Below are 444,722 nucleotides of genomic sequence, written 5' to 3' on the forward strand. Positions count from 1 at the left end.
TGGTAGTGGATTCGCTGGTGCTCTGGGCCATGCTTGGCCGGGCCAGGAACGTGACGGATACCAACGCCATCAAAAACAGGCGGAGTAGGCTGGTCATAAACTTTGTCCTCGAACACGAAATATTATGGTTTTTCGCGATCATAGGCCCGTTGGCAAAATAATTCCAAACGATTTGGCACCGCGCACCGGGGTGCAGGCCAAAAAAAAGGCCGAGCACTAAGCTCGGCCGTAGTCCAACAGGGAGGTATGAAGATGATGAGCGTTTCAGCATCATCGCCTTCGAGTGCTCATTTAGGGATCACTCTGTGAACGATCAAGGTTTTTTGGGCGCATTGAGGGCATGCCCGCTATGCCGCGAGTGCATAGCTACAGTTTTCCCAGATGTTTCAGCTGCTTGCGATGCGCAATGATTTCATCCTGAACAAAATCTCGGAACGCTGCGACCCGTTTTGAGTGCCTCAGTTCTTCAGGATAGGCCAAATATACCGGCACATTCGCCGTCTCGATGTCGGAGAGGATCGGGACCAGGTCAGGGAAATCCTCGGTCACGTAGTCGGGCAGGACGCCAATTCCGAGGTCATTCAGGACACCCTGCAGAACACCAAAGTAGTTGTTCACCGTCAGCAGTGAGCTGGGTTCGTAGGTCATGAGGTGACTGACCATCGACGCGCCAACGCCAACCTGGGGTGCGGCGGGGGTCTGACAGATCAGGCGGTGTTTCGAAATGTCCTCCAGCGTCTGGGGCGCGCCACCGTGCGAATCCAGATAGTTCTTGGTCGCGTACAACATCATTCGAACGGTCATCAGACGCTTGCGGACAAGATCGGCCTGACTGGGTTCCTTCATCCGGATAGCGACATCCGCTTCGCGCATCGGAAGATCCAGCACGCGTTCTTCGAGCATCAGGTCGATATTCAGGTCCGGATACTGCTCATACAGCTTGGGCAGGCGCGGCGCCAGCCACAGGGTCCCGAAGCCAAAAGTCGTGGTGACCCGCAGGACTCCAAAGACCTCATCCTCGCTGTCGCGGATTCGCGCCGCAGCAGCGTCCAGACGCTTGGACATGGCCGTTGTTGCATCGAACAGAAGCTCGCCCTGTTCCGTTAGAATCAGACCGCGGGCGTGGCGATGGAACAGTGTGGCACCCAGCGATTCCTCAAGTGCGCGAACCTGACGGCTGACGGCGGATTGGGACAGATTCAGCTTGTCTCCGGCATGCGTCAGACTGCCGGCGTCAGCTACCGCGTGAAATATTCTGAGCTTGTCCCAATTCATCGTCGCAACTTTCGTTATCCTTTGGCAGCCCTATATGAAAGAGGTAACAAATTCCATATTCAAACGGGGAAATCGTTACAGAACAGGGGGAATTTTGTATACAGGTCAGAAATTGTGACCTAAAATGACGTCAAATGCAGCACACTATTCCGACGTGGGGAGGCGTCTGATGAGTCAGCCAAAGATTTCGCTCAATGACCGTTTCGATTTGACCAAAAGCCCGGTGCTTTTGAATGGCACGCAGGCGCTTGTTCGTCTGATGATGATGCAGAAGGCGCGCGATACTGCCGCGGGTCTCAACACTGCCGGTTTGGTCACCGGATACCGGGGGTCTCCGCTGGGTGCGGTCGATCTTCAAATGTCGCGCGCCGAAAAGCAATTGGCCGAGTGCGATGTGACCTTTCAATACGGTCTGAACGAGGACCTAGCCGCCACAGCCCTGTGGGGCAGCCAGCAGGCCGGTCTGCGCGGCGACGGCAAATATGATGGCGTGTTCGGCCTGTGGTACGGCAAGGGGCCGGGTGTGGACCGGTCCGGCGATGTGATGCGTCACGCCAATATGGCCGGAACCGCCAAGCATGGTGGCGTTCTGATGGCGATGGGCGACGACCACACGGGCGAAAGCTCGACCGTGCTGCACCAGTCGGAATGGTCGATGGTTGATATGTACATGCCCGTCGTCAGTCCGGCCGGAGTGCAGGAAATCCTCGACTATGGAATCTACGGCTTTGCGCTCAGCCGGTTTGCCGGGGTCTGGGTCGGGCTCAAGACAATGAAGGATACGATCGAGGTGACCTCGGTCGTGGATGGCCGGCCCGACCGGATGCAACTGGTGACGCCCGAATTCGACATGCCCGAAGGTGGGCTGAACATCCGGCTGGGCGACACGCCGCACCTGCAGGAGGCGCGGATCATCGACTACAAGCGGTTCGCGGCCGAGGTGTTCTCGCACGCCAACCGGATGGACCGGCGTGTCTGGGGCAAGCCCGGCGCCAAGATCGGTATCGCCGCGGCGGGCAAGAACTGGCTGGACCTGGTCCACGCCATGTCTCTGCTGAACATCGACGAGGCCGAGGCCGAACGGCTCGGGATCACCACCTACAAGATCGGCCAGACCTTCCCGTTGGACATGAAGGGGTTCCATGATTGGGCCGAGGGGCTGGACCTGATCATCATCGTCGAAGAAAAGCGCAAGCTGATCGAGGTGCAGGTCAAAGAGGCGATCTTTGACGACCGTCGCGGGCGTCGCGTGTACGGCTGGTACAAGGGCGGGGCAGGCACGCTGCATCGCGAAGAGCTGTTCCCGACCCGTGGTGCGCTTGATCCGATCATGATCGCCGAGAAGCTGGGCGAGATATTCATCGAGGAAGGTCGCGAAACCGACGGAATTCGCGCAGGGCTTGCCAGCCTGCAAGAAGCGCGCCGCAACGACAACGCGCAGGAGATCGCGACGCGGCTGCCGTATTTCTGCTCGGGCTGTCCGCACAATAGCTCGACCAAAGTGCCGGAGGGCAGCCGGGCCTATGCCGGGATCGGCTGTCACTACATGGTACAGTGGATGGACCGCGAGACCACCGGCTTTACTCAGATGGGCGGCGAAGGCGCCAACTGGATCGGAGAGGCACCGTTTTCGACCACGAAACACGTGTTCCAAAACCTGGGCGACGGCACCTACAACCACTCGGGTGTTCAGGCGATCCGCGCGGCGCTGGCGGCCGGGACCAACATCACCTTCAAGATCCTGTTCAACGACGCGGTCGCCATGACCGGCGGGCAGGAGAACGAGGGCCATCTGACCGCCGAGCGCATCGTCCGCGAGGTCAAGGCCATGGGCGTCCAGCATGTGGCCGTCGTCTATGACGAAAAGGAAGACGTGAACTTCAAGGCGCTGCCCGGCGACGTGGAAACCCACGAACGGGCCGAGCTGATGGCGGTTCAGAACAAGTACCGCGAGATCGAAGGCGTGTCGGTCATCGTCTACGTCCAGACCTGTGCCGCCGAGAAGCGCCGCCGCCGCAAGCGCGGCACTTTCCCGGACCCGGACAAGCGCGTGTTCATCAACTCGGACATCTGCGAGGGCTGCGGCGATTGCGGGGTGCAGTCGAACTGTGTCTCGATCGTGCCCAAAGAAACCGAGCTGGGCCGCAAGCGGGCGATCGACCAGTCCAGTTGCAACAAGGATTTCTCGTGCCTCAACGGATTCTGCCCGTCCTTCGTCACGCTGGAAGGCGCCAAGATCCGCAAGGAAGCCACCACCGAGATCGATATCCCCCATCTGCCGCAGCCGGTTCTGCCGCAGATCGACGGCACGCACAACGTGGTCATCACCGGCGTCGGCGGCACCGGCGTCGTGACCATCGGGGCGGTTCTGGCGCAGGCCGCGCAGATCGACGGCAAGGGCGCGGGCATGATGGAAATGGCCGGGCTGGCGCAAAAAGGGGGCGCGGTGCATATCCACTGTCGCCTGGCCAACAAGCCCGAGGACATCAGCGCCATCCGCGTGGCCACCGGCGAAGCGCATGCGCTGATCGGCGGCGATCTCGTGGTGTCGGCCGGGGCCAAGACGCTGGGCCTGACGCGCACTGGTCAGACCGGCGCGGTGGTCAACAGCCACGAGATCATCACCGGCGATTTCACCCGCAACACCGAGTTCCACATTCCGGTCGACCGGCTGGAACTGGCACTGGAGGCGCGACTGAAGGACGGTCTTGCCCTGTTCGACGCGACCGAGCTGGCACGCGCAGTGATGGGCGATTCGATCTATTCCAACATGATGGTGTTCGGGGCCGCCTGGCAGCGGGGGCTGCTACCGGTCAGCCACGAGGCGATCATGACCGCGATCGAGCTGAACGGCGCCGCGGTCGAGCGCAACAAGCGCGCCTTCGAGGTCGGCCGCTGGGCGGTTCTGCACCCCGAGGAAGTGGCGCGCATCGTGACACCCACGGTGACCGAGTTGCCCAAGACACCCGAGCAGGCCATCGCCTTCCGGGCCGATCATTTGGTGGCCTATCAGGGCAAACGGTTGTCCAAGCGCTATCTCAAGCTGGTCAAGACGATCGAAGACCCGAAGGTCCGGGATGCCGTCGCGCGTGGGTATCACAAGCTGTTGTCCTACAAAGACGAATACGAAGTGGCCCGCCTGCTGCTGGACAGCCGCGACAAGGCCGCCGCCGAATTCGACGGCGACATCAAGATGACCTTCCACCTCGCTCCGCCGATCCTGGGCGGCAAAGGGCCGGACGGGCGTCCGCGCAAACGGCAATTCGGCGAATGGCTGCTGGGGCCGATGAAGGTTCTGGCCAAGCTGAAGGGGCTACGTGGCACGCCGCTGGACATCTTCGGCTATACCGCCGAGCGCCGAATGGAACGGGCCTTGATCCGTCAGTATGAGTCGGACATGAAAGAGGTCCTGCCCAAGCTGGACGACAACACCCGTGATGCGATTGTCGCGCTGGCGCGGTTGCCGCTGGACATCCGCGGTTTCGGTCCGGTATTGGCCGCCAACGAAGCCAAGGCCGCCAAGCGGCGCGAGGAACTTCTGGCCGTAATCCGGCAGGGAGGAACCGAGACGCGGGCCGCGGCCGAGTAACGTCATATCGGTGTCATGGAGGCGCGGTAGGGTTCCCGTCCGCGCCGTCCGATGACGGCCACGCCGGAGACCCGTGATGAAATCACGTCGCCAAGTCGCTCGGGACATTTCCTACGCCCATTCTGCAGAAACGCGGGGCGGGCGCATGGTCATCAAACTGATGGAGAACACGACCGGTCGGCTGCGTCTGATCCGGCGCGCGGATGGTTACGAGCGCGAGGTCGCCAATGGCCGCGATTTCTGGTCGGTCATGGTCGAACGCTACGGGCTGAGCCTGAACGTGGTGGGTGGGGCGCTGTCAAACATCCCCAAGGACGGCCCGCTGATCCTGATCGCCAACCACCCCTACGGGATTCTGGATGGATTGATGATGGGGCATGTGCTGTCCCAAACCCGCGGAGATTTCCGTATTCTGGCCAATCATGTGTTCCACAAGGCCGAGGATCTGAACCGGATCATCTTGCCGATCTCTTTCGATCAGACGAAAGAGGCGATGAGGCTGAACCTGCAGACCCGAAAAACCGCCCTGGATTATCTGGGGCAGGGTGGGGCAATCGGGATTTTTCCCGGTGGCACGGTCAGCACGGCGGCGCGACCCTTCGCGCACCCGATGGACCCGGGCTGGCGCGGTTTCACCGCGCGGATGGTAGCCAAGTCAAATGCCGCCGTGGTGCCTTTGTTCTTTGATGGGCACACCTCACGCCTGTTCCAGATCGCCAGCCATCTGCATGTGACGCTGCGCATGGGTTTGCTGATCAAAGAGTTCAAAAAGCGTGTCGATACCCCAGTGGATGTGGTCGTGGGGCAGCCCATCGGTCGCGACGTTCTGGACCCATTGGCCGGCGATACGCGCAAGATGATGGATTTCTTGCGCAAAGCCACGTATGAGCTGTCTCCGAAGCCGCTGAAGTCGTATGACTATGGCTATGAATTCGAGGAACGGCATCGCGCCTGAAGGGGCAAATGGCAGTAGGCATCTTTGATTCCGGATTGGGCGGGCTGACCGTCCTGAACGCCGCGCAGACACGTCTGCCGGAGGTGGATTTCCTGTATTACGCGGACAGCGCGCACGCGCCGTATGGCGTGCGCGACGCCGAGGATATCTACAACCTGACCCGAAACGCGGTGCAGGACCTGTGGTCGCGCGGCTGCGATCTGGTGATTCTGGCCTGCAACACAGCCAGCGCCGCGGCGCTTCGGCGGATGCAGGAAGAGGGCGTGCCGCAGGGCAAGCGCGTGCTGGGTGTGTTCGTGCCGCTGATCGAGGCGCTGACCGAGCGCCAGTGGGGCGACAACAGCCCCCCGCGCGAAGTGGCGGTCAAACATGTGGCTCTGTTTGCCACGCCGGCAACCGTGGCAAGCCGCGCGTTTCAGCGTGAACTGGCGTTCCGCGCCATCGGCGTCGATGTTGAGGCGCAGGCCTGCGGTGGCGTGGTCGATGCCATCGAGGACGGTGACATGATCCTGGCCGAAGCCCTTGTGCGGAGCCATGTGGACGCGTTGAAGCGCAAGATGCCGCAACCGCAGGCTGCGATCTTGGGCTGCACCCATTACCCCTTGATGGCCGAAGCCTTTCAGGCGGCGTTGGGACCGGACGTGCAAGTGTTCAGCCAAGGCGACCTGGTGGCCGAAAGCCTTGCGGATTATCTCCAGCGGCATCCGGATATGCTGGGCGGGGGTGAGGCGGGTTACCTGACCACAGGCAATCCGCAGAAGGTCAGTGACCGGGCAACGCAATTTCTCCGACGACAGATCACCTTCAAGGCCGCCTGACTTAGGTCAAGGACCGGCCCCTGTCATGAATTTATTTGGTACCTGTCATGTCGGCGGGTGCCAGACGTGTCACATAAATCTACGAGGTCTGACATGACCCACAAAATCGCAATCCTGGGCGCTTCGGGCTATACCGGTGCCGAACTGGTGCGGCTGATCGCCGAGCACCCGAACATGGAAATCACCGCCCTGGCGGCCGAGCGCAAGGCCGGGCAGACCATGGCCGAGGTGTTTCCGCATCTGCGCCATCTGGATTTGCCGCGTCTGTGCAAGATTGAGCAGATTGACTTTGGCCAGATCGACCTGTGCTTTTGCGCGCTGCCGCACAAGACCAGTCAGGAGGTCATCCGGGATTTGCCCTCCGACCTCAAAATCGTTGATTTGTCAGCGGATTTCCGGCTGGCCGACCCCGATGAATACGAGAAATGGTACGGCAATCCGCATGCCGCACTCACGCATCAGGATGAGGCTGTCTACGGACTGTCCGAGTTCTATCGTGAGGACATCCGCGGCGCGCGGCTGGTGGCTGGCACCGGGTGCAATGCTGCCACGGGGCAGTATGTGCTGCGGCCGTTGATCGCGGCTGGTGTTATCGACCTGGATGACATCATTCTTGATCTGAAATGCGCCGTCTCAGGGGCGGGGCGCGCGCTGAAAGAGAACCTTCTGCACGCCGAACTGAGCGAGGGCACCAACGCCTATGCCGTCGGCGGTACCCACCGGCATCTGGGCGAGTTCGATCAGGAGTTCTCGAAACTGGCGGGCCGCGCGGTTCACATCCAGTTTACGCCGCACCTGATCCCCGCGAACCGGGGTATTCTGGCGACCTCGTATGTGAAGGGTGATCCGCAGAGCGTTTATGAAACGCTGTGTGCAGCCTATTCAGACGAGCCTTTCATTCAGATGCTGCCCTTTGGCGACACACCTTCGACCCACCATGTGCGCGGATCGAACTACTGCCACATCGGCGTTGTTGCTGACAGGATCGAACGGCGTGCCATCGTGATTGCGGCGCTGGATAACCTGACAAAAGGTAGCAGTGGGCAGGCCTTGCAGAACGCAAACCTGATGTTAGGTGAACCCGAAACGACCGGGCTTATGATGGCCCCACTGTTCCCATGAGGGCGAGATGAAGACGCTGAAGAAACGTCGTCGTGTACAGATCATTCTGTTGGCTTTTGTGGCTTTGGCCCTGGCGACGGGCTTGATCGGTTATGCCATGCGAGACGGGATCAACTATTTCCGCTCGCCCAGCCAGGTAATCGCCGAACCGCCGGCGCCGAACGAGGTGTTCCGCATCGGTGGCTTGGTCGAAGAAGGCTCGATCGTACGAGGGCAGGGTGAAACCGTACGGTTCACCGTCACCGACGGGGGTGAGAGTGTGAAGGTGGCCTTCACCGGTGTCTTGCCTGATCTGTTTTCCGAGGGTCAGGGGATGGTCGGCACCGGAAGCTACGTTGATGGTGTGTTCCAAGCCACTGAAATTCTGGCAAAACACGACGAGACCTATATGCCGAAAGAGGTCATCGATGCCTTGAAGGAGCAGGGCGTCTACGAAGAGCCGGCAGACAGCTGAAACAGGACAGCCTTCGGTAGGTTGCCTGAATGAGTGTTCAAGGGCGTTGCGCGATCTGGTCGTGCAGCGCCCTTCGTCGTTTCATGGATTTAAGGATTTCACCGGACCGTGGGCCGCATAGGAACACAGAGGTGCAGCATGCAGTCGGTTCAGCAGATTGCCAACGAGATCGTAACCCGTGAGGGCGGCTTCGTCGATGATCCGGATGACCCGGGAGGGGCCACGAAATACGGTGTCACAATCCACACGATGCGACGGTTGGGCCTTGACCTGACGCGTGACGGGACTGTCGATCGCCGCGATGTGATGGCGCTTGACCGGGAACAGGCTGTCGCGATTTTCATCACGCAATACTTTCAAAAGCCCGGTCTGGCACGGGTGCCCGACGCGCTGCAGCCGACGCTGTTCGATATGTACGTGAATGCGGGCGGACAGGCGGTGCGCATCCTGCAGCGTCTTTTGGTGCAGATGGGATTTTCGCTTGCCGTGGATGGCGTTTTGGGGCCGCGAACGGCTGGGGCGTGCGATCAGGCCGCAAAACCCGATCCGGTGGTGTTGCGCGACGCGTATGGGGTGGCCCGAAGGAACTACTATTTCCGGCTGGCTGACCGACGTCCGGCCTTGCGCAAATACGTGCGCAGCCGAAACGGTGGGAAAGGGGGTTGGATCCGCCGGGCCGAGGAGTTTCTGTCTCCGCCCTATCACCTGAGCATCGCCGAGTTTCAGCAAAGGATAGCCGCATGGGACTGATCGCAGGTGTTTTTGATCTTTTGTTCGGGGGTGGGCGCAACGTGGTGCGCGAAACTGCCGAGGTGTTCCGCGAGAACTCGGAGGCCGGTGCAGAACGCGCTGTTGCGCTGCGCGGACAGGCGATGAACCAGTTCGGCGCGGAATTCGAGGTTCCCCGCAAAGGCGGGTTTGACCGTTTCATGGACGGTTTGAATCGGTTGCCAAGGCCTGCATTGGCGCTGGGGACATTGGGTCTGTTCGTGGCCGCGATGGTCGATCCATTGTGGTTTGCGGCGCGGATGCAGGGAATTGCACTGGTGCCCGAGCCGCTGTGGTGGCTACTGGGCGTCATCGTGTCGTTCTATTTCGGAGCGCGGCACCAAGCGAAGGTTCAAGACCTTCAGCGTGATATCTCAGTTACGATGATGCGGGCGCCACAGGTCATGGCCAACTTGCAAGCTCTTCACGAGATGCAAGCGGACAATCCGGGGGCTGCCGATCCGGGGCCGGATGCGGAACTGACGGCCCAGGTGATCATCCCCGATCATAACCCGGCGCTAGAGGACTGGCGGCGTCTGCAGCGCGCCTGACCCGCGACACTATGTGCGCCTGATTGCGGCGAAAGTGATTGGCGCTTGCCCGGGCGCGGGATTATACCCGAGCCCATGATTACCGAGCTTGGACATTTCGCCCTCATCCTGGCCTTCATGGTGGCCATAGTTCAGACAGTCGTGCCATTGATCGGCGCCGCAAAACGCTGGCCGTCATGGATGCTGTTCTCGGAACCCGCGGCTATTGCGCAATGCCTTCTGACAGGATTTGCCTTCGCTGCGCTGGTGTGGGCCTTTGCGACCTCGGATTTCTCGCTGCGTATCGTGGTGGAAAACAGCCACTCCCTGAAGCCGATGCTGTATAAGATCAGCGGAACCTGGGGAAACCACGAAGGCTCGATGCTGTTGTGGGTGCTGATCGTGGCGCTTTTTGGCGCAACGGCCGCGCTTTTCGGCCAGGGTTTGCCACCCACGCTCAAGGCCCGTGTCTTGGCGATGCAGGCCGCAATCGGGGTGGCGTTCTACGCCTTCATCCTGTTTACTTCGAACCCGTTTGACAGGCTTCCCGTGGCGCCGTTTGACGGCCGCGATCTAAACCCCTTGCTGCAGGATCCCGGTTTGGCTTTCCATCCGCCGTTTCTGTACCTTGGATATGTGGGCCTGAGCATGGCATTCAGCTTTGCCGTCGCTGCCCTGATCGAGGGGCGGGTGGACGCGGCGTGGGGTCGTTGGGTTCGACCGTGGACCCTGGCAGCGTGGATATTCCTGACCATCGGCATCGCGTTGGGATCCTGGTGGGCCTATTACGAACTGGGTTGGGGCGGGTTCTGGTTCTGGGATCCTGTGGAAAACGCGTCTTTCATGCCGTGGCTCCTGGCCGCCGCCCTGTTGCACTCGGCCATCGTGGTCGAAAAGCGCGAAGCCTTGAAAAGCTGGACCATTCTGTTGGCGATCATTGCGTTTGGCTTTTCTCTGATCGGCACCTTCATCGTGCGCTCGGGCCTTCTGACGTCGGTTCACGCCTTCGCAAACGATCCTGAGCGTGGTGTGTTCATCCTGTTCATTCTGGTGGCGTTCATCGGCGGAGCGCTGATCCTGTTCGCCGCCAGGGCGCAGGCGATGGAGGCCAAGGGGCTGTTCGGAATGGTCAGCCGTGAAAGCGCATTGGTGCTGAACAATATCCTGCTGGCTGTCAGCAGTTTTGTCGTGTTCTTCGGGACCCTGTGGCCGATGGTTGCCGAGATGATGTTCGACCGAAAGCTCTCGGTCGGGGCACCGTTCTTCAATGCGGCCTTTACGCCGTTCATGGTGGTGCTGGGCATCGCATTGCCGCTGGGCTCGATGCTGCCGTGGAAGCGCGGCAGGCTGGGCCGCGTCGCATGGCAACTGCGCTATGCGTTTGTTCTGGCCGTTTCGCTGGCCGTACTGGTTTGGGTGCTGCAGACGGGCCGCAGCGCGCTCGGGCCGGTTGGTTTGTTCCTTGGCGCATGGATCACCTTCGGCGCCGCGGTCGATCTGTGGAGCCGTACAGGCCGCACCGGCGGCTTCCGGCGTCTGATGCGTCTGCCGGGTGCGGATTGGGGCAAGGCGATCGCCCATACCGGTCTGGGGGTCACGATCTTTGCGATTGCCGGCCTGACCGCCTGGGAGGTCGAGGACATCCGTGTTGCGCGTATCGGGGAAACCTTCGACGTGGGCGGTTTCTCGTTCACTTTGGACGGCGTGCGCGAAGTTGAGGGACCGAACTATTTCTCCACCATGGCCGATGTGCAGGTTCAAAAAGATGGTCGAGAGATTGCTACGCTGAACCCGGAAAAACGGACCTATCCGGTGGCCGCCATGCCCACGACCGAGGCCGCGATTGACTACCGTTTTCTGCGTGATGTCTACGTGGTCATCGGGGACCAGCAGGACGATGGCGGCTGGGTCATGCGTACTTACATAAAACCTCTTGCGAATTGGATTTGGGGAGGCTGCATTCTGATGGCTCTTGGCGGATTGTTCAGCTTGTCCGACCGCCGCTTCCGGGTGGCCGCAGGCGCGCGCAAGGCTCCGGCAGGCGGGGTGCCAGCAGAATGAAACGTCTGATCGTTTTGCTGTTGTTGCTGGCATCGCCGCTGATGGCGGTCCAGCCGGATGAAGTCCTGGACGATCCCGCGCTCGAAGCCCGAGCGCGGGACATCAGTACGGGCCTGCGTTGTCTGGTCTGTCGAAACGAAAGCATCGACGAAAGCAACGCGGAACTGGCCCGTGACCTGCGAATTTTGCTGCGCGAGCGGCTGGTCGCGGGCGACACCGATGAACAAGCGGTTGCCTATATCGTCGACCGCTACGGGGAATACGTGCTGCTCAAACCCACGACCACGGGGGCGAACCTTCTGTTGTGGCTGGCAGGGCCGGCCATGCTGTTGATTGCCGCGGGTCTGGGGTGGAACTTCTTGCGCGGTCGTGCGCGGGTTGACGAGACCTCCGCCGTAGACGGTTTGAGCGACGACGAGAAAGAGCGCCTGCGCCGGATTCTTGAAGACTGACGTGCGGTTTGCCTTTCCCTTGCGCGGCATTTGCGTCAGGGTTCGGGAAATTCTGCGCATGTGAGGACTTCATGGAATACGAAACGGTGCTTTTGGACATCACGGACGGTTTGGCTGTGGTCACGCTGAACCGGCCGGACAAGATGAACGCGCTTACGACAAAAATGCGCGCCGAGATTACCCATGCGATGAAAAAAGCCGCTCATGACGCGCGTGCAATCGTTCTGACGGGCGCGGGTCCGGCCTTTTGCTCCGGCCAGGATCTGGGCGATGCGTCCAGCACTGGCAAGATCGATTTGGAACGCGCGCTGCGCGACGAATATGAACCGATGCTGGAAGCTGTTCATGATTGTCCGGTGCCGACGATCGCGGCCGTGAACGGTCCCGCGGCGGGGGCAGGGGCCAACCTTGCCCTTTGTGCCGATGTGGTCATTGCGACCGAAAGCGCCTATTTCCTGCAGGCCTTTGCCCGGATCGGGCTTTTGCCGGACGCCGGCGGGACGTGGTTCATGCCGCGCCAGATGGGTCTGGCCAAAGCCATGGGTGCGGCCCTGTTCGCCGACAAGATTTCTGCGCGTCAGGCTGATCAATGGGGCATGATCTACGAGGCGGTTGACGACGATGAATTCGCCGCGCATTGGCGCAAGCGCGCCGAGTACCTGGCCAAAGGGCCGACTGCGGGCTTTGCCGCGATCAAAAAGGCGATGAGAGGCACCTACGAAAACACCTTGCCGCAACAACTGGCGACCGAGGCGCACCTGCAGGGAGAATGTGGGCGCACCCGTGACTTCGCCGAAGGCGTGGTAGCATTTTTGGAAAAACGCGCCCCTCGGTTCGAAGGGCGCTGAGGATTAGGCCCGGCGGCGGCGACGCGCGCGCCGTTCGGGCATCGCCTCGTCCCCGGTTCCGTCACTGGCCGACGAGAGAGGCCCAAGGACTGCAGTAATTTGCTCGAGCGACGGACGGGCGCCACGGGGTTCAGTGTCCAGTGCCTTGCGCATTTCACGCAGGTGCGCTGGCATCGTTCCGCAGCAACCGCCGATGATGGTCGCACCTGAATCCCGCGCCATGGCGGCGTAACGGCCCATCAGTTCGGGCGTGCCGTCATAGTGGATGTGGCCATCGACATATTTCGGAATACCCGCATTGCCCTTGGAGATCAGGGGGCGTTCGGTCCCCTGTGCGACAAAGCCCAGAACCGTGCGCAGGATGTCGGACGCGCCGGTGCCGCAGTTGGCGCCAAAGGCGATCGGCGGGTTGGGCAGGGTTTCGACCAGCTGCGCCAGATCGGCCGAGGTGACACCCATCATGGTGCGACCGGCGGTGTCAAAGCTCATGGTGCCACACCAGGGCATGTCGGCCAGGGCAAAAGCCTCGGCCGCCGCGCGGAATTCCTCGGGGGCGCTGATGGTCTCAAGCCACAGCACGTCGACGCCGCCGGCTTTCAACGCCTCGGCCTGTTCATGGAACATCTCTACCGCCTCGGCATGGGTCAGGCTGCCCACTGGTTCCATGATTTCCCCAGTCGGGCCGACCGATCCTGCAACCACCACCGGGCGTCCTGCGGCATCCGCCACCTCACGCGCCAGTTCGGCGCCGATGCGGTTTAACTCGGCCACGCGGGTGTGGGCGTCGTGCAGCTTCAGACGTGCCGCCGTTCCGCCGAATGTATTGGTCAGGAACAGGTCGCTGCCTGCGTCCACCGACCCTTGATACAGGGCGCGGATCTTGTCGGGCTGGTCGGTGTTCCACAGCTCGGGCGCGTCGCCTGATTGCAGCCCCATGTTGAACAGGTTCGTTCCGGTGGCGCCGTCGGCAAGAATGGCGTCCTTCGTTTCCAGCAGTCTGGTCAGCGCGTTAGTCATTGGAGATGTCCGGAGTTGTGGCCCCAAGGGCCAAAAATTTAGACGCCCCGTGTCGCATGACCGGGACGTCAAATCAAATTCATAATACTCATGAAGATCATGAGGTGGGCGGCATGCCTCAGTTGGCTTCGCTCATCACCTGAGCTTTGGCCTCTGGCAACAGTTCCGCCATCTTGGCGCGGATTTCCTCGGGGCTGGACAGATCGCCCAGATCGGCGGCGACCTTGCGCACCACGTCCTCGTGGCCGGCCTCTTCGAAATCGGCGATCACGACGGATTTTGCATACTCGGCGGCCTCGTCGCCGCTTTTGCCCATTTTTTCCGCAGCCCACAGGCCCAGCAGCTTGTTGCAACGGGCTTGCGCCTTGAACTGCATTTCTTCGTCATGGGCGAATTTTGCTTCAAAGGCGTTTTCGCGTTCGTCGAACGTGGTCATGGGTGTTGGGCCTCTTCAAGTAAAAGTGTGTTTCCTGATGATATGACCATACGCGCAGCCGGGTGCAAGGTATTTGCGCTGCGTCAAAGCCTCTCGGATGCATGAACTTGCGGGAAAGGGGGGCTTGCACTATGAGAGCGCCAACGCGATGGGACTCATTCCCTCGCCCCAGCCTGGAAAGGTCGCACATGGCGCGTCGCAAGAAGATTTACGAAGGCAAGGCCAAGATCCTGTACGAAGGCCCGGAACCGGGCACGATCGTGCAGTATTTCAAAGATGACGCCACCGCGTTCAACGCGGAAAAGAAAGACGTGATCGACGGCAAGGGTGTTCTGAACAACCGCCTGAGCGAATTCTTCATGACCGGTCTGAACCAGATCGGCGTGCCGACCCATTTCATCCGCCGCCTGAACATGCGCGAACAGCTGGTTCGCAGCTGCGAGATCATCCCGCTGGAGGTGATCGTCCGCAACTATGCTGCCGGGTCGCTGTCGAAACGGCTGGGCATCGCCGAGGGCACGCAGTTGCCGCGTCCGATCGTGGAATACTGCTACAAGGACGACTCGTTGGGTGATCCACTGGTGACCGAGGAGCACATCGCCGCCTTCGGCTGGGCCAGTCAGCAGGACATGGATGACATCCTCAGCCTGGCGCTGCGGGTGAACGACTTCATGAGCGGCGTGATGCTGGCTGTGGGTATCCGTCTGGTCGACTTCAAGATCGAAATCGGTCGTGTCTACGAGGGTGACTTCCAGCGCCTGATCGTCGCTGATGAGATCAGCCCGGACAGCTGCCGCCTGTGGGACATCGAGACAGGTCAGAAACTGGACAAGGACGTGTTCCGTCGCGATCTGGGCAGCTTGACCGATGCCTATTCCGAGGTCGCCCGTCGCCTGGGCGTTCTGCCGAAAAGCAACGTGAGCAAGCCCACCCTGATCAACTGATCGCGCCGACTGGCAGGGCCTAACAAGGATGCGCTGTTCCTAATCAGGGCGGCGCATTTTTCATTGCGGGTTTGACAGGTCAGGCCCCCGTCACGCATCTTCGGGTTGACCGACCAAGCCGGTCCGCTAACCAAGGTGGCACACTGAATGAGCGCGTTGTTCGATCAAGCGGTTTTCCTGAAGTTTCTGGCGGCCGTGCTGGCCATATTCAACCCGCTCTACAACATCCCGATCTTCCTGAGCATGACGCGTGACTGCACACCTGCCGAACGGCGCAGGGTAGCTATGATCGTGATGGCCTCGGTGACAGTGATCGCACTGATCTCGGTCGCTATTGGCGAAGAGGTGTTGGCTGTCTTCGGGATCGACGTTCCCTCGTTTCGCGTGGCCGGCGGGCTGATTATCTTCGGGATCGGCATGTCGATGCTGAACGCGCAAGACCGGGCGCCGGGCGATCAGGCGGCCGTGGTCGATGGTCACGCGCGCAAGTTGAACTTTGCCGTTGTTCCGCTGGCGATCCCGTTGACGATTGGCCCGGGCACGATTGCCGTGACGATCGTGTTCTCGCATCAACTGTCGGATGGGGCCGAACTTGTGACCCTTGGCTCGGCGATCCTGATCGCCTGTTTCATCGTCGGGCTCGGCCTGTTGTTTGCTGACAGCATCTCGCGTCTTGTGGGTGAGACGATGATCAATGTGCTGACCCGGATCATGGCGATCCTGCTGGTTGCCGTGGCCGTCGAAATGGTTCTGACCGGCATCTTCAACGCGGTTGATGCACATTATCCCGGGCTGACGGGCAGCCCAGGCAATTGAATTCCTCAAGATGAAGCGCCTGCGGTCATTCGACCGCATCACAAAGGCTTGTTCTGCGCGGTCAGTCGCGCTATCCCCCGCGCAACGGAACAGGCCCCGGCGCGGCGGGCCACAGGTGGAGTTGCGACGATGAAGGCACGGGTGCACGTAATGCTCAAGAACGGGGTTCTGGACCCTCAAGGCGAGGCTGTGCGCCACGCATTGGGCGCACTGGGGTTCGACAAGGTGCAGGGAGTCCGGCAGGGCAAGGTGATTGACCTGGAACTGGCCGATGGCGCGACCAAGGCCGATGTGGCCGAAATGTGCGAGAAGCTGTTGGCCAACACGGTCATCGAGCGTTACGAGATCGAACTGGTCTGAATTCTCTGACCGTCATCCCCAAGGAGGGTTTCCCATGCGCGCAGCGGTTGTTGTTTTTCCGGGGTCCAACTGTGACCGGGATCTTGCCGTCGCCTTTGAGCAGGCCGGATTTCAGGTCGACATGGTCTGGCACAAGGATGCCCAACTGCCGCAGGGCGTGGACATCGTAGGCGTGCCGGGCGGGTTTTCTTACGGCGATTACCTGCGCTGCGGTGCGATTGCTGCTCAGTCTCCGATCTGCAAGGCGGTGGTCGAGCACACCGAACGGGGCGGCTATGCCATCGGCATCTGCAACGGGTTCCAGATACTGACCGAGACCGGCATCCTGCCGGGCGCGTTGCTGCGCAATGCCGGCTTGAAATACATCTGTCGAACCGTTGGGCTGAAGGTTGCGACCAGCGAGAGCGCTTTTACTCAGGGCTACAACGCCGGAGACGTGATTCAGATTCCGATCGCGCATCACGATGGCAACTACTTCGCTGATGACGAAACCATTGCCCGCCTACGGGATGAGGATCGGATCGCCTTCAGCTATACTGACAACCCCAACGGCTCGCGCGGGGACATTGCCGGGATCCTGTCGCACAACCGGCGCGTGCTGGGGATGATGCCTCATCCCGAGCGGGCGGCGGACGAGGCGCATGGTGGCACCGACGGAGTGGCGCTCTTCCGCGCATTGTCGGGTGTGCTGACACCTGCGTGACTTGAGGTCGTGGGCGCGGAAGCGTAGCTTCGGTGCATGAGTTCCGACGCGCAATCAGGCTGGACAAATCTATTTGGCCGCGGTGCCCCTTTGGGGTGGCGCCTGCGGCTGGCCGTGTTCGTGTTGCTGGTTGCTGCTGCGGCGACGGTCTGGGTCACCAACAGCCTGCTGACCAATCGGTTCACGGAATCGACCCGAAACAGGGCTGAACTGCGTCTGGCGCTCTATTCCGGCAACCTGCTGAGCGAATTGCGTCGAAATGCCATCGTTCCACAATTGCTGGCCCGAGACCCGACCTTGATTTCGGCCTTGCAGTCAGCCGATTTTTCCCTGTCGACGCAGCGGCTTCTGTCCTTTGTTGAAGAAATCGGAGCTGCGTCGCTGATGCTGCTGGATCGGGATGGTCGGGTCGTTGCCGCAACAGACCGCAATCGACTGGGCGAGTCCCATCGAAGTGACCCGTATTTCGTGAATGCCGTCAGGTCGAACGCAACGATCTTTTCCGAGATTGCGCGCGAGACCGGCAGTTATGGCTTTCTCTATTCCCGCAGGATCGAGGCCGGGTCGGAAATTCTGGGCGTGATCGTGGTCGAGGTTGATCTGCGCAAGTTCGAGAACGCTTGGGCCGGGATCTCGGACGCGGTCATGGTGACCGACAGCACCGGAACGATCATTCTGTCGACCGAACCCCAGTGGCGCGGCCTGAACGAGACTGAGGCTTTGTTGCGGCAGCATCCGCAGGGTGCCATCCAGCGCGCAATTCGGGCGACTACCGATTGGACGGCCTTGCCGCCGGATGCCTATGTCGCGGGCGAGGCCGTGATGCGCATGGAGACCCGCATCCCGTTCCGCGGTTGGAAGATGACTTCGTTCACGACCTATTCCTCGATCCGCGAAAAGGTGAACAGCGTGTTGGCGCTCGAGATCATGGGGTTTGCGATTCTTCTTGCGCTGACGTTCTATGCACTGAGCCGCAGGGCCACGTTCCGCATGGCGCTGTTCCAACGCGAGTCGGCGGAGCTTCGCGCATTGAACGCAAGGCTGCAGCGCGAAATCGCCGAACGCGAACGGGTTGAAAAGACGCTGGAAGTGGCGGAACAGACGCTGGCCCAAAGCTCGAAGCTGGCAGCCTTGGGCGAGATGTCGGCGGCCGTCAGTCACGAGTTGAACCAGCCGTTGGCGGCGATGAAGACCTATCTGGCGGGTGCGCGGCTACTGCTGCGCCGAAACCGCCCCGAAGAGGCGCTGGCCAGCTTTGGTCGGATCGACGGTCTGATCGAGCGGATGGGCGCGATCACGCGGCAGCTCAAGTCTTATGCCCGAAAGGGCGCGGACGCGTTTTCACCCGTAAATCTTGGGGAGGCGTTGGCCTCATCCCTGTCGATGATGGAACCGCAGCTGCGCCAGAGGCAGGTCAAGATCACCCAGATCCTGCCCGAAGAGCCGGTGATCGTGATGGGAGATCGGATGAGGATCGAACAGGTTATGGTCAACCTGTTGCGAAACGCGCTCGACGCCACCAAATCTGTTGCAGAGCCGGAGGTCGAGATCATTCTGGCCGCAGGCGAGACCGCCGTGCTGGCGGTGCGCGACAATGGCCACGGGATCGAGGATATCGAGAACCTGTTCGAGCCGTTCTACACCACCAAGCGGCCCGGAGATGGGGTCGGCTTGGGTCTTGCCATCTCGTCCGGGATCGTGAACGACCATGGCGGACGGCTGACCGCGCGCAACGGCCAGAACGGCGGCGCGGTATTCGAGATGCAACTGCCCATTTTGGGACATGACGGCCTTGAGGCCGCAGAATAACGAGGACGTACCTATGGCACAGGCCATGAAAATTGCCATCGTGGATGATGAACAGGACATGCGCCAGTCGATCAGCCAATGGTTGGCGCTGTCCGGCTATGACACCGAAACCTTTGCAAGCGCCGAGGATGCGCTGAAGGTTCTGGGGCCGGATTACCCGGGGATCGTGATCTCGGACATCAAGATGCCCGGCATGGATGGTATTCAGCTGTTGAAGAAGCTGATGGGCGCCGACAGTACCTTGCCGGTGATCATGATTACCGGTCACGGCGACGTGCCGATGGCCGTCGAGGCGATGCGGGTGGGGGCGTTCGACTTTCTGGAGAAGCCGTTCAACCCGGATCGGATGTCGGAACTGGCCAAACGCGCCAGCAACGCTCGGCGTCTGACGCTGGACAACCGCGCCCTGCGGCGCGAGCTGTCGGGCGGCACGCAGATCATGAACAAGCTGATCGGCGCCAGCCCGGTGATGGAGCGCCTGCGTGAAGATATTCTCGACCTGGGCCAGGCCGACGGGCATGTGCTGATCGACGGCGAAACCGGCACCGGCAAGACCCTGGTGGCGCACGCCTTGCATGCAGTGGGCAGCCGGGCGGGCAAGAAATTCGTTCTGGTCTCGTGTGCCGCGCTGGAAGAAGAGGCGCTGGCCAAGCGGCTGTTCGGCCCGATGATGCCCGAGGACACGCAACTGCCCGCAATCGAGGAAGCCCGCGGCGGCACTCTGGTGCTGGAGGATATCGAGGCGCTGAGCGACACGCTGCAGGCGCGGTTGCTGAGCGTGATGAACGAGCAGGGAACGCCGGCCGAGACCCGGATCGTTGCGATCTCAAACCTGCAGGAAGCGGGCAAGACCAGCGAGGACGTGCTGCGGCCCGATCTGTTCTATCGTCTGGCGGCGCTGCGCATCACCATGCCGCCGCTGCGGCAGCGCGGCGAGGATATCCTGACCCTGTTCACCCGGCTGAGCGAGCAGTTTGCCGAGGAATATGGCTGTGAGGCACCGCAAGTCAGCGCCCAGGAGGCCGCGCAGCTGCTGCAGGCCCCATGGCCGGGCAATGTGCGCCAGTTGATCAACATCGCCGAACGCGCGGTTCTGCAGTCGCGGCGCGGCTCGGGCACCATCGCGTCGCTGTTGATGTCCGATCACGAAGAGATGCAGCCGGTGATGACCACCGAGGGCAAGCCGCTGAAGGAATACGTTGAGGCGTTCGAACGGATGCTGATCGACAACACCATGCGGCGCCACAAGGGGTCCATCGCCTCGGTGATGGAGGAACTTTGCCTGCCGCGCCGGACTTTGAATGAAAAAATGGCCAAGTACGGGTTGCAACGGGCGGACTATCTGTAGGCGAGAGGCCAGTCCCTTTTTGGCCTTTTGGCCAAAGTACACCCGGGAAATTTGAAGCCGGAGGAAGCCCGACCTGTCCGTAGATCGGGCTCCTTTGCAGTTTGCCCATTGTGTTTTCCACAGGACTGCTTTTATTGTACCGGGACGGGTCGGGCGCATTTTTGTGCCTGAATGCCCCGAATCATTGAGTTTCGCTGCTTTGCTGCAGGTGGTGACCTTTCCCGCCCGGCCAAGCAGACCGATTGTGCCTCGTTCCGGGGCAGTAGAGTACCTGAGCCCGAATTTCGGGCGAAAGGAATAATGGGCAGGCAGCGGCGTGTTCGCGCCTGTCGGAGAAGAACCGCGATGACGCGCGCGCTACGATTGAGTATACGGGCAGGGGGCCAAAGCGCCGATCCCTGCCGCGCGCCGTCCGTAATCGCCCAGACAAGACACCACCCCAGATGCGCCTGTCCGCCTGGACAGGTCAGGACAACGCGTTTGGCGCGGTGCACCAAGGACACATGGCAAAGAAAATGCTTATCGATGCCACCCACGCGGAGGAGACCCGCGTCGTGGTGGTGGACGGAAACAAGGTCGAGGAGTTCGATTTTGAATCTGAAAACAAACGCCAGCTTGCTGGCAACATCTACCTGGCAAAAGTAACGCGCGTCGAACCTTCGCTGCAGGCGGCCTTTGTTGACTATGGCGGGAACCGGCATGGCTTCCTTGCGTTCTCGGAAATCCATCCGGACTACTACCAGATTCCGGTCGCGGACCGCGAAGCCCTGATGGAGGAAGAGCGCGCCTACGCTGAGGCAATGAAGGCGCGGGACGAGGCCGAAGAATCCAAGCCCAAGAAGCGCCGCTCGCGGTCGCGCTCGAAGGCGGCAGAGGTCAAGACGGACGATCCGGTCGAAACGCTGGACGTATCCGCCGAACCGACGGGCATGGAAACCATCGACCTGCTTGAGGAAGAGGCCGCTGATCAGGATGTGCCCGAAGGCACGTCTCCGATGGAGACGGTCGCTGAAACTCCGGTCGAAGAGCCGAGTGAAGACGCGAGTGACGAACCGGCGGACGAAAAGGCCGAAGTCGAAGCTGACGCCGCACCCGCTGAACCGGTCGAAACAGACGAGCCGTACGCGGATGCAGCGGACGACGCTGACGCCGAAGCTGATGAGGCCAAGCCGGATGCGGCTGCCAAGGATGACACGATCGAGTCGGTTGCGGATGATGATGACAGCGAGGATATCCGTCCTCCGCGCAAACCACGCCCGCGCCGCTACAAGATTCAGGAAGTCATCAAAGTGCGCCAGGTTCTGTTGGTGCAGGTCGTCAAGGAAGAACGTGGCAACAAGGGTGCCGCGCTGACCACTTACCTGTCGCTGGCCGGCCGGTATTGTGTGTTGATGCCGAACACCGCACGCGGGGGCGGCATCAGCCGCAAGATCACCAACGCCGCGGACCGCAAGAAGCTCAAGGAAATCGCGTCCGAGATCGACGTGCCTACGGGCGCCGGTCTGATCATCCGTACAGCCGGCGCCAAGCGTACCAAGTCCGAGATCAAGCGCGACTACGAATACCTGCAGCGCCTGTGGGAGCAGATCCGCGAACTGACGCTCAAATCGATCGCTCCTGCAAAGATCTACGAGGAAGGCGACCTGATCAAACGGTCGATCCGTGATCTTTACAATCGGGACATCGACGAGGTTCTGGTCGAAGGCGAAGGTGGCTACCGCATCGCCAAAGACTTTATGAAGATGATCATGCCGTCGCACGCCAAGAACGTGAAGCGGTACGAGGACCAACTGCCGCTGTTCGCGCGCTATCAGGTGGAAAGCTATCTGGCGGGGATGTTCAACCCGACGGTCCAGCTGAAATCGGGCGGGTATATCGTGATCGGCGTGACCGAGGCGTTGGTTGCCATCGACGTGAACTCGGGCCGCGCAACCAAAGAAGGCTCGATCGAGGAAACTGCGCTGAAGACCAACCTTGAGGCCGCCGAGGAAGTTGCACGCCAGCTGCGCCTGCGCGACCTGGCCGGTTTGATCGTCATCGACTTCATCGACATGGACGAGCGCAAGAACAACCTGGCGGTCGAAAAGCGCCTGAAGGACAAGCTCAAGACCGATCGGGCCCGTATTCAGGTCGGACGGATCTCGGGCTTTGGCCTGCTGGAGATGAGCCGCCAGCGCCTGCGCCCAGGAATGCTTGAGGCAACCACACAGCCTTGCCCGTCCTGCCATGGCACCGGTCTGATCCGCTCGGACGACAACATGGCTCTGTCGATCCTGCGTCAGATCGAAGAGGAAGGGACGCGCCGCCGCTCGCGCGAGGTGCTGGTGCGGTGTCCCGTGAGCATTGCGAACTTCCTGATGAACCAGAAGCGCGAACATATCGCGCAGATCGAGTCCCGCTATGGCCTGTCGGTTCGGATCGAAGGCGACATTCATCTGGTCAGCCCTGATTTCTCGATGGAGAAGTTCAAGACGGCCAGCCGGATCGTTCCCGAAGCGTCTGCGCCGGTGGTGTCCGCGACGGCATCGCTGATGGATCTGGTGGATTCCGAGGACGAGGTTGAGGACAGCGCCATCGAGCCGGAACAGGCGGAAGAGGAAGCCAAGCCGAAGCGCAAGCGTCGCCGTCGTCGCCGCAAGAAGAACGGTGGTAACGGCGAGCAGGTCGAGGCAACCACTTCTGACGATGCTGCGGAAAACAAGGCGAGCACTGAGGCGCAACCTGAGGAATCGGGGACGGAAAAGACCGCTGAGTCTGAATCCGCTCCGGCTGAGGCCGCAGAAGCTGGCGCCGAAAACGTAACCGAGGGTGAAGCGGAGCAGGCCGAGGAAAAACCGGCCAAGCCCAAAAAACGTCGGGCACCGCGCCGCAAGAAGACGGCCGAGGTTGAAGAGGCGTCCGCGCCGGAACCCGAGGTAGCCGAGGAAACGGTTCAGGCGGCTGCAGAAACGCCTGCCGATGAGGCGTCTCCTGCTGAGGACAATGCCCCCGACGCGCAAGCTGAGGAGCCGGTTGAAGCGAGTGAGCCCGAGGTAGCGGCAGAAGTCGAAACGCCTGATGCCGAGCCCGTGGTGGAAGCGCCGGAAACAGCAGCGGAGGACACAGCAGAGCCGGTGCTTGAGACGGTAGCGGAAGAACCCGAGCCGTCCCCGGCCAAGCCCAAGCGGCGCGGTTGGTGGTCTCTGGGCCAATAAGACAACAAAGGCGGACAGTATTGTCCGCCTTTTTTCTTTCAGGTCCCGCCGTTTTTCCGAATGAGATAGACGTGGTGATCCGCAGCTTCTTCCATCCCGATCAGCTCGTGCCCGGACTCCGAGCAGAAATGAGGCACATCGACGATTGCGGCCGGATCGTCGGCAAGGACCCGGAGAAGGGAGCCCGCAGGCATGGCCTTGAGCCGTTTGCGGGCTTTCAGGACGGGCAGGGGGCACAGCAGGCCCAATGCATCTAGTGTTTCGGCTTCTTGTGTCATGGCTCTCAGATATTTGCATGGCGCACAGCTGTCCAGCCGGCAACCACGAGGATGTGACCGAATGGCCCCGTGACGCGCCCCACTGGATATCCTATGTGCAGTGGCATGTTCGGAATCGATATCATCGACGCGGGGCTGCTGCCCGCGATGTTCATCGCGCTGGTCGGCGGGTTGATCAGTTTTCTGTCGCCCTGCGTGTTGCCGATCGTGCCGCCTTATCTGGCCTACATGAGCGGCGTGACCATTCACGAGATGCAGGATCAGGCGCAGGCTAGACGCAAGGCGACTCTGTCAGCGCTGTTCTTCGTTCTTGGACTGTCGACGGTGTTCCTGCTGCTGGGCTTCACGGCCTCGGCCTTCGGCGCATTCGTGCTGCAGAACCAGGAACTGTTCGCCAAGGCCTCGGGTCTGGTGGTGATCGTGTTCGGCCTGCATTTCCTGAACGTGTTCCGAATTCCGATCCTGGACCGCGAAGCGCGGCTCGAAACCGGGGACTCCGGCGGCTCGGTCTTCGGGGCTTACATCCTGGGGTTGGCTTTCGCATTCGGCTGGACCCCTTGCATCGGCCCCCAGCTTGGCGCGATTCTGTCGCTGGCCGCGTCCGAGGCCTCGGTGGCGCGGGGCACGCTGTTGCTGGGCGTCTACGCGGCGGGTCTGGGCATACCGTTCCTGCTGGCTGCGATGTTCCTGAACCGTTCAATGGCGGTGATGAACAAGCTGAAACCGCATATGGGAACGATCGAAAAAGTCATGGGTGGCTTGTTGCTGGTCGTCGGCATCATGCTGGTGACGGGTCTGTTCACCGAGTTCAGCTGGTGGCTGCTAGAGACGTTCCCGGCATTGGCCACTCTGGGCTGACGCGGCGCCCGGTCTCGATGATCGGGCCTTACCTTGGCCACATCGCTGCGCTAACCTGCCCGCAACAAGGGCAAAGGCATGAGCAGTCAGGTTCCGCAATCTGGGGTACAACGACGCCGGGTGTTCTATATCCCCGGCTATGATCCGATCCATCCCCGCCGCTATCGCGAACTCTATCGGAAAGAGGGGCGCGCGCAGTCAGCGATTTCCGGGTATCGGTTGGAGGTCTCGGCCAAGACGGGCGATGGCCCCTATGGCTGGCACGTCCGGTCGGAGCAGGACGGGGCCGAAGTAGATACGGATGTCGAGGTTCTAGTCTGGTCCGACATCGTGCGCGACAGCATGGACAGCTCGATCCCGGCGACCTACTGGCAACTGCTGTGCACTGCCTCGATCTACATCTCGACTGGCACGCTGTGGCGGCTGATGCGGCTGCGCAAAGGACCGGTGATCGCCGCACTCTATCCGGTGGCGATGTTGCTGGGGCAGTTGGCGCTGGCGGGATTGGTCTTCTACGGTGTGGCAATGTTGTCCGAGTCCGCGATGCATTGGTTGGTTGAAGCTGTGGAAGGACCCGCGCTGTTCGGTCCCTATTTTGCGGCGCGGATGTATCTCAGCCTGGCTATTGGCGTGTTGGCGGGCTGGTGGGTCTTGCGCTGGTTCCGAAAGATCGACAACCGCCTGTTCGCCTATTACCTGATGCACGACTATGCCTATTCTGCGCGGCTGCGGGGAGAAACGCCGCCCGAGTTGCAGGCTCGGCTGGACGAATTCCGTGCCACTATTGCGGCAGCGCTACGGTCGCCCGTCGATGAGGTTCTGGTGGTGGGCCACAGTTCCGGCGCCCATCTGGGGGTTTCGGTTCTGGCCGACCTGCTGCGGCGGGGCGAGGTGCCACCGGATGGCCCGGTCCTGTCGTTCCTGACATTGGGGCAGGTGGTGCCGATGTTGTCATTCCTGCCGCGGGCCGGCCGGTTGCGGTCCGACCTGCAATTGCTGTCGCAGACCGAGCAGTTGACATGGGTCGATGTCTCGGCACCCGGGGATGGCTGCGCCTTTGCCCTATGTGATCCGGTTGCGGTCAGCGGGGTTGCCGGGCCGGGCAAACGGTGGCCGCTGGTTCTGTCAGCCGCTTTTACGCAAACCCTGTCGCCCGAACGTTGGGCCGCGTTGCGCTGGCGGTTCTTCCGTCTGCATTTCCAGTATCTGTGCGCGTTCGACCGGCCTAGCGACTATGACTATTTCCGCATCACGGCCGGCCCGCTGACACTGGGCGCTCGGTTCGCCGGGCGGGCGCCGTCGAAATCGCGGATCGAGCGGGCGGTGTCCAAGTACCGGACGGTGCGCGCATGACCCCGCCCAAGCCGCCCGCCAGACCGGACAAGGTATCTCTGTGGCAATACCTGCGCCTGTTCCGGCGTGACATCCTGTCGGCCCAGCCGCAACGCCTGTACCGCGCCTGGATGGCCGAGTTCCGCACCCCGTTCTTCCGGTCCTACCTGATCAACCAGCCCGAGCTGATCGACCGGGTTCTGAAACACCGTCCTCAGGATTTCCCGAAATCCGGCCGGATCAGCGAAGGCCTGCGGCCCCTGCTAGGCCAATCGGTATTCCTGACCAACGGCGCGACCTGGGAGCGCCAACGCCGCATCATCGATCCGGCCTTCGAGGGCGGGCGGCTGAAACAGACCTTTCCCGCGATGCTGGCCTCGGCCGAGGCTTGCGCCGATCGCCTGCGCGACAGGACGGGCGTGCCGGTCGAGATCGAAGAGGTCACCAGCCATGCCGCCGCCGACGTGATCTTTCGCACCTTGTTCTCGGTGCCGATCGAGCACGAAATCGCCGCGCAGGTGTTCGAGAAGTTCCGCGCCTATCAGCGGCAGCAACCTCTGCTGAACCTTGCGGCTTTCGTGCCGCTGCCCGGCTGGGTGCCTCGGTTCCACCCGCGCAAGACCCGCCGTGCGGCGGCTGAAATCCGCGCCTTGATCGCCCGCCTGACCCGCGAGCGGGCCGCGCAGATCGCCGCCGGCGCCGCGCCCGACGATCTGGCCACCAAGATCATGACCACGTCCGACCCCCTGACCGGGCAGTGTTTCAACACCGATGAGATGATCGACCAGGTGGCCATCTTTTTTCTGGCCGGGCACGAGACCAGCGCCTCGGCCCTGGCATGGACGCTGTACCTGATGGCCGCCTATCCTGACTGGCAGGACCGCGTGGCCGAGGAAGCCCGCGCGCAGGATGAAATCAGTTTTGCCAGCATGTCCCGCCTCAAGCTCAGCCGGGATGTGTTCCGCGAGGCGCTGCGCCTCTATCCCCCGGTGCCGATGATGGTGCGCGAGGCCACATGCCCCGAACGTTTCCGCGACCGCGACGTGCCCAAGGGCGCTCAGATCGTGCTCAGCCCGTGGCACCTGCACCGACATGAACGGTTGTGGGAGGACCCCGACAGTTTTGACCCGTCCCGCTGGGCGACCGAAAACGGCAAAGCCTGCCAGCGGGCGGCCTTCATCCCGTTTTCGGCCGGGCCGCGCGTCTGTACCGGGGCGGGGTTTGCGATGGTCGAGGGGCCGTTGATCCTGTCGACCCTGCTGCGCCGATACCGGTTCGAACCTGTCGAGGGCCGCTCCCCGGTCCCGGTGGCGCATCTGACGGTCCGGTCCCGCGACGGAATTTGGCTGCGCGTGGTTGAGCGCTAACAAACTATCATCGCCCCGCGCCATGCTGTATGCGGTTGGAAAAGCGGAATCATTACTGAACGGGAAAGTGTTATGTCCAAGGCTGAACAGCGCGAACAGATGATCAACGGTGCGGGTTTTATCGCGGCTTTGGATCAGAGCGGCGGCTCGACGCCCAAGGCGCTGGCGTTGTACGGGGTGCAGCCGTCCGACTATGGCTCGGACGAGGAAATGTTTGCCGAGATCCAGAAGATGCGCGCCCGGATCATCCTGGCCGATGACTTCACCCGCGACAAGGTGATCGGCGCGATCCTGTTCGAACGCACGCTGAGCGAGGAAATCGACGGTCGCAAGGTGGCCGATTACCTGTGGTCGGTCAAAGGCATCGTGCCGTTCCTCAAGATCGACAAGGGGCTGGAGGACACCGCCAACGGCGTGCAGCTGATGAAGCCCATCCCGGGCCTGGCCGAGACGCTGGCCAAGGCCGAAGGTGTGTTCGGCACCAAGGAACGCTCGGTCATCCACGAGGCCAATGCCGAGGGCATTGCCGCCGTGGTGAAACAGCAATTCGACGTGGCCCGCGAGGTGATCGCCGCCGGCATGGTTCCGATCATCGAGCCCGAGGTGAACATCAAGTCGGACACCAAGGCCGAAGCGGAAGAGATCCTGAAAGCCGAAATCCTCAAGAATCTCGACGAGTTGGGCGAGGGGCAGGACGTCATGCTGAAGCTTACCCTGCCCAGCAAGGCCAATCTGTATGACGAGGCCGCCGATCATCCGCGTGTTCTGCGGGTTGTGGCGCTGTCGGGCGGCTATTCGACCGACGAGGCCTGTGACCTGCTGGCGCAGAACGGCAAGATGATCGCCTCTTTCTCGCGCGCGCTGACCGAGGGGCTGTCGAAACAGCAGTCGGATGCCGAGTTCAACGCGGCCCTTGGCAGCAATATCGACAAGATCTACCGCGCCTCGGTCTGAGGTTAGACCGGTTTGATGAAAAAGCGGCGCATCTGCGCCGCTTTTTCGCGCATGGCGCAGCCGGTGGCGTGGTCATTCACCAGCCCCATCGCCTGCATGAAGGCAAAAACCGTGGTGGGGCCGACAAATTTCCATCCGCGCTTTTTCAGATCCTTGGACATGGCAACCGACTCGGGCGAAGTCGAGGCCGTCTGCGGCGCAGGAGGGGTCTCGGGCTCGAACCGCCAGACATAGGCCGCCAGCGAACCGGTTTCGGCCACCAGCTCCTGCGCGCGGCGAGCGTTGTTGATCACCGCCTCGATCTTGCCGCGATGGCGGATGATACCGGCATCTTGCAGCAGTCGTTCAACGTCCGCATCAGAAAAATCGGCCATCACTTTGAAATCAAAACCTGAAAAGGCTTTGCGGAAATTCTCCCGTTTGGCCAGAATGGTGCGCCAGCTGAGGCCGGATTGGAAGCTTTCAAGGCACAGTTTCTCGAACAGGCGCTGGTCGTCACCTACCGGATAACCCCATTCATTGTCGTGATAGTCAAAAAACTCCGGCGCGGCCTGACACCAGCCGCAGCGCGGTTGGCCATCCGGCCCGGTCACGAGTTCGCGCATCGAATGTACCCCTTTTGTTCGCCGTCAGCCTAGGCGCAGACGGATATCAGATCAAGGGTTGCGATCGGGTGACCGGTACCAGTTCAGAACAAAGACGCGAATGGCCGACGCTAATCCAGTCTCAGGGTCGCGCGCGACATCAATTTCCGAGGCCAAAACATTGATCGGCAAACCTTTTGCCTTGGCGATCTCTCGGAACCCCTGCCAGAACTCATCCTCGAGCGAGACCGATGTTCGGTGCCCCTTGAGCGTTAGCGAGCGTTTGACGGGCGGGCCGCTCATTCATCCAGCTCGTGATTGTCCAGATCGCGGCGGGCTTTTTCCGTACGGGCCTTGTCCAGCTGCTTTTCCGCCTTGCTGCGCCCGAACGCCGCCGCGTTCCGGTCGGCGCGGGCCTTTTTCTCGGCCCGCGCCTTTTCCTTGCGATACCGGTTCAGATTGACCGGCTTGCCCATCAGTCCTTGGGCCCGATCATCTGCTCAGGGCGCACGACGGCATCAAAGGTCGCCTCGTCGACGAAGCCCAGCTTGATGGCCTCTTCTTTCAGCGTGGTGCCGTTCTTGTGCGCAGTCTTGGCGACCGTGGTGGCGTTGTCATAGCCGATGGTGGGGGCCAGGGCGGTGACCAGCATCAGCGATTCCTTCATCAGCTTGTCGATGCGCGCCTCGTTGGCCTTGGTGCCCAGCAGCATACGCTCGGTAAAGCTGTCGGTCGCGTCTCCCAGCAGCTGGATCGACTGCAGCAGGTTGTAGGCCATCATCGGGTTGTAGACGTTCAGCTCGAAATGGCCTTGGCTGCCGGCGAATTTGATCGCAGCGTCGTTGCCCATGACGTGGGCGGCGACCTGGGTCAGCGCCTCGGCCTGGGTCGGGTTGACCTTGCCCGGCATGATCGACGATCCGGGCTCGTTCTCCGGCAGGATCAGTTCACCCAAACCCGAACGCGGCCCCGAGCCGAGGAAGCGGATGTCGTTGGCGATCTTGTAGCAGCTGCCCGCGACTGTGGCCAAGGCGCCCGACAGGAACACCATCGCATCGTGGGCGGCCAGCGACTCGAATTTGTTGGGCGCGGTGACGAAGGGCAGGCCGGTGATTTCGGCCATGTTGGCGGCTACGGCCTCTGCCCAGCCTTTCTGGGTGTTCAGCCCGGTACCGACGGCGGTGCCGCCCTGTGCCAGCTCGTAGATGCCGGGCATGGCGGCGCTCACGCGGGCGATGCCCTGGCGGATCTGGTGGGCATAGCCGCTGAATTCCTGGCCTAGGGTCAGCGGGGTCGCGTCCTGCGTGTGGGTGCGGCCGATCTTGATGATGTCCTTGAATTCCGCCGACTTTTGCTCGAGCCCGGCGGCCAGATTCTCGAGCCCCGGCAGCAGCACGTCACGCACGCTCATCGCGGTGGCGATATGCATTGCGGTGGGGAAGGTGTCGTTCGACGATTGCCCCATGTTGCAGTGATCGTTCGGGTGCACCGGATCCTTCGAGCCGATCACGCCGCCCAGGATCTCGATCGCGCGGTTCGCGATGACCTCGTTGGCGTTCATGTTCGACTGGGTGCCCGATCCGGTCTGCCAGACGACCAGAGGGAAATTGTCGTCAAACTTGCCCTCGATCACCTCGCCGGCGGCCTGGATGATCGCGTCGGCGATACGTGCGTCCAGCTTGCCGGTGGCCTTGTTCTGCATGGCGCAGGCCTTCTTGACCACGCCCAGCGCGCGCACGATGGCGACGGGCTGCTTCTCCCATCCGATGGGGAAGTTCATGATCGAGCGCTGCGTCTGCGCCCCCCAATACTTGTCGGCAGGAACCTCGAGCGGGCCAAAACTGTCGGATTCGGTGCGGGTCTGAGACATCTGTCACTCCGTCTGGTATGCAGTCGCATGCCGTTTAACCGCAGCTAAGCTATGGTTCAATCGGCCAGTTGCGCGCACCTTAGTCCGAAGGGCAAAAAAGGTATAGCCATGCGGTGTGCGTCACTTTTCTTGGTTGGTCACAGGGACGTACCATTGTGCCCGTTCCCGGCTGAGCTAAGATATAGAAGGCAACCGCGGAGAAAGAACCATGAATCGCTCAGACCGGACCTCATTTTTCGCGCAAATGGCCCGATGGCTGTCGATACTGGCGTTTGGAATTTTGTTGGCGTCTCCGGGATGGGCGCAGGACATTGGTCCCTTTGTCGGCGACTATGTCGGATCTGCCGACGTGGTGGATGCAGACGGATCGTCGACCCCGCGCGACATGAGCGTTTCCATCGCAGAGACCGGCGAAGGGTTCGTGGTCAAGTGGAAGACTACCACCTACAAAGCCGACGGCCGGGTGAAAGAACAAAGCTTTTCGGTCGAGTTCCGACCTTCTGATCGGAACAACATCTATTCCGCAGCCATGAAGCGGAATGTCTTCGGTCATGAGGTTCCGCTGGACCCGATGAAGGGGGAACCCTTTGTCTGGGGGCGGATCGAAGGGGAAACACTGACCGTCTTCTCGCTGTTCATAGACGAGGACGGCGGGTACGAATTGCAGCAGTATGACCGAACACTGGCCGAGGGCGGGCTGAACCTGTCCTTTTCCCGGTTCAGAGATGGACAGAAGTCGCGTTCGGTCGAAACATTCCTGGAAAAACAATAGGCTCCGCCAAAAAAGCGAAGCCTCGTCCAATGGCCGCGAATTACTTGCGGAAGCTGTCCAGCGATACGATATCCGCATCATGATGCGGCTCGTCGTCGGGTTCGACCTCGATCGACTCGGCCTCGATTTCCACCGGGTCCTCATCTTCTTCGTCCGAGCTTTCGAAGCGCAGCCCGAATTCGACCGACGGATCGACAAAGGTCTGGATGGCCGAATAGGGGATATACAACGGCTCCGGAGCGTCACCGAAATTGAGCGTGATGGCAAATCCGTCCTCGCCAACCTCGAGATTTTCGAACCAGTGCTGCACCACGATCGTCATCTCATCAGGGTAGCGTTCGCGCAGCCAGTCAGCGATTTCGACGCCGGGCTCACGGGTATCGAACGTGATGAAGAAATGGTGCGCGCCGGGCAGTCCGGTTTCAGAAACGCGCTTCAGAACAGTCTTGATCAACCCGCGCATAGCGGTGTGCATCAAGTTGCCGTAGTCAATGCCTTGCGACATGTGTCATCCTCGAAAGTGGTTATCCCAAGCATAAGGGATTTGATCGGAAACGAAAGAGCGGGTTGCGTCTGATTGTTCAAACCAGATGCAGGATTGCGCCTGCACCTATCATGATGCCCAGCGTCGTTGCCAGACCGGTTTTTCTTATGAAAATCAAGACTCCGGCAAGGCATGTCAATCCAACGGCTGCGATGTCCAAGGTCGAAAAAACCGGAATGGGCAGTGAGATCGGACCAAACTCGACTTCTCCGATGGTTCCAAACAGGACATGCAGTCCGAACCACACCGACAGGTTGAGAATCACACCGACGACCGCCGCGGTAATTGCGCGCAATGCTCCCGACAGTCTCGGTCTTTGCGCTATGACGTCCAGGTAAGGCGCGGCAACGAATATCCACAGGAAGCACGGAACGAAGGTCGCCCACAGCGCAACGGCCCCGGCTGCCAGCGCAAGGGACATCCCGCCGGCCAACTGCCCGGCGAGCATGGCGACGAATTGCGTGACCAGTATCAATGGGCCGGGGGTGGTTTCTGCCAGTCCCAGCGCATCGATCATCTGATCGGTAGAGATCCATTGATAGTTCTCGACGACCGTCTGGGTCATGTAGGCCAGCACCGCATAGGCCCCGCCGAAAGTGACTACGGCCAATCGAGCAAAGAACCAGCCCAGATCGCTTAGCAACGTCTGGCCGGAAAGGGTCAACAACACCAGCGGAGCCAACCAAAGAAACAGCCAGAGCGCTGCGGTCCGCGCGGGCCGAGCCAAGGCGGTATCGACATTCTGCGAAACTGAAGGCTGCTCTGAAGGCTTACGTGAAAAGCCCCAGACAGCCGCGGCCAGAATGATCAGGGGGAAAGGTAGATTCAGAGCGAAGATCGCCAGGAACGCCAGTATCGCAAGAATCCCGGGCTCTGCCCCAGATAGAGTTTTGCGAGAAAGATTGAGCACCGCCTGGAGAACGATCACGATAACCGTGGCCTTGATCCCGAGAAATGCAGCCTGGACCAGGGGAAGGTCTCCGTAGGCAGCATACAGGCCGACCAGCACGGCTATCACCAGCGCTCCGGGCAGAACGAACAGGCCGCCGGCAATCAGCCCGCCCGGCACCCCCCGCAGCCGCCAACCGGCATAAGTGGCCAGTTGCATGGCTTCGGGGCCGGGCAGCAACATGCACAACGACAGCGCGCGCAGAAAGCTCTGCTCATCCAACCATGGCCGCCGTTCGACTAATTCCTGGTGCATCAATGAGATCTGTGCCGCTGGGCCACCAAATGAGAGGAGGCCAATGCGGCCGAACACCCGGACCAGTTTTGCCAGTGGGGGGTTCACTACCGGGGCTCCGCCCTGCATGCGCCGGTTTCGGCGGTCCTCGGTCGGCTCCATCCGATATTCGGAGCATAGGTGCTGATCCGACCACCAGCGATCATTGGAAACTGCGCAGCCATGGCATGTGCCCCTTTGGATTTGGGGACATGCGAACTCGGGCTGCCGCCGGGCAGGGCGTTCACATGCTGACCCCGTGTGCTTTTGCTACTCGGGGTCAGCACGCGCGGTCAAGAACCGGTTCAGGCCCAGTCCAGCCGTTGCCCTGTCATGCATACGGGCAAGGTATCCTGCGGGAACTGGCCGAGCTGTTCGAACAGGGAAACGAAGTCGAACTGGTTGTAGGCTTCGACCATCTTGTCACCTTTGAAGCGCGCCATCACTTGGCCTGTGACCTCCAAGGGCGCGCCGTTGTCTGCCCGCGAGGTCCGCACATGCAGAACGGCTGACGCCCAATCGCCGTTTTCGATAATTTTGGGCAAGTCCACCTGAATTTCGCCCAGAACGTGCCGAAAGGCCATGACCAGGTCGCGAAAGTCGTCCGCGCCGACCTGCATTTCGGGTATCAGCCCTTCGGCCATCGTTTCCGGGGCAAAATACTGGTCGATCGCGTCAATATTGCCTTTTTCCCAGACCTCGGAATACCAGGCCCTGAGTATCTCTGAATGAGTCATCCCAACTCTCCTGTCTGTCTTCCGCTACTTTGAATGACAGGAGTGAACAGTTTCTGAATGGCGGCCAAATTCGGCGCAAAAACTCAGACAAAATCTTGGGAAATGCAGGTTTCTGTTGCCAGGTACCTGCGAACCCCGCCTTACGCGGCTAGGCGCAAGGACTTAAGTTTCGGTCTGGTTACTGCTTACGCAGCAACGGCAACCGGAGCACGATTGTCATTTGCAATTGTACTGTTTTCGCCGGTAACGGTGGCAGACAGCCGAGACAAAGCTAACCCCTTTAGACGTTCGTCGATCCTGTTTCGGCCCCATGATCCCCAAATGAAGGATATGTGGTGGAGCCGCCGGGTACCGCCCCCGGGTCCGATCCGCTTATTACGAGCGCGTTTATGTCCATAGTCCCGAAGGACAGGATTTATATAGGTGAGGATATTTGCGGATGCAAACCCTCAAAGCGCGGGATCATGGCGATTTTTCCAACCTTTCACGCGGGCTTGAAGAGGTTGGCTGCGATCAGCCAGATCGCCAGCACCAGCTCGATTCCGCCGAAGGTCAACGCTTTGGCCAACGGTGGATTGTCCAGCAGTACGGACACGAACCGACCCAGCGCCGCGCCGCCATAGACCACGCCCAACATCGCGTAGGCCATCGGGTGGTTCAGCCACAATACAGCTATGCCGGTCACGACAAACAGCCCGCCGACCGAGGCCCGCATCTCGCTGAGGCCCATCGTGCTGTTGGTGGGCGCAAGGTCCAGCGAGGCCGCCGTCCAGGCCGGAGCCAGAAAGCCGAACAGGCCAAAGCCGATGGTCAGAAGGGCTGCGATGATGTTGAGTGTTCCGGTCATGGGGGCCTCGCTTTTCAAATGCCTGCCCGTCGAACCTAATCTGTTTCGGTGCAGGGGGAAGACCTCAGATTGCGGCCCAGAGGCCGAGCACCCCCACAAGGATCAGGCTGAGCGCCCAGACCATTTCCAGGTTGAACCAGCTGCGAGACAGAAACTGCAGGCCCAGCCAGCGATAGACCGCGAAGGCCAGCGCACCGCCGCCCAGCATCATAGCGCCCGTATGGACCGCGGCCACAGCCAGAACCAGCAGGCCATTGGTGCCCATGATCTCTGACACGGCTCTGTGGCCGGTATCCAGCTCGTCCAGCCCGCACAGGCCCAGATAGATCGGGACCAGCATCAGCGCCGCACCATGCGCCAACGCCACCAGAAACGACCACAGCGCCAACCGACTGGGCGGTACGCGCGCCAGAAACCGTGGGTGGCGCCGGGTGATCGCGATGTAGAGGCCCATAGCGATCACGATCAGGGCCGCTCCGATCCGGATTTCGCGCTGATAGTCTACAAGGATGGTCATCAGCGCAAAGGGCAGCAACACACTCAGCATCGCCACGAAATGCCCGCCCGCCAGCGCTGCCAACGCGCGCCAGAGGGCGGATTGGCGTTGCTCCATCAATGCGGCCGACACGGCCAACGGCCAGCCCATACCGGGGTTCAACCCGTGATAAGCGCCGCTCAGAACAACGGCCAGCCAGAGGCCGGCCGTCGATGTCATCAAGGCGTCCAATTCAGACCGAAGGGTAGCAGAAACTGTCGGTGGAGCAGTCTCCTCCCTCAAGCCGGATCTGGTGGCTGCGATACCCTTTCGGGAAATCCACCCAGAAATCCTTGTCCAGTGTCAGGCCGCCTTTTTCGCCCACATCCGCCTTGACCATCGCAGCGCCGCGATCGCCGGGATAGAATTGGTCATCCCACGTGGAATAAAGCGAATTGGTCCAGTAGACGCGTTTGCCGTCACGGCTGATCTCGACCATCTGCGGGCCATAACCAAAGTCCTTGCCGTTGGGATGCTTGGTTTTCTTGACGATTCCGCCGATCTCGACCTTGCCGGCCAGCTTGGGCTTCATCGGGTCCGAAACATCGTATTGGTGCATTTCACCGGTGCCCCAACACGCGACGTACAGGTATTTGTCGTCCAGACTCAGGTCGATGTCGGTGACCAGAGGAGGCACCGCCGAGAACCCTTTGAGCAGATCGGGAAGATCATCCGGATCAGCGGGTTGCGGGTCGATCATGATGGTCTTTTTGGCCTCGAAACTGCCATCCTTGTTGCGCCACCAGGTAAAGATCGCACCCTGAAGGTTGGTGGTGTCGACCACCACGCCGCAGAACCCGTATTGCTTGACCGGGTCATGCGCCGGCCGGATTTCCAGCGCCATCTGGTGGTTCTCGCCCAAGTCGATGGTCTGGATGTTGGTGCGGTCGCGCAGGTTCCAGAAATGGATCCGGTGGCCATATTTGTTCGACAGAAGATCTTCGGCCACGATCCCGTTTTCGAATTGCGGGGGCAGACCCCATTCGGAACTGACCATGTAGTCCCGCGGCAGGTTCCACCAGAAATCATAGTGCTTGTCCTGCACGCCGCGCTCGATCTCGTAACGCCCGATGATGTCGAAGGTCTCGCAATCCATGATGAAGATGCCCGGAGGTCCATCGGTGCCATCCGGTCCGCCACCGCCCAAGGTGCTGACATAGATACCTTCGGGTCCGCAATGGATCGTGTGGGGGCGGGAATACCCCGTCTTTGCAAAGACTTCTTCGGGCTCGATGATCTTGTGGATTTTGGCCTTCAGCGGCTCTTTCACGTCAATCACGTAGATCCGGCTGGAACGGATACCGGGGATGATCAGGTACCGGCGCTCAAGAAAAGCGTGGCCGGTCAGCGGAGACAGGGCCGAGGAGCAGGCGTTCCATCCGAAATGGTGAAACTCGTCGCCCTTGTTGGGCATCATCACCTTGTGAACGATCTTTCCGTAATCGCCCGAAGTTGGGTCGACATTCACAACCGCCAAGCCATCGGGCTGCGAAAAATCGGGGCTGAGCATCAGCGTGAAGGCCAAGGTTTCGGGCGGGGCCTCCATGGCCATCTTGGCGGATGGATAGAATGTTGGATCCGGTCTTTTGTTCATAACGTCCTCCCGTAAGTCATTGAAAATCAAATTTATTGAGAGTGCCGGTCTTCCCGCCGGATGATGGTCTGCCTGCTCGAGTGTCCTTTCCGTTGATGTGATGCGTCAAGAAGAATTCAGAGTGTCTTCAGGCCGGTTTCCGCCGACGTTCGGCCACATCATGGGCCAGGCGGCGTGTGTAGGTTTCCAGCTCGACCAGAGCAGCGTCGACTGTTTCGGCGTCCTGCGCCTCCAGCGCGTCGGCGATCTTGCTGTGAAGGCGGATGATCTCCTCGCGCGAGCGGGCGGTGAAGGTGATCATGTTCATCAGGGGCTGCATCGCCTCGACCGCGCCGGCCAGTTGATAAGACAGGACAGGGTTGCCCGCACCATCGACCAGCGCCCGGTGAAAGGCCACGTCCGAGGCGCAGAAGGCCTCATCCGTCAGACCGGGCTGCGCCTGACGGAAGATTTCCGCGCGCATGGTGGCCAATTGATCGGCGGTGCGCCGCTGGGCCGACAGGCGCGCGCAGGCACGTTCCAACGCATAGCGGGCCTCGCAAGCGGTGTCGAAGCTGACCTCGTTCATCGACAGCAACAGCGTCGAAGTCGTGATCTGCTGAGAATAGGCGTCCTGGAAACTCAGCCGGTTGACGAAGGCACCCCCCGTCGCGCCGCGCTGGGTACGGATCAGCGATTGCGCCGCCAGCCGTTTCAGCGCCTCGCGCACGGTGGGGCGCGACACCTGGAACTGGTCCGCAAGCTCGGATTCCGAGGGCAGGCGCTCGTCCACGATCAGCTCTCCTGATACGATGGCATCGCGGATGGCCTGGGCGATCTGCGCGGACAGGTCGGTGCTTTTCTGGGGATCGATTTTCATCTTCTGCAGGCCGCCGTGAAAAATCTATTTGTCTGACATTTAAAAGTCTGACATTTGAAAAGCAAGCACCGAGTCGGGAGGGAACATGAGTCGGGCACTTCTACGCAGCGGTTTGTGGCTGGGCTTTTTCGTCCTGATCCTGTGGGCCTGGTGGGTGATGTACACCATGAGCCGCGACATGGGCGTCGATTGGATTGGTCGACCCGGCCCAATGGCCGAAGCGATGCGTGCGATGGATCCCCGCATGGAAATGTACATGCCGATGGCCGAGTTCGGCCCGCTGTTCGTGATGTGGGCGATCATGATGGCCGCGATGATGCTTCCGACGCTGGTTCCAACACTGAGAAGCTATGAGGATTTGATCCAGAGCGCCAATGGAACAAGGCTTGGGTGGGTCGGCGTTCTGTTGGGCTATTTCGTGGTCTGGGCCGGGTTCGCCGCGTTGATCACAGGTGTTCAGCTGGCGTTGCTGTTCGGGGGCGTGATCGACATGCTGGGCATTGCCAAGTCTCCGCTTTTTGCCGCCGGTCTTCTGATTGCCGTCGGTGCCTTTCAATTCACGCGCGCCAAGGAGGTGTGCCACGGGGTGTGTCATGCACCCATGACCTATTTCCTTGGACACTGGCGCACCGGCTTCTCTGGCGGTCTGCGCTTGGGGCTGGGGCTGGGCGCCTTTTGTGTCGGCTGCTGCTGGGGGTTCATGGCGCTTGGCTTTGTCGGAGGCGTGATGAGCCTGCTGTGGATGGGTTTGGCGACCCTGTTCATGGTGTTGGAGAAATTGCCCCAGATCGGTCATGTTCTGACACGGCCGCTGGGCTTCGCTTTGATTGCAGGTGGCCTTGGGCTGCTGATCTACCCAATTGCATACGGAGGATAAGCCGATGGCAAAAAACAGAAAACCCGATGCCGACAAGCTGCCGGTCAGTCAGCGAATTGACAGCCGGATGCCCAATCCCAAGCGCCGCGAGATGAGCCCCACGGACTGGACCATCAAGGGTGAGCTTATCCTGAACTGCTCGTGCGACGTGTTCTGCCCCTGCGTGGTTTCGCTGGGGGCGCACCCTCCCACCGAAGGGCATTGTCATGCGTGGATGGGTGTGATCATCGACGAGGGACACTATGAAGGTGAGGACCTGTCGGGTCTGAACGTTGGTCTGCTGGTCGATATTCCCGGCCGGATGGGCGAAGGCCAGTGGAAGGTCGCCGCGTACGTGGATGAGCGCGCAAGTGGCAAGGCGTACAACGGCCTGTTGCAGATTTTCAGCGGGCAGGCCGGTGGCACCACTGGGCTGTTCACGATGCTGGTGAGTGAAATCATCGGCGCCGAGCGTGCTCCGGTGCAGATCGAGCGCGACGGCAACAAACGCCGCATCGTCATCGGCCGCAAGATCCAGGGTGAGATCGAGATGCTGGCAGGCAAAGATCCCGAGCATCCGGTCATGGTGTCCAATTCCAAGTATTGGATGGGTCCGGACATCATCGTGGCGCGTGGCACCAAGTCGAAGGTGCGCGACTATGGTCGTGTCTGGGATTTCGGCGGCAAATCTGCCGAAATCTGCCCGATCGACTGGCACGGACCCAAGTGATGATCACCGGCGCCTATGCTCGGCAGATGGCCCGCTATAACCGCTGGCAGAACAGCCAGTTGGCGGGTTTTCTTCAAGAGCTTTCTCCCGAGGAGTTGACCCGGGAACGCGGCGCGTTTTTCGGGTCGATCTTGGGGACTGCCAACCATCTGCTGTGGGGCGACTGGATCTGGATGTCCCGGTTCGACAAAGGTCCGGGGCCTGAAAGCAATCCGCACCGCAAGGGCGGCGGTATTCACGAAAGCGTCCACCTGTGCCCGGATCTGGCGCACTGGCTGCCGCTGCGCGAGACCATCGATGCCCGGATCGATGCTTGGGTTGATACTCTGGGCGACGAGCCAATCTCGGGCCCGTTCACATGGTATTCCGCCGCAAAAGAAGAAAACATTACATTACCTTACGCCGTGTGTGTGATGCATTTTTTCAATCATCAAACGCATCACCGGGGACAAATCCACAAAATGCTGACCGAGGCCGGGTCTGGGGCCCCGGTCAGTGATCTCGTTTTCTTGCCCGAGGAGGTCTAAGTGCCACAGATTTCTTTGTCGCGCCGGCTGCGGCGCACGCCGTTCTCCGACGGGGTCGAGGCGGCCGGTGTCAAAGGTTATACCGTGTACAACCGGATGTTGCTGCCCACGGTATTTGAAAGCGTCGAGGCCGACTATCGGCATCTCAAAACCCACGTGCAGGTCTGGGACGTATCATGCGAGCGGCAGGTCGAACTGCGCGGTCCCGATGCGGCGCGGCTGATGCAGATGCTGACCCCGCGCGACCTGCGCGGCATGCTGCCGGGCCAGTGCTACTATGTGCCGATCGTGGACGAAACCGGGGGAATGCTGAACGATCCCGTGGCGGTGAAACTGGCGGATGACCGCTGGTGGATTTCGATCGCAGACAGCGATTTGCTGTTGTGGGTCAAAGGCTTGGCCAACGGATATCGGCTGGATGTTCTGGTGGATGAACCAGACGTGTCGCCCTTGGCGGTGCAGGGACCCAACTCGGATGACCTGATGGCGCGGGTCTTTGGCGACCGGGTGCGTGATATCCGCTTCTTCAAGTTCGACATGTTCCAGTTCGAGGGGCGTGATCTGGCGATTGCGCGGTCGGGCTATTCCAAACAGGGCGGGTTCGAGATCTATGTCGAAGGCGGCGACGTCGGCATGCCCTTGTGGAATGCGCTTTTTGCCGCCGGAGAGGACCTGCAGGTTCGGGCGGGCTGCCCCAACCTGATCGAGCGGATCGAGGGCGGGTTGCTGTCTTACGGCAATGACATGACCGATGACAACACGCCCCATGAATGCGGGTTGGGCAAGTTCTGCAACACGCATACGGCCATTGGCTGCATCGGGCGGGATGCGCTGTTGCGGGTGGCCAAAGAGGGGCCGGTTCAGCAAATCCGTCCGATCGCGATCGAGGGCGACGCGGTGCCCCCCTGCGATCGGCCGTGGCCGGTCTATGGCGGCGGCAAGCGTGTGGGCCAGGTGACCTCGGCCACCTGGTCGCCGGATTTTCAAACCAACGTGTCGATCGGTATGCTACGGCTGAGCCATTGGGATCCGGGAACGCAGGTTGAAGTCGAAACGCCGTCTGGAATGCGGACTGCAATCGTGCAGGACAAGTTCTGGATTTGAGCCGGGAAGAGCGCGCGGGACGCGCCCGGGAAGCATTTGGGCCAGATGAGAAATCGCTCGGGCCACGGTCAATGAAAGGAATCGGAATATGTTCAACGCGTTGGTGATGGAAAAGGACGAGGAAAGCGGACTGGCCAGCCCGGTGATCAAGCAGATCTCGGAAGATGACTTGCCGCATGGTGAAGTACGTGTGGCCGTCGAGTTCTCGACCGTCAACTACAAGGATGGTTTGTGCATGTCGCCCAAGGGCGGCGGCCTGGTCCGAAATTATCCGCATGTGCCCGGGATCGACTATGCTGGAACTGTCGAAGAATCCTCGGACGACCGGTACAAACCCGGCGACAAGGTCGTGCTGACCGGTTGGCGCGTGGGTGAGGCGCATTGGGGCGGATACGCCCAGAAGGCCAGCGCGCTGGCCGACTGGCTCGTCCCTCTGCCCGAGGGGTTGAGCACGCGCCGGGCCATGGCCGTGGGAACTGCCGGTTTTACCGCGATGCTGGCGGTGATGGCGCTGGAAGATCACGGTCTGACGCCCGACCGCGGGCCGGTTCTGGTAACCGGTGCAGCCGGGGGCGTCGGCTCGGTTGCCACGGCGATTTTGGCCAATCTGGGATACGAAGTTGCGGCAGTGACCGGGCGGCCTGAAACCGAAGGCTATCTGAAGGCGCTTGGTGCGACGTCGATCGTGCCGCGTGACGAGTTGAACGAAACCACCAAACGTCCGCTGGAAAGCGAAACCTGGGCTGGCTGCGTTGATGCCGTCGGGGGCGCAATGCTGGCGCGCGTTCTGGGTCAGATGAAGTATGGCGCCTCAGTGGCAGCGGTCGGTCTGGCCGGTGGCGCGGGCTTGCCGGCGACCGTCATTCCGTTCCTGCTGCGCGGAGTCAACCTGTTGGGTATCGACAGCGTGATGCAGCCGTTCGACAACCGACTGCGGGCCTGGCAGCGGGTGGCTTCGGATCTGCCGATGGACAAGCTGGAAGCGATGATTCAGCCGGCCACTCTGAATGATCTTCCGAAGCTGGGTGCCGACATCCTCAACGGTCAGGTCAAGGGACGCGTGGTCGTTGACCTGAACGCCTGAGCCTTGGTTTTTTCTGTGCCAGACCGGCCCGCCACAGGGTCGGTCTTTTTTGTTTGGGGGATCGGGTTTTTCGCGGAAACAACTCTGGTCATTGCCACATTTCCCGATCATGATTGCTATACATCCCAGGTGCGATGGCGTAAGAGCCATTCCAACATCACCTGAAGACGGGGAGTGAGCAGCATGTCTGACGATTTTGAACTGGACACCGATGATTTGAAACGCCGCATGGATGGCGCGATGGCCAACCTCAGAACCGAATTCGCGTCGCTGCGCACCGGGCGTGCGTCGGCTTCGATGCTCGAGCCGGTTATGGTGGATGCGTATGGGTCGATGACACCGATCAACCAGGTCGGCACTGTAAACGTTCCCGAGCCGCGCATGGTCACCGTGAATGTTTGGGACAAGTCTTTGGTCGGCAAAGTGGAAAAGGCGATCCGGGAAAGCGGACTGGGCATCAACCCGCAGCTGAACGGAACGATCATCATGCTGCCTATCCCCGAGCTGAACGAAGAGCGCCGCCGCGAGCTGGGCAAAGTGGCCGGGCAATACGCCGAACACGCCCGCGTTGCCATTCGCAACGTGCGCCGCGATGGCATGGATCAGATCAAGAAAGCCAAGGCCGACGGCCTGTCGGAAGACGATCAGAAGTTCTGGGAAACCGAGGTTCAGGAACTGACCGACCAGATGATCAAGGCCGTAGATGCGGCCCTTGAGGCCAAGCAGGCCGAAATCATGCAGGTTTGAGCGCAAGCCATGCCCGCTGATCCCCAAAACGAGCCCCCCTGTGGACCGCGTCACGTGGCCATCATCATGGATGGCAACGGTAGGTGGGCCCAGGCGCGCGGCCGGCCACGGCTGTACGGGCATCACGCCGGTGCCCGTCGGGTGCGCGAAGTGGTCGAAGCCTGCCCGGGGCTGGGGATCAAGTACCTGACGATTTTTGCCTTCTCGACGGAAAACTGGAAACGGACCCAGGTCGAGGTTGCCGGTTTGATGAGCCTGTTCAAGCGCTACATCATCAAGGAAACCCGAACACTGGCCCAAAACGGTATCCGTGTCCGATTCATCGGCGACAGGGTGCGGCTGGATGCCAAACTGATCGAGTTGATGGACACGCTGGAGCGCGAGACGTCCGACAATGACCTTGTCCACCTGACCGTCGCTCTCAACTATGGTGGTCGGGACGAAGTGGCCCGGGCAACCAAGCGGCTGGCGCGGGACGTTGCCGCAGGCAACTTGCGGCCAGAAGATGTCGACGAGGAAACGCTGCCCAGATATCTGGACACGCGCGTCCTGCCTGACCCCGATCTGGTCATTCGCACCAGCGGCGAGGCGCGGATATCGAATTTCCTTCTCTGGCAATCCGCTTACTCGGAATACGAATTCATCGACACGCTCTGGCCCGACTTCACCGCGGCCGAGCTGGAACGGCTGTGCAAGAGCTTCGGGTCGCGCGAACGCCGGTTCGGAGCAGTTCCGGCATGACGGACGGCCGATGGTCCGACCTCACCACCCGGGTGTTGTCTGCCCTGGTACTGGTCGCTATTGGAGCGGTCGAGGTTTGGCTGGGCGGACTATGGTTCGAGACATTTGTTGCCGCAGCGTGCGGTCTGATGACCTGGGAACTGGTTCGCATGATCGATTCCGATCGGATGGGCGTCGCGGTTCAGTTGGGAATCCTGACCGGCGTTGCCGTCATGCTCAGCTATCATGTTCCGCCGCTCTACAAACTGCCCTTTCTGATCGCGCCCGCACTGGTCGGGGCAGGGCAGGTCTCGCACTCACGCGGGATCTACGTGCTGTTTGCCATGTGGATTGCCTGTGCGGGTTACGGGTTTATCCAGATCCGCGAGACGATGGGGTTTGGCTGGATGGTCTGGTTGATCCTGGTCGTCGTTGCCACGGACGTAGCTGGGTACTTCGTGGGAAAGACGTTCGGTGGCCCGAAGTTCTGGCCGCGGGTCAGCCCCAAGAAAACCTGGTCGGGCACGGCGGGCGGCTGGGTGGCAGCCGCGCTGGTGGGCGCAGCCGTTGCCGCGTATGCCGGGTTTGGCTATCGGTTTGTTTTGGTTTCGGTCCTGGCCTCGATGGCCAGCCAGGCCGGTGATATCGTGGAAAGCGCCGTCAAGCGGCGATTCGGGGTCAAAGACAGCTCGAACCTGGTGCCAGGACATGGCGGTTTTCTGGATCGATTTGACGGCATGATGGGTGCATCGCTGATGGTTCTGATCGCGTCGCTGGTCTATTCGCCTGGGGAAATCTGATGCGAAAGGTTTCGATATTCGGCGCGACCGGATCGATTGGCCAGAATACGATCGATCTGATTGCTCGGGCCCCGGAGGATTACAAGGTGGTCGCCGTCACCGGCGGGGCGAATGTCCGGCAGTTGGCGCAGGACGCCCGCCGGCTGGGCGCTGAAGTGGCAGTAACCGCCTTTGACCAGCATCTGGATGATCTTCGTGATGCATTGTCCGGCACAGGGATCGAGGCTGCCGCGGGCGCAACCGCGCTGATCGAAGCGGCCGCTCGCCCGGCAGACTGGGTCATGTCCGCCATTGTTGGCTCGGCCGGTTTGGCGCCGGGGCTTGAGGCTTTGAAGCAAGGCGCGACCCTGGCCTTGGCAAACAAGGAAACGCTGGTGTGTGCCGGCCCGCTTGTTCTGGAAACCGCGGAACGCCATGGCGCGCGTCTGCTGCCTGTCGACAGCGAACATTCGGCGGTCTTTCAGGCGCTTGTGGGTGAAGACATGGATGCGGTCGAGCGCATCATCATCACTGCCAGCGGCGGCGCCTTTCGCGACTGGCCGGTCGAGAAGCTGGCCGGCGCCACGGTCGAGCAAGCTTCGAGCCACCCCAATTGGGACATGGGTCAGCGGATAACGATCGACAGCGCCTCGATGTTCAACAAGGCGCTGGAAGTAATCGAGACCAAAGAGTTTTTCGGGATCAACGCTGAACGGATCGAGGTTGTGGTTCACCCGGAATCCATCGTGCATGCTCTCGTCGGATTTCGCGATGGCGCAGTGATGGCGCATTTGGGCGCGCCTGATATGCGGCATGCGATCGGCTATGCACTGCATTGGCCCGAAAGGCGCGACCTGCCGGTGCCGCGCCTGGACCTGGCCAAGTTGGGCCAGCTGCGTTTTCGTGATCCGGACCCGGCGCGTTACCCGGCCCTGCGGCTGGCCCGCGAGGTCATGCAGCGCGGTGGCCTGTCAGGCGCGATCTTCAACGCCGCCAAGGAGCGTGCGTTGGATCATTTCATCGGTCAACGCATCGGCTTTCTGGACATGACCGACGCCGTGGCCGCCGTTCTGGGCCGTTTCGACGATGCAGGCGGCCTTATTGATGCCCCTTTGACCCTTGATAACGTCCTGAAAACGGACCATCTGGCACGTCAATGGGTGGATGACGCCGTACTACGAAGAGCAGGATAGAATTTTGGACATACTCTCGCTGATCCCGCAATTTGGTGGGCTGGTCTATACGATTGCCGCATTCGTCGTGGCGCTGTCCGTCATCGTGGCGGTGCATGAATACGGGCATTACATCGTTGGCCGCTGGTCGGGGATCCATGCCGAGGTGTTCTCGTTGGGTTTTGGTCCGGTGCTTTGGAGCCGAATGGACAAACGCGGCACCAAATGGCAGATCGCTCTGCTGCCTTTTGGCGGTTACGTGAAATTCCTGGGCGATGCCAATGCGGCCTCGGGCAAGGACGCCGAGACGATGGCCGAAATCACCACGCAAAGCCCCGAGGAATTGCGTCGGACGATGCATGGCGCACCGCTTTGGGCGCGGACTGCCACGGTTGCAGCCGGGCCGGTCTTCAATTTCGTTCTGTCGATCCTTGTCTTCGGTTTGATCTTCTGGTCGCAAGGCGTGACGCGTGAGCCACTGACGGTCGGATCGCTGAAACCTTTGCCGGGCACCGTGCAGGAGCTTCAGGAGGGGGACGAAATCGTTGCGATCGCTAGCATTCCCACGCCTGATTTCGATCAGGAGGGGGCCTGGACCGAGTTTACCGAGGCGCTGCCGGTGCAGCCGGTTCTCGAATACACTGTCATCCGCGACGGCCAGACCCTCGACGTGTCGGCCCCGTGGCTGTTCCCGCCCTTGATCCAGCAGGTCGCCCCGCGCAGTGCTGCGATGGACATCCAGTTGCAGGCGGGCGACGTCATCACCTCGGTTGATGGCGAGCCGATTTTTGCCTTCGAACAGCTCAAGGAAAAGGTCGAAAGCTCGGACGGAAAGGTGCTTTTGCTGGACGTCTGGCGCGACGGCGCCGAGTTGGAATTTGCACTGGCGCCGCGTCGCACGGATGAACCGCAGGCGGACGGCGGTTTCAAAACCGAATGGCGGATTGGAATCGTCGGCGGCATGATGCTGGTGCCGGCGACCGAACCCGCGGGTCTCGTTGACTCGCTGCACGGCGGTGTCATCCAGACCGGCCGCATCATCGAGGGGTCGCTGTCCGGCATATGGCACATGGTCACCGGTGCGATCAGCACCTGCAACATGTCCGGACCCATTGGTATCGCGGAAACCTCAGGCGCGATGGCGAGCCAAGGGGCGCAGAGCTTCATCTTCTTCATCGCGGTTCTGTCCACTGCTGTAGGCCTGCTGAACCTGTTCCCAATCCCGGCATTGGACGGGGGCCACCTTGTTTTCTACGCCTACGAAGCAGTCGCGGGGAAACCGCCCAGCGACCGAGCTTTGCAACTGTTGATGGCGGTGGGCATCACGTTAATTCTCAGCCTCATGATCTTCTCGGTAAGCAACGACCTGTTCTGCTGATTGTGGCGGCATTGACGCGTTGCGGTCGCAAAATTGCCTCAATTCAAACCTAGTTTGTTTGGGGCAATTTTGCCGAGACATGCAATTAAGCGGGCCGTGACCAATGACCAAGGCATTGCGGAATTCCTACCGAGGCTTCAGTTTCCTGTTCGTGTTGAACTGGGACGCGTTGCTCAGCTTTGGGCTGACCGCTTTGGCACTGGCCGGCGCCGCATATCTGGCCGGTATGTGATTCCCCATACCCAGCTGAACGACCCGAGCGCGACCGATCCGGTCGCGTTTTTCGTTTGTGCTTTTGACAAGGCCCACCAGAGCGGCTACTCAACTTCTAAAGTCCGAAATTCTAGGTAGAGACAAAAATGGCTTACAGGAGAGGCGCGGGCACATCCTGCGGTACTGCGCAACCGCACGGCAACATTTTGTGGCGGGCACTAACGATTTTTTTCCTCTTTGCGGCAATGAGTTTTACGGCGGTACCGCAAGCCGCCCAAGCCCAGACCTACACGATTTCGTCGTTCGATGTTCAGGGCAACCGTCGCATTGAGACGTCCACCATCATCGCCCGGACAGGAATCACACCCGGTCAGACAGTCACTGCGGGCCAGTTGAATGACGCCTACCAGCGTTTGCTTGACAGTGGTGTTTTTGAGACAGTCGAATTGACCCCGCGCGGGAACACTCTGGTGATCGAGGTCGCCGAGTATCCGACGATCAACAAGATCAGCATCGAGGGCAATCGCCGCGTAAAGGATGACGTGTTGATCCAGGCAATCTCGTCGCAGCCGCGCCGGGTGTTCACGCCGCAGGTCGCAGAGTCCGACGCTGACAAGATCGCCGAAATCTACTCGGCGCAAGGGCGTGTGTCGGCCACTGTCATTCCGCGGATCATCCGCCGCAGCGACAACCGGGTGGATCTGGTTTTTGAAGTGGCAGAAGGCACCACGATTGAGATCGAGCGCGTCAGCTTTGTTGGAAACCGCGCCTATTCCGACCGTCGTCTGCGCCGTGTCCTTGAATCCAAGCAGGCCAACATCCTGCGTACCTTCCTGCGCGGTGACACGTTCATTGCCGACCGCATCGAATTCGACAAACAGGTTCTGCGTGATTTCTACCTGTCGCGCGGCTATGTCGATTTTCGGATCAACAGCGCCAATGTCGAGTTCACGCGGGAGCGCGACGCCTTCTATCTGGTGATGAACATCACCGAAGGTCAGAAATTCTCGTTCGGCAACATCTCGACGGTCAGCGAAATCCCGGGCGTTGATGCGGCCGAGTATCAGAAGGCCCTCAAGATCAAACCTGGTGTTACGTATTCGCCAACTCTGATTGAGAATTCGATCGCTCGGCAGGAGCGTCTTGGCCTGAAGCAGGGCGTCGACTTTCTGCGCGTTGAGCCGCGTGTGACCCGCAACGACCGTGACCTGACGCTGGACGTTCAGTTCGTGCTGACCAGAGGCCCGCGCATTTTCGTCGAACGGATCGACATCGAGGGCAACACGACCACTCTGGACCGGGTCATCCGGCGCCAGTTCGACACGGTCGAGGGTGACCCCTTCAACCCGCGCGAAATCCGGCAGAGTGCCGAACGTATCCGGGCCTTGGGTTTCTTCTCGGTCGCGGATGTGGAAACTCGCGAAGGGTCCAGCCCCAGCCAGGTGATCGTGGACGTGGATGTCCAGGAGCAGCCGACCGGTTCGCTGGCGTTGGGCGGCAGCTACTCGGTTTCCGACGGTTTCGGGATCGCCATCCGGCTTGAGGAACGGAACTTCCTCGGGCGCGGACAGGAATTTGGCCTGACGCTGTCGACTGCGCAGGACTCTGAGCAGTACGTCATCAACTTTGCCGAACCGTACCTGTTGGGCCGGAAACTGCGTTTCGATCTGGGCTTTGGCCTTTCAAGGACCAATTCCAGCTTTGCCAGCTATGACACCAAGAGCGTGTTCATCAATCCGCAGCTCAGCTATGCGATTGGCGAACTGTCCTCGTTGCGGCTGCGTTACAACTGGAACAAGTCCGAGATGTCGCAGCAGGATGACGAGGTCAACGGGGCAGTCATCGCGTCGGAAATCGCGCAAGGCAAGCGTTCGACAAGCTCGCTGGGGCTGGCCTATGTCTATGACAGCCGGCTGGGCGGCCTGAACCCGAATGCAGGTGTTCTGTTCGAGGTCGGCGTGGACGCGGCTGGCCTTGGTGGCGACAACAAGTACTTCAAGACCTCGACCCGGGCGATTGCCCAGACAAAGGTTCTGAACGAGGAAATGACGCTGCGTGCGTCCTTCGAGGCCGGCGCGCTCCATTGGCAAGGTGACGACTTCAGTCGGGCAATTGACCGTTATGTTCTGGGTCCGACAACGTTCCGCGGCTTCGAGCCGGCCGGTATCGGCCCTCGTGACCTGTCGAACGGGCAGGATGATGCGATCGGCGGCAACTACTACTGGGTCGCCCGGTTCGAGTCGGACTTCCCATTGGGGCTGCCCGAGGAACTGGGGCTGCGCGGCGGTGTCTTCTATGACATCGGCAACCTGTACAACATCAACAATGTTGATACGACGGGTGCCAATATCGTCGGCGCAGACGGGTCGATCCGTCAGGTCATCGGCGTCTCGCTGCTGTGGGATACGCCGTTCGGTCCGCTGCGGTTCAACTTCTCGCAGGCCGTGAAGAAGGAAGACTTCGACAAAGAGCAGAACTTCGACTTTACCATTCAGGCACGGTTCTGACGTCCATGGTTAAAGCAATATCGAAGTTTGCACAGGGCCCGTCACGGGCCCTGTGTGTTTTGATCTTCCTGGTGGTGTCGCTCCCAGTGGCAGCCCAGCAGTTGGGTGTACCGCAATCCGGCGTGCTGACCATCTCCAGCGACCGAATATTTACCGAGTCCGCATTCGGGCGACGGGTTTTTGATGAGATCGAAGCAGAAAGTGCTGCGCTGGCCGCTGAAAATGAACGCATCGTTGCCGAGCTGAGCCGCGAGGAAAAAGAGCTGACGCAAAAGCGCGAAGTCCTGAGCCCCGAGGAGTTCCGCCCGCTTGCAGAAGCCTTCGACCGAAAGGTCCAGTCTCACCGCGAGGGGCAACGCGCGAAACTGGATGCTCTGGCCCACCGCAGTGACGAGGCGCGCAACCAGTTCTTTGAGATGGCGCAGCCCGTGCTCGTCGACCTGCTGCGTGAAACAGGCGCATCGCTGATCATCGAACGATCCAACGTATTTCTCAGCTCGGACGCCTCGGATGTTACGGCCATCGCCATCCGCAAGATCGACGCGGCCATCGGCGACGGATCGCAGCTGGAAGAGGGCGACAAGCCATAGCGTGGCTTGCCCTTGGGTACGGGTATTGCTAACCACGCGTGAACGAGACCTCGAGAACAGGACATCCTGAAAATGACCACGGAAACCAAGAGCGCCGACATTCAGCTGATCCAGCGGATCCTGCCGCATCGCTATCCGTTCCTGCTGGTTGACAAGGTGGAAGAGATTGACGGCTATCAGTCGGCGGTTGGTATCAAGAACGTCACCATGAACGAGCCGCATTTCCAGGGCCATTTCCCCGGAACGCCGATAATGCCCGGCGTGACCATCGTCGAAGCGATGGCGCAAACCGCAGGTGTTATGCTGGGCGTCGGCATGGATGTCATCGACAGCGAGCTGCTGATCTATTTCATGAATATCGACAAGTGCAAATTCCGACGCAAAGTGGTGCCGGGTGACGTGCTGAAAATGCATGTCGAAACCGTGCGCGGCAAGAAGGGCGGCAAGATCTTCAAGTTCAGCGGCCGTGCGACCGTTGACGGCGAAGTGGCGGCCGAGGCCGAGTTCTCGGCCTATGTCGATTGGGATATGGAAAAAACAGCATGAGCCGAATTCATCCCAGCGCGATCATTGAAGACGGCGCTCAGATCGGCCAGGACTGCGTAATCGGCCCGTTCTGCCATGTGGGGCCACAGGTGCGTTTGGGCGACCGAGTCGAATTGAAATCGCATGTGGTTGTCACAGGGGAGACCTCGATCGGTGACGACTGCGTCATCTTCAACTTTTCGGTGATTGGTGAAATCCCGCAGGACCTCAAGTTCGGGGGCGAAAACACCCGGCTGGAAATCGGCAAGCGAAACCGCATCCGGGAGCACGTTACGGTCAATACCGGCACCGAGGGCGGCGGCGGCGTCACTCGCATCGGCGATGACTGCCTACTGATGGCCGGGGTCCATGTGGCCCATGACGTGCAGATCGGCAACCGGGTGATCATGGTGAACCATTCCGGCGCCGCCGGCCACTGCATCATCGAGGATGACGTGATCATCGGCGGCATTTCCGGATTGCATCAATGGGTGCGCGTGGGCCGCGGCGCCATCATCGGTGCGCTGACCATGGTGCCCAACGATGTCATCCCTTACGGCCTGGTTCAGGCCTCGCGCGGCGAATTGGAGGGGCTGAACCTTGTTGGCCTGAAACGCCGCGGCGTTTCCCGCGCGGACATTTCGGCGCTGCGTGCAGCCTTTCGCGAGCTGTCCGAAGGCGAGGGCACCTTTATGGACCGCGCCAAGCGTCTGGGCGACAGCACAGACAGCGACTATGTGCGTCAGATCGTGGAATTCGTGACGGGCGAAAGCGATCGTTCGTTCCTGACACCAAGGAAATAGGATCATGCTGGCTCTGATCGCGGGAACAGGGGTTTTGCCGGACGAACTGGTTGCACACCTGCCGGAACGCCCCTTGGTTTGCGCGATGGAGGGATTTCAGCCCGACACTGTGACGCCAGACGTGACCTTCCCGCTGGAGCAGTTGGGCAGTTTTGTCGCCGAGCTCAAAGCGCGCGGCGTCACAGATGTATGCCTCGCAGGTGCGGTCCGCAGGCCAGACATAAACCCCGCCCGGATTGACGCGCAGACCATGCCCTTGGTTCCGATCATCCAGCAGGCGCTGGTGTCGGGTGACGACGGAGCCCTGCGGGCGGTGATCGGCATTTTGGAGGGCGCCGGACTGCGCGTGCGGGCCGCACACGAGATCGCTCCGGACCTGTTGCCTCCTCTCGGGTGTCTGACCCAGGCACAGCCGACCGAGGCGGAACTGGGCGATGCGAACCGGGCCGTGGGTGTCCTGCGTGCCATGGGGGCAGCGGATATCGGACAGGCTTGCGTTGTTCACAAAGGCCAAGTTCTGGTTGTCGAAGGGGCCTTCGGCACGGCCTGGATGCTGCAATCTCTGGCCGCTCGCCCTGATGCGGGCGGTGGTATTCTGTTCAAGGGCCCCAAGCCGGGCCAAGACCGACGTGCCGATCTGCCTGCCATCGGCCCCGACACCGTATCCAGCGCCGTTGCGGCCGGTTTGTCCGGCATCGTCATCGAAAAGGGTGGGGTGATCGTGTTGGACCGGCCCCAAGTGATCGCGGAATGCGACCGCCTGGGCCTGTTCCTGCACGTACATGAGCGGGCCGTCTGATGCGCGTTTTTCTGGTCGCCGGTGAACCGTCGGGCGACCGTCTGGGCGGTGCGCTGATGGAGGGGTTGAAGACCCTTGTTCCGGATATCGAATTCGACGGGGTTGGCGGGCCGCTGATGCAGGCTCAGGGTCTGGTCAGCCGCTTCCCGATGTCCGAGCTCAGCGTGATGGGCCTGGTCGAGGTTCTGCCCAAGTTCTTTCACCTCAAACGTCGCATCGCCGAAACGGCGCAGGCCGTTCTTGATACCCAGCCCGACGTTCTGATTACTATCGACAGCCCCGACTTTTCGCTGCGCGTGGCCAAGCAGGTCAAGGCGCGCAGCAATATACGCACCGTGCACTACGTCGCGCCCAGCGTCTGGGCTTGGCGCCCCAAGAGGGCGGACAAGATGGCCAAGGTCATCGACCATGTTCTGGCCCTGCTGCCGTTCGAGCCGCCCTATATGGAAAACGCCGGAATGGAGTGCGATTTCGTCGGCCACCCGGTGGCCAGCGAGCCGGTTGCAACCGACGCGCAGATCGCACAGTTCCGCGCCGATCACGGGCTGGGCGACGCGCCAATCCTGCTGGCCTTGCCCGGCTCGCGCCAGGGTGAGGTCGATCGGCTGGCGCCCGTATTCGGAGCGGCGCTTGACCTGTACCTGAAAGACCGCCCCGACATGCGAGTGGTGGTTCCGGCGGTCGCGCATGTGGCCGATACCGTGGCCGCCCATGTCCGGTCCTGGCCGGGTCAGCCGGTCGTGGTGGACCCGCGCAACATCGCCACGGATCAGGCGGTGGCCAGCAAACGTGCGGCCTTTGCCGCCGCCGAGATCGCGCTGGCCGCATCCGGCACGGTCTCATTGGAACTGGCGGCCCAGTCCACGCCGATGGTGATTGCCTATAAACTGACCTGGCTGACCCAGAAGATCGCCGAACGCATGGTCAAGCTGGATACGGTCACGCTGGTCAACCTGGTGTCCGAAACCCGGACAGTGCCGGAATGCCTGCTGGATGACTGCACGCCTGAAGCCATTTCCGCCGCGCTTGCCTCCGTGTCGGCCGCGCCGGACGCGCAGGAACAGGCTATGGCCATCACGATGGAACGTCTCGGCCGCGGTGGCGAAGCACCCGGTCTTCGGGCCGCGCGCGCGGTGTTGGAGCGGATGACGCCGTGATGCTGGACTATGTGGTCTTTGCGGCCTCGGCCTTCATGGCGCAGGTGCTGACCAATCTCGACAACCTCATGGCTCTGGTCGCCCTGATGATCGTCACCGGTCCGCAACGCGCGGTTCTGGGGTTCCTGCTGGCACAGGGGCTTGTGATCGGCGCGGCTTTCCTGCTGGCGCTGGGGGTCGAAGATGTTGTGCCGCACTGGGCGGGCTACCTCGGCGCCATCCCTCTGGCCTTGGGGCTTTTCGGGGCCGCTCGACAGCTTCGCGGAACAAATGCGCAGGACGCGCCCGCAGTGCCGGGCAGCGCCTCGGCGCTTGTGACAATGTTGTTGTTCACAAGCCTTTCGATGGACACGTTTGCGGTCCTCGCCCCCTTGCTGGCGGACTCGACCCCCGATTTCCGGCTGGCAGGTGTGCTTGGGGCAGGACTAGCAGCGCTCTCCCTTGCGATCGTGGGGCTGATCGGCGGGCGCGCCCAGATCATGACGGGGCGCCTGGCGCAACGGCTGGAGTACCTCGTGCCTTATGTCATGGTCTGCGCCGGGCTTTATATCCTCAGCAATTCATGGACCGACGCGGTTCAGTAACCGCGCCAGATCCAGCCGCCGCCAAAGATCCGGCTGCCACCGGTTTCATAGAACACGCAGGCCTGACCGGGCGAGACGCCTTCTTCGGGCGTCAGCAATTCGACCTCGGCGGTGGTGTCGGTCAGCGGGCGGATGATTGCCTCGCGCGGGGGGCGGGTCGAGCGGACCTTGACCGAAACATGCCAATCTTTCTGCGAGGTGAAGGGCTCATCGCCCAGCCAGTTGATCTCGCGCACGGGAATGGTGCGGGTGGCCAGCAGTTCCTTTGGGCCGACGACGACCTGTTTGCGATCCACGTCCAGCTTGACGACATAGAGCGGCTCACTGAGCCCGCCGATGCCAAGACCGCGTCGCTGGCCGATCGTGTAGTGGATTACGCCGTCGTGCTGGCCCAGAACGCGACCGTCGGCGTGAACGATCTCGCCCGGTTCGGCCGCGCCGGGGCGCAGTTTCTCGATCACGCTGGCATAGTTGCCGTTGGGCACGAAGCAGATGTCCTGGCTGTCGGGCTTATCGGCTACGCTCAGCCCGTATTGCGCGGCCATCTCGCGGGTCGCGTCCTTGGACGGCAAATGCCCCAGCGGGAAGCGCAGGAACTCCAACTGCTCGGGCGTGGTTGAGAACAGGAAATAGGACTGGTCGCGGTTGGCATCCTCGGCGCAGTGCAATTCGGGGCCATTGGGACCCATTTTGCGCTGGATGTAATGGCCGGTCGCCATGCAGTCGGCCTCGAGATCCTTGGCGGTTTCCAACAGGTCCTTGAACTTGACGCGCTCGTTGCAGCGGATGCAGGGCACCGGAGTCGCGCCGGCCAGATAGCTGTCGGCGAACTCGTCGATCACGGCGTCCTTGAAGATGTTTTCATAATCCAGAACGTAGTGTGGAAAACCGCGCTCCTCGGCCACGCGACGGGCGTCGTGGATGTCGATCCCGGCACAGCACGCACCCTTCTTGGCCAGCGCCGCCCCGTGGTCATACAACTGCAGGGTTACGCCAACAACGTCATAACCCTGATCCGCCAGATACGCCGCCACGACTGAGCTGTCGACACCGCCCGACATGGCGACGACCACCCGCGTTTCCGACGGGGGTTTGGCAAAGCCAAGCGAGTTCAGAGGGGTCTCGGTGTCGAGGGCCATGGGCTGTTCCAGTCCGGGTTAAGAAAGACCGGCAGAATATAGGAAAATTCTACGCACTCTCAAGGGGCGGTTTCACCGCGCATTAAGTAGACTGCCGTCAGCTTTGTGGCACCAGAAAAAGGGTCGAAAGATGTATTTGCACAAAGTTGAGGGACCAAGGTCAGTTACCCTGCCGGATGGGTCTGTTTTGTCCCGAGCGGATTTGCCGCCTGCGGATACGAAACGCTGGGTCGCATCAAGAAAGGCCATTGTCGTTCGAGGCGTGCTTTATGGATTGATCTCCTTGTCGGATGCCAAGAAACGATACGGCCTGAGTGACGAAGAGTTCAACACATGGGTGTCTGCGGTCGCCGAACACGGAATCGAGGCCTTGAAAGTGACGGCGCTAAAAAAATATAGACAACCTAAAGGCGAAAGCGAATAAATGATTCAACGGTAACGTCAGATTAACCAATTGTGATCAGGGTTAACCCGAACTGGAATAGTTGACCTGAATTGGAGCAGTGCAATGCGAATTCTTCTTGTCGAGGATGATCCGACCACGTCAAAAAGCATCGAGCTGATGCTGACGCATGCCAACCTGAACGTGTATGCGACGGACCTGGGCGAAGAAGGCATAGATCTGGCCAAGCTGTATGACTACGATCTGATCCTGCTTGATCTGAACCTGCCGGATATGAACGGACATGAAGTCCTGCGTCAGTTGCGCATTGCAAGGGTTGAAACGCCGATCCTGATCCTGTCCGGAGCCGACGACACCGAAAGCAAGATCAAGGGCTTCGGTTTCGGGGCCGACGACTACCTGACCAAACCGTTCCACCGCGAGGAGTTGGTGGCGCGGATCCATGCGATCATCCGCCGATCCAAAGGTCATTCGCAATCGATTATCCGAACCGGACGAATCGCGGTCAATCTGGATGCCAAGACGGTCGAGGTCGACAATCAGGCGGTGCATCTGACCGGCAAGGAATACCAGATGCTGGAGCTCCTGAGCCTGCGCAAGGGCACGACCCTGACCAAGGAGATGTTCCTCAACCACCTTTATGGCGGCATGGACGAGCCGGAACTCAAGATCATCGACGTTTTCATCTGCAAGCTGCGCAAAAAGCTCAGCAACGCCACGGGCGGCGAGAACTACATCGAAACGGTGTGGGGCCGAGGATATGTATTGCGCGATCCCCAGACGGACACGGTGGAAAACACTCGCTTGGCCGTCGGCGCCTGAAAATCTGACCCATCTGCCACCGCGGTCCAGGGTGGCACTCGAACTCACGGCTCAGCACATCTGGACCTGACCATGACCTCGCCCTATCACTGGGGTCCAAGACGATGTGACAGGGCGAGGCCATGAGCAATTTGATTGCAGTAGAAGATCTGACCGAGGATCAGGCTCGAGAGGAGTTGGCACGTCTTGCGGAACTCTTGCAGCGGGCCAACGACCTTTATCACGGTCAGGACGCGCCCGAGATCTCGGATGCCGAATATGATGCCCTGAAACTACGGAATCTCGAAATCGAGTCGCGCTTTCCGCAGCTAAAGCGCACCGACAGCCCCAGCGATCAGGTTGGTGCGCGGCCGGTGGACGGTTTCGGCAAAGTGACCCATGCGGTCCGCATGATGTCGCTTGGCAACGCATTCGACGATGAGGACGTAGCAGACTTCGTTCGGTCCGTTCGAAACTATCTTGGGCTGAGCGAAGAGGCGCCCCTCGAATTCACGGCCGAACCAAAGATCGACGGTTTGTCGCTGTCCTTGCGTTATGTGGACGGCGAACTGGTGCAGGCGGCAACACGGGGCGATGGGGAAGTTGGCGAAAACGTCACGGCCAATGCGTTGACCGTTTCAGATATCGCTCAAAAGATCGCCGACGCGCCCGGGATCCTGGAGGTTCGCGGCGAAGTCTATATGTCTCATGACGATTTCGAGAAGCTGAATGCCAAGCAGGCAGAGGCGGGGGCGAAGTTGTTTGCGAATCCGAGAAATGCGGCCGCCGGTTCGCTACGCCAGCTTGACCCAGAAGTTACGCGCGCAAGGCCCCTGCGGTTCTTCGCCTATGCCTGGGGCGAACTGTCCGAGCCGTTGGGAACCACCCAGTCGTCTGCGTTGGATCGATTGAAGTCCTTTGGCTTTTCCACCAACGACCTGACTGCCGTTTGCAGCTCGACCGCGCAAATGCTGGAGCACTACCGCGCAATCGAAGAGCAGCGCTCTACGCTTGGCTATGACATCGACGGCGTCGTCTACAAAGTGAACGATTTGTCGTTGCAGGCCCGTCTTGGGTTTCGCTCGACCACACCAAGATGGGCGATCGCTCATAAATTTCCTGCCGAACTCGCCTGGACCCGGCTTGAGGCGATCGACATTCAAGTTGGCCGCACCGGCGCGCTTAGCCCGGTTGCGCGGCTGCACCCGGTGACGGTTGGCGGTGTGGTCGTGTCCAATGCAACCTTGCACAACGAAGACTACATCGCCGGTCGGGATTCGAAAGGCGAACAGATCCGCGACGGCAAAGATATACGTGTTGGCGATTGGGTGCAGGTGTACCGCGCCGGCGATGTGATCCCAAAAATAGCCGACGTCGACCTGAGCAAAAGGCCGGAACAAGCTGTCCCGTTTGAGTTTCCGACGAAATGTCCGGAATGCGGCAGCGACGCGATCCGCGAGGAAGGCGACTCGGTGCGCCGCTGTACCGGAGGGGTGATCTGCCCGGCGCAAGCGGTCGAGAAACTGAAGCACTTCGTTTCCCGCAAGGCGTTTGACATCGATGGGTTGGGGGCCAAGCAGATCGAAATGTTCTACAACGACCCGGATCTGCCGATCCGTACGCCGGCAGAAGTTTTCACATTGCAAAAGCGGGACGCTGCAAATCTGAACAAGCTGGCCAACCGAAAAGGCTGGGGCAGTCAGAGCGCCGCAAAACTCTTTGCCGCGATCGAGGAAAAGCGGACAATACCGCTGGGCCGCCTTCTGTTTGCGCTGGGTATTCGACACCTTGGTGAAGCCGCCTCGAACCTGATCGCCAATCACTACGGCACGTGGGACGCGTTCGAGCAGGCTGTCACGGCTGCCAGCCAATTCAGCGGACCCGAATGGGATGAACTGCTGAATATCGACGGCGTCGGTGAAGTCATGGCCCGGACCCTGGTTTCGACATTTGCTCAGGACGCAGAGCGCCAAAGCATCGATGCGCTGGTCGCCCAACTGAACGTACAAGAGGCCAAACGGCCGGATACATCGGGCAGCCCAGTCGCGGGAAAAACGGTTGTCTTTACGGGTACGCTCGAAAAAATGACCCGGGCCGAAGCAAAGGCCCGCGCGGAAGCCTTGGGGGCCAAAGTGGCTGGCTCAGTCAGCGCAAAAACGGACTATCTGGTGGCCGGCCCCGGCGCAGGTTCCAAGGCCAAGAAGGCGGCAGAGCTGGGGATCGAAACCTTGGATGAAGACAGCTGGCTGCAGTTGATCGGGGACGCATGAGCGGCCGTCCAGAGCAACTGTTCCCGCTTTTTGCAGGGCTCGAGAGGCTGGATGGTATCGGTCCCAAGACCGCACGCCTGCTGGCGCAGACCGGGCTGGAAACGCCACGCGATCTGCTGTTTGCATTGCCATATGCAGTGGTTGACCGGCGGCGGCGTGATACGATCCGGGGCGTCGATCTGCCCAAAACACTCACGGTGGAAGTCACCGTCGGCGCCCACCGCCCGCCGCACAACAGGGGCGGAGCCTATCGGATTTTCGTGCAGGACAGTCAGACCGATTTCCAGCTGGTCTTCTTTCGCGCCCGGGCCGACTACCTGAAAAAGGTCCTGCCTGAGGGGGCGAGACGGGTGGTGTCCGGCAAGCTCGAACTGTTTGACGGTACAGCGCAAATGGTTCACCCGGACCACATTCTGCCGGTCGAACAGGCGAACAGCATCCCCGAGTTTGAACCGGTCTATCACCTTACCCAAGGTGTCACCCAAAAGACGGCCTACAAGGCGGCGCAAAGCGCGCTGGCACGCCTGCCAGATTTGGCGGAATGGGCGGATCCTGCACAGGTTGCCCGCCAGAGCTGGCCGACCTGGGCCGATGCAGTCCGGGCGGCTCACACACCGCAAGGTGCCGATGACGTGGCAGCGTTTGCTCCCGCGCGCGAACGTCTGGCCTATGACGAACTGTTCGCCCATCAACTGACTCTGGCTCTGGCCCGACTGCGAGAACGCAAAACTCGTGGAACCGTAAGTGTCGCGACCGGGGCGTTGCAGACCCGTGTACTGGATGCGCTTCCGTACAAACCCACTGGGGCGCAGTTGCGTGCCATACGCGAGATAACCGAGGACATGGGTGCTCCGACCCGAATGAACCGCCTGCTGCAGGGGGACGTCGGATCCGGCAAGACACTGGTTGCGTTCATGGCGCTTCTGGTTGCGGTAGAGGCCGGTGCTCAGGGTGTCATGATGGCTCCGACCGAGATCCTCGCGCGCCAGCATCTGGAGGGCCTTCGCCCCCTGGCCGAGGACGCCGGCGTGGTTCTCGAAATCCTGACGGGACGGGACAAGGGGTCCGAGCGCAAGGCGAAGCTGGCCGCGCTCAAGGCGGGTGACATCCAAATTCTGGTGGGCACTCACGCGGTTTTCCAGAACGATGTGGCATTCCATGACTTGCGTCTGGCGATTGTCGACGAACAGCACAGGTTCGGTGTCCGCCAGCGGATGGAGCTCTCTGAGAAGGGACAGGGGGCCGATGTTCTGGTCATGACAGCCACACCGATCCCACGCAGCCTTGCGCTTGCACAATATGGGGATATGGACGTCTCGGTCCTGGATGAGAAACCGCCGGGACGCAAACCGGTCAAAACTGCGATTGTCAGCACTTCGCGCATGGAGGAGGTGGTCGATCATCTGCGCCGCGCGATCGAAGACGGAAAGCAGTGTTATTGGGTCTGTCCGCTGGTCGACGAATCCGAGGTCTCCGACCTCACAGCGGCCGAGGAACGGTTCAAACACTTGCGGGCCCAGCTGGGTGACGGAATCGTCGGCCTTGTGCACGGACAGATGCCTCCGGCCGAGAAAGATGCGGCAATGGCCGCCTTTCAGGACGGGCGGACCAAGGTTTTGGTTGCGACGACGGTCATTGAGGTGGGGGTAAACGTCCCCAACGCCACGATCATGGTCATTGAGCGGGCGGAAATCTTCGGGCTGGCCCAGTTGCACCAGCTGCGCGGTCGGGTCGGACGCGGGCATGACGCGTCAACCTGTCTGTTGATGTATCAAGCGCCGCTCAGCGAAGGGGGCCGAAGACGGCTGGAAGTTCTGCGGGAAACCGAAGATGGATTCAGAATTGCCGAAACGGACCTCGAGATGCGCGGGGCAGGGGACCTGATCGGGACCGCGCAATCCGGTCTACCCCGGTTCCAGATTGCCGACCTGGAACGACAGGCTGGACTTATGGCTGTTGCCCAATCTGACGCGCGTGCGCTGCTTGCTTCGGATCCGAAATTGACCTCGGAACGAGGTCAGGCCGCCCGTGTTCTTCTTTGGTTGATGAAACAGGATCAGGCCATCCGTTTGATTTCAGTGGGTTAGCGGGTTGCGCGAAAAAAGTTCACAAATGTTCTCATAAAGTTCTTTACTGATCTCCGGAAATATGAGAACAAAAGGTCAACAAAGGATTAATTCCCGACCGGAGGTGAAACATGCTGACCCAGATCAAAAGTGCTTTCAGCCGTTCGCAAGCCACGCTATTGCAGGATGCAGCCGGCGTGGCTTCGCTGGTTGTCATACTGATGGTGGCGCTTCACTTGCCCGTCGGGTTCTAAGCCTTTCTGCCTGCGATCTCGTGCCGATCAACCCGCGTATGTCATCCCCATTTCAGTCAAGGGTGACCTGCCTGTCCCAAACCCCTTGAAGGGGCCGTGCCTCGGCCCCACGCGGTAATCCGGACCCCACGCGAGAAACGCATTGACTGCCGCCGCCCTTTCCGCCCGGAAGGAGCGGCGGTTTTTTTACAGTTGACCGGTTTTGAAGATCTCAAGCAGGGCTGACAGGACCGAGTTGACGGCCACTGAGGCCAAAATCATTCCCATGACCCGGCTGATGATTGCCGCCCCCGAATGACCGATCAGCCGGATGATCGGCTCGGCCAGCAGCATCAACACAAAGGCGCAGGCCAGTACGGACAGCATGACCAGCGCAGTAATGCCCTGGTCTGCCACGCTGTAGCGGTGGTTGTCGGTCAAAATGACGATGGCCAGCATCGCACCGGGTGAAGCCAGTGACGGGACCGCCAAGGGGAAGATCGCCGGGTTGTGCCTGTGCAACTTGTCTTCCATGTCTTCTTCGGCCTGGCGCTGTTCGATTTCCTGTTTGCTTTCGCCAAAAATCATCGTCAGCGCGAACAGGAACAGGATGATCCCGCCGGCGACCTGAAACGAGTTGAGGCCGATATCCAGCGCCTCGATCAGCAATTGCCCAAAGACCAGAAAGAACAGAAGGATGCCGGCGCTGATCAGTGCGGCCAGCAGGGCAGTGCGCCGACGCGCGGCGGCTTCGATACCCGCAGTGACGGCAATGAAAACCGGGATGGTTCCGATCGGGTCGATGACGACCCACAAGGTTACAAAATGTTCCAGAAGGTTGTTCAATTGGCTTCTCCGTCAAATTGGTCAGGAGGTTAGCCGCCTTCGATTCAAAAGACCATGTTCAGGCGCAGTTGGATTGTTCGGCCTTCTCGAAAGCCTCGGCGGTCGCGTCCAGCGCAAGCATGATCGACGCGTGCCGGTTCTTGTAATCGCGGGCGGGCCGTAGAACTTCCAGTTCGTCAAACGGCGCATCCGGGGTGGGGCCGTCACTCTTGAGCATAGCCGCCAACTGGTCGCGCGCGGTTTCGATTTGGGGGCGGGTTGCCCCGATGACCGATGCACCGACCACTGCCGCTGCGGCCTGACCCAGTGCGCAGGCTTTCACGTCCTGACCAAACACGGTAATCCGGCCGTCCCGCACTTTGATGTCCACGGCAACCGTCGAGCCGCACAAGGGCGACCGTTTCTTGACGGTCGCATCCGGATCTTCCAACCGCTGCAGGTGCGGAATGTCGGCCGCCAGCGCCAGAATGCGCCCGGAGTAGAGCTTGATCAGGTCGGTTTCGCCGGACATGGGTTTCCCTCGGTGGATGTTCCCCATACATAGTGGCCATGTTCTGGGATGCAAAAGGTTTTTGCGATGTCGCGCTCTGCTACGTTCGATCCGTCGACGCTCAAATTCAATGAGGCTGGGTTGGTCCCGGCCATCGCGCAAGAGGAGAGCACCGGCGAGGTTCTCATGATGGCTTGGATGAACGCCGAGGCGATCCGAAAGACGCTGGAAACCGGGCGCGTCACCTATTGGTCGCGCTCGCGCCAGTCCTTCTGGGTCAAGGGAGAAAGCTCGGGCCACGTGCAAGAGTTGGTGGATTTTCGCGTCGATTGCGATCGGGATTGCCTGTTGGTTCTGGTGCGACAAAGCGGCCCCGCTTGCCACACAAACCGCCGAAGCTGCTTCTACACCGCCGTCCGGGACGGGGAAGAGGTCGAATTGATGTCGCCGATGGCCTGAGGGCGCCTAGCGGGCCTAAAGACCGACCATTGCGCGGACGTCTTCGGGCGTCGCTCCTTCGGCCCGGTATTTCGCAATCGCCCTGGCGTCGTCTCGCTTGGCCAGCCGTTTTCCCGTTTCGTCCCGGATCAGTCGGTGATGGTGATAGGTGGGCGTCTCCAACCCCAACAAGCGCTGCAGCACCACGTGAATCCCGGTTGCGTCAAACAGATCCTGACCGCGAACCACATGTGAGATGTTCTGGGCCGCATCATCCAGTACGACTGACAGGTGATAAGACGTGCCCATACCCCGCCGGGCGAGGACGACATCGCCGACGCCGTGCAGCATCTGTTCGTCCGACAATTCTATCCAGCCAGTCGCGCCATCCGGACCGGACCCGGTTTCGTGAAACCTCAACCCGGTGGCGTCCTTCGCGATCCGGCACAGCGCTTCGGACATATTGAGGCGCAGGGCCACATTCTCCGGGATCTTGGTCTGCACCTGATATGTCCATTTTTCACGACATGTTCCGGGATATATGACGCCGTCAGGTCCGTGCAGAGGAAACCCTTCCTGCGGCGCACTGGCGGCGGCCGCGATATCCTTGCGATTGCAGGTGCACGGATATAGCAGCCCTTGGGACCACAGCCGGTTCAAGGCCCGCCGATAGAGCGGCATACGATCGGATTGCCGCAACACAGGGCCAGGCCACGTCAAACCCAACCACGTCAGATCGTCATAGATCTGATCCTCCCAATGCCGACGCGCCCGGGACTGATCGATATCCTCGATCCGCAGCAGGAACGTGCCGGAGTTTCGGTCAGCGAGGCCATACGCAAGCAATGCAGAATACGCATGACCAAGATGCAATGGTCCGGTTGGAGATGGGGCAAACCTAGTGGTGAATTTCACGTCTTTTCAACGATATATACGTCGGATTTCAAGTCCAGACCTGGCAGGTGCGGTCCGTGTTCACGAAACAGGAGGCGCGCCGCTCCCATGTCCAGCCATTCGTTCAGGCGCCCGGTATAGCCGGGGTCGTCCAATGTATGGTCGTTGAACGAAAACGCCAGCAGGCCACTCTTTGGCAAGACTTTCATCAGCATGTCGAATGTCTGGGGCGGCGCGGCGCCGGCGCCGATCACTCCGATCGCGGCGATTGCCTTGTATGCCCCCGTCTCCAACGGGTTGGGATCGGTGATGTCGATGGCAGCAAGGTTGCGGTAGACGCCCTTGGCAGCAGCACCTTTCAGCATCTCTGGTGTCGGATCGACGCCGTCGATTGCCCGGTATCCGACCTTGTGCAAGGCGACACCGGACAACCCGGTCCCGCAGCCATAGTCAAGGATAGGTGTGTCCGGTTGCGGCAACTTGGACCACAACGCCTCGGCCACGCGGCCCGGCGTGGCATACCCGTGCTCGGCCACCTCATCTTCGTAAGTGGCCGCCCATTTCTGGTAATGCGCCTGGGTTTCCTGCGGCGTGTTCAGATCATATGTGTTTTTGAGGAACTTCTCGCTCATGCCGTCAGTTTAGGCGCGTGGCCCGATCTGCGTCCAGTCAGCTTTGCGTCAGCCACTGCTGCCATGCCTCCTTGGCGCGATCGGTATAGGCTTTGTAGCGATCCTTGCGGCCGCGCCGTCCGCCTTTCAACCCGTCGACCGGTCGGAACAAACCAAAATTCACGTTCATAGGCTGAAAGGTCTTGGCCTCTGCGCCGCCGGTGATGTGGTGGATCAGCGCGCCCATGGCGCTGTCCTGCGGAACCGGGGGCAGGGGGAGGCCCAGAATCTCGGCAGCCGCCAGACGTCCGGCCAGCAGGCCCATCGCGGCGCTCTCGACATATCCTTCAACCCCGGTGATCTGCCCGGCAAATCGGATGTTTGGCTTGGATTTCAGGCGCATCTGCGCATCCAGCAAGGTGGGCGAGTTGATGAAGGTGTTGCGATGGATGCCGCCCAGTCGGGCAAAACTGGCATTCTCGAGCCCCGGGATCATCCGGAACACCTCGGTCTGGGCGCCGTATTTCATCTTGGTCTGGAACCCAACGATGTTGAACAGCGTGCCCAAAGCGTTGTCGCGGCGCAGTTGAACCACGGCATGGGGCTTTACGTCCGGCTGATGCGGATTGGTTAGGCCCACCGGTTTCATGGGCCCGTGGCGGAGGGTCTCGCGGCCCCGTTCGGCCATGACCTCGATCGGCAGGCAGCCATCAAAATAGCCGGCGGTTTCACCTTCGTGGAACTCGGTCTTGTCAGCGGCCAGCAGCGCGTCGATGAAGGCCTCGTACTGGTCACGGTCCATCGGGCAGTTCAGATAGGCGGTACGCTCTTCCTCGGTTTCACCCTTGTCATAGCGCGACTGCATCCAAGCCTTGCTCATGTCGATCGTGTCAGCGTAGACGATCGGGGCGATCGCGTCGAAAAAGGCCAGCGCCTCGGCCCCGGTCTCGCGCTGGATCGCTGCGCCCAACGCTGGCGAGGTCAGCGGACCGGTGGCAAAAATCCAAAGTCCATCGTCCGGAAGCGTGGTGACTTCCTCACCGGTGACGGTGACGCGTGGGTGCGTCTTCAGCTTGGCGGTCACCGTTTCGGCAAAAGGTTCACGGTCTACGGCAAGAGCGCCGCCCGCAGGAAGTCGGTGGGCGTCAGCGGTGGTCATGATCAACCCATTGGCCGCGCGCATTTCCCAATGCAGCAAACCAACGGCATTCTGCTCGTCATCATCAGACCGGAACGAGTTGGAACAGACCATCTCGCCCAGGTTGCCGGTTTGATGCGCAAAAGTGCCCACTTTGGGGCGCATTTCGTGAATCACGACGTCCACGCCCATTTCGGCGGCCTGCCATGCGGCCTCGGATCCGGCCATGCCGCCGCCAACGATATGCAATTTCTGTGTCATGTGCGTCCAAATAGGGCAGGTGGCCCGCGCGTGCAACGGCCGTCGAAAACTGCCGCCAACAAGGCAGCAACGCTATGATTTCATTGGGAAGTCTTGGGGTCGCCGCTGCGGGAATGTCTGCGCCGGTGAGAGAAACCAGCTTGGAGGGACCTTCCGCCCACGGCGACCCAAAAGATAGTGAGGGCCTAAGCCCTGTCTCAGCTTTGCCACAGAGATGCCCTTTTGAAAAGTGCAAAAATGCGAACAGTCGATAATTTTAGCCATAACAATTGCGTCATTGGGTCCAATTTGGTGAACGTTTTTCGATAAATGCGGAAATACCTTCCTCGGTATCCCGGTGCAGCATATTTTCGGCCATCACGCCGCCGGTATAGGCATATGCCTGATCCAAAGGCATCTGAAGCTGCTGATAAAACGCCTGTTTCCCGATCTTTACCGCCGCGCCCAGTTTGGAGGCCAACTGCTCGGCCAACAGCAGGGTTTCATGTTCCAACAGCGTTTCCGGAACGACACGATTGACCAGGCCCAGCTCGGCGGCCCGCTCCGCTGGCATGAAGTCACCGGTGGTCAGCATCTCAAACGCCAGTTTGCGCGGAATGTTGCGGCTCAGCGCCACCATCGGCGTCGAGCAGAAGAGACCAATATTCACGCCATTGACGCCGAATCGCGTTCCTTCGGCTGCCACGGCAAGATCGCAGGTCGCCACCAGTTGGCAGCCGGCGGCCGTTGCAATGCCATGGACCTGCGCGATCACCGGTTGGGGCAGGGATTGGATCGACATCATCATTCGGGCGCAGCGATTGAACAGATCGGTGAAGTAGGCCTTGCCACCATCTTCGGCCTGCCGGCCTGCCGTCATCTGCTTGAGGTCGTGACCGGCACAAAACGCCTTGCCTGCCCCGGACAGTATCACGGCGCGGATCGTACGATCATCGCGCAGGGTATCCAGTTCAGATTGCAGCGCCTCCAGCATTTCGTCGCTCAGCGCATTCAGCCGCTCGGGCGTATTCATTTTCAGATGAGCGATCGCGCCCGTGTCGTTACGTTCCAAAATTGCCATCTTGCCCTCCTGCCGGCTGTGGGGCCAACTCTAGGTCGGCAAATCGAGGAGGGGAAGCATGTCATTGGCTATGAACAAGGAAGAGCTGACGGAATATCTGGCGCAGGTCTTCCCGCAGGTGCACAAGGATTTCGTCGTCATGGATCTGACCGACGACTCGATCCGCATGCGCCTCGTTGTCGAAGATCGGCATCTGCGTCCGGGCGGAACCGTGTCCGGGCCCTCGATGTTCGCCCTGGCCGATGTCTGCGTCTATTCGATGGTTCTAGCGCGAAAGGGCCAGCAATCGCTGGCGGTGACCACCAGCAGTTCCATGGATTTTCTGCGCAAACCTGCCGGTGGGGCCGACATGATTGCCGAGTGCAGGTTGCTGAAACTGGGGCGTACGCTGGCTGTTGGTGACGTCCTGATGTACTCGGAAGGGCAGGAGGCGCCGGTGGCGCGCGCCAGCATGACCTACTCGCTGCCACCTGCCGGGTCCGCCGCAGCTGCGTTCGGATAAAAAAATGCCGGGGACAAGCCCCGGCACAGGAAGAGGTCCCGTAATTGGGACTGGGGATATTCTAGCCAAGCCAGAATTGGCGGCGTGCTTCGCGGTCAGCCTCAAAGCGCGTCAGTCCGACATCCTTCAGCAGACGGTCGTCCAGCCTGCTCAGGTTGACGCGACTGCGGCGCCGGCGTTCCCATTGGGTGACAGTCGCCGCAAAACGCACGGCCAGCGCAGCGATCAGAGGCAGCCGGGGGCTGTCGTTCAGCAGCAAGAGGGCGGGGGTGTGCATTGCGCGTGTCATGGTAAGTATCCTTTCAAATTGTATTGACACAAAGCATAAATGTTCGGTACATTGCTGTGATACATTCGGGATTGTATTGAACGCAAAGGAAGAATTGTAATGGATACAATTTGGCCGACAGATCTGCCAAAATCCAAGGGGCCAAAGTACACTCTGGTCGCAGACACAATTCGAAAAGCCATCGAAAACAAGCAGCTGGAAGTCGGGGTGAAGCTTCCTCCGGTGCGGGAACTGGCGTATCGATTGCAAATCACACCAGGAACGGTCGCCCGGGCTTATTCGATTCTGACCGAGGAGGGGTTGCTACAGGCCGAGGTCGGGCGTGGTACATTCGTGGCACCACCGAAAATGCCATTGCTGGACGATGTCTGGTCACGGCAGCTTCATCTTCGGGACGACAAGTATGACGCGAATGTCAGCCTGTTCAGCCCGCGGCTGCCAGATGTCGGACAGGTGTCCCTGATACGGTCATGTCTTGCCAAGGTGGCGCAGGGGGATCCGAAGATGTTCATGAACTATCCCACACGCGACGCTTACCTGCCTGTACGCCAGGCTGTTGTTGATTGGCTCTCCGACTTGCCGCTGGGTGCTTTGAACGCCGATGACATCGTTCTTACGCATGGCGGACAAAGCGGACTGTGCGTCGTGTTTCAGACCGTTCTGCGCGATCCGAAACCCGTTGTTCTGGTCGAGGACCTTTCTTATGCGGGGTTCCGTCGCGCCGGTGAGTTGATGCGCGCCGAAGTTGTTGGTGTGAAAATGGACAAATGGGGTATCAGCCCCGACGCGTTGGACCACATCCTTCGTCAAACGCGGGCGCAGGCGATCTGCGTGTCGCCCGAGGTTCAGAATCCGACCGGTGGGCATTCGCCTCTTGAACGCCGCAACGAGGTGATCGAGATCGCCCGCCGCCACGATCTGCAAATCATCGAAGACGATTGCTATCGTATGGGCGAGGCGCGCGCACCCAGCTACAGGGCTCTTGCGCCCGAACGCGGCTGGCACGTGTCGTCGATTTCCAAGACCCTTACGCCTGCGTTGCGCGTGGGGTTCGCCATCGCTCCGCGGGAACGCAGCGGAGACCTGCGCCGATCGGCGGAATACGGGTATTTCGGATTGGCGCAGCCATTGGCGGAACTGACCCGCTTGCTCCTCAGTCACCCTCAATCCCGGCAAATGGCGCGGGATGTTCGCGCGAAGATGGGTGAGTATGTACGGGTGGCCGTCAATGCACTGGGTGGCTTCAATCTGAACTGGGACGCCGACATTCCCTTTGTCTGGCTAAGCCTGCCCTCCGGCTGGCGTGCTGCAGCCTTCAGCAGAGCCGCCGAGCGGGAGGGCATTCAACTCCGATCGGCAGATGAATTCGCGCTGAGGGATGGACGAGCGCCAAATGCCGTGCGCATTGCCATGAACGGGCATGTCTCGCTGAAGCAGTTCGAATCCGCCATGCTGCGTCTGCGCGCCTTACTGGACAATCCCCCCGAACAAATCAGCGTTTGATTTGGGGTAAATAGATACCTATTTTATAAGCTGATGTTTTATAATAATTAATTGGACGCTACCATTCTTGACGTGCACTTACGGGCCGTCTAAATACCCATCCATCGAATTCGGGCCGGTCCACCTTTGGGGCGGCCTTTCACATCAAACAGGATTGTCCTGACATGAAAACCTTCTCTGCAACTCCTGCAGACATCGACAAGAAGTGGATCCTGATCGACGCCGAGGGCGTTGTTCTGGGCCGTCTTGCCTCGATCGTCGCCATGCGCCTGCGTGGCAAGCACAAGCCGTCGTTCACCCCGAACATGGACATGGGCGACAACGTCATCGTCATCAACGCCGACAAGATCCAGATGACCGGCAAGAAGCGCGACGAGCACTTCTACTGGCACACTGGCCACCCGGGCGGCATCAAGTCGCGCACCAAGCAACAGATCCTGGAAGGCGCGCACCCCGAGCGTGTGGTCTTTCAGGCCGTCAAGCGCATGCTGCCGGGCAACCGTCTGTCGCGTCAGCAGATGACCAATCTGCGCATCTATGCCGGTGCCGAGCACCCGCACGAAGCCCAGGCCCCCGAAGTTCTGGATGTCAAATCCATGAACAAGAAAAACACCCGGAGCTAATGACCGATGGCTGATCAGATCAATACTCTCGAAGAGCTGAGCGCCGTCGCAGGCGTTGAAACCGTGGCCGAAGAAGTTGTTGTGCGCGAGCCCGTGCGTGACGAACTGGGCCGCTCCTATGCAACCGGCAAGCGTAAGGACGCTGTTGCCCGCGTTTGGATCAAGCCGGGTTCCGGCAAGGTCACCGTGAACGGCAAGGACCAGGACGTGTATTTCGCACGGCCCGTTCTGCAGCTGATCCTGCGCCAGCCGTTCCAGGTTGCCGGTGTCGAAGGTGAATTCGACGTTGTGGCAACCGTCAAGGGCGGTGGCCTGACCGGTCAGGCCGGTGCGGTCAAGCACGGCATCTCGAAAGCGCTGCAGCTGTACGATCCCAGCCTGCGCGGCGCGCTGAAGGCAGCCGGCTTCCTGACCCGCGACAGCCGCGTCGTGGAACGGAAGAAATACGGCAAGCGCAAAGCCCGCCGTTCGTTCCAGTTCTCGAAGCGTTAATCGCTGCCGAGGGCACAAAATGCAAAGGGCTCGCATCTGCGAGCCCTTTTTTCGTTGATTTTCTCCGGCCTTACTCTTCGTAGACCATTTTCCACGCGCCGTTTTCCACCACGTTGACGTAGACCGTATCGGCGCCCTGATGGTCATCGGGGCCAAAGGTCATGTGGTTGCCGACCAATTCATCCTGATAGTCCAGCGCCTCCATTGCAGCGATAAAGCTTTCCTGGGTCAGGTCGGGGCCGGCGGCTTCCAGCGCCTTGACCATCATCTCGGCGGCGGCATAGCCCAGCATCGAAAAGCCCACCGGGTCTTCGCCGGTGGCGGCCTTGTATTCCTCGATGAAGGCCTTGGGGGCCGGTTCATCCGCGCGGGCCCACAGGTCCTGCCACGAGGCGGCGGCGTAGAAGCCGTCGGTCACTCCACCCGGCACCTGTGCCACCACGGTCAGGAAGCTGGCCGAAGTGCCCAGGAACTTCATGTCGGTCAGGCCCATCTTCTTGGCGGTGCCGACCACGGTGATGGCCTGCCGCACGCCCAAGGCGATTGTGACGATGTCGCAGCCTTCTTCCTTCAGCTTGCTGAGCGAGCCCACGAAATCGGTTTCGTCAGGTTTATGAGTGGTTTCCGCGGCAAAGGTAATGCCGGCTTCCTTGGCGCCTTCGTGGCTGCCTTCCAGGATTTCCTTACCGAAATCGGTGGGCAGATACATCGTGCAGACCTTGTCGCCGCCGAATTCCTGCGCCAGGTACTTCACGCCCACGCGCGCCTGGTCGTAATAGCTGGAAAACGAGGTGAACTTGTTTTTCATCGGCTCCTGCAGCATCTGCCGCGCGGCCGACAGGGGGGCGACGTTGGGAATGCCTTTCGGGTCCAGCAGTTTGAACCCGGCCAGGTTCATCGGCGTTCCCAGCGATTGCAGCATGGCAAACACCTTGTCGCGGTTCAGCAGCTTGTTGTAGCCCTGCATCGCGCGCGGCATCTGGTATCCGTTGTCCTCGACCACATAGCGGATCTTGCGGCCATGCACGCCGCCATTGGCGTTGACCCGGTCGAACACCACGTTCGCGCCCTTGGTGGCCGGAACCCCCACGGCGGCGAAAATGCCGCTGAGGTCATTGACCGAGCCGATGACGATTTCGTCGTCGGTCACGCCTTGCGTTTCGGCCCAGCCCATCGAGGCCAGGGCGGACAGGGCGGTTGCTGCCGCCAGCCGTCTGATTGCTTTGGTCATGTGTTTTCCTCCCTTGGGATTGATCCCTGTTCTATTTGTACATGTCTTCAATGAGATGCGCGTGTTTCTTTTCCACCAGGCCGCGTTTCAGTTTCATCGTCGCGGTCAGTTCGTCATCATCGGCGGTCAGCAGCACGTCGATCAGGCGGAAATCCTTGATCTGCTCGACCCGCGCGAATTCCTTGTTCACCGCGGCCACTTCCGCGCCGATCAATTCGCGCACCTCGGCCGCAGCGCAGAGCGAGGCGAAGTTCGAGAACGGCACCTTGCGGTCCTGCGCGAACTTCTCGACGTTTTCCTGATCTATCATCACCAGCGCCGTCAGGTACTTGCGGCGGTCGCCGATGATCACCGCGTCCGAGATGTAATGCGAGAACTTCAACCGGCTTTCGAGCTCGGCCGGGGTTATGTTCTTGCCGCCGGCGGTGATGATGATGTCCTTGAGGCGGCCGGTGATGGTGACATAGCCGTCCGCGTCCACGTGCCCCATATCGCCGGTGCGCAGCCAGCCGTCGGCGGTGAAGGTCTCGGCGGTCTTGGCATTGTTGCGCCAATAGCCCTGGAACACGTTCAGGCCGCGGATCTGGATTTCGCCCTCGTCCGAGATGCGCAGGTCGATCCCCGGTGCGGGCTTGCCGATGGTACCGATGTGGTTGGCCTCGGGCGTGTTCAGCGTGGCGATGCCCGAGGTCTCGGTCATGCCGAAGCCCTCGACCAGCGGCACGCCGATGGCCCAGTACCATTTCAGCAGCTCGGGCGAGATCGGGGCCGCGCCCGACCCGCCGCGCCGCAGCCGGTCCATGCCCAGCATCCGGCGCAGGTTGCGTAGCACCAGCCGATCCCACAGCCAGAAATTCGCGGCCACCGCCGGCGGCACCGGTCTGCCCTGCAGGATGTATTCGGCACGCTTCATCCCGGCCTTCAGCGCCATGCCAAAGGCGGCGCGCCCGGCCGGGGTGGCCTCTTGCGCCATGATCAGCACCTGCGAATAGATCTTTTCCCACACGCGCGGGACGGCGGTGAAGGTCGAGGGCGACACTTCCTGCAGGTTGGCAAAGACCGTCTCGGGGCTTTCGGCGAAATTCACCGTGCATTTCGAAGCCAACGGGAAATAGATCGAAACGTCGCGTTCAAGGATATGGCACAGCGGCAAAAAGCAAAGCTGTTCGTCGGTTTCCAGCGCGGGCAGGCAGCGTGCGCCGCATTCGATCGCGGCCATTATGTTTTCGTTGCTCAGCATCGCGCCTTTGGGCATGCCGGTGGTGCCCGAGGTATAGATCAGCAGCGCCGTGTCCTGCGGCGTGGCCAGCGCGATTTCCGCCTCGAACCGGCCCGGTTCTTCGCGCTCGGCCTCCCGGCCGAGGGCGTAAAGATCTTCGATCATCATGCAGCGGGGATGGGTCAGGTCGTGCAGGCCTTCGTCCTCGAGGATGATGACCTTCAACAGGCCGGGCACCTCGTCTTCGATGTCCAGGAATTTGTCCAGCTGCTCTTCGTCTTCGACGATCAGAAAGCGGCTGTCGCTGTCATTGACCAGATATTTCAACTGGCTGGCGGAATCGGTGGTGTAGACGCCCGAGGCGATGCCGCCGACGCATTGGATGCCCAGATCGAACCACGCCCATTCCTTGCGGTCCTCGGACAGGATCGAGACGACCTCGCCGCGTTGCAGCCCCAGCTTGCGCAGCGCCAGCCCGATCCACTTGGCGTGCTGCCAGTAGTCGGCCCAGGAATAGGATTTCCAGATGCCCAGATCCTTTTCCCGATGCGCGGTGCGGTCGCCCAGGGCGGCGCAGCGTTTCTGGAACAGCTCGGGGATGGTTACGCAGCCATCGACCCGCACGGGGCGCTGGCCGGGGGTGGCGTTGAACTGGACGCCGTTGATGGTGGTCTGCGGGGGCAGGGTGGTCATGTTCATCCGGCTCACCTCCACGTCTTCTTGCGTTTCCAGCGGCGGTTTTCCCGCGCGCCTTCCTCCTGCACGCCCAGATAGAAGTTCTGGATGTCCTCGGATCGCATCAGCACGTCGGCGGGGCCGTCCATCACGATGCGCCCGACCTCCATGACATAGCCATGATCGGCCAGTTCCAGCGCGGCGTTGGCGTTCTGCTCGACCAGCATCATGGTCATGTTCTGCTCGTCATTCAGGCGTTTGAGGATGCCGAAGATCTCTTGGACCAGCAGCGGCGACAGGCCCAGCGAGGGTTCATCCAGCAGCATGATGCGCGGGTTGGCCATCAGGCCGCGGCCGATGGCCAGCATCTGCTGCTGCCCGCCCGACAGGGTGCCGGCCTCTTGATTTCGGCGTTCCTTCAGAACCGGGAAGTAGGAAAACACCAACTCGCGGTCGCGCTCGATCTGGGCCTTGTCATGCAGGGTATAGGCCCCCAGGCTGAGGTTCTCGTTCACCGTCAACAGCGGGAACACCTCGCGCCCCTCGGGCACATGCACGATGCCCTTTTGGACGATCTTGTGCGGCTCCAGCCCCTGGATTTCCTCGCCGTCGAAGGTGATCGTGCCCTTTTCCGGGTCCATAACACCCGAGACGGTCTTCATCAGCGTCGTCTTGCCCGCCCCGTTGGCGCCCAGGATCGAGACGATCTGGCCCGGGCGCACGTCCAGCGACACACCGCGGATCGCCATGATCGGGCCATAGAAGCTTTCGATGTTGCGGATGCTCAGGATCGGTGCGCTCATGAGGCTTTCCCCAGATAGGCTTCGACGACGGCGGGGTGCGATTGCACCTGCGCCGGTGTCCCAAGGGCCAGTTTCGCCCCATCGGCCATAGCCAGCACCCGGTCAGACACGCCCGAGACCAGCCCCATGTCATGTTCGACCATCAACACCGTGATCCCCATTTGCCGCCGGATGTCGTCGATCCACCAGCGCATGTCTGTTGTTTCCTCGACCGACAGCCCCGAGGCCGGTTCATCCAGCAGCAGCAGCTTGGGGTCGGTGGCCAGCGCACGCGCGACCTCGACAACCTTGCGCACGCCGTAGGGAAGCCCGGCGATCATCTTGTCTCGATAGGCCTGCAGATCGAGGAAATCGATGATCTCTTCGACCTTCTCGCGGTTCTCCAGCTCTTGCAGGCGGGCCGAGGGGGTAAAGAACACCTCGGACAGCAGGTTGGTACGCCGGTGGCGGTGCCGCCCGACCAGCAGGTTCTGCAACACGGTTGCATGTTCGAACAGCTCGATGTTTTGGAAGGTGCGCGCGACGCCATAGGCGGCCACGCCCGAGGGCTTGACCTGCAGCAAATCGTGCCCGTCGAACCGGATCTGGCCCGCGAACGGGTCGTAAAAGCGCGAAATCAAGTTGAACACCGTGGATTTGCCGGCCCCGTTCGGGCCGACGATGGCAAAGACCTCGCCTTCCTCGACCGAAAAGGACAGATCGTTCACTGCCGTCAGGCCACCGAATTTCAGGGTGACGTTCTCGAATTCCAGCAAGCTCATCTCAGGCGCTCCGTCTTGAGATAGGATTTCTGCCGCTTGAACATGTCCTTGCGGTAGAAGGGGAACAGCTCGAACCAGGTGCGGATTTTCAGCCATCGGCCGTAGATGCCCATCGGCTCGAACAGGATGAACCCGATCAGGATCATGCCGAAGATGCCGAATTCTAGCCCCGGAATGGCGACGGTTCCGCCACCGAAAAGGGCGCCCGCGTATTCCTTGGCGATCGACAGGAACTGCGGCAGAAACCCGATGACGATGGCGCCCAGAAACGCGCCGTGGATCGAGCCCAGTCCGCCGATCACGATCATCATCAGCAGCTGGATCGAGATCACCACGCTGAAGGTTTCGTTGTTGAAGGCCCCGGCATAAAGGCCCATCAGCGCCCCCGCCCATCCGGTCACGGCGCAGGAAAGGGCAAAGGACACGGTCTTGGTGCGCGCGATGTCGATGCCCATCGCCTGCGCAGACACTTCCGAGTCGCGCACGGCGATAAAGCTGCGTCCCAGCGGCGTGCGCAGAAGGTTGATATAGCCCAGCGTGACCAGAACCGTGACGGCCAACACCAGCCAGTAGAACTGCTCGGGCGTGCCCCAGCGGTCGACCAGATGGCCGAAAATCTCGACCCCGCCCATGTACTTGCCCGCGACACCGCCGGTGATCGGTTCCGCCAGAACGATGAGGTCGTCCATCAGGATCGACAGGGCCAGGGTGAAGATCGCCAGATAGATGCCGTGCAGCCGCAGGGCAGGGATGGCGACCGTGACCCCGGCGATACCGGTCAGAATGCCGGCCAGAGGAAAGGCCACCAGAAACGGCACGCCGGACTCGATCAGAATCACGTTGGCATAGCAGCCAAAGGCCAGAAACGCCGCGTGGCCCAGGCTGGCCTGGCCTGTATGCCCGGTCAGGATCATCAGACCCAGCCCGGCGATGGCCCAGATCAGAACGTTGGTCAACTCTCCCAGATAGAACGCGTCCAGCCACCACGGCGCGGCAAAGACCACCGCCAGCAGGATCAGGTAGAGCGATAACTGGTATCCGTCCTTCCAGGGGCGGATGTCTTGCATGTAGTCGGTTTTGAAAACGATCCTCATGCGCTCAGACCTTCTTGACCCGGACCTGGCTGAACAGGCCGTGCGGGCGGAAGATCAGCACCGCCAGCAACAGCGCATAAGGCGCGATCTGGCTATAGCCCGCGGCGATGTAGCGGCTGGCGAAGGGTTCGATCACGCCGACGATCAGACCGCCTGCCAAAGCCCCGGGAAGGCTGCCGAACCCGCCGATGACCGCGGCCGCAAAGGCCTTGATTCCCAGCAACCCCGTGGTCGGATCGACCGATCCCTTGGCGGCGAACAGGATGCCCGCGATCCCGGCCACGACACCGGCCAGCCCCCAGATGAAACCCTGCACGCGCTTGACCGGGACGCCCATGTAATAGGCCGCCAACTGGTTCTGCGAAGCGCCCTGCATCGCCAGCCCCAGCTTGGTCTTGCTGAAGAACACATAGAGCCCCCAGGTCAGCAGCACGGTCACGACGATGACCGCCACGTCCTCCATCCCCAGGACCAGCCCGCCAAAGCGGACCTCCTTGCCGGCCAGCGGGTTTTCCAGCGTCTGCGGCTCGTGCCCCCAGATCAGCCCGGCAACAAAGCGGATCACGAAGCCCAGGGCGATGGTCAGGATCACCACGGCGGTCTGGCTTTCCCCGAACAGGCGGCGGATGATCAGCCGGTCCAGCAGATACCCCAGCGCGCCCATGATCCCCAGCGAGATGGGCAGGGCCAGCCAGAAGGGCAGGCCCATATATTCGGTATTGGTCAGCCCGATGGTGACGAAGGCGCCCAGCATCATGAAATCGCCCTGGGCAAAGTTCACGGCCTCGGTCGCCTTGTAGATCAGCACGAAGCCAAGCGCGATCAGGCCGTAGACACAGCCATTCGCCAGCCCGCTGATCAGCAGCTGTGCGTTGTCCAAATTCTCCTCCCCATGCCGGTTTGCCCGGCGTCCTGACGCCCCGGATCTCCTCCAATCACCGGGGCGCCTGTTCTACTATGGCGTGATTATCACTTTACCGTCACTCTTTTTCAGTGCAACTGCCAGATCGGAAACGATTTTGTTCAGCGGGACATGCGCCGAGACATCCGTTTTCCACCGTCCGTCCGCAAAGCGGGCCTGCACCTCGGCAACCGCGCGCATCTGCTCTTCGGGTGGCGTGGACATCATCCATTTGGTCAGCCAGAAGCCCTCGATCCGTTTGCTCATAAAGATCAGCTGGCCCATCTGGGTCAGCTTCGGAGGCTCGCTGCTGAGTTTGCCATAAGACACCCAGCGCGCGCCGTTGGGCATGGCGCAGAAGACCTGCTCGGACAGCTGATCCGAGACCGCATCCAGAAAAACCCGCGGCTTGAGCTGTGCGCTGATGGCCGCAAACTTGGAGACGGCATCGTCTTCGGTGGTTACGATGACCTCGGCCGCTCCGTGGCTTTTGAGTAGTTCGACCGTTTCAGGGCGCCGCACCATCGCAATCGGCTTCAGGCCAAGGTCTCGGCCCAGCCCGCACATCAGCTTGCCCAACTGGCTGGTGGCCGCGGAAACGACAAAGGCCTCTCCTTCGGACCGCGCGATCTCAACCATTGCCATTGCGGTCAGCGGATTGACGATCTGTGCGGCACCGTCATCGTCCGAGATCTCGGACCGCAAAGGAATGCACATCTGCGCCTGTGTCAGGGCATACTCGGCCCATGCGCCGGACCCGGAGGCGACGAAGGCGACCCTTTGCCCCTTCAGCGCTTCGGCGCCCGCGCCGGTGGCGACGACGTTCCCGCACCCTTCGAAACCGGCCGGTGCACCTTTGACCCGCGGCTGACCGTACTCACCCTTGACGAAATGGAGGTCTGAGGGGTTCACCGATGCGGTGCGCAATTTGATCAGCACCTGGCCGGGGCCCGGCGTGGGCACCGGGATCTCGGCATTCTCAACCCAGTCGGCGGCGTCTTCGATAGCCGGGCCCGTGGCGGTACCCGAGTATCCGTCAAATTTCTGGATCACGGCAAACATGGATTTGGGGAGATCAGTCATTCTTTTTCCTTTGTTTCCGACATTTTCAAGCAAACGGGTCGATCCAAGTGCACGCCCTGGGGCAGGGCGCACCGATGCCGACAATAGGTCGTCCCGACTTGATGCGACTGGTTGAGCCAAGCCAAACAAATGGCACCGGACACGTCAATCGACCACAGGGTTAACGTTGGGGAATTGGGAAACCGGTGCAGGTGTGACAAGGCCGGACAAATGCCGGCCTTGTCGAATGATCTTATTGCGTCAACAGGTTGCGCAGTTCCTGGATCTTGAGTGCAGCCGTTTCCGGCGCTTCCTTGATGCCATCGAGGATCTTGATCACCTGGTCCTGGATTTCCTGGCTCAGCTGGCTGTTTTTCACGGATTCAACCATCGCGTCATAGTCGAACTGCTCGGCCGACAGCATGCCTTCGTCAACCCAGGTATTCAGCAACTCCTGCCCTTGGGCAGTGAGGGCTGCAACCTGATCGCCTGCCTGGTTGGCCAGATCCGTCGCAGCATCGCCGGCCTGGTTAGCCAGATCCGTGGCTGTCTGACCGGCTTGCTCGGCGGCTTCACCGGCCTGTTCGACGGCGGCCGAGGCTGCGTCACCCGCTTGCTGCGTGGCCGTCGACAAAGCCTCGCTGGCGGCTTCTTGGGCTGCGGTTGCGGCCTCGCCAACGGCCTCGCCGGCTTCTTTGGCGGCAGATTGCAGTTTCTCGGCCGGGGTGGGCTCGGGCTGATTCAGGTAGAAATACGCGCCGGCACCCAATCCGGCGATGATAATCAGGATGATAATGCGGGACATTGGGGTCTCCTTTTCGGATGTGTGCCGCTGATGTGGGGAGAAACTACCTGAGATCAAAGGGGAAATCCCAAAGATTCGGCGCATGTTCGGGGTTTGGGCCACTCGGCGCTGATCAGTCAGACGATCAGCGGCAACAACACGCCACCGGCGAAAATGCACGCTTGCAACCATCAGGCGAACAAGAAAGGGGGGGAATCATTGGGAAGTAGTGGCGGAGAGACAGGGATTCGAACCCTGGGTGGGCTTGCACCCACAACGGTTTTCGAGACCGCCCCGTTCGACCACTCCGGCACCTCTCCGCGGGGGTCTGTGAGGGGGGGATTTAGTTGTGATCGCCGAGGGGTGCAAGCAGAAAATTCCCGAATTCGCCAAACCGTGGATTTTCCATTGCCAGTCCGACGAAATCTCCTAGGCTGACATGTATGAGACATCTTCTGCACCGCATTTCGCTTCTGCTCATCCTGCCCGTGTTCGCGTTCGCTCTGACGGCTCAAAACGCCTTGTCCGCCAGCCGGGATCGGATTGAGGCTTTTCTGACGACGACGGGTTTTGACGTGGCGCTGGAAAGCATCGCATTGGCCTCGGCTTCGGCGCCTCAGATGCTGGGGATCGACCCCGAGGGTTTTGGCTCGCAATGGACGCGTCTGACGGAAGAGGTGTTCGACACCGACGACATGCATGAAACAGCGGTTGCGATTCTCGAACAGACGCTGAGCGACGAGGCCCTGAACCACGCGGTCGAGTTTTATGCCTCGGATCTGGGACAACGGCTTGTCGAGGCGGAAAATGCCTCGCACCTTGTCGAGGATGACGAAGCCAAGCAACTTGAGGGGCAGGAGATCATATCCGATCTGGTCAAGTCCGGTTCGAGCCGCATCGAAAGCCTGAAGCGGATGAACAGCGCCATCGATGCCAGCGAAACCTCGTTGCGGGCGCTGCAGGAGATCCAGCTGCGGTTCCTGCTGGCCGCCAGCGCCGCCGGAGTGATCGACCTGCAGTTGGACGCGGACGGGCTGCGCCAGATGATGAAGCTGAACGAACCCGAGATGCGGCAGTCATTGCAACTGTCCGCCTTGGCCAACGCGGCCTACACCTATCAGGATTTCTCTGACGCGGATGTCGACGCCTATACCAAAGCGCTGGAACAGCCGCTGATGCAAGAAGTCTATGAGCTGTTGAACGCCATCCAGTACGAGATCATGGCCATGCGGTTTGAAGTGCTGGCGGCGCGCATGGCCGAGCTGCGTCCGGCTCAGGACATCTAATGCGGTTGCTACTGGCTCTGTGGCTGGTTCTGGCTGGTTGGGCCAGTGCGGTCACGGCCGATCAGGTCGACCGTCTGACCAAGGCCATGCATTTGTCCGACGTGATGCAGATTCTGCGTGATGAGGGTGTCGCGCAGGGGCGCGAACTGGACAAAAGCCTGCTGGACGGTGAGGGCGGATCGTTTTTCGAGGCCCAGGTTGAAGATTTGTACGACAAGGCCTGGATGCAGGCCAAGATTCATGATGCGCTGGCTGGCGGTATGTCCGAAGGGCAATTGGAGCAGGCTGCGCTGTTTTTCGAAAGCGACCTGGGCCGCGCCGTTGTGTCTTTGGAAAACTCGGCCCGCCGAACGTTTTCCGACGAAGCCATCGAAGAGATGGCCATGGCCGCCTATCGGGAGGCCGATCGTGATGCGGCTTATTTTCGCCTGATCGATGAGTATGTCGAGATCAACGACCTTGTTGATCGGAACGTGCGTGGAGCGTTGCAGGCCGATTACAATTTCTTCCGTGGGTTGGCGGACGGGCAGGGCATCACAGGCGACGACGGCGAAATGTTGGCCCAATTGCTGGCGCAGGGTGCGCAGTCCGAGCAACAAACCCGCGAGTGGCTGTACTCGTTCCTTCTGTTTGCGTACCAACCTCTCAGCGAGGCCCAGCTGCGCGAGAATATCGCCTTTTCACGCACCGAGGCAGGGCAGGCCTTGAACAACGCCTTGTTCGCTGGTCTGGACACCATGTTCAACGAGTTGTCATACCAGCTGGGCGTGACGGTGGCGCAGGTTCTGCAAGCGTCGGATCTTTAGGCCGGTTTGCTGTTGACTTTGCCCCGTGATCCGTGGATAAGCGCGCATCCCGGCCGGAACCTCCGCGCCGGGTATCGTTATTGTTGGCCTGACGGGTGCGCCCTGACGGTCGTTCATCCGCCCGAAAAGGGCGCGCTGTTCGAGGTGGCCTTGGCCGAAACACCCGTCTGACGGGGACCACAGAACGCGGTAGAAAAAGGAAATACGCATGTTTGCAGTCCTCAAGACTGGCGGCAAGCAGTACAAGGTTCAGGCGGGCGACATCCTCCGCGTTGAAAAACTGGCTGCCGACGCAGGTGAAAAAGTCCAATTCAACGACGTTCTGATGCTGGGTGGCGATGCCCCCGTTGTCGGCGCGCCGTTCGTTGATGGCGCGGCCGTTCAGGCGGAAGTGATCGAACAGATCAAAGGTGACAAGGTCATCAAATTCGTCAAGCGCCGCCGCAAGCACAGCTCGAAGCGCACCGTTGGCCACCGTCAGAAGCTGACCCTGGTCAAGATCACCGACATCCTGCCCTCGGGCGCGGACAAGTCGGGCGTCAAGGCCGCAACCGGTTCGGCTCCGGCAGGTGAAGTTGCGAAAGCAGCGAAACCCGCCAAGAAAGCCGCTGCCAAGGCAGAAGCCCCGGCCGCTGCTGCTGCCGCTGACGATCTGACCAAGATCACCGGTGTTGGTCCCGCAGCTGCCAAGAAACTGGCCGAAGCCGGTATCGAAAGCTTTGCCGCTCTGGCCGCCTTGTCGGAGGAGCAGATTGCTGCTATCGAGACGGTCAAAGTGAAACCCGAATGGGTTGAGCAGGCCAAAGAGCTGGCCAAAGGCTAAGGAGAGAGAGAATGGCACATAAAAAAGCTGGCGGTTCCTCCCGTAACGGCCGCGACTCAGCGGGTCGTCGCCTTGGCGTGAAACTGTATGGTGGCCAAGCCGCCGTTGCAGGCAACATCATCGTGCGTCAGCGCGGCACCAAGTTCTGGCCGGGCGAAGGCGTGGGCATGGGCAAGGATCACACCATCTTTGCAACTGTCGATGGCGCCGTGAAGTTCCACAAGGGACTGAAAAACCGCACCTTCATTTCGGTCCTGCCAGTGGCGGAGGCCGCAGAGTAAGCCGAAACCCAGAAGGTTTAAGAAAAATTCATGGGGGACCGGCACAAAGTGCCGGTCCCCTTTCTCGTTTTGACGCAGATTTGATCGAAAGCCCCGATGCCCGTTGCAACCACCAGTTTCCTGATCTTTGCCGCCAGCCAGGTCGGCACGCCGGGACCGGCCAACATGGTCTTGTTGGGAACGGGTGCGCGCTATGGGTTCCGCGCTGCGCTGCCTTTCGTGGCAGGCGTGATTCTGGGCAAGCAGCTGATCATCTGGCCGCTGGGCTTTGGCCTTCTGCAACTGGCGGAACAGGCTCCGACAGTGTTTGCGGTTCTGAAATATGCTTCGGCGGCCTATATTTGCTGGCTTGCGTGGAAAATCGCCAACCTGCGCCTGTCCCATCAGGACGCGGGCGAGGCGGTTCCGGGTTTCTGGGCCGGGCTGGTGGTGCATCCGCTAAACCCCAAGGCCTGGGCGATGATCATCGCGGGTTTCACCGGGTTCGTCGCGGCGGGGACCTCGGTGCTGAGTGCGACGCTCACGATCGCGCTCGTTTTGTTGACCTGCCAGTTGGTCCTGCACCCGATCTGGACCTTTGCGGGCGATAGAATTGCACGCGTGGTTGCGGGACGGCCGGCGGAAAAATATCTGATGTGGACTCTCGCGGGTCTGACTGTTGCATCCGTACTTTTCGTGTTGTTCGGAGGAGGAACACACCAATGAAACTTGAGGCAATCATAAATCAGCCGGTCATTGAAACCGAGCGGTTCGACCTGCGCCCGCTGCGCCGGTCGGACATGGGCCTGATCGAGCACTACGCCGGGGACGAGCGCGTGGCGCGCATGACCACGTCGATCCCGCACCCCTTGCCGCCCGGTTCGATCGAGGCTTTCGTGACCCGCGCCATGGCCGAGGACCGGGACGAGGACGTCTGGGCGATGGACGCCACCAAGGATGGCGGGCCCGAGTTGATCGGGGTGATCTCGCTCAAGCGGCTGGATCGCAACCAGTCCGAAGTGGGCTATTGGGTCGCGCCCTTGTATTGGAACACGGGCATCGCCTCGCTGGCGGTGGAAACGCTGGTTCAGGCGAATCCGTTGGAAAACGCCACGATGTTTGCCAGCGTGTTTCAGGACAATCCCGCCTCGGCACGGGTTCTGACCCATTGCGGGTTCCAGTATCTTGGCGATGCCGAAAGCTTTTCGGTGGCGCGCGACGCAAATGTGCCCACCTGGACGTACAGCAAAAAACTCTGACTTGTGGCCGATGGGGCCTTTGCAGTAGGGGACTGACATGAAATTTCTCGATCTTGCAAAGGTCTACATCCGGTCCGGGGCCGGCGGTAGCGGGTGCGTCAGCTTCCGACGCGAAAAGTACATCGAATACGGCGGCCCTGATGGCGGGGACGGCGGCAAGGGCGGGTCCGTCTGGGCCGAGGTCGTGGACGGGCTGAACACCCTGATCGACTTCCGCTATCAGCAGCATTTCTTTGCCAAGAACGGACAGCCCGGCCGGGGTCAGCAGCGCACCGGCAAGGATGGCGACGACATCATTCTGCGCGTGCCCGTCGGAACCGAGATCCTGGACGAGGATCAGGAGACGGTGATCGCCGACCTGACCGAGGTGGGGCATCGTGTCCTGCTGGCGCGGGGCGGAAATGGCGGTTTCGGCAACCTGCATTTCAAATCGGCCACCAACCAGGCGCCGCGGCGGGCCAACCCTGGGCAGCCGGGCGTGGACCGCACGATCTGGCTGCGTCTGAAGCTGATCGCCGATGTGGGTCTGCTGGGCCTGCCGAACGCGGGCAAATCGACCTTTCTGGCCGCGACATCGAACGCCCGGCCCAAGATCGCCGATTATCCGTTCACCACGCTGCACCCCAATCTGGGCGTCGTCGGCGTGGACAACGTGGAATTCGTTGTGGCCGACATTCCCGGCCTGATCGAAGGCGCGCACGAAGGCCGCGGCATCGGCGACCGTTTTCTGGGCCATGTCGAACGCTGCGCGGTGTTGCTGCATCTGGTCGACGGCACGTCCGAGACCATCGCGCAGGATTATCACACCATCATCCACGAGCTTGAGGCCTATGGCGGCGCGCTGGCTGACAAGCCCCGGATCACCGTGTTGAACAAGATTGACGCGCTGGACGAAGAACAGCTCGAACTGGCCAAGGCCGAGTTGAAAGAGGCCGTGAGCGGCCCTGTCATGACCATGTCGGGCGTCGCCCGGCAGGGCGTGACCGAAGTTTTGCGGGCCCTGCGCGCCCAGATCGACGAAAACCGCCTGCGCCAGAAACCCACCGAGGAGCGCGAGACGTGGCAGCCCTGACCGACGCAAAGCGCCTGGTGGTCAAGATCGGCTCGGCTTTGCTGGTCGATCGTGCGACCGGCAAGCTGCGTTCGGAGTGGTTGCATTCGCTGGCGCAGGACGTGGCGTGGCTCAAGGGGCAGGGGGCCGATGTGGTTCTGGTCTCGTCCGGTTCGATAGCGCTGGGGCGCGGTGTTCTGGGCCTGCCCGCAACCGCGCTCTCGCTAGAGCAGTCCCAGGCCGCCGCCGCCGTCGGGCAGATCCGGCTGGCGCGGGCCTATGAAGAGGCGTTGGCCCCGCACGACATCACCACGGCGCAGGTTCTGGTGACGCTGGAAGACAGCGAGAACCGCCGCCGGTACCTGAACTCGCGCGCGACGCTGGAAACTCTGCTGGGGTTGGGTGTCGTGCCCATCGTGAATGAAAATGACACGGTGGCCACGGATGAAATCCGATACGGCGACAATGATCGACTGGCCGCGCAGATCGCCGTGACCGTCGGTGCGGATCAGTTGATCCTGCTGTCCGATGTCGATGGGTTCTACACCGGCAATCCAGCCGAAGACCCATCCGCCACCCGGTTTGACGTGATCGACGCGATCACGCCCGAGATCGAGGCGATGGCCGGTGACGCCGGTTCGGGGCTGTCCAAGGGCGGCATGAAGACCAAGCTGATGGCCGCGCAGATGGCGACGGCGGCGGGCTGTGACATGGCGATTACGGAAGGATCGCCTTTGAACCCGCTGAAACTGCTGAACAATGGCGCGAACAGCACTTGGTTCAAGGCCAAGCTGGACCCGCATGCGGCGCGCAAACGCTGGATCTCGGCGATGAAGCCGCGAGGCGAGATCACGGTCGATGCAGGGGCAGCGCAGGCGCTGGAGAATGGCAAAAGCCTGTTGCCGGCCGGCATCGTCGAAGTGACGGGCGATTTTGGACGGGGCGACCCGGTGGCCATCAAGGATCACGAAGGCCGGCGTTTGGGATTGGGCCTCAGCCGCTATACCGCGCATGAGGCCGATGCCATCAAGGGGCGCAAATCCTCCGAGATCGAGGACGCACTCGGCTATCCCGGCCGTGCGGTGATGATCCACCGTGACGATCTGGCTTTGTAGCCGCGAAAACTGATAGATTTGGCTGGTCCGACGACCGGAAAGGCAGATGACATGAAGGACTTTGATAGCATTCCCGCCCTGATGGCCGATCTTGGCAAGCGCGCCAAGGATGCGTCTCGGGATCTGGCCTTTGCTTCGGCCGAGCGCAAATACGCCGCGTTGATTGCCGCCGCCGACGCTGTGTGGAAGAACCGTGCGCAGATCATCGAGGCCAACAAGAAAGACCTGGACTACGGCCGCGAAAAGGGTCTGAGCCCGGCTATGATGGACCGTCTGATGCTGGACGAGACGCGCATTCAGGGCATGGTCGACGGGTTGCGCACCGTGGCTGAACAGACCGATCCAGTGGGTGAGGTTCTGGCCGAATGGGATATGCCCTCGGGGCTGAACATCCGCCGCGTACGCACCCCGCTGGGCGTGATCGGCGTAATCTATGAAAGCCGCCCGAACGTGACCGCGGATGCCGGGGCGCTGTGCCTCAAGTCGGGCAATGCCGTGATCCTGCGCGGCGGATCCGAAAGCTTTCATTCCTCGACCGCGATCCACGCCTGCCTGGTCGAGGGTCTGAAGGCCGCAAACCTGCCCGAGGATGCGATCCAGCTGGTCCCGACCCGTGACCGGGCGGCGGTGCAGGAATTGCTGACCATGACCGACTATGTCGACGTCATCGTGCCGCGCGGAGGCAAGGGGCTGGTCGGGTTGGTCCAGCGCGAGGCGCGGGTGCCGGTCTTTGCCCATCTTGAAGGGATCGTGCACATCTACATCGACAAGGCTGCGGATCCGCATAAAACGCTGGACGTGGTGCTGAACGCAAAGACCCGCCGCACTGGCATCTGCGGGGCGGCCGAATGCCTGCTGGTGCATCAGGATATCGCGGAAACGCTAGGGCGCGACGTGATCGCGGCGCTGCTGGCCGCGGGCGTCGAGGTTCATGCCGCAGTTGCGCTGGCCATCGATGGCACCGTGCCGGCCAGCGATGACGATTGGGGCAAGGAGTTTCTGGACAGCATCATCGCCGCAAAACCGGTGGCCGATATCGACGATGCAATCGCGCATATCCGGCAATACGGATCGAACCACACCGATTGCATCATGACCGAGGATCAATCCGCCGCCGACCGATTCTTTGAACGGCTCGACAGTGCGATCCTGATGCACAACGCCTCGACCCAATTTGCCGACGGGGGTGAGTTCGGAATGGGCGCCGAAATCGGGATCGCCACGGGCAAAATGCACGCGCGCGGCCCGGTGGGGGCGGCGCAGCTGACCAGCTTCAAATACCTGGTGCGCGGCAACGGCACGACGCGCGCCTGAGGCGCTGCGTCAAAACCGCAGCACCACGCGGGTCGCGCCCGTCTCGGCCGAAACCCGGCGGCCCTGAGCGGCCGCCGTCTGCGGCAGCAGGGCGAATTGCACCTGCGCCGGCGTGACCTTGTTGGCGAATGTGCCGGTCGGGAGACCTTTCCACAGGTCGGGATCGATATTCATGCGGTCGGCTGTCCCCGTGACCGTCCATTTGTCGCCCACGCTGTCGATCTTGACCTCGCCGCCCATGGGCATGGCGCTTTCGCAGCACATGATGGCCAGAAAAGCCAGTTTGATCTGATTGCGCGGCATCGCCTCGGTGACGTTCCAATGCACCCGGACTCGGCCCGCACGCTCGACATCGCGCAGCAATTCCGTCACTTCGCTACGGCCCAGTGGCTGATCGCTGGCCGCGCCAAAGGCCACGCGAAAGAACCGGATCCGCGCCCCGGCGCTGCCAACGCTGCCGGTGATCAGTTCCATCTCGGGGCCCTGGGTGCCGCCAACCATCTCCAACAGTTCCAGACCGTTCGTGATCGCGCCGATCGGGCTGATCAAATCGTGGCAGATCCGAGAGCCGATCAACTCGGCCAGGTTGACGTTGGTGTCGCCCATGCGTACCTCCTGTGGTATCCCCCATGCCCGACCCGGAGCCGCCGCATGACAGATCTGAATGCCATTCTTGCACCGGGCATGTTTGTCCGCCACCCAGATTTCCCCGACTGGGGCGTTGGACAGGTCCAGTCCAACATCGGGGGCAAGATCACCGTGAACTTTCGCGACCAGGGTAAAGTGGTGATTGACGGAACACGCATCGCCTTGATGCCGGTTCTTGATCCCTGAAACTGGTTTAGGAAAGGTTAACGGGGCTCGCCACCCGGTTCGTGTTGCCATTCGCCGCGCAGCTGCGGTATCAGCGCTGGGATCGCAACAAGACGACGACCATTCCACATGCCGGATACGGGCCCTTCATTCACTGTCAAACTTGCCGAAACCGACGAGGAACTGCGCGCGGCGCAGCGGCTGCGTTATGACGTCTTCGTGCGTGAATTGGGCGGTGGCGGAGAGATGGTCGATCATGCAGAGGGCCTGGAACGCGACCAGTTCGACCCGTATTTTGATCACATGCTGGCCTATGACGACGCCACCGGAGAAGTGGTCGGAGTCTACCGTCTGTTGCCGGGTGACCGCGTAGCTGAAGTCGGACGGTTCTACTCTGAGGATGAATACGACCTTACCGTTCTGAAAAACAGCGGCCGCAAATTGCTGGAACTCGGCCGGTCCTGCCTGCATCCGGACTATCGCGGCGGAACCGCAATGTATCATTTGTGGAATGGCCTCGCGAAATATGTGTCCGAACGGGAGATCGAGGTTCTGTTCGGCGTTGCCAGTTTTCACGGCACAGACGTCAAGCACCTTGCCCAGCCTATGTCGATGCTGCATCACAACCACCTGGCTCCACCCGAACTGCGGGTGCGTGCGCAGCCGGATGTTTATCAGAACATGAACCTGGTTCCGAAAGATGCGCTGGATCGACGGAGTGCAATGTTGCAAGTTCCGGCCTTGATCAAGGCCTATCTTCGATTGGGCGGGTTTGTGGGCGAGGGGGCATTCATCGACCATGCCTTCAACACCACCGACGTTTGCCTGATCCTCGACACCACTCGGATGAACGAAAGACAGAGACGCATCTATGGCGGAGCGTGACGTGCCAAACGGTGCTGTCTGGCACAGCTCGGACGACCCGGACCCGGTTGAGTTGGGCGTGTGGGGTTGGATTTTGGTGATCCTGCGGGGGCTTCCTCTGGCTGTGCTGGTGTTCGGTGGTCTGATCGTTCTGTTGCTTGTGCGCCTGGTCGAAAGACCCATCTTTGGCCTGCGTCGGCCGGTAACGCCGTTCATTGCCCAATTCGTGTGTCGCAATGCGTTTCGAATTCTTGGGATCGGATTTTCAAGCTCGGGCGAGCTGATGCAGCAGCGCGGGGCCGTTGTCGCCAACCACACGTCCTGGCTGGACATCTTCGCGCTCAACGCCCGCAAGCGTGTATACTTCGTGTCCAAGGCCGAGGTGGCGAGTTGGCCCGGCATCGGTTGGTTGGCCCGGGCCACCGGAACCGTGTTCATCGAACGCAATCCCAAGAAAGCGCGCGAGCAGACCAGACTGTTCGAGGACCGTCTGAAGGTCGGGCACAAGCTGTTGTTTTTTCCAGAGGGCACATCGACGGACGGACTGCGGGTTTTGCCATTCAAAACAACGCTTTTTGCGGCATTCTTTGCAGATGAACTGCGTGACTTCATGTATGTTCAGCCGGTTTCGGTTGTCTATCACGCGCCCGATGGGCAGCCGGATCGGTTTTATGGCTGGTGGGGGGACATGGATTTTGCCCCGCATCTTCTGAAGACGCTGGGCGCGCGGCGGCAGGGGCGGGTCGAATTGATCTATCATTCTCCGGCCCGGGTCAGCGATTTCGACAACCGCAAGGCTTTGGCCGCGCATTGCGAGCAGGCCGTTCGCCACGGGCATGCCTTGGCGCGGCCAGAAAAATAGGGGCAAAAGCCTCTTGCACCGTCAGTCAACCTGCCGTATACGCGCGGCATTCAAATCCGCAGGCGGGGTTTGGTCGTTTTGAGGGAGACATCCTCATCAAGGCCGCCGGTTGGAGCAAACGCTTCTTTCACCCCCGCCAAGGCGAAAACCGGAAAAGGAAAACATAGCATGGCTCTTCCCGAGTTCACCATGCGTCAGCTGCTGGAAGCTGGCGTTCACTTTGGTCACCAAACACAGCGTTGGAACCCCCGCATGGCGCCTTTCATCTATGGCGCACGCAACGGCATCCACATCATGGACCTGACCCAGACCGTTCCGATGCTGGACCAGGCGCTGCAGGCGGTACGTGACACCGTCGCCAAAGGTGGCCGCGTTCTGTTTGTCGGTACCAAGCGTCAGGCTGCACAGCCGATCGCCGAAGCCGCTGAAAAATCGGCTCAGTATTACATGAACCACCGCTGGCTGGGCGGCACGCTGACCAACTGGAAAACCGTTTCCCAGTCGATCAACCGTCTGAACCAGATCGACGAAGCCATGGAATCGGGCGCTGAAGGCCTGACCAAGAAAGAGCGTCTGGGAATGGAGCGTGACCAGGCCAAGCTTCAGGCTTCGCTGGGCGGCATCCGCGAGATGGGCGGCGTTCCTGACCTGCTGTTCGTCATCGACGTCAAGAAAGAAGCACTGGCCATCGCAGAAGCCAACAAACTGGGTATCCCGGTTGTGGCCGTCGTCGACACCAACTGCTCGCCGGATGGTGTGGACTACATCATCCCCGGCAACGACGATGCTGCCCGTGCAATCGCACTGTATTGCGACCTGGCCGCACGCGCTGCACTGGACGGCATGACGGCTCAGCTGGGCGCCGCCGGCGTCGACCTGGGCGAGTTCGAAGAAGCACCGGTTGAAGAAGCCGTTGCAGAAGAAGCCGAAGCGTCGGCCGAAGCGTAAGCTGCCCGTCACGTAAATGACATATGGGGCAGGGTAGACCTGCCCCAATTCCGTTTGAATTGAGGAGAGCCAAGAGATGGCAATCACTGCAGCAATGGTGAAAGAACTGCGCGACTCGACCGGCGCAGGCATGATGGACGCTAAAAAAGCGCTGACCGAAACCGGCGGCAACATGGACGAGGCCGTTGACTGGCTGCGCACCAAAGGTCTGGCGAAGGCCGCAAAGAAATCCGGCCGTACCGCAGCAGAAGGCCTGGTTGCCGTTCACGTCGAAGGTGGCAACGGTGTTGCTGTCGAAGTGAACTCGGAAACCGACTTTGTCGCGAAGAACGCCGAGTTCCAGGAAATGGTCGGCAAGATCACCTACGCAGCCCAGGGCGTTGACTCAGTTGAGGAACTGCTGGCTGCTGATCTGGGCGGCAAATCGGTTGCCGACACGCTGACCGACAAGATCGCCACCATCGGCGAAAACATGTCGGTCCGCCGCATGGCGAAACTGTCGGGCGACACCGTGGTCTCGTATGTCCACAACGCCGCAACCAACGGCATGGGCAAGATCGGTGTTCTGGTTGCTCTGTCGGGCGGCGATGAAGCCATCGGCAAGCAAGTCGCGATGCACATCGCAGCCGTGAACCCGGCCGCTCTGTCCGAAGCCGACCTGGATCCGGCCGTTGTCGAAAAAGAAAAGCAAGTCCAGATGGACATCGCGCGCGAATCCGGCAAGCCCGAGCAGGTCATCGAAAAGATGATCGAGGGCCGCATGAAGAAATTCGTCGCGGAATCGACCCTGCTGAGCCAGCAGTTCGTTGTGAACCCCGACCTGACCGTGGAAGCAGCGGCCAAGGAAGCCGGCGCAACCATCACCGGTTTTGTTCGCCTGGAGGTTGGCGAAGGCATCGTGGTCGAAAAAGAAGACTTTGCCGCCGAAGTCGCCAAAGCGGCTCAGGGCTGACGCCTGTTCAGCCCGGGTTTTCCGGGCTGCTCCCAAAACACCCGAAACCGGTTGCGCGACGCGCGACCGGTTTTTTTTGGGCGAATTTCCGATTGATCAGAGGAGTAATTGGAGGGCCCCGCAAGATGGGGATGGTCGAGGCCCCCCAAAATTTCCGACATCGGCACGCGGACGAATAAGCGCCCTTTGCCAGAGCGAACGGAGAGCCTTGCCAATACAAAGATCCGTCCAAATGTTCCTTGGCTAAAGCCACCACTCACGGAACAGGATCAATGTGCAATTTCTGCGCAGTTTTAGGAAGTCATGTATTCCTTACCTAAGGTCAACTGCCGCGCGACAGCGGATTCAGACCTCCATGACGAACATCTGATTCTGCAGCGAAGCCTTCAAAACCGCCTGTGCAGTCGTCTCGACAGAGAGAGCCTCGCGCGCCAGCCTGAGGTGTTTTTCAACAGTCGCCGAAGTCAGTCCCATCAGCAGGGCAATGTCCTGGGTCGTTTTTCCGTCACCCACCCATTCCAGAGCCTCTCGCTGCCGCTTGGTCAAGGCGCGGTTCGGGGGATTGTAGGGCAGAGTCAGAATTTTGAGGTGGGCGATGTTGTTCATCAGCAGGATATCATCGCCGTGCTCAGCCCACATCTCGTCCATCTCGTCCTGGCTGCGGTTCAGAGCGGCCAGCGAAATTGCCCCCTTCGACCGCATGGACACCGAAGTGAAACTGATCGTGTAGCCGACGGTGATCCCTTTCGAGCGGTTGAACTCGTACACCTTGCGTTCTTCGTTGGTCATCGTGCCGCTGGACATCATCTCGCGGATCATGCTCCAGCTTGCGGCCCCTTCGTGATCCAGCGCCCATTTCAGCATGGGCGCATGGAAATACAGACCATCCCGAAGGAAACCGTCCATGTATTCCTTGCAGTGATTGGTCAGGATCACGAAATCTTCGGGGTCGCCCAAAGACGTTTGGGTGCGGTATTGTGTGTGTCCGTACAACAGGCGGTCAAAACCATACTTGGCCATCTGTTCGGTGTGCGCGGCCCAAAGCTCCTCGAGGGTTTTCACATAGCTCAGAAAGTTGAGGTATTCCTTGAGCGTCATCATGCGCCGCCACCCTCCTGAAGATGCGCGGCCAGCGCTTCCAGCGCCAGAACATAGCTTTGAGCGCCAAAGCCGCAGATCTGCCCGATGGCGACGGCCGAGATGTAGGACTTGTGCCGAAATGCCTCGCGGGCGTGGATATTGGACAGGTGAACCTCGACCACCGGCAATTGAGCTGACGAAATGGCATCCATCAATGCTATTGACGTGTGGGTATACGCGCCGGCATTCAGAACGATCCCGTCATGGGTCCCGCGCGCGGCGTGGATGGCATCGATCAACACACCTTCATGGTTTGATTGAGCGCACTCGACACGCAACCCGATCGATGCGCCATGCGAAACGCACAAGTCTTCGATCATCTTCAAGGTGGTATGACCGTAAACCTCGGGCTGCCGTGTGCCCAACAGGTTCAGGTTCGGTCCGTTCAATACAAGAATACTACGCATTATTTTTCTGTCCCCATACCTGTTTCATAGCCGCGAATTGAAAACGCGTCTACCGGCTTTGCTCTCATGAGGCGAGCGGGCGCAGGTCCGGTCTTGGGGACAGGCGGTGAAACGACCGTGAATGTCGTTCCTAGTCGATGGATACGACAACTTTGCCGAGAACCGACCGGTCGCCCAACATCTCCAAAGCTTCGGCGGCGCGGGGCAAGGAAAAGCGGGCGCTGATACGCGGCTTGATCTTGCCGCCATGATACATGGCAAACAGTTCCCGCAAGTTTTCGGCATGTCCGGCCGGATCGCGGAATACGGACGCGCCCCAGAACACGCCGACGATCTCACAGCCTTTGAGCAAAGGCAGATTCAACGGGATGTTGGGGATACCGGCCGGAAAGCCAACGACCAGAAACCGCCCCTTCCAGGCCATCGCGCGCAATGCTGGCTCGGCGTAGTCGCCGCCAACCGCATCATAGACCACATCAACGCCATCACCGCCCGCCAGCTTCTTGATTTCTGACGAGAACGCTTTTTGCGCCTCTCGCGTCATCTCTTTGGAGTAGACGATCGTCTCATCAGCGCCCAAATCCTTGCAAAACTGAGCCCTGTCTTCCGTGGACACCGCGGCAATTACACGCGCGCCCATCGCTTTGGCCAACTCAACCGCGGCCGAGCCGACACCACCGGCGGCCCCAAGAACCAACAAGGTCTCACCGCCCTTGAGCCCGGCGCGATCCTTCAGCGCATGGTAGGACGTTCCGTAGGTGAAGATGAAACAAGCCGCATCCTCGTACGGCATGGACTCCGGGATCGGAACGGCGCTGGCGGCCGGAATGCACAGCTGCTCGGCGAAACCTCCGTGGCCTGTCAGGGCCAGAACGCGGTCACCGACCTTCAGATCGGAAACACCATCTCCAACGGCGATCACATCGCCCGACACCTCTCCTCCGGGCGCGAAGGGGCGCGGTGGTTTCATCTGGTACAAATCGCGGATGATCAGCGTGTCCGGAAAATTCACGCCTGCCGCACGTACCCGGATCAGTACCTGACCCTTTTTGGGCGTTGGATCGGGCAGGGTGGTCAGTTCAAGTGTTTCCGGACCACCCGGGGCGACGCTGAGTAATGCTTGCATTTCGTTTTCCGATCTCCGCCATTTGTTGGCCCGAAGGTCGGGTCCTGACACTATGTTGTCAAGGCAGATGTGAAATGCAATTCTGCACAGTGAAACTGACCCGACCTGAAATAGAACTCAGGACGCAACAAAAACGAATTATGGGGAGAGGCTGATGAAACCGGAGAACTTATTTTCGCTAGCGGGCAAGACTGCTCTGGTCACGGGCGGCGCGACCGGCATTGGTCGGATGGCAGCCGAGGCTCTGCTGCGCGCGGGAGCGCGGGTGCTGATCGCTTCGCGCAAGGGCGAAGCCTGCGAAGCTGTGGCCGCCGAACTGAACGCGCTGGATGCGCCCGGAACCGCCGAAGGGTTTGCCGGTGACGTCAGCAGCGAGGCCGGTATTGATGCGCTGGTCGAAGAGGTGAACAACCGCACCCAAAAGCTTGATATCCTTATGAACAATGCCGGCGTCTCGTGGGGTGCTCCTATGGGGCAGTTTCCCTATGACGCCTGGGACAAAGTCATGTCCGTGAATGTCGCCGGCATCTTTCATCTGACCCAGAAGCTGCTTCCTCTGCTGATGCAATCGGGCTCGGACGATGATCCTGCACGGGTAATCAACGTCGCATCGGTGATGGGAGAAGTTCCCATGGGAGATAGCGCCTACAGCTATTCCGCGTCGAAGGCGGCCGTCATCCATCTGACCAAGATCATGGCAAAGGAGCTGTCGCCCTACCGCGTGACTGTGAATGCTCTGGCACCGGGACCGTTCGTTTCGCGCATGACCGCCTTTGCCACAGCTGACGAGGAAAAACGCGAGAAAGTGGGCAAGTCGGTCCCGCTTGGCCGTGTCGGGCGCGACGAGGACATCGCGGGCTGTATGCTGTTCCTCAGCGGACGCGGCGGCAGTTACGTGACCGGCGCCGTGATCCCGGTCTCGGGTGGTATCAACGTTCTGACCGGAGGAAACATCTTTGCTGATGCCCTGTGAAACCCGGTCCAGTATCAAGCGAGGCCGATCGCATGAGCGATGACCCGAACACCCTCGACCTTGTCGCCGTAGATGCCTATCTGCGCGCCAACCTGCAAGGCTATGCCGGTCCGCTTGAGGCGACGAAGTTCACGGTGGGTCAGTCCAATCCGACCTACGAACTGCGCACGCCTGGAAAATCCTATGTTCTGCGGCGTAAACCGCCCGGAGTTCTGCTGAAATCTGCCCACGCGGTCGACCGCGAATTCCGTGTTCAGACCGCGTTGGCGCACAGCAAAGTACCGGTGCCGCGCATGTACGTGCTGTGCGAGGATGACAGCATCATCGGCTCTGCCTTCTATGTCATGGAGCGTCTGGACGGTCGGAATTTTCTGGAACCGACCATGAAGGGCGAAACCAACGAAACCCGCAGCGCCGTTCTGGACGAGATGAACCGGGTTCTGGCCGAATTGCACATGGTCGACATCGACGCCGTGGGCCTGTCCGATTATGGACCGACCGGCAACTACTTTGAACGCCAGATCGCGCGCTGGACCAAACAGTATCGCGCCTCGGAAACCGAAACGGTTGCCGACATGGATGCGCTGATCGACGCGCTGGAAAGCTCGATCCCGGCGGATGATGGTCAACGAACGCTGGTTCATGGCGACTATCGCATCGACAATCTGATGTTCGAGCGGGACGGAACCCGCTGCATCGGGGTCCTGGATTGGGAGCTGTCCACCATCGGCCATCCCTATGCCGATCTGGCGGCCGTAATCATGCAATGGCAGATGCCGCCGGGCAAAGAGGGTCGAGGGCTGGCCGGCGTTGACCGCGGCAGCCTTGGGCTGCCCAGCGATCAGCAGTTCATCGCCTCATATTGTCAGCGACGCGGATTGCCGGGAATCGACAATTTCGGCTTCTATCTTGCGTTCAACTTCTTCCGCATGGCCGGAATTCTTCAAGGCGTCTACAAACGCGCCCTGGACGGGAATGCATCCGATCCGGCCCGGGCGCGCGCATTCGGAGCCTATGTGCCCATGTTCGCCAAACATGGCCTTGCAGCGCTGGGATAGAGGGGCAGGCGTGGTATCCGAGACATCATCAAGCGCCGACACTGGCAAGGATCGGAACTTCGTCACTGCACTGGCGCGGGGGCTTGAACTGCTACGGTGTTTTCGGCACGGCGAAACGGCACTTACCAACACGGATTTTGCCGAACGCACGGGTCTGCCCAAGCCAACGATCTCGCGGTTGACCCATACGCTCTGCCAACTGGGTTACCTTGTTCAGGATCACGCAGGCGGTTCTTATCGGCTTGGTGTCGGAGTGCTGCGGCTGGGATTTGGAGTTCTGGGGGCGGCTGACATATGCGAGCGTGCCGTCGAGGTACTGAGGGAACTGCGCGATGGAGCCAATCCGTACCTGACGGCCGCCCTGGGCGAAGCGCATCGGGCCGAGGTCGTATACGTCGCGGTCAGCAGGTCGACGCAGAACGTGGCGCTTACCATGCATGTCGGATCCCGGCTGCCGTTATTTTCCTCGGCCATGGGGCGGGCCATTCTGGTTGGCATGACCGTGGATCAAAGGGAAACGGCGATTGACGCTGCTCGACGCGATCTGAACCTGCCCGAAGATCACCTGCGCGACTCGATAAAAACCGCGTTGGATGAGTATGATACACAAGGTTATTGTACCGGATATTCTCTGTGGCGGGATGACGTCCATGCCATTTCCGTTCCGGTGTCCACCGCCAGCGACGGGCGGGTATTTGGATTGAATATCGGCGGGCCCAGCTTTTACGTGACCCCGGAAGAGCTTGAAGGAGACCACGCGCACAAGCTGATAGATGCCGCCCGGCAATTGGGATTGCGTCCCTGAAGCCTCAGTGCAGCGCCTCGAGTTCAAGTTCTACGTTGGCCAGGCTGTTCTTGCCAAAAAACATCTCGGACCCGACAAACAGGCTGGGCACCCCAAAAACTCCGCGGCGGACGGCCGATTTTGTCTGATCCTTCAGAGTCTGCTTGGCCAAATCGCCGGTGATCGCCTCACGGATTTTTCGTACGGGCAGGTCACGTTCTTGAATGATGTCGGTCAACACATTCAGGTCGTCAATCTTCTGCCCGTGCACCCATATTGCATCAAAAACGGCGTCTACATATCTGTCTTCCCATGATTTTCCCATCGCTGCGACCGCCCCACGCATGGCGAATTTCGTGTTCAGCGGAAAATAGGGGCTCATATGAAAGTTCAAGCCGCGCCGCCGCGCAAAGCGGTGCAGGTCATGGGTCAGATACGCCGATTTCTTCCGATTTTCCGAGAACGCCTGAAATGGGCTCTGGTTGTTGGTAGCCTTGAAAACTGTACTCAGCAGAACCGGCACAAAGCGAATCTCAGCCCCGTGGCGCGCGGCGAGATCTGGCAAAACCTTATGAGCGAGGTAAGCGTTCGGGCTGCAAAAGTCGTATACGAATTCCACGTTCTGCGTCATCTGGCACCTCCGGCCGGTGGCGAATTCAGGGGTAACGGCTGCAAATCACGAATCCAGAACGCCGTCAGTCTAGCAGCGTCGCGGGTCGTGGCCGAGAGCAGACTTGCAGACCGCTCGCCCGGCAATTTTCGCCGGCTGTGTTTTTGGGCTGTTTTTCTTTGCCACGGGGCGGCAGGATTGCGCGTAGATGAAAGAAAAAACGGGGAAATTTCGGCCAATGCAATTTGATCGGACGAGGCTGGACCGCATTCAGACATGGATGCAAAGGTATGTGGACGAACGAAAATACCCCGGGTGCGCCTTTCTGTTGAAGCAGCACGGGCGCGAAGTTTTCTTTCACGATTGCGGATTGCGCAGTCTCGAGAGTGATTTGCCGTTCAACCGCGAGACCTTGGTTCGCATCTATTCGATGACCAAGCCGGTAACCACGACAGCGCTGATGATGCTGGTAGAACAAGGTCTGATGCACCTTGAGGCGCCGGTATCCGAGTTTCTGCCGGAATTCTCCGAAATGAAGGTGTTGCGGAAAGACGCGCAATCCATTGAACAAACAGAAGACTCGACGCCGCCGACCCTGCATCAACTGCTGACCCACACCAGCGGGCTAAGCTATCCGTTCAATCCGGGCGTTCTGCCTGCCGCAATGGATGCTCAGGACCTGATGTTCAAACCGGACCAGGGTCCACTGGCCGATCAGGTTCGGGCCGTGGCTGCATTGCCGCTGGCATTTCAACCCGGCAGCCGCTGGGAGTATTCGGTCGGCATCGACGTTATCGGACGGGTGGTCGAAGTCGTGTCCGGCAGGAGTTTGGACCAGTTCTTTGCCGATGAGATCTTTGGGCCGCTTGGGATGGACGAAACCGGGTTTTCGGTTCCCAAAGGGGCAGGGGACCGGTTCGCCTCGCTCTATACACCGCTCGAGGGAGACGCGATGGCCTTGAACGCGGCCAAGTCCGGCGGCGAAACGTTGCGATTGGTGGATCAGGCCGGAGCCTCGCCATTCGAAGCGGCCACGCTGTTTTCCGGCGGTGGTGGGCTGGTCAGCACGATCGACGATTTTGCCCGTTTCGCCGAGATGCTGCGCGCAAAAGGGAAAGTGGGTGATCAACGACTGCTGGGCCCGAGCACGGTGGACTTCATGATGCGCAACCACTTGCCGGGCGACATCGCGTCCATGGGGCCTGAAAGCTTTGCCGAACAGCCAATGGACGGCATGGGGTTCGGGCTTGGCGGCGCTGTGGTTTTGGACCCAGGCCGTGCACGTACCCCCGGATCGGTTGGAGATTTCAGTTGGGGCGGAATGGCGTCGACCTTTTTCTGGGTCAACCAGAAAAACGACCTGTCGGCTGTTTTCTTTACGCAGCTATCGCCCTCCAGCTCTTACCCGTCACGCTCAGAACTCAAAGCGCTGGTTCACGCCGCCCTCATTGAATGACCCTCGCGGGCCTGCTAGGCCGATCACGAACAGAACCAGAGAGAGTCGAATGACCGAAGCCGAACGCATTCTGTTGGATTTGCTGGACATTGAACGCCTTGAAGTTGACCTGTTCCGAGGCACCGGGTCCGGCGGTGAAACGCCCACGCGGATATTTGGTGGTCAGGTCATCGCACAGGCTTTGGCAGCAGCATACCGAACGGTCGAAAACCGCCTTTGCCACTCGCTGCATGCCTATTTCATCCGTCCGGGAGATCCGGAAATTCCGGTTATCTATCAGGTGGATCGCGCACGGGATGGCGGGTCGTTCACCACACGGCGCGTGGTGGCAATCCAGCACGGCAAGCAGATCCTCAACATGTCGGCCTCGTTCCACATTCAGGATGAAGGCTGGGACCATCAGCACGCGATGCCTGATGTCCCAGCGCCCGAAACGCAACCGTCACGCGATGAATTGCGGCAGAAATACCTGAACCGCGTTCCCGAAAGGCTGCGCGCCGAATTGCTCCGCGAACGCCCGATCGAGGTGCGCGAGATTGATCCCCTGGACATATTTCAGCCCGAGAAAAGCGACGACCGAAACCATCTGTGGTTCCGCATGGGAGCAGCGGAACAGGCTGATCACGTGACCCAACACCTGTTGCTGGCCTATGCCTCGGACATGGCGCTGCTGAGTTCCGGCATGCGTCCGCACGGGTTGAGCTGGTTCACGGGCGAAATCAATGGCGCGAGCCTGGATCACGCGATCTGGTTTCATGCGCCGGTTCAATTCCAGAACTGGCATCTCTATTCCATGGAGTCGCCATGGACAGGGCAGGGACGCAGCTTCAACCGCGGGTCAATCTATACGCAGGATGGTACCTTGGTCGCGTCCGTCGCGCAGGAAGGCCTTCTGCGCCGCGCCCGTAAGAAAGACTAGGTATCGCCTGCAAACTGCTGATTCAACTTGTTCATTCCCGAAATCCAACGGTCGTAATCGGCGGTTTTCAAGCGCATGTAGTCCAGAACCTGCGGGTGCGGCAGAACCAGAAAGCTCTCAGCCCCAATGGCCTCGACACATGCCTGTGCCACGTCCTCGGGTTTAAGCATGCCATCAATCGCGGCTACTGAGTCTTCAAACCCTTTGGTCATTTCCGATCGGACGGCCTGAGGACACAAGACCGAGACCCGGATGCCTTTGTCGGCATAGGTCAAAGCCAGCCATTCCGCGAAACCAACCGCCGCATGTTTGGTGACTCCGTATGGCGCGGCTCCGGGCTGGTTGAGCAGCCCCGCAGCAGAAGCCGTGATCAATATGTAGCCGCCGCCGCGCGCAATCATCCGCGGCACCAGATGGCGTGCCGTCCACACATGAGACATGACGTTGATCTTCCAGATCCTGTCCCAATGCGCATCGGGAACATCGAGACCGCCAAGCGTCAGGATGCCGGCGTTGGCGCAGAACAGATCAATGGGGCCGATGCTGGATTCAACGCTTTCGATCATTGCCTGGATTTCGTGTTCGTCGGCCACATCGCATTTGAACGAATGCCCGCCAATGTCTTGGGCGACGGTTTCGGCGCCGGTTTCATCGATATCCGCACAGATCACACGCGCGCCATCCGCAGCGAAGCGCGTCGCCATACCTTTGCCGATGCCGTGGGCTGCACCGGTAACAACTACGATTTTGCCTTGAAGGTCCATCAGCGCATCCTGTCTTGGTTTCACACAGGACCGTAACAGGTTGAAATAGCACCGCCAACGCGAACGTAGCGGTGCCAGGTCTCACAATTTTATTTACATAATACCGATTACGCGACCTTTAGATTGCGGATCAGTAGAATGCCTGCAACCCGGTCTGCGCCCGCCCCAGGATCAACGCATGAACATCATGCGTGCCCTCGTAGGTATTGACGGTCTCAAGGTTGACCATGTGACGAATGACTTGGAACTCCAACGAGATCCCGTTGCCACCATGCATGTCCCGCGCCATCCGCGCGATATCCAACGCCTTGCCGCAATTGTTCCGCTTGATGATTGAGATCATCTCAGGCGCGGCTTCGGCTTTGTCCATCAGCCGTCCGACCGTCAGGCTGGCCTGCAAACCCAAGGCGACTTCAGTCTGCATGTCCGCCAGCTTCTTCTGGAATAGCTGTGTCTGCGCCAAAGGACGATTGAACTGCTTGCGATCCAATCCATACTGACGCGCCGCGTGCCAGCAGCATTCTGCGGCCCCCATGACACCCCAACTGATGCCATAGCGTGCTCGGTTCAAGCATCCGAACGGCCCCTTCAGGCCCTGGACGTGCGGCAACAACGCACTGTCGTCGACCTCCACGCCATCCATCACGATTTCGCCGGTGATTGACGCGCGCAGGCTAAGCTTGTTTTGGATCTTGGGCGCGCTCAGACCCTTGGCGCCTTTTTCAAGTACGAAGCCGCGGATCTTTCCGTCATGCGCATCGGACTTGGCCCAGACAACAAACACATCGGCGATTGGCGCGTTTGAAATCCACATCTTGCTGCCGGTCAGACGGTAGCCGCCGTCGATCTTTTCTGCCCGGGTTTTCATACCAGCCGGGTCAGATCCCGCATCCGGTTCGGTCAGGCCAAAGCAACCGATCCATTCACCACTGGCCAGTTTCGGCAGGTATTTCCGGCGCTGCTCTTCACTGCCATAGGCATAGATCGGATACATCACCAGCGAGCTTTGCACCGACATCATCGAGCGATAGCCGGAATCCACACGTTCGACCTCGCGCGCGACAAGACCGTAGGTTACGTAACCGGCTCCAATCCCGCCGTATTCCTCGGGAATGGTGGTGCCCAGCAGGCCCATTTCGCCCATCTCGCGGAAGATTTCAGGATCGGTTTCCTCGTTCTGAAACGCCTGAGTTACCCGAGGTTGCAGCTTTTCCTGCGAATACGCACGGGCGCTGTCGGCGATCAGGCGTTCATCCTCGGTCAGTTGATCAGACAGCCGGAACGGATCGTCCCAGGTAAAGCGGCCAAGATCGGGCGCATCCTTTGCGCGCAAAGCAGGTTTGGTGTCGGGGGCGTTCATCTTCTGGCTCCAAACTGAAGTTTACACGCACCCTACCCTGCAAGTTACGCAAAAAACAGCGAGACATTTGCAAGTTTTCATGAGTAAAACGCATAGATGGATACGCCTCGTCGACTCTTTCCGTCGATTTCTTCGCTTCGCGCGCTCGAAGCGTTGGACCGGCTGGGTTCTGCCTCGGCCGCCGCGGAAGAGCTTGCGCTGACCCAGAGCGCCGTCAGCCGGCAACTGCAGACGCTCGAGACCCAGCTGGGCGTGCAGCTCATTCTGCGTGACAAAAAGCGATTGGCGTTGACGCCGGTGGCGCAGGACTATGTCGCGGAAATTCGACAAGGTCTGAACCAAATTGCGCAGGCTTCCCTGAAACTGCACGTCGCGCCAGTGGGTGGAACGCTGAATCTGGCAATCCTGCCGACATTCGGCATGCGTTGGCTGGTGCCACGGCTGCCGGATTTCGCTCGTTTGCATCCTGACATCACGATCAACATGTCCACACGCCTGAGGCCGTTCAACTTCTCGTCGGAACCCTTTGATGCTGCGTTACATTTCGGGGAACCAGATTGGCCAGGAACCGAGCGCCTGCTGCTGAAGGTGGAAAGGGTTCTGCCGGTATGTGCACCCTCGCTACTGCCAGGAGGCGCGCCGGACGATCCGCGCGAATTGCTGAAACTGCCCCTGCTTCACATCCAGACCCGCCCGCGCGCTTGGCAAGACTGGTTCAAACAAATGGGCGTTCCGCATTCAGGCGCCCTGCCCGGTACGGTGCACGATCAATTCACGACCATCAATCAAGCCGCCCTGCATGGGCTGGGCGTCGCCCTGCTGCCCAACTATCTGATCGAGCAAGACCTGGCGACCGGCAGACTTGTTGCAGCCTGCAAGGATCCGGTTGAAACCATGGGGGCCTATTATCTGGTCTGGCCAAGCTCAAAGTCCGAAGATCCGACACTTCGGCACTTCCGTCACTGGTTGGCGTCGCAGGCCCAAAACGACGAAACTCTGCCCAGATAGGCTAATCCAGCGCGTATCGAGCACCTCGAACCGTTCGAAGGGGGTCGGCTCCGCCAAACGCCGTCAACGCCTTGCGCAGTCGACCAATATGGACATCCACGGTGCGGGAATCGACATAGACGTCGCGCCCCCAGGCACGGTCCAATAGCTGATCGCGACTGAACACGCGCCCCGGCTTCTCCATGAAGGTGCACAGCAGCCGGAATTCGGTTGGCCCCATCCGGAGCGGCTTGCCCGCCCGACTGGCCTTGTGGCTCTCGAGGTCCACGACGATGTCGTGATATTCCAGGGTTTCCGCAGCCACCGCCGGGCGTACCCGACGCAGTTGAGCTCGGATTCGCGCCATCAGTTCCGCCATCGAATACGGTTTGGCCACATAATCATCGGCCCCCGTCTCCAAACCGCGCACCTTGTCCCCCTCATCGGACCGCGCCGACAGCATGATGATCGGAATCGCGCGGGTCTGCGGGCGTGCCTTTAGCTGACGACACAGCTCAATCCCACTGAGATTGGGCATCATCCAGTCAAGCACGATCAGATCAGGCGCCACCTCTTGGACCAGCACCAGGGCTTCTTCGCCGCTTGCCGCCTGAACCACTTTGTACCCGGCGGACTGCATGTTGTACGCCAGCACCTCGCGCAGTGCGGGCTCATCATCGACGATCAGGATAGTCGGCTGGCCCATTGGCATGCCGGCCACCTCTTACAGAGATTGCGAGGTGTTGTCTGCTTTCGGGCGGGCTTCGGTCGGCCGTTCGCCGGTCACCAGATAGATCACCTGTTCGGCGATGGCAGTGACGTGGTCGCCCATCCGCTCGATGTTCTTGGCGATGAAATGCAGATGCATGCAGGCCGTGATGTTGCGCGGGTCTTCTGCCATGAAGGTCAGCAACTCGCGGAACAGGCCGTTGTACATCTGATCCACTTCCTGGTCCCGATCGATGACGTCACGGGCCAACTCAGCATCCCGTTGAATATAGGCGTCCAATGCGTCACGCAGCATCCGCTCAACCTCACGCGCCATGCGGCGCAGTGCGGCGGTGCTGCCGCCGATCTGGTTGGCCTCGACCAGAATGGTGGTGCGCTTGGCGATGTTCTTTGCGTAATCGCCGATGCGTTCCAGGTTGGCCGAAACCTTGAGAACGGACAGCACCAACCGCAGGTCGCCGGCGGTGGGCGCCCGCAGAGCGATTACCCGGGCGGTTTCCTCATTGATCAGGTCCTCAAGCGCATCGATGGCCTTGTCGCCCTGCCGCACCTGCTGCGCCAGTTCCTCGTCCCGCGTTTCCAGCGAACGGGCCGCACCTGTAATCGCGGCTTCGACCAGACCACCCATTTTCATGATGTGGGCCTGAACCGCCTCAAGATCGCGGTCGAAGGCAGATGCAATATGTTGTTCGCTCATGGTCTTTTACCTGTTCTCAGCCGATGCGGCCGGTGATGTAGCTTTCGGTACGCGGGTCTTCGGGGTTGGTGAAGATTTGGGCGGTATCACCGAACTCGACAAGATTGCCCAAGTGAAAAAACGCCGTTTTCTGGCTGACGCGCGCGGCCTGTTGCATCGAATGGGTGACGATCACGACCGAAAACCTCTCACGCAGTTCATCGATCAGCTCTTCGACCTGGGCGGTGGCAATCGGGTCCAGTGCCGAACAGGGCTCGTCCATCAACAGAACTTCGGGTGCCGTGGCGATGGCGCGTGCGATACACAGGCGCTGTTGTTGCCCTCCTGACAAACCAGTACCAGGGGCATCCAGGCGATCCTTCACCTCGTCCCAGATGGCGCCGCGGCGCAAGGATTTCTCCACGATCTCGTCAAGTTCGGCCTTGGTCTTGGCCAGACCATGAATGCGCGGGCCGTATGCGATGTTGTCATAGATCGACTTTGGAAAAGGGTTGGGTTTCTGAAACACCATGCCGACCTTGGCGCGCAGTTGCACGGGGTCGATCCGCTTGTCATAGATGTCTTCCCCATCCAGGCGGATTTCACCCTCGACCCGACAGATGTCGATGGTGTCGTTCATCCGGTTCAGACACCGCAAAAAGGTAGACTTGCCGCACCCCGAGGGCCCGATGAACGCCGTAACGGTCTTGTCCTGGATTTCTACATTCACGTCCTTGATGGCGTGCGTGTCACCATAGAACACGTTCACGTTCCTGGCTGAGACCTTGAGGGTTTCGGTTTCCAATGCGCTATCCACGGGTGGCGGGTCCTTCGTTTTTTGGTCCGAGTACTCGGCTTGACCGTTCCTAGCCTATCACGCGCCAGTCTTACATGGGCAAAATGACGGTGAACACCGCGCCCTTTCCCAAATCACTTTCCACCCGCAACCGACCGCGGTGGCGGTTGATGATGTGCTTGACGATAGCCAGGCCCAGCCCCGTCCCCCCCAACTCGCGCGAGCGGTGGCTGTCGGCGCGGTAAAACCGTTCGGTAAGTCGAGGCAGATGAACCGGATCGATGCCAGGGCCCTTGTCGATGACCCTCACCCGGGCGGCCGGTCCCCGGATCGCGGTATCCTGATCTGAAACCGTCACTTGCACATCGACACCGCCACCGCTGCCGCCATATTTGATCGCGTTTTCAATCAGGTTGGTGAAGACCTGCCGCAGCTGGTCATTGTCGCCCGGAAGGCGAACGGGGTTATCCAGGGCGCTCAGAGACAGGCAAACGCCCGCGTCATCCGCCAAGGGGCGCAACGTCTCGAGCGTCACGCGCAGCAGCTCGATCAGTTCAATCTGCTGCCTTGGCCGAATGCGCTCTTCGCTCTCGACCCGATTCAAGGACAGCAGGTCACCGACCAGGCGATTCATCCGGTTGGCCTCGGCTGTCATGATCTTCAGGAATCTGTCCCGGGCCGCCGCGTCATCCTTCGCCGGTCCTTGCAAGGTCTCGATGAAGCCCATCAGAGCGGTCAGTGGGGTACGAAGTTCGTGGCTGACATTGGCAACGAAGTCACGGCGCATCTGGCTGGCCTGTTCAAGGTGGGTCACATCCATGAACGTTGCCAGAACCGCGCCACCGGAAACCGCGCCAACGCCCTGCATGTACCGACAGTGGACCTGAAACGCAGTGTCCTGTGCGCCGTCGTTCGCCAGATGCCGGCTGTTGGCCGGCCCCTTGCTCCGCAAGCTTTTCTCCATCGCTTCGATGACCTGCGGCTGTCGCAGGATCGTCGCAAAATGGCGACCGTCGATGTTTCGGCCCAACAGCGCACGCGCATCCGCGTTCGAGGCGATGATCCGCTCGGTCTGATCGACCATCAATGCGGGCATCGGCAAAGCAGAGACGACTTCGGCAAGCAGTTCGTTGCTCATGACCGGTTCACAGGACCTATGCGACGGGCGAAACGGGCGTCAGCGTTTCCCGGAACTTGCGCATGTTCTCTTGATAGTGGAGCGCGCTGAACGTGATCCGCCGGGCCGCCGCTTCGTCCAGTTGCCGGACCACCTTGCCAGGGGCTCCCATCACCAGCGAGTTGTCGGGGATCTCCTTGCCTTCCGTGATCAGGGCCCCTGCCCCGATCAGGCAGTTCCGGCCGATCTTCGCGCCGTTCAGGACGATGGCTCCCATACCAATCAGGCTGTTGTCGCCGATGGTGCAGCCATGCAGCATCACTTTGTGGCCGATGGTGCAATTCTTTCCGATCGTCAGAGGAAAACCGGCGTCGATATGCATCACGCAGTTCTCCTGCACGTTGCTGCCCTCGCCCACGCGGATTTCTTCGTGATCGGCTCGGATCGTGCACCCGAACCAGACGGATGCACCTTGCTCAAGGACGACTTTGCCGATCAGGTTCGCGTCCGGTGCAACCCAGCTGTCTTCGTGAATCTGCGGGACGTCCTGTCCCAATGCGTAAATGGTCATGACATGCTCTCGAATTCGTATTGAAGGGCGCGGACGTGATCCTGCAACCGGGGCTGCTGAATACGGCGCATCCGCTCGGCGCTGACGATCGTCTTCAGCTTTTCCTCGGTTGCGGCCAGATCGTCATTGATCAACACATAGTCGTAGTAGCCCCAATGGCTGATTTCGTCCCAGCTTTTCATCATGCGCTTGGAAATGACGTCGGCGCTGTCCTGACCGCGGGTTTCAAGCCGGCGGCGCAGCTCTTTGATCGATGGCGGTAGAATGAAAATGGACAAAGCATGTTTGCCCAGCTCGGAATTCCGGATCTGCACTTCACCCTGCCAGTCTACGTCAAACAGCACGTCCCGCCCGCTCTGGATCGCTTCGCGCACTGGTCCAGCGGGTGAGCCGTAGAAATTGCCGAACACATGGGCATGTTCCAGCATCTGCCCATTTGACACTTGCTGGCGGAAATCATCTTCGCTGAGAAAATAGTATTCGCGTCCATGTTCCTCACCCGGGCGCGGGGCGCGGGTAGTGGCCGAGATCGAAAACTCGAGATCGGTGTCCCACTCCATCAGGCGACGGGCCAAAGTGGATTTTCCGGCACCCGAGGGCGACGAAAGGATGATGAGTAGACCGCGGCGATCCGCCATTACACTTTTCCTTGCTTATTCGACATTTTGCACCTGCTCTCTCAACTGATCGATCACCGCCTTCAACTCCAGTCCGATCGTTGTCAGGTCCGAATTCTGGGATTTGGAGCACAGCGTGTTGGCCTCGCGGTTGAACTCCTGCATCAGGAAATCCAACTTGCGGCCGACCGGGGCCTCCTGCTCCAGCAGAGCGCGCGCGGCTACGACATGGGCGGCCAGGCGGTCCAGTTCTTCGGTGATGTCCGCCTTGACCGCGATCAGGGCCAACTCCTGCGCCACCCGGTCGGGATCTGCGCCCTGGCTGTTTTCCATTACCCGCGCAAGGTTCTGGCGCAGAGTGTCGGCCATGGCTTCCTTGCGCCGCTCGGCCAGCTCGCTGGCCTGCTCTGTCAGTGTCTGGATCTGATCCAACTGGGCCGACAGGATGGAAGCCAGGGCTTGCCCCTCATCCCGGCGCATTGTCACAAACTCGGCCAGCAGACTGCCAAATTCGGATTTCAACGCCTCGACCAGCGGCGCGGGATCGTCGTCTTCGGCTGCTGCGTCCAGCATCCCCTTGAGCATCAGCAGATCGCTGGCCTTTGACGGAGCAAGCGCGACACCCTTGTTGACCGCCAATTCCTCGGCCTGCGCCAGCGCATCCAGCGCGGCGCTCATTGCGACTTCGTTCAGCTTCAGTTCGGCGGCGGTTTCTTCGCGGGCAACGCGCAAGCTCAACGTCACGTTGCCCCGGCTGATCTGTTTGGACATATCCGCGCGCAGCGCAGCCTCAAGTCCCGTCAGCCAGTCCGGCACCCGCAACCGCATGTCCAGACCCTTGCCGTTGACACTGCGCAGCTCCCAGCTCCAGCTGTGCGGCCCCAATGCGCCCTTTCCGGATGCGAAACCGGTCATGGATTTGATCATGCCTGCCCTTTCCTACTGCCGCGCAGCCCTGTTCTGCTGCACCTAAAGCTATCGTACCCCATAGGGCAAGACCTTGCCGGATGTGCAATTCATCGCAAGAAGTTAACCATTCCTTAAAGATTTGGTCCAAAATTGAATAAACCCGTGTCAATCTGTCAGTCGAAGGATGGGTCGCCGCTATCGCTTTGCATGGCGCACGGACCGGATGGCCGCCAATCGACACGAGGTGCATGGTAATGAAAACCTTCCTCTGGAATGGTTCCGGGTCGAAAGCTGGAAAGATCATCGCAATGGATCGCTTTGACAGTGGGCGCAGTCTGTCCCCCATCCGTCAGGCTGAGGCGTATTGGACCGCGCTGCTGAGCGGCGACGGCGTTCCCAAGCGTTCCCAGATCGACCCACGCGGCCTCGAAAACATTCTGGAATACACATTCATTCTGGAACGCATCGCGCCCGGCCTCGCCCGGTTTCGACTGGCGGGAAGCCATCTGAACAAGATCGCGGGGATGGAGGTGCGCGGAATGCCACTGACCGCCTTCTTTGATCCCAGCGCCCGTGATCAGGTGTCAGAGACACTGGAAGAGGTGTTCGCCGCTCCGGCGATCGGTGAGTTCAGCCTTGTTTCAAAAGGCAAGCTCGGCCGGACGCGGCTGCAGGCCCACATGATCCTGTTGCCCCTCAGAAGCGATCTGGGGGATGTCAGCCGGGTGCTGGGTGTGATGGTCAGCGATGGCATGATCGGCGCTACGCCGCGACGGTTCGGAATCGAGGACGCTCGGATCCGCACACTGGTGAACATTCAGGATCAGGCCCACAACAGCCGGCCTGTCGAGGCGGGCTTTACCGAGGATCAGGCCGATTTCCAGAGACCGGCGAAACACCTGCGGCTGGTATTCTCTCGCGACGAGTAAAAAGCAGAACGGCGGACCCGAGGGCCCGCCGTTTGCGTTTCAATCCGACATGCCTCAGCTTGCTGCGCGGTCCTTTCGGTCACGGCGCAGGTTGGTCAGCTCTTCAGCCACCAGGAACGCCAGCTCCAGCGACTGCGATGCGTTCAAACGCGGGTCGCAGGCGGTGTGGTAGCGGTCCGACAGGTCCTCTTCGCTGACGGCACGGACGCCGCCGGTGCATTCGGTCACGTCCAGACCGGTCATCTCGAAATGCACGCCGCCGGGGATCGTGCCCTCGGCCTGATGCACGCCGAAGAAATCCCGCACCTCGCGCAGGACCGATTCGAACGGACGGGTTTTGTAGCCGGTTGCCGACTTGATCGTGTTGCCGTGCATCGGGTCGCAGACCCAGGTCACCTTGGCGCCCTCTTCCTTGACGGCCTTGATCAGGCGCGGCAGGTGCTCGCCCGCTTTGCCCGCGCCGAAGCGCGCGATCAGGGTCAGACGGCCTTCTTCGTTGTCCGGGTTCAGCTTGGACATCAGAACCTTTAGGTCTTCGGCCGTTGTCGTCGGGCCGCATTTCAGACCGATCGGGTTCAGCACGCCGCGGCAGAATTCGACATGCGCGCCGTCGGGCTGACGGGTGCGGTCGCCGATCCAGATCATGTGGCCCGAGCCGGCCAGCCATTTGCCCGAAGTCGAATCCAGTCGCGTCAGCGCTTCTTCGTACTCCAACAGCAGTCCTTCGTGGCTGGTGTAGAACTCGACGGTCGAGAATTCATGCGTGGTATCCGCGGTGATGCCGGCGGCCTCCATGAAGTCGATCGTGTCCTGAATGCGGTCGGCGATCTCGGAATACTTCTGCACGTCCTGTTCGTTGGTAAAGCCCAAGGTCCAGGAATGCACACGGCTCATGTCCGCGAAACCGCCGGTCGAGAACGCGCGCAGCAGGTTCAGAGTGGCCGCAGCCTGGGTATAGGCCTGCAGCATCTTTTCCGGGTTCGGGATACGCGCCTCGGGCGTGAAGGCCAGTTCGTTGATGATGTCACCACGGTAGCTGGGCAGCTCCACGCCATCGACCACTTCGGTCGGCGCGCTGCGCGGCTTGGCAAACTGGCCGGCCATACGGCCCACCTTGACCACCGGAACCTTGGCACCATAGGTCAGAACCATCGCCATCTGCAGCATCACCTTGAAGGTGTCGCGGATCGCATCGGCGCTGAACTGGTCGAAGCTTTCGGCGCAGTCCCCGCCCTGCAGCAGGAAGGCCTCGCCACGGCCGGCCGCGCCCAAATGCTGTTTGAGACGCCGGGCCTCGCCCGCAAAAACCAGCGGGGGATACTGCGAAAGCTTGGCCTCGACTTTGGCCAGCGCGGCCGCGTCGGTATAGTCTGGCATCTGAACCCGCGGCTTGCTGCGCCAGTTCGTTTTTTGCCACTCGGTCATAGCTTTGATCTCCGCTGAGGTAATTCAGGTGGTCTCTATACAAAATCCATAGACCAGAGACCATATCCGATTTGCGCCTCTTGACGTCGGAAACAAGCTTTGAGCATGGTGTCGGTCAAATTCGCCGCAGGCCTTGGGCCTCGGTCCGCCGAATCAAGGACAGTTCGCCATGCAAGAGCAACGCCAAGTTGTCACTGTGGACAAGCGCGCGGCCAAGCCGCTCAATTTCGTATTCGTGTTGCTCGACAAGTTTTCGTTGCTGTCTTTTGCCTCGGCACTGGACAGCCTTCGGATTGCCAATCGTATGGCGGATCAGCAGATCTATACCTGGTCGCTGGCCGGTGAAGGCGGAGAGGTGGTCAGCTGCTCGGCCGGGACGACGTTCGAGCTTGACCGCGATCTGGACGAACTGCAGCGGGACGAGGTGATCCTTGTTTGTGGCGGCGTCGATGTTCAGGCGGCGACCACCAAAAAGGTTCTGAACTGGCTGCGCCGCGAGGCCCGCAAAGGCTTGAAGATCGGTGGCTTGTGCACGGCGGCCTATACCCTCGCCAAGGCCGGCCTGCTGGACGGCAAACGCGCCACCATCCACTGGGAAAACGCCGACAGCTTTGCGGAAGAGTTCGAAAACGTCGAACTGACGAAATCCGTCTTTCTGATCGACGGCAACCGGATGACAACGGCCGGTGGCACCTCGTCAATCGACCTGATGCTGAAACTGATTGCCGACGATTACGGTGAGGAGTTGGCCAATGCAGTGGCCGACCAGATGATCTATTCCTCTATCCGCACCGATCAGGACACCCAGCGCCTGTCGACGCCCACCCGGATCGGCGTGCGGCACCCCAAGCTGAGCCAGGTCATCCTGATGATGGAGAAGAACATCGAGGAGCCGATTTCGCCCTCGATCCTGGCCAAGGATGTTGGCATGTCGACCCGCCAGCTCGAGCGGCTGTTCCGCCGGTATCTGAGCCGTTCGCCCAAGCGCTATTACATGGAGTTGCGGCTGCACAAGGCGCGCAACCTGCTGATGCAGACCGACATGAGCGTGATCAACGTGGCCTTGGCCTGCGGCTTTGCCAGCCCCAGCCATTTCTCGAAATGCTACCGCGCGCATTACAACACCACGCCCTATCGCGAGCGTGGAACGCAGAGCGGACGGCTGTCGGTCTGACGCCTAGAACATGCCCAGAATGGGCTCGGCGCGTGTGTTGATGCTGAACTGCAGAACTAGCACGCCGTCGTGGCGTTTATGCAAAAGAGCGTAATAGTAGAGATAGCTGTTCTTGTCGTTCCAGTAGATCCGCATTTCCTGCGCGAACCCGTTCTCAAGCTCGACCCGTTTGGCAACGTCGGCATTGGTCAGGTAGTACGGGACAAGGTCACGCAGCTGCCCTTGCAGGACTTGCATCTGCTGCGGCGTGTATTCGTCGGCGCCGCCCAACCGGCTGATGACGTTCGAGAACTCGCGGTTCTTGATCTTGGTGTCGACGAAGGCTTCGTATTCGGCATAGGTCGCAAAGACCTCGTCGGCCGCGGCGGGAAGTGTCGAAAGGGACAAAAATATCGCTGCGAGAATGCGGAACATATCAATCCTCTTAGAAGTGTATCGCTGCACTCCTAGGACGAACGGGAAATCCTGTAAACCGCACCCTGCCCGACCGAGATGAACCAGATCGCACCGTCTAGGGCCTGCACGATGTCGCGGACCCGTTCGGTCTCGGGGCCTTTGATCTGCTCGACCTCGCGCAACGGGTTTCCGGACAGCCGTGCGATATAGTCGAATTTCAGCGAACCCACGAAGATGTCACCCCGCCATTCGGGAAACATCCCGCCGGAATAGACCATCAAGCCCGAGGGCGCGATGGACGGATCCCAATACAAGCGCGGCTGTTCCATTCCGTCTTTGCTGGTGCCTTCGCCAATCTTCTCTCCGGAATAATGCGTCCCGTAGGAAATGACCGGCCAACCGTAGTTGGCGCCGGGTTTCACAAGGTTCACCTCGTCCCCGCCCCTGGCGCCATGTTCCGAGACCCACAACCGGCCGCTCGTATCAACATCAGCGCCTTGCGGGTTGCGATGACCAAAGGACCAGATCTCGGGACGGATGCCTTCTTGCGCGACAAACGGATTATCCGCCGGGATCGAGCCATCGCGGTTGATCCGAATAACCGTCCCCATGTGGTTCGAGCGGTCCTGCGCGCTTGGCCTGTCGCCACGATCCCCCACAGTGATGAACAGCGTCCCGTCCTGCGCCTCGACCACGCGCGATCCGAAATGCCGGCCACCCGAGCCGCCGGGAACCGCTTCGAATATCACCTTCAGGTTGGTCAGCCGCTTGCCGTTCTCGGACAGGCGCGCCACGGTAACCGCCGTACCGGCCCCGCCGCTCTGCGGTTTCGAGAATGTTAGAAACACCTCTCTGGTGCGGTCAAAATCGCGGGCGATGGTTACGTCCAGCAGACCGCCCTGCCCTTGCGCCGCGACCTTCGGAACACCCCGGACCTTGGTGGCCTTGCCATCACGCGCCAAAAGCAACTGGCCGTCGCGCTCCGTGACCAAAAAACTGCCATCAGGCAACAAGCCGATCGCCCAGGGCGTATCCAGACCCCCCAACATGGTCGTGACCGAGACCTCGCCTGCGGATGTCTTCAATGACTCGCCCGACGCGACGGTGCCGCAAATCATCAGAATGAGAATCGTAAAAAACCTGATCATATCTTTCGCTCCAATCCCTGTCAGAATGAGCCGCCCGGGAACCAAACCCTAGAAAACAAATAGAGTTGTTCAGCCAAAAGACACATTCCTGTTTGGACTTTTCTTTTCTGAACAGCTTGCCTAGGGTCTTGCTCAGAACGAATACGTTCCAACAAGGGAGTAACCTAATGAAAAAGCTGCTTACTGCGACTGCAGCAACCGCATTGCTGGCTGGTGCCGCAATGGCCGAAGACGTCAAACTGGGCGTTCTGTTCGGATTTACCGGGCCGATTGAATCGCTGGCCCCGGCAATGGGTTCGGGCGCCGAACTGGCGATGGCCGAAGTGACCGAATCCGGCAAGCTGCTGGGCGGCGCCACCGTCACCCCGTCGCGTGCCGATACCGGCTGCATCGACAACGGTCTGGCCACCTCGAACGGCGAACGCATGATCGCCGATGGCGTTGCCGGCATCATCGGCGGCGACTGCTCGGGTGTGACTGGCGCAATCCTGCAGAACGTCGCTATTCCGAATGGCATGGTCATGATCTCGCCGTCGGCGACCTCGCCCGGCCTGTCGACGATGGAAGACAACGGCCTGTTCTTCCGCACCGCCCCGTCGGATGCGCGTGAAGGTCAGGTTATGGCCGACATTCTGAAAGACCGCGGCATCAACTCGATCGCTCTGACCTATACCAACAACGACTACGGCAAAGGTCTGGCCGACGCGATCCAGTCGTCGTTCGAGGCCGTGGGCGGCGAAGTGACCATCGTTGCAGCACATGAAGACGGCAAAGCGGACTATTCGGCCGAAGTCGGCGCGCTGGCCTCGGCCGGCGGTGACATCCTCGTGGTTGCCGGTTACCTGGATCAGGGTGGTCTGGGCATCATCCAGTCCGCTCTGGACAGCGGCGCGTTCGACACGTTCGGTCTGCCGGGCGGCATGATCGGTGACTCGCTGCCTGCGAATGTCGGCCCCGATCTGGACGGCTCGTTTGGTCAGATCGCCGGTTCCGGCGGTGAAGGCGCCGAGAAATATTTCGCGATGGCCGAAGCCGCGGGCTTTGACGGCTCGTCGCCCTACTCGCCCGAAAGCTATGACGCAGCCGCGCTGTTCATGCTGGCCATGCAAGCAGCAGGGTCGGCCGATCCGGCCCAGTACGGTGGCAAGATCCTGGATGTGGCCAACGCCCCCGGCGAGAAGATCTATCCGGGTGAACTGGCCAAGGGTCTGGAACTGCTGGCCGCTGGTCAGGACATCGACTATGTCGGCGCTTCGGGTGTCGAACTGATCGGTCCGGGCGAAAGCGCCGGGTCCTACCGCGAGATCGAAGTGAAAGACGGCAAGAACGAGACCGTCAAGTTCCGTTGATCCGTCAGCTGACCGCATGATACCAAGCAGCCCGGGCCTTGTGTCCGGGCTGTTTCAATGACAAAAGGCGCCACCTTATCTTGAGGATGGGGCAACACGAAGAACCGCGAAAGCCGCGGACAGGGGAACACATGATCGTCGTCGAGGACGTGCACAAGCATTTCGGCGGTTTCCATGCGGTGGACGGGGCATCGCTGGAGATCGAAAAGGGCTCGATTACCGGCCTGATCGGTCCAAACGGGGCCGGAAAAACCACTCTTTTCAATGTGATCGCGGGCGTTCTGCCACCGACCAGCGGCAAGGTCTGGATGGACGGCGAAGACATCACCGGCCTGCCGCCCCATGATCTGTTTCACAAGGGGCTGTTGCGCACGTTCCAGATCGCGCACGAGTTCTCGTCGATGACATGCCGCGAAAACCTGATGATGGTCCCCGGTGGCCAATCCGGTGAATCGCTGTGGAACACGTGGTTCGGCCGCAAGCGGATTGCGGATGAGGAACGCGCCCTGCGCGCCAAGGCCGACGAGGTGCTGGAGTTCCTAACCATCGAACATTTGGCCGACCACAAGGCGGGTCAGGTCTCGGGCGGCCAGAAAAAGCTGCTGGAACTGGGTCGCACGATGATGGTGAACGCCAAGATCGTGTTCCTGGACGAGGTCGGCGCAGGCGTGAACCGTACCCTGCTGATGACCATCGCCGATACGATCCTGCGTCTGAACAAGGAACGCGGCTATACCTTCGTCGTGATCGAACACGACATGGATTTCATCGGCAAGATCTGCGATCCGGTGATCTGCATGGCCGAGGGCAAGGTGCTTGCGCAAGGCACGCTGGACGAGATCAAGGCCAACGAGCACGTCATCGAGGCCTATCTGGGTACTGGGCTCAAGAACAAAGACCAGTTGGAGGCCGGGGCATGAGCGACAATCCATATCAGGATGACAAAGGCAACAAGGACGCCTCGATCACCAACACGCATGGCATCGGCACGATGACGCCGGCCCATCGGGTCAGCGGCAAGACCCACCGGGTAGAGGGCGGTCCATTCCTGATCGGTGACACCATGACCGGCGGGTACGGCAAAGGCCCCGACATTCTGCACGATTGCACGATCGCCGTGGACAAGGGCGAAATCGCCGTGATCGTCGGCCCCAACGGTGCTGGCAAATCCACCGCGATGAAGGCCGTCTTCGGCATGCTGGACGTGCGCGCCGGATCGGTGCGGCTGGATGGCGAGGACATCACCAGCCTCAGCCCGCAGGACCGGGTGATCAAAGGCATGGGCTTTGTGCCCCAAACGCAGAACATTTTCACCTCGATGACGGTTCAGGAAAATCTGGAAATGGGCGCGTTCATCCGCACGGATGATTTCTCGGACACGATGGAACAGGTGTTCGAGCTGTTCCCGATCCTGCGAGACAAACGCAACCAGGCGGCGGGTGAGCTCTCGGGCGGACAGCGCCAACAAGTGGCCGTCGGCCGCGCGCTTATGACCAAGCCCAAAGTGCTGATGCTGGACGAACCGACTGCGGGCGTTTCGCCGATTGTGATGGACGAACTGTTCGACCGCATCATCGAAGTGTCGCGCACTGGCCTTCCGATCCTGATGGTCGAGCAGAATGCCCGCCAGGCACTTGAGATCGCCGACAAGGGCTATGTGCTGGTCCAAGGCCGCAATGCATACACGGGAACCGGTAAGGAACTGCTGGCGGACGAGGAAGTGCGCAAGTCGTTTTTGGGCGGCTAACCGACGCTTTTCAGAATTCGGTTTTTTCATGGGGCCGGTCGGGATTCTCGGCTGGCCCTTTTGCTTAACCGCTTTGCGCAAAATTGAAGGCCAGAAGATGGCAATCGGCGTTGCCGGCCACACCCTTCTTCCTGAGAACCCTTATTAGGCATCTGAAAAATATAAATTATTTCCTGGCACCGCACCGGTTCAAAAAGCCTGTGGAATTTCTCGGAATGCCAATCTGCTGCTTTAATCAGGTCAAATTTCAAAAATATCGCTGCGCCCGAACCACTACACCAATCCCCGAAACGCGCCCCAATTGGGGGGCACAAAAATTGGAAGTCAAAATGAAGAAATGGATGATCGCCGCACTGGTCGCACACTTGGCAACTGGCGCTGTGGCTCAGCAACGCGAGTTTGTGTGCATATCGGATATTGATGGAACCGAGTACCGGCTGACACGGCTTGAAGGCGAGCAAAAGGGATCGGTCAAATTCGGTGACACGACCGGGGATGCTCAGGTGTTTCCTGGCCTGAACAACATGACGTTCATCCTGGCGACCGAACAGCATGTCATGACCTTCTTCGTCAAAAGCCCTGATCTGTCCTACAACCTGTCCATTCGCCGTCCGGTCCTTCAGAATGACCGCGGCCAATGCACGGAAACCGGAGCCTAGTCCCGCAATCATCTGCGATTTCAGGCCGCGTCCCACATGGTGGCGCGGTCTTTTTCTTTCGGGGATCCGCAGAGGGTTGGAGCGCGTGTGATCAATGTCCGCCAAACCGCATAAAAACATGCACAAAGCCGCAAAAATCATGCTCCAAATTGTTGTGTCTTTCGTCGGCGTCATGCCATAAAGCCGCACCCGGACAGTGAGAAGAACATAATGGACCTACTGAATGCGCTTGTTGCGCTTGCGAACTTTGTGATCGTGCCCGCGGTTGCCTATGGCAGCCAGTTGGCACTTGGGGCGCTGGGGGTCACCCTGATCTACGGCATCCTGCGGTTTTCCAACTTTGCCCACGGGGATACGATGGCCTTCGGCGCAATGATCGCCGTGCTGGTCACCTGGGGTCTTCAGGCCGCAGGGATCGGGTTCGGGCCCTTGCCGACGGCGCTTCTGGCGCTTCCGTTTGCGATCCTCGGGTGCATCCTTCTGGTGCTGATCACCGACAGGCTGGTCTATCGTTTCTATCGTGAGCAAAAAGCCAAACCTGTGATCCTGGTGATCGTATCCATGGGTGTGATGTTCATCATGAATGGGCTGGTGCGCTTCATCATCGGTCCCGATGACCAAAGGTTCTCGGATGGGGCACGGTTCCTGATTTCTGCGCGGGATTTCAAAAAGATGACCGGGCTGGATGAGGGGCTTGCGATCAAGACCTCGCAGGGTATCACAGTGATCGTCGCCGTCGTTGCCGTCGCTTTGCTGTTCTGGTTCCTCAACAAGACCCGCACCGGCAAGTCGATGCGCGCCTATTCCGACAACGAGGATCTGGCCTTGTTGTCCGGCATCAACCCGGAACGTGTGGTGATGATCACCTGGATCATCGTTGCGGCACTGGCCACGACGGCCGGAGTTCTCTACGGGCTGGACAAGAGCTTCAAGCCATTCGTCTATTTCCAGCTGCTTCTGCCGATCTTTGCCTCGGCCATCGTGGGCGGATTGGGTAACCCGATTGGGGCTATCGCAGGCGGATTCATTATCGCCTTTTCCGAAGTCACGATCACTTATGCCTGGAAGAAGGTGCTGACCTACCTTGCCCCGGAAAGCCTCGAACCTTCGGGCCTGGTGCAGTTCCTGTCCACCGATTACAAATTCGCCGTCAGCTTCGTCATTCTGCTGATCGTGCTTCTGTTCAAGCCAACGGGTCTGTTCAAGGGGAAAGCGGTATGAACGAAGCAGTCAAAAACACCCTGCTTTTCGTGATTGTCGGCGGGCTGATCCTGCTGACCGGTTTCGTTCAAAGCTGGAACACGGCGATCTTGATTCTGAACATGGGTCTGATTTCCGCGATCATGGCGATCGGTGTGAACCTGCAATGGGGCTTTGCCGGACTGTTCAATGTCGGCGTCATGGGTTTTGTTGCGCTGGGCGGACTTGCGGTTGTGCTGGTCTCTACCCCTCCGACACCCGGAGCCTGGTCCGCGGGCGGATACGGGATCGTGCTGGCGCTTCTGCTGGGGGCGGCGACCGTTGTCGCAGCCGTGATGGCCGCGCAAAAAATGCCCAAGGGCCGGGCACGAACGCTGGCGATCATCGCAATCCTCATCGTCGGGTTCTTCGTCTATCGCGCGGTGTTCGACCCGAGCATCGCAGCCGTCGAAGCCATCGACCCAGCCATTGCCGGAAATATCGGCGGACTGAATCTTCCAGTGCTGCTTGCATGGCCGGCGGGAGGGCTGTTGGCCGCGGGCGCTGCCTGGCTGATTGGCAAGACGGCGTTGGGTCTGCGCTCGGACTACCTTGCGATTGCCACGCTGGGCATCGCCGAGATCATCATTGCGATCATGAAAAACGAGGACTGGCTGGCCCGAGGGGTCAAGAACGTCTACGGCATCCCCCGCCCCTCACCTATCGTGGGCTATGAGATTGACCTGCAGAGCGACCCGTCCTTCGTCGAACGTGCAGCCTCATTCGGGCTGGACCCGGTGACCGCTTCGACCCTGTGGGTGAAACTGGGTTATGCATTCCTGTTCCTGATCGTGCTTCTCATCCTGCTCTGGATGGCTCAGATGGCGCTCAAAAGCCCGTGGGGCCGCATGATGCGCGCGATCCGCGACAACGAGGTCGCCGCCGAAGCCATGGGTAAGGACGTCACCCGCCGTCATCTGCAGATCTTCGTTCTGGGCTCGGCCATCTGTGGCATTGCCGGGGCGATGATGACGACGCTGGACGGCCAGCTGACACCCAGCGCCTACCAACCGCTCCGGTTCACCTTCCTTGTCTGGGTGATGGTGATCGTCGGCGGTTCCGGTAACAACTTCGGCTCGGTCCTGGGGGCCTTTCTGATCTGGTTCCTGTGGGTCGAGGTCGAACCGATCGGTCTGTGGCTTATGAACCTGATCACTTCCAGCATGCCAGATGGCAGCGCGCTTAAGGCCCACCTGATCGAAAGCACGGCACATATGCGCCTGTTCACGATGGGGCTTATCCTGCTGATTGTTCTCAGATTCAGCCCAAGGGGCCTGATCCCCGAGAAGTAGACATCTTTCATCACGAAACCGTCAGGCCGCGCCATGCGAATGGCGCGGTTTCTTGATTGCGGCTTGAAAAATCAATAGACGCATTCACACTCTATGAACCATACCGGCGCATATTGTTCGAAAGACCACTCACCTGATGCGCCGTTCGTAACGAGTAAACTCTGACCCAGAAGAAAAGTTTTTGCACCATGAAGACTTCCACAAAGAAAATTGCCCTTATGGTTCCGGTCCTGGCTGTTGTGGCCGGATGCATCCCGAGCCCACGTGAACTGGAAACCACACCCGTCCAGGTACAGACGCCAAAGGGCGTCGTGACCTGCCAACTGTACCGCCAGGATCGGGTTGACTGGGATCGCGCGATTGATTTCCCGGCCACCAAGATGTCGGTTCCCGAAGCTGACGCCTATTGCCAGCAGGAAGGACAGCGGCGCCTCAACCGCTGACGCGGCACGCCCCGCCAGTTCCGGCTGGCAGGGCGATGAAATTCAACGGTTGCGAAACAGCCCGCCCAGAATGCCGCGAACGATGCGGCGTCCTGTTGTTCCTTTCAGCTCTTTGATGACTGCCTCGCTCATGGCAGAGGCAAAGCTGTCTTGCTTTCGGACCGATCGTGCAGACGAGCGCCCTACTCTGCTGCCGCTGTATCTGCGCGCCGCCGAATACTCCCGCTCGGACACCGACCGGGTGTCGTCTTGCTCCTCGGGTTCGGCTTCCTCGGCCTCGGCCGCGGCCTTGGCCGCGCGCGCCTGCAGGATTTCGAATGCCGATTTGCGATCCAGAAGCGTTTCGTACTTTCCGGCCATCGGAGACACCTCCATCACAGCCTTGCGCTCGGCGTCGGCAATCGGGCCCAGTTGTGAACCCGGCGGACGTATCAATGTCCGCTCGACCATACCGGGGGCGCCCTTTCGTTCGAGCAACGAGGTCAACGCCTCGCCCACTCCGACCTCCCGGATCGCGGTTTCCGTGTCGAAGGCCGGGTTTTCCCGATAGGTTTCCGCGGCCAGCCGCAAATTCTTGCGATCCCGCGCGGTGAAGGCGCGCAAAGCATGTTGGACGCGATTGCCCAACTGCCCGAGGATATCTTCGGGAATGTCGGCCGGGTTCTGAGTAATGAAGTAAACCCCAACGCCTTTGGATCGGATCAATCGCGCGACCTGCTCGACCTTGTCCACCAGAACCTTGGGCGCATCGTCGAACAGCAGATGGGCTTCGTCGAAGAAAAAGACCAGCTTGGGCTTGTCGGGATCGCCGACTTCGGGAAGTTCCTCAAACAGTTCGCTCAGCAGCCACAAAAGGAACGTGGCATACAGCCCGGGCGCGCCCATCAGCTTGTCAGAAGCCAGGATGTTGACCATCCCGTGGCCGTTTTCATCCAGGCGCATCAAATCCGACAGTTCGAGCGCGGGCTCACCAAACAGCCGTGCGCCGCCTTGGTTTTCCAACACCAGCAATCGTCGCTGTATGGCACCGATCGAAGCGGTCGAGACATTTCCATAACGCAAGGACAGCTGCGACCGGTTTTCACCAATCCAGACCAGAAGAGCCTGCAGGTCCCTGAGATCTAGCAGCGGCATCCCTTCTTCATCCGCAACCCGGAAGGCGATGTTCAGCACACCTTCCTGCGCTTCGCTCAGGTCCAGAAGCCGGGAAAACAACAGCGGCCCCATCTCGGTAACCGTTGTCCGGACAGGGTGGCCCTGCTCACCAAACAGATCCCAGAACGTGACTGGGCACGCGGCATAGGAATAGTCGGCAAACCCGATGCGCTGGGCGCGGTCCATGAAGGCCTGGTGCAACTTGTGATCGGGGCTACCGGGACGCGCCAGTCCGGACAGGTCACCTTTGACGTCAGACAGGAAAACAGGAACGCCCTGCTGCGAGAACCCTTCGGCCAGGATTTGCAGGGTCACGGTCTTGCCCGTCCCCGTTGCACCGGCAATCAGACCGTGCCGGTTTGCATATTTCAGCGTCAAACCCTGCGGCTGCTTGTATTCAACACCGCCACCGCCGACAAAAACGTTTTCCGTCATATTGATACGTCCCAAAACTTAGCGTCCCGGCACCACCATACAAACTTAACCTTTGACTGCGATAGTGATTTTGCCCGCCTCGCAATTCCCTCGTGTGGTGGGCAAACTTCCTCCCTGTCGACTGGCTGTGCTTTCGGGCACAGCCCTTTTTTTGAAATTGCCAAGTTTCTGCTTGTGGAAACATTAAATTTCGCTGTTAGCAGTTGACCACTGGGTTCGCCTCTCGTAACGTTCGGGCATAACTAAGTCGGCCAGTCCGACGGGGAGATACATTGATTGAAGGGAGCCGCACGTACGGCTCCCTTTGTCGTTTGTACTCAAAGGCTTCCCGGCGTCACTTCAGGTTGCCTACGATGGGTCGGCGAAAATCCGTCCAATCCCGCGTTTGGCGCGCGCTTTGCAACTGACATGGCGGAGCAGGAATGCTAGAGACGTTTGAAAAAGCTGTATCAGCACAATGAGGCACTGATGATCACCAAACTTGTTCCAGCCACCCTGGTAACGGCTGCATTGCTGGGCTCAGGCGCGTTCGCCCAGGAAGCCACGACTGAAACTCAAGAGCAGACCCAAACCGGTCAGACCACGGATACCGGCTCCGACCTGGATCTTGGTCAAAGCGGCCCGCGTGTCGGCGAGCAATATGTCCGCGAGAAGTCGGGCGACTGGGAGATCTCCTGCATCAAGGCGCAGACCGGCGATGACCCCTGTGCGATGGTTCAGATTCTCAACGGTGCGCAGAATGAACCTCTGGCCGAGATTACCGTTGGCAAGCTGCCCGCCGGTGGTGCCGCCGCAGCCTGGGCAAACGTCATTGTTCCGCTGGAAACCCTGCTGCAGGCACAACTGGCCATCTCGATCGATGGCGCACCGCGCAAGCTGTACAACTATCACCACTGTGTTCCGGTCGGTTGCGTTGCACAGCTGGGTCTGACGCAGGGCGACATTGACGCGATGAAAGCAGGAACGAAGGCTACCATTTCACTGGTGCCCGCACGCGCGCCCGATCAGGTTATCAACATGGATCTGTCGCTGAGCGGATTTACCGCTGCATTTGACGGCCTGCAGGTCAACACCAACTGATCACGCCAAAATGAATGACCAAAGCCGCCATCATCCGATGGCGGCTTTTTTCATACCTTCTTGAGGGCCAAGACCGCGTTCAGACCGCCAAACGCAAAGGCGTTGCTCAGTGCGACATTTACTTCGGCCTCGCGCGCCTCGTTTGGTACGACGTCCAAAGCGCATTCCGGGTCGGGTTCTTCATACCCGATGGTCGGAGCAATCACGCCGTCACGGACGGCCATGATACAGGCCAACAGTTCAACCGCGCCGGTTCCGCCGATAAGGTGGCCGTGCATGGATTTGGTCGACGAGATCATCAGATCGTCGGCATGGCGTCCAAATACATCCGCGACCGCTGCGCATTCGGTCTTGTCATTGGCGGCGGTTCCGGTGCCGTGGGCGTTGATATAGCCCACGTCACTTGCGTTCAGCCCCGCGTCCTTCAAGGCCCCGGCCATGGCGCGGGCCGCGCCCTGTTTGCTGGGCATCACGATATCCGTCGCGTCCGAAGACATCGCATAGCCCGCAACCTCACACAGGATTTCAGCGCCGCGAGCACGCGCATGTTCGTATTCCTCGAATACGAACACACCGGCGCCCTCGCCCTGAACCATGCCATTGCGATTTGCGCTGAACGGCCGGCAGGCGTCCTTCGACATGACCCGAAGGCCTTCCCAGGCCTTGACCCCGCCAAAACACAACATGGACTCCGACCCACCGGTAATCATCGCCGGGGCGGCGCCACTGCGCACCATCTGGAACGCCAGCGCCATCGCGTGGTTGGACGATGCACAGGCCGTCGAAACGGTAAAACTGGGGCCTTTGAGGTTGTGCTCCATCGAAATGTGGCTTGCGGCCGCGTTGTTCATCAGCTTCGGCACGACGAACGGATGGACCCTGTTCTTCCCGTCTTCGTAGACCGAGCGGTAGTTGTCATCCCAGGTCGAAACACCACCACCGGCCGTTCCCAAAACGACCCCCGACCGAACGGCCAATTCGCCGTGAAACTCCAGCCCCGACTGGTCGATCGCCTCTTTGGCCGCAGTCAGAGTGAATTGCGTGAAACGGTCATACAGCGCCATCTGCTGACGATTGAACCGGCCCTCGGCCTCGAACCCGCGGACCTGGCCGCCAATTTTGATGCTCAGTCGGTCGACGTCACGAAATTCAAGCTCGGAAATGCCGCAACGGCCTTCGCGCATCGCTTCCAGGGTGTCGGGCACGGAATGGCCCAGCGAATTGATCGTGCCAGCGCCGGTAATGACAACCCGTTTCATGACCGCGGATCAGACCTTTTCCGCGACCAGTTTTTCGATCCCGGCAATGATCGCTGCAACATTCGAGATGTCGAAATCACTTGCCGTCGGTTCGTTGGCGTTAAAGGGGATCGAGATGTCGAATTCTTCCTCGATAGCAAAGATGCTTTCAACCAGGCCCATGCTATCGATTCCGAGATCTTCCAGAGAGCTTTCGGGCGTCACGTCGGACGGCTCCAGCACGGCCTGCTCTGCAATGATTGCGATGACGCGGTCGCTGATGCTCATGTCGTTCCCCTGATTGTCGCGTTGCGGTTGATTTAATCGCTCGACGAGGGTTTGAAAACCGTCTTTTTAAGCGCCTCTACGTCACGGGCCATGCGAGGAAGCCGACGCTGCGCCTTGTAGATTTCGGTGTGCGTTTCCATTTTCACGCCCGGATAGCCCATGATCACACGACCTGCCGGGACATTCGAAAGTATCTTGGTTCCACCGCCCGCGATCACGCCGTCACCAATGAAGATATTGTCGACGACTCCGGTCTGGCCACCCAAAACCACGTTGTTGCCGATCTCGACCGAACCGGACACTCCGGTTTGACCGCACAGCAAACAGTCTCTGCCGACCTGGGTGTTGTGCCCGACATGAACAAGATTGTCCAACTTGGAGCCGTCTCCGATGACGGTGTTGCGGATCGTACCGTTGTCGATGGTGCAGTTCGCGCCAACCTCGACATCATTGCCGATCTGGACCGCACCGAGCGAATGGATGCGCAACCAACTCTGCGCCTTGGCGTCTCCGGCGTCGCCCATGGTCTTGCGCACGTTTTCCACACCAGAAACCTCGGGCGTGACAAAGCTGAAGCCATCCCCGCCTATCCTGGCTCCGGGTTGCGCAATAAAGCGATCGCCGATGACGGCACGCGCGCCGATGCTGACCATCTCGCGCAACAGGCAGTTCTGGCCTAGCACGACATCCATACCAACGTGGCACTGGGCGCCGATCACCGCTCCGGATCCGATGCGGGCCCGGGGGCCGACAACGGCCAGAGGCCCGATGGACACATCTCCGGCGATCTCGGCCGTCGGGTCCACGACCGCCGAAGGATGGATCCCAAGTGCGACGCCCTGCCCCCGGTCCAGCATCGTGGTAATTCCGGCCATTGCCATACGGGGGCGGCCAACGAACACGGCGCCCTCCAGACCCAGTGCGCGCCAGTCGGCACCCTCCCACAGAACGGCACAGCGCGCCTGACCCTCAGCAAGCGCCTCGGCGTATTTCGGAGCCATCGCCATAGCCAAATCGGTCGGACCAGCATCCTTGGGCTCGGCCGCCCTCAGAATCGTCAGGCTGGTGTTTCCCTCGGCCGGCGCCCCCAGAGCATCGGCGATTTGCTGTAAGGTGAACTGCATCGCGGGCTTCCTTGTCGCAGGATTTTGCGCCCTGTGCTTACCCCTGAACGTTCGGCAGGGCCACCCCTGCTTTTTGCAGGGCATCCCAAATCTTCTGGTCCCGACCATAGACATCGCGCCGATACTGCACGTCGCCCTTCGGCCCGACGAATGCGGTGCGGTAAATCAGATGAACCGGAACCGGCTGTTTGAGGTCAACCTTGGTTTCACGTCCGGTACCCAGCACCCTGTGGAAAAAGGCCTTGGGGTCCTCTTCCTGTTTTGCCAGCAAAGCATAGGCGAAATCAAAAGGTTGCGCCAAACGAATGCACCCGTGAGAGAAGGCGCGCACTTCGCGTGCGAACAGGCTCTTCTGCGGGGTGTCGTGCAGATAGATGTTGTACTTGTTGGGGAACATGAACTTGACCAGCCCCAAAGCGTTGCTCTGCCCCGGAGGCTGGCGCATCGCAAACGGGAAGCTGCGAGCCGTGAACTGGTTGAAGTCCACCGCATTGCGGTTCACCTGGCGCCCGCGCCGATCGGTGATCTCAAGATGCCGGACGGCATTGGGGTTGGCCCGCAACTTCGGCAGGTATTCCTTGGTGATGATCGAGCGCGGCACATGCCAGCTGGGATTGATCACCATGTGCTCCATCACATCCGAAAATTCGGGGCTTTGACGATCGCTGGTGTTTTTGCCTATCACTGCACGTGTTTCAAATGTCACCCGACCATCGTCGACGATTTTCGCGGAAAAGTCGGCCTGATTGACCAGAACATGCCGTGCCCCCCTCTCGCGAGGGAGCCAGCGTTCACGTTCCATCGCAACCATCACCGCCTTGAGCCGGTCAGAAGGTGAACGGTTGATTTCGGCAATCGTTCCCTGGCCGGCGACACCATCTGGTTCAAGTCCATGGGCGCGTTGGAAGGCTTGCACCGCTGCCACCATGGAGTCGTCATATTCCGGGCTGGCCGTGGGCTTGAGGAACCCCATCGCAACCAAACGATTACGCAGTTTTATGACGCTTGGCCCCGTATCGCCGCGTTCGTATTTTCCGGTTGGAACGGTCGGCCCCCATTCACCATGTTCGTTCAGTGACTGCAGCGCCATCTTCTGCTTGAGCAGCGCCCGGTACTGGCTGGACTGCGGTGGAAGCTGCGCGAGATAAGAGCCGTCGGTGGATCTCATCATCGCCGCAAGATGTTCCGAGGCTGGCTTCCGTTCGACCGCACGCACGAGGCCGGCATCGATCTGAGCCGGGCGCAGCAGCCCGGACTGAATATCCTGCGCATAGCGGACAAACGCCTCGCTCAGCGCTGCCTCAAGCGCCCCGAGATCGCGGTTTGACCGAGCGCTCTGCATCTTCGCCATCAGGCCATCAACGTCATATCGTTCGGCCGGAAGCCCATGCATCTGAGCATGGGACAATGCTTTGATAAGTGCCGACCGACGCGCCGCGTGATCAGAGGTAGGACCGACCCAAATCGGCGCGAATTCCTGTTCTCGATAAAAGGACGCGATTTCCGGGGTTGTCTCTGCGCTTTCCGCCACAGCCATCCGAAACGCGAAACTCTCAGCCTGGGTCGGAGCCGCCTGAACGGATGTGGCCGACACGGCGATGCTTGCGGCAAACAGAAAAATCGTACAGGTCCGACGGACAGAATTCATGGGATAGCCTTGGTTTTCAATAACTTGGAACACTAGTTTTTGCGCCCGACAATTATGTTTCACGCCTCGGGGGATTGTCCACTCACATTTCCAACAGCACATCACACCGCTGGCCCCCTGATGCGCGATTGCATCGTCTGGAAAAAAACGAAAGGGATTCAGGTCTGTTCGCCACATTTTTTGTCACTTGCGCAGATTTTCGCCGAAAATTCCCCGTAAGAAAGCACAAGACCAAAAGATCACTTGGCGCAAGAATCCCTCTGTGGCATAAAATCCGCATCTGGGATGGGAAAGAATTAAGAAAGCGCACGTAACATCGTGTGCAGGCAGGAACTGTACGGGACGAAACACGCTATGACCAAGAGCAGTACCTCGGGGATGACCCGGCGTGCCCTATTGGGCGCATTCGCGGCAACGGCAGTTGTTGCAGCACCAACCTACTCAAACGCAGCAGGCTTCCTTCGCGGGGGTGGAGACATCCGCAGGATCCGTATGTATTCGGGTCGCACCGGCGAGCGCTTGGACATGATCTACTGGGTCGATGGTAAATACGTCAAAGACGCGGTCAAGGAAATCAACCACTTCATGCGTGACTGGCGCACCGATCAGTCAAAGGACATGGATCTGCGCACGATCGACATCATGGCCGCGGCCCACAACCTGCTGGATGTGAACGAGCCCTACATGCTGTTGTCGGGCTACCGCTCTCCGCAGACCAACGCCATGCTGCGCCGTCGGTCGCGCGGTGTCGCCAAGAACTCTCTCCATGTCAAAGGCCAGGCTGCGGATTTGCGGCTTGCCTCCCGCTCGGTCTCACAGATGGCCAAGGCAGCCATTTCGTGCCGTGCCGGCGGTGTCGGCCAATACTATGGATCAAATTTCGTGCACATGGACTGCGGCGACGTTCGCTCCTGGCGCGGCTAATACACTACCACTCACCAACCCCGCAAAAAGCCTCGGCGCATCACTGCCCGGGGCTTTTTGCTGCATAGCGCCGATCCGGCTGTGACGGACACAGGCGCAGAAGCGCTACCTCTTGAAACTCTGGAAGAAAGTGGCGCACCTGAGAGGATTCGAACCTCTGGCCTCTGCCTTCGGAGGGCAGCGCTCTATCCAGCTGAGCTACAGGTGCGTTGGCCGTTAGCTAACCTTGTTCCGATCCGGGTGCAACTGGATTTTGCATGTCGGAACTCGGTTTAGCGACGAACAATCAGGCAAACAATTCGTGCGCCAGTTCCAGCGCATCGATCAGTGTGTCGACCTCATCGGTTGTGTTGTACAGACCAAAACTGGCGCGGCAGGTGGCCGTAACCCCGAGATGATCCATCAACGGACCGGCGCAATGGTGCCCCGCCCGAACGGCGACGCCCTTCTTGTCGAGAATGGTGGATACATCGTGCGCGTGGCCCGCACCATCCAGCGTAAAGCTGAAGATAGCGGCCTTGTCGGGCGTCGTCCCCTGAACCTGCAGCCAGTTCAGCCCGGTCAGGCGCTGCATTGCATAGTCGCGCAAGCCCGCCTCATGGGCCGCGATGTTGTCCATCCCCAAACTCATCATGTAGTCCAGCGCAACGCCCATGCCGATTGTCTGGACGATACCCGGAGTGCCGGCTTCGAATTTCATCGGCGGATCGTTGTAGATCACCCTGTCTTTCGACACTTCCTTGATCATATCGCCTCCTCCGATGAAGGGGCGCATCTCGGCCATGCGTTCCGATTTGATAAAGATCGCGCCGGATCCCGACGGGCCGTACAGCTTGTGTCCGGTAATAGCATAGAAATCACACCCGATATCCTGCAGATCCACCGGCATGTGAACCGCGCCCTGGCTTCCGTCGACCAGCACAGGCACGCCTTTGGCATGGGCGCCTTCGGTGATCGCCTTCACGTCAACCACGGTACCCAGAACGTTGGAACACTGGGTCACCGCCACCAGTTTGGTCTTGGGCCCGATGGCGTCGATCACGGCCTGCGGATCCAACGCACCACTTGCATCCACGTCCACCCATTTCAGAACGACGCCCTGGCGTTCGCGCAGAAAATGCCAGGGTACGATGTTGGCATGATGCTCCATGACGCTCAGAACAATTTCGTCGCCGGCCTGCATCCGCGGCATGGCCCACCCATAGGCGACAAGGTTGATCCCCTCGGTCGTCCCGGAATTCAGGACGATCTCATCCTCATTCTCGACATTCAAAAACCGGGCGACGGTCCCGCGCACGGATTCGTACTTTTCGGTCGCCAGGTTCGACAGGTAGTGCAATCCGCGATGCACGTTCGAATACTCGTGCGCATAGGCATTGGTGACTGCATCTATCACCACCTGAGGTTTCTGCGCCGAGGCCCCATTGTCGAGATACGTCAACGGCTTCCCGTTCACCTCACGCGAGAGGATCGGGAAATCGGCGCGGATTTTCTGGACGTCATACATGAACGAATTCCCTAAACAGGCCCGCTTGGGGTCATCAACAGGACGAAGGGTATCGCCAGCAATCCCGAGATGAGGATGACCACGAAGGATTTGCCCAGCGAGTGGAAGTGGTGCGCCTGATTGATGAAATGCAGGCTGATGTAGAGGCTGTACAGGCTCATCCCCAATACGAGGATCAGGAACATCGTCGGCGCAACCATCACCATGACGAAGATGATCAATTGGCCCAGAATCTGCAGAAATTGCAGCCAGACCATTAGCAGCATCATGCCTTCCAGGCTACCGGTGCCGCCAAGCATCCTGCCGACAAAATGGAACGCGAAGATGCCCAAGAGAACGGCCCCGGCCGAAGTCGCCAACGACTGCACAACCGGTTCAAACGCCATTTCCAGCGATGGATCAAGCGCCGGAAACACAAGGGTCGACAGTGATTGAGACAAAGCGTTCAGGACAACGACCAATGCCAGCGCTGTCCAAAGCACATCCCGACCGGGTACACTGGTCAACAGACGCCTTGCCGCCTCGGCCGGATTTGCCAGTGTCAGAACGGCCAGATGTCCCAGAAATGCGGCGTTCATGCCGGCGCCCTTCGTGTTTGAGAAAATCCGGAAAACCAGAACCAGACGAATACGGCAACCCACAGGGCCCCGGTCAGCGTCTGGACAGGGCCCGGACCGATGAAACCCGCCACCAGCCCGTTCAACAACACCAGCGGCGATGAGGCGAGCAGAGCCCAGAACAGCGCAAGCCGCGCCTGATAGGACGTGGTTGCACCGCCGAACATGCGAGAAATCAGATAAGTCCCCCAGGCAAGGACGTAAAGCAGTAACGGCAGAATGAAGACCGACCCCAGCAAGGCCCCACCCATCAGCATGTTCAGGTCCAACCCCTCAAGATGGGCACGGCGCGCGAGGCCCGGCAACTGTGCGATAAAGCCAATCACACAGAACGCCATGACAAAGGCCAGCGCGCGGTCTTCGCGCGGGCCCATGTCCAGCAGTCGACGCACCACCCGACCGGGCCCGCGATACGAGGCGACGATATCGGTGGTCACCGGCATCAGCTGTGCCGCGCCAACCAGCCTTCCAGCCGCGAGACGATGTCCTCGGCCAGCGCTTCGTCTTCGATCTCTTCCACGGCTTCGGCCAAAAAGGCCAGCGTCAGCATGTTGGTCGCCTCCTTTGCCGGAACCCCGCGCGAGCGCAGGTAGAACAGCGCGGTCTCGTCGATCGCACCCGAGGTCGACCCATGCGAACAGGCCACGTCGTCGGCATAGATCTCAAGCTCGGGCTTGGCCAGGAACTGACTGTCGTCATCCAGCAGCAAAGACTGGCTGATCTGGTAGCCATCGGTCTTCTGAGCGCCTTCCTTGACCAGGATCTTGCCTTGGAACACGCCGGTCGCGCCGTTGCGCAGAACCTTCTTGAACACCTGACGGCTTTCGCAGTTCACCGCGTCATGGGTGATGAACACCGTGTCGTCATGGTGGAAGTCGCCATCGCCCACGCAGGCGCCGGCCACATGCGCCACCGCATCGTCGCCGGTCAGCTCGACCACCTGTTCATTGCGCGTCAGCACACCATTCACGGTCAGGGTGAAAGACTTGTAGACGGAGTCCTTGCCCAACCGGGTGAACATATGCGTCGCGGCACGGCGCTGATGGTCCCTGCCCTGCGCCCGGACATGGTGCAGCGTGCCGCCATCGGCGATGTCGATCTCGATGCACTTGTTGAACCGCGAGGCCGCCGGGCCATTCTCGAGAATCGTCACCTCGGCGCCGCTTTCCACGCGGATCACGTGGTGCAGGATCGCGTCCGAGGTCTCGGAGTCGTGGCGATAGATCAGACTGATCGGCTTGGACGGGTTGCCGGTCACATGGATCGCCACGCCGTCCTGCGCAAAGGCGGTGTTCAGCGCCGCCAGCGGGCGTTGAACCGGGGTCTGGCCCCGCTCCTCGAGCACGCCGTACAGTTGCTTGGCCCAGTGGATGTCCTTGCAGCAGATATCCTCAAGCCGGTCGATGCTCACGCCTTCCAGCGTCAGGTCATCGCTGTCCTCGGGGCTGAACACGCCATCGACGAAGACGATTTTAAGGCGGTCGAACCCGTCAAAGACCATCGGCTCGTCGGTGTGGAACACCTCGGCCGCCGGGGCCTCGGGCGAGGTAAGCGTATCGGGACGCGTGTATTTCCAATACTCGTCGCGCCGCCCGGGCAGACCCATGGCGCGCAGCCGGGCCAGGGCCGCCTCGCGCGCGTCGCGGGTGCAGCCGGCTTCGGGCATGCGCAGCGTGGCCAGCCGCGCCTCGGTCGCGGATTGTTTCACGTCGGGCAAGGCCATCAGTTCACCTCGGCAAGAATGTCGGCGTAACCGTTGTTTTCGACTTCCAGCGCCAGCTCGGGCCCGCCGGTCTTGACGATCCGGCCATCGGCCATGATGTGCACCACGTCGGGTTTGATGTGGTCCAGCAGGCGCTGATAGTGGGTGATCACCAGGAATCCACGGCCTTCGTCGCGCAGCGCGTTCACGCCCTCGGCAACCAGCTTCATCGCATCCACGTCAAGGCCCGAGTCGGTCTCGTCCAGGATGCACATCTTGGGTTCCAGCATCGCCATCTGCAGGATTTCGTTGCGCTTCTTCTCGCCGCCCGAGAAACCAACGTTCACCGGGCGCTTCAGCATGTCGGCGTCAATCTTCAGCGACTTGGCCTTCTCGCGCACCAGTTTCAGGAAATCCGCAGCCGAGAGTTCTTCCTCGCCACGCGCCTTGCGCTGGGCGTTCACGGCGGTGCGCAGGAAGGTCATGTTGCCCACGCCCGGGATCTCGACCGGGTACTGGAACGCCAGGAACACGCCGGCGGCGGCACGCTCTTCCGGCTCCATCTCCAGCAGGTCGGCGCCATCCAGCGTGGCCGAACCCTCGGTGACCTCGTATCCGTCACGGCCCGACAGCACATAGCTGAGCGTCGACTTGCCCGAGCCGTTCGGCCCCATGATCGCGTGTACCTTGCCGGCTTCGACCGTCAGGTCCACGCCCTTGAGGATCTGCTTTTCCTCTTCCTCAAGTTTGACGTGCAGGTTCTTGATTTCCAGCATGTTTTGTCCTTTTGCGTATCTTCGGGACGCCCCGGCCCCGGTCTGTTCCTATCCCAGCACCCTGCGCAGCAGCCGCGCCGCGATCCATCCCAGGACCGCCCCGCCGCCGATTGCCCAGACCGGGTTGATGAAATCGGTGTAGTTGACGTTGACATAGGCCACGCCCAGCAAGCCGCCCAGAACCGGCAGCGCATAAGACGCCGCGGTCAGGACATCATCCCTGCGGGTGCGCGGCGAGCGTGCCATCAGCCGACCGAGCCTTCCAGCGAGATCGCGACCAGCTGCTGGGCTTCCATGGCGAACTCCATCGGCAGCGCCTGCAGCACGTCCTTGCAGAACCCGTTGACCACCAGCGCCACGGCTTCTTCCTCGTCCATGCCGCGCTGGCGGCAATAGAACAGCTGATCGTCATCGACCTTCGAGGTGGTAGCCTCGTGCTCGACCCGGCTGCTGTTGTTCTTGACCTCGATATACGGAACGGTATGCGCCCCGCATTTGTCGCCGATCAGCAGGCTGTCGCACTGGGTATAGTTGCGGCTGTTCTTGGCCTTGGGGTGCATCGACACCAGCCCGCGATAGGTGTTCTGGGCCTTGCCCGCGCTGATGCCCTTGGACACGATGCGCGACTTGGTGTTCTTGCCCAAATGGATCATCTTGGTGCCGGTATCGGCCTGCTGCATGTTGTTGGTGATGGCGATCGAGTAGAACTCGCCTTGGCTGTCATCGCCCCGCAGGATGCAGGACGGGTATTTCCAGGTCACGGCACTGCCGGTCTCGACCTGCGTCCACATCACCTTGGACCGGTCGCCCCGACAATCGGCACGCTTGGTCACGAAGTTGTAGATGCCGCCCTTGCCGTTCTCGTCGCCCGGGAACCAGTTCTGGACGGTCGAATATTTCACCTCGGCGTCTTCTTCGACGATGATCTCGACCACTGCGGCGTGCAGCTGCGCGGTATCACGCTGCGGCGCGGTGCAGCCTTCCAGATAGGACACGTACGAGCCCTTGTCGGCGATGATCAGCGTCCGCTCGAACTGCCCCGTGTTTTCTGCGTTGATGCGGAAATAAGTGCTCAGCTCCATCGGGCAGCGTACGCCGGGCGGCACATAGACGAACGAGCCGTCCGAGAACACGGCCGAATTCAGCGTGGCATAGAAATTGTCCGACACCGGAACCACCGAGCCCAGGTATTTCTTGACCAGTTCGGGGTGTTCCTTGATCGCCTCGGAGATCGAGCAGAAGATGACGCCGGCCTTCTTCAGCTCGGCTTGGAAGGTCGTGCCAACCGAAACCGAGTCGAACACCGCATCCACCGCGACCTTGCGGCCCTCGGCCGGGGCATCCTCGGCACCTTCCACGCCGGCCAGAATCATCTGTTCTTTCAGCGGGATACCGAGCTTCTCGTAAGTGGCCAGCAGTTTCGGATCGACCTCGTCCAGAGACTTGGGCTTGGTCTCCATCGACTTGGGCCGGGCATAGTAATACTGGTCCTGAAAATCGATTTCAGGATAGTGGACCATGGCCCATTTTGGCTCTTCCATCTGGGTCCAACGCTCGAAGGCCTTCAGGCGCCATTCGGTCATCCACTCGGGCTCTTCGTTCTTTTCCGATATCAGCTTGACGATATCGGGATTCACGCCTTTGGGCGCGTACTCCATTTCGATATCCGTATCCCACCCGTATTTGTAGGTTCCGACCTCGCGCACCGCGTCAACGGTTTCCTGATCGACACCTTCTTTTACCTGGGTCTGGTCCAAAGCGGCCATGTTCCACCCTCCGTCAGATCACGCGGCCCGCGCGCGATGCTTTTTCTCTTTTTCCAGCCACGTTTCGGCGAAACGCAGCACGTCTTCTTCATTCGTCTCGGGGCCCAGCGAAACGCGTACCGCGCTGGCCGCCGTGGCCTCGTCATATCCCATCGCGGTCAGTACCGCGCTTGCCTTCACCTTGCCACTGGAGCAGGCCGAACCGGCGCTGATCGCAAAGCCCGACAGATCCATCTGCATCACCTGCGTTTCGCCCTTCCAGCCGGGCGTCGCAAAGCACAGGGTGTTGGGCAATCGATCCTGATCTTTCCCGACAAAAATAGTAGATTTAGAACCAGCCTCAAGGGCCTTTTCTAGAATATTTCTAAGCTCTGCAACCTTTTCCCAAACTCCGTTTGCCAGATCCCGCGCCGCCGCTTCAGCCGCAGCGCCGAACCCAGCGATTCCAATGACATTTTCCGTCCCCGACCGGCGCCCCATTTCCTGGCCACCGCCCTTGATCCGGGCCTCCAGATCCGTGCCGCGTTTCATCACCACGGCACCCACACCCTTTGGCCCGCCCAGCTTGTGCGCCGAGACCAACGCCATCTGCACATCCAGCCAGTTGAAGGCGATCGGCAGTTTCCCGAACGCCTGCGTGGCATCGGTGACGGCTAGACCCTTGGGCAAGGCCTGAATGATCCCGGTTTCAGAATTGGCGAGTTGCAACGTGGACCGGTCCGGGTCGGCTACGGCGACAACGCCTTGGTGCGAAACCGGCAAATCCTCGACAGTCCAGGCCCTTACGGCATCATGTTCGATCGCCGCGCCATGCAGGTTGCGCCCTTCCAAGGCCAGCGCCGCGCCTTCGGTCGACCCGGATGTGAACACGATATCGGCCCCATCCGCCCCAAAGGCCGCGGCCACCTGCGCACGCGCCTTTTCGATGACAGCCTTGGCCGCTCGCCCCTCAGCATGGACCGAGGAGGGGTTGCCGCAGACCTCCATCGCCGCGATCATCGCGTCGCGCGCCTCGGGGCGCAGCCGGGTCGTGGCGTTGTGATCCAGGTAAACACGTCTCATGGACTCACCTTTTCATCCACGGCCACGCCCCTCGAGATTCCCAATCCACTCACCAGTCAATCATCCACGACCGAGAACAGCCCCGGCACCGCCGGACACGGCGCAAGGTCGTTCTGGATCACATCGGACAAGCGTGTCTGGTGCAGGAATACGTAGACATGCGCGCTGAGACTTTCCCACAGGCGGTTGGTCAGCGACTGCGCCCGGCTGCCCGAGGATCCCCCCGACGCCCCGGCCCCCTTGTGCATGGCATCAACTGTTTCATCCACGGCTGACAGAATCTCGACCACGCGGATCTCCGACGCCGGCCGCGCCAAACGATAGCCGCCGCCCGGCCCGCGCACGGATGCAACCAGATCGGCACGGCGCAGCTTGACGAACAGCTGCTCCAGATAGGGCAGCGAAATGTCCTGACGCTCGGAAATCTCTCCCAGGGTCACCAGCGTGTCGGCGGGTTGAAGCGCGATGTCCGCCAACGCCACCATCGCGTAACGGCCCTTGGTTGACAGCTTCATTCTTCGATCCTCGTGGCTTGAACCGCGTGAAAACATTGACGTCGCCGCGGTCAGTGCGTATCTCCGACTGACAGCGTGTTCACGCTGCGATACTCAATTAGAACCGTTCTAAGGTGCCTGACGATAACCGTCAAGTATATCCCGGCGCCCGCGAGAAAAAGACAGGACAACCGCACACATGCCCGAGGTGATTTTTCCCGGACCTGAAGGCCGACTGGAAGGCCGTTACCACCCCCAAAAGGAAAAAGACGCACCGATCGCCATCGTGCTGCACCCGCACCCCCAGTTCGGCGGGACCATGAACAACAAGGTCGTCTACAACCTGCACTACGCGTTCTACAACATGGGTTTTACGGTCCTGCGCTTCAATTTCCGGGGCGTCGGCCGCAGCCAGGGCGAGTATGACCAGGGCGTCGGAGAACTCAGCGACGCGGCATCGGCGCTGGACTATCTGCAGTCGATGAACAACAACTCGAAACACTGCTGGGTCGCAGGCTTTTCGTTCGGAGCCTGGATCGGCATGCAGTTGCTGATGCGTCGCCCCGAGATCACCGGCTTCATCAGCGTTTCGCCGCCCGCGAACATGTATGATTTTTCGTTCCTTGCCCCCTGCCCCTCGTCCGGGCTGATCATCAACGGAACGGCTGACCGGGTGGCACCGCCGGCGGACACCACAGCACTGGTCGGAAAGCTGCACGAACAGAAGGGTATCACCATCACCCACACCGAGGTTGAAGGAGCCGACCACTTCTTCCAGGGTGAGCACATGGATACGCTGATGACCAACGTGACCGACTACGTCAAACGCCGCCTGACCGAGAACACACGCTGATGTCCGACACCATCACCATTCTCGCGGCGAAACTGGCCGAGGATACGATGAAGGTCATGGACGAAACCGGCCAAGATCGGTTCTACGTCGAAGTTGGTGACGTGCTGGGCGCGGCCTCCCAATCGCTTGAGGAGGCCTTCCTTACCGAAATCCGCGTCCGGTTGGCCGAGCGCAAGGCGCGGCAATTCCTGATCAAGAGGCTGTCGGATCACCGGTCCAAGGTGAAGGCGATCGAAAAGCAATAGGCGCACAAAAAAGGAGCCCGCGGGCTCCTTTTTCGTTTCATTCGTGGCGTTCAAACTGTTGTTGCGCTTGACCTATCAACCAATTTGGCTGCGTCAGTATCGACGGACCCCCCGTCAGCAAGCCACCCAATCGCCACGATAATTGCCGAAGCAAACACGACCGTTTTTGCAAATGTCGTCATGAAACACACTCGTTAAAAAAGTAATCGAAAACGTGCAGTAGTTTACACACTTTCCGGCCTTGCCATAGTCGGGTTTACCTGACCCTAGGTGAACCAACGAAAGGGGCGGCTGCCTGAATTTCCTTGCGCCGTTTCTGAATTCTGTGCTCAACGTCCCAGCAGATGCATCAAGGGTTCAAGAACCATGCCCCAAGCTTACCTGATCCTCCTTCTCGCCGTTATTGCCGAGACAATCGGAACGACTGCGTTGCAGGCCAGCCAGCAATTCACCCGGTTCTGGCCCTCGGTGCTGGTGGTGGTGGGCTATGGCTTTGCCTTTTACCTGATGGCGCTGACGCTGAAGGTAATGCCCGTCGGCATCGTTTATGCGATCTGGTCCGGGCTTGGCATCGCTCTGATTGCGCTGATCGGCTTTGTGGTTTTCGGCCAACGGCTGGACTGGCCGGCGGTTCTGGGCCTTGCGATGATTCTGGGCGGCATTCTGGTCATCCACCTCTTTTCGCAGACTGCGGGCCACTGATCGCGCGTTAGGGCTGGTAACTTGTGCCGCGCCGCGTTATGCGCGCGGCAACTTCCCGTTCAAAGGCTGACCTCATGGACCTGCGCAACATCGCAATCATCGCTCACGTGGACCACGGTAAAACGACCCTGGTTGACGAGCTTCTGAAACAATCCGGTGCATTCCGGGAGAACCAGGCCGTGGCCGAGCGCGCCATGGACAGCAACGATCTCGAACGTGAACGCGGCATCACCATTCTGGCCAAGGCCACCAGTGTCGAGTGGAAAGGCACGCGCATCAACATCGTTGACACCCCCGGCCACGCCGATTTCGGCGGCGAGGTCGAGCGTATCCTCAGCATGGTCGACGGTGTTGTGCTTCTGGTCGATGCCGCCGAAGGCCCGATGCCCCAGACGAAATTCGTGACATCGAAGGCGCTGGCACTGGGTCTGCGTCCAATCGTGGTGCTGAACAAGGTCGACAAGCCCGATGCCGAGCCCGACCGCGCGCTGGACGAATGCTTTGACCTGTTCGCCAACCTCGGCGCCGACGACGACCAGCTGGATTTCCCTGCCATGTACGCCTCGGGGCGGTCCGGCTGGGCCGATATGGAACTGGACGGCCCACGCAAGGACCTGTCCGCCCTGTTCGATCTAGTAGTCGACCACGTTCCCGCCCCCAAACAAGCTGAGCGCAAGGATGAACCCTTCCGCATGTTGGCGACCACTCTGGGCAGCGACCCGTTCATCGGTCGCATTCTGACCGGCCGTGTGGAAAGCGGTACGCTCAAAGCGGGTGACAGCCTCAAAGCGCTCAGCCGTGACGGCAAGCTGATCGAGAATTTCCGGGCTACCAAGATCCTGGCCTTCCGCGGCCTCAGCCAGCAACCGATCGACGTCGCCGAAGCGGGCGACATCGTAACCATCGCAGGCATGAGCAAGGCCACCGTTGCGGATTCGCTGGTGGCGCCCCAGGTGGACGAGGCCCTGCCCGCCCAGCCGATCGACCCGCCGACCATCACCGTCACCTTCGGCATCAACGACTCGCCGCTGGCGGGGCGTGACGGCAAGAAGGTCCAGTCGCGCGTCATCCGCGACCGCCTGATGAAAGAGGCCGAATCGAACGTGGCGATCCAGATCACCGACACCCCCGGCGGCGAAGCCTTCGAGGTCGCGGGCCGCGGTGAACTGCAGATGGGCGTTCTGATCGAGAACATGCGTCGCGAAGGGTTCGAGCTCAGCATCTCGCGCCCGCAGGTTCTGTTCCGCGAGGAAGACGGCCAACGCCTGGAGCCCATCGAGGAAGTCACCATCGACGTGGATGACGAATTCTCGGGCGCAGTCATCGAAAAGGTGACAGGCGCGCGCAAGGGCGAGCTGGTTGAGATGCGCCCCGCCGGAGTTGGCAAAACCCGCATCATTGCGCATGTCCCGTCGCGTGGCCTGATCGGCTATCACGGTGAATTCCTGACCGACACCCGCGGCACAGGCGTTCTGAACCGCGTGTTCCACGGCTGGGCACCGCACAAGGGCCCGATCCCCGGACGGCGCGCCGGCGTTCTGATCTCGATGGAGAACGGACAGGCCGTCGCATACGCGCTGTGGAACCTGGAAGAGCGTGGGCGGATGTTCGTCGGCCCCCAGACCGATGTGTATCAGGGCATGATTATCGGCGAACATTCGCGGGACAATGACCTTGAGGTGAACCCGCTGAAAGGCAAGAAACTGACCAACGTGCGGGCCAGCGGTTCGGACGATGCCGTTCGCCTGACACCGCATGTCCAGTTCTCGCTGGAGGAGGCCATTGCTTACATCGACGACGATGAGCTGGTCGAAGTAACCCCGAACGCGATCCGACTGCGAAAGCGGTTCCTTGATCCGCACGAACGCAAGCGTATGGCCAAGTCAGCCTGACCCCCGGTCCGTTCGATTTTGGACGGGTCGGAAACAATGGCGCGAATGTGACATTTTTGCGTCCATCTGAAACGGTGTTTTCTCAGGGAAGCCATGAATGGATCATGGCTTCCCTTTTGTTTTGCCTGCAATTTCGTCCATAAGATGAGTTAATTCCGCATCGCTATCGCGGTGTTGCCCTTGAAAATGCGACGTGATAGGGGTGTATTTGTGTTCAAAGTATGTCATCGCCAGGTTGTTCGGTGATGAGTTTAACGAGTTTAAGGAGGCGCGATATGCGCATCAAATCCCGTCTACTGACAATAGTATTTGCTTCAGCTTCATTGCCGCTGATGTCCGGTGGGCCTGTTGTCGCCGCGGACAAATGTACGATCCAGACAGCCCGGCAGTCGGTTTCCACAGAAACCCTGTGTGCCTGTACGGTCGTGGATGCACGGATGCTGCGTTACATCCAGCGTCGTGCCGATTTTGAAGACATTCTTGCCCGCACTTTGCAGACCTGCCCGGCTTTTGCAGCCGTACTGACGGATTTCCCTACCGCGTCGATCGGGACGGTTGATCAAAGATCCGGCGACGGCCCTTCGGAACAGAGCGGGAGCTCAGGCGGCGGTAGCTCAAGCGGCGGTAGCTCAAGCGGTGGTAGCTCAAGCGGTGGTAGCTCAAGCGGTGGTAGCTCAAGCGGTGGTAGCTCAAGCGGTGGCGGCTCAAGCGGGGGCAACGCACCCACTCCGGGCGGTAGCTCTGGTGGCGGCAGCTCCAGCGGCGGCAGTTCCAGTGGAGGCAGCTCCAGTGGTGGCAGTTCCAGTGGCGGCAGTTCCAGTGGCGGTAGCTCCAGCGGTGGCAGCTCCAGCGGTGGGTCCGGTGATGGCGGTGGCAGCTCAAGCGGCGGTAGCTCCAGTGGCGGTTCCGGTGACGGTGGCAGCTCAAGCGGTGGCAGCTCCAGCGGTGGGTCCGGTGATGGCGGCAGCTCAAGCGGCGGTAGCTCCAGCGGTGGGTCCGGTGATGGCGGCAGCTCAAGCGGCGGTAGCTCTAGCGGTGGGTCCGGTGATGGCGGCAGCTCAAGCGGCGGTAGCTCCAGCGGTGGGTCCGGCGATGGCGGCTCGGGCGGTGGCGACGGCGGTGACGGCGGCGGCTCGGGTGATGGCGGCTCGGGCGGTGGCGACGGCGGTGACGGCGGCGGCTCGGGTGATGGCGGCTCGGGCGGCGGCGACGGTGGCAGCTCAAGCGGCGGCAACGGTAACGGCGGCGGCAACGGTAACGGCGGCGGCAACGGTAACGGCGGCGGCAACGGTAACGGCGGCGGCAACGGTAACGGCGGCGGCGTCAACGGTAATAATGGCGGTGGAAATGGACCGGAAGGCGCAAGCCCTGGTCAGGGCAACAACGCCAACAACGACGAAGACTAACCGCCTTTGGTCGTGAAGCCACGTTTCAGTGGCAATCTGGCATACAAATGAAAAAGGGCGATGAATTCATCGCCCTTTTTTGTTGGAGCCTTTAAGAAACTCAAATCGCTGTGGCTTCTTAGCTTCGCCCGTAAATCCCAACCCAACGCTGGGGCTGTTTCGGATCCTGCATCCGCAGGAACAAATAGCGTGTGGCCGACCAGGGTTTGATCCGATTGGTCAGGTTGTCCAGTACGAGATCACCTTGATTGGAGCGGTAGACCAGAACCGCGTGGGGGCCGCGGCGGGTATCCAAAACGGTCGCCAGCAAAAGCTTGTTGGGATCAATTCCAGCCTTGATCAGGTCTCGCTTTTTCAGCAGCGCAAAATCCTCGCAATCACCGCCGCGCGATGTTGGCAGGGCCCAACGCTCCCGCGTCTTGTACTGCACTTGGTCCGTGACCTCACGCGTTGTCGCATTGACCTGGGCATTGATTTGCTTGACCAGTCGCAGTTCTTGATGGCTGGGCAGCGAAACCGACTTCTTGTTCGCACAAGCCCAAGCATACTGGCGGCACAAGGTCCGTGCGCCCGACGGCGGTGGCGAAGCCGAAAACCCCGAAATGAAAGCTGTCTCTGAAGCGCTGGCTTGTCCTGTCGCAAGAACGGCACCGCCGATCACTCCCAACACACCCAGAGCCAATGTGGCCTTGCTGGCCGCGCGACTTGCCACTGTGTTGAGCTTGTCCAAAACCCGATTCATGCCTGTCCCTCGATCCCATACGTTCGACTGACTGCCGCTTCTGAGGACCATATTCTGCTTTTGGAAACTATCCGTTAACAGACTGGCTCTGGCAATCCTCGGTCAGGTTGTCGGCAAAAAACGGCGGAAATTCGTAACTCAATATGACCTTTTCTGCGCAAGAAAATGGCGAAGCCTGACACAATTAGAGGTAGAGCGTCATAATTTCGCCGCCACAAAAAAGCTCAACCCATTGAAAGTTTGAGGGAAATTTTGTTGCGAGACGTGATCACCGGAACACTATCGGCCCAATTACAGGATCGGCGTCGCAACTTTGGCTGACGTCGCGTCACCCAAAGCGGGCTCCGGAGCCAATCCAAGACCGGCTCCGGTTGATTCTCACTCGGTCGTTTCGACGACCAGCAATTCGCGCTCGCTTGCGCCCCGGGCGTGGCTCAGGGCTTCTTGGTATTCAGCCGAGTTGTAACAGGCGACGGCGGCTTCAACCGACGGGAACTTCGCCACGACATTGCGGGGCCGCTCTTTGCCTTCCAGTTGGACATAGCGTCCTGCACGGGCAATGAACGTGCCCCCATGTTTGGAAATGGCCGGGCCGGCAAGCTCGGCGTATTTGCCATAAGCTTCGGCATCAGTAACCTTGACATGTGCAATCCAGAGTGCTGGCATCTTATCCTCCCAAAACCTCTTCCGCGGCCTTGATGGCCGCCGCGGCGTTGGCGGCATCGCGACCACCGCCCTGCGCCATGTCGGGACGCCCGCCGCCGCCCTTGCCGCCCAGTTCCCGCACGGCGGCCTTGACCAGATCGACGGCCGATATCGACTGCGTCAGGTCGCTTGTGACACCGGCAGCAACTGCAGCCTTGCCGCCCGTGTCCGCGATCAGAAGGACGGCGCCCGATCCTAGCCGCGCCTTGTGCTCATCAATGAGGGCCGGCAGATCCTTGCCTGACACCCCATTCAGAGCCTGTGCCAGGAACTTTATGCCGTTGATCTCTTTGGCCTCAACGCCGCCGCCTTGACCGGCTCCACCGGCCATCGCCAGATCGCGGCGCAACTGCGCCACTTCGTTCTGCAACGACTTGCGCTCGTCCAGCAGAGCTTTGATGCGATCGACGACATCATCCGGCTGCGCCTTCAACTCGGCAGCAATCTGGCCAAGCCGCCGATCCTGCTCGGTCAAGTACCGCAATGCATCCTCCCCGGTCAGAGCTTCGATCCGCCGCACACCAGCGCTGCTTGCGCTGTCACCTAGGATGACAAAGGTCCCGATGTCACCAGTCTGGCGCACATGCGTGCCACCACACAGTTCGATCGACCAGGTTTGACCGTCATGGCCCTTGCCGGTCTGGGCCTTGCCCATCGAGACAACCCGGACTTCGTCGCCGTATTTCTCACCGAACAACGCCTGTGCCCCCAAAGCGCGGGCATCGTCCGGGGTCATGATACGGGTTTCGACCGTCGAGTTCTGACGAATGAACTCATTCACCTCGCGTTCAACGGTCTGCAGCTCGGCCGGTGTCAGCGCTTTGGCGTGGCTGAAATCAAACCGCAGACGGTCGGCAGCATTCAACGATCCGCGCTGTGCAACATGATCGCCAAGCGTTTCTCGCAGCGCTTCGTGCAGGAGGTGCGTCGCCGAGTGGTTCGCTCGGATGGCCGAGCGCCGGGCGTGATTAACTTCGAGCTCAACGGCATCACCTTTGGCGATCGCACCGCTGTCCACGACAATCTTGTGTGCATAGACCTTGCCATCGGCAAACTTCCGGGTGTCTTCGACCGTCGCGCTCTGGGTGCGGTCTTCAAGACGCCGGATGCTGCCGGAATCGCCAACTTGGCCACCGGCCTCGCCGTAGAAGGGTGTCTGGTTTACGACCACCCAGCCGGATCCGCCCTGCTCGATACGGTCCACAAGGTCACCGTCGACCACCAGAGCCACAACCTGACCCTCAGCCATTTCGGTTTCGTAGCCCAGGAAATCGGTCGCACCGCTTGCGTCCAGTATGTCGAACCAGACCGCCTGATCTGCTGCCTCGCCCGAACCAGCCCAGGCGGCGCGCGCCTTCGCCTTCTGCTCGGCCATGGCGGTGTCGAACCCGGCGGTATCAACCGTCCGACCTTTTTCGCGCAGGGCATCCTGGGTCAGGTCAAGCGGGAAGCCATAGGTGTCATACAGCTTGAAGGCGGCATCCCCGGGCAGTGGCGCCCCGTCCGGCAGGCCCGCCACTTCGTCATCCAGCAGCTTGAGCCCCCGGTCCAAAGTCTGCTTGAACCGGGTTTCCTCCAACAACAACGTCTCTTCGATCAGAGCCTGAGCACGACCCAGCTCGGAATACTGCGCGCCCATCAATTGAACCAGTGTCGGAACAAGTTTGTGCATGACCGGATCCTTGGCGCCCAGAAGATGCGCGTGGCGCATGGCCCGGCGCATGATCCGGCGCAGGACATAACCGCGACCATCATTCGAGGGCATGACCCCGTCGGCAATCAGGAAAGAGGTCGACCGCAAGTGGTCGGCAATTACCCGATGGTGCACATTCTGATCGCCGTAGGGGTCCACATGCGTGACTTCGGCCGAGGCCTCGATCAGTGTCTTGAAAAGGTCGGTGTCATAGTTGTCATGGCTGCCCTGCAGCAACGCGCCGATCCGTTCCAGACCCATGCCGGTATCGATCGACTGCATGTCCAGTTCACGCATCGAGCCGTCTTCGAACTGCTCGTTCTGCATGAAAACGATGTTCCAGATCTCGATGAACCGGTCACCGTCTTCCTCGGCCGATCCCGGAGGTCCGCCCCAGATGTGGTCGCCGTGATCATAGAAGATCTCGGTACAGGGGCCGCAGGGACCGGTCGGGCCCATTTGCCAGAAATTGTCGCTGGTGGCGATGCGGATGATCCGGTCTTCGGGAACGCCGACTTTCTTCCAGATCTCGAACGCCTCGTCATCGGTATGATAGACGGTCGTCAGCAGACGGTTCTTGTCGATCCCGAACTCCTTGGTGATCAACTCCCAAGCGAACGGAATCGCTTCCGATTTGAAATAATCGCCGAACGAGAAGTTGCCCAGCATCTCGAAGAACGTGTGGTGGCGGGCCGTGTAACCGACATTGTCCAGGTCGTTATGCTTGCCGCCGGCGCGCACGCATTTCTGCGCCGTGGTGGCACGTGTGTAGTCGCGGGTCTCAAGGCCGGTGAACAGGTTCTTGAACTGCACCATGCCCGAGTTAACGAACATCAGCGTCGGGTCGTTGCGCGGCACAAGCGGGCTCGACGCGACCACTTCGTGCCCTTGTTTGGCAAAGTAGTTCAGAAAGGTTGAGCGGATATCGTTCAGCGTGGGCATTGGGCTCTCTCAGCGCGCATTCATGATCTATCGCGACGGTTTAGCCCCCTGCCCGCCGATAGTCCACAGGATTGCTGCACCGCAAACGAAACAAGGTGAACCCGAAGGCTCACCTTGCCAATGTTCTCTCGGATCTTCCGATCAGGCTTCGAGGATATCATCCTCATCCGCCGCAGGCGGCATGTCGAAATCAAGTCCGTGCGCGGCACGGATCTTATCCTCGATTTCCAGCGCAACCCGACTGTTGTCCCGCAGGTATTGCTTGGCGTTTTCACGCCCCTGCCCGATCCGCTCATCCCCATAGCTGAACCACGAGCCGGACTTTTCGACCACACCGGCTTTGACGCCAAGATCCAGCAGTTCGCCCATCTTGCTGATGCCCTCACCATACATGATGTCGAATTCCACCTGCTTGAACGGCGGGGCCACCTTGTTCTTGACCACCTTCACGCGGGTCTGGTTACCGACCACCTCATCGCGGTCCTTGATCGCGCCGATGCGGCGGATGTCCAGACGGACCGAGCTGTAGAATTTCAGGGCGTTGCCCCCGGTCGTAGTTTCCGGGCTGCCGAACATGACGCCGATCTTCATGCGGATCTGGTTGATGAAAATCACCATGCAGTTGCTGCGGGCGATCGAGCCGGTCAGTTTGCGCATCGCCTGGCTCATCAGCCGGGCCTGCACACCCACATTGCTGTCGCCCATGTCGCCTTCCAGCTCGGATTTCGGCGTCAGCGCCGCCACCGAGTCCACAACGACCATGTTGACCGCCCCGGAACGCACCAGCGTATCGGTGATTTCCAGCGCCTGCTCACCCGTGTCGGGCTGCGAGATCAGCAGTTCATCCAGATCCACCCCCAGCTTGCGGGCGTATTGCGGGTCCAGCGCATGTTCCGCATCGACGAATGCACAGACGCCGCCGCGTTTCTGCTGCTCGGCGATACAATGCAGGGTCAGGGTCGTCTTGCCCGAGCTTTCCGGGCCGTAGATTTCGACAATCCGACCCATCGGAAGTCCGCCAATGCCAAGGGCAATATCCAGCCCAAGCGACCCGGTTGAACTGGCTTCGATCTCCTGCCGGGCACCATCGCCCAGTTTCATGATCGAGCCCTTGCCGAACTGCCGCTCGATCTGCGCCAACGCGCTGTCCAGCGCCTTTTGCTTGTCGGGGTTTTTCTTGTCGTTCATTGTCAGAAGATCCGCCATTGTCCTGTCGCCTTCCCTTTTGTCACACCCATCACCGGGCGGCAATCGCTGCTTTGTTCGCCTCTTGTTCCTTATGAGATCAAAAAGAGAACATTTCAACAAAAACTTTCATTCCTTACCATTCGATGAAGAGGTTAAAAAGTCGTTTACTCTGATCTCGAAACTGCTCAATCATGCCCAAGGCCTTGTCTTTTCGATGAAACTTTGCTTGCGCAGGCTGGCGATTTTGTGCGGAAGCAATTGACCTTGGCTGCCGGGGCGGACAATCATGTGGCACGACAGCCTTCGGCGCAGGAAAGACATGAAATGCTGATCTTCTTCAAGGAACGCCTTGCGCTTTTGTCCCTGCCCAAAACCGGAAGCACCGCCTATCAGGTCGCGTTGCGGGACCGGGCGGATATCGTGGTGTCGGGTCCACCGGATCTAAAACATGCGCCGGTGCGTCGCTACGACCGTTTCTTCCAGAACATTTTCCGCAAGATGTACGACACGGAAATGGAAATCATGGCCGTCGTGCGCGAACCCGTTGATTGGCTGGGCAGCTGGTACCGGTACAGGACGCGTACCGAATTGACGGGCCACCCGCATTCGACCGACGGCATGTCTTTCGACAAGTTTGTCCAAGCCTATATGCAGTCGCCCCGTCCCGCGTTTGCCGATGTCGGCAGCCAAACTGAATTCTTCCGGACCCGCAGCAACGGCGCCGGTGCTTCGCATATCTTTCGCTACGAACACCAGGACGAGATTCTGAACTTCCTTCAAGATCGCCTGAACGCCCGGATCGATCTGACCCGCGAAAATGTATCGCCCAAGCGGGAACTGATACTGTCTGACCAGACCTTGGATACATTCCGCAAGGCTCATGCCGCCGAGTTTCGTCTGCATCAGCAGGCGCGTTAGTTGAGGTACTGAAACACCGCCTCGGTCAATTGTGTCAGTGAAAAAGGCTTGGGCAGGAAGGTCGAATGTCTGATCTCCGGCCCAGCATCGCCAAACGCGCCTTCGGTATAGCCCGACATGAAGACCACACGCACATCGGGCCGGCTTTCAAGCGCCTTGGCAACCCAGGTTGGACCATCCATTCCGGGCATGACCACGTCCGTGACGAAGACGTCGACGTGCAGGTTCTGATCCTCAAGAATGCGCAACGCGTCCTCGGCCGAGCCCGCCTCAAAGACGGTATAGCCCTTGAGGCGCAAGGCACGGGTGGCAAAGGCGCGTACCGGCGCCTCATCCTCGACCAGCAAAACGACACCTTCGCCTTGATGCGCGTTCGGTTCCGGTTGTGCCGGCGGTTCGATCGCAACCTCGGTGTCCCGTGCCAAGCAGACCGGCAGCATGACGTTGAATTCGGTCCCACGCCCTTCGGTGCTGTCCACGAAGATGAAGCCGCCGGTTTGCTTGACGATGCCATAGACCGTCGACAAACCCAGCCCGGTCCCCTCGCCTGTCCGTTTGGTCGTGTAGAAGGGTTCGAAAATCTTCTGCAGCTTGTCTGACGGAATACCGACGCCACTGTCGATGACCTTGACCGAAACATATTCACCCACCGGAACCGTCGCCCTGTCCCGCAACAGCGGCTCGGTCAAAGAAAACACCTCGGTTTCGATACGGATTTCTCCGCCGTCGGGCATCGCATCGCGCGCGTTCACCACCAGGTTCATGACGACCTGTTCCAACTGCCTCTTGTCTGCGCGAACGGGCTTGAGAACCGGATCATGACTGAGGATCAACTTGACCTTCTCGCCCACCAGGCGGTTCAACAAGTGGATCAGGTCGGAAATGGTATCGCGCAGATCCAGCTCTTCGGGTCGCAGAGTCTGTTTTCGGGAAAAGGCCAGCAACTGGCTGACCAACGCAGCGGCCCGGTTGGCATTCTGGTTTATCTGGACGAGATCGCCGTAGTTCGGATCACTTTGATCATGGCGCAACAGAAGCAGGTCGCAATGTCCGGAAATGGCGGTCAGTAGGTTGTTGAAATCATGCGCCACACCGCCCGCCAGCTGCCCGACCGCCTGCATCTTTTGCCCCTGGACGAACTGAGCCTCCAGCGTCTTGAGTTCAGTCGCGTCGTTCAGAACGGCAACAAGGCGCACCTCACCGTTCTTGACGATGCGGGTCAGGGTCAGTTGAACGAAGACCTCTCGGTCCTTTCCACCCAGCCGCAGGAATTCGGAACGTGGTGGCCCATCGCACGCGGCGACCTGAAGCAGCCAGTCCCGCAAGGGTTGCCCCAATCCGCTCAGAATCGTGTCGATATTGGTCTGACCAAGTTCAACATCACCGATCAGTTTGCGCGCCAACCGATTGGCATCCAGAATCTCACCGCCCGGAGCGATGTGCATCATGGGTACCGGGACGTCGGCGAAAGTCGTGGTCCACTGATCTGCAGGCGCGTCGTCAAGCACGACCAGCGCTATATCCCGACCCGCGCTGGTTTTTTGAACCTCGCAGACGAGTACCCGCCGCGAACCTTCTTGAGCAGGCAGGCGCAGAACCGTTTCACCGGATATGACCTCCGGCGTCAGAGCCTCGGCCGCGCCCACCTCGCTGCCTCGGAGCATCGCCTCGGCGGCGGCATTCATGTTCAGGACCACGTCATTTCGCCCGAGCGTCACGATTGGAAGCGAAGCAGACGCCCAGGGTTGCCGACCCGAGGCCTTGATCCGCCACAGGTACAGATCATCGCCAAGGTCGATCGCCAGAACTGGAATTGTCGTACCCTTTGTCACGATGTCTTCTGCCGCGCGCCCTTCGACTTGCGCCAATGACTGCATCCGAACCAGTATCGCCGCAGGATTGGCGAAAACGGACAGCAAACACATGTCCAGCCTTGTGCCTGTCGAGGCGTTGAACCTGTCCCGCGCTGCGGAGTTCACGATCAGCACCCGCCCGTTGGCATCCGTGATGAAACCCGGAGCGGGCTCTTTTTCCAGAAACGACGCGAGAATGGTCTGCGCCTGTTTGTCAACGCGATACGAGAACCATCCGCGCAACAGAACAAACGCGCCAACGGCCAGAAAAGACCCTCCGACCGCCAGCAGGCCCGAAACCAACTGAGGTGAGAACGGAAAGAGTTGGGCGAGAATGACCAACAAAAGCGCGACACCGACCAGAGAAATGGCCCGCGACCAGCTCGGAAAATGTCGCCCGGTCAAGCTTAGCGTAAATTGAGCGACTTCGGTCATCAACAACTCGATTCAAAATCAATCCACGGCATATCGTGGTACAAAGAGTTAATATCCGCTTAAGAAATCCAGCGGACATTCTCCTTTAAGTTGTTTTCAGCGTATCAGCGTCGCGTCAAGTGGGCGGAATAGAAGCCGTCGGTGCCGTGTACAACCTGCCACAATCGGCTGAACGTGCATTGCCATTCCGGATGCGCCGACAGGAACGTGTCTATGACGCCTCTGTTTTCGACATCCAGCATCGAACAGGTGGCGTAGGCCAATACACCGTCATCACAGACGAGGGGTGCGGCCGCGTCCAGAATGGACAATTGTGTCTGAGGCAACTGGGCCAATTGCTCGGGCGTCAATGCCCATTTGCCCGCAGGTGCGCGCCGCCACGAGCCGCTCCCGGAACAGGGGGAGTCAGTCAGCACCACGTCAAACGGGCCGTGTTCTTCCAGGTCATCCGTAGACAGGATGGAAATGTGCGCTCCCGCCCGTTGCGCTCGGTCAGGAAGGTCACGCATACGCCCGGGGTTGGCGTCATGGGCGAAGACTTCGACACCGCCAGAGGCGGCCATGGCCAACGCTTTGCCGCCACCCCCGGCACAATAGTCCAGAACCCTCATGCCGGGTCTTAGGTTCAATGCAGCAACGACAGCCTGGCTCGCCGCATCCTGCAACTCGACCAAGCCGTCACGATAGCTTTGGGATTGCGAAATCTTCCGGGCACCTTCGACAACTTCAAGCGCTGTCTCGCAGGCCGGGTGAGGCGCAGTGGAAATCCCTTCCCGCGACAGTGCATCCACCGCCTCTTGCAAACTCGTGCGGGCCAGATTGACCCGCAGGTGAACCGGAGCGCGTGATTGCAGCGCGGCGGCGGCCTCTCTGGCACTTTCACCAAGCGACCGCTCGAACACCGGCCAAAGCCACTCGGGTATGTCAAACTGTTCGGCTTCCGTTTCGAATGGACGTCCGACCTCGTCCGCCGTGACGGGGTCTGGGGCGTGACCAACTCCGTTGAACAGATCGACCGGGTCCTGGCCCCGGGACCGCAGAGCGCCCAACATCAGGCCTCGCCCGGTACTTGCACCGCCGATCGCAGCGAAAGACCGAAGATGCCGAAGCGCGTCAAAGACATGGTCGCGGATCGCCGCCCTGTCCTTCGATCCCGCAAAACGGCTGCGCCGCGCCCAACCCGTCAACGCTTTCTCGGCGGGAGTTCCGCCCAGAAAATCGTCTAGGATTTCGATAGCGGCCTGAACGCGCGCGCCTGGGGTCATGTCGAGGTCCTGAGTTCGACGGAAACCATCACATCACGCGGTAGTTGGGGCTTTCGCGTGTGATCTGCACGTCATGCACGTGGCTTTCCTTCAGACCCGCTCCGGTGATCTTCACGAACTGACAATTGCGGCGCATTTCATCAACAGTCGCGCAGCCGGTATAGCCCATGGCCGCACGCAGACCGCCGACCAGTTGATGAACGACGGCGCTGGCCGAGCCCTTGTAGGGCACCTGTCCCTCGATCCCCTCGGGCACCAACTTGTCATTCGCGGCGTCTTTCTGGAAATAACGATCGGCCGAGCCGCGCGCCATCGCGCCCAGGCTGCCCATGCCGCGATAGGATTTGAAAGAGCGGCCCTGATACAGGATCACCTCGCCCGGGCTTTCGTCGGTGCCGGCGATCATCGAGCCAACCATAGCGCAGGACGCGCCCGCCGCGATGGCCTTGGCGAAATCGCCCGAGAACTTGATACCACCATCGGCGATGACCGGCACGTCGCCAGCCGCAGCCGAGCAATCCATGATTGCCGTCAACTGGGGCACGCCGACACCGGCCACCATGCGCGTGGTGCAGATCGAGCCCGGCCCGATCCCGACCTTGACCGCATCGGCGCCAGCGTCGATCAGGGCCTTGGTTGCGTCGCCCGTTGCGACGTTGCCCGCGATGATCTGCACTTCGTTCGACAGGGCCTTGATCCGCTTCACCGCGTCCAGCACCCCTTGGGAATGGCCGTGCGCCGTGTCGACCACGATGATGTCGACGCCAGAGTCGACCAATTGCTCGGATCGTTCAAAGCCGGCATCGCCAACCGACGTGGCCGCCGCAACCCGCAGCCGACCCAGATGGTCTTTGCAGGCCGTGGGGTTCAGCACCGCTTGTTCCGTATCCTTCAAGGTCAGCAGACCGGTCAGTTTGCCCGATCCGTCGACGACCAGCAGCTTTTCAATCCGGCGAGCCTTCATCAGGCTCTTTGCCTCTTCCAGGTCGGCCGGCTCCTGCAGCATCGCCAGATTATCAGTGGTCATCATCGCGCGGATCGGCTGGTCGTCCGACGTGGCAAAACGCATGTCGCGGTTGGTCACGATACCCACGACGCGGCCTTCGTCATCCACCACCGGGAAGCCGGTGAAGTTGTAGCGCTCGACCAAGGCCTTGGCATCGGCCAGCGTTTGATCGGCGCGCAGGGTGACTGGGTTGTAGACGATGCCGGATTCGAAGCGTTTGACCCGGCGCACCTCACGCGATTGCTCCTCGACGGTCAGGTTCTTGTGGATCACACCAATGCCCCCGGCCTGGGCCATTGCGATGGCCATCCGCGCCTCGGTCACCGTGTCCATGGCCGAGCTGAGCAGCGGTATGTTCATGGTGATCGCGCGCGTCACGCGCGTCGACGTGTCCGCCGTTGCCGGCAGCACCGACGAGGCCGCCGGAACCAAAAGAACGTCATCAAAGGTGAGTGCCTCACGAATCTGCATCTGCTAACCCCATGCAAAACCCCGTTTGGCGGTGACCCTATTGCATGGTTTCGACCAAAGGAAAAGCCCCTGCCCCAACTTGTTCACCCACAAACCGCCGCGATGGCGCGGAAAACGACGCAAGCCGCGCAAAACCTGCCGCGGATTGGCCTTTCCCTTTGCCGCGAAACCCATATCTTGCCGCCATACGCGCGAACACCAAAAAGGCAGGCCATCCATGACCACCGATCCCCTTGTCGTCTTTACCCCATCGGGCAAACGCGGACATTTCCCCGTTGGCACTCCGATCCTGACGGCGGCCCGGCAACTGGGGGTCGATCTGGATTCGGTCTGCGGTGGGCGCGGGATCTGCTCGAAATGCCAGATCACACCCAGCTATGGCGAGTTTCCCAAACACGGCGTCACGGTCCGCGAAGACGCGTTGAGCGAATGGAACGCGGTTGAGCAGCGCTATGACGACAAACGCGGTCTGAAACCGGGCCGGCGTCTGGGCTGCCAGGCCACCGTTCAGGGCGACGTGGTGATCGACGTCCCGCCTGAAAGCCAGGTGCACCGCCAGGTGGTGCGCAAGGCCGCCGCCGCGCGCGCCATCACCATGGACCCGGCCACGCGCCTCTATTTCGTGGTGGTCGAAGAACCCGACATGCACTCGCCCACCGGCGATCTGGAACGGCTGGAGCGTGCCCTGCGCGAGCAGTGGCAGATCGACGCCGTCACCGCCGACCTGTCGCTTCTGTCCAAACTGCAGCCGACCCTGCGCAAGGGTAAATGGGAGGTCACGGTCGCCCTGCACAAGGGCCACAAGGACAAAGTGGCGCGCATCGTCGAAATCTGGCCCGGACTGCACGAAAACGGGCTGTACGGGCTGGCCATCGATTTGGGCTCGACCACCATCGCCGCGCATCTGACCGATCTGGAAACCGGCGAGGTCAAGGCCTCCTCGGGCATGATGAACCCGCAGATCCGGTTCGGCGAGGACCTCATGAGCCGCGTCTCGTACGCCATGATGAACCCCGGCGGTGATCAAGAGATGACCCGGGCCGTGCGTGAGGCGATCAACGATCTGGTCACCTCGATCGCCGACGAGGCCGGGATCGACCCGGCCCTGATCGTGGAAACTGTGTTCGTCTGCAACCCGGTCATGCACCATCTTCTGCTGGGTCTGGACCCGGTTGAACTGGGCCAGGCGCCGTTTGCGCTGGCCACGTCGGAAAGCGTCACGCTGCCCGCGCGCGAGATGGATCTGACCACGATGAACCCCCGTGCGCAGGTCTACATCCTGCCCTGCATCGCGGGCCATGTGGGAGCCGACTGCGCCGCCGTGGCGCTGAGCGAAGAGCCGGGCAAGTCGCAGGATCTGGTTTTGATCGTGGACGTCGGAACCAATGCCGAGATCCTGCTGGGCAACACGACCCGCGTGCTGGCCTGTTCCTCGCCCACCGGACCGGCCTTCGAAGGTGCGCAGATCAGCTCGGGCCAGCGTGCCGCGCCCGGCGCGATCGAGCGCATTCAGATCGACCCGGTGACCAAGGAACCCCGGTTCCGCGTGATCGGCTCGGACAAGTGGTCCGACGAAGACGGATTCGAGACCGATATCGCCACTACCGGCATCACCGGCATCTGCGGGTCGGGCATCATCGAGGCGGTGGCCGAACTGCGCATGGCCGGCCTGCTGGACGAGAGCGGCCTGATCGGCTCGGCCGAGCAGACCGGCACCAGCCGCTGCATCCCCGAGGGCCGAACCCATTCCTATCTGATCCATGACGCCAGCGCCGAGGGCGGCCCGCGCATCACCGTGACACAGGGCGACATTCGGGCGATCCAGCTTGCGAAATCCGCGCTCTATGCCGGGGCGCGGCTGCTGATGGACGAGATGGGCGTGGACCGTGTGGATCGCGTAGTGCTGGCCGGGGCGTTCGGCGCCCATATCTCGACCAAACACGCGATGGTTCTGGGCATGATCCCCGACGCGCCGCTGGACAAGGTCCAAAGCGCGGGCAACGCCGCCGGTACCGGCGCGCGCATCGCGCTGTGCAACATCGCCGCCCGGGCCGAGATCGAACGTGTGGTGCGCGAGATCACCAAGGTCGAAACCGCGATCGAGCCGAAATTTCAGGAGCATTTCGTGGCCGCCAACGCGATCCCGCACAAGACCGACCCGTTCCCGGAACTGGCCAAGATCGTCACCCTGCCCGCTCCGTCCTTCAACACCGGAGGCGATGCGGAAAAAACTGGCCGCCGTCGCCGCAGAAAGGCATAGTCCGAAAAACTGTGGAGGACCCCCATGCAAACAGCAAACGAAGATCAGGCTGAATACTGGGGCAACTCCGAATCCGGCACCAAGTGGCTGACTTTTGAGGACAAACTGGACCACATGCTGGCCCCGGTTCTGGACCTCGTTCTGGATCAGGCCGAACTGGAACCCGGAATGCGCGTGCTGGACATCGGCTGCGGGACCGGCGCCAGCACCATCGCGGCCGCCCAGCGTGTCGGACCGCAGGGCCATGTTCTTGGCGGCGACATTTCTGAGCCGTTCCTAAGCCGAGCGCAGGAAAGGGCCTTTTCCGCGGGTGTTGAAAACGTCGATTTCCAATGCGTCGACGCTCAGGTCGCCCGGTTCCCCGAGGGCGCGTTCGACGCTGCGATATCGCGGTTCGGTGTCATGTTCTTTCAGGATTCGGTTGCGGCGTTCGCCAACATCGCCAAGGCTCTGGCCCCCGGCGGACAAATGACTTTTGCCGCATGGGGACCTCTGGCTGACAATCCCTGGTTCAGGATTCCCCACATGGCCGCCACATCGCATCTGGGCCACCCACCAAAATATGGTCGGTACGCACCGGGACCACTGGCCTTTCATGACATCGACCATGTGACCGGCATGATGGCAACGGCGGGTTTGGATGACATCTTCGCCAACCCCGTAAGCCTCCGACTACCGGGGCTTGGATCGGTGGAGGCCACCGCTGAGCTTTGCACCCGGGTCGGGCCGGCCGCGCGCGTGATAGCGCATTTTGAAGGCGATGAGGCCGACGAACGAAAAATCCAGAGCGCCGTGGCCCAGGAGTTTTCGAGTTTTCAAACGGCAGATGGGTTTGGCATCCCGGCAGTCATCAACGTCTTTCAGGCCCGTAAGCCCTCCTGAAATACCAGAGCGTGTCGCCCTTGGCCAATCACACCCGCTGACTGTTATTGTTTCTGACCGTCAACTCTTTTCAGCCTTTTGAGCCTAATTGTCTGCTTTTTTCGTGTGTTTTTCTCCCAATCCGGAAACTTAATAAGATTCTTGGTGATTTTTGCGTAAAAATCGTAAAATATGAATGTATTGGGCAGAGTAATTCAAATCTACAGAAGCCGCTGAACCGGCTCGCTTTAGTGAGTAAGACGTTTACCAGTTGGTGCTACATGGACAGGGGGATGGGCCGTGCAGGTGCGTGGCTACCGAACACGCAACACACACGCGCATTGATCAATTTCATTCAATGGAGCCAGGGCGGAGTGGTTCTGGACGCTGCGTTGACCGAAGTTGTCAACGCGTTTGGAGCCGATTGCGGTACCCTCAGCCGTGTCTGGCTCAATAAAGTTGGCAGCCGAGTAGCTGCGCGCGCAGATACCCGTGACACGACAATAAGTCGGCCGCTTTTTCTTTCCTTCACGAATGACGTGATTGGTCCGTTTGCAAGCAAGCCAAAGAAAGGCGTCGTCTTCAGCCTCAAGGATCACGGGAAACCCGTAAACGAGTTTTCTGCCGTTGTTCTGGACTGGATCTCGCACCGCAAGCTGCACGATATCCTGTTCGTCTGTCTCGACAACCAAGGCTGCGAAATCGATTTTCTGGAGCTGCATTTCGCCAAAGGTCTCGAACCCGGCTGGCGCGAAGCGATAGAGACAGTCGCACCCGAAATTTCCGAAATCTACCGCAACAGACGCGCCGGTCTGATTACCGAAGCAATTTCCCGCCAATCCGTAACGACCATCCAAAGGGCGGTGAATGACGCGCCGCTGATGAGCCTCGAAAACCCAGCGGGCCTGACACGGGCCGAATGGCGGGTCTGCGTTCTGATTTCCCGGGGACTGTCGCAACAGTCCATTGGATCCGAGCTCGAGATTGGTCCCGCGACTGTGAGAACGCATCTCAAGCATATCTACGGCAAGACAGGAATGGAGAACTTCCACATGTTGGCCAGACGGCTGGTTTCGATCGAAGAACGCGAAGCCTTGCACGGCAGACACAATCAGGCACGCGCATGATGATTGATCTGCCTTGGCATAGTTGGGTACCTCTGTGGTTGATGGTGCCGCTGTTTGTGGCGGTGGCGTGGACGGACCTAACCGAATACCGGATACCGAACCTGTACTGCCTGATAGGGGTTGCCCTGTTTCTGGTAGGGTCCCCTGCCCTCGGTTTGCATGAAGTTGGATTGCGATTGATCGCCGCCGGGCTTTGCTTTGGGATCTGTTTTGCCCTTTTCGCCGCCGGTTGGCTGGGGGGCGGAGACGCCAAGATGCTACCGGTGGTCTTCCTGGCGATACCGACCCAAGCCCTTTCGACATATATGCTGCTGCTTTCTGCCGCGATGGCGTTTGGACTGACCAGCTTGACCCTGCTGCGCCTGTTCGTCCGACAACCGACAGGAAAGCTTGCAGCAACGCTCAGCGGACGCGAGTTTCCTCTTGGGATTGCCATAGGCCTTTCGGGCCTGATCCTGGCCGGCTGGACGATGCTGCTTTACAGCGCCTGAAAGAACGCGACCCAAGTCGGGGACGCACAGTTGACCTCGTGTGGACCCGGGAGCGCCGCACCCACAAAAACAACGTCATTTCACGAAGGTTTCGACGTATCGAATGATGATCGGTGCAAGGATCAGCCCCGCGATCGAGGGCAACATCAGGCTCGCCATGACCGCGGACATCTGCACCGGCAACTTGTTGGCTTTCTCCTGCGCGCGAAGCTCTCTCAGTTCGCGCATTTCTTCGGAATACGTAGTCAAGGCGGCCGACAACGGGACGCCGAACCGGGACGACTGGAGGACGACGCTCACGAACGAACTCATTTCGTCGATCCCCGTCCGGCGCGCCATTCTCATCAACGCGACTTCACGGTCGCGCCCGGCCTGAATCTCGCTCAGGGCAATCAGAATTTCCTCGGACATTTCGGGCGATACAGTCTGCATTTCCACTGCAACTTTGAGAAGCGCCTGGTCAAAGCCCATTCCCGCCTCGATCCCAATCTGGAGCAAGTCCAGCATGTTCGGGAACGCATTCTCCATCCGACGTTTACGCTCCTTGATCCGAGCGCTCATCCAAAGTTGGGGAATGAAAAACCCGATGCCGCAGAGGATGCCAAGGTTCCGCAAGATCTGAAATGAATTCAGTCCAGACACATAATCGTTGATCGTGGCGCCGATACTGGACGCAGGCTGCCAAGACATGAGGACAAGAAAGACGAGCGGCAGAAACGTCGCCAAGCCCAAACGGATCAGATAGAAATTGGCGATTGCATTCCGGCCGCGAAACCCTGAGCGCGCAAGCACTTGGCCAACTTCGAACCTGACACTTGCATCGCTGGGGATAAGTGCGGCGCTCAGCCCGGTCGGTGTATCGCCCTCCACCTTTTCCGGCACAAGACGTGCAAGGCTCTGGCCCCTTGTTCGTTTGGGCAGCATCCGTTCGGCTGCTGTAGACCGATCGCCGAGCGACGATGATATCCCAAAGAATGCAACGATCGCGCCGGCGGCAACAACGCCCAGGATCATAAGTTGGGAAAAAAGACCGGTGTCGAGTAGCGAGTTCACGATTTCCATTTCGACAACCCTCCCTCAGATCCGGAAATTGACAAGCTTGAACAAAACGATGGCGTTCAGAACGATGGCCGCTGAAATGACGCTCATGACGGGCCAGAAAATCGGGTATTGCACCACGCTTCCGTAATAGTCCGGCGTCATGACCGTCATCACGAGGGCAATCCCGACAGGAATGAACGACAGGATATAGGCGGTCATCCGACCCTCGGCAGAAATGGCCTTGATCTTGCGCCGCAGAGACATGCGGGCACGGATGACGCGCGCCAATGTCCGCAGAATGCCGGCCAGATCGCCGCCAGTACCGTGCTGCATCGTCAGCGCGACCGAGAGGTACTGGATATCCTCTTCATCTACCCGGTCTGCCATGTTGCGAATAGCGGTCGTCAACTCTTCCCCATAAGCGACTTGGTCGACGACCAGACCGAATTCAGTTCCGATCGGATCGGGCATTTCGTTTGCCACGCTCTGCAAGGTCGTGTTCAAAGGATGTCCGACCTTCAACCCACGCGACATCAGGTCCAACGCATCCGGCAATTGCTTGATCAGCGCAGCCTTGCGCCGTCTGAGGTTGGCGCCAAGGTAGACCAACGGGGCCAACAGGAAGCACACAGCGCTCACAGGTATGACCGTCAGTGGGTTGGCCACCATTGAGCCTCCGATCGCCGAAACCAGAAAAGCACCACTACATCCCAACAGGAACATTTCCGGCACCATGTGCAGGCCCGATGCCGCAAGGGCACCCGGCAAGTCGCCGACCAGCGGAAACGACTTCATGAGAGGTTTGCTCTCCCGCGGTTTGAGCAGTTCCAGAACGTCCTCGCCAGTCTTTCCCTGGTTCAGCATCTGGATGCGCCGGTTTATTGCCTCTTCCCGGTTTTCTCCGCGCTTCAAAAGCTGACGGACCCCTTCGAAGGCAATCAGGGCGCCGAGAAATATCAAGAGTGACAGAACAAAGCGGACATCGTAACCGCCCACTTCCATCTCTGGTCCGATCAACGAGTCTATGCTGTGCGTCGAAAAGAAGGATCTGAGATCTTCCAACATGGCCGGGTCCCTCAGTTGAACTTGATCGATGAAAGGTCGACACCCGCCGCCGCCAGCGCATCACTGGATTTCGGCCGGATACCGGTCGGCATGAAGCGCCCGAGGATGTTGCCGGCCTCGTCCTTGCCTTCACGTTTGAAGACGAAGATGTCCTGCATGGTCACGATATCGCCCTCCATGCCGGTGATCTCGGCAATAGAGGTGACACGGCGGGTACCATCAGACAGGCGGTTCAATTGCAGAACAAAGTGAATTGCCGAAGCGATAGTCGCGCGGATTGCTGCATGCGGCAGCTCCAGCCCGCCCATTTGCACCATCTGCTCGACCCGGGAAAGTGCATCGCGTGGGCTGTTGGCGTGTACCGTCGTCATCGACCCGTCATGGCCGGTATTCATCGCCTGCAACATATCGAATGCTTCGGAGCCGCGCACCTCGCCGATGATGATCCGATCCGGACGCATCCGCAGCGCGTTTCGCACAAGATCTCGTTGGACAACGGCGCCAGTACCGTCGAGGCCAGCAGGCCGCGTTTCCATGCGCAAGACATGTTCCTGCTGAAGCTGAAGTTCGGCCGCGTCTTCAATCGTGACGATCCGCTCCCGAGGGCTGATATACGACGACAATGCATTCAGCATCGTGGTCTTGCCCGATCCGGTTCCGCCCGAGATCAGCACGTTCATCTTGGCTTCAACCAATCCCCGCAGCAGTTTGGCCGCGCTTTCGTTCAAGGCCTCGTTTTTGATCAGGCGTTCCATCGTCAGCGGAACCCGCGAGAATTTTCGAATGGAAAGCGCCGGCCCGTCCAGTGCACAGGGCCGAATGATCGCGTTGACGCGGCTGCCATCTTCCAACCGCGCATCCACCCACGGTTGCCGTTCATCAATACGGCGACCGATCCGGCTGACGATCTTGTCGATGATCCGCAGCAGATGACGTTCGTCACGGAAACGTGCCGATGTCTTTTCGAGGATGCCCGATCGCTCGACAAAAATCTGCGTGTGGCCGTTCACGAGGATATCGTTGATCGTGGGGTCGGCCAACAACGGTTCCAGCGGGCCCAAGCCAAGCACCTCGTGCATCAGCTCTTCGACAAGCTGCTTGACCTCCTCGCTGCGCATCGCACGGCCTTCGGCGCGCAGCAGTTCGGTGACATGTCGCCCAATTTCGCCCCGCAGTGTTTCTTCCTCGACCTTTTCGATAACGGCGAGGTTCAGCTTGTCCAGCAACGAGTTATGCAGTCGTGCCTTGAGATCTATCCGATCGTTCTGGATGTCATGCATCAATACGAGGTCATCGCCGGAGCCATGAACCGGCTTGCCGATCTGAGCAAACTGCTTGGTGTCCAACGGCACAACTTTCGAAGCGTCCGGTTTTTCCTGGCCTGGTCGGTCGAATTCTCGAAACATCTACTTAACCTTCTGCAAATATTTAACTATTCCGAAACACTCTGCCTCAGTGCTGGCCGACCCGAGGCGGCAATGACAGGCATGTCTCATGTGCCAGCTTTCGGATTGCGCGGGTCATGGGTGCACGGGATGAAACATCTTCCAACGGTACGCCCCGATCGACCGACTCGCGTACTGTGCGCTCGTCGCGCGGCACCCAAAATGCAAAGTCCTTTTCAAGGAGTTTCGCCGCCGCTCTGTGGTGCGCCGCCGGAATGATGGGTTTCTTTTCAAGGTTGGCGACCAGTTGAATTTCCAGTGCGGGGTTTTCCGCTTGGTAGAAATCCATCAGCTTGCGGGCCGAGCGAACGGACGGAACGGCAACGTCCGTCACCAAATATAGACGGTCCGCTTGCGTCAGGACGGGCGTAATCCATTCCACCAGCGCCCGCGGCAAATCCACCACGACGTAGTCATGGGTACGTTTCAGGGAATCCAGAATGGCCGATATCTGCTCTTCTTTGATCGCAGTCAACGGACCATAGCGCGACGGAGCCGCCAGGATATCGACCCCGCAGGGCGACTTGACCATCGCCTGTTCCAAAAAGGCACTGTCGGGAATGCTGCCTTCCATGGCCATACGCCACATCGCGTCGCTTTCGGCGACATCCATCAAGGCAGCAATCGAACCGAACTGAAAGTCCAGATCCACCAGCGCAACCGAGTTCGACGCCGTCTTTTTCAGGAATCCGGCCTTGGATTGAAGCTCGTTCGCCATATTGGCCGCAACCAAGGACGATCCGACGCCACCACGAGATTTGCCAACCGCGATCAACTTGCCAAGTGTGGCTTGTCCACCCCAAACGGCGGGAAGCTGCGCCTGCCGCCGGGCACGGATCGCATCCACCTGCGGAATGATCTCCTCATGGATTGCATTGCGCGGCAGCACGTCATCAACTCCAAGCTTTTTGAGCTGTCGGGCCTTCTCCAGCGGCAGATCTTCGGACGCCAGGGCGATAATGATCGCATTGGGCATGCGCGCGTCACATATTTGCTGTGCGGTCTGCAACAGCTCGGGCGAACTGTCATCCACATCAAACAGAACCACGTCATGACGCGCTGACAAGGCAACAGCCGTCCCGTTGACCCGCGCGACAGTGTCCTTGCGGCCCGTAAAGCGGCAATTGCTCAGCCCCTCCAACGAGGTTTCGATTGCCGCGAAAATCTCTTCGTCCGGTGAAATCAACAGCACTGAAATCTGCTTGGCACTCATGACTCTTCTCCTTACTCAACGGCACCGATGGCAAGATCCTCGGCCGGGACGGATGTGCTCATCGTTGGGATTGAAATGGTGTTGGGGCTGCTGGCGGATATGGCAGGGTTGCCAGCAGCAAGGGCGACCAACGGCCCAATTGGCAGCGCGAAATCGTAGTCCAGGTTTACCAGTTCGGCTGTAACCACCGGCGTATAGGGTCCACCAAGAAAACCAAGACGAGGATCGTGCGAATAGGTGATTTGCACATTTGCCGCGGTGGCTCCGGGCGGCAGCAGCATTTCGATCTCGTCCCAGATCCGGCTGCCATAGGCGGTTGATGCGTCAAGCTGACACGGCGCCGGCAGGTTCGGAGTGGCGCAGATGCTGCCGCTGCGGCACAGCGCGCCGAACTTGGTTGTTGCGGGGGCGCCACCGGCCAGCGTGTGCGTGGCTGGCATCGCGCCACACAGTGGCGGCCCGACCGTGGCAAGCCGAGAGGCTTTTTGCATCGCTTTCTGCGCCATCGTCGTGGACCAGTAGAGCCGTCCGTACTCGAGAATTCCAAACACGAGCACCAGGAACAACGGAACGACCATGCCCAGCTCGACCAGGGCCGATCCGTTTTCACGTCGCCAGAAAGCGCGCAGCATATGCAGGCTACCCGTCATACCCCAAACACCCGGCTCTGATCCGAGATCTCGGTGTCGAGAGGCCCCAGCGCTGCCCCGAAAAGGCTGAAAACGTTTCCAAAAAGGTACTCGATCCGGATCTGAGCCGTGACCTCGACCACCGAAGTCGGATTGATCCGGTACACGCCAGCCCGCGAGATACAGCGCGGTGTGACGTCGATGACGGTTGTGCCATGCGGCATGATCGACGAACCGCCCAACTGGTTCTGGACGATGTCCGTGGCCAGCGCGTCATAGCTGCCGACCCCGCCCGCTGCGCACAAGTCCAACGGCGCGATCCGCGCGATCATACGCGAGGCATCGCGCACCCCGGCCGACGTTGCCTGATGAATCCAGGTGATACGCCCACCTTCGATGATCACGGCAAAGAACAGCAGGATCAACGGAAGTACGATCCCGAACTCGACCATCGGGGCGCCGGCCTCGCACGACCGCAACCGTCGGATATGCCGAACAAGCCGAGTCATCGATACAACCTCACGACATCGCGAAAAATGCCGTCATCGCTGCTGCCACCGACTCCACCACCGACCTGCTCGACCACTTCGACATAGATGTCAAAATCCGTCCCCGAGGATTCTTCGAGCGGCTGGATCAGGAAAACCTTTACAAACTCCTGCACCGGAACGTTCTCCGCGCGTCCCGCGACGGGATTGGTACCGCAGTTTATGGCGGCTGCGATAAATGTGCGGCGGTCAGGGTCGTCCAGCGTTGTGCTCGCGCATTGCGGGCGGCCGGACTCGCTGCGCCCAAACAGCACATCACCCGTACCAGCCCTGGTGATCTCGTCGAGATACATTTCGTATCGCGTGTTACCCGTCGGGTTACCCAGCGGGTGCGGCGTCAGATCATTGGCCGGACCGTCGCCATAGTTCATGTCCAAATAAGCCGCTTTGCCGGAGGTCCAGACACCGTTTCCAAAACGGCCGCCATGCGCGCAGGTGCCGGCGGCGAAGCAATCGTCGGGCGGAAACGGCATCGAGTCGGTCGAAACCGCGGGATTGTTCTTCAGGCAGCTTCCGCCAGAGTTTTCCCAGCCCGCGATGACCTGCGGTCCGGGCGCATAGTCTTCATCGTTCTTGAGCTTGCTCATCGTCGAGTGAAAAATATCGAACCGTGAATTGTAGATTGCGCTGCCAATGCCATTTCGCTGACCGGGTTCGGTATCGACCCCGCGCTGAGACACGCATTGCGTCAGGTTTCCATGCGCCGCGATCAGGCAGATATAGAGTTTGGATCCGGTCTGCCCCGCGCAAGGACCGTTGGGGTTTATGCCGATGTCCGTCGGGTCGAGGAAACCAAAATTCCCCGGCCCCCAAGCGGCACCGTTACCTCCAGTACGTAACTTGATGGTCGATCCCTTGTTTGCATTCGCTGTCCAGCCGGGAGGGATGCAGAACATCAACGGCGTCACATCACAGGCATATTGGGTGTAACCCGCAATCGCGACGGCCTCGACATCCTCATCCGGGCGAGTCACGCCCAACAAGTCAGCGAGCGCCCGACCGAACGGAAGGAAAACGGTTCTAGGGGTCGCGGTCACCTCAACCAGAACGGCCAGAGCGGGATCGGTCGTCACAAACCCATCGACTGGATCATTGTCATCCGGATCGGCGGCAGGATCGGGCAGTCCCGACAGAAACCGCAGCGAATAATCTGCGGCCGTCCCCAGATCTTGGCTGCCCTCGGCAAAGAACTGGGAGTCTTCGATCATTCCGGCTGCAGCGGCCGTGGCGCGTGTGATCGCGTCACTGCCGCCATCCAGTTCTCCGGCGGCGGCCAGAGCCACGTGATCGGTATAAGCCTGCAGGTCGGTCTGCGTAGAAGCCAGTCGCCCAAGATCAAAGGTCAACGCCGCCATGCCAACGATCACGGTCATGCAAATTCCGACGAAAACCAGAATGGTCCCCTGTTCGTCGTCCTTTATGTTGCGCAACGTGGGCATGAACAGACCTCGCGAGCGATCAGTTGGACACGGTTGCATTCGAGGGGTTGCCGGCAACAGGAACTTCCTGGACGTCCGTGGTACCCCGACGCACCTTCACGATCGGCTTGGGCGCGCCCTCTGCAACCGGCGACTTTTCAAGCAGAATGTCGCTGAGGCGGATAGCCTCCAACGGCTTGTCTTCCTGGATTTGCAGGGACCGCAGTGACAGGCTGAGTTGCCCGGCCTTCTGAGCCAATGCCAACCGCTGTCCCTGGTCCGGCGTGACTTCGACAGTCACCGTTCGGGCAATCCCGGGCTGGTCGACATCTTCATCAGCCGTCTGATCAACCCCAATGACACGGATGTTTTGCAGGATCGTCACCGCCCGCAGCGACTCGTTCTTGCCCTGCGTCAGCACGATATCAACAAAGTCACCTGGTGTGACGAACCCGCCAACACCGGTCTGCGCATCCACATTGATGGCCATTGCACGATTGTTCTCGCCCAAGGTCTGAACGATGGTGACCTTCTCACCGAAGTCAGAAACCTTTGACGCCAACAGGATTTCACCCTGCGCCAACGCGCGCTTGGCGCGTCGCGGGTCGACACCTGCTGTGGGCAGAACATCTTCGAAACTTGTAAATACACCTGCCGGCACGGAATCCGCCGGCCAGTCGATGGCGGTCAGCTTGTGACCTTCAATCGGAGATCCGAACGGGATCTCTTCTGCTGCTGCGACCACGCGAACGATCGTCGGATCAGCGGCGGCCTGGCTCCGTCTCAGCTGCTCCTGCGCGATCATCACGGCGCCACCCGCCAGACCCACGCCAAGAATAGTCATCATCAAGGATTTCAATCGCATAGATCCCTCCAAATAGCCGGGGCGGTCATTTTGAAAACGTGGGGCCAAGCCTCGGCCGAAACTGAGTCACGCGGGACGCCGAATGCCGAGACTGGGTTGTTTCTGGCTTCCCGCCGTCCTCGCGGCGGAAAACCAGTTGCTTTTCAGGCTAAAACAGCAGGATTACGGCCGTGTCGCAGCCGTGTTGGCGTCATTGAAGTTGGTGTTGGTTGTGCCGCCCAGACCGGTCAGCAGGGTCCCGCCAACAGCGATCGCAATGAACAGTGCGATACCGTATTCGACAAGAGTGGCGCCACGCTCGTCACGGCGCAGACGAATGAAAAGACTACGAATTGCCTTCGACATGATTTGAACTCCAGTTTGTACTCATTAATGTGCGAATTTCGCACAGGAACGAGGGTTCCCCCGTCAGTTCAAATCGTATCGAGCCCGCATCTGGCAAACCTCCCCACAAACGAAAAGGATTTCCCGTTTAACGCGAGAATTCGTTCATTTTGGCTTTTTTGTGGCGGGATTTTGGCGCGAAATGGCCCCAGTCCACCTCAGCTTTTGAGCTTCAAGCGGGCCAATATCAAAGTGTTTTGGAGCGGGTAGCGGGAATCGAACCCGCGCGTTCAGCTTGGGAAGCTGACAGGCTACCATTACATCATACCCGCCGCTCGGTGCTGAATATCACCCGTCCTTCGCCGAATTCAAGATGCTTCGACCAGCGCGGCAAACAAAAAGGCCGGGCAGATTGCCCGGCCCGTTGACAAAGCAGCCTGCTCAGGCCCGGCGACGTCGAGCACCGCCCCGGCGGCCGCGTGCACTCTCGCCTTCGGCGCCTGCAGCATCGGCCGGTTTGTTGAACTTGATCCACTCGCCGCCATGCGGGTCGTTGTTGGTCAGCAGGTTGGCGGCGCGGATGGCCTCCATTTCCTTGCCGGCACGCGGCTTGGTCGAGCCCAGTCCGAACATCTGAACGAAGGTTTCATCGTCCATGCCGTCGGGCAGGATGATGCCCGCCGCCGCAACCTCGGCCTTTTTCTCGGCGATCTTCTTCTGCGTCACCGGCAGCGCCACCGGGTTCATGATGGCTGACGTCATGCCCGCGCCCATCGCCATCGGCAGGAAGGCGTTGTTAATGCCGTGACGGTTCGGCAGACCGAACGAGATATTCGACGCACCGCAGGTGGTGTTCACGCCCAGCTCCTCGCGCAGACGACGCACAAGGGCAAAAACCTGCTGGCCGGCAGTAGCCATTGCGCCGATCGGCATCACCAGCGGGTCCACCACGATGTCGTGGGCCGGAATGCCATAGTCGGCCGCGCGCTGAACGATCTTCTTGGCAACCTCAAAGCGCACGTCGGGGTCTTCGGAAATGCCCGTGTCGTCGTTCGAGATCGCCACGACCGGCACGTTGTATTTCTTGACCAGCGGCAGAACCAGTTCCAGGCGGTCCTCCTCGCCAGTGACCGAGTTCAGCAGCGGGCGGCCTTCGGCGGCCTCCAGCCCGGCCTCCAACGCACCCGGAACCGAGCTGTCGATGCACAGCGGCACGTCGACCAGACCCTGCACCAGCTCGACGATCTGTCGCATCAGCGGCGGTTCGGTCTCGTTCGGGTTGGGGTTCGAGTTGTAAACCACGCCTGCGTTGATATCGAGCACGGTCGCCCCGGCCGCGACCTGCGCCAGCGCGTCCTGTTCGACGGTCGAGAAATCGCCCGCTTCCAGCTCGGCGGCCAGCTTCTTGCGGCCGGTGGGATTGATCCGCTCGCCAATCACGCAGAACGGCTGATCGAAGCCGATGATCGCGGTTTTGGTCTTTGATTCTACGACTGTACGGGTCATGTCCGGTCCTTAGGAGTTTGCAGGCTTCGCCGAGGCGCCGCCGTTTTCGATGGCCCAGTTGGCATTGGTCTTGATGCCGCCAAGCGGGAAGAAGTGCACGTTGGTGATGTTAAAGTCGGGGTTGGCCGCCTTGTGCTCGGCCAGCGCGGTGATCACGTCGGTCGGCTCGTAGGGCAGCAGCAGCTTGGACACGTCCATGGCGCGCTTCTGCAGCACCTTCAGTGATGGGCCCACACCGCAGGCGATCGCGAATTTGATCAGGGTCTGCAGCTTGGCTGGGCCAGCGATGCCGATGTGGATCGGCAGGTCGATCCCTGCCGCCTTCAGGCCGTCGGCCCATGCGATGATCGGCTTGGCGTCAAAGGCAAACTGGGTGGCCAGCGCCATTTCGGCGTCGGTGGTTTCGCTGAATTTCTGCTTCCAGCGCAATGCCTCGTCCACGTTTTTGGTCGAACCGTCCGGGTCGATATCCTTGTTGCCCTCGGGGTGGCCTGCGACGTGCAGACGCTTGAAGCCCGCCTTGTCGAACAGCCCCGTTTCCAGCAACTGCATCGAGCTGTCGAACTGGCCATGCGGCTTGTCCACGCCCCCGGCCAGCAGCAAGGCCTGCTCGACACCCGCCTCGCCCTGATACATGGCGATCCAGTTCTCCAACGTCGCCGCGTCCTTTATGATGCGGGCCGGGAAATGCGGCATGACAGGATAGCCCTCGGCCGCAATCCGCTTGGCGGTCTTGACCATGTCCTCGATGGGTGTGCCCTCGATATGGGCGATGTACACGCGCGTGCCTTCGGGCAGCAGGTCGCGGAAATCCTCGACCTTCTCGGCTGTGCGCGGCATGACTTCGATCGAATAACCCTGCAAAAAGGCTTCGACGGTCGGGTTCACCGGGGCCTTATCGGCCGCATCACGTTTCTTGAAGTTCAGCAAAGCCATTGCGGCCTCCCATAAAGATCTGGGGCTCATGCCCAACCGTCATTTGCGATCAGGGCCTTGATGCGGTCCTGATCGTATTCCGTTTCCAGGCGTAGCGCTTCAGCCTCGGCGATCTCGGTCGGGTCACCCTCAACCTCGAACGGCTCGGCTTTGCGCCACTCGGCCAGATAGGCATCACTGTCCTTGGCGTTCACCTTCATGGCTGCGCGATCGATGGCTTGCTCGAACCGCACATCCAACTGTCGTTTTGCGCCACGGCGGCCCTTGCCCACGATGACCTGAGCGGGGATGTCGCGCCAGTAAACGATGGTGACGTCAGGCATTGATCTTGATTCCTCCTAACCAGATGATCCGGTTCTAAACGGCTATGTGGGGCCGGGTCGGTCGGATTTCGACACCCGGGGCTTTTACAGCGACGTTTTGCAGTTCGGGATACAGGCCCTGCACCGGTTTCTCCAGTCTCGGGGTCCATCAAAATCCTCATGACTTTAATGAGCGTCTTGCACGACGCGCGCCCGCGACCTAAGGTCGGGGTAACTCGAAAATCGGAGGGCGTGACGATGGCGCCCAAGCGTCCCAAAGGTGCGGGCGCGTTCCCGAAGGTGGTCGAAAGCCCCGCGCCGGCAAGACCCGATCCAGATGCCCTGTATGCCGCGCTGGATTTGGGGACAAACAGTTGTCGCATGCTGATCGCCCAGCCCAAGGGCAGCGGCTTTCATGTGGTCGACAGCTTCTCGAAGTCCGTGCAGCTTGGTGCCGGGCTTGAAAGGACCGGACGGCTGTCGCGGTCTTCGATGGCGCGCACCATCCAAGCCCTTCGGATTTGCCAGCAAAAGCTGAAACGCAACAAGGTCAAGCGTATGCGGCTTGTGGCGACCGAAGCCTGCCGCCGCGCCCGAAACTCACGCGACTTCATACGTCAGGTGAAGCGTGAGACTGGCCTGACCCTTGAAATCATCCAACCCGAGGAAGAAGCCCGTCTGGCGGTCATTTCCTGTGCTCCGCTGGTCAGCACCAAGACCGAGCAGTTGCTGGTCGTCGATATCGGCGGCGGCTCGACCGAGCTGGTCTGGATCGACCTGTCCTCGGTGCCGCGACGCGACCGTTCAACGGCGATCATGCGGCTGCACAACGGGTTTCACACGGTCGACAGTCCCTTTCCGGCGGCCAAGGTGGTGGATTGGATCAGCGTTCCACTGGGCGTCGCCACACTGCGCGATCAGTTCCACGATGTCGAAGACGATGCTGCCCGCTTTGCCCTGATGAGTTGGTTTTTTGAAGAAAACCTCGCTGATTTTGCGCCCTATAAGGACGAACAGGCCCGCGAGGGGTTTCAGATCGTTGGCACCAGTGGCACCGTCACAACCGTCGCTGCCTCTCATCTGGGCCTGAAGCGCTATGACCGAACCAAGGTGGACGGCCTGCGCATGACCAGCGATCAGATCGACAAGGTCATTCGCGGCTATCTGGAGCTTGGTCCTCAAGGCCGCCGTCGCGATCCGCGCATCGGCGAGGACAGGCAGGCCCTGATCATGTCCGGATCTGCCATCTTGCAGGCGCTGTTGCGCTGCTGGCCGACCGACCGCCTCTCGGTGGCGGACCGCGGGCTGCGCGAGGGTTTGCTTTATGCACAGATGAGCGCCGATGGCGTCCTGGAAGACGGGCCGTTTTGAGAAAGCTCTGCGCTGAATGCCGCTTGCGACCATAGCGATTGCCTACCGGGTTTCGACGGCCGCAACCACGATCTGTGCGCTTGAGGCTGCCGGGTTCAAGGTATTCAGCCCGAGTTTTCACATCGCCAACACCGTTCCGCATTATGCTTTGGCGATTGGCGGCATTGGGATCGCCGTGCCAGCGGTCGACTCGGCAGAGGCACTAGAACTGCTGCACAGTTTTTCGGCGTCACCGCCGACATCCGGCACCCTCGGCGGGAAGGTCTTGAACGGTCTGGGATGGGCGGCATTTGGTGTTTCTACGCCCTGGCCCGATCTGCTATTGAGGGAGCGGTCGATATCATCGGCTTGATGCCACATGAACAAGCGGGTAAAGGCCTCGCAGTCTTCAGGAGACCTTTTCAATGGCCAAGAAACCCAGCGGCAAAAACACTTCGGGACGCGGGCAGCGTGACCTGAAGGTCAAGGTCAAAACCGCGCGCGGACGCAAGCTCAGCTCGACCCGCTGGCTCGAGCGGCAGCTGAATGATCCGTATGTCAAGCGTGCGCAGGCCGAGGGGTATCGGGGTCGCGCGGCCTACAAGATTCTGGAGTTGGACGACAAGTTCCGCTTTCTGGTTCCGGGCGCACGCGTGGTCGACCTTGGCTGCGCGCCCGGTGGCTGGTGCCAGGTCGCGGTCAAACGCGTGAATGCGCTGGGCGAGAAATCGGGCAAACGGATCGGGACGGTTCTGGGCGTCGACCTGCAAGAGGTCGAGCCCGTGGCGGGTGCCGAAACCCACGTTCTGGACTTCATGGAAGACGATGCCGACGAGAAGGTAAAACAGTGGCTTGGCGGCAAGGCCGACGTTGTCATGTCGGACATGGCCGCCGCGTCCTCCGGGCACAAGCAGACCGACCACCTGCGGATCATGGCGCTGTGCGAAACCGCCGCCTACTTCGCCTTTGACGTGCTGGAGGTCGGAGGAACCTTTGTCGCAAAAGTTCTGGCCGGTGGCGCCGAGGGCGACCTGCAGAAACTGCTGAAGCAGAAGTTCGAGAAAGTGGCAAATGTCAAACCGCCAGCTTCACGGTCGGACAGTTCGGAAAAATTCGTGGTGGCAACCGGTTTTCGGGGCTGATCAGTCGTCGTCCAGCGCGATTTTGTCGGCTACAATCCGCTGCGGCCGCAACGACGCCGCCGCCATCCCCTGCAGCAGCAACGCCTCGCCATGGTTGAGATACGTGGCCGGCTTGTTGCGCAACTCTTCGATCCGCTGATCCAGCGAGACCCGGCGCGTGGCCACAGGTTGATCGAGCTTTGTTGATGGGCGTTTCAAATACAACATGGATTACCACATCCTGAACTGGTCAATGACTTAACCATGGAAGTTAGCCCGTAAATGGGACTGCAAAATGGCGCAACTGCGTCGCTTCGATGCCGATTTACCGGCCCAGTTGCCGCGCAAGATCCTGAAGCGCTGGGCTGTCGGGCAGAGTCCGAAGACCCTCATCTAACACCTGACGGGCTGCATCCGTGCCGCGGTTGATTTGGGCCAGCTGGATCAACATGGGCCAAGCATCCTCGCGCTGGGGATCCATGGATACCACCTGACGAAAGGCCTGTTCGGCGGCGACAGGGTTTCTCAGCGTCAGCGCCATCCCCCCAAGGACCAGGTGGGTTTCCGGGAAATCCAGACGGTTGGACAACGAGCGCTGCCAATCCGCCATGTTCTCACGCGCGTTGTTGCGCTGCAGGGGTGTCAAAGCCGCGGCGGGAATGGGCAGGAACTCCTTGGCAGCTGCAAGGCGTACACTTCGCACTGGGTCGGACAACAGCGGCGACAACCGGGCCACCCTGTCGTCCAGCCCTGCCGCCCGCTGCAACACCGCCGCGTTGGCGCGAACCAATGGGTCTTCGTCCGTCAGCATCGCTGCTGTTTGCTCGGCCATTTCGGGGGTCGCGAAGGGTTGCAGCAGATAGGCAGCCGTCGCCCGCACGATGCCGGGTTGCGCGCCGTCCTGAGCAACAGCCAGCAACGCGGCCGGGTCCTCGACCTCTCCGGCAAATGCGGGGGCGAATGCAGTCCCGAAATGGGGCGTACGATGATCGGAGTCCGGGAACCAGTCGTTGATCGCGGCGGCGGCCCAGGGCTGATCCTGATCCGTGTGGCAATCAGTGCAGGCATCCTCTCCCAAGCCCAGATCGGGGCGCGGCACACGGAAACTGTGATCGCGCCGACCATCCACGCCCATATAGAGGCGTTCGATCATGTGGCAGCTTTTGCACTGCGCCCCCTCGCCTCCCTCCGGGTGGTGGTGGTGTGAGGGATCGTCGTATTGCGCCTTTCGCAGTGACGGAAAATCGGGATTGCCAGCCGGGGAATGGCACTGCGTACAGACCGCATTGCCCTCGGCTTTCAAGGTTGCACTGTGCGCCTCATGGCAGTTCAGGCAGCCGACGCCTTGCGCATACATTTTGGACTGCAGAAACGATCCATAGACATAGACCTCGTCCAGTATCTGGCCGTCGGGCTGGTACAGACCCGGACGCAGAAGCGCCAGATTGTAGGCATCGTGGAATGGCGTGCCGGGCAGCGGGTTTCCGTCCTCCAGCGCTTCCCGGCGGGAATGACAGCCGGCGCATTGCTGAATCTCGATCTCGGTGTCGCCCGTACCCCAGATGGCAGGAAAGCCAAACCCGTTCAGCCCGGCAGGCGCAGGCTGACCTTTTGTCCAATCCAGATGGGCCGAGCCGGGGCCGTGACAGGCCTCACAACCCACGCCGATCTCAACCTGCTCGGAAGCAAAGGACTGGGTCTGCGGCTGAAAGTTCTTTTCGAACCCTGTCGCGTGGCACTCCGCGCAGCGGCCGTTCCAATTCTTGTAGGGGCCGGTCCAGTGCAGCCCATCGTCTGGCGGCAAGTCCTGATCCGGATACAGGTGGTACCAGCGCCCGGCCTGCGTGTCCCAGACCACATCAAAGCTCTGCAATCGGCCGGGCTCGGTTTCAAACAGGTATTGCTGCAACGGCTCAATCCCCGCCACGGAATGAACCCTGTATTGCTGGCTTTGGCCGTCTTTCTCGGTCACGTCGGCAAGATAGTCCGACCCCTCCCGTCGAAACGTGACGGTCATGCCGTCATGAGAAAAGTTCGTATCATCGAAATCGGCCACAACGGTGTCAGGCGTGGGCTCTGTCCAGGCCAAGGCGTGGTGAGATCCCGCCCAGGCTTGCACCTGTTCGTCATGACAATCGCGACAAGCGTCCGAGCCGACATAGTCCTGCGCCCAAGCCCAACCGCCGTTTTGCAAAAGGGCGCATCCGGAAAACGCGATGATCCGGGCGATGCGGTGCCAATTTCTCATGAAGCCCCGACCTCGCCCTGGTTGTCGATGTCCATCAACGCGCCGTTGAACTCTGCGCCGAAAATTAGGATGGCAGCGCACAGATACATGAAAATCAACGCGGCCATGGCCCCCGCCAGGCCAGCATAGGTGGCGCTGTAGGTCGCGAATTGCGCGATATAGACCGAGAACCCCCACCCTCCGGCCGCCCACAACAGAAGGGTCAGCACCACTCCGGGCAGGATTTGCATGATGCGGTGACGCTTGGTCGGCAGGATAAGATGGGCCAGCAGGACCGTTCCCGCCGGCACCGCCACCGTGAAGGTCCAGCGCAAACGGTCAACCGACAGCCACTCGCCCACGTCCACAGCCGTATTCTCGGACACCAGACGTGTGTAGACAGGCAGCACCAGCTCAACCGCCGCGATCAGCAGGATCGCGGCTCCGCCCAAAATGACCAACCCGAGGCACAGCAGGCGCGTTTTCCAGAATGGCCAACTGTCATTGTCATGATAGGCCTGATTCATGGCAGCACGTACGGCCGCCACTCCGTTCGAGGCAAAGTAGACGGCCAGCAGACCGCCCAGCGTGATCACACCCGAACCCGACCCGTCCAGAACCGCGCGCAATTCGGCCACGATGGGTTGGGCTACGTCCTGTGGCCACGCACCGAATATCAACTCGATCAGTTCGTCCGTCACATATCCCTGCGACAACGATCCGGCCAAAGCGACGGTGAACAGAACAAACGGAAACAGCGCCAGCATCAGCGACATCGCCACATGGCTGCTCATGACGAAACCGTTTTTGTCGCCAAAGCGTTGGACCGCCAGCCACAGCGCCCGGCCAAACCGGCCAAAAACGGGAATCGAAAGACGTGTCATTGGGAAACTCTAGCCTGCAATCCGCGTTGGAAGAACCGGCCAATGTGCCAATTGCACGAGATTCTACCGAATAACTGTCTGGCCCGATTGCATAAAGCCCGCTGCCTGTGCAGGATTGCCCCACAAAACTTCAATCGCTGCCGGCTTGCACCGGTATAGCCGAGGCCCCGCATGACGCCATCAGAGCCCCCCACCCGCACACCGCTGAGGTTGAGTGTCGTTCGCGACGTCACCATCGTGCTGACGCTTGTGGTTTTGGGGCTTTACGCAGGCGCCAGCTTTCTGGTTCCACTGACCATGGCCTTGCTGATCAACGTGCTGATCATCGCACTCAGTGATCGGGTGATCGCACTGACCCGTGCTCCGGTCTGGCTGGCCAACCTGGCCGCCGTCACAGTGGTTCTGGCGGGCCTGTTCATGATCACCTACATCCTCGGCAGTCAGGCCACACAGTTCGCGCGAACTGCGGGTACCTATGAAAGCCAGTTCGACGGCGTGATCAACCGCGTCACCGGTCTGGTCGGGAATGATGTCACCGCTTTTGTCCGGGACAACCTGATCAGCATCGACATGACCTCGGTCGCGCGGATTCTGCTGGGCAGCGCCACCTCGATGCTAAACCAGTTCTTCCTGATCAGCCTTTATGTGGCCTTCCTGATGGCCGAGCGGCTGGCCTTCCGCAAAAAGCTGCGGATTGCAGCGGGCAACCCCGTCACCGGAGCCGAGCTTTCTTCGGTTCTGGATGCGATTACCTTCAGCTTGCAGCGCTACGTCGGGGTCAAAACCTTCATCAGCCTCGTTACCGCTGGAATCAGCTATTCGGTTTTTCGCGTGTTGGGTCTGGAATACGCGGAAACCTGGGCCGTTCTGACGTTTGCCCTGAACTTCATCCCATCAATCGGGTCGATCATCGCGGTGATCTTTCCCGCGATGATCGCCCTTGTTCAGTTCGAGACGATCGGCCCGTTCCTGATCATCGTCTTCGGGTGCGGCACGATCCAATTCCTGATCGGCAACTTCCTTGATCCGGCCCTGCTGGGCCGCTCGCTGAACATGTCGACATTTCTGGTCATCCTCGCACTGACCTTCTGGACCACGGTCTGGGGCCTGATCGGCGCGTTTCTCAGCGTTCCGTTGACCGTGTGCATTCTGATCATCTTCAGCCACATTCCGGCCCTGCGCCCGATCGCCGTCCTGATGTCGCTGGATGGACGTCTGGCCGACGACGTCAAGTCGGCACGGCCCTGATCAGGGATGAACACCCTGAAATCGGGGGTGGATCGGTCACGAGTGCGCTGCTAACTTTCAAATATTGCAATGGATTGACCGAAAAAATCCAGCGGGTCCGGCGCAAACGCATGATTGACCGTTTCTGATGATTGGACCGCCATGACACCGCTTGACCAAATCAACGATCTCAAAGCCCGGATGGCCAAATCGATCATTGGACAGACACAGGTCATCGACCGCCTTCTGATCGGGCTGCTGGCCAACGGGAACCTGCTGATCGAAGGTTTGCCGGGCCTGGCCAAAACCCGTGCCGTCAAGGCGATGGCGCGCAATCTTGATGCCGAGTTCAGCCGCATCCAGTTCACGCCCGACCTGCTGCCGTCCGACGTGACCGGGACCGAGGTCTATACCCAGACCGAAGCGGGCGGCACCTTTCGGTTCGAGCCCGGCCCGATCTTCGCCAACATCGTCCTGGCGGACGAGATCAACCGCGCGCCGGCCAAGGTTCAGGCTGCGCTACTTGAGGCGATGGAGGAGCGGCAGGTCACCGTATCCGGCACCACCCATAAGATGGAGCCGCTGTTCATCGTGATGGCCACTCAGAACCCCATCGAGCAGGAAGGGACCTATCCGCTGCCCGAGGCACAGATGGACCGGTTCCTGATGCATGTGCAGATCACTTACCCCCCGGTCGAAGACGAGGTGCTGGTGATCCGTCTGGTCCGCGGCGAGGACACCGCCGCCAATTCCGGGACCACCGCCGAGAAACCCTCACCGATCCCGCAGGATGCCGTTTTTGCAGCCCGGCAGCAGATCGGGCAGATCCATGTCTCGGATGCGATGGATCGGTACATGGCCGATCTGGTTCAGGCCACCCGGACGCCGTCCGCGCTCAGCGATGAGCTCGCCGCGTGGATCGAGATCGGCGCCAGCCCGCGGGCGTCGCTGGCGCTGGACAAATGCGGCCGGGCCCATGCCTGGATGAATGGGCGCGATTATGTCGACCCGGCCGACATCCGTGCCATTGCCCATGACGTGTTCCGCCACCGCATCACGTTGAGTTTCGAAGCGCAGGGGGACGCCAAGACCGCCGATGACGTGATCGACGAGATCCTGAAGCTCGTCGCCCTGCCCTGATCGCAACAAAGGAGAGCCGCGTGTCCCCGACCGCAGCGACATCCCGCGACCCACGCATCCACGTCGATGCCCGCCACCTGCTGAGCCTCGGCGGGCGCAGCGGCGCGCTCAGCCTTCTGCCCCGACAGCCTGCCCGTTCCGTGCTGAACGGCCGCCATGCCTCGCGCCTGCGCGGGCGCGGCCTGAATTTCGAGGAACTGCGCACCTATCTGCCCGGCGACGACATCCGCACGATCGACTGGAAAGTGACGGCCCGAACCGGCGAGCCGCATGTGCGCGTCTATACCGAAGAGCGCGACCGCTCGGCGCTGCTGCTGGTGGATCAGCGGGTCTCGATGTTCTTCGGCACACAAGTCTACATGAAATCGGTGGTGGCGGCCGAGGCTGCGGCCATCGCCGCCCATCGGGTTCTGGCGCAAGGCGACCGCGTCGGCGGGATCGTGTTCGGCGATACCGACCTAGCCGAACATCGGCCACAGCGCCGCCCGGCGGCCTTGCGGAGATTTCTGTCCTCGCTCGGCGCGCTCAATTGCAGCCTGCACGCTGGATTGCGCCCACAGACCACGGTCTCGCTAAACCAGGTGCTGCAACAGGCTGCCCGCATCGCACATACCAATGCCTTGGTCTGCGTGTTCTCGGACTTTGACGGCCTGACCGACGGGTCCGAACGGCTGCTGCGCCGCCTGGCCCATTCCAATGACCTGATCCTGTTCGACATCTCCGACCCGATCTCGCGCCACATGCCGCCCGAGCTTCGCCTGACGGTCTCGGACGGCGACCAGCAGATCGAACTGGACGCGTCAGACCGCCAGATGTCGGACCGCGTGACACAGGCGATGGAGCAACGGCTGGCGCAGCTGCAATCCTGGTCGCGCCGATACGGGTTTCCCGTCGTCCAGCTGACCACCGCCGAGCCCGCTCTGGCCCAGATCCTGAGACTGTTCGGCCACCAACGGGGGCGGTCATGACCCCGGACACCGAAGGCAAATCGCTGGTCGAGCTGCTGGACATGCTGAAACCCGCGCCCGAGCCGGCTCCGATTTCCATGGTACCGCAGACCTGGGGCTGGGTTGTTCTGGCAGTGGCACTGTTGCTCGTGGTTGGTCTGATCCTCGTGGCGATCCTGCGGCACCGGCAGTCAAATGCCTATCGGCGGTATGCACTGAAGGAATTGGACCGGTGTCAGAATGACCCGGCCAAAGCCGCCGAGATCGTTCGCCGCGCGGCGCTTGTCGCCTTTCCCCGGTCTCAGGTGGCCGGTTTGACCGGTGACGACTGGACGAATTTTCTTGGCCAAACCGCTGACCTGTCCGGGTTTTCCGCCTCGGCCCTCGGCAATCTGGCGGCCGCCCCATACCGCAAGGGGGGCACCGACCCGGATGCCGCCGAACTGGCGCGGCAATGGATCAAGTCGCATCGTTCCAAGGGGGCGGTCTGATGTTCAGTTTCGCCGCGCCTTGGGTGTTTCTTCTGCTGCCACTGCCGGCACTGGTCTATTTCCTTGCTCCGCCGCACAGGCAACGGGTCGATGCCATTCGCATCCCGTTCTTTCGCCACGTCGCACATGCAGCCGGGGCCGAGCCGGAATCCGGCTCGGTAACCCTGAGACGGACGCGGATGCAAACCGGTCTGGCGATCCTGATCTGGGTGCTTCTGGTTCTGGCAATGGCCCGGCCCGAACGCTTGGGCGACCCGATCGTCATCGAGAAATCCGCCCGCGACGTGGTGCTGGCCGTGGACATCTCGGGCTCGATGGACCAGCGCGATTTCAAGGCCGCAGACGGCACACCCAAGCAGCGGCTGGAGGCCGTGAAGGACGTTCTGCGCGCCTTCATCGCCGCGCGCGACGGTGACCGGATGGCGTTGATAATCTTCGGCACTCGCGCTTTCGTTCAGGCCCCGTTCACCGAGGATTTGCAAAGCCTCACCGGCTTTCTGGACCAGACCGCCGTCGGCATGGCGGGTCCGAACACGGCGCTGGGCGATGCGATCGGGCTGGGCATCCGCACCTTCGAGTCGAGCGAGGTGGACCAACGCCTGATGATCGTGCTGTCGGACGGTGCCGATACCTCAAGCCGCATGACGCCGGTCAATGCCGCGTCGATTGCGGCGGACAAGGGGGTCGTGATCTACACGATTGGCGTCGGCGACCCGAATGCCACGGGCGAAGACCGGGTCGATCTGGATGCGCTCAAGGACATCGCCAGCAAAACCCAAGGCCAGTATTTCTTTGCCGATGATGAGGCCGCCCTGACAGAGGTTTACCAACAGATCGACGCCCAGAACCCCCGCGTGGTGGAAACCCAAAGCTACCGCCCGAGGGTCAGCCTTGCGCACTATCCGCTGGCGGCAGCGCTGCTCCTCATCTTCGCCAGCACCCTAGGCTTTCGCCTTTCAATGGGTCGGAGGCGCGCGGCATGATTGACGCTCTGGCCCAGTTCCATTTCCTGCGCCCCTATTGGCTGTTGCTGTTGCTGCCTATAGCCGCTGTCTGGTGGCTGACCCGGCCGCGCAGATCGGGCAATTCGGACCTGCCTGTGGGCATTGCACCCCACCTCGCGCAGGCACTGCGTCTGGGGGCCGAAGATCAACGGCGGGTCGGTCCGCTGGACCTCGCCGCGCTCGCCGCTAGCCTTCTGACCCTTGCCGTGGCAGGGCCGACATGGTCACGGGCGCCGAACCCTCTGATCGCGGACACCGCGCCGCTGGTGATCGCGCTCAAGGTCACAGACAGCATGGAGGAGGCAGACCTCGCGCCGTCACGTCTGGACCGTGCCAAGTTGAAGATCACCGATCTGATCAACACCCGCGCAGGTGCGCCCACCGCCCTGATCGCCTATGCCGGAACGGCGCACCGGGTCGCGCCGCTGACCGAAGACGCCAACATCCTGCGCCCCTTGCTCGAAGGCTTGACCCCGGCGGTCATGCCGGTCGCGGGCGATGCCGCCGGTGACGCGCTGACGCTGGCGCAGGACATTCTGGGCGATCAGACAGGCACAGGCGCGGTTCTCTTCGTACTTGACGATATCGATCCGCAACAGGTTTCCGCGTTGGGACAATCTGATACCCCTTTGTTTTTTCTGACAATGCTTCCGAATGGCCGCCAGATTCCGCAACTGGACGGCCTGCGCAGCGCCACGATCGTTCCCTTCTCGGGCGACGACCGTGACATCTCCCGGCTGAACCGCGCGATCACCCGCAGTTTTTCCGCAGCCCTGGGCGAGGATGATCGCGTCGACTGGCAGGACCGCGCCTGGATCCTGGCCTGGCCCGTCGCCTTGATCGCGCTGCTGTGGTTCCGACGCGGCTGGGTCATCCGCTGGGGGTTTGTGACATTGCTGTTTCTGCCACCGACCGGCGCGCGCGCAGACGGTTGGCGGGACTGGTTCCTGACCCCGGACCAGCAGGGCCAGATCGCCATGAACCGCAAGGACTACGCCGCCGCCAGCACGCTGTTTCAAGATCCGTATCACCGAGGCTACGCCCAGTTGAAAGCCGGGCAATATGCCGAAGCCTCCGAGACCTTTGCCCAGCAGTCCACGCCCGAAGCAGCGTTTGCCGAAGGCATGGCCCGCATCCGAAATCGAGAGTATCGTCCGGCCATCGCAGCCTTTGAAACCGCGCTGGAGCGCCGCCCGGACTGGCCGGAGGCCGCGTACAACCTGACCGTCGCCCAGGCCATTCTGGCCGAGGTCGAATCCACCCGCGAGCAATCCGATACCGGCGAGGAAGCAGGCATCGGCGCTGATGATGTGGTGTTCGACAACGAAGCCGGTCTGGGCGCGGACACCACGCAACAGGCCGAGACCGGGGACGCCGCACCCCTGTCGGCCGACCAGTGGATCAGCGCCATCGACACAGACATGCAGGACTTCCTGCGCAGCCGGTTTGTTCTTGAAAATCAGGAGCGTTCCCAATGAGGTACTTCGCGCTCTTGATGCTGCTTCTGTGCCCCACTGAGGTTCTGGCGCAAGCAACAGACATCCAGCCCCGCGTCACGATCGAAGTGCCGCCGGATCCGACAATCGTCGGCCAGCCCGCCATCGTTCGCCTGAAGGTGCTGGTGCCGACCTACATGCCAAATCCGCCGGTCTTTCCATCGCTTGAACAGGAAAACCTTCTGGTACGCCTGCCCGATCGCGCTTCGGGGCCGGTCAGCGAGAGCGTCGAAGGCCAAACATGGTCCGGGGTGCAGCGCAGCTATCGGCTGTATCCGCTGGCCCCCGGCACGTATGATTTCGCCGCGGCCGAGGTGCAGGTGACATTTGCCGATCCCGAAACCAACGATCCCGTTCAGGTCTCGGTTCCCCTGCCCGCCGTTCGCCTGACAGTCGAGGTTCCTGACGCAGCCCGGGGATTGGATCCCCTAATAATCGCTGACGGGTTCGAACTGTCGCAGGAGATTGAGGGCGATACCAGCCTTCAAACCGGAGACGCACTGACCCGCACCCTGACGGCAAAGATCACCGGAACGACCCCGATCATGATCCCGCCTTTGTTGCCCCAGATCGAGGACCCGTTGTTGCGGGCCTATCCCAATGAGCCCCGATTGACGGAAACCGAAGACCGGGGCGTTCTGTCCGGCCAGCGCACCGACCGCGTGACCTATGTGGCCCAGGACGGCGGACAGACCCAATTGCCGCCTGTCGAGATCGATTGGTTCAACCTCAAGACCAACAAGGTCGAAACTGCGCGCGCCGATCCCGTCGACCTCGTTCTTGCGCCGCCGCCTTGGCAGCCTCCGGACCGGGAAACCGTTCTGCAGCTGGTCGGCTATTTCTTCATTGGGGTCGTGATATTATGGTTTGTTTTTCGCAAACTACATCCGGTTCTTTTGGCACGCTGGGCAGCGGCCAGGCAACGCAGGCTGGCCTCGGCAGCGCATGCCTTTTCGGAACTCAAGCAGGCTGTGCGCGAACAAGACTTGGCCCGTATCTATGAAACGTTGGAAGACTGGAAGCGGCGGCTGGCCGACCCGCCAGACACTGCTGAATTCGAGGCTTCTCTGGCCGAAATCGGCGCGTCCAGATATGGCGGCGGCGATCAACAAGCGGAAAACTGGAGCAAGGTCCGAGATTGCCTTGACCGTATCGCCCGCCCCCTAGGCCACTCTAAATCCGCCTTGCCCCAGCTCAATCCCTGACGCGGCTGCCAATTACCTACCTAACGTCAACCCAATCTGAGCCAAATCCCAGGGCGCTATCTTCAAACATAAGTATTTTTAGATTGGTCTTTGTGATAGTTATCAATTGCCTAGAGGGGCTTGTCTTGATTCCCCCTTTTTGCCGAACCGCCTGACCTGCGAAGGGCGTGTTGAATGATTGACGGATCGGGGGACGCATTTCCCCTTTTTGACTTTCCTGCAAGGCCGTTTTTGCCTGACCACATAAGGAGAAAAAGATGTCATCACAGGGAAATTTAACGCATCTATGGCGCAGAGGACTGCGACGATTGGCAGTTGCTACGGTTTCTGTCGCGCTGGCCGCGCCGGCCTGGGCGCAAGATCAGAAACCCAACATTCTGGTCATCTGGGGCGACGACATCGGTCAGTCGAACATCTCGGCCTATACCAAAGGCATGATGGGATACCGTACGCCCAATATCGACCGGGTCGCGAATGAAGGTATGATCTTCACCGACTATTATGGTGAGCAGTCCTGTACCGCAGGGCGGTCGTCTTACATCATGGGTCAGTCAGTGTTCCGCACAGGGCTGTCGAAGGTTGGCCTGCCAGGTGCCGATCTTGGTATGCAGGTCGAAGATCCGACCATTGCTGGGTTGTTGAAGGACCACGGCTATGCCACCGGTCAATTCGGCAAGAACCACCTGGGAGACAAAGATGAACATCTTCCGACAAACCACGGATTTGACGAGTTTTTCGGAAATCTCTATCACCTGAACGCGGAAGAGGAGCCCGAGAACGAAGACTATCCGGGTGACACCGTTCTGCCCGATGGCCGGACTTTCCGCGAAGCCTTCGGTCCCCGTGGCGTCATCAAGTCCAAGGCCGACGGAACCATCGAAGATACCGGACCGCTGACCAAGAAGCGGATGGAGACCGTGGATGAAGAAACGGTGGCTGCGGCGATCGACTTCATCAAGCGGGCCCACGAGCAAGGCCAGCCCTTCTATGTCTGGTGGAACGGAACGCGCATGCACTTCCGCACTCATGTCAAAGACGAGATGCGCCAGCAGGCCAATGACATGACCGGACGTGTGATGGACGAATACTCGGCCGGCATGATCGAACATGACATGCATGTGGGCCAGCTGCTCGATCTGCTGGACGAGCTGGGCATCGCCGACAACACGATCGTCCATTACTCGACAGACAACGGACCGCACTACAATACGTGGCCCGATGCTGCGTCCACGCCGTTCTGGGGCGAAAAGAACACCAACTGGGAAGGCGGCTGGCGCGTGCCCTCGATGGTGCGTTGGCCCGGCAAGATCGAACCCGGATCGGTCACCAACGAGATCGTGCATCACATGGACTGGCTCCCGACCTATCTGGCGGCGGCCGGAGACCCCGAGATCAAGGACAAGCTGAAGGCAGGCTATTCGTCCTCGGGGATGGGTCGCGACTACAAGGTGCATCTGGACGGCTACAACATCCTGCCACTCTTGACGGGTGAAACCACAGAAAGCCCGCGCAAGGAGATCTTCTATTTTTCGGATGACGGCGACATGACGGCGCTGCGCTTCGGAGACTGGAAGCTGATCTTCCTGGAGCAGAAGGCTTGGGCCACCCTGCGCGCCTGGATGGAGCCATGGACCGAACTGCGCGTTCCGATCATCGTGAACCTGCGCCGCGATCCCTATGAACGCGGATATCGCACGTCCAACACCTACTATGACTGGATGATCGACCGCGTGTATTTCCTGGTGCCCGCGCAGCAATACGTGGCGAATTTCCTCGCAACCTTCCAGGAGTTCCCGCCGCGCCAGAAGGCGGCGAGCTTCAGCCTGGATCAGGTGATGGAAAAGATGCTGACGCCGACCAACAACTGATAAAGGTCGGTTCTACTCTCGAGGGTCGCCGGCTTGATCGGCGACCCTCATTTCTTTGATGCGAAAGGATATTTCATGTTCCGCCTGATCTTCTTAGCCGCCGTTTTCGCGTTGCCTGCGGGCCTTGCGGCGGACCCTCTGCCCAGTTGGACCGACAGTCCGGCCAAGGAACGGATCATCGCCTTTGTCGATACGGTGACGACGCCGAACTCGGACGACTATGTCACCCCCGCAGACAGGGTGGCGGTGTTTGACAATGACGGAACGCTCTGGGCCGAGCAGCCGGTCTATTTCCAGTTCATCTACGCCATGGATGAGTTGGCCGAGATGGCGCAGGACGATCCCTCGGTCCTGACCACGCCGACCTTGGAGGCCGCGGCCAAGGGCGACGCCGAAACCGTGCTGAAGGGCGGTGAAGATGCCTTGATCGAAGTCGTCAGCGCCACGCATTCGGGGCTCAGCGTCGATGCGTTCCAGGCTTCCGTCGCCGAATGGCTTCAGACGGAACGCCATCCCGATACGGGGCTGGCCTATGACCAGATGACGTATCAGCCCATGGTCGAACTGCTCCGATATCTGCGTGACGAGGGGTTCACGACCTACATAGTTTCGGGCGGAGGCCTGCATTTCATGCGCGTGTTCGCCGAGGACGCCTATGGAATACCGCCCAACCAGATTTTGGGAACCTATGCGGACAGCACCTACGATATTGTTGACGGCACGCCCACGATCATGAAGGCGCCCGCGCTGGCGTTCATCGACGATAAGGACGGCAAACCGATCAATATCGAGCGTACGATCGGGAAACGACCGATCCTGGCGGTCGGGAACTCGGACGGTGATTTTGCCATGCTGGAATGGACTACCGCTGGCGACGGGCCGCGGATGGGCGTTCTGATCCACCACACAGATGCCGAACGGGAATGGGCCTATGATCGCGACAGCCACATCGGGCGGCTTGTCGACGGGCTGGACAAAGGCCCAGAAATGGGCTGGGTTATCGTGGATATGGCCAAAGACTGGTCCCGGGTTTTCACCGGCTCGAACTAAAGCGCGGAAAGGTCGGCACACACATGTGGACATTCATCGCCTCGCTGTCCGTCTTTGCCATCTACTGCGTCGCGGTTTTTTTTGCAGTACGGGCCGCTCAGACGGCGCGCACCCCGCAGGGCGCCGTGGGATGGGTGGTGTTTCTGCTTTCCGCACCGTTTCTGGCGGTGCCGTTATACCTGTTCCTGGGACATCACCGGTTCAAAGGGTATCGGATCGCCCGCAAGGAAAGCGAGCGCGTGGTCGAAGGGATCCGCAGCTTTGCCGATCACTCAAAACCCGATCCCGCGACGCTGACCGTCAATCCGCGCCCGTTTGAGGCGCTGGCTCACCTGCCCCTGTCCCGCGGCAACGGGGCCGAACTATTGATCGACGGAGAGGCGACGTTCCAATCCATCTTCCGCGCGATCGATGCGGCCAAGAACTATGTCCTCATTCAGTTCTACATCGTGCGCGATGACGCGCTGGGGCTGGAGCTGCAAGACAGGCTGATCGATGCGGCCAAACGCGGGGTCAGCGTCCGGTTCATGACTGACGCGGTGGGCAGCTATGGCCTGCCGTCCTCATACCTGGAGGAGCTGCGCTCGGCCGGTGTGGATGTCGCTGATCCACGGGACCAGCGCGGGCCGAAGTTCCGGTTTCAGCTGAATTACCGCAACCACCGCAAGACCGTGATCATCGACGGCGAAACCGGGTTCATCGGCGGGCACAATGTGGGCGTCGAATACCTGGGGCAGGATCCGTATTTTGGCCGCTGGCGGGACACCCACATCAAGATGACCGGCCATATCGTTCGTCAGTTGCAGCTGATTTTCACCGAGGACTGGCACTGGGCCCGCGGAGAAGACCTGATTGACGTGCTGGACTGGGCCGGATCGGAATCCGATCAGGACATGAACGCGCTGCTGGTCGCCACCGGACCGGGCGACGCGACTGAAACGGGGTCGTTGATGTTCTTTTCCACGATCGCTGCGGCACAGGAGCGGCTGTGGATCGCATCACCCTATTTCGTGCCGGATATCGACGTGATGACGGCACTGGAACATGCCGCGCTGCGCGGCGTCGATGTCCGCATTCTGGTGCCGGACATGATTGACCACCGCCTGCCCTGGTTGGCCGCCTTTGCCTATTTCGATGAAATCCGGGATTCCGGCGTGCGTGTATTCCGCTACACCGACGGGTTCATGCACCAAAAGGTAATTCTGGTGGACGACACGTTGGCCGCAGTTGGCACCACCAACCTGGACAACCGCTCGTTCCGTCTGAATTTCGAAGCGATGGCGCTGTTCTTCGACAGCCGGGCAGCCGCTGCCGCCGAGGACATGCTGAAGACCGATTTCGAAGCCAGCTACGAAATGTCCAGAAGCCTCGCCCAGCAACCGCCGCATATCCGCTATGGCGCGCCTTTGGCGCGGCTGTTCTCGCCGATCCTCTAGGTCAGGAACCGTTCCTGGAATACGCGCGTCATCAGCGCGACCATGAATGCCGTGGAAAGACCGAAGGCCAACAATCCGGTGACCGAGGCGAAGGCCCCGAAAATCCGCAAGCCCTCGCCCAATACAATGTCGCCATAGCCCAGCGTCGTGAAGGTCACGAGCGAGAAATACAAGGCCGAGTTCCAGTCCGGCAGGACATCTCCCATCACCCAGACGATCGCCCAGATCCACACCTGAATCGTATGCGTCGCCACGATGACGGCCAGCGCCAAGGCGATCGGGCCTGCCGTGGGCAGAAAGGTTCCCTGCCCTTCCCATCTGTCGATCACCTTGCGCACCATGATGGTGCACCATGTGAGCAGCCCGATCTCGATCAGGAAACACAGCCCCAGATAGAAGCTGCCCCAAAAGATCTGCTGCGACAATGTCATGGTAATACCCTGCATCGGCCCGGAAACTGAAACTGCACAATGGCGGCTCTGCCCTCAAGGCACAAGGCCGGACAGCGGGCAGTCGTGCGACGAAAAGAACCGAAACTTTTTGAAGGCTGGACAGCGGATCGGCGCGCCGCACATTGTAGAGCGCACTAGGTGAGACTGATCATGTTGTTGGAAATACAGAATATCCACAAAACCTACCCGCGCGGGCGGCCTGTCCTGAACGACGTATCGTTGTCGCTGGAACGCGGTCAGACGCTTGCCATCACCGGCGAAAGTGGCAGCGGCAAAAGCACGTTGCTGAACCTTGCCGGCGCGCTGGACAGTTTTGACAGCGGTGAGATCGTTCTGGATGGCACGGCGTTGTCGCGACTGGACGATCGCGGCCGCGCATTGCTAAGGCGCGAAGACGTGTCCCTGGTGTTCCAGCAATTCAATCTGATCCCGTCGCTGACGGTTGCGCAGAACCTGTCATTTCATGCCCGGCTGGCAAATCGCGTTGACCCCGAGTGGCTCGCGCATCTGACCGCGACGCTCGGTCTCGCCGATTTGACCCAACGCTATCCCGAACATCTGTCGGGCGGCCAGCAACAGCGGGTCGCGATTGGCCGGGCCCTTGCCGTCCGGCCCAAGCTGCTGCTGGCGGACGAGCCGACGGGAAACCTGGACGAGACTGCAAGCGCGGCGGTTCTGGAGCTGATGCTGTCCTTGGTTGCAGATACCGGGGCAGCCCTGCTGTTGGTCACGCATTCGCCCGTGATCGCAGCCCGGCTTGATCAAACGGCACACCTGGCAAACGGGCGGATCGCATGACGCGCACCGTGATCCAGGCCCTCTGGTCGCATTGGCGTTGGCACCGTATCCAACTGGCCACGCTGCTGATCGGAATCGCGCTTGCGACAGGCCTTTGGTCGGCGGTCCAGGCTATCAACGCCGAAGCCCGTGCCAGCTATGCGCGTGCCAACCAACAATTGGCGTTTGGGCAGATGGAGATGCTGCGGCATCCATCCGGCCACATTTCTTTGGAAACATACGTAAATCTGCGTCGCGCCGGATGGCAGGTCGCGGCCGTTCTGGAAGGTCGGTACAGGGTTGGGGACCGATCGGTTCTTTTGACCGGAGTAGACCTTGTCTCCTACCCGCCGCTTCCGGCGGTAACGCGACTGGAACAGGAAGAGGCCCCACCCGACCCGGCGACCATGCTGACCGCGCCCGGCCGACTGCTGGCGCCACCAGACTTGGTGCCTATGCTGGAGGATCGGCCCGATCTTCCACCGGCAATCGCCAGCACTGCGCTTCCCCCCAATGTTGTTCTGACCGATATCGGCGTGGCTGAGACGTTGCTGAACAAACCGGGTGAGATTTCGCGACTTGCCATCCTGCCCGATCAGCCTCGCGGAGTTGCGCCCCTGTCCCAGATTGCGCCAGAGCTGAACCGCCAGCCACCCGGAAACAACGTCGACACTGCCCGCCTGACCGACAGCTTTCACCTGAACCTTTCTGCGTTCGGCCTGTTGTCCTTCGCCGTCGGGCTGTTCATCGTACATGGGACGGTTGGGCTGGCCTTTGCGCAGCGCCGCGGAATGGTCCGCAGTCTGCGTGCGATGGGTGTCCCGATGGGGACGCTTTCCCGCATCATTCTGGCCGAACTTTTAGGTCTGGCTTTGATCGGTGGATCCATGGGCCTGCTGCTGGGTTTTTTCCTGGCCGGAGCGTTGTTACCCGATGTCGCCGCAACCCTGCGCGGGCTCTATGGCGCTCCGGTGGATGGTCAGTTGCAACTGAGGGGCGGTTGGGTGCTGGCCGGGCTGGGTATGTCCATCGCAGGAACCCTAGCCGCCAGCGGATACGCCCTGTGGCGTCTGAGCCGAATGCCGATACTGACCGGCCCTGGCCTGCAGGCATGGCGTGGACGCAGCACACGAGCCGTCGTGACCGGACTGGCGGGTGCGGGGCTCGCTCTTGGCGGAGTCGTGATCTTTCTTCTCTTTGACGGGTTGGTCGCTGGTTTCGCTCTGATGGCAGGCATTCTGACGGGCAGCGCCCTTTTGCTGCCTCTGGTGCTGTCCTGCATATTGCACCTGTGCGCGGGGCGCGTCCGTGACCCGGTCCGGCAGTGGGTGCTGGCCGACATGCAGGCCCAGCTGCCGGGCCTGTCGCTTGCACTGATGGCTCTGCTGCTGGCCCTGGCGGCCAATATCGGTGTCGGAACCATGGTGTCGAGCTTCCGGCTTACCTTCGTCGGCTGGCTGGACCAGCGCCTGATGGCCGAGCTGTACATCACGGCAAAGGACTCGGATCAAGGTCACGAGATCGAGACATGGTTGACCCCGCGCGTGGACGCTGTCCTGCCGATACGGAATGTGGAGCTGGATCACCCCACAGGCCTGCTGTTTCTGTACGGAGTGGTCGATCACGCGACCTACCGGGACAACTGGCCCCTTGTCGCCGCGGCCCCGGACGTATGGACCAAGGTTCTGTCCGACGGCGCCATCCTGATCAATGAACAGCTGGCCCGCCGTGCTGATCTGTGGCCCGGGGATTCAATTGCGCTCACCGCCGATCATACTTTGGCAATCGCTGGCGTCTATTCCGACTACGGCAATCCGACCGGGCAAGCGATCGTCTCAATGGACCTGTTCGGCAGGATCGCGCCAAATGCCGAAAACCGACGGTTTGGTATTCGTATCGCTCCGGAGCGCGTAGATGAGCTGGCGGCGGATCTGCAGAACAGGTTTGATCTGGATCCCGGCGCGATCATCCGGCAGGCCGCGCTGAAGGCGCAGTCCATGGCGATCTTCGAAAAGACATTTGTCGTGACATCCGCTCTGAACATCCTGACGCTTGGCGTGGCCGGCTTTGCCATTCTGACCAGCTTGCTGACCCTCTGGACCCAGCGGCTGCCTCAGATCGCTCCGGTCTGGGCAATGGGGCTGACACTGTCGCATTTGTCCAAACTGGAACTGGCGCGGAGCATGGTTCTGGCTTTCCTTACCGCCTGCCTCGCCTTGCCGCTGGGTCTGGCACTGGCTTGGATTCTGCTGGCCGTCATCAATGTCGAGGCGTTTGGATGGCGGCTACCCATGCACCTTTTCCCGTCGTCATGGGTGCAGCTCCTTCTGTGGACACTTGTGGCCGCCGCCCTTGCCGCGGCGCTGCCTGCCTGGCGGCTTAGGCGGGTGCCGCCGGCCGATTTGCTGAGGGTCTTTGCCAATGAACGCTAAACTACTCGTGTGTGCGCTGTTCTGGCCCCTTGCGGCAATGGCGCAGGGGTTTGCCGGTTTGGGTGGTTCCGCCGACGGGTTTGACGTACCACAGCCGGAGTACCAGTTCGATTTTCCCGCCGACCACGGCCCGCATCCATCCTATCGGATCGAATGGTGGTACCTGACGGCCAACCTGACCGGAGAAGACGGTCGGGACTACGGCATACAGTGGACCCTGTTTCGCTCTGCCTTGAAGCCATTTGAAACCGCTGGCTGGCAAAGCCCACAGATATGGATGGGCCATGCCGCGCTGACAACTCCGGAACGCCACTTCTTTGCCGAGCGCCTGTCTCGTGGAGGAATTGGGCAGGCCGGTGTCACGGCTGACCCGTTCGAAGCATGGATCGACGAATGGCGCATGGCAGGACCAACGCTCCAGACCCTGACCCTGACTGCAAATGGAGCCAATTTCGGGTACGACCTGAACCTGTCTGCTTCGGGGCCGCTGGTTTTTCATGGTGAGAATGGCTTTTCCGTGAAATCCGCTGATGGGCAGGCCAGCTACTATTATTCGCAGCCGGGCTACGCCGTCCAAGGCACGCTGCATCTGCCCGACGGCGAGGTAGCGGTCACCGGGAACGGATGGCTGGACCGAGAGTGGTCTTCGCAGCCTTTGGCCGCCGATCAGTCAGGATGGGACTGGTTCTCACTCAGTTTCGAGGACGGCGACAAGTTGATGGCGTTTCGCCTGCGCGGCGGACGTGGGGACAATACTGCGGCCACCTGGATCAACGCGGACGGTTCCAGCCGCAGCCTGCCGAACGGGTCAGTGACCTTCACACCACTGGAAACCAGCCGGGTGGCGGACCGCGATGTTCCGACGGATTGGCGTGTGTCCATCCCGGGCGAGGATCTGGACATTCGCGTTCAGGCTCAGAACACCCAAGCCTGGATGGGAACGCGCTTTCAATACTGGGAGGGTCCGGTCACCGTGTCAGGCAGCCACAAGGGGCGCGGCTACCTTGAGATGACCGGGTACTAGCGAGTTTAGCGGACCACGTAGACCGAAACGTTCGAGTGGCGCACCACTCGCGCCGCGTTCGGCCCCAGCAGGTAATCCTTGAAATCGGGTTTGTGTGCGCCAATCACAATCAGGTCGCTGCCCGCACTTTCGGCGGTCTTCAGGATCTCCTGATAGGCCGTGCCGGTTGCAACGACATGGCGGATCGTGGCGTTGCGCTCCGACCCGACCGCATCGACACACAGCTCAACCAGCTTGTCATGCGCTTCGTGCTGCGCCTTGTCGTGGAAGTCGGGCCGGAAAAAGCCGGACACCCAGCTTTCACCGAAATCCGGCAGAACGGTCACCACGTCCAGCTGCGCCCCGTCGAGATCGGCCAGTTTCGCGGCAATTTTCAGGACAGGAGCATCGATATTGCCGTTGCTGATATCAACGGCGCACAGGACGGACTTTGTCATGCGGGCACCTCTTGTCTGGCGGCACGGCCGCGTTGCAGGAAGGCGATCAACCCCAGCAGCAGCATGGCCGGGATATAGATCAACTGTTTTGGCGGCTGGCTGACCGGAAGATCGGCGGATGCGATACGCACCGGCTCGTCCGCGTAATAGTCGAAATTGGCCAGGTCATCGGCGATGGGCGAGCCGAACATAGGTTCGTCCATCTTCACCAGGCCATCTTCCTCGATCAGCAAAAAGCCCATGGCGTCAACACGCGCCGCACCATCAGGTTCGGACCCCACGGTGACGACGACCGTGGTCTCGGTCATGTTGCCGGTGTCGAAATCCGGACCACTGACCACCACCCGCACGTCGGTGCCGGGTTCAGCCTCACCAATGGCCTGAACGAATCCGGCCGGCTCGACCTCGAGGTGCGAGGGCGAGATTCGATCCATGAAATAGTCCGGCCGGAATAGCGCGAAGGCGATCGCAATCAGCGCAACGCTTTCGTAGATGCGGCTGTGGGTCAGGAAGTAGCCCATCGTTCCGGCCGTGAACACGAGGATCGCAATCGTGGCGAATATGGCCACTATGATCCCCTCAACCCAGGTGACATCGATCAGCAGCAGGTCGGTGTTGAAGATGAACACGAAAGGCAGCGCCACGGTACGCAGGCTGTAGAAGAACGCAGTGAAGCCGGTCTTGATCGCGTCACCGCCCGATACGGCGGCCGCAGCAAAGCTGGCCAGACCCACAGGAGGCGTCACGTCAGCCATGATGCCGAAGTAGAACACGAACAGGTGCACCGCGATCAGCGGCACGATCAGGCCGCTTTGCGCGCCCAGTTCGACCACAACGCCCGCCATCAGCGAGCTGACGACGATATAGTTTGCCGTGGTCGGCAGACCCATGCCCAGGATCAGGCTGAGCAGCCCGACCATCACCAGCATCAGGATCAGATTGCCGCCGGACAGGAACTCGACCAGATCGGCCATCACCTGCCCCACACCGGTCAGGGTCACGGTACCGACGATCACGCCGGCCGTGGCCGTGGCCAGCGCAATGCCGATCATGTTGCGCGCGCCGTCGATCAGGCCCTGCCACAGATCGGCAACCCCATCGACAAAGGAGTTTGCCAGATCGCTTTGACCCCGGAAAATCGCCTTGAGCGGTTTCTGCGTCAGCAGGATCACGAACAGCAGCGCGGTTGCCCAGAAGGCCGACAGACCCGGCGACTTCTGTTCGATCATCAGGAAGTAGACCAGAACGATGATCGGCAGCAGGTAATGCAGGCCGGCCTTGTAGATCTCGGAGATCACCGGCAGCTTCACTTCGGTCGCGTTCGGGTCATCGGGCTCAAGGTCGGGAACCTGAGCCGCCAGGTAAAGCAGTGCAACATAGACGGCGCACACCGCCAGGCTCAGTATCAGACCAGCGCTGGACGGCGCCCAGCTTGTGACGGCGTCCACCGGGAACTGCGAACCATAGCAGAGCCCCGCGAACACCAGGAAGAACATCAGCATCCCCACGACCGTACGCGCCAGATGCACGTCGCGGTCGCCCAGAGTGGGCATGTTCCGCTTCACGGCCTCGAGATGCACAATGTAGACCAGCGCGATGTAGGAAATCGCCGCCGGCAGGAAGGCGTGGGTGATGACCTCGACATACGAGATGCCCACGTACTCCACCATCAGGAAGGCGGCGGCGCCCATCACGGGCGGCATGATCTGGCCGTTGACCGAGCTGGCGACCTCGACCGAGCCCGCCTGCTCGCTGGTAAAGCCTACGCGCTTCATCAGCGGGATGGTGAAGGTGCCGGTCGTCACGACGTTGGCGATGGACGAGCCCGAAATCAGGCCTGTTGCGGCCGAACCGACAACGGCGGCCTTGGCCGGACCGCCGCGCAGGTGACCCAGCGCGCCGAAGGCCATCTTGATGAAGTAATTCCCTGCCCCGGCCTTATCCAGCAAAGCGCCGAACAGAACGAAGAGGAACACGAATTTCGTCGAAACACCCAAGGCGATACCGAACACGCCCTCGGACGTGATCCACATGTGGCTCATCGCCTTTTTCAGGCTGGCGCCTTTCCAGCGGATCACCTCGGGCACCCATTCGGACGAGCCGAAAAACACATAGGCCAGGAAGATCGTCGCAATGATCGCCATGGCGGGGCCAAGCGCGCGCCGGGCGGCTTCGAACAACAGGATCAAGCCACCGAGGGCGATCCATTTGTCGACATCATCCGCCAGACCGCCCGCATTGACGATCTTGTCGTAGAAGAAATAACCGTAAAGGGCGACACCGGCCCCCAGAACACCCATGATCCAATCCTGGATCGGAATGTAGTTTCGCGGACTGGATTTAAGCGCTGGATAAGCCGCGAAGGCCAGGAACATCGCGAAGGCCAAATGAAACTGACGCGCGTTGTTCACAACGCTGCCGGGCAGCACGTAGTTGGCAATCGGTGACGCCAGAACGACTTGAAAGATCGACCAGATCGCGGCCACGATCGCCAGGAACAAGCCGACATTGCCAGCCGGGTCCCGCGCCCCCGCATCCGAGGATGCGACCAGTTCCTGTAGTTCTTCTTCGGATAACGGGCGATTGCCCTGTTGATCAGCGCTCATCAAATGTCTCCCCGTCCAACGGCCGGTTTCCGGCGCAGTTTTGGTATTACCGGCCTCTCACCGGTGAAAACGAGGCGCGAACAGCGCCTCGTTTCTGGACTTGAAGGTGGATTACTGGATCCAGCCTTTTTCTTTGTAGTACTTCTCGGCGCCCGGATGCAGCGGAGCCGACAGACCGTCCTTGATCATTTCCTCAGGCTTGAGGTTGGCGAAGGCCGGGTGCAGCTTTTTGAAGTCGTCGAAGTTCTCGAAGACCGAGCTGACAACCGCGTACACCGCATCGTCAGACACGTTTGCCGAAGTCACGAAGGTCGCGCCCACACCGAAGGTCTGGGTGTCAGCGTCCGAACCGCGATACATGCCGCCGGGGATGGTGGCCGTACGGTAGAACGAGTTGTCGGCAACCAGCTTGTCAACGGCTTCGCCGCTGACGTTCACCAGAACCGAGTCGCACGCAGTGGTGGCTTCCTGGATCGAACCAGACGGGTGGCCGACGGTGTAGACCATCGCATCGATCTGGTTGTCACACAGCGCGGCCGACTGTTCCGCGGCCTTCAGCTCGGTTGCCAGTTCGAAGTCATCCGTGGTCCAGCCCAGGGCTTCCATCAGAACTTCCATGGTGCCGCGCTGACCCGAACCGGGGTTGCCGATGTTGACGCGCTTGCCCTTCAGGTCTTCGAAGTTCTTGATGCCGGAATCGGCACGGGCCACTACGGTAAACGGCTCGGGGTGAACAGAGAAGACGGCGCGCAGCTCTTCGAACGGGCCGTTTTCCTCGAATTTCGACGTGCCGTTGTAAGCATGGTACTGCCAGTCGGACTGGGCCACACCGAATTCCAGCTCGCCTTCGCGAATGGTGTTGATGTTGTAGACCGATCCACCCGTCGATTCGACCGAGCAACGCACGCCATGTTCTTTGCGGCCCTTGTTCACCAGGCGGCAGATCGCGCCACCGGTGGGATAGTACACGCCGGTCACACCGCCGGTGCCGATGGTGATGAATTCTTCGGCATAAGCCGCCGGAGCCATGAGGGCAGCGGTCACGACCGCGCCGAGGCTGAGCTTGCTTTTCTTGATCATTTAGGAACTCCCAAGATTCTTATTGTGGACGGAAGACAGGCCAAAGGCCCCTTGTCCGGGGGACGAGCCATTATGACAATCCGCATGAGCAGGCAACGGATGAGCTCAAATTTTCCCGAATTCTCCCAACAGTCACGATGGTTTGTTGCGCGTACCGCTGTTGTCAAGCGTTAAGCGCCCGACCCCGGCGCCGGGACGCACATATGACGTAGAACCCGAAAATTTCCCCGGCTTGACCCCGCAACTATGGGTGTCGCACCGTGTTGACCGGTCCGCGGCGCGTCAAGTATGATCTATCAGGTCGCTGAGTTCGAAGATTTCTTGTTTTCTGACAATCGGTTATTTGTTTTTTTCCTGTTCGTGTGAGTTCACAGCGTGATTGGTTATTCTTCATTGCAAAGCAAATCGTCATCAATCAGCGAGTTCCGCTGGCATTTGTTTCTGGCGCTGGTCTTTACGGTCGCCGCCGGAGAGATGTTTTTCGACACATATCGCGTCGTTTACTTCGGCGCGGTCTCTTTCGACGACTATTCCCACTACCTGCTGTATCTTCTGGATGAAGAGCGTGGCCGCGTTCCCCCTTCGCCGCATGTTTACCGCATAGGCTCGGTCATACTTGCGCTGCCGTTCTACAATCTGCCGTTCGTGTCACTGTCTACCGGGTCAGGAGAAGTCTTTCTTCCTGACAGCGTTTCCGACGCCAAGGCTCTGGCCGCGATGTGTGCCGCCAACGTCTTCTACCTGGTCCTGACGGCGCTTCTGGTTTACGCCTATTTGCTGCGGCGTGTTGGAACCACTGCGCAATGGGCATTCATCGGCGCCGCGTCAGTTCTGTTTCTGGGGCAGTTTCTGGCGCTGGAAGGCAATGACGGCATATCGGTCTTTCCATTGACGGTGGCCCTTTTGTTGGCTGCCGAGAAGAAATGGAAGTGGTTAGTTCTTACCGTGTTTCTTGGCGCGTTCATCAATGAAAAGATCATCATCGTGACGCTGCTGATCTTTGGTCTGCGCGCATTGGCAATGATGTCCTTGCGCAGCGACGAGGCCAAAGTCACAGCCGCCCTGTTCTGCCTGTTCGTTGGATTTCTGGTTGTCATTACCGCATTTCCGTTTCCGGGCGTGAACGACAATCAGAGACAGGTTGGGCGATTCATCACCAGCGCGCTGTCCACGCTGAGAGGCAGCACAAGTGTCAAAGGGCTGTATCTGAACGTCTGGCCGGTGTTGGTTCTGACCGCCTGCTGGTGGATTGCCGTGACCGGTCAAGCTGCAAATCAGGTCCTGCGCCGGACGGACGTTTTGGCGCTGCTGGCGTTTTTCTCGCTCATCGCCATGTTGAACGTACAGTTCAATATCGGTCGGCTGGTCACGTATTTCATGCCGTTTTTTGTCGTGGGCTGCATTCAGGCCCTCGCAGCCAGCGACAGCCGGCGCGCGACTACGCCCAGAGACGGCAACGGGTGACCGGATCACCCGGCAACGCGAGGTCAGATGCTGAGCTTCTTGAACACCGGCTCGGGGATGTTTCGGATGATCGCCATGATCAATTGCCAAATCGGCTTGACGTAGATTACGTTCCGACCGCGCTCGACCGCCCGGGCCGTTGCGGCTGCAACCTCGGACGGCTGCGCGGTCAGACGCTCGGGCAAGTCCATTCCTTCGGTCATCTGCGTGTCGACGAACCCCGGAAGAACCGTCACGACATGCACGCCTTTCTTGGCGAGCCGGTTGCGCAACCCTGACAGAAATGCGGTCAGGCCGGCCTTGGCTGATCCGTATACATAGTTGGTCGCCCGACCCCGATCACCAGCCACGGAACTGACACCCACGATCGTGCCCGATCCGCGCTCTTCGAACCGGTTGGCAAAGGCTCCGAGGATCTGAGCCGGCCCTTCGAAGTTGCTGCGCATCACCAGAGAAGCCGCGGCGGCGTCCCTTTCGTTCTCGGCCTGCTCGCCCATGTACCCGACAACGCAAACGACGATGCCCGGCAATTCAGGCAACGCATCGATGAACCCATCGAAGCTGTTGGCTTCCAGAACGTCGAACTCGTGCAAGGTTGCCCCAATACCATAGCGCAGTTCGATATCGGCCTTGTCGGCCTCGAGCGTCTCAGCATTCCGGGCGGCCAGCTGGACCGGGTGCCCCCGCTCGGCAAACTCATGAGCGATGGCCTTGCCGATATCCGACCGGGCACCAAGAACGAGAACGGGTTCCATTGTCATATTTCAAGCCTTTCTGACTGGGCCGAGCGGAACCGGTCCCGCCAACCATTGACGTTGCGCGCCTCGCGGAATCGGGTCACGCGATCGTCTGATCTGTTCAAAGTATTGGCCGACATCCTGCTGTCTTTGGCCAGGTAGAACCGTCCACCATGTTCCAGAGTTATCCGATCCAGCTTGTCCATGAGAATGAGAGTTTTGTCGGAAATCGGGAAATCTAGCGCCAGCGTGTATCCCTCCATGGGGAAGGAAAACGGACTGTCCTGCGGGCCGAACCGTTTCAGCACGGACAGAAACGAACCCATGCCCTTGCCAGCGATGGCTTGCAAAAGCTCGGTCAGGCCGGCGCGTGAACGATGAATAGGCAACGCGCATTGAAACTGGGCAAAGCCGCTGCGACCGTAGATGCGGTTCCATCCCAATATGGCGTCCAGCGGATAAAAGAACGTATCCCAGTTCACCAGCTTGGTGTCGCCGTTTCGAACCCCCATCCAGTAGTAACCGGCGTTGAATGCCCGAACCGTATGGCGGTTCAAGGCAAACGACGGCAGATCCATCGGAACGGATTTTTTGCGCTTGGTCGGGCAGATCAGGGGTTGCCGGGCATACCGCCCCGGCAGGTCCGAGACCGCAGCGTGTTCTCCCAGCATCACCAGAGACCGCCCCAGGTTTCGGCCTGTGGACAAGCAGTCGATCCACGCGACCGAGTATGTTGCATCCTGTGCGGCCTCGAATGCATTCATCGCATCCTGAAGGCTGGGTGCGGCTATGGTCTTTTGCTTGATCCAACCTGACTCGACCGGCTGCAACCGAACCGCCGCCCGCACGATGATCCCGGTAAGGCCCATGCCGCCCAAGGTGTGATCGAACAATGCGCTGTTCGACGCGCGGCTGCATCGGGTGATCTCCCCGTCATCGCCCATGACCTCAACCCATTCGACGCAATGGCGGAAACTACCGACACGGTGGTGGTTCTTGCCATGAACATCTGCGGCGATGGCACCGCCGATCGTGACGAATTTGGTGCCCGGTGTAACGATCGGAAACCAACCCCGGGGCAGAAACGCTGCGATCACGTCGCCCAGCAGAACCCCCGCCTCGGCAACCAGCACTCCGATCTGGTTGTCGAAGGACACCATCCTGTTCAGATGCCGGGTATGTACGGTTGTCGTGAGGCCAATTGCGCTGTCCCCATAGGCGCGCCCATTGCCGCGCGCGATCACATCTGGTCCTTCCCGCACGACCGATCGAAGGCTTTCGACGCTGCGCGGCGCGATCACTCTGGTCTCAAGAACGGGGTACCTGCCCCAGCCGGAAAGCCTCATGCCCGCGCCTCCGCCGAGACGGTGTTGAATACGAAGCGCTTATCCAGATGGTACTTGATCACGTAACCCACTGTCAGCCCGATAACCGCGCCAACCTCGCGCATGAGATCGGTTTTCCAAACCACCCAAAAGGCCGTCTCGGTGCCCCAAAAAATTGCGGTGGTGACCACACCCATCGCCGTATACAGCGAGAATTTCTGACCGTGGGCTTTCAGTCCCGTCTGCCGGTCGTAGAAAATCCAGTGCTTGTCGAGGGCATATTTGACCACAAGTCCGACAAGTGTACCCGCAAACACTGCAGCCGCGAAGTACCAGCCACCCTCGCCAAGCGACAGGACTGCGCGCTGCGCAGCCAGGTTCAAGGCCATCGCCACGATGGCAAAGGCGGAATAGCGCAGAATCAATCCCTGAACCGTCACAGCATTGACCCCGCGACGATGAACAGCAGAATTATGGCAAAGCAAAGCAGGCTGACCGGGTCCTTGGCCGCGTAGATCACGGGATCATCGTGCATGTTGCCACGATGCGTAATCATGACGGTCCGGGTGATCCAGAACAGCAGAACAGCACACACGCCCCATAAGGCTTGCGGGTAGGAGTAGAGCTGCACCACCGCCGGCGAGCTGACATAGAGTGCCATCACCAAAACGGCGACATAACCCGCGCTGACGGCGATCATGGAGATAATCGGAAGGTCATCTACGTGATAGCCGCGCCCGGTTGCCGACAATTTACCGCGTGCCGCATAGTCCACCAACTCGGCCTGCCTTTTGACCGCGGCAAGTGACAGGAACAGAAACATCGAAAATGCCAGGAGCCACACCGAAAGCTCCAACCCTGTTGCCGCTCCACCCGCCACGATCCGGGTCGTGTAAAGGCCGGCCAAGACACAGATGTCGATGACCAACTGGCGCTTTAGATACAATGAATACCCGGTCGTCAGTGCATAATACGCCACCATCACCAAGAAAAACTCCAACCCGACCATGGCCGCAATGACCGAGCCTGAAATCAGCAGACCGGTAGCCATCCACGTTCCGGACGAAATCGGAACGCTGCCCGAAGCAAACGGCCGCGCGCGTTTGCGCGGATGCGCCCGATCTGCCGCAAGGTCCAGCAAGTCATTCAGGACATAGACACTGGATGCGATCAGGCTGAACGATATGAAAGCCAGCAGCGACAACCAAAAGACCTGCCCCGTCAGTTGGTGGGCCGCCAGCATCGGCAAAAAGACCAGAAGGTTCTTCATCCATTGATGCGGACGCAAGGCCTTGAGGTAGGACCGGGCGGTCACTTCGTGTGTATGCAGATGCTCGACCTTGGGTGCGACCGCTTCCGCTTGTTTCGCCAGTCCCGGCCCCGCGTTCACGGAAACCGCCAGATTGGCCCTTCGCCACACCGCAAGGTCGGCGTGGGAATCGCCCATATAGGCGTATCCGCCCGGACCAAAGCGTTCGTCCAGAAACTCGGCTTTGTTTTCACCTTTCAGGTTCAGCGACCCGTCGGAGCCATAAACCTCGTCGAAAATACCCAGATGGGCTCCGATGCTTTGGGCAATGCCCTCATCCGAGGCCGTCACAAGAGCGGTCTTGCCGCCATCAGCGCGCCATTTCTCGACGTATTCCACCACCTTGGGATCATAGGGCAACGAGGTGACGTCAATTTCGGCCTCTTCGGCCAGGTAACGTTTCAATGAAGCGCGTCCACCCAACAGAGCCGCGGCGGAGTGAAACGGGCTGCGCCAGTTCCGTCCGAAAGCCGACCAAAAGCTTTCGTACAGCATGTCACTCTTCAAAAGAGTGCCATCCAGATCTACCACAAGGATTTTGCACATAAATCAACCAACTATAATCATTACCCGGGACTGGGAACTATGAGGTCCGTTATTGCAAAGCTCAAAAGGCATGGCAACTGCACAGCCGTGCCAGCCAACCCTTCTCGTCATAGCCTGCTTCGATATCACGTCAGTGCCTGTCACGGCTCTTTGTTTCACCAATTTCTATGGCCAAATGATGGCGTCACGGCCTGTCCCGGTGACGCTGTACCATAATCGCGTTCTTTCAAGTGTTTGACGGCTCTGCACCCAAAGCGGCCGTATTCATATTGCGCGAGCTTAAAGGATCACGTCACTCTGGAATGCGCCCACTTCAGCGCCCAGACACGCGCGGATACGCTGCCAGAGACACCGTGCAGCGGAGACACAGACGACCCTTGTTGTAGCTATAGTTGACGATCTGGAAACTCTACCGCCGCGCCCGATATTGCATCGAAGACGGTCCGGATCCCACTGTTCCGTGTACAGTTTCGTCGCACCAATTCGAGGCCGGATGCCCGTGCCGCAGTCAGCCGCACACGCGACAATTGACAGAGCAAATGCCCTGAACACTATAGCAAAACGGTTGCGGTGGTGGTGCCCAAGGAGAGACTCGAACTCTCACGCCCGTGAAGGCGGGGGATTTTGAATCCCCTGCGTCTACCATTCCGCCACTTGGGCCACGCGCATTGAATTACCGCCCATCTCGCCGAAGGTCCAGAGGCAAAAATCGGTCAATCGACGATCAGCCCGGGACAGATCGGTTGACGCCCCGTCGGACGCGTGGTTTGCCTCGTCATGACAAAGCTTGGGAACACGCGCTGATGCTGCAATCGCTTTATGATCGGACGATCCGACTGGCCGACCACCCGCACGCCCTGTGGGTGTTGGCATTTGTGGCATTCATCGAAAGCTCGGTCTTTCCGATTCCACCCGACGTGCTGATGATCCCTATGATTCTGGCCCGCCCATCGCGGGCATGGCTGATTGCCACTGTCGCGCTGGTGTTCTCGGTCCTGGGCGGGCTTTTGGGATACGCAATCGGCGCGTTTTTCTACGACAGCATCGGACAACCCATCCTCGAAGCGATGGGCAAGGGTCACGCGATGCAGGAATTCAACCAGCGGTTCAACGATTTCGGGTTCTGGGCCGTTCTGACCGCCGGTGTCACGCCTTTCCCGTACAAGGTCATCACGATCATGTCCGGTTGGACGGGAATGCCGCTGGGAACTTTCATCGCCACTTCGATTCTTGCCCGCGCTTTGCGGTTCTACATCGTCGCCGGGTTGCTTTGGGGCTTTGGCGAGCCTATCCGAGACTTCATCGAAAAGCGGCTCGGGCTGATGTTCACATTGTTCATCATTCTTCTGATCGGCGGATTTCTGGTGGTGAAATACATATGACGCGGAAACGGACACTCATTTTGCTGGCCGCGGGTGGGTCCGCCGCATTACTTCTTGCGGCTTGGGGGTTCCAGTATCTGGGCGGCATGGCCCCGTGTAAATTGTGCATCTGGCAACGCTACCCGCATGGTGCGGCTGTGCTGCTCGGCGTGCTGGCTTTTGCATTTCCGGGCGTTCGACTGCTGCCCCTCCTCGGCGCAGCCGCTGCCGCCGCCACGTCCGGCATCGGCGTCTATCACGCCGGGGTCGAGCGCGGCCTGTGGGAAGGTCCGTCCAGTTGCACATCGGGCAGTATCAGCGGCCTGTCCGCCGAGGAGTTGATGGAGCAGATCATGGCCGCCCCGTTGGTACGGTGCGATGATATCCCGTGGGAAATGTTCGGGCTGTCCATGGCTGGGTGGAACGCACTGCTGTCCGCAGGTCTGGTTCTGGTGTGGCTGGCCGCCTGGCGCGCGCGCTGACCCTACTGTGCGTCCAGTTCCGCGTCCCAGTACAGAAAGTCGATCCAGCTTTCGTGCAGGTGGTTCGGCGGAAATTTCCGTCCGATATTCTGCAGCATACTGGCGTCAGGCTGCCGAGGCGGCTTGCGCAGGCTCATCCCCGCCTGACGCAGCGATTTCGACCCCTTGCGCAGATTGCATGGACTGCAGGCGGCCACCACGTTCTGCCAACTTGTGACACCCCCTGCTGCACGCGGCACGACATGGTCGAAAGTCAGTTCGCCCCGGCTGCCGCAGTACTGGCAGCGGAATTCATCCCTCAGAAATAAATTAAAGCGCGTGAAGGCCACGCGCTTTCTGGGTTTCACATAGTCTTTCAGGACAACCACCGACGGTATTCGGATCACCGTACTCGGGCTGCGGACCACTTCGTCATACTCGGCGACGATATCGACCCGGTCCAGCCAGGCGGCCTTTATCGCCTCCTGCCAGGGCCACAGCGACAGCGGATAGTAGGAAAGCGGGCGATAATCGGCGTTCAAAACCAATGCCGGATGGTGCTTGAGGGCACCTGGCTCCCTGACAAATTCGGTCCTGAAATCTCCGTCCATGGCTGAATCGCTCCTCGCTCTCGGCTGCCTGTATGGGACACCAGAGCGGGGAGCACCCGCCCCGGTCTTAACTTAACTATATATCGTGTTAAAACTCTGACAAGTCCTGTTTTTCCACAACATCTCGGTAACGGACTATTCTGAATTCGTAACAATCACGTGACAGTTATCCACAGCTTGCGCAGGTCCGGAACTGAGAGTATGGCGGAGCTCATGTCATGGTTCATCCGCTTCAACAAACCCTTTGACGTGCTGCCGCAGTTCACCGACCGGCAAAATGCCGACTCGCCCCGCAGCACCCTGTCGGATTTCATCGACCTGCCGGGGGTCTATCCGGCCGGGCGGCTGGACCGTGACAGTGAGGGGCTGATGCTGTTGACCGACAATGGGCGGCTGCAATCCCAGATCTCGGATCCCAAGCACAAAATGCCCAAAACCTATTGGGTCCAGGTCGAGGGCATCCCGGATGCGGCTGCCATTCGGGCCCTGCGCGACGGGGTCGAGTTGAATGACGGCATGACCCGCCCAGCCAAGGCGCGGCTGATCGACGAACCCGAGGGTCTGTGGCCACGCACGCCCCCAATCCGCGAACGCAAGACGGTGTCGGATTGCTGGCTGGAACTGACCCTGCGCGAGGGGCGCAACCGGCAGGTGCGCCGCATGACGGCCGCCGTGGGCCACCCCACCCTGCGCCTGATCCGCGCCCAGATCGGAGACTGGACACTGGACGATCTCGCACCCGGCAGCTGGGACAGCTTGCCGATGCCCGTTCTGGAAACCGCCCCCCAACGCAAGCGGGACCGGCGACCGCGGCGGTGACTTTTTCGGCGATTTCCGCTATCATATCTCCATGAAAGTAGCAGCCGGAATCCCGTCGCCTTCGGGCATTCTCGAGGCCGCGCTGTATGTCGATGATCTGGACGCCGCCGAACGGTTCTATGGCGAGGTACTGGGCTTGGAACGCATTCAGCGCGTCAAAGGTCGGCATGTGTTCTTTCGGGTCGGCGCCTCGGTGTTGCTGTTGTTCAACCCGGACCAGACGAAACAGCCCACGACCAACCCTGACCTGCCGGTGCCGCCGCATGGCGCACGCGGTCCGGGGCATGTGTGCCTGATCCTGACGCGCGACCAGATCGCGTTGATGCGCAAGCATCTGCTGGACTGGAACGTCCCGGTCGAGGCCGAGTTTGACTGGCCCAACGGGGCACGATCGCTCTATGTGCGAGACCCGGCCGGAAATTCGGTGGAGTTTGCCGAGGGGCACCTGTGGGGGTGACCCTGCCGCGTTACAGGCTCAGCTTGTCCCGCATGAAGGCCAACGCGACGCCCAGCCCGTCGGGCGCGATACCGTGGCCGGTGCCCTTCATGACATGAGCAAAGACCTCCTTGAAGCCCGCACGCTGCAGGGCCTCGGCGGCCTCGGGCAGCGATTGCGGGGGCACCACGTCATCGGCATCGCCATGGACCAGCAGCACCGGCATCCGGCTGACCACCTCGTCGGCCAGCAGGTCAGGCTCCAGCAGGCGGCCGGAAAACGCGATCACGCCAGCCACCGGATCTTCGCGACGCGGGGCCACGTGCAGGCTCATCATGCTGCCCTGGGAAAAGCCGAACAGCACCACCTGCTCGGGCAGCACGTCTTCGTCCACCATCAGGGCGTCGAGAAATGCGTTGAAATCCTCGACCGCCATTTCCATGCCGCGCCGGGCCTCCTCCTCGGACGAGCCGTCGATCCAGGGGATCGGAAACCACTGATACCCGTTGGGCATGCCGGGGATCTGCTCGGGCGCGTCGGGGGCCACGAACAGCGTGTCGGGCAGGTGTTCGCCCAGAACATCCGCAAGCCCCAGCAGATCGGCCCCGTTGGCGCCATAGCCATGCACGAACACCACGACCGAGCGCGTGTCGCCCGAAACCGGCTCTTTGCGGAGCGCGTTCAAAACCCGTGTCATCTGATCCCTTCCCTATCCTTGGCCACGCGGTAATAGGCCCACAGAACCCGGGCTGCAACCGACCGCCACGGCGACCACGCCTGGGCCATCTGCCGCAGCGCCTTGTCGGTCGGCCGATCCGGCAGGCCGTACAGCATCCGTGCGGCCTCCTGCAGGGCCAGATCGCCCGGCGCAATCACATCCGCCCGCCCCAGCGAGAACATGGCATAGATCTCGGCCGTCCAGACCCCGATGCCCGGCACCTGGGTCAGGCTCGCAATGACCACGTCATCGGGCGCCTCGCGAAGGGCCTTGTAGTCGATCCGCGCATCGGCCAGCGCCCGTGCATAACGGATCTTCTGACGGCTCAGCCCCACTGCGCGCAGATCGTCGTCGGCGGCCCATTTGATCTTGCGTGGCCCGGTCAGGCCCGCCTGCTGCATCCGCCTCCAGATCGCGTTGGCCGAGGCCACGCTGACCTGCTGGCTGACGATGGCGCTGAGCAGTTGCGCAAAGCCGTCGGGCCGGCGGCGCAGGGGCAACGGGCGGGTCAGTTCGATCGCATGCGCCATGCGCGGACAGGCACCAGACAGCCACGCGGCCCCTTCCGCAACGCATTCTGGTGTCTCGATAATTCGACCAACGGTCATGGCTGCTCCCGGGGGGCGGTTCGAGGCGCAGGTTAGGCTGCTTTGTCGCATATGCAACCCGCTTGTATGTCCGCAGGTTCGCCGATACCCATTTGCGCATGACGATGACCAGCACCGCCCCCGACGATACCCGCGCCAAGCGCAACGTTGCCGTTCTGGTGGCGGCGCAGGCGATTCTGGGCGCGCAGATGCCGATGATCTTCATCGTCGGTGGATTGGCGGGGCAGTCGCTGGCCAGCAACCCTTGCCTGGCCACGCTGCCGATTTCGCTGATCGTTCTGGGTTCGATGCTGGCGGCCACGCCGGTCTCGGCCATCATGCAGCGCTGGGGCCGCCGCGCCGGGTTCCTCGTCGGCGCAACCGCCGGAGCGGTGGGCGGCGCCGTGGGCGCCTATGGCCTGTACCTGGGATCGTTTCCCGTCTTTCTTGTCGGCAGCCTGCTGACCGGCATCTACATGAGCGCGCATGGCTTTTATCGCTTTGCCGCCGCCGATACCGCGTCGGACGCGTTCCGGCCCAAGGCGATTTCCTACGTCATGGCCGGCGGTCTGGCTGCGGCCATTATCGGGCCGCAGATCGTCAAGCTGACCTCGCAGGCCTATGTCATTCCATTCCTGGGCACCTATTTCGCGGTGATCGCGGTGAACGTCATCGGTTCGGTCCTGTTCTTGTTTCTGGACATACCGACCCCCGACCGCCCGTCACAGGATGCACCCAAAGGCCGGTCGCGGCTCGAACTGCTGAAAACCCCGCGCATCGCCGTTGCTATCATCTGTGCCATGGTCTCATACGCGCTGATGAACCTGGTGATGACCTCAACGCCGCTGGCCGTTGTCGGCTGTGGCTTCTCCGAAGGTGATGCGGCGGATGTGGTCACCAGCCACGTTCTGGCGATGTATGTTCCCAGTTTCTTCACCGGCCATCTGATCGCCCGGTTCGGGGCCGAGAAGATGGTCGCCATCGGGTTGGCGATTTTGGGCGGCGCGGGTGTCGTCGCGCTGCAGGGCGTTGAGATCGGGAACTTCTTTCTGGCACTCGTGCTGCTTGGCATCGGCTGGAACTTCGGCTTCATCGGCGCCACCAGCATGCTGGCGGCCGAGCACGATGTACATGAACGCGGCCGTGTGCAGGGCCTGAACGACCTGTTGGTGTTCGGAGGCGTGACGATTGCGTCGCTGGCCTCGGGCGGATTGATGAACTGTTCTGGCGGGTCCCCGGTCGAGGGATGGACCGCCGTCAACCTGGCGATGGTGCCGTTGCTGACTTTGGCGGGCGGCGCGCTGCTGTGGCTGGTGCTCAGACCCCGCGAGGCCAAACTCTCCTGATCACCACCGACCGGTGGTCGCGGTCCAGATCAGTGACACGCGCCGTCGGATCTCGCCCACGTTCAGCGCACCAGCAGCGACCCGACCGGGCTCAGCCAGCACATGACGCAGGACGCGGTCTGCCTGCCAGCCGCCATAAAGCGCAGGGCGCGCCTGATCCGAAACATCGGCGCGACGCGCCCGGGCCGCGGCCATCCGGTCCAGCGCGCGCTCGGCCAATTGGCGCACCCCGTCCGGTGTCCCATCCAACAGGGGGACGCGCCCGCGGGCTTCAAGCTCGGGGATGGCACGGAACCAGTTCGCCACACCGACCGCGTAGCCAAAATCGCGCAGGACCGTTTCGTCGGCGGCACCCAGGGCTTGCGCCGAGGCGACCATCAGCGACCCGGCGCTGTGGGTCAGGTAGGCCTCGAAGTGTTCCTCATCCTCGAACGGATCCCGGTAGATATCCCAACGCCTTACGGCCACATATTCATCCAGCATCGCCGCCAGATGCGGGGACAGGACGCGCGACAGGGGCGTGACCACCTCGTGCCGCCGCACGGAGGGTCCTTCGGCGATCTCCTGCAGCGCGTCGCGCCACCATTGCAGGCGCATTTCCGCGATCATCGGCTCTTGGGTGACCCACGGCGCGCGGGCGACCTCGATGTTCATCGCATAGATCGGAAACAGCACGGCCCGCGCCTGAACCGGCGCCGCCATCGCGGCCATGAACCGATCAGGGTCGGCCCGGTGGACCAGCGCCGCGCAGGCCTTGACGTCGTCGTCGAAGGGCACGCTCACCCGGCCACCACCGATTGCGGGCTGCAATCGCGCACCAGCTTCCACTGGATGGCCTCCAGCAGAGCCTCGAACGAGGCGTCAACGATGTTCGCGCTGACCCCTACCGTGGACCAGCGCCGCCCCTGCCCGTCTTCGCTGTCGATGATGACGCGGGTCACGGCCTCGGTCCCGCCCTGGGTGATGCGCACCTTGAAGTCCACCAGGTGCATATCGTCCAGAATGGGCGAGTACTGCCCCAGATCCTTGGCCAGCGCCTTGGCCAGCGCGTTCACCGGGCCACGGTCGCTGCCGCTCTCGTCCATCGACTCACTGACCGACAACTTCTTCTCACCGTCCACCTTCACCACGACGACCGCCTCGGACAGGCTGACCATCTGGTTGTACTTGTTCTTGCGCCGCTCGACCGTGACCTTGTAGCGCTTGACCTCGAAGAATTGCGGCAGCTGGCCCAGTTCATCGCGGGCCAACAGCTCGAAACTGGCCTGCGCTGTGTCATAGGAATACCCCTCGGCCTCGCGCGCCTTGATCCGTTCAAGGATGCGCCCCAACGCCGGGTCGCCCGACTCGACCTGCAATCCGGCCTCGGTCAGGCGTTTGCGCAGGTTCGACTGGCCCGCCTGGTTCGACATCGGAATGATCCGCGCATTTCCCACGGTGGCCGGATCGACATGTTCATAGGTCGAAGGGTCCTTGAGGATCGCGCTGGCATGCAGCCCCGCCTTGTGCGCAAAGGCCGAGGCGCCGACATAGGCCGCCTGTTTGCTGGGCACCCGGTTCAGGATGTCGTCCAGCATGCGGCTGATGCGGGTCAGACCGTTCAGCGCGTCGCGGCTGACCCCGATCTCGAAGGTCGAGGCATAGGGTTCTTTCAACAGCAGCGTCGGGATCAGCGCGGTCAGGTTTGCGTTGCCGCAGCGCTCACCCAGCCCGTTCAACGTGCCTTGGATCTGGCGCGCGCCGGCATCCACGGCCGCCAGGGAACAGGCCACGGCATTTTCGGTGTCGTTGTGGGTGTGGATGCCCAGCCGGTCGCCAGGAAAACCCGCTGCGATCAGCTCGGACACGATCCGCCCCACTTCGGCCGGCAGCGCGCCGCCATTGGTGTCGCACAACACCACCCAGCGGGCACCGGCCTCCAGCGCCGCCTGACAGACCTGCATGGCATAGGCGGGGTTGTCCTTGTAGCCGTCAAAGAAATGCTCGGCATCGAACAGCGCCTCGCGCCCCTGCGCGGCGATATGCGCGACCGAGGCGCGGACGTTCTCGACATTCTCCTCCAGCGAGATCCCCAGCGCGTCGGTCACGTGATAGTCATGTGACTTGCCCACCAGACAGACCGCCCGCGTACCGGCGTTCATGACGGCGGCCAGCACGTCGTCATTCTCGGCCGAGCGCCCGGCCCGCTTGGTCATGCCAAAGGCGGTCAGGCAGGCGCGCGTCTTGGGCGCGGCGTCAAAAAACGCGCTGTCGGTGGGGTTCGCGCCGGGCCAGCCGCCTTCGATATAGTCCACCCCCAAAGCATCCAGCGCCTGCGCGATCTTGACCTTTTCGGCGGTCGAGAACTGAACGCCCTGCGTCTGCTGCCCGTCGCGCAGCGTGGTGTCATAGAGGTACAGGCGCTCTTTGGTCATTCCACGCCCTCCAGCCTGCTGGCATCAAAGCCAGCGCCGGGCAGCAGTTCGACCGCGTCCTTGCTCATCCGCACTTCCAGACCAGCCGCCAGATAAGCGGCCTTCAACCGATCCACTTCCGAGAAATCCTTGGTCTGCATCGCCTCGGCCCGAACACGGGCCAGCCGGTCGGCATGGGCCGACAGATCCACGTCGTCGGTTTCGGCCCAGGCCCCCATGTCAGGCTCCAACAGGCCCAGGACCCGCGCACTGGCCAGCAAGGTCGCGGTGTCGCCGTCCGAGGCCAGCCGATGCAGCTCGGCCAGGGCGCCCGCCGTGTTGAGGTCATCGGCAAGCGCCTCGATCACCTCGGGCGCCGCGCTGGGTGCGGGCTCGATGCCCGCAGTCAGCGCCCGCCACTTGCGCAACGTGGCCTCGGCCTCGCGCGCCTTCTTCTCGGTCCAGTCCATCGGCTTGCGATAGTGGGTCTGCAGGAAGACGAACCGGATCACCTCGCCCGGCACGCCCTGATCCAGCAGGTCATGCACGGTGAAGAAATTGCCCAGTGATTTGGACATCTTCTTGCCTTCGACCTGCAGCATCTCGTTATGCAGCCAATAGCGCGCAAATTCGCCGTGCGGATGGGCGCATTTGCTCTGGGCAATCTCGTTTTCGTGGTGCGGGAACATCAGGTCATTGCCGCCGCCATGGATGTCGAAACTCTCGCCCAGCAACTCATAGCTCATGGCCGAGCATTCGATATGCCAGCCCGGACGCCCCCGACCCCAGGGCGACTCCCAACCGGGCAGTTCATCGTCCGAGGGCTTCCACAGCACAAAATCCATCGGGTTCTTCTTGTAGGGCGCCACCTCGACCCGCGCTCCTGCGATCATGTCGTCGACCGAACGGCCTGACAGCTTGCCATACTCGTCGCGCCAACTGTCCACCGCGAACAGAACATGCCCCTCGGCCTCATAGGCGTGACCCTTGGCGATCAGGTCCTCGATCATCACGATCATCTGGTCGATATACCGCGTGGCCCGCGGCATCTGGTCGGGCTCCAGCGCCCCCAGCGCGCCCATGTCATGCAGGTACCAGCCGATCGTCTCGTCCGACCGCTCCTGCACCAACTGCTCGAGCGTTCCTTCGGCCCCGGCCTGCTTGCGCGCCAGGGCCGTCGCGTTGATCTTGTCATCGACGTCGGTGAAGTTGCGCACATAGGTCACATGCTCGGGCCCGTAGACATGACGCAGCAGGCGGTACAGCACGTCAAATACCACCACGGGCCGCGCGTTGCCCAGATGCGCCCGGTCATACACGGTGGGTCCGCAGACATACATCCGCACGTTGTCGGGATCGATCGGAACGAACTCTTCCTTCGTCCGGGTCCGCGTGTTGTGCAGTTTGATCGTCGTCATGCGTCTGGCTCCTGGATACAGCAATAGCGTGCGCGTTGACGCGGGCTTAGCAACTTGTCTCAGGGAAGAAAACGAAAGAAACCGGCCCGCGTGAAAGTTCAGCAGGGAATGCAGCAGATAATGATGCAGGTCTTCCGGTTCATGGCCCATCGCATAACACGCCCGGTCCCGCGCGCCAAGACTTCTATTGCCGGCGGGGGAAGCTGATTGACAAATCACCGCGGCTCTGACCCATTCGGCGGACTTGCTGCAACGGAGGCGCGCCATGAAACTTTCGCACCGCATCACACATCTGACCGGAGGCGGTTCGGACGGGTGGGACGTGTTCTATCGTGCGCGCCGCATGATTGCCGAAGGCCAGGCCGTGACCGAGCTGACCATCGGCGAGCATGACATCCGAACCCACCCCTCGATCCTGGCCGAGATGGATCGGTCGGCGCGCGCGGGCCATACCGGATACGCCATGGTGCCGGGCACCGATCTGCTGCGCGATACCGTGGCCGCGCGGGTGCAGACCCGGACGGGAGTTCCCACCACGCGCCACAACGTGCTGATCACCCCGGGCGGACAAGCCGCACTGTTCGCCGCGCATATGGCCGTGTGCGACCCGGGGAATGTGGGCCTCTATCTCGATCCGTTCTACGCCACCTATCCCGGCACGATCCGCGGGGCGGACGCTGTCGCGCGCGCGGTTCAGACCCGGGCCGAGGACGCCTTTCAACCCGACGCAACCCTGATCGCCGAACGGGCCGAGGGTGCCGCTTCGCTGTTGATCAACACGCCGAACAACCCGACCGGAGTCGTCTATTCCCGCGAGACCCTGACCGAGATCGCCGATCTGTGCCGCGAACGCGACATCTGGCTGATTTCGGACGAGGTCTATGACACGCAGGTCTGGGACGGCGCTCACCTGTCGCCCCGCGCCCTGCCCGGTATGGCCGACCGCACCCTGGTCGTGGGCTCGATGTCGAAATCCCACGCCATGACCGGGTCGCGCTGTGGCTGGATCGTTGGCCCCGAAGAGGCCATCGACCATTTGATCAACCTCGCCACGCACACCACCTACGGGGTTCCGGGATTCATTCAGGACGCTGCCAGCTTTGCGCTGACCGCCGGGGACGAACTGGAGGAAGAGGTCGCGGCCCCCTTCCGCCGCCGCCGCGCCTTGGCGATGCAGGTTCTGGCCAGACAGAACACCGTTGGCCTGATCCCGGCTCAAGGCGCGATGTATCTGATGCTGGACATCCGCGCGACCGGGCAAAGCGGCGAAGACTTCGCCAATGCGCTGCTGGACACCCACGCCATCGCGGTCATGCCCGGAGAAAGCTTCGGCCAAGCCGCCGCTGGGCATGTGCGCGTGGCCATGACCATTGACGATGACCGGTTCGCCGCCGCCCTTCAGACACTATGCGAGTTCGCCGCCCGGCTGGCGGGTCAGACGGCGGCCGAGTGACCGAGACGGGTTTCGCTCAGAACCGGAAGGTCGTGCGCAGATTGAAGGTGTTGGTATCCAGATCGCCGCGCGACCGCGTGACATCGTTGAAATTCTGCCGCAAGGCTTCGCCACTGATGATCAGCCGGTCGCTCAGAGGATAGGCAACGCCGATCCCGTACACGGCGGCCGTGTCGCTGTCGCCCGAAGTATTCGCCCGCGCGGCACCCACCACGACGTAGCCCAAAGCGCGCCCGAACTCGTACCCGCCGCGCAGTTTCACGCGGGATACGCTGTCCAAACTGCCCTCTGAGGCGCCCAGGTCGAGGTTCAGCCGGTCATATTCCAACTCACCCCCGACGACGAAGCTGCCAAGATCCAGATCGTATCCGATATTCGCGCCGATGCTGCCCGAATTGCTTCCACTGCCGCCGGGGCCGTCCGCGTCGGTATAACCGAAGGTGAACCCTGCATAAGGCCCGGTCCAATCCTCGGCCAACGCCACCTGCGCCGCTGGAATCAGCAGGACCGACAGCAAGGCGCGGATCAGTTTCATGCAGACCTCCAGTTTTTGTTCAGCACCCTTTGCGATTGCAACAGATGCGGTGATGTGCACCTCAATTAAACATGTGCTTTGGTGCCGTCAGATCAATTCAAGTCACGCAAATCTTAACAATAAGTAATGGAAGCATAACATATTTCGCCCTTGCGTGAGGATTTCCTGCGGCGTTCATCGAAGTTCCAAATTTTCGGGGCCAAAAGCGACATCGGTCGCAAACAGGACAGATTGCTTGCGCGGACCCTGACACCATTCGTCACAGGAGTTGAGGACCACATGCCAAACGATATCTGGAAGATCTGCCTGATCAGCCGCACCATCGGTGCCGATCGGGGGCGTGCGGCACGAGGACGGCCGTGACGGGTTGAAGCTTCCCCCTTTTTGACCTGACTTTCAATTTGGAATCCTCACCATGAACGACCACTCCCGCTCAACGTCCCGCAGTGGCGGCCGCGCCGCCCGACGGGCCGCCCGTGCCGCGGCCCTGCCCGAACATCTGCGCCCCGTCCGCCCGGGGCTTGAGGGCGGCACCTACAAACCGCTCAGCCAACAGGACATGGAGCGTATTCACTCCGCCGCTCTCGATGCGCTCGAAACCATCGGTCTGGCCGACGCGCCACCCAGCGGGATCGATTACCTGGTCAATGCCGGCTGTACGCTGGGCGATGACGGACGCATCCGTTTTCCCCGGGCGCTGGTCGAGGACACGATCGCCCGCGCCAACCGGTCGGTAACGCTGTACAGCCGCGACGGCAAAACCGATCTCGAACTGTCCGGCGGACGCGTTCATTATGGAACCGCCGGTGCAGCCGTCAGCATGGTCGACGCCCAAGGCCGCAACTACCGCGACTCAACTGTGCAGGACTTGCACGATGCCGCGCGGATTTGCGAACAACTGGACAATATCCATTTCGTGCAGCGCCCCATGGTATGCCGTGACATCACCGACAACCGCGAGATGGACCTGAACACGATTTATGCTTGTTGTTCTGGAACTTACAAACACATCGGAACATCCTTCACAGATCCCAGCTATGTAGCTCCGGCCATGGAAATGCTGCATATGATCGCTGGCGGCGAGGACAAATGGCGTGAGCGGCCCTTCGTCTCGAACTCGAACTGCTTTGTCGTGCCTCCGATGAAATTCGCGACCGAGAGCTGCCAGGTGATGGAAGAATGCATCAAGGCGGGAATGCCGGTCCTGTTGCTATCCGCTGGGATGGCGGGCGCCACGGCCCCGTCAACGGTGGCCGGTGCGATTGTCCAGGCTACGGCGGAATGCCTGGCAGGTCTGGTTTATGTAAACGCCGTAAGCCCAGGCGCCCCAGCGGTTTTTGGCACTTGGCCCTTTGGTCTTGATCTCAGGACCGGTGCGATGAGCGTCGGGTCTGGCGAGCAGGCCCTGTTGACGGCAGGTTGCGCCCAGATGCACAAATTCTACGACCTGCCTGGCGGCGCTGCAGCCGGTGCGTCGGACTCCAAACTGCCCGACATGCAAGCCGGATGGGAGCAGATGTGTTCCAACGTCATGGCCGGGCTGTCCGGCCTGAACATGGTCTACGAAGCAGCCGGCATGCACGCTTCGCTGCTGGGTTTCTGCTTTGAAAGCCTGATCCTTGGTGACGATCTGATCGGTCAGGCCCTGCGATGCGTTCGTGGGATCGAGGTCACGGAGGACACGCTGGCGCTGGACCAGATCGCGTCGGTCTGTCTCGGTGGCCCGGGTCACTACCTGGGAACCGACGCAACACTCAGCCGGATGCAGGCCGACTATGTCTATCCAGCGCTTGGCGACCGGACCTCGCCCAAGGAATGGGCCGAGCTGGGCAAGCCGGACCTGGTCGAAAAGGCCACCGCGCGCAAAGAAGAGATCCTTGGCGCTCCGTCTCCGGCGCGTTTCGATCCGGCGCTGGATGCGGAACTCAGAAGCAGGTTCAACATTCACTTGCCTGCATAACCAATTGAAAAGCAGCCCAGATCGCTCTGGGCTGCCTCGTACTTCAAGCTGTTAACCGTTGCTGGGCGGCAGCAGACCGGCTTCTTGCGCGGCTGCGATTTCGGCCTCATCCAGAGCGCCGTCACCATTCGCGTCCAAAAGCGAGAACGCATCGGCATCCATGTCGGGCACAACGGCCTGAACCTCTTCGATGGTCAGAACGCCGTCGCCATTTGCGTCAGCCGAGCTCTGCGCGAATGCAAGCGCAGGGAACCCGAGGGCAACTGCGGCCAGAACGGCCAGTTTCTGAGAGTTCATTGTCAGTCTCCTGATACGGGGTTTGTGGTAGTCTGTCCGGACAGGCACACAAAACACCTGCTCAGCCGCACTGTCATCGACCGCAAAGATTTTCCAGCAATTCGCGCCAATCCCTGCCCGTTTGGGCCATTTGGAGTCGCAAGCTTTCGCTGCGCCAAGCCGCTTGCCGGCCTATCGGCACAACTTCCCTCATCCGTACCCCTGTTCCCGGCAATCTGTCGCTCAGTCCGACCGAGTCGCAAAAAAGAAAGGGGGCCGAAGCCCCCTGTCAGTTTTGCTGTCCAGGCTCAATTCGTTGACCGCCCGGTGTTTTTTTGCCTGCGGCCTGGACTGCACATGGGACGAGCGCACCCGCCCCGTGAGAGAGTGGGAAGGACCGATATTCCGCCCCACCCTGTTCCCGGCCAGCACGGGCATGCCGGCCGAGTGGACCAGGGCGACCTTGGGTAAGTCTCAACGCCCTGATCCGTATTCGTCGGGACCGGAAGTCCGGGGGGAAATCCAGGTCCCTACACCCCGCCTGGCGGGGCGTTTGCCTTAGCTACACCCGCTGGTTGCCCCGCAGGTGTTGCATTTCATGCAGGTGCCGTTGCGCACCAGCGTGTAGTTTCCGCATTCGCCACAAGGATCACCCTCGTATCCCTGCATTTTGGCTTTGGTCCGGGCATCCATCCCGGTAGCCGTTTCGGTGACGACGGTGGTTTCGCTCTTGGTTTCAAAGGTCACGGCCGCTTCGGACAGTCCGGTCGCTTCGCCGGCGGCGCCGTTGAACATCATCAGGTCCTGCGGCAAACGCTTGCGCAAATAACCGGTCGAGCTGATCTGTTTCAGAACCTCCAAGGATTTCGAAGCCGCGCTGTCGCTGATCTCCGAGACGTTCGATACACCCTCTTCTTCGCCACGACCCAAGTCGTCGAATGTTGCGCCCTCGGGTTTCACATGCGCCAGGTCGGTGCGATCGAGGTACGACACGGCCAGTTCGCGGAAGATGTAGTCGAGGATCGACGTCGCGTTTTTGATCGAGTCGTTGCCCTGAACCATCCCGGCCGGTTCGAACTTGGTGAAGGTGAAGGCATCGACAAACTCTTCCAGCGGCACGCCATATTGCAGACCGACCGAGACGGCGATGGCGAAGTTGTTCATCATCGCACGGAAGCCAGCGCCTTCCTTGTGCATGTCGATGAAGATCTCTCCCAACTGCCCGTCTTCGAATTCGCCGGTGCGCAGATAGACCTTGTGCCCGCCCACGATCGCCTTTTGGGTATACCCCTTGCGACGATGCGGCAGCTTTTCGCGGTGGCTGCGGATGATCTCTTTGACCACCACCTTTTCGACGACCTTCTCGGCCAGCGTCACGGCCTTTTCCTGAATCGAGCCGCTTTCGAGGATTTCAGCCGCTTCGTCATCATCCTCGACCAGCGCCGCTGCCAGCGGCTGGCTGAGCTTGGACCCGTCGCGATACAGCGCGTTGGCCTTGACACCCAGGCTCCAGGACAGCTCGTAGGCCTTCTGGCAATCTTCGATCGTAGCGTCATTGGGCATGTTGATCGTCTTGCTGATCGCGCCCGAGATGAAGCTTTGCGCCGCAGCCATCATGGTGATGTGGCTGTCAACACCCAGGAACCGCTTGCCCTTCTTTCCACACGGGTTGGCGCAGTCGAAGATTGCATAGTGCTCGGGCTTCAGATGCGGGGCCCCTTCCAGGGTCATGGTGCCGCAGACATGGTCGTTGGCCGCGTCGATATCCGACTTGCTGAAACCCAGATGGCGCAGCATGTCAAAGGTCGGATCGTTCAGCTTGCTGGCCGGGATGCCCAGGACGCCGGTGCAGAAATCCTCGCCCAGCGTCCACTGGTTGAAGACAAACCGGATGTCGAACGCGCTTTCCAGCGCTGCGTCGATCTTGGCCAGCTCGTTCGGGCCGAACCCGTGACCGGTCAGCGAGGTGTGGTTGATCCCCGGCGCGTTGCCGATGGTGCCATGCCCGACTGCGTAGGACACGATCTCCTCGATCTGTGCCGAGGAATAGCCAAGCTTTTCCAGCGCCGACGGCACCGAGCGGTTGATGATCTTGAAGTAGCCGCCCCCGGCCAGCTTCTTGAACTTGACCAGCGCAAAGTCGGGCTCGATGCCGGTGGTGTCGCAGTCCATCACCAGTCCGATCGTGCCGGTCGGCGCGATCACCGTGGCCTGCGCGTTGCGGTAGCCGTTCTTCTCGCCCAGGCTCAACGCTTCATCCCAGGCGCTCATGGCCAGATCGATCAGGCGTTTGTCCGGACAGTTGGCGTGATCCAGCGGCACCGGCTTGACCGACAGCTTCTCATAGCCCTCGGTCACACCCTGGGCAGCGCGACGGTGGTTGCGGATAACCCGCAGCATATGCTCGGCATTGCGCTTGTAGCCGGCGAACGGCCCCAGCTCTCCGGAGATCTCGGCCGAGGTGGCGTAGGCAACGCCGGTCATGATTGCGGTCAGTGCGCCACAGATCGCCCGACCCTCGTCCGAGTCGTAGCCATAGCCCATGTTCATCAGCAGCCCGCCGATGTTGGCATATCCCAGACCCAGCGTACGGAAGTCATAAGACAACTGCGCGATCTCTTTCGACGGGAACTGCGCCATCGTCACCGAGATTTCCAGCGTCAGCGTCCAAAGACGGGCCGCGTGCATGTAGTCGGCCGCCTGGAACTCGCCATCCTTCAGGAAGGTCAGCAGGTTCATCGACGCCAGGTTGCAGGCCGTGTCATCCAGGAACATGTATTCCGAGCACGGGTTCGAGCCGCGAATCTCGCCGTCTTCGGGGCAAGTGTGCCATTCGTTGACCGTGTCGTGGAATTGAATGCCCGGATCGGCGCAAGCCCAGGCCGCGTGGCCGACTTTTTCCCACAGATCGCGTGCTTTGACCGTGCGGGCAACCTTGCCGTCGGTACGATTGATCAGCTCCCAATCGGCATCTTTCTCGACCGCCTTCAGGAAGGCATTGGTCACACGGATCGAGTTGTTCGAGTTCTGCCCCGAGACCGAGCTGTAGGCCTCAGAGTCCCAATCGGTATCATAGGTCGGGAACTCGATGCTGTCGTGGCCCTGCTTGGCGTAGTCCAGCACGCGCTTGATGTAAGTCTCGGGGATCGCGACCTTTTTCGCCTCTCGGATCGCCGTCTTCAAGGCGTCATTCTTCTTGGGATCATAGGCATCCGCTTGCGCGCCGTCCCAGGCGCGGATGGCCTCGAAAATGCCGTTCAGCATCTTCTCGTGCATCTTCGATCCGGCAACGATCGAGGCCACCTTCTGCTCTTCGATCACCTTCCATTCGATGAATTGCTCGATGTCAGGGTGATCTGCATCGACGATCACCATCTTTGCTGCCCGACGGGTTGTCCCGCCTGATTTGATCGCGCCAGCGGCGCGGTCGCCGATCTTGAGAAAGCCCATGAGGCCCGAGGACTTGCCGCCACCCGACAGAGCTTCGCCTTCCGCGCGCAGATGGCTGAAGTTGGTCCCGGTACCCGAGCCGTATTTGAACAGGCGCGCCTCGCGCACCCACAGATCCATGATGCCGCCTTCGTTCACCAAGTCATCGTCGACCGACTGGATGAAGCACGCATGCGGCTGCGGATGTTCATAGGCCGATTTCGACTTGGTCAGTTTGCCGGTCTTGTAGTCCACATAGTGGTGACCTTGGGCCGGGCCGTCGATCCCATAGGCCCAGTGCAGACCGGTGTTGAACCATTGCGGGCTGTTCGGCGCGGCACGCTGTGTCGCCAGCATGTAGCGCATCTCGTCGAAATAGGCGCGCGCGTCCTCCTCGGTCGAGAAGTAACCGCCCTTCCAGCCCCAATAGGCCCAGGCACCCGCGAGGCGGTCAAACACCTGCTTCGAAGACGTTTCGCCACCAAATTCGGCATCGTCGGCCGGAACCGAGCGCCACAGAAACTCGGGCACGTCCTTCTCACGGACTTTTTTCAGTTTGCTGGGAACGCCGGCCTTGCGGAAATACTTCTGAGCGATCACGTCGCTGGCGACCTGGCTCCACCGAGAGGGGACCTCGATGTTATCAAGGCGGAACACGATCGTTCCATCCGGATTGCGGATCTCGGACGTGACGGACACGAAGTCCAATTCTGCGTATGCGTCCTGCCCTGCCTTGGTAAATGTTCTTTCAATCTTCATGTCCGCCGCCCTAGATCAATCAGCCCAAATTCGGTTGTCCGGCACCAATTCCGTTTTCTGGCGGGGTGCCGCCCGCCTTGACCGCCGATCAGGGACGCAGAGGACCGGGCGCTGCCTTTGGCAGCGCAAACCCGTTTGCACGGTTGCACGTCAGTTTGGAGTGCTTTCCGACCCTCGCCCTATGCCAATTCCGGCTATTCCTACCAGATTTAGTGGCAACTCACTCGGCCCATACAATCTGGCGTATCTACCCATAGTTGGTCAACGGCATTTTTTGGCTTCTAACCAAAACTTTTCTGTTGACCGCAAAACCGCAGGATGGGCCAAGGCACAACGCGCCGATTCCTCCACAACGCTGTCCACAAAACCGTGCAGATCGGTCAAATCGGATTTTCTTTTTTCCCGGCCCGGTTACGAGAAAATGGTCACCTGCCCGCCCGTGCCCCATACTGTGAGGAGAATCACCAATCTTCGTGGCAGCGCAACGCGACGCATCACGACACACAAATGACGGAGTGCGCCGTGAAAACCTCGATTATCCGTTTGTTTCCGGTCCTTACCTTGCTGGCCGCTTGTGCGACGCCCGAGCCGGAACAATCTTCACGCAGCGCTCAGTTCGCCGAATACCCCGATCAGTTATTCAGCACGTTCGAGATCAGCTGCGAAGGTCCGGAGGAACGGTTCACACGCCCCGAGCGCAGCAGTTTCGAGTGCCGTTCCTCTCTGCCTCCGGAAACCACCGCGTTCTTGATCCTCAACTATGACGGTTACCCGCAGGACTTGCCCAAAGGGGTGCGCCGCATGTCTTCGACCCGCAATCAGGCCGGTTACCGGGTCGATGCCGAGTTGTTTTTCCTGGTCCCCCAGAAGGACGGAGCGACGATCAAGGTTCCCGTCGAAAGCTCGGTTCTGGATGATGAGTTGACGCGGCTCTACCGGTATTTCGGTGGAACTCCGTTGTAAGGAAAGTGGTCGGGGCGGCGAGATTCGAACTCACGACCCCCTGTACCCAAAACAGGTGCGCTACCAGACTGCGCCACGCCCCGGACCGTGCGCCTTCCTAACGGCGTCATTCGGATTTGAAAAGCCCTAACAGGGCCAGATTGCAGGGCCTTGCGAAAAAATTTCGTGCCGCATGACCGTACCTGGTGCGATCGAGTAACGGGCGGCAAGCCCCGCATTCACCTCAAGAACCGCAAAGACCGAATCGCCGCCCTCGATTGGGGTCAGATCCCCCGGTACGGCATCGGAATGAACACGGGTCACCAAACCTGTGCGATCCAGAAAGATCATGTCCAGCGGGATCAAGGTGTTCTTCATCCAGAATGCGACCGGCTGGGGCGGATCGAACACGAACAGCATCCCTTCGCCCTGAGGCATGCTTTCGCGGAACATCAAACCCTTTGCCCGCTCCTGCGGGGAAACTGCCAATTCGACCAGAAACCGGACCTGTGCCTTGTCATTGCGAAGGTCCACCCGGTCAGACCGGCATTCAGCAAAGGCGCCTTGTGACAGAAAAATACTCAGAAGAAGACCGGCCAGAATCCGCATCACGCGCAGCGCTCAGTCATTGAGCGCGGATTCCCACGCAAGCACTTGTGCGGCCATGCGGCCCCGCTTGCCGTCGATGACCCGCATCGCCAGCGCCTCGCCCGGTTGGAGATCCGCCAACCCGGACCGGCGCAGAACTTCGATATGCAGAAACACGTCCTCGCTGCGACCAAAGACATTGGCAAAGCCGAAACCCTTGCTCTTGTCGAACCACTTGACCCGCGCGGCCTCGAGCGGCGCATGCGCGATCTCATTGGGATCCATTTCGGCGAAATCCGCCAGCATCACCGAGTCGGCCCGCTCGGGCGGATCAATGCTCACGACCTCAACCGCTTGAACGCCACGATCGGTGCGGTGAGTCATGATCTCAATGCCCGCGCCATCCGCGACCGAGCTTTGCCCGAAGTTCCTCAGAACGTTCACGTGCAGCAGGATATCAGGACCGCCATCGTCGGACACGACAAAGCCATACCCCTTTGCAGGGTCAAACCATTTTACGTGTCCACGAACGCGGTACATGCTGTTCAGGTCTTCTGGCACGGTGTTCCCATCACGAGATTCAAAGGGTCGTTAGGGGTCTGATGTGTATGGAAACGTCGGGCAAATTCAAGCTGAAAAAATTCAGACATTTCCGGGTGTTGCATTTCACGATACGCGAACGTCATGGATTCAACCTCTGTACGTTCCACTTTTGCTCGGACGGGTCGCGCCGCCAGCGGAACCTGTCGTGCAGCCGAAAGGCACCATCCGCCCAAAACTCGATTTCAACCGGCGTCAGCCTGTAGCCACCCCAGAATTCGGGCCTCGGCGGGTTGGATCCCAGCTTTGCCGTCACCTTTGCAACTTCGGCCATCAAAGCAGCCCGGCTGCTCAGAGGTTCCGACTGTCGCGATGCCCAGGCACCCAGCCGGCTTTTCAGCGAGCGTGACGCATAATATTCGTCGGCCAAGGGACCGTCTTCTTTGGTGATTGTACCACGAACCCGGATCTGACGCCGCAGTGATTTCCAGTGCATCACAAAGGCGGCTTTGCCGGCCGCATCCAACTCTTGGGCCTTGGCACTGTGATAGTTGGTATAGAAAACGAAGGAGTCCGCCTCGATATCCTTCAGCAACACCATCCGTGCGTTCGGCATACCATCGGGGTCCACGGTCGCCAGGGCAATCGCGTTCGGATCGTTCGGTTCCGTCTTTTCGGCCTCGGCCAACCAACGGGCCGCGATCACGAACGGATCGTCACCGGCAAAGATGCCGTTTCGCTCACTCATGTCCATCCCCTGGAACGAATTGAACATGACCCTACGGCGAGAACCCGCCCCGGGCAAGAGTGCATGGCCTTGATGCAGCGCAATCAATGGCATAAACCAACGCAACACATCGCGACGACAGGCGGAGAACCGAACATGTCAAATCAGTTGATGGCCGGCAAGCGCGGCCTCATCATGGGACTGGCCAATGACAAATCAATCGCATGGGGAATCGCCCGCGCCTTGTCCGAAGCCGGAGCCGAACTGGCTTTCTCTTATCAGGGGGATGCACTGAAAAAACGGGTCGACCCGTTGGCGGCCCAACTGGGAAGTGAGATCGTCCTTCCCTGTGACGTCAGCAACGAAGAGTCGATCGACGAGCTGTTCGCGGCACTGAAAGAGAAATGGGGCAAGCTGGATTTCGTCGTCCACGCCATTGGTTTCTCCGACAAGAACGAACTTCGCGGCCGCTATGTCGACACGTCGCGCGCGAATTTCAAACTGACGATGGACGTGTCGGTCTACTCTTTCACCGCAGTGATGCAACGCGCCGAAAAGCTGATGACCGACGGCGGCAGCGCCATCACCCTGACCTATTACGGCGCCGAGCAGGTCATGCCGCACTACAATGTCATGGGTGTGGCCAAGGCCGCGCTCGAAGCGTCGGTGAAATACCTGGCCGAGGACCTGGGCAAGGACAACATCCGCGTCAACGCGATCTCGGCCGGACCGATCAAAACCCTCGCCGCCAGCGGCATCGGCGACTTCCGCTACATCATGAAGTGGAACGAATACAACTCGCCCCTGCGCCGCAACGTGACCATCGATGACGTGGGCAAATCGGCCCTTTATCTTCTGTCCGACCTCAGCAGCGGCGTGACCGGTGAAAACCTGCACGTTGACTCGGGTTATCACATCGTCGGCATGAAAGCCGTCGACGCGCCGGACGTGGAAAAGGGATAAGACCATGAGCGCAAAGGACCGCCTGCCCCACGAAAAAGGCTTTCATATCAGCTGGGACCAGATTCACCGTGACTCGCGCGCGCTGGCCTGGCGGCTGGACGGTCAGGGCCCCGATGACGGTGCTTGGCGCGCCGTTGTCGCGATCACGCGCGGCGGCATGGCACCGGCGATGATCGTCAGCCGAGAGCTGGACATCCGCACCGTCGATACGATCAGCGTCAAATCCTATCACCATCAGGAACGTGGCGAGGCCGAGGTGCTCAAAGCCCCCGATGCCGATCTGATGGGGGATGGTGAGGGCGTGCTGATCATCGACGACCTGGTCGACAGCGGCAAGACGCTGGAACTGGTGCGCAAGATGTACCCCAAGGCCCATTTCGCCACGGTCTATGCCAAGCCCAAGGGCCGCCCAATGGTTGACACCTATATCACCGAGGTCAGCCAGGACACCTGGATCTTCTTCCCTTGGGATATGGCGCTGCAATATGTCGAGCCCTACCGCGGCACCGACTGATCCCACTTATCCACCACAAATCAGCAAGACCGGACACCCGATGACATTGACCCGCACCGCCGCCACCTTCGCCCCTCCGGTGATGGAGGCGCGGCGTTGGCTCGAAGGGGTCACGTTCTCGGAAGACTGCCCGCTGATCAATGTCAGCCAGGCGGCACCAGTTGATCCGCCGCCGCTGGCGCTGCGGCAGGCGATGGCTGATTTTGCGATCAATCAGGACGCCGCACATCTCTACGGCCCGGTACTGGGCAACCCCGATCTGCGCGCGGAGCTCGCGCGTGAGATCGGCGATCACTACGCTGCCGAGGTTCGGCCGGAGCAGACAGCCATCACCTCGGGCTGCAATCAGGCCTTTGCCTCGGTCATCTCGGCGATCACGGATCAAGGCGATGAAGTCATCCTGCCAACACCTTGGTATTTCAACCATAAAATGTGGCTGGATATGGCCGGTGTGCGGGCGGTTGATCTGCCGACCGGGTCGGACCTGCTGCCCGATCCGGAACAGGCCCGCGCGCTGATCACCGAGCGCACGCGCGCGATCGCGCTGGTCACGCCCAACAATCCGGGTGGGGTCGAATACCCGGCGGATCTGGTCCGTGCCTTCTATGACCTTGCGCAACAGCATGGCCTGCGCCTGTTGGTCGATGAAACCTATCGTGATTTCGACAGCCGCAGTGGCCCGCCGCACGCGCTGTTTCAGCAGCCCGACTGGGACCGGACGCTGGTGCATCTCTATTCCTTCTCGAAGGCCTACCGCCTGACCGGCCACCGCGTGGGCGCGATCGCCACAGGTGCGCCGCTGCTGGCCGAGGTTGAGAAATTCCTCGACACCGTCGCCATCTGCCCCGGCCAGATGGGCCAGTTCGCGGCGCTGTGGGGGATGCAGAACCTGTCTCAATGGCTAGCGGGCGAACGCGCCGAGATTCTGGATCGCCGCGCCGCAATCACCAAGAACATGCCCCGCCTGACCGACAAGGGTTGGCGGCTGCTGGGCCTGGGGGCCTACTTCGCCTATCTCGAACATCCGTTCGACATGCCGTCGGACGAACTGGCGCGCAGATTGGTCTCCCAGGCCGGTATTCTGCTGTTGCCGGGTACGATGTTCATGCCCGATCACGACCCCGCCGGGAAACGCCAGGTGCGTATTGCTTTTGCCAATCTAGACCGTGCCGGAATCGGGCTATTGTTCGACCGCTTGCAGGCTCTGTCCTTCTGAGCTTGCCCCCCGGCATCCCGCGTCGTATTCAGGGCCGCAACAGTCACGGCAGAACCCTGCCGCAAGATCCAAGAGGGCACTATGGCCGCAGGCATTAACAAACTCTCCAAAACCTTCGTCTGGATTCTCATGGGCATGCTGATGCTGGGTCTTGCCGGTTTTGGCGCCGTCAACCTCAGCGGAACGGTACGCACAGTCGCCCAGGTCGGGGATGAGGACGTTTCGGTCGATGCCTATGTCCGCGAGCTGCAGCGCGAAATCCGCGCGGTCGAGGCGCAGACCGGTCAACCGATGCAGATGTCACAGGCCCGCGAGCTGGGGCTGGATCAGCGGGCCTTGGCGCGACTGGTTTCACTGGCAGCCCTGAACAACGAGGTCGCACAGCTAGGCGTTTCGATCGGTGATGCCAACCTGCAGAAGGAAATCGTCGGCATTCAGGCCTTTCAGGGCCCTGACGGATCTTTTGACCGCGAAGCCTACCGGTTCCAGCTGGAACAGATTGGCATGACCGAAACCGAGTTCGAGGAAGACCTGCGAAAGGAAACAGCACGGACAATCGTCCAAGGCGCGATGATGGACGGTGTTGAAATGCCCGCGATCATGACCAAAGCCCTGGCCGACTATGTTCTCGCTCGCCGCAGCTTTACCGTCGCAACTCTTTCGCCGGACGCTCTGACGACCCCGATCTCCGAGCCAGCAGACGCCGATATCCAAGCATATTACGACGCGAATACCGATCGGTTCACCCTGCCGCGCACCAAAAAAATCACCTACGCCGTTCTGTCGCCAGAGATGCTGCAGGATACGGTCGAAGTAGACGAAGACGCACTCAAGCGTCTGTATGAACAGCGCAAGGACCAGTATCAGCAAGCCGAACGTCGTCTGGTTGAGCGGCTGGTCTACCCCTCGGAGGAAGAGGCGACTGCGGCGATGGCACAGCTGGAAGTCGGCGGGGCGGATTTTGAGCAGCTGGTACGCGAGCGCGAACTTGAACTGAGCAGTGTCGATCTGGGTGATGTGACCCGCGAAGATCTGGGCGAGGCCGCGGATGCCGTTTTTGCCGCAGAGATTGATCAGGTCGTGGGTCCCCTGCCCTCGGTCTTTGGTCCGGCCCTTTTCCGGGTCAACGGATCGCTGGCCGAACAGAACGTGAGCTTTGAGGACGCCGAACCGGAACTGCGTGCAGAGCTGGCCGGCGAACGCGCCCGGCGCCTCATCGAGAGCCAGGCCGAAGACATCAACGACATGCTGGCCGGCGGCGCCACGCTGGAAGAGTTGGCCAACGAAACCGAAATGGAGCTTGGCAAGATTGACTGGACCCGTCAAAGCGATGACGGCATCGCCGCGTATGACGGCTTCCGCCAGGCTGCGCAGGCCGTCCGCGAAGATGACTTCCCTGAAATCGGATTCCTCGAGGATGGTTCGATCTTTGCCCTGCGACTGGATGAGGTTCTGCCGCCGCGCCCCGAGCCGCTGGAGTCCGCACGCGACCGCGTCGCCGCCGCATGGATACAGGAACAGACAGCCAAGGCGCTTGAGGAACAGGCCAACGGCATCGTGACTCAACTGGCCGTCGACGGTGATTTCACGGCGACCGGGCTGCCATTCCGCGTCGAAAACGCGCTGACCCGGACTGCGTTTCTGGATAACGTCCCGGCCGATTTCATGACCCAGATCTTTGAGATGGAACCCAATGAACTGCGTGTGATCGCGGGACCGGATGCGGCATTCATCGTGCGGCTGGACGAGGTTCTTCCGCCTGCGGAAACCGACGAACAGCGCCTGATGCAAGAGGCCGCTGCCGCTCAGCTGAACCAGGCACTGGCCCAAAACATCTTCGACATCTATGTGCGCGACGCTCAGACACGCGCGCGGCCGACCCTGGACCAACGCGCGCTGAACGCGGTTCAGGCCAACTTCTGACCGGAACGAAAATGGCTCTGACACCCGATTTCGACAGCTTTGCACGCGCCTACGAGGCCGGACAGAACCAGGTCGTTTATACCCGTCTGGCCGCGGATCTGGACACACCGGTTTCGCTGATGCTCAAGCTGACGGGCGCTCAGAAGGACGCGTTCGTCCTTGAATCGGTGACCGGAGGCGAAGTTCGCGGCCGGTATTCGATCATCGGGATGAAGCCGGATCTGATCTGGCGCTGTCGGGGCGAAACTTCGGAATTGAACCGTTCGGCGCGGTTTGATGCGGATGCGTTCGACGCGCAAGATGGCAACCCGATGGACAACCTGCGCGCGCTGCTCGCCGAAAGCCGCATCGACCTGCCCGATGACCTGCCCCAGGCTGCGGCCGGCCTGTTCGGTTATCTGGGATACGACATGGTGCGCCTTGTCGAATACCTGCCGGATGTGAACCCCGATCCTTTGGGCCTGCCGGATGCGATACTGCTGCGCCCGTCGGTGGTTGCGGTCTTAGACGGCGTGAAAGGCGAAGTCACCATTGTGTCTCCGGCCTGGGCCAGCGACGGGCAGTCAGCTAAGGCCGCATATGCACAGGCGGCCGAGCGTGTGATGGACGCGGTGCGCGACCTGGAACGCGCAATGCCCTCGGAGTCTCGAGATCTGGGCGAAGCACACGAGATCGCGCCGCCGGTATCCAACTTCACCAAGTCGGGCTACATGGAAGCCGTGGAAAAGGCCAAGGAGTACATCCGGGCTGGTGACATCTTCCAGGTGGTTCCGGCACAACGCTGGACGCAGGATTTCCCGCTGCCGCCCTTTGCGCTGTATCGTTCCTTGCGCCGCACGAATCCGTCTCCGTTCATGTTCTATTTCAACTTCGGTGGCTTCCAGGTGATTGGCGCCAGCCCCGAGATACTTGTGCGCGTGTTCGGGAACGAAGTGACCATCCGGCCGATCGCCGGAACACGTCCTCGCGGTGCCACGCCCGAAGAGGACAAGGCGAACGAGCTGGATTTGCTGGCCGACAAAAAGGAACTGGCCGAGCACCTCATGCTGCTGGACCTGGGCCGCAACGACACAGGACGCGTGTCCAAAATCGGCACCGTTCGCCCGACCGAGGAATTCATCATCGAGCGCTACAGCCACGTGATGCACATCGTGTCGAACGTTGTGGGCGAGTTGGCCGACGACAAGGATGCCCTGGACGCCTTCTTTGCCGGGATGCCAGCGGGCACAGTGTCAGGTGCACCGAAGGTCCGGGCGATGCAAATCATCGACGAGTTGGAACCCGAAAAGCGCGGTGTCTACGGCGGCGGTGTCGGCTATTTCAGCGCCGGTGGCGACATGGACATGTGCATTGCGCTGCGTACGGCCATCGTGAAGGACCAGAAACTGTATATTCAGGCCGGTGGTGGTGTCGTCTATGACAGCGACCCCGAAGCTGAATACATGGAAACCGTGCACAAATCGAATGCCATCAGGCGAGCTGCGGCGGATGCGGCGCGGTTCACCGGATCCGGGAATTCATAAAAAAAGGCGGCCAACCTGGCCGCATTTTCTTCTTTTTCTTCACTGATTACTGGATCTGGCTTTTCATCACCGCCGAGATCGGGGCTAGGGCAACTCGGTTGCCGCGATCCTCAAGCCCCCAGAGCAACAACGCCGAAATTGTCTCGGGCCGCAATCGGCCCAGCATCACAACCGCGCCTTCCTGCCCGGCACGAAAAGCGGCCTGGTCCAGAAACCGGCGCATGACCATTGGATCCTGACGCGCACCGTCGATGTCGCGGAACACCACACTGGATGGAATGCCGTTCCGCGCGGCCAGCTTTTGGACGGTGTTCAACCCGTTGTCCTGCACCACCAGCCCACGGCCAGTTCCTGCCGCGATGGCAGCCACCTGGTCGGCCAACTTGCGGTTGCCCTGTATCCCGGTGTTCACGCCCTCAAGCAGGCCAACGGTTTCAGGCAAGGTTTCAAGCCAGACCGCCAGCGAAACTTCGGCATCCTGCGCGCTGGCCGCCTTTGGCAGGTCGGTCAAGGCCAGAACTTCGAACCCAGCCTCGCGATAGCGCTTCATCTTCTCCGCCGCTTGCGGATCCGAAGGGCTGACCGCAAAGCTAAGCGGATACGGAAAATCCTTCAGCGCCTCAGCCCCGAACGCACCTTCGTCATCAATCAGGATGATCGACATCAGCGGTTTGGCATCCGGGTTGTCAAAGGCGGCGGCATAAGCATCGATCGGCTTACCGGGCATGCCCTCACCCTCTGCCGGCTGATCGGCTGGGGCATCATCGCGTTCGGTCAGCGGGATCACGCGTTTGCCGGCAATCGAAGATGAGGCCGTTGCCTGTTCGCCGCCGATCTGGGGCAAGGTCGCGATCCGGGCCCGTTTGCGGGGCTGCGTGTCTTCGTCCCCCTCGACCGCGATCGGGCTGTCGCCGGTTCCGGTCGGTTGATCCGGCTCAGGTGTCGACGGCAGCGCGGCTGTTTCCGGCGCCGGGGTCGCCTCGGGTTCCGCATTTGCCGCAGTCTCTGGTTCGGCGGTCTCTGGCTCGACGGCCGTGACCTCTTGCGCCGGGGGCTGTGGCGCGGCCGGCGGTGTCGCGTCCACGGTGACGGGCTGGACCTCTTCGTCCGGGCTCGACGGAACCGGTCCAGGCGCCGGGGGCGCGGCTGGCGCGTCGGTCGTCACATCGACCGACGCGGCGTCTCCCGCACCCGGGTCGTTCAAACCTGCCACGGTGTCACCGACCTGCGGACGATCATCCGGCTCGGCCTGAATGCCATCCAGTCCAGTGGACCCATCCGCCGTATCGTCCAGCGCCTCCAACGCTCGTGGTGCGATTTCGACAAGATCGGAATCCGGACCAGCGCCCTGCACTTCCGTATCCGCCTTGGGCAGATCGGCTTCCGCCGCCGCTGGCGCCGCTGTCTGAATATCCGGTTTGCTGCCAAGTGGCGTGTTCAGGGAAAGCACTGCGCCCAGAACCAACACAACGACCGCGCCGGCGATCATTCCACCGATAAATCCGCCCATCTGTTCTTGCCTCTCGTCTTTCATCCTGCCTCGGCAGCCCGTGCACCGTCTTTGCGGCACTCACCCGTCCGGTCGCCTTGTTGGGGTTGTCCCCTTGACGCTGCCGCACAAGCCTGAGCATGTATGTCCCAACACTATACCGTGGCGCGGGGCTGTATCGCCAGTCCGAATTGCCCAAACACAAGACAAGTGCCAAATGCTGCTGCTGATCGACAACTACGACTCGTTTACCTACAACCTTGTCCACTATTTGGGCGAATTGGGCGCGGAAATGGTCGTGCGCCGCAATGATGCGCTGGATGTGCAGGAAGCGATGGCCATGAACCCTGCCGGCATCTTGCTGAGTCCCGGCCCTTGTGATCCGGACCAGGCCGGGATCTGCCTCGCCCTGACCGAGGCAGCTGCGGAAACGCGCACGCCTTTGATGGGTGTTTGTCTGGGTCACCAGACCATTGGTCAGGCCTTTGGCGGCAAGGTCGTGCGGTGCCACGAAATCGTGCACGGCAAAATGGGAACCATGCATCACACTGGCAAAGGCCTGTTCGCCGGCCTGCCGTCACCGTTTGAGGCGACCCGCTACCACTCACTGGTCGTCGATCGGGATACCCTGCCCGATTGCCTTGAAATCACGGCAGAGTTGGAAGACGGCACCATCATGGGCCTGCAACACAAAGAGCTGCCGATCCACGGTGTTCAATTCCACCCGGAATCGATCGCCTCGGAACACGGCCACGCGCTGCTGAAGAATTTCCTGAACGAAATGAAAGTCCCCGCATGAGTGACGCGCTGAAACCGCTGATCGGAGCTGCGGCCGATCGCGCCCTGACCCGTGCCGAAGCCGAACAGGCCTTTGAGATCCTGTTTGAGGGTCGCGCCACGCCCAGCCAGATCGGCGGTCTGTTGATGGCCATGCGCACGCGCGGCGAAACGGTCGAGGAATATGCCGCCGCCGCCGCCGTGATGCGCGCGAAATGCAACGCGGTCAAAGCACCAGCGGGCGCGATCGACATCGTGGGAACCGGCGGCGACGGGAAAGGCACGCTCAATATCTCGACCGCGACGGCCTTTGTCGTGGCTGGCGCGGGCGTGACCGTGGCCAAGCACGGCAACCGGAATCTCAGCTCGAAATCAGGGGCCGCCGATGCATTGGGACAGATGGGAATCAACATTATGGTCGGGCCGCAAGTCGTTGAAAAGGCTTTGCAGACCGTCGGCATCGGGTTCATGATGGCGCCCATGCATCACCCGGCCATCGCCCATGTCATGCCCACCCGGCAAGAGCTTGGCACCCGAACCATTTTCAATATCCTTGGCCCCCTGACCAACCCCGCCGGTGTCAAGCGGCAGCTGACCGGAGCCTTCAGCCGCGACCTGATCCGACCGATGGCCGAGACTCTTGGCTTGCTCGGGGCCGAGCACGCCTGGCTGGTACATGGCTCGGACGGGACCGACGAGTTGACGATTACTGGCATCAGCTGGGTCGCGTCGCTTGAGGACGGGCGCGTGAAAGAGGTTGAATTGCATCCCGAAGATGCGGGCCTGCCGGTTCATCCGTTTGAAGATATTCTGGGCGGAACACCCGAGGAAAACGCCGTCGCGTTCCGCGCATTGCTGGATGGCGCGCCGTCGGCCTACCGGGATGCGGTCCTGCTGAACGCGGCTGCGGCCCTTGTGGTCGCCGAAGCTGCACCGGACCTGAAACAAGGCGTCGAAATGGCCGCCGAAAGCATCGACAGCGGCAAGGCGAAAGACAAGATTGCTGCTCTGGCACAACTCACACAGGAAGCCGCATGACCGAAACCGTTCTGGATAAGATCAAGGCCTACAAGCTGGAAGAAGTCGCCGCCGACAAAGCCCAAGTTCCCCTTGACGAGGTCGAGCAACAAGCCCGCGAAGCGTCTGAAACGCGCGGCTTTGTGGATGCTCTGCGCACGGCCAGTCGCCGCGGTTATGGTCTGATCGCCGAAATCAAGAAGGCAAGCCCGTCCAAGGGTTTGATCCGTGAGGATTTTGATCCGCCCGCGCTGGCAAAAGCCTATGAAGAAGGTGGCGCCGCCTGCCTTTCGGTTTTGACCGACACGCCCAGCTTTCAGGGTGCCAAGGAATTCCTGACCGCCGCCCGGGCTGCATGCTCGCTTCCGGCACTGCGCAAGGACTTCATGTATGATCCCTATCAAGTGGTCGAAGCGCGGGCACTGGGTGCCGACTGTATCCTGATCATCATGGCATCGGTCGACGATCAGCAAGCCGCCGAACTGGAACAGACCGCGTTTGACTGGGACATGGATGTCCTGATCGAGGTACATGACGAGGCCGAGCTTGAGCGCGCGGCCGATCTCAAAAGCCCTCTCATTGGAATAAACAACCGCAATCTCAAGACGTTCGAGACCTCGCTTGATACCACTCGCCGCTTGTCCAAGCTGGTTCCCGCTGACCGCATGATCGTGTGCGAAAGCGGGCTGAATACCCCGGAAGACCTTGCGGATATCGCCCGCTATGGTGCCCGGTGTTTCCTGATCGGAGAAAGCCTGATGCGGCAGCAGGACGTCGCCGCCGCGACCCGTCACATCCTGTCGAACCCGCTGGTGCCGGGGGTCATGTGATGCCCTTGACGCATTTTGACAGCGACGGCCAGGCCCATATGGTCGATGTATCGGACAAGGACACGACAAACCGCGTCGCGGTTGCCGCGGGTTACGTGAAAATGGCGCAACAAACCTTTGAAATTATTTCCGAAGGCCGCGCGAAGAAGGGCGATGTTCTGGGGGTTGCCCGGTTGGCCGGGATCATGGGGGCAAAGAAGACACCGGACCTGATTCCGCTGTGCCATCCCTTGCCTGTCACCAAGGTGTCGGTTGACCTGACATTGGACCCGGACCTGCCGGGCGTGCAGATCGAAGCGACGGTCAAGACCACTGGACAGACTGGCGTCGAGATGGAGGCCCTGACAGCCGTGTCTACCGCAGCACTGACCGTCTATGACATGGCCAAAGCCGTTGACAAGGCAATGGAAATCGGCCGCATCCGCGTTCTGCTGAAAGATGGCGGCAAATCAGGTCGTTACGAGGCGAAATGATAACGGTTGAAGAAGCCCGACAGCTGCTGTTCGGCCTGGTAGCCACCATGCCCGAAGAGCAGATTGCGCTTGCTGACGCGGCCGGTCGAGTGCTGATGCGGGATGTAAAAGCCGAGCGGGACCAACCCCCGTTTGCTGCCTCTTCAATGGATGGATATGCGCTGAAGTCGGCCGAGGTTGAGCGTCACGCAATGTTCAAGGTCATCGGTGAGGCCGCCGCTGGCCAGCGTTTCACAGGTACAGTTGGCCCGGGCCAGGCAGTTCGGATTTTCACCGGGGCTCCGGTCCCCGAGAGGGCAGATTTCGTCGTCATCCAGGAAGACACCGACCTGCGCGGCGATCTGTTGACGATCACGGAAGAACCCGGCCAAAAAACCAACATCCGACCGGCAGGCGTGGACTTCACCATCGGCGATACGGTTAGTGCACCGCGAGTCCTCTCGCCTGAGGATCTTGCATTGCTGGCGGCGATGAATGTTCCGACCGTCTCCGTGGCCACCAAACCCCAGATCGCGCTGATCGCCACGGGAAACGAGCTGGTCATGCCGGGCGAAACTCCGGGACCTGACCAGATCATTGCCTCGAACTCGTTTGGCATCAAAGCATTGCTTGAGAATGCTGGCGCACATGTTCGCATGTTGCCAGTGGCACAAGACACACTGTCATCGCTGGAAACCGCATTTGGCTTGGCCGAAGGCTCCGATCTGGTCGTGACAATTGGCGGAGCGTCGGTGGGAGACTACGACCTTGTGGCCGAAGCATCGCAACGGCTGGGGCTCGAACAATCCTTCTACAAGGTCCTGATGCGCCCCGGCAAACCACTGATGGCGGGGCGGCTGGGTGATGCGACGATGATCGGGTTGCCCGGCAACCCGGTCAGCGCGATGGTTTGCGGATATCTCTTCCTGGTCCCCTTGGTCAAAAAGATGCTGGGCATCCAGACTGTTGATCCGACTCTCCATCAGGCCATCCTGTCGGAGGCCCTGCCACCGAACGGCCCGCGCGAGCATTACATGCGCGCTCGATTGGAAAGCAATGGGATACGCGCGTTCGAGGATCAGGACAGTTCGCTGCTCAGCGTTCTGGCGCGGTCGAACGCCTTGCTGATGCGCCCTCCAAACGATCCTGCGCGGGCTGCGGGGGAAACGGTGTCCTACCTGCCCATCTAGGTTCAGTCGGCAAATCCATTGACACAAAACGTGAACATGCGTAGAACAAAAGAAAACGCATGGGCAACGAGGTGTGAGCGATGCTGACCAAGAAGCAATTGGATTTGCTGGAATTCATCCACAAACGCGTTCAGGCGGACGGTGTTCCACCCAGCTTTGACGAAATGAAAACGGCGTTGGACCTGAGATCCAAATCCGGCATCCATCGGTTGATCACCGCGCTGGAAGAGCGTGGGTTCATCCGGCGTCTCGCCCACAGGGCGCGCGCGATCGAGATCGTGAAACTGCCCGAAAGTCTGGGAGGCGAGCCGACCGCTGGCTTCACGCCTCGCGTGATCGAAGGTGACAAGCCCAGCGTGCCCCGCCCTGCCAATGTCGAGCCTGTGTCGGTGGACGCTCTCGAACTTCCGGTGATGGGCAGAATTGCCGCCGGTGTTCCGATCGAGGCGATCAGCCACATTTCCCATCATGTTGCGGTACCGGGCACGATGGTATCGGGCCGTGGCGAACACTATGCCCTTGAGGTGCGCGGAGACTCCATGATCGACGCCGGTATCAATGACGGGGACGTGGTCGTGATCCGCGAAACGTCTTCGGCAGACAATGGCGACATCGTCGTGGCTTTGGTCGAAGATCAGGAGGCAACCCTGAAAAGGTTTTTCCGGCGCGGCCAGGCGATCGCGCTCGAGGCCGCCAACCCCGCTTACGAAACGCGGGTATTGCCCGAGGACAAGGTCAAGGTTCAAGGGCGTCTCGTCGGACTTATTCGGACTTACTGAAGCCGTCGGGCCGAGCCGGTGACCAAAGGCGTGGCCCCGTCGCATCAGCGCTGCTGAACATCTTTCCTTGGCGGATCGCAAGGCTGCCGGTCTTTCGCAGTCGGTCAGGATCAAAAACGGCGCAGTCACCGGTCAGTTTGATCGGCACGGCAGAGACCACGAGTTCGCCCGGTCGGCAAACGGTGACCTGCTGCGCCGCGCGCTTGCCCGTGATGTGGACCAGCTGGAAATCCTCTAAAGGATATCGCTGAACAAGATCTGGGGCCGATGGCCACCGGCCCGCAGCCTCCGGCTGGGTTGCTCCGTCTCCATCGTTTTCAAGCCAGACCGAAGCGACGAACCCAGCGCCTTTTTCCTTGCTCAACGCGCGGCCTTTCTCGGTCATCACCCCGACCAAACCACCTGAATCGGCGATCAGCGCCTCGGGCCGCTGGCCTTGTCCCCAGAATACTGCGGCGAACGCCATCGGAAAAACTCCAACCCAGCGGCTGCGTCCCTGCCACAAAATGACCCACAGCGCACCCAAGGAAAACAGCGGCAGGACAAAACCGGGCGAGCTGGCAACGAAGCCCCGTGCACCATCCAGGCCGGACACCCAGTCCGAGACGGCCAGGATCCACGCCAGTCCGATACCCATCACATGGATCGCAACGGCCTCGAGCCCGAAAGGCGCGAGGATCGCTGCCAGAACTGCCGAGGGAACCACGACGGATCCCATAACCGGCACGGACAGGGTGTTGGCCAGCAAGCCGTAGTGCGACACCATGTTGAAATGTGCCGCACCAATTGGGGCCGTCGCCAAACCAGCGACCGCCGAGGAGCACAGAAGCCCACCCACCGGGCGCAACCACTTGGGCACTCTTGGAACCTCAACGTCGCGAAGGGCACCGAAAACCGCGACCAGTGCTGTCGTGGCGGCAAAGGACATCTGAAATCCGGGGCTGAGCAATGATTCGGGGCGAAGAAACAGCACCAACAGCGCCGCAACCGCGACGGCCCGCAAAGATATGGCACGCCGATCGATCAAAACCGCCCCAAACAGAACCGATACCATCACGAAGGCGCGCTCGGTCGCGACATTGCCCCCAGAAAGCAACAGATAGAGCGTTGCAGCGATCAGCGCGCAGACCGCGGCAACCTTGCGAACCGGCCACCGCAACGCCAAGGCGGGCAAGGCCGCAAGCAGTACCCGGCAAGTCACAAAGACGAACCCCGTCAACAACCCCATATGCAGGCCGGAGATTGCAAGCAGATGGGCAAGGTTCGACGTGCGCAAATTGTCCAAAGCGGCGGCGCTGATGCCGCTGCGATCCCCGGTCGAAACAGCTGCGGCAAAGCCGCCGACATCACCTGGCAGCACTTCTCTCACTCTGTCGGAAATGGCCATGCGCACGGCAGCGACACGCACCCCGGCCTCAAAGCGGGACGGAGCGGCGGTGACCACTGGCGTGCGCGCGTATCCGACCGCGCCCAAGCGCTGAAACCAGGCGTGTCTGCGAAAATCAAAGCCGCCGGGTTCGACGGGACCTTGCGGCGGTGACAGATGGGCCGTCGTCATAACGCGTTGCCCTGGCACAATCGGTACATGGTCGCCATGCAACGAAAGTCGGATGCGCCGCGGGGCTTGGTCCGACGGCACGTCCCCGATCCGTACCTGGTCCAGCGTAACCCGCAGCGCATCCGAAGCAGAGCGATCCAACGCCACGACCCTCCCCTCAACCGGGCCGTAATAGCGCCATTTCAAAACCGGCTCTGCAACCATGTGAGCGCGAGCACCCGCCAGGATGAACCCAACGGCGACCAGCGCCCCCCCTATTGCCAACGGAGCCCAGGCAGACGACATCCGGCGGCTGGCCCAAATGGCAAGCAGGGCCAACCCGGACAGGCCCGAATAAATCCGCGCATCCGGCTCGAACCGGATTGCGAAATACAGGCCTATGCCGATGGCCAGACAAACCGGAGACCAAGGCAAAAGGTGCCCTCGCTGGTTTAGCAACGCACCTTCGACCCACGCCACAACACGCATGGTTGCCCCCGTCCTTGAGGCTCGTTAGACAGGCTCGACTCTACGCTCAACGCGGTTACCAAAAGGTTAATCACTATAATGTCCGATCAGGTCGTCACCCGATTTGCACCCTCGCCCACCGGCTATCTGCACATTGGCGGAGCCCGTACTGCGCTGTTCAATTGGCTTTACGCCCGTGGTCGAGGCGGAAAGTTCCTGCTGCGGATCGAAGACACGGACCGCGAACGGTCAACGCCCGAAGCGACCGAGGCTATCCTCAAGGGCATGAGCTGGCTCGGGCTCGACCACGACGGAGATGTCATCAGCCAGTTCGAAGGCGCAGCTCGTCACGCCGAAGTCGCGCATCAGCTGCTGGCAGAAGGCAAAGCATACAAGTGCTTTGCGACCCAGGAAGAAATCGCGGCCTTTCGTGAACAGGCCCGGGCCGAGGGCAAGTCGACCCTGTTCCGCAGCCCGTGGCGCGACGCCGACCCCAGCACACACCCCGACCGCCCCTTCGTTGTGCGGATCAAGGCTCCGCAGGATGGCACAACCGTCATCCGCGACAAGGTCCAAGGTGACGTAACCATCCGAAACGATCAGCTGGACGACATGGTCCTCCTGCGTTCGGACGGCACACCGGTCTATATGCTGGCGGTGGTCGTTGATGACCACGACATGGGTGTGACGCATGTCATTCGTGGCGACGACCACCTGAACAACGCGGCGCGGCAGATGATGATCTATGAAGCCATGGGCTGGAAAGTTCCGGTCTGGGCGCACATCCCGCTGATCCACGGCCCTGACGGAAAGAAACTCAGCAAGCGGCACGGCGCATTGGGCGCGCAGGAGTATCAGGCCATGGGCTATCCTGCCGCCGGTATGCGAAACTATCTGGCGCGCCTGGGCTGGAGCCACGGGGACGACGAGTTCTTTACCGATGAACAGGCCAAGGAATGGTTCGACCTGAACGGAATCGGGAAAAGCCCGGCGCGGTTCGATCTGAAAAAGCTCGAGAACTTGTGCGGACAGCACATCGCCATATCCGATGATGCTGCATTGCGGCAAGAAATCGAAGAATATCTGGACGCCGCTGGCCTGCCTGCGCTGACAGAAACACAATCGGGTGATTTGGAACGTGCGATGTATTGCCTCAAGGATCGGGCGCGTACATTTCCGGAACTCCTTGAAAAGGCGCATTTTGCACTGACTTCGCGACCGATCGAGCGCGATGAGAAGGCAGAAAAGGCGCTGAGTTCTGTATCCGACGGTATACTGGATCAATTGACGCCGCAGCTGCAAAATGCTAGCTGGACCCGGAACGAACTGGAGGAGACCCTCAATTCGTTTGCCGAGGCAAACGGGTTGAAGTTCGGCAAGCTGGCTGGCCCCCTCAGGGCTGCGTTGGCGGGTCGGGCCGTCACACCTTCGGTTTTTGACATGATGCTCGTGCTGGGTCGGGATGAGACCATTGCACGGATTTCTGATGCAGCGGCACAGTCCTGACTTCACATTCGGGTAACGCTGCTCCGCTACGACCTGACTCGCGCAGACTTGCGCGATCACCGCCCGTTTTGTCGGTCAGCGAGCCGGCATTCGTATGATTGAGGAAGGGAAAACATGACCGAGAGCAACAAGACAGCGACTCTGACCGTCCACGGAAAAACCTATGAGTTGCCGGTTCATTCGCCAACGGCCGGACCCGACGTAGTCGACATCCGCAAGCTCTACGGTCAGGCCGGCGTGTTCACCTACGACCCAGGCTTCACTTCGACCGCAAGCTGCGACAGCACCATCACCTATATCGACGGTGAAAAGGGCGAATTGCTGCACCGTGGCTATCCGATCGACCAACTGGCCGAGAAATCGCACTTCCTCGAAGTGTGCTTCCTGCTGCTGTACGGATACCTGCCCAAGGCCGACGAACTGGAAGAGTTCGAAACGACCATCACCCGCCACACCATGATCCACGAGCAGATGCACTATTTCTTCCGTGGCTTCCGCCGCGACGCGCATCCGATGGCTACGATGGTGGGCGTGGTCGGAGCCATGTCGGCTTTCTATCACGACTCGACTGACGTGGGCGACGAGCGCCAGCGCGAAATCGCGACGCACCGCCTGATCGCCAAAATGCCGACAATTGCGGCGATGGCATACAAATACTCGATCGGTCAGCCGTTCATCTACCCGCGCAATGACTTGGACTACGCGTCGAACTTCCTGTACATGTGCTTCGCCGTTCCGGCCGAGGACTACGTCGTCAACCCGATCCTCAGCCGCGCCATGGACCGGATTTTCACCCTGCACGCCGATCACGAGCAGAACGCCTCGACCTCGACCGTGCGTCTGGCTTCGTCGTCGGGCGCGAACCCGTTCGCCTGCATCGCGGCCGGTATCGCCTGCCTCTGGGGCCCGGCGCACGGCGGCGCCAACCAGGCCTGCCTCGAGATGCTGGAAGAGATCGGCAGCGTCGACCGCATCCCCGAGTTCATCGAACGCGCCAAGGACAAGAACGATCCGTTCCGCCTGATGGGCTTTGGTCACCGCGTGTACAAGAACTTTGACCCGCGCGCCAAAGTGATGAAGCAGTCGGCCGATGAGGTTCTGGACTTGCTGGGCATCGAGAACAACCCGAAACTGCAGGTCGCCAAGGCGCTTGAGAAACAAGCACTGGAAGATCCGTATTTCGTCGACAAGAAGCTGTTCCCGAATGTCGATTTCTACTCGGGCATCATCCTCGAGGCGATGGGTTTCCCGACCTCAATGTTCACCCCGATCTTCGCGCTGTCGCGCACCGTTGGTTGGGTCAGCCAGTGGAAAGAAATGATCGCCGATCCTCAGAACAAGATTGGCCGCCCGCGCCAGCTGTATCTGGGCGAAACTCTGCGCGACTACGTCGACATCGAAAACCGCTAAGACAGACAAAAGGCCCCGCCATCGAGCGGGGCCTTTTCTTATTGGAACAGTGACAATTGATCCCCGGCCCGCGCAGGCCGGGCAAAGAGGTCGCAACGCAGTTTGGGAGTTGTGGTCGCCAAGCCAAGTCGCGCAATCGCAGCCTTGAACCGCTTGGCGACCATTTCGGCGTAGACCCCCTCGCCGCGCATCCGATGCCCCCACCGCGGGTCATAGTCCCTGCCCCCGTGCATTTCGCGCAACCGCGCCATGACCTTTTCGGCGCGACCAGGCTCGTGCTCGGACAACCACTCCTGCCACAGTTGAGAGACTTCGCGGGGCAACCGTAGCATGATCCAACTGGCCGCATCCGCGCCTGCGTCGCAGCCCGCCTCCAACAGCGCTTCAAGCTCGTGATCGGTCAGTCCCGGAATGATCGGGGACGTCATGACGCGCACGGGAATCCCGGCCTGGGTCAACTTTCGGATCGTGCGCAGCCGGCGTCTTGGTGCAGGGGCACGCGGTTCCATCCGCCGCGACAGACCATCATCCAACGTAGTCAGCGAGATGCCAACCCTGACCAGCCCAAGGGCGGCCATGGGCGCGAGAATGTCGATATCCCGTTCGATCAAAGCGCCCTTGGTCACGATCGCAACCGGGTGGTTGAAATCTCTCAGAACCTCCAGGCATGCCCTTGTGATCGAACGTGTTTTTTCAATCGGCTGATACGGGTCCGTATTTGTACCCAGCGCAATCGGCGCCACCTTGTACCGCGCGGACGAAAGCTCGCGCGCAAGCACATCCGGAGCGTTCGGACGTGCGATCAGACGCGTTTCGAAATCCAACCCGGCAGATAGACCGAGATATGCATGGGTGGGTCGGGCAAAGCAGTAGACGCAACCGTGTTCGCACCCGCGATACGGGTTGAACGACCGGTCAAATGGCAGATCCGGTGACTTGTTGTAGGTGATCAGAGACTTCGCGACCTCGTCCCGAACCGAGGTTCGCAGGGGAGGAAGAGGCTCGGGATCCTCCCAGCCGTCATCGACCGCTTCGTGCGCATACGCCTCGTACCGACCAGCGTCGTTCGATACGGCACCTCGCCCGGAAATAGTGTGGCGCAACGGCATATTTGTTCCCTCTTTGTTCACGTAATTTCTAGCATCTGCAGGTTTCCCCGGCAAGTCCGCCATCACAATCGCTGGCTTTGTCTCATGCACAGACCCCATGAATACCGCTCAGAAAGATCATGTGAAATTTGGCGTCGAGCGCGGCAAGATTTTCACCTATAGGTCGGTCTCGGAACCGCCGAGGTCGCAATCGTCACAGTCTAACTGCGACGAAATGGCCAAAACGGGAAAAACAGCCACCAAGGGCGCAAGGCCCGCCAGCTCAGGGAAATGACCCATGTCCGATGAAGAAGACATCGTCCTGTCGGAACTCAACGACGACGAACTCGTCGAACAGATGTTTGATGACCTCTACGATGGCCTGAAGGAAGAGATCGAAGAAGGCGTGAACATCCTGCTGGAACGTGGATGGGCACCGTATGACATTCTGACCAAGGCGCTTGTCGGCGGCATGACCATTGTCGGCCAGGATTTCCGCGACGGCATCCTGTTCGTGCCCGAAGTTCTGCTGGCCGCCAACGCGATGAAGGGCGGCATGGCCATCCTCAAGCCTCTGCTGGCGGAAACCGGCGCTCCGCGCGTTGGCAAGATGGTGATCGGCACCGTCAAGGGCGACATCCACGACATCGGCAAGAACCTCGTCTCGATGATGATGGAAGGCGCCGGTTTCGAGGTTGTCGATATCGGCATCAACAATCCGGTTGAAAACTACCTGGAAGCACTGGAAACCGAGCAGCCTGATATTCTGGGCATGTCGGCCCTGCTGACGACGACCATGCCCTACATGAAAGTGGTCATCGACACGTTGGTCGAACAGGGCAAGCGTGACGATTACATCGTGCTGGTCGGCGGCGCCCCTCTGAACGAAGAGTTCGGCAAGGCGATCGGCGCTGACGCCTATTGCCGGGACGCGGCGGTTGCGGTCGAAACCGCCAAGGAGTTCGTCTCGCGCAAGCATAACCAACTGGCGGGTTGATCCTGCACGCCTTGTTATGTCAAAGCCGCCTGTCCGGGCGGCTTTTTCATTTCCGGGCCGTGGCATCACAACGAGATTGTAACTCGGGTGCCAAGTGTGTGATCCCAAAGGACGCGAACTTGCATCGGGGGCTATTTCGCGGTCATTTGACATTGGAACCTTGCGGAGGCGACACATGCCGCAGCACGACATACCTGACGACAAACGCCTGACGGAACAGGGGTTTGACGAGATGGATGCGCAGCAAAGCATCCTGTTGATCGCCTGCGGTGCGTTGGCGCGCGAGATTCTGGACATGAAGACACGCAACGGCTGGGACCACCTTGCACTGACGTGCTTGCCTGCCATCCTGCATGTCCATCCCGAACGGATCACTCAGGCCGTGGAGGATGCCGTCGCCAAGCATCGCGACCGGTATGACCGGATTTTTGTCGTCTATGCCGATTGCGGGTCCGGCGGACTGTTGGAGCAGGCGTGCAAACGGCTGGGTGTCGAAATGGTGCGGGGACCGCACTGTTACTCTTTCTTCGAGGGAAACGACAAATTCGCCGAACGCGGCGACGATGAGACGACGGCCTTCTACCTGACCGACTTTCTGGCCAGGCAATTTGATGCGTTCGTCTGGAAGCCGTTGGGGCTGGATCGGCACCCGGAACTGCGCGACATGTATTTCGGAAATTACACCAAGCTGATCTACCAGGCGCAGACAGATGACCCCGAACTGACCCGTCGGGCACAGGAATGCGCGGATCGGATGGGGCTGGAGTTCGAACGGCGTTTCACCGGATATGGCGATCTCGAGACCACGCTGAAAGACTGGGCCGGCGCAAGCCCCAAATCCTCATGATTGGCCCCCGAGTGGCGAAACCGGCTCAGGCGTTTTCGCGCGCTACGTCTCGTATTCGGTCGATCATCGCACGCACACCGTTCGACCGCTGGGCCGACAGATGTTCATTCAACCCCAACCGGGCAAGCTCGGCCGCGGCGTCGGCCTTCTCCACTTCGGCAACGGGTAAACCGTTGTAAAGCGAGCGCAATACAGCGATCAGACCACGAACGATCAGCGCGTCGCTGTCGCCGTCGAACCGAAAAACGCCATTTTCGATTACCGGATGAATCCAGACCTGACTGGCGCAGCCATGGACTTTGGTTGCCGGCACCTTCAGGGCGTCATCCAGCGGCTCCATCGCCTTGCCCTGCTCGATCACGTGGCGGTACCGGTCTTCCCAGTCCTCAAGGAACTCGAAATCCTCGACAATCTCCTCAAAGGCAGGCGTGGCCATGAACGTGGGTCCTCTGGTTGCTGTTCTGGTTCTGACCTAAGTCGCCCGATGTCCGGTGTCCACCCCCATGGGCGGCTTTTCAAACGACCGAAAGTAGGCTAACCCAGTGCGGGTAATACCTTGCAAAGCTTTGGGTCCATGCAAAAAACTGTTTCCGTCCTTCTTGTCGCCCTGTTGACCCTGTCCGCCTGCAGCAGCTGGCGCGATTCCCGGGCAAACCCGTCGAACTGGTTCGGGAAGAGCACCCCTGCCCCGGTCGAGACATCGGCCAGCGACGCAGATGCGCTGGTGCCGAAGCAAAGCTCGGGCCGGGGACTGTTCGCGCGCCCTGAACCCGAAGATACCAGCGTACCGATCACCACCATCACCGAGCTGCGGATCGAACCGAACGCCTCGGGTGCCATCGTTGTCGCGCAAGGCACCGCATTCCGACAGGGCGCCTATGACGCAAAGCTCACCTTCGTCGATTCCGAGGAAAACCGGAAGAACGGCGTTATGGAGTTCGTTTTCCGCGTGAACTACCCGACCTATGCCACTGCGCAGGGGCCCGAACGTACGCGTGAAGTGACCGATGCGGTCAATGTCAGCCGTCAGGACCTTGAAGGCATTCGTCTGATCCGCGTAGTCGGTCAGCAGAACGCCCTGGAATCGCGTCGGCGCTGAATTCGATCTTACAGGGGGACGACCTGAACAGTTTGTCCCTTCGCTGCCAAGGCGATCTCGCCTCTGCAGAGTTTGAGCGCGTCCTCGCCAAAAACCTCGAACCGCCAACCGGACATCGCAGCAACGTCACGGTCCCCAGCCGCGATCTGATCCAGCTCCGAGCTGGTCGCGATGAGCTTGGCCGCGACCCCTGCGGTTTCCGTCTTTGACTTCAGCAATACCCGCAGCAGGTCAGCCAGCGCGGGGTTCACCTTGATCTTGTCCCGGCTGTTGTCCACCCGCGGGAGATCCTCTGGAGGGCAATTCATACCGGCCTGTACGGCGGCCAGAATACCGTCGGCGATGGCACCTTTGCGCGCTTCGCGCAGCAGCAAACGCGAGCTGCCCAGATCAGCATGCGTACGTGGTTTGGTCGACGCCAGTTCGACCAGCGCATCGTCCTTGAATACGCGGCTGCGTGGCACGTTGTTCTGCTGGGCATATTCCTCACGGAACCGGGCAAGCTCCCGCACCACCGCAAGGAACTTGGCCGAGTTGGTCCGGGTCTTGACCCGCCGCCATGCCTCTTCGGGGCGGATGTCATAGGTTGCGGGATCGGTCAGAACGCGCAACTCCTCCGCCACCCAATGGCTGCGCTTGGATTTCTCCAGCTCGGCGGCCAGATGTTCATAGATTTTGCGCAGATGCGTCACGTCCGCCAGCGCATAGGTCTGCTGGGCCTCGCTCAGCGGGCGCCGCGACCAATCGGTAAACCGCGAGGTCTTGTCCAGACCCTGTTTGCAGATCTTGCGAACCAGCGTTTCATAGCCAACCTGTTCCCCGAAACCACAAACCATTGCAGCGACCTGCGTATCGAAAAGCGGTTTGGGGAAAATACCGGCCTCCACCCAGAAAATCTCAAGGTCCTGGCGGGCGGCATGGAACACTTTGACGACGTTTTCGTTCTGGAACAATTCGTAAAGCGGCTCAAGCGACAAGCCGTCTGCCAGCGGATCGACCAATACCGCGCTGTCCTCGTCTTCAGAGGGCACGGCCAACTGGACCAGACATAACTTGGAGTAGTAGGTCCGCTCGCGCAGGAATTCGGTGTCGACGGTCACATAGGGGTGTTGGGCGGCAGCCTTGCAGAAGTCAGCCAACTCTCGCGTGGTTTTGAGGGTCTTCATGCGCTTGCTATTCTTGCTCTTGCTCTGGTCATTGCCCGTTGGTTTCTTCTGCCCCGAGCGCTTGGCCAGACCATAGGCCGAATTGGCCGCTCATGTAAATCTCTGGCGCAAGATCAGGGGAGTAACACCGGTGCGCGATCGCCACGGGCAAAGCGCTCCAGAACCGCCGGATACAGCTTGTGTTCCCAGGCCAGCACCTTCCGAGCAAGCGAATCCGGGGTGTCGCCGGGTTCGACCGGAACCCGGGCCTGCCCCAAGATCGGACCATCATCCAGCGCCGCGGTGACCTCGTGGACGGTGCAGCCGTGTTCGGCATCCCCGGCGGCGATGGCGCGGACGTGGGTGTTGAGCCCTTTATACTTGGGCAGCAGCGAGGGGTGAATATTCAGCATCCGCCCCTGAAACCGAGACACGAAATCGCCCGTCAGCACGCGCATGAACCCCGCCAGGCAGACGATGTCTGGCTGCGCCTCGAGCAGCGGCTTGCACAGCTCGGCCTCAAACGCGGCGCGGTCACCGCCGAACGGTCGGTGATCGACCACGGCTGTGGCAATCCCGCGATCCGCCGCCTTGGCCAGTCCGCCCGCATCTGCATTGTTCGACAGAACCAGACAGGGGCGCGCCGGATGATCACCGGTCATGCTGTCGACCAGCGACACCATGTTCGACCCGCCCCCGGAAATCAGGATGGCGACGCGCTTGTGGCTCACAGCAGCTTGCCTGCGTAGCTGACGCCCGCCCCTTCGGTGACCGAACCGATGCGCGCGACGCTCTCGCCGGCATCCGACAGCAGGGCGGCCAAGTCATCGGCGCGGTCGGCGGCACAGACGACGATCATGCCGATCCCGCAGTTGAAAGTCTTGAGCATTTCCGCCTCGGCGATGCCCCCGGTTTCCGCCAGCCAACGGAACACCGGCGGCAGATCCCAGGCGTTCAGGTCGATTTGCGCACCCAGGTCGTCGGGCAGCACGCGCGGCAGGTTCTCGGTCAGCCCACCGCCGGTGATATGCGCCAGTGCATGAACGCCACCCGCCCGGATCGCGGACAGGGCGGGTTTGACGTAGAGCCGCGTGGGCGTCAGCAACGCGTCTCCCAATGGCCCGTCGCAGAAGGGCGAATCCGCATCCCATCCCAGCCCCGAGATCTCGACCAGTTTGCGCACCAGCGAATAGCCGTTGGAATGCACCCCGTCCGACGCCAGCCCCAGCAGAACATCCCCGGCCTGCACACCGGCGGGCAGATCGCTGCCGCGCTCCATCGCGCCGACAGCAAAGCCTGCCAGGTCGAAGTCGCCATCGGGGTACATCCCCGGCATCTCGGCGGTTTCACCCCCGATCAAGGCACAGCCCGAGCGGACGCAGCCCTCGGCGATGCCTTCGATGATCCGCGCGGCGGTGTCGGTGTCCAGCTTGCCAGTGGCGAAGTAATCCAGGAAGAACAGCGGCTCGGCGCCCTGACAGATCAGGTCGTTGACGCACATGGCCACCAGATCGATACCCACGCCATCGACCACGCCCGTGTCGATCGCAATCCGCAGCTTGGTGCCCACGCCATCGGTTGCCCCCACCAGGATCGGGTCGGAATACCCTGCCCCTTTCAGGTCGAACAGCGCGCCGAACCCGCCAAGGCTGCTCATGACGCCGGGGCGGTTCGTCCGCTTGGCGGCGGGCTTGATCCGGTCGACCAGCGCGTTGCCCGCATCGATATCCACGCCCGCATCTGCATAGGTGATGCCGTTCTTGCCCGCTGTCATGGCCGTTCCCTCATGAATGCTTTCAGCGCGGGTTAGTCGATTGTGCGCCGCGTTGCAACGGTCAGGCTTGACGCGGCTGTTCTGCGTGGTACGCAAGCGCTCAGGCGGGCCTGTAGCTCAATTGGTTAGAGCAGAGCGCTCATAACGCTTTGGTTGGGGGTTCGAGTCCCTCCGGGCCTACCATATACGGCCGAAATTACCGCCCGATGATGATGTCTGCGCACAAACCGCCCAAGCGTTCGCTTTGTCCCAGGCGTAAAACACCGCCGTGTACACGAGCGATATCTGCAACGATCGCCAGCCCGAGGCCCACCCCGCTGCCCTGATTCTGGTTCCGCGACGGGTCCAACCGGCTGAACGGCTTCACCGCCTCGGTCCGCTGCTCGGGCGGGATGCCGGGGCCATCATCCTCAACCCGAATGCGCAGCGATTTGTCAGTCAGGGTCATGCTGACCATCGCGTGCGACCCGTAGCGCACCGCGTTGCCGATCAGGTTTTCCACCGCGCGGCGGATCGCAGTCGGACGCAGCATCACTGCACCCTGCCCTTCGGGCGGCAGCAACTCGACGCTTTGCCCGGCCCGTTGCGCATCATCCACGATCGAGCGCAAAAGCTCATCCGGACGAACCTCGACCTGCTCGCCCTCGGACGCGCCGCGCGAGAAATCAAGGAAGGCATCCAAGAGTGACTGCATTTCGTTCACGTCCTGAAGCAGCGGCTTTGCATCTTCCTCCGGCAACATCGACAGGCCAAGCTTGAGCCGGGTCAGAGGCGTTCGCAGGTCATGGCTGACACCCGACAGCATCAAGGTCCGCTGCTCGATCTGCCGCTCGATCCGGGCACGCATGTCAAGAAACGCGCTGCCAGCGGCCCGCACCTCAACGGCCCCTCCGGGGGTGAACGGCACGACCCGACCGCGACCAAAAGCCTGCGCCGCGTCGGCCAGCCGAGTGATCGGCCGCAACTGATTGCGCATGTACAAGAACGAAATCGAGGTCATGATCACCGCAAAGAACAGCATCGTGACGATCAACTGGTGCGGAGCGACCGTCGACAGACGCCGGCGATCAAAGCCAAGCTCCAACACACCCAGATGGGTGTTCAAGAACAAAGTCGCGACCTGACTGTCCGGCAACGATACCGCCACGAGGTTCGGCAGCAGCTCTCGAAGATCAGCGTCGATCTGCGGTGCGATGAAATCATACCAGCGCCGCGGTTCAATCGTAGGCGTTTCGTTGATCCCCAGAAAGCGGGCCTGCATGTCCAGCACCCTCAAATCCGGGCGCACCGCGGCCAGCGCCTGCTGTTGGGTTTCGGCGCCCTGAATGTCTTCCAGAACCAGCCGCACTTCGCGCGACGCCGCGCGGGTCATCTGACCGGTCACATCCTCGAGGTGTTCACGCACGAATGCCACCGACACCACCAACAGAACCACGATCACCGGCAGCACCAGAATCAGGGCCGCCCGGGCATACAAGCTGCGGGGCAAATAGGATTTGAGCCAGCGCGAGGACATGCGCTAAACCTAGCGGGCTGCTCCGCCAAGAGAAAGAGGCCAAGATGCTGCCAGCAGACGATTTCAACCCGAAACCGGGCATCCCTGTCGCCCTGCAGCCGGGCCTCAGGCTCTTGCTGGCCCCAAACCCGTCGCCGATGACCTATCTGGGGACAAATACATACCTCCTGGGCACCAGCGACCTTGCCGTAATCGACCCCGGACCGTTGAGCGACAGTCACATGCAGGCCATTCTGGATGCGCTGCAGCCCGGGCAAATGATCAGCCATATCGTGGTCACCCACAGCCACCTGGACCATTCGCCGCTGGCTGCTCCGCTGTCAGAGCGGACAGGTGCCCCGATCTACGCCTTTGGCGGGCCACAGGCAGGGCGCAGCGCGATCATGTCCCAACTGGCCGAGCAAGGCCTCGCCGGCGGCGGCGAGGGAATCGACACGGAATTCCGCCCGGACATCGAGTTGGCGGACGGCGACAGGATCGAGGGGAACGGATGGGGCCTTGAGGTCATTCACACGCCGGGTCATCTGGGCAATCACATCGCGCTGGCCTGGGGAGACGTGTGTTTCACCGCCGATCACGTGATGGGCTGGGCCAGTTCGCTGGTTTCGCCTCCGGATGGTGATCTGACAGACTTCATGAAGGCCTGCCACCGGCTACGCGCCCGCGACTGGTCCATCTTCCATGCCGGACACGGCGCGCCGATCACAGACCCCTCGGGAAGGCTTGACTGGTTGATCCGCCATCGGCTGGAACGCGAGGCACAAATCCTCGACGCGCTGGCCGAGCGCCCGGGCACAGCCCGGGATCTGGCCCAGCGGATCTATGTCGAAACCCCGCCTGCCCTGCTTCCAGCGGCCGAGCGCAACGTGTTTGCCCATCTGGTGGACCTGACAGGAAAAGACCGCGTCGCCCCCCGGGGCGCGCTGTCGGTGCAGACCAGTTTTCATCGCATCGCCTGAACGCCCAAAAAATTCGTCTTGTGTGCTTTTCCCCTCTGGACGCCGAAAAACCGGATTGCTATACGCGCCTCAGTTCCGGCGTAGCTCAGCGGTAGAGCAGTTGACTGTTAATCAATTGGTCGTAGGTTCGATCCCTACCGCCGGAGCCAAAATCCTCTGATTTCAGAAGTTTGTGGCGCACCCAACCGCTCACGTCCCGTGTGCAGTCGGTTTCCGATCCGACACGCGGAGTTTTCAGCCGGTTCAACGCATGCGATCAGACTGCCCCCAAGGACCTGCGCCGTTAGTTCGGAGTTGGTCTTTCGATCAGCCCAATCCTGTCAACCACACTCGGGAAACATCAGAGAATTTTCCAGCGCCTGTGACTCAAGTTTGGTCCGCCTTGCATTTGCACAGCAGACCGTCCGCTACAGTTCGTTTTTGTAGATCACCCCGCCCTTCATGATCAGATCGAAGCGCTCTTCGTATTCGGTCATGACAGACATGTCCTCAAGGGGGTTGCCGTCGATCAGAAGGATATCCGCATGAGCACCTTCCGCAATGACACCCAGCGCCCCGGGATAAGGATTGCGCGGCCCCGACAAGGCAAGCAACTCGGCTGATTTCGAGGTTGCCTGACGGAGTATTTCGACATTGTCGAACCATTCCGTTCTCAGCACGAACTCCTCGTTTGCGCGCTTGATCATCTCAGGAGAAGTGATCACGTCCGTGCCGAAGACGATATTCTCGAATCCAAGCTCCTTGGCCATGGTGAACATCTGGTTGATGCCGTCATAGGCTTCGTCATGCTTGGCTTTTTGTTCGTCGTTGTAGCCGGCCGGATGGAATGTGTAGACGATGACCTGCGGCGACAGCCAGGCATCATGCTCCATCATCACGCGCATGGCCTCTTCGCTCATCAGATTGCCATGCTCGATGGACTTCACCCCATTCTCGACGGCGCGGATGATGCCATCCGAGTTGTAGACATGGGCGGTTACGTAGGTGTTCCAGTCTTCTGCCGCTTCGACGGCTGCACGGATTTCGTCTGCCGTGTACTGCGTGGTGTCCAGTGGATCAGCAAATGACCCGGTACCGCCACCGACCGAAATCTTGATCTGCGAGGCCCTGCGGCGCAACACCTCGCGTACGGTCTTCAGAACCTCGTCACGCCCATCGGCAACTGCGACATGGAAGTATTTCATCGGAATGCTGGGCTCGAACACCAATGAACCGGGCTCGTTTGCGTCCGTCCGATGATCCGAGTGGCCCGAGCTCTGCGAGATCATGGGACCCGAAGGATAGACACGCGGCCCCACCAGAATGCCCTCGTCTATGGCGCGTTTCAGTGAAAACGAGTTCCCGCCGACATCGCGGACCGTCGTGAACCCCTGCATCAAGTATTGTTCGGCGACGGTTGCGGCAACATAGGCCCAATATTCGCGATCGGCATTGAATGCGATTCCAAACGGCATCTGAAACATCAGATGCGCATGCATGTCGGCAAATCCGGGCATCAGGAACCGACCCTGTGCATCGATCACCGTCGCCCCCTCCGGCGCATCCAGATCAGGACCAAGGGCGGTGATCATGCCGTCTTGGATCAAAACGTCCTGACCCTCGATCAGGTCGGAACTGACCCCGTCGAAAATCCGAGCGCCGGTGATCAGGGTTCCGGCCTCTTGGGCGATCCCCGGCGCGGCAAGAACAAAGAAGAAAAGCTTCGCTACAATCCTGCAAGCTGTCCGCATCTTGGGTTCCTTTCCGGTTTCAACAGGTTCACCGAAGTATGGTGCATTATCGAGAGGCTAATCTCTTTCTGATCCGCATGAAACGATCACGTTGCGGCCAGAGCGTAGATCAACGTAACGATTCACTGCCGCACGCAAAAAAAAGCTGTTCAGCCAGATTGAAATCCGAAACGGAAACCTGGGGCGCGTAATTCGTCCAAAGAAAGCAATTTTCGTCTGGACCTCGTCTTTGCAGATTGGTACACGCCCCTCAGTTCCGGCGTAGCTCAGCGGTAGAGCAGTTGACTGTTAATCAATTGGTCGTAGGTTCGATCCCTACCGCCGGAGCCAAAAATCCTTAGAAATCAAGCGTTAACCTGCCAAGGCGCCCTTGAATTCATCCCGCAGTTTGCGTTTCAAAACCTTGCCCGTTGCATTCAGTGGCAGCGCGTCGACGAAGACCACTTTGTCCGGCACCTGCCACTTGGCGATCTTGCCGTCGAAAAACCCCAGCAGCTCAGCCTCGGACGGATCCTCGCCCTCGGCCTTGACGGCCACCAGCAGCGGGCGTTCGTCCCATTTGGGATGCGGCACGCCGATCACGGCCGCGGTGGCCAATCTCGGGTGCGCTACGGCGATGTTTTCCAGCTCGACCGAGCTGATCCATTCACCGCCCGACTTGATGATGTCCTTGGAACGGTCGCGGATGGTCATGTAGCCATCGGGGTCCAGCGTGGCCACGTCGCCGGTGGCGAACCAGCCATCCTGCAGAAGCTCTTGATCCTGCAGCTGGAAATAGCTGTCCAGCACCCAGTGTCCGCGTACCATCAGGTCGCCCTGCGTGACCCCGTCATGCGGCAGGTCGTTGCCGTCGTCATCGACGATCTTCAGTTCGACCCCAAAGGGCGGACGGCCCTGATTCTCGCGCAGTTTGTGCTGCTCCTCGATCGGCAGCTTGCGATGTTTGGCCAGCGGGATGTTGGCGGTGCCCAGCGGGCTCATCTCGCTCATCCCCCAAGCGTGCACGGTGTCGACGCCGTATTTTTCCCGGAAGGTCTCGATCATCGAGGGCGGGCACGCCGCGCCACCGATCACCGTACGTTCGAGGCTTTCCAGCTTGGTGCCGCATTTGGCGGCATGGGCCAGCAAGCCCTGCCAGATCGTGGGAACCCCCATCGCCAGCGTCACGCCATAGGTGTCGATCAGGTTCACCAGCGCCTCGCCATGCAGGTCCGGCCCGGGCAGCACCATCTGCGAACCGGACATGGCGCAGCCATAGGGCGACCCCCAGGCGTTGACGTGGAACATGGGCACGACCGGCATCACCACATCCATCGCCGAGTATCCGATCACGTCGCGGGTGTTCGAGGCAAAGCTGTGCAGAACGGTCGAACGGTGCGAATACAGCACGCCCTTGGGGTGGCCGGTCGTGCCCGAGGTGTAGCACAGGCTCGAGGCGGTGTTTTCATCGAAGACGGGCCATTCGAAATCGGCGTCGCCGGTCTCGATCAACTCGTCATAGAATTCCAGGCCCGGGATCTGCTGCAGTGCGTCCTCGTTGCGCGGTCCCATCAGGACGAAATGCTTCACCTCGGTCAGTTGATCGCGGATCGCAGCAACCAGCGGGATGAAGGTGGCGTCGAAGAACAGCACCCGGTCCTGCGCATGGTTGATGATGTAAACCAGCTGTTCGGGGAACAGGCGCGGGTTGATCGTGTGGCAGACAAACCCGGCACCCGAGGCCGCATAGTAGATTTCCAGATGACGGCGGTTGTTCCAGGCCAGCGTGCCGATCCGATCCTGTAGCTGCAAGCCAAGCTTGGTCAGCGCCGACCCCATGCGCCGGGCATTGGCAGCGATCTCGCCCCAGGTCGTCTGTGTGGCGGTTCCGTCGGTTTCGACCGAAACGATCTCGGTCTGACCATGATAGCGCGCAGCATGATCGATCAGTGACGAAATCAACAGCGGCTGCGTCATCATCTGTCCCAGCATGGACATCCTCCCATTCATCGCGCCGGCCTGATGCGGCGTCTGTTGCGGCCAGGCGGCGCGGCGGCGTGGCCGGCCCCGGGGCTTCTCCTCGGGGCCGATCCTGCCAATCATTTAATTGTCTGACAATAAAAGAATGCGGCCTGCCGTGGCGGCAGGCCGTCAGATTTGCAGGGCTTCAGCCCCGGTGCCGCAGCGCATAGGCCACAAGTGCGGCGGTCGAGCCGTCCTTGCCCTCGGTGCCCGCATCGCCATCGACGATTGGCCCCAGCGAGGTGGCCAACTCCTTGCCCAGCTCCACGCCCCACTGGTCGAACGAGTTGATGCCCAACAGCACGCCTTCGACGAACACCCGGTGTTCATAGAGCGCGATGATCTGGCCCAGAACGAAGGGCGTCAGCTGCGGATAGATCAGCGTGGTCGAAGGCCGGTTGCCCGGGAACACGCGATGCCGGGCCTGACGCTCCAACTCGTCGCCCTGCAGGCCCTTCTCGGCCATGCGCGCCCGCGCTTCCTCAAGCGACCGGCCGCGCATCAACGCCTCGGACTGGGCCAGGCAGTTGGCCAGCAGCAGGCGGTGATGATGGGCCAGCTCGGGCTCGTGCCCTTCAGCGGCCACCATGAATTCGCAAGGGATCACGTCGGTGCCCTGGTGGATCAGCTGGTAGAACGCGTGCTGCCCGTTGGTGCCGGGCTCACCCCAGACCACCGGTCCCGAAGGCACGCTCAGCGCCGAGCCGTCCATGGCCACCGATTTGCCGTTCGATTCCATCTCGAGCTGTTGGAAATAGGCCGGCAACCGCAGCAGCCGTTGGTCATAGGGCAGCACCGCGCGGCTGGCATGCCCCAGCACCTGACGGTGCCAGATGCCCACCAGAGCCAGCATCACTGGCATGTTATCGGCCCAGTCCGCGGCGCGGAAATGCACGTCCATCGCCTGCCCGCCCCGCAGGAACGCGTCGAAGGCGTTCGAGCCCACCGCGATCATCACCGGCAGTCCCACCGGCCCCCAGACCGAATAGCGCCCGCCGACCCAATCGGCAAAGCCGAACACGCGGTCCGACGGGATGCCGAAGTCTGCCGTCTTGTCCACGGCGCTGGACACGGCCGCAAACTGCCGCCCCGGGTCGCCGCCGCCGTCCAGCATCCAGGCCCGCGCCGTCCGCGCGTTGGTCATGGTTTCGATGGTGGTAAAGGTCTTGGACGCGACGATCACCAGCGTCCGCGTCGGGTCCAGTTCGCGCAACGTATCAGCGATGTGCGCACCATCGACGTTCGAGACATAGTGCAGACGCGGCCCATCGTGATAGGGCGCAAGCGCCAGCGTCGCCATCACCGGCCCAAGGTCCGAACCGCCGATGCCGATATTCACGACGTCGGTAAAGCTACCCCCTGCCCCCTGGGCCGTTCCGCCCCGGACCTCTTCGGCGAATACGCGCATGCGCTGCAGGGTGTCCAGAACGTCGGGCATCACGTCCTGGCCATCAACTTCCACCGGGCCGCCGTCCAGATTGCGCAGCGCCGTATGCAGCACCGCGCGGCCCTCGGTCTCGTTGATCTTGTCGCCCCGGAACATCGCGTCGCGTCGCTCGGCCAGACCAGCCTGATCACATAAGTCGATCAGCGCCGCGCGTATGTCCGCGTCGATCAGGGTCTTCGAATAGTCGAACAGCAAATCGCCGGTCGAGGCCGAGAATCTCTGCGCCCGGTCGGGATCCTGCGCGAACAGGTCGAGGATGCGGGTATCCGCCGCCTGCGCGGCAAGGGTTCTGAGAGTGTCCAGTTGCATGAGATCAATCCGCCCAGTGTACCGTCATTCCATCCAAGACTGCCGCAATTGGCGCCTCCTCGGGCGGCAGGCTCATGGCACGCTCAAGCGCTGCACGCTTTTGTTCCCCATAGATGACCAGGTGTTTGGACAGCGCCCCATCCAGAACCGGACCCGTCAGGGTGATCCGCGTCTCGGGCTGCGTCTGCGGGCGAGCAACGGCCAATGCCGGTGCGTTGCCGGCCAATGCCTGCGCCAGCCCCTCCATCCCCGGAAACAACGAGGCCGTATGCATGTCGTCGCCCATTCCAAGAACCAGCACCGCCAACGGGCGCAGCGGCTCGATTAGAGCTTCGATTTGGGGCAGAACCTCTTCGGGCGCCTTGCCCGGAATATAGAGCGGGACATAGTCCGCTGCCGCCGCCCGGTTGGTCAGAAGACGGTCGCGGATCAAGCGTTCATTCGACCGGTCACTGTCTGCCGGGACGCAGCGTTCGTCGGTGGGCAGCACCCGGACACGCTCCCATTCAAGATCCGCGGCGCACAGGCTGTCGAAGATCGGTCCGGGCGTGGTGCCGCCGGGAACCGCAAAAGCCACGACATCGTTGTGCAGCAGCGCGGCCTCCAACTCTCCTGCCAGAACGTTGGCAACATCAATGGCCAGCATGTCCCTATCGGCATATTCCTGAATCTTCATGGCTTGATCCCTTGCCAATGGCGACCGTCGCGTTTCATCAGCAGTTCGGCGTCGCCGGGACCGGTACTGCCGCTGTCATAGGGTTTTGGCACGTCGCCGCGTGCCTGCCACCCCGCAATGATCGGGTCGGTCCAGGCCCAAGCGGCCTCGACCTCGTCTCCGCGCATGAACAGGGTTTGATTGCCCCGGATCACGTCCATCACCAAACGCTCATAAGCATCCGGCGCTTCCTGGTTTTCGGGCCCGAGCGCTTCGGCAAAACTCATATCCAACGGGACGTCGATCAAACGCATTCCGCCCTGCCCCGGCTCTTTGATCGTGACTTTCAGCGTTATGCCTTCGTTCGGCTGCAGCCGGATCGACAGCGTGTTGGCATGCCGCCCGGCCTCGGCCCCGAAGATCGAATGCGGGGCGTCCTTGAAGATGACGTTGATCACCGAGGACCGCGCCACCAGCCGCTTGCCGGTGCGCAGGTAGAACGGTGTACCCGCCCACCGCCAATTGCTGACATGCGCCCGAAGCGCAACATAGCTTTCGGTGGTCGAGCGCGGATTGCCCACCGCTTCGCGGTAGCCCGGCCCGTCGGGACCACCCGAATACTGCCCACGCACGATATGGTGCGGCTGCACCGGGTCCAGCGCGCGGATTACCTTGAGCTTTTCATCGCGCACGGCGTCCGAATCGAACTTGGCAGGCGGCTCCATCGCGATCAGGCACAGAAGCTGCATCAGGTGGTTTTGCACCATGTCGCGCATTGCCCCAGCGCGCTCGTAATACTCTTCGCGACCATCCACGCCGACGGTCTCGGCGACGGTGATCTGGATATGGTCGACATACTGACTGTTCCACAGCGGCTCGAACAGCATGTTGCCGAACCGGACTGCCATCAGGTTCTGGACGGTTTCCTTGCCCAGATAATGATCGATCCGGTAGATTTGGTTTTCGCTGAAATATGAGGCCAGCGTGGCATTCAACGCCCGCGCGCTGTCCAGGTCGTGACCGAACGGCTTTTCGACGACGATCCTCGTCTGCTCGTTTGCCAGACCGTGCTGGCGGATTTTTTCCGCCAACGGTGCGAACAATCCGGGTCCGACCGAGAAATAGAAGGCGCGGATCCGCGAATCCGTCAACAGACCTGAAAGGTTTTCCCACCCATCATCAGAGCTGGCATCCAACCGCAGATACTGCAGCCGGTTCAGGAACCCATCAAGGTTGCCGGGATCTGCCGCTTGACGAGGTGCGTGCTGGGCCAGCGACTCGGTGACGATCGCACGATAGCCCGCCTGATCATGTGCGGACCTTGCTGCGGCGATTATCCGAACATCGTCATTCCACTGTCCCGCGCAATAACGACGAAACAAGGCAGGCAAAATCTTGCGCTGCGCCAGATCCCCGGTGCCACCAAAAATGACCAGATCAAATGGGTCGACGGGTATAACGCGAGAAACCATGAGCCGTCCTTAACGCGCCATCGCCGGCATGTCCAATGTTAGCGCAATCATATCCTGGACTTTCTCTGGTTTTCCGATCTGTACCAATCGTGTGCGCCGCACCGGACCGCCACCGAAACGCACAAGAATATTCAACCGCTCAACGCGTCCGCCGTCAACGGATTGCCAAGATCTGGTTGTGTTCAGAAATTATGAGAGTGAGTAACCTGCGCCGAAACGCAGGTCGGCCTTCATTCGATGATCCATCGGCCGGATCAAGGCGCATTGGCCTTTACCGCAACCTGACCGAAACGCTAGTTCAGCCGGTATTCTCCGACGACGTTCCGCCATTCTCCGGGTGCGATCATCTTGCGGTGGGTAAAGCGCACCGAATGCAGCGGACCCTCGATTTCGCGCTGCCAGAACTCGATGAAATTGAACAGCTTGGGATGATCCGGCGCCAAGTCGTAATCCTGCCAGATGAACGTGTTCAGAACATGGATGTAATCCGGCATGCGATAGAAGATTTCAGCCGTTGTCAGGCCATACCCCTTCAGCATCAATTCGGTTTCGTTTTTCTCCATTCAGACCTCCAGATTTCCTCAAAGGTCCCTTCAGGGTAACATGATTCCTTTTCAATCCGTATTAAAACAATGTGTTACCCGAAAAACACCGCGGTTTCAGGCCACTTCCGGGTTGCTTGCTTGCACCCTATGTGCCGGGTCTGATAAGATGCATCCACAAGATATAGACCCAGCACAAAAAACGGGCAGTTTACGTGAGCGATACGCCAGAAATCCCCGAAAACATGGATGAAACCCCGCCCGAGCGCCCGGTTTACGACGGCCCGACGGTATCCATCGAATCCGAGATGCGGACGTCCTATCTGGACTATGCGATGTCGGTCATCGTGTCCCGTGCGATCCCCGATCTGCGCGACGGCTTGAAACCGGTGCATCGGCGCATCCTCTATGCGATGCACGAGACCGGGAACACCCACGACAAAGCTTACCGCAAATCGGCCCGTCCCGTGGGCGATGTGATGGGTAAATACCATCCGCACGGTGACAGCGCGATCTATGACGCGCTGGTGCGGATGGCGCAGGATTTCTCGATGTCGCTGCCGCTGCTGGATGGTCAGGGCAACTTCGGCTCGATGGACGGCGACAACCCGGCGGCCATGCGCTACACCGAGGTCCGCATGGACAAGCCCGCCGCCGCTCTGCTGGCGGATATCGAGAAAGAGACGGTAGATTTCCAGGACAACTACGACGGCAAGGACAAGGAACCCACCGTCCTGCCCGCGCGGTTCCCCAACATGCTGGTCAACGGCGCCGGCGGCATCGCGGTGGGTATGGCCACCAACATCCCGCCGCACAACCTGGGCGAAGTGGTCGACGCGACGCTGGCGCTGATCGACGATCCGGACCTGACCAGCGAACAGCTGATCGAATACATCCCCGGCCCCGATTTCCCCACCGGCGGCGTGATGCTGGGCCGGTCCGGTGCGCGCAAGGCCTATCTGGAGGGCCGTGGCAGCGTCATCATCCGCGCCAAAACCCGCGTCGAGGAGCTGCGCAAGGACCGCTATGCCATCATCGTGGACGAGATCCCCTATCAGGTGAACAAGGCCTCGATGATCGAGAAGATCGCCGAAGCCGTGCGCGAAAAGCGCATCGAAGGCGTCAGCCACGTTCAGGACGAATCTGACCGCAACGGCGTGCGGGTGGTGGTCGAGCTGAAGCGCGACGCAACGCCCGAGGTGGTGCTGAACCAACTTTACCGGTTCACGCCGATGCAGACCTCATTCGGCTGCAACATGCTGGCGCTGAATGGCGGTCGCCCCGAGCAGCTGACCCTGCGCCGGTTCCTGACCAGCTTCATCGACTTCCGCGAAGATGTCGTTGCCCGCCGCACTGCATACGACCTGCGCAAGGCACGGGAACGCAGCCATATCCTGTGCGGTCTGGCCGTAGCGGTCTCGAACGTGGACGAGGTCGTTGCCACGATCCGGTCCTCGGCCGACGCAGCCGAGGCGCGCGAAAAGCTGATGACCCGCCGCTGGCCCGCAGCCGAGATCGAGAGCTATCTGCGGCTGATCGACGATCCGCTGTCAAAGATGAACGACGACGGCACCTACAACCTGACCGAGGTTCAGGCCCGCGCGATCCTTGATCTGCGCCTGCAACGCCTGACCCAGATTGGTGTCAAAGAGGTCACGGACGAGCTGGAAGACCTGGCCGCCAAGATCAAGGAATACCTGGACATTCTGTCCTCGCGCGAGCGCATCATGAGCATCATCGCTGACGAGCTGCGCGAGGTTCGAGAGCAGTTCGCAGTGCCGCGCCGCACTGAAATCGTCGACTGGTCCGGCGATATGGAAGACGAGGACCTGATCGAACGCGAGGACATGGTCGTCACCGTGACCTCGGGCGGCTACATCAAGCGTACGCCGCTGGCCGACTTCCGCGCGCAGAAGCGCGGCGGCAAGGGTCTGTCGGGGATGCAGACCAAGGAAGAGGACGTCGTAACCAATCTGTTCGTGGCGAACACGCATACGCAACTGCTGTTCTTCACCACCGACGGAATGGTCTACAAGCTCAAGACCTGGCGCCTGCCCCAATCGGGGCGCACCGGCAAGGGCAAGGCCATCGTCAACATCCTGCCGATTCCCACCGGTGTTTCGATTGCGGCGATCATGCCGGTCGATGTGCCGGATGAAGAATGGGAAAACCTGCAGATCGTCTTCGCCACCAGTGCCGGTGACGTGCGCCGAAACGCGCTGAGCGATTTCACCAACGTCAAGCGCAACGGCAAGATCGCGATGGATCTGCCCGAGGGTGTGGAACTGGTCAACGCGCGCATCTGTTCCGAGGATGACGACGTGATGCTGGTCACCAACTCCGGCCGGGCAATCCGCTTCCCGACCACTGCCGTGCGCGTGTTCAAGGGCCGCAAATCGACCGGTGTGCGCGGCATCAAACTGACGAATGGCGATCGAGTCGTCTCGATGTCCGTCATTCGCCACTTCGAGGCCACGGCAGACGAGCGCGCCGCCTACCTGAAGATGCGCCGCCTGATGGCAGGCGTCACCGAAGAGACCGAAACCGACGAAGACGAAGGCAACGCAGACAGCATCCTGCCTCAGGAGCGCTATGCCGAGATGTCTGCGGCGGAAAACCTTATCCTGACTATCACGGCCGGCGGGTCGGGCAAGCTCAGCTCGTCGCATGACTACCCGGTGCGCGGCCGCGGTGGAATGGGCGTGATGGCGATGGACAAGGCGATGCGGGGCGGCCCGCTGGTGGCCTCGTTCCCCGTCGAAATCGACGACCAGATCATGCTGGCCACGTCCAAGGGGCAGTCGATCCGGGTTCCGGTCGACGGTATATCGTTCCGGTCCCGCAGTGCGGGCGGGGTCAAGGTGTTCAACACCGGCAAAGGCGAGGAAGTCGTCAGCGTCGCTTGGATCGCAGACCAGGGTGACGAGGAAGACGATAGCGAAACGTAAGGATGGCCGCCTCTGATCGGCGGCCCTCATTTCAACGACGACGGAGCGGCTCTGCAACAGCAGCCGCTCCTTTTCGTTTCGGCGAATGTCGAAGCGTTCTTTCTGGGGTCAAGCCGGGTTTTGCGGTAGGCTCATCCAATGAGACCCGAACCCAGACTGGACATCATCGGCGCCGCCCTCGCCGACCCAACCCGCGCACGCATCCTGTGCAAACTGATGGACGGGCGGGCGTTCACCAACAAAGAGTTGTCCTGCGCAGCCAACATAACGCCACCAACTGCAACGGCCCATCTCAAGCAGTTGGAGCGGGCCGGCCTGACCACTTCGATACGCAGCGGCAGGCATGTCTTTCACCGGATCGCAAGCGCACAGGTCGCATCGGCTTTGGAAAAGCTGTCCACGCTAACTCCCAGCGACCATGTCCGGCGGGCCGCGAAACCGGACTCGGGCGTCCTGTTGGCCCGTTGCTGCTATAATCATCTTGCCGGGCGTCTCGGTGTGTGGATCACCTACAACCTGCTGGATACGGGTGTTCTACAACTGGCACATGGGGCACTGGCGCCGGGTCCGCGATATCACGCGTTTCTGACCGATCTCGACCTGGACCCACCGCGGGTCAGCGCCCACCGGCCGGTCGCCAAATTCTGTCTGGATTGGACGGAGCGCCGCCATCACATCTCAGGTCCCTTGGGAATCGCGATTCTGGAAAAAGCTCTGAAAGACAAATGGTTGACGCGCCAAAGGTCCAGCCGCGCCCTGACCGTAACACCTGAAGGCAAGATCGCTCTGGCTCGCCATTTCGGCCTGTCGGACTCCGCGTTTGATTGCCTCCGGCCGGCAATTCGGTCGATGGCGAAGCGATAAGTCACACTTGAGGTGCAAACCCGGCCATTCTGACGTTGCTTGGTTAGGAGACTGGAATGACCCAAAAACCACAGGACACCGAACGATATCTGACAGACGAAGGTTGGCGCGTGATCGTTCAGGTTCCCGAGGACCGCGCGCAGGCGGTGATTGATGCTGTTCTGGCCGAGGCCAACCTGGTTTACGGCGATTATGATCACGTCAGCTTCCGGTCGACGCCCGGAACTCAGAGCTTTCGGTCACTCGGGACCGGACGAAATGCCGTCACCTGCGACACGGTCGATGTTCCCTGCGTCGAAGTCTCGTTCTTTCTGGATGTATCGAACGGCGTGCGTTCGAAGGTGCTGCGCGCAATCTACGCGGCCCATCCCTATGAAGAACCGGTGATCTATCTGCACACGTGTTTTCGAACGCTGCACATCCGCGGGCAGGACGAAGACAACCCGAACCGGTTCTGGAACCGGCCTCTGGAAGACTGGGTGCCTGATGCACACCGCGGCTAGATGACCCCTACCATACCCATAGCGGTCATCTTTCCAGGTCAAAGGCCGTAGAGCGTGCCGAATTTGTCTTCGAGATAGGCCAACAACGGCTCGGGTCCGGGCTCAATGCCGCTGGCGCGGCGGATGACATCGCGTGGGGCATACAGACCGCCGTGCTGCTGAACATGCTCGCGCAGCCAGCCGGTTGCAGTGGCGGTATTGCCCTGCGCCAATTGATCATCCAGACCTGGAATTGCCGCCCGCAGCGCCTGATACAGACAGCCCGCGTACACATTGCCCAGCGAATAGGTCGGGAAGTAGCCAAACAAGCCAACCGACCAATGCACATCCTGCAGGCACCCGTTCGAAGGCTTGTCGACCGCATAGCCGAAATCGGCATGGAAGCGGTCGTTCCACGCGGCCTCGAGGTCCTGCACCTGCAGATCGCCCGACATCAAGGCGCGTTCCAGATCGAACCGCAGCATGACGTGCAGATTGTACTGAACCTCGTCCGCCTCGGTGCGGATGTATCCGTTGTGCACCCGGTTGACGGCGGCATAGAAGGCATCTTCATCCGCGATGCCGAAATCACCGAAGGTGTCTTTCATCTGCCGGAACAGCCAGCCCGTGAAGGCGCGCGAGCGGCCCAGCTGATTTTCGTAAATGCGGCTCTGACTTTCATGGGCGCCCATCGACACGCCCTGGCCCAGCGGTGTCAGCGCGTAAGCCGGGTCGATGCCCTGCTCATAGCAGGCGTGTCCGACCTCGTGGATGGTCGAGTAGAAGCAGTTGAACGGGTCGGTTTCGCTGGTGCGGGTGGTGACGCGCACGTCGTCGCCGCTGCCCGAACAGAACGGGTGTACGGCCTTGTCCACCCGCCCCCGGTTCAGGTCGTAGCCGAAAGTCTCAGCCAGCTTGTGCGTCAACTTCATCTGCGCCGCTTCGTCGAACGTTCCGGTCACCCCCGCGGGGGACGGCCGGTCAAGAACCGCGGAGCGCAGCGCAACCAGACGCGGGCGCAGGGCGTCGAAGATGTCGGCGATCTGGGCAGCGGTCGTGTAGGGCTCGTAATCCTCGACCAGCGCGTCATAGACATCGCCGCTCTGTGCCAGAGCCGCCCCTTCCTCACGCCGCAGCGCCACGACTTCCTCCAGAACCGGAAGAAACGCGGCAACATCCTCGTCAGCGCGGGCCTGTGCCCACTTGCCCTGCGCGGCCGATGTCACGCGGGCGATGGCCGTGGCAAGATCGGCGGGCACCTTGACCGTGCGCTCGTATGTGCGACGGATTTCGCGCAACTGCGCCTGACCAACCTCGGTGTCGGCATGGGCATTCTCCAGCCACTCGGCCACGCGCGGATCCGAACGGCGCGCATGCAACACGGCTTCGATTGCGGCCATCTCCTCGGCGCGCTGGTTGGCGGCCCCGCGCGGCATGACGGTCTCCTGATCCCAGCCCAGGCGCCCGGCGATCTGTGCCAGGGCCGAGGTTTCGCGCTGAAAGGCCATCAGGTCATTGAATGCAGTCATTGGGTCAAGCTCCGCGCAGCGAGGTTGCGATGGGATAAGCGGTCAGGAACCGGGCGCGCAGGATCAGGGTCCAGACGACCACGGCCATAAACTGGTGAAAGATGGCGATCTGCCAGGGCGCGCCATAGACCACGGTGAGGATGCCCACGACCACCTGCAGCGACAGCGCCGCGAACATGGCGTTGAAGGCGAACCGGGTCTGCGGGTGGGCGCTGCTGCTGCCGCGCCGCCAGACGAAGATGCCGAAGGCGAACAGCACATAGCCCACGCAGCGGTGGATGAACTGCACCAGCCCCGGACTTTCGAAAAAGTTGCGCCACATCGGTTCAAGCGCGGTGGCGTCCGGCGGCAGCAGTTGCCCGCCGATCAGCGGCCAGTCGGTATAGGACCGGCCGGCGTCGATACCCGCCACCAATGCGCCGATCAGGATCTGCAGAAAGGCAAAGTGCAGCAGCCCGGTCGACAGGGAGAACAGCCGCGCCTCTTTCGCGCGGCGGGCCTGCATCAGGTCGCGTTCCTCGCGCCCCAGCATGAAGATGTACCAGGCCAGAAAGCCCAGGATCACGAACGCGAGGCCAAGATGGGTGGCCAGACGATAACTGGCAACGGCGGTCATCCCTTCGCCCTGCGTCACCCCCGAGGCCACCATCCACCAACCGACGGCGCCCTGCACGCCGCCCAGCAGTCCGGGGATCGCAAGGCGCCCGGTCCAGCCTGCGGGGATCTTGCGCAGCACCAGAAAGCCAAAGAACCCAAGCGCCCAGACCAGGCCGATCACGCGGCCCAGTTGCCGGTGACCCCATTCCCACCAGTAGATGGTCTTGAAGTCATCCAGCTCCATCCACTGGTTCATGATGCGCCACTGGTCGATCTGTTTGTACTTGTCGAACTCGGCCTGCCAGTCGGCCTCGGACATCGGCGGGATCGCTCCGGTGACCGGTCGCCATTCGGTGATCGACAGGCCGCTGTCGGTCAGGCGGGTCAGCCCACCCACCGCGATCATCACGACGACAAGCGCGAACAAGATCATCAGCCAGATACGGATGGCCTTGCGTGCACCGCCCCGGCCGCGGTCGATCATGCCGGGCTGGACCGTTTCCTGCTTTTGTTCACCCGAGACTTCTTCGAAGATGCTGCGCTTGCCGCTCATGCCGTCCTCATGTCCTTGATTTTCCCGCAAGCTAGGGCCAGTGCCCGGGAAGGTCCAGCCTCAGCCCTTGTCCTTCCAGCGGACCATCTGACGCATGATCCCGTGCAGCATCTGCACATCGGCCCGCGTCATGCGCATGCGCGACCACAGGTTGCGCAGGTTCACCTTCATCCCTTCGGCCTTTTCCGGCGGGTAGAAGAACCCGGCCTCCTCCAGCCGCTGTTCGTAGTGTTCTACCAGTTTCTCGACCTCGATGCCGGTGGCCCAGTCGCCTTTGCCCAGATCGGTGGCCTCGTGCACCACGTCGCCGGTCTGGCGCATCCACTCATAGGCGGTCAGCAACACGCACTGCCCCAGGTTCAGCGAGGCGTATTCGGGGTTCACCGGCACCGAGATGATCGCATTGGCCTTGGCGATGTCTTCATTCTCCAACCCGGCCCGCTCGGGCCCGAACAGCACGGCCACCTTTTCGCCCGCCGCCACCTTTTGGGCCGCGATCTGCATGGCACGCTCGGGGCTGTAGACGGGTTTGGTCAGGCCACGCTGACGGGCGGTGGTGGCGAAAACGTATGTGCGGTCGCCCAACGCGCCGGCCAGATCGTCGAACAGTTGCGCCTCGTCCAGCAGACGCCCGGCGCCGCTCGACATGGCCACGGCCTTGGGGTTGGGCCAGCCGTCGCGCGGGGCGACGATACGCATCCGGTCCAGGCCGAAATTCCACATCGCCCGGGCCGCGGCACCGATGTTTTCGCCCATCTGCGGGCGGACAAGCACGAATGGGGGCTGGGGTCTGTCGCTGGGCATTCTGATCTCCGAAAGTTGCGCCTGCCATACTGCCGCCGCTGGCACAGGGCAAGCCCGGCCGCCCTGCCCGATTGCAAATCACGCGGTCTGCGGGCAATAAAGTTTGCTTCGCCGCCGCAATCGGCTAAACCGCGCCAAAGACCAACCGCGAAGGATCCGCCAATGGACACCCCCGAGCAGCCTCAGATCTATCTGATCACCCCGCCGACCATCGACCCGGCCACCTTTCCCGACCGGCTGGCCCGCGTTCTGGACGGGACCGAGATCGCCTGCATCCGGCTGGCGCTGGCCGGCAGCGACGAGGACGCCATCGCCCGCGCGGCCGACGCCTGCCGCGAGGTGGCCCATGCGCGCGACGTGGCGCTGGTGATCTCGAACCATGTCCTACTGGCGCAACGGCTGGGGCTGGACGGGGTGCATCTGGAGGATGCGGCCCGCTCGGTCCGGGCCGCGCGCAAAGAGCTGGGGGCGGATGCCATCGTCGGCAGTTTCTGCGGAACCTCGCGCCATGACGGGATGACCGCGGGCGAAGCCGGGGCCGACTATGTGGCCTTTGGGCCCGTTGGAGATGTGTCCTTGGGCAAAGGGACCCGCGCCGAGCGTGATCTGTTCCAATGGTGGTCCGAGATGATCGAGGTTCCGGTTGTCGCCGAAGGCGGCCTGACACCCGAACTGGTTGCCGAACTGGCTGAATGCACCGACTTCTTCGGTATCGGAGACGAGATCTGGACCGCAGAGGACCCGCTCAGCGCCCTGCACACGCTGATCGCGCCGATGAAAACCGGCGGTTAGGACACAACCGCCCAGTACAGCCCTAAGCCCGCCAACAACAGCGAGGCGACTGTGGAGATACGGCCGCGCAGCCTGGGCGAATCCGGCAAGAGCACGGTCAGGGTGGCGAGGATCAGGATCGCGACACCGCTCAGCGCCAACAGGATGCCAGCGGCAAAACCCAGCACCGCCGGCGCGACATGGTGCGGCGGCACACCCAGGCGCGACGATGTTTCTGACAGTGTCAGGCCAAGGACCGCACCGGTCGCCAAAAGGAACAGCACGCGCCAGACCCCCAACCGGTCGGTGACGAGGTTCCAAAGCGCCAACAAGGCGATGGCCGCCGGCACAACCGGCCACGGCAGGAACGGCCTCGCATTCAACACGTCGAACATCCCAAGCGGCAGCGTCACCAGAACGCCCAGCCCCAGCGCGGCAAGTTGAACAAGGACCGGGCGCAACTTCAGTGACAAGAAAACCAGAACCGAGGCCAGCGCTAGAAGCTGTGCCCCCGCGCCCGCGACATGCAGCAGCCCGGCCCGGAAAAAAGCCTCGGCCGCTTGCTGGGCACCCAGCCCGGCTCCGCCTGCCAAGGGAATGCGAGGACTGACCTCGCCGCCACTCAGAAACCCGGTATAGGGCGCCTCGACCCCTTGCTGGCGCAAGACCACGGGGCCGATCCCTTCGGGCCACGTCAGGCGCAGGCTGCTTACATCGGGTGGCAGAGGACCGGCCAAAAGCACTCGGGAAATTCGCGGAACGTCCGGGTTGCCGACCACCGGAATACTTGCGCCTTCATAGGACAACGCAACCGGCCCGTTCACGTCGATCCGCAAGGATTGCTTCCAATCCGTTACAAAATCGTGGACGTGTTCCTCAAGCTCGGACGAGACAAGCCGGCGCAACTGCGCGTATCGCGCGCTCCCGCCGTCGCCCCCCTTCGCGACCTCTTGCGGATCGACCCCGGCCAGAACGGCCTCGGCGTTCAGGGCGATTTCGACCAGAAGCCGACCGTCCCGGACCTGAAAGTCAACGATTGTCCGTCCGCTCCGTTGCGCCCATGCCGGCATTGCCAAAAAAATACATGCCAGAAATGGCGCAATGATCCAGGCGCGAAACCTCAGGAAGGTCAGCAAACGGATATTGAGACCCATCCGAAAATATCCAAAAGAACCAAAAAACACTGTTTCCGAGTGTTTCTTCCTTCCAAACAATTGGCAAGCCAAATCGCCGACGCGGACCCCGCCCGCGCAGCTTCCGGCTTGCACGCGCCCTGCGCCTGCGGCATGACGAGGAAATGACTCAGAACAGCGACATCCTGTGCATCGGATCCGTCCTGTGGGACGTGATCGGACGATCCGCCAGCCACATGCGGCAAGGGTCGGACGTGCCCGGCCGCATCACGCGCCTGCCCGGTGGTGTGGCGATGAACATCGCCATGACCCTTGTGCGCTTCGGCATGACCCCGACCCTGCTGACTGCCATCGGCAGCGACCCCGAGGGCGACGAGCTGGTCCATGCCTGCAAGCGGCTGGGCATGGACACGACCCATATCTATCGCTCGCAGGACCTGCCCACCGACCGTTACATGGCGGTCGAAGGCGCAAACGGACTGATCGCCGCCATTGCCGACGCCCATTCGCTGGAGGCCGCCGGCGCCAAGATCCTGCGCCCGCTGATCCATGGCCCGCTGGGCTATGAAAACACCCCGTTCGAGGGGCAGATCGCGCTGGACGGCAACCTGACGCTGGACCTTCTGGAAGAAATCGCCGTCAGCCCGGCCTTCGCCCGTGCCGACCTGCGCGTAGCCCCGGCCTCGCCCGGCAAGGCCGAGCGGCTGCTGCCTTTCCTCAAGCACGGCCGGGCCACGCTGTATGTGAACCTCGAAGAAGCCGGGCTGCTGTGCCAGCGCGAGTTCGCCGATTCCGAAACCGCCGCCCGCGCTCTGCTGGACCGGGGCGCGCTGCGTGCGCTGGTGACCGACGGGGGCAACTCGGCCACCGTGGCCAGCGCCCAGGCGGTGATCACCCAGAAACCCCCGTCGGTTCTGGTCACGCGCGTGACCGGCGCGGGCGACACGTTCATGGCGGCCCATATCGCCGCCGAAGCCAATGGCGCCAGCATCGACGAGGCGCTGACCCGCGCCCTGCATGCCGCCGCAACCTATGTATCCGGAGAGACCCCCCTGTGATCGACATCCAGTATTCCGCCGAAGTGCGCGCGGCCAAGGACGATGGAACCCCCATCGTTGCCTTGGAAAGCACCATCATCACCCACGGCATGCCCTACCCGCAGAACATCGAGGTGGCGGCCCAGGTCGAGCAGGACATCCGCGATGCGGGCGCCGTTCCGGCCACGATCGCTGTGATCGACGGTCGGCTGCATGTAGGTCTGGAACCCGATCAGCTGAAGGATCTGGGACAGGCGCAGGGCGTGGCCAAGATTTCGCGCGCGGATATGGCAGCCTGCATCGCTTCGGGCGGAACCGGGGCCACCACCGTTGCCGCCACGATGATCGCCGCCCATTTCGCGGGGATCCAGGTCTTTGCCACCGGCGGCATCGGCGGGGTGCATCGCGGCGCGGAAACCAGCTTTGACATCTCGGCCGACCTGCACGAACTGGCGCAGACGCCGGTCACGGTCGTGGCTGCCGGGGCAAAGGCCATCCTCGATCTGGCCAAAACGCTCGAAGTGCTTGAGACACTGGGCGTGCCGGTCATCGCCCATGGGCAGGATGAATTCCCAGCCTTCTGGTCGGCCAAGTCGCCCTTTGCCGCGCCCCTGCGGATGGACACAGCCGAGCAGATCGCCAAGGCCCATGCGACGCGCCGCGCTCTGGGTCTGCCAGGCGGGCAGCTGGTGGCCAACCCGATCCCGCTGGCCGATCAGATCCCGTCCGAGGAACTTGACCCGATCATCGCCTCGGCCCAGCAGGACGCCGAAGCGCATCGCATTACCGGCAAGGCCGTCACGCCCTATCTTCTGCAGCGCATCTACGAGCGGACCCAGGGCCGATCCCTGATCGCCAACATCGCCCTGGTGCGCAACAATGCGCGCCTTGCGGCTGGCATAGCCAAGGCATTGAAGGCTCAGGCTGACTAAGCGTCAAACGGACCTATTGTACCAAGGCGCCGGACTGATTAACTAGTCCGGCAAACCGCTCGGAACCGCGATGAACACACCGTTTGATGAAGAACCCCACCGCCGCCCCGGCCTGCTGTCGCGGCTACGCGCGTCGTTTCTGACGGGTATCGTCGTCATCGCACCGGTCTGGCTGACGCTGTGGCTGATCCTGTCGGTAGTCGGCTGGATCGACAGCGCGGTCCTGCCCCTGATCCCGCACCAGTTCCGGCCCGAACAATATGTGGGTATCAACCTGCGCGGCGTGGGCGTCCTGTTCTTCCTGATCTTCACGGTTCTGGTCGGCTGGATCGCCAAAGGTATCCTGGGCCGGTCACTGATCCATTTTGCCGAAAGCCTGGTCAACCGGATGCCCGTCGTCCGGTCGATCTATTCCGGGATCAAGCAGATATCGGAAACCGTCTTTGCCCAGACCGAGCGGTCGTTCGAGAAGGCCTGCCTGGTCCAGTATCCTCGCCGGGGCATCTGGGCCATCGGCTTCGTCTCGACCGAGGCAAAGGGCGAGATCAACAAACGCGCCGAAACCGGCGGCGGCCTGCTGAGCGTGTTCATCCCAACCACGCCGAACCCAACCTCGGGTTTTCTGCTGTTCTTCCCCGAGGAAGACGTGATCCTGCTGGACATGACGATCGAGGATGCCGCCAAACTGGTGATCTCGGCCGGGCTGGTCTATCCGAACCAGAAAGACCCCACGCAGCCGCCCGAGTGATCAGCCGAACATCGCGGGTAGATCAACGGAGCTTCGCGCACCCAGATCGGGTTTGTGATCGGCCAGAAACTGGTCGGCCGCGGCCCGTCCCGCCTGTTTCAGGCTGTGCAGAACCACCGGGTTGGGCACTGTCTTGGTCGCCACCGACAGGCTGTTCATCAGCGCGTCATCGGCGATCATGTGCACGAAGACCCGGCTCATTTCACCCGCCTTCAGCTTGCCCTTGACCAACAGGCGCTGCACGAAGTTGATCGCCCGCAGCTCGCGCAGAAGGGAAGAATTGAAGCTGATCTCGTTGATCCGGTTCTGAATCTGCTGCGGGGTCTTGGGAACCTCGTCGCGCTCCAGCGGGTTGATGTTCACGATCACCACATCTTCGGGCAGGCCCGCGTTGAACAGCGGAAACAGCGCCGGGTTGCCGGTATAGCCGCCATCCCAATAGGCTTCGGTCCGGTCGGTTTCGGGGTCGTGGATTTCAACCGCCTGGAACAGGTTCGGCAGGCAGGCCGAGGCGAGAATCGCATCAGTCGTCACCTCATCGCCCGTGAAAACACGGATCTTGCCGCTGCGCACACAGGTGGCGCAGACGAACAGGCGTGGCCCCTGATCGGCGCAGACCTCGCCAAAATCAAACGCCTCGACCACCGGGGCCAGCGGATTGCGGTAGAACGGTCCATAGGCATAGGGCGACACCATCCGCGACCAGGTATCGGCCACCGAGAACGGCAGGGAATACTCCATCGCATGCGCGATCTGGGCGGGTTCCATCCCGGCCAGCCAGTTGGCGATGCGCATGTCGCCCACGGCACCCATCCTCTCCCACAGGGCGTTCAGGGTCTCGCGCGCGCCATCGCGACCGGCATGAACCATGCCGGCTTTGAACGCGGCTCCGTTCAGCGCCCCGGCCGAGGTTCCGGTAATCGCCGCAACCTCAATGTCTTCGTCGTCCAGCAGACGGTCCAGCACGCCCCACGTAAATGCGCCATGCGCGCCGCCGCCCTGCAGGGCCAGATTGATGCGCTTCACCATATCGGCCGGCCCCGGCGCGCGCCGCGGATCACAACGCGGTCCAGCCGCCGTCGACCGAGATCGTGGTGCCGGTGATCTGGGCCGCGGCGTCCGAGCACAGGAACACGGTGGTTCCGCCCAGCTGTTCGACGGTCGCGAACTCTTTCGAGGGTTGCCGTTCGAGCATGACGTTCTTGATTACGTCCTCGCGGCTCATGTTGTATTCCTTCATCGTGTCGGGGATCTGCGCATCGACCAGCGGTGTCAGCACATAGCCCGGACAGATGGCGTTGCAGGTGATCGGCTCCTGCGCGGTTTCCAGCGCAACGGTCTTGGTCATGCCGACGACCCCGTGCTTGGCCGCCACATAAGCCGCCTTGTAGGGCGATGCAGTCAGCCCATGCGCCGAGGCGATATTGACGATCCGCCCCCACCCGGCCTTGCGCATCATCGGGAGCGCCGCCGCCATCGTGTGAAAGGCCGAATTCATGTTGATGGCGATGATCGCGTCCCATTTCTCGACCGGGAACTGGTCGATCGGCGCGACGTGCTGAATGCCTGCGTTGTTGACCAGGATGTCGCAGGCTCCGGCCTGTTCGATCAGCGCGCGGCACTCCTCGCCCTTGGACATGTCGGCCTTGATGTAGCGCGCGTTGGTTCCGGTTTCCTTGCTGATCTCGGCCGCCAGCGCATGATCTTCATCGCGATCAGTGAACGAGTTCAGAACCACGTCGGCCCCCGCCTTGGCCAATTCGCGCGCGATGCCCAACCCGATGCCCGAGTTCGATCCGGTGATGATTGCTGTTTTTCCCGACAGGTTCATTTGGGGTCTCCCACAGACTCATGATTTGGAGACACAGTGCCATGCTGCACCTGCAAAATAAACGGGAAAGACCCGGTTGCGGATACGGTCGATTTATGGGCTGGAATCACGGAGCTCGAGGCAGAAAAAAACGCCCGCACGAAGCGGGCGTTAAGTTATTGAGGCAGGTTTCATACAGGCAAGAAACCTATCGAGCAGTGGAACCTTTATAAGCAATTCCGCGCCGTCATCCAAGCTAAAAGTTTGATAATAAGAAAAATCATCGGTACGGTGAATCCCAACAAAATAAGGCCAGAGCAGGATTGTTTCCAAAATGAGCCCCGATATTCTCCGTCCCATCCGCCCGTTGATCGCGGGAATCGCTGCCTCGGTTGTCGCCACGTTAGCGCAAGCAGAATCGACCCATGGCATAGCTATGTATGGAGACCCGGCCCTACCACCGGATTTTGTGTCGCTGCCTTATGCCAACCCCGACGCGCCCAAGGGCGGCAAGGTCGTGTTCGGCAACACCGGCGGTTATAACAGTCTTAACCCGTTTGTGCAAAAAGGCACCGCCCCGTGGCAGCTGAGATTTTGGACCCACGAGGGGTTGATGGGCCGTTCCTGGGACGAACCTTTCACTCTTTACGGGCTTTTGGCCGAATCAATCGACACCGCACCGGACCGATCCTGGGTCGAATTCACCCTGCGCGAGACTGCCCGATTCTCTGACGGATCGCCGGTCACGGTTGATGATGTGATCTGGTCTTACGAGACCCTCGGAACGCAGGGGCATCTGCGCTATCGCGGTTTGTGGTCCAAGATCGACAGCATTCAGCAGACCGGACCACGCTCGGTCCGGATCATCTTCAACGAGCCAGACCGCGAGCTGGCCCTGATCGCAGGGCTGCGGCCGATCCTCAAGAAGGCCCAATGGGAGGGCAAGGATTTCGCCGAGGCAGCGCTGCAAGATGTCCCGATCGGCACCGGCCCCTATGTCATCGATGACTACGAGGCCGGGCGTTTCGTGAACCTCAAACGCAATCCGGATTATTGGGGCAACGATGTCCCGTTCCGCCGGGGTACCATGAATTTCGACGAGATGCGGTTGGAGTTCTACGGCGACCAGACGGTTCTGTTCGAGGCCTTCAAGGCCGGCGCGCTGTCGGCCGTCCGCGAGTTCAACGCCGACAAATGGGCCACGCAATACGATTTCCCGGCCGTTCAGCGCGGCGATGTCATCAAAACCGAGATTCCGCATAAAAAGCCCTCGGGCATGACAGGTCTGGTCATGAACACGCGCAAAGCGCCTTTTGACGATTGGCGCGTGCGCGAGGCGCTGACCCTTGCGTTCAATTTTGAATTCATCAACGGCACGATCACGGGCGGTGCTCAGCCTCGGATCACCTCGTATTTCTCGGGGTCTGAACTGGCGATGCAACCCGGACCGGCAACCGGCCGGGTGGCTGAGATGTTGCAACCCTACGCGGCTGATCTGCCTCCGGGAACTCTGGAAGGGTATGTTCTGCCCGAGGGCGACGACTCGGTTCGCAACCGAAAGGACATCCGCAAGGCCGCTGATCTGCTGGAGCAAGCCGGGTGGACTATCCAGGACGGCGTGCTGAAGAACGCAGCGGGCGAGCCGCTCAAGATAACCCTGGTCATCAGTCAGGGAAGCTTGAATGTGGTTCAGAATGTGGATGCGATCGCCGAGATGTATGCCCGCGCGCTGGAACGGCTGGGGATCGAGCTGACCGTCGACAAGGTGGATGACGCACAATACACCCAGCGGGTGTCCGAGCTGGATTTCGACATGACCCCGTTCCGCCGCGCGCTGTCGCTGTCGCCGGGCAACGAACAACGCCTCTACTGGGGCAGCGAAGGCGCGGATGCTTCAGGGACACGCAACCTGATGGGGGTCACCTCTCCGGCAGTGGATGGGCTGATCGATGCGATGCTGGCCTCGGAAAGCCGTGAGGATTTCGTGGCCGCCACCCGCGCGCTTGACAGGGTTCTGACCGCCGGACGGTATGTCATTCCAATCTGGAGCTTTGATGTTGGCCGCATCGCCCATGTGAAGGAAATGAAGCATCCTCAGATCTTGCCAATCTACGGCGACGGACCGCAGTTCATGCCCGATGTCTGGTGGTACGAGGAGTAGCAGGCAACCAGTAGGGGCTTGTGCCCCTGCCCATTTCAAGTGATGCACTTAGCTCGGATCGGACGCCGCGCGGGCGTCGGCAATTTTCGGCACATGTGACCAAACACCAAAAGGCGATCGAACAAATCCGCTGGCCGCTATTTCTAGAGCATTTGACTACTTTTTGCGGGTGGAACGCCTATTACCACGATATCTCGCAATCCAAGTGAGGATCGACGCAACGGACACCTGCACCGAAAACAGATTTCTTTGATAGAACAAAGCCCTGTATTCGGCGCAGTCCAGAGTGCGAGCATTTGAACGATCGCCAAAACCGACAGTGAGTGGGAAAACGAGCCGAGCACGGCGTGAAAAACCGCTTTGATTTTGCAGCACCCACACCTGCGACATTTTGTCATGTCTTCGCGCGGGCTGCGCGCTCCGTACGCTGGTCTGGGGAAGAGCAGTCCTGAAACCCGAACCACGGAAGGCTCGCAGATGTTGAACTGGACTGATTTGACACAAGACTGGAGCGCGTCCTACGCACGTGCCAAGCGCCGTTTTCCGAACCTGCGCGATCAGGATATGGCGCGCGTGAGGACGGACAGGAAACGCTTTGAGGCCTATCTGGCCGAGCGGCACCACCTGACGGTGAACGAGGCCCATGAAGAGGTCGAGGATTTCCTTTACACCGAAGGCCTGAACCGCGAGCTTGCCCGGCGTTAGGCCAGCGACGTGACCCACAGGATGGTTGCATCCTCATCGCTTACCGAGATCACGTTGTGCCCCATGCTGCCGTCGTAATAGGCGCTGTCGCCCCGACGCATCTCAACCGGTTCATAAAACTCGGTGTACAGGCGGATCACGCCGGTCAGCACATACAGGAATTCTTCGCCATCGTGACGCACCCAGCCGTCGAACTCGTCCATTGACCGGGCGCGCACGCGGGCCCGATAGGGCAGCATCTGCTTCTTGGTCAGCGTTTCGGCCAGCAACTCGTGCTCGTAGGTCGTAGTGGCGTGCGCGGTGCCTTCACCCATCTTGGTCACCGCCATGCGACCGATCACTTGATCCCGCTCGGGCGGGGTGAACAGCTGCGGTACAGAGATTTCGAGACCGATCGCCAGCTTCTTGAGCGCATCATAGGTCGGCGACATTTGGCCATTTTCGATCTTGCTGAGCGTGGACCGGGCCAACCCGGCCTGGTTCGCCGCCTGCTCGAGGGTCCATTTCCGCGCCTTGCGCAGTTCACGCACGCGGGCACCCAGATCCACCGGCTCCAGCTCGGTGCGGGAACCGTTGTCGCGGGCGATGCGTACGATGGATTTGTGGTCTTTGCTCGTCATGCGTCATTCTATAGGGCCAGCGCCGCGCGCTTGCAACGCGTGACAAAGGGCAATAGCCAAGGCGCATGTTGTCGATCTTCGATCAGGGGCCGCCGACGCCCTGCCCCGCGCTGTTCAACCTGGCCGCCCATGTGTTGCGCCGCGCCGATGCCACGCCCGACAAGGTGGCCCTGTCCGTGCTGCGCCCTGACGGTTCGGACGACTGGACCTTTGCGAAGTTGAAATCCGCGGTTCTGGGCACCGGAACCGGGCTGCTGCGTGCGGGCCTGGTGCCCGGCGACATCGTGCTGATGCGTCTGGGCAATACGGTCGATTTTCCCATAGCCTATCTGGGGGCGATCGCCGTCGGGCTGATCCCGGTACCGACCTCCTCGCAACTGACCGAGCCGGAAACGGAGCGGATGATCCGGGAACTGTCTCCAGCCGCCATTCTGCGCGATCCGTCCGTGGCCTGTGCCGCGCACCCCAACCAGATCGGCCTGGCCGACCTTGCCGCCATGCGCGACCTGCCGCCCGCGTCGTTCGACATGGGCGATCCGGAACGCATGGCCTATGTCGTCTATACCTCGGGCACCTCGGGCAAACCGCGCGCCGTGGCCCATGCGCATCGCGCGATCTGGGCGCGGCAGATGATGGTCGATGGCTGGTACGGCCTGCGCGAGGCTGACCGCCTGTGCCACGCGGGCGCGTTCAACTGGACCTACACGCTGGGCACCGGCCTGATGGACCCGTGGACCATCGGCGCCACAGCGCTGATCCCCGAACCCGGAACCGACCCGGCCGCCTTGCCCGGGTTGCTGCGCCGCCACCGCGCCTCGATCTTTGCGGCCGCCCCCGGCGTGTACCGAAAGATGCTGAACGCGGCGGACACGCTGCCCCTGCCCGATCTGCGCCACGGCCTAAGCGCCGGCGAGAAACTGTCGCGCGCCCTGCACGAACGCTGGGTACAGGCCACCGGGACCGAGCTGTACGAGGCCTACGGCATGTCGGAATGCTCGACCTTCATCTCATCCAGCCCGTCCCACCCCGCGCGCGGCGATGCGCTGGGACAACCGCAACCGGGGCGCCGCGTGGCGATCCTGGGGCCCGACGGGCCGGTTCCGCAGGGGCAGGAAGGCACCATCGCCATTCACCGCTCGGACCCGGGGCTGATGCTGACCTATCTCAACGCCCCGGACGAGGCCCGCGCGCGCATGCAGGGCGACTGGTTCCTGACCGGCGATCAGGGGGCGATGGCCGTGGATGGGCAGATCACCTATCTGGGACGCGACGACGACATGATGAACGCCGGCGGCTACCGGGTGTCCCCGGTCGAGGTCGAATCCGTCCTGTCGCGCTTTCCCGGAATCGCTCAGGTCGGCGCGGCGGCGGTCGAGGTCAAACCGGATACTTTCGTGATCGCCGCCTTCTATTCCGGGCCGGAAAAACTGGACGAAACCGCCCTGCGCGCTTATGTCGAGGCCAACCTGGCGCGCTACAAGCAACCCCGCGCCTTCATCCACCTTCCCGAACTGCCCACCGGGGGCAACGGAAAACTCCTGCGCCGTGCATTGCCGGCCTATTTGAAGGCACCCGAAGAATGACCCAGACCGTCAAGCTTGATATCCTGTCCGACCCGATCTGCCCGTGGTGCTATATCGGCAAGACCAACCTGGACAAGGCGCTGGCCTCGGTCCCGGACCATCCCTTCGTGATCGAATGGCATCCGTTCCAGCTGAACCCCGACATGCCCGAAGGCGGCACGGACCGGCGCGAATACCTGGAACGCAAATTCGGTGGCAAGGAGGGTGCGGTTCGCGCCTATGCGCCGGTGGTGGAGCATGCCGAAAAGGCCGGCCTGAACATCGATTTCGAGGCCATGAAACGCACCCCGAACACGCTGGACGCCCATCGCCTGATCCATTGGGCAGGGATCGAGGGTAAGCAGAACCAGGTGGTGGATGCGCTGTTCACTGCGTATTTCGTGCAGGGCCGCGACATCGGCGACCACGAGGTTTTGGCCGACATCGCCGACAGCGTGGGCATGGACGCCGCAGTTGTTCTGAAGCTGCTGAAATCCGACGCCGACCGGGACGACATTCGTCAGCGGGATACGCACTCGCGTGAGATGGGCGTAAACTCGGTCCCCACCTTCATCGTCGCCAACCAGCACGCGGTCCCTGGGGCGCAACCACCGGAATTGTGGGCGCAAGTGATCGGCGAAATCATGTCTCAGCTTGAGCCTTCCTCTGCAGAATAGCACAGAGTTCTGTGCGCGATTGCACCTAGCCCACCTTGCCCCGTCGTGTTAGCGCGTTGGGGCAAGGAGTCCCCGCATGGCTGACCGTATTTCCAAGGCCGAATTCATCGCGCTGATCGCGATGATGTTTGCCACGATCGCATTTTCGATTGATTCAATGCTGCCTGCCCTGCCCGAGATCGGCGCGCAGCTCAGCCCTGATGACGTGAACCGGGCGCAGTTGATCCTGACCAGCTTTGTTCTGGGAATGGGGATCGGAACGTTCTTCACCGGCCCGATCTCGGATGCGGTCGGACGCAGGCCGGTGATCTTCGCCGGAGCAGCAGTCTATATTCTGGCATCGGCCGTGGCCTGGGCCAGTTCGTCGCTGGAGTTGGTTCTGGCTGCCCGGGTGGTTCAAGGACTGGGGGCCGCCGGGCCCCGCGTAGTCGCGATGGCGATCATCCGCGATCTGTTCTCGGGCCGGGAAATGGCGCGGATCGTGTCCATCGCGATGATGATCTTCACCCTGGTTCCCGCCATCGCGCCCATGGCCGGAGCCGCCGTGATCGCCTTCGCCGGTTGGCGCGGTGTGTTCATGTCGTTCATCCTGTTTGCGCTGGTGATCATTGTCTGGATGGGGTTCCGACTGCCGGAGTCGCTCGCGCCGGAAAATCGCCGCCCGTTCCGCCTGCCGCTGATGGTCGGTGCCGTGAAAGAGATGTTCGCCCATCCCACCGTGCGCCTGTCGATCTTTGTCCAGACCCTGTGCATGGGCATGCTGTTCACCATGCTGACCATGGTGCAGCCGGTCTATGACGTGATCCACGACCGCGCCGACAGCTTCCCCTTCTGGTTCGGATTCGTGGCGCTGATGTCCGGCTCGGCCAGCCTGCTGAACGCGGCCGTCGTGGTGCGCGTGGGGATGCGCCGCATGGTGACTTGGGCGTTGGCTGGACAGATCCTGATCACCGCGCTGGTGATTGCCCTGAACATGTCGAACCTCTCGCCGCAGGCCTCGTTTGCCCTGTTCGTGTTTTGGCAGACCACGGTCTTTTTCATGGCCGGCGTCACCATGGGCAACCTGAATGCCATCGCGATGGAGCCGATGGGCCATATCGCCGGCATGGCGGCCTCGGTCATCGGGTCGATCTCGACCGTGCTGGCCGCCGCGATCGCCGCACCGGTGGGGCTGCTGTTCGACGGTACGCTGGGGCCGCTGAGCATCGGCATCCTGATCATGTGCGTGCTGGCCTTCGGACTTATGGTTCACATGGGCCGGATCGAAGACCGCGTCCCCGCCTGACCTGTCCCGCGTGCCCGAACTGCGCTAAACTCGCCCCAGTCAGGGGGGAATTTGGCATGAGCGACTATTACGATCTGGGCACGCATGGCTGCCCCGTCACCACGTCCTCGGATCAGGCACAGCTTTGGTTCGACCGGGGCCTTGTCTGGACCTACGGCTACAACCATGAAGAGGCGGTCGTGTGTTTCCAGCGCGCGCTGGAGCATGACCCGGACTGCGCCATGGCCCATTGGGGCGTGGCCTATGCCGCCGGGCCCAACTACAACCTGCCCTGGGATCTGCTGGACGACCGCGGTAAGGCCAAGGCCCTGAACTGCGCCTATGACGCAACCCAGTGCGCACTGGCCCTGCTGGATCGCTGCACGCCGGTCGAACGCGAACTGATACGCGCCCTGCCTGCCCGCTATCCTCAGCGGGACCCGGCGCCCGACATGCACCGCTGGGACCATGATTTTGCGGACGCCATGCGCGCCGCCTTCGCGGCCCGACCCGACCATCTGGACCTGCGCACCATCTATGTGGAGTCACTGCTGAACCTGACCCCCTGGCAGATGTGGGACCTTAGGACAGGCCAGCCTGCCGAGGGTGCCGCGACGCTTGAAGCGAAGGAAGCGCTGGAATGGGCCATGGCCAACGATCCGGCGGCGATGTCGCATCCGGGTCTGCTGCACCTCTATGTGCATCTGATGGAGATGTCGCCCACGCCGGAAAAGGCGCTGAAGGCCGGTGACGTGCTGCGCACGCTGGTGCCCGATGCCGGACATCTGGTGCACATGCCCACCCATATCGACGTGCTGTGCGGCCACTACCAGAACGTCGTCCACTGGAACGAACAGGCCGTCATCGCCGATCTGAAATATTACCAGCGCGAAGGCGCGTTCAACATCTATACCGGCTATCGCCAGCACAATTACCACTTTGTCATCTACGGCGCGTTGTTCCTGGGCCAGATGGAGCCCGCCCTGCGTGCCAACAAGGGCCTGTGGGACACCACCCCCGAAGAGATGCTGCGCATCGAAAGCCCGCCGATGGCGGATTACTTCGAAAGCTACATGGCCATGGGGCCACATATCCTGATCCGTTTCGGCCGGTGGGAAGAAGCCAAGGCTCTGTCCCTGCCTCCCGATCCCGACCTGTATCTGACGGTGACGGCCACCACGCATTACGCCCGCGCCATCGCCCATGCCGCCACCGGCGACGTGGCCGAGGCCGAGGCCGAGGAACAGCTGTTCCTCGCCGCCAAAGACCGCGTGCCCGAAACCCGCCTGCTGCACAACAACCGCGTGATCGACTTGCTGGAGATCGCGCGCGAGATGCTGCGGGGCGAGATCGAGTACCGCAAAGGCAATTTCGACACGGCCTTCGCCCATCTGCGCCGCTCGGTCGAGTTGGACGACAATCTGCCCTATGACGAGCCCTGGGGCTGGATGCAGCCCACCCGCCACGCGCTGGGGGCGCTGCTGTTCGAGCGGGGCCACGTGGCCGAGGCCGAAGCCGTCTATCGCGAGGATCTGGGTCTGGGCGGCACCCTCAGCCGCGCCTCGATCCATCCCGACAATGTCTGGAGCCTCAAGGGCTTGCACGATTGCCTCAAGGCGCGTGGCGCGGTAGAGGAATTGCAGCTGATCCGACAACGACTTGACCTGGCCCTGGCGCGGGCCGACCGCAGCGTCGGCGCCTCGTGCTTCTGCGCCCAGGCCGCGATGAGAGCCGCTGAATGAAACTGTTGAACGCTGCGCTGATCGCGCTGTGCTGCGGTCCCGCCTGGGCCGACCGTCAGAGCTTTCCGCCTGTGGACGAGGCCAGCCAGGACCCGACGCTGGAAGCCTTCCGTGCGGACCTGCGCGCCAAGGTCGCCGCCCGCGACCTTGAGGGCGTCATGGCCGCCACCTGCCCCGAGATCTACACCAGCCACGGCGACGCGGACGGCCCCGAGACGTTCCGCGCCAACCTGACGATCGATCCCGAGACCCTGCCCGAATCCGACCGCCGCCACGCCGACACCATCCGCGACGACTACTGGCGCGACCTTGAGACCACGCTGGCCCAGCCCGGCTATTTCGACGAGGATGGCGAATTCTGGATGCCGCACCAGTGGCGGCTTACCTTGCCAGCGAAGCTGGATCCGTTCACCGCCTATTTCGTGACCGGCCAGGATGTCACCCTGCGCCAGGCCCCCAACCGCGGCGCGCCCATTCTGGACCTGATCAGCCACGAGGTGGTGATCGTGCCGGACTATCTGGAAGAGGCCGAATATCAGGGCGTCATCCTGACCGACGGAACGCGCGGCTATATCTATTCCGAATTCCTGTGGTCGATGGTCGGCTATCGCGCGGCCTTCGTGAAGTCGGACAGCGGTAACTGGCAGCTGTGTACCTTCGTGGCCGGGGACTAGGCCGCGCCCTCAGGCGCTGGCCTTCTTCTTTTTCTCGGCGGCGACCTTCTCGGCCAGATCGCGGGCAATGGCAAAGGCGCCCTTGATCTTGTCGCTGTCCTTCTTCCAGTCGCGCCGCACCACGATCTTGTTGTCCTTGACCTTGGCCAGCCCGCGCTGGTTCTGGATGAACTCGACCAGACCTTGCGGCGAGGCGAACTTGTCGTTGTGGAACTGGATCGTCGCTCCCTTCGGTCCGCCGTCCAGCTTGGCGATGCCGGCGCGTTTGCACATGGCCTTGATCCGCACCACCAGAAGCAGGGTGTTGACCTCTTTCGGCAGCGGGCCAAACCTGTCGATCAACTCGGCGGCGAAGCCCTCCAGCTCGACCTTGGTCGACAGTGACGACAGGCGGCGATAGAGGCCCAGCCGCACGTCCAGATCGGGAACATAGTCTTCGGGAATCAGCACCGGGACGCCCAGGTTGATCTGCGGCGCCCACTGGTCGTCGGCTTCGCTCAGCCCCTCCATCTCGCCGGCCTTGATCTTGGCGATCGCCTCTTCCAGCATCGACTGGTAGAGCTCGTATCCCACGTCACGCATCTGGCCCGACTGTTCCTCGCCCAGCAGGTTGCCCGCGCCGCGAATGTCCAGATCCTGGCTGGCAAGCGTGAACCCCGCCCCCAGCGTATCGAGCGACCCCAGAACCCGCAGCCGCTTTTCGGCGGCCGGCGTCAGCCGCGCGCGCGGCTTTGTGGTCAGATAGGCATAGGCGCGGGTCTTGGACCGCCCCACCCGGCCCCGGATCTGATAGAGCTGCGCCAGCCCGAACATGTCGGCCCGGTGTACGACCATCGTGTTGGCGGTGGGAATGTCCAGCCCGCTTTCCACGATCGTGGTGGCCAGCAGGATGTCATACTTGCCGTCGTAGAAGGCGTTCATCCGATCATCCAACTCGCCCGCCGCCATCTGGCCGTGGGCCACCACATAGGTCAGCTCGGGCAGCTGTTCCTTCAGGAATTCCTCGATCTCGGGCAGGTCCGAGATGCGCGGCACCACATAGAAACTCTGCCCGCCGCGATAGTGCTCGCGCAGCAGCGCCTCGCGGATGGTGACGGCGTCGAACTCGCTGACATAGGTGCGTATCGCCAGACGATCGACGGGCGGTGTGCCGATGATCGACAGGTCGCGCACGCCGGTCAGGCTCAGTTGCAGCGTGCGCGGGATCGGCGTCGCGGTCAGTGTCAGTACATGCACGTCCGAGCGCAACTGCTTCAGCCGCTCCTTGTGGGCCACGCCGAAATGCTGCTCTTCGTCGATGATCAGCAGGCCGAGGTTCTGGAACCGGATGCCCTTGGCCAGCAGCGCATGGGTGCCGATCACGATATCGACCGTGCCCTTTGCCAGCCCCTCGCGGGTCTGCTGCGCCTCTTTGGCCGAGACGAAGCGCGACAATTGCCGGACTTCCAGCGGGAAGCCCCGGAACCGGTCCTTGAAGCTGGCGGCGTGCTGACGGGCCAGCAGCGTTGTGGGCGCAATCACCGCCACCTGCAGGCCGGACATGGCCGCAACAAAGGCCGCGCGCATGGCGACCTCGGTCTTGCCAAAGCCCACGTCGCCGCAGATCAGGCGATCCATCGGCGTGCCCGAGTGCAGGTCCTCCATTACGTCGGCGATGGCGCGCAGCTGATCCTCGGTTTCCTGATAGGGGAAGCGGGCGCTGAACTCCTCCCACGCGTGGGGCGGCGGGTCCATGATCGGGGCCTTGCGCAGGGCGCGTTCGGCGGCAATGCGGATCAGCCGGTCGGCCATCTCGCGGATGCGTTCCTTGAGCTTGGCCTTCTTGGCCTGCCACGCACCACCGCCCAGCTTGTCGAGCAAACCTTCCTCGTGCCCGTATTTCGACAACAGTTCGATGTTTTCGACCGGTAGGTACAGCTTGGCGCCTTCGGCATATTCCAGCAGCAGGCATTCATGCGCGGCGCCCAGGGCGGTCACAACCTCCATGCCCATGTACCGGCCGATGCCGTGATCGACATGCACCACCAGATCGCCGGGGCTGAGCGACTGGGTCTCGGTCAGGAAATTCTCGGCCTTGCGGCGTTTCTTGGGCTGGCGGATCAGCCGGTCGCCCAGCACGTCCTGTTCCGAGATCACCGTCATGTCGGGCGTCTCGAACCCATGCTCCAACGCCCAGACCGCCAAGTGCAGACCGCGTTTGCCGATGCGCGAGCCGTCCGAAACGGGAATTGCCTCGGCCAGGCCCTCATCCTCGATCAACCCGGTCAGGCGTTCGCGCGCGCCCTCGGAGTACGAAGCGACCAGAACCGGCCCCTTCACCAGCTTGTCCTTGATGTGGCTGGCCAGCGCGCCGAACAGGCTGATGCTTTCCTGCTGGCGCTCGGGGGCAAAGTTGCGTCCGATCCGCCCGCCCGCGTCGATCACCCCCGGCCCGCTGGCCTGCGGCAGGGGGCTAAACTGCAGCACCCGCCGCTGCGCCACCGCCCGGGTCCAGGCGTCATCGTCCAGATACAACAGACCCGGCGGCGTGGGTTTATAGACCGAATCCATGCGCGAGCGGTTCTCGAGCGCCAGGCGTCGGGTTTCGTATTGATCGGCGATGCTGTCCCACCGGGCCAGACGCGCGGGCGTGACCTGATCGTCCAACGTGATCGTCGCGTCCGGCAGATAGTCGAACAGTGTTTCCAGCTTTTCGTGGAACAGGGGCAACCAGTGTTCCATGCCCTGATGCTTGCGCCCGGCGCTGACCGCCTCGTACAGCGGATCATCCGTGCCGGCCGCGCCGAATTCGATGCGATAGTTCTGACGGAACCGGGTGATGGCGGCTTCGTCCAGGATCACCTCGGAGACCGGAGCCAGCTCGACCAGATCAAGCTTTTCGGTTGTGCGCTGGGTGGCCGGATCGAACCGGCGCGCGCCGTCCAGCACGTCACCGAACAGGTCCAGCCGCACCGGCCCTGCTTCGCCCGGCGGGAAGATGTCGATGATCCCTCCGCGCACGGCATAGTCACCGGGCTCCATCACCGTGGGGCTTTGGCTGAACCCCATGCGCACCAGAAAATCGCGCAGCGCGGCCTCGTCGATGCGCTGACCGACCCGAGCGGTGAACGCCGCCTGCCGCAGCACGTCGCGCGCCGGCACGCGCTGGGTGGCCGCGTTCAGCGTGGTCAGCAGAACGAACCGCTCGGGCATCTGGTGCACCAGTGCCGCCAGGGTCGCCACCCGCGCCGCCGCGATGTCGGGGTTGGGCGACACCCGGTCAAAAGGCAGGCAATCCCAGCCGGGAAACAGGATCACCGGCATGTCGGGCGCAAAGAAACGCAGCGCGGCGCGCATCGCCTCGGCACGTTTGTCGTCGCGCGCCACATGCAGAACCGGCCCGCCCGAGCGGGCAACCTCGTTCAGCACCAGCTGCGCGTCAAACCCCTCGGGGGCGCCGCCGACTGTCACGTGGTTCGGAGCCTTCATCACGCTGCCTTTCTGAATCCGCTATCCCAGAACGCCTATCGAAAGGTTCTGATACATGCCCCACATCGAAGTGACCAGTATCGCAAACATGCCGATGACCTGCGTCGCCAGCCGGCATCGATGCAGCGCCTTGGACGCAGCTTCAATCGTCAACTCCTGCCGCCGCAGGTTCCGGGCCACCCGCAGGCTGTTTGCGCCGACAAGAACCATCGGGAACAACAGCAGGAACACGGCCTGGGCGAACTCGACCTGATAGTAAAACCCAAGCGTCGCCAGCCCTGCGAACAGGAAACAGCACAGCGCCAAGATTACGACCCCCGAAACGTCGGCAATGTAGAGGATGCGATTGGTGTTGATCCGCACGATGTCCAGCAGGTCGGTCTCGGCCTGGCCTCCGACGCGGCGGGCGCGCACGACCAGATCATAGGGAACGCCCATCACCCAATGGCTGGCTGTCGACCACAGCACCGCAAGCGCGATCCAGTACCACAGATTCGAGAAACTGCGCATGTCGATGAGCTCGAAGATCGTGGAGTACCAGTCCAAACTTGCCTCATTGTTCAAAATTCTCAGGCGGTTCTATCGCAACGGCGCGGCCATTGGTACCCTTGAGACCTGTGCAAATTCATGCCACCCAATGCGCGACTGTTCAAGGAGAACGCGCCATGAAACCGACAATCGCCCCCTACCCCCACGGCCGCTTTCGTCGCGCCCGCCAGTCCGAGGCGATCCGGGGCTTGGTGCGCGAGAACACCCTGACCGTGGATGACCTGATCTGGCCGGTTTTCGTGCGCGACGGCGAGGGCATCGAAGAGCCCGTGCCCTCGATGCCCGGCGTGGTGCGCCGCTCGGTCGATCTGATCGCCGAAGCCGCGGTCGAGGCACAGGCGCTGGGCATTCCGGCGATCTGCCTGTTTCCCTATACCGATCCCGCCCTCAAGACGCAGGATTGCGCCGAGGCGTGGAACCCCGACAACCTGTCGAACCGCGCCATCCGCGCGATCAAGCAGGCCGCGCCCGAGATCGCGGTGATGACCGACGTGGCGCTGGACCCCTACAACATCAACGGCCATGACGGATACGTGGTGAACGGCAAAATCGTGAATGACGAAACGGTCGAGGCGCTGGTCAAGATGACGCTGGCCCAGGCCGAGGCCGGAGCCGACATCATCGGCCCGTCCGACATGATGGACGGCCGGATCGGCGCGATGCGCCAGGCGCTCGAGGCCGCCGGCCATCGCGACGTCATGATCCTCAGCTATGCCGCGAAATATGCCAGCGCCTTCTACGGACCCTTCCGTGATGCGGTGGGCGCCTCGGGCGCGTTGACCGGCGACAAGAAGACCTATCAGATGGACCCGGCCAACTCGAACGAAGCGCTGCGCCTGATCCAGCGCGACCTGACCGAGGGCGCCGACATGGTGATGATCAAGCCCGGCATGCCCTATCTGGACATCTGCCGGAGGGTCAAGGACACGTTTGGCGCACCCACCTATGCCTATCAGGTGTCGGGTGAATACGCGATGATCCAGGCCGCGGCGCAGAACGGTTGGATCGACGGCGAAAAGGTGATGCTGGAAAGCCTGCTGGCCTTCAAACGCGCGGGCTGTGACGGCATCCTGACCTATTTCGCACCGCAGGTCGCCCGGCTTCTGCACGGCTAATCCCGCGGGACTCCGCGATTTTTCGCCGATCGGCCGGCCTTGGCCTGCCGGTTTTCCCGTGACACCCGACGCCGTTCGGCGTATTCTTGCACACAAGACCGGGACCACCCGGCTTTTCAGGCACATCGACAGAGAAAAAGAAACATGAGCAGTTCCAACACACCACGACTGAGCCGTCGCGGCTTTGCCTTTGGCATGGCCGGACTGACCCTGACCGCCGCTTGCGGCAACGGCGTCGGAAACTCGAACGCGGCAACGATCGATGCCCGCGTCGATGCCACGCTGACCGAGATGTATACCCGCTACCCGAACACCCAGGAAATCGCCAACAAGGCCAACGGGATGCTGGTCATGCCGCTGATCACCGAGGCGGGCTTCGTCTTTGGCGGTGGCTACGGAAAAGGCGCCTTGCGCATCAATGGCGCGACGGTCGACTACTACTCGGCCGTTAAGGGTACCGCGGGGCTGCAGATTGGCGCCCAGCAATACGCCCATGTCCTGTTCTTCATGACCGAGGACGCCCTGAACGATTTCCGCCGCTCAAGCGGATGGACCGCCGGCGCGGACATTGGATATGTCGTCAGCGACCAGGCGGACCAGTTGTCGACCGACCTGACTACCCTGCGCAAACCTGTGCTGGCGGCGGTCTTCGGTCAGGCTGGGCTGCAATTGGGCGCGACGGTCGAGGGCATCAAATACACGCGCATTATTCCCTGACCCCCTGCCCCCCTCAAGAAAACTCCGTCACTGGCCAATGCCGTGGCGGAGTTTTTCGTTTCAGACGCAGATTCCGCGGCGCGGCCTCTTTCGGTCGCCAGAGCCATGAATTAACCTTCGCCTGATCTGCAAATTCAAATGGTGCGCTGCTGATGGGTGTCGTCTTTCGCTGGTTGATGCGTATCGCCTCGGGTCTGGTCCTGCTGACCCTCGCGGCGATCGGTCTGGTGTATTTCCTGGCCAGCCAGTCGCTGCCTGACTACGATCAAACGCTGCAGGTCAAAGGCCTGAATGCCCCGGTCGAGATCGTGCGCGACACCGCCAACGTGCCTCACATCCTGGGGCGGACCGACCCCGACGTGTTCTTCGGTCTGGGCTATGCGCATGCCCAGGACCGGTTGTGGCAGATGACAGTCATGCGCCGGACCGTGCAGGGGCGCCTGTCCGAGGTTTTTGGCCAGCGAACCGTGCATATCGACAAGCTCATGCGTCGGCTGGATCTATACGGGCTGGCGCATCAGTCCTTCGAGGTTCAGGACGATTACACCAAGGCCGCTCTTCGCGCCTATGCCGCGGGTGTCAATGCACGGCTGGACGAAATCAACGAAAACGCCTTGGGCCGCGGCGCGCCCGAAATGTTCTTGTTCAACGCACCGGTTGCTCCTTGGCAACCGGGTGACAGCATAGCCATGATCAAGCTGATGGCGGTTCAGCTGTCCGGGCACTTGCAGGACGAAGTGCTGCGGGCGCGCACCTCGTTGATGCTGAACGATCCGCAGCGGCTGTCAGATATTCTGCCCGACGTGCCTGGTGCGGGCATTGCAGCGCTGCCCGAATATGCGGCGTTGTTTCCCGACCTGCCCCGCTATGCCGCCAGTTCTGAACCCGCGGCGGCATGGCTGAACCCGGTCCCGCAGCGCGGGTTGGCGGGTGCCTCGAATGCATGGTCTGCGGCTCCTTCGCGTTCGGCCACCGGTGGAACCCTGTTGGCCAACGATCCGCATCTGGGCCTGACTGCGCCGGGGATCTGGTATCTGGCGCGTCTTGAACTGGCCAAGGGCGGCGTGATCGGCGCCACCATCCCCGGCATTCCGGCGGTTATGTCCGGCCGCAGCGACCGGCTGGGATGGGGCCTGACCTCTTCCTATCTGGACGATCAGGACGTGCATATCGAGAAGGTCAACCCCGACAACCCCGAGGAATACCTGACGCCCGACGGCTTCAAACCCTTCAAGTCGCGCCCTTCAATCATCGAGATCAAGGACGCCCCCCCGATCACCCTGACCCTGCGCTGGACCGAGAACGGCCCCGTCCTGCCCGGCACCCATTACAACCTGGAAACCATCACACCGCCGGGGCATGTCGCCTCGCTGTCCTGGACGGCGCTCAGCCCGCGCGACACTTCGATCAGCGCGTCGATGGCGCTGATGAACGCGGATACCGTACGTGAAGCGATCGAAGCTGCCGAGCGGTTCATCGCACCGTCGCAGAACCTGTCCGTGGTCGACAAGACAACCGTAGGCATGAAACTCATCGGCGCAATGCCCAGCCGCGATCTCAACAACCAAAGCCGCGGCCGCATCCCGACGCCGGGCTGGATCGCGGCAAACCGCTGGCAGGGGCGTTTGCCCTATTCCGACAACCCCGAATTCGTGGCTCCGGTCGGCGGCGTACTGGGCAACACCAACAACAAGATCATCGACCGGCCCTTCCCCCTGCATGTGACCTTTGAATGGGGCGATACGCAGCGCGTCCACCGCTGGGAATTCCTGATGCAATCGCGCGAGGTGCACACCCGCGACAGCTTCATCGAGGCGCAGCTGGACACGGTCAGCTTCACCGCGCGGTCGCTACTGCCGTTGATTGGTGCCGACCTGTGGTTCACTGGCGAGGCCGCGCCCGAAGGCACCCCCGAACGCCAGCGCCAGATCGCCTTGACCCTGCTGGCCGAATGGAACGGCGAGATGAACGAGCACCTGCCCGAGCCGCTGATCTATGCGGCCTGGGTCCGCGCGCTCCAAAAACGCCTGATCGCCGATGACCTCGGGCCTTTGGCCAAGGAATTCAAACATGTCGAGCCCCTGTTCATCGAACGCGTCTTCCGCGACATCGACGGAGCCTCGGCCTGGTGCGACGTCCGGCAGAGCGCACCGGTGGAAACCTGCACCGACATGGCCCGGCTGGCCTTGGACGATGCATTGGTCTGGATTTCCGAGCGTTATGGCAGCCAACTGGAATCCCTGCGCTGGGGCGATGCCCACCAGGCCACCCATGACCACCCGGTGCTGGGCGAGGTTCCGGTGCTGCGCTATTTCGTCAATATCCGCCAATCGACCAGCGGCGGCGACAACACCCTGCTGCGCGGACGCACCTCGGGCGAAGGACCGGACCCGTTCCAAAACGTGCACGGCGCGGGCTATCGCGGGGTCTATGACTTTGCCGACCCCGACAGCTCGGTCTTCATCACGGCCACCGGGCAATCGGGCCACTTCCTGTCGCGCTACTATGACGATCAGGCGCAGCTGTGGCGCCGGGGTGAATACATCCCGATGTCGCTGGATCTGGATCTGGCCCGCGCCGCCGCCGTCGGGACCACCCGTCTGATGCCGCAATAGGCGGGGTTTCGGCGGACCCCCGCCCCTTTTTTGTCGCCCCGTGGACGTGGCCCCGTGGCTTGGCCTACCATTCCGGAGCGCCCGGACCGCAGCGCGAGGGGGAAAATCATGGCCAGTTTGCGCGACACCCTGAACAATCTAGCCCGCGACTATGCCATCGCCTGGAGCTCGGGTGACGCCGATGCCGTGGCCCAGTTCTTTACGTCAGATGGGCAGATCACCATCAATCGCGGTGACCCCATCGTCGGGCGGACGGCCATCGCGGAAATGGCCCGCGAGTTTCATACCGACTTTCCCGATCTTGAAGTGCGCTGCGACATGCTGCGATGGGCCGGTCCCCATGCCATCTTCGTCTGGACCCTTGAAGGGCACCATGCCCGGACCGGCAATGCAGTGATCACGCGCGGCTGGGAGGAATGGGAGCTGGATTCAGAGTACAAAATCCAGTCGTCGTTGGGCTGGTTCGATGCCGACGACCATCAGCGCCAGATCGACGGGGCCTGATCGTCAGAGGCCCGCGAACTGATTGGCCTGCTTGTCGGTCCACAGAACGGTGATTTCGAACCCGTCCTCGGTCTGTTTTTCGCCGCGCACCACGTCCTGCCGGAAGAGCCAGGCGCGTTTGTTGCCGTCTGCAAAGCCCAGTCTCAGAACCTCTTCCCGGCGCACGCCCTGCAGGATCGTGGCGATCTCGGACAGCAGCGGATCGATGCCCTCGCTGGTCACGGCCGAGATCGGGAACACCGCCGGATCGCGCTCGGCCCGGGCCTGCACGGCCTGCCGGTCTTCGTCGGACAGCAGATCAATTTTGTTCCAGACTTCAAGCTGAGGGCGGGTATCGTCCACACCCAGCGAGGCCATGATCGTACGCACATCCTCGGCCTGATCTTCGGTCTCGGCATGGCTGATGTCGCGCACATGCACGATCAGGTCGGCAGCCAGAACCTCTTCGAGCGTGGCGCGGAAGGCCGCGACCAGTTCTGTCGGCAGGTTAGAGATGAAACCCACCGTGTCGGAAAGGATCACCTCTGGTCCGTCGGGCAGTTCGATCCGGCGCATGGTCGGGTCCAGCGTGGCAAACAGCATATCCTTGGCCATGACTTCGGCCCCGGTCAGGCGATTGAACAGCGTGGACTTGCCCGCATTGGTATAGCCCACCAGCGCCACGATCGGATAGGGCACCTTGGCCCGCGCGGCGCGGTGCAGGCTTCGGGTTTTCACGACTTTCTGCAACTGGCGGCGCAAGCGCACCAGTTGATCGTCGATCGCACGCCGGTCGGCCTCGATCTGGGTTTCCCCCGGTCCGCCGACGAAGCCCAGCCCACCGCGCTGACGTTCCAGGTGGGTCCAGGCCCGCACCAGGCGCGTACGCTGATAGCTGAGTGCGGCCATCTCGACCTGCAGCACACCCTCGCGCGTGCGGGCGCGGTCCGAGAAGATTTCCAGAATCAGCCCCGTCCGGTCGAGGATCTTGACCTTCCACGCCTTCTCCAGGTTGCGCTGCTGAACCGGGGTGACCGGCCCGTCGATCAGAACCAGCTCGATCTCGTTTTCAGCAAAACGCGCGCCCAGTTCCTCGATCTTGCCGCTGCCGAACAGCAGGCCGGGCTGCGCCCGCGGCAGGCGCACGATCTCGGACCCGATCACATCCAGCTCGGGCAAGGCGGCAGCCAGAGCCACCGCCTCTTCCAGCGCCGGAACAGGGTCGCGGCGCTGGTCATCTGACTTGATATCGGGATGCAGCACCCAGGCCCGGGTGCGCCTCCGGTCATGTTCCATCAAGAGGCGTCTTCGCCCTCATACAGGTTGATCGGCTGCGACGGCATGATGGTCGAGATCGCGTGCTTGTAGACAAGCTGCGACTGTCCGTCGCGGCGCAACAATACGCAGAAATTGTCGAACCAGGTGATGACACCCTGCAATTTCACGCCGTTGATCAGGAAAATTGTAACGGGAACCTTTGCTTTCCGTACATTGTTCAGGAAGGCATCCTGAAGATTCTGTCTGTCCGAAGCCATATTTTGTTATCTCGCCGTTGTTCTTGCTTACGCGCTGCGGACCAACGCGCTCCCTCCGCGCGAGTATGGAGTGACGCGCAGAGATATTCCAGATGAAAAATCAGGCAGTAACGTGAAGGCCCGAATTGGCGGTTCAATCCCGCCACAGGGCCGGAGTGATCAACGCGATGATCGCCAGAGTCTCCAGCCGGCCGATCACCATCCCGGCGCACATGGTCAGCTTGGCTCCGGCCGACAAATCGATCAAACGGATCGGCAGATCGGTGGCCAGTTCGATCAACGGACCGGTCGTGCTCAGCACCGCGACGCTCAGCACCATGGCGCGTTCAAACCCAACCCCCTCGGCGGCCAGAACGACATCAAGCAACGCGAGCGTCAGCGCGAACATCATCAGAAAGACCCACGCGATGAACGCGCCCTGGCTTTGGATGCGGCGGTTGCCACCGCCCGCCCCGCTGACCGATGACGGGTGGATCAGCCTGTCCAGTTCACGCGCGCCATTCAGGTACAAGGCATAGACCCGCAACAGCTTGACCCCGCCGGCGGTGGTGGCGACCCCGCCCCCGATAAGCGCAAGCCCCATCAACACTAGCCCCGGTGTTCCCAGACCGGACAACTGTTGCGCGTCGTTCCAATAAGCGCTTTCGAACCCGGCCGTCGTCAGGAACGACATCACCGTGAACAACATGCCCCAGATGACGTTCAGCGTTTGCAGGCCCGTCACCTGCCCGCCGATCTCGGCAACCCCGGCCAGCACCCGGAAGACCAACAATGCCGCCACGCCAACGACGATCATCAGGCCGATCCGGAATTCCGGATCGTGGTCCAGTCGGGAATAGCCGGTTGTTGCGGTGTCCTTTGAGAAGGTCAGGCGGGACAAGGCAAAGAACAGGAACAGAAACAGGATGGCCTCGCCGGTGATCCCGGCGGTGGACCCTTCCAACCCGCCCACTGGCGATATGCCGGACGTGGCCATCACCGACATTGCGTGGCAGATGGCCGTCAGGCCCTTTTCTCCGGCGATCAACAGCAAGACCCAGATTACCGCTGTGAGGCTGGCATAAACCGGCGTCAGTGTCGCCGTCACACGGAGCAGTCGCCCCCGCGGGTCGACCTTTTCGCTCTGGGCTACGCCCGAAACCGGGCGGCCCGGCTGCCCGCGCGCGGTAATCTCGAACCCACCCAACGACAGTGGCGCCAGGATCGCAGCTGCCGAGATCCACATCAGCAGCCCACCCATCCAGCCGACGAGCGCCCGCCACAGGTGAACCGGCGCCGACAGGCGCTCGGGGTCAGGAAACAGGTCCGCTCCGGTGGTGGTGATGGCGCTGACCATGTCAAAATAGGCGTTCAGAAAGGTCGTGTTCCCCAACGCGTCATGGACCGGAACGGCCAGAAACAGCGGCAATACCGTCAGCGAGCCCAGCAGGACAGCCAACTGTCCCAAGGTCCCGCGCCGCGGTTGCCTGCTGGCCGTCGCCAGGCCAACGATCGTGACCAGGAACAGCCCAACCAAACCCGAATAAAAGAACGACCGCGACGTGGGGTGGTCATCCAAGGCAAGGGCGTAGATTGCCGGGATCCACATGGCCAGGGACACAACCGCCGTGATCAACAGAAACAGCGGCAGCCGCCGAATAACGCTGATTTTGGGTGCGCGGGCGACAGCCATCAGAAAAAGTCGATCGAAACCTGCATCAGGCGTTCGACCTCGGGTACATCATTGGCCATTGCGAAGATCGCAACCACGTCCTTTTCGTCAATCCGCAGACTGCCAGTGGGCCGCAGGACCTCGTCGCCCTTGCGCACCGCGCCGACCAGGACGCCTTCGGGAAAGTCGATGTCGCGCAGTTTCTGCCCGGCCATTGGCGAGGTTGATAGCACTTCGGCCTCGATTACTTCGGCCTCGGCATCGCCGATCGAATAGACCTGTCGCACCCGGCCATGCCGGATATGGCGCAGGATCGAACTGACGGTCGTGGCCCGCGGGTTGATATAGGCGTCAATCCCCAACGGCCCCATCAGGGCCACCATGCTGGGGTCGTTGATCAACGCAATCGCCAGCGGGCAACCTTCGGCCTTGGCCCGGACCGCAGCCAGCATGTTGGTCCGGTCGTCATCGGTGACGGCCAGCATCGCGTCCGCGCGCTCGATCCCCGCTTCGCTCAACAGCGCTGAATCCAGACCGTCGCCGTTCAGAACGATCGTACGCTCCAGCGACTCGGCGGCCAGTTCCGCACAGCGCCGGTCACGCTCGATAACCTTTGCACGGATGCGGCCCTCGCGTTCTTCCAGTGTCCGGGCGACTTCAAGGCCGACGTTCCCGCCACCCACGATGACCACGCGATCCTGCTTTTTCTGTGATTTACCAAAGACCTCCATCGTGCGGTCAACGTCTTGGACGCTGGTAAAGACATAGCATTCGTCACCGACGAACAATTGGTCCTCGGATTCCGGCGCGAACAGCGTTCCGTCGCGGCGAATACCCACCACGATGGCGCTGAGCGTTGAAAACAGGTCTGTCAGTTGGCGCAGAGGCGTGTTGACGATCGGGCAATCCTCGGCGATCCGAATGCCCAGAAGCTGCGCCTTGCCATCCATGAACAGTTCCGTGTCAAAAGCCGCAGGTGCCGACAGGCGGCGCATGGCTGCGGCGGCCACTTCACGTTCGGGGCTGATCACCACGTCGATCGGAAGATGGTCACGGCGGTACAGGTCGCGATGGATCGCTTCGAGGTAGGATTTCGACCGCAACCGCGCGATCTTGCGCTGGATCGAGAACACCGAGTGCGCCATCTGGCAGGTGACCATGTTCACCTCGTCCGAATGGGTCGCGGCGATGATCATGTCGGCGTCACGGGCTCCGGCCCGCTCGAGCACGTCGGGATAGCTGGCAAAGCCGGCGATGCCCTGAACGTCCAGCGTCTCGGTCGCCCGGCGTACCAGGTCAGGGTTGTTGTCCACAACGGTGACGTCATTCAACTCGCCCGAAAGGTGCCGAGCAATCTGCCAGCCCACCTGGCCGGCGCCACAAATGATGACCTTCATGCCTTTGGCCTTTCTGCCTGAGCGTTTTGAATGACAGATGCCCACAGAGCGGTCAATCGAATTGTCATGACGGCCTGTGTGATGCAAGATAAGCGAATGAAAACAGTGCTTCGATTGCTTGTTCCCCTTGCCCTGCTGGCCGGATGCGGGCCGTTGTCGATGTATTATCGCGAAGGCGAAAGCGTCTCGCGGATGCAGGCCGAAACGACCGAATGCCAAGTGCAGGCGCTGAAGGATGCACCGGTTGCAAACCAGGTGCGCCAAAGCCCGCCCACCTATTGGCCGGGCCGCACCTATTGCGACGGGCGCGGGCGATGCTACCGCACCGGAGGATGGTGGGAGCCGGGCCGCGTTTACACCGTAGATGTAAATCAGGGGCTGCGAAACACGGTCGAGGCGCAGTGCATGGCCAAGAAGGGCTACCGCCCCATCAGCCTGCCGCCCTGCAAACAGTCGGTCAAGTCGGGCGTTCCACCGACCCGAACAACCGTCCTGCCGCCATTGGGCACGGCCTCTTGTTTCGTCAAATTCGACGACGGCTCATTCCAGATCATCACGCCGGGGTTGCCGGGCTGACCGGCTGACCTCAGGCCAGATCGCCAGGCGACGATCGCCGGCGGAGTGACAGGAACAGATGTGCTGCGATGGCGGCTGCATAGAATACAAGTACGGCCACGAACATCGAGCCTTCTCCGGCACGCCATAGGATTGCAAGCAGAACAGGTGTGCCCAGCAGGTTGCCCGCATTTCCCATCTGCGCCATCGCCCCATAGCTCAGCGCCTGATCCCGGGCCGAGCCATTCAGTTGAGGAACCGCCGCGAAACTGCCGCCCTGTACCAGGCCCAACACCGCAAACAGCGCAATGCCGACAATGGGCAGAGGCGCTCCGAAAAACAGCAGGGCAAGGGCAGCCATCCCGGCCGCAAAACCAAGATTTACAACCGTGACCGCGGTCAGGAACGTCAAAAGCACGGGCACCGCGATCCACGACAGCACGATACCTGCCAGCGGCATCAGACTGGCTACAAGAACCGACTGATCTTCGGGCATACGGCCGGGCAGGATCGCCAGCAACGACACGAAGGTCAGAGTGTAAAAGAACCATCCGATCGCCGGTGCTGCCATGCGGGGCGAGCGATAGGTTTCTAGATGCGTCTGCAGGATGGATCCCAGCCCCCACCCATTCCATTCCGTCGCGATGGGCGGAACCTTTGGCGGAAACAGGGCGACCAGTCCTGCAATCAGCGCCATCACGAACCCGTGGCCCATGAAAAAATCCGCCAATCCAAAACGCTGGATCAACGGAAGGCCGAACCAAGCGTTCAGCGCAAAGGCAACTCCAAAGAAAGAACTCCACAACACCATGGCGGCATTGCGCGAGGCTCCGCGTGTGATCTGTGCGATCAGCGTTGGAGCGGCAACCACGATCGCCAGATGCGAAACGCCCTCGATGATCCGGCTGGCCAGCATCACTTGAAAACCGGGCATGGTGGACTGGAACACCGATACAACGCCGCCCAGCAGCAAACCGAACACCAGCAGGCGGACCGGTCCGAACTGCGCGGTAATGGCGCCTGACATGGCCCCCAACACGGCGCCCATCAAACTGATGATCGACAACAACCAGCCGATCGAATCCCCATAGCCTGGGTACAATGCACCGACCGCGTCGAAGGCAACGGCGATCTTGGCGAACTGCGTGGCCGCGCCCAGTCCGGCCACCCATAACAGGATCACCTGCAGGAATATGCGAAAAGATTGATTCACACCCACGTTCTACCCTCGGCCTCCGGCGAGGTGAACGCATATATTATGCGGCGCGTACGCGCGTGCCGCTGACAAGGCGCACTGGAGTTCCATCGGCCAGATACAGCCGCTCCCATACGATTTGGCCTGCGCTGATGGTGATCTGGTCGTGCACGGCCTGAGAAGTAATGAATGCTTTGGGATTTGGCACCTGCAGGTCCCACCAACCCTCGTCCGTCAGCTCCATTTCGGCCTGGCGGATCTCGTCGGTCGCAAACTGCCACAGCGACACCCCCAACAACGAGTGCTGGCTGGTTGACCAATCCCGTGCGCGGCTGGGTGAATAGGCCAGACAAACATGGCTCGCTTCGTCCACCAGATGCAGACAGGCTTGCGAACTGCCGACAAGCCGCTTCAGTGCTGCATCGTCGGCGCGGTGATCCGAAAGCGCCGAGAAAACCGCAGCTTGTTGTTCAGGGCTTGGGGTCTGTACCCCGTTTTCCCAGCGCGACACCGTGGCCTGATCGACGCGCATCACATGTGCAAGCGCCGACTGCTTCATCCCGGTGGCCCGCCGAAGCCGTTTGAGACGACGACCAAAGGCGGGAAATCCCTGCTGGATCATCGATAGCGTCATGGCCGGGCGCCTCCCGTCGTCCTGCCTGTATGGCCGGCCCCTATTCCGCCGGTTCAGGCTCGTCCAGTTGCGCCACCCGCGCGCCCGACTTGTTCGACGTCACCACACCCAGCGATTTCAGCTTGCGGTGCAAGGCGCTGCGTTCCATTCCAACGAAACTGGCCGTGCGGCTGATATTGCCGCCAAAGCGATTGATCTGGGTCAGCAGATACTCACGCTCGAACGCCTCTCGTGCCTCGCGCAGTGGCAGCGTTGCCAGAGCGCCCGACAGCACGACCCGGCCGGAATCGTCGGCCTTTTCCTCCTCATTCGGCAATTCCCGCGCTTCGATCGGTCCGGTGCCATCACCAAGGATCAAGACCCGCTCGACCAGGTTCTTCAACTGGCGCACGTTGCCGGGCCAACTCATGGTCTGCAGCAGAGCGACGGCCTCTTCCGACAACTCGCGCACGGGGAGGCCCTGGGTTTCGTTGCACATCTCGATGAAATGCTTGGCCAGGACAGGAATATCTTCGCGCCGTTCTTCCAAAGACGGCACCGCGATCGGGACGACGTTGAGACGGTGATACAGCTCTTCGCGGAACCGGTCCGCGGCAATCTCGGTTTCAAGGTCGCGGTTGGTGGAAGAGATCACACGCAGATCGACACGGACGTTGTCCGAGCCACCCACCCGCTGAAACTGCTGATCAACGAGAACGCGCAAGATCTTGGACTGCGTGCCCAACGGCATGTCGGCGACCTCGTCGAAATAGACCACACCGCCATGGGCCTGTTCGAGCAGACCGGATTCAACGCCGCGTTCGGCGGATTCACGGCCGAACAGAACTTCTTCCATGCGCTCGGGTTCGACGCCGGCGCAGTTGACCGTAACAAAGGGCGCGTTCGCCCGGTTCGAGTGCGCATGAATGTAGCGCGCGGCGATTTCCTTGCCCGATCCGGCGGGACCGCGCAGCATGACCCGACCGTTGGATTTGGTCACCTTGTCCAACTGGCTCAGCATCGCGCGGAACGCAGCCGACTTGCCGATCATATCGGAATTGCTGACTTCCTTGCGCTTGAGCGAGGCATTCTCGCGACGAAGGCGCGACGTTTCCATCGCGCGGCGGATCACCACCATCAACTGATCGATGTTGAAGGGTTTTTCGATAAAATCATATGCCCCCTGCTTGATCGCAGCGACGGCGATTTCGATATTTCCGTGCCCCGATATGATCACCACCGGAACATCCGGATTGTCGCGTTTGACCGCCTTCAGAATGTCGATCCCATCCATGCGGCTGTCCTTGAGCCAGATGTCCAGGATCAACAGCCCGGGTGGTTCCGCGTTGATCGCAGCCATGCACTCGTCCGAGTTGCCGGCCAGCCGGGTGGAATATCCTTCGTCCTCCAGAATGTCGGACACCAGTTCGCGAATATCGCGCTCGTCATCTACGATCAGAATGTCGCTCATCTTTGGCCTGCTTTCAGTGTCTTGGATTTAATTGCCTGCTTTTGCGGCGCTGCGACCGGGGCCGTATTGGCCTTCGGCAACCGGATCACGGCCATTGCGCCAAAATGGTCCTGTCCGTCGAACACGGGCGCGTCCTCAAGGGTCAGCGTACCGCCGTGTTCTTCAATAATTTTCTTGACGATGGGCAGGCCCAGGCCAGTCCCTTCGTCGCGCGTCGTCACATAGGGCTCGAACAGCCGCGCCCGGTCTTCCGGCAGCCCGATGCCGTTGTCCGCGATGGTGATCAGTGTTCCGTCGTCATCCGTGGACAGGCGCACCTTGATCTGCGGGCTGAGGTTGTCGGGCGGACCCTTCTTTTTCAGGGTTTCGATCGCTTCGCCGGCGTTCTTGATCAGATTCGTGAGCGCCTGGTTCAACATCGTCGCGTCCACATCAGCCAATACTGGCTGGTCCGGGATATCCGCATCGATCTGAACGTCTGGCTGACCGGCCTGCTGCAGCAAAACCGCCTCACGCACCAAGCCCGCGATGTCTTCCTCGTGCCGGTCGGGCTCGGGCATGCGGGCGAACTTCGAGAACTCGTCGACGATCCGGCGCAGGTCGTTGGTCTGGCGAACGATTACGTCGGTCATGGATTCCAGGCTGGCGCTGTCCTCTTCATCCAGCTTCCGCGCAAACTTCCGCCGGATGCGTTCGGCGCTCAGCTGAATGGGGGTCAGCGGGTTCTTGATCTCATGCGCGATGCGGCGTGCTACGTCCCCCCAGGCCGCCATACGCTGGGCGCTGACCAGATCGGTCACGTCGTCAAAGGCGACCACGTAACCTTCCAGCCTGCCGTCCTCGCCGCGCCGGGTCGCCATCCGGACCAGCAGGTTTTCCAGTTGCCCCTTGCGGGTGACCTTGATTTCGTCCTGAATTGCTTCCTGGTTGCCTTCTTTCAGCGCTTCGAACAAAGGCAGGAACTCGGGCACGGCGATGCCGATTGCCAGTTGTTGCTCATGGCCTTTCCAGTCAAGCAAGCGCTCGGCCGAGCGGTTGACGAATGTCACCTGACCATCCGGATCCACCCCGACCACGCCCGAAGTCACCGAGCTGAGCACCGAGTCGAACAGCCGGCGGCGGCTTTCGATCTGGCGGGTGTTTTCCAGCAGCGTACCCCGCTGCGCCTTCAATTGCCGGGTCATCTGGTTGAAATACCGCCCCAGCATGGCGATTTCGTCGTCGCTGGCCTCCTCGATGACCTGCACGTCCAGATCTCCGGCCCCGACCCGCTGCGCGGCCGTGGTCAAACGACCAACCGGGCGCGAGAGCCGCTCGGCGAACCACATGCCCAGCGAAACGGCCGCCAAGATGAGGATTACCGCGAACCCCAGATACAGCAGCCCGAACTCGAACAGCACCCTGCCCCGTTCGTTTTCCAACTGTTGATAGAACTGCGCGGTTTCCTTGGTGTCATCCAAAAGGGTCAACAACTGGCCATCTACGGCGCGGCTGACATACAGGTATCGGTCCAGATAGGCGCGCAGCGGCACCAGAGCCCGGAATTCGTTGTTTGGCCAGTCCGCGATGATCAACAGCCCCTCTTCTCGGGCCTGCTCCAACTGCTCGGGTGTCGGCGGTTCGTAGTTGAACAGATAAGACCTGTCTCCGCGGGCCCGAATTTCGCCACTGCCGTCAATCACGTAGGCTTCGCGCAGTCCACGCTGAATCTGTGCCTGCCCCTGTGCCAGCACCTCGCGCAGCTCGGCATCCGAGATGTAGAAGTCCAGCTTGCGTGCATTGTCCAGAAACCGCGCAAGAACCGTGGCATCCTGCGTCAGACCCTGTTCGTGCTCTTGTTCATATGCCTCGGCCGCCGTCAGCGAAGATCCGACCACCTGCCTGACCCGGTCCGAGAACCATCCCTCAAGCCCGATATTCACGGTCAGACCGGCAAATATTGCAACCGTCACCGTGGGCACCAGCGCCAACAGCGTGAACGCCCCGATCAGCCTCAGGTGTAGGCGAGAGCCCGCCGATTTGGCCCGGCGCGCCGCAACCAGATTGCCCAGCTGCCCCAGAACCAGGGCCGCCACGACCAGAATGTAAACAAGGTCTGCCAGCAGAATCAGCCGAAGCGTGGGCGCATTCGCACCCAGGTCAAACGGCCCGATTACAAGGTAGGTCGCAAGGGTCAGGACCGGCCCCAGCACAACCAGCCCCAAGGTGCCGAAATTGCGCAGTTTCCGGGACTTACGCCACCGATTCAGGGATAATACCGGCCGTTTCTGTGCCCGGGATACCACCGTCTGCCCTCATCCTGATGTGCCGCTTTCGCGGCGTACCGCCATATGTCGTGGTCTTTTCCGGGACTGTGCCCGGATGCCACGGTTTGTGTGGCGAGATTACATCAGTTTGCGCCGACGTGTCACCTGAATATCGAGATCAGTGATTTTTTTGCGCAGCGTATTCCGGTTGATCCCCAGCAAATCGGCACATTTTGCCTGATTTCCTCCGGTCGCATCCAGCGCGATTTCGATCAGCGGAGCCTCGACCTCGCGCAGAATACGCTGGTACAGACCCGGTGGCGGCAGCATGTTTCCATGAAGGTCAAAGTAGCGCCGCAGATGCCGCGCGACCGACGACGACAGCTTCTCTCGTTCGCTCCCGCTCAGCAGTGGTTCGGCCTCGGGCTGACTGCCCAAAACGGCCTCGACCTCGGACTTGGTGATTTCGTCGGATCGGCTGGTCAGGCTCAGCCGCCGGATAGCGTTCTCCAGTTGCCGCACGTTGCCGGGCCAGGAATACCGGCGCACAAGTTCGATCGCGTCAGGACCCAACCGCCGCTTTGTGCCGTTTTCGCGTTCTTCGCGGGCCAGAAAATGCTCGGCCAGCAACAGGATGTCGTCGACCCGCTCGCGCAAGGCTGGCACATGGATGGTGGCACCGCAGAGGCGGTAATAAAGGTCCTGCCGCACCCGCCCGCTTTCCATCGCCTCGGTCAGGTCCGACTGGCTGGTCGCCATGAAGCGCGGAACGTGGTCGCCGGGCGTGTCCATCATCCGCACGATCCGGGCCTGGATTTCATCGTCCAGGTCTGCAATTTCGTCGATCAGCAAGGTACCGCCGCGCACCCGGGCCATGACCCGGGCCGGACCCTCCAGGTCGCGCAGGTCTGCTGCAGTAGCAGTCACAAAAGGCAGTGTCCGCCGGTCTGAGAAATCGTGAATTGCCCTCGCAATCAACGACTTGCCCGTGCCACTTTCACCGGAAATCATGACCGAAAGATCGGTGTTCATGACCCGGGCGACCAACCTGTACAGGGCTTGCATCACCGGAGTTCGACCGACCAATGGCAACTCGTCGGGGCGGTCTTCGGATGTGTCCGCGGGTTCGATCTGAACCCGCTGCTTGCGGTCCAACGCCCGGGCGGTGCGCTTCATCAGATCCGGCAGGTCGAACGGTTTGGGCAGATAGTCATAGGCATCCGCCTCGGCCGCCTGGATCGCCGTCATGATCGTGTTCTGGGCCGAGATCACGATCACCGGCAGGCCCGGCCGGTCCTGTGCGATCTTGGGCAGCATTTCCAGCCCGTTGCCATCGGGCATGACCACGTCCGAGATCACCACGTCGCCCTTGCCCTCGCCGACCCAACGCATCAGCGTCGTCAGGGACGAGGTCGCATGCACCTTGCAGCCCGCCCGCGTCAGGGCCTGGGTCAGAACCGTCCGGATTGTTCTGTCATCATCTGCAACCAGTACCGTGCCATCCATCTGGTGTTCTCCTTGATTATTCTTTGTCCTGCCCTGCCTCGCGCGGCGCGCGGCGCAGTGACAGCCGGAAGACTGTCCGCCCCGGCACCGACTCGGCCGTGATCCAACCGTCGTGGTCGGATACGATCTTGCTGACCAGTGCCAAGCCAAGGCCGGTGCCGTTTTCCTTGCCGGAAACGAACGGGTCGAAAATATCGCCGCGGATGTCCTCGGGCAGGCCCGGGCCATCGTCGATGATCTCGATCTGCAACGGCAACGAGTGACCCGAGCCATCACTGCGCCGCAGACGGAAGGAATGTTCGAAATAGGTGTGCAGGCGGATCGTCCCGCCCTCGGGGCCGGCGGCCTCGGACGCGTTCTTGAGCAGGTTCAGAACCACCTGTAACAGCTGATCCGGATCACCATAGGCCAATGGCAGCGACGGGTCGTAGTCCTCGATGATAGTCATGTCCGCGCCAAAGCCCAGCAGCGCCGAGCGGCGCGCGCGGTCCAGAACATCGTGGATGTTGACCGGCTTGAACTCGGGCCGCGAGAGGTTTCCGAACTGCTCGACCTGCTCAAGCAGCTTCACGATCCGGCGACTCTCGGCCACGATAAGGTCTGTCAACTCAAGATCTTGCGGGCCGATATTCATGCTCAACAACTGTGCAGCACCGGTGATCCCGGCCAGCGGGTTCTTGATTTCATGCGCCAGCATCTCGGCCATGCCGATCGCCGACTGCGCCGCCGATTTGACCGTGTTGCCGCGAGTCATGCGGGTGGCCAGTTCGCGCGGCGAGACGATCATGATCATCGACCCCGGATGCCCCAGCAGAGGCGCGATCTGCAGCGCGCATTGCAGCGGCGCGCGATTGCCCGAACCCACATCCACGTCATTCACGAACAACGGCGTGCCCTGCGCGCGGGCGCGCGTGAACGCCTCTTCCAGCGGCGCGTCCACGGCGATCTGGTCCCAGACCGGATGCCCGACCACCGATTTGCGCGAAGCGTTCAGGAACCCCTCACCCGAGGAATTGACATCCGCGATGCGATCCTCGGGGTCGATGATGAAGGCGGGAACCGGCAGCGAAGCCCAGATGACCTGATCCGAAATCATGCTGCCACCTCGGCATTTTCCGTCAACGCGTCGCCGATCAGCCGCAGAACCTCGGCCGGATCGCGTGAGGTCAGGACCGCGCGGCGCAGGGACGCCGGCGTTCTGGCCTCGTCCATGTACCAGCCCAGATGCTTGCGCGCGACACGCAGCCCCAGGTCGGCGCCGTAGAACCCCAGCATCGCCTCGTAATGCGCCCGCACCATATCGGCCAGATCGTCGCCCTCGGGAACCTCTGGCGCCGGCGTTTCCCACAGCGCGTGCGCGATCTGCGCCAGCAGCCAAGGTTTGCCCTGCGCGCCACGGCCCACCATGACGCCATCCGCGCCCGACTGCCCTAGCGCTGTCTGCGCACGCTCGGGGCTGGTGATGTCGCCATTGGCCACGACCGGAATGCTGACGGCCTCTTTGACCGCCCGGATCGCGGCCCAATCCGCCTCACCCTTGTAGAACTGACAGCGCGTGCGCCCGTGGATCGTCACCATCTGAACGCCGGCCTCCTGCGCCCGCCGCGCCACGTCCGGCGCGTTCAGCAGCGTGTCGTCCCACCCCAGCCGGGTCTTGAGCGTCACCGGAACGTCCACTGCGCCCACGACCGCATCGATCAGGGTCAGGGCGTGGTCGGGCGTCTTCAGCAGGGCCGAGCCGGAATAGCCGTTCGTCACCTTCTTGGCCGGGCAGCCCATGTTGATGTCGATCACCCGCGCGCCCCGGTCGGCAACCTGCCGCGCGGCCTCGGCCATCCAATAGGCGTCGCGACCGGCCAGCTGTACGGCGGTGTTTTCCACATCCGCCGATAACTCGGCCCGTTCGCGCACGCCGGGCTTGGCCTGCACCATCTCTTGGCTGGCGACCATCTCGCTGACCACCATCCCGGCGCCGAACCGCATGACGAGGTCGCGAAACGGCCGGTCGGTGATTCCGGCCATCGGCGCCAGCAGAACCGGCGGGGTCAAAGTTTTCTCGGCTATGCGCAGCGTCAACGTGCCTAATCCTTGAGCAATTGCGGTTTTCATATCGAATACGGGGCGTATGAACAACAAATCCGCGACCAACAAGCCCGCAAAATCATCATATGCCTATTTTTTAATCAGCTTACCGCGAGTGATTGCCTCTGCTTTCACCGCCGCCTAAACACGGAAGCCAAACGAAGGTCGGAAATTCAAACATGACAACCGCCGCCATCATCGTCGCCGCCGGGCGCGGCCTGCGCGCCGGAGGAGGCCAGCCCAAGCAGTGGCGCCCCTTGGCCGGGCGGCGTGTGGCCGACTGGACGATCGAACGGATCAAGGCGCAGGTCCCGCTGGTCGTGCTGGTCCTGTCCCCCGACGACCCCGAGGCCTGGACGGGATTCGCCGACAGCGGCCTGATCCTTGCGCCCGGCGGCGCCGACCGAGCCGAATCCGTGCGCAACGGGTTGCAGGCGCTGGCCGACCGCGGCGTCAGCAAGGTTCTGATCCATGACGTCGCCCGGCCCTGTGTCAGCGCGCGGGTCACTGGTGACGTGCTGGCGGCCCTCGACACCCACGCCGCTGCGGCGCCGGGGATGCCGGTCACCGATGCGCTGTGGACCGGGGCCGACGACCAAGTTACCGGCACCCGAGATCGCGCGGGCCTGTATGCCGCGCAGACGCCGCAGGGGTTCCGCTATGACGCCATCGTCGCCGCGCATGCGGTGCATCCCGGTGGGGCCGCCGATGATGTCGAGGTTGCCCGCGCCGCCGGGATCAACGTGGCCATCGTGCTGGGCGACGCGGACAATCTGAAAATCACACGGCCCGAGGATTTTGTCCGGGCCGAAAGGATATTGAGGTCAGACATGGATGTAAGGCTGGGCAACGGATATGACGTCCACCGGTTCGGGCCAGGCGATCACGTTATCCTGTGCGGCGTCGAGGTCCCGCATGATCGGGGGCTGCAGGGCCATTCCGACGCGGATGTAGGCATGCACGCCGTCACCGACGCGATCTATGGCGCGCTGGCGCAGGGCGATATCGGCCAGCACTTCCCCCCGTCCGACCCGCAATGGAAAGGCGCCGCCAGCGAGATTTTTCTGCGCCACGCAGTGGATCTGGCCGCGCGCATGGGCTTTCGCATCTCGAACGTCGACTGCACGCTGGTCTGCGAATACCCCAAGATCGGCCCGCACGCTTTGGCGATGCGGCAGAAAATGAGCGAATTCATGGGGCTGGAGGCCGACCGGGTGTCGATCAAGGCCACCACGTCCGAGCGGCTGGGCTTTACCGGCCGCAAGGAAGGCATCGCCGCGATCGCGACCGCCTGTCTGGTGAAACCATGACCCTGGCGCGCCTGATCGGAACCGTCGGCGGGATCGGTTATCTTCGACCTGCCCCCGGCACCTGGGGCTCGCTGGCCGCCCTGCCTTTGGCCTTGGCGCTGCATCTGCTGGGCGGCTTCCCGCTGCTGGCCGTCGCAACCGTCGCCGTTTTTGCGGCCGGCACCTGGGCCACGGGCGTCATGACCGCCGGGCAGGACGATCACGACCCTTCGGAGATCGTCATCGACGAGGTCGCGGGCCAATTCATCGCCATCTGGGCCGTATCTTATCCGGCCTGGGCGCATGACATCGCGGTCACCGCCCTGTGGCCGGGCTGGATCGCCGCGTTTTTGCTGTTCCGCCTGTTCGACATCAGCAAGCCAGGCCCCGTCGGCTGGGCCGACCGTCGCGGCGACCCCTTGGGCGTGATGCTGGACGACGTGATCGCGGGCGTGTTCGCGGCCGTGGGCGTTTTGATCCTGGCCGGGATCACACACGGAGTACTGGGCCTATGACCGTCGCCGAACTGCTCGACCGCGCCAAGGCGCTGAACGTCATGATCGCCACCGCCGAAAGCTGCACGGGCGGCATGGTCGCTGCCGCGCTGACCGACATTCCCGGCAGTTCGGCCGTGGTTGACCGAGGCTTCGTCACCTATACCAATGCCGCCAAGCAGGACATGCTGGGCGTGCGCGCCGAGACCTTGGCGGCCCATGGGGCCGTCTCTGAAGAGGTCGCCCGCGAAATGGCCGAGGGTGCGCTGGCGCATTCCCAGGCGCAGCTTGCGGTCTCGATCACCGGCATCGCGGGGCCTGGCGGGTCCGAGTTCAAGCCCGAGGGCCGGGTCTGTTTCGGCCTCGCCCTCACAGGCCGCCCCACCCTGACCGAAACCGTCGAGTTCGGCGCCGCGGGCCGCGCCAATGTCCGACGCGCGGCGCGGGATCATGCGCTGAAACTGCTGAAAAAGGGGCTTTCCGAACTCGCCTAATTTTTCGGCACCTGCTCGGATTCGGCGCACTTTTTGTCACCACTTGGAAAAAGGACGCCAAAACAGGCACCTTTTTCGCACCCTGCCTCTTTTTTCCTCGGCCGCCGTTCGGTTGAACCCACGGCACGTCACTCACACCGCGCCCGTTGGCGCAGCTTCAGGAAAGAGGAGAACGGCCCAATGAACGGAGCCGATACCGCCTGGATCATCGTCGCGACGGCGCTGGTCCTGTTCATGACTTTGCCGGGCCTGGCCCTGTTCTATGGCGGACTGGTGCGCGCCCGCAACGTGCTGAGCGTTTTCATGCACTGCTTCGCGATCGCCTGTCTGATGAGCATCCTGTGGCTGGTCGCCGGGTATTCAATCGCCTTCGGTGACGGCGGTTCAGGGCTGTGGGGCGGGCTGGGAAAGGCGTTTCTGAACGGCGTCGATGCCGACAGCCTGTCGGGCACCCTGCCCGAGGTGCTGTTCTTTGCCTTCCAGATGACCTTTGCCATCATCACTCCGGCCCTGATCGTCGGCGCCTATGTGGAGCGCGTGGGCTTTGGCTTCGTGCTGGTCTTCTCGGGCCTTTGGATGCTGATGTGCTACGCGCCGGTGGTGCATTGGATCTGGGGGGGCGGCATCCTGACCGATGGCGGCATTCTGGGTGAAATCGGCGTGCGCGACTTTGCCGGTGGCATCGTGGTGCACGAAACCGCCGGTCTGGCCGCTCTGATCATCGCGTGGGTCCTGGGGCCGCGCAAGAACCGCACCACCCCGCCGCACAACCCCGGATACGTCATGATCGGGGCCGCGATGCTGTGGGTCGGCTGGTTCGGCTTCAACGGCGGCTCGCAGCTGGCCGCGGATGGCGGCGCGGCCATGGCGCTGACGGTCACGCATATCTCGGCCGCCACCGCATCGCTCAGCTGGGCGCTGTGGGAGCGGATCAAATACGGCAAGGCCTCGCTGGTCGGTCTGGTCACCGGGACCATCGCGGGTCTGGCCTCGATCACTCCGGCCTCGGGCTATGTCGATCCTATTCAGGCGCTGATCATCGGCGCGGTCGCCGGCATCCTGTGCCAGGAGGCGGTAAACGTGGTCCGCAACGTGTTGAACATCGACGATACGCTGGACGTGTTCGCCGTGCATGGCGTGGGCGGCATTTTCGGCACCATCATGATCGCCGTCTTCGGCCTGGGCGCCTGGACCGCGCAGCTGGGCGGGCTGGTGATCGTGGGTGTCTTTACGTCAGTTGTCACGTTTGTGCTGATCAAGGTGGTTGCGCTTGTCACCCCGCTTCGCGTAGACGCCGAGACCGAAACGAACGGGCTCGACCTGTCGGTCCACGGCGAACGGGCCTATGACATGAGCAGCTAAGCCCACCTTGGCTGACTCGACTGCCCATCCGGGCATCAAGCGGACCTCTTGGGAGGTCCGCTTTTCTTTTGGGCCAACCCCTCTCGACATCGGGCCGGTCGGCAGGCTATCAGCCCGCAACGTCATTTCAGCACCGAGGTCCCGCCATGATCCCCAGTTCCTTTCCCGACAACTCGGAAATCGCCCGCCTGACCGCGCGGATGCTGCTGGAGATCAAGGCGGTGCATTTCAACGCGCGCGAGCCGTTCACGCTGGCCAGCGGTCTACCCAGCCCCACCTATATCGATTGCCGCAAGCTGATCTCGTACCCGCGCATCCGGTCGACCCTGATGGATTTCCTGACGGTCACCGTCATGCGGAATGCCGGGTTCGAAGCCTTCGACAACATCGCTGGCGGTGAAACCGCGGGCATCCCCTTCGCCGCGATGGTGGCCGAGCGCATGGCCCTGCCGATGACCTATGTGCGCAAGAAGCCCAAGGGCTATGGCCGCAACGCCCGGATCGAAGGGGCCATGACCGAAGGCCAGCGCGTGCTGCTGGTCGAGGACCTGACCACCGACGGCGGCTCAAAACTGTCCTTCGTGGACGCAATCCGCGAAACCGGCGCCACCTGTGGGCATACGGCGGTGATCTTCTATTATGGCATCTTCCCCGAAACCGAAAAGACGCTGGGCGATCATGGCGTGCAGTTGCACCACCTGTGCACCTGGTGGGACGTTCTGGCCGAGGCCAAGGCACAGGGCACGTTCGACGCCGAAACGCTGGACGGGGTCGAGGCCTTCCTGAACGACCCGCGCGGCTGGCAGGACGCCAACAAGAGCTGACTGTCGAGCCATTGTTGCCGGCCAGGAAACACTGGCCGTCAGCCTTGCTACCTATCCACAAGATGTTGACGAATGACCGATCCCTGCGGCAAGATGCAGGAGCGGAAGATATGCACAGCATATCCCCAGAAAACATACAATTTGCCCCGACTCACGGGGCCGCGATATGACCTTTGTCCCATGGGGACAGCGAGAGCAGCAATGAACGAGATCAGCAGTATCGAGCAGGCAGCGGCGCAGATTCAGAACGCCGAGACCATGCCGCATTCCATCGAGGCCGAACAGCAGCTTCTGGGCGCGATCCTGACCAACAACGACCTGTATGACCGGGTCGCCTCGATCATCGGGCCCGAGCATTTCTATGACCCGGTCCATGCCCGCATCTATGAGGTCGCCGCCGCGCGCATCGCCAAGAACGCGCTGGCATCGCCGGTGACGCTGAAATCCTTCATGGCCGAGGACGAGGGTTTGAAGGAACTCGGCGGCCCGGCCTATCTGGTCAAGCTGGCCGGGGCCTCGATCAGCGCCTTCGCCGTGCATGACTATGCCCAGATGATCTATGATCTGGCGATCCGGCGCGAACTGATCCGGCTTGGTCGCGACATCTCGGACAAGGCCGCGCGGGTCGAAGTGGCCAGTGAGCCCAAGGAACAGATCGTCGAGGCCGAGCAAAAGCTCTACAAGCTGTCCGAACAGGGCCAGACCGAACAGGGGTTCAAATCCTTCCTCAAGGCCGTGACCGAGGCGGTGAATGTCACCAACGAGGCCTATCAGCGCGGCGGCGGCATGGCCGGGATTTCGACCGGGCTGGTCGATCTGGACAAACAGCTGGGCGGGTTGCACCCGTCGGACCTGATCATCCTTGCCGGGCGTCCGTCGATGGGTAAGACCTCGCTGGCGACCAACATCGCGTTCAACGTGGCCAAAGCCTATAAGCGGGGTCAGCGCGCCGATGGCACCGAGGGTGCGGTGGACGGCGGCGTCGTCGGATTCTTCTCGCTGGAAATGAGCGCCGAGCAGCTGGCCGGACGGGTTCTGGCCGAGGCGTCCGAAATTTCCAGCCACAAGATCCGTCAAGGCGACATGACCGAGGACGAGTTCCGCCGTTTCGTCGATGCGGCCAAAGCGCTGGAAGCCTGTCCGCTTTACATCGACGACACACCGGCTCTACCGATCTCACAATTGGCGGCCCGGGCGCGGCGGCTCAAGCGGACGCATGGGCTGGACCTGCTGGTCATCGACTATCTGCAGCTGTGCCGCGGCATGTCCGACAACCGCGTGAACGAGATCGCCGAGATCTCGATGGGCATGAAGGCCATCGCGAAAGAGCTGAATATTCCCGTCATCGCCCTGTCGCAGTTGTCGCGTCAGGTGGAAAACCGCGACGATAAGCGCCCGCAGCTGTCCGACCTGCGCGAATCCGGGTCGATCGAGCAGGACGCCGACGTGGTGATGTTCGTGTTCCGCGAGGAATACTACAAAGAGCGCGAAAAGCCCGGCGATCACGAGCTGGAGAAGATGGAAGAGTGGAAGCAGGCGATGGAGCGCCTGCACGGCAAGGCCGAAGTCATCGTCGGCAAGCAGCGCCACGGCCCCATCGGCACGGTCGAGCTGTCCTTCGAGGCGCAGTTCACCCGATTTGGCAACCTTGTCAAACCCTGGCAGCAGGGTGGCCAGATCGAAGGCTACTAAGCCCATCAGGCCCGAATCCATGTGCCGCGGCCCAATGCGCCGGATGAACGATCTGGATCAGCCAACGGTTTTGGCCCGGATAGGCGGACAATGCTGGCAGGCTGTCTTGCCCGCGTTCAAGCCCGCAAGGACCTGCGCAACCCGGCTACAAGCCGCCCATGGCAAGGACTTTACGCGCGTTTGCAGCGCATTCCCCCTTGACCTCGTGCGGCGCAATGTCATGAACGGGTCATGAGTACTGCACGTTTGACGATCAACCTTCATGCGCTGGCCAGTAACTGGCGGGCGCTGGACGCAAAAACCGATGTCGAGACCGGAGCCGTGGTCAAGGCCGACGCCTATGGTCTGGGCGCCGGACCAGTTGCCAACACGCTGGCCGAAGAAGGCGTCCGCAAGTTCTTTGTCGCCGTTGCCGAGGAAGGTGCAGCCGTCCGTCAGGCGATTGGCCCCGGCCCGCTGATCTGCGTCTTTTCAGGCCATATGGAGGGCGACGCCGACCTGTTGCGCGATCACGACCTTGTGCCGCTGATCAACTCGCCCGAGCAATTCCAACGCCACCTGCAGGCGCTGCCGGTCCATCCGTTCGGGATTCAGTTGGACAGTGGCATGAACCGCCTCGGGCTGGAGCCTTCCGACTGGGCCGCTCTGCGCAGCCGGGCCGAGGCGCTGAACCCTGTCGTGGTCATGTCGCACCTGGCCTGTTCGGACGAACCGGACCATCCCATGAACCGGCAACAGCTGAAAACCTTCCGCGAGATGACCGGTGGCGTATCGGCTCCGCGTTCGTTGGCGGCCACCGGTGGCCTTCTGCTGGGGCCGGAATTCCACTTTGATTTCTGTCGGCCCGGCATCGGCCTGTATGGCGGCTTGCCCTTTGCGGGCGCCAAACCTGTGGTCACCGTCGATCTGCCGGTGATACAGGTGCGCGACCTGGCAGTCGGAGAAACCGTCGGCTACGGCAACACGTGGAAGGCCCGGCGCCCCTCGCGGATCGCGACCGTGGCCGCGGGTTATGCCGACGGGCTGCATCGCGCCATCGGTGGCGGCATCGACACGTTTGCCGGCGACCTGCCCTGCCCCGTCGTCGGACGTATCTCGATGGATCTGATCACCGTCGACGTCACCGACCTACCGCACACGCCCGAACGTCTGCGCATTCTGAACGGCCATCAGACGGTGGACGACCTGGCCGAGGCCGCAGGCACCATCGGGTACGAGATCCTGACCTCACTCGGCAGCCGCTATTCGCGGGGCTATGTCGAATGAATCCACTCGCATGGCTTGGCGAACTGGGCCGCGCGGTCCTGAACCTGCTGGCGGCGTTCGGCCGCGTGGCGCTGTTTGCATTGGATGCTCTGTCACACATCTTTCGACCGCCGTTCTACCCGCGTGAACTGGGCATGGCGCTGCTGAACATCGGCTGGCTGTCGTTGCCGGTGGTGGGGCTGACCACCATTTTCACCGGCGGGGCGCTGGCGCTTCAGATCTACGCCGGCGGCGCGCGTTTCAACGCCGAGGCCGTGGTGCCCCAGATCGTCGCCATCGGCATGGTGCGCGAGCTGGGTCCCGTCATGGTTGGCCTGATGATCGCAGCCCGCGTCACCTCGTCGATCGCGGCTGAAATCGCCACCATGAAAGTGACCGAGCAGATCGACGCGCTGGTCACCCTGTCGACCCACCCGATGAAATACCTGGCGGCCCCGCGCGTTCTGGCCGCATTGATCACCGTCCCTGTTCTGGTTGCCGTGGGCGACATCATCGGCATCGCGGGCGGCTACGCCGTGGCGACGCAGAACCTCGGCTTCAACCCGGCAGCCTATCTGAAAAACACGGTCGATTTCCTCGAGCCGCTCGACATCCTGTCCTCGCTGGTCAAAGGAGCGGCGTTCGGCATGATCGCGGCCATCATGGGCTGCTATTTCGGCATGCATTCGGGGCGCGGCGCGCAAGGCGTGGGCCGCGCAACCAAGGGCTCGGTCGAGGCCGCCGCTGTCCTGATCCTTGCCGCCAACTTCGTTCTTACAGGGGTGTTCTTCTCGCTATGATCCGGATGGAGAACGTACACAAGGCCTTCGGCGACAACCACGTGCTCAGGGGCATGAACCTCGAGATTGCCAAAGGCACGTCCATGGTGATCATCGGTGGCTCGGGCACCGGAAAATCCGTGGCGCTGAAATGCATCCTTGGTCTGATCAAACCCGACAGCGGCAAGATTTTCGTCGATGGGCAGGACGCCCAGACCGGTGACCGAGACGCCTTTCTGGCCAGGTTCGGTATGCTGTTCCAAGGGGCGGCCCTGTTTGACTCGCTGCCCGTCTGGCAGAACGTGGCCTTCCGCCTGCTGCGCGGCTCGCTGAAACGACCGACGGACGAGGCACGTGAAATCGCGATCGAGAAACTGCGCCGCGTGGGCCTGCGCGCCAAGGTGGCAGATCTCTACCCGTCCGAACTGTCGGGCGGCATGCAGAAACGTGTAGGTCTGGCCCGCGCCATCGCCGCCGAACCCGAGATCATTTTCTTCGACGAACCCACTACGGGGCTGGACCCGATCATGTCGGGCGTCATCAATGACCTGATCCGCGAGATCGTGACCGAAATGGGCGCCACCGCAATGACCATCACGCACGACATGAGCTCCGTCCGCGCGATTGCCGACAACGTGGCGATGCTGCATGACGGGGTGATCCAGTGGACCGGACCGGTCAGCCAGATGGATTCCTCCGGCGATCCTTATGTCGAACAGTTCATCAGTGGGAGTGCGGAAGGGCCGATTGAGGCGGTGCGTTAAACGGCCTCTGCCGCGCGCTCGTGTTTGATCTGGTCATAGGCGCGTTTTGCATAGTCGTATCGCAAAAGGTATTGACCGCTGGCAACAACAAAGTCAGGTGCCTGAATGCGGATAGCGTCCAGCATTTGCATCAGGTGTGTTCCCGACACCGGAACATAGTCGGGGTCCGCGCCAGAAAACGTGTTGTAGATTCTGCCACCGAACCAACGGGCTCTTTTTCTCGCATGTTCTGTTTCATACAGACGGAAGTGCAGAACTCCAAAAAGCTGCTCGCGATCGAAAGGCAATCTGTCTGCCGCAGCACTACCAGCCGACAGCAAAGTGCCCAAACCTGCCGTAACCGCATCAGACGTTCCTTTACCGAGCGTGGAAGGTCCGCTCACGATTTTGATGACTGGAATAGGCATTTCAACTCAAGAGAAAAAAGAGAGCTTTGATTGGTTAAACTGGTGTTTAGATACATACAACGAGAAAGTTGCAGCTTATTTCGGTGCCTATTAGATATTCAGTTGTTTTGCTTTGGATTGTTTATGACCCTCCGCCTCGCCACCCTCTCGCTGCTGATCCTCTACCCCATCGCGTGGTTCGCCCCGCTGATGCGCGCGGGCCTGCTGCCGATCTTCGGCCTCAGCGAGATCAGCGTCATCACCGGCCTCCAGTCCTTGTGGAAATCCGACATCTTCCTCGCGCTGGTCGTCACCGTCTTTGCCCTGTTCGCCCCGTACATCAAAACCATCGGCACCGCGCTGGTCCAATGGGACCTGCTGGACCCGCGTGTCCAACCCGCGCTGAACATCATGGGCAAGCTCGCCATGGCCGATATCTTCCTCATCGCGCTCTACATCACGTTGGCCAAGGGCATCTCATACGCAACGATCGAAACAGCATGGGGCCTGTACCTTTTCACCGGCTGCATCCTTGCGTCGATCGCGCTGGGATACGTTACCGAAGTGAAACTTGGTTCACGAAACCTCCGGACCTGATTGATTGAAAACGCATTTCTGGCTATGATGGCCAGTATTCGAGCAGCCAAGTCATTTTTGTTTCAGGGTCCGACGCGGACCGTCTTGCACGTTTGATGGATACTCCGCCCGGGCCCGGTTTTGCCGGTTTCCAAAGGAGTAGGACTGCCATGGCCGCCCTCCATTCGATTTCAATTCATTTCCAGAACGTATTCCTGCGACTGACTTTTTTCCTGATCTGCGCCGCCGCTCTGTTTGCCGTATCCGCCACCCTGCTTGCCGCCGTGAATGTCTGGCCTTGGCTGACGATGCAGGCTGGATTGGGCGGTCAGGACATTCCGAACGCCGGCGTCTACATCCAGATCGGCCTGACCGCTCTGGTTCTGATGCTCGCCTTCTATCTGCCCTCCAGCGCGCGCATGATGGCGTTGGAAAACGCGCATCGGAAGTTCTCGCTGCAGATGCAGGACGTGGTCGATGCCTACCAGATCGCCCATGCGGCCGACCGCAGCGGCGTGTTCGCGCTGGCCTCGGAGTTTGACGCGGTCAAGGAACGCATGGCCTTCCTGCGTGATCACCCCGACCTGCAATCGCTGGAGCCCGAGATCCTTGAATTGGCTGCGCAGATGAGCCAGGTCAGCCACGAACTGGCCGAAACCTACGGCGCGGCCAAAGTCGCCCGAGCGCGGGCGTTCCTGCAACAGCGGCAGGAAGAGATCGAACTGTTCCAGCAACGGATCGAAGACGCCCAGACCATACAGCATGAATTGCGCCAGTGGACCCGCGACATCGAGATCGAGGAGTCCATCGCCAAGGCGCAATTGGCCCGTCTGCGCGAAGAATTATTCGAGCTTTTGCCCGAGCTTTCCGCCCAGTTGCAGACACCGCCGGACGACAGCGACCCGACCGCGTCGAGCGTCATCGCCATGCCCCCGCCCCGCGCCGCCGAATAGCCACTCACTCACCAGGTGCGCCAGCACCCGCCGCGAAGGATGGCCCGCCCGGGCCTGACGCCGCGGCCCGTCAGTCCGGATTGAACACCGGAAGGGCTTGAAGAACCGCGCAAGCTCGGGCACGAATTGCGCCATGGCAAAGACGACGACTTTCACCTGCTCGGCCTGTGGCGCCTCGCATTCCCGTTGGTCCGGCCGCTGCGACGGCTGTGGCGAGTGGAACACCATAGTTCAAGAGGCCCCGTTGTCGGCGGGTCCAGCCAAGAAATCGCTGGGCGGCAAACGCGGCCAGGCCGTCACTCTGACCGACCTGTCTACAGAAGAGGCCCCGCCCCCCCGCACAATCTGCGGTGTCGAGGAACTGGACCGTGTCCTGGGCGGCGGGCTGGTCCCGGCTTCGGCCCTGCTGGTGGGCGGCGATCCGGGCATCGGCAAATCCACCCTGCTGTTGCAGGCCGCCGCGCGCTTTGCCCGGTCGGGCCTGAAAACCATCTATGTCTCAGGCGAGGAAGCCAGCGCCCAGGTTCGCATGCGCGCGCGCCGTCTGGGGCTCGAGGACGCGCCGGTGCAACTGGCCGCCGAGACCAACCTGCGCGACATTCTCACCACGCTCGAGGCCGAGAAACCCGGCCTTGCCATCATCGACTCGATCCAGACCATGTGGGCGGACAATGTCGACAGCGCACCGGGATCGGTCAGTCAGGTCCGTGCCGCCGCGCACGAGCTGACCAGCTTTGCCAAGCGCCACGGCGTGTCCATCATCATGGTCGGCCACGTCACCAAGGAAGGCCAGATCGCCGGCCCCCGCGTGGTCGAACACATGGTCGATACCGTCCTCTATTTCGAGGGCGAGCGCGGCCACCAGTTCCGCATCCTGCGCGCGGTCAAGAACCGCTTTGGCCCCGCCGACGAAATCGGTGTGTTCGAGATGACGGGCAAGGGTCTGGCACAGGTCACCAACCCCTCGGCCCTGTTTCTGTCGGAACGCGGCACACCCAGCCCCGGCTCGGCCGTTTTTGCAGGCATCGAGGGCACCCGGCCGGTTCTGGTCGAACTGCAGGCGCTGGTCGCGCCCTCGCCCCATTCACAGCCCCGCCGCACGGTCGTCGGCTGGGACAGCGGGCGGCTCGCGATGATCCTCGCCGTGCTCGAAGCGCGCTGCGGCATCCCCTTTGCGGGGCTCGACGTCTATCTGAACGTGGCCGGGGGCCTGAAGATCAGCGAGCCCGCAGCTGACCTTGCCGTGGCCGCCGCCCTGCTGAGCGCGCGCGAGGACACCGCCCTGCCCGCCGACACCGTGGTTTTCGGAGAAATCTCGCTATCCGGGGCACTTAGACCAGCGCCGCAGACCGAAAACAGGTTGAAAGAAGCGCAAAAACTTGGTTTCACAGCAGCAATTGCTCCGGCAGGCGGCAAAACCGGTACTGTGGCAGGTCTGACACTCACCCGACCCTCTGATTTGGTTGGGTTTGTTGGCGAAACCTTCGGAGCAGGTTAAAGTCGCGCCCCGAGGGGCAGAAAAAGAACAGGCGAGGGCCATGGAAGGTTTTACAATAATTGACGGGCTCGTTGCCCTGATCATCGTGCTGTCGGGGATTCTGGCCTATTCGCGCGGCTTCATGCGCGAGGTCATGGCCATTGCAGGTTGGGTTGCCGCCGCAGTTCTGGCCTTCATCTTTGCACCGCAAGCCGTGCCGCTGGTCAAGGAAATCCCGGTGGTCGGAGACTTCTTGCGTGACAGCTGCGAATTGTCGGTGATTACGGGCTTTGCCGCAGTGTTTGCCATTGCGCTGATCGTGGTCAGCATCTTCACCCCGTTGTTCTCGTCACTGGTACAGCGCTCGGCGCTGGGCGGGCTGGATCAGGCGCTGGGTTTCTTCTTCGGCATAGCGCGCGGCATTCTGCTGGTTGCCATCGCCTTCTTTGTCTACGACACCGTGATGACCGGCCAGTCCTACACGATCGTCGACGAAAGCCGCTCGGCCAAGGTATTCGAGCAGTTCAGCGACAGGATCGAAGAGCAGAACCCCGAGGCCGCCCTGGGTTGGGTGACCACCCAGTACGAAGAACTCGTTGCATCCTGCACAGCGGATTCTCAGGGCCAGTAACAGCTTCCAGCCAAGCAAAACGAAGCAGCCCGGCGGCCAGCCGGGCTTGTTTTTTGCCAGAGGGTCAGACGAACCCTTCGCCCCCACAAACCGAGCAGCGGTTGGTTTTCAGACCAAAGCATCCGTCACACCGGCTGAACTGGGGCTTGCCCAAGTGATCTCGGCCCTTCAGGACTTCGCCCTTGCCATTGCATATCTGGCAAGGGGCACGTCCCATTCCGCGGCACCGATGGCACCGGCGCTTGACGTGCTCGTCCTTTTTCTGGCTCGGTCGTCCCTGCCACATAGTTGTTTTGCCCTCGGTCAAATGCTGCCGGCATCATTCCACGCAGCGCGTTCAAAACACGGGAAACACTCATGTTCGCGGCCCCATCAAACCAGAAACCCGGCCTGCGGCAAAACGAATTATGATCCTTTGGTGACATGGGGGGCATTAGGCATTATGTGAGGGCCAACTCGCCATGGAATCGGAGCTGCCTGTCTTGCATAGCCCGCAGATGCCCCCCGCCCACCCGTTCGATGATGACAAGCTCCGCGAGGAATGCGGGATTTTCGGGGTCGTCGGCGTCAAGGATGCCGCCAATTTCGTTGCTCTTGGTCTGCATGCCCTGCAGCACCGCGGGCAGGAAGCCGGCGGGATCGTCACACATGATCCTGAACTCGGCTTCAACTCGGCCCGTCGATTTGGCTATGTACGCGACAATTTCACCTCGTCCGACGTGATGGAAAGCCTGCCCGGGCCGATCGGGATCGGCCATGTGCGCTATTCCACGGCCGGGTCCAAGGGCCAGACCGCCATCCGTGACGTACAGCCATTCTTCGGCGAGTTTTCGATGGGCGGCGCCGCGATTGCGCACAATGGCAACATCACGAACGCCAATGCCCTGCGGCGCGAGCTGATCGAGCGCGGCTCGATCTTCCAAAGTTCGTCTGACAGCGAATGCATCATCCACCTGATGGCCCGCTCGCTACAGCGCAACATCCCCGAACGGATGGAGGACGCGCTGCGCCGGGTCGAGGGTGCCTTCTCGGTGGTCGCCATGACCCGCACCAAGCTGATCGGCGTCCGCGATCCTTTGGGTGTGCGCCCGCTGGTATTGGGCAAAATCGGCGATGGCTGGTGCCTGGCCTCGGAAACTTGTGCCCTGGACATCATCGGTGCCGAATTCCTGCGCGAGATCGAACCCGGCGAAATGGTTGTGATCAATGCCCAGAACGGTGTTGAGAGCCACTTCCCGTTCCGCCGGCAACCCAGCAAGTTCTGTATCTTCGAGCATGTCTACTTCTCGCGCCCAGACTCGATTCTGGGTGGACGCTCGGTCTATGAGACACGCGAAGCCATCGGGCGCGAGTTGGCCAAGGAAAGCCCTGTCGAGGCGGATCTGGTCTGCCCCGTGCCCGACAGCGGCACACCCGCGGCCATTGGGTACTCGTTGGAGTCGGGCATCCCCTATGCGATGGGGATCATCCGCAACCAATACATGGGCCGTACCTTCATCGAACCCACCGAACAGATCCGCAACATGGGCGTGCGGCTCAAGCTGAACGTGAACCGCGCCCTGATCGAGGGCAAGCGGGTGATTCTGGTCGACGACTCGGTGGTGCGCGGTACGACCAGCCGCAAGATCAAGGAAATGATCCTAGATGCCGGCGCGAAAGAGGTGCATTTCCGCATCGCCTCGCCGCCCACGGCCTGGCCTTGTTTCTACGGCGTGGACACGCCGCAGCGCGAAAAGCTGCTGGCCGCCACGATGACCGAGGAAGAAATGACCAAGCATCTGGCGGTCGACAGCCTCAAGTTCATCTCGCTGGACGGGCTGTACCGGGCGGTCGGCGAATCGCAGGGCCGCAGCAAGGACTGCCCGCAATACTGCGATGCATGCTTCTCGGGCGAGTATCCCGTCACTCCGGCGGACATGGTTGAACAAGGGTTCAAGATGCAACCGGCGGCCGAATAAGGCCGGAATTCAGAGACTTCTCCAAGGGGCCGCAGGGCCCCTTTTTTCATGGGCCGGATCAGCGTGGCAAAACATGGCCGAAAGCTGGTGCACCGGCTTTTCCTTCCCCTTTGGCTCTGCTAGCCAACCGGCTGCTCACTCACGCAATCACACGGAGGCCGGGCCACCGGGCCGGCCAGTTTACATGGCAAATCCCAGAGTCGACAGCGCGGCCACCCAAAACGGCGCGCTCAGCAAGAATGGTACGACCGTCCTGGGCGTCTTTGGCCCGCAGAACGACATGCGCGCCCTGATGCGCTCATCGTCTGGACGGGTGAAAGAGGTCAAGACAGGCAGCCGCTTTGGTTCGGGCACGATCGTGGCCATCGACAAAGACGGCATCATGCTGCGACAAAGCGGCCGGACCCAGCGCATCGCCATCCCCGGAAGCTGATCCGGGCTTGACGGGCTGCGCGCTTGGGTTCAAACCCCGCGCATGACCGATCACACCAAAACCGCACTTGTTACCGGCGCGTCGCGCGGCCTTGGTGCCGCTCTGGCCGAGGCGCTGGCGCCCGAGTATCACATCGTCGCCGTTGCCCGCACCACCGGCGGGCTGGAAGACCTGGATGACCGCATCAAGGCCAAAGGGGGCGCGGCCACCCTGGCGCCGATGGACATCGCCGACCCCAATGCCATGGCCACGCTGTGCCGCGGCATCCATGACCGCTGGGGCAAGCTGGATCTGTGGCTGCATACGGCCATTCACACCGCACCGCTGACGCCCGCAAATTTCATCGACCCCAAGGATTGGCAAAAGTCCGTGGAGGTGAACGCCTCGGCAACTTCGGTGCTGATCCCCTATATCGCGCCCTTGCTGGGTGAGGCTGGACAGGCCGTGTTCTTTGACGACCCGCGTGCCGGCGAGAAGTTCTGCGCCACCTACGGCGCAACCAAGGCCGCGCAGATCGCCATGGCGCGCAGCTGGGCCGCCGAAACCGTGCGCACCGGGCCGAAGGTTCATGTGTTGCAGCCCGAGCCGATGGCCACAGCCCTGCGCGCGCGTTTCTTCCCCGGTGAGGACCGGTCTAAGCTGGCCAGCCCCTCGGACGAGGCAGCGCGCCTGCTGTCGATGCTGGGCTGAGATTTTTCGGCCAGATCGACGGGAAAGATGTTGCGGCGCCCCTAGCGGGCGCCGTTTTCATTCGATGTGAACGCCCTTTCGGCCCGCCAGATCGACAAAGAACTGCCACGCCACGCGGCCCGAACGCGCGCCGCGCGTGGCCTGCCATTCGATCGCCTCGGCCCGCAGAACGTCGGAATCGACGCTAACGCCATAAGCCGCGCAATACCGGTCGATCATCGCAAGGTATTCGTCTTGATCGCAGGGGTGGAACCCCAGCCACAACCCAAATCGGTCGGACAGCGAAACCTTTTCCTCGACCGCCTCGGACGGGTTGATCGCGCTCGAGCGTTCGTTCTCGATCATGTCGCGCGGCATCAGGTGGCGGCGGTTCGACGTGGCATAGAACACCACGTTTTCGGGCCGGCCCTCGATCCCGCCATCCAACACGGCCTTCAGCGACTTGTAGTGCTGGTCGTCATGGCTGAACGACAGGTCGTCGCAGAACAGGATGAACCGGTAAGGTGCGGCGCGCAGGTGGTTCAGCAACCGCGCGACCGAGCCCATGTCCTCGCGCTGCAGCTCGACCAATTTCAGGTCGGGAAACTCGGGCTGAAGGGTCCCATGCACCGCTTTGACCAGGCTGGACTTGCCCATGCCGCGCGCGCCCCACAACAGGGCGTTGTTGGCCTTGTACCCGGCGGCGAAGCGGCGCGTGTTGTCCAGCAGCGTATCGCGCGACCGGTTGATGCCCACCAGCAGGTCAAGATCGACACGGTTGACATGGTGCACCGGCTCCAGCCGGTCGGGCGCGACATGCCAGACAAAGGCGGGGGCGGCCGAGAAATCGGGGGCGGCCAACGGCGCCGGGGCCATGCGCTCCAAGGCGTCGGCGATGCGGTTCAGGGCTTGGTCGTCCATGGGTCCTCCGAAGTCTTGCGGCCGATTTCAACCACGTTCACGGGCCGCCAACAAGACCCGCATGAAGAAAGGGCGCACCCGCCAAGGCACGCCCTTCCCCATTTACTGCTCGGGTTTATTTGCCGTCTTCTGCGTCAAACTCGTCCATCATCGCATCATCGGCGGCTTCTTCATCGTCATAGTAGCCTTCGGCCCGCAGCTGTTCTTCGCGCTTTCTCTCGACCCGGGCCACCAGGAAGATCGAAATCTCGTACAGGCCATAGACCACGACGAACAGGATGATCTGGGTGATCACGTCCGGCGGGGTCACGATGGCGGCCAGAACCAGAATGCCCACCACGGCATATTTGCGCACCGCGCCCAAACCTTCGGCGCTGACCAGCCCGGCCTTGCCCATCAGGGTCAACAGAACCGGCAGCTGGAAACACAGGCCAAAGGCCACGATGAACTTGATCGTCAGGTTCAGGTATTCCTGTGCTGAACCCTGGAAAACCACGCTCAGCGGCGCAGTGGCACCATCCGCTAAGGCCTCACCCTCGGCCCCGAATTGCTGGAACCCAAGGAAGAAGTCATAGGCCAGCGGCGTGACCACGTAAAAGGCAAAGCTCGCGCCCAGCAGGAACATGAAGGGCGAGGCCAGCAGGAACGGCAGGAAGGCGTTCTTCTCGGATCGATAGAGCCCCGGCGCCACGAACCGCCACATCTGCATACCGATATACGGAAAGGCCAGAATGAACCCACCCAAGAGCGAGACCTTGATCGCCACGAAGAAGCCCTCCTGCGGCGAAATGAAGATCAGGTCGCAGTCCTGTCCCCGCTCGGACAGAACATCGCACAGGGGCTGGGTCAGAAAGTTGAAGATCGGCGTGGCTACCGTGAAACAGATGATCATACCGATCAAAAATGCCACAACGCTGTGGATCAGCCGCGTGCGCAGCTCGGCCAGATGCTCGATCAGGGGGGCCGAGGTATCTTCGATCTCGTCGGTCTTGCTCATGTCTTGCCTTCGGTTCTCAGCGCGGCTTCGGCCTCTTCGGCCTTGGCCAAGGCCTCGGCGGCTTCTTTCGCTTTGCGCTCGGCGGCGGCACGGGCGGTTGAGGCCTGGATCTTCTTGGCCTGCTCGGCCCGCTCAGCGGCCAGTTTGCCGGTTTCGCTGTCGGGGTCGAACTTGGTCGGGTCCATGCTCTTGGCCATGTCCTGGGCCGCCTGCTTGACGCCGTCCATCGCACTGCCCACCGGGTTGGTGGCCGCGTCCAGACCTTTCTTGATGTCGTTCACACCCGCCTGGTCGGCCGCTTCGTTCATGGCGCTTGAGAACTCGCGCGCCATACCGCGGGCCTTGCCGACGAACCGTCCGACATTGCGGAACAGAACCGGCAGGTCCTTGGGCCCCACGACGATCAGAGCAACGATGCCGATGACCAGAAGCTCGGTCCAGCCCAGATCAAACATGGGCGATTAGACCTTGTCTTTGTCGGACTCGGGCGTGACATCCTTGGCCAGCTCGGACGCGTCCTGTTCGATCTCCTCGCCGCCTTCCTTGACGCCTTTCTTGAATGCGGTGATGCCCTTGCCCACTTCACCCATCAACGAGCTGATCTTGCCGCGGCCAAACAGCACCAGCACCACGACGGCGATCAGCAGCAGGCCGGGAAGGCCGATATTGTTGAGCATGTCTCTTCTCCTTCTACGTCGGCGCGTTGCGCCGGGAATGTGATCTGGAAGCCTGTCTACGCCCACCGGGCCGTCGAAAAAAGTGACGCAAGTCAAATCCGCGTTCAAATCCGCGCTGGTCAGGTGGTTTTTGCGGGCTGGCAATTTCCAACTGACAGGTTTATGTCAGTTGCAGGCGGCTAGGAACAGGGCATCGAAACCTGGTCAACGGAGACTCAAATGACCCATGTTGCTGAAATCGTCACCTTCACCCTCGCCGATGGCACCACGCCGGAAGAGTTCGTCAGGCTCAGCCAGACGACCGAGGCCTTCGTGCGGGCGGCACGCGGCTTTGCCCACCGACAGTTGAGCCAGGGCGAGGATGGCCGCTGGACCGATTATGTTATCTGGACCGACATGAAGGCCGCGCAGGACGCCGCCGCGCAGTTCCCGCAGCAGGATTTTGCCGCCGGCTTGATGGCGGCCATCGACCCCGCCAGCATCCAAATGCGCCATGAGAAAGTGCTATGGAACATGACCGCCTGATCGCGGTCCGGACGGCGTGTCATGCGCCGCACTGACCGCCTGTTCGACATCATCCAGATCCTGCGCGACGGCAAACTGCACCGCGCGCAGGACATCGCGGACCGGCTCGAGGTTTCGGTCCGCACCATCTATCGAGACATGGATACGCTGGTGGCGTCGGGCGTCCCGGTCGAAGGCGAACGCGGCGTGGGCTACATGGTGCGCGAACAGATCACCCTGCCCCCGCTGAACCTTACCCCGGCCGAGCTTGAGGCGCTGAACCTCGGGATGGCGATCGTGGCCGAGGCCGCCGACCCCGACCTGAAGGCCGCCGCCGAGGCGCTGGCCGCCAAGATCGACGCGGTACTGCCCACCCAGGTGGTGGCCGAGGCGGATGCGTGGAAATTCGCCGTCTACCCCTTTGCCGATGCCGCGCGCGGGCTGGCGCATATGGCTCCGATCCGGGCGGCCATCAAATCGCGCCAGAAACTGCGGCTGACCTACCGGCGCATCGACGGAACCCTGACCGAACGCACGATCCGCCCCCTGCACATGGAATACTGGGGCCGGGTCTGGACCCTGACCGCCTGGTGCGAGCTGCGCGACGCCTTCCGCGTGTTCCGCATCGACCTGATCGAAAGCGTCACACCGCTGCCCGAGATATTTGCGGACGAGCCCGGAAAGCGGCTGGCTGACTACAACCCGACCGCCTGATCCCGTTTTTCGCGCAAGGCTACTTGGAACGGCGCTCAGACCCTCAGCGCAGATAGGTTTCGGGGTCGACGGACTCGAACCCTTTGCGTACCTCGAAGTGCACATAGGCGTTCTCACCCCCGCGCAGCTTGGCAATGCTCTGGCCGCGGCTGACCCGGTCGCCCTTCTTGACCGAGATGTTCTCGACATTCGCGTAGACCGTCAGCAAATCGTTGGTGTGCTTGACGACGATGATCGGGATCTGATCCGCATCCGCCGTAATGGCCGCCACGGTACCGGCTTCGGCCGCCTTGACCGATGCACCGGGCGAACCAGCGATGTCGATCCCTTCGTTCTTGCCTTTGGCATACGGGCGAATGATCTTGCCGGTTACCGGCAGAGCCAAGGCTGACGAGCTGGAATTCGTCGGGGCCTCGGCCGTCACGTCCGGAGCGGGCGTCAACGGCGCAACTTTTTCGTCCGGCAACGGCTGCGTTGCACTGGGCGGCGTCGGGGTGGGCGATCCCTGCCCCGGTTCGGTGGTCGCCGTGGGCGCTGCGGCGGCAGCTTGGCGCGGTGCAGCCTGATTCTTGACGGGGATCAGCAGAAACTGCCCTTCGCGCACGGCGAAGTCCGAACCCAAACCGTTCCATTCAGCCAGCGCATCGACCGGAACCTGATACAGGCGCGAAATGGTATAGGCCGTCTCACCCCGCTTGACCTTGTGCCGGATCGGCTCGTCCGTCGAGGTGACGGGTGCCGGTTTGGCCGGCTCAAGGTTCGTGACCCGCACGCCGCCCGTGTCCGGCGCCTGATCAATCGCGGTCGTGGCAATCGAGGCGATATCGACGTTCCCCGCTCCGGCGCCGACGGACCGTGGCAAGGCCAGCACCTCGCCCTCGCGCAGCTGGTCGGTGGGCTTGAGACCGTTGAACCGGGCCAGCTCGGCCTCGGGCAGACCGACCCGCGCAGCCACGGCGGCGACGTTGTCACCCCGTTGCGCGACGGCAACCTGATATGTCGGATAGGTGATCACGCCACGGCTGTCCGGCGCCGGCCGGTTCGTCGTGGCTGATTGTGCGGCCGGAGTGGTCGAAAAACCGCCGACCTGACCGCGCAGGTCGTAATCCAGCGGTCCTTCGCAACCGGCAAGCACCAGCGCGGCAACCATCGCCGTTGTTCCACGACCCAAGACTGACTTGGAAACTGCTCTCATATCACTGTCCTCAACACCTGCCCCTGTTTGCCGGGGTTCTGGCGCCCAATTCCTAAACCTACGTTACGCCTCGTCCTTTCCAAGCCCTTCCAGCAAGGGCACGAACCGAACAGGCAACAGTTCGTCATATTCCAGCCCGGTCTCGGTTCTGGTGACCCGTATCAGGGTCTGAACCGCATCCGACTGCCCAACGGGCAAGACCATGATACCGCCGATTTTGAGCTGCGCCAAGAGCGGGCCCGGCGGGTCCTCTGCTGCGGCGGTGACGATGATGCGGTCAAAAGGAGCCTGTTCGGGCAATCCGAAAGATCCATCCGACAGCATCGCCGTGATATTCGTAAGACCCAACTCGCGAAACAGCTCACCGGTTTCGCGTACCAGACGCTTGTGGCGTTCCACGGTGTAGACCCGCCGCGCCAGCTTGGACAGCACCGCAGCCTGATACCCCGAACCCGTCCCCACCTCGAGCACCTTGTCGCGCGGCGTGACCTGCAGCGCCTGCGTCATCAGACCTACGACCGAGGGCTGGCTGATCGTCTGGCCGCATGCAATCGGCAGTGGCGTGTCCTCGTAGGCTCGCTCGGCGAACAGGCCCCGCACGAACTTGCCGCGGTCGATCTGCTCCATCGCGTCAAGAACACGCGCATCCGTCACCCCGCGAGACCGCAGGGCGAACAGGAACTGCATCTTGGTTTCGGGGTCCAGTCCGGTCATTCGATCGTCTTCAACGCCTCCAGCGCATCATCGGCGGTCAGGTCGGCCCGCATCGGCGTTACAGAGATATAGCCGTCCAGGTTCGCCGCCGCATCCGTTCCCGGAGCCGTCGGGTTGTGCTGATAGCCCCCTTTGATCCACAGGAAACGGCGGCCCGAGGGCGAGCTGTGCGGTTCCACCCCAAAATGCGTGTCGCGTCGGAACCCCTGACGCACCACGCGGGTGCCCAGAACTTCTTCGGCGGGCACCGGAGGGAAATTTACGTTGTAAAACAGGCGGTAGTCTTCCTGCGCGGGCGGATCGGCCTCAAGAATGCGTAGCACCAATTCCGCTCCGAACCGCGTGGCGGCCTCGAACGGGTCGTCCAACCCAAGATTGCGTGGACCAAAATACTGCGACAAGGCGATCGCCGGAATGCCCTGGAGTGCCGCCTCCATCGCGCCGCCGATCGTGCCCGAATACAAAGTGTTCTCGGCCGAATTGTTGCCCCGGTTCACACCAGAAAGAACCAGATCAGGTCGCGCGTCCTTCATCACGTCATGCAGCCCGGCCAGCACGCAGTCGGCCGGCGACCCTTCGGCCGCGAAACGACGCTCGCCCAGTTTGGCGACCATCATGGGATGGGTATAGCTGATGCAATGCCCGACCCCTGACTGTTCGAAAGCCGGAGCCACGATCCAGACCTCACCATCCGGGCCAGCCACATCCGCGGCAATCGCCTCGAGCGCGATCAGGCCCGGGGCGTTGATCCCGTCGTCATTTGTCAGAAGTATGCGCATTGCCTGCCTGTGCCCCCGCGTTTCGCCCTTGATAGACGGCCCCAAAGGATGCGGCAAGCGATGCCCCGGCGCATTCTGCGGCATTCGCGCACCACTCGCCGGGAAATCGACCTGTTGCGGCGTCTAGGCTGGAAAAACGAAGCAGCGATCCCGCCGGATGGTCAACCACATCACCCGGCCCGGATTGGGCACGAACACGTTCGGGACGGTCGCCTTGAGGATCGAGCCGTCATAGTCCATCCGAAACTCGATCAGGCTTTCGTTGCCCAGAAAGCGAGCGCGCTCGACCACGCCGCGGGCCGCAACGCCATCGGTCGCCGTCGGCAGCGGCCCCTTGCCGTTGCGATCAAAGTCCAGCCGCACGTGCTGAGGGCGGAAAACGATTTCGACGTCGGTGCCATCAGGAACACCCGGCGCCAGGAATTGACCAAATGGCGTTTGCGCCAATGCTCCATTCACCTGGGACTGCAACACATTGACATCACTAAAAAATGCCACGGCAGCCTTGTCTACGGGTCGGGTGTAGACATTGTAGGGCGCGCCCTGCTGCACGATCTTGCCGCGGCGCATCAGTGCAATTTCGTCGGCCATGCGCATCGCCTCTTCGGGCTCGTGCGTGACCAGCAACACGGCGGCGTCCTCTTCCTTGAGGATGGCGAGGGTCTCGTCGCGGATGCCGTCGCGCAGACGGTTGTCGAGGCCAGAAAACGGCTCGTCCATCAGCATGATCCGCGGACGCGGCGCCAACGCTCGGGCCAGCGCGACCCGCTGCTGCTCGCCCCCTGACAGTTGATGCGGAAACCCGTCGATATGGCGGATCAGGTCGACCTTTCTCAGCAACTCTTCGACACGTTCCCGTTTTTGCTCTTTGGCCCCTTTCAGGCCAAAGGCAACGTTGTCGGCCACGCTGAGGTGCGGAAACAAAGCGAAATCCTGGAACATCAGTCCGATCTCGCGCCGTTCGGGCGGCACCCTGAACACCGTGTCACAGACCAGCTTGCCATCGACGTAGATTTCGCCCGAGTCCTGCATTTCGACGCCGGCAATCATCCGCAGAGTAGTGGATTTGCCGCAGCCCGACGGACCCAGCAGACAGGTCACCTGCCCTGCCTGAACGGTCAACGAGACGTCATCGACCACCGTGCGCCCGCCGAACCGACAGACCAGATTGCGGATTTCCAATCGCGGAGGAGCTGTGTTGATTGCCACCGACGGACCCCAATTGCCTTTTCCCGATCAATTTCATCGGGCTTGCGCCGGGATAACAACCCCGCCCATCGGGCGCAAGAGAGGCGCTAGGCCAGCAGCTCGAACGGCACGCCCGCGCGGACCTTGCCGTTGACCTGAATCTCAAGCCGATGCGACCCCGGCACCAACCGAAACGTCGTGGCGTCGCCCTTGAGTTTGTGCCGCTTGTTCAGCCGCAGGCAGCCATCTGAAAGATTGGCTTGCTTGAGCTTGTGAACCTTGGGTGAGATTTTCCCGCCAGGTCGCTGAAAATGCACGATATAGTCAATCAAGACCGGATGATCATCGGGGCCTGAAACCGAGACGGCGAACTCCAGAACCCCGCCGATGCGGGCCTCGCCAATCACCTCAACACTCACCTCCAGCGGTGCGTCGGGATCATAACCCAGCAGCGCCATCGCCCCGCCATGGCCGGACTTTACCAGCCCGCGCAGCGCATGTGCGGTGATCCACCGCATCTCGCCGGCCTCCTGCGCGCCCGAGGCATGCCACGCCTTCAGGCGGTCCAGCGCCAGGTCGGGGTCTTTCTTGGTAATGTCGTTGAGATGGTTCGCCACCGACCGCGTGACATAGCGCGTCGGATCCGAGTGCAACCGATCCAGCAGCGGCAGCGGGTCCGACAGGTCCAGACCGACCGCCTGCCCCCAGGGCAGACGCGGGCGCGTGCCTTCGGAGACCAGCCGCCGGACGTGATAGCTGGAATGCCCGCACCAGTCCTGCATCCGGTCCAGCACCAGATCGGGATGGCTACTCAGAAAGGGCCGGATCGCCCATTCCATCGAAAATCGCTGAGTGATCTCTGCAAGCACATCCAGCGCCAGGTCGGGGTGGTCCGCGCCGACCTGCGCCACCCACTCGCCCAATGGGGCAAAGATGAAGTCACCGAAATCGTCATCGCTCAGGGATGGGTCCAGAGGCGGCGGCAAGGCGCGCAGGATCACCGGTGCCACGTCGGGCAGCGCGCCGGGAAAGGCCGTCTGCAAACAATCGGCAATCCACGCGATCCGCTGCTTCAGCTCCAGCTCCGGCAGGCGCGACATGACCCGCGCCACGAATGCGTCGCCGTCAAACCCGGCGTCGGCCTGCGTGAACAGGCCGGCAAGGTAACGGGTCTTTTCCGCGTTGAACAGCTGATCCTTCAGCGAAAACCCCTGCGCCACGATCACATCGTCAGGTTGGTTGCGCCACCATCCAGCAGGATGTTCTGCCCTACGATGAACCCGGCATGTTGCGAGCACAGAAACGCGCAGGTCGCGCCGAATTCCTGCCGCGTGCCATAGCGCCGCGCCGGAATCGTGGCCGCGCGCTCGGCCCTTGCCTCGTCCAGCGAGATGCCCTTCTGTGCCGAAACCCCGGCATCCAGCGAGTCCGCCCGGTCGGTGGCATGAATGCCGGGCAACAGGTTGTTGATGGTCACGCCATAGGGCGCCACCTGCCGCGCGGTTCCGGCTACATAGCCGGTCAGCCCGGTGCGCGCCGCGTTCGACAGGCCCAGCACCGCGATGGGGGCCCGCACGGATTGCGAGGTGATGTTCACCACCCGGCCCCAACCCTTGTCCATCATCGACGGCAACAGCGCCTTCATGAAGGCGATCGGCGTGAGCATGTTGGCATCCAGCGCCTTGATGAAATCATCCCGATCCCAGTCTGACCACAGGCCCGGCGGCGGGCCACCGGCGTTTGTCACAAGGATATCAACGCCCTGCGCGGCCTCGATCACCTGCGCCTGGCCTTCGGCCGTGGTCACGTCGCAGGCTACGGTCTGCACGTCGACGCCATGTTCGGCGCGCAGCCGGCCGGCCTGCGCCTCCAGCGCATCAGGCCCACGCGCGTTCATCACCAGATCAACGCCCTCGGCAGCCAGCGCCTCGGCGCAGCCCAGCCCCAAGCCCTTGCTGCTGGCACAGACCAGCGCGCGTTTTCCTTTTAGTCCAAGATCCATGTGATCCCCCCTGTCAGTTGTTACCCGCATGTCTAGCACCGGCCAGACAGGGAAGACCAGATTGGCGTCGGCAAATCAGTAGAAGAACTCTTCCCGCACGATCTTGCCGTTGACCACGTGATAGACTCCGACCTCGCGCATGTCGAAAGCTTCACCGCTTTCCTTCACCTTGCCCTGCACTTCAAAAATCACGGCAAAGCTGTTCTCACCATGCAGGAACGGGTCGCTGACTGACGCGCCCGAGACCTCGTGTGCGCTTTCCCACCAATCATGTTTGCCGCGGATGCCCTCGATGCCGTGGGTCTCGCGGCCCATGCCCTGCATGTCCATCGCTTCGACCGAAACGGCATCGGCTGCATACAACTTGTCCAGATTCTCCTTGGCGCGGTTTTCGCGGCAACCTGCCACCAGTTCCTGGGCGATTTCTTTCAAATTCATTGATCCACTCCATTATTTGTTCACTATATGTTCTTATTGGCATATCCACCCGATTCGAACCACCCCCTTTGTCTTGCCTCAGCAGGATTCCCCGCCTATACGCGCCTTCATGCTTGATACCGCCTCGAACCAGCCCACCCTGCCGCCCGAGATCGCACGGCGCCGCACGTTTGCCATCATCTCGCACCCGGATGCGGGCAAGACGACCCTGACCGAAAAGTTCCTTCTGTATGGGGGCGCGATCCAGATGGCCGGACAGGTGCGCGCCAAGGGCGAGGCACGGCGTACGCGGTCGGACTTCATGCAGATGGAAAAGGACCGGGGCATTTCGGTCTCGGCCTCGGCCATGTCGTTTGACTATGGCCCCTACCGGTTCAACCTGGTGGACACGCCCGGCCACTCGGACTTTTCAGAAGACACCTATCGCACGCTGACGGCCGTTGACGCCGCGGTCATGGTGATCGACGGGGCCAAGGGCGTGGAAAGCCAGACGCAGAAGCTGTTCGAGGTCTGCCGCTTGCGCGACCTGCCGATCCTGACCTTCTGTAACAAGATGGACCGTGAGAGCCGCGATACGTTCGAAATCATCGACGAGATCCAGGAGATGCTGGCCATCGACGTGACACCGGCCAGTTGGCCCATCGGCGTGGGGCGCGATTTCATCGGCTGCTACGACATGCTGCGTGACCGGCTGGAATTGATGGACCGCGCCGACCGCAACAAAGTGGCTGAAAGCATCGAGATCAACGGGCTGAACGACCCCAAACTGGCCGAGCATGTGCCCACCGAACTGCTGGACAAGCTGCTGGAAGAGGTCGAGATGGCGCGCGAATTGCTGCCCGCGCTGGATCCGCAGGCGGTGCTTGAAGGCCACATGACCCCGATCTGGTTCGGCTCGGCGATCAACTCGTTCGGCGTCAAGGAACTGATGGAAGGCATCGGTGCCTATGGACCGCAGCCGCAGGTGCAATCGGCCGAACCTCGCCAGATTTCGCCGGATGAGAAAAAGGTGGCGGGCTTTGTCTTCAAGGTGCAGGCCAACATGGACCCCAAGCACCGCGACCGCGTGGCCTTTGTCCGCATGGCCAGCGGCCACTTCAAGCGCGGCATGAAGCTGACCCATGTGCGCAGCAAGAAGCCCATGGCGATCACGAACCCGGTTCTGTTTCTGGCCTCTGACCGGGAACTGGCCGACGAGGCATGGGCCGGCGATATCATCGGCATCCCCAACCACGGCCAGCTGCGCATCGGTGACACTCTGACCGAGGGCGAGGCGATCCGCGTTACCGGAATTCCATCCTTCGCGCCCGAGCTGTTGCAGGGCGTGCGCGCGGGCGATCCGATGAAGGCCAAGCACCTGGAAAAGGCGCTGATGCAGTTTGCCGAGGAAGGCGCGGCCAAGGTGTTCAAACCCTCGATCGGCTCGGGCTTTATCGTCGGCGTGGTGGGCGCGCTGCAGTTCGAGGTGCTGGCCAGCCGGATCGAGCTGGAATACGGCCTGCCGGTGCGGTTCGAGGCCTCGCAATTCACCAGTGCGCGCTGGGTGTCGGGCGACAAGGCTGAGGTCGAGAAGTTCGTAAATGCGAACAAGCAGCACATTGCCCTCGATCACGATGGCGACATCGTCTATCTAACCCGCCTGCAATGGGACATCGACCGCGTGGTGCGCGATTATCCCAAACTGACGCTTACCGCGACCAAGGAAATGATGACCTGATGCTGACCCCGCCCCCCGCCAAAGCAACAGAGGCCGTCATCGCATGACCGCAGCCGGGCCGAGCTGGGGCATCGTCTCGACGGTGCGTGGATCGGCCCGCGACATTCTGAGTTTTGCGGCCTACCACCTGGATTTGGGCGCGGATCACCTCTACCTCTACCTTGATGAGCCCAACCGGCGGGCTTTTCGCCCCCTGCGCCGCCACCCCAAGGTAACCGTCCGCATCTGCGACGATGCGTTCTGGGCAGCGCGCAAACGAGACAAGCCCGAGCGCCACCAGGTCCGCCAGACCGTTCATGCGACCTTTACCTATCGCCACACCGATCTCGATTGGCTAGCGCATATAGATGTGGACGAGTTCCTGTGGCCCACGGCCCCCATCGCGGACTTGCTGGGCGAAGTGCCCGAAACGGTGCACGCGGTTCGGGTTCGTCCGATCGAGGCCTTGGCCTGCGGCGACGATCTCTACAAAGCGTTCATCCCCCAAGGCCCCGAACGCGAAGCGCTTGTCGAGACGATCTATCCAAACTACGGCGCTTTCGTTCTGGGCGGCTTTCTGAGCCACGTACAGGGCAAGCTGTTCGTGCGAACGGGGATGGAGAACCTCAATTATCGCATCCACAACCTGTTTCAGAACAAGGTCATCTTGCCCTGCAAGACCGAAATGCCGCAGATCGACCTGTGCCACCGCCATGCCACGGATTGGGAGCATTGGTGGTCACACTATCGGTTTCGACTGGAGCGCGGCTCGTACCAGCCCGGCATGGCTCCGAACGTACATCGCGATCGGGGTGGGCTGAACATGAACGAACTGCTCAGTTGGATCGAGGCCGAAGAAGGCGAGAAAGGTCTGCGCAAGTTCTTCGACGAACTCAGCGCCACCGACCTGCAGGTCCGCGCGCGCCTGCAGGAACGGGGTCTGATCAAGCACCGACCGCTTGATCTTGAGGAAAAGCTGCAGAAACACTTTCCCGGAAGCTTCTGAATTGTTGCACGAAATCGCCAGTGACGCGATGTAGCGGTACAGATGAAACTGTCTTCATTTGACCCTGCCACACCTTTTTGTTATGTCCGCATCCAAGCCGAAACGCGCATGGTGCGCATGGCCATCCGGGCCCGGCATTTTTCATACGCGCGGGCCAGGTCAGTGTCCGCATGAACCGGACATACATGACGAAATTCACCGATCTGAATCTGAACCCCAAGGTCCTCAAAGCTATTGAGGAAGCCGGCTACGAAACCCCGACCCCGATCCAGGAAGGCGCCATCCCGCCAGCCCTGGAGGGACGTGACGTTCTGGGCATCGCCCAGACCGGAACCGGCAAGACGGCCAGTTTCGTCTTGCCCATGATCACCCTGTTGGCGCGCGGTCGTGCGCGGGCGCGGATGCCGCGTTCGCTGGTGCTGTGCCCGACGCGGGAACTGGCGGCGCAGGTGGCCGAAAACTTCGACACCTATACCAAGCATCTAAAGCTGACCAAGGCGCTGCTGATCGGCGGCGTCAGCTTCAAGGAACAGGATGCCCTGATCGACCGCGGCGTGGACGTGCTGATCGCCACACCCGGCCGTCTGCTGGACCATTTCGAACGTGGCAAGCTGCTGCTGACCGGCGTGCAGATCATGGTCGTGGACGAGGCTGACCGGATGCTGGACATGGGGTTCATCCCCGATATCGAACGCATCTTCTCGCTGACGCCCTTTACCCGGCAAACGCTGTTTTTCTCGGCCACCATGGCGCCCGAGATCGAGCGGATCACCGACACGTTCCTGTCCGCCCCGGCCCGGATCGAAGTGGCCCGTCAGGCCACCGCGTCCGAGACCATCGAACAGGGTGTCGTGATGGTCAAAGGCGGCCGCCGCGACCGCGAGGGCAGCACCAAGCGCAAGGTCCTGCGCGCACTGATCGATGCCGAAGGTGACAAATGCACCAACGCCATCATCTTCTGCAACCGCAAGACCGATGTGGACATCACCGCGAAATCGCTCAAGAAATACGGCTACAACGCCGCACCGATCCACGGCGATCTGGACCAGTCGCAGCGGATGAAGACGCTGGACGGGTTCCGCGACGGCTCGGTACGTTTGCTGGTGGCGTCTGACGTGGCCGCGCGCGGGCTCGACATTCCGTCGGTCAGCCATGTGTTCAACTTCGACGTGCCCAGTCACCCCGAGGACTATGTGCACCGCATCGGCCGCACCGGCCGCGCCGGGCGCGAGGGCAAGGCGATCACCATCTGCTCGGCCCGCGATGAAAAGGCGCTGGATGCGATCGAGAAACTGATCCAGAAGGAAATCCCGCGTCTGGACAACCCGGTTCAGGCCGAACCGGCCGAGGCCGAGGACAAAAAGCCCGAAAAGAAATCGCGCGCCTCGACCCGCAAGGACGAGGTCAAGAAGGACAAGCCCGCCAAGGACGCCGCGTCGAACGACAAACCTGCCAAGGAAAAGCGTGGCAAAGGCCGTGGACGTCGTGACGATGGCGGTCCGGCCGTCGTCGGCATGGGCGATCACTTGCCCAGCTTCATCGCACTCAGCTTTGACGAACGCCGCGCGGGCTGACCCGCCTGCATGGCAAAAAGTTCAGAAGGCGCACGGGCCTCCGCGCGCCTTTTTGCATCTCAGATCGCGGCGACCAGGATCAGGATCGAGAGGCCCAGCAGGACCATCCCCGCAATCTCGCGCCGGGTCACCGTCTCGCGGAAGACCAGGACCGAGGCCATGAGGCTGAAAATCAGCTCCACCTGCCCCAGCGCTTTGACGTAGGCCGCGTTCTGCAGGCTGAAGGCCCAGAACCAGCAGAACGATCCGCCGAGGCTGGTCAGCCCGACGAAGACGCCGGTGCGCCGCGTGTCCCACACCGCGCGCAGCTCGGCCCGGTCGCGCCAAACCAGCCACAGCGCCATCGACAGGAACTGGATCGAGACCACGACCGCCAGCGTCACCAGCGCCCGGAACCAGGCCTCGCCATCGCCCAGTTGCAGCGACGCGCCGCGATAACTGACCGCAGAAAAGGCGAACAAGACGCCCGATCCCAACCCCAGTTGCGAGGCGCGGTTGGTTAGGTGACGCCACCACGCCCCACTGCCGCCCGGTGTTTTCGACAACAGGAGAACCGCCAGCAGCCCCAGCAGGATGGCCCCGAACGCACCGGTTGAAACCCGGTCGCCCAGCACGACGAAACCGACGATTGCGGTCTGGATCACCTCGGTTTTCTTGAAGGTGATGCCGACGGCAAAGTTGCGCTGTTTGAACAGCGCCACGACGCAGATCGTGGCAAGGATCTGGGACAGCCCGCCGATGGCGGCATAAAGCCAGAACAGAGGCGGCAGCGCCGGCAGCGGCAGACCGCTGAGCCGGATCGCTCCTGCCAGACCCAGCAGCACCAGAGGCATCGAGTAGGCAAAGCGCGCAAAGGTCGCGCCGGTCGCCGACAGCTTCACGCTGCTCAGCGATTTCTGCAGCATGAAGCGCACCGTCTGAAAGGTTGCGGCGGCCAAGGTTACGGGAATCCACAAACTCATGGCTTCCCTTCTGTCGTCAAATCAGGGTTTTGGCCAGAGCGGATGTTCTACAGGATCCTTGGCACGCCAGAAATACTGCCGGAAAACCTGCCCGTACGAGCGATAGACATAGGCCTCGTTGCAGGCCAGATAGCGCTCTTTCCCTCGGCGATAGAGCGCGGGCAACCGATACCATGGCGCCGCCGGGTTCATGTGATGAACGACGTGCAGGTTGTTGTTCAGAAACAGAAAGGCAAGCGGTCCGCGGTCTTCGACGATCACCGTTCGGGCGCGCGACTTTTCGTGCGCGCGGTGTTCCAGAAAGGTGCGGATCTTGACCAGCGCCAGTCCCAGATAAGCCGAAAGGACAAAGGCCCAGACCGGCATCGCTGATTGCGCCACGACCCACAGAACCACCGCCACGCCGAGCAGATGGAAAGCCCAGGCTAGCCAGATGTCGCGGTCCCCGCGCACCGCACCGCGCCAGTCGTCGCGCAGAAAAGCCAACTGGCCGATGATCGGACCCAGCGCCATGCGCCCCAACAGCGTGTTGTTCGCCTGATAGACCCACCGCTGCCACTGCGGCAGCCTGATCCAGACCGCCGGGTCCAGATAGTTGGACTCCGGATCGTCATAGGGGTCGGTCAGGTTGGCATCCTGATGGTGCGCCAGATGCAGATCGCGGAAGCGGTTGTAGGGGATGAACAGGGTCAGCGGCAGCGCCATCAGCGCCTCGTTCAACCACTTTGCGCGGAACGGGTGGCCGTGCAGCGCCTCATGCGTCAGGGACGAGTGCAGCGCCGCGACGACCCCCATCATCGGCACCGCCAGCCACAGCGACCACGCCGCAACGCCGAAAATCGCAATCAGCCAAAGGGCATAGCAGGCAACGATCAGGGCAAAGGTCGGCCATTCGGGGGATTTTGGGGTGGTCGCTTCAGCCATGCCGCCCCCAGGAAATTCCGGCCCAGATGCGTTCGTAAATCACGTAGAGCGTCAGCCCGATGGCCGTGTTCACAACCGCCAATACGCCTCCGACGGCGGCCGAGCCGGTGGCGACCAGCCCCACCACGGTCATGACCGCAAGGCCCATCGCATTCCAAATGATTGCCTTCACGACAGATCTTCGCCGCGTTTCCATTCCGGTCCCCAGTCTTTTTGCTTTTCACACAAGCGTTACCTGCCAGTGGCCCTGTCGAGAATTCCGAATATGATTAACAAATCTCAGCGTTCGTGATATTTATCACCACATGCAGGAAAATTTCGACAAACGCGACCGCGCCGCGCAGTTCCGCCTGCGCCTGGCCCGCGCAATGGACCAGCGGAAGATGAGCCAAAGCGCGCTGGCGCGCACCATCGGGGTCGATCGCTCAACCGTTTCCCAGTTGCTGACCGATACGGGCGCACGCCTGCCCAACGCCCATGTCGTGGGCAGCTGCGCCTCGGCTCTGGGGGTGTCGGCGGATTGGCTGCTCAGCCTCTCGAACCGACCCGAGAGCGCGGCCGAGCTGCTGGCCAGTTCTCTGACCATGACCGAGGCACCCCGCGCCCTGGTCGACGAGCGCATCTTTGAATGGCATCAGGAGGCCGCCGGCTACAAAATCCGCTATGTTCCGGCCACCCTGCCCGACATGCTGAAAACCCGCGCCGTGCTGGAATGGGAATATGCGCCGCATCTGGGCCGAACCGCCGACCAGGCCATCGGCGCCTCCGAGGACCGCCTGACCTGGATGCGCGGGGCCCAGTCCGACTATGAAATAGCCATGCCGCTGTATGAGATTCACAGCTTTGCCCATGGCACCGGCTATTATGACGGGCTGCCCCTGAATGAGCGGCTGGACCAGATCGATCACATGCTGGAGCTGTGCGAGCAGCTGTATCCGCGCATGCGCATCTACCTGTTCGATGCCAAGCGGCTCTATTCCGCGCCGGTCACCATCTTTGGTCCGCTGCTCTGCGTGTTCTATGCCGGCAGCCATTACATGGCCTTCCGCGACCGGGACCGAATCGAGGTTTTTACGCGCCATTTCGATACCTTGGTCCGCGAAGCTGATCTTACTGCCCGGCATTTTCCGACCCATCTTCGCCAGCTGCGCGCGGCCATTTCGGCCGGGTAACGCCAGTCCACGGGTGCAATTTCCCACCTGATCCCCTATATTGAGGTGCGCGAAAATCCGAACGATCCGACCCAAAGGAGGATATCAGGAATGGACGCTCTCAAAACCGCTCAATACGCGCGCGCCCTGTATTCGGCGCATGGCGACAAGGCCGAGGCCGAAGCCGCCCAGAAAGCCCGCGAATTCGAAGCCGCAGGAAACGTGGAAGAGGCACAGAACTGGCAGGCCGTCCGCGCCTCGATCCGCCAGATGCGCGGCCCAAACCAGGGCTAAAGCTTGGGGTCGGGGTTAACGGTATGTCCATCGACGGCGATGACCTGCCCCGACACCAACCGTGCCGCATCCGAGGCCAGGAACACCGCCATGGCGGCAATGTCATGCGCTTCGACGAAGCGGCCCATCGAAGTACCCGCCGCATAGCCCCGATAGACCTGATCGCGGGTCATGCCCTTGGCGGCCGCTTCGCGCTGCAGCACGCCCTCCATCCGAGGGCCTTCCACCGCGCCGGGGCAGATGACGTTGCAGCGCACGCCGTGCGGCCCCAGCTCCATCGCCAGGGTCTTGCCCAGCCCGATCACCGCCCATTTCGCCGCTGCATAAGGCGCACGGTTGGGATAGCCGTACTGCCCGGCGGTCGAGGATGTGATCAGCACCACGCCGCGCCCCTGCCGTTTGAGCATCGGCGCCGCGTATTTCGCGCTCAGAAACGCCCCGTCCAGATTGACGGAAATACATTTTTGCCAATCGCTTAGCGCCACATCTTCGATCAATGCAGTCGGCCCCGCGATACCCGCATTCGCGCAAAGAACGTCCAATCCGCCCCACTGCGCCGCGATCTCGTTGAAAAGCGCTGCAACGGCGCCCTCATCCGACACATCGACCTGCGACCGCCCCCAGTGATCCGGGCAGGCCTGAAGCGCCTCGGCGTCCACATCCGCCACCCAGACCTGCGCGCCGGCGGCGTCGAACGCCTCGGCCATCGCGCGTCCCACGCCCAAGGCACCGGCGGTGATCAGAACCCGCCCGGTCATGCCGGTTTGCGGATCGCCGCCCCTGCGCCCTCGGGATAGGGCAACCCGGCCTGCGCTTCGGCGATGCGGGCCATTGCGGCTTCGATCTGCGGCGACGGCGCACAGGGCCGACGGGTTTCCAGGCTGACATGCAGCAGAAAGCTCTCGCCCGTGGCCAGCAGTTTGTCGCCCTCGTACATGCTGTGGAACAGGTGCAGCTTCTTGCCCTGCCCCAACAGCATCTGCGTGCGCACCTCGATTTTCGCCCCGGCATGGGCCTCGTCCAGATACCGGATGTGGTTTTCAGCCGTGAAATAGCTGCCGCCCGAGGCGATGTAGTCGGCATCGCAGCCGATGATCTCCATGAAACGGTCGGTCGCTGCGGCGAAGGCCTCGAGATACCGCGCCTCGTTCATGTGACCGTTGTAATCGGTCCAGTCCAGCGGCACCGCGCGGGCCAGCGTCAGGATCGGCTGGCTCAGATCCGCCTGATCCAGCGTCGGCAGAGCATCCGGCTTCAGCAGCGCGTCATGCTGGTTCAGCACCGCCCCCGCGCCCCAGTCGCGCGCCTTCAACGCCCGCATCATGCCCACCAGATTGTTGTCGCGAATGCGCTCCAACTCGCGGATCGAGTGCATCCCGGATTGCGCATCCGACTGGTCGGCGATCATGTCGACCAGCTCGTCGGTGAACTCGGGCACGTCCATCAGCTTGGTCCAGGGCCATTTCAGCGCCGGGCCGAACTGGGCCATAAAATGCCGCATCCCGGCCTCGCCCCCGGCCACGCGATAGGTCTCGAACAGGCCCATCTGCGCCCAGCGGATGCCAAAGCCCATGCGGATCGCCTCGTCCACCTCCTCGGTCGTGGCCACGCCGTCCTTGACCAGCCACAGCGCCTCGCGCCACACGGCTTCGAGGAACCGGTCGGCGATATGCGCGTCGATTTCCTTGCGGACCTGCAGCGGGAAAAAACCGACCGAGCGCAACACATCCTTGGCCTGCGCGACCAGTTCGGGCGGGTTGGCGACCGAAGGCACCAGTTCGACCAGCGGCAGAAGGTAGACTGGGTTGAACGGGTGCGTCACCACGATCTGTTCGGGCCGCAGCGCGCCTTCCTGCAGCTCGGAGGGTTTGAACCCGCTGGTCGAGGACCCGATGATCGCCCCCGGATCACAGGCCTCCTGCAGCCCCTTGTAAACCTTCAACTTCAGATCCAGCCGCTCGGGCACGCTCTCCTGGATCCACGTTGCCCCCTTCACCGCGTCGGCGATGTCGGCATGAAAGCTCAACGCGCCTTCTCGCGGCAGCGGCACATCGCTCAGCCCGGGCAACGACCGCCGCGCGTTGTTCAGGACTTCGCCGATCTTGCGCTCGGCCTCGGGGTCCGGGTCGAACACCCGCACGTCCCAGCCATTCAGCAGAAACCGCGCGGCCCATCCGCCGCCGATCACGCCGCCACCGATGATCGCTGCCGTCTTCATCTTCTCTCCTTCGCCCCGAACGTTCACGCCGCACCGGGTGCCATCGTTGTTCGACAGATTTTGCGAGGGTCGCCCCGCCGTCAGGTCGCCACAGGCGCCCGTTTGACCAATCCCAGTTTCTCGCGCACCTCGGCCGGGCCGATCACCCGCGCGCCCATGTTCTCGATGATCGTTCCGGCGCGCTCGACCAGTTGCCAGTTCTCGGCCAGCACCCCCTTGTCCAGCCACAGGTTGTCCTCGAGCCCCACGCGCACGTTGCCGCCCGCCAGAACCGAGGCCGCCACATAGGCCATCTGATGCCGCCCCAGCGAGAACGCGCTGAATGTCCAGTCGTTGGGCACGTTGTTCACCATCGCCATGAAGGTGTTCAGGTCATCCGGCGCGCCCCACGGCACGCCCATGCACAGCTGCACCAGCGCGTTCGGGGCCAGAACGCCCTCTTTCACCAGTTGCTTGGCGAACCACAGATGGCCGGTGTCAAAGGCCTCGATCTCGGGCTTCACGCCCAGATCGGTCATCATCTGCCCCATCGCCCGCAACGCGCCCGGCGTGTTGGTCATCACATAGTCGGCCTCGGCAAAGTTCATGGTGCCGCAATCCAGCGTGCAGATCTCGGGCAGACATTCGGCCACATGGGCCACGCGTTCCGACGCACCGATCATGTCGGTCCCCTCGGCCACGGGAAACGGGGCTTCGACTCCGCCGAACACGATGTCACCGCCCATGCCAGCGGTCAGGTTCAGAACCACGTCCACCTCGGCGTCGCGGATGCGGTCCGTCACCTCGCGATACAGGTCCAGACGGCGGCTGGGCGCGCCGGTTTCGGGGTCACGCACATGGCAATGCACCACTGCCGCCCCGGCCTTGGCCGCCGCGATGGCGCTTTCGGCGATCTGCTTGGGTGAACGCGGCACATGTGGGCTGCGATCCTGCGTTCCACCCGAGCCGGTCACGGCACAAGTGATGAATACTTCGCGGTTCATTTCCAAAGGCATGGTGTTATCCCCAAGTTATACACGGCTTCGCCATGGGTTTTCCCCAGGCTTCTCCCCGGATTCCGATTTGCGTCTGGCCCCGACTCTGGCGCAGCCTTGACCAGACAACTTGCCAGAATGCGAATCAGACTTGATGAAATCCGCAAAAAACATCCTCCAGCCCGAGCACCGCGCGCTGAAAACCGCCGTTCTGGTGCTGGACGAGTGCAACACGCTCAGCTTCGCCTCGGCGGTGGACCCGATGCGCGCCGCCAACCGGCTGGCCGACCGCCCGGCCTTCGACTGGGACTACGTGACCGCCACGCCCGAGCCGGCGATGCTGACCAGCGCGTTGCAGGTGCCGGGCGTCCCGCTGGCGCGCCTCGACCACTGCGACCTGATGATCGTGATCGCGGGGTTCAACCTAGTGCGCCACGCAACGCCCAGCCTGCTGGCCGGGCTGCGCCGCATCGCCAATACCGGCGCCACGATGGCGGGCATCGACGGAGGCCCCTGGCTGCTGGCCGAAGCAGGGCTGCTTGACGGTCACGCCGCCACCACCCACTGGGAAGATCTCGAGACCTTCGCCACCCGTTTCCCCGAAGTCGACGTGCGCCCCGACCGGTTCACCGTGTCGGGCAACCGCCTGACCTCGGGCGGCGCGATCCCCGCGGTCGAGATGATGCTGCACATCATCGCGGCACGCCACGGCGCCGGCTTCGCGGCCCGTGTCTCGGGCCTGTTCCTCTACGAAGGCGCCCCCGAACCCGGCAGACCACAGAGCCGCACTGGGGCGCCACACCGCCACAGTGCCCTGACCGCCCGCGCCAACGTGATCATGCAGGCCGCGCTGGACGACCCGCTGCCCCTGGCCGAGATCGCAAAGGCCCTGGGAACCAGCCCGCGCACCCTGCAGCAGCAATTCCGCCTGCGGCTGAACACCACGCCACAGGACCACTACCTGCAACTGCGCCTGGCCGAGGCCCGCCGTCTGGTCACCGATACCGACATGCCGCTGATGGATGTGGCACTGGCCACGGGGTTCACGTCACAATCCAGCTTTGCGCGCGCTTTCCGCACGGCGCATGGACTATCCGCCCGCGACCTCAGGCAGGACCGCACCCAGCCCACCCATCACTGACGGGCGAGCTTCATCTGGTCATAGATTTGGGGGGAGTTGGCCACGGCGACGGGCGCAGCGCCCCCATCCCTCAATACGGCATCGGATGCGCGCGATGGGCCGCGTTGATCTCGGCCATAACCTCATCGGACAGCACGACATCCCGCCCCTCCAGGATCCGCTCCAGCTGCGCCTGCGTGGTCGCGCCGAAGATGACCGAGGTCATGAATGGCCGCGCCTGGCACCAGGCCAGCGCCATGTGCACCGGGTCCAGCCCGTGTTTAGCGGCAATCGCCAGATAGGCTTCGACCGCGTCGAAAACCCGGTCGCCTTTGCGCCCGCCCATCTGCGGCACGATCGACATGCGCGATCCCTCGGGCACCGCCCCGCCCTGATACTTGCCGGTCAGAAATCCGGCGGCCAGCGGCGAGAAGGCCAACAGACCCACATCCTCATAGGCGCTCAACTCGGCCATGTCGGTGTCATACAGGCGGCACAGCAGGGAATACTCATTCTGGACCGAGGCCACCCGCGGCGCACCCATCTCTTCCGACAAGCGCAGCCACTGGGCGGTTCCCCAGGCGCTTTCGTTCGACAGGCCGAAGGCGCGGATATTGCCCTTGTCCACCTGCGCCTGCAGCGCCTCGAGGCATTCGCGCATATTGTCCAGAACCGCCTGCCTGTCGCCGCCCGAGGGGTCATAGTCCCAGTTCTGCCGGAACATGTAACTGCCGCGGTTGGGCCAATGGAATTGGTACAGGTCGATGTAGTCGGTCTGCAGACGCCGCAACGATCCCTCGATGGCCCCGGGGATCGTGCTGGCCGAGATCGGTGCTCCGTCCCGCGCATGCGTGAAGCCGGCCCCCGAATGCTTGGTCGCCAGAACATAGCTTCCGCGGCGGGCCGGATGTGCCGCATTCCAGTTGCCGATGATCTGCTCGGTCTTGCCTACGGTCTCCTTGGTGATCGGGTTGACCGGGTACATCTCGGCGGCATCAAGGAAATTGATCCCGGCTGCCAGCGCCGTGTCGATCTGACGATGCGCATCCGCCTCGGGGGTCTGCGTGCCGAATGTCATGGTTCCGAGGCACAGGTCCGAGACCTGGATGCCCGTGCGGCCCAACGGTTTCATTTTCATCAATCAATCTCCTGTCGCGCGGATCGCCACGCCTGCAATCTGATTTCGGTCCCGAGTCAGCCGGATTCGGCCTTTTTCTCCCAGCGGCCGGATTCCTCCGACCAATACTGCGCCGCGCAACCCGCCGCGGTCAGAGTCTTCCATTGACCACGCGCATGATCCACCGCGGTTGGGTCGTTGCCATCGAACAGGATGCAAACCCGCTCCGAGGCGGTCACCTCATCCGGCGTCACCTCGGCCCCGTCCACCGCCATCAGGCAAGACGGGTTGTTGGCAGCGTCCGCCTCGGTAGTCAGCAGGATCGGCTGAACCGCGTCATGCGGCCCACCTGCCTGCCCATGCGGCAGAAACGCGTCTTCGGGGCCCAGCCAAAGCCTTTCGTCCAGCCAGTCCATCCGCGCAGGGTCAGTGCCTCGCACCGCAATCCGCCACCCGGCCTGACGTGCCTTGTCCAGCAATACCGGCAAGGTCTGCTCAAGTGGATGGCGGGTCAGGTGGTAGAAGTAGACGGCACCCATCGACCTACTCGAAATAGTCCTGCACGAAACGGCTGAGCGCACGAACGCCCCAACCCGTGGCGCCCTTGGGCGCATAGGACGTTTCCGCCGCAACCGAGGCCACGCCCGCGATATCCAAATGGATCCAGGGTGTTTCTTCCTTGACGAAACGCTGCAGAAACTGCGCTGCGGTGATCGAACCGGCCGGCCGGCCGCCCACGTTCTTCATGTCCGCGATGCGCGACTTCAGCAGATCGTCATAAGCCTGCCCCAGCGGCATACGCCACGCGCCTTCATCCTCGGCCCGGGCCGCCTTCAGGAACGCGTCGCAGAAGGTGTCGTTGTTGGAAAACACGCCTGCGTTTTCATGCCCCAGCCCGATGATGATCGCGCCGGTCAAAGTGGCTAGATCGATCATGCCGACCGGATTGAACCGCTCCTGCGCGTACCACATGACGTCACACAGCACCAAACGCCCCTCGGCGTCGGTGTTGATGATCTCGACCGTATCGCCCTTCATCGACTTGACGACGTCGCCCGGCCGCGTGGCACTGCCCGAGGGCATGTTCTCGACCAGCCCGACCAGGCCCACGACATTGGCCTTGGCCTTACGCTTGGCCAATGCACGCATGGTGCCTGCAACGACACCTGCGCCGCCCATGTCCATGGTCATCTCTTCCATACCAGCGGCCGGTTTGATCGAAATACCGCCGGTGTCGAAAACGACCCCCTTGCCGACCAGAGCCAGCGGCGCGTCATCGGCATCGCCGCCATTCCACTGCATCACGACGACTTTCGAGGGGCTGTCCGACCCTTGCCCGACGCTCAGCAGGGTCCTCATGCCCAACTCGGCCAGTTTGTCTTCGTCCAGCACCTCGACCTTCAGGCCCAACTCCTCCATCTCTTTCAGACGGTTGGCAAATTCGGTCGTCGTCAGGATGTTGGCGGGTTCGTTCGTCAGGTCGCGGGTCATGCGCACACCATCAGCAACCGCATAAAGCGGTGCGAAGGCGGCCTCGGCGTCTTCGGGCTTGGCGTGGCAGATGGTCACCGCGCCGTCTGCGTCATCGTCCTTGGTTTTGTGTGCGTCGAAATCATAGCTGCGCAGGGCAATGCCCAGGGCCAGTTCCTCGGTCCGCATTTGGTTGCCCGCCATGACCAGCAGGTCCTTGCCACCTGCCAGCTTGGCCAGCGCGGCACCGCCTTTGCGGGCTTCGTCCGGCTCGGGGCGGCGTGGCAGGACGAGAATGTCCAATGCCTCTGCCTCCATCCCGCCGGGCCAAGCCAACGAGATCACGTCGCCAGTCTTGACCTTGGCGAAACGGTCGCTTTCCACCAGCCGGGCCACGGCACCACGGGTCAGTCGGTTTGCGCGGCGCGCGGCGGGGTTCATCTTGCCATCGGCGGGTATGAGAATGGCCACCCGGCCTTGGGCCTGTGCCATCAGGTCCAGTTCGAAGGCTTGAAAACGGATCGGTACCAAACTGCTCATTTCTTGCTCCTGAAAAACTCTGCCCACAGACCTAGCCCGCGCCGCCGCCATTGACCAGATAGCAGTTTTCCCCGCCCGCCAATTGCATTAAGGTCGCGCCAAAATGACCGGCAGGCTCGGGGGAGAAAACTTGGCATCATTCGGCAGGCATAGGCCGTCGCGCATGTTTTTGTGCCTTGGCGATTCTGGCAACAGGCCTGCTGGACGCCCCGTGCCGGGGATGCGACCGTGATTCTGGACCGGTACTTCGCCCGCCGCTTTTTGCAGAGCTTTCTGGTGATTGGGGCCATCTTCCTGACACTGATGATCCTGATCGACCTGATCGAACAGGCCCGTCGGTTCAATGACGCAGACCTGTCCTTTGGCCAGGTTCTGCAGCTGACGCTTTTGAACACACCCGCTGCGATCAGCGAGATGCTGCCGCTGTTGATGATCCTGTCGACCATTGCCCTGTTTGTCGGCCTCGCCCGCAGCTCGGAGTTGGTGGTGACCCGAGCGATCGGCCGCTCGGGTATCCGCGCGCTGGTGGCACCGGTCCTTCTGGCGCTGATAATCGGAACTCTGGCGGTGGCCCTGCTGAACCCGATTGCGGCGGCAACGTCCGAGCAGTACCGGCATTTCTCGGATCTATACAAAAACGGTGGCAGTTCCGCCCTCTCGATCAGCCGCGACGGGCTTTGGCTGCGTCAGGGCTCGCCGCAGGGCCAATCGGTGATCCATGCCCGCGCATCGACCAACGACACCGAGCTTGAATTGATCGACGTGACCATCATCACGTTTTCGCCCGAAGGTCTTCCGACCCGTCAAATCATCGCCGACGGCGCTCGCCTCGACGACGGGGCCTGGATCCTGCGCAACACCAAGGAATGGCCCCTGTCCAGCGACACCAACCCCGAGACCCACGCCGTCACGCATGAGACCCTGCGGCTGCCCACTTCGCTGACCCGTCAGCGCATCCTTGAAACTTTGGGCCAACAGGACAGCGTCTCGGTCTATGACCTGCCCCAACTGATCCGCGACCTGCGCGAGGCGGGTTTTTCGACCAAGCAATACGAGGTTTGGCTGCAGGTGCAGCTGGCGCGCCCATTCTTCCTGATTTCGATGGTGTTGATCGGCGCGGCTTTCACCATGCGGCACGTGCGGTTCGGCGGCACCGGCGTCGCCGTGCTGACGGCTGTTCTTCTGGGGTTCGGCGTATACTTCGTGCGCAATTTCGCTCAGATTTTGGGAGAGAACGGCCAATTGCCAATTGTGATTGCGGCCTGGGCACCGCCGTTTGCGGCCATATTGCTGTCGCTCGGCCTTCTGCTGCACGCGGAGGACGGCTGATGCGGCGCCTTCTGCCCCTTCTTTTGTCCAGTGCTGTGTTCTTTTCCGGTCCGGGGCTGGCATTGGCCCAAACCTCGGAGACCAGTTCGCCCGCGTCTGACACGGCACAACAACAGGATCAGCCTGCCTTGCTGGTGGCTGACAGGATCTTCATCACCCCGGATCGCAAACTGGTGGCCGAGGGCAATGTCGAAGCCTTTCAGGGCGACGTCAAGCTGTCCGCGCAGCGCGTGGTGTTCGACCGCGAGTCGGGCGAGCTGACGCTGGAAGGTCCGATCCGGATCGATCAGGGTGGACGCTCGACCGTCCTTGCGGACTCAGCGCAACTGGATGACGGCATCCAGAACGGGTTGCTGACCGGCGCACGGCTGGTGTTCGACCAGCAGGTACAGATCGCGTCGGTTCAGGCGACCCGTGCGGCAGGACGCTACACGCAGTTCAGCAAGGTCTCGGCCACGTCCTGCCATGTCTGCGCCGACGGTCGGCCGCCCCTCTGGCAGATCCGGGCCCGCAAGGTCACGCATGATCAGCTCGAACGGCAGTTGTATTTCGAGGGCGCCCAGTTCCGCATTCTGGATGTGCCGGTTTTCTACTTTCCAACCCTGCGGCTGCCGGACCCGACACTGGATCGGGCAACCGGGTTTCTGGTGCCGTCAATCCGCACGACCTCGCAGTTGGGTACCGGCGTCAAGACGCCGTATTTCTTCAAACTGGGCGATCACAGGGATCTGACGCTGACCCCCTACCTGTCGTCCAAGACCACGACGCTTGGCTATCGCTACCGGCAGGCCTTCAAGAACGGCCGCATCCAGTTTGAAGGGGCCTATACCCGCGACGATGTCCAGCAGGAGCAGGATCGGGGCTATTTCTTTGCAAATGGCTGGTTCAATCTGCCGAACGACTTCCGGCTGACCTTTGACGTCCAGACCGCATCGGACGACTCATATCTGGCGGACTACGGGCTGCCTGACTATGACCGCTTGCGCAGCGAGATCGCGCTTGAGCGCATCAAACGCGACACGGCGTTTCGGACCAGCTTCATTCACTACAAGACCCTGCGCGACAGCGAGGAACAGGATGAGATCCCCTCGCAGGTCTTCGATCTGTTCTACCAGAAACGCTATTTCCCCGCGTCCGCTGTCGGCGGCGAGGTGCGGTTGGGCTTCGTCACCCACACCCACACCCGGACCAGCGACGAGGATATCATCGGGCGCGATGTGGCCCGCGCCACATTCGACGCCCAGTGGCTGCGCAGCTGGACCTTTGCCTCCGGGCTGCGCGCGGATGCTGAACTGGGGGCTTCGGTCGACACGTTCGACATTCGCAACGACAGCGCCTACCCCGACCGGATCACCCGGTCGACCCCGCGCGCGGCTTTGACACTGCGCTATCCGATGACCCGGCGCGAAGCCTCTGGCGCGACCCAGTTTCTTGAGCCGATCGCGCAGTTTGGCTGGACCCATGTTTCGGACACCGATGTGCCCGATGACGAAAGCACCTTCCAGGAATTTGACCAGGGCAACCTGTTGTCCCTGTCCCGCTTTCCGGCCGAGGATCGACGCGAAGACGGCACGACCGCGGTCGTGGGCGTGAACTGGGCGCGGTATGCCCCGGGCGGTTGGCAGGCATTGGCCACGGTCGGCCAGGTCTTCCGCTCGACCGCCGATCCGAACTTCACCGCTACGTCCGGCCTGCAGGGAACTTCGTCCGACCTGCTGCTGGCAGGGCAAATCAAGACGAACAATGGCCTGACGCTGGCCGCACGTGGATTGATGGATGGCGATTTCAGCTTTACCAAGGCTGAATTGCGCGGAACGTGGGCCAACGAGGGGACCCAACTGGGCGGAAGCTATATCTGGCAGCAGCCGGACCCGGCCGAAAACCTTGACATGGAAACATCCGAGATACGGTTGACCGCACGTCAACGATTGGATGAAAACTGGAGAGCCAACGCCCTGGCCCGCTATGATCTGGCAGAATCCGAACCGCTGCGGCTGGGCTTGGGTGTGACGTATGAAAATGAATGTGTGCAGGTTAACATGTCCGTCAGCCGGCGATATACTTCGACATCAAGTATTGAGCCTTCGACGGAATTCGGCTTTACCGTTGCACTGACAGGATACGCCGTTGAAGGCGGGGGCAAGAAGTATAAAAGAAAATGCAGCTGATTTCAGGTTTTTCCAGGTTCTTTCGTTCCCGTTGGCTGACGGCATTTGCGCCCGGCCTCGCGGTCGCCATGCTGACAGTTGCGCCTCAGCAAGCCCCCGCGCAAAGCTTGTTTTCACCGGCTATCCGCGTGAATCAGGACATCGTCACCTGGTACGAACTGGATCAGCGCCAGCGGTTCCTCGAAGTTCTGGGTATCCCCGGCAGCTCTGAGGCCGAAGTCCGCAAAGCGCTGATCGACGAACGCCTGCGCAAACAGGCCATGCGCGAAGCCGGCATCCAGCCCACACCCGAAGACATTCAGGTTGCGATCGACGAATTCGCCTCGCGCGGTCAGCTGTCCCCGGATCAGTTCCTGAAGGCATTGGCCGACGCGGGCATCGACCGGGAAACCGTGAGGGACTACGTATCCAGTCAGCTGGCATGGCGCGACTATGTCAGCGCCCGCTTTATCTCTCAGGCCCGTCCGACGGACGACGAAATTGACCGTGCAATGGGTCAGACCGGCGGTGGCGGTCTCCAGGTTTTGCTGTCCGAAATCATCATCCCCGTGAATGCGCAGACCTTGGCGCAGGCCGAGGCCTTGGCCGACGAGATCGCCCGTGTCGAAACTATCGATGCGTTTTCGGCCGCCGCCACGCAGTACTCGGCAGCGCCGACACGCGAAAATGGCGGACGCCTGGACTGGTTGAACGTCACCAACCTGCCTCCGGCGCTGCAACCGGTTATCCTTGGCCTGAAGAATGGCGAGGTCACGGCGCCGCTGAGCCTGCCCAACGCCGTAGCCCTGTTCCAGATGCGCGGCCTGCGAGAAGTGGCCGCCAGCACGCCGCGGTTCTCCAAGATCGACTATGCAGCCTATTACCTGCCTGGCGGACTCAGCCCCGATACGTTGCAAAGAGCCTCCGAACTGAAGGAAACGGTGGATACCTGCGACGACCTGTACGGCATCGCCAAGGGGCAACCGCCCGAGGTACTCGACCGGGTCTCGGCCAGTCCGTCCGAAATCCCGCGCGACATCGCGCTGGAGCTCGCCAAGCTGGATCCCAACGAGGTGTCGACAACTCTGACCCGCAACAACGGCCAGACGTTGGTGTTCCTCATGCTGTGCAATCGGACGCGCGATCTGGGTGAGGACACGTCACGCGAGGACGTGGCCAACGCGTTGACGCAGCAACGCCTGCAGGCATTCGCCAACAGCCTCGTCGAACAGCTGCGCGCCGACGCCACCATCATCGAGCAATGACCGCGCCCATCGCGCTCAGCTGCGGCGAACCCTCGGGCATCGGTCCGGAAATCGCCGCCAAGGCCTGGGCTGCGATGCGCGACAGCTGTCCGTTTTTCTACATCGGCGATCCCGGCCACCTGCCGGACGATATCCCCACGACCGAAATCGTAGACCCCGCCCAGGTGGCTGACATCTGCGCAGAGGCGCTGCCCGTGCTGCCGCTGACCTTTCCGGCCCCCAACATGCCCGGCCACCCCGATCCGGCCAATGCACCTTCGGTGATCGACGCCATCGAAACCGGCGTGTCGCTGGTGCAATCGGGCGCGGCCTCGGCCCTCTGCACGGCACCGATCCACAAGAAGGCCCTGATCGACGGCGCCGATTTTGCCTATCCGGGCCATACCGAATTTCTGGCGGCGCTGGCAGGCCGCTCCCGCGTGGTGATGATGCTGGCCAGCGAGCAACTCCGCGTGGTGCCCGCCACGATCCACATCCCGCTGTCGCAAGTGCCCTCGCGGCTCACGCCCGACCTGCTGCGCGACACGATCGCGATCACCGCCGACGGCCTGCGCCGCCAATTCGGCATCCCGAATCCTCGCATCGCGGTGGCCGGGCTCAACCCCCATGCCGGCGAAGGCGGCAAGATGGGCCGCGAGGAACTCGACTGGATCGCCCCCCTGCTGGCCGATCTCACCCCCGACGGTTACACCGTCACTGGCCCACACCCGGCCGACACGATGTTCCACGCCGCCGCGCGCGCTCGCTACGATGCCGCCATCGCCATGTATCACGATCAGGCGCTGATCCCGATCAAGACGCTCGATTTCGACCGTGGTGTGAACGTGACCCTGGGCCTGCCCTTCATCCGCACCTCGCCCGATCACGGCACCGCGCTCGACATCGCCGGGAAAGGCATCGCCAACCCCACCAGCCTGATCGAGGCGCTGAAACTCGCCCAACGCATGGCACAAAGCACTTGATCCTTCAACTGGCGCCAAATATCCCCGCCGAAGGCAAAAATTCTCTGGCGCGCCGCCTGCACCCTGCGCCACGGTAACCGGATCATGAGCGCAATCGACACCCTCCCCCCGCTGCGCGAGGTAATCGCCAAGCACCAGCTCTCGGCCCGCAAGTCGCTGGGCCAGAACTTCCTGCTCGATCTCAACCTGACGGCCAAGATCGCCCGGCAGGCCGGCGACCTGAGCCAATGCGACGTGCTGGAGATCGGCCCCGGCCCCGGAGGCCTGACCCGCGGTTTGCTGGCCGAAGGTGCGCGCAAGGTGGTGGCGGTGGAAAAAGACACCCGCTGCATCGCCGCACTTCAGGAAATCGCTACCGCCTATCCCGGGCGGCTCGAGGTCATCAATGGCGACGCTCTAGAAATCGATCCGCTTGAACATCTGACCCCGCCCATCCGCGTGGCGGCCAATCTGCCCTACAATGTCGGCACAGAACTGCTGGTGCGCTGGCTGACCCCGCCGGAATGGCCGCCCTTCTGGCAAAGCCTGACCCTGATGTTCCAGCGCGAGGTGGCCGAACGCATCGTGGCGCTGCCCGGCACCAAGGCTTATGGGCGGCTGGCGATCCTGGCCCAGTGGCGGGCCGAAGCGCGCATCGCCATGTCCCTGCCTCCCGGTGCGTTCACGCCGCCGCCCAAGGTCAGCAGCGCCGTGGTCCACCTGACCGCCCTGCCCGAACCCCGCTTTCCAGCCGATGCCGGTATTCTGTCACGTGTCGTAGCCGCTGCGTTCAATCAGCGCCGCAAGATGCTGCGCGCCTCGCTCAAGGGGATGGCCCCCGATATCGAGGACCGCCTGAACGCCGCCGGCATCAAGCCGACCGACCGTGCCGAGCAGATATCACTCGAAGCGTTCTGCGCGCTGGCGCGTGAGATACAAAAAACCTGATCCCGAACGAAAACGGCCCCGGACATCTCTGACCGGGGCCTTTGAACTCTGTGCGCAACCGCTATGGCTTATTCGGCAGCCTCTGGTGCATCACCGCCGCCTTGGGGGGCCTGCACTTCTACGGCCTTAGGCTTGCGTGCGCGCGGTCTCCGGGCAGGTTTGTCCTTGCGCTCGGCCGCTTCGGCCTTGGCGCCCGCGCTTTCGGGCGTCTCGACAAGCCCGGATTCAGGAGTATCCGAATCGGCGTTCAGATCAACGATGTCCGGCTGCGGAGCCTCGGCCGGGTCCGCCTGGCGTGCGGCTTCACGTTCCTGCCGCTCCGCCCGCTCCCGATCGCGCTCGGCCTGACGCTCGCGGTTCTGGCGTTCCTGCTCTTCCCGACGCGCCTCCATTTCGCGTTGCGCCTCGCTCAGTAGGCGCAGGTAATGCTCGGCATGTTGCTGAAAGTTTTCGGCAGCGACGCGGTCATTGGCCAGCTGTGCATCGCGCGCCAGCTGGTTGTACTTGTCAATGATCTGCTGCGGCGTGCCGCGCACCTTGCCCTCGGGCCCCGAGCTGTCGAAAACCCGGTTAACGACGTTGCCACCAGAGGGACGATTGCGGTTGTTCTTTGCCCGCGAGCGGGATTTGGAGGATCTCATCTTACTGTACGTCAGCCTTGTCTTGCACTGTCGATCCACCCGTATTCTGCGCTGCTCTGTGGCCTGTGCCGTCACGGGATGTCGACTTTTTTGGGCTTGGCGTCAGGGGTGCGCCGAAAGGGCGTCAACCGCGCTGACTACTCTGAGTAAGCATGTCCTGACGGCGCAGACAAGGGGTTAATACACCAAATGCCGGGTTTTTTACCCCGACCGGCGTAAATCGGCCTCAGAATCCGCGGCTAGCCCGGCATTCTAGCGCTTACCACCCGATCCCGCCCGTCCAGATCAGGAACGACACGGATATCCGCCAGCCCCGCCGCGTCGAACAACGCGCTGACCGCCTGCGCCTGTGTCGGGCCGATTTCCACCAGAAGTCGTCCGCCGGGAACAAGGTGGTCCGGGGCGCCGGCCGCAATCCGACGATAGGCGTCCAGCCCGTCCGCTTCATCCGTCAAAGCCAGACGCGGCTCGTGCTCGCGTACTTCGGGCGACAGGCCATCCATCTCATCCAGCGCGATATAGGGCGGATTGGAAACGATCAGGTCGAAATACCCGCCAATGTTCTCAAACCAGTCCGAGCGCTGGATTTCTGCCCGATCCTGCACCCCATGGGCCACCGCATTGGCGCTGGCCTGCAGACAGGCGGCCTCGCTCAGATCGACGCCCAGCCCGGTTGCGCTGGTGCGTTCCGCCAGCAAGGTGATCAGGATGCAGCCCGAGCCGACGCCCAGGTCCAGCACGCGGTCAAACGGCTGGCTCAGGGCCGCTTCGATCAGCGCCTCGGTTTCGGGGCGCGGGTCCAGCACGTCGCGGCTGACGCGGAAGCGTCGGCCGTAAAACTCGCGCTCACCCAGCAGATGGGAAACCGGAACCCGGATCGCGCGCAGCGACACCAGTTGCTCATAGCGTTCGGCGATCTCGGGCGAGAGCTCTTCGGGAGCGATCAGGGTCACGCGGCTGGCCTCGATCCGGGCGGCATGGGCCAGCAGGACCCTAGCGTCCCGCGCCGGGTCGTCCACACCTGCGGCCCGCAGGCGCGCGGTGGCGGCCACCATGGCCTGTGCCGCTGTCAGCGCCGCGATCATTGCGCCATCTCCGCCAACAGGCGCGCCTGATCATCGGCGGTCAGCGCGTCGATCACCTCGTCCAGATCGCCCTGCATGATCTGGTCGAGTTTGTAGAGCGTCAGGTTGATCCGGTGATCGGTCATCCGGCCCTGCGGGAAATTATAGGTACGGATGCGCTCGGAGCGGTCGCCCGACCCCACCTGGCTGGCCCGGTCGGCCGAGCGTTCGCTGTCGATCCGCTGACGTTCGAGGTCATAGAGACGCGTCTTGAGCACCTGCATCGCGATCTCGCGGTTGCGGTGCTGCGACTTCTCGGAACTGGTCACCACGATTCCCGTGGGCAGGTGCGTGATCCGCACCGCCGAGTCGGTGGTGTTCACATGCTGTCCGCCTGCGCCCGAGCTTCGCATCGTGTCGATACGCAGGTCATTGGGGTCGATCTGGATGTCCACGTCCTCGGCCTCGGGCAGAACCGCCACGGTCGCCGCCGAGGTGTGGATGCGCCCACCGCTTTCGGTTTCGGGCACGCGCTGAACGCGGTGCACGCCGGATTCGTATTTCAGCCGGGCAAAAACGTTGTCGCCCTTGATATGGGCCACCACTTCCTTGATACCACCCAGTTCGGTCTGCTGTTCTTCGATGATCTCTAGCTGCCAGCCGCGCGCCTCGGCATAGCGCTGATACATCCGCAACAGGTCGCCCGCGAACAAAGCCGCCTCGTCGCCGCCGGTGCCAGGGCGGATCTCCAGCATCGCCGGCCGCGCATCGGCCGCGTCCTTGGGCAGCAGCGCCAGTTGCAGCGCGTGTTCGGCCTCGGGGATGCGCGCCTTGAGCTGCGGGATCTCCTCCTCGGCCAGCTCTTTCATGTCGGGGTCGTCCAGCATCGCCTCGGCCTCGGCCAAATCGGCCCGCAGCTGGCGCCAGGCTGCGATCTGTTCGACCACCGGCTTGAGGTCAGAATATTCCTTGGCCAAAGCCGCGATATCGCCGCCCGAAGCGCCATCGGACATGGCCGCTTCGAGGTACTGGAATCGCTGGGTGATCTGTTCAAGACGTTCTTCGGGGATCATTGGGGCGGTGTCTATCATCCGACGGCTTTGGTCAAGGCCTCGGCTTGTGCTAAGCTATGCGCATGAAACGGATCATTGCCCTGCTGATCGTCTGCGCAACGCCCGGTCTGGCCGATGTCATCGGCCCCGGTGGCAAGGTGCAGGATTGCTATTGCACCGACACCTCCGGCGCACGGGTGGAACTGGGCGAGATGGTCTGCCTGCAGGTCGATGGCCGCATGTTCATGGCTCAGTGCCAGATGTCGCTGAACGTGCCGATGTGGCGCGAGGTGTCCGAGGGGTGCCTGTCTTCAGGACTGCAAAGCCGCCAGCCAACCGTCGACCCGGGTGCGGTTGACGTCGAAATCCCGTCGGCCAAATCGTAACCGTCCATGGATGCGCAGCGTGTCGCCGACCTGCTGGGCGGTGGTGTAGTCGGGAAAGCCGAACACCCGGCTGCGGGTCACATAGGTGATCAGGCCCTCATCGACCGATCCAGCCAGCACCGTTGTGCGCGGCGTCGCCCGCGCCATCTTGTCCAGCCGCGCAAGGCCGTCCGGTCCGGTCTGCACCATGCGGATCACGCCTCCGGGCAGGTCGCGATCTGCCTCGGCCACGACCGGCACATGCCAGCGCGCGGGATCGGACGGTGCCAGCCGCACATAGAGGCCAAGCCCGACAACAGCGGCGACGACCAACCAAAGAACCATGCGTTTCATTCCATTCAGACCTTCCGGCAGAACCCTAGCCGCCAGCCGGTAAGTGGCAAGACCCGCCGGCCTCGCCTACCGTGACGTCACGCCGGGCAGGATGCACAGCAGCTCGAACAGCAGGTTTGCCGCCGTCAGCGCGGTATTGCCCGACGGATCATAGGGCGGAGAGACCTCGACCAGGTCGCAGCCCACCACGTTCATGCCCCCAAGCGCGTGGATCAGCTGCAGCGCCTGCGGCGTGGTCAGCCCGCCGATCTCGGGCGTGCCGGTGCCGGGGGCATAGGCCGGGTCCAGGCTGTCGATATCGTAGGTGACATAGACCGGATGTTCGCCGATTTCCTTGCGGATCAATGCCCCGATCTGGGTCAAGTTCTGTTGCCACAACTCCCACGCAGGAAACTGCCGGAACCCCCAACCCTTGGCCTCGGTGAAATCGCTGGTCGCATAGCCCGAGCCGCGGATACCGACCTGAAAGGTCTTGGCGGGCACGATCAGCCCCTCTTCATACGCGCGGCGAAAGACGGTGCCGTGGGTTTCGCGCTCGCCGAACATTTCGTCATTGACGTCGGCATGGGCGTCCACATGCACCAGGGCAACGGGCCCGTGTTTCGCGGCAACGGCCCGCAGAATCGGCAGTGTGATCGAATGATCGCCCCCCATCGCCACCGGGATCACGCCCTCCGCCAGGATCGCGTCATAGCTTTCCTTGATGATCCGAAGGCTGTCGGCCAGCGAGAAGGTGTTGATCGCCAGATCTCCGATATCGGCGATCTGGAGGCTGTCGAAAGGCGCGGCGAAGGTGGCCATGTTGTAGGGCCGGATCATGGCGCTTTCGGCGCGGATCTGCTTGGGGCCGAACCGGGTACCCGACCGCCACGAGGTTCCGATGTCCATCGGCACGCCCAGCACCGCCACGTCCAGCCCCGCCAGCGTATCGGCCGCGGGCAACCGCATGAAGGTGTTCGGCCCCGAAAACCGCGCCAGATCATTGCCGCTGATGGGTTGGTTGAATTGGCTCATGGCGTGCGCGCCCCCTGTCCCGTTGGTTCACCTGATACCGGCCATAGCAAAACCATGGCTAACCAATGGTTAAAGCCGCCCGTCTTTCCCCAGCTTGGTCCATCCCAGCAGGCAGATGATCTGGGTCGCCACATGCGCCCCCGCAATCGCCGTTGCGCCGGACGTATCGAACGGCGGGGACACCTCGACCACGTCGCCACCCTTGATGTTGATCCCGGCGATGTCGCGCAGGATGATCTGCGCCTGAATCGAGCTGAGCCCACCCCAGACCGGCGTGCCGGTGCCAGGCGCAAAGGCCGGGTCCAGCCCGTCGATGTCAAAGCTCAGATAGACAGGACTGTCGCCCAAAATGCCTTTGATCTTCTGCGCCACGGCGGCGGGGCCGGATTCATAGACCTCGCGCGCGTCGATGATGTTGACGCCCAGCGTGTCCTCGTTGGTGGTGCGGATCCCCACCTGAACCGAGCGTTTCGGGTCCACGATTCCCGACTTCACCGCCTTGTAGAACATGGTGCCGTGGTCCACCCGGCTCATGTCGTCATCGGCCCAGGTGTCGGTATGGGCGTCGAACTGCAACAGCGACATCGGCCCGTATTTCTCGGCATAGGCCTTGAGAATGGGAAAGCTGATATAGTGGTCGCCCCCCAGCGTGACCGAGGCCACATCCGCCGCTAGAATGGTACGGATATGATTGGTCAGCGTGTCGGGAAAGGCCGGGATGTTGGCATAGTCATAGGCCATGTCGCCATAGTCGATGATCGCCAGCTCGCTGAGCGCATCGAAGGGCCAGCCATAGGGCGCATCGGGCGATTGCAGGGCGCTGGCCTCGCGGATCGCGCGCGGACCCAGACGGGTGCCGGGGCGGTTGGTCACCGCCTGATCGAACGGCACGCCGGTCACCGCGATATCGGCCCCGGTCAGATCCTTGGTGTACAGCCGCCGCAGAAAGGACGTCGCCCCGCCAAAGGTGTTTTCATAGCTCAACCCCTTCAGGTCGGGGTTGGTAAAGGCCTCATCGACCTGATTTTTTGCGTCTTCCAATGCCATTTTGGCCCGTTTCCTTCCTGATATCGACCGGACCGTCAGGTCAACGGCTGCGCCTTTTCGACGATGCGCGCAAAGAACGAGGCACCCACCGGTGCGATCTCGTCGTTGAAATTGTACTTGGGGTGGTGCAACCCCGGCCCGTCGCCCTGCCCCAGGAACAGATAGGCGCCCGGACGTTCCTGCAGCATGTACGAGAAATCTTCGGCCCCCATCTCGCGCCCGGCTTCGGCGATCACCCGATCGGCGCCCGAGACCTCGCGCGCGACCTCGGCGGCAAAGCCGGTTTTGTCCGCATCGTTGACCGTGGCCGGATAGCCCACGACGTAGTCCAGCGTCGCCGTCACCCCGTAGGACGCCGCCTGCCCCTGCACGATTTCTTCAAGACGGGTCATCACCATCTGCTGCACCGCCGGGTCGAAGGTGCGTATGGTGCCGTTCAGATAGGCGGTGTCGGGGATCACATTGTTCACGGTCCCGGTGTGGATCTGGGTGACCGAGATCACCAGATCGTCCAGCGCATAGTGGTTGCGGCTGACGATGGTCTGGATCGCCTGGGCGATTCCGCAGGCGGCCATGACCGGGTCGCGCGTCTCGTGCGGCATGGCGCCGTGGCCACCCACGCCCTGAATGTGGATGTCGAACGTATCGACCGCCGCCATGATCGGCCCGGGCGTGGTATAGAACGCGCCCTCGGCAAAGCCCGGCGCATTGTGCAGCGCATAGACTTCGGCGATGTCGAACCGGTCCATCACACCCTCTTTGACCATGATATCGGCACCGCCGCCCTCTTCCTCGGCGGGTTGGAACAGCAACGCCACCCGGCCGCGGAAATTCCGCGTTTCGGCCAGGTACCGCGCCGCGCCCAGCAGCATGGTGGTGTGCCCGTCATGCCCGCAGGCATGCATCATGCCCGGTGTCTTCGAGGCATAGTCCACACCCGTTTCCTCAGCGATCGGCAGCGCATCCATGTCGGCGCGCAGCCCGATCGTGGGGCCATCGCCCTGCCCGGTGATGATCGCCACGATCCCTGTTTGCGCGATCCCTTCGTGCAATTCGTCCACGCCGAATTCGCGCAGCCGCTCGGCCACGAAGGCGGCGGTCTGGTGGCAGTCGAACTCCAGTTCCGGGATCGTGTGCAGGTGCTGGCGCCATTCGGCCATGTCGGCGGCGTAGTCGGCGATACGGTTGACGACGGGCATCGGGGGTGGACTCCTGATCCAAGCTGCGGGATGGATGCATCTGACACCGGAACAAGGGGCTTCGCAATGGCTGAAAATCCACTGATCCACGATACCGACGCCGGAATCGAGCGGCTGCTGGAAATCATGCGCCGCCTGCGCGACCCGGAAACCGGCTGCCCGTGGGATATCGAACAGGATTTCGCCACCATTGCCCCCTACACGATCGAAGAGGCTTACGAGGTCGCCGACGCCATCGAACGTGAGGCTTGGGACGAGCTGAAGGGCGAGTTGGGAGACCTGCTGTTTCAATCCGTCTTTCACGCGCAAATGGCTGAAGAGGCTGGGCATTTCACCTTTCAGGACGTGGTGCGCACCATGTCGGACAAGATGGTCGACCGCCACCCGCATGTGTTCGGCGACGAGTCCCGCGACAAGTCCGCCGAACAGCAGACCCGCGACTGGGAAGCGATCAAGGCCGCCGAGCGCGCGGGCAAGGAACAGAAAGGCGCTCTGGACGGGGTGGCCGCCAACCTGCCCGCCCTGCTGCGCGCCTACAAGCTGCAGAAACGCGCCGCGCGGGTGGGCTTCGACTGGCCACATGCCGGCCATGTACTGGACAAGATCACCGAAGAAGCCGCCGAACTGACCGAGGCGCGCGACCAGATGGACGCCGACGCGCTCGAGGATGAATTCGGCGACCTGCTCTTCGTGATCGTCAATCTCGGTCGCCATCTGGGCGTCGAGCCCGAGGCCGCGCTGCGCCGCACCAACGCCAAGTTCACCCGCCGGTTCGAACAGGTCGAAGCCCGGCTGGCCGCTCGTGGCAAGACGCCGTCAGACAGCACGCTGGAAGAGATGGACGCCCTGTGGGACGCGGTGAAAACCGAAGAACACCGGGCAAATGGCAAACTCCCGCCGGTGGCCACCGGAACGGGGGCCTGAAACCGCTGGACAAGCCGGGCCGCGCTTGCCAGTGTCCGCCCTTCAAGACCCCGGAGGCCCCATGACCGCGCGCAAGATCATCATCGACACCGACCCCGGACAGGACGACGCCGTCGCCATCCTGTTGGCGCTGGCCAGCCCCGACGAAATCGAGTTGCTAGGCATCACCGCCGTCGCCGGCAACGTGCCGCTGGAGCTGACCGCCAAGAATGCGCGCATGGTCTGCGAACTGGCCGGGCGCACCGACATTCCGGTCTTTGCCGGGTGCGACCGCCCGTTGAAACGTCCTCTGATCACCGCCGAGCACGTGCATGGCAAGACCGGGCTGGACGGCCCCATCCTGCCTGACCCGCAGATGCCGTTGGCCGAGGGGCATGGCGTTGATTTCATCATCGACACCCTGCGCGCGCAGGATCCCGGCACCGTCACCCTCTGCCCGCTGGGGCCGCTGACAAACATCGCCACGGCTTTTCAGAAGGCGCCCGACATTGTTGAGCGCGTGCAGGAAATCGTGCTGATGGGTGGCGCTTACTTCGAAGTCGGAAACATCACACCCACCGCCGAATTCAACATCCATGTCGACCCCGAGGCCGCTGATATCGTGTTCAAATTCGGCGTTCCGATCGTGGTGATGCCGCTGGATGTGACGCACAAGGCCCTGGTCACCAAACAGCGCAACGACGCGTTCCGGGCTCTTGGCACCAAGGTCGGCATCGCCGTGGCCGAAATGACTGACTTCTTTGAACGTTTCGACAAGGAAAAATACGGCAGCGAAGGCGCGCCCCTGCACGATCCCTGCGTGACCGCCTATCTGATCCGCCCCGAATTGTTCTCGGGCCAACACGTCAACGTCGAGATCGAAACCCAGTCGGACCTCACGCTTGGCATGACCGTTGCCGACTGGTGGGGCGTCACCGACCGCAAGCCCAACGCGCTGTTCATCGGCGACGTGGACGCCGACGGGTTCTTTGCCTTGCTGACCGAACGGCTGGCGCGGCTATGAGTGCCGCTCTGCGCCTTGCCCGTCCCGAGGACCTTGATCGCCTGATGGGCCTGGTCGCCGCCTTTCACGCTGAGGCCGGGATCGAACAGGACCCCGACCAAAGGCGCGATGCGCTGACGCCGCTGCTGGAAGGCATCCCGCATGGCTGTATTTATCTGATCGGCCCGTCGCGCGCACCGTTGGGCTACATCATCCTGACCTTCGGTTGGTCGGTCGAGTTCGGGGGGATGGACGGGTTCGTCGATGAAATCTACATCCGGCCCGCCATTCGCGGCCGCGGAATCGCCACCGAGGTTCTATTGGACTTGCCCAAAGCGCTGGCGGGTGCCGGCCTGACGGCCCTGCATCTGGAAGTGGATCGAACCAACGAGGCCGCGCAGAAACTCTACCTTCGGACCGGCTTCAAACCGCGCGACCGTTACATGTTGATGAGCAAAAAGCTCTAGCGTGACTCACCGCGGAAGATCAGCCCGGGATTGTAGTACATCTCTTGCACCGGATCGTTCTGCGACACCGGCTCGCCGGTGATCGGGTAGGTGTCAGGCCCTGCGCAGGCCGCCAGAACCCCGACGGAAAGCACGGAAATAACGAGAAGGATTCTTGAAGCGGACATCACGTTCTCCTTTTCTGCTGTACCGTCAAGCTACGCCCGACAACCTCGCACTTGTAGGAACAAGTTCACACATAATCACATTTATGCTTGCATTTTTTCTTCCTGCCTGAATCAAACCCTGGGGTAATGGGAAATTACCCTGCAATTCCATCGGATTCGGAAGAGTCACCCGTCAGTGACATTTCGAAGAACAACAGCTGGCCCTGGGCGATCTCGGGTATATCCGAATAGGCATCGCGCAGCTTGAACCCCAGCGACAGATACAGCCGAGTCGCCGCTTCCAGCGGTTTTCCGGTGTCCATCCGGATCATCTCGAACCCGTCTTTGCGGCACTGGGCAATCAGCGCCTGCATGATCGCACACCCCGCACCCGTACCCCGAGCGTCATCGGTCACGAACACGCGCTTGATCTCGGCAATACCCGGACCGATCGTCTGGAACATCCCGCAGCCCACCGCCCGCCCGTCCAGCATCGCCAGCCGAGTCCCGCCCTTGGGCGGCATATGCTCGATTTCGATGGCGGACAGAACAGCTGCATATTTCTCGGGTGGATAGAACGTGTTCACGACCTGCCGCGACCGTTCGTCCAGCGTCAGCAGATAAGCGTGATAATCCCAACACAAACGCCGGACAGCATCGAACTGGTCCGGCGTTTTAGGTTCAACGATACTTAGCATGACGGACCCCCGGCCAATGTCGGGGGACAGCCTAGCAGCTTGTGCCTTACTTGCGAAGGATCGAACGCCCCGCGTATTCGGCGACCTCGCCCAGCGTTTCCTCGATGCGGATCAGCTGGTTGTACTTGGCCAGCCGGTCCGACCGCGCCAGCGAGCCGGTTTTGATCTGACCGCAGTTGGTGGCCACGGCCAGATCGGCGATGGTGGCGTCCTCGGTCTCGCCCGAGCGGTGCGACATCACGTTGGTATAGCGGGCGCGGTGCGCCATATCCACGGCGCGCAGGGTCTCGGTCAGCGAACCGATCTGGTTCACCTTGACCAGCATCGAGTTGGCGCAGCCCTTCTCGATCCCTTCGGCCAGACGCGCGGGGTTGGTCACGAACAGGTCGTCACCTACCAGCTGCACCTTGCCGCCCAGTTCGTCGGTCAGCGCCTTCCAGCCGTCCCAGTCATCCTCGGACATGCCATCCTCGATCGAGATGATCGGGTAGTCCTTCACTAGGGCTGCCAGATAGGCCACGTTCTCGTCGCTGCTGAGCGTCTTGCCCTCGCCCGCCAGAACGTATTTTCCGTCCTTAAAATATTCGGTCGCGGCGCAGTCCAGCGCCAGATAAATCTCGTCACCCGGCTTGTAGCCCGCCTTCTCGATCGACTTGAGGATGAAATCCAGCGCCTCGCGGGTCGAGGCGATGTTCGGGGCAAACCCGCCCTCGTCGCCGACGCCAGTGGCCAGCCCGGCGGCCGACAGTTCCTTTTTCAGGGTGTGGAACACTTCCGAACCCATGCGCACGGCCTCGCGGATGTTGCTGGCGGCCACGGGCATGATCATGAATTCCTGAATGTCGATCGGGTTGTCGGCATGTTCGCCGCCATTGATAATGTTCATCATCGGCACCGGCAGGACGCGCGCCGAGGTACCACCCACGTAGCGATAAAGCGGCTGGGTGGTGAAATCCGCGGCCGCCTTGGCCACCGCCAGCGAGACGCCCAGAATTGCGTTCGCACCCAGGCGGGCCTTGTTGGGGGTGCCGTCCAGCTCGATCATCGCGGCGTCGATCGCCACCTGCTCGGTCGCGTCAAAGCCCACCAGCTCTTCGGCGATCTCGCCATTCACGGCGGCCACGGCTTCAAGCACGCCCTTACCCATGTAACGGGACTTGTCGCCATCGCGCTTTTCAACCGCCTCATAGGCGCCGGTCGATGCGCCCGAAGGCACTGCCGCCCGGCCCATGGTGCCGTCTTCCAGAACCACGTCCACCTCGACGGTGGGGTTGCCCCGGCTGTCCAGGATTTCGCGTGCGTGGATGTCGATGATGGTGCTCATGATACCGGTCCCTGAAAATGCGTTCGGTTGCATGCCTCATACCAGCACGCGGGGAAAAGTAAACCGGGTCCGTTATCGCTAACACGCATATTTTCCGGCCTTTAGCGCCAACAGCGGCGTGTTTGCGCCAACAGGTCAGCAGACCGCCGGGGCCATGGACCGCGCGATGCGCCGTTCGCGGATGAACATGTACATGCCCGACCCGATGATCAGAGACGCGCCGATCATGGTCATCAGGTCCGGCCGTTCGCCGAACATCCACATCCCGGCCAGAATCGAGAACAGCAGCCGCGTATAGCGGAACGGCGTCAGGGCCGAGGCCTCGCCCACGCGCATTGCGGTCACGATCCCCAGATAGCCTAGAACACCGAAGCCAACGGCACCGACATAGGGTCCGATCTGCCCCATCTGTAGCGGCGCCAAAGGCTGCGCCGAGGTCAGCATCAGCACGCCGCCGGCAATCGCGACCGCCGCATAGGCCTGCAGCGCCACCACGGCCGAGGCCACCCGCGCGTCCAGCCGGCGGGTGATCAGGTCCCGCGCGGCAATCGCAATGACGCTGGCCACCACGAACAGAGCCTCGGGCCGAAACCCGTCCAGACCGGGGCGGATGATCATCAGAACGCCGATGAACCCGACGCCGATTGCGCTCCAACGGCGCCAGCCGACTTGCTCTCGCAGGAAAAGTGCGGCCCCCATCGTGACCACCAGCGGCATCGCCTGGAACACGGCGGCAACGGTCGACAGGTCGACAAGGGACAATGCGGTGACAAAGCTCAGCGCCCCGACCGCCTCGGTGCACGCGCGGATCACGAACAGCGGTTGCCAAGCGGCCGAGTCAAAGATCGGTTTGCGCGTGACGATGGCCATGGCGGCAAAGACTAGCGCGCAGAACAGCCCCAACACGATCATGACCTGACCGGTCGGCACGGTGACCGACAAATGCTTGATGAACATGTCCTCAAGCGTGAAGGCGGCCATAGCGCCGATGACCAGCAGGATGCCGTTCGCGTTGTTCATGACATTGCCTATTGAATTCGGACGGCTTAATTGCCGCGTCGCAACGCAGAAGACCCGGATCGCGCGCCCGTGGCAAGCGCGAAGAGGGCTTGGAATCATGAATAGATTTTAGATGACCAATCGCTTTTGGTGATGTGTCCCGGCCGGATCAGTCCTTGTCCAGCGGAACTCCGTACAACTCCAGCCGATGACCTTTCAGGCGATAGCCCAGCTTCGAGGCGATCTTTTCCTGCAGGGCTTCGATCTCGGGGTCCACGAATTCAATCACCTCGCCCGAGTTCATGTCGATCAGGTGATCGTGGTGGTCGCGCTCGGCGTCCTCATAGCGCGCACGCCCGTCGCCGAATTCCAACCGTTCGAGAATCCCGGCCTCTTCGAACAGTTTGACGGTGCGATAGACGGTTGCGATCGAAATGCCCGCATCCAGCGCCGAGGCGCGGGCGTACAATTCCTCGACATCGGGATGATCATCACTGTCCTGCAGTACCTGCGCGATGGTTCGACGCTGGCCGGTCATGCGCAGGCCTTTGGCTTCGCAACGCGCGATGATCGTGTCCGCCATGTCATCCCCCAGAATCCGTTCGGGTTTCTGTCTTAGTACGTCCGCGCGGATTTCGCCACTGTGATTTGCGCCCGCTGCGCCTTAGCCCGCAAGCCGCAGATCGGCCCAGACCGGCAGGTGGTCCGAGGCGATATGCGCGGGCCGTTCCCCATGCACGCCGTGGGCCAGCGCCTCGAGCCCGCCGCCCAGCGCGATCCGGTCCAGCGCGCCCAGAGGCTGCGCGGCGGGAAAGCTGGGTACAGGCGGCAGGAACCGCATGTCGGGAGCTAGGCGGTCAAGAATCGGCTGGCGCGACCATTCGTTGAAATCCCCTGCCCAGACGGTTGGCATCCGGTCCAGCGCGCGGCCGTCCTGACGTAGGTGGATGATCTGCTGGCGGCGCCACGCCGAGAACAGCCCCAGATGCATCCCCATCACCCGCAAAGGCCCTATATGGGTGTCGAACTCGACCCGGACCGCTCCGCGCGGCTCCAGCCCCGGCAGATCGTGATGCGCGGCGCGGCGCACCCGGATGTGGTCGCCCCGCCAGATCACCGCGTTGCCATGCCAGCCCAGACTGCCCGCACCGCCCAGATCGACGATCTTCCACCCGGCCTCGTCCAACATGAAATGCGGAAGCGCCGCCGGGCGCGGCGGCAGGCGTTTGTCGGCCTCTTGAAGCACCACGATATCGGCGCCCAGCCGGTCCAGCACCTGCAGGATGCGCTGCGGCTGGCGTCGTAGGTCCAGTCCGACGCATTTCTGGATGTTGTAGCTGGCAAGGCGCAGCTTGGGCAAAGTAGTCATCGGTTTTCTACGGTTGTACCCCGTCAGGATTCGCAGGATCGCGCCTGGACGCAAGCCGATAGTTCAGCACAGATGCCGAAACCCGCTCAGGTCCCGCAAAAGGTGGCATGCACCACCTCGTCCTGCGTGGGCGGGCGTATCAGGTCGGCGGCGTCGGGCTGGTCGTCATAGGGCCGGGTCAACACAGCGTTCAGCCGGTGGAACGGGGCATAGTCGCCCTGAACGGCGGCCTGGATCATCTGCTCGACCCGGTGGTTGCGCGGGATGAAGGCCGGGTTGGCCGCGTGCATCACCGCGGCCGGGTCCGCCTCGCGCGTCAGCCGCGCGCGCCACCCCTCAGCCCAGCTGTCAAAAGCCGCTGGATCGGAGAACTGGTCCCGCGCCGCATCGCCGCCCAGCGCGCGGAAGGTATTGGTGAAATCGGCCTGGTTCTGCGCCATCCGCGTCAGCAGGTCCGAGATCAGCGCAAGGTCGCCATCCTCCTCGATGGTCAGGCCGATCTTGGCCCGGAACCGGCGCAGCCAGTGCTGCTGCATCAAATCGGGCATGGCGTGCACGATCTCGGTCGCCTCTTCCACGGCGGCCTGCTTGTCCTCGATCTGCTGAATCAGCGCCGTCGCAAGCTGTGCAAGGTTCCACACCGCGATTTCGGGCTGGTTGGAATAGGCATAGCGCCCCATCCGGTCGATCGAACTGTAGACGGTGTTCGGATGATAGCTGTCCATGAAGGCGCAGGGGCCATAGTCGATGGTTTCGCCCGAGATGGCGCAGTTGTCGGTGTTCATCACCCCGTGGATGAAGCCCACCGCCATCCACTGCGCGATCAGCGCGGACTGCGCGTCACGCACGGCGCGCAGCAGGCCCATCGGCCCGACGGCGTCCGGGTAGTGGCGCGCGATGGCATAGTCGGTCAGCCGCTGCAGGTCGGCGATCTGGCCGCGTGCGGCGAACACCTGGAACGTGCCCACCCGCAGATGGCTTTGCGCAACGCGGGTCAGCACCGCGCCGGGCATCGGGCCCTCGCGCAGCACGACCTCGCCAGTTTCTACCGCCGCCAAGGCGCGCGTGGTGGGAATGCCCAGCGCATGCATCGCCTCGGACACGACATATTCGCGCAGAACCGGCCCCAGCCAGGCCCGCCCGTCGCCCTGCCGCGAAAACGGCGTGCGCCCCGAGCCCTTGAGCTGAATGTCGCGGCGAATCCCGTCCGTGCCCACCACCTCGCCCAGAAGCACCGCGCGCCCGTCCCCCAGCTGCGGGTTGTAATTGCCGAACTGGTGACCGGAATACAGCTGCGCCAGCGGCTCGGCCCCGTCCGGCAGGGTGTTGCCCGCAAAAACCTGGGCCATGTCCTGCGCGTCACCGGGCGAGATACCCAGCACCTGCGCCAGATCGTCATTGAAAGCCACCAGCCGCGGCGCGCGTACGGGCTCGGGCGACTGGCGCGCATAAAACGCACCGGGCAGCCGGGCATAGGAATTGTCGAACGGGATCGTCAGGGTCATGGCGCAAACATATGATCTGTGCACAGTATTGCCAGCACCAAATCCCATCGCCGTGAAAGGCCCGCCATGACCGCCGACCAGATCATCGACCACCTGCAACTGCAGCCCCACCCCGAAGGCGGCTGGTATGCCGAGACCTGGCGCGCAGACAACACAGGCCGCCCCACCGCGACTTGCATCTATTTCCTGCTGAAACGGGACGAGGCCAGCCACTGGCACCGGGTCGATGCAACCGAGATCTGGCTGTTTCACGCCGGCGCGCCACTGATCCTGTCGATCAGCGAAACCGATACCGGACCTGCAAGCGATCACATGCTGTCCCCCGACCTGAGCGAGGGCGCGCCGCAGGTCATCGTACCCACCGGGCATTGGCAGGCCGCCCGCAGTACCGGGGACTATACGCTGGTCAGCTGCGTCGTCTCGCCGGGGTTTCAGTTCGACAGGTTCGAATTGGCGCCGGCGGAGTTCGACATTCCCCGGGGTTAAACCTCAAGCCCCTGCCGAACCATGCTTGAACTTGCCCTGCCCGATGCGGCAAGGTTCGCGTGTGTATGATTGGGCAAAGACGAGGGCGCGATGCGGCTGATCAAGACTTTGGTGACCGTGGCTGTGATCCTCGGCCTGGGCGTGCTTGGGATGCGGTTGGCCTTTCCGCTGCCCGAGACCAATTTCTCGGAGCGGACATACCGCCAACCCGCGGATTGGACTGGTCCGCTGGGCCAAGCCATCGAGCCGGCGATGCAGCGCAACCCCGGACTGGACGGCGTCCGCCCCCTTGGTCAGGGGCATACCGCATTTGCTGCCCGCGCCATTCTCGCGCGTGAGGCGGTCTCGTCCATAGATGCCCAATACTACATCTGGCAGGATGACGTGACCGGCCTGATGTTGCTGGACGAATTGCGTGCGGCGGCGGAACGCGGCGTGCGCGTGCGCCTTCTGGTCGATGACAACGGCATCTCGGGGCTGGACCCGCTTCTGGCTGAACTGGATGCCATGCCAACGGCCCATGTCCGCATCTTCAACCCGTTCACGCTGCGCAATCCCAAGCTGCTGTCCTATGTGTTCGATTTCGGCCGGTTGAACCGCCGCATGCATAACAAGTCCATGACGGTGGACGGTGTGGCCACGATTGTCGGGGGCCGAAACATCGGCGACATTTATTTCGACTACGGGGCCGGGACGCATTATCTGGATGTCGATACCATCGCGATCGGTCCGATCGTGGACGAGGTGGCCGAGTCGTTCGATGCCTACTGGAACAGCGGATCAGCCTATGATGCCGCGTTGTTCCTGCCCGCTGCGACCGACCCAAGCCTGAAAGTACTGGCCGAGGCCGCGCGTCAGACCGCGGCCGGGGCCGGATACCAAAAGGCAATCCGCGACAATGAACTGGCCGACCGCATCGCCGCCCGCGATCTGCCGTTCGAATGGAGCGCGGTCGAACTTTTTGTCGATGACCCGGCCAAGGGGCTTGGAGAGGTCGAGGACGAGAACCTCATGGTCGAGCGTCTCATCACCTTTGCCGAAAGCTCGGAGACTTCGCTCGATCTGGTCTCAGCCTATTTCATTCCCGGTCCCCGCGGGGCCGAGCTGCTCGAACGGCTGGCGTCATCCGGGGTCAAAGTCCGGGTCCTGACCAATTCACTGGACGCGACCGATGTGATGCCGGTTCATGCAGCCTACATGGCCTATCGCGACGACCTGCTGGCAAGCGGGGTTCAGTTGCTGGAGCTGCGCGCGTTGCGCGACGAGCACAAGGAACGCAGCCTGCCCGAAATTCTTGCGGGCTCCGCCTCGGGCCTGCATGCAAAGGTGTTTGGCTCGGATGGCAAACGGATCTTCATCGGCTCATACAATCTGGACCCGCGTTCGGCCCGGCTGAACACCGAGATGGGGCTGCTGATCGAGAGCCCCACGATCGCGACAGATCTGGCCCGGCAACTGGACAAGCCGGAATTTGCCTATCGCGTCGAGATGGATGATGACGGTGGGCTGGTCTGGGTTCAGCAGACCAAGGACGGGACGACCACGACCTTTGAGACCGACCCGAACACCTCTCGGTTCCAGCGCGGCCTAGCCGCCGTCGTCAGATGGCTGCCGGTCGAGTGGATGCTCTGACCACCGCTGGCGTCAGTTCAGGACCGCGATCGACAGGTTCAGAACGGTCGCAAACGCCACCCATGCCAGATAGGGCACGAACGCCCAAGCCGAAACGCGATCCACCGGGCGGACACGTGTGATGAACAGAACAATCACCACCAGAAGCGCCAGGATCACTACCAATGCCAGCCAGGGTTGGTGCAGCACGAAGAAGGCGGGCGACCACAGGAAGTTCAGGCCAAGCTGCGCCCACCACAGGCGCATTGCGGGCGATCCCCGGTCGCGTTCGAACTGCCGCCATCCCGCCGTCGCAATCAGCACGTACAGAACCGTCCAGACCGGGCCGAACACCCAGCCCGGCGGGTTGAAGACCGGTTTGTTCAGGTTCGCGTACCACTCACCCGGCCCCGTCAGGGTACCGATCAGTATGCCGCCTCCCAGTACCAGAACCAGAAATGCGATACGTGTCAGGGTCTTGGTCATGCCGGTTCCATCCGCAGGTGCACTGCCGCTCAGCAGGTCCCGACCGGTATAGCCGCGCGGGCCGCCGACGAAAAGACACCACGCTGCGGGTTCTTCGCGCCTTCCAGAGAGACCGTCGCACCCTGAATCTCGGCCCCCGACACGGTGATTTCGCGCCCGCCGCCCGTGTCATCCACGTCGATCGTAAAGGCGATTTCCGCACCGGGCGGCATGGCCCGGATGTCCAGATCGACCATCGACTGTCCGTCCTGAACCTGCGGCAACCCGTTCAGATACTCGGACCCCGAAACCATTTCAAAGGGCTGAAACACTTCAACCCCTGCCCCCGCGCCGGTGACATCAAAGATCAGACCGCCCTGCGACGAGGACAAATCCAGACGCACCGTTGCAGCAGACAGGCTGCAATCGCTGGCGTTGCGAAGAACGAAGCGGTCCTTTGGCGCTCCCTCGACGAACTCAACCTGCACGTCGGCCATGGCGGGCACTGCTAGCATGAACGCGACGGCACAACCGGCCGCATTTTTGACAAGGGAACCGATCATCTTCATCTCCGGCGTTGTTGTGGCTACTGCTACAATTACGCCCGAGCGCCTTGGCAGGATCATTTTTCGCCGCGTTTCAGCGCGGTGCGCCCTGCGACACCCGGCTGACCGTGCCCCCGCCGACCAACGCCTTGACCCCGGTGGTACCCGGGCAAGAGGTCGGCATTCCCCGCGCCACACGCACCGCCAGATAGGCAAAAGCCTGCGCCTCGAGCATGTCGCCATCCAACCCTACGGCTTCGACAGGATCGACCGGGCAGTCCAGCGCCACGCGCAGCATCTCCATCAAGACCGGGTTCCTGCGCCCGCCGCCGGTGACCAGTACCCGCGCGGGCGGTTTGGGGCAATGCTCCATCCCCTGCACCACCCCGGCGGCGCTCATGCCCGTCAGGGTGGCGACGGCGTCGGCGTCGCTCAATTCCTTCACCAGGCCGATCATCTCGGCGAAATCGTTGCGGTCCAGCGATTTGGGCGGCAGGCGGTTGAAATACGGCTCGGCCAGGAACAGCTCAAGTGCTCCGGTCTCGACCGTGCCCTGCCGGGCCAGCGCACCGTCGCGGTCCATCGGCAGCCCCAGACGCGCCTGCACCAGGTCGTCGATCGGCGCATTGGCCGGGCCGGTGTCAAAGGCCAACAGCGCACCCGGTGCCTCGGGTCCGTCAAAGGACGGGTCCACATAGGTCAGGTTGCCGACACCGCCCAGGTTCAGAAAGCACACGGGCGCCGTGGCCCCGACGTATTTTGCGCAGGCAAAGTGGAAGAACGGCGCCAGTGGCGCGCCCTCGCCGCCCATGGCCACGTCATCGCTGCGGAAATCCCAGACCACGGGCACACCCAGCGCGACCGCCAGCCCTTCGCCATCGCCCACCTGCAACGTGCCCTTTCCCCGCGGCTCATGCGCAAGGGTCTGGCCGTGAAAGCCGATCAGCTCCACGTCCTCGAATTCCGACAGCAACTCGGCATGGGCGCGGGTCACCAGGTCTTCGGCGGCGTGCACCTCGGGGCCGCTCCATTTTCCCAGCGCGGCGCGCAGCAGCTTGCGCTCGTCCTCGGTATAGGGCCGGTAGGCACTGTCGCCGAACCGCAGGATCTGCCGCCCGTCGGTTTCCACCACCGCCGCGTCGACCCCATCGAGCGAGGTGCCCGACATGGCCCCCAGTGCCCGCACTGCCCCAACTTTGCCTCGGGCCTTATTCATGGCCTTTTCCTTCCCTCGTTCGCCGCCTATAACGTGCCCCGCAATTCAACCCCGAGGCAAGACATGACGTATCACCCCAAATCGGATTTCATCGCCACGATGATCGAGCGCGGCTTTTTGGCCGATTGCACCGATTATCAGGGCCTTGACGATGCTCTGACAAGTGGGGTGCAGACAGCCTATATCGGGTATGACGCCACCGCCCAGTCCCTGCATGTCGGGCATCTGATGAACATCATGGTTCTGCGCTGGTTCCAGAAGCTGGGGCACAAGCCGATCACCCTGATGGGTGGCGGCACCACCAAGGTGGGCGATCCGTCTTTCCGCTCGGACGAACGCCCCCTGCTGGGCCCCGAGCAGATCGACGCCAACATCGCCGGCATGCAGAAGGTGTTCGACAAGTACCTGTCCTATGACAACAGCGACACCGGCGCGCTGATGCTGAACAATGCCGAATGGCTGGACGACCTGAACTATCTCGATTTCCTGCGGGACATCGGGCGGCATTTCTCGGTCAACCGGATGCTGTCCTTTGAATCGGTGAAATCGCGGCTGGACCGGGAACAGTCCCTGTCGTTCCTCGAGTTCAACTACATGATCCTGCAGGCCTATGACTTTCTGGAACTGAACCGCCGCTATGGCTGCATCCTGCAGATGGGCGGATCGGACCAGTGGGGCAACATCGTCAACGGCATCGACCTGACCCGCCGCGTGCTGGATCACGAGATCTATGGCCTGACCACGCCCCTGCTGACCACCAGCGATGGGCGCAAGATGGGCAAAAGCCAGGGCGGCGCCATCTGGCTGAACGGCGACATGCTGTCGCCGTACGAGTTCTGGCAGTTCTGGCGCAACACCTCCGACGCCGATGTGGGCCGCTTCCTGAAGATCTTCAGCGAGCTTCCCGTGGACGAATGCGACCGCATGGGCGCGCTGCAGGGGTCCGAGATCAACGAGGCCAAGATCCGTCTGGCCAACGAGGTGACGACCCTGCTGCACGGTTCCGAGGCCGCGGCCAAGGCCGAGGCCACCGCGCGCGAAGTGTTCGAAAAGGGCGGCGTGGGCGGCGACCTGCCTACCCTGACTCTGACCGCCGAAGATCTGGGCGACGGCATATCGGTCGTGCAGCTGATCGTGAAGTCGGGCCTGGCAAAATCGGGCAAAGAGGCCAAGCGCCTGATTTCGGAAAACGGCGCCCGTCTGGACGACGCGCCACTGACCGATGCGGGGCTGATGATCGACGCGGCGGCCTTGTCCTCGCCCATCAAGCTGAGCGCGGGCAAGAAGCGGCACGCGCTGGTGCAGCTGGGCTGAACCGCTTGACCCCGAACACGACACACGACGGCCGCCCCTGGGCGGCCGTTTTTCTATATGCGCTCGACCGAGCCCAGCGGAAGGTCCAGACCGGCCGGCGTCACGAACAGCTCGATCTGATCGCGCGACAGCGCCCAGTGATCGGCCGCCAGCTGCCCCGCCGCCGCCTCGTCGCGCGCCTCGATCGCGGCGATGATGGCGTCATGCTGGGCGCAGGCCAGATCGAGGCTTTCGCCCATCCCGCCTTGACCCGGGCGGTAGAAGGTCATGCCGATGCGCGCATGGTCGATCAGCAGCCGCTGAAACGACGGCAGCAGGTAGACATTCGCCGCCATCTCGCCGGTGATCTCGTGGAACTGGTTGTTGGCCAGCGCGCGATCTTCGGCCGAGCTCGCCCGCAACGTTTCCCGAAACGCCGCCTGCGCCGCCTTCAACCGATCGATCTGGTCACCTGTCGCGTTCTGCGCCGCCAGCCGAAGCACCGCGCCATAGATCATCGGCGCCACCAGGAAGAAATCGCGCAGCGTGGCATAGGACATCTGCGACACCCGCGCGCCCCGGTTTTCACGCAGTTCAAGATAGCCCAGCCCGGCCAGATGCCGGAACACTTCGCGCAGTGGCGTGCGCGACAGGCCGAACGCCTCGGACAGCTGCGCCTCGTCCAGATCATCGCCAGGGCGCAATTTCAGCGTCATCACCGCCGCCTTCAGATGCGCGGCCAGCGCCGCCTTGCGGCTTTTCGTGTCGTCTTTCATCCCCAACCTTCGCTTTGGTCGAATCGCGACACCCAGGATGTCGCCTCTGCTCTTGCCCGATAAAATGCAACTTGTACACAATCAACCTGACCGCCCGTGATAGACTGAGCGCATGACCCGCCCGCAACATTTCTGTTTCATCCTCGTTCCCGAGTTCTCGCACCTGGCCTTCTCCTGCGCGGTCGAGCCGCTGCGGATCGCCAACTGGGTCAGCGGCGAGGAACTGTACCGCTGGTCCTTCGCCTCGGAGGACGGCGCGCAGGCGGTGTGTTCGAACGGATCCGTGACGCTGGTGCATGGCGGGTTGGCGGACCTGCCGAAATGCGACCAGATCTTTGTTTTGTCGGGCATTCACATGCGCGATCACGTCAGCCGACCCCTGCTGGCCGCGCTGCGCCGCGAACGGGCGCGCGGCACGGCCATCGGGGCGCTGTGTTCGGGTGCGTGGCTGCTGGCCGAGGCCGGGCTCCTGAACGGGATGCAGGCGGCGATCCATTGGGAATATCACGACGCCTTCATGGAGGCTTTCCCGGACGTGAATCTGGTGCGCAGCGTCTTCGTGGCCGATGAAAAGCACATGACCGCCTCGGGCGGTACCGCAACGGCCGACCTGATGCTGCACCTGATCGAGCGCGACCACGGGCAGGACCTGTCGATCGCGGTGGCCGACCAGATGGTCTATAACGCCGTTCGCAACGCGACCGCCGATCAGCGTGTGTCGCTGCAATCGCGCAACGGCATGCGCAACGCGCATCTGGCCAAGGCGATCCAGATCATGGCCGACCGCGTCAACGACCCGATCTCGCCTGCGGTGATCGCCGAACAGATCGGCATCTCGACCCGCCAACTGGAACGGCTCTTCGGCAAATACCTCAACGCCTCGCCCAAGAAATACTTTATGGAGCTTCGGCTGGACCGCGCGCGAAACCTGCTGTTGCAGACCGAATCTTCGGTCACCGACGTGGCCTTTGCCTGCGGCTTTGAAAGCCCAGGCCATTTCTCACGCGTGTACCGCGCCGCCTTCGGCGTCACCCCGATGCAGCAGCGCAGCCGGCTGGACTGAGTCACTGCCGACTGGACAGGACGTGCCATCTCGGATTATTTGAACGAACGTTCAGATCACTGGGGAGGAGCCCGCCATGCAATTGTCCACCACCGCCGCCGTCATCACCGGTGGCGCCTCGGGCCTCGGAGAGGCCACCGCCCGTTACTTTGCCGAGAACGGCGCGCAGGTCACCATCCTGGACCGCGATGCCGAGCGTGGAACGCAGGTCGCGGCCGAGATCGGCGGACATTTTGCCCAGACCGACGTGACGGACGAGGCGTCGGTGGCCGCGGCCATTGCGCTGGCGATGGAAAAGATGGGCAAGATCACCGCCTGCGTGAACTGTGCCGGCATCGCCTATGGCATCAAGACCGTCGGCAAGGACGGCCCGCACCCACTGGACGCCTTCCAGCGCACCATCGACATCAACCTGGTGGGCACCTTCAACGTGTCGCGTCTGGCCGCCGTCGAAATGGCCAAGAATGACCCCGAGTCGGATGGCGCGCGCGGTGTGATCATCAACACCGCCTCGATTGCCGCGTTTGACGGGCAAAAGGGTCAGGCGGCCTATGCGGCGTCCAAGGGCGGTGTTGTGGGCATGACGCTGCCGATGGCGCGCGACCTGGCCTCGACCGGGATCCGGGTGATGACCATTGCACCGGGCATCTTCATGACGCCGATGCTGGCCGGCCTGCCCGAAGAGGTGCAGCAGCAGCTGGCCGCCGACGTTCCGAACCCCGCCCGCCTGGGCGACCCGCGCGAATATGGCCGGCTGGCCGGATTCATCGTCGAGATGGGCTATCTGAACGGCGAAGTCATTCGCATCGACGGCGCCCTGCGGATGCGCTGACCGTCACTGACGATTTCCGGCCCGGTCGATCTTCGTCCGGGCCGGCCATTTTCGTTTGGTACAAAACGGAAGACCTCCGTCCCGGGGCCGGTACAAAACAGACGAATTGGCTCAGCCCGCCTCGGCCTTCTCTTCCAGTTCCAGCCATTCCTCCTCAGCGGCGGCCAGCTTCTCCTGCCGCTCGACAAGGGCTTCGGTCGCCTTCTGGAATTTCACCGGCTCGCGGGTGAACAGCTGGGGGTCCGACATCAGTTCCTCCAGCTTGGCGATCTCGGCTTCCAGCCGCGCGATCTCGGCGGGCAGCTTCTCCAGCCGGTGCTTTTCGGAAAAGGACAGGCCGGCTTTCGGCTTGGTTTCCTGCTTGACCTTCGGCTTGTTCTCTTTTGATTTCTCGGACTTTTTCTCGACCAGATCGCCGCGCTGCGCGACATAATCCGACCAGCCGCCCGCATAGACGGTCGCGCGGCCGTTGCCCTCCATCGCTATGGTGGTGGTCGCCACACGATCCAGGAAATCCCGGTCGTGACTGACCAGCAGCACCGTGCCGTCATAGTCGTCCAGCAGTTCCTGCAACAGGTCCAGCGTCTCGACATCTAGGTCGTTGGTCGGTTCGTCCAGCACCAACAGGTTCGACGGTTTCGCCATCAGCTTGGCCAGCAGCAACCGCGCTTTTTCGCCGCCCGACAAGGACTTGACGGCCGCTCTGGCCTGCCGTTCGTCGAACAGGAATTCCTTGAGATAGCCGACCACATGCTTGGGCTGGCCGCGCACCATCACCTGATCGGCCTTGCCCGAGACGCGCATCTCGGGGTCGCCGGTCAGGCTGTCCCACAGGGTCATCTCGGGGTCCAGCTGCGTGCGGGTCTGGTCGAAAACGGCGATTTCGAGGTTGGTGCCCAGCGTCACCGCCCCCTCGTCCGGCTCCACCTCGCCCAGCAGCATCTTCAAAACCGTTGTCTTGCCCACGCCATTCGGCCCAACAAAGGCCACCCGATCGCCGCGCTGCACCAGCAGGTCCAGGTTACGCACGATGGGCTTGCCGTCGAATGCCTTGCTGAGACCGCGTGCCTCGATCACCTTGCGCCCCGATTTCGGACCGGAGTCCAAGGACATGGCCGCCGACCCCTGACGCTTGATCTGCGCGGCGCGTTCGGCCCGCAAGGCCTGCAGCGCCCGCACCCGGCCCTGGTTGCGCTTGCGGCGGGCGCTGATCCCTTCGACAGCCCAGCGGGATTCGGACTTGATCAGCCGGTCCAGCTTGTGGCGTTGCTGATCTTCCTCTTCCCAGATCTTGTCGCGCCAGGCCTCGAAGGCCTCGAACCCCTGCTCCTGCCGGCGCACCTCACCGCGGTCGATCCACAGTGTTGCCCGGGTCAGCGCCCGCAGGAACGCGCGGTCATGCGAGATCAGGACAAAGGCCGCCCGTGTCGCGCCCAGTTCACGTTCAAGCCAGCCGATGGCCTCGATGTCCAGATGGTTGGTCGGCTCGTCCAGCAGCATCAGGTCGGGGGCCTCGGCCATCAGCTTGGCCAGCGCCGCGCGCCGCCTTTCACCGCCCGAGGCGGTCTGAACCGCGCGCGAGGGGTCGAATTTCAACCCTTCCCCGGCCCGTTCCACCTTGTACAGCTCGCCGGGTTCAAGCCCGCTGGCCGCATAGTCGCCCAGCGTGGCAAAACCCTCCATCGTCGGGTCCTGCTCCATGTAGCCGACGGATTTGCCGGGCGGCACCACGATCTCGCCCCGGTCCGGTTCGACCAGACCGGCCATAACCTTCATCAGGGTGGATTTACCCGAGCCGTTCCGCCCGACCAGCGCAACGCGGTCGCCGGGCTGAACCACCAGGTCCAGGTCGGAAAACACCGGCTCGCCCCCGAAGGTCAGCGAGATACCGGACATCTGCAACAAAGGAATACGTGCCATAAGCGCCAGCTAAACCGGCAGGCATTGGGCGTCAACGCCCCAGCCTCACCTTTTGACAGCAGACCGGCTTCAGCCCGCGATCATCCGCAAGAGGCGTTTCCGCGCCGCGGGAATCGTGCCGATCTCGACGCCGGTAAAGACATGCAGCGTGTTCAGCTGGCGGTCTACCACTGCGTGATCGCTGACCCAACCGCCCATCATTAGATAGGTACGCAGCAACGGTGGCATCCGCAGCATGGCCTTTCTGGCATCCGGGCGTCGCCGCAGCCGCGCGGCAAAGCGGAACACGTCCGGCGCCTTGACCCGCGGCAACCAGCGCTTGGGCGCAAGGTGGCGATGTTTGAGCATCGCGAAGGCATCCAGGTATTCCGCGGTCTCAGTCCCTGCGAAGGACGAGCATCCAAACAGCAACTGGACGCCGTTGCGGTCGACGAAGGCCGTCATCGCGCCCCAGGCCACCCTCAGGATATCTGGATCCGTCCAATCGGGATGGATGCAGAACCGCCCCATTTCCACCATGCGCCCATCAAAGCTTTGCAAAGCGGAAAGGTCATAGAACTGGGCCGAATAGCTGCGGCTGATTTCTCTGCCGCTGTCCATGACCAGCATCCGGAAACAGCAGACCAACTGGCCGCCTGCCTGCGAATCCTCGACCAGAACATGGGCGCAGGAAACGTCGAAGTCGTCCTGATCCGTCTCGGCTGTTCGGAATGCAAGTGTACGAAGATTCTGGGCCGCCCGCACGTCCTCGGGACACCGCGCCAGGCGCGCGCGGTAGCGGCCCTTGTCCAGCAAAATATCATCGGCCATGGTCGCACCCTCCACGGTTTCTCACCGATTGCGATCTGCCTGATCCCATGCACCAATAGTGTGACCGCCGTGTGAAGCTTTCAACCGGCGGCCGGATATTAGCTGGCTCCCGGGATGTTCGACGGGCTGAATTGGCCGATGTTGCCCAGCAGTTGCCGCAGGAAGCCTTTGTCCTGAACACTGGAGTCCGTCACACGGCGATCCAGCACGATGACATAGCCGTCTTCGAGACCGAATTTCTCGATATTGCGGACGACGCCACGCTGGTCAAAGCTGATCGCCACCAATTCGCGCGAGACGACCTCGGGGCGTTTGGGGCCATAGTGGCGAACGCGCGACGCCACATAATAGAAACCCGAATCCTTCAACACACCTGACGAGCTGGGCGCGCCAGCCTTTTCCAGAACCGTGTCGCGGGTATCGACGCCAACCTTGATCTCGGCCAGCTCTTCCGGGGTGGGGATATAGCCGTGTTTCTTGTAGACCGGGGTACAGGCAACAGCGGTGGCCAGAACAAGCGTGCAGGCAACCGCCCTGGACGCCGGTTTCAGCCTGTTCAGTACTTTCAACATGTTCACCCTCTTGCCTTGGTCCCTTGCGGCTTCTATCCGATTACAGAAACCCATGCCCCGGTTCAACACAGGAAAGGGTCACAATGTCCGACCTCTCAACATTGCGCGTCGCCGATCTGCCGCAAAACAGCCCGACCGCGTTCGAATTGCGCCCCCCTGCCCGGCAACTCGAGGAAATTCGTGATGCGTTGGGCCTGCTCGGGCTGCGCAAGCTGAGTTTTGTCGGCGAGCTGCGCGCGAAGGGCAAGCGTGATTGGGTGTTGACCGCCAAGCTGGGCGCAACCGTCATTCAGCCCTGCGTGGTGTCGCTGGACCCGGTCACGACCCGGATCGAGGCCCCGGTGCGGCGCGTTTTCCTGGCCAATTGGACCGAACCCGACGAACCCGAATTCGAAATGCCCGAAGATGACGAGACCGAAGCCTTGGGCCCGGAAATCGATCTGGACCAGGTGATGCGCGAGGCATTGTCCCTTGCGTTGCCCCAATACCCCCGGAAAGACGGTGCACATTTGGGCGACGCGAACTATACCGAACCGGGCAAACAGGCGATGACCGACGAGGATGCCAAACCCTTTGCCGGGCTGGCGTCCCTGCGTGACGCACTGAAAAAAGACGAGTGACAGGGGATCGATTTCCTGTCATAGCAGGCGCTCAGAAAAATCGCTTGAACATGTCGAGAATCGCAGTATTTTCGCGCGCTCATCGGAATTTGGGTTGGACATCGCGGGGCTTGTTCCCTAAACGCACGTCACACCACGAGAAAACGAAGAATGAAACCCGGCCTGCAGCGAATCTGCTGGCCCTTAGTAGACAAAGGTTGAGACCATGGCCGTCCAACAGAACAAAGTTTCCAAGTCGCGTCGCAACAACCGCCGCGCACACGACGCTCTGGTTGCTGCAAACCCGAACGAATGCGCGAACTGCGGCGAGCTGAAGCGCCCGCACCACGTTTGCGCAGCCTGCGGCCACTATGACGATCGTGAAGTCGTCGCTCAGGCCGACGACATCGACCTGGACGAAGACGCGGCCTAAGCCTGATTGAACGCAGGTTCTGGCATGACAGCGCAGCCCACGCAGACCGGAAAGATCATCATCTCGGTTGACGCAATGGGCGGGGATTCAGGTCCCGGCGTGGTCGTGGCTGGAATCGCGAAGTCAGCAAAGAAGAACCCCGAGATCGGATTTCTTCTGCACGGCCCGGAAGATGTGCTGAGCAAGCTTGTATCGAAACGGCGTGTCCTCGACGGACGCGTCGTTTTTCGTGATTGCCCGGACGTGGTCACGATGCAGGACAAGCCCAGCCAGGTGGTGCGCAGCGGCAAGAACACCTCGATGTGGTCGGCGCTGGAATCGGTGCGTCAGGGCGAGGCCCATGGTGCCGTGTCCTGCGGCAATACCGGCGCGCTGATGGCGCTGTCGATGATACGACTGCGCAAACTGCCCGGGGTAAACCGCCCCGCCATCGCGATTCTGTGGCCATCCCGCAACCCTCAGGGTTTCAACGTCATGCTGGACGTGGGCGCGGATGTTCGGGCCGACGCCAAGGATCTGCTGCAGTTTGCACTGATGGGCGCTTCTTATGCGCGCAACGGCATGGAACTGACCCGCCCGCGTATCGGACTGCTGAACGTCGGCACCGAAGAGCACAAAGGCCGCGCCGAACTCAAGGAAGCCCATGCCCTGATCACCGAATTCGCGGATCAGGCAAACTTTGATTTCGTGGGCTTCGTGGAAGGCAGCGACATTCCAGGCGACAAGGCGGATGTCATTGTTACGGATGGGTTTACCGGAAACGTTGCCATCAAGACCGGAGAAGGCACGGCCAGCCTGATCGGTGACCTGCTCCGCGAGGCCTTCAAGTATTCGCCCCTATCTCGCCTGGCCTCGGTTCTGGCCATCACCTCTCTGCAGCGATTGAAGAAACGCATCGACCCGCGCCGCGTCAACGGCGGGGTCTTTCTTGGCCTGAACGGCACTGTCATCAAATCCCACGGAGGCGCCGACGCCACCGGCGTGTCTGCCGCGATCAAGCTGGCTTTCACCCTGGCCAAGTCCGGCTTTGCGGAAAAATTGGCAGCACGGGTTGCATCCACGGCTGAGCTTGAACAAGATGCGGCGCAATCTGCGCTGCAGACCAAATAAGAACAAAGAAGGCAGTACCCCAGATGGCAGGCCGTTCAGTCGTTGTAGGTGTCGGGCATTACCTGCCCAAGCGGGTGGTTCCGAACTCCGAATTCGAAAAGACGCTTGATACGACCGATGAATGGATTCGCACCCGTTCTGGTATCGAGCGTCGGCACTTTGCGGCCGAAGATGAAACCACGTCCGATCTGGCAACCTATGCGGCCAAAGCCGCTCTGCAGGACGCCGGCCTTGCAGCCGATGACATTGACGCAATCGTTCTGGCGACCTCGACCGCGGATCTGACGTTCCCATCGGCCGCCACCATGGTTCAAGCCAATCTGGGCATGACCCAAGGGTTTGCCTTTGATGTTCAGGCGGTCTGCGCCGGTTTCGTGTTTGCGCTGAGCAACGCCAACGCCCTGATCCTTTCGGGTCAGGCCAAGCGGGTGCTGGTGATCGGCGCTGAAACTTTTTCGCGGATCATGGACTGGACCGACAGATCGACCTGCGTGTTGTTCGGGGATGGGGCCGGTGCCCTCGTGCTCGAGGCGCAGGAGGGTGCTGGAACAAGCGATGATCGGGGTATCCTGTCCACGGATCTGCATTCGGACGGACGTTACAAAGACCTTCTGTACGTGGATGGCGGGGTGTCGACGCAATCGACGGGCCATCTTCGGATGCAGGGCAACCAGGTGTTCCGCCATGCGGTCGAAAAGCTCACCGCTACGGCCGAAACCGCCCTGGAGCGCGCCGGACTGAACAGCCAGGACGTCGACTGGATCGTGCCGCATCAGGCCAATATCCGCATCATTCAGGGCACCGCAAAGAAGATGGGCCTGCCCATGGATCACGTTGTGGTGACCGTTCAGGACCACGGCAACACATCGGCCGCCTCGATTCCCCTGGCCCTGTCGGTGGGCAAGGAACGGGGCCAGATCAAGCAAGGTGATTTGATCGTGACCGAGGCGATTGGCGGCGGATTGGCATGGGGCTCGGTGGTCCTGCGCTGGTAACCGGCGCATTCCGGCTTACACAGCCGCCCGCAATTCATTGATATTGACAGCGAATTTGCGCTACCCCTATGCTCGAAAATCAATAGGGGAAATGTCATGGGCGATAATACACTGACGCGAATGGATCTGAGCGAAGCCGTGTTTCGCGAAGTTGGGCTGTCACGCAACGAAAGTGCACAGCTTGTCGAAAGCATTCTGAACCACATGTCGGACGCGCTGGTGCGTGGCGAACAGGTCAAGATTTCGTCCTTCGGCACTTTCAGCGTTCGTGACAAATCAGCCCGTATTGGACGCAACCCGAAAACCGGTGAAGAGGTTCCGATCCAGCCGCGCCGCGTGCTGACTTTCCGCCCGTCGCATCTGATGAAGGATCGCGTCGCCGCCGGGAATCGCAAGTAAACCCGGGGCCAGGAGGATATGAGCAAGTCACCCGACGCGTTTCGCACCATCAGTGAAGTTGCGGATTGGCTCGGTGTTCAGGCCCATGTCCTGCGATTCTGGGAAAGCCGGTTTGCACAGGTCAAACCGGTTAAACGGGCTGGCGGTCGCCGTTACTACCGCCCCAACGACATGCGCCTGCTGGGCGGCATCAAGAAGCTGCTGCACGAGGACGGCATCACGATAAAAGGCGTTCAACGCATCCTGAGGGAACAGGGCGTGGCCCATGTGGCGGCGCTGTCACCCGACATCGATGTCAGCGCAGAATCACCACAGACGCCACAGGACGTGGTGGTGTCCTTTCCGCCCAAATCGACCGGTCAGCAAATCGACCTCGATCTGCAGGCCGGCACTGATGGTCCCGGATCGCCAGAGCCTCAGGAAACACCCAGTTCCCCAGACCCCGAGCCGGCGCCCGCGCCCACTGCGGTCAACGGGGACGATGGCATCAGCCCTGCCCCGCTGTTCGGCGGCATCGCCTCCAAAGCTTGGCAGACTACGGATTTTGACGCTGAGGCGCTGCGCCAGATCGCCCCGATCGCGAGGGACCTCAGGGCATGGCTCAGCCGGGTCGAAGGTCAAAAGGCGGGATAAGAAGAAAGGCAATGTTTTCCTCTTGCCCCTGCCGGGAAAATCATTATGAACAGCCCAACGTCGGGCTATGGCGCAGCCTGGTAGCGCGTCCGTCTGGGGGACGGAAGGTCGCAGGTTCGAGTCCTGCTAGCCCGACCAAATCACACCGACGTTTATGGCAGACAGGCCAGATCCCGCTCTGGCACCAGGGGGGATCGGAATGACAGGTGTATGCCCGAACCAGCAAATCGAGGCGATGATCGCGCGCGGTGAGATCTCCGCCGAGCCGGCCATTCTGCCCGCTCAGATCCAGCCCGCCAGCCTTGATCTTCGTTTGGGAACAGTTGCTTACCGCGTCCGTGCGTCATTTCTGGCGGGCGAAAGCCGTTCGGTGTCCGAACGGCTGGCCGAGTTCGAAATGCACCGGATCGACATCACCGACGGCGCCGTTCTCGAAAAAGGTTGCGTCTACCTTGTGCCCCTGATGGAAGCGTTGTCCCTGCCCGGTGACGTGACCGCTGTCGCCAACGCCAAAAGCTCGACCGGGCGTCTGGACCTTCTGACCCGTACCATCACCGACGGCGGAACCGAGTTCGACCGGGTGCCCGCAGGCTATTCTGGGCCCCTCTACGCCGAAATCTGCCCGCGGTCCTTTTCTGTTCTGGTGCGTCCGGGGATGCGGCTGAACCAGATCCGTTTCCGGCAAGGCCAGGCGGTTTTGTCCGATGCGGACCTGACCGCTCTGCATGCGGAATCACCATTGGTCGATGGTCCGGCCGTCATTCAGGACGGTCTGGGGTTTTCGGTCGACCTGCGCCTGCCCAACACTGACCTTGTTGGCTATCGCGCGAAACCGCATACCGGCGTGATCGACCTTGACCGGATCGGCGAATACGACCCACAGGAATACTGGGAAGAGGTGCGTACCAAGGACGGGCGGATCATTCTGGATCCGGGCGCATTCTATATCCTGGTCAGCCGAGAGGCGGTTCACATCCCACCGATGTACGCGGCCGAAATGGCGCCCTATCTGGCGATGGTGGGCGAATTCCGGGTGCACTACGCGGGCTTTTTCGATCCGGGCTTCGGTCATGCCGAAGCCGGAGGCGCCGGTTCACGTGGAGTTCTGGAAGTTCGCTGTCACGAAGCGCCCTTCGTACTGGAGCATGGACAGGTCGTCGGGCGGCTGGTCTATGAGCGTATGGCCGAGATGCCGACACAGCTGTACGGCGCAGGAATTGCTTCGAACTATCAGGGCCAGGGCCTGAAATTATCGAAGCATTTCAAGTCCGCACAGTAAACCTCAGAACCGCATGAACCGCCGCATCTGGCGGGTCAGCTGCTTGGCCTGTTTCATGCTCGGGCTCTGTCCGCCTGCACTTTGCGCCATGCGCCGGTCGGTCTGAGGATCGCGTGCCTGGCTCTGTTGGCCCGGCTTGCGGGTCGCACGATCGGCAAGGTCAAAACCTTTGTCGACACCACGCGTGACCAGCCTGCGCATGACTTGCCGAACGATCATGTCGATGATGCGGTTTGCGTTCATTTCGGTCTCCGTTCCTCTGCGCCGAACCTAGCGGCGATAAGCGCCGACAAAAGGGCGGCGCAATCAATCTTCCTCGAACAGTTCGGACTGATCTTCGTCACCCGTGTCATCTTCGTTAGCCTCGCCGATCGGCATCGCCCCCGGCGGTGGCCGGTTTTCCAGCAAGCCAGCAGCGCGCAGCTCCTTAAGGCCCGGCAAGTCACGCGCGCTTTCCAGACCGAAATGGTCCAGGAATTGAGGCGTTACCACAAAGGTCACCGGGCGGCCCGGCGTCATGCGGCGACGGCCTAGCCGGATCCACTCCATCTCCAGCAGCTGGTCGATGGTGCCCCGCGACACGGACACGCCGCGGATTTCTTCGATCTCGGCGCGGGTGCAGGGCTGATGATAGGCCACGATCGCCAGGGTCTCGATGGCGGCTCGGCTCAGCTTGCGGGTCTCGACCGTTTCCTTCTGCATCAGGAAGCCCAGATCGGGGGCCGTGCGGATGGCCCACGCCTCACCCACTTTGACCACGCGGACCCCGCGCCCTTCATAACGTTTCTGCAGCAGTTCCAGCGCTTGCGCGGCGTCGCAGCCATGCGGCATCCGCGCCTCAAGATCGGCCACTGTCACCGGCTCAGCGCTGGCGAACATTACCGCCTCGACCATACGCTCCTGCTCAGCCAGCGGAGGCGCTTCGAACAGGGTGCCGGTGCCGTCGTCTTCGGGGGCGTCAGTCACGTTTGTCAGTCCTTCTGCGCAGTTGGATCGGAGCAAAGGTCTCGCTTTGCTTGATCTCCATATGTCCTTCCTTGACCAGTTCCAGCGAGGCCGCAAACGTCGCCGCCGTGGCCGAGCGCCGCCGCACCGGGTCAACGTCCCATCCGTCGGGCAGGTAGGTTTCCATGTCGGTCCAGGTTCCGGCAAATCCGATCAGCGGGCGCATCCGTTCCAGCGCCTGCTCCATCGTGAAAACGGCGTCGCGGTCCATCACGAAGGGCCGGAACTCGTCGCGGGTGCGGATGCGGGCATAGCCCTGCATCAGGTCCAGCAAGGTCGCGGAATAAGTGACCGTGCGGATGCGGGTGACATCCTCGCCCTGCCCGCGCTTGAAGAAATCGCGCCCGAGTTGGTCGCGCGCCATCAGGCGCGCCGCCGCGTCGCGCATCGCCTGCAGGCGTTCCAGCTGAAAGGCCAGGTGAGCGGCCAGTTCCTCACCCGTCGGCCCCTCTTCGTCGGGGTCGGGCGGCAGCAACAGCCGGGATTTCAGAAAGGCCAGCCACGCGGCCATCACCAGGTAGTCGGCGGCCAGTTCGATCCGCAGGGCGCGGGCCCGTTCGACAAAGGCCAGATATTGCTGCGCCAGCGCCAGAACCGAGATCTTGCGCAGATCGACCTTTTGCGTCCGTGACAGGGTCAGCAGCACGTCCAGCGGGCCTTCAAACCCGTCGACGTCCACGATCAGCGCCTCGGCGGCCAACCGATCGGCGACCGAAACCGGGTCTTCGCTGAAAAGGTTATCCGTCATATACCTGCCCGCCCATCAGACGGGATAGTTCCGTCTCGGCGGCACGGATGTCAAGTTCCTCGGGCGATTGCCGCTGTGCCAGCGCCTTGTCTGCGCGGGCTTGTGCCGCCTCGGACATCTCGCCCGCAGCTTCCATGACCGCCGCCCTGTCGGCAAGCGAGCCGTTGCAGTGCAGCACAACATCGCATCCTGCGGCCAGCGCATGACGTGACAGGTCGGCCAAAGACCCGCTGAGCGCCTTCATCGAGATGTCGTCGGTCATGATCAGGCCGTCAAAACCGATCTGATCCCGGATCACAGCCATCATCTGCGGAGAGATCGTTGCCGGTCGTTCATCGAGCTGCTCAAAGACCAAATGGGCTGTCATGCCCATCGGCAGGTCGTTCAAGGCGCGAAACGGGGCAAAATCGGTCTGCAACAGATCGACCAACGGCGCATTGACGTGTGGCAGCTCGAAATGGCTGTCCAAGGTCGCCCGCCCGTGGCCGGGAATATGCTTGACGATGGGCAACACGCCACCGTCCAAATGACCCTGCGCAACGGCCCGGCCGATTTTTGCGACCGTAGCAGCATCGCCACCGTAGCACCGGTTGCGCAAAAACGCGTGGGTGTCTGGACGCGCCAGATCCACCATCGGTGCGCAGTTGCTGTCGATCCCCATGGAATACAGTTCATGCGCGATCAGGCGGTACCGCAGGTACATGGCCCGCTCGGCATGGTCGCCGGCACGTTCCGCATGATCCAATGGGGGCATCCATTGCCGGGCAAGTGGCGCGCGCAAACGTTGGACCCGTCCGCCTTCTTGATCGATGGTGATCGGACAGTTTCGGCCGACAGCCTCGCGAAAGTCGCCACACAAGGCACGGACCTGATCCGCGGTTTCGATGTTGCGGGCAAACAGAATGAACCCGAACGGGTTCATTTGGCGAAACAACGCCTTTTCTTCGGGTGTCAATCGCAGCCCGGCCGCATCCGTGATCGTGGCGCCAAACCTCACCGCACGGCAACCGGGATACAGTCAGCGTCCTGTGCGACCAGGGCGGCGCAGAACTGGCGCGAGTCGCTCAGGTCATCGAACCCCAGGACCCGCAGACGGTAAAACGTACGGCCTCCGCTTGAGGTTTTCTGGATAACCCTCTGCTTTCCATCCATATATTCGCCAAACCGACGATACAGCCTGTCCCATTCGGCCTGCGCGACCTCGGGGCTTTCAAACGCACCCAGCTGCGCCAGCCGGGTACCCTTGGTCAAGGTGTTCGGGTCGACATCCAACCCTACAGCAGCCTTGACCGCGGCGTTGATCGCGTCTTCGTTGACCGCAGGGCGCACAGCGGAAGCCGCGCGCGCCGGGCGGCGGAGCGGACGCAGGGACCGGCGCACGCCCGGCAGGGCCGCGATTTCGGGATCCGGCAACTGAGCGGCGAGATCGGCCGGATCAATGGCTGGCTCGTCATCGGCCAAGTTCAGGGATGCAAGCTGCACACCCGCTTCGGTCTGCGGTGTCTCAACGGCAGGCGCGCCGGACAGTTCGGCCACCACGGCGTCAACTGCGCCTTGACGCAGTTCGGCCGCTTCCTGGTTCGAGATTTCTTGTTCGACAACATGCACGGCGGGGGTCGGCTTCAGCTCGCCCATCGCCACGTCTTCATCCGTCAGGGAAACGGGCCGCGGCGCAAGGATCAGCCGGTCGGCCGGAGGCGCCGCGGTTCCAACCGCCGCAACTGCATTGACCGCAAGACCCTGGTGATCGGCGGGTGTGCCCCCGGGAGTTTCCGGCTGCACCCGCATCGGCCCCTCGGCCGCGCGTACGACCGGTACGCCGCTCACATCGCGCATGACCAGCTTGTACCCCCAGATCGCGACGCCAGCGACAAGCGCCAGAGACGCGGCAGCACCCAGCAGGTTGACGACCCGCCCGAGGGCCGCGCCCGCCGGCACACCCTCAGCCTGGTCCATCATGTCGTCGGGAAATTCATACCCATCTTCGGGCTGGAACTGATTCGAGTAATGCGCGTGCTCGGGGCTGGTCTGCCCCGAGAAATCGTAACTGGTCATATCCGCCTCACTGCCCGTTTCGCGCCTGAAATTGGGGCGCGCGGGTCATTTCTTGCCTACCTCGGGCCGGCGGTTCGGGCAGTGTTGGTTACCGCATCTCCTGCGCCGGCGTGACACCAAGAATACCCAAGCCTGCTGAAATCACAACAGAAACGGCCCGGGCCAGCGCGATTTTTGCCTGGCTTGTTGCCGCGTCACCATCTTGCAGGAAGCGCAGCGACATTTCTTCGTTGCCCTTGTTCCACAACGCATGAAAATCCCCTGCAAGTTCATACAGATAGAAGGCAACGCGATGCGGTTCGTTGGTACGCGCAGCGATCTCGACCAGCCGTGGCCATTCGGCCAGCTTTTTGGCAACAACCAACTCGGCCGCGTGGTCGATCTTGCTCAGATCGGCAGCTTTGAGGGTTGCATCGTCCGCGGCAATGCCCGCTTCGGCGGCCCGGCGCAGCACGCTCATGACCCGGGCATGGGCGTATTGCACGTAGAACACGGGGTTCTCGCGGCTCTGCTCAAGCACCTTGTCGAAATCGAAGTCCAGCGGCGCATCGTTCTTGCGGGTCAGCATCACGAACCGGGTTACGTCCGGGCCAACCTGGTCGACCACATCACGCAGCGTGACGAAATTGCCGGCCCGCTTGGACATCTTGAACGGCTCACCGTTTTTCCACAGTTTCACCAACTGGGTCAGCTTGATGTCCAGCGGCACCTTGCCGTCTGACAGGGCCGAAACGGCGGCCTTCATCCGCTTGACGTAACCACCGTGATCTGCGCCGAACACGTCGATCAGCGCGTCGAATCCGCGGCTCACCTTGTCGTAGTGATAAGCGATGTCCGGGGCAAAATAAGTCCAGCTGCCGTCGGATTTCTTGACAGGGCGATCCACATCGTCGCCATGCGCGGTGGACTTGAACAGGGTCTGCTCGCGCGGCTCCCAGTCTTCGGGGGTTTTGCCCTTGGGCGGCTCAAGAACGCCTTCATAGATAAGACCCTTGTCGCTGAGCGACTTCAGTGCAGCCTCGATCTTGCCGGTTCCGTACAGCGACTTCTCCGAGAAGAACACGTCCATCTCGACGCCCAGCGCCTTCAGATCGGCGCGGATCAGATCCATCATCGCATCGGTTGCGAAAACGCGGACCTCGGCCAGCCACTCGCTTTCAGGCTTGTCCAGCAAGCTGTCGCCGTATTTTTCCTTCAGCGCCTCACCGATCGGGATCAGGTAGTCGCCCGGGTAAAGGCCTTCGGCGATCTCCGGGCTCAGGCCGTTGGCCTCGCGGTACCGCTCGAACGCGGACCGGGCCAGCACATCCACCTGCGCGCCGCCATCGTTGATGTAGTATTCGCGGGTCACGTCGTGGCCTGAATAGGCCAACAGGCTGGCCAGCGCGTCGCCGAACACTGCGCCACGTGTGTGGCCCACATGCAGCGGTCCCGTGGGGTTGGCCGAGACGTATTCCACGTTCACCTTCAACCCCTGCCCCATGGTCGAGCGACCATAGTCCGTGCCCTGTTCCAACACCGCACCCAGAACGCCCTGCCAGACCGACGGGGCAAGCCGCAGGTTGAGAAAGCCCGGACCTGCAACCTCGGCACTCGTGATCCGCGCATCGGCGGCCAGTTTCGCGGCCAGCGCATCGGCAATGTCACGCGGCTTCATCTTGGCCGGCTTGGCCAACACCATCGCGGCGTTGGTCGCCATGTCTCCATGGGCGGCGTCGCGCGGGGGTTCGACCGCAACGTTGTCAAAGCTCAGCCCCTCGGGCAGCGCGCCTTCGGACTGCATCTGCGTCAGCGCGTCCAGAACAAGGCCGCGGATCTCGGAGAACAGGTTCATTTCGGATGTCCTTTTGCTTGCGCAGCGGTTTACCACGCAAGGCGGCAAGGTCAATGCAGGCGAGCGGCCCAATCCAGCTTTCGCAACATGCAGCCCTAAACCTGAGGGGGCTGTGCGCCGGTCAGGCGGGCATGATCCTGCAGGGCAAACCGATCGGTCATGCCCGCAATATAGTCTGATACGATCCGGGCCAGCGCGGTCTCGTCCGGCGCCGCTTCGATATCCGAATGCCAATGCCGAGGCATCTGGCGCGGGTCGCTCAGATAGATCGGGAACAGCTCCTCGACTACGCGACTGACCTTGGCGCGCACCTCCATGACGCTGGGCGCCCGGTACATGCGGGTGAACAGAAACGCCCGGATATCGTTGAGCTGCGCCCAAAGATCATCCGAGAAGCGGATGACAGGAGCCCCGAGGTGACGAACATCTTCGACTGTTTGCGCGCCCGATCTCTCCAAAACCTCGCGCGAAGTGTCGATTACATCCGAAACCATCACGCCGAACACCCGCCTCAGCGCCTCGTGACGACGCCGGTAGAAATCCAACCCGGGATACTTGCGATCTACCTCGGCATAACACTCCCGGACAATCGGCAATTGGGCGATCTCGTCGTCGGTAAAAAGTCCGGCCCGCAGGCCGTCGAACAGGTCATGATTGTTGTAGGCGATGTCGTCGGACAGTGCCGCAACCTGCGCCTCTGCGCTGGCATGGGTGTGCAGTTCAAGGTCAAAATCGGCATTGCACTCGGCCAGCGCCCAGGGCAACTCGCCCGTAACCGGGCCGTTGTGCTTGGCGATGCCCTCAAGGCATTCCCATGTCAGGTTGCACCCGTCGAAATCCGCGTAATGCTGTTCCAGCTTGGTGACGATGCGGATCGCCTGGGCGTTGTGGTCGAAGCCCCCGTAGGGCGCCATCAGCGCATGCAGAGCGTCCTCGCCGGTATGGCCAAACGGCGTGTGGCCCAGATCATGCGCCAGGGCCACGGCCTCGGTCAGTTCGGGGTTCAGCCCCAATGCCCCCGAGATCGTGCGCGCGACCTGCGCCACCTCGATCGAATGGGTCAGGCGCGTGCGATAGCTGTCGCCCTCATGCTCGACAAAAACCTGTGTCTTGTGCTTAAGACGTCGGAACGCGCTGGCGTGTATGATCCTGTCCCGGTCCCGTTGAAAGCACGACCGGAAACTGCTTTCTTCCTCTGGCACCAGCCGCCCGCGCGCCCGGCCCGGATCGGCAGCAAATCCTGCTCGCTCCAATGGTCTTGTCCTTGTCGCCTGTCTCCGGGGTTTCTATATTGTAGACCAACGAGGAAATAAACCTTTGGAGCATGGCATGAATCTGCCTCCGAGAGTCACAGAACGCGCCTTCGAGAGGCTTGCCGAGATCGGCGCCGCCGACAACGGCAAGGCCCTGCGCATCGCCGTTGAAGGCGGAGGGTGTTCAGGCTTTCAGTACGAAATCGCATTGGACGAGCCCAAGGACGATGATCTGGTGCTGGAAGGCAAGGGCCAGAAGGTTGTCGTCGACGAAATTTCTTTGCCGTTCCTGGAAAATGCGACGATTGATTTCACGCAGGAACTGATCGGCGCCCGGTTCGTGATCGACAACCCCAACGCAACCTCTTCCTGTGGGTGCGGCACCTCTTTTTCGATGTGATCAATCGTGGGGGCGTTGCGCCCCCGTCCTCTGAATTTCTCTTTGATCTGCAGGAGCGCCCGCTGTCCCGCGATCAGGCCTTAGGGCGCGGGTTGACCGTGTTTGGCCCCACGCCCACTGGGCCAGTTCATCATGGCGTCATCCGTCCCCGAACGCCCCGGCACCCGCGGCAGACCTGACTGACACCTTGTGATGGCCTCCGTTCTGGGCGATAGGTTTCGGCAGAGCTTCGGAGGGACCGGGATGAAAATCGCAACATTCAACATCAACGGCATCAAGGCGCGGGCCGAGGCTCTGCCCCGCTGGTTGGACGAAGCCCAGCCCGATGTGGTCCTGCTTCAGGAAATCAAATCCGTCGACGAAAACTTTCCCCGCGAGATCTTTGAGGAACGCGGGTACAACGTCGAAACCCATGGTCAGAAAAGCTTCAACGGCGTGGCGATACTTTCGAAGTATCCGCTTGAAGATGTCTCGCGCGGGCTGCCCGGGGATGAACAAGACGAGCAGGCGCGATGGATCGAGGCAACCGTCATCGGCAAGCGGGCGCTGCGGATTTGCGGGCTTTATCTTCCCAACGGGAACCCTGCTCCGGGGCCGAAGTTCGACTACAAGCTTGCGTGGATGGAGCGGCTGTATGAGCGCGCCCGCGATCTTCTGGCCACGGAAGAGCCGGCCCTCATGGCCGGGGACTACAACATCATTCCGCAAGCCGAGGACGCGAAACGCCCGGAGGCCTGGCGCGAAGACGCCCTGTTTCGGCCGGAAAGCCGCGCGGCGTTTCGCAAGGTGCTGAACCTTGGCTTCACCGAAGCGTTCCGTGCGCGGACACAAGGCCCGGGCCACTATTCGTTCTGGGATTATCAGGCCGGCGCGTGGAACCGGAATGACGGCATTCGCATTGACCATTTCCTTCTGACACCGCAAGCGGCGGACCTGATGCGCGATTGCCAGATCGACGCCGCAGTGCGCGGACATGAAAAACCGTCCGATCACGTCCCTGTTTGGGTGGACCTCGACATCTGACCCGTCAGGCCGTCGGATCGTAGTCGTAGATCCAGTCGTATCGACGCGTCAGGCGCGGACCGATCAGGGCCAAGGCCGCCTGCGCGGCCAGTCGTGCAGGACCGCGCAAATGAAAGTTCCGCGCGTTGGCACCGGCAGCTGCGACCACCTTGCGCGCGCGGGGTTTCCTCGTGCTTTCATAGGCTTCGAGTGCGCGGCGGACACCCGACTGTTCGTCAAAAGATCGGGCCAGGATCCAAGCATCCTCAAGCGCGAGGCACGCCCCTTGAGCCATAAACGGCAATGTGGGATGCGCGGCGTCCCCCAGAAGGACAACGCGACCATTCTGCCATTTCTGTGCCACCGGGCGCAGAAACAAAGCCCACAGATGGACATCCTGCACCTGCGCAAGCGCGGCGCCGGCCGGACCGCCGAAATCGGAAAAACGGGCCCACAGGTCCTCGGGGTCACCGCGCAGGCGCCAGCCCTCTTCCCGCCAGTCGGACCGCTCTTCTACCGCCACGATGTTCAACATGGACTGCTTTCGCAGCGGATAGGTCACAACATGACGCCCGGGGCCCATCGTCAGCGATGCCATGGGCTCGGCTTCGTGGTCGGTCCAGGGCACCGTTGCCCGCCACGCCACCTGATGCGTGAACGCGGGCGCTTCGGTTCCATTCAGGATGGGCCTGATACCGCTGCGCCCGCCATCCGCTGCAACGGCGAATTCCGCGCGCAGCCGGGTGCCATCCTGCAGCGCAACCTCGGCTTCGGCTGGATGCTTCCGAACATTGGTGACGCGGGCATTCAGCCTGATCGACACCCCTGCGCGCTCGGCCGCCTTTTGCAACACATCCAGAAGGTCAGCGCGATGGAAATACCACGTGGATCCGGCCGAAGGTGCCGGAAGACGGCTGACGACGCGGCCCCGCCGATAGTCGCGCAGAACAGTGCCGTGAGAGAGTTGTGCGACCCGACCGGGATCATCCACAACACCCAGCGCACGCAGGACCGCCATGCCGTTGGCGCTGATTTGCAGGCCGGCCCCGACCTCGGTCAAGGCCTCGGCCTGCTCGAGCACGGTCACCCGTGCACCGCGTTGCTGCAAGGCCAGCGCAGCGGCCATGCCGCCGATCCCGCCGCCGATGACACAGATTTGCAAACCGTCGATCTTCATGACACCGGCCTAACGCAAAAAGGCCGGAGCCACAGGCCCCGGCGCATGTCTCTTTTGAAAGAACCCAGCGATCAATCGTCGCGGTGAACTTTTTCGCGACGCTCGTGACGCTCTTGCGCTTCCAGCGTCATGGTCGCGATCGGACGCGCATCCAGACGCTTGAGCGAGATCGGGTCGCCGGTTTTTTCGCAGTAACCGTATTCGCCCTCGTCGATCCGGCGCAGAGCGGCGTCGATCTTGGCAACCAGTTTGCGCTGGCGGTCCCGGGTGCGCAGCTCCAGCGCACGATCGGTTTCCTCGCTGGCGCGGTCTGCAACGTCGGGAATATTACGGGTGCTGTCCTGCAGCCCCTCGATCGTATCCCGGCTGCCTGCCAAAAGTTCGTGTTTCCAGTTCAGCAGCTTGCGGCGGAAATACTCAAGCTGGCGTTCATTCATGAAAGGTTCATCTTCGGCCGGACGATAGTCCTCCGGCAGAAAAACTTCCTGCTTCATATTGGCTCCCTCGGTATGGCCAGAAACGTCTTTTGCGGTCGTGTCGCCTGACATTTGGCACCCCCTTCTGCGCAGCGTTTAACTGACGGGACGGGGAATGTCACTATCCAAACGCAACCCCGACGCGCCGTTATGAGAACCGGTATAAATATGAGACTTTGGACACCAAATCGTTGCCATTCTGTGAAAGCGAAACGACCATTTTGCGGCAGAACACCCGCGAGCGGATGATGGAATCAGTGCGATTCGTCCCTCGCGCCCGTCGTTGGCAGCCCGCGACGCTGCGGCCCGGCTTGTCATTCGGCCCCGCCCTAGGTAACCCGGTTCCCGTCTCCTGTTGCTGCGACCATCATACGAGGGCCCCATGACCGCACGTTTCAAAGGCACAGCCGAATACGTTGCCACCGACGACCTGACCATTGCCGTAAACGCAGCCGTCACGCTGGAACGACCGCTGCTGGTCAAGGGTGAGCCCGGAACGGGCAAAACCGAACTGGCCAAACAGGTCGCCGGCGCGCTGGGTCTCAGGATGATCGAGTGGAACGTCAAGTCGACCACCCGCGCGCAGCAGGGTCTTTACGAATATGACGCCGTCAGCCGTCTTCGCGACAGCCAGCTAGGCGACGAACGTGTGCACGACGTGTCGAACTATATCCGCAAAGGCAAGCTGTGGCAGGCCTTCGACGCCGATGAAAAGGTCGTGCTGTTGATCGACGAGATCGACAAAGCCGATATCGAGTTCCCCAACGACCTGCTGCAGGAGCTCGACAAGATGGAGTTCCATGTCTACGAGACCGGCGAAACGATCCGGGCCAAACACCGCCCAATCGTGATCATCACCTCGAACAATGAAAAGGAACTGCCAGACGCTTTCCTGCGCCGCTGTTTCTTCCACTACATCCGCTTCCCCGACGAGGCCACCATGCGTCGCATCGTCGAAGTGCATCACCCAGGCATCAAAGAGGCGTTGCTGACCACCGCCCTGACCCAGTTCTACGAAATTCGCGAGACGCAGGGGCTGAAGAAAAAACCCTCGACCTCCGAGGTGCTGGACTGGCTCAAGCTGCTCCTGGCTGAGGATCTGGATGCCGAGGACCTGAAACGCGACGGGGTAAATGCCCTGCCCAAGCTGCACGGGGCATTGCTTAAGAACGAGCAGGACGTGCATCTGTTCGAACGGCTGGCCTTCATGGCGCGCGCCAAGCGCTGAAGCCCGCCCATTCATGAATACTTGGTGATCACGGCTTGCCTTGCGGCAAGCCTGATGCCAGCATTGCTGCAACAAAGATCAAAGAACACGACACCGAGCACGCTGTAGAGCAGGACCACCCGAATTGACCCAAGCGCCGCGCATTCGCCCCCTCAAGCCCGAAGACCGGCCGAGCTGGGACTTGTTGTGGCGGGCGTATCTTGAATTCTACGAAACGGTCTTGCCCGACGAGGTCTACGACAGCACGTTTGCGCGCCTGCTGGGGGATGATCCGCAGGACTTTTCATGCCTTGTGGCCGAGTTGGACGGCGAATTGATCGGGCTGACCCACTTCCTGTTTCACCGCCATGCCTGGAAGATCGAAAACGTCTGTTATCTGCAGGATCTCTATGCCAGCTCGCATGTACGCGGCACCGGTGTCGGTCGAGCGTTGATCGAGGCCGTCTATGCCGAAGCCGATCGAAAAGGCGCGCCCGATGTCTATTGGTTGACGCAAGAGTTCAACCATACGGCGCGCCAGCTTTATGACCGCGTCGGCCAACTGACGCCTTTCCTCAAGTATCGGCGTCCATGAAACGTCTTGCTGGCATATTTCTTGGCTTTGTCCTTGCCGGCTGCAGTTCGGTCGACCGGATTGAGTTGCCCGATGAAATCAAGGTGACCGAGGCCGCGGCACCGGTGACTCAGGCTTTCGGCACGCCGCGTCCTTTCCCGCCGGCCCGGTCGAATACGAACATCGCGGCGGATTTCGTGGAGCTGCATTTCTCGCTGGAAAGTGGCACTGCCCTGCCGGTGTTCACGCGGTTCGAGGGTCCGATCACAGTTCGGCTGACGGGCGCCCCTGCCCCCACGATGCAATCCGACCTGACGCGTCTGCTGACCAGACTGCAGCGCGAAGCCCGGATCGACATCCGCCAGATCAACGATGGGCAGGCCAACATCACGATCGAAGCAGTGACCCAGCGCCAGATCCAGCGGCTGCTGCCGCAGGCCGCGTGTTTCGTCGTGCCCAACGCGTCCAGCCTCGAGGAATACAATCGCGACAAGCGCAAGACCAAAAGCAGTTGGCGCGCACTGCGCAGCCGCGAGCGATTGGCGATCTTCATTCCCAACGATGTCAGTCCCCAAGAAATGCGGGATTGCCTTCACGAAGAACTTGCACAGGCGATCGGGCCTCTGAACGACATGTACCGCCTGCCGGATTCGGTCTTCAACGACGATAATTTCCACACTATCCTGACCGGGTTCGACATGCTGATCCTGCGCGCGACCTATGTGCCGGAGCTTCAGACCGGCATGACCCGGGAACAGGTGGCGCAGGTCATACCCGGGGTCATCGCCCGCCTGAACCCGCGCGGCGCCAATCTGCCCGTCCAGCCAATCTCGGAGACCCCGCGTGAATGGATCGACGCCGTGCAACTGGCGGTCGGCAAGGGCCGAGCCTCGCCGCGGCAAATGCGGGCCATCGACCGCGCGATGCGGATCGGCCGAGAGCAAGGTTGGACCGATCACCGCCGGGCGTACCCCCATTATCTGAAGGCCCGTTTGGGTGAATTCGACGCCCCCGAGGAAGCGCAGCGCGAATATGCCATCGCTCTGCAATACCTGCGCGCGACCCCCGGAACCGAGCTTCAGCGCGCGCATATCTCGGTTCAGACGGCGGCCTATGCCCTGACCCAAGGGCGCGGCCCCGCAGCCCTGCAGGACCTCGACCGGGCCATCGCGACAATGACGCGGGCCGAAAACGCCTCGATGTTGGCGACGCTGCTGCTGCTGAAGGCCGAGGCCTTGAAGCAGGCCGGCAAACCCGAACAGGCACGCTCCGTCAGGCTGGACAGTCTGGGGTGGGCGCGCTACGGGTTTGGCTCGGAATTGGTGGTCAGCTCGTTGATGCAGGACGTCGCACTGGGGGCCCCATAACATCGCAAAAGGCGGATGACTAACACATGCTAGTGGTTGTGGGAATGGCGGTCCTGGGGGCGGCTCTGGGCGCGCTGACGGCACGAAAACGCAAAGGCAGCGGCGCGGATATCGCCCAGTATGCGGCCGGCTACGGCATTGCATTTGCATTGGCGGGACTGGCCATTTCGCTTGTTCTGGTGCGGGTGATAGGCTGAGCCGATGTTCATCCCCTTTTTCGAAAACCTCAGAAAAGCAGGCATCCCCGTCTCGTTGCGGGAATACCTGACTTTTCTGGAGGGGATGAAAAAGGGGCTGGCCACCTACGACATCGAGGCGTTCTACTACCTCGCCCGTGTCTCGATGGTGAAGGACGAGCGCAACATCGACAAGTTCGATCGCGCCTTTGCCGCCAGCTTCGAAGGGCTGTCCGAGATCACCTTCGATCAGGTGCTCGAGGCCGTGGACATCCCGGCCGAGTGGCTGGCCAAGATGGCCGAGAAGCACCTGTCAGACGAGGAAAAGGCTGAGATCGAAGCGCTTGGCGGTTTCGACAAGCTGATGGAGACGCTGCGCGAGCGGCTGAAGGATCAGCAAGGCCGCCACCAGGGCGGCAACAAGTGGATCGGAACGGCGGGCACCTCGCCCTTCGGCGCTTACGGCTACAATCCCGAGGGCGTGCGCATCGGCCAGAAGGAAAGCCGCCACCAGCGTGCGGTCAAGGTCTGGGATAAGCGCGAGTTCCGCAATCTGGACGACACGGTCGAACTTGGCACCCGCAACATCAAGGTCGCGCTGAAACGCCTGCGCCGCTGGGCCCGTGAGGGCGCCGCCGAAGAACTGGACCTCGACGGCACCATCCGCGCCACGGCCGAGCACGGATACCTGGACGTCAAGACCCGGCCCGAACGGCACAATGCGGTCAAGGTGCTGCTGTTTCTCGATGTGGGCGGCTCGATGGACCCGCATATCAAGGTGGTCGAGGAATTGTTCTCGGCCGCGCGGTCCGAGTTCAAGCACCTGGAATATTTCTATTTCCACAACTGCCTGTACGAAGGCGTCTGGCGCGACAATCGCCGCCGGTGGGATGCGCAGACCCCCACGCATGAGGTGCTGCGGACCTACGGCCCCGACTACAAGTGCATCTTCGTGGGTGATGCGTCGATGTCGCCTTACGAGATCGCCTATCCCGGCGGCGCCAACGAGCACTGGAACGCCGAGGCCGGGCAGGTCTGGCTGCAGCGCGCGCGCGAACAGTGGACGTCGAACCTGTGGATCAACCCGGTGCCCGAGAAATACTGGGAATACACCCATTCCATCGGCATGATCCGCGAGATCTTCGAAGACCGGATGGTGCCGATGACGCTGGCCGGGCTGGAACGCGGCATGCGCGAGCTGACGCGATAGCGCCAGCCCGGCTTTGCTTTTATCCGGCGATTGCCTGAATCCCCAGGAACAGCAGACCTGACAGCAGGGCCGCCGCGGGCACGGTGATCACCCAGGCCGCGATGATCGTCAGGAAATGCGACCGGCGCACCAGCTTGCGGCGGCGGCGCTCTTCGGGGGCCAACACCGGGCGTTCCGGCACAGCGCCGCGCGCCTTGATCAGGCGCCGCTCGGCGTCCCATTCCCGGAAGAACCCGACACCGAACACTGCGCCCACGGCGATGTGGGTCGAACTGACCGGCAGGCCAAGCCAGCTGGCCACGATCACGGTGATCGCCGCCGACAGCGCCACACAATAGGCGCGCATCGGGTTCAGCTTGGTGATCTGGCTGCCGACCACCCGGATCAGCTTGGGCCCGAACAAGAACAGACCGAACGAAATGCCGAAGGCGCCGATGATCATGACCCAGGGCGGAATGTTCACCGCATGGGTGAAATCACCCACCGCCGAAGCCTGAACGATGGCGGCCAGAGGTCCGACGGCATTTGCCACGTCATTGGCCCCATGCGCAAAGCTGAGCAGCGCCGCCGAAATGATCAGCGGGATGCCGAACAGGATCTTCAGCGACTTGTTGCGGTTCTCCAGCCCTTCAGCCTGACGGCGAATGACAGGAATCGTCACCATCCAGATCAGCACTCCGCTGACCAGACCGATCACCAGGGCCGTCTGCAGGTTGATCTTGAACAGATGTTTCAGGCCTTTCAGCGCAAGGTACGAGGCAAACGCCCCGGCCATGATGCCGACCAGAACTGGAACCCATTTGCGCGCAGCGGCGATCTTGTCGTCCTGGTAGATGATCCGCGCCTTGATGAACCACAGGAATCCGGCGGCGATGATGCCGCCCAGAAGCGGCGAGATGACCCAGCTTGCAGCGATCTGGCTCATCTTGACCCAGCTGACCGCGCCGAACCCCGCCGCCGCGATCCCTGCCCCCATGACGCCCCCCACGACCGAATGCGTGGTCGAGACCGGAGCGCCAACCCAGGTGGCCAGGTTGATCCAAAGCGCAGCAGACAACAGCGCGGCCATCATGGCCCAGATGAAGACGGTTGCCGTTCCCATGCTTTCGGTATTGATGATGCCCTTGGCGATGGTCGAGACCACATCTCCACCCGCGATCAGGGCCCCGGCGCTTTCGAAAACTGCGGCAATCGCGATGGCGCCGCCCATGGTCAGGGTGTTCGCGCCCACCGCCGGGGCCATGTTGTTGGCCACATCGTTCGCCCCGATGTTCAGCGCCATGTAGGCTCCGAACATGGCCGCGATCACGACGATCATCGTGTTGCTGGCCTGTCCGAACAACAAAGCAGCCGTGATCCCGGCGATCACGATGAACACGAAGGCGATGCCCGATCCGACGAACGGCCGCCCGACCTGCGCCGTTGCAACCTCGAGGCGGGAAAACCTCCGCAGGTCACGATCCAGTGTTTCAAGGTGCCGGGCTTCTAAATCATTGTTGGCCATTTGTCCCTCTTGCATAGCGCGCGCTCGCACCGCGTGCGCCGTGCCCTAGAAGGCTTTTGCCTTCATTTCAACCTTTGAAATATGCAAACTGCGATCTGACGCCGCGCGAATTCCGTCTCATGAACTGCCCCAAGTCGCCCATGTTGCCCGAAAGTGATGAGGAACGACTTGCCCCCGCATCCCGATCCGCCCATATCTGAGATATGTTGCGTCTGACCCCAATTCTGCTGGCGATCGCCTATGCCATTGTGATGTATCGGATTTCCGTCTGGCGCACCCATCGCGAGCTGGATGCGAAGTCGACCGAACTGGCCGATCCGGAATTGAAACGCATGACCGACCGCCTGGCCGCCGCCTTGGATGTGGCGCGCGTGCCGGTCTATATCTACGAAATCGACCCGGTGAACGGGCTGGCCGCGCCGGACGGGCGCATCTTCATCACCCGTGGATTCTATCGCAAGTTCCGCAACGGCGAGGTTTCGGCCGAGGAGATGGCCAGCGTCATCGCGCATGAACTGGGCCATGTGGCGCTGGGCCACGCCCGGCGGCGGATGATCGATTTTTCCGGTCAGAACGCGATGCGGGCGGCGCTGATGATGCTGCTCAACCGGTTCATTCCCTTCATCGGCGCGTGGATCGCAAATGCGCTGACCGCGCTGCTGGCCTCGCGCCTGTCGCGGGCGGACGAGTACGAGGCGGACGAATACGCAGCCGCCCTGCTGACCAAGGCCGGAATCGGGATCGGGCCGCAGAAATCCCTGTTTCACAAGCTTGAGGATCTGACCCAACAGCGGGCGGGCGTGGTTCCGGCCTGGCTGATGAGCCATCCCAAGACGGACGAGCGGATTGCCGCGCTGGAGGCACTTGAACAACGTTGGGAGCGTGGCTGAGGGTCAGAGTGCGAGAGGCCACACTCTCGCGATATTTGGAGCCAGGGGAAGAGGTCAGGCCGCCAAAGCCTTGCCGAGACGCGGCAGGCGGGCTTTTTTCATCAATGCGCGCAGAGTCCATCTGTCGCCCGACAGACGGTTGGCTTCGGTCAGGACCGATTGAGCCATCTCTTCGACACTGCTCGGGTCACTCTGCCAGATGCCGTGAAGGAAGCTGTCGGGGTCGATGCGGGCAAGGCCCTCTTCCGCCAGAATATTCCTTGGAAAGTCTTTGGCATTCACGGTGATGATCGTGTCGGCCGAAGCGGCGACCGCGGTGGCCAGCACATGGGTGTCGGCCGGGTCGGGAAGCCAGAGGCGCTGTTCGAGACCGGGTGCCTCGGGGCGTACGGCCTGCGGCCAATGTGCCTGCACCAAGGCGATTTCGGCCCGGGCCTGCGCCTCGCCCTCGGGGCCGAGTTTGCGGGCGGCGCGGGCCCATTCCTCGAGGATGCGAGCCGACCAGAGCGGGGTGAAGTGGCCCCGCGCCGCCACGCCCAGCAGCATCTCGCGCATCACCGTCGGATAGATGACGCAGGTGTCGAGAACCGCCTTCACAGCCGGTAGAACACGGATTTCAGATAGCCGCTCTCGGCCAGTTGCGGCAGTTGCGGATGGTCGGGGCCGGCAAAGCCAGTATGGATCATCTGCGCCTGGCGCCCGGCCCGACCGATACCGCGGGCACAGGCCTCGCGAAAGCGGGTCAGGTCGGCGGCATGCGAGCAGGAACACAGGCCCAGATACCCCCCCGGTTTGACAAGCGGCGCGGCCAGGCGGGCGATCCGCTCATAGGCCCGCAGCCCGGCATCCAGCGCCTGTTTCGACGGCGCAAAGGCCGGCGGATCGCAGATGACCACGTCGAACTGCGCACCGTCCTCACCCAGCTGGGTCAGAACGTCGAAGGCATCGCCCTGTCGGGTTTCAAAGCGGTCACCGAAGTCCGATGCGGCGGCGCCCTGCTCGGCCAGAGTCAACGCGGCGGCCGAGCCATCGACCGACAGCGCATGATCTGCCCCACCGGCCAGCATGGCCAGGCCAAATCCGCCCACGTGGCTGAACACGTCCAGCACATGCGCGCCGGGGCCCGCCAGCCGGGCGGCAAGAGCGTGGTTGGGGCGCTGGTCGTAGAACAGCCCGGTTTTCTGGCCCCCGGTCAGGTCGGCCATGTAGGTCGCGCCATTCATCGGGACGGGCAACGGAGCATCGGGCGCGGTGCCGCGCAGTGTCTGGTTCACGTCATCCAGACCTTCCAGCCCGCGGGTGCGGCCCGAGGCGTTCTTGAGCACGGTCGTCACCCCCGTCACCGCGACCAACGCGCCGGTCAGAAGGCCCAGATGCGCCTCGGCCCAGGCGGCGTTGGGCTGGATCACGCAGGCATCGCCAAAGCGGTCGATGATGACACCGGGAAAACCGTCGGCCTCGGCATGGACCAGCCGGTAGAAAGGCGCATCGAACAGCCGTTCGCGCAGGTCGAGCGCGCGGCGCAGGCGGGTTTCGAACCACCCGGCGTCCAGCTGTGCCGACAGGTCACGATCCAACACCCGGCACATGATCTTGGAATCCGGGTTCACTGCCACCAACGCGATCGGGGCGCGTTTGTCATCCTCTAGCACGGCCAGCGCACCAGGCGCGATCTTGCGGGTGCGCCGGTCGGTAACGATGTCATTGGCATAGACCCAAGGAAAGCCGTGGCGCAGACCGCGCGCATTGGCTTTGGGTTTCAAACGGATTCTGGGGCGGTCGGGCATGTCGGCATGGGTCATGGCGCCCTCATAGTCGCGATTGCGCGGGCAGAAAAGCCCCTCTGGCTATCCGTCAGCGTTGGCGCGCCCGCCAGCCGCCGCGCCGGCGCGGAGCCTGCGCGGTGTCCAGCCCTTCGCGCAGAACCTGTGTCATGGGATGGTCGGCATCCTGTGCGGTATAGACAGCATGCAACTCGGTCAGCGCCTGCTTCTGGTCGCGCCCGTCCGGCAGGCTGAGCGCCCAGTCCAAAAAGATGCTGCGACACTCGGGCAGCGTGATTCCGTCGATGCGATAGGCCTCGCGGATCAGGCCCTTGGGGTCGTTCGGGTCGTCACTGCGCGCCATCCGCACTCTCCTCGATCACCGCGCCGATCACTTCGGCTGCGGCAGCATAGCTGTCCTGCAAGGCGGACTGTAACTGTTCGACCTGCTCGAACCCGGTCGCCCGGCACAGAAAGGCCGTGCCCCCCTGCCCGATCTTGTCGGCCTCGATCACCTTGCCAGACAGTAGCCGCGCCGCGCATTGCACCGACCAGCATAGGTCATATGCGTCCTTCAACACCTGCGCCTGAGCGACATCCAAAAGACCCGCAGCGACCGCTCCGTCCAGGCCCGAGTCGACGTCGCGCTGTGGCGCTCCGGACAACAGTGCGCCGGTTTCGGCCATCAGCTCGATATCCAGCAGACGGCCGGGGCCGTTCTTGACATCCCAGACACCGGCGGGAGATTTCGCGGCCGCGAGGCGTGCGCGCATGTCGGACACTTCGCGCAGGGCTTGATCCTTGTCGCGCGGGCGAGACAGGAACTGCGTTCGGAAAGCTTCGAAATCGTCTGCCAGATCCGTGTTGCCTGCAACTGCGCGCGCGCGGGTCAAGGCCAGATGCTCCCAAACCCAGGCTTCCTCTTGTTGGTAATGAGTGAAGCTGGCCCAGCTTGTGGCGACTGGCCCCTGATTGCCGGACGGCCGCAGTCGCATGTCGACCTCGTACAACCGTCCTTGCGCCATCGGTGCCGACAGGGCGGTAATCAGCGCCTGTGTAAAGCGCGCATAGTAGGTGCGCGTGGCCAGTGGCTTGGGGCCGTCGGACATGTCCACCGCTTGCGGGTCGTAGATCACGATCATGTCCAGATCGGATTGCGAGTTCAGCCGAGCGGCCCCCAACGACCCCATGCCCAGCACCACAGCGCCACGCCCTGGGGGGGAGCCGTGCTTCTGCGAAAACTGCCGCTCTACGCAGGGTAAGATCGCGGCGATGACAACCTGCGCGAGGTCCGCGTATTGCCGCCCGGCCTGCAACCCGTCGATCAGACCGCGCAGGTGGTGCACACCGATACGGAAATGCCATTCCTTGCACCAGCGCCGCGCCAGATCCAGCTGCGTTTCATAGTCCGACTCAGCCGCCAGCGCGTGGGACAGTTCAGCCTGCAAGGCGGACTGACCGGGCCAATCGGCAAAGAAGCTGCCACCGATCACCGCGTCGAACACCTGCGCATTGCGCGACAGGTGCGCGGCCAGTGCATGCGAGGTGCCGACAATATCGACCAGAAGGTCGATCAGATGCGGGTTGGCTTCGAACAGGGAAAACAGCTGCACACCGGCGGGCAAACCGGCAAGAAACCCATCCAGCGCCAGCAGCGCCTCGTCGGGCCGGGCGGTCTTGGCCAGCCGGGCCAGCAACTCGGGTTTGAGCCGCTCGAAGATGCGCGCGCCCCGTTGCGAACGCAGCGCGGGATAGGTTGTCCAACGGGCCAGAACGCCGGCGTCGAACTCGACCGGGGGCGCTGCGGTCGGCGCGGGGCCGGCGCCGGGCGCGAAAAAGCCCTCGGTCAGCTCGTGCACCTCGGTCAGGCGGCGTGTCAGATCGGCCGTCAGCTCGGCGCTGGTGGTGCCCATCAGGCAGGCGATGCGCTCGATCCCGTCGGACGACTGCGGCACCTTGTGGGTCTGCGCGTCATGCACCATCTGGATGCGGTGCTCGACCTCGCGATGTGCGCGGTAATGGTCGGTCAACTTGTCGGCCACGTCCTGCGGCACCCAGTCCTTGGCTGCCAGCGCGGCCAGTCCCGGCACCGTGCCGCGCACCCGCAGGTCGGGGTCGCGGCCCCCGGCAATCAACTGCCGCGTCTGGGTAAAGAACTCGATTTCGCGAATGCCGCCCTGCCCCAGCTTCATGTCATGGCCGGGGATCGTCAGAGCCCCCCCGGTGCCCTTGTTCTCGCGGATGCGCAGGCGCATGTCGTGGGCGTCCTGGATGGCGGCGAAATCCAGATGGCGGCGCCAGACAAAGGGGCGCAGGGTTTCCAGAAACCGCTGCCCGGCGGCGATGTCGCCGGCACAGGGGCGGGCCTTGATATAGGCGGCACGCTCCCATGTGCGGCCCAGGCTTTCGTAGTAGCGCTCGGCCGCCTCGGTCGCCATGCAGACTGGGGTGACCGCGGGATCGGGGCGCAGCCGCAGATCGGTGCGGAACACGTACCCATCGGCCGTCTTGTCGCTGAGCGTGGCGCAGAAATTGCGCGTGGCCCGCACCATGCCCTGCCGCGCCTCGTAGAAATCGTCGGGATCGTACCGGGTTTCGTCGAACAGCACGATCAGGTCGATATCCGAGCTGTAGTTCAGCTCGTGCGCGCCCATCTTGCCCATCGCCAGGATCACCATCCCAGCGGCGGTTTCGACGTCGTCATCAGTCATGCCGGGCAGCTTCTTGCGCCGGATCAGCGCCGCAATCTCGGCCTTGGCCGCGATGTCCACGGCAAGCGCCGCAAAGTCGGTCAGCGCCGTCGTGACCTGCTCGAGGTTCCAGGCTCCAGACAGGTCGGCGAGGGCCGTGAGCAAGGCAAGCCGATGCTTGGCCAGCCTCAGACCCGGTTTCAACTGGTCAGGAGCCAACGCGCGCGCGTCGTCCATGATCTGCGCAAGGGCGTGCTGCGGCCGATCCAGCGCCGGGGCCAGCCAATTGCGCTCACGGTCGATCAGGCTCTTGAGGTACGGGCTGCTCCCTGCGGCACCGGTCACCAGTTCGGACTGATCAGCGTTCAGATCCGACACTGCGGCGCAGGCCTCTCGCCCCAGTTCGGGGTCGTAGGGGCGCGGGACGCGGCGAATGGTAAGATTGTCGGTCATGGGCGAATTCCGGTCAGGTAACGTCGACTGGAGTGTCCTGGCTGAAGGTATTGATCCAGCCATCATCCCGGCGTTCCCACAACGAAGAGATCAGCATCGCCTCGCGCGCGGACGCACCCGGCCGCTGATAGTCCGCCCGGTAGGACAACAGGACGATATCCGATGTCAAAACGCGCAATTGCGCCGCGCTCAACTCATATGACTCCATGGTCGGGCTGACTGCGAACTGACCCACATGATCGTCGCGATTGGCGAAACCGGATGGGTAGACGCCCAGAAAATCGGCGCTCAGCAACGCCCGGTCCGCCCGCGCATCACCTTCGACCAAAGCGGTCCAGACCTGCTGCTCGAGGTTCAGGATTTCTTCAAGCGTCGGGGCGGGCTTGTCGTTGTGCGTGTTCATGCCCGCACGTTGCGCAGGATCAGAACTGCCGTCAACCGGGGCACTAAATGTAAATCTTTTTCACATCGCCCCTTGCATCCGGGCCGGGCCACCCCATCTAGATCAATGTGAACACAATTTACATCAACCTGGAGAGCCCAAATGACCGCATTGTCCGAACACGCCGTCCCCCGCAACCCGGGATGGTTGCACCGTGCAGAGGCCTGGCTTGACGACAAGGGCAAAGGCGCCTGGATCGCTGCCATGGTCCTTGGTTTCATCTTCTTCTGGCCCGTCGGCCTGGCCCTTCTGGCCTATATGATCTGGAGCAAACGCATGTTCAGCAAATCCTGCAGCCGCCGCCATTCCTGGCACAGCCACATGAGCGCGATGAAGCCCTCGGGCAACAGCGCATTCGACGCCTACAAGGCCGACACGCTGGCCCGCCTGGAACGGGAACAACAGGATTTCGAAGCCTTCCTGCACCGCCTGCGCGAAGCCAAGGACAAGGCCGAGTTCGACCAGTTCATGAACGAACGCGCTCAGGAGAATACGGCGGACGACAAGGACGAAACCGCCTGATACTCTACCGCCCTGCCCCCTCTCTGTGGGACAGGGCAAACCTCAACAACCGACCGGAAATTCCTTCATGTCTCATCTGCCCGACCCGGATCGTCAGCCGGACTTCTACAAATCCGTGGCGATCAAACGTTTCTTCGCGTGGCTGTTTGATATCGCCTTCATTTCGCTGCTGTGCACGGTTGCCATTCTGCTGACCTTCGGCATGGGCCTGTTCGTCATCGCGCTGATCTATGCGGTCGTCAGTTTCATCTACCGTGTCGTCACCATCGCAAACGGGTCTGCCACGCTGGGTATGCGCTTTATGGGGATCGAACTGCGCGACGCATTTGGCGAACGCATGGATACCGGCAAGGCCGTCGCGCATACAGCCGGTTACTTTGTCAGCATGGCGTTTCCGATCCTGCAGATCATCTCGGTCATCATGATGCTGACCAGCGCACGCAACCAGGGCCTGACCGATGCCTTCCTCGGCACCGTGATGCTGAACCAGCGCGCCTGACACGGCCCGTTTCTGGGACTTGGCGACCCCAGAAACGGTTGCTATCATCGGCCCCGAGGAAACACGGGGCCTTCATGCGACACACGCTGCCGATTGCGCCGCAGTTCTATGTGACTGCACCACAGCCTTGCCCTTATCTCGAGGGCAGGATCGAGCGTAAGCTGTTCACCGCCCTACAGGGCGAAGGCGCGGATCAGCTGAACAACTCTCTGTCGCAGCAGGGTTTTCGCCGGTCTCAGAACGTCCTTTACAGGCCCTCCTGCACAGATTGTGCGGCCTGCCTGTCGGCCCGGATCGACGTCTCGGCCTTTTCCCCGACCAAAAGCCAGAAACGCGCGGCGCGGCGCAATGCGCACCTTCAGCGACGCGCGACCTCACCTTGGGCCACCGACGACCAGTACGAACTGTTTCGGCGGTACCTGGACACACGGCACGCCGATGGCGGCATGGCGGATATGGACGTGTTCGAGTTCGCCGCGATGATCGAGGAGACTCCGATCCGTAGCCGCGTCGTTGAATATGCCGACCCCAAGACCGGAAACCTGATCGCCGTCAGCCTGACCGATGTTCTGGATGACGGGTTGAGCATGGTCTATTCGTTCTATGATCCGAACCAGCCGCAAAGCTCACTGGGAACCTATATGATCCTCGATCATATCGACATCGCGCGCGAGGCCGGTCTGCCATATGTTTATTTGGGCTATTGGGTCCCCGGCAGCCCCAAGATGGGCTACAAGGTGAAATTCGCCGGGCTCGAGGTCTATGTCAAAGGCGGGTGGCAGCGTGTGGACGACCCGGAGGCGTTCACCGACTCAACGCATCACCCGCTTTCGACCGCTCCGATTGCCGAGCAGGTCGCGAATATCCAACTTCCCGATCGCCACCCCACCAAAGGTTGAATTCTGATGCAGCAAGGTTTGCACGCCGTCACCCTGGTGGTGCCGGACTATGATGACGCGATCGCGTTCTACACCAAGACGCTTAGGTTCCGGCTGACCCAGGACATCGATCTTGGCGAAGGCAAACGATGGGTTTTGGTTACGCCCCCCGGCAGCGATGGGGCTGCTCTGCTGTTGGCCAAGGCTGACGGAGACCGCCAACGGGCCGCAATCGGTAATCAGACCGGTGGTCGTGTCGGGTTTTTCCTCAGAACCGATGATTTCGCCCGCGATCACGCAGACATGCTGGCCAACGGGGTCCGGTTCGAGGAAGAGCCCCGCCACGAACCCTATGGCATCGTTGCCGTCTGGCAGGATCCGTTCGGGAACCGTTGGGACCTGATCCAGTTCACCTGACAACCGGCGTCAGCCGGGACCAAAGCAAAGGGGGCCTCGCGGCCCCCTTTTCAGTTTGACAACGCCATCACCGATCAGTTCGGGATCAGGTCCGGCACGATCGTCACGATCGACGGGAAGAACCACAGGATTCCGATGCCAACCACCTGGATCAGCACGAAGGGGATGATCCCGCGGTAGATATGGCCCGTCGTTACCTCTTTCGGCGCCACGCCGCGCAGATAGAATAGCGCAAAGCCAAATGGCGGCGTCAGGAACGAGGTCTGCAGGTTCACCGCCACCATGATCGTCACCCATTTCGGGTCGAACGACCCGCCATAGATCACCGGACCCACGATCGGGATCACGATGTAGATGATCTCGAGGAAGTCCAGCACGAAGCCCAGGATGAACAGCACCAGCATCACGATCAGGAAGACCGTGAACTCGTTGTCGAAGCTCTTCAGGAACTGCTGGATATAGTGTTCCCCGCCGAACGAGATCACCACCAGGTTCAGCAGCTGCGAGCCGATCAGGATGGTGAAGACCATCGAGGTCACCTTGGCGGTTTCCCGCACCACCGGTGTCAGAACACCGCTGGCATACAGCACCCAGCAGGCGAACAGCAGGCCGAACAGCGCATAGAGGTAGGTGGCATAGGCCAGGATGAAAGCAATCCAGGTCTCGACGCTTACATCGCCTTGGTTCACGCGGAGGTCAAAGTTGACACCCAGCAGAAGACAGATGATGACGGCGAAGGTGGACCAGATGATCACTTTGCCCGACCGCCCCTGATCCTGCAGTTTGCGATAGGCCGCCAGCATGATGGCCCCGCCTGCCCCCAGCGCTGCGGCCGGAGTCGGGTTGGTCACACCACCCAGGATCGACCCCAGAACCGCGATGATCAGAACCAGCGGCGGGAATACCACGCGGATCAGATCATTGGTGGCACAGCGCGCCGCCGCTTCCTTGCAGCCATACATGGCAAGCCCGAAAGGCAGCGCCAGCAGCAGGAAGGTGGCCCCAGATGAAGTGGTCGGCGCAATCAGCAGAACATCGACCAGCAGCATCAGGATCAGCCCGATTGCACCCACGATCAGCGGCTGCGGCGATCGCGAGGGCGCGATGCCGCGGCCCAGAACCAGCGTCAGACCCAACAGTACGACCATGACCGCAACACCGGTGCCGATCGGGGCGGCAGCTGCAATCTTGGCTTCACGGGCCGAGGCGAGTTCTTCTTCGCTCAGCCGTTGCGCTTCGGTTGCGCCGCCGGCAGCATCGATGGCTTCCTGCTCGGCCACGGCCTTGTCCCAGGCCGCCTGACCATGCAGGTCGATCATCGAGGCCTTGCACTCCTCGGACACGTTGGTGCGCAACGAGGCTGCCTCACCGATGTCGGAAAAACCCGAAACGGTGATGTTCTGGCTGCCGATGACACCGGCGCTTCCCAGCAGAACCGCGCCCACGATCAGTGCAACCGGGGCACCCAGCAGCCAGGTCAGGCCTTCCGAGCGGGTGATGGTCTCGCCGCTGCCCCCTGACAGTTCGACCGCAGGTGCCTTGTGCGGGTTGAGCAGCGCGTAGCCAAAGGCATAAAGCGCATAGAGCAGCGCCAGCATGATCCCCGGTAGCAGCGCCGCCTGGAACAGCGTCCCCACCGAAACCACGGCAGGCTCGCCCAGATAGGTCAGCGCGTCGGTACATCCAGCTTCGACTGCGCGGGTCTCCTGCGCCGTCGAATACAGGTCACCCGCCAGCGTGCCCAGCAGAACAATCACGATCGAGGGCGGAATGATCTGCCCCAGCGTGCCCGAGGCCGCGATCACGCCCGTCGCCAGCTCTGGCGAGTAGTTGTTGCGCAGCATGGTCGGCAGGGCCAGCAGGCCCATCGTCACCACGGTCGCGCCCACAATACCGGTCGAGGCCGCAAGGAATGCCCCCACAACCACGATCGACACCGCCAGACCGCCCGGCAGCGGGCCAAAGACGCGCGCCATTGTGGTCAGCAGGTCGTTGGCGATTTTCGAGCGTTCCAGCGTGATGCCCATCAGCACGAACATCAGCACCGCCAGCAGAGTCTCGATCGACTGACCGGCCAGAACTCGTTCGTTGATACGGTTCACGATGAAGGACACGTTGCGGTCCAACGCGGTTTCCCAGCCCTGAACAAAGACCGGCTCGGCGATCCTTGGCAGGTCCGGGTATCGGAACACGGATATCACATCGGGTTTCACACCCGAATTCACGATGTCCCGATAGGCTTGCGAGCTTGTGTCGATCGCCTGGTGGATCAGCAATCCGGCGCTGTCCAGCGCGGCGATGATCCCGAAAGAGATGATGCCGGCCCCACCGATGGCAAACGCCACCGGAAAGCCGCTGAGAATCCCGCCGAACAGGCAGAGGAATACGATAATGAGGCCTATCTCGACGCCATCAAGTCCGAATAGCATTGTTTTGGTCTCCGTCCTTAATGTGTGCCTTCGTAGGCTTCTTCACCCTCGCCAAGGCTGTCCTTGTCGAGGTATTTTCCAGCGCTTTCCGGGCCTTCGACATATTCGAGATAGGACCGGTAGAAGAACGCGATCGCGTGCAGGAACACCATCGCGGCAAAGGCCACAAGCAGGATCTTGAACAGGAAGTAGGCATTGAAGCCGTTGGGGCTGAAGCCGATGGTTTCGACGTTCCAGCGCAGCGCGCGGGATTTCATCACCAGCCGGTCCAGCGTGTCGCTGGCCGAGGGCTTCGGCACGATCAGGTGACGCCACATGAAGTACCAGCCATACATCCAGGTCAGCACGGCGATGGGCATCATGAACAGAATAGAGCCCAGCATGTCGACCACGCGCTTGGCCCGATGCGAGATGCCGGCATATACGAGGTCCACGCGGACATGGCCGCCCTGCACGAAGGTGTAGGTGCAGCACAGACAGACGACCAGCGCGTTGTACAGCTTCAGCTCTTCGGCGTACCAGCTGATATCCATCTGAAACGGGATACCCAGACCAAACGCCATGTCAGGTCGCGCGAATACGCGCTGCATGAATACGATGACGATTTGCTGGATCACCATCAGCAGGCCCGCCCAGGCAAAGAAACGCCCGGTCGTGTTGGCGAACCCTTCCAGAACGCGCACCATGCCCCACATGAAGCCGCGGAAGTAAAGCCCGATCGCGGTCAGCACGAGGAAGATCGTGAAAACCACGAAAAAGAACTCGACCGACCCGCCGTAATAGACAAAGCGCATGATCGCTTCTTTGTCCGACCAGTTCAGCCACAGCTGCGGATGCGTGATGGCGTATCCGAAATTATAGAAGGCTTCGGCGATGCTTTGAACGAACCAGACCAGTCCGTTCCACAGGGCGCCGAAGAACGAGATACCGTTTTCGTCCTGCATAATGTCCCCAGGTCCCGTTGGTTGCGACGCTGATTATAGCGGAAAACCGTGCGATCCGCGCATCTGCAACAGGAAAGGTTTCCCCGCACGTGGCGGGGAAACCGTTTGATTGCCAGACGGCCAGTTAGCCCAGAACGCGGTCGCGCTGCGCGGTGTAGACGCCCGACGACATGTTCAGCCACGACGACGAGGCTTTCATCGATGCCATCGCGCTGTCGTGGATCTTCTTGAACAGCTCGTCGCTCATGTTCTCGGCCAGAACTTCCTGGCTGGCTTGTCCGAAGGCATCCCAGACACTGTCGGGGAATTCCATGACCTTCACGCCACCGGCCTGCAGACGCTGCAGCGCCGCGCCGTTGTTGGCCAGGAACTGTGCCAGGTTCCACTGGTGCGCTTCGCCGGCAGCGATTTCGATGATCTTCTGGTGCGCCGGCGAGAGGCTTTCGAACACGTCGCGGTTGGTGGCCAGCGACAGGCCTGCGCCCGGCTCGTGGAAACCGGCGGTGTAGTAGATCTTGGTGATCTCCTGGAAACCGGCCTTTTCGTCGGCCCAGGGACCGATCCACTCGGTGCCGTCGATGGCACCCGAGGACAGCGCCTGATACACTTCCGAACCCGGAATGTTCTGAACCGATGCGCCCAGCTTGCCCAGCGCCTTGCCGCCCAGACCCGGCATACGGAACTTCAGGCCGTTGAAGTCTTCGGGGCTATTGATCTCTTTCGAGTACCAGCCGCCGGCCTGCGCACCGGTGTTGCCTGCCAGGAACGATTTCAGGCCGAAGATCTGGCCCAGTTCGTCATGCAGCTCCATGCCGCCATCGAAATAGTACCAGTTCACCAGTTCCTGCGCGGTCATACCGAACGGAACGGCCGTGAAGAACGCGTAGCCCGGGTGCTGACCGACAAAGTAATAGTCGGCGGCATGGTACATGTCAGCCTGACCCGACGAGACGGCGTCGAACACTTCGAACGCGCCCACCAGTTCGCCCGCTGCCTTGATGTCAACCGTCAGGTTGCCGTCGGACATTGCGGTGATGCTGTCGGCGCAACGCTGCGCGCTGTCGAACACGCCAGCCAGACCGCGGCCCCACGAGGTAACCATGGTCAGCGTGCGCTTGCCCTGCGCATAGGCGGGTGCCGCCAATGCGGTTGCCGCTGCGGCCGAGCCGCCCAGTGCCGACGTCTTTAGAAACTTACGACGATCCATAAGAGTAATCCTCCCCTTCATAGTCACGACTCGGGCAGCGCCCGAGCCAGTCGTTTACGGTAGCGTCACCCTAATGAAGGCCGTTTGAAAAGGAATACCTATTACTACGTAGATCGGATGGTTTTTTCTGCGGAACGCGCAAATGAGGGGCTCATTTTGGCCCGCAAACCGCGATTCCTGGGCGTTTCGAGCGCCGGAATGCCCAATCTCTTTGCAATTTCACCCCCGCTTGCGTATCGATTCGACCATGGGGAAACTCCGCGCTCTGCTTTCACTGACCTACGCTCAGAAGCTGTCGCTGGTTGCGGCCATTCCGCTGGTCGTGGCCGTGGCCGCGATCGCGGTCATGGTGGCCTACGAAGCCCGCGCGACGGCTGAACGCGAGATCAAGGCGTTGGAGCGTCGGCTGATCGAGGCCAAGAAGGAAGAGCTGCGCAATTACGTGACACAGGCCCGAAACGGCTTCGCTTATATCTACGGACGCGCGTCTCCGGATGACAAGGTTGCCCAGAATCTGGTGACCCAGATCCTGTCGGCGATGATTTACGGAAAGGACGGGTTCTTCTTCGTATATGATTATGACGGCAACAACCTTGTTAGCCCGCGCCAGACCGAGTTCATCAATCAGAACTGGGAGGGCCTGACGGACAGCGAGGGTGTTCCGGTCGTCGACGAGTTCATCCGCCTGGCCCGGCAGGGTGCCGGATGGCACAGTTTCATGTGGCAGAAGCCCTCGACCGGCGAAGAGGCCATGATGATCGCCTATGTCGTCGGCCTGCAGGATTGGCGTTGGGCCGTGGGAACCGGTGTATTCATCGACGACATCGTGGCCACCGTAGCCAATGCCCGCGCCGAGGTCGAAGCGCGGGTGCAACGCACGTTCCTGTATATCGGCGGTATCGTTCTGGCGGCGGTTCTGATCGTCTTCGCCTCGGGGATGCTGTTGAACATCCGCGAACGCCGGCTTGCGGATGCCAAGCTGAAGGAACTGACCAAGCGGGTAATCGACGCGCAGGAGGAAGAGCGTGGCCGCGTTGCTCGTGAGCTGCATGACGGGATCAGCCAGATCCTGGTCGGGGTGCGCTATGCGCTGGACAATGCCCGGCGGCGCCTGTCCAAGGGCGATCATGACGGCGCACGTGCGCCGCTGGACAAGGGCATCGACAACCTGGGCACCGCGATCACCGAAGTGCGCCGCATCAGCCGCGACCTGCGGCCCGGCGTATTGGATGACTTGGGCCTTGGCCCGGCCCTGAAGGCGCTGACCGACGATTTCCGCGAACGGACCGGGATCGAGACCGAATTCTCGACCGTCGTGTTCCGCAATCGTCTGGACCAGGACAGCAAGATCGCCCTCTACCGTATCGCGCAAGAGGCGCTGACGAATATCGAACGCCATTCTGGCGCAACCCGCGTCACGATCGACCTGCGCGGCCACAAGAAGGGCGCGACCATGCGCATCACCGACAACGGCCGTGGCCTTCGGTCACGACCGGGCCGGGTCAGCACCGGGATCGGGCTGCGCAACATGCAAGAGCGCATAGAACAGCTTGACGGGTCCCTGCGTATCCTGTCATCACGCGGCGCACAAAGTGGTACAGTGATCGAAGTCAGCCTGCCGCTGAGCCACCTGTTGCCGCCGCAGGAAGACGCGACACCCAAAGGAAAGGCCGGTTCCTGATGACCGAAACGATCCGAGTCCTTATCGTCGACGATCACCCCATGGTCGCCGAGGGCATCCAGTCGATCCTCGAAAGTTTTGACGACATCAAGGTCGTCGGCACGTTGGGCAATGGCCGTGACGCGGTGGATCAGGCCGCGCGCCTGCAGCCCGATGTCATCCTGATGGATCTGAACATGCCGGGGCTCGGGGGGCTCAGCGCCACTGAACTGATCCTCGAACGGTTGCCCGACACCCGCATTCTCATTCTGTCGATGCATGACAGCCCGGAATACATCTCGACCGCATTGAGCCACGGGGCCAAGGGCTATGTTCTCAAGGATGTGCCGACTGACGAAATCAAGCAGGCCATAGACGCGGTCATGCGTGGAGAGCGCTATTTGTGCACCGGGGCGATCGGATCGCTGGAACCGAAAGAGGATGCGGCGCGCGAAGCGCTCACCGGGCGTGAACAGACGATCCTTCTGGAATTGGCGCAGGGCAAGTCGAACAAGGAAGTCGCGCTGGCGCTGGATATCTCGGTTCGCACGGTCGAAACCCATCGCAAAAACATCAAGCGCAAGCTGGGCATCTCATCAACTGCCGGCCTGACCCGATACGCGCTGGAACATGGCGTTTTGCAAGGAACCGGCGTGGCCTTCTGACGGCCGCGCCATCAGCGCACCTTCCGCGCTTCAACGGATTCCTTCGCCGAAAAAGATCAGCGTGCCGTCCTCATCCAGAACGTGAAACTCTCGCTGTTGATATGGCTGATCAAATGGCGCACGAACCCGCCCTTCGGGGAGTTCTTCGAGTTTGGGACGCAGGCTTTCGTACAAATCGTCAATATCCTCGACATCGATATAGAAGGATTGCTCGTGGCCCAGCGGCAAGCCATCCGCGCGCGGCGGGCATTCCAGCAGGCGAATTGCAACCGGGCCAAGCCTGAGAAAAGCATAGTTGTCTTGCGTGAACCCACACGCGAAACCCAGACGATCGCAGTAGAATGCAATTTGCCGGCTCAGCGAGGAACACAGGACGAAAGGGGTCAGCTGAAGAATACGTGGCACCTTGCACTCCCTGGCAGGATCTGACTGCTCCACCCTAGCACGGGTCAGTCCAAAAGCTCATCGTTTCGCAACCCCTCCCTGTCGCGATGACACGGCAGCACACGGCCGTAGAGCTGCCGAGTACGCTCGATCCCGCCACACATGCCTTCGGCCTCGACAAAGGAGAATATCCCCACGTAGCGCGGCCGTGCACCCGACACCGGCGCCACGCGATGCAAGGAATAGCGCCCCCGAAAGATCTGCAGATCACCGGGATTGAGCTCCAACTGGCGTACCATTCCCATATTGCCGTCCAGAACCGAGGCCACCTTGTCAAAGTTCTCATCCTCAGCGGTGCGCAGGTTCGGCGCGTATTCAAAGGCGCCGCCTTGCTCGCCATTCTGGATCGCCAGAGTAACCGTGTAGTTGTTCGTGTCGAAATGCCAAGGAAAGCCCTGCCCCTCTTCGACCACGTTGATGATCACATCCGCCAATGGATCATCGTAGCGAAAGAACCGATCCGCGGGTTCATTCAACGCTTCGCGGATGAAGGGCAGAAATCCTTCGAACTCGTAGATCCTGCGCAGGGGGCCGGTAGACGGGAAATTGTCGGCCGGAACAAAGGCGTTCGACCGGTCATAGAACCGACGGATCGGGTGGGCGATACCAAAGCGGGGATCGTCCTTTGTGAAATAGGCGTTGGTCCGGTTGAAACTGCGATGCGCACTCGGCGCGACGGCTTCGGCTTCGGTCAGCAACTGACCCAACCCGTCTTCGTGGACAAATCCGGGCAAAACTGCGCAACCATCCTTGTCGAGGTCACGACGAATGTCATCGATCAACCGATCATACGCCGCCGAATTCGGACGATCGATCGGATAGCGCCCGAGGTCCACCAGATCCACCAGCATGCCGTCCTCCCTGACTTGTTCGCAGCCCCAGCCTGACCCAGCCCGGACCCCGCATCATGCCCGTTTCAGACATCGCTCTGACGCATTCTGACCTCGACCACCGCTGAGAACTCGGCAAAACTCGGCCAGTATTTTCGGAAATTTCTCCACATGCGGCAATCTGCGCAACAAAATGTCGCAAAATTCGACATCAGAGTCAGGAAATTGGCCAGATTGCCTGTTGACGCCCCTTCGCGCCGCCCATAATGTCTGCCCCACGCAAAAAGGAGCCTCTGGCGATGAGAACGCTAGTCGTAATCGTAGGAACCACGCGCATGGGCCGGTAACGGTAAGCCATAATCGAACCCATGCGCCTCCGAAACTTCGGGGGCTTTTTTTTGTCAAACGCAAGACACATGTCGCGAACGGAGCAAAGCAGATGACACGTGAGATGACCGGCGCAAAGATGGTGGTCCAGGCCCTCAAGGATCAGGGCGTGGACACGGTATTCGGATACCCCGGCGGCGCCGTGCTACCGATCTATGACGAGATCTTTCTGCAAAATGACATCCGTCACATCCTGGTGCGGCATGAACAGGGCGCGATACATGCCGCCGAGGGCTACGCCCGTTCAACCGGCAAACCCGGTGTTGCACTGGTGACCTCGGGGCCCGGCGCGACCAACGCGGTGACCGGCCTGACCGACGCGCTTCTGGATTCGATCCCGATCGTGGTTCTGACCGGTCAGGTGCCGACGTTCATGATCGGCTCGGATGCGTTCCAAGAGGCGGACACGGTGGGCATCACCCGGCCCTGCACCAAGCACAATTGGCTGGTCAAGGATACTAACTCGCTGGCGGAAACCATGCACGAGGCGTTTCACGTCGCCACCGCGGGCCGTCCCGGTCCTGTGTTGATCGACATCCCCAAAGACGTCCAGTTTGCCACCGGCAAATACACCGCGCCGAAACCATCGACCTCGCATTATCAACCGGCGCTCAAGGGCGACATCGAAGAGATCACCGAACTGGTCGCCGCCATCGAAACCGCCAAGCGGCCGGTGTTCTATACCGGCGGCGGCGTGATCAATTCGGGTCCTGCCGCCAGCCAACTGCTGCGCGAGCTGGTGGACGCGACCGGGTTCCCCATCACCTCGACCCTGATGGGCCTGGGCGCCTATCCGGCATCGGGCAACAACTGGATCGGGATGCTGGGCATGCACGGCCTTTACGAGGCGAACATGGCCATGCATGACTGTGATCTGATGATCAATGTCGGCGCCCGGTTCGACGATCGGATCACGGGGCGTATCGACGCGTTCTCGCCCAAGTCGAAAAAGGCGCATATCGACATCGACCCATCCTCGATCAACAAGGTGATACGGGTGGACATCCCGATCGTGGGCGACGTGGCGCATGTTCTGGAAGATGTGCTGAAGGTCTGGAAGGCGCGTGGCCGCAAAACCAACACCGAAGCGATCGCCAAGTGGCAATCCCAGATCTCGGACTGGCGCAATGTCAACTGCCTTGCCTACACCAACAGCGAAAAGGCGATCAAACCCCAATACGCGCTGGAACGGCTCGAGGCGCTCACCAAGGACCATGATCGCTATGTCTGTACCGAGGTGGGCCAGCATCAGATGTGGGCCGCGCAGTTCCTTGGGTTCGAAGACCCCAACCGCTGGATGACCTCGGGCGGGCTGGGCACCATGGGCTATGGCTTCCCGGCTTCGATCGGGGTGCAGATGGCGCATCCCGACGCGCTGGTGATCAACGTCGCGGGCGAGGCCAGCTGGCTGATGAACATGCAGGAGATGGGCACCGCCGTCCAATACCGCCTGCCGGTGAAACAGTTCATCCTGAACAACGAACGCCTGGGCATGGTGCGCCAGTGGCAGGAACTGCTGCACGGCGAACGCTACTCGCATTCGTGGTCCGAGGCCCTGCCCGATTTCGTCAAGCTGGCCGAGGCCTTCGGGGCCAAGGGGATCATCTGCAAAGACCCCGCCGATCTGGATGACGCGATCATGGAGATGATCAATTACGACGGTCCGGTGATCTTTGACTGCCTGGTCGAAAAGCACGAGAACTGCTTCCCCATGATCCCGTCGGGCAAGGCCCATAACGAGATGCTGCTGGGCGAGGCTGAAACGAAGGGTGTCATTCAGGCTGGCGGCGCGGTGCTGGTTTGATATTGCTTGCGGACACAGGGCCAAACTGTCGGCCCTGATGGACGCGCACAGGACAGGACGGAATATGCCCGGCATCCCCACTCAGACATCTCCACGCGAGAACCTGCAGATTTTTGCGGGGCGTCGCGGCTGGCAGTTGGGCATTCTTGTCCCGGCGCTGGTGCTCGGGGTCTTTGTCATCTGGCTCGGCCTCAGCTGGAGCGAGATCGCGGCCAATGGCAGCGCCGGCTTTCCAATCGACTTTCGGGTCTTTTGGGCCGCTGGGCGTCTGGCCCATCTGGGCGAACCATTGTCGGCCTTCAGTGTCGACAGCCTGACCGCCATGCACAACGTCATCAAGGAAGATGACTGGATGCCCTGGTCTTACCCGCCGGCGTTTCTTGCAACGCTGCAACCCTTGGGCGCCCTTCCCTTCCCCATTGCCTGGCTGGTCTTCTCGATCGCGTCGATCGTTGCGATGATATTCGCAGCCCGGCCGTTCGCGGAAGGCATCACACCGGTCTGGTTTGCGTTTGCGCTGCCGCCCGCGATACTGCCGACCCTGTTCATGGGGCAGACCGCTGCCCTGTGGATGGCCGGTTTGCTGGCGGCGCTTGCGGCGTTAAAGAACCAACGTTTGGTTCTTGCCGGCTTTTTCATCGGCCTTCTGACGCTCAAACCTCAGCTGGGCATCCTGATCCCCTTTGCTTTGCTGGCGTGCCGGGCGTGGCCGACCATCATTTCGGCCGGCGTCACGACCCTGGTTATCTCGGGATTGGCGACCGCGCTCTACGGTCCGGAATACTGGCTGGAAATGCGCAACATGATGGCGGTCCACTTTTCGGTGGTGCGTGAAACCATCGTCGAAAACAATCTGATGCTCAGCCCTTATTCAACACTCGCCAGCTTTGGGCTGCCCGAGCCTGTCGCGTTGGCCGTTCAGTGGACGATCACAGCCTGCGCAGCCATCATGGTCACGATCACCTGGCGCAGCCCCCGCATCGGTTTTGACCTGCGTGCCGCTGTGCTTGCGCTGGCGGTCATGCTGTCCACCCCATACCTGTGGTTCTACGAATCTGCCCTGATCGCCGCTGCGGGACTATTCCTTTTGCGCGCAGGTGTATTGACGAACAGCCCATGGGGCCTGGTGCTGGCCGGAGCGATGTGGCTGGGTGCCGCCCCCGCTTTCTTCGCCTTTCTGTTCCGCGGCGAGGCCGACATCTCGATCCGCCTGCTTTTTGCACCGCTTTTGTATCTTTCCTGTCTGGTCTGCATCGGCGCCGTTGTTCAACGGCTACGGGCGCCAGACTATTCCTCTGCCAACGATGAGGTCTTCCAATGACTGCACTCAAGATCCGAAAAGGTTCCACCCGCCACTCGGCCTACAACCTGCGCCCGACCTTCTCGGACGTGCAGGAACGCCACACGATTGCTGTTCTGGTCGAAAACGAACCGGGGGTTCTAGCCCGGGTCATCGGGCTGTTCTCGGGGCGCGGCTACAACATCGAAAGCCTGACCGTGGCCGAGGTCGACCATACCGGACACCTCAGCCGCATCACGATCGTCACCACTGGTACCCCGCAGGTGATCGAACAGATCAAGGCTCAGCTGGGCCGCATCGTCCCGGTGCATGACGTGCATGACCTGACAGTCGAAGGCCCTTCGGTCGAGCGGGAACTGGCGATCATCAAGGTCGTCGGCGAAGGCGACAAGCGGGTCGAGGCGTTGCGTCTTGCCGACATTTTCCGGGCCAATGTCGTGGACAGCACGTTGAATTCGTTCATCTTCGAAATCACCGGCGCGCCGGACAAGATCGATGCATTCGCCGATCTGATGCGCCCGCTGGGCTCTGTCGAGGTTGCACGGACCGGTGTCGCGGCCCTGCTGCGCGGCAACTGATTTTTCGCGAACCCATCAAAACGCCCCGTCGCGCAGATCGACGGGGCGTTTTGCGTTTTCGGATCGAATTCCGCGGGTGCGTAACTGAGCACTGATAGGAAAAAGACCATACAAATAGGCTTAATGCCTATTGCGTTCGCGCCTGAGCGCGTTACGCTTGGACCAGAATACGCAAGCTGCGTGTTCCATGGGGTCAATTTTACGATTTCTTGACTGGCAACCGGCCTTTCTGGCCGCTCCGGTCGTGTTTCCCGAACCGTTGCAAACCAGAGTGAGACATGGCCGTAGACACTCGCACGCCCGCCGAGCTGCGCAGCATGCTGGGGGCGAATCTCAGGCAACTTGCCGACCGCTATCCTTCGGTCGCCGAACTGTGCAGACAGCTGGGCGTCAACCGAACGCAGTTCAACCGGTATCTTTCTGGCGAGAGTTTTCCACGCCCGGACGTTCTGGACCGCATCTGCCGGTTCTTTGACGTGGACGCCCGCATTCTGCTGAAACCGCTTGAGGAAATCCCCGCGCCCCGGCGCTGTGACCTGCCCGAAAGCGTGGTCCAGTTCCTTCGGCCCGGACTGGCAGCCTTGACCGAGGACACGTTTCCAAGCGGCGTCTATCTTGTGACGCAACATGGCGGCGAAGCCGGTCCACGCGCCTATCATTGGCTGGTTCAAACCCGGCACCTGCATCAGTGTGCTGTCCTGCGCGGCTTCCTGCCGCCGGCCATGGCCGGTACGCGTTCCGCCACGGGCCGTGAACTTCGTGGCTTCGCCGCCTGCGCCGGACCCAATATCTACGCAGTCTTGTCGCGCGAGGCTGGTCGTGACAGCAAGACGATGGTGATCCGCAAGGACATGACCGATGGCAACGGCGTCTGGATCGGTTCGTGCATGGAGCACTCTGCGGCTACTCCGCACATCTACAGATTGGAAATCCGCCATCTGGGCCACGATTTCCGGGCAACGCTGGAGGCAGCAAGACTGGCGCGCCGGACATAGGAAACCGCCCAAACTCCCGTGCATGTCGTTGTGAGAAAAGCCGGAGTCGCAGAAGTGTAAGCGAGGGCCGGTCCCGGATGCCTAGGCTGGTGGGGAAGCGAGGAGAACCAGATGGCCAGCACCCCAACCGATCTGTCGGCTGTTCGTCAGAGCATTGAAACCGCTCTGGGTCTGCCCAATGCACATTATACCGACCCTGCCCTGCACGCCGAAGAAACTCGAGCCCTGCTGCTGGATGGCTGGGCCGGTCTCGCGGTCACCGCCGATGTCCCCGAGCCAGGTGACGCGGTTCCGCTGGAGTTCATGGGTATTCCGCTCCTGTTGCTGCGTGACCGTTCCGGTACGGTCCGTGTGTTTCAGAATATCTGCCGTCACCGCGGCATGATCCTGGTCGAAGAGCCCCGCAAGATCGAAGGCGCCATTCGCTGCCCCTATCACAGCTGGTGCTATTCCACCGAAGGCCGGCTGGTCGCCACGCCGCATGTGGGCGGCCCGGGCCAGAACGCACATGACGCGGTCAGCAAATCGGAACTCGGCCTGATCGAGGTGCGTAGCCATATATGGCGCGACGTGGTTTGGATCAACGTCTCGGGCGACGCGCCGACGTTCGAGGATGCCAACGCCAGGCTGATTGAGCGTTGGGCCGAGTTCGACAAGCCGCTGTACCACGGCGGCCCGGAAAGTTCCTTTCGGTTGGACGTCAATTGCAACTGGAAGCTAGCGGTCGAGAACTACTGTGAAAGCTATCACCTGCCGTGGGTGCATCCCGGGTTGAACAGTTACTCGCGGCTTGAGGATCACTATCACATCCAGGAGCCCGGCCTTTATTCCGGTCAGGGAACCTTGGTCTATCGGCAACTGAAAACTGAGGACGGTCGGGTTTTTCCCGATTTCGAAGGTCTCAGCGAGAAATGGGACACCGCAGCCGAATACATAGCCGCCTTCCCCAACGTGCTGCTGGGCGTGCACCGGGACCACGCCTTCGCCATCATTCTGCGGCCCGAGGCCCAGGACCGGACCTCGGAGCACATCCACCTGTTCTATTCGGCGCCGGATACCGATGCGGATCTGCGCGCCCGCAATGCCGAGCAGTGGAAAGTGGTCTTTGAAGAGGATGTGTTCGTCGTAGAAGGGATGCAGCGTGGCCGCGCGGCGCCGGGGTTTGACGGCGGACATTTCTCGCCGGCGATGGACGGGCCGACCCATCTGTTCCACGACTGGGTGGCGCAGCGTCTGATGGCACATCGCACCGAACTGGCCGCTGAATGACCGACCTGCACACCCGCCTTCTGCAGGCGCATGCGGCGGGTGACATCACGGCTTTGGCTGAATTGTACGAACTGGCCGCCGCCAACCAGCAGGACGACGACGCCCGGAGCTTTTTTCTGACCCACGCCTATGTCCATGCGCTTGAAGCCAACCTGCCCGGCGCGGGACGTCTGCGTCAGATGCTGGTCGACATGGGCCGCGAAGTGCCCGATTCCTGACCCCGAAAACCTAGGCTTGGGCCGCTTCGATAACCGGCTCCGCCGCTGCGTCGTCTTCGGTGATCTGCCGATACAGGTGCCAGCTGGCATGGCCGAACAGGGGCAACACGATCAGCAATCCCAAAAACCAGGGCACCATGGCGACAAAGGTCGTGACCGCAATGAAGGCACCCCAGCCCAGCATGACCCGCTTGTTCACGCTGACATAGGCATAGCTTGAGATCATGGCAGTGACGAAGTCGAGTTCCCGGTCCAGCAGCATCGGGATCGACAACACGGTGATCATGTAAAGCAGGATGGCAAAGATCGCGCCTACAGCAGTGCCGACAGCCAGCATGGCCAGACCGTTGGGTGTCAGAAATACCTCAAGCGATGACGACACGTTTGTCATTGTCGACAGCCCCATGAACAGCGCAAAGATCATGTGGCCGAGAAAGAACCAGAACAGAAACATCACGACGATGATCGCGCAGATCGACGGCAACTGACGGCGGCTCTGCTGGATCACGACACCGAAGATGGCGCCATAGTCCAAAGGCTCATTCCGCTCGAGCCGGTGCGATACCTCGTACAAACCCACGGCGGCGAATGGCCCGATCAGAGGAAAGCCGATGGCAGCCAGCACCAGCCAGAACGAGGTGCCCGTTTGCACGGTTACCCAGGCCATCAACCACCCGACCAGAACGTAGAAGCCGCCGAACAGCAGGCCAAAGACCGGTGCGCGGCGATAATCCTGCCAGGCGCGATGCAGCGCCGTGCGCAACATGCCGATATCCGCCGGTTTCAGCGTTGGCACTCCGAATGGCTTTTCCATGTTACGTTTCTCCTCCCCTTGCCCTCAGGCCATGGCCGGGCGTTTTTGCGGCCAATGCGTCACGGCGTGATAGGCGGCCCCCAAAGCCAGCAGTTGCGCGTCGCTGCCGCGCGGCCCGAACAGTTGCATTCCCATCGGCAGTCCTCCGGGGCCAAACCCCGCCGGTATCGAAAGGCAGGGCAGACCAATCAGGCTGACCGGCGTGACCACCTGCATCCAACGATGATAGGTGTCCATCGCGACCCCACCAATGCTGCGCGGATACGGCTGATCCACAGGGAACGGCCACACCTGAGCCGCCGGCAACACCAGCGCATCATACTCGGCGAACAGTTCAACCGCCCGACGGTACCAATCCGAACGGGTGACGCTGGCTGCATGGACCTCCATCGCTGTCAGGGCCAGACCTCGCTCCAGCTCCCATTGCGCGGTGTCCTTCAGGGCGTCTTTTCGGTCGGCCAAGGGCAGCAGACTTGCTGCTACGCTCCACGACCGCAGGGTGATCCAGCTGTTCCACAGGCGTTCGGCATCGAAGGGCGGCGGTACGTCCTCGACGGTTGCGCCAAGTCCCTCAAAAATCGCCAACTCGTTGCTGCATTGGGTCAAAATCCCTTCCTCAGTCGGGAATGCGCCTCCCCAATCTCCCAGCCATCCGATCCGCATCCCGTCCAGGCTTTCGACAGACAATGGGGTGACGGGGTCGCAGGAAACGCTCAAAGGCTGCCTCGGATCGAGGCCAGAGATCACATCCAGCAATAGTCCGATATCCTGCGGGCTGCGGGCCATCGGCCCCAAGGTCGAGAGCTGGTGCAGGAACAAATCACCCTGTGGTTCCGACGGAACCCTGCCCCAACTGGGCCTGAAGCCGTACACGTTGTTCCACGCGGCCGGATTGCGCAGGCTGCCCATCATGTCCGACCCATCCGCCAGCGCGACCATCCCTGTGGCCAGGGCCACCGCTGCGCCACCCGAAGACCCACCGCAGGACCGGGCCGGATCGTATGGGTTCCGGGTTGCGCCATAGACCGGATTGAAGGTGTGCGAGCCCAACCCGAACTCCGGTGTGTTCGTCTTTCCGATCAGAATAGCCCCGGCAGCCCGCAACCGTGCTGCGATCAGGTCGTCGACGGCTGGGACGTGACCGCGAAAAACCGGCGACCCCTGGGTCGACGCGATGCCAGCCACATTGACCAGGTCTTTGACGGCAATCGGAAGCCCATGCAGCGGCCCGCGGCCCGACTTGTCGTCGGCGGCCCGAGCTTGTGCCATAAGCACATCCTCGTCCTGCAGCGCCACGATCGCATTGACCTGCCCGTTCACCTGGGCAATCCGGTCGAGCGTCGAGCGCATCAACTCGGCGGCCGACAAATGCCCTGTCGCGAGTTTCTCGAGAAGATCAGCGGCTGAAGTATCGCTTAGGTTCATGGGGTTACGTCCGAGCTTTGCTTGCGCTCAGCCTAGCGACCCCATGTGTGCATTTAAACCCGGTGTTTTGGATATATCTTTTCCACGCAGTTCAACTGCGCGGCATCAGTCGTCCGACTGCGCCTCGGCCCGGCTTTTGCCCGAGACCTTGAGGGCCAGAGTGGCTGCCATGAATGCATCCAGATCACCGTCCAGGACCCCTTTGGTGTCCGACGTGTCGTAGCTGGTGCGCAGGTCTTTGACCATCTGATAGGGCTGCAGGACATAGGACCGGATCTGGTTGCCCCAGCCGGCATCGCCCTTGGCTTCGTGCGCGGCGTTGATCTCGGCGTTGCGGCGGTCCAGTTCCATCTGGTACAGGCGCGATTTCAGCGCCTTCATAGCGATGTCGCGGTTCTGGTGCTGCGATTTTTCCGAACTGGTCACCACGATGCCGGTCGGGATGTGGGTGATCCGCACCGCCGAGTCTGTGGTGTTTACGTGCTGACCGCCCGCCCCCGAGGACCGGTAGGTATCGACGCGGATATCGGCCGGGTTCACTTCGATCTCGATATTGTCGTCCACCACCGGATAGACCCAGACCGAGCTGAACGACGTGTGCCGTTTGGCCGCCGAGTCATAGGGCGAGATGCGCACCAGCCGGTGCACGCCGCTTTCGGATTTCAGCCAGCCATAGGCGTTGTGGCCCGAGATCTTGTAGGCCGCCGACTTGATCCCCGCCTCTTCGCCCGGGGTTTCCGACTGCAGCTCGACCTTGTAGCCCTTCTTCTCGGCCCAGCGGACATACATCCGCGCCAGCATCGAAGCCCAGTCGCAGCTTTCGGTGCCCCCGGCGCCCGCATTGATCTCCAAAAAGGTATCATTGGCGTCGGCCTCGCCGTCCAGAAGCGCCTCAAGCTCTTTTTCGGCCGCCTTGTCGCGCAGCTTCTTCAGGGCCTCTTCGGCATCCTTGACGACCTCTTCATCGCCCTCCATCTCGCCCAGCTCGATCAGTTCGATGTTGTCGTTCAGATCGGTCTTGATGGACTCGTAGGTTTCGATGGCATCGACCAGAACCTGCCGTTCGCGCATCAGCTTCTGCGCGTTTTCGGGGTTGTCCCACAGGTTGGGGTCCTCGACGCGGGCGTTGAACTCCTCCAGCCGGTGCGGCGCGGTTTCATAGTCCATACGCTGGGCCAGCAGCTCTAGCGATTTTTGGATCTCGGCCACGATGTTCTGGATTTCGGCGCGCATGGTCAGGTCCCAACTTGCTCAATCAGGCCTGCGTGATAGCAAGAGGTTCAGGCCACCACAAGATGACCCGAAAGGCAAATGCAGCACGGACCGGAGCAGTTCCTGAAGAAATGGCATCTGGCCGACCCGCGGCTGGCGGCGGATACCGGCGCGGCGCGTGTCTGGCGGGCCAAACGTGAGGACGGGTCTGAAGTCGCGCTCAAACTCTATCGCCGCGCCGATCGCGGCAACGAGGCGCCGGGATGCCGCCTGCTGGCTGCCTGGCGCAACCGGGGCGCCGTCGCGATCCTGGCCCAAGACCGTCAAGCGGTCATGATGGAGTGGCTCGAGGGTCCGACCCTGGGCGATCATGCACGGACGGGCAACGTAGCCGACGCCTTGACACTACTGGCTGAAACGGCGCGGAACCTGCACGCTGCACCGGTGGTTGAAGTGAGCGGACTGAGGCCTTTGGAGCAAGTGTTTGCACCGCTTTTCTACGTCGGATTTGCCGATCAATGTACGCGGCCCCTGCAAGCCGATATGCGGCGCGCCATAGCTTTGGCTCAGGACTTGCTGCAGACGCAGCCCGTGCATCGCCCCCTGCATGGAGACCTACACCCCGACAATGTCATCCTGACCTCATCCGGCCCGCGCGTGATCGATGCCAAGGGTTATGTCGGGGATCCGGCGTTCGAACTGGCAAATGCGCTGCGGCACCCAAAAGGCATGCCGGACCTTGTGCGCGAAGTCGGGCAGATTTCCGCGTCCCTGGATCTGTACGCCGCCGCGATGAATGTATCGCGGGCGCGTCTGGCCCGGTGGGCGGCGGCCAAATGCGCCCTGTCCATATTCTGGCGGTCCGGCGGATCGGTCGAGAGTGACCCGGAGGCCGATCTGCTACGCCTGTTTATAAGCGCTGCAGATCAGTAAAGTCCGCCGCCCTGAAGGTCGCCCTGGCTGGCCTTGGGCCCCACGATTATGGTCTGCCCGGTCGAGGTCTGGACCTGGCGCCCACCATTGGTCACCTCTTCGAACAACGGCAGATCGGACCCCATCGCAAAACCACCGTCATAGACACGGTCGATGAACCCGTCGACGCCATCACGGAAGTACTCGGCCACCACATAATCACCCGATGCGTCATCCGGCAGACGGGCACCGCTGAACCGGTCGATCTTGATGAACTGCCCACCCGGCGGCACTTCGAACGGACCGCCACCGTATTTCTCGACGGCCTTTTCCATAAAGCTCTGGAATACCGGACCGCACAGCGTACCGCCGTAAGCACCCCGCCCCATCGGGCGCGGGCGGTCGTACCCGATGTAGCACCCGGCGACGATGTTCGAGGTGAAGCCGATAAACCAGGCGTCCTTGGATTCGTTGGTCGTACCGGTCTTTCCAGCCGTCGGAACCGGCAGATTTACCACGCGAGACGCGGTGCCGCGATCGACCACGCCCTTCATCATCGACGTCAGCTGATAGGCCGTGATTGCATCCATCACCTGCTCTCGGTCGGTCACGATCGTGGGTGAGGCATCGGGCTCCAGCCAGCTGGAGTTGCAATCCAGGCACTGCCGGTCATCATGCCGATAGATCGTTTTGCCGAACCGGTCCTGGATCCGGTCGACCAAAGTTGGTTCGACGCGCTCGCCGCCGTTGGCGAACATCGCATATGCCGCCACCATCTTGTAGAGCGTCGTCTCCTCGGCCCCCAGCGCATTGGCCAGGTAGGGACCCATGTTGTCATACACACCGAACCGCTCCGCGTATCCTGCAACCACCGGCATCGAAACCTCTTGCGCCAGTCGGATGGTCATCAGGTTTCGCGACTGCTCGATCCCGGTGCGCAGGGGCGTCGGCCCGTAGAATTTGTTGGTCGAGTTCTTGGGCGTCCAAAGGCCCTGCGGTGTGTTCACTTCGATCGGGGCGTCCACGACGATGGTCGCGGGGCTGTAGCCACTGTCCAGTGCCGCCGCATAGACGAAAGGCTTGAAGGCCGATCCCGGTTGGCGCTGCGCCTGCGTGGCCCGATTGAACACTGAGTCCTGGTACGAGAACCCACCCTGCATCGCCAGAACGCGGCCCGAGTTCACATCCATTGCCACGAAGCCGCCTTGGACCTCGGGAACTTGACGGGCGGACCATTGGCCCTCTTCCCCGGCAACGACCAGGATCACGTCGCCGCGTTTGAAGTTTGCCTTGAAGTCGCCCTGCATCCATTTGATGTCGCTGCGCGGGATGATGCCGTCGGCCGGACCGTTCTCGATCCCCACCGTCAGCTGTTGTTCAGCAACATCCAGCACGACCGCGGGGTACCATTGCGTGGGCAGCACCACGTCGCGCGGGATTTCCATGATCGCCAGAGCTTCGCGCCACTGGGCTTCGTCTTTCAGTTTTTCCTCGGGGATGGTTTCACCCGTGCCGCGCCACTTGCCGCGCGATCGGTCATATTTCTGAAGCGCCTCGCGCAGGGCGCGCGCGGCTTCGACCTGCATCTCCTCGTCAACCGAGGCCCGGACGGTGAAACCACCGGTAAAAAACTCGCCCTCCCCGAAATCCTCGCTCAGCTGGCGGCGGATTTCGTCGGTGAAATAGTCGCGCGGTGGCAGTGCGGTGCGGAAGCTTTCGAAATCACCGTTCTGAACCGAACGCAGAGGTTGCGCCACTTCGGTCTCATAGGTTGCCTGATCGATGTATCCGTTCTGGTACATCTCGCGCAGCACGTAGTTGCGGCGATCCAACAGACGCTGTTTCTGGCGCACCGGGTGATAGTCCGAAGGCGCCTTGGGCATCGCAGCCAGCGTCGCGGCCTCATGCGGGGCCAGTTCCTGCAAAGTCTTGTTGAAATAGGTCTGGGCAGCGGCGGTCACGCCGTAGGAGTTTTGGCCAAGAAAGATCTCGTTGAGATACAGCTCAAGGATCTGTTCCTTGTTCAGCGTTTTTTCCAACCTGGTCGCGAGGATGATTTCCTGAATCTTGCGTTCGACCCGCCGGTCGCCTGACAGCAGGAAGTTCTTCATCACCTGCTGGGTGATGGTCGACGCGCCGCGCAGCGTCTCGCCCTTGGATTGGACCGCCTCGATCCCGGCAGCGATGATCCCGCGCGGGTCGTACCCCTGATGCGAATAAAAGTTCTTGTCTTCCGCCGAGATAAACGCGTGCTTCACGAGGTCAGGGATTTCCTCGGACGGGGTGAACAGGCGGCGCTCCTGCGCGAATTCGTCGATCAGTTGGCCCTTGCCCGAATAGATACGGCTGATGGTGGGCGGCTTGTACTGGGCCAGCGACTCGTGGCTGGGCAGGTCGCGGCCATACATCCAGAAGACCGCGCCAATCACCAGCGCGACCATGAAAATACCCAAGGTGACGAGGCTGAAAACCGCCCCGAAAATCGAAAGAATGAACCGGATCACGTTGCTGCCTTTTGTTCGCGGTGACGCCTATATAGTGTCGCTGCACCCAAGGGTCAAAACACACGGGCGCATTCTAGCCACTTTGCGCCGCAGGGTCACTGCCCAATCAAGCCGCGGCGGATCAGATCCTGCTGGCGCCAGGCTTCAAGACCTTGGTGAATTCCTTGCGCCATTCCGATGCGCCACTCGGGATTTACGAGGTTTTTCAAGTCTCTGGGGCTGGAGATGAATCCGATCTCGACCAGAACCGAGGGAATGTCGGCAGCCTTGAGGACGGAAAACGACGCACTGCGGATCGGGCGCCGATTCATGGGGCCGCCCTGCTGCCCCATGCCGTGCGCCAGCGCATGGGCCAAAGCTTCTGAGCGCGGCTGGGTCTCCTGCCGTGCCATGTCCAGCAAAACGTCAGCGATCTGGTCGTCCGAGCCGCTCAGGTCGATACCCGCGATCAGGTCGCTGCGATCGTGCCGTTCGGCCAGTTTCTGGCTGGCCACGTCCGAGGCCTCATCGGAGAGGAAATAGACAGTGGCCCCATGAGCCTGCCCCTCGGACAATGCATCCGCGTGCAACGAAATGAACACATCGGCGCTGGCCCGATGGGCCAGAGATATTCGGCGTTCGAGCGACACGAAGTGATCGTCCACCCGGGTCATCACGACCTCGTATCCGCCAGCGCGCAGCAAGTGTTCCCGCAGTTCGCGCGCAAACGTGAGCATCAGGGTTTTTTCGTTAACGCCACCCGATTCCGCGCCGGGGTCGATGCCACCATGCCCCGGGTCCAGCATCACGCGCAGCGGTCTTTCGCCATCTCGCGGCACGACCGGGGGCGTGACGGCAGGCGCAGGCAAATCCCAACCCGGATTGCGCGGCGCACCCGCGCTGGCGGCAAAATTGTCGAAATCCGTACCTTTCAGATTCAGCGTCAGAACCGCGGCCCCGCTGTCGGGGTCCACGCGCATGGCCGCCTTATCGACGGCCAAGGGCGCCCCCAAATCCAGCACCATCCGGGACCATCCGGGCACATAGGCGCCGAACTGGACCCCGCTGATCCGACGGGTCTGCAACAGCTTGGCCCGATCAAGGCCGCTCCAGTCGACCTCCTGGAAATCGATGACCATACGGTAAGGGTCTTGAAGCGTGAAAACGCGATACGGGACGCCCTGACTGAGCCCCAGCTCAAGCGTCACCCCCGCACCCTTGCCGTCAGTGATCCGGCTCTGCTCGGGCAGGACCCGCGCCAAGGCGTTGAATTCCTGCGCCCAAACGGCTCCGGCCAGCGCCCAAATCAGCGCACATACGAAGAAGATCCTGCTCATGGCCTCAAGTTTTCCCGAGATCGTTTGGCAGGAGCCTATCGCAGCGTGGCCGGTTTGTGAACGCCTCAGGCCGACTTCTGCGCGGTCTGGCGATCCGCCATGAAGCTGCGCAACCGTTCAAGGCCTTGCTCGATGTCCTCGGTCGACCGGGCGTAGGAAAAGCGCAGGGTCGTGTGGCCGCGCACCGGGTCGAAATCAAGCCCCGGCGTCACGGCGACGCCAGCCTTGTCCAGGATCTCGGCGGCAAAGGCGCGGCTGTCCTGGGTCAGGTCCGAGACATCGGCATAGACATAGAACGCCCCGTCGGGTGGCGCGATGTTGGTGAACCCGGCCTCGGGCAGGCCCTTCAGCATCAGTTTGCGGTTGCGGCGATAGACGGCCAGGTTGCCCTGCAGTTCGTCTTCGCAATCCATCGCGGCCAGCGCGGCGACCTGGCTGGCATGGGGCGCGCAGATGAACATGTTCTGGGCGATGCGCTCGACAACGCGCACCTGATCTTCCGGCACCACCATCCAGCCGACGCGCCAGCCGGTCATCGAGAAATACTTGGAAAACGAGTTGATGACATAGCACTCGTCGGTCAGTTCCAGCGCAGTGACCGCCTTGGCCTCGTATTCCAACCCGTGATAGATTTCGTCGCTGATGAACGAGGCCCCCTGCCCCCGCGCGGCCTCGATCAGCGCGCCCATGGCGGCGTGGTCCAGCATGGTTCCGGTCGGGTTCGCGGGCGAGGCCACCATCAGCCCCTGCAGGTCGAGCCCGGCAAAATCCTGAGGCACCGGCTGCAGGCGGTTTTCCGGCGCAGTCGGCAGATCGACCGGCACCAGACCCAGCGCCCGCAGAATCTGCCGATAGGACGGATATCCCGGCGCGCCGATCCCCACCCGGTCGCCGCTGTCGAACAGCGCGGTGAAGGCCAGCAGGAATCCGCCCGAGGATCCGGGAGTGATGACCACCCGCTCGGGGTTCAGATCGACGTCGTACCATTCGCCGTACATCCGTGCGATGCGTTGCCGCAGCGCCGGCAGGCCCAGCGCGACGGTATAGCCCAGCGGGCCTTGCCGCATCGCGTCGGCCAGCGCATCCAGCGCACCTTGCGGAGCGCCGGTTCCGGGTTGGCCGACCTCCATGTGGATGATGTGGCGCCCGGCCTCTTCGGCGCGGCGCGCGGCCTCCATCACGTCCATCACGATGAAGGGATCAACGCCCGACCGGGTTGAGTTTCGCATGCCCATCTCCCATGTTGCGACCATGGCTTTTGAACGCGGATCCCGGCTGGCGTCAATCCCGGCAATTCTGCTGGCGGTGGCGCTGTGGATGGCGTCGACCGCGCAAAGCCACGCGCAAAGCCTGATCCGCGACCCCGATATCGAACACGGGTTGCGAGAACTGGCCTTTCCGATCTTGCGCGCCGCCGGCTTGAACACCAACCGCGTGCGGGTGATGGTCGTCAAGGACGGGACGTTCAACGCGTTCGTCATCGACTACAACACGATCTACCTGAACCACGGACTGATCCTGACGGTCGACAGCCCCGAGATGCTGCAGGCCGTGATCGCGCATGAGGCGGCCCATATCGCCAACGGGCACCTTGCCCGCCGGGCCGAGAACCTTCGGGCGGCTCAACGCGCGGCCGGTTTCGGTACCGCGCTGGCTCTGATTGCCGCCGCTGCGGGCGGCGGAGAGGCCGCCGCGGGCATTGCCGCCGGCACCCAAGGGGCCGCAATCCGCAGTTTTCTGGGCCACACGCGGGCCGAAGAATCCTCGGCGGATCGCAGCGCCGCCAGCTACCTGCGTTGGGCCGAGATTTCCCCCATCGGCATGGTCGAACTGCACCGCAAATTCGCAGGCCAGGAATTGCTGAGCGAGATCAATCAGGACCCCTATATGCGCTCGCACCCGACCAGCCGTGAACGTCTGCGCGCCGCCGAGGAATTTCTGTACCAATTCGGGGATCGGGCGAAATCTAACCCCAATGCCGACTACTGGTTTGCGCGGGTCAAGGGCAAGCTGTCCGCGTTTCTGCGCTCTCCCGGCTGGACCCTGCGGCGGGCCAAGGAAGAAACGGCGCAGGATATTCGCCTGATGCGCGAAGCCGCCGCCCATCATCAGAACCGCAACCTTTCGGCTGCGCGGGCAGCCATTGATGGTGCGCTGGCCATCCGCCCTGACGATCCGTTCTATCACGAACTGAAGGGGCAGATCCTTTTGGAGAACCTTCGGGTCTCGGAGGCGGTCACGGCCTATGCCAGGGCGTCCGAGCTGGCTCCGACCGACGCATTGATCATGGCTGGCTACGGGCGCGCCCTGCTTGCTGACGGACAGACGAAAAAGGCGCTGCAGGTGTTGGAAAGCGCACGCGCCCGCGACTACCGGAACGGCCGCCTGATGCAGGATCTGGGAATGGCCTATTCCAAGGTCGGCAACAACGGTATGGCATCCGCCGTCACTGCCGAGCGTTTCGCTCTTGAGGGGCGCCTGCTGGATGCCGGCATACACGCAAGACGAGCCATCGGTCAGTTGCCCGAAGGCTCGACGGGTTGGCAACGAGCACAGGATGTGCTGATTGCCGCAGAACAAGCTGAGAAATCGAAAAGGAACCGGAAATGATCCTCAGACACGCAGCACCTGCCCTTCTGGGGCTTTCCCTGATTGCCGGTCCGGCCAATGCGCTGGATCTGTCCTCGATGACCGAATCCGAAAGAGCAGAGTTCGGCGCGCAAGTGCGGGAATACCTCCTGGAAAATCCCGAAGTCATTCTCGAGGCGATCAACATCCTTGAGCAACGCAACGCCGCAGCCGAAGCACAGGCCGACCAGCAATTGATCGCTGAAAACGCCGACGAGCTGTTCAATGACGGCTATAGCTGGGTCGGTGGCAACCCGGACGGCGACATCACCCTCGTCGAGTTCATGGATTACCGTTGCGGATACTGTCGCCGCGCGGTCCCCGAAGTGGACGCGCTGCTGGCCGAGGATGGCAACATCCGCCTGATCATCAAGGAGTTCCCAATTCTGGGCGATGCGTCGGTTCTTTCGTCGCGCTTTGCCATCGCCACCAAGCAGGTCGCCGGGGATGACGCGTACAAGCAAGTCCATGACGCCCTGCTGGAATTCACGGGCGAGCCTTCGGAAGTGACGCTGCGCCGGATCTCGGACGGGCTGGGACTGGACAGTGACGCCATCCTTGCGGCGATGGACAGCGACGAAGTGACCGAAGAAATTGCCAAGACGCGGGCACTGGCGCAGCGCATGCGGATTTCGGGCACCCCATCCTTTGTTCTGGGCACCGAGATGCTGCGGGGCTTCCTGCCCGCAGATCAGATGAAACAGATCGCTGACGGTGTGCGGGCTGAACGCGGCTGAAGAAGCTGGGGCGGCTTGATCGCCGCCCCGTTGAAACGACGCCCTAGTCGTTTGGATACGGGGCGTCGCATTTCATCGACACGACCCATGTCGGAGTTCCAGTTTTTCTAAATTGGGTCGCGGGTACGGATTTGCCCCGAATTCCCGATGGAATGACGTCACGCCCCTGCCGTTTGCTTTCAGCCAGAATTGCCTGCAGGTCCTGGGGATTGTCGTACTTGCGAATACCGGTGTTTTCAGAAATTGGGCCGGTTGGGCAGTAGGTCGCCCTGGCGATCTGTTTCGCCAAAGCATAGGCCGCCTGGGCATCCTGACCGGTTTTGAACGATACCGCGACCCGAGACGCCAGCTGCGGGTCGACATTCATGATCGGGGTCAAACGGCCCCGCGGTTTGCCGGTCCCGCCCGGGCTGAGCCGGACGTCTGCGCGCGTTGTCACTCCGTCATTTCCGAAACCGGACACATGCACCGACATATACCCAAGTTGCGTCCCCGGTGCAGACTGCGGAACTGGAACACTGAAGAAACCGGGGCGTTTGTCCGACCCGGTAGAGGGGCTGCTGCACGCAGAAAGAAGGACGACGGCAAGGGCCGTCACGAAAGGCATTGGTTTCAAAGAATCGAACTCCGGTCCAGACAATCGATATCGCGATTGATACCGCAAAAATGGGCCTAAAAATGGCTTATAATGAATTAGTTCCGGATCGAAGTTAAAGTACTACTCCGCCGCCTCGGCCGCGGCTTCCAGCTCGGCCGCCTTCTTTTCCACCTGCTCGACGATGTGGTCGATCATCTGTTCGTTCGACATCTTGTGGCTGGCCTTGCCCGCCAGATACACCATGCCCGAGCCTGCGCCGCCGCCGGTAAAACCGACATCGGTCATCAACGCCTCGCCCGGGCCGTTGACGACGCAGCCGATGATCGACAGGCTCATCGGCGTCTTGATATGCTCCAGCCGATGTTCCAGCGTCTCGACGGTTTTGATCACGTCGAACCCCTGCCGCGCGCAGGACGGGCACGAGATGATGTTCACGCCCCGATGGCGCAGGCCAAGAGACTTGAGGATCTCGAACCCGACCTTCACCTCTTCGACCGGATCGGCGGACAGGCTGACGCGGATCGTGTCGCCGATGCCCATCCACAGCAGGTTGCCCAGCCCGATGGCCGACTTGATCGTGCCGCTGACCAGCCCACCGGCCTCGGTGATGCCCAGATGGATCGGGGCGTCGGTGGCCTCGGCGATGCCCTGATAGGCCGCGGCCGACAGGAACACGTCGCTGGCCTTCACGCTGATCTTGAATTCGTGGAAATCGTTATCCTGCAGAATACGGATATGCTCCAACCCGCTTTCCACCATCGCTTCAGGGCACGGCTCGCCATATTTCTCCAGCAGGTGCTTTTCCAGGCTGCCCGCGTTCACGCCGATGCGGATCGAGCAATTGTGGTCGCGTGCGGCCTTGATGACCTCTTTCACCCGCGCCTCGTCACCGATATTGCCCGGATTGATGCGCAGGCAGGCGGCACCGGCCTCGGCGGCCTCGATCCCGCGGCGATAGTGGAAATGGATATCCGCCACGATCGGCACCGGGCTTTCGCGCACGATCTCCTTCAACGCTTTCGACGACGCCTCGTCCGGGACCGAAACGCGCACGATATCGGCCCCCGCCTCTGCCGCAGCTTGTACCTGCGCCACGGTCGCGGCGACATCGGTCGTCAGCGTGTTGGTCATGGTCTGAACGGCAATCGGCGCGTCGCCACCTACCGGGACATTGCCAACCATGATCTGGCGGGATTTGCGGCGATAGATGTCGCGCCAAGGGCGCACATGGTTCAGAGACATGAAAACGGATCCGCGTCAGCCTGGGGTCTGGCCTTTAGATAGTCCGGGGGCAAGCCCGCCGCAATGGCAAGATCACTCGGCCGGCGCCTCGGCGGATTGTGTCTGAAGCTCAGCCACCAGCTGTTTGAGCGCAATGTTTTGCTCAGCCTCAAGATCCGCCACGGCATAAGTCTCGGCCACAGCGTCCTTGGACAGAACCACACCCTTGGCGACGGTTCCCGGTGCACCAGCCGGCCCATAGAGCTCGCCGTTCATCGAGAAATACACGTTGCCCGACGCACCGGCCCGCAGTTGCGGCGGCTCTTCCGTCAGGGGAACCTCAAAGCTCTTGCCGTTTTCGACGGTTCCCAACGTGCCTTCGAAGATCACGCTGCCATCCGCTGCGGTGACCCGCATCCAGGCCGGTTCGACCGCGACGATTTTCAGCGACGTGTCGACCTTTTCAACCACCTGTGGAAGGGTCGCGGCAGTTCTTTCGACGGTATGAATTTCAGCCAGCGCGATTTCCGGGACTTCCGGCGGACGGAACGTGCCTACGGTCCGAGGATCGAGTGTGGAAATCGGGGCATCCCGTGCAACCATCACCGGTACATCCAGTGCTTGGGGGCGGTAGAGACGGTCCAGCGCTTCGGGGCTGGGAATTTCAGCGGCCGCAACCTCGGTCGTTCCGGACTCGGTCCGGATGGCCGACAGCGGGTCAAGATCGGACAGCACGACCGGGGCCTGTTCGACGGGCGAGACCTGAACCTGCTGGATCTTGTTCAGAACCGACCAGCCGCCATATCCGATCCCGGCGATCAGCGCGAGCAGGACAAGCGACGAGCCTACGGCGCGCGGCTCGATCTGGCTGAACACGGACTCGCGGCCGGGAATGTAGGGCGTGTTCGGCGAAATGAACGGATCGCGCCCCATCGGGCCACGGTTCGGAAGGTCCCCGACCGATTTCTTGACGACCGATGCCTGTGCGGACATTCCATGGGCCACTTCGAACCCGCTTTCCTTGCAGAACGCAGCAAAAGTGTCGTCAGGGTTCATCCCCAGATAACGGGCGTAAGAACGCACATACCCGGCGATGAAGCCGGGTGTGTCGAATGCGTCGGGATCGGCATTCTCGATGGCAGCGATGTAGTTGGCCTTGATCCGCAGTTCGCGCTGTACGTCGAGAAGAGACTTGCCCATCGTCGCGCGCTCACCGCGCATCACGTCGCCAAGCCGTACTTCGTAGTCGTCGAACCCCTTGGGCCTGACGTCCACGTCTTCTTCGGAATTGCGCTGTGTTCTGCGCCCAATCATTCCTGCTGCCCCATTCTGCCCATCGCGTGTTTCACGCTAACGGCGAATCATCCCCATAACGATTCGTCCGCTACTTTTGTTAGCGTAAGCTTAACACGCGGCAAACAAGTTGCACATGTCGGCGTTAGGTTAACCAGCAAGTTCGGCGCGATTTAGCGCACAATGTGACCAAAGTTCGTCCATGGCCTGGACCAGACGGTTCATCTCGTTGGGTCCATGAACCGGCGAAGGCGTAAAGCGCAGACGCTCCGTCCCCCGCGGAACGGTCGGGAAATTGATCGGTTGCACGTAGATCCCGTAGTCGTCCAGCAGCATGTCGCTGAGCTTTTTGGTGTGCACCGGGTTGCCCACGATCACCGGAACGATGTGGCTGCCGTGATCGATCAGCGGCAAGCCCAGACCCTTCAGTCGCAGCTTGAGGATCTTGGCTTGGGTCTGATGCTGCTCACGCAGTTCGGGCGCTGTCTTGAGATACGCCACCGAGGCCGCAGCACCCGCCGCAACCGATGGTGGCAGCGAGGTGGTGAAGATGAAGCCCGGGGCATATGAACGGACCGCATCGCACATCTTCGCGCTTGCTGCGATATACCCACCCATCACGCCGTAGGCTTTGGCCAAAGTGCCATTGATGATGTCGATGCGGTGCGCCAGGCGGTCCCTCTCGGTCACACCGCCGCCGCGCGGGCCGTACATCCCAACCGCGTGCACTTCGTCGATATAGGTCAGCGCGCCAAATTCGTCGGCCAGGTCGCAGATCTGTTCGATCGGACCGAAGTCGCCATCCATCGAGTAGACCGACTCGAACGCAATCAGCTTCGGCGCCGCCGGATCGTCGGCTTGCAGCAGCTCGCGCAGGTGCTCAACGTCATTGTGACGGAAGATCCGCTTGGCCCCGCCATTGCGGCGGACCCCTTCGATCATCGACGCGTGGTTCAGTTCGTCGGAATAGATGATCAGCCCGGGAAACAGCTTGGGCAGCGTGCTGAGCGTGGCGTCATTGGCGATGTAGGCGCTGGTGAAAAGCAGGGCCGCTTCCTTGCCGTGCAGGTCGGCCAGCTCGGCCTCGAGCCGCTTGTGGTAGACGGTCGTCCCCGAGATGTTGCGCGTCCCGCCAGAGCCCGCTCCGGCTGCGTCGATCGCCTCGTGCATCGCCGCCAGCACGACGGGGTGCTGCCCCATGCCAAGGTAGTCGTTGCCGCACCAGACGGTGATGTTCTGCTGTGACCCGTCCGGACGCGTACGCACGGCATGGGGAAAATGTCCGTTGCGGCGTTCGATGTCGATAAAGGTCCGGTAACGGCCTTCGTCGTGCAGCCTGGCAATCGCTGAGTCGAGCTGAGCAGTGTAGTCCAAAGGACCCTCCTTCGTGACCCCGCCGCAGGGTGATTGCACGGCAAGGCTGTGTTCCGATGCGTATCATAACCGATTTTCGGCCGCATCCGCGCCTATTTTCAGGTTTCCTGCCTAACGCCCAGACAGGGGTCGCAACTTTGATTTGCATCAATTATCGCCTTGAACCCGCAGCGACAAGTAAAGTTGAGACCATAAGGCGCGAGGAAACGACGCAGGTTATGTGCCGTTTAGCGCAGAATGTTTCCGATCAGACGCGCGTTTTCCCGCCGCTACGGGCTGGACGGCGCTGCCAGCGCTGTTAGGGTCCGCCGCAATATCTCATCCATTCAGGAGTACACCCATGTCGCTTGACGCCACTCTGAGCAAAATCGACTCTGACCTCTCAGCCTCCATCGAGCGGCTGATGGAGTTTCTGCGAATCCCGTCGATTTCCACCGATCCGGCCTTCAAGAAAGACGTGGACAAGGCGGCCGACTGGTTGGTCGACGACCTCAAAAGCATCGGGATCGATGCGAAAAAGCACCCGACCCCGGGCCACCCGATGGTCGTGGGCCATGTCGGCGACGATGCGGACGCCCCGCACGTGCTGTTCTACGGCCATTACGATGTGCAGCCCGTTGATCCCTTGGACCTGTGGAACCGTGACCCGTTCGACCCGGCGCTGGAAGAGACAGAACACGGTCAGGTCATCCGCGGACGGGGCTCTTCGGATGACAAGGGCCAGTTGATGACTTTTGTCGAAGCCTGCCGCGCCTGGAAGGCGGTCAACGGCAAGCTGCCTTGCCGCATCACGTTTTTCTTCGAAGGCGAAGAGGAATCCGGTTCACCTTCGCTGGTCCCATTTCTTGAGGCCAACAAGGAAGAGTTGAAGGCCGATCTGGCGCTGGTCTGCGACACCTCGATGGTCTCACGCGGTGTGCCCTCGATCGCATCGCAACTGCGCGGCATGCTCAAGGACGAATTCACCATCATCGGTCCGCGCATCGACCTGCATTCCGGCCACTACGGCGGCCCCGGCTTGAACCCGCTGCGGGAAATCTCGCGGATCGTTGCCTCGTTCTACGATGAGGAAACCGGACGGGTCGCTGTGGAAGGTTTCTACGAAGGGGTCCACGAAGTCTCCGCCGAGCAGCTGCGCCAGTGGGAGAACTGTGGTTTCGACGAGGCCGAATACCTCAACTCGGTGGGTTACACGCGACCGCATGGTGAGAATGGGTACTCGACCCTGGAACAGCAGTGGGCGCGCCCGACGCTGGAGATCAACGGATTGTGGGGCGGCTACAACGGCGCCGGTTCGAAAACGGTGATCCCCAGCCAGGCACATTGCAAGATCACCTGTCGCCTGGTCGGTGAAATGGACCCGGACAAACTGCGCGACAAGATCCGGAAGCATGTTGAAGACCGGCTCTCTGCTGACGCCAAAGTCGTCTGGGACAATGATCTCGAAGGCTCCCCCGCATCCGTGATGAACCTGGATCGCCCGGAATTCGAAGCGGCACGCGCCGCACTGTCCGACGAATGGGGGCGCGAAGCCGTTTTCACCGGCATGGGAGGATCGATCCCGGTGGTGGGGTATTTCAATACGGTCCTGGGTCTGGATTCAATGTTGGTCGGCTATGCCAACGACGATGACGCAATCCATTCGCCCAATGAAAAATACGACGTGAAGAGCTTTCACAAAGGGATCCGCTCGTGGGCCCGAATTCTGGACGCTCTGAGCCGATAGCCGCGAATATCGCAAGGCGCTGCCTTGCGCTCCGGGATACTCCGAGCCGGGTGAAGCGCGGATGCGAACTTCATCTGGCCGGCAGTATCCCGGGGGTGTCGCGGGCAACGCGGCCGGGGGCACCGCCCCCATAAGCCGCAGCCCGCGGACAGACCGTTTTACATGTGGATCACGCGCCCGTAGGCGTCCAAAACCGATTCATGCATCATTTCCGACAAGGTCGGGTGCGGGAAGACTGTATTCATCAGGTCTTCTTCGGTAGTCTCCAACTGGCGACCGACGACATAGCCCTGAATCAGTTCGGTCACTTCCGCACCAACCATATGGGCGCCCAGCAACTCGCCGGTTTTCGCGTCGAATACGGTTTTTATCATGCCTTCCGGCTCGCCCAATGCAATTGCCTTGCCATTGCCGATGAACGGGAAGCGGCCCACCTTGACATCAAAGCCAAGCTCCTTGGCCTTGGCCTCGGTATAGCCAACCGACGCGACCTGGGGATGACAATAGGTACATCCAGCGATGCTCTCCGGTTTCACGGGATGGGCATGTTTGCCAGCGATGAGTTCTGCGACCATCACGCCTTCGTGGCTGGCCTTGTGCGCAAGCCAAGGCGCCCCGGCGATGTCGCCGATTGCATAGAGGCCATCGACCCCGGTCCGGCAGTATGCATCCGTCACCACATGGGTGCGGTCAATTTTGACGCCCAGCGCCTCAAGCCCGAGGTTCTCGACATTTCCGACGATCCCAACGGCAGAGATGACAGTATCGAAATCGTGCTTTTCGACCTTGCCGCCGGTTTCGATATGAGCCGTCACCTTGCCTTTGCCGCGATCCAGCTGCTTGACCATGGATTTCTCCATGATCTTCATGCCCTGTTTGACAAACGATTTCTTGGCGAACGCGCTGATCTCGGCATCTTCGACCGGCAAGACCCGATCCATCACTTCGACCACGGTCGTGTCTGCGCCCAACGTATTGTAGAAGCTGGCAAACTCGATCCCGATCGCTCCGGACCCGATAACAAGCAGCTTTTTCGGCATCCGGGCCGGTTGCAGCGCATGTTTGTAGGTCCAGACCAGATCGCCATCTGCTTCCAGGCCCGGCAACTCGCGCGCACGGGCACCGGTGGCCAAGATGATGTTCTTCGCCGTCAGATCCTCGGTGCCCTTGTCGGTCTTGACCGTCACCTTGCCTTTCGACGGGATTGTCGCCTCGCCCATCACGACGGTGACTTTGTTCTTCTTCAGCAGATGACCGACGCCGCTGGTCAGTTGCTTGGCAACCCCGCGCGAGCGTTTGACGACCGCGTCCAGATCGTAACCGATCTTGTCGGCACTCAGACCGAAGTCCTTTGCGCGCTCCATCAGGTGGAACACTTCGGCCGACCGCAGCAAGGCCTTGGTCGGGATGCAGCCCCAGTTCAGGCAGATGCCGCCCAGATGCTCGCGCTCGACCACGGCGGTCTTGAGGCCCAGTTGGGCCGCACGAATGGCAGCCACATAGCCGCCGGGGCCCGCACCGATTACGATCAGATCAAAGGATTGTGCAGCCATGTTTACCTCTCGGCGCAGGTCGATTGAAAACTAGTTTACCGTTAAACTATATTTTTGAACGCATCAATATGCTGCCCCGCGACATATGTGACGCAGGGTCATCAAAACAAGAGCGCGCGGTATTCAGCCTATACCCCGCGTCCCTTGAAGGCTAGAAAAGACCTGCAACCATGTTCGAATTTCGGATCTGCAGATTTTAGGGAAACCAATCATGGCCAAGACTCTCAAAGATTTGTTGCTTGCCCTTTTGAACGCCACACTGATCCTTGTGGCTCTGTGTCTGTTCCTTGGTTGGAAGCTGGCGCGAAGCGTCGAGAATATTCAGGACAACTTCAGAGAAAGCCTGCAAATCGTTCAGCCGCTGCGTGAACAGGCGCAGGGCGTCCGAGAGGATCTTGCAAGTCTGCGCGCTGATCTGTCCGGTATTCGCATCCTGGGAGATGATGAGCCGGAGTTGAAGCAGAAGCTTCAGCAGGCGCTGGTGCGATTGGACGAGGTCCAGGCCAAGCTGGAAACCACGCAGGCCCGCCTCAACGAACTGGTCGAAAACCCTCAGCTACTGATTGATTACGCAATCACCACGGCCGTCGATGCCACAACGGCCAGGCTGATCGAATTGCGCGGATGTGGAGAGGCGGCTTAACCCGCCGCCTGCAACTCACGCACCGTTGTGCCGTATCCGCCGCCGCTGACATATGCGGCTTCGGGTGCCGTGGTCTCACGGGCAAGCGCCGCGTTGCGGTATGGGAAACGCCCAAACTTGCGGATCACCTCACGATGGGCGCGGGCATGCAGCAGATTGCTTGCACCATGTTCCGGCATGCGCTGGCACATCAGGCGCACACAGCGCTCCTGATCGCACAGGTTCTCTGAGTGCATCATCGGCAGGTAGAAGAACTGTCGGGCTGGCTCGTCGATCTTCAGATCCCATTCCTTGTCGACGGCACATTTCGCCGCTGCCAGTGCCGCCTTGTCGGACGAGAAGGCTTTGCCGCTGCCCCGGAACATGTTGCGCGGAAACTGGTCCATGAGGATGATGTAGGCCAGCGATCCGCTGGGATATGTCAACCACAGAGAGAACTTACCCTCGCACGCGGCTTGCCATGTCTCAAGGAAGCGGTCCCGTATCTGCGCATCCAGCGCTTCATCTTCGCGGTACCACCCCTCGGGGCCTACTTCATCCAACCAGAAACTCAGTACTTCTTCAGGACCAACCATTGCCCTTGACTCCGTCTGTTCCCCCCCGAGGGACGTAACGTCATATAAGTCGGTTTTACAGACTTGTTACAGTAACATATTGCAACATTGACGACATAAATCCGGCGGTCAGGCAGGTTGGTGTTCTTCCTCTTCGTCCTGCGCCGCTTCGATCGCGACTTCTTGCGCAACTTCCAGTGCGACCGGCGATGCCGTCGGGTACAGCGGCGACATGGTGCCGGTCTCGTCCACGGGCACCGAGGCCCGCTGGGTCATCCGGTAGACCGCATAGACCGCCATGGCAAACAGTAGTGCGGCAATGAACAGGAAGAAGCCGGACGGCCCGAACACGGCATCCCCCATCAACCAGCCGGTGATCAGCGGGCCGGCAATTGCGCCGAGCCCGTTGATGAAAATCAGCCCGCCGGACGCGGCCGCCATATCTTCGTGTTCGAGGTAGTCGTTGGTGTAGGCGATCAGCAGGGAATACAGTGGATTGGACATTCCACCGATGACAAAGGCCGCAGCCAGCAAAACCGGGAAGTCGACCCCGAAAACCATGCCCACCGCCGCACTGATGCCGCCCACGACCGACACCAGCAGGATCAACAGGCGCCGGTCCATACGATCCGAAAACCAGCCCAACGGATACTGCAGAACCAACGCGCCGATGTAGAATGACGCCACGAAGGTCGAAATCTCGACCAGTGTCAGCCCGGCCCGCGCGCCGTAAACCGCGGCCATGCCGAACTGAGCCGAGAAGATGCCACCCAACAGGAACATGCCGACACAGCCCAAGGGCGACGTGTCCATCAACTGCCTGAGCGTCATCGGCTTGGTCGTATCAAACGCCGGCGTCGGTGAAATCGACAACAGGATCGGAGCAAAGGAAACGGAAACCAGGATCGAGGCAATCACAAAGGTTTCGTACCCGGCCGGGTCACCGACAAGCATCAGTGCCTGCGCGCTGACAATACCGATCATCTGGACGATCATGTAAAGCGACAAAGCCTGGCCACGGTTTTCGTTGCTCGCGGCGTTGTTCAGCCAGCTTTCGGCGGTCACGTACACGCCGGAAAAGCAGAACCCGATCACAACACGGCCCAGCGACCACGCGATTGGATCGGTCAGCATCGGATAGCTGATCATCACGGCAGAGATGAAGGACGCCAGCGCCGCGAAGACCCGCACGTGCCCGACCCGCCGTATCATCTCGGGTGCAAGACGGGATCCGCCCAGAAAGCCCACGAAATACGCGGACATGACAAATGACATCTGCAGGGTCGAAAACCCTTCGATCTCGCCCCGGACACCCAACAGGGTACCCTGCAGGCCGTTGCCGATCATCAGCAGACCCATTCCGAGTAGAAGCGCCCACGCGCTGGCAAGTACCTGAAGCATGTTTGCACTCCAAATCCGCTGAACAATGGCTTTCGTTAAAGGATCAAACGATGTCCCGGTCGCGCTTGTCTACGACATTCACCAGATTCGATCCCGCGATCCCGCCCTCTAAGGGATCAAAAGCGACGCGTCACCATAGGAAAAGAAGCGATAGCCACTTTTGATCGCATGATCATAGACCCGCAGCATCCTGTCCCGGCCCATCAGCGCCGAAACCAGCATCAGAAGCGTCGATTTCGGCAGATGAAAATTGGTCATCAGCGCGTCGGTGACCTGAAACTGGAAGCCGGGGTAGATGAAGATGTCGGTCTCCCCCTCCCAAGGCCGGATCGATCCATCGCGCGCGGCACTTTCGATCAGTCGCAAGGCCGTGGTGCCAACCGGGATGACACGGCCACCTAAGGCTTTGGTCGCCTGAATCTCGGCTGCGGCCTTCGGACTGACCTGCCCCCATTCGGCGTGCATCTTGTGGGTCGTCACATCCTCGACCTTGACCGGCAGGAACGTTC

General features: G+C 61.5%; 437 protein-coding genes, 9 tRNA genes and 1 other RNA gene (2 of these 447 only partly in view). 226 read left to right on the forward strand and 221 right to left on the reverse strand.

What is annotated here, in order from left to right; all coding sequences use genetic code 11:
• Positions 1-97, reverse strand: the start of a protein-coding gene (locus tag ACR0DA_RS05205) for a mechanosensitive ion channel domain-containing protein (protein WP_480753193.1). It extends 2,156 nt beyond the left edge of the window; 97 of the gene's 2,253 nt are visible here — the first part of the coding sequence; its start codon is at positions 95-97; its stop codon lies off the left edge, out of view.
• Positions 98-366: 269 nt separating this feature from the next.
• Complete coding sequence (locus tag ACR0DA_RS05210; RefSeq protein WP_170432817.1) at positions 367-1,275, reverse strand: LysR family transcriptional regulator; 909 nt, start codon at positions 1,273-1,275, stop codon at positions 367-369.
• A 169-nt stretch (positions 1,276-1,444) separates the two neighbouring features.
• Here ACR0DA_RS05210 and ACR0DA_RS05215 point away from each other — a divergent pair, with 169 nt between their 5' ends.
• The 10 genes from ACR0DA_RS05215 to ACR0DA_RS05260 all read left to right on the forward strand — a co-directional run bounded on the left by ACR0DA_RS05215 (position 1,445) and on the right by ACR0DA_RS05260 (position 12,872).
• Entirely contained in the window at positions 1,445-4,864 is a 3,420-nt protein-coding gene (locus tag ACR0DA_RS05215; RefSeq protein WP_480753195.1) for an indolepyruvate ferredoxin oxidoreductase family protein, read from the forward strand.
• 76 nt (positions 4,865-4,940) lie between these two features.
• Positions 4,941-5,819 (forward strand): lysophospholipid acyltransferase family protein, encoded by an 879-nt coding sequence (locus ACR0DA_RS05220; protein WP_170389992.1) that lies wholly within the window; start codon positions 4,941-4,943, stop codon positions 5,817-5,819.
• An 8-nt stretch (positions 5,820-5,827) separates the two neighbouring features.
• Positions 5,828-6,637: a glutamate racemase gene (locus ACR0DA_RS05225; RefSeq protein ID WP_170357695.1), complete on the forward strand. Its 810-nt coding sequence runs from the start codon at positions 5,828-5,830 to the stop codon at positions 6,635-6,637.
• 93 nt (positions 6,638-6,730) lie between these two features.
• Positions 6,731-7,759: an N-acetyl-gamma-glutamyl-phosphate reductase gene (argC, locus tag ACR0DA_RS05230; protein ID WP_480753196.1), complete on the forward strand. Its 1,029-nt coding sequence runs from the start codon at positions 6,731-6,733 to the stop codon at positions 7,757-7,759.
• Between the two features lie 7 nt (positions 7,760-7,766).
• Positions 7,767-8,213 (forward strand): cytochrome c maturation protein CcmE, encoded by a 447-nt coding sequence (ccmE, locus tag ACR0DA_RS05235; RefSeq protein ID WP_170338751.1) that lies wholly within the window; start codon positions 7,767-7,769, stop codon positions 8,211-8,213.
• A gap of 138 nt (positions 8,214-8,351) precedes the next feature.
• Entirely contained in the window at positions 8,352-8,963 is a 612-nt protein-coding gene (locus ACR0DA_RS05240; RefSeq protein ID WP_480753198.1) for a holin-associated N-acetylmuramidase, read from the forward strand.
• On the forward strand, positions 8,954-9,532 hold the full coding sequence (locus ACR0DA_RS05245; RefSeq protein ID WP_480753199.1) for a holin family protein: 579 nt from the start codon (positions 8,954-8,956) through the stop codon (positions 9,530-9,532). The genes ACR0DA_RS05240 and ACR0DA_RS05245 overlap by 10 nt, the downstream gene beginning before the upstream one ends.
• Before the next feature lie 75 nt (positions 9,533-9,607).
• A complete protein-coding gene (locus tag ACR0DA_RS05250) occupies positions 9,608-11,572 on the forward strand; it encodes a heme lyase CcmF/NrfE family subunit (protein ID WP_170368527.1) in 1,965 nt (654 codons plus the stop codon).
• Positions 11,569-12,024, forward strand: coding sequence for a cytochrome c-type biogenesis protein (locus ACR0DA_RS05255; protein WP_480753201.1), 456 nt, complete (start codon positions 11,569-11,571; stop codon positions 12,022-12,024). Before ACR0DA_RS05250 ends, ACR0DA_RS05255 begins: the two co-directional genes overlap by 4 nt.
• Before the next feature lie 71 nt (positions 12,025-12,095).
• On the forward strand, positions 12,096-12,872 hold the full coding sequence (locus tag ACR0DA_RS05260) for an enoyl-CoA hydratase-related protein (RefSeq protein ID WP_480753202.1): 777 nt from the start codon (positions 12,096-12,098) through the stop codon (positions 12,870-12,872).
• 3 nt (positions 12,873-12,875) lie between these two features.
• On the opposite strand, the gene bmt is transcribed toward ACR0DA_RS05260, so the two are convergent.
• Both bmt and ACR0DA_RS05270 read right to left on the reverse strand, forming a co-directional pair.
• Entirely contained in the window at positions 12,876-13,889 is a 1,014-nt protein-coding gene (gene bmt, locus ACR0DA_RS05265) for a betaine--homocysteine S-methyltransferase (RefSeq protein WP_480753203.1), read from the reverse strand.
• 118 nt (positions 13,890-14,007) lie between these two features.
• On the reverse strand, positions 14,008-14,325 hold the full coding sequence (locus ACR0DA_RS05270; RefSeq protein WP_170357709.1) for a DUF1476 domain-containing protein: 318 nt from the start codon (positions 14,323-14,325) through the stop codon (positions 14,008-14,010).
• A 188-nt stretch (positions 14,326-14,513) separates the two neighbouring features.
• Here ACR0DA_RS05270 and purC point away from each other — a divergent pair, with 188 nt between their 5' ends.
• The 7 genes from purC to ACR0DA_RS05305 all read left to right on the forward strand — a co-directional run bounded on the left by purC (position 14,514) and on the right by ACR0DA_RS05305 (position 23,499).
• Complete coding sequence (purC, locus tag ACR0DA_RS05275; protein ID WP_170357710.1) at positions 14,514-15,269, forward strand: phosphoribosylaminoimidazolesuccinocarboxamide synthase; 756 nt, start codon at positions 14,514-14,516, stop codon at positions 15,267-15,269.
• Between the two features lie 147 nt (positions 15,270-15,416).
• Entirely contained in the window at positions 15,417-16,085 is a 669-nt protein-coding gene (locus ACR0DA_RS05280) for a MarC family protein (protein WP_170339322.1), read from the forward strand.
• A 129-nt stretch (positions 16,086-16,214) separates the two neighbouring features.
• Entirely contained in the window at positions 16,215-16,445 is a 231-nt protein-coding gene (purS, locus tag ACR0DA_RS05285) for a phosphoribosylformylglycinamidine synthase subunit PurS (RefSeq protein WP_170339320.1), read from the forward strand.
• Between the two features lie 34 nt (positions 16,446-16,479).
• Entirely contained in the window at positions 16,480-17,148 is a 669-nt protein-coding gene (gene purQ, locus ACR0DA_RS05290; RefSeq protein ID WP_170368407.1) for a phosphoribosylformylglycinamidine synthase subunit PurQ, read from the forward strand.
• Positions 17,149-17,184: 36 nt separating this feature from the next.
• Positions 17,185-18,957 (forward strand): sensor histidine kinase, encoded by a 1,773-nt coding sequence (locus tag ACR0DA_RS05295; RefSeq protein WP_093961983.1) that lies wholly within the window; start codon positions 17,185-17,187, stop codon positions 18,955-18,957.
• A 13-nt stretch (positions 18,958-18,970) separates the two neighbouring features.
• Positions 18,971-20,305, forward strand: a complete 1,335-nt coding sequence (locus tag ACR0DA_RS05300) for a sigma-54-dependent transcriptional regulator (protein ID WP_093961984.1) — start codon at positions 18,971-18,973, stop codon at positions 20,303-20,305.
• Between the two features lie 503 nt (positions 20,306-20,808).
• On the forward strand, positions 20,809-23,499 hold the full coding sequence (locus tag ACR0DA_RS05305; protein WP_480753205.1) for an Rne/Rng family ribonuclease: 2,691 nt from the start codon (positions 20,809-20,811) through the stop codon (positions 23,497-23,499).
• A 38-nt stretch (positions 23,500-23,537) separates the two neighbouring features.
• On the opposite strand, the gene ACR0DA_RS05310 is transcribed toward ACR0DA_RS05305, so the two are convergent.
• Complete coding sequence (locus ACR0DA_RS05310; RefSeq protein WP_093961985.1) at positions 23,538-23,777, reverse strand: sulfurtransferase TusA family protein; 240 nt, start codon at positions 23,775-23,777, stop codon at positions 23,538-23,540.
• Between the two features lie 105 nt (positions 23,778-23,882).
• On the opposite strand from ACR0DA_RS05310, the gene ACR0DA_RS05315 reads away from it, so the two are divergent.
• The 4 genes from ACR0DA_RS05315 to ACR0DA_RS05330 all read left to right on the forward strand — a co-directional run bounded on the left by ACR0DA_RS05315 (position 23,883) and on the right by ACR0DA_RS05330 (position 28,288).
• A complete protein-coding gene (locus ACR0DA_RS05315; protein ID WP_170338729.1) occupies positions 23,883-24,635 on the forward strand; it encodes a cytochrome c biogenesis CcdA family protein in 753 nt (250 codons plus the stop codon).
• A gap of 78 nt (positions 24,636-24,713) precedes the next feature.
• Positions 24,714-25,988 carry a hypothetical protein gene (locus ACR0DA_RS05320; RefSeq protein ID WP_170523854.1) on the forward strand — a complete coding sequence of 425 codons (1,275 nt, stop codon included), beginning with the start codon at positions 24,714-24,716 and terminating at the stop codon, positions 25,986-25,988.
• Entirely contained in the window at positions 25,985-27,334 is a 1,350-nt protein-coding gene (locus tag ACR0DA_RS05325; RefSeq protein WP_480753206.1) for a cytochrome P450, read from the forward strand. Before ACR0DA_RS05320 ends, ACR0DA_RS05325 begins: the two co-directional genes overlap by 4 nt.
• 72 nt (positions 27,335-27,406) lie before the next feature.
• Positions 27,407-28,288, forward strand: coding sequence for a fructose bisphosphate aldolase (locus tag ACR0DA_RS05330; protein WP_170371116.1), 882 nt, complete (start codon positions 27,407-27,409; stop codon positions 28,286-28,288).
• 2 nt (positions 28,289-28,290) lie between these two features.
• Here ACR0DA_RS05330 and ACR0DA_RS05335 read toward each other — a convergent pair whose 3' ends face one another.
• Genes ACR0DA_RS05335 through fumC form a run of 4 tightly spaced genes read right to left on the reverse strand, consistent with a single transcriptional unit; the run spans position 28,291 to position 30,742 of the window.
• Positions 28,291-28,893, reverse strand: coding sequence for a DNA-3-methyladenine glycosylase I (locus tag ACR0DA_RS05335; protein WP_170339307.1), 603 nt, complete (start codon positions 28,891-28,893; stop codon positions 28,291-28,293).
• 51 nt (positions 28,894-28,944) lie between these two features.
• The gene (locus tag ACR0DA_RS05340; RefSeq protein ID WP_480753208.1) at positions 28,945-29,175 is read right to left on the reverse strand and encodes a ribbon-helix-helix domain-containing protein; all 231 of its coding nucleotides are present in this window, start codon (positions 29,173-29,175) and stop codon (positions 28,945-28,947) included.
• The gene (locus tag ACR0DA_RS05345) at positions 29,172-29,348 is read right to left on the reverse strand and encodes a DUF4169 family protein (RefSeq protein WP_170528485.1); all 177 of its coding nucleotides are present in this window, start codon (positions 29,346-29,348) and stop codon (positions 29,172-29,174) included. Before ACR0DA_RS05345 ends, ACR0DA_RS05340 begins: the two co-directional genes overlap by 4 nt.
• Complete coding sequence (gene fumC, locus ACR0DA_RS05350; protein WP_480753209.1) at positions 29,348-30,742, reverse strand: class II fumarate hydratase; 1,395 nt, start codon at positions 30,740-30,742, stop codon at positions 29,348-29,350. The genes ACR0DA_RS05345 and fumC overlap by 1 nt, the downstream gene beginning before the upstream one ends.
• 244 nt (positions 30,743-30,986) lie before the next feature.
• Between fumC and ACR0DA_RS05355 the strand changes: the two genes are divergently transcribed.
• Entirely contained in the window at positions 30,987-31,514 is a 528-nt protein-coding gene (locus ACR0DA_RS05355; protein WP_170371935.1) for a hypothetical protein, read from the forward strand.
• A gap of 40 nt (positions 31,515-31,554) precedes the next feature.
• Here ACR0DA_RS05355 and ACR0DA_RS05360 read toward each other — a convergent pair whose 3' ends face one another.
• From ACR0DA_RS05360 to ACR0DA_RS05395, 8 genes are all read right to left on the reverse strand, one after another.
• On the reverse strand, positions 31,555-32,019 hold the full coding sequence (locus ACR0DA_RS05360) for an SspB family protein (protein ID WP_170403236.1): 465 nt from the start codon (positions 32,017-32,019) through the stop codon (positions 31,555-31,557).
• 76 nt (positions 32,020-32,095) lie between these two features.
• On the reverse strand, positions 32,096-33,370 hold the full coding sequence (gene chrA, locus ACR0DA_RS05365; RefSeq protein ID WP_480753906.1) for a chromate efflux transporter: 1,275 nt from the start codon (positions 33,368-33,370) through the stop codon (positions 32,096-32,098).
• A 215-nt stretch (positions 33,371-33,585) separates the two neighbouring features.
• Positions 33,586-34,017, reverse strand: coding sequence for an ester cyclase (locus tag ACR0DA_RS05370; protein ID WP_093961996.1), 432 nt, complete (start codon positions 34,015-34,017; stop codon positions 33,586-33,588).
• A 101-nt stretch (positions 34,018-34,118) separates the two neighbouring features.
• Positions 34,119-34,466: a transfer-messenger RNA gene (gene ssrA, locus ACR0DA_RS05375) on the reverse strand.
• Between the two features lie 35 nt (positions 34,467-34,501).
• Positions 34,502-34,864 (reverse strand): DUF4345 family protein, encoded by a 363-nt coding sequence (locus ACR0DA_RS05380; RefSeq protein WP_170339292.1) that lies wholly within the window; start codon positions 34,862-34,864, stop codon positions 34,502-34,504.
• 64 nt (positions 34,865-34,928) lie between these two features.
• Positions 34,929-35,579, reverse strand: a complete 651-nt coding sequence (locus ACR0DA_RS05385; protein ID WP_480753211.1) for a hypothetical protein — start codon at positions 35,577-35,579, stop codon at positions 34,929-34,931.
• A 13-nt stretch (positions 35,580-35,592) separates the two neighbouring features.
• A complete protein-coding gene (locus ACR0DA_RS05390; protein ID WP_170339288.1) occupies positions 35,593-36,993 on the reverse strand; it encodes a selenium-binding protein SBP56-related protein in 1,401 nt (466 codons plus the stop codon).
• Between the two features lie 127 nt (positions 36,994-37,120).
• A complete protein-coding gene (locus ACR0DA_RS05395; protein WP_170339285.1) occupies positions 37,121-37,852 on the reverse strand; it encodes a FadR/GntR family transcriptional regulator in 732 nt (243 codons plus the stop codon).
• 85 nt (positions 37,853-37,937) lie between these two features.
• Here ACR0DA_RS05395 and ACR0DA_RS05400 point away from each other — a divergent pair, with 85 nt between their 5' ends.
• The 18 genes from ACR0DA_RS05400 (at position 37,938) to ACR0DA_RS05485 (ending at position 54,127) form a co-directional block, all read left to right on the forward strand.
• Complete coding sequence (locus tag ACR0DA_RS05400) at positions 37,938-38,729, forward strand: DUF2182 domain-containing protein (RefSeq protein WP_480753213.1); 792 nt, start codon at positions 37,938-37,940, stop codon at positions 38,727-38,729.
• A 4-nt stretch (positions 38,730-38,733) separates the two neighbouring features.
• Positions 38,734-39,438, forward strand: coding sequence for a DUF1326 domain-containing protein (locus ACR0DA_RS05405; RefSeq protein WP_170371106.1), 705 nt, complete (start codon positions 38,734-38,736; stop codon positions 39,436-39,438).
• On the forward strand, positions 39,438-39,965 hold the full coding sequence (locus tag ACR0DA_RS05410; protein WP_170339281.1) for a DinB family protein: 528 nt from the start codon (positions 39,438-39,440) through the stop codon (positions 39,963-39,965). Before ACR0DA_RS05405 ends, ACR0DA_RS05410 begins: the two co-directional genes overlap by 1 nt.
• Positions 39,966-41,069 carry a dimethylsulfoniopropionate demethylase gene (locus tag ACR0DA_RS05415; RefSeq protein WP_170367073.1) on the forward strand — a complete coding sequence of 368 codons (1,104 nt, stop codon included), beginning with the start codon at positions 39,966-39,968 and terminating at the stop codon, positions 41,067-41,069.
• Positions 41,070-41,157: 88 nt separating this feature from the next.
• On the forward strand, positions 41,158-42,153 hold the full coding sequence (acuI, locus tag ACR0DA_RS05420) for an acryloyl-CoA reductase (protein ID WP_170339277.1): 996 nt from the start codon (positions 41,158-41,160) through the stop codon (positions 42,151-42,153).
• A 183-nt stretch (positions 42,154-42,336) separates the two neighbouring features.
• Positions 42,337-42,900: a ribosome recycling factor gene (frr, locus tag ACR0DA_RS05425; RefSeq protein WP_170338696.1), complete on the forward strand. Its 564-nt coding sequence runs from the start codon at positions 42,337-42,339 to the stop codon at positions 42,898-42,900.
• 9 nt (positions 42,901-42,909) lie between these two features.
• Positions 42,910-43,641 (forward strand): polyprenyl diphosphate synthase, encoded by a 732-nt coding sequence (uppS, locus tag ACR0DA_RS05430; RefSeq protein ID WP_170357748.1) that lies wholly within the window; start codon positions 42,910-42,912, stop codon positions 43,639-43,641.
• Positions 43,638-44,420 carry a phosphatidate cytidylyltransferase gene (locus tag ACR0DA_RS05435; protein ID WP_170338692.1) on the forward strand — a complete coding sequence of 261 codons (783 nt, stop codon included), beginning with the start codon at positions 43,638-43,640 and terminating at the stop codon, positions 44,418-44,420. Before uppS ends, ACR0DA_RS05435 begins: the two co-directional genes overlap by 4 nt.
• Positions 44,420-45,592, forward strand: coding sequence for a 1-deoxy-D-xylulose-5-phosphate reductoisomerase (dxr, locus tag ACR0DA_RS05440; RefSeq protein WP_170445838.1), 1,173 nt, complete (start codon positions 44,420-44,422; stop codon positions 45,590-45,592). The genes ACR0DA_RS05435 and dxr overlap by 1 nt, the downstream gene beginning before the upstream one ends.
• 4 nt (positions 45,593-45,596) lie before the next feature.
• Complete coding sequence (gene rseP / locus ACR0DA_RS05445; protein WP_480753216.1) at positions 45,597-46,949, forward strand: RIP metalloprotease RseP; 1,353 nt, start codon at positions 45,597-45,599, stop codon at positions 46,947-46,949.
• Positions 46,950-47,052: 103 nt separating this feature from the next.
• Positions 47,053-47,181 (forward strand): hypothetical protein, encoded by a 129-nt coding sequence (locus ACR0DA_RS05450; RefSeq protein ID WP_254920122.1) that lies wholly within the window; start codon positions 47,053-47,055, stop codon positions 47,179-47,181.
• Positions 47,182-47,308: 127 nt separating this feature from the next.
• On the forward strand, positions 47,309-49,669 hold the full coding sequence (bamA, locus tag ACR0DA_RS05455) for an outer membrane protein assembly factor BamA (RefSeq protein ID WP_170363502.1): 2,361 nt from the start codon (positions 47,309-47,311) through the stop codon (positions 49,667-49,669).
• A 5-nt stretch (positions 49,670-49,674) separates the two neighbouring features.
• On the forward strand, positions 49,675-50,259 hold the full coding sequence (locus tag ACR0DA_RS05460; protein WP_170600592.1) for an OmpH/Skp family outer membrane protein: 585 nt from the start codon (positions 49,675-49,677) through the stop codon (positions 50,257-50,259).
• Between the two features lie 72 nt (positions 50,260-50,331).
• Positions 50,332-50,805, forward strand: coding sequence for a 3-hydroxyacyl-ACP dehydratase FabZ (gene fabZ / locus ACR0DA_RS05465; RefSeq protein ID WP_170339263.1), 474 nt, complete (start codon positions 50,332-50,334; stop codon positions 50,803-50,805).
• Positions 50,802-51,587 carry an acyl-ACP--UDP-N-acetylglucosamine O-acyltransferase gene (gene lpxA, locus ACR0DA_RS05470; RefSeq protein ID WP_170339261.1) on the forward strand — a complete coding sequence of 262 codons (786 nt, stop codon included), beginning with the start codon at positions 50,802-50,804 and terminating at the stop codon, positions 51,585-51,587. The genes fabZ and lpxA overlap by 4 nt, the downstream gene beginning before the upstream one ends.
• A gap of 4 nt (positions 51,588-51,591) precedes the next feature.
• Positions 51,592-52,386, forward strand: coding sequence for an LpxI family protein (locus ACR0DA_RS05475; RefSeq protein ID WP_480753218.1), 795 nt, complete (start codon positions 51,592-51,594; stop codon positions 52,384-52,386).
• A complete protein-coding gene (gene lpxB, locus ACR0DA_RS05480; protein WP_480753219.1) occupies positions 52,386-53,543 on the forward strand; it encodes a lipid-A-disaccharide synthase in 1,158 nt (385 codons plus the stop codon). Before ACR0DA_RS05475 ends, lpxB begins: the two co-directional genes overlap by 1 nt.
• The gene (locus tag ACR0DA_RS05485) at positions 53,543-54,127 is read left to right on the forward strand and encodes a hypothetical protein (protein ID WP_174820234.1); all 585 of its coding nucleotides are present in this window, start codon (positions 53,543-53,545) and stop codon (positions 54,125-54,127) included. Before lpxB ends, ACR0DA_RS05485 begins: the two co-directional genes overlap by 1 nt.
• On the opposite strand, the gene mnmA is transcribed toward ACR0DA_RS05485, so the two are convergent.
• A complete protein-coding gene (mnmA, locus tag ACR0DA_RS05490) occupies positions 54,121-55,266 on the reverse strand; it encodes a tRNA 2-thiouridine(34) synthase MnmA (RefSeq protein ID WP_480753221.1) in 1,146 nt (381 codons plus the stop codon). The two genes, ACR0DA_RS05485 and mnmA, sit on opposite strands and share 7 nt — an antisense overlap.
• A 130-nt stretch (positions 55,267-55,396) precedes the next feature.
• Here mnmA and sciP point away from each other — a divergent pair, with 130 nt between their 5' ends.
• The 5 genes from sciP to ACR0DA_RS05515 all read left to right on the forward strand — a co-directional run bounded on the left by sciP (position 55,397) and on the right by ACR0DA_RS05515 (position 61,060).
• A complete protein-coding gene (gene sciP / locus ACR0DA_RS05495) occupies positions 55,397-55,690 on the forward strand; it encodes a CtrA inhibitor SciP (protein ID WP_170338674.1) in 294 nt (97 codons plus the stop codon).
• A gap of 84 nt (positions 55,691-55,774) precedes the next feature.
• Positions 55,775-56,491 carry a response regulator transcription factor CtrA gene (gene ctrA / locus ACR0DA_RS05500; protein ID WP_170339250.1) on the forward strand — a complete coding sequence of 239 codons (717 nt, stop codon included), beginning with the start codon at positions 55,775-55,777 and terminating at the stop codon, positions 56,489-56,491.
• 122 nt (positions 56,492-56,613) lie between these two features.
• Positions 56,614-58,740 carry an NAD-dependent DNA ligase LigA gene (gene ligA, locus ACR0DA_RS05505; RefSeq protein ID WP_480753222.1) on the forward strand — a complete coding sequence of 709 codons (2,127 nt, stop codon included), beginning with the start codon at positions 56,614-56,616 and terminating at the stop codon, positions 58,738-58,740.
• A complete protein-coding gene (gene recG / locus ACR0DA_RS05510) occupies positions 58,737-60,827 on the forward strand; it encodes an ATP-dependent DNA helicase RecG (protein WP_480753223.1) in 2,091 nt (696 codons plus the stop codon). Before ligA ends, recG begins: the two co-directional genes overlap by 4 nt.
• Before the next feature lie 110 nt (positions 60,828-60,937).
• Entirely contained in the window at positions 60,938-61,060 is a 123-nt protein-coding gene (locus ACR0DA_RS05515) for a hypothetical protein (protein ID WP_254920125.1), read from the forward strand.
• A gap of 186 nt (positions 61,061-61,246) precedes the next feature.
• On the opposite strand, the gene ACR0DA_RS05520 is transcribed toward ACR0DA_RS05515, so the two are convergent.
• On the reverse strand, positions 61,247-61,885 hold the full coding sequence (locus ACR0DA_RS05520) for a MarC family protein (protein WP_093962021.1): 639 nt from the start codon (positions 61,883-61,885) through the stop codon (positions 61,247-61,249).
• A 58-nt stretch (positions 61,886-61,943) separates the two neighbouring features.
• Entirely contained in the window at positions 61,944-62,396 is a 453-nt protein-coding gene (locus tag ACR0DA_RS05525) for an iron-sulfur cluster assembly scaffold protein (RefSeq protein ID WP_480753224.1), read from the reverse strand.
• 48 nt (positions 62,397-62,444) lie between these two features.
• Between ACR0DA_RS05525 and hisI the strand changes: the two genes are divergently transcribed.
• Complete coding sequence (gene hisI, locus ACR0DA_RS05530) at positions 62,445-62,834, forward strand: phosphoribosyl-AMP cyclohydrolase (protein ID WP_170357778.1); 390 nt, start codon at positions 62,445-62,447, stop codon at positions 62,832-62,834.
• 15 nt (positions 62,835-62,849) lie between these two features.
• Here the strand turns inward: hisI and gluQRS are convergent, their stop codons facing one another.
• The 4 genes from gluQRS to ACR0DA_RS05550 all read right to left on the reverse strand — a co-directional run bounded on the left by gluQRS (position 62,850) and on the right by ACR0DA_RS05550 (position 66,777).
• A complete protein-coding gene (gluQRS, locus tag ACR0DA_RS05535; protein WP_170600581.1) occupies positions 62,850-63,728 on the reverse strand; it encodes a tRNA glutamyl-Q(34) synthetase GluQRS in 879 nt (292 codons plus the stop codon).
• Complete coding sequence (locus ACR0DA_RS05540) at positions 63,725-64,339, reverse strand: class I SAM-dependent DNA methyltransferase (protein ID WP_480753225.1); 615 nt, start codon at positions 64,337-64,339, stop codon at positions 63,725-63,727. Before ACR0DA_RS05540 ends, gluQRS begins: the two co-directional genes overlap by 4 nt.
• Before the next feature lie 37 nt (positions 64,340-64,376).
• Entirely contained in the window at positions 64,377-65,717 is a 1,341-nt protein-coding gene (gene trmFO, locus ACR0DA_RS05545; protein ID WP_480753227.1) for a methylenetetrahydrofolate--tRNA-(uracil(54)-C(5))-methyltransferase (FADH(2)-oxidizing) TrmFO, read from the reverse strand.
• A gap of 274 nt (positions 65,718-65,991) precedes the next feature.
• Positions 65,992-66,777 carry an enoyl-CoA hydratase gene (locus ACR0DA_RS05550; RefSeq protein ID WP_480753228.1) on the reverse strand — a complete coding sequence of 262 codons (786 nt, stop codon included), beginning with the start codon at positions 66,775-66,777 and terminating at the stop codon, positions 65,992-65,994.
• A 58-nt stretch (positions 66,778-66,835) separates the two neighbouring features.
• Between ACR0DA_RS05550 and ACR0DA_RS05555 the strand changes: the two genes are divergently transcribed.
• Entirely contained in the window at positions 66,836-67,279 is a 444-nt protein-coding gene (locus ACR0DA_RS05555; protein ID WP_480635811.1) for a PaaI family thioesterase, read from the forward strand.
• A 61-nt stretch (positions 67,280-67,340) separates the two neighbouring features.
• Here ACR0DA_RS05555 and ACR0DA_RS05560 read toward each other — a convergent pair whose 3' ends face one another.
• Positions 67,341-67,568 (reverse strand): DUF1127 domain-containing protein, encoded by a 228-nt coding sequence (locus ACR0DA_RS05560; protein ID WP_093962029.1) that lies wholly within the window; start codon positions 67,566-67,568, stop codon positions 67,341-67,343.
• Positions 67,569-67,667: 99 nt separating this feature from the next.
• Here ACR0DA_RS05560 and ACR0DA_RS05565 point away from each other — a divergent pair, with 99 nt between their 5' ends.
• The 3 genes from ACR0DA_RS05565 (at position 67,668) to rpsI (ending at position 70,186) form a co-directional block, all read left to right on the forward strand.
• Positions 67,668-69,071, forward strand: a complete 1,404-nt coding sequence (locus ACR0DA_RS05565) for an aminotransferase-like domain-containing protein (protein ID WP_170339228.1) — start codon at positions 67,668-67,670, stop codon at positions 69,069-69,071.
• A 164-nt stretch (positions 69,072-69,235) separates the two neighbouring features.
• Complete coding sequence (rplM, locus tag ACR0DA_RS05570) at positions 69,236-69,694, forward strand: 50S ribosomal protein L13 (protein ID WP_170339225.1); 459 nt, start codon at positions 69,236-69,238, stop codon at positions 69,692-69,694.
• A gap of 6 nt (positions 69,695-69,700) precedes the next feature.
• Positions 69,701-70,186, forward strand: coding sequence for a 30S ribosomal protein S9 (gene rpsI / locus ACR0DA_RS05575; RefSeq protein WP_005983014.1), 486 nt, complete (start codon positions 69,701-69,703; stop codon positions 70,184-70,186).
• A 70-nt stretch (positions 70,187-70,256) separates the two neighbouring features.
• On the opposite strand, the gene ACR0DA_RS05580 is transcribed toward rpsI, so the two are convergent.
• The 9 genes from ACR0DA_RS05580 to ACR0DA_RS05620 form a co-directional block, all read right to left on the reverse strand.
• Positions 70,257-71,417: an ABC transporter substrate-binding protein gene (locus ACR0DA_RS05580; protein ID WP_480753229.1), complete on the reverse strand. Its 1,161-nt coding sequence runs from the start codon at positions 71,415-71,417 to the stop codon at positions 70,257-70,259.
• Between the two features lie 31 nt (positions 71,418-71,448).
• Entirely contained in the window at positions 71,449-73,335 is a 1,887-nt protein-coding gene (locus tag ACR0DA_RS05585) for an AMP-dependent synthetase/ligase (protein WP_480753231.1), read from the reverse strand.
• A gap of 5 nt (positions 73,336-73,340) precedes the next feature.
• Complete coding sequence (locus ACR0DA_RS05590; protein ID WP_170339217.1) at positions 73,341-74,114, reverse strand: ABC transporter ATP-binding protein; 774 nt, start codon at positions 74,112-74,114, stop codon at positions 73,341-73,343.
• Complete coding sequence (locus ACR0DA_RS05595) at positions 74,111-74,875, reverse strand: ABC transporter ATP-binding protein (RefSeq protein WP_170368431.1); 765 nt, start codon at positions 74,873-74,875, stop codon at positions 74,111-74,113. The genes ACR0DA_RS05590 and ACR0DA_RS05595 overlap by 4 nt, the downstream gene beginning before the upstream one ends.
• On the reverse strand, positions 74,872-75,969 hold the full coding sequence (locus tag ACR0DA_RS05600; RefSeq protein WP_149775120.1) for a branched-chain amino acid ABC transporter permease: 1,098 nt from the start codon (positions 75,967-75,969) through the stop codon (positions 74,872-74,874). The genes ACR0DA_RS05595 and ACR0DA_RS05600 overlap by 4 nt, the downstream gene beginning before the upstream one ends.
• A 4-nt stretch (positions 75,970-75,973) precedes the next feature.
• Positions 75,974-76,849 carry a branched-chain amino acid ABC transporter permease gene (locus ACR0DA_RS05605; RefSeq protein ID WP_005983028.1) on the reverse strand — a complete coding sequence of 292 codons (876 nt, stop codon included), beginning with the start codon at positions 76,847-76,849 and terminating at the stop codon, positions 75,974-75,976.
• Positions 76,850-76,924: 75 nt separating this feature from the next.
• A complete protein-coding gene (locus tag ACR0DA_RS05610) occupies positions 76,925-77,953 on the reverse strand; it encodes a zinc-binding dehydrogenase (protein ID WP_480753232.1) in 1,029 nt (342 codons plus the stop codon).
• Positions 77,954-78,185: 232 nt separating this feature from the next.
• Positions 78,186-78,737 (reverse strand): hypothetical protein, encoded by a 552-nt coding sequence (locus ACR0DA_RS05615; RefSeq protein ID WP_093962956.1) that lies wholly within the window; start codon positions 78,735-78,737, stop codon positions 78,186-78,188.
• 209 nt (positions 78,738-78,946) lie between these two features.
• Positions 78,947-79,036 (reverse strand) — tRNA-Ser (locus ACR0DA_RS05620).
• Positions 79,037-79,159: 123 nt separating this feature from the next.
• Here ACR0DA_RS05620 and ACR0DA_RS05625 point away from each other — a divergent pair.
• From ACR0DA_RS05625 to ACR0DA_RS05665, 9 genes are all read left to right on the forward strand, one after another.
• Entirely contained in the window at positions 79,160-80,002 is an 843-nt protein-coding gene (locus ACR0DA_RS05625; protein WP_170357817.1) for a DUF2059 domain-containing protein, read from the forward strand.
• Positions 80,002-80,808 (forward strand): DUF2059 domain-containing protein, encoded by an 807-nt coding sequence (locus ACR0DA_RS05630; RefSeq protein WP_480753233.1) that lies wholly within the window; start codon positions 80,002-80,004, stop codon positions 80,806-80,808. Before ACR0DA_RS05625 ends, ACR0DA_RS05630 begins: the two co-directional genes overlap by 1 nt.
• A gap of 208 nt (positions 80,809-81,016) precedes the next feature.
• Positions 81,017-81,631, forward strand: coding sequence for a 50S ribosomal protein L21 (locus ACR0DA_RS05635; protein WP_480753234.1), 615 nt, complete (start codon positions 81,017-81,019; stop codon positions 81,629-81,631).
• Between the two features lie 11 nt (positions 81,632-81,642).
• Positions 81,643-81,912, forward strand: a complete 270-nt coding sequence (gene rpmA / locus ACR0DA_RS05640; RefSeq protein ID WP_005983052.1) for a 50S ribosomal protein L27 — start codon at positions 81,643-81,645, stop codon at positions 81,910-81,912.
• 96 nt (positions 81,913-82,008) lie between these two features.
• Positions 82,009-82,617 (forward strand): LysE family translocator, encoded by a 609-nt coding sequence (locus ACR0DA_RS05645; RefSeq protein WP_170432675.1) that lies wholly within the window; start codon positions 82,009-82,011, stop codon positions 82,615-82,617.
• Positions 82,614-83,150: a GNAT family N-acetyltransferase gene (locus ACR0DA_RS05650; protein ID WP_170339204.1), complete on the forward strand. Its 537-nt coding sequence runs from the start codon at positions 82,614-82,616 to the stop codon at positions 83,148-83,150. The genes ACR0DA_RS05645 and ACR0DA_RS05650 overlap by 4 nt, the downstream gene beginning before the upstream one ends.
• 37 nt (positions 83,151-83,187) lie before the next feature.
• Positions 83,188-84,222: a GTPase ObgE gene (gene obgE, locus ACR0DA_RS05655; RefSeq protein WP_170363476.1), complete on the forward strand. Its 1,035-nt coding sequence runs from the start codon at positions 83,188-83,190 to the stop codon at positions 84,220-84,222.
• Positions 84,210-85,316 carry a glutamate 5-kinase gene (gene proB / locus ACR0DA_RS05660; protein ID WP_480753236.1) on the forward strand — a complete coding sequence of 369 codons (1,107 nt, stop codon included), beginning with the start codon at positions 84,210-84,212 and terminating at the stop codon, positions 85,314-85,316. The genes obgE and proB overlap by 13 nt, the downstream gene beginning before the upstream one ends.
• A 51-nt stretch (positions 85,317-85,367) precedes the next feature.
• Entirely contained in the window at positions 85,368-86,630 is a 1,263-nt protein-coding gene (locus ACR0DA_RS05665) for a glutamate-5-semialdehyde dehydrogenase (RefSeq protein WP_480753237.1), read from the forward strand.
• A gap of 9 nt (positions 86,631-86,639) precedes the next feature.
• On the opposite strand, the gene ACR0DA_RS05670 is transcribed toward ACR0DA_RS05665, so the two are convergent.
• Positions 86,640-87,236 carry a histidine phosphotransferase family protein gene (locus ACR0DA_RS05670; RefSeq protein ID WP_480753238.1) on the reverse strand — a complete coding sequence of 199 codons (597 nt, stop codon included), beginning with the start codon at positions 87,234-87,236 and terminating at the stop codon, positions 86,640-86,642.
• A 45-nt stretch (positions 87,237-87,281) separates the two neighbouring features.
• Between ACR0DA_RS05670 and ACR0DA_RS05675 the strand changes: the two genes are divergently transcribed.
• The 5 genes from ACR0DA_RS05675 (at position 87,282) to tsf (ending at position 91,069) form a co-directional block, all read left to right on the forward strand.
• A complete protein-coding gene (locus ACR0DA_RS05675) occupies positions 87,282-87,464 on the forward strand; it encodes a DUF3553 domain-containing protein (RefSeq protein ID WP_170339192.1) in 183 nt (60 codons plus the stop codon).
• A gap of 108 nt (positions 87,465-87,572) precedes the next feature.
• Positions 87,573-88,328 carry an L-ornithine N(alpha)-acyltransferase gene (gene olsB, locus ACR0DA_RS05680; protein WP_170455245.1) on the forward strand — a complete coding sequence of 252 codons (756 nt, stop codon included), beginning with the start codon at positions 87,573-87,575 and terminating at the stop codon, positions 88,326-88,328.
• Positions 88,315-89,169, forward strand: a complete 855-nt coding sequence (olsA, locus tag ACR0DA_RS05685) for a lyso-ornithine lipid O-acyltransferase (RefSeq protein ID WP_170528560.1) — start codon at positions 88,315-88,317, stop codon at positions 89,167-89,169. Before olsB ends, olsA begins: the two co-directional genes overlap by 14 nt.
• 168 nt (positions 89,170-89,337) lie before the next feature.
• Positions 89,338-90,117 carry a 30S ribosomal protein S2 gene (gene rpsB / locus ACR0DA_RS05690; protein ID WP_093962056.1) on the forward strand — a complete coding sequence of 260 codons (780 nt, stop codon included), beginning with the start codon at positions 89,338-89,340 and terminating at the stop codon, positions 90,115-90,117.
• A gap of 76 nt (positions 90,118-90,193) precedes the next feature.
• Complete coding sequence (tsf, locus tag ACR0DA_RS05695; RefSeq protein ID WP_093962057.1) at positions 90,194-91,069, forward strand: translation elongation factor Ts; 876 nt, start codon at positions 90,194-90,196, stop codon at positions 91,067-91,069.
• A 345-nt stretch (positions 91,070-91,414) separates the two neighbouring features.
• Here the strand turns inward: tsf and ACR0DA_RS05700 are convergent, their stop codons facing one another.
• From ACR0DA_RS05700 to ACR0DA_RS05710, 3 genes are all read right to left on the reverse strand, one after another.
• A complete protein-coding gene (locus ACR0DA_RS05700; RefSeq protein ID WP_093962957.1) occupies positions 91,415-92,167 on the reverse strand; it encodes a LuxR family transcriptional regulator in 753 nt (250 codons plus the stop codon).
• A complete protein-coding gene (gene aroQ / locus ACR0DA_RS05705) occupies positions 92,167-92,616 on the reverse strand; it encodes a type II 3-dehydroquinate dehydratase (protein ID WP_170339183.1) in 450 nt (149 codons plus the stop codon). Before aroQ ends, ACR0DA_RS05700 begins: the two co-directional genes overlap by 1 nt.
• 130 nt (positions 92,617-92,746) lie before the next feature.
• Positions 92,747-93,742 carry an NADPH:quinone oxidoreductase family protein gene (locus ACR0DA_RS05710; RefSeq protein ID WP_480753239.1) on the reverse strand — a complete coding sequence of 332 codons (996 nt, stop codon included), beginning with the start codon at positions 93,740-93,742 and terminating at the stop codon, positions 92,747-92,749.
• 154 nt (positions 93,743-93,896) lie between these two features.
• Here ACR0DA_RS05710 and ACR0DA_RS05715 point away from each other — a divergent pair, with 154 nt between their 5' ends.
• From ACR0DA_RS05715 to ACR0DA_RS05725, 3 genes are read left to right on the forward strand one after another with little or no spacing between them, the layout of a single operon-like run.
• Positions 93,897-94,715: an SDR family NAD(P)-dependent oxidoreductase gene (locus ACR0DA_RS05715; RefSeq protein WP_480753241.1), complete on the forward strand. Its 819-nt coding sequence runs from the start codon at positions 93,897-93,899 to the stop codon at positions 94,713-94,715.
• 32 nt (positions 94,716-94,747) lie between these two features.
• Entirely contained in the window at positions 94,748-95,773 is a 1,026-nt protein-coding gene (locus tag ACR0DA_RS05720; RefSeq protein WP_480753242.1) for a phosphotransferase, read from the forward strand.
• Between the two features lie 10 nt (positions 95,774-95,783).
• Positions 95,784-96,578, forward strand: coding sequence for an IclR family transcriptional regulator (locus ACR0DA_RS05725; RefSeq protein ID WP_367647370.1), 795 nt, complete (start codon positions 95,784-95,786; stop codon positions 96,576-96,578).
• 4 nt (positions 96,579-96,582) lie between these two features.
• On the opposite strand, the gene ACR0DA_RS05730 is transcribed toward ACR0DA_RS05725, so the two are convergent.
• Positions 96,583-97,188, reverse strand: a complete 606-nt coding sequence (locus ACR0DA_RS05730) for a DsbA family protein (RefSeq protein WP_480633071.1) — start codon at positions 97,186-97,188, stop codon at positions 96,583-96,585.
• Between the two features lie 217 nt (positions 97,189-97,405).
• Between ACR0DA_RS05730 and ACR0DA_RS05735 the strand changes: the two genes are divergently transcribed.
• On the forward strand, positions 97,406-98,623 hold the full coding sequence (locus ACR0DA_RS05735) for a serine hydrolase domain-containing protein (protein WP_480753244.1): 1,218 nt from the start codon (positions 97,406-97,408) through the stop codon (positions 98,621-98,623).
• Between the two features lie 49 nt (positions 98,624-98,672).
• A complete protein-coding gene (locus ACR0DA_RS05740) occupies positions 98,673-99,542 on the forward strand; it encodes an acyl-CoA thioesterase (RefSeq protein WP_170338613.1) in 870 nt (289 codons plus the stop codon).
• Here the strand turns inward: ACR0DA_RS05740 and ACR0DA_RS05745 are convergent.
• Complete coding sequence (locus tag ACR0DA_RS05745; RefSeq protein WP_480753246.1) at positions 99,539-100,306, reverse strand: SDR family oxidoreductase; 768 nt, start codon at positions 100,304-100,306, stop codon at positions 99,539-99,541. The genes ACR0DA_RS05740 and ACR0DA_RS05745 overlap by 4 nt on opposite strands.
• A 130-nt stretch (positions 100,307-100,436) precedes the next feature.
• A complete protein-coding gene (locus ACR0DA_RS05750; RefSeq protein ID WP_480753247.1) occupies positions 100,437-101,666 on the reverse strand; it encodes an acyl-CoA dehydrogenase in 1,230 nt (409 codons plus the stop codon).
• Positions 101,667-101,762: 96 nt separating this feature from the next.
• Between ACR0DA_RS05750 and ACR0DA_RS05755 the strand changes: the two genes are divergently transcribed.
• Positions 101,763-102,674: a LysR family transcriptional regulator gene (locus tag ACR0DA_RS05755; protein WP_170339164.1), complete on the forward strand. Its 912-nt coding sequence runs from the start codon at positions 101,763-101,765 to the stop codon at positions 102,672-102,674.
• Between the two features lies 1 nt (position 102,675).
• Here ACR0DA_RS05755 and phoB read toward each other — a convergent pair whose 3' ends face one another.
• From phoB to ACR0DA_RS05790, 7 genes are all read right to left on the reverse strand, one after another.
• On the reverse strand, positions 102,676-103,365 hold the full coding sequence (phoB, locus tag ACR0DA_RS05760; protein ID WP_480753248.1) for a phosphate regulon transcriptional regulator PhoB: 690 nt from the start codon (positions 103,363-103,365) through the stop codon (positions 102,676-102,678).
• A gap of 12 nt (positions 103,366-103,377) precedes the next feature.
• Positions 103,378-104,079, reverse strand: coding sequence for a phosphate signaling complex protein PhoU (gene phoU, locus ACR0DA_RS05765; RefSeq protein WP_093962068.1), 702 nt, complete (start codon positions 104,077-104,079; stop codon positions 103,378-103,380).
• Positions 104,080-104,095: 16 nt separating this feature from the next.
• Complete coding sequence (gene pstB, locus ACR0DA_RS05770; RefSeq protein WP_260066122.1) at positions 104,096-104,875, reverse strand: phosphate ABC transporter ATP-binding protein PstB; 780 nt, start codon at positions 104,873-104,875, stop codon at positions 104,096-104,098.
• A 70-nt stretch (positions 104,876-104,945) separates the two neighbouring features.
• The gene (locus tag ACR0DA_RS05775; RefSeq protein WP_480753250.1) at positions 104,946-105,992 is read right to left on the reverse strand and encodes an ATP-binding protein; all 1,047 of its coding nucleotides are present in this window, start codon (positions 105,990-105,992) and stop codon (positions 104,946-104,948) included.
• A gap of 16 nt (positions 105,993-106,008) precedes the next feature.
• The gene (locus ACR0DA_RS05780) at positions 106,009-106,542 is read right to left on the reverse strand and encodes a gamma carbonic anhydrase family protein (RefSeq protein WP_170363458.1); all 534 of its coding nucleotides are present in this window, start codon (positions 106,540-106,542) and stop codon (positions 106,009-106,011) included.
• The gene (gmk, locus tag ACR0DA_RS05785; protein WP_170357855.1) at positions 106,539-107,180 is read right to left on the reverse strand and encodes a guanylate kinase; all 642 of its coding nucleotides are present in this window, start codon (positions 107,178-107,180) and stop codon (positions 106,539-106,541) included. Before gmk ends, ACR0DA_RS05780 begins: the two co-directional genes overlap by 4 nt.
• Before the next feature lie 15 nt (positions 107,181-107,195).
• Positions 107,196-108,086: a YicC/YloC family endoribonuclease gene (locus ACR0DA_RS05790; protein ID WP_170403094.1), complete on the reverse strand. Its 891-nt coding sequence runs from the start codon at positions 108,084-108,086 to the stop codon at positions 107,196-107,198.
• Positions 108,087-108,322: 236 nt separating this feature from the next.
• On the opposite strand from ACR0DA_RS05790, the gene ACR0DA_RS05795 reads away from it, so the two are divergent.
• Positions 108,323-108,997 carry a PAS domain-containing protein gene (locus ACR0DA_RS05795; protein ID WP_480753251.1) on the forward strand — a complete coding sequence of 225 codons (675 nt, stop codon included), beginning with the start codon at positions 108,323-108,325 and terminating at the stop codon, positions 108,995-108,997.
• Positions 108,998-109,051: 54 nt separating this feature from the next.
• On the opposite strand, the gene ACR0DA_RS05800 is transcribed toward ACR0DA_RS05795, so the two are convergent.
• Complete coding sequence (locus ACR0DA_RS05800) at positions 109,052-110,422, reverse strand: class II 3-deoxy-7-phosphoheptulonate synthase (protein WP_093962074.1); 1,371 nt, start codon at positions 110,420-110,422, stop codon at positions 109,052-109,054.
• Positions 110,423-110,591: 169 nt separating this feature from the next.
• Here ACR0DA_RS05800 and ACR0DA_RS05805 point away from each other — a divergent pair, with 169 nt between their 5' ends.
• The gene (locus ACR0DA_RS05805) at positions 110,592-111,596 is read left to right on the forward strand and encodes a GlxA family transcriptional regulator (protein ID WP_170338595.1); all 1,005 of its coding nucleotides are present in this window, start codon (positions 110,592-110,594) and stop codon (positions 111,594-111,596) included.
• A 3-nt stretch (positions 111,597-111,599) separates the two neighbouring features.
• Here the strand turns inward: ACR0DA_RS05805 and ACR0DA_RS05810 are convergent, their stop codons facing one another.
• Positions 111,600-112,010 carry a hypothetical protein gene (locus tag ACR0DA_RS05810; protein ID WP_170371024.1) on the reverse strand — a complete coding sequence of 137 codons (411 nt, stop codon included), beginning with the start codon at positions 112,008-112,010 and terminating at the stop codon, positions 111,600-111,602.
• Positions 112,011-112,042: 32 nt separating this feature from the next.
• Positions 112,043-113,140 (reverse strand): PQQ-dependent sugar dehydrogenase, encoded by a 1,098-nt coding sequence (locus ACR0DA_RS05815; RefSeq protein ID WP_480753253.1) that lies wholly within the window; start codon positions 113,138-113,140, stop codon positions 112,043-112,045.
• A gap of 167 nt (positions 113,141-113,307) precedes the next feature.
• Here ACR0DA_RS05815 and ACR0DA_RS05820 point away from each other — a divergent pair, with 167 nt between their 5' ends.
• The 7 genes from ACR0DA_RS05820 to ACR0DA_RS05850 all read left to right on the forward strand — a co-directional run bounded on the left by ACR0DA_RS05820 (position 113,308) and on the right by ACR0DA_RS05850 (position 119,869).
• The gene (locus tag ACR0DA_RS05820; protein ID WP_170338589.1) at positions 113,308-114,489 is read left to right on the forward strand and encodes an ABC transporter substrate-binding protein; all 1,182 of its coding nucleotides are present in this window, start codon (positions 113,308-113,310) and stop codon (positions 114,487-114,489) included.
• Between the two features lie 131 nt (positions 114,490-114,620).
• Positions 114,621-115,409, forward strand: coding sequence for an ABC transporter ATP-binding protein (locus ACR0DA_RS05825; RefSeq protein WP_480753255.1), 789 nt, complete (start codon positions 114,621-114,623; stop codon positions 115,407-115,409).
• Positions 115,406-116,236: an ABC transporter ATP-binding protein gene (locus ACR0DA_RS05830; RefSeq protein WP_480753257.1), complete on the forward strand. Its 831-nt coding sequence runs from the start codon at positions 115,406-115,408 to the stop codon at positions 116,234-116,236. Before ACR0DA_RS05825 ends, ACR0DA_RS05830 begins: the two co-directional genes overlap by 4 nt.
• A gap of 329 nt (positions 116,237-116,565) precedes the next feature.
• Positions 116,566-116,895: a hypothetical protein gene (locus ACR0DA_RS05835; protein ID WP_170338586.1), complete on the forward strand. Its 330-nt coding sequence runs from the start codon at positions 116,566-116,568 to the stop codon at positions 116,893-116,895.
• A gap of 210 nt (positions 116,896-117,105) precedes the next feature.
• Positions 117,106-118,116: a branched-chain amino acid ABC transporter permease gene (locus ACR0DA_RS05840; protein WP_093962081.1), complete on the forward strand. Its 1,011-nt coding sequence runs from the start codon at positions 117,106-117,108 to the stop codon at positions 118,114-118,116.
• Complete coding sequence (locus ACR0DA_RS05845) at positions 118,113-119,426, forward strand: branched-chain amino acid ABC transporter permease (RefSeq protein ID WP_170403078.1); 1,314 nt, start codon at positions 118,113-118,115, stop codon at positions 119,424-119,426. Before ACR0DA_RS05840 ends, ACR0DA_RS05845 begins: the two co-directional genes overlap by 4 nt.
• Positions 119,427-119,614: 188 nt before the next feature.
• On the forward strand, positions 119,615-119,869 hold the full coding sequence (locus ACR0DA_RS05850) for a hypothetical protein (protein ID WP_170371053.1): 255 nt from the start codon (positions 119,615-119,617) through the stop codon (positions 119,867-119,869).
• 42 nt (positions 119,870-119,911) lie between these two features.
• On the opposite strand, the gene ACR0DA_RS05855 is transcribed toward ACR0DA_RS05850, so the two are convergent.
• Positions 119,912-121,459: a helicase HerA-like domain-containing protein gene (locus ACR0DA_RS05855; protein ID WP_480753259.1), complete on the reverse strand. Its 1,548-nt coding sequence runs from the start codon at positions 121,457-121,459 to the stop codon at positions 119,912-119,914.
• A 468-nt stretch (positions 121,460-121,927) separates the two neighbouring features.
• Between ACR0DA_RS05855 and ACR0DA_RS05860 the strand changes: the two genes are divergently transcribed.
• Positions 121,928-122,539, forward strand: a complete 612-nt coding sequence (locus ACR0DA_RS05860; protein ID WP_170371017.1) for an invasion associated locus B family protein — start codon at positions 121,928-121,930, stop codon at positions 122,537-122,539.
• Between the two features lie 50 nt (positions 122,540-122,589).
• Here ACR0DA_RS05860 and ACR0DA_RS05865 read toward each other — a convergent pair whose 3' ends face one another.
• Genes ACR0DA_RS05865 through ACR0DA_RS05880 form a run of 4 tightly spaced genes read right to left on the reverse strand, consistent with a single transcriptional unit; the run spans position 122,590 to position 126,837 of the window.
• A complete protein-coding gene (locus ACR0DA_RS05865; RefSeq protein WP_093962085.1) occupies positions 122,590-123,798 on the reverse strand; it encodes a beta-ketoacyl-[acyl-carrier-protein] synthase family protein in 1,209 nt (402 codons plus the stop codon).
• Between the two features lie 9 nt (positions 123,799-123,807).
• Complete coding sequence (locus tag ACR0DA_RS05870; protein ID WP_093962086.1) at positions 123,808-124,065, reverse strand: acyl carrier protein; 258 nt, start codon at positions 124,063-124,065, stop codon at positions 123,808-123,810.
• A gap of 32 nt (positions 124,066-124,097) precedes the next feature.
• Complete coding sequence (gene lpxD, locus ACR0DA_RS05875) at positions 124,098-125,189, reverse strand: UDP-3-O-(3-hydroxymyristoyl)glucosamine N-acyltransferase (protein WP_480753261.1); 1,092 nt, start codon at positions 125,187-125,189, stop codon at positions 124,098-124,100.
• Between the two features lie 37 nt (positions 125,190-125,226).
• A complete protein-coding gene (locus tag ACR0DA_RS05880; RefSeq protein WP_170455290.1) occupies positions 125,227-126,837 on the reverse strand; it encodes a L,D-transpeptidase family protein in 1,611 nt (536 codons plus the stop codon).
• Between the two features lie 354 nt (positions 126,838-127,191).
• On the opposite strand from ACR0DA_RS05880, the gene mepK reads away from it, so the two are divergent.
• The gene (gene mepK / locus ACR0DA_RS05885) at positions 127,192-127,761 is read left to right on the forward strand and encodes a peptidoglycan L,D-endopeptidase MepK (protein ID WP_170338571.1); all 570 of its coding nucleotides are present in this window, start codon (positions 127,192-127,194) and stop codon (positions 127,759-127,761) included.
• A gap of 131 nt (positions 127,762-127,892) precedes the next feature.
• Here mepK and ACR0DA_RS05890 read toward each other — a convergent pair.
• The 10 genes from ACR0DA_RS05890 to iscR form a co-directional block, all read right to left on the reverse strand.
• Positions 127,893-127,969: transfer RNA gene (locus tag ACR0DA_RS05890), tRNA-Arg, on the reverse strand.
• A gap of 78 nt (positions 127,970-128,047) precedes the next feature.
• Complete coding sequence (locus ACR0DA_RS05895) at positions 128,048-129,268, reverse strand: cysteine desulfurase (protein ID WP_170595186.1); 1,221 nt, start codon at positions 129,266-129,268, stop codon at positions 128,048-128,050.
• Positions 129,269-129,279: 11 nt separating this feature from the next.
• A complete protein-coding gene (locus ACR0DA_RS05900; RefSeq protein ID WP_170600522.1) occupies positions 129,280-129,846 on the reverse strand; it encodes a Yip1 family protein in 567 nt (188 codons plus the stop codon).
• Positions 129,843-130,328 carry a YIP1 family protein gene (locus ACR0DA_RS05905; protein ID WP_170357884.1) on the reverse strand — a complete coding sequence of 162 codons (486 nt, stop codon included), beginning with the start codon at positions 130,326-130,328 and terminating at the stop codon, positions 129,843-129,845. The genes ACR0DA_RS05900 and ACR0DA_RS05905 overlap by 4 nt, the downstream gene beginning before the upstream one ends.
• Entirely contained in the window at positions 130,328-131,608 is a 1,281-nt protein-coding gene (gene sufD, locus ACR0DA_RS05910) for a Fe-S cluster assembly protein SufD (protein ID WP_480753263.1), read from the reverse strand. Before sufD ends, ACR0DA_RS05905 begins: the two co-directional genes overlap by 1 nt.
• The gene (gene sufC / locus ACR0DA_RS05915; RefSeq protein WP_170357887.1) at positions 131,608-132,363 is read right to left on the reverse strand and encodes a Fe-S cluster assembly ATPase SufC; all 756 of its coding nucleotides are present in this window, start codon (positions 132,361-132,363) and stop codon (positions 131,608-131,610) included. The genes sufD and sufC overlap by 1 nt, the downstream gene beginning before the upstream one ends.
• Positions 132,364-132,411: 48 nt before the next feature.
• Complete coding sequence (locus ACR0DA_RS05920; protein ID WP_170357889.1) at positions 132,412-132,609, reverse strand: hypothetical protein; 198 nt, start codon at positions 132,607-132,609, stop codon at positions 132,412-132,414.
• Positions 132,609-134,129, reverse strand: a complete 1,521-nt coding sequence (gene sufB, locus ACR0DA_RS05925; protein ID WP_170339113.1) for a Fe-S cluster assembly protein SufB — start codon at positions 134,127-134,129, stop codon at positions 132,609-132,611. The genes ACR0DA_RS05920 and sufB overlap by 1 nt, the downstream gene beginning before the upstream one ends.
• 18 nt (positions 134,130-134,147) lie before the next feature.
• The gene (locus ACR0DA_RS05930; protein ID WP_480753265.1) at positions 134,148-135,191 is read right to left on the reverse strand and encodes a cysteine desulfurase family protein; all 1,044 of its coding nucleotides are present in this window, start codon (positions 135,189-135,191) and stop codon (positions 134,148-134,150) included.
• 56 nt (positions 135,192-135,247) lie between these two features.
• Positions 135,248-135,706, reverse strand: a complete 459-nt coding sequence (gene iscR / locus ACR0DA_RS05935; RefSeq protein WP_093962098.1) for a Fe-S cluster assembly transcriptional regulator IscR — start codon at positions 135,704-135,706, stop codon at positions 135,248-135,250.
• Positions 135,707-135,884: 178 nt separating this feature from the next.
• Between iscR and ACR0DA_RS05940 the strand changes: the two genes are divergently transcribed.
• The 5 genes from ACR0DA_RS05940 to ACR0DA_RS05960 all read left to right on the forward strand — a co-directional run bounded on the left by ACR0DA_RS05940 (position 135,885) and on the right by ACR0DA_RS05960 (position 140,799).
• Positions 135,885-136,538: an alpha/beta hydrolase gene (locus ACR0DA_RS05940; RefSeq protein WP_093962099.1), complete on the forward strand. Its 654-nt coding sequence runs from the start codon at positions 135,885-135,887 to the stop codon at positions 136,536-136,538.
• On the forward strand, positions 136,538-136,783 hold the full coding sequence (locus tag ACR0DA_RS05945) for a hypothetical protein (RefSeq protein ID WP_093962100.1): 246 nt from the start codon (positions 136,538-136,540) through the stop codon (positions 136,781-136,783). Before ACR0DA_RS05940 ends, ACR0DA_RS05945 begins: the two co-directional genes overlap by 1 nt.
• Before the next feature lie 366 nt (positions 136,784-137,149).
• On the forward strand, positions 137,150-137,485 hold the full coding sequence (locus ACR0DA_RS05950; protein WP_093962101.1) for a DMT family transporter: 336 nt from the start codon (positions 137,150-137,152) through the stop codon (positions 137,483-137,485).
• Positions 137,486-137,559: 74 nt separating this feature from the next.
• The gene (gene typA, locus ACR0DA_RS05955) at positions 137,560-139,377 is read left to right on the forward strand and encodes a translational GTPase TypA (RefSeq protein WP_170338557.1); all 1,818 of its coding nucleotides are present in this window, start codon (positions 137,560-137,562) and stop codon (positions 139,375-139,377) included.
• 819 nt (positions 139,378-140,196) lie between these two features.
• Entirely contained in the window at positions 140,197-140,799 is a 603-nt protein-coding gene (locus ACR0DA_RS05960; protein ID WP_480753267.1) for a hypothetical protein, read from the forward strand.
• Between the two features lie 102 nt (positions 140,800-140,901).
• Here the strand turns inward: ACR0DA_RS05960 and ACR0DA_RS05965 are convergent, their stop codons facing one another.
• The 4 genes from ACR0DA_RS05965 to recA all read right to left on the reverse strand — a co-directional run bounded on the left by ACR0DA_RS05965 (position 140,902) and on the right by recA (position 146,071).
• Positions 140,902-141,525 (reverse strand): transglutaminase-like cysteine peptidase, encoded by a 624-nt coding sequence (locus tag ACR0DA_RS05965; RefSeq protein WP_170370485.1) that lies wholly within the window; start codon positions 141,523-141,525, stop codon positions 140,902-140,904.
• A 378-nt stretch (positions 141,526-141,903) separates the two neighbouring features.
• Entirely contained in the window at positions 141,904-142,191 is a 288-nt protein-coding gene (locus ACR0DA_RS05970) for a DUF1330 domain-containing protein (protein ID WP_170363439.1), read from the reverse strand.
• 1 nt (position 142,192) lies between these two features.
• Complete coding sequence (alaS, locus tag ACR0DA_RS05975; protein ID WP_480753268.1) at positions 142,193-144,865, reverse strand: alanine--tRNA ligase; 2,673 nt, start codon at positions 144,863-144,865, stop codon at positions 142,193-142,195.
• A 141-nt stretch (positions 144,866-145,006) separates the two neighbouring features.
• Complete coding sequence (recA, locus tag ACR0DA_RS05980; RefSeq protein WP_170339099.1) at positions 145,007-146,071, reverse strand: recombinase RecA; 1,065 nt, start codon at positions 146,069-146,071, stop codon at positions 145,007-145,009.
• A 306-nt stretch (positions 146,072-146,377) separates the two neighbouring features.
• Here recA and ACR0DA_RS05985 point away from each other — a divergent pair, with 306 nt between their 5' ends.
• Complete coding sequence (locus ACR0DA_RS05985; protein ID WP_170580467.1) at positions 146,378-146,971, forward strand: sulfotransferase family 2 domain-containing protein; 594 nt, start codon at positions 146,378-146,380, stop codon at positions 146,969-146,971.
• Here the strand turns inward: ACR0DA_RS05985 and ACR0DA_RS05990 are convergent.
• The 3 genes from ACR0DA_RS05990 to guaB form a co-directional block, all read right to left on the reverse strand.
• A complete protein-coding gene (locus tag ACR0DA_RS05990; RefSeq protein ID WP_480753270.1) occupies positions 146,968-149,259 on the reverse strand; it encodes an ATP-binding protein in 2,292 nt (763 codons plus the stop codon). The two genes, ACR0DA_RS05985 and ACR0DA_RS05990, sit on opposite strands and share 4 nt — an antisense overlap.
• A 104-nt stretch (positions 149,260-149,363) precedes the next feature.
• Positions 149,364-150,524, reverse strand: a complete 1,161-nt coding sequence (locus ACR0DA_RS05995; protein WP_480753272.1) for an RsmB/NOP family class I SAM-dependent RNA methyltransferase — start codon at positions 150,522-150,524, stop codon at positions 149,364-149,366.
• A gap of 28 nt (positions 150,525-150,552) precedes the next feature.
• Positions 150,553-152,001 (reverse strand): IMP dehydrogenase, encoded by a 1,449-nt coding sequence (gene guaB / locus ACR0DA_RS06000; RefSeq protein ID WP_170403026.1) that lies wholly within the window; start codon positions 151,999-152,001, stop codon positions 150,553-150,555.
• A gap of 217 nt (positions 152,002-152,218) precedes the next feature.
• Here guaB and ACR0DA_RS06005 point away from each other — a divergent pair, with 217 nt between their 5' ends.
• The 4 genes from ACR0DA_RS06005 to ACR0DA_RS06020 are packed head-to-tail and all read left to right on the forward strand — an operon-like array spanning position 152,219 to position 156,740.
• Positions 152,219-154,261 (forward strand): ASKHA domain-containing protein, encoded by a 2,043-nt coding sequence (locus tag ACR0DA_RS06005; RefSeq protein WP_480753273.1) that lies wholly within the window; start codon positions 152,219-152,221, stop codon positions 154,259-154,261.
• A gap of 24 nt (positions 154,262-154,285) precedes the next feature.
• Positions 154,286-155,143, forward strand: coding sequence for a class I SAM-dependent methyltransferase (locus tag ACR0DA_RS06010; protein ID WP_480753274.1), 858 nt, complete (start codon positions 154,286-154,288; stop codon positions 155,141-155,143).
• A gap of 47 nt (positions 155,144-155,190) precedes the next feature.
• Positions 155,191-156,249 (forward strand): helix-turn-helix transcriptional regulator, encoded by a 1,059-nt coding sequence (locus ACR0DA_RS06015; protein WP_480753276.1) that lies wholly within the window; start codon positions 155,191-155,193, stop codon positions 156,247-156,249.
• Entirely contained in the window at positions 156,246-156,740 is a 495-nt protein-coding gene (locus ACR0DA_RS06020) for an A24 family peptidase (protein ID WP_480753278.1), read from the forward strand. Before ACR0DA_RS06015 ends, ACR0DA_RS06020 begins: the two co-directional genes overlap by 4 nt.
• A gap of 75 nt (positions 156,741-156,815) precedes the next feature.
• On the opposite strand, the gene ACR0DA_RS06025 is transcribed toward ACR0DA_RS06020, so the two are convergent.
• The 13 genes from ACR0DA_RS06025 to ACR0DA_RS06085 all read right to left on the reverse strand — a co-directional run bounded on the left by ACR0DA_RS06025 (position 156,816) and on the right by ACR0DA_RS06085 (position 168,053).
• On the reverse strand, positions 156,816-157,802 hold the full coding sequence (locus tag ACR0DA_RS06025) for a type II secretion system F family protein (RefSeq protein WP_170359189.1): 987 nt from the start codon (positions 157,800-157,802) through the stop codon (positions 156,816-156,818).
• Between the two features lie 15 nt (positions 157,803-157,817).
• Positions 157,818-158,846, reverse strand: coding sequence for a type II secretion system F family protein (locus ACR0DA_RS06030; RefSeq protein ID WP_480753279.1), 1,029 nt, complete (start codon positions 158,844-158,846; stop codon positions 157,818-157,820).
• 11 nt (positions 158,847-158,857) lie between these two features.
• A complete protein-coding gene (locus ACR0DA_RS06035; RefSeq protein WP_170339076.1) occupies positions 158,858-160,252 on the reverse strand; it encodes a TadA family conjugal transfer-associated ATPase in 1,395 nt (464 codons plus the stop codon).
• Between the two features lie 46 nt (positions 160,253-160,298).
• Positions 160,299-161,504: a CpaE/TadZ family protein gene (locus ACR0DA_RS06040; protein WP_093962116.1), complete on the reverse strand. Its 1,206-nt coding sequence runs from the start codon at positions 161,502-161,504 to the stop codon at positions 160,299-160,301.
• A gap of 11 nt (positions 161,505-161,515) precedes the next feature.
• The gene (locus ACR0DA_RS06045) at positions 161,516-162,154 is read right to left on the reverse strand and encodes a TadE/TadG family type IV pilus assembly protein (protein WP_480753281.1); all 639 of its coding nucleotides are present in this window, start codon (positions 162,152-162,154) and stop codon (positions 161,516-161,518) included.
• The gene (locus tag ACR0DA_RS06050) at positions 162,151-162,642 is read right to left on the reverse strand and encodes a TadE/TadG family type IV pilus assembly protein (protein ID WP_170338526.1); all 492 of its coding nucleotides are present in this window, start codon (positions 162,640-162,642) and stop codon (positions 162,151-162,153) included. The genes ACR0DA_RS06045 and ACR0DA_RS06050 overlap by 4 nt, the downstream gene beginning before the upstream one ends.
• Positions 162,639-164,159, reverse strand: a complete 1,521-nt coding sequence (locus tag ACR0DA_RS06055; protein WP_480753283.1) for a pilus assembly protein TadG-related protein — start codon at positions 164,157-164,159, stop codon at positions 162,639-162,641. Before ACR0DA_RS06055 ends, ACR0DA_RS06050 begins: the two co-directional genes overlap by 4 nt.
• Positions 164,140-164,964 carry a Flp pilus assembly protein CpaB gene (gene cpaB, locus ACR0DA_RS06060; protein WP_170367139.1) on the reverse strand — a complete coding sequence of 275 codons (825 nt, stop codon included), beginning with the start codon at positions 164,962-164,964 and terminating at the stop codon, positions 164,140-164,142. The genes ACR0DA_RS06055 and cpaB overlap by 20 nt, the downstream gene beginning before the upstream one ends.
• 162 nt (positions 164,965-165,126) lie before the next feature.
• Positions 165,127-165,309: a Flp family type IVb pilin gene (locus ACR0DA_RS06065; RefSeq protein ID WP_093962121.1), complete on the reverse strand. Its 183-nt coding sequence runs from the start codon at positions 165,307-165,309 to the stop codon at positions 165,127-165,129.
• Positions 165,310-165,546: 237 nt separating this feature from the next.
• Positions 165,547-165,620 (reverse strand) — tRNA-Gly (locus tag ACR0DA_RS06070).
• Between the two features lie 109 nt (positions 165,621-165,729).
• The gene (locus ACR0DA_RS06075) at positions 165,730-166,794 is read right to left on the reverse strand and encodes a methyltetrahydrofolate cobalamin methyltransferase (RefSeq protein ID WP_170403005.1); all 1,065 of its coding nucleotides are present in this window, start codon (positions 166,792-166,794) and stop codon (positions 165,730-165,732) included.
• A 9-nt stretch (positions 166,795-166,803) separates the two neighbouring features.
• A complete protein-coding gene (locus tag ACR0DA_RS06080; RefSeq protein WP_480753285.1) occupies positions 166,804-167,730 on the reverse strand; it encodes a methylenetetrahydrofolate reductase in 927 nt (308 codons plus the stop codon).
• 26 nt (positions 167,731-167,756) lie between these two features.
• Complete coding sequence (locus ACR0DA_RS06085) at positions 167,757-168,053, reverse strand: virulence factor (RefSeq protein ID WP_093962131.1); 297 nt, start codon at positions 168,051-168,053, stop codon at positions 167,757-167,759.
• A gap of 237 nt (positions 168,054-168,290) precedes the next feature.
• On the opposite strand from ACR0DA_RS06085, the gene ACR0DA_RS06090 reads away from it, so the two are divergent.
• Genes ACR0DA_RS06090 through ACR0DA_RS06100 form a run of 3 tightly spaced genes read left to right on the forward strand, consistent with a single transcriptional unit; the run spans position 168,291 to position 170,524 of the window.
• Complete coding sequence (locus ACR0DA_RS06090) at positions 168,291-169,403, forward strand: Ppx/GppA phosphatase family protein (protein ID WP_170363420.1); 1,113 nt, start codon at positions 168,291-168,293, stop codon at positions 169,401-169,403.
• Between the two features lie 16 nt (positions 169,404-169,419).
• Positions 169,420-169,755: a hypothetical protein gene (locus ACR0DA_RS06095; protein WP_170592625.1), complete on the forward strand. Its 336-nt coding sequence runs from the start codon at positions 169,420-169,422 to the stop codon at positions 169,753-169,755.
• A 52-nt stretch (positions 169,756-169,807) separates the two neighbouring features.
• Entirely contained in the window at positions 169,808-170,524 is a 717-nt protein-coding gene (locus ACR0DA_RS06100; RefSeq protein WP_170339056.1) for an RlmE family RNA methyltransferase, read from the forward strand.
• On the opposite strand, the gene ACR0DA_RS06105 is transcribed toward ACR0DA_RS06100, so the two are convergent.
• From ACR0DA_RS06105 to ACR0DA_RS06115, 3 genes are all read right to left on the reverse strand, one after another.
• The gene (locus tag ACR0DA_RS06105) at positions 170,525-170,731 is read right to left on the reverse strand and encodes a hypothetical protein (RefSeq protein ID WP_170528623.1); all 207 of its coding nucleotides are present in this window, start codon (positions 170,729-170,731) and stop codon (positions 170,525-170,527) included. It lies immediately after the preceding gene.
• A 97-nt stretch (positions 170,732-170,828) separates the two neighbouring features.
• Positions 170,829-172,751 carry a cytochrome c3 family protein gene (locus ACR0DA_RS06110; RefSeq protein ID WP_480753287.1) on the reverse strand — a complete coding sequence of 641 codons (1,923 nt, stop codon included), beginning with the start codon at positions 172,749-172,751 and terminating at the stop codon, positions 170,829-170,831.
• Positions 172,748-173,614, reverse strand: a complete 867-nt coding sequence (locus ACR0DA_RS06115; protein WP_480753289.1) for a YihY/virulence factor BrkB family protein — start codon at positions 173,612-173,614, stop codon at positions 172,748-172,750. The genes ACR0DA_RS06110 and ACR0DA_RS06115 overlap by 4 nt, the downstream gene beginning before the upstream one ends.
• A gap of 171 nt (positions 173,615-173,785) precedes the next feature.
• On the opposite strand from ACR0DA_RS06115, the gene ACR0DA_RS06120 reads away from it, so the two are divergent.
• From ACR0DA_RS06120 to cls, 10 genes are all read left to right on the forward strand, one after another.
• A complete protein-coding gene (locus ACR0DA_RS06120) occupies positions 173,786-174,862 on the forward strand; it encodes an AI-2E family transporter (RefSeq protein WP_170359158.1) in 1,077 nt (358 codons plus the stop codon).
• A gap of 141 nt (positions 174,863-175,003) precedes the next feature.
• Positions 175,004-175,981 (forward strand): AAA family ATPase, encoded by a 978-nt coding sequence (locus ACR0DA_RS06125; protein ID WP_170586770.1) that lies wholly within the window; start codon positions 175,004-175,006, stop codon positions 175,979-175,981.
• A 20-nt stretch (positions 175,982-176,001) separates the two neighbouring features.
• Complete coding sequence (locus ACR0DA_RS06130; protein WP_480753290.1) at positions 176,002-176,949, forward strand: DUF58 domain-containing protein; 948 nt, start codon at positions 176,002-176,004, stop codon at positions 176,947-176,949.
• Positions 176,946-177,419, forward strand: a complete 474-nt coding sequence (locus tag ACR0DA_RS06135) for a DUF4381 domain-containing protein (protein WP_170418759.1) — start codon at positions 176,946-176,948, stop codon at positions 177,417-177,419. Before ACR0DA_RS06130 ends, ACR0DA_RS06135 begins: the two co-directional genes overlap by 4 nt.
• On the forward strand, positions 177,419-178,402 hold the full coding sequence (locus ACR0DA_RS06140) for a vWA domain-containing protein (protein WP_480753292.1): 984 nt from the start codon (positions 177,419-177,421) through the stop codon (positions 178,400-178,402). The genes ACR0DA_RS06135 and ACR0DA_RS06140 overlap by 1 nt, the downstream gene beginning before the upstream one ends.
• Entirely contained in the window at positions 178,399-179,901 is a 1,503-nt protein-coding gene (locus tag ACR0DA_RS06145) for a VWA domain-containing protein (protein WP_480753293.1), read from the forward strand. Before ACR0DA_RS06140 ends, ACR0DA_RS06145 begins: the two co-directional genes overlap by 4 nt.
• A complete protein-coding gene (locus tag ACR0DA_RS06150; protein WP_480753295.1) occupies positions 179,898-181,124 on the forward strand; it encodes a hypothetical protein in 1,227 nt (408 codons plus the stop codon). The genes ACR0DA_RS06145 and ACR0DA_RS06150 overlap by 4 nt, the downstream gene beginning before the upstream one ends.
• 257 nt (positions 181,125-181,381) lie before the next feature.
• The gene (locus ACR0DA_RS06155) at positions 181,382-182,992 is read left to right on the forward strand and encodes an arylsulfatase (RefSeq protein ID WP_093962145.1); all 1,611 of its coding nucleotides are present in this window, start codon (positions 181,382-181,384) and stop codon (positions 182,990-182,992) included.
• 75 nt (positions 182,993-183,067) lie between these two features.
• Positions 183,068-184,042 carry an HAD family hydrolase gene (locus ACR0DA_RS06160; RefSeq protein WP_480753296.1) on the forward strand — a complete coding sequence of 325 codons (975 nt, stop codon included), beginning with the start codon at positions 183,068-183,070 and terminating at the stop codon, positions 184,040-184,042.
• A 23-nt stretch (positions 184,043-184,065) separates the two neighbouring features.
• Entirely contained in the window at positions 184,066-185,478 is a 1,413-nt protein-coding gene (gene cls / locus ACR0DA_RS06165) for a cardiolipin synthase (RefSeq protein ID WP_170359141.1), read from the forward strand.
• On the opposite strand, the gene ACR0DA_RS06170 is transcribed toward cls, so the two are convergent.
• Positions 185,475-185,909, reverse strand: a complete 435-nt coding sequence (locus ACR0DA_RS06170; protein WP_170600477.1) for an ion channel — start codon at positions 185,907-185,909, stop codon at positions 185,475-185,477. The two genes, cls and ACR0DA_RS06170, sit on opposite strands and share 4 nt — an antisense overlap.
• Before the next feature lie 171 nt (positions 185,910-186,080).
• Between ACR0DA_RS06170 and ACR0DA_RS06175 the strand changes: the two genes are divergently transcribed.
• From ACR0DA_RS06175 to ACR0DA_RS06185, 3 genes are read left to right on the forward strand one after another with little or no spacing between them, the layout of a single operon-like run.
• The gene (locus tag ACR0DA_RS06175) at positions 186,081-186,728 is read left to right on the forward strand and encodes an ABC transporter ATP-binding protein (protein WP_170600474.1); all 648 of its coding nucleotides are present in this window, start codon (positions 186,081-186,083) and stop codon (positions 186,726-186,728) included.
• Positions 186,725-189,139 carry an FtsX-like permease family protein gene (locus ACR0DA_RS06180; RefSeq protein WP_480753297.1) on the forward strand — a complete coding sequence of 805 codons (2,415 nt, stop codon included), beginning with the start codon at positions 186,725-186,727 and terminating at the stop codon, positions 189,137-189,139. The genes ACR0DA_RS06175 and ACR0DA_RS06180 overlap by 4 nt, the downstream gene beginning before the upstream one ends.
• Positions 189,129-190,163 carry a lipocalin-like domain-containing protein gene (locus tag ACR0DA_RS06185; protein ID WP_480753299.1) on the forward strand — a complete coding sequence of 345 codons (1,035 nt, stop codon included), beginning with the start codon at positions 189,129-189,131 and terminating at the stop codon, positions 190,161-190,163. Before ACR0DA_RS06180 ends, ACR0DA_RS06185 begins: the two co-directional genes overlap by 11 nt.
• A 5-nt stretch (positions 190,164-190,168) precedes the next feature.
• Here the strand turns inward: ACR0DA_RS06185 and ACR0DA_RS06190 are convergent, their stop codons facing one another.
• The 3 genes from ACR0DA_RS06190 to ACR0DA_RS06200 form a co-directional block, all read right to left on the reverse strand.
• Positions 190,169-190,600, reverse strand: coding sequence for a universal stress protein (locus tag ACR0DA_RS06190; protein WP_170338483.1), 432 nt, complete (start codon positions 190,598-190,600; stop codon positions 190,169-190,171).
• Complete coding sequence (locus ACR0DA_RS06195; protein ID WP_170359133.1) at positions 190,597-193,206, reverse strand: TRAP transporter permease; 2,610 nt, start codon at positions 193,204-193,206, stop codon at positions 190,597-190,599. Before ACR0DA_RS06195 ends, ACR0DA_RS06190 begins: the two co-directional genes overlap by 4 nt.
• 111 nt (positions 193,207-193,317) lie before the next feature.
• Positions 193,318-194,286, reverse strand: a complete 969-nt coding sequence (locus ACR0DA_RS06200; RefSeq protein ID WP_170338481.1) for a TAXI family TRAP transporter solute-binding subunit — start codon at positions 194,284-194,286, stop codon at positions 193,318-193,320.
• A 375-nt stretch (positions 194,287-194,661) separates the two neighbouring features.
• On the opposite strand from ACR0DA_RS06200, the gene ACR0DA_RS06205 reads away from it, so the two are divergent.
• Positions 194,662-195,750 carry a hypothetical protein gene (locus ACR0DA_RS06205; protein ID WP_480753300.1) on the forward strand — a complete coding sequence of 363 codons (1,089 nt, stop codon included), beginning with the start codon at positions 194,662-194,664 and terminating at the stop codon, positions 195,748-195,750.
• 23 nt (positions 195,751-195,773) lie between these two features.
• Here ACR0DA_RS06205 and ACR0DA_RS06210 read toward each other — a convergent pair whose 3' ends face one another.
• The 5 genes from ACR0DA_RS06210 to ACR0DA_RS06230 all read right to left on the reverse strand — a co-directional run bounded on the left by ACR0DA_RS06210 (position 195,774) and on the right by ACR0DA_RS06230 (position 200,327).
• Positions 195,774-196,511, reverse strand: a complete 738-nt coding sequence (locus ACR0DA_RS06210; protein ID WP_170339020.1) for an SDR family oxidoreductase — start codon at positions 196,509-196,511, stop codon at positions 195,774-195,776.
• On the reverse strand, positions 196,508-197,833 hold the full coding sequence (locus ACR0DA_RS06215) for an FAD-binding oxidoreductase (RefSeq protein ID WP_480753302.1): 1,326 nt from the start codon (positions 197,831-197,833) through the stop codon (positions 196,508-196,510). Before ACR0DA_RS06215 ends, ACR0DA_RS06210 begins: the two co-directional genes overlap by 4 nt.
• Entirely contained in the window at positions 197,830-198,252 is a 423-nt protein-coding gene (locus tag ACR0DA_RS06220; RefSeq protein WP_480753304.1) for a GtrA family protein, read from the reverse strand. Before ACR0DA_RS06220 ends, ACR0DA_RS06215 begins: the two co-directional genes overlap by 4 nt.
• Positions 198,249-199,667, reverse strand: a complete 1,419-nt coding sequence (locus tag ACR0DA_RS06225; protein ID WP_480753306.1) for a UbiA family prenyltransferase — start codon at positions 199,665-199,667, stop codon at positions 198,249-198,251. Before ACR0DA_RS06225 ends, ACR0DA_RS06220 begins: the two co-directional genes overlap by 4 nt.
• A 574-nt stretch (positions 199,668-200,241) precedes the next feature.
• Positions 200,242-200,327 (reverse strand) — tRNA-Leu (locus ACR0DA_RS06230).
• Positions 200,328-200,470: 143 nt separating this feature from the next.
• Here ACR0DA_RS06230 and ACR0DA_RS06235 point away from each other — a divergent pair.
• Together ACR0DA_RS06235 and ACR0DA_RS06240 are read left to right on the forward strand one after the other, a co-directional pair.
• Complete coding sequence (locus ACR0DA_RS06235) at positions 200,471-201,049, forward strand: YqaA family protein (RefSeq protein ID WP_093962156.1); 579 nt, start codon at positions 200,471-200,473, stop codon at positions 201,047-201,049.
• Positions 201,046-201,510 (forward strand): disulfide bond formation protein B, encoded by a 465-nt coding sequence (locus ACR0DA_RS06240; protein ID WP_170359121.1) that lies wholly within the window; start codon positions 201,046-201,048, stop codon positions 201,508-201,510. The genes ACR0DA_RS06235 and ACR0DA_RS06240 overlap by 4 nt, the downstream gene beginning before the upstream one ends.
• A gap of 2 nt (positions 201,511-201,512) precedes the next feature.
• Here ACR0DA_RS06240 and ACR0DA_RS06245 read toward each other — a convergent pair whose 3' ends face one another.
• Positions 201,513-202,100, reverse strand: a complete 588-nt coding sequence (locus ACR0DA_RS06245) for an HNH endonuclease (protein ID WP_093962158.1) — start codon at positions 202,098-202,100, stop codon at positions 201,513-201,515.
• A gap of 213 nt (positions 202,101-202,313) precedes the next feature.
• Here ACR0DA_RS06245 and ACR0DA_RS06250 point away from each other — a divergent pair, with 213 nt between their 5' ends.
• Entirely contained in the window at positions 202,314-202,919 is a 606-nt protein-coding gene (locus ACR0DA_RS06250; protein WP_170359275.1) for a pseudouridine synthase, read from the forward strand.
• A 31-nt stretch (positions 202,920-202,950) separates the two neighbouring features.
• Entirely contained in the window at positions 202,951-203,376 is a 426-nt protein-coding gene (locus ACR0DA_RS06255; protein ID WP_170339010.1) for a VOC family protein, read from the forward strand.
• 10 nt (positions 203,377-203,386) lie between these two features.
• Here ACR0DA_RS06255 and ACR0DA_RS06260 read toward each other — a convergent pair whose 3' ends face one another.
• Positions 203,387-204,052, reverse strand: a complete 666-nt coding sequence (locus ACR0DA_RS06260) for an alpha/beta hydrolase (protein WP_170338468.1) — start codon at positions 204,050-204,052, stop codon at positions 203,387-203,389.
• On the reverse strand, positions 204,049-204,681 hold the full coding sequence (locus tag ACR0DA_RS06265; protein ID WP_480753308.1) for a DNA-3-methyladenine glycosylase family protein: 633 nt from the start codon (positions 204,679-204,681) through the stop codon (positions 204,049-204,051). The genes ACR0DA_RS06260 and ACR0DA_RS06265 overlap by 4 nt, the downstream gene beginning before the upstream one ends.
• A gap of 98 nt (positions 204,682-204,779) precedes the next feature.
• Between ACR0DA_RS06265 and ACR0DA_RS06270 the strand changes: the two genes are divergently transcribed.
• Entirely contained in the window at positions 204,780-206,006 is a 1,227-nt protein-coding gene (locus ACR0DA_RS06270; RefSeq protein WP_480753310.1) for an MFS transporter, read from the forward strand.
• Here the strand turns inward: ACR0DA_RS06270 and ACR0DA_RS06275 are convergent, their stop codons facing one another.
• Genes ACR0DA_RS06275 through cysS form a run of 3 tightly spaced genes read right to left on the reverse strand, consistent with a single transcriptional unit; the run spans position 206,007 to position 209,817 of the window.
• Positions 206,007-206,783 (reverse strand): squalene/phytoene synthase family protein, encoded by a 777-nt coding sequence (locus tag ACR0DA_RS06275; protein ID WP_170359273.1) that lies wholly within the window; start codon positions 206,781-206,783, stop codon positions 206,007-206,009.
• Between the two features lie 2 nt (positions 206,784-206,785).
• Entirely contained in the window at positions 206,786-208,420 is a 1,635-nt protein-coding gene (cimA, locus tag ACR0DA_RS06280) for a citramalate synthase (protein ID WP_480753311.1), read from the reverse strand.
• Positions 208,417-209,817: a cysteine--tRNA ligase gene (gene cysS / locus ACR0DA_RS06285; protein WP_480753312.1), complete on the reverse strand. Its 1,401-nt coding sequence runs from the start codon at positions 209,815-209,817 to the stop codon at positions 208,417-208,419. The genes cimA and cysS overlap by 4 nt, the downstream gene beginning before the upstream one ends.
• A 265-nt stretch (positions 209,818-210,082) precedes the next feature.
• Between cysS and ACR0DA_RS06290 the strand changes: the two genes are divergently transcribed.
• Positions 210,083-211,270, forward strand: coding sequence for a pyridoxal phosphate-dependent aminotransferase (locus ACR0DA_RS06290; RefSeq protein ID WP_480753314.1), 1,188 nt, complete (start codon positions 210,083-210,085; stop codon positions 211,268-211,270).
• Positions 211,271-211,286: 16 nt separating this feature from the next.
• Here ACR0DA_RS06290 and ACR0DA_RS06295 read toward each other — a convergent pair whose 3' ends face one another.
• Positions 211,287-211,805, reverse strand: coding sequence for an outer membrane protein (locus tag ACR0DA_RS06295; RefSeq protein WP_480433767.1), 519 nt, complete (start codon positions 211,803-211,805; stop codon positions 211,287-211,289).
• A 415-nt stretch (positions 211,806-212,220) separates the two neighbouring features.
• On the opposite strand from ACR0DA_RS06295, the gene ACR0DA_RS06300 reads away from it, so the two are divergent.
• Positions 212,221-213,765, forward strand: a complete 1,545-nt coding sequence (locus tag ACR0DA_RS06300) for a trimethylamine methyltransferase family protein (protein WP_480753315.1) — start codon at positions 212,221-212,223, stop codon at positions 213,763-213,765.
• Between the two features lie 51 nt (positions 213,766-213,816).
• On the opposite strand, the gene ACR0DA_RS06305 is transcribed toward ACR0DA_RS06300, so the two are convergent.
• Both ACR0DA_RS06305 and ACR0DA_RS06310 read right to left on the reverse strand, forming a co-directional pair.
• Complete coding sequence (locus ACR0DA_RS06305) at positions 213,817-214,062, reverse strand: EF-hand domain-containing protein (protein WP_093962168.1); 246 nt, start codon at positions 214,060-214,062, stop codon at positions 213,817-213,819.
• A gap of 537 nt (positions 214,063-214,599) precedes the next feature.
• Positions 214,600-218,229: a vitamin B12-dependent ribonucleotide reductase gene (locus ACR0DA_RS06310; protein ID WP_480753317.1), complete on the reverse strand. Its 3,630-nt coding sequence runs from the start codon at positions 218,227-218,229 to the stop codon at positions 214,600-214,602.
• 522 nt (positions 218,230-218,751) lie between these two features.
• Here ACR0DA_RS06310 and ACR0DA_RS06315 point away from each other — a divergent pair.
• Positions 218,752-219,192: a hypothetical protein gene (locus tag ACR0DA_RS06315; protein ID WP_093962170.1), complete on the forward strand. Its 441-nt coding sequence runs from the start codon at positions 218,752-218,754 to the stop codon at positions 219,190-219,192.
• A 6-nt stretch (positions 219,193-219,198) separates the two neighbouring features.
• On the opposite strand, the gene ACR0DA_RS06320 is transcribed toward ACR0DA_RS06315, so the two are convergent.
• From ACR0DA_RS06320 to pdxH, 4 genes are all read right to left on the reverse strand, one after another.
• Positions 219,199-219,275: transfer RNA gene (locus ACR0DA_RS06320), tRNA-Pro, on the reverse strand.
• Between the two features lie 43 nt (positions 219,276-219,318).
• Positions 219,319-219,780: a DUF192 domain-containing protein gene (locus ACR0DA_RS06325; RefSeq protein WP_170363393.1), complete on the reverse strand. Its 462-nt coding sequence runs from the start codon at positions 219,778-219,780 to the stop codon at positions 219,319-219,321.
• A 12-nt stretch (positions 219,781-219,792) separates the two neighbouring features.
• The gene (locus ACR0DA_RS06330; protein WP_093962172.1) at positions 219,793-220,320 is read right to left on the reverse strand and encodes a cold-shock protein; all 528 of its coding nucleotides are present in this window, start codon (positions 220,318-220,320) and stop codon (positions 219,793-219,795) included.
• A 121-nt stretch (positions 220,321-220,441) separates the two neighbouring features.
• A complete protein-coding gene (gene pdxH / locus ACR0DA_RS06335) occupies positions 220,442-221,047 on the reverse strand; it encodes a pyridoxamine 5'-phosphate oxidase (RefSeq protein ID WP_170338455.1) in 606 nt (201 codons plus the stop codon).
• A 135-nt stretch (positions 221,048-221,182) separates the two neighbouring features.
• Between pdxH and fabI the strand changes: the two genes are divergently transcribed.
• The 5 genes from fabI (at position 221,183) to trpE (ending at position 227,165) form a co-directional block, all read left to right on the forward strand.
• Complete coding sequence (gene fabI / locus ACR0DA_RS06340; protein WP_093962972.1) at positions 221,183-221,989, forward strand: enoyl-ACP reductase FabI; 807 nt, start codon at positions 221,183-221,185, stop codon at positions 221,987-221,989.
• A 4-nt stretch (positions 221,990-221,993) separates the two neighbouring features.
• Positions 221,994-222,503 (forward strand): xanthine phosphoribosyltransferase, encoded by a 510-nt coding sequence (gene gpt, locus ACR0DA_RS06345; protein WP_093962173.1) that lies wholly within the window; start codon positions 221,994-221,996, stop codon positions 222,501-222,503.
• A gap of 40 nt (positions 222,504-222,543) precedes the next feature.
• Positions 222,544-223,719 (forward strand): aminotransferase, encoded by a 1,176-nt coding sequence (locus tag ACR0DA_RS06350; RefSeq protein ID WP_480753319.1) that lies wholly within the window; start codon positions 222,544-222,546, stop codon positions 223,717-223,719.
• Between the two features lie 81 nt (positions 223,720-223,800).
• Positions 223,801-225,642 carry a peptidyl-prolyl cis-trans isomerase gene (locus tag ACR0DA_RS06355; RefSeq protein WP_480753320.1) on the forward strand — a complete coding sequence of 614 codons (1,842 nt, stop codon included), beginning with the start codon at positions 223,801-223,803 and terminating at the stop codon, positions 225,640-225,642.
• Positions 225,643-225,653: 11 nt separating this feature from the next.
• Positions 225,654-227,165: an anthranilate synthase component I gene (gene trpE / locus ACR0DA_RS06360; protein WP_170402921.1), complete on the forward strand. Its 1,512-nt coding sequence runs from the start codon at positions 225,654-225,656 to the stop codon at positions 227,163-227,165.
• A 46-nt stretch (positions 227,166-227,211) separates the two neighbouring features.
• On the opposite strand, the gene ACR0DA_RS06365 is transcribed toward trpE, so the two are convergent.
• Positions 227,212-228,675, reverse strand: a complete 1,464-nt coding sequence (locus tag ACR0DA_RS06365) for a divergent polysaccharide deacetylase family protein (protein ID WP_480753322.1) — start codon at positions 228,673-228,675, stop codon at positions 227,212-227,214.
• A 196-nt stretch (positions 228,676-228,871) separates the two neighbouring features.
• Between ACR0DA_RS06365 and ACR0DA_RS06370 the strand changes: the two genes are divergently transcribed.
• The 6 genes from ACR0DA_RS06370 to lexA all read left to right on the forward strand — a co-directional run bounded on the left by ACR0DA_RS06370 (position 228,872) and on the right by lexA (position 233,699).
• Entirely contained in the window at positions 228,872-229,453 is a 582-nt protein-coding gene (locus tag ACR0DA_RS06370) for an anthranilate synthase component II (RefSeq protein WP_170338975.1), read from the forward strand.
• Positions 229,450-230,469 carry an anthranilate phosphoribosyltransferase gene (gene trpD / locus ACR0DA_RS06375; protein ID WP_480753323.1) on the forward strand — a complete coding sequence of 340 codons (1,020 nt, stop codon included), beginning with the start codon at positions 229,450-229,452 and terminating at the stop codon, positions 230,467-230,469. Before ACR0DA_RS06370 ends, trpD begins: the two co-directional genes overlap by 4 nt.
• Positions 230,466-231,278, forward strand: coding sequence for an indole-3-glycerol phosphate synthase TrpC (trpC, locus tag ACR0DA_RS06380; protein WP_170338971.1), 813 nt, complete (start codon positions 230,466-230,468; stop codon positions 231,276-231,278). Before trpD ends, trpC begins: the two co-directional genes overlap by 4 nt.
• Complete coding sequence (gene moaC / locus ACR0DA_RS06385) at positions 231,278-231,751, forward strand: cyclic pyranopterin monophosphate synthase MoaC (protein WP_480753325.1); 474 nt, start codon at positions 231,278-231,280, stop codon at positions 231,749-231,751. Before trpC ends, moaC begins: the two co-directional genes overlap by 1 nt.
• Positions 231,748-232,920, forward strand: coding sequence for a molybdopterin molybdotransferase MoeA (locus tag ACR0DA_RS06390; RefSeq protein ID WP_170528670.1), 1,173 nt, complete (start codon positions 231,748-231,750; stop codon positions 232,918-232,920). Before moaC ends, ACR0DA_RS06390 begins: the two co-directional genes overlap by 4 nt.
• 80 nt (positions 232,921-233,000) lie before the next feature.
• Positions 233,001-233,699 (forward strand): transcriptional repressor LexA, encoded by a 699-nt coding sequence (gene lexA / locus ACR0DA_RS06395; RefSeq protein WP_170528672.1) that lies wholly within the window; start codon positions 233,001-233,003, stop codon positions 233,697-233,699.
• Here lexA and ACR0DA_RS06400 read toward each other — a convergent pair.
• Complete coding sequence (locus ACR0DA_RS06400; RefSeq protein WP_480753327.1) at positions 233,683-235,725, reverse strand: ComEC/Rec2 family competence protein; 2,043 nt, start codon at positions 235,723-235,725, stop codon at positions 233,683-233,685. The two genes, lexA and ACR0DA_RS06400, sit on opposite strands and share 17 nt — an antisense overlap.
• Positions 235,726-235,803: 78 nt before the next feature.
• Here ACR0DA_RS06400 and gltX point away from each other — a divergent pair, with 78 nt between their 5' ends.
• Complete coding sequence (gltX, locus tag ACR0DA_RS06405) at positions 235,804-237,210, forward strand: glutamate--tRNA ligase (protein ID WP_170446224.1); 1,407 nt, start codon at positions 235,804-235,806, stop codon at positions 237,208-237,210.
• Between the two features lie 114 nt (positions 237,211-237,324).
• Positions 237,325-238,620, forward strand: a complete 1,296-nt coding sequence (gltA, locus tag ACR0DA_RS06410; RefSeq protein WP_170338439.1) for a citrate synthase — start codon at positions 237,325-237,327, stop codon at positions 238,618-238,620.
• A gap of 38 nt (positions 238,621-238,658) precedes the next feature.
• On the opposite strand, the gene ACR0DA_RS06415 is transcribed toward gltA, so the two are convergent.
• Entirely contained in the window at positions 238,659-239,729 is a 1,071-nt protein-coding gene (locus ACR0DA_RS06415) for a PA0069 family radical SAM protein (RefSeq protein WP_170600406.1), read from the reverse strand.
• A gap of 277 nt (positions 239,730-240,006) precedes the next feature.
• Here ACR0DA_RS06415 and ACR0DA_RS06420 point away from each other — a divergent pair, with 277 nt between their 5' ends.
• Entirely contained in the window at positions 240,007-240,705 is a 699-nt protein-coding gene (locus tag ACR0DA_RS06420; RefSeq protein WP_093962188.1) for a corrinoid protein, read from the forward strand.
• Between the two features lie 175 nt (positions 240,706-240,880).
• Positions 240,881-241,552 (forward strand): DUF1638 domain-containing protein, encoded by a 672-nt coding sequence (locus ACR0DA_RS06425; RefSeq protein WP_480753328.1) that lies wholly within the window; start codon positions 240,881-240,883, stop codon positions 241,550-241,552.
• Between the two features lie 25 nt (positions 241,553-241,577).
• On the opposite strand, the gene ACR0DA_RS06430 is transcribed toward ACR0DA_RS06425, so the two are convergent.
• A complete protein-coding gene (locus tag ACR0DA_RS06430; protein WP_480753329.1) occupies positions 241,578-241,988 on the reverse strand; it encodes a SufE family protein in 411 nt (136 codons plus the stop codon).
• Between the two features lie 138 nt (positions 241,989-242,126).
• Here ACR0DA_RS06430 and ACR0DA_RS06435 point away from each other — a divergent pair, with 138 nt between their 5' ends.
• On the forward strand, positions 242,127-242,651 hold the full coding sequence (locus tag ACR0DA_RS06435; protein WP_480753330.1) for a hypothetical protein: 525 nt from the start codon (positions 242,127-242,129) through the stop codon (positions 242,649-242,651).
• A gap of 8 nt (positions 242,652-242,659) precedes the next feature.
• On the opposite strand, the gene rnd is transcribed toward ACR0DA_RS06435, so the two are convergent.
• From rnd to purM, 3 genes are all read right to left on the reverse strand, one after another.
• The gene (gene rnd, locus ACR0DA_RS06440; RefSeq protein ID WP_170370535.1) at positions 242,660-243,817 is read right to left on the reverse strand and encodes a ribonuclease D; all 1,158 of its coding nucleotides are present in this window, start codon (positions 243,815-243,817) and stop codon (positions 242,660-242,662) included.
• A gap of 113 nt (positions 243,818-243,930) precedes the next feature.
• Positions 243,931-244,527: a phosphoribosylglycinamide formyltransferase gene (purN, locus tag ACR0DA_RS06445; protein WP_480753332.1), complete on the reverse strand. Its 597-nt coding sequence runs from the start codon at positions 244,525-244,527 to the stop codon at positions 243,931-243,933.
• Positions 244,524-245,570, reverse strand: a complete 1,047-nt coding sequence (gene purM, locus ACR0DA_RS06450) for a phosphoribosylformylglycinamidine cyclo-ligase (protein WP_480753333.1) — start codon at positions 245,568-245,570, stop codon at positions 244,524-244,526. The genes purN and purM overlap by 4 nt, the downstream gene beginning before the upstream one ends.
• Positions 245,571-245,676: 106 nt before the next feature.
• On the opposite strand from purM, the gene ACR0DA_RS06455 reads away from it, so the two are divergent.
• Positions 245,677-245,753 (forward strand) — tRNA-Ile (locus ACR0DA_RS06455).
• 13 nt (positions 245,754-245,766) lie between these two features.
• On the opposite strand, the gene ACR0DA_RS06460 is transcribed toward ACR0DA_RS06455, so the two are convergent.
• A complete protein-coding gene (locus ACR0DA_RS06460; RefSeq protein ID WP_480633131.1) occupies positions 245,767-247,086 on the reverse strand; it encodes an ATP-binding protein in 1,320 nt (439 codons plus the stop codon).
• Positions 247,087-247,130: 44 nt separating this feature from the next.
• Here ACR0DA_RS06460 and ACR0DA_RS06465 point away from each other — a divergent pair, with 44 nt between their 5' ends.
• Together ACR0DA_RS06465 and ACR0DA_RS06470 are read left to right on the forward strand one after the other, a co-directional pair.
• Complete coding sequence (locus ACR0DA_RS06465; protein ID WP_480753335.1) at positions 247,131-248,045, forward strand: MBL fold metallo-hydrolase; 915 nt, start codon at positions 247,131-247,133, stop codon at positions 248,043-248,045.
• Positions 248,046-248,119: 74 nt separating this feature from the next.
• Positions 248,120-248,194: transfer RNA gene (locus ACR0DA_RS06470), tRNA-Asn, on the forward strand.
• A gap of 258 nt (positions 248,195-248,452) precedes the next feature.
• Here the strand turns inward: ACR0DA_RS06470 and ACR0DA_RS06475 are convergent.
• On the reverse strand, positions 248,453-249,775 hold the full coding sequence (locus ACR0DA_RS06475) for a metal-dependent hydrolase family protein (protein ID WP_480753337.1): 1,323 nt from the start codon (positions 249,773-249,775) through the stop codon (positions 248,453-248,455).
• 255 nt (positions 249,776-250,030) lie between these two features.
• Between ACR0DA_RS06475 and ACR0DA_RS06480 the strand changes: the two genes are divergently transcribed.
• Positions 250,031-250,105, forward strand: a tRNA-Asn gene (locus tag ACR0DA_RS06480).
• 21 nt (positions 250,106-250,126) lie between these two features.
• On the opposite strand, the gene ACR0DA_RS06485 is transcribed toward ACR0DA_RS06480, so the two are convergent.
• From ACR0DA_RS06485 to ACR0DA_RS06505, 5 genes are all read right to left on the reverse strand, one after another.
• Complete coding sequence (locus tag ACR0DA_RS06485; RefSeq protein WP_170446272.1) at positions 250,127-251,746, reverse strand: long-chain-fatty-acid--CoA ligase; 1,620 nt, start codon at positions 251,744-251,746, stop codon at positions 250,127-250,129.
• A 175-nt stretch (positions 251,747-251,921) separates the two neighbouring features.
• Positions 251,922-253,532 carry a glucose-6-phosphate isomerase gene (gene pgi, locus ACR0DA_RS06490; protein ID WP_480753339.1) on the reverse strand — a complete coding sequence of 537 codons (1,611 nt, stop codon included), beginning with the start codon at positions 253,530-253,532 and terminating at the stop codon, positions 251,922-251,924.
• Between the two features lie 4 nt (positions 253,533-253,536).
• Complete coding sequence (gene pgl, locus ACR0DA_RS06495) at positions 253,537-254,208, reverse strand: 6-phosphogluconolactonase (RefSeq protein ID WP_170509364.1); 672 nt, start codon at positions 254,206-254,208, stop codon at positions 253,537-253,539.
• Entirely contained in the window at positions 254,205-255,659 is a 1,455-nt protein-coding gene (gene zwf, locus ACR0DA_RS06500) for a glucose-6-phosphate dehydrogenase (RefSeq protein ID WP_480753341.1), read from the reverse strand. Before zwf ends, pgl begins: the two co-directional genes overlap by 4 nt.
• A gap of 293 nt (positions 255,660-255,952) precedes the next feature.
• Positions 255,953-256,222, reverse strand: a complete 270-nt coding sequence (locus tag ACR0DA_RS06505; protein ID WP_093962206.1) for an usg protein — start codon at positions 256,220-256,222, stop codon at positions 255,953-255,955.
• Positions 256,223-256,446: 224 nt separating this feature from the next.
• Here ACR0DA_RS06505 and gyrA point away from each other — a divergent pair, with 224 nt between their 5' ends.
• The 3 genes from gyrA to ACR0DA_RS06520 all read left to right on the forward strand — a co-directional run bounded on the left by gyrA (position 256,447) and on the right by ACR0DA_RS06520 (position 260,516).
• Entirely contained in the window at positions 256,447-259,149 is a 2,703-nt protein-coding gene (gene gyrA / locus ACR0DA_RS06510; protein ID WP_170366759.1) for a DNA gyrase subunit A, read from the forward strand.
• A 138-nt stretch (positions 259,150-259,287) separates the two neighbouring features.
• Positions 259,288-260,013, forward strand: coding sequence for an ArsR/SmtB family transcription factor (locus tag ACR0DA_RS06515; RefSeq protein ID WP_480753343.1), 726 nt, complete (start codon positions 259,288-259,290; stop codon positions 260,011-260,013).
• Between the two features lie 56 nt (positions 260,014-260,069).
• Positions 260,070-260,516 carry a YqfO family protein gene (locus ACR0DA_RS06520; RefSeq protein WP_170599682.1) on the forward strand — a complete coding sequence of 149 codons (447 nt, stop codon included), beginning with the start codon at positions 260,070-260,072 and terminating at the stop codon, positions 260,514-260,516.
• Between the two features lie 38 nt (positions 260,517-260,554).
• Here the strand turns inward: ACR0DA_RS06520 and ACR0DA_RS06525 are convergent, their stop codons facing one another.
• From ACR0DA_RS06525 to ACR0DA_RS06535, 3 genes are read right to left on the reverse strand one after another with little or no spacing between them, the layout of a single operon-like run.
• Positions 260,555-262,024, reverse strand: coding sequence for a carboxypeptidase M32 (locus ACR0DA_RS06525; RefSeq protein WP_170599680.1), 1,470 nt, complete (start codon positions 262,022-262,024; stop codon positions 260,555-260,557).
• Between the two features lie 4 nt (positions 262,025-262,028).
• Entirely contained in the window at positions 262,029-263,174 is a 1,146-nt protein-coding gene (ctaA, locus tag ACR0DA_RS06530; protein ID WP_170523547.1) for a heme A synthase, read from the reverse strand.
• 60 nt (positions 263,175-263,234) lie between these two features.
• Complete coding sequence (locus ACR0DA_RS06535) at positions 263,235-263,978, reverse strand: RNA methyltransferase (protein ID WP_480753344.1); 744 nt, start codon at positions 263,976-263,978, stop codon at positions 263,235-263,237.
• A gap of 162 nt (positions 263,979-264,140) precedes the next feature.
• On the opposite strand from ACR0DA_RS06535, the gene ACR0DA_RS06540 reads away from it, so the two are divergent.
• The gene (locus tag ACR0DA_RS06540; RefSeq protein WP_170338406.1) at positions 264,141-264,770 is read left to right on the forward strand and encodes a thiamine phosphate synthase; all 630 of its coding nucleotides are present in this window, start codon (positions 264,141-264,143) and stop codon (positions 264,768-264,770) included.
• Here ACR0DA_RS06540 and ACR0DA_RS06545 read toward each other — a convergent pair.
• On the reverse strand, positions 264,767-265,903 hold the full coding sequence (locus ACR0DA_RS06545; RefSeq protein WP_170432418.1) for a HupE/UreJ family protein: 1,137 nt from the start codon (positions 265,901-265,903) through the stop codon (positions 264,767-264,769). The two genes, ACR0DA_RS06540 and ACR0DA_RS06545, sit on opposite strands and share 4 nt — an antisense overlap.
• Before the next feature lie 143 nt (positions 265,904-266,046).
• Between ACR0DA_RS06545 and ACR0DA_RS06550 the strand changes: the two genes are divergently transcribed.
• From ACR0DA_RS06550 to ACR0DA_RS06560, 3 genes are all read left to right on the forward strand, one after another.
• On the forward strand, positions 266,047-266,940 hold the full coding sequence (locus ACR0DA_RS06550) for a PfkB family carbohydrate kinase (RefSeq protein WP_170366069.1): 894 nt from the start codon (positions 266,047-266,049) through the stop codon (positions 266,938-266,940).
• A complete protein-coding gene (locus ACR0DA_RS06555; protein WP_480753347.1) occupies positions 266,937-267,851 on the forward strand; it encodes a pseudouridine-5'-phosphate glycosidase in 915 nt (304 codons plus the stop codon). The genes ACR0DA_RS06550 and ACR0DA_RS06555 overlap by 4 nt, the downstream gene beginning before the upstream one ends.
• 70 nt (positions 267,852-267,921) lie before the next feature.
• Complete coding sequence (locus ACR0DA_RS06560) at positions 267,922-268,599, forward strand: DUF502 domain-containing protein (RefSeq protein WP_149774457.1); 678 nt, start codon at positions 267,922-267,924, stop codon at positions 268,597-268,599.
• Here ACR0DA_RS06560 and ACR0DA_RS06565 read toward each other — a convergent pair whose 3' ends face one another.
• Both ACR0DA_RS06565 and ACR0DA_RS06570 read right to left on the reverse strand, forming a co-directional pair.
• The gene (locus ACR0DA_RS06565) at positions 268,600-269,628 is read right to left on the reverse strand and encodes a patatin-like phospholipase family protein (RefSeq protein WP_480753349.1); all 1,029 of its coding nucleotides are present in this window, start codon (positions 269,626-269,628) and stop codon (positions 268,600-268,602) included.
• A gap of 28 nt (positions 269,629-269,656) precedes the next feature.
• Entirely contained in the window at positions 269,657-270,430 is a 774-nt protein-coding gene (locus ACR0DA_RS06570; protein WP_480753351.1) for a 3-hydroxybutyrate dehydrogenase, read from the reverse strand.
• Positions 270,431-270,743: 313 nt separating this feature from the next.
• Here ACR0DA_RS06570 and ACR0DA_RS06575 point away from each other — a divergent pair, with 313 nt between their 5' ends.
• A complete protein-coding gene (locus ACR0DA_RS06575) occupies positions 270,744-272,570 on the forward strand; it encodes an extracellular solute-binding protein (RefSeq protein ID WP_170338396.1) in 1,827 nt (608 codons plus the stop codon).
• 477 nt (positions 272,571-273,047) lie between these two features.
• Positions 273,048-273,275 (forward strand): hypothetical protein, encoded by a 228-nt coding sequence (locus ACR0DA_RS06580; protein WP_093962974.1) that lies wholly within the window; start codon positions 273,048-273,050, stop codon positions 273,273-273,275.
• Here ACR0DA_RS06580 and ACR0DA_RS06585 read toward each other — a convergent pair.
• Positions 273,272-273,895: a helix-turn-helix domain-containing protein gene (locus tag ACR0DA_RS06585; protein WP_093962221.1), complete on the reverse strand. Its 624-nt coding sequence runs from the start codon at positions 273,893-273,895 to the stop codon at positions 273,272-273,274. The two genes, ACR0DA_RS06580 and ACR0DA_RS06585, sit on opposite strands and share 4 nt — an antisense overlap.
• Before the next feature lie 65 nt (positions 273,896-273,960).
• Here ACR0DA_RS06585 and ACR0DA_RS06590 point away from each other — a divergent pair, with 65 nt between their 5' ends.
• From ACR0DA_RS06590 to ACR0DA_RS06610, 5 genes are all read left to right on the forward strand, one after another.
• A complete protein-coding gene (locus ACR0DA_RS06590; RefSeq protein ID WP_480753353.1) occupies positions 273,961-275,478 on the forward strand; it encodes a class I adenylate-forming enzyme family protein in 1,518 nt (505 codons plus the stop codon).
• On the forward strand, positions 275,475-276,134 hold the full coding sequence (locus tag ACR0DA_RS06595; RefSeq protein WP_170599665.1) for a DsbA family oxidoreductase: 660 nt from the start codon (positions 275,475-275,477) through the stop codon (positions 276,132-276,134). Before ACR0DA_RS06590 ends, ACR0DA_RS06595 begins: the two co-directional genes overlap by 4 nt.
• A 76-nt stretch (positions 276,135-276,210) precedes the next feature.
• On the forward strand, positions 276,211-277,419 hold the full coding sequence (locus ACR0DA_RS06600) for a multidrug effflux MFS transporter (RefSeq protein ID WP_475144099.1): 1,209 nt from the start codon (positions 276,211-276,213) through the stop codon (positions 277,417-277,419).
• Positions 277,420-277,475: 56 nt separating this feature from the next.
• On the forward strand, positions 277,476-279,140 hold the full coding sequence (locus tag ACR0DA_RS06605; protein ID WP_480753355.1) for a tetratricopeptide repeat protein: 1,665 nt from the start codon (positions 277,476-277,478) through the stop codon (positions 279,138-279,140).
• Positions 279,137-279,814, forward strand: a complete 678-nt coding sequence (locus ACR0DA_RS06610) for an SH3 domain-containing protein (protein WP_480753356.1) — start codon at positions 279,137-279,139, stop codon at positions 279,812-279,814. The genes ACR0DA_RS06605 and ACR0DA_RS06610 overlap by 4 nt, the downstream gene beginning before the upstream one ends.
• A gap of 9 nt (positions 279,815-279,823) precedes the next feature.
• On the opposite strand, the gene mfd is transcribed toward ACR0DA_RS06610, so the two are convergent.
• Positions 279,824-283,282: a transcription-repair coupling factor gene (gene mfd / locus ACR0DA_RS06615; protein WP_480753357.1), complete on the reverse strand. Its 3,459-nt coding sequence runs from the start codon at positions 283,280-283,282 to the stop codon at positions 279,824-279,826.
• A gap of 21 nt (positions 283,283-283,303) precedes the next feature.
• Positions 283,304-283,828, reverse strand: coding sequence for a component of SufBCD complex (locus tag ACR0DA_RS06620; RefSeq protein WP_170599657.1), 525 nt, complete (start codon positions 283,826-283,828; stop codon positions 283,304-283,306).
• 119 nt (positions 283,829-283,947) lie between these two features.
• Here ACR0DA_RS06620 and hemB point away from each other — a divergent pair, with 119 nt between their 5' ends.
• The 4 genes from hemB to ACR0DA_RS06640 all read left to right on the forward strand — a co-directional run bounded on the left by hemB (position 283,948) and on the right by ACR0DA_RS06640 (position 288,782).
• The gene (gene hemB / locus ACR0DA_RS06625) at positions 283,948-284,946 is read left to right on the forward strand and encodes a porphobilinogen synthase (RefSeq protein ID WP_480753359.1); all 999 of its coding nucleotides are present in this window, start codon (positions 283,948-283,950) and stop codon (positions 284,944-284,946) included.
• 144 nt (positions 284,947-285,090) lie between these two features.
• Positions 285,091-285,663 (forward strand): lipid-binding SYLF domain-containing protein, encoded by a 573-nt coding sequence (locus tag ACR0DA_RS06630; protein WP_093962230.1) that lies wholly within the window; start codon positions 285,091-285,093, stop codon positions 285,661-285,663.
• 152 nt (positions 285,664-285,815) lie between these two features.
• Positions 285,816-288,278 (forward strand): penicillin acylase family protein, encoded by a 2,463-nt coding sequence (locus tag ACR0DA_RS06635; RefSeq protein WP_480753360.1) that lies wholly within the window; start codon positions 285,816-285,818, stop codon positions 288,276-288,278.
• 108 nt (positions 288,279-288,386) lie between these two features.
• Positions 288,387-288,782, forward strand: coding sequence for an SgcJ/EcaC family oxidoreductase (locus ACR0DA_RS06640; protein WP_480753361.1), 396 nt, complete (start codon positions 288,387-288,389; stop codon positions 288,780-288,782).
• 3 nt (positions 288,783-288,785) lie between these two features.
• Here ACR0DA_RS06640 and hflX read toward each other — a convergent pair whose 3' ends face one another.
• The 4 genes from hflX to trkA all read right to left on the reverse strand — a co-directional run bounded on the left by hflX (position 288,786) and on the right by trkA (position 293,344).
• A complete protein-coding gene (gene hflX / locus ACR0DA_RS06645) occupies positions 288,786-290,057 on the reverse strand; it encodes a GTPase HflX (protein ID WP_480753362.1) in 1,272 nt (423 codons plus the stop codon).
• Positions 290,057-290,296: an RNA chaperone Hfq gene (hfq, locus tag ACR0DA_RS06650; protein ID WP_005982826.1), complete on the reverse strand. Its 240-nt coding sequence runs from the start codon at positions 290,294-290,296 to the stop codon at positions 290,057-290,059. Before hfq ends, hflX begins: the two co-directional genes overlap by 1 nt.
• Before the next feature lie 133 nt (positions 290,297-290,429).
• Positions 290,430-291,968, reverse strand: a complete 1,539-nt coding sequence (locus ACR0DA_RS06655; protein WP_170359012.1) for a TrkH family potassium uptake protein — start codon at positions 291,966-291,968, stop codon at positions 290,430-290,432.
• Positions 291,968-293,344: a Trk system potassium transporter TrkA gene (gene trkA / locus ACR0DA_RS06660; protein WP_093962234.1), complete on the reverse strand. Its 1,377-nt coding sequence runs from the start codon at positions 293,342-293,344 to the stop codon at positions 291,968-291,970. The genes ACR0DA_RS06655 and trkA overlap by 1 nt, the downstream gene beginning before the upstream one ends.
• 96 nt (positions 293,345-293,440) lie before the next feature.
• On the opposite strand from trkA, the gene ACR0DA_RS06665 reads away from it, so the two are divergent.
• Entirely contained in the window at positions 293,441-293,920 is a 480-nt protein-coding gene (locus ACR0DA_RS06665; protein ID WP_093962235.1) for a hypothetical protein, read from the forward strand.
• 10 nt (positions 293,921-293,930) lie between these two features.
• Here the strand turns inward: ACR0DA_RS06665 and ACR0DA_RS06670 are convergent, their stop codons facing one another.
• From ACR0DA_RS06670 to dusB, 7 genes are all read right to left on the reverse strand, one after another.
• Positions 293,931-295,112 (reverse strand): MFS transporter, encoded by a 1,182-nt coding sequence (locus ACR0DA_RS06670; protein WP_480753363.1) that lies wholly within the window; start codon positions 295,110-295,112, stop codon positions 293,931-293,933.
• Positions 295,113-295,155: 43 nt separating this feature from the next.
• Entirely contained in the window at positions 295,156-295,728 is a 573-nt protein-coding gene (locus ACR0DA_RS06675; RefSeq protein ID WP_480633157.1) for a helix-turn-helix domain-containing protein, read from the reverse strand.
• A gap of 40 nt (positions 295,729-295,768) precedes the next feature.
• Positions 295,769-297,178, reverse strand: coding sequence for a nitrogen assimilation response regulator NtrX (gene ntrX, locus ACR0DA_RS06680; RefSeq protein ID WP_170338876.1), 1,410 nt, complete (start codon positions 297,176-297,178; stop codon positions 295,769-295,771).
• Entirely contained in the window at positions 297,175-299,463 is a 2,289-nt protein-coding gene (locus ACR0DA_RS06685; protein ID WP_170439050.1) for a sensor histidine kinase NtrY-like, read from the reverse strand. The genes ntrX and ACR0DA_RS06685 overlap by 4 nt, the downstream gene beginning before the upstream one ends.
• 99 nt (positions 299,464-299,562) lie before the next feature.
• Entirely contained in the window at positions 299,563-300,930 is a 1,368-nt protein-coding gene (locus ACR0DA_RS06690; protein WP_170338872.1) for a response regulator, read from the reverse strand.
• Positions 300,931-300,946: 16 nt separating this feature from the next.
• Positions 300,947-302,026, reverse strand: coding sequence for a two-component system sensor histidine kinase NtrB (locus ACR0DA_RS06695; RefSeq protein ID WP_170359005.1), 1,080 nt, complete (start codon positions 302,024-302,026; stop codon positions 300,947-300,949).
• Positions 302,023-303,039: a tRNA dihydrouridine synthase DusB gene (gene dusB, locus ACR0DA_RS06700; RefSeq protein WP_480753365.1), complete on the reverse strand. Its 1,017-nt coding sequence runs from the start codon at positions 303,037-303,039 to the stop codon at positions 302,023-302,025. The genes ACR0DA_RS06695 and dusB overlap by 4 nt, the downstream gene beginning before the upstream one ends.
• A gap of 152 nt (positions 303,040-303,191) precedes the next feature.
• On the opposite strand from dusB, the gene ACR0DA_RS06705 reads away from it, so the two are divergent.
• From ACR0DA_RS06705 to ACR0DA_RS06745, 9 genes are all read left to right on the forward strand, one after another.
• Positions 303,192-304,322 carry a bifunctional 2-C-methyl-D-erythritol 4-phosphate cytidylyltransferase/2-C-methyl-D-erythritol 2,4-cyclodiphosphate synthase gene (locus tag ACR0DA_RS06705; protein ID WP_480753366.1) on the forward strand — a complete coding sequence of 377 codons (1,131 nt, stop codon included), beginning with the start codon at positions 303,192-303,194 and terminating at the stop codon, positions 304,320-304,322.
• Positions 304,319-304,816: a phosphatidylglycerophosphatase A family protein gene (locus ACR0DA_RS06710; protein WP_480753368.1), complete on the forward strand. Its 498-nt coding sequence runs from the start codon at positions 304,319-304,321 to the stop codon at positions 304,814-304,816. Before ACR0DA_RS06705 ends, ACR0DA_RS06710 begins: the two co-directional genes overlap by 4 nt.
• Positions 304,813-305,289 carry a CinA family protein gene (locus ACR0DA_RS06715; RefSeq protein WP_480753369.1) on the forward strand — a complete coding sequence of 159 codons (477 nt, stop codon included), beginning with the start codon at positions 304,813-304,815 and terminating at the stop codon, positions 305,287-305,289. The genes ACR0DA_RS06710 and ACR0DA_RS06715 overlap by 4 nt, the downstream gene beginning before the upstream one ends.
• Positions 305,290-305,469: 180 nt before the next feature.
• Positions 305,470-306,651, forward strand: coding sequence for an ammonium transporter (locus ACR0DA_RS06720; RefSeq protein ID WP_480753370.1), 1,182 nt, complete (start codon positions 305,470-305,472; stop codon positions 306,649-306,651).
• 146 nt (positions 306,652-306,797) lie between these two features.
• Positions 306,798-307,475 carry an orotate phosphoribosyltransferase gene (locus ACR0DA_RS06725; RefSeq protein ID WP_170523486.1) on the forward strand — a complete coding sequence of 226 codons (678 nt, stop codon included), beginning with the start codon at positions 306,798-306,800 and terminating at the stop codon, positions 307,473-307,475.
• A 201-nt stretch (positions 307,476-307,676) separates the two neighbouring features.
• The gene (locus ACR0DA_RS06730) at positions 307,677-309,167 is read left to right on the forward strand and encodes a replicative DNA helicase (protein ID WP_170338856.1); all 1,491 of its coding nucleotides are present in this window, start codon (positions 307,677-307,679) and stop codon (positions 309,165-309,167) included.
• Positions 309,168-309,398: 231 nt separating this feature from the next.
• Complete coding sequence (alr, locus tag ACR0DA_RS06735; RefSeq protein ID WP_170437722.1) at positions 309,399-310,433, forward strand: alanine racemase; 1,035 nt, start codon at positions 309,399-309,401, stop codon at positions 310,431-310,433.
• Positions 310,430-311,212 carry an MlaE family ABC transporter permease gene (locus ACR0DA_RS06740; protein ID WP_170338351.1) on the forward strand — a complete coding sequence of 261 codons (783 nt, stop codon included), beginning with the start codon at positions 310,430-310,432 and terminating at the stop codon, positions 311,210-311,212. Before alr ends, ACR0DA_RS06740 begins: the two co-directional genes overlap by 4 nt.
• Positions 311,209-311,955, forward strand: a complete 747-nt coding sequence (locus ACR0DA_RS06745; protein WP_170338853.1) for an ABC transporter ATP-binding protein — start codon at positions 311,209-311,211, stop codon at positions 311,953-311,955. Before ACR0DA_RS06740 ends, ACR0DA_RS06745 begins: the two co-directional genes overlap by 4 nt.
• On the opposite strand, the gene ACR0DA_RS06750 is transcribed toward ACR0DA_RS06745, so the two are convergent.
• Positions 311,952-312,362, reverse strand: coding sequence for a hypothetical protein (locus tag ACR0DA_RS06750; protein ID WP_480753372.1), 411 nt, complete (start codon positions 312,360-312,362; stop codon positions 311,952-311,954). The two genes, ACR0DA_RS06745 and ACR0DA_RS06750, sit on opposite strands and share 4 nt — an antisense overlap.
• A gap of 123 nt (positions 312,363-312,485) precedes the next feature.
• Here ACR0DA_RS06750 and ACR0DA_RS06755 point away from each other — a divergent pair, with 123 nt between their 5' ends.
• From ACR0DA_RS06755 to ACR0DA_RS06785, 7 genes are all read left to right on the forward strand, one after another.
• Positions 312,486-312,938 carry a paraquat-inducible protein A gene (locus tag ACR0DA_RS06755; RefSeq protein ID WP_170338849.1) on the forward strand — a complete coding sequence of 151 codons (453 nt, stop codon included), beginning with the start codon at positions 312,486-312,488 and terminating at the stop codon, positions 312,936-312,938.
• Positions 312,939-313,087: 149 nt separating this feature from the next.
• On the forward strand, positions 313,088-313,870 hold the full coding sequence (locus ACR0DA_RS06760) for a DNA repair protein (protein WP_480433732.1): 783 nt from the start codon (positions 313,088-313,090) through the stop codon (positions 313,868-313,870).
• 133 nt (positions 313,871-314,003) lie between these two features.
• On the forward strand, positions 314,004-315,368 hold the full coding sequence (gene radA, locus ACR0DA_RS06765) for a DNA repair protein RadA (RefSeq protein WP_480753373.1): 1,365 nt from the start codon (positions 314,004-314,006) through the stop codon (positions 315,366-315,368).
• Between the two features lie 40 nt (positions 315,369-315,408).
• Complete coding sequence (locus ACR0DA_RS06770; RefSeq protein ID WP_093962256.1) at positions 315,409-315,978, forward strand: CvpA family protein; 570 nt, start codon at positions 315,409-315,411, stop codon at positions 315,976-315,978.
• Between the two features lie 497 nt (positions 315,979-316,475).
• Positions 316,476-317,936: an amidophosphoribosyltransferase gene (purF, locus tag ACR0DA_RS06775; RefSeq protein ID WP_093962976.1), complete on the forward strand. Its 1,461-nt coding sequence runs from the start codon at positions 316,476-316,478 to the stop codon at positions 317,934-317,936.
• Between the two features lie 184 nt (positions 317,937-318,120).
• Positions 318,121-318,369, forward strand: coding sequence for a hypothetical protein (locus ACR0DA_RS06780; protein ID WP_480753374.1), 249 nt, complete (start codon positions 318,121-318,123; stop codon positions 318,367-318,369).
• 42 nt (positions 318,370-318,411) lie between these two features.
• On the forward strand, positions 318,412-319,059 hold the full coding sequence (locus ACR0DA_RS06785) for an SDR family NAD(P)-dependent oxidoreductase (protein WP_480753376.1): 648 nt from the start codon (positions 318,412-318,414) through the stop codon (positions 319,057-319,059).
• Between the two features lie 57 nt (positions 319,060-319,116).
• Here ACR0DA_RS06785 and ACR0DA_RS06790 read toward each other — a convergent pair whose 3' ends face one another.
• The 4 genes from ACR0DA_RS06790 to ACR0DA_RS06805 form a co-directional block, all read right to left on the reverse strand.
• Positions 319,117-319,959 carry an ATP-binding protein gene (locus ACR0DA_RS06790; protein WP_170599625.1) on the reverse strand — a complete coding sequence of 281 codons (843 nt, stop codon included), beginning with the start codon at positions 319,957-319,959 and terminating at the stop codon, positions 319,117-319,119.
• Positions 319,960-320,074: 115 nt separating this feature from the next.
• Positions 320,075-320,956, reverse strand: coding sequence for a twin-arginine translocase subunit TatC (gene tatC / locus ACR0DA_RS06795; RefSeq protein WP_170390335.1), 882 nt, complete (start codon positions 320,954-320,956; stop codon positions 320,075-320,077).
• Complete coding sequence (gene tatB, locus ACR0DA_RS06800) at positions 320,953-321,411, reverse strand: Sec-independent protein translocase protein TatB (RefSeq protein ID WP_170358981.1); 459 nt, start codon at positions 321,409-321,411, stop codon at positions 320,953-320,955. The genes tatC and tatB overlap by 4 nt, the downstream gene beginning before the upstream one ends.
• A gap of 6 nt (positions 321,412-321,417) precedes the next feature.
• Entirely contained in the window at positions 321,418-321,633 is a 216-nt protein-coding gene (locus ACR0DA_RS06805) for a twin-arginine translocase TatA/TatE family subunit (protein WP_170338331.1), read from the reverse strand.
• Between the two features lie 219 nt (positions 321,634-321,852).
• On the opposite strand from ACR0DA_RS06805, the gene ACR0DA_RS06810 reads away from it, so the two are divergent.
• Together ACR0DA_RS06810 and ACR0DA_RS06815 are read left to right on the forward strand one after the other, a co-directional pair.
• Complete coding sequence (locus tag ACR0DA_RS06810; RefSeq protein WP_480753377.1) at positions 321,853-322,158, forward strand: hypothetical protein; 306 nt, start codon at positions 321,853-321,855, stop codon at positions 322,156-322,158.
• A 21-nt stretch (positions 322,159-322,179) separates the two neighbouring features.
• Positions 322,180-322,851 carry a helix-turn-helix transcriptional regulator gene (locus ACR0DA_RS06815; RefSeq protein WP_170358978.1) on the forward strand — a complete coding sequence of 224 codons (672 nt, stop codon included), beginning with the start codon at positions 322,180-322,182 and terminating at the stop codon, positions 322,849-322,851.
• A 43-nt stretch (positions 322,852-322,894) separates the two neighbouring features.
• Here ACR0DA_RS06815 and ACR0DA_RS06820 read toward each other — a convergent pair whose 3' ends face one another.
• The 7 genes from ACR0DA_RS06820 to ACR0DA_RS06850 form a co-directional block, all read right to left on the reverse strand.
• Complete coding sequence (locus tag ACR0DA_RS06820; protein ID WP_170338325.1) at positions 322,895-324,046, reverse strand: M23 family metallopeptidase; 1,152 nt, start codon at positions 324,044-324,046, stop codon at positions 322,895-322,897.
• Positions 324,047-324,109: 63 nt separating this feature from the next.
• Positions 324,110-324,760, reverse strand: a complete 651-nt coding sequence (locus ACR0DA_RS06825) for a protein-L-isoaspartate(D-aspartate) O-methyltransferase (protein ID WP_170338827.1) — start codon at positions 324,758-324,760, stop codon at positions 324,110-324,112.
• On the reverse strand, positions 324,757-325,539 hold the full coding sequence (gene surE, locus ACR0DA_RS06830; RefSeq protein WP_170437730.1) for a 5'/3'-nucleotidase SurE: 783 nt from the start codon (positions 325,537-325,539) through the stop codon (positions 324,757-324,759). The genes ACR0DA_RS06825 and surE overlap by 4 nt, the downstream gene beginning before the upstream one ends.
• A gap of 123 nt (positions 325,540-325,662) precedes the next feature.
• Positions 325,663-326,748 (reverse strand): ABC transporter ATP-binding protein, encoded by a 1,086-nt coding sequence (locus ACR0DA_RS06835; RefSeq protein ID WP_170338320.1) that lies wholly within the window; start codon positions 326,746-326,748, stop codon positions 325,663-325,665.
• An 86-nt stretch (positions 326,749-326,834) separates the two neighbouring features.
• Positions 326,835-327,947, reverse strand: coding sequence for a hypothetical protein (locus tag ACR0DA_RS06840; RefSeq protein WP_480753378.1), 1,113 nt, complete (start codon positions 327,945-327,947; stop codon positions 326,835-326,837).
• Between the two features lie 2 nt (positions 327,948-327,949).
• Positions 327,950-328,729 carry an SDR family oxidoreductase gene (locus ACR0DA_RS06845; RefSeq protein ID WP_480753379.1) on the reverse strand — a complete coding sequence of 260 codons (780 nt, stop codon included), beginning with the start codon at positions 328,727-328,729 and terminating at the stop codon, positions 327,950-327,952.
• A 75-nt stretch (positions 328,730-328,804) separates the two neighbouring features.
• The gene (locus ACR0DA_RS06850) at positions 328,805-329,167 is read right to left on the reverse strand and encodes a nuclear transport factor 2 family protein (RefSeq protein ID WP_093962268.1); all 363 of its coding nucleotides are present in this window, start codon (positions 329,165-329,167) and stop codon (positions 328,805-328,807) included.
• A 109-nt stretch (positions 329,168-329,276) separates the two neighbouring features.
• Here ACR0DA_RS06850 and ACR0DA_RS06855 point away from each other — a divergent pair, with 109 nt between their 5' ends.
• The 3 genes from ACR0DA_RS06855 to ACR0DA_RS06865 all read left to right on the forward strand — a co-directional run bounded on the left by ACR0DA_RS06855 (position 329,277) and on the right by ACR0DA_RS06865 (position 333,443).
• A complete protein-coding gene (locus tag ACR0DA_RS06855; protein ID WP_480753381.1) occupies positions 329,277-330,884 on the forward strand; it encodes a peptide chain release factor 3 in 1,608 nt (535 codons plus the stop codon).
• A gap of 43 nt (positions 330,885-330,927) precedes the next feature.
• Positions 330,928-331,869, forward strand: a complete 942-nt coding sequence (locus tag ACR0DA_RS06860) for a glycosyltransferase family 2 protein (protein WP_480753382.1) — start codon at positions 330,928-330,930, stop codon at positions 331,867-331,869.
• A gap of 185 nt (positions 331,870-332,054) precedes the next feature.
• A complete protein-coding gene (locus tag ACR0DA_RS06865) occupies positions 332,055-333,443 on the forward strand; it encodes a DEAD/DEAH box helicase (RefSeq protein ID WP_480753909.1) in 1,389 nt (462 codons plus the stop codon).
• Positions 333,444-333,502: 59 nt separating this feature from the next.
• Here ACR0DA_RS06865 and ACR0DA_RS06870 read toward each other — a convergent pair whose 3' ends face one another.
• From ACR0DA_RS06870 to ACR0DA_RS06880, 3 genes are read right to left on the reverse strand one after another with little or no spacing between them, the layout of a single operon-like run.
• Positions 333,503-334,405 (reverse strand): EamA family transporter, encoded by a 903-nt coding sequence (locus tag ACR0DA_RS06870; protein ID WP_480753383.1) that lies wholly within the window; start codon positions 334,403-334,405, stop codon positions 333,503-333,505.
• A 21-nt stretch (positions 334,406-334,426) separates the two neighbouring features.
• Positions 334,427-335,329, reverse strand: coding sequence for a fatty acid desaturase (locus tag ACR0DA_RS06875; RefSeq protein WP_170372431.1), 903 nt, complete (start codon positions 335,327-335,329; stop codon positions 334,427-334,429).
• On the reverse strand, positions 335,322-335,525 hold the full coding sequence (locus tag ACR0DA_RS06880; RefSeq protein WP_170372429.1) for a DUF2061 domain-containing protein: 204 nt from the start codon (positions 335,523-335,525) through the stop codon (positions 335,322-335,324). Before ACR0DA_RS06880 ends, ACR0DA_RS06875 begins: the two co-directional genes overlap by 8 nt.
• A gap of 109 nt (positions 335,526-335,634) precedes the next feature.
• Here ACR0DA_RS06880 and ACR0DA_RS06885 point away from each other — a divergent pair, with 109 nt between their 5' ends.
• Together ACR0DA_RS06885 and ACR0DA_RS06890 are read left to right on the forward strand one after the other, a co-directional pair.
• A complete protein-coding gene (locus ACR0DA_RS06885; RefSeq protein WP_480753386.1) occupies positions 335,635-336,501 on the forward strand; it encodes a helix-turn-helix domain-containing protein in 867 nt (288 codons plus the stop codon).
• A gap of 90 nt (positions 336,502-336,591) precedes the next feature.
• Positions 336,592-336,774: a hypothetical protein gene (locus tag ACR0DA_RS06890; protein ID WP_093962276.1), complete on the forward strand. Its 183-nt coding sequence runs from the start codon at positions 336,592-336,594 to the stop codon at positions 336,772-336,774.
• Here the strand turns inward: ACR0DA_RS06890 and ACR0DA_RS06895 are convergent.
• The 3 genes from ACR0DA_RS06895 to bcoG all read right to left on the reverse strand — a co-directional run bounded on the left by ACR0DA_RS06895 (position 336,771) and on the right by bcoG (position 339,987).
• Positions 336,771-337,532: an SDR family oxidoreductase gene (locus tag ACR0DA_RS06895; protein ID WP_480753388.1), complete on the reverse strand. Its 762-nt coding sequence runs from the start codon at positions 337,530-337,532 to the stop codon at positions 336,771-336,773. The two genes, ACR0DA_RS06890 and ACR0DA_RS06895, sit on opposite strands and share 4 nt — an antisense overlap.
• Positions 337,529-338,992 carry a carnitine 3-dehydrogenase gene (locus ACR0DA_RS06900; protein WP_480753389.1) on the reverse strand — a complete coding sequence of 488 codons (1,464 nt, stop codon included), beginning with the start codon at positions 338,990-338,992 and terminating at the stop codon, positions 337,529-337,531. The genes ACR0DA_RS06895 and ACR0DA_RS06900 overlap by 4 nt, the downstream gene beginning before the upstream one ends.
• A gap of 80 nt (positions 338,993-339,072) precedes the next feature.
• Entirely contained in the window at positions 339,073-339,987 is a 915-nt protein-coding gene (gene bcoG, locus ACR0DA_RS06905; protein WP_480753390.1) for a 3-dehydrocarnitine:acetyl-CoA trimethylamine transferase BcoG, read from the reverse strand.
• A 133-nt stretch (positions 339,988-340,120) separates the two neighbouring features.
• On the opposite strand from bcoG, the gene ACR0DA_RS06910 reads away from it, so the two are divergent.
• Positions 340,121-341,107: a GlxA family transcriptional regulator gene (locus tag ACR0DA_RS06910; protein ID WP_480753391.1), complete on the forward strand. Its 987-nt coding sequence runs from the start codon at positions 340,121-340,123 to the stop codon at positions 341,105-341,107.
• A gap of 70 nt (positions 341,108-341,177) precedes the next feature.
• On the opposite strand, the gene ACR0DA_RS06915 is transcribed toward ACR0DA_RS06910, so the two are convergent.
• The 3 genes from ACR0DA_RS06915 to ACR0DA_RS06925 are packed head-to-tail and all read right to left on the reverse strand — an operon-like array spanning position 341,178 to position 344,213.
• On the reverse strand, positions 341,178-342,224 hold the full coding sequence (locus ACR0DA_RS06915) for an aldo/keto reductase (protein WP_170599608.1): 1,047 nt from the start codon (positions 342,222-342,224) through the stop codon (positions 341,178-341,180).
• A 56-nt stretch (positions 342,225-342,280) separates the two neighbouring features.
• Positions 342,281-342,742, reverse strand: a complete 462-nt coding sequence (locus tag ACR0DA_RS06920) for a DNA polymerase III subunit chi (RefSeq protein WP_170523444.1) — start codon at positions 342,740-342,742, stop codon at positions 342,281-342,283.
• Between the two features lie 4 nt (positions 342,743-342,746).
• Complete coding sequence (locus ACR0DA_RS06925) at positions 342,747-344,213, reverse strand: leucyl aminopeptidase (RefSeq protein ID WP_480753393.1); 1,467 nt, start codon at positions 344,211-344,213, stop codon at positions 342,747-342,749.
• A gap of 228 nt (positions 344,214-344,441) precedes the next feature.
• On the opposite strand from ACR0DA_RS06925, the gene lptG reads away from it, so the two are divergent.
• The 5 genes from lptG (at position 344,442) to rsmA (ending at position 350,843) form a co-directional block, all read left to right on the forward strand.
• Positions 344,442-345,542, forward strand: coding sequence for an LPS export ABC transporter permease LptG (lptG, locus tag ACR0DA_RS06930; protein ID WP_170370595.1), 1,101 nt, complete (start codon positions 344,442-344,444; stop codon positions 345,540-345,542).
• A complete protein-coding gene (locus tag ACR0DA_RS06935) occupies positions 345,542-347,710 on the forward strand; it encodes an LPS-assembly protein LptD (RefSeq protein ID WP_480753394.1) in 2,169 nt (722 codons plus the stop codon). Before lptG ends, ACR0DA_RS06935 begins: the two co-directional genes overlap by 1 nt.
• Complete coding sequence (locus tag ACR0DA_RS06940) at positions 347,701-348,954, forward strand: peptidylprolyl isomerase (RefSeq protein WP_480753395.1); 1,254 nt, start codon at positions 347,701-347,703, stop codon at positions 348,952-348,954. Before ACR0DA_RS06935 ends, ACR0DA_RS06940 begins: the two co-directional genes overlap by 10 nt.
• On the forward strand, positions 348,951-349,916 hold the full coding sequence (pdxA, locus tag ACR0DA_RS06945) for a 4-hydroxythreonine-4-phosphate dehydrogenase PdxA (RefSeq protein WP_480753396.1): 966 nt from the start codon (positions 348,951-348,953) through the stop codon (positions 349,914-349,916). The genes ACR0DA_RS06940 and pdxA overlap by 4 nt, the downstream gene beginning before the upstream one ends.
• A gap of 84 nt (positions 349,917-350,000) precedes the next feature.
• Positions 350,001-350,843, forward strand: a complete 843-nt coding sequence (rsmA, locus tag ACR0DA_RS06950; RefSeq protein ID WP_480753398.1) for a 16S rRNA (adenine(1518)-N(6)/adenine(1519)-N(6))-dimethyltransferase RsmA — start codon at positions 350,001-350,003, stop codon at positions 350,841-350,843.
• A 68-nt stretch (positions 350,844-350,911) separates the two neighbouring features.
• Here the strand turns inward: rsmA and ACR0DA_RS06955 are convergent, their stop codons facing one another.
• The 3 genes from ACR0DA_RS06955 to prfA form a co-directional block, all read right to left on the reverse strand.
• Positions 350,912-351,484 carry a DUF4167 domain-containing protein gene (locus tag ACR0DA_RS06955; RefSeq protein WP_480753399.1) on the reverse strand — a complete coding sequence of 191 codons (573 nt, stop codon included), beginning with the start codon at positions 351,482-351,484 and terminating at the stop codon, positions 350,912-350,914.
• A 239-nt stretch (positions 351,485-351,723) separates the two neighbouring features.
• The gene (gene prmC / locus ACR0DA_RS06960) at positions 351,724-352,569 is read right to left on the reverse strand and encodes a peptide chain release factor N(5)-glutamine methyltransferase (RefSeq protein ID WP_170580723.1); all 846 of its coding nucleotides are present in this window, start codon (positions 352,567-352,569) and stop codon (positions 351,724-351,726) included.
• A complete protein-coding gene (prfA, locus tag ACR0DA_RS06965) occupies positions 352,566-353,621 on the reverse strand; it encodes a peptide chain release factor 1 (protein ID WP_480753910.1) in 1,056 nt (351 codons plus the stop codon). The genes prmC and prfA overlap by 4 nt, the downstream gene beginning before the upstream one ends.
• Positions 353,622-353,683: 62 nt before the next feature.
• On the opposite strand from prfA, the gene ACR0DA_RS06970 reads away from it, so the two are divergent.
• Positions 353,684-353,986 carry a hypothetical protein gene (locus ACR0DA_RS06970; RefSeq protein ID WP_170370601.1) on the forward strand — a complete coding sequence of 101 codons (303 nt, stop codon included), beginning with the start codon at positions 353,684-353,686 and terminating at the stop codon, positions 353,984-353,986.
• Here ACR0DA_RS06970 and ACR0DA_RS06975 read toward each other — a convergent pair.
• The 4 genes from ACR0DA_RS06975 to ACR0DA_RS06990 all read right to left on the reverse strand — a co-directional run bounded on the left by ACR0DA_RS06975 (position 353,912) and on the right by ACR0DA_RS06990 (position 357,579).
• Entirely contained in the window at positions 353,912-354,319 is a 408-nt protein-coding gene (locus ACR0DA_RS06975; protein ID WP_480753401.1) for a DUF1499 domain-containing protein, read from the reverse strand. The two genes, ACR0DA_RS06970 and ACR0DA_RS06975, sit on opposite strands and share 75 nt — an antisense overlap.
• 66 nt (positions 354,320-354,385) lie before the next feature.
• Positions 354,386-355,333, reverse strand: coding sequence for an agmatinase (gene speB / locus ACR0DA_RS06980; RefSeq protein ID WP_480753402.1), 948 nt, complete (start codon positions 355,331-355,333; stop codon positions 354,386-354,388).
• Between the two features lie 69 nt (positions 355,334-355,402).
• A complete protein-coding gene (speB, locus tag ACR0DA_RS06985; RefSeq protein WP_480753404.1) occupies positions 355,403-356,380 on the reverse strand; it encodes an agmatinase in 978 nt (325 codons plus the stop codon).
• Positions 356,381-356,415: 35 nt separating this feature from the next.
• On the reverse strand, positions 356,416-357,579 hold the full coding sequence (locus ACR0DA_RS06990; protein ID WP_480753405.1) for a M20 aminoacylase family protein: 1,164 nt from the start codon (positions 357,577-357,579) through the stop codon (positions 356,416-356,418).
• Between the two features lie 66 nt (positions 357,580-357,645).
• Between ACR0DA_RS06990 and mazG the strand changes: the two genes are divergently transcribed.
• The 3 genes from mazG (at position 357,646) to ACR0DA_RS07005 (ending at position 359,952) form a co-directional block, all read left to right on the forward strand.
• A complete protein-coding gene (mazG, locus tag ACR0DA_RS06995; protein ID WP_480753407.1) occupies positions 357,646-358,503 on the forward strand; it encodes a nucleoside triphosphate pyrophosphohydrolase in 858 nt (285 codons plus the stop codon).
• A gap of 61 nt (positions 358,504-358,564) precedes the next feature.
• Positions 358,565-359,506 (forward strand): nucleoside hydrolase, encoded by a 942-nt coding sequence (locus tag ACR0DA_RS07000; protein ID WP_480753408.1) that lies wholly within the window; start codon positions 358,565-358,567, stop codon positions 359,504-359,506.
• A complete protein-coding gene (locus tag ACR0DA_RS07005; RefSeq protein ID WP_170358922.1) occupies positions 359,503-359,952 on the forward strand; it encodes a GNAT family N-acetyltransferase in 450 nt (149 codons plus the stop codon). Before ACR0DA_RS07000 ends, ACR0DA_RS07005 begins: the two co-directional genes overlap by 4 nt.
• Here the strand turns inward: ACR0DA_RS07005 and ACR0DA_RS07010 are convergent.
• The 7 genes from ACR0DA_RS07010 to ACR0DA_RS07040 form a co-directional block, all read right to left on the reverse strand.
• The gene (locus ACR0DA_RS07010) at positions 359,949-360,119 is read right to left on the reverse strand and encodes a hypothetical protein (RefSeq protein ID WP_170338259.1); all 171 of its coding nucleotides are present in this window, start codon (positions 360,117-360,119) and stop codon (positions 359,949-359,951) included. The two genes, ACR0DA_RS07005 and ACR0DA_RS07010, sit on opposite strands and share 4 nt — an antisense overlap.
• A 134-nt stretch (positions 360,120-360,253) precedes the next feature.
• Positions 360,254-360,796, reverse strand: a complete 543-nt coding sequence (locus ACR0DA_RS07015; RefSeq protein ID WP_480753410.1) for a GNAT family N-acetyltransferase — start codon at positions 360,794-360,796, stop codon at positions 360,254-360,256.
• Positions 360,797-360,842: 46 nt separating this feature from the next.
• Positions 360,843-362,120: a phosphopyruvate hydratase gene (gene eno, locus ACR0DA_RS07020; protein WP_480753412.1), complete on the reverse strand. Its 1,278-nt coding sequence runs from the start codon at positions 362,118-362,120 to the stop codon at positions 360,843-360,845.
• A 135-nt stretch (positions 362,121-362,255) separates the two neighbouring features.
• Positions 362,256-363,140: a DMT family transporter gene (locus tag ACR0DA_RS07025; protein ID WP_480753413.1), complete on the reverse strand. Its 885-nt coding sequence runs from the start codon at positions 363,138-363,140 to the stop codon at positions 362,256-362,258.
• A gap of 148 nt (positions 363,141-363,288) precedes the next feature.
• Entirely contained in the window at positions 363,289-363,702 is a 414-nt protein-coding gene (locus tag ACR0DA_RS07030) for a Fur family transcriptional regulator (protein WP_093962302.1), read from the reverse strand.
• A gap of 81 nt (positions 363,703-363,783) precedes the next feature.
• On the reverse strand, positions 363,784-364,488 hold the full coding sequence (locus ACR0DA_RS07035; RefSeq protein ID WP_170338252.1) for an endonuclease/exonuclease/phosphatase family protein: 705 nt from the start codon (positions 364,486-364,488) through the stop codon (positions 363,784-363,786).
• 86 nt (positions 364,489-364,574) lie between these two features.
• A complete protein-coding gene (locus ACR0DA_RS07040; RefSeq protein WP_170528793.1) occupies positions 364,575-365,993 on the reverse strand; it encodes a protein adenylyltransferase SelO in 1,419 nt (472 codons plus the stop codon).
• 66 nt (positions 365,994-366,059) lie between these two features.
• Here ACR0DA_RS07040 and ACR0DA_RS07045 point away from each other — a divergent pair, with 66 nt between their 5' ends.
• Both ACR0DA_RS07045 and ACR0DA_RS07050 read left to right on the forward strand, forming a co-directional pair.
• Positions 366,060-366,479 carry a cupin domain-containing protein gene (locus ACR0DA_RS07045; protein ID WP_480753415.1) on the forward strand — a complete coding sequence of 140 codons (420 nt, stop codon included), beginning with the start codon at positions 366,060-366,062 and terminating at the stop codon, positions 366,477-366,479.
• A 90-nt stretch (positions 366,480-366,569) separates the two neighbouring features.
• Positions 366,570-368,111, forward strand: a complete 1,542-nt coding sequence (locus ACR0DA_RS07050) for a phospholipase D family protein (protein WP_480753416.1) — start codon at positions 366,570-366,572, stop codon at positions 368,109-368,111.
• A 12-nt stretch (positions 368,112-368,123) separates the two neighbouring features.
• Here ACR0DA_RS07050 and ACR0DA_RS07055 read toward each other — a convergent pair whose 3' ends face one another.
• The 3 genes from ACR0DA_RS07055 to ACR0DA_RS07065 all read right to left on the reverse strand — a co-directional run bounded on the left by ACR0DA_RS07055 (position 368,124) and on the right by ACR0DA_RS07065 (position 370,316).
• Positions 368,124-368,576 carry a TspO/MBR family protein gene (locus tag ACR0DA_RS07055; RefSeq protein WP_170446405.1) on the reverse strand — a complete coding sequence of 151 codons (453 nt, stop codon included), beginning with the start codon at positions 368,574-368,576 and terminating at the stop codon, positions 368,124-368,126.
• Between the two features lie 29 nt (positions 368,577-368,605).
• Positions 368,606-369,118 (reverse strand): aggregation factor core, encoded by a 513-nt coding sequence (locus ACR0DA_RS07060; protein ID WP_170446407.1) that lies wholly within the window; start codon positions 369,116-369,118, stop codon positions 368,606-368,608.
• Between the two features lie 76 nt (positions 369,119-369,194).
• Complete coding sequence (locus ACR0DA_RS07065) at positions 369,195-370,316, reverse strand: anhydro-N-acetylmuramic acid kinase (RefSeq protein WP_170446409.1); 1,122 nt, start codon at positions 370,314-370,316, stop codon at positions 369,195-369,197.
• Between the two features lie 63 nt (positions 370,317-370,379).
• Here ACR0DA_RS07065 and tyrS point away from each other — a divergent pair, with 63 nt between their 5' ends.
• Entirely contained in the window at positions 370,380-371,630 is a 1,251-nt protein-coding gene (tyrS, locus tag ACR0DA_RS07070; RefSeq protein ID WP_480753418.1) for a tyrosine--tRNA ligase, read from the forward strand.
• Between the two features lie 53 nt (positions 371,631-371,683).
• On the opposite strand, the gene ACR0DA_RS07075 is transcribed toward tyrS, so the two are convergent.
• Positions 371,684-372,385 carry a GntR family transcriptional regulator gene (locus ACR0DA_RS07075; RefSeq protein WP_170599572.1) on the reverse strand — a complete coding sequence of 234 codons (702 nt, stop codon included), beginning with the start codon at positions 372,383-372,385 and terminating at the stop codon, positions 371,684-371,686.
• Between the two features lie 112 nt (positions 372,386-372,497).
• On the opposite strand from ACR0DA_RS07075, the gene ACR0DA_RS07080 reads away from it, so the two are divergent.
• Complete coding sequence (locus ACR0DA_RS07080) at positions 372,498-373,448, forward strand: GlxA family transcriptional regulator (protein WP_480753420.1); 951 nt, start codon at positions 372,498-372,500, stop codon at positions 373,446-373,448.
• A gap of 76 nt (positions 373,449-373,524) precedes the next feature.
• Entirely contained in the window at positions 373,525-374,280 is a 756-nt protein-coding gene (locus tag ACR0DA_RS07085) for a 3-hydroxyacyl-CoA dehydrogenase (RefSeq protein WP_480753421.1), read from the forward strand.
• 111 nt (positions 374,281-374,391) lie between these two features.
• On the opposite strand, the gene ACR0DA_RS07090 is transcribed toward ACR0DA_RS07085, so the two are convergent.
• The 3 genes from ACR0DA_RS07090 to ACR0DA_RS07100 all read right to left on the reverse strand — a co-directional run bounded on the left by ACR0DA_RS07090 (position 374,392) and on the right by ACR0DA_RS07100 (position 377,582).
• Positions 374,392-376,200, reverse strand: coding sequence for an ABC-F family ATP-binding cassette domain-containing protein (locus ACR0DA_RS07090; RefSeq protein WP_480753423.1), 1,809 nt, complete (start codon positions 376,198-376,200; stop codon positions 374,392-374,394).
• Between the two features lie 69 nt (positions 376,201-376,269).
• Positions 376,270-377,010 carry a GNAT family N-acetyltransferase gene (locus tag ACR0DA_RS07095; protein WP_480753424.1) on the reverse strand — a complete coding sequence of 247 codons (741 nt, stop codon included), beginning with the start codon at positions 377,008-377,010 and terminating at the stop codon, positions 376,270-376,272.
• A gap of 98 nt (positions 377,011-377,108) precedes the next feature.
• A complete protein-coding gene (locus tag ACR0DA_RS07100; RefSeq protein ID WP_093962985.1) occupies positions 377,109-377,582 on the reverse strand; it encodes an outer membrane protein assembly factor BamE in 474 nt (157 codons plus the stop codon).
• An 83-nt stretch (positions 377,583-377,665) separates the two neighbouring features.
• Here ACR0DA_RS07100 and ACR0DA_RS07105 point away from each other — a divergent pair, with 83 nt between their 5' ends.
• The 8 genes from ACR0DA_RS07105 to ACR0DA_RS07140 all read left to right on the forward strand — a co-directional run bounded on the left by ACR0DA_RS07105 (position 377,666) and on the right by ACR0DA_RS07140 (position 383,030).
• Entirely contained in the window at positions 377,666-378,202 is a 537-nt protein-coding gene (locus tag ACR0DA_RS07105) for a YceD family protein (protein WP_170599566.1), read from the forward strand.
• A 205-nt stretch (positions 378,203-378,407) separates the two neighbouring features.
• Positions 378,408-378,614, forward strand: a complete 207-nt coding sequence (rpmF, locus tag ACR0DA_RS07110; RefSeq protein WP_093962313.1) for a 50S ribosomal protein L32 — start codon at positions 378,408-378,410, stop codon at positions 378,612-378,614.
• Between the two features lie 24 nt (positions 378,615-378,638).
• Positions 378,639-379,724 (forward strand): phosphate acyltransferase PlsX, encoded by a 1,086-nt coding sequence (gene plsX, locus ACR0DA_RS07115; RefSeq protein WP_170599564.1) that lies wholly within the window; start codon positions 378,639-378,641, stop codon positions 379,722-379,724.
• 23 nt (positions 379,725-379,747) lie between these two features.
• A complete protein-coding gene (locus ACR0DA_RS07120) occupies positions 379,748-380,719 on the forward strand; it encodes a beta-ketoacyl-ACP synthase III (protein WP_480753426.1) in 972 nt (323 codons plus the stop codon).
• 96 nt (positions 380,720-380,815) lie between these two features.
• Positions 380,816-381,118: an integration host factor subunit alpha gene (gene ihfA / locus ACR0DA_RS07125; protein WP_093962316.1), complete on the forward strand. Its 303-nt coding sequence runs from the start codon at positions 380,816-380,818 to the stop codon at positions 381,116-381,118.
• A gap of 18 nt (positions 381,119-381,136) precedes the next feature.
• Positions 381,137-381,751: a MerR family transcriptional regulator gene (locus tag ACR0DA_RS07130; RefSeq protein ID WP_170358886.1), complete on the forward strand. Its 615-nt coding sequence runs from the start codon at positions 381,137-381,139 to the stop codon at positions 381,749-381,751.
• Between the two features lie 61 nt (positions 381,752-381,812).
• Positions 381,813-381,889: transfer RNA gene (locus ACR0DA_RS07135), tRNA-Pro, on the forward strand.
• Between the two features lie 61 nt (positions 381,890-381,950).
• Positions 381,951-383,030 carry a 2'-deoxycytidine 5'-triphosphate deaminase gene (locus ACR0DA_RS07140; RefSeq protein WP_170390378.1) on the forward strand — a complete coding sequence of 360 codons (1,080 nt, stop codon included), beginning with the start codon at positions 381,951-381,953 and terminating at the stop codon, positions 383,028-383,030.
• Positions 383,031-383,033: 3 nt separating this feature from the next.
• Here the strand turns inward: ACR0DA_RS07140 and ACR0DA_RS07145 are convergent, their stop codons facing one another.
• From ACR0DA_RS07145 to ACR0DA_RS07175, 7 genes are all read right to left on the reverse strand, one after another.
• Positions 383,034-383,273, reverse strand: coding sequence for a hypothetical protein (locus ACR0DA_RS07145; RefSeq protein WP_093962319.1), 240 nt, complete (start codon positions 383,271-383,273; stop codon positions 383,034-383,036).
• Positions 383,274-383,336: 63 nt separating this feature from the next.
• The gene (gene scpB / locus ACR0DA_RS07150; RefSeq protein ID WP_170587066.1) at positions 383,337-383,996 is read right to left on the reverse strand and encodes an SMC-Scp complex subunit ScpB; all 660 of its coding nucleotides are present in this window, start codon (positions 383,994-383,996) and stop codon (positions 383,337-383,339) included.
• Positions 383,989-384,783: a segregation and condensation protein A gene (locus tag ACR0DA_RS07155; RefSeq protein ID WP_480753428.1), complete on the reverse strand. Its 795-nt coding sequence runs from the start codon at positions 384,781-384,783 to the stop codon at positions 383,989-383,991. Before ACR0DA_RS07155 ends, scpB begins: the two co-directional genes overlap by 8 nt.
• Complete coding sequence (gene nagZ / locus ACR0DA_RS07160) at positions 384,773-385,780, reverse strand: beta-N-acetylhexosaminidase (RefSeq protein ID WP_480753430.1); 1,008 nt, start codon at positions 385,778-385,780, stop codon at positions 384,773-384,775. The genes ACR0DA_RS07155 and nagZ overlap by 11 nt, the downstream gene beginning before the upstream one ends.
• Positions 385,777-386,838, reverse strand: coding sequence for an SPOR domain-containing protein (locus tag ACR0DA_RS07165; RefSeq protein WP_480753431.1), 1,062 nt, complete (start codon positions 386,836-386,838; stop codon positions 385,777-385,779). Before ACR0DA_RS07165 ends, nagZ begins: the two co-directional genes overlap by 4 nt.
• Before the next feature lie 88 nt (positions 386,839-386,926).
• Positions 386,927-388,672, reverse strand: coding sequence for an arginine--tRNA ligase (argS, locus tag ACR0DA_RS07170; RefSeq protein ID WP_170390381.1), 1,746 nt, complete (start codon positions 388,670-388,672; stop codon positions 386,927-386,929).
• A gap of 95 nt (positions 388,673-388,767) precedes the next feature.
• Positions 388,768-389,925: a deoxyguanosinetriphosphate triphosphohydrolase gene (locus ACR0DA_RS07175; protein WP_480753433.1), complete on the reverse strand. Its 1,158-nt coding sequence runs from the start codon at positions 389,923-389,925 to the stop codon at positions 388,768-388,770.
• Positions 389,926-390,001: 76 nt separating this feature from the next.
• Between ACR0DA_RS07175 and ACR0DA_RS07180 the strand changes: the two genes are divergently transcribed.
• Complete coding sequence (locus ACR0DA_RS07180; protein ID WP_093962326.1) at positions 390,002-390,325, forward strand: HesB/IscA family protein; 324 nt, start codon at positions 390,002-390,004, stop codon at positions 390,323-390,325.
• 243 nt (positions 390,326-390,568) lie between these two features.
• The gene (xth, locus tag ACR0DA_RS07185; RefSeq protein ID WP_480753434.1) at positions 390,569-391,348 is read left to right on the forward strand and encodes an exodeoxyribonuclease III; all 780 of its coding nucleotides are present in this window, start codon (positions 390,569-390,571) and stop codon (positions 391,346-391,348) included.
• Between the two features lie 4 nt (positions 391,349-391,352).
• Here xth and ACR0DA_RS07190 read toward each other — a convergent pair whose 3' ends face one another.
• Together ACR0DA_RS07190 and dksA are read right to left on the reverse strand one after the other, a co-directional pair.
• Positions 391,353-392,504, reverse strand: a complete 1,152-nt coding sequence (locus ACR0DA_RS07190) for an FAD-dependent oxidoreductase (protein WP_480753435.1) — start codon at positions 392,502-392,504, stop codon at positions 391,353-391,355.
• A 71-nt stretch (positions 392,505-392,575) separates the two neighbouring features.
• On the reverse strand, positions 392,576-392,998 hold the full coding sequence (gene dksA / locus ACR0DA_RS07195; RefSeq protein WP_170358872.1) for an RNA polymerase-binding protein DksA: 423 nt from the start codon (positions 392,996-392,998) through the stop codon (positions 392,576-392,578).
• A 364-nt stretch (positions 392,999-393,362) separates the two neighbouring features.
• Here dksA and ACR0DA_RS07200 point away from each other — a divergent pair, with 364 nt between their 5' ends.
• The 5 genes from ACR0DA_RS07200 to ACR0DA_RS07220 all read left to right on the forward strand — a co-directional run bounded on the left by ACR0DA_RS07200 (position 393,363) and on the right by ACR0DA_RS07220 (position 397,514).
• A complete protein-coding gene (locus ACR0DA_RS07200; RefSeq protein ID WP_093962329.1) occupies positions 393,363-394,208 on the forward strand; it encodes an AAA family ATPase in 846 nt (281 codons plus the stop codon).
• 124 nt (positions 394,209-394,332) lie between these two features.
• Entirely contained in the window at positions 394,333-394,782 is a 450-nt protein-coding gene (locus ACR0DA_RS07205; RefSeq protein ID WP_480753437.1) for an N-acetyltransferase family protein, read from the forward strand.
• Positions 394,779-396,128 carry a DUF2927 domain-containing protein gene (locus tag ACR0DA_RS07210; protein ID WP_480753439.1) on the forward strand — a complete coding sequence of 450 codons (1,350 nt, stop codon included), beginning with the start codon at positions 394,779-394,781 and terminating at the stop codon, positions 396,126-396,128. Before ACR0DA_RS07205 ends, ACR0DA_RS07210 begins: the two co-directional genes overlap by 4 nt.
• 26 nt (positions 396,129-396,154) lie before the next feature.
• The gene (locus ACR0DA_RS07215; protein ID WP_170338198.1) at positions 396,155-396,325 is read left to right on the forward strand and encodes a hypothetical protein; all 171 of its coding nucleotides are present in this window, start codon (positions 396,155-396,157) and stop codon (positions 396,323-396,325) included.
• A 4-nt stretch (positions 396,326-396,329) separates the two neighbouring features.
• Positions 396,330-397,514 carry a vWA domain-containing protein gene (locus ACR0DA_RS07220; RefSeq protein ID WP_170432190.1) on the forward strand — a complete coding sequence of 395 codons (1,185 nt, stop codon included), beginning with the start codon at positions 396,330-396,332 and terminating at the stop codon, positions 397,512-397,514.
• A 19-nt stretch (positions 397,515-397,533) separates the two neighbouring features.
• On the opposite strand, the gene ACR0DA_RS07225 is transcribed toward ACR0DA_RS07220, so the two are convergent.
• A complete protein-coding gene (locus ACR0DA_RS07225; protein WP_170358865.1) occupies positions 397,534-399,018 on the reverse strand; it encodes an inorganic phosphate transporter in 1,485 nt (494 codons plus the stop codon).
• Between the two features lie 203 nt (positions 399,019-399,221).
• Here ACR0DA_RS07225 and ACR0DA_RS07230 point away from each other — a divergent pair, with 203 nt between their 5' ends.
• The gene (locus tag ACR0DA_RS07230) at positions 399,222-399,908 is read left to right on the forward strand and encodes a M48 family metallopeptidase (protein ID WP_093962334.1); all 687 of its coding nucleotides are present in this window, start codon (positions 399,222-399,224) and stop codon (positions 399,906-399,908) included.
• Positions 399,909-399,962: 54 nt separating this feature from the next.
• Here ACR0DA_RS07230 and ACR0DA_RS07235 read toward each other — a convergent pair whose 3' ends face one another.
• The 5 genes from ACR0DA_RS07235 to ACR0DA_RS07255 are packed head-to-tail and all read right to left on the reverse strand — an operon-like array spanning position 399,963 to position 405,217.
• Positions 399,963-400,505, reverse strand: coding sequence for an RSP_2648 family PIN domain-containing protein (locus tag ACR0DA_RS07235; protein WP_480753441.1), 543 nt, complete (start codon positions 400,503-400,505; stop codon positions 399,963-399,965).
• The gene (locus tag ACR0DA_RS07240; RefSeq protein WP_480753442.1) at positions 400,502-401,710 is read right to left on the reverse strand and encodes an RSP_2647 family RNA methyltransferase; all 1,209 of its coding nucleotides are present in this window, start codon (positions 401,708-401,710) and stop codon (positions 400,502-400,504) included. The genes ACR0DA_RS07235 and ACR0DA_RS07240 overlap by 4 nt, the downstream gene beginning before the upstream one ends.
• A gap of 52 nt (positions 401,711-401,762) precedes the next feature.
• Complete coding sequence (locus ACR0DA_RS07245) at positions 401,763-402,035, reverse strand: hypothetical protein (RefSeq protein ID WP_170338699.1); 273 nt, start codon at positions 402,033-402,035, stop codon at positions 401,763-401,765.
• Positions 402,022-404,814 carry a [protein-PII] uridylyltransferase family protein gene (locus tag ACR0DA_RS07250; RefSeq protein ID WP_480753444.1) on the reverse strand — a complete coding sequence of 931 codons (2,793 nt, stop codon included), beginning with the start codon at positions 404,812-404,814 and terminating at the stop codon, positions 402,022-402,024. The genes ACR0DA_RS07245 and ACR0DA_RS07250 overlap by 14 nt, the downstream gene beginning before the upstream one ends.
• Before the next feature lie 13 nt (positions 404,815-404,827).
• Positions 404,828-405,217: a DUF4440 domain-containing protein gene (locus tag ACR0DA_RS07255; RefSeq protein WP_480753445.1), complete on the reverse strand. Its 390-nt coding sequence runs from the start codon at positions 405,215-405,217 to the stop codon at positions 404,828-404,830.
• Positions 405,218-405,358: 141 nt separating this feature from the next.
• On the opposite strand from ACR0DA_RS07255, the gene ACR0DA_RS07260 reads away from it, so the two are divergent.
• The 4 genes from ACR0DA_RS07260 (at position 405,359) to ACR0DA_RS07275 (ending at position 407,572) form a co-directional block, all read left to right on the forward strand.
• Positions 405,359-405,778 (forward strand): DUF2852 domain-containing protein, encoded by a 420-nt coding sequence (locus ACR0DA_RS07260; RefSeq protein WP_170338185.1) that lies wholly within the window; start codon positions 405,359-405,361, stop codon positions 405,776-405,778.
• Positions 405,779-405,845: 67 nt separating this feature from the next.
• Positions 405,846-406,277, forward strand: a complete 432-nt coding sequence (locus tag ACR0DA_RS07265; protein WP_093962341.1) for an RDD family protein — start codon at positions 405,846-405,848, stop codon at positions 406,275-406,277.
• Between the two features lie 74 nt (positions 406,278-406,351).
• Positions 406,352-407,176 carry an arginyltransferase gene (locus ACR0DA_RS07270; protein ID WP_093962342.1) on the forward strand — a complete coding sequence of 275 codons (825 nt, stop codon included), beginning with the start codon at positions 406,352-406,354 and terminating at the stop codon, positions 407,174-407,176.
• A 6-nt stretch (positions 407,177-407,182) separates the two neighbouring features.
• The gene (locus ACR0DA_RS07275; protein WP_170599541.1) at positions 407,183-407,572 is read left to right on the forward strand and encodes a VOC family protein; all 390 of its coding nucleotides are present in this window, start codon (positions 407,183-407,185) and stop codon (positions 407,570-407,572) included.
• A 74-nt stretch (positions 407,573-407,646) separates the two neighbouring features.
• Here ACR0DA_RS07275 and ACR0DA_RS07280 read toward each other — a convergent pair whose 3' ends face one another.
• The 3 genes from ACR0DA_RS07280 to ACR0DA_RS07290 form a co-directional block, all read right to left on the reverse strand.
• Positions 407,647-410,001 (reverse strand): TRAP transporter large permease, encoded by a 2,355-nt coding sequence (locus ACR0DA_RS07280; RefSeq protein WP_170358851.1) that lies wholly within the window; start codon positions 409,999-410,001, stop codon positions 407,647-407,649.
• A gap of 17 nt (positions 410,002-410,018) precedes the next feature.
• The gene (locus ACR0DA_RS07285; RefSeq protein ID WP_170338177.1) at positions 410,019-410,945 is read right to left on the reverse strand and encodes a TRAP transporter small permease subunit; all 927 of its coding nucleotides are present in this window, start codon (positions 410,943-410,945) and stop codon (positions 410,019-410,021) included.
• 124 nt (positions 410,946-411,069) lie between these two features.
• Positions 411,070-412,152, reverse strand: coding sequence for a TRAP transporter substrate-binding protein (locus ACR0DA_RS07290; RefSeq protein ID WP_170338175.1), 1,083 nt, complete (start codon positions 412,150-412,152; stop codon positions 411,070-411,072).
• Between the two features lie 247 nt (positions 412,153-412,399).
• Between ACR0DA_RS07290 and ACR0DA_RS07295 the strand changes: the two genes are divergently transcribed.
• Positions 412,400-413,833, forward strand: coding sequence for a cache domain-containing protein (locus ACR0DA_RS07295; protein WP_170338684.1), 1,434 nt, complete (start codon positions 412,400-412,402; stop codon positions 413,831-413,833).
• On the forward strand, positions 413,833-414,477 hold the full coding sequence (locus ACR0DA_RS07300; RefSeq protein WP_170338171.1) for a response regulator transcription factor: 645 nt from the start codon (positions 413,833-413,835) through the stop codon (positions 414,475-414,477). The genes ACR0DA_RS07295 and ACR0DA_RS07300 overlap by 1 nt, the downstream gene beginning before the upstream one ends.
• A 30-nt stretch (positions 414,478-414,507) precedes the next feature.
• Here ACR0DA_RS07300 and ACR0DA_RS07305 read toward each other — a convergent pair whose 3' ends face one another.
• Together ACR0DA_RS07305 and ACR0DA_RS07310 are read right to left on the reverse strand one after the other, a co-directional pair.
• Positions 414,508-414,882 (reverse strand): bleomycin resistance protein, encoded by a 375-nt coding sequence (locus ACR0DA_RS07305; RefSeq protein WP_480753448.1) that lies wholly within the window; start codon positions 414,880-414,882, stop codon positions 414,508-414,510.
• A 44-nt stretch (positions 414,883-414,926) separates the two neighbouring features.
• Positions 414,927-415,772 carry a HalD/BesD family halogenase gene (locus ACR0DA_RS07310; RefSeq protein WP_480753450.1) on the reverse strand — a complete coding sequence of 282 codons (846 nt, stop codon included), beginning with the start codon at positions 415,770-415,772 and terminating at the stop codon, positions 414,927-414,929.
• A gap of 418 nt (positions 415,773-416,190) precedes the next feature.
• Between ACR0DA_RS07310 and ACR0DA_RS07315 the strand changes: the two genes are divergently transcribed.
• The 6 genes from ACR0DA_RS07315 to ACR0DA_RS07340 all read left to right on the forward strand — a co-directional run bounded on the left by ACR0DA_RS07315 (position 416,191) and on the right by ACR0DA_RS07340 (position 422,302).
• On the forward strand, positions 416,191-417,942 hold the full coding sequence (locus tag ACR0DA_RS07315) for an acetolactate synthase 3 large subunit (protein WP_480753452.1): 1,752 nt from the start codon (positions 416,191-416,193) through the stop codon (positions 417,940-417,942).
• A 64-nt stretch (positions 417,943-418,006) separates the two neighbouring features.
• Positions 418,007-419,263, forward strand: a complete 1,257-nt coding sequence (locus tag ACR0DA_RS07320; protein WP_170338677.1) for a glycosyltransferase family 87 protein — start codon at positions 418,007-418,009, stop codon at positions 419,261-419,263.
• Entirely contained in the window at positions 419,260-419,820 is a 561-nt protein-coding gene (gene ilvN / locus ACR0DA_RS07325) for an acetolactate synthase small subunit (RefSeq protein ID WP_093962354.1), read from the forward strand. Before ACR0DA_RS07320 ends, ilvN begins: the two co-directional genes overlap by 4 nt.
• A gap of 278 nt (positions 419,821-420,098) precedes the next feature.
• Entirely contained in the window at positions 420,099-420,815 is a 717-nt protein-coding gene (locus tag ACR0DA_RS07330) for a helix-turn-helix domain-containing protein (protein WP_480753454.1), read from the forward strand.
• A gap of 111 nt (positions 420,816-420,926) precedes the next feature.
• On the forward strand, positions 420,927-422,084 hold the full coding sequence (locus ACR0DA_RS07335; protein WP_480753456.1) for an aromatic ring-hydroxylating oxygenase subunit alpha: 1,158 nt from the start codon (positions 420,927-420,929) through the stop codon (positions 422,082-422,084).
• Entirely contained in the window at positions 422,081-422,302 is a 222-nt protein-coding gene (locus ACR0DA_RS07340) for a hypothetical protein (protein WP_480753458.1), read from the forward strand. Before ACR0DA_RS07335 ends, ACR0DA_RS07340 begins: the two co-directional genes overlap by 4 nt.
• A gap of 10 nt (positions 422,303-422,312) precedes the next feature.
• On the opposite strand, the gene ACR0DA_RS07345 is transcribed toward ACR0DA_RS07340, so the two are convergent.
• The 3 genes from ACR0DA_RS07345 to prfB form a co-directional block, all read right to left on the reverse strand.
• Positions 422,313-423,116 carry a DUF2189 domain-containing protein gene (locus tag ACR0DA_RS07345; RefSeq protein WP_170449684.1) on the reverse strand — a complete coding sequence of 268 codons (804 nt, stop codon included), beginning with the start codon at positions 423,114-423,116 and terminating at the stop codon, positions 422,313-422,315.
• A gap of 24 nt (positions 423,117-423,140) precedes the next feature.
• Positions 423,141-424,541 (reverse strand): amidase, encoded by a 1,401-nt coding sequence (locus tag ACR0DA_RS07350; RefSeq protein WP_480753460.1) that lies wholly within the window; start codon positions 424,539-424,541, stop codon positions 423,141-423,143.
• A 105-nt stretch (positions 424,542-424,646) separates the two neighbouring features.
• Positions 424,647-425,774 (reverse strand): peptide chain release factor 2, encoded by a 1,128-nt coding sequence (gene prfB, locus ACR0DA_RS07355; protein WP_480753462.1) that lies wholly within the window; start codon positions 425,772-425,774, stop codon positions 424,647-424,649.
• A gap of 78 nt (positions 425,775-425,852) precedes the next feature.
• On the opposite strand from prfB, the gene ACR0DA_RS07360 reads away from it, so the two are divergent.
• The gene (locus tag ACR0DA_RS07360) at positions 425,853-426,686 is read left to right on the forward strand and encodes an aminoglycoside phosphotransferase family protein (RefSeq protein WP_480753463.1); all 834 of its coding nucleotides are present in this window, start codon (positions 425,853-425,855) and stop codon (positions 426,684-426,686) included.
• Here ACR0DA_RS07360 and ACR0DA_RS07365 read toward each other — a convergent pair.
• The 3 genes from ACR0DA_RS07365 to ACR0DA_RS07375 all read right to left on the reverse strand — a co-directional run bounded on the left by ACR0DA_RS07365 (position 426,680) and on the right by ACR0DA_RS07375 (position 431,714).
• Positions 426,680-429,169, reverse strand: a complete 2,490-nt coding sequence (locus ACR0DA_RS07365; protein ID WP_480753465.1) for a penicillin-binding protein 1A — start codon at positions 429,167-429,169, stop codon at positions 426,680-426,682. The two genes, ACR0DA_RS07360 and ACR0DA_RS07365, sit on opposite strands and share 7 nt — an antisense overlap.
• Before the next feature lie 95 nt (positions 429,170-429,264).
• Positions 429,265-430,485: an N-acetylmuramoyl-L-alanine amidase gene (locus tag ACR0DA_RS07370; RefSeq protein ID WP_170338658.1), complete on the reverse strand. Its 1,221-nt coding sequence runs from the start codon at positions 430,483-430,485 to the stop codon at positions 429,265-429,267.
• Between the two features lie 65 nt (positions 430,486-430,550).
• On the reverse strand, positions 430,551-431,714 hold the full coding sequence (locus ACR0DA_RS07375) for a pyridoxal phosphate-dependent aminotransferase (RefSeq protein ID WP_480753466.1): 1,164 nt from the start codon (positions 431,712-431,714) through the stop codon (positions 430,551-430,553).
• Between ACR0DA_RS07375 and ACR0DA_RS07380 the strand changes: the two genes are divergently transcribed.
• On the forward strand, positions 431,713-433,095 hold the full coding sequence (locus ACR0DA_RS07380) for a M48 family metalloprotease (RefSeq protein WP_170363260.1): 1,383 nt from the start codon (positions 431,713-431,715) through the stop codon (positions 433,093-433,095). The genes ACR0DA_RS07375 and ACR0DA_RS07380 overlap by 2 nt on opposite strands.
• Positions 433,092-433,850, forward strand: coding sequence for a DsbA family protein (locus ACR0DA_RS07385; protein WP_170338145.1), 759 nt, complete (start codon positions 433,092-433,094; stop codon positions 433,848-433,850). Before ACR0DA_RS07380 ends, ACR0DA_RS07385 begins: the two co-directional genes overlap by 4 nt.
• 43 nt (positions 433,851-433,893) lie before the next feature.
• Here ACR0DA_RS07385 and ACR0DA_RS07390 read toward each other — a convergent pair whose 3' ends face one another.
• From ACR0DA_RS07390 to hemA, 4 genes are all read right to left on the reverse strand, one after another.
• Positions 433,894-434,289 carry a hypothetical protein gene (locus ACR0DA_RS07390; RefSeq protein ID WP_170366255.1) on the reverse strand — a complete coding sequence of 132 codons (396 nt, stop codon included), beginning with the start codon at positions 434,287-434,289 and terminating at the stop codon, positions 433,894-433,896.
• Positions 434,290-434,568: 279 nt separating this feature from the next.
• Complete coding sequence (gene ispG / locus ACR0DA_RS07395; RefSeq protein WP_170358814.1) at positions 434,569-435,690, reverse strand: flavodoxin-dependent (E)-4-hydroxy-3-methylbut-2-enyl-diphosphate synthase; 1,122 nt, start codon at positions 435,688-435,690, stop codon at positions 434,569-434,571.
• 72 nt (positions 435,691-435,762) lie between these two features.
• Positions 435,763-436,983: a helix-turn-helix domain-containing protein gene (locus ACR0DA_RS07400; RefSeq protein WP_170338648.1), complete on the reverse strand. Its 1,221-nt coding sequence runs from the start codon at positions 436,981-436,983 to the stop codon at positions 435,763-435,765.
• A 129-nt stretch (positions 436,984-437,112) separates the two neighbouring features.
• Positions 437,113-438,336, reverse strand: coding sequence for a 5-aminolevulinate synthase (gene hemA, locus ACR0DA_RS07405; protein WP_170418337.1), 1,224 nt, complete (start codon positions 438,334-438,336; stop codon positions 437,113-437,115).
• A gap of 340 nt (positions 438,337-438,676) precedes the next feature.
• Between hemA and ACR0DA_RS07410 the strand changes: the two genes are divergently transcribed.
• On the forward strand, positions 438,677-440,062 hold the full coding sequence (locus ACR0DA_RS07410) for a dipeptidase (RefSeq protein WP_480753468.1): 1,386 nt from the start codon (positions 438,677-438,679) through the stop codon (positions 440,060-440,062).
• 158 nt (positions 440,063-440,220) lie between these two features.
• Here ACR0DA_RS07410 and lpdA read toward each other — a convergent pair whose 3' ends face one another.
• Entirely contained in the window at positions 440,221-441,615 is a 1,395-nt protein-coding gene (gene lpdA, locus ACR0DA_RS07415) for a dihydrolipoyl dehydrogenase (protein WP_170358809.1), read from the reverse strand.
• A 211-nt stretch (positions 441,616-441,826) separates the two neighbouring features.
• Here lpdA and ACR0DA_RS07420 point away from each other — a divergent pair, with 211 nt between their 5' ends.
• Positions 441,827-442,258 (forward strand): hypothetical protein, encoded by a 432-nt coding sequence (locus ACR0DA_RS07420; RefSeq protein ID WP_170338134.1) that lies wholly within the window; start codon positions 441,827-441,829, stop codon positions 442,256-442,258.
• Here ACR0DA_RS07420 and ACR0DA_RS07425 read toward each other — a convergent pair.
• The 3 genes from ACR0DA_RS07425 to queA form a co-directional block, all read right to left on the reverse strand.
• Positions 442,255-442,833, reverse strand: a complete 579-nt coding sequence (locus ACR0DA_RS07425; protein ID WP_170338132.1) for a DUF924 family protein — start codon at positions 442,831-442,833, stop codon at positions 442,255-442,257. The two genes, ACR0DA_RS07420 and ACR0DA_RS07425, sit on opposite strands and share 4 nt — an antisense overlap.
• A 108-nt stretch (positions 442,834-442,941) precedes the next feature.
• Positions 442,942-444,213 (reverse strand): MFS transporter, encoded by a 1,272-nt coding sequence (locus ACR0DA_RS07430; protein ID WP_170358807.1) that lies wholly within the window; start codon positions 444,211-444,213, stop codon positions 442,942-442,944.
• A gap of 108 nt (positions 444,214-444,321) precedes the next feature.
• Positions 444,322-444,722: the 3' end of a tRNA preQ1(34) S-adenosylmethionine ribosyltransferase-isomerase QueA gene (gene queA / locus ACR0DA_RS07435; protein ID WP_480753912.1), read on the reverse strand. Its footprint extends 646 nt past the window's final position; 401 of the gene's 1,047 nt are visible here — the last part of the coding sequence; its start codon lies beyond the right edge, outside the window — the gene reads right to left on this strand; it ends in the stop codon at positions 444,322-444,324.

The sequence above is a fragment of the Ruegeria sp. CI8 genome (genome assembly GCF_056536865.1).

What these genes read in the sequence shown, in the direction of transcription:
- ACR0DA_RS05210 (WP_170432817.1), bottom strand. Translation starts at nt 1,275, where the DNA reads ATGAATTGGGACAAGCTCAGAATATTTCACGCGGTAGCTGACGCCGGC.
- ACR0DA_RS05215 (WP_480753195.1), top strand. Translation starts at nt 1,445, where the DNA reads ATGAGTCAGCCAAAGATTTCGCTCAATGACCGTTTCGATTTGACCAAA.
- ACR0DA_RS05220 (WP_170389992.1), top strand. Translation starts at nt 4,941, where the DNA reads ATGAAATCACGTCGCCAAGTCGCTCGGGACATTTCCTACGCCCATTCT.
- ACR0DA_RS05225 (WP_170357695.1), top strand. Translation starts at nt 5,828, where the DNA reads ATGGCAGTAGGCATCTTTGATTCCGGATTGGGCGGGCTGACCGTCCTG.
- argC (WP_480753196.1), top strand. Translation starts at nt 6,731, where the DNA reads ATGACCCACAAAATCGCAATCCTGGGCGCTTCGGGCTATACCGGTGCC.
- ccmE (WP_170338751.1), top strand. Translation starts at nt 7,767, where the DNA reads ATGAAGACGCTGAAGAAACGTCGTCGTGTACAGATCATTCTGTTGGCT.
- ACR0DA_RS05240 (WP_480753198.1), top strand. Translation starts at nt 8,352, where the DNA reads ATGCAGTCGGTTCAGCAGATTGCCAACGAGATCGTAACCCGTGAGGGC.
- ACR0DA_RS05245 (WP_480753199.1), top strand. Translation starts at nt 8,954, where the DNA reads ATGGGACTGATCGCAGGTGTTTTTGATCTTTTGTTCGGGGGTGGGCGC.
- ACR0DA_RS05250 (WP_170368527.1), top strand. Translation starts at nt 9,608, where the DNA reads ATGATTACCGAGCTTGGACATTTCGCCCTCATCCTGGCCTTCATGGTG.
- ACR0DA_RS05255 (WP_480753201.1), top strand. Translation starts at nt 11,569, where the DNA reads ATGAAACGTCTGATCGTTTTGCTGTTGTTGCTGGCATCGCCGCTGATG.
- ACR0DA_RS05260 (WP_480753202.1), top strand. Translation starts at nt 12,096, where the DNA reads ATGGAATACGAAACGGTGCTTTTGGACATCACGGACGGTTTGGCTGTG.
- bmt (WP_480753203.1), bottom strand. Translation starts at nt 13,889, where the DNA reads ATGACTAACGCGCTGACCAGACTGCTGGAAACGAAGGACGCCATTCTT.
- ACR0DA_RS05270 (WP_170357709.1), bottom strand. Translation starts at nt 14,325, where the DNA reads ATGACCACGTTCGACGAACGCGAAAACGCCTTTGAAGCAAAATTCGCC.
- purC (WP_170357710.1), top strand. Translation starts at nt 14,514, where the DNA reads ATGGCGCGTCGCAAGAAGATTTACGAAGGCAAGGCCAAGATCCTGTAC.
- ACR0DA_RS05280 (WP_170339322.1), top strand. Translation starts at nt 15,417, where the DNA reads ATGAGCGCGTTGTTCGATCAAGCGGTTTTCCTGAAGTTTCTGGCGGCC.
- purS (WP_170339320.1), top strand. Translation starts at nt 16,215, where the DNA reads ATGAAGGCACGGGTGCACGTAATGCTCAAGAACGGGGTTCTGGACCCT.
- purQ (WP_170368407.1), top strand. Translation starts at nt 16,480, where the DNA reads ATGCGCGCAGCGGTTGTTGTTTTTCCGGGGTCCAACTGTGACCGGGAT.
- ACR0DA_RS05295 (WP_093961983.1), top strand. Translation starts at nt 17,185, where the DNA reads ATGAGTTCCGACGCGCAATCAGGCTGGACAAATCTATTTGGCCGCGGT.
- ACR0DA_RS05300 (WP_093961984.1), top strand. Translation starts at nt 18,971, where the DNA reads ATGGCACAGGCCATGAAAATTGCCATCGTGGATGATGAACAGGACATG.
- ACR0DA_RS05305 (WP_480753205.1), top strand. Translation starts at nt 20,809, where the DNA reads ATGGCAAAGAAAATGCTTATCGATGCCACCCACGCGGAGGAGACCCGC.
- ACR0DA_RS05310 (WP_093961985.1), bottom strand. Translation starts at nt 23,777, where the DNA reads ATGACACAAGAAGCCGAAACACTAGATGCATTGGGCCTGCTGTGCCCC.
- ACR0DA_RS05315 (WP_170338729.1), top strand. Translation starts at nt 23,883, where the DNA reads ATGTTCGGAATCGATATCATCGACGCGGGGCTGCTGCCCGCGATGTTC.
- ACR0DA_RS05320 (WP_170523854.1), top strand. Translation starts at nt 24,714, where the DNA reads ATGAGCAGTCAGGTTCCGCAATCTGGGGTACAACGACGCCGGGTGTTC.
- ACR0DA_RS05325 (WP_480753206.1), top strand. Translation starts at nt 25,985, where the DNA reads ATGACCCCGCCCAAGCCGCCCGCCAGACCGGACAAGGTATCTCTGTGG.
- ACR0DA_RS05330 (WP_170371116.1), top strand. Translation starts at nt 27,407, where the DNA reads ATGTCCAAGGCTGAACAGCGCGAACAGATGATCAACGGTGCGGGTTTT.
- ACR0DA_RS05335 (WP_170339307.1), bottom strand. Translation starts at nt 28,893, where the DNA reads ATGCGCGAACTCGTGACCGGGCCGGATGGCCAACCGCGCTGCGGCTGG.
- ACR0DA_RS05340 (WP_480753208.1), bottom strand. Translation starts at nt 29,175, where the DNA reads ATGAGCGGCCCGCCCGTCAAACGCTCGCTAACGCTCAAGGGGCACCGA.
- ACR0DA_RS05345 (WP_170528485.1), bottom strand. Translation starts at nt 29,348, where the DNA reads ATGGGCAAGCCGGTCAATCTGAACCGGTATCGCAAGGAAAAGGCGCGG.
- fumC (WP_480753209.1), bottom strand. Translation starts at nt 30,742, where the DNA reads ATGTCTCAGACCCGCACCGAATCCGACAGTTTTGGCCCGCTCGAGGTT.
- ACR0DA_RS05355 (WP_170371935.1), top strand. Translation starts at nt 30,987, where the DNA reads ATGGCCCGATGGCTGTCGATACTGGCGTTTGGAATTTTGTTGGCGTCT.
- ACR0DA_RS05360 (WP_170403236.1), bottom strand. Translation starts at nt 32,019, where the DNA reads ATGTCGCAAGGCATTGACTACGGCAACTTGATGCACACCGCTATGCGC.
- chrA (WP_480753906.1), bottom strand. Translation starts at nt 33,370, where the DNA reads ATGCAGGGCGGAGCCCCGGTAGTGAACCCCCCACTGGCAAAACTGGTC.
- ACR0DA_RS05370 (WP_093961996.1), bottom strand. Translation starts at nt 34,017, where the DNA reads ATGACTCATTCAGAGATACTCAGGGCCTGGTATTCCGAGGTCTGGGAA.
- ACR0DA_RS05380 (WP_170339292.1), bottom strand. Translation starts at nt 34,864, where the DNA reads ATGACCGGAACACTCAACATCATCGCAGCCCTTCTGACCATCGGCTTT.
- ACR0DA_RS05385 (WP_480753211.1), bottom strand. Translation starts at nt 35,579, where the DNA reads ATGACATCGACGGCCGGCCTCTGGCTGGCCGTTGTTCTGAGCGGCGCT.
- ACR0DA_RS05390 (WP_170339288.1), bottom strand. Translation starts at nt 36,993, where the DNA reads ATGAACAAAAGACCGGATCCAACATTCTATCCATCCGCCAAGATGGCC.
- ACR0DA_RS05395 (WP_170339285.1), bottom strand. Translation starts at nt 37,852, where the DNA reads ATGAAAATCGATCCCCAGAAAAGCACCGACCTGTCCGCGCAGATCGCC.
- ACR0DA_RS05400 (WP_480753213.1), top strand. Translation starts at nt 37,938, where the DNA reads ATGAGTCGGGCACTTCTACGCAGCGGTTTGTGGCTGGGCTTTTTCGTC.
- ACR0DA_RS05405 (WP_170371106.1), top strand. Translation starts at nt 38,734, where the DNA reads ATGGCAAAAAACAGAAAACCCGATGCCGACAAGCTGCCGGTCAGTCAG.
- ACR0DA_RS05410 (WP_170339281.1), top strand. Translation starts at nt 39,438, where the DNA reads ATGATCACCGGCGCCTATGCTCGGCAGATGGCCCGCTATAACCGCTGG.
- acuI (WP_170339277.1), top strand. Translation starts at nt 41,158, where the DNA reads ATGTTCAACGCGTTGGTGATGGAAAAGGACGAGGAAAGCGGACTGGCC.
- frr (WP_170338696.1), top strand. Translation starts at nt 42,337, where the DNA reads ATGTCTGACGATTTTGAACTGGACACCGATGATTTGAAACGCCGCATG.
- uppS (WP_170357748.1), top strand. Translation starts at nt 42,910, where the DNA reads ATGCCCGCTGATCCCCAAAACGAGCCCCCCTGTGGACCGCGTCACGTG.
- ACR0DA_RS05435 (WP_170338692.1), top strand. Translation starts at nt 43,638, where the DNA reads ATGACGGACGGCCGATGGTCCGACCTCACCACCCGGGTGTTGTCTGCC.
- dxr (WP_170445838.1), top strand. Translation starts at nt 44,420, where the DNA reads ATGCGAAAGGTTTCGATATTCGGCGCGACCGGATCGATTGGCCAGAAT.
- ACR0DA_RS05450 (WP_254920122.1), top strand. Translation starts at nt 47,053, where the DNA reads ATGACCAAGGCATTGCGGAATTCCTACCGAGGCTTCAGTTTCCTGTTC.
- bamA (WP_170363502.1), top strand. Translation starts at nt 47,309, where the DNA reads ATGGCTTACAGGAGAGGCGCGGGCACATCCTGCGGTACTGCGCAACCG.
- ACR0DA_RS05460 (WP_170600592.1), top strand. Translation starts at nt 49,675, where the DNA reads ATGGTTAAAGCAATATCGAAGTTTGCACAGGGCCCGTCACGGGCCCTG.
- fabZ (WP_170339263.1), top strand. Translation starts at nt 50,332, where the DNA reads ATGACCACGGAAACCAAGAGCGCCGACATTCAGCTGATCCAGCGGATC.
- lpxA (WP_170339261.1), top strand. Translation starts at nt 50,802, where the DNA reads ATGAGCCGAATTCATCCCAGCGCGATCATTGAAGACGGCGCTCAGATC.
- ACR0DA_RS05475 (WP_480753218.1), top strand. Translation starts at nt 51,592, where the DNA reads ATGCTGGCTCTGATCGCGGGAACAGGGGTTTTGCCGGACGAACTGGTT.
- lpxB (WP_480753219.1), top strand. Translation starts at nt 52,386, where the DNA reads ATGCGCGTTTTTCTGGTCGCCGGTGAACCGTCGGGCGACCGTCTGGGC.
- ACR0DA_RS05485 (WP_174820234.1), top strand. Translation starts at nt 53,543, where the DNA reads ATGCTGGACTATGTGGTCTTTGCGGCCTCGGCCTTCATGGCGCAGGTG.
- mnmA (WP_480753221.1), bottom strand. Translation starts at nt 55,266, where the DNA reads ATGGCCCTCGACACCGAGACCCCTCTGAACTCGCTTGGCTTTGCCAAA.
- sciP (WP_170338674.1), top strand. Translation starts at nt 55,397, where the DNA reads ATGTATTTGCACAAAGTTGAGGGACCAAGGTCAGTTACCCTGCCGGAT.
- ctrA (WP_170339250.1), top strand. Translation starts at nt 55,775, where the DNA reads ATGCGAATTCTTCTTGTCGAGGATGATCCGACCACGTCAAAAAGCATC.
- ligA (WP_480753222.1), top strand. Translation starts at nt 56,614, where the DNA reads ATGAGCAATTTGATTGCAGTAGAAGATCTGACCGAGGATCAGGCTCGA.
- recG (WP_480753223.1), top strand. Translation starts at nt 58,737, where the DNA reads ATGAGCGGCCGTCCAGAGCAACTGTTCCCGCTTTTTGCAGGGCTCGAG.
- ACR0DA_RS05515 (WP_254920125.1), top strand. Translation starts at nt 60,938, where the DNA reads ATGCTGACCCAGATCAAAAGTGCTTTCAGCCGTTCGCAAGCCACGCTA.
- ACR0DA_RS05525 (WP_480753224.1), bottom strand. Translation starts at nt 62,396, where the DNA reads ATGTCCGGCGAAACCGACCTGATCAAGCTCTACTCCGGGCGCATTCTG.
- hisI (WP_170357778.1), top strand. Translation starts at nt 62,445, where the DNA reads ATGCAAAAGGTTTTTGCGATGTCGCGCTCTGCTACGTTCGATCCGTCG.
- ACR0DA_RS05540 (WP_480753225.1), bottom strand. Translation starts at nt 64,339, where the DNA reads ATGAGCGAGAAGTTCCTCAAAAACACATATGATCTGAACACGCCGCAG.
- trmFO (WP_480753227.1), bottom strand. Translation starts at nt 65,717, where the DNA reads ATGACACAGAAATTGCATATCGTTGGCGGCGGCATGGCCGGATCCGAG.
- ACR0DA_RS05550 (WP_480753228.1), bottom strand. Translation starts at nt 66,777, where the DNA reads ATGGCAATTTTGGAACGTAACGACACGGGCGCGATCGCTCATCTGAAA.
- ACR0DA_RS05555 (WP_480635811.1), top strand. Translation starts at nt 66,836, where the DNA reads ATGTCATTGGCTATGAACAAGGAAGAGCTGACGGAATATCTGGCGCAG.
- ACR0DA_RS05560 (WP_093962029.1), bottom strand. Translation starts at nt 67,568, where the DNA reads ATGACACGCGCAATGCACACCCCCGCCCTCTTGCTGCTGAACGACAGC.
- ACR0DA_RS05565 (WP_170339228.1), top strand. Translation starts at nt 67,668, where the DNA reads ATGGATACAATTTGGCCGACAGATCTGCCAAAATCCAAGGGGCCAAAG.
- rplM (WP_170339225.1), top strand. Translation starts at nt 69,236, where the DNA reads ATGAAAACCTTCTCTGCAACTCCTGCAGACATCGACAAGAAGTGGATC.
- rpsI (WP_005983014.1), top strand. Translation starts at nt 69,701, where the DNA reads ATGGCTGATCAGATCAATACTCTCGAAGAGCTGAGCGCCGTCGCAGGC.
- ACR0DA_RS05580 (WP_480753229.1), bottom strand. Translation starts at nt 71,417, where the DNA reads ATGACCAAAGCAATCAGACGGCTGGCGGCAGCAACCGCCCTGTCCGCC.
- ACR0DA_RS05585 (WP_480753231.1), bottom strand. Translation starts at nt 73,335, where the DNA reads ATGAACATGACCACCCTGCCCCCGCAGACCACCATCAACGGCGTCCAG.
- ACR0DA_RS05590 (WP_170339217.1), bottom strand. Translation starts at nt 74,114, where the DNA reads ATGAGCGCACCGATCCTGAGCATCCGCAACATCGAAAGCTTCTATGGC.
- ACR0DA_RS05595 (WP_170368431.1), bottom strand. Translation starts at nt 74,875, where the DNA reads ATGAGCTTGCTGGAATTCGAGAACGTCACCCTGAAATTCGGTGGCCTG.
- ACR0DA_RS05600 (WP_149775120.1), bottom strand. Translation starts at nt 75,969, where the DNA reads ATGAGGATCGTTTTCAAAACCGACTACATGCAAGACATCCGCCCCTGG.
- ACR0DA_RS05610 (WP_480753232.1), bottom strand. Translation starts at nt 77,953, where the DNA reads ATGACTGATCTCCCCAAATCCATGTTTGCCGTGATCCAGAAATTTGAC.
- ACR0DA_RS05615 (WP_093962956.1), bottom strand. Translation starts at nt 78,737, where the DNA reads ATGTCCCGCATTATCATCCTGATTATCATCGCCGGATTGGGTGCCGGC.
- ACR0DA_RS05625 (WP_170357817.1), top strand. Translation starts at nt 79,160, where the DNA reads ATGAGACATCTTCTGCACCGCATTTCGCTTCTGCTCATCCTGCCCGTG.
- ACR0DA_RS05630 (WP_480753233.1), top strand. Translation starts at nt 80,002, where the DNA reads ATGCGGTTGCTACTGGCTCTGTGGCTGGTTCTGGCTGGTTGGGCCAGT.
- ACR0DA_RS05635 (WP_480753234.1), top strand. Translation starts at nt 81,017, where the DNA reads ATGTTTGCAGTCCTCAAGACTGGCGGCAAGCAGTACAAGGTTCAGGCG.
- rpmA (WP_005983052.1), top strand. Translation starts at nt 81,643, where the DNA reads ATGGCACATAAAAAAGCTGGCGGTTCCTCCCGTAACGGCCGCGACTCA.
- ACR0DA_RS05645 (WP_170432675.1), top strand. Translation starts at nt 82,009, where the DNA reads ATGCCCGTTGCAACCACCAGTTTCCTGATCTTTGCCGCCAGCCAGGTC.
- ACR0DA_RS05650 (WP_170339204.1), top strand. Translation starts at nt 82,614, where the DNA reads ATGAAACTTGAGGCAATCATAAATCAGCCGGTCATTGAAACCGAGCGG.
- obgE (WP_170363476.1), top strand. Translation starts at nt 83,188, where the DNA reads ATGAAATTTCTCGATCTTGCAAAGGTCTACATCCGGTCCGGGGCCGGC.
- ACR0DA_RS05665 (WP_480753237.1), top strand. Translation starts at nt 85,368, where the DNA reads ATGAAGGACTTTGATAGCATTCCCGCCCTGATGGCCGATCTTGGCAAG.
- ACR0DA_RS05670 (WP_480753238.1), bottom strand. Translation starts at nt 87,236, where the DNA reads ATGGGCGACACCAACGTCAACCTGGCCGAGTTGATCGGCTCTCGGATC.
- ACR0DA_RS05675 (WP_170339192.1), top strand. Translation starts at nt 87,282, where the DNA reads ATGACAGATCTGAATGCCATTCTTGCACCGGGCATGTTTGTCCGCCAC.
- olsB (WP_170455245.1), top strand. Translation starts at nt 87,573, where the DNA reads ATGCCGGATACGGGCCCTTCATTCACTGTCAAACTTGCCGAAACCGAC.
- olsA (WP_170528560.1), top strand. Translation starts at nt 88,315, where the DNA reads ATGGCGGAGCGTGACGTGCCAAACGGTGCTGTCTGGCACAGCTCGGAC.
- rpsB (WP_093962056.1), top strand. Translation starts at nt 89,338, where the DNA reads ATGGCTCTTCCCGAGTTCACCATGCGTCAGCTGCTGGAAGCTGGCGTT.
- tsf (WP_093962057.1), top strand. Translation starts at nt 90,194, where the DNA reads ATGGCAATCACTGCAGCAATGGTGAAAGAACTGCGCGACTCGACCGGC.
- ACR0DA_RS05700 (WP_093962957.1), bottom strand. Translation starts at nt 92,167, where the DNA reads ATGACGCTCAAGGAATACCTCAACTTTCTGAGCTATGTGAAAACCCTC.
- aroQ (WP_170339183.1), bottom strand. Translation starts at nt 92,616, where the DNA reads ATGCGTAGTATTCTTGTATTGAACGGACCGAACCTGAACCTGTTGGGC.
- ACR0DA_RS05710 (WP_480753239.1), bottom strand. Translation starts at nt 93,742, where the DNA reads ATGCAAGCATTACTCAGCGTCGCCCCGGGTGGTCCGGAAACACTTGAA.
- ACR0DA_RS05715 (WP_480753241.1), top strand. Translation starts at nt 93,897, where the DNA reads ATGAAACCGGAGAACTTATTTTCGCTAGCGGGCAAGACTGCTCTGGTC.
- ACR0DA_RS05720 (WP_480753242.1), top strand. Translation starts at nt 94,748, where the DNA reads ATGAGCGATGACCCGAACACCCTCGACCTTGTCGCCGTAGATGCCTAT.
- ACR0DA_RS05730 (WP_480633071.1), bottom strand. Translation starts at nt 97,188, where the DNA reads ATGACGCAGAACGTGGAATTCGTATACGACTTTTGCAGCCCGAACGCT.
- ACR0DA_RS05735 (WP_480753244.1), top strand. Translation starts at nt 97,406, where the DNA reads ATGCAATTTGATCGGACGAGGCTGGACCGCATTCAGACATGGATGCAA.
- ACR0DA_RS05740 (WP_170338613.1), top strand. Translation starts at nt 98,673, where the DNA reads ATGACCGAAGCCGAACGCATTCTGTTGGATTTGCTGGACATTGAACGC.
- ACR0DA_RS05745 (WP_480753246.1), bottom strand. Translation starts at nt 100,306, where the DNA reads ATGGACCTTCAAGGCAAAATCGTAGTTGTTACCGGTGCAGCCCACGGC.
- ACR0DA_RS05750 (WP_480753247.1), bottom strand. Translation starts at nt 101,666, where the DNA reads ATGAACGCCCCCGACACCAAACCTGCTTTGCGCGCAAAGGATGCGCCC.
- ACR0DA_RS05755 (WP_170339164.1), top strand. Translation starts at nt 101,763, where the DNA reads ATGGATACGCCTCGTCGACTCTTTCCGTCGATTTCTTCGCTTCGCGCG.
- phoB (WP_480753248.1), bottom strand. Translation starts at nt 103,365, where the DNA reads ATGCCAATGGGCCAGCCGACTATCCTGATCGTCGATGATGAGCCCGCA.
- phoU (WP_093962068.1), bottom strand. Translation starts at nt 104,079, where the DNA reads ATGAGCGAACAACATATTGCATCTGCCTTCGACCGCGATCTTGAGGCG.
- ACR0DA_RS05775 (WP_480753250.1), bottom strand. Translation starts at nt 105,992, where the DNA reads ATGAGCAACGAACTGCTTGCCGAAGTCGTCTCTGCTTTGCCGATGCCC.
- ACR0DA_RS05780 (WP_170363458.1), bottom strand. Translation starts at nt 106,542, where the DNA reads ATGACCATTTACGCATTGGGACAGGACGTCCCGCAGATTCACGAAGAC.
- gmk (WP_170357855.1), bottom strand. Translation starts at nt 107,180, where the DNA reads ATGGCGGATCGCCGCGGTCTACTCATCATCCTTTCGTCGCCCTCGGGT.
- ACR0DA_RS05790 (WP_170403094.1), bottom strand. Translation starts at nt 108,086, where the DNA reads ATGATCAAATCCATGACCGGTTTCGCATCCGGAAAGGGCGCATTGGGG.
- ACR0DA_RS05795 (WP_480753251.1), top strand. Translation starts at nt 108,323, where the DNA reads ATGAAAACCTTCCTCTGGAATGGTTCCGGGTCGAAAGCTGGAAAGATC.
- ACR0DA_RS05800 (WP_093962074.1), bottom strand. Translation starts at nt 110,422, where the DNA reads ATGACCGAGTGGCAAAAAACGAACTGGCGCAGCAAGCCGCGGGTTCAG.
- ACR0DA_RS05805 (WP_170338595.1), top strand. Translation starts at nt 110,592, where the DNA reads ATGCAAGAGCAACGCCAAGTTGTCACTGTGGACAAGCGCGCGGCCAAG.
- ACR0DA_RS05810 (WP_170371024.1), bottom strand. Translation starts at nt 112,010, where the DNA reads ATGTTCCGCATTCTCGCAGCGATATTTTTGTCCCTTTCGACACTTCCC.
- ACR0DA_RS05815 (WP_480753253.1), bottom strand. Translation starts at nt 113,140, where the DNA reads ATGATCAGGTTTTTTACGATTCTCATTCTGATGATTTGCGGCACCGTC.
- ACR0DA_RS05820 (WP_170338589.1), top strand. Translation starts at nt 113,308, where the DNA reads ATGAAAAAGCTGCTTACTGCGACTGCAGCAACCGCATTGCTGGCTGGT.
- ACR0DA_RS05825 (WP_480753255.1), top strand. Translation starts at nt 114,621, where the DNA reads ATGATCGTCGTCGAGGACGTGCACAAGCATTTCGGCGGTTTCCATGCG.
- ACR0DA_RS05830 (WP_480753257.1), top strand. Translation starts at nt 115,406, where the DNA reads ATGAGCGACAATCCATATCAGGATGACAAAGGCAACAAGGACGCCTCG.
- ACR0DA_RS05835 (WP_170338586.1), top strand. Translation starts at nt 116,566, where the DNA reads ATGAAGAAATGGATGATCGCCGCACTGGTCGCACACTTGGCAACTGGC.
- ACR0DA_RS05840 (WP_093962081.1), top strand. Translation starts at nt 117,106, where the DNA reads ATGGACCTACTGAATGCGCTTGTTGCGCTTGCGAACTTTGTGATCGTG.
- ACR0DA_RS05845 (WP_170403078.1), top strand. Translation starts at nt 118,113, where the DNA reads ATGAACGAAGCAGTCAAAAACACCCTGCTTTTCGTGATTGTCGGCGGG.
- ACR0DA_RS05850 (WP_170371053.1), top strand. Translation starts at nt 119,615, where the DNA reads ATGAAGACTTCCACAAAGAAAATTGCCCTTATGGTTCCGGTCCTGGCT.
- ACR0DA_RS05855 (WP_480753259.1), bottom strand. Translation starts at nt 121,459, where the DNA reads ATGACGGAAAACGTTTTTGTCGGCGGTGGCGGTGTTGAATACAAGCAG.
- ACR0DA_RS05860 (WP_170371017.1), top strand. Translation starts at nt 121,928, where the DNA reads ATGATCACCAAACTTGTTCCAGCCACCCTGGTAACGGCTGCATTGCTG.
- ACR0DA_RS05865 (WP_093962085.1), bottom strand. Translation starts at nt 123,798, where the DNA reads ATGAAACGGGTTGTCATTACCGGCGCTGGCACGATCAATTCGCTGGGC.
- ACR0DA_RS05870 (WP_093962086.1), bottom strand. Translation starts at nt 124,065, where the DNA reads ATGAGCATCAGCGACCGCGTCATCGCAATCATTGCAGAGCAGGCCGTG.
- lpxD (WP_480753261.1), bottom strand. Translation starts at nt 125,189, where the DNA reads ATGCAGTTCACCTTACAGCAAATCGCCGATGCTCTGGGGGCGCCGGCC.
- ACR0DA_RS05880 (WP_170455290.1), bottom strand. Translation starts at nt 126,837, where the DNA reads ATGAATTCTGTCCGTCGGACCTGTACGATTTTTCTGTTTGCCGCAAGC.
- mepK (WP_170338571.1), top strand. Translation starts at nt 127,192, where the DNA reads ATGACCAAGAGCAGTACCTCGGGGATGACCCGGCGTGCCCTATTGGGC.
- ACR0DA_RS05895 (WP_170595186.1), bottom strand. Translation starts at nt 129,268, where the DNA reads ATGTATGACGTCCAGAAAATCCGCGCCGATTTCCCGATCCTCTCGCGT.
- ACR0DA_RS05900 (WP_170600522.1), bottom strand. Translation starts at nt 129,846, where the DNA reads ATGAACGCCGCATTTCTGGGACATCTGGCCGTTCTGACACTGGCAAAT.
- ACR0DA_RS05905 (WP_170357884.1), bottom strand. Translation starts at nt 130,328, where the DNA reads ATGCCGGTGACCACCGATATCGTCGCCTCGTATCGCGGGCCCGGTCGG.
- sufD (WP_480753263.1), bottom strand. Translation starts at nt 131,608, where the DNA reads ATGGCCTTGCCCGACGTGAAACAATCCGCGACCGAGGCGCGGCTGGCC.
- sufC (WP_170357887.1), bottom strand. Translation starts at nt 132,363, where the DNA reads ATGCTGGAAATCAAGAACCTGCACGTCAAACTTGAGGAAGAGGAAAAG.
- ACR0DA_RS05920 (WP_170357889.1), bottom strand. Translation starts at nt 132,609, where the DNA reads ATGGCACGCTCGCCGCGCACCCGCAGGGATGATGTCCTGACCGCGGCG.
- sufB (WP_170339113.1), bottom strand. Translation starts at nt 134,129, where the DNA reads ATGGCCGCTTTGGACCAGACCCAGGTAAAAGAAGGTGTCGATCAGGAA.
- ACR0DA_RS05930 (WP_480753265.1), bottom strand. Translation starts at nt 135,191, where the DNA reads ATGAGACGTGTTTACCTGGATCACAACGCCACGACCCGGCTGCGCCCC.
- iscR (WP_093962098.1), bottom strand. Translation starts at nt 135,706, where the DNA reads ATGAAGCTGTCAACCAAGGGCCGTTACGCGATGGTGGCGTTGGCGGAC.
- ACR0DA_RS05940 (WP_093962099.1), top strand. Translation starts at nt 135,885, where the DNA reads ATGCCCGAGGTGATTTTTCCCGGACCTGAAGGCCGACTGGAAGGCCGT.
- ACR0DA_RS05945 (WP_093962100.1), top strand. Translation starts at nt 136,538, where the DNA reads ATGTCCGACACCATCACCATTCTCGCGGCGAAACTGGCCGAGGATACG.
- ACR0DA_RS05950 (WP_093962101.1), top strand. Translation starts at nt 137,150, where the DNA reads ATGCCCCAAGCTTACCTGATCCTCCTTCTCGCCGTTATTGCCGAGACA.
- typA (WP_170338557.1), top strand. Translation starts at nt 137,560, where the DNA reads ATGGACCTGCGCAACATCGCAATCATCGCTCACGTGGACCACGGTAAA.
- ACR0DA_RS05965 (WP_170370485.1), bottom strand. Translation starts at nt 141,525, where the DNA reads ATGAATCGGGTTTTGGACAAGCTCAACACAGTGGCAAGTCGCGCGGCC.
- ACR0DA_RS05970 (WP_170363439.1), bottom strand. Translation starts at nt 142,191, where the DNA reads ATGCCAGCACTCTGGATTGCACATGTCAAGGTTACTGATGCCGAAGCT.
- alaS (WP_480753268.1), bottom strand. Translation starts at nt 144,865, where the DNA reads ATGCCCACGCTGAACGATATCCGCTCAACCTTTCTGAACTACTTTGCC.
- recA (WP_170339099.1), bottom strand. Translation starts at nt 146,071, where the DNA reads ATGGCGGATCTTCTGACAATGAACGACAAGAAAAACCCCGACAAGCAA.
- ACR0DA_RS05985 (WP_170580467.1), top strand. Translation starts at nt 146,378, where the DNA reads ATGCTGATCTTCTTCAAGGAACGCCTTGCGCTTTTGTCCCTGCCCAAA.
- ACR0DA_RS05990 (WP_480753270.1), bottom strand. Translation starts at nt 149,259, where the DNA reads ATGACCGAAGTCGCTCAATTTACGCTAAGCTTGACCGGGCGACATTTT.
- ACR0DA_RS05995 (WP_480753272.1), bottom strand. Translation starts at nt 150,524, where the DNA reads ATGACCCCAGGCGCGCGCGTTCAGGCCGCTATCGAAATCCTAGACGAT.
- guaB (WP_170403026.1), bottom strand. Translation starts at nt 152,001, where the DNA reads ATGCAGATTCGTGAGGCACTCACCTTTGATGACGTTCTTTTGGTTCCG.
- ACR0DA_RS06005 (WP_480753273.1), top strand. Translation starts at nt 152,219, where the DNA reads ATGACCACCGATCCCCTTGTCGTCTTTACCCCATCGGGCAAACGCGGA.
- ACR0DA_RS06010 (WP_480753274.1), top strand. Translation starts at nt 154,286, where the DNA reads ATGCAAACAGCAAACGAAGATCAGGCTGAATACTGGGGCAACTCCGAA.
- ACR0DA_RS06020 (WP_480753278.1), top strand. Translation starts at nt 156,246, where the DNA reads ATGATGATTGATCTGCCTTGGCATAGTTGGGTACCTCTGTGGTTGATG.
- ACR0DA_RS06025 (WP_170359189.1), bottom strand. Translation starts at nt 157,802, where the DNA reads ATGGAAATCGTGAACTCGCTACTCGACACCGGTCTTTTTTCCCAACTT.
- ACR0DA_RS06030 (WP_480753279.1), bottom strand. Translation starts at nt 158,846, where the DNA reads ATGTTGGAAGATCTCAGATCCTTCTTTTCGACGCACAGCATAGACTCG.
- ACR0DA_RS06035 (WP_170339076.1), bottom strand. Translation starts at nt 160,252, where the DNA reads ATGTTTCGAGAATTCGACCGACCAGGCCAGGAAAAACCGGACGCTTCG.
- ACR0DA_RS06040 (WP_093962116.1), bottom strand. Translation starts at nt 161,504, where the DNA reads ATGAGTGCCAAGCAGATTTCAGTGCTGTTGATTTCACCGGACGAAGAG.
- ACR0DA_RS06045 (WP_480753281.1), bottom strand. Translation starts at nt 162,154, where the DNA reads ATGACGGGTAGCCTGCATATGCTGCGCGCTTTCTGGCGACGTGAAAAC.
- ACR0DA_RS06050 (WP_170338526.1), bottom strand. Translation starts at nt 162,642, where the DNA reads ATGACTCGGCTTGTTCGGCATATCCGACGGTTGCGGTCGTGCGAGGCC.
- ACR0DA_RS06055 (WP_480753283.1), bottom strand. Translation starts at nt 164,159, where the DNA reads ATGCAACCGTGTCCAACTGATCGCTCGCGAGGTCTGTTCATGCCCACG.
- cpaB (WP_170367139.1), bottom strand. Translation starts at nt 164,964, where the DNA reads ATGCGATTGAAATCCTTGATGATGACTATTCTTGGCGTGGGTCTGGCG.
- ACR0DA_RS06065 (WP_093962121.1), bottom strand. Translation starts at nt 165,309, where the DNA reads ATGTCGAAGGCAATTCGTAGTCTTTTCATTCGTCTGCGCCGTGACGAG.
- ACR0DA_RS06075 (WP_170403005.1), bottom strand. Translation starts at nt 166,794, where the DNA reads ATGACCCGTACAGTCGTAGAATCAAAGACCAAAACCGCGATCATCGGC.
- ACR0DA_RS06080 (WP_480753285.1), bottom strand. Translation starts at nt 167,730, where the DNA reads ATGGCTTTGCTGAACTTCAAGAAACGTGATGCGGCCGATAAGGCCCCG.
- ACR0DA_RS06085 (WP_093962131.1), bottom strand. Translation starts at nt 168,053, where the DNA reads ATGCCTGACGTCACCATCGTTTACTGGCGCGACATCCCCGCTCAGGTC.
- ACR0DA_RS06090 (WP_170363420.1), top strand. Translation starts at nt 168,291, where the DNA reads ATGGCGCCCAAGCGTCCCAAAGGTGCGGGCGCGTTCCCGAAGGTGGTC.
- ACR0DA_RS06095 (WP_170592625.1), top strand. Translation starts at nt 169,420, where the DNA reads ATGCCGCTTGCGACCATAGCGATTGCCTACCGGGTTTCGACGGCCGCA.
- ACR0DA_RS06100 (WP_170339056.1), top strand. Translation starts at nt 169,808, where the DNA reads ATGGCCAAGAAACCCAGCGGCAAAAACACTTCGGGACGCGGGCAGCGT.
- ACR0DA_RS06105 (WP_170528623.1), bottom strand. Translation starts at nt 170,731, where the DNA reads ATGTTGTATTTGAAACGCCCATCAACAAAGCTCGATCAACCTGTGGCC.
- ACR0DA_RS06110 (WP_480753287.1), bottom strand. Translation starts at nt 172,751, where the DNA reads ATGAGAAATTGGCACCGCATCGCCCGGATCATCGCGTTTTCCGGATGC.
- ACR0DA_RS06115 (WP_480753289.1), bottom strand. Translation starts at nt 173,614, where the DNA reads ATGACACGTCTTTCGATTCCCGTTTTTGGCCGGTTTGGCCGGGCGCTG.
- ACR0DA_RS06120 (WP_170359158.1), top strand. Translation starts at nt 173,786, where the DNA reads ATGACGCCATCAGAGCCCCCCACCCGCACACCGCTGAGGTTGAGTGTC.
- ACR0DA_RS06125 (WP_170586770.1), top strand. Translation starts at nt 175,004, where the DNA reads ATGACACCGCTTGACCAAATCAACGATCTCAAAGCCCGGATGGCCAAA.
- ACR0DA_RS06135 (WP_170418759.1), top strand. Translation starts at nt 176,946, where the DNA reads ATGACCCCGGACACCGAAGGCAAATCGCTGGTCGAGCTGCTGGACATG.
- ACR0DA_RS06140 (WP_480753292.1), top strand. Translation starts at nt 177,419, where the DNA reads ATGTTCAGTTTCGCCGCGCCTTGGGTGTTTCTTCTGCTGCCACTGCCG.
- ACR0DA_RS06145 (WP_480753293.1), top strand. Translation starts at nt 178,399, where the DNA reads ATGATTGACGCTCTGGCCCAGTTCCATTTCCTGCGCCCCTATTGGCTG.
- ACR0DA_RS06150 (WP_480753295.1), top strand. Translation starts at nt 179,898, where the DNA reads ATGAGGTACTTCGCGCTCTTGATGCTGCTTCTGTGCCCCACTGAGGTT.
- ACR0DA_RS06155 (WP_093962145.1), top strand. Translation starts at nt 181,382, where the DNA reads ATGTCATCACAGGGAAATTTAACGCATCTATGGCGCAGAGGACTGCGA.
- ACR0DA_RS06160 (WP_480753296.1), top strand. Translation starts at nt 183,068, where the DNA reads ATGTTCCGCCTGATCTTCTTAGCCGCCGTTTTCGCGTTGCCTGCGGGC.
- cls (WP_170359141.1), top strand. Translation starts at nt 184,066, where the DNA reads ATGTGGACATTCATCGCCTCGCTGTCCGTCTTTGCCATCTACTGCGTC.
- ACR0DA_RS06170 (WP_170600477.1), bottom strand. Translation starts at nt 185,909, where the DNA reads ATGACATTGTCGCAGCAGATCTTTTGGGGCAGCTTCTATCTGGGGCTG.
- ACR0DA_RS06175 (WP_170600474.1), top strand. Translation starts at nt 186,081, where the DNA reads ATGTTGTTGGAAATACAGAATATCCACAAAACCTACCCGCGCGGGCGG.
- ACR0DA_RS06180 (WP_480753297.1), top strand. Translation starts at nt 186,725, where the DNA reads ATGACGCGCACCGTGATCCAGGCCCTCTGGTCGCATTGGCGTTGGCAC.
- ACR0DA_RS06185 (WP_480753299.1), top strand. Translation starts at nt 189,129, where the DNA reads ATGAACGCTAAACTACTCGTGTGTGCGCTGTTCTGGCCCCTTGCGGCA.
- ACR0DA_RS06190 (WP_170338483.1), bottom strand. Translation starts at nt 190,600, where the DNA reads ATGACAAAGTCCGTCCTGTGCGCCGTTGATATCAGCAACGGCAATATC.
- ACR0DA_RS06195 (WP_170359133.1), bottom strand. Translation starts at nt 193,206, where the DNA reads ATGAGCGCTGATCAACAGGGCAATCGCCCGTTATCCGAAGAAGAACTA.
- ACR0DA_RS06200 (WP_170338481.1), bottom strand. Translation starts at nt 194,286, where the DNA reads ATGATCAAGAAAAGCAAGCTCAGCCTCGGCGCGGTCGTGACCGCTGCC.
- ACR0DA_RS06210 (WP_170339020.1), bottom strand. Translation starts at nt 196,511, where the DNA reads ATGACAATGGAACCCGTTCTCGTTCTTGGTGCCCGGTCGGATATCGGC.
- ACR0DA_RS06215 (WP_480753302.1), bottom strand. Translation starts at nt 197,833, where the DNA reads ATGAGGCTTTCCGGCTGGGGCAGGTACCCCGTTCTTGAGACCAGAGTG.
- ACR0DA_RS06225 (WP_480753306.1), bottom strand. Translation starts at nt 199,667, where the DNA reads ATGTGCAAAATCCTTGTGGTAGATCTGGATGGCACTCTTTTGAAGAGT.
- ACR0DA_RS06235 (WP_093962156.1), top strand. Translation starts at nt 200,471, where the DNA reads ATGCTGCAATCGCTTTATGATCGGACGATCCGACTGGCCGACCACCCG.
- ACR0DA_RS06240 (WP_170359121.1), top strand. Translation starts at nt 201,046, where the DNA reads ATGACGCGGAAACGGACACTCATTTTGCTGGCCGCGGGTGGGTCCGCC.
- ACR0DA_RS06245 (WP_093962158.1), bottom strand. Translation starts at nt 202,100, where the DNA reads ATGGACGGAGATTTCAGGACCGAATTTGTCAGGGAGCCAGGTGCCCTC.
- ACR0DA_RS06250 (WP_170359275.1), top strand. Translation starts at nt 202,314, where the DNA reads ATGTCATGGTTCATCCGCTTCAACAAACCCTTTGACGTGCTGCCGCAG.
- ACR0DA_RS06255 (WP_170339010.1), top strand. Translation starts at nt 202,951, where the DNA reads ATGAAAGTAGCAGCCGGAATCCCGTCGCCTTCGGGCATTCTCGAGGCC.
- ACR0DA_RS06260 (WP_170338468.1), bottom strand. Translation starts at nt 204,052, where the DNA reads ATGACACGGGTTTTGAACGCGCTCCGCAAAGAGCCGGTTTCGGGCGAC.
- ACR0DA_RS06265 (WP_480753308.1), bottom strand. Translation starts at nt 204,681, where the DNA reads ATGACCGTTGGTCGAATTATCGAGACACCAGAATGCGTTGCGGAAGGG.
- ACR0DA_RS06270 (WP_480753310.1), top strand. Translation starts at nt 204,780, where the DNA reads ATGACGATGACCAGCACCGCCCCCGACGATACCCGCGCCAAGCGCAAC.
- cimA (WP_480753311.1), bottom strand. Translation starts at nt 208,420, where the DNA reads ATGACCAAAGAGCGCCTGTACCTCTATGACACCACGCTGCGCGACGGG.
- cysS (WP_480753312.1), bottom strand. Translation starts at nt 209,817, where the DNA reads ATGACGACGATCAAACTGCACAACACGCGGACCCGGACGAAGGAAGAG.
- ACR0DA_RS06290 (WP_480753314.1), top strand. Translation starts at nt 210,083, where the DNA reads ATGAAACTTTCGCACCGCATCACACATCTGACCGGAGGCGGTTCGGAC.
- ACR0DA_RS06295 (WP_480433767.1), bottom strand. Translation starts at nt 211,805, where the DNA reads ATGAAACTGATCCGCGCCTTGCTGTCGGTCCTGCTGATTCCAGCGGCG.
- ACR0DA_RS06300 (WP_480753315.1), top strand. Translation starts at nt 212,221, where the DNA reads ATGAACGACCACTCCCGCTCAACGTCCCGCAGTGGCGGCCGCGCCGCC.
- ACR0DA_RS06305 (WP_093962168.1), bottom strand. Translation starts at nt 214,062, where the DNA reads ATGAACTCTCAGAAACTGGCCGTTCTGGCCGCAGTTGCCCTCGGGTTC.
- ACR0DA_RS06310 (WP_480753317.1), bottom strand. Translation starts at nt 218,229, where the DNA reads ATGAAGATTGAAAGAACATTTACCAAGGCAGGGCAGGACGCATACGCA.
- ACR0DA_RS06325 (WP_170363393.1), bottom strand. Translation starts at nt 219,780, where the DNA reads ATGCGGATTCTGGCCGGTCTTCTTCTGAGTATTTTTCTGTCACAAGGC.
- pdxH (WP_170338455.1), bottom strand. Translation starts at nt 221,047, where the DNA reads ATGAGTGAGCGAAACGGCATCTTTGCCGGTGACGATCCGTTCGTGATC.
- fabI (WP_093962972.1), top strand. Translation starts at nt 221,183, where the DNA reads ATGTCAAATCAGTTGATGGCCGGCAAGCGCGGCCTCATCATGGGACTG.
- gpt (WP_093962173.1), top strand. Translation starts at nt 221,994, where the DNA reads ATGAGCGCAAAGGACCGCCTGCCCCACGAAAAAGGCTTTCATATCAGC.
- ACR0DA_RS06350 (WP_480753319.1), top strand. Translation starts at nt 222,544, where the DNA reads ATGACATTGACCCGCACCGCCGCCACCTTCGCCCCTCCGGTGATGGAG.
- ACR0DA_RS06355 (WP_480753320.1), top strand. Translation starts at nt 223,801, where the DNA reads ATGGCCGCAGGCATTAACAAACTCTCCAAAACCTTCGTCTGGATTCTC.
- trpE (WP_170402921.1), top strand. Translation starts at nt 225,654, where the DNA reads ATGGCTCTGACACCCGATTTCGACAGCTTTGCACGCGCCTACGAGGCC.
- ACR0DA_RS06365 (WP_480753322.1), bottom strand. Translation starts at nt 228,675, where the DNA reads ATGGGCGGATTTATCGGTGGAATGATCGCCGGCGCGGTCGTTGTGTTG.
- ACR0DA_RS06370 (WP_170338975.1), top strand. Translation starts at nt 228,872, where the DNA reads ATGCTGCTGCTGATCGACAACTACGACTCGTTTACCTACAACCTTGTC.
- trpD (WP_480753323.1), top strand. Translation starts at nt 229,450, where the DNA reads ATGAGTGACGCGCTGAAACCGCTGATCGGAGCTGCGGCCGATCGCGCC.
- trpC (WP_170338971.1), top strand. Translation starts at nt 230,466, where the DNA reads ATGACCGAAACCGTTCTGGATAAGATCAAGGCCTACAAGCTGGAAGAA.
- moaC (WP_480753325.1), top strand. Translation starts at nt 231,278, where the DNA reads ATGCCCTTGACGCATTTTGACAGCGACGGCCAGGCCCATATGGTCGAT.
- ACR0DA_RS06390 (WP_170528670.1), top strand. Translation starts at nt 231,748, where the DNA reads ATGATAACGGTTGAAGAAGCCCGACAGCTGCTGTTCGGCCTGGTAGCC.
- lexA (WP_170528672.1), top strand. Translation starts at nt 233,001, where the DNA reads ATGCTGACCAAGAAGCAATTGGATTTGCTGGAATTCATCCACAAACGC.
- ACR0DA_RS06400 (WP_480753327.1), bottom strand. Translation starts at nt 235,725, where the DNA reads ATGCGTGTTGTGGCGTGGGTCGAAGGTGCGTTGCTAAACCAGCGAGGG.
- gltX (WP_170446224.1), top strand. Translation starts at nt 235,804, where the DNA reads ATGTCCGATCAGGTCGTCACCCGATTTGCACCCTCGCCCACCGGCTAT.
- gltA (WP_170338439.1), top strand. Translation starts at nt 237,325, where the DNA reads ATGACCGAGAGCAACAAGACAGCGACTCTGACCGTCCACGGAAAAACC.
- ACR0DA_RS06415 (WP_170600406.1), bottom strand. Translation starts at nt 239,729, where the DNA reads ATGCCGTTGCGCCACACTATTTCCGGGCGAGGTGCCGTATCGAACGAC.
- ACR0DA_RS06420 (WP_093962188.1), top strand. Translation starts at nt 240,007, where the DNA reads ATGTCCGATGAAGAAGACATCGTCCTGTCGGAACTCAACGACGACGAA.
- ACR0DA_RS06425 (WP_480753328.1), top strand. Translation starts at nt 240,881, where the DNA reads ATGCCGCAGCACGACATACCTGACGACAAACGCCTGACGGAACAGGGG.
- ACR0DA_RS06430 (WP_480753329.1), bottom strand. Translation starts at nt 241,988, where the DNA reads ATGGCCACGCCTGCCTTTGAGGAGATTGTCGAGGATTTCGAGTTCCTT.
- ACR0DA_RS06435 (WP_480753330.1), top strand. Translation starts at nt 242,127, where the DNA reads ATGCAAAAAACTGTTTCCGTCCTTCTTGTCGCCCTGTTGACCCTGTCC.
- rnd (WP_170370535.1), bottom strand. Translation starts at nt 243,817, where the DNA reads ATGAAGACCCTCAAAACCACGCGAGAGTTGGCTGACTTCTGCAAGGCT.
- purM (WP_480753333.1), bottom strand. Translation starts at nt 245,570, where the DNA reads ATGACAGCGGGCAAGAACGGCATCACCTATGCAGATGCGGGCGTGGAT.
- ACR0DA_RS06460 (WP_480633131.1), bottom strand. Translation starts at nt 247,086, where the DNA reads ATGTCCTCGCGCTGGCTCAAATCCTATTTGCCCCGCAGCTTGTATGCC.
- ACR0DA_RS06465 (WP_480753335.1), top strand. Translation starts at nt 247,131, where the DNA reads ATGCTGCCAGCAGACGATTTCAACCCGAAACCGGGCATCCCTGTCGCC.
- ACR0DA_RS06475 (WP_480753337.1), bottom strand. Translation starts at nt 249,775, where the DNA reads ATGCGGACAGCTTGCAGGATTGTAGCGAAGCTTTTCTTCTTTGTTCTT.
- ACR0DA_RS06485 (WP_170446272.1), bottom strand. Translation starts at nt 251,746, where the DNA reads ATGCTGGGACAGATGATGACGCAGCCGCTGTTGATTTCGTCACTGATC.
- pgi (WP_480753339.1), bottom strand. Translation starts at nt 253,532, where the DNA reads ATGCAACTGGACACTCTCAGAACCCTTGCCGCGCAGGCGGCGGATACC.
- pgl (WP_170509364.1), bottom strand. Translation starts at nt 254,208, where the DNA reads ATGAAGATTCAGGAATATGCCGATAGGGACATGCTGGCCATTGATGTT.
- zwf (WP_480753341.1), bottom strand. Translation starts at nt 255,659, where the DNA reads ATGGTTTCTCGCGTTATACCCGTCGACCCATTTGATCTGGTCATTTTT.
- ACR0DA_RS06505 (WP_093962206.1), bottom strand. Translation starts at nt 256,222, where the DNA reads ATGGAGAAAAACGAAACCGAATTGATGCTGAAGGGGTATGGCCTGACA.
- gyrA (WP_170366759.1), top strand. Translation starts at nt 256,447, where the DNA reads ATGGATGAAACCCCGCCCGAGCGCCCGGTTTACGACGGCCCGACGGTA.
- ACR0DA_RS06515 (WP_480753343.1), top strand. Translation starts at nt 259,288, where the DNA reads ATGAGACCCGAACCCAGACTGGACATCATCGGCGCCGCCCTCGCCGAC.
- ACR0DA_RS06520 (WP_170599682.1), top strand. Translation starts at nt 260,070, where the DNA reads ATGACCCAAAAACCACAGGACACCGAACGATATCTGACAGACGAAGGT.
- ACR0DA_RS06525 (WP_170599680.1), bottom strand. Translation starts at nt 262,024, where the DNA reads ATGACTGCATTCAATGACCTGATGGCCTTTCAGCGCGAAACCTCGGCC.
- ctaA (WP_170523547.1), bottom strand. Translation starts at nt 263,174, where the DNA reads ATGAGCGGCAAGCGCAGCATCTTCGAAGAAGTCTCGGGTGAACAAAAG.
- ACR0DA_RS06535 (WP_480753344.1), bottom strand. Translation starts at nt 263,978, where the DNA reads ATGCCCAGCGACAGACCCCAGCCCCCATTCGTGCTTGTCCGCCCGCAG.
- ACR0DA_RS06540 (WP_170338406.1), top strand. Translation starts at nt 264,141, where the DNA reads ATGGACACCCCCGAGCAGCCTCAGATCTATCTGATCACCCCGCCGACC.
- ACR0DA_RS06545 (WP_170432418.1), bottom strand. Translation starts at nt 265,903, where the DNA reads ATGGGTCTCAATATCCGTTTGCTGACCTTCCTGAGGTTTCGCGCCTGG.
- ACR0DA_RS06550 (WP_170366069.1), top strand. Translation starts at nt 266,047, where the DNA reads ATGACTCAGAACAGCGACATCCTGTGCATCGGATCCGTCCTGTGGGAC.
- ACR0DA_RS06560 (WP_149774457.1), top strand. Translation starts at nt 267,922, where the DNA reads ATGAACACACCGTTTGATGAAGAACCCCACCGCCGCCCCGGCCTGCTG.
- ACR0DA_RS06565 (WP_480753349.1), bottom strand. Translation starts at nt 269,628, where the DNA reads ATGGTGAAGCGCATCAATCTGGCCCTGCAGGGCGGCGGCGCGCATGGC.
- ACR0DA_RS06570 (WP_480753351.1), bottom strand. Translation starts at nt 270,430, where the DNA reads ATGAACCTGTCGGGAAAAACAGCAATCATCACCGGATCGAACTCGGGC.
- ACR0DA_RS06575 (WP_170338396.1), top strand. Translation starts at nt 270,744, where the DNA reads ATGAGCCCCGATATTCTCCGTCCCATCCGCCCGTTGATCGCGGGAATC.
- ACR0DA_RS06580 (WP_093962974.1), top strand. Translation starts at nt 273,048, where the DNA reads ATGTTGAACTGGACTGATTTGACACAAGACTGGAGCGCGTCCTACGCA.
- ACR0DA_RS06585 (WP_093962221.1), bottom strand. Translation starts at nt 273,895, where the DNA reads ATGACGAGCAAAGACCACAAATCCATCGTACGCATCGCCCGCGACAAC.
- ACR0DA_RS06590 (WP_480753353.1), top strand. Translation starts at nt 273,961, where the DNA reads ATGTTGTCGATCTTCGATCAGGGGCCGCCGACGCCCTGCCCCGCGCTG.
- ACR0DA_RS06595 (WP_170599665.1), top strand. Translation starts at nt 275,475, where the DNA reads ATGACCCAGACCGTCAAGCTTGATATCCTGTCCGACCCGATCTGCCCG.
- ACR0DA_RS06600 (WP_475144099.1), top strand. Translation starts at nt 276,211, where the DNA reads ATGGCTGACCGTATTTCCAAGGCCGAATTCATCGCGCTGATCGCGATG.
- ACR0DA_RS06605 (WP_480753355.1), top strand. Translation starts at nt 277,476, where the DNA reads ATGAGCGACTATTACGATCTGGGCACGCATGGCTGCCCCGTCACCACG.
- ACR0DA_RS06610 (WP_480753356.1), top strand. Translation starts at nt 279,137, where the DNA reads ATGAAACTGTTGAACGCTGCGCTGATCGCGCTGTGCTGCGGTCCCGCC.
- mfd (WP_480753357.1), bottom strand. Translation starts at nt 283,282, where the DNA reads ATGAAGGCTCCGAACCACGTGACAGTCGGCGGCGCCCCCGAGGGGTTT.
- hemB (WP_480753359.1), top strand. Translation starts at nt 283,948, where the DNA reads ATGAAACCGACAATCGCCCCCTACCCCCACGGCCGCTTTCGTCGCGCC.
- ACR0DA_RS06630 (WP_093962230.1), top strand. Translation starts at nt 285,091, where the DNA reads ATGAGCAGTTCCAACACACCACGACTGAGCCGTCGCGGCTTTGCCTTT.
- ACR0DA_RS06635 (WP_480753360.1), top strand. Translation starts at nt 285,816, where the DNA reads ATGGGTGTCGTCTTTCGCTGGTTGATGCGTATCGCCTCGGGTCTGGTC.
- ACR0DA_RS06640 (WP_480753361.1), top strand. Translation starts at nt 288,387, where the DNA reads ATGGCCAGTTTGCGCGACACCCTGAACAATCTAGCCCGCGACTATGCC.
- hflX (WP_480753362.1), bottom strand. Translation starts at nt 290,057, where the DNA reads ATGGAACATGACCGGAGGCGCACCCGGGCCTGGGTGCTGCATCCCGAT.
- hfq (WP_005982826.1), bottom strand. Translation starts at nt 290,296, where the DNA reads ATGGCTTCGGACAGACAGAATCTTCAGGATGCCTTCCTGAACAATGTA.
- ACR0DA_RS06655 (WP_170359012.1), bottom strand. Translation starts at nt 291,968, where the DNA reads ATGGCTGTCGCCCGCGCACCCAAAATCAGCGTTATTCGGCGGCTGCCG.
- trkA (WP_093962234.1), bottom strand. Translation starts at nt 293,344, where the DNA reads ATGAAGGTCATCATTTGTGGCGCCGGCCAGGTGGGCTGGCAGATTGCT.
- ACR0DA_RS06665 (WP_093962235.1), top strand. Translation starts at nt 293,441, where the DNA reads ATGAAAACAGTGCTTCGATTGCTTGTTCCCCTTGCCCTGCTGGCCGGA.
- ACR0DA_RS06675 (WP_480633157.1), bottom strand. Translation starts at nt 295,728, where the DNA reads ATGACGCTATCGATGATCCAGCAGGGATTTCCCGCCTTTGGTCGTCGT.
- ntrX (WP_170338876.1), bottom strand. Translation starts at nt 297,178, where the DNA reads ATGAGCGACATTCTGATCGTAGATGACGAGCGCGATATTCGCGAACTG.
- ACR0DA_RS06690 (WP_170338872.1), bottom strand. Translation starts at nt 300,930, where the DNA reads ATGGATGGCACGGTACTGGTTGCAGATGATGACAGAACAATCCGGACG.
- ACR0DA_RS06695 (WP_170359005.1), bottom strand. Translation starts at nt 302,026, where the DNA reads ATGATTTCGGATCAGGTCATCTGGGCTTCGCTGCCGGTTCCCGCCTTC.
- dusB (WP_480753365.1), bottom strand. Translation starts at nt 303,039, where the DNA reads ATGAAAACCGCAATTGCTCAAGGATTAGGCACGTTGACGCTGCGCATA.
- ACR0DA_RS06705 (WP_480753366.1), top strand. Translation starts at nt 303,192, where the DNA reads ATGACAACCGCCGCCATCATCGTCGCCGCCGGGCGCGGCCTGCGCGCC.
- ACR0DA_RS06710 (WP_480753368.1), top strand. Translation starts at nt 304,319, where the DNA reads ATGACCCTGGCGCGCCTGATCGGAACCGTCGGCGGGATCGGTTATCTT.
- ACR0DA_RS06715 (WP_480753369.1), top strand. Translation starts at nt 304,813, where the DNA reads ATGACCGTCGCCGAACTGCTCGACCGCGCCAAGGCGCTGAACGTCATG.
- ACR0DA_RS06720 (WP_480753370.1), top strand. Translation starts at nt 305,470, where the DNA reads ATGAACGGAGCCGATACCGCCTGGATCATCGTCGCGACGGCGCTGGTC.
- ACR0DA_RS06725 (WP_170523486.1), top strand. Translation starts at nt 306,798, where the DNA reads ATGATCCCCAGTTCCTTTCCCGACAACTCGGAAATCGCCCGCCTGACC.
- ACR0DA_RS06730 (WP_170338856.1), top strand. Translation starts at nt 307,677, where the DNA reads ATGAACGAGATCAGCAGTATCGAGCAGGCAGCGGCGCAGATTCAGAAC.
- alr (WP_170437722.1), top strand. Translation starts at nt 309,399, where the DNA reads ATGAGTACTGCACGTTTGACGATCAACCTTCATGCGCTGGCCAGTAAC.
- ACR0DA_RS06740 (WP_170338351.1), top strand. Translation starts at nt 310,430, where the DNA reads ATGAATCCACTCGCATGGCTTGGCGAACTGGGCCGCGCGGTCCTGAAC.
- ACR0DA_RS06745 (WP_170338853.1), top strand. Translation starts at nt 311,209, where the DNA reads ATGATCCGGATGGAGAACGTACACAAGGCCTTCGGCGACAACCACGTG.
- ACR0DA_RS06750 (WP_480753372.1), bottom strand. Translation starts at nt 312,362, where the DNA reads ATGCCTATTCCAGTCATCAAAATCGTGAGCGGACCTTCCACGCTCGGT.
- ACR0DA_RS06755 (WP_170338849.1), top strand. Translation starts at nt 312,486, where the DNA reads ATGACCCTCCGCCTCGCCACCCTCTCGCTGCTGATCCTCTACCCCATC.
- ACR0DA_RS06760 (WP_480433732.1), top strand. Translation starts at nt 313,088, where the DNA reads ATGGCCGCCCTCCATTCGATTTCAATTCATTTCCAGAACGTATTCCTG.
- radA (WP_480753373.1), top strand. Translation starts at nt 314,004, where the DNA reads ATGGCAAAGACGACGACTTTCACCTGCTCGGCCTGTGGCGCCTCGCAT.
- ACR0DA_RS06770 (WP_093962256.1), top strand. Translation starts at nt 315,409, where the DNA reads ATGGAAGGTTTTACAATAATTGACGGGCTCGTTGCCCTGATCATCGTG.
- purF (WP_093962976.1), top strand. Translation starts at nt 316,476, where the DNA reads ATGCCCCCCGCCCACCCGTTCGATGATGACAAGCTCCGCGAGGAATGC.
- ACR0DA_RS06780 (WP_480753374.1), top strand. Translation starts at nt 318,121, where the DNA reads ATGGCAAATCCCAGAGTCGACAGCGCGGCCACCCAAAACGGCGCGCTC.
- ACR0DA_RS06785 (WP_480753376.1), top strand. Translation starts at nt 318,412, where the DNA reads ATGACCGATCACACCAAAACCGCACTTGTTACCGGCGCGTCGCGCGGC.
- ACR0DA_RS06790 (WP_170599625.1), bottom strand. Translation starts at nt 319,959, where the DNA reads ATGGACGACCAAGCCCTGAACCGCATCGCCGACGCCTTGGAGCGCATG.
- tatC (WP_170390335.1), bottom strand. Translation starts at nt 320,956, where the DNA reads ATGAGCAAGACCGACGAGATCGAAGATACCTCGGCCCCCCTGATCGAG.
- tatB (WP_170358981.1), bottom strand. Translation starts at nt 321,411, where the DNA reads ATGTTTGATCTGGGCTGGACCGAGCTTCTGGTCATCGGCATCGTTGCT.
- ACR0DA_RS06805 (WP_170338331.1), bottom strand. Translation starts at nt 321,633, where the DNA reads ATGCTCAACAATATCGGCCTTCCCGGCCTGCTGCTGATCGCCGTCGTG.
- ACR0DA_RS06810 (WP_480753377.1), top strand. Translation starts at nt 321,853, where the DNA reads ATGACCCATGTTGCTGAAATCGTCACCTTCACCCTCGCCGATGGCACC.
- ACR0DA_RS06815 (WP_170358978.1), top strand. Translation starts at nt 322,180, where the DNA reads ATGCGCCGCACTGACCGCCTGTTCGACATCATCCAGATCCTGCGCGAC.
- ACR0DA_RS06820 (WP_170338325.1), bottom strand. Translation starts at nt 324,046, where the DNA reads ATGAGAGCAGTTTCCAAGTCAGTCTTGGGTCGTGGAACAACGGCGATG.
- ACR0DA_RS06825 (WP_170338827.1), bottom strand. Translation starts at nt 324,760, where the DNA reads ATGACCGGACTGGACCCCGAAACCAAGATGCAGTTCCTGTTCGCCCTG.
- surE (WP_170437730.1), bottom strand. Translation starts at nt 325,539, where the DNA reads ATGCGCATACTTCTGACAAATGACGACGGGATCAACGCCCCGGGCCTG.
- ACR0DA_RS06845 (WP_480753379.1), bottom strand. Translation starts at nt 328,729, where the DNA reads ATGGATCTTGGACTAAAAGGAAAACGCGCGCTGGTCTGTGCCAGCAGC.
- ACR0DA_RS06850 (WP_093962268.1), bottom strand. Translation starts at nt 329,167, where the DNA reads ATGAATTTGAAAGAAATCGCCCAGGAACTGGTGGCAGGTTGCCGCGAA.
- ACR0DA_RS06855 (WP_480753381.1), top strand. Translation starts at nt 329,277, where the DNA reads ATGCTTGATACCGCCTCGAACCAGCCCACCCTGCCGCCCGAGATCGCA.
- ACR0DA_RS06860 (WP_480753382.1), top strand. Translation starts at nt 330,928, where the DNA reads ATGACCGCAGCCGGGCCGAGCTGGGGCATCGTCTCGACGGTGCGTGGA.
- ACR0DA_RS06865 (WP_480753909.1), top strand. Translation starts at nt 332,055, where the DNA reads ATGACGAAATTCACCGATCTGAATCTGAACCCCAAGGTCCTCAAAGCT.
- ACR0DA_RS06870 (WP_480753383.1), bottom strand. Translation starts at nt 334,405, where the DNA reads ATGAGTTTGTGGATTCCCGTAACCTTGGCCGCCGCAACCTTTCAGACG.
- ACR0DA_RS06875 (WP_170372431.1), bottom strand. Translation starts at nt 335,329, where the DNA reads ATGGCTGAAGCGACCACCCCAAAATCCCCCGAATGGCCGACCTTTGCC.
- ACR0DA_RS06880 (WP_170372429.1), bottom strand. Translation starts at nt 335,525, where the DNA reads ATGGAAACGCGGCGAAGATCTGTCGTGAAGGCAATCATTTGGAATGCG.
- ACR0DA_RS06885 (WP_480753386.1), top strand. Translation starts at nt 335,635, where the DNA reads ATGCAGGAAAATTTCGACAAACGCGACCGCGCCGCGCAGTTCCGCCTG.
- ACR0DA_RS06890 (WP_093962276.1), top strand. Translation starts at nt 336,592, where the DNA reads ATGGACGCTCTCAAAACCGCTCAATACGCGCGCGCCCTGTATTCGGCG.
- ACR0DA_RS06895 (WP_480753388.1), bottom strand. Translation starts at nt 337,532, where the DNA reads ATGACCGGGCGGGTTCTGATCACCGCCGGTGCCTTGGGCGTGGGACGC.
- ACR0DA_RS06900 (WP_480753389.1), bottom strand. Translation starts at nt 338,992, where the DNA reads ATGAAGACGGCAGCGATCATCGGTGGCGGCGTGATCGGCGGCGGATGG.
- bcoG (WP_480753390.1), bottom strand. Translation starts at nt 339,987, where the DNA reads ATGCCTTTGGAAATGAACCGCGAAGTATTCATCACTTGTGCCGTGACC.
- ACR0DA_RS06910 (WP_480753391.1), top strand. Translation starts at nt 340,121, where the DNA reads ATGAAATCCGCAAAAAACATCCTCCAGCCCGAGCACCGCGCGCTGAAA.
- ACR0DA_RS06915 (WP_170599608.1), bottom strand. Translation starts at nt 342,224, where the DNA reads ATGAAAATGAAACCGTTGGGCCGCACGGGCATCCAGGTCTCGGACCTG.
- ACR0DA_RS06920 (WP_170523444.1), bottom strand. Translation starts at nt 342,742, where the DNA reads ATGGGTGCCGTCTACTTCTACCACCTGACCCGCCATCCACTTGAGCAG.
- ACR0DA_RS06925 (WP_480753393.1), bottom strand. Translation starts at nt 344,213, where the DNA reads ATGAGCAGTTTGGTACCGATCCGTTTTCAAGCCTTCGAACTGGACCTG.
- ACR0DA_RS06935 (WP_480753394.1), top strand. Translation starts at nt 345,542, where the DNA reads ATGCGGCGCCTTCTGCCCCTTCTTTTGTCCAGTGCTGTGTTCTTTTCC.
- ACR0DA_RS06940 (WP_480753395.1), top strand. Translation starts at nt 347,701, where the DNA reads ATGCAGCTGATTTCAGGTTTTTCCAGGTTCTTTCGTTCCCGTTGGCTG.
- pdxA (WP_480753396.1), top strand. Translation starts at nt 348,951, where the DNA reads ATGACCGCGCCCATCGCGCTCAGCTGCGGCGAACCCTCGGGCATCGGT.
- rsmA (WP_480753398.1), top strand. Translation starts at nt 350,001, where the DNA reads ATGAGCGCAATCGACACCCTCCCCCCGCTGCGCGAGGTAATCGCCAAG.
- ACR0DA_RS06955 (WP_480753399.1), bottom strand. Translation starts at nt 351,484, where the DNA reads ATGAGATCCTCCAAATCCCGCTCGCGGGCAAAGAACAACCGCAATCGT.
- prmC (WP_170580723.1), bottom strand. Translation starts at nt 352,569, where the DNA reads ATGATCGCGGCGCTGACAGCGGCACAGGCCATGGTGGCCGCCACCGCG.
- prfA (WP_480753910.1), bottom strand. Translation starts at nt 353,621, where the DNA reads ATGATCCCCGAAGAACGTCTTGAACAGATCACCCAGCGATTCCAGTAC.
- ACR0DA_RS06970 (WP_170370601.1), top strand. Translation starts at nt 353,684, where the DNA reads ATGAAACGGATCATTGCCCTGCTGATCGTCTGCGCAACGCCCGGTCTG.
- ACR0DA_RS06975 (WP_480753401.1), bottom strand. Translation starts at nt 354,319, where the DNA reads ATGAAACGCATGGTTCTTTGGTTGGTCGTCGCCGCTGTTGTCGGGCTT.
- speB (WP_480753402.1), bottom strand. Translation starts at nt 355,333, where the DNA reads ATGAGCCAATTCAACCAACCCATCAGCGGCAATGATCTGGCGCGGTTT.
- speB (WP_480753404.1), bottom strand. Translation starts at nt 356,380, where the DNA reads ATGGCATTGGAAGACGCAAAAAATCAGGTCGATGAGGCCTTTACCAAC.
- ACR0DA_RS06990 (WP_480753405.1), bottom strand. Translation starts at nt 357,579, where the DNA reads ATGCCCGTCGTCAACCGTATCGCCGACTACGCCGCCGACATGGCCGAA.
- mazG (WP_480753407.1), top strand. Translation starts at nt 357,646, where the DNA reads ATGGCTGAAAATCCACTGATCCACGATACCGACGCCGGAATCGAGCGG.
- ACR0DA_RS07000 (WP_480753408.1), top strand. Translation starts at nt 358,565, where the DNA reads ATGACCGCGCGCAAGATCATCATCGACACCGACCCCGGACAGGACGAC.
- ACR0DA_RS07005 (WP_170358922.1), top strand. Translation starts at nt 359,503, where the DNA reads ATGAGTGCCGCTCTGCGCCTTGCCCGTCCCGAGGACCTTGATCGCCTG.
- ACR0DA_RS07010 (WP_170338259.1), bottom strand. Translation starts at nt 360,119, where the DNA reads ATGTCCGCTTCAAGAATCCTTCTCGTTATTTCCGTGCTTTCCGTCGGG.
- ACR0DA_RS07015 (WP_480753410.1), bottom strand. Translation starts at nt 360,796, where the DNA reads ATGCTAAGTATCGTTGAACCTAAAACGCCGGACCAGTTCGATGCTGTC.
- eno (WP_480753412.1), bottom strand. Translation starts at nt 362,120, where the DNA reads ATGAGCACCATCATCGACATCCACGCACGCGAAATCCTGGACAGCCGG.
- ACR0DA_RS07025 (WP_480753413.1), bottom strand. Translation starts at nt 363,140, where the DNA reads ATGAACAACGCGAACGGCATCCTGCTGGTCATCGGCGCTATGGCCGCC.
- ACR0DA_RS07030 (WP_093962302.1), bottom strand. Translation starts at nt 363,702, where the DNA reads ATGGCGGACACGATCATCGCGCGTTGCGAAGCCAAAGGCCTGCGCATG.
- ACR0DA_RS07035 (WP_170338252.1), bottom strand. Translation starts at nt 364,488, where the DNA reads ATGACTACTTTGCCCAAGCTGCGCCTTGCCAGCTACAACATCCAGAAA.
- ACR0DA_RS07040 (WP_170528793.1), bottom strand. Translation starts at nt 365,993, where the DNA reads ATGACCCTGACGATCCCGTTCGACAATTCCTATGCCCGGCTGCCCGGT.
- ACR0DA_RS07045 (WP_480753415.1), top strand. Translation starts at nt 366,060, where the DNA reads ATGACCGCCGACCAGATCATCGACCACCTGCAACTGCAGCCCCACCCC.
- ACR0DA_RS07050 (WP_480753416.1), top strand. Translation starts at nt 366,570, where the DNA reads ATGCGGCTGATCAAGACTTTGGTGACCGTGGCTGTGATCCTCGGCCTG.
- ACR0DA_RS07055 (WP_170446405.1), bottom strand. Translation starts at nt 368,576, where the DNA reads ATGACCAAGACCCTGACACGTATCGCATTTCTGGTTCTGGTACTGGGA.
- ACR0DA_RS07060 (WP_170446407.1), bottom strand. Translation starts at nt 369,118, where the DNA reads ATGATCGGTTCCCTTGTCAAAAATGCGGCCGGTTGTGCCGTCGCGTTC.
- ACR0DA_RS07065 (WP_170446409.1), bottom strand. Translation starts at nt 370,316, where the DNA reads ATGAATAAGGCCCGAGGCAAAGTTGGGGCAGTGCGGGCACTGGGGGCC.
- tyrS (WP_480753418.1), top strand. Translation starts at nt 370,380, where the DNA reads ATGACGTATCACCCCAAATCGGATTTCATCGCCACGATGATCGAGCGC.
- ACR0DA_RS07075 (WP_170599572.1), bottom strand. Translation starts at nt 372,385, where the DNA reads ATGAAAGACGACACGAAAAGCCGCAAGGCGGCGCTGGCCGCGCATCTG.
- ACR0DA_RS07080 (WP_480753420.1), top strand. Translation starts at nt 372,498, where the DNA reads ATGACCCGCCCGCAACATTTCTGTTTCATCCTCGTTCCCGAGTTCTCG.
- ACR0DA_RS07085 (WP_480753421.1), top strand. Translation starts at nt 373,525, where the DNA reads ATGCAATTGTCCACCACCGCCGCCGTCATCACCGGTGGCGCCTCGGGC.
- ACR0DA_RS07090 (WP_480753423.1), bottom strand. Translation starts at nt 376,200, where the DNA reads ATGGCACGTATTCCTTTGTTGCAGATGTCCGGTATCTCGCTGACCTTC.
- ACR0DA_RS07095 (WP_480753424.1), bottom strand. Translation starts at nt 377,010, where the DNA reads ATGGCCGATGATATTTTGCTGGACAAGGGCCGCTACCGCGCGCGCCTG.
- ACR0DA_RS07100 (WP_093962985.1), bottom strand. Translation starts at nt 377,582, where the DNA reads ATGTTGAAAGTACTGAACAGGCTGAAACCGGCGTCCAGGGCGGTTGCC.
- ACR0DA_RS07105 (WP_170599566.1), top strand. Translation starts at nt 377,666, where the DNA reads ATGTCCGACCTCTCAACATTGCGCGTCGCCGATCTGCCGCAAAACAGC.
- rpmF (WP_093962313.1), top strand. Translation starts at nt 378,408, where the DNA reads ATGGCCGTCCAACAGAACAAAGTTTCCAAGTCGCGTCGCAACAACCGC.
- plsX (WP_170599564.1), top strand. Translation starts at nt 378,639, where the DNA reads ATGACAGCGCAGCCCACGCAGACCGGAAAGATCATCATCTCGGTTGAC.
- ACR0DA_RS07120 (WP_480753426.1), top strand. Translation starts at nt 379,748, where the DNA reads ATGGCAGGCCGTTCAGTCGTTGTAGGTGTCGGGCATTACCTGCCCAAG.
- ihfA (WP_093962316.1), top strand. Translation starts at nt 380,816, where the DNA reads ATGGGCGATAATACACTGACGCGAATGGATCTGAGCGAAGCCGTGTTT.
- ACR0DA_RS07130 (WP_170358886.1), top strand. Translation starts at nt 381,137, where the DNA reads ATGAGCAAGTCACCCGACGCGTTTCGCACCATCAGTGAAGTTGCGGAT.
- ACR0DA_RS07140 (WP_170390378.1), top strand. Translation starts at nt 381,951, where the DNA reads ATGACAGGTGTATGCCCGAACCAGCAAATCGAGGCGATGATCGCGCGC.
- ACR0DA_RS07145 (WP_093962319.1), bottom strand. Translation starts at nt 383,273, where the DNA reads ATGAACGCAAACCGCATCATCGACATGATCGTTCGGCAAGTCATGCGC.
- ACR0DA_RS07155 (WP_480753428.1), bottom strand. Translation starts at nt 384,783, where the DNA reads ATGACGGATAACCTTTTCAGCGAAGACCCGGTTTCGGTCGCCGATCGG.
- ACR0DA_RS07165 (WP_480753431.1), bottom strand. Translation starts at nt 386,838, where the DNA reads ATGACCAGTTACGATTTCTCGGGGCAGACCAGCCCCGAGCACGCGCAT.
- argS (WP_170390381.1), bottom strand. Translation starts at nt 388,672, where the DNA reads ATGAACCTGTTCTCCGAGATCCGCGGCCTTGTTCTGGACGCGCTGACG.
- ACR0DA_RS07180 (WP_093962326.1), top strand. Translation starts at nt 390,002, where the DNA reads ATGAATCTGCCTCCGAGAGTCACAGAACGCGCCTTCGAGAGGCTTGCC.
- xth (WP_480753434.1), top strand. Translation starts at nt 390,569, where the DNA reads ATGAAAATCGCAACATTCAACATCAACGGCATCAAGGCGCGGGCCGAG.
- ACR0DA_RS07190 (WP_480753435.1), bottom strand. Translation starts at nt 392,504, where the DNA reads ATGAAGATCGACGGTTTGCAAATCTGTGTCATCGGCGGCGGGATCGGC.
- dksA (WP_170358872.1), bottom strand. Translation starts at nt 392,998, where the DNA reads ATGAAGCAGGAAGTTTTTCTGCCGGAGGACTATCGTCCGGCCGAAGAT.
- ACR0DA_RS07200 (WP_093962329.1), top strand. Translation starts at nt 393,363, where the DNA reads ATGACCGCACGTTTCAAAGGCACAGCCGAATACGTTGCCACCGACGAC.
- ACR0DA_RS07210 (WP_480753439.1), top strand. Translation starts at nt 394,779, where the DNA reads ATGAAACGTCTTGCTGGCATATTTCTTGGCTTTGTCCTTGCCGGCTGC.
- ACR0DA_RS07215 (WP_170338198.1), top strand. Translation starts at nt 396,155, where the DNA reads ATGCTAGTGGTTGTGGGAATGGCGGTCCTGGGGGCGGCTCTGGGCGCG.
- ACR0DA_RS07220 (WP_170432190.1), top strand. Translation starts at nt 396,330, where the DNA reads ATGTTCATCCCCTTTTTCGAAAACCTCAGAAAAGCAGGCATCCCCGTC.
- ACR0DA_RS07225 (WP_170358865.1), bottom strand. Translation starts at nt 399,018, where the DNA reads ATGGCCAACAATGATTTAGAAGCCCGGCACCTTGAAACACTGGATCGT.
- ACR0DA_RS07230 (WP_093962334.1), top strand. Translation starts at nt 399,222, where the DNA reads ATGTTGCGTCTGACCCCAATTCTGCTGGCGATCGCCTATGCCATTGTG.
- ACR0DA_RS07240 (WP_480753442.1), bottom strand. Translation starts at nt 401,710, where the DNA reads ATGACCCATGCCGACATGCCCGACCGCCCCAGAATCCGTTTGAAACCC.
- ACR0DA_RS07245 (WP_170338699.1), bottom strand. Translation starts at nt 402,035, where the DNA reads ATGGCGCGCAGTGACGACCCGAACGACCCCAAGGGCCTGATCCGCGAG.
- ACR0DA_RS07250 (WP_480753444.1), bottom strand. Translation starts at nt 404,814, where the DNA reads ATGACCGACAATCTTACCATTCGCCGCGTCCCGCGCCCCTACGACCCC.
- ACR0DA_RS07255 (WP_480753445.1), bottom strand. Translation starts at nt 405,217, where the DNA reads ATGAACACGCACAACGACAAGCCCGCCCCGACGCTTGAAGAAATCCTG.
- ACR0DA_RS07260 (WP_170338185.1), top strand. Translation starts at nt 405,359, where the DNA reads ATGACCGCATTGTCCGAACACGCCGTCCCCCGCAACCCGGGATGGTTG.
- ACR0DA_RS07265 (WP_093962341.1), top strand. Translation starts at nt 405,846, where the DNA reads ATGTCTCATCTGCCCGACCCGGATCGTCAGCCGGACTTCTACAAATCC.
- ACR0DA_RS07270 (WP_093962342.1), top strand. Translation starts at nt 406,352, where the DNA reads ATGCGACACACGCTGCCGATTGCGCCGCAGTTCTATGTGACTGCACCA.
- ACR0DA_RS07275 (WP_170599541.1), top strand. Translation starts at nt 407,183, where the DNA reads ATGCAGCAAGGTTTGCACGCCGTCACCCTGGTGGTGCCGGACTATGAT.
- ACR0DA_RS07280 (WP_170358851.1), bottom strand. Translation starts at nt 410,001, where the DNA reads ATGCTATTCGGACTTGATGGCGTCGAGATAGGCCTCATTATCGTATTC.
- ACR0DA_RS07285 (WP_170338177.1), bottom strand. Translation starts at nt 410,945, where the DNA reads ATGCAGGACGAAAACGGTATCTCGTTCTTCGGCGCCCTGTGGAACGGA.
- ACR0DA_RS07290 (WP_170338175.1), bottom strand. Translation starts at nt 412,152, where the DNA reads ATGGATCGTCGTAAGTTTCTAAAGACGTCGGCACTGGGCGGCTCGGCC.
- ACR0DA_RS07295 (WP_170338684.1), top strand. Translation starts at nt 412,400, where the DNA reads ATGGGGAAACTCCGCGCTCTGCTTTCACTGACCTACGCTCAGAAGCTG.
- ACR0DA_RS07300 (WP_170338171.1), top strand. Translation starts at nt 413,833, where the DNA reads ATGACCGAAACGATCCGAGTCCTTATCGTCGACGATCACCCCATGGTC.
- ACR0DA_RS07310 (WP_480753450.1), bottom strand. Translation starts at nt 415,772, where the DNA reads ATGCTGGTGGATCTGGTGGACCTCGGGCGCTATCCGATCGATCGTCCG.
- ACR0DA_RS07315 (WP_480753452.1), top strand. Translation starts at nt 416,191, where the DNA reads ATGACACGTGAGATGACCGGCGCAAAGATGGTGGTCCAGGCCCTCAAG.
- ACR0DA_RS07320 (WP_170338677.1), top strand. Translation starts at nt 418,007, where the DNA reads ATGCCCGGCATCCCCACTCAGACATCTCCACGCGAGAACCTGCAGATT.
- ilvN (WP_093962354.1), top strand. Translation starts at nt 419,260, where the DNA reads ATGACTGCACTCAAGATCCGAAAAGGTTCCACCCGCCACTCGGCCTAC.
- ACR0DA_RS07330 (WP_480753454.1), top strand. Translation starts at nt 420,099, where the DNA reads ATGGCCGTAGACACTCGCACGCCCGCCGAGCTGCGCAGCATGCTGGGG.
- ACR0DA_RS07335 (WP_480753456.1), top strand. Translation starts at nt 420,927, where the DNA reads ATGGCCAGCACCCCAACCGATCTGTCGGCTGTTCGTCAGAGCATTGAA.
- ACR0DA_RS07340 (WP_480753458.1), top strand. Translation starts at nt 422,081, where the DNA reads ATGACCGACCTGCACACCCGCCTTCTGCAGGCGCATGCGGCGGGTGAC.
- ACR0DA_RS07345 (WP_170449684.1), bottom strand. Translation starts at nt 423,116, where the DNA reads ATGGAAAAGCCATTCGGAGTGCCAACGCTGAAACCGGCGGATATCGGC.
- ACR0DA_RS07350 (WP_480753460.1), bottom strand. Translation starts at nt 424,541, where the DNA reads ATGAACCTAAGCGATACTTCAGCCGCTGATCTTCTCGAGAAACTCGCG.
- prfB (WP_480753462.1), bottom strand. Translation starts at nt 425,774, where the DNA reads ATGCGCGCCGAAATCCAGAACATCGTGGCCGAGATCCAAAAATCGCTA.
- ACR0DA_RS07360 (WP_480753463.1), top strand. Translation starts at nt 425,853, where the DNA reads ATGCAGCACGGACCGGAGCAGTTCCTGAAGAAATGGCATCTGGCCGAC.
- ACR0DA_RS07370 (WP_170338658.1), bottom strand. Translation starts at nt 430,485, where the DNA reads ATGAGCAGGATCTTCTTCGTATGTGCGCTGATTTGGGCGCTGGCCGGA.
- ACR0DA_RS07380 (WP_170363260.1), top strand. Translation starts at nt 431,713, where the DNA reads ATGCCCATCTCCCATGTTGCGACCATGGCTTTTGAACGCGGATCCCGG.
- ACR0DA_RS07375 (WP_480753466.1), bottom strand. Translation starts at nt 431,714, where the DNA reads ATGCGAAACTCAACCCGGTCGGGCGTTGATCCCTTCATCGTGATGGAC.
- ACR0DA_RS07385 (WP_170338145.1), top strand. Translation starts at nt 433,092, where the DNA reads ATGATCCTCAGACACGCAGCACCTGCCCTTCTGGGGCTTTCCCTGATT.
- ispG (WP_170358814.1), bottom strand. Translation starts at nt 435,690, where the DNA reads ATGTCTCTGAACCATGTGCGCCCTTGGCGCGACATCTATCGCCGCAAA.
- ACR0DA_RS07400 (WP_170338648.1), bottom strand. Translation starts at nt 436,983, where the DNA reads ATGATTGGGCGCAGAACACAGCGCAATTCCGAAGAAGACGTGGACGTC.
- ACR0DA_RS07410 (WP_480753468.1), top strand. Translation starts at nt 438,677, where the DNA reads ATGTCGCTTGACGCCACTCTGAGCAAAATCGACTCTGACCTCTCAGCC.
- lpdA (WP_170358809.1), bottom strand. Translation starts at nt 441,615, where the DNA reads ATGGCTGCACAATCCTTTGATCTGATCGTAATCGGTGCGGGCCCCGGC.
- ACR0DA_RS07420 (WP_170338134.1), top strand. Translation starts at nt 441,827, where the DNA reads ATGGCCAAGACTCTCAAAGATTTGTTGCTTGCCCTTTTGAACGCCACA.
- ACR0DA_RS07425 (WP_170338132.1), bottom strand. Translation starts at nt 442,833, where the DNA reads ATGGTTGGTCCTGAAGAAGTACTGAGTTTCTGGTTGGATGAAGTAGGC.
- ACR0DA_RS07430 (WP_170358807.1), bottom strand. Translation starts at nt 444,213, where the DNA reads ATGCTTCAGGTACTTGCCAGCGCGTGGGCGCTTCTACTCGGAATGGGT.